The sequence below is a fragment of the Rhodopirellula sp. J20-39 genome (genome assembly GCF_057365095.1).
In genome coordinates this window covers 393,187-854,559 of record NZ_CP195123.1, presented here as the reverse complement: position 1 = coordinate 854,559, position 461,373 = coordinate 393,187, and the positions used below count along the sequence as shown (strand labels likewise).

Below are 461,373 nucleotides of genomic sequence, written 5' to 3'. Positions count from 1 at the left end.
TTTCTCGAGTATTCAGCACGGGAACAGTTCGATGCAGTTGAATTGACCGCCTACTTTTTCCCGCCCGATGCCGACCGCAGTTTCATGAACCAGGTGAAGCGGCGAGCTCATATCCTAGGACTGGATATCTCCGGTGGAGCAATTGGTAATAACTTTCGCTTTGATCCCGGCAGTGACGAAGCCAAACATCAATTGCAGTACACGCAAACCTGGATCGATCACTACGCCGACCTAGGCGCCCCAGTCATTCGCGTCTTTGCTGGCGGCAAAGGTCCAGCAGGAGCGACCGAAAAACAGATTCATAAAAATCTGACTCACAACCTCCATGACGCCCTGGACTATGCCGAAAAACGAGGTGTGATCCTGGGCCTGGAAAACCATGATTCGATGATCAACATCGATCGGCTTCTAAGCTTCGCCAAGCCGGTCACTTCACCCTATTTCGGCATCACGCTGGATTCGGCAAACCTCGATACGACACCTGATCCGTATGCCGAATTGGCGAAGCTAGCGCCCTACACTGTCAACGCTCAGGTCAAAGTGAAGATACCGGTCAACTGTGTGAAGGAAGACACCGACTTGAAAAGAGTGGTGCAGATCCTCAAGGACGCCAATTACGCCGGATACATCGTTCTGGAGTACGAGGAAAAAGAAGATCCCTTCGAACAGATCCCAAAGATCCGGCAAACTTTAAGGTCATTGCTCTAATGCAGTCAAAGCCAATCCACTGAATCTCGACCCATTAAAGGTCGAGGCTGGTTTGTCGGATGAACTTCCTGACCTAGAGCAAGTTGCTCTCGAACAGGACGGTCTACAGCAAATCGTCGAGCTGTTTGGTCAGGTCCGCAAAATGGTCCAAAGTCGTTTTGACCGCTTCGGGCTGAGTCATATCGACGCCCGCGCCTCGCAGCAAATCGAGTGGATCTTGACTGCAACCGCCTTTCAAAAAGTTGAGGTAATCATCCAACTCAGCTTGGCCGCCGCTAAGCACACGGCGGCTCAACGCGACTGCGGCACTCAAACCCGTGGCGTACTTGTAAACGTAAAACGCACGATAGAAGTGGGGGATGCGGAAGCATTCCAATTCCAACGCTTCATCGACCGCGAAGTCGGGACCAAAGTACGCATCGAGTAACTCGCGGTAGACCGCCCGCATCGACGCGACCGTCAGTGGCTCTCCGGCTTCGGCCATCTCGTGGGTCTTCTTTTCGAACTCCGCGAACATGGTTTGCCGCACGACCGTGGCTCGCAAGCTATCGAGCTCGTTATTGATCAGATAAGCACGTTCGGTATCGTCTTGGGCCCGTTCTAGCAAATGCTGAGTCAACAATTGCTCATTGAACGTGCTGGCCACTTCGGCAACAAAGATCGTGTAGTTGTAGTACTGGAATGGCTGGTGCGACGCGGAATACCAACTGTGCATCGAGTGACCCGCTTCATGGGTCAGCGTGAAGACGTCGTTGAGCACTTCTTCTTTGAAATTCATCAGGATGAACGGGTCGCCGTCAAACGATCCGCAACTGAACGCGCCGCTTTGTTTTCCGCGGTTCGGGTAACGATCCGACCAGCGGCCACGCAGGCCTGTTTCGAGGGCTCCGACATACTCGCTACCCAGGGGCGATAGTGACTCCAAAATCACCTCAACGGCCTGATCCCAGGTGTGGTGCTTTCTGACATCCGAAAGAATTGGCACGTAGGTGTCGTAATGGTGAATGTCACTCAACCCCATCTTACGGCGGCGAACATCGAAATAATGATGCACTGCTGGCAAGGAATCGCGGACAGCCGAAATCAAATTGTCATAAACCGACGTAGGCACGTTGTCGTGGAATAACGATGATTCCAGACTGCTTTCGTAGTTGCGTGCACGAGCGTAATAGACGTCCCGGTGGATGCTTCCCGATAAGGTAGCGGCGAGCGTGTTTCGGTGATCGTCAAAAACTTCGTAGTACTGATCAAACGCAGCTTTGCGAACTTCTCGCTTCGGACTTTGCAAGAACTGGCTTAACGTCGCGTGGCCCAGTTCAATTGTTCGTCCCTCGTGATCGGTCAATTCGCCGAACTTCAAATCCGCGTCGTTGAGTTGCCGAAATGCATTGCCGGCCGCGCCCGCCATCTCGCCCTGCATCGCCAACAATCGTTCTTCACGATCGGTCAATGTGTGGGGACGGTAGCGAACGATCCGTTCCAACTGCAATTTGAAATCAGCCAGCTTGGGATCGGCGAGATACGCATCCATCGTTTCCGTTTCGATCGCCAGCAACTCAGGCCGCACAAAGCTGGCCGCTTGACCGGCCTTCACGGCCAGGTTCTGGAATCGCAATTTGCGAGCCTGGTGATCGCTGTCGCCTTGATCTTCGGCCGTTCGCAAGAACGCGTACGTCCCCAGACGCTCGGCAACGCGATCAAACTCCAGATCAAAGGTCAAGAATTCCAATAGAGTGTCGACCGACTCACCCAATCGACCTTGGAACAGTTCGAAACGATCGACTTGACCGGCGATCTTGTCAAAATCGGTTTGCCAATCCGCTTCGGATGCGTAGAGACTTGCGAGATCCCAGCAGTCCGCTTCGGGGACTTCGTTTCGCAGGGGCAATTTTGTCGCAGCAGCAGCGGTCATGATGACAATCCGTTGAAGGTGAAAAGGGCGTTCGAAGACGAGCGAATCGCAAACGTGTCGTTGCGATCGCCCTATTTTGACGTCGCGGTGGCTTCTGTCGAGGACTCAGCAACATGATTCGACATCTGGCTGGAATCGCGGTAGGAAGCCGGTGACTGGCCAATGCGGCGGGTAAATTGGCGATAAAACGTGGACAAATCTGAAAATCCAGCTTCAAACGCCACGGACAAAATCGGCAAATCAGTCTCTCGAAGTAATTTGGATGCGTGATCGATCGCGATTTGTCGGACATATCCCAACCAGGTGGTGCCGGTCACCTCGCGAAACAAACGGGTGAACGTGCGACGCGACAAACCACAGTTTTCCGCAGCGGCATCGATGGTGTCCGCGTCCAAAAAGTGCGTACGTAGCGTCGCGGCGTACTGTCGCACGATCTCGATGTCCGCAGAAACCAGGGTTTCCGGCGAATCACCGTTGGACGATCGCATCGATTGCTTCTTGGGTGGCTTATCGGCTTGTTCGGCGACTAGGTTTAGCAGTCGCCAAGCATCCGTCAGCATTTCGATCGATTGTCGTCCGGATGAACGTGCTGATCCTTGGTCCTGAGTCAAAACCATTCGTCGCAACACCGATGCGATCGGGAGCGAACACCTGGGAAGTTTCGAAAAATGCCGCGGAACCCAATGGTCCAACGTTGTGGGGTCGCACTGCAGCACTTGGTCGGCAATGCATGCGGCATACAGACTGACCGGTGAATCTCGGTTATCACGGATTCGATTGCGAGTCTGCGACGGCACGAAAATCACGTCACCCGCAACAAATTCGAACTCGTGCTTGCCAACATCAAACCTTCCTGATCCTTCCAAGATGTAAACCACCTTCACGAATGAATGGGTCCGCCACTGCATCGTGAATTCACTGGCATGATGACTTTCGAAAACCAAGACACCCCACGGCGGCAGGTCTTCGCGCAAGGCGCTACGAACGTCTTCAAAACGAGATTGACTATTGCGGTTGCTCATGTTGGATGTCGTCAATTCACTCGGCATCCGCTCACCGGCCCTTCAGCCTCTCTCGCAACGCGGGGATGATCGCTCGCGGTACAAACTTAGCAAGATGCTCGTCGTCGTCACTAATCGCAGCGATCTGTTTCAGCAACGAACTGCTGACGTGTGCAAAACGCTCGTCCGCCATCAGAAAAACCGTTTCGATCGCAGGATCCAGTTGATGGTTAGCCATCATCATCGTGAACTCACCCGCAATGTCCGTTAGCGGACGAATACCACGGACCATCACGCCGCTACCCAAGGACCGCACAAAATCAACCGCCAACGTGTCAAAGGTTTCAACGCGAACGTTGGGCAGATCCTTGGTCACCTCTAGAACTAAGTCGACTCGTTGCGACGAATCGAACATGGGCCGTTTGTCCGCGTTGATCCCGATTCCGATCACAAGCGTTTCAAACAACTGGGCCGCACGATGGATGATGTGCAAATGCCCCGAGGTGATCGGATCGAACGAACCGGTATAAACCGCGATCCGGTTGGACAGTCCGGAAGCAACTGTGGCAGGGGAGACTGCCGCACTGGGTTGAGCGGGTTTGGGATCAGCAGGTTTCTGATTTGCGGAATTCAAGAGGAGCAGCCTGGGTGGTCAAGCGGGAATCAATTCGGCCAGTCGCCGGAGATCGTCGTCACTATTGTAAACATGAACGCTCGCTCGGATGCCTCCACCTCGGCAACTAACGACAACATTCTTGTCCAAACCCCGCGACCGGAAATCGGTCGGTGACTCGCCGGGCACTTCAAAGGTGACAATTCCCGATCCATGAACGCCGGCGGGCTGATGGTCGAACAGCAACCGGGCACCGCGTTCGGCAAGCAATCCACGCAAGGTCGACGCACGCTCGACCACCCGTTCACCAATGGCCGCATCACCATGCTGCCGATTCACACTCTGGAAAAGTTCCATCGACGCAGCCAACGACATCAGACCACTCATGTTGGCGGAGCCACACTCGAAACGAGCGGCGTCGTTCCGCAGATCAAACGTCGCCCCTGAAAAGAGGTGAGCATTTTGGACGCTCGCCCAGCCCACGTTCTCGCACCGGATCAGATCCAGATGCCGCTTGCGAATCACCGCCACGCCGGCTCCTTCGGGCCCCAGCAACCATTTGTGTCCATCGGCCGACAAAAAGTCGACATCGCAAGTCCGCAAGTCCAGCGGATACATGCCCAACCCCTGAATAGCATCAACGAACACCAACACCCCGGCTTGGTGAGCCGCATCAACCAGCTCGTTCAAATCGATGCGGTATCCGCTCGCATAGCCAACCCAACTGACCGCGATCAGCTTAGTCGTCGCATCCACGTGAGCCATTAGATCTTCCACGACCACCTGACCATCGCGGCGGGGAACAATGCGAACTTCGACGCCCCGAGATTGCAAGTGCAACCAAGGGAACAGGTTGCTCGGGAACTCTCCTTCGGGAACAACGACGCTATCGCCTTCCTGCCATGGATAGCCGTTGGCGACAAAGTTAATGCCAGTCGTCGTGTTCGGAACCAGAGCGACTTCGTCGGCTTCGCAATGAATCATCTCCGCCGTCATGTCTCGCAACGCGTTCACACGCCGCGACCAGTCCATCCAATAAACATCCCCATGCAGGGACGCGATTTCGGTGAAGTGACGAAGACTCTCGGCCGCCGGCCCACTCAGCGGCCCCACCGCCGCGTGGTCGAAGTACGCCCATTGCTGGGCGACCGGCATTTGCTCGCGCCACCAAGCCCAAACATCAGCAAGGTCGGAGGGGCAACTTGGCGTGGTAGTCGATGCGGTATTGGCAGGCTCGTTTTTCATGCCCGAGATCGTATCACAGGGTGAGCCCGATGACAGGGACCACCTCAATCACCCTAATCAAAACAAGCACTGACAAAACAAGCCGCTGACAAAACAAGCCGCTGGTCAAAACGGGCCGCGGGCAAAACGCCCTTACTACCAAGGATCTGTTTTCCACTCGCGAATCTCAACCTGTCCATCGCTCGCGATACGAACCCGGATACAGCCCACCCGCGAGGTCACGTGCACGCCGCCGCCCACCGTCGATAGCATCTCAGCCACCGCTGGAGCCGCGGCTCGCTTACCGCCGCTAACGACGGTTTCAGTCGGCCTGGCCCATTGCAAGACCGCATCGGCATCCATGTGCAAGCTACCGTGGTGCGGTGCCATCATCACGCCCCCAGGGTCTGGGCGTGGAAGCGACGTCAGTTCTCCTGTGCCAGGTGGCTCCAGATCACCCGGCAACAATAAGGACCGCCCGGCATGGTTGATTAGCATGACTAACGAATTCGCGTTGTCGCTTCCCACGATCGGCACGCGAGGCGGATGTAAAACCCGGGTGTCCTTCCAAATGCCAGATCGCAAATCAGTGGGCAAAGGATTGTCGCGATCAACTTCCGCAATGGGAACGTCCAAACGCTGGATCGCTTGCCGAGCCATTTCGAGAGAACGCCCACCACCATCAAGCATGTTCGGCGGCGTGACCAATTTCCCGATAGAAAAACGGGTCGCCAATCCTGGCAAAGCGTTGAAGTGGTCCGCGTCAGCGTGCGACAAAATTACGCCATCGATTCGGGTGATCCCCATCGACCACAGCACCTCATCGATTTTGTGGCTGCGATGCTTGAAGTTGCCCAGCCAGCCGCAATCGTAAAGCCAGACCTCATCACGATTGGACCGTAAGACGGTTGCCGTTCCATGACCCACATCAATGAACGTTGCCTCCAGAGTATCGCGTGGCAAACTGGCTGGCGTCGTGGATACCCACCACGCGGACACAACCCACACCAGTGACCAAATCCCAATCGGCCAACGCCGGTGACCTCTCGGACGCACCGCGATCAAAATCACCAACACAACGTAGTAGGTCACCACCCAAAACAATGGCGGTGACGGCAACCAAAAATGGCCGCCAGGAATGGACCGGGCGAATTCGATTACGCCTCGCATTAATGACAACATTACCGAGCAAACATAACCGGGAATCGCCCCCAGCGGCCCCCAGCACCAACCCGCCAAAACGGTCGCCACACCGGCGGATAAAGCGACGACCATCATGGGCGACAAGATCACGTTCACTAAAACGCTAATCGGCGAAACTACGTGAAACGCATGCCACACCAACGGCAGCGTCGTCATCGTCACACAACCGCTGTACCAAAGCGCGGTGCGGATGCCCGATGCAAGCCGCTGCCAAACACGGTGAGCCCGGCCCGAACTCTTTTGAGCCAACGCGTCAAAGTTCTCTTCCAACTCGATCGCGTGGTTGGTTGCATTACGCTGTCGGCGGTTTGCGGGACCACACGACAGCAAAGTCGCAACCGCCAGAAACGACAACTGCATGCCCACCGCAAAAACCTCCATCGGCATCGCCCAAGCCAACAGCAGCAAAGCAAGCGAAAGGGAATTCAGTGGCTGGTGAGGTCGAGCCAAAGCCATCGAAAGCATGATCGTCGACAACAAGATCGCCGCTCGCAAAACGGGCGGGCGACCACCGGTGATCGCGACGTAAAACACCGTCACCACCCCCAAGAAAATCAGCTGGGCTCCCATCGGCAATCGAATCCACCCCGCAATTAACCGAGCGACCACAAACAGAATCCCCAAGTGCAGCCCACTGACGGACAACAAGTGAGCAGTGCCCGTTGCGACCAAAGATTCCGAGGTCGTGTGCTCCAGTAGATCCCGCTGTCCCAGGATTAACGCCAACGCGATACCGTGTTGCTCGGGCGAGATGTACTGCAGGATTCCTGCTCGTGCGGACGCCGCCAGGTCAGCGATCTTACGATGCAACCAGAGCTGGGGTGTCTTCCAAGATGGCGAATCCAGTCGCTCTAACTCCGTTCCACGTTCCACCTTGACGGTCGCGTGCAACCCGTTGCGAACCATCCAACTGGTCATATCTCGTTGACCGGGATTGGAAGTACTCTCCATCGTCGAGATTTTACCGAACACACGGATGCGATCGCCTGGTCGAAGGTAGGAGGCGTCGCCACTGGCCCGCACACGCACTCGACCGGTCATCGGAACGTCCTGACTGCCACGCCGGACCGTATCAACGGCAAGCGTCAAGATCGTCTCGTAGCTCGCCTCGCCAGCAGACATCCTCCCGCTTCTCGCGGGCAGCGAATCAATTGGATCACGGCGGAGCTGCACCGCTTGATCCACAAAGCCCACCAAGACGGTCGGCTCTTCAACCTCGCTGAACACACTGGCCAGGCTGTTACGGTCGTAGTCGTTTCGACAACTTTGATGTCGCATCGCCATCAAACACATCAGTGCGATGCCCACAAAAAGCACTTTGCCGTTGGGCCCCAGATTCACCTTAGCGGCACCCTCATCGCGAAAACCACGAATAGGTCGTTTCGCGGCTCGCCGTGGAATCCGGTCTGCAGCCACCCAACACAGCAGTGACAATCCGCATCCGCCCAGCCATAGCGCAATTGGCGGCGACAACCAATGGTCGATCGCGATGCCAAGTAGCGCCGCTGCCGCCAGAAGGGTAAGCGGCTGAGTTTGCGGCAGCTGCTTCGCACCCGGGAAGTAGCGAGCCACGGAAAAGGAAGGCGTCTGGGAAGAAATCTGGGAGGAACGCGCCGATCTGTCGCTCGCGGCGTTTCTGAATTGCGAATCAGAAGGTCGGTTGTCGTCCGTCGTGCCCCCAGACATCACTCCGTTTGCCCTCTCGAATCCACATTTTGAGGCAACAACTGTTGCAACCGTTACAGTCGGTACGGTTTCACTCAGGAAGTCCGTGCGATCTAGATAAAGTCTACCGGCTGTCCGACCTGCATGCTTGCCCCGTGCTACATATTAACGGCTCAAGAATGCAACTCTTCCTAATCCGGTTAACCGCCAAGGTGACCTCAAGCGGGAAAGTCACACGTCTTCGAGGGCCATCGAATGGAGTCTTTCCTTACCAATCCAGATCGCAAATACGCCCTTCGCACGAGGACATAAGATGCCTGCTACTACCGCTCAAAAGAAAAGCCAAGTTAAGACCAGCGTTTCAGATCGCGACGAAAAGATCGTAAGCATTGACCGTCGTCGCAACGAACGCCGCAATGAAGAAGCAGCGGCCAAGGCACCGGGAACCAACCCACCGCGTCGCAAGGCACAACGCCGCCGACATATCGATCCAACCACTTGCGAACGCGACTACAGCGAAAACGAAGTTGAATTCATGCGAGCCATGGACGACTACAAGCAAAGCTCCGGCCGTATGTTCCCTACCTGCAGCGAAGTCCTCGAAGTCATCCGCTCGCTAGGTTACGTCCAACTCACCGACGAACAGTGCGACACTCTCGGCTTAGTCGCTGATGAAGACCATGACGGCGAAGAAGCCCTCTGCGATGAAGAAGCCGACGAACTTCTCGAAGTTTAATCCTGCGGGATTTACGCCAACGATCAGAATTTCCGTGTCACGGAAATTCGTTTTCGGGGCACGTCAATCTCCAACACCTTCACCTTAACGACATCGCCAACAGACACGACTTCGTTGGGATCTTGGACAAAGGTGTCGGCCAGTTGCGAGATGTGAATCAGGCCGTCTTGATGAACGCCCAAGTCAACAAAAGCACCGAAGTGGGTGACGTTGGTGATCACGCCTTCGAGTACCAAACCGGGCTTAAGGTCTTCGATGCAGTTGACGGAATCGTCAAAGTGCACAACCTTGAATTCACTGCGTGGATCACGCCCCGGTTTCCCAAGTTCAGCGATGATGTCGCGAATCGTAGGGATCCCAAATCGGTCATCCACAAAACGCTCGGGCTGCAATTTCGAACTCAGTCCGGAATTGCCGACAAGGGATTTCACGTCCGCTTGCAATTCGCTGGCCATGCGAGCGACAACGGTATAGCTTTCGGGGTGCACGGCGGAGTTATCCAGCGGTTCCTTGCCGTCGCGAATTCGTAAGAAGCCAGCGGCTTGTTCAAAAGCCTTCTTGCCCAATTTCGGAACCTTGGTGAGTTCTTTCCGACTTTGGAAACGCCCGTTTTCATCGCGGTAGGTCACGATATTCTCGGCTAACTTGGGCCCAATCCCCGCCACTCGCGCCAACAACGGCGTGCTGGCCATGTTCAAATCCACGCCAACATGGTTAACGCATGACTCAACGGTTCGGTCGAGTCGTTTGCGTAATGCGGTTTGATTCACATCGTGCTGATATTGACCAACGCCGATCGACTTGGGATCTGTCTTCACCAATTCAGCCAAGGGATCTTGCAGACGACGGGCGATACTGATCGCCCCGCGAACGGTGATGTCCAAGTCTGGAAACTCCTTGCCCGCCAATTCGCTCGCTGAATAAATCGAGGCTCCCGATTCGCTAACCATTACTTTGGTGACATCCAGTTTATGGTCACGAATCACGTCCGCAACGAAAGCGTCTGTTTCGCGTGAGGCGGTTCCGTTGCCTATCGCGATCAATTCAACCTGATACTTTTGAATCAACGCGAGCAAGGTTTTGCCGGCGTTGGTCGTGTCGCTTTTCGGCGGCGTTGGATAGATCGTGGTATTGGCCAAGAACTTCCCCGTCCCATCAACCACGGCGACTTTGCATCCGGTTCGAAAGCCAGGGTCAATGCCGATTGTCACTCGCGGGCCAGCGGGAGCGGCCATCAACAATTCGTGCAGGTTCTTGCCGAAGACCTCGATCGCTTCTTCGTCGGCACGTTCCTTCAGCATTTGCAGCACCGTGGACTGGGTGGCAGGTTGCAACAAACGATTAAAACAATCTTCCGCTGCCGCACTCAGTTCGCGATGAAATTCAAACGATGGGTTCTGGATGAACGTTGACTTGAGATGCGAAATCGCACGGTCGTCTTCCATTTGCAGTGCCACCTTCAGCACCCCTTCGGATTCTCCTCGCATCATTGCCAACAAACGGTGACCTGGAATCCGGCCGGCTGATTCTTGCCGGTCGATGTATTGCTCGAACTTATCGGCTTGCTCTTTCTTGCCGCGTTTGACGTTGGACGTGATCTGCCCGAACCGCATACCCTTTTCAACCATCCACTGCCGAACGGGGACGTCTTCGCTCCATTGTTCAGCGATAATGTCCAGTGCGCCCTGCAGCGCCGCGTCGGCATCGGGCACCTCCTTGTCTGGATCAACAAAGCCACTGAGTGTGTCTTGCTTGGACCGCCCCAGCGGCGACTGTTTCAGCAACATGTCTGCGAGCGGTTGCAGTCCTCGTTCACGGGCAATCGTAGCCCGCGATCGCCGTTTTGGTTTAAAGGGCAAGTAGATGGCTTCAAGCGTTCGAATGTCGGAACAAGATTCGATTTTCCGACGCAGGTCGTCTGTCAGCAAGCCTTGCGACTCGATTGACTTAAGCACAGTCGTTTTGCGTGCGGCCAGTGCGTTGATTTTCTCCAAAGCGTCTTCAATCGCCCGCAACACGATTTCGTCGAGTCCGCCAGTGGCCTCCTTGCGATATCGGGCGATGAACGGGATCGTATTACCAGCCTCCAGCAGTTCGATGACGGCGGCGACCCCGGCGACGGGAACGTTCAACTCACCGGCGATTTCGTTGGCAATGTTTTTCGACATAGGAATCCTCGATCTCGAAACGATATGTTTTCCGCCGACTCAATAGACTCGATCCCGCTGGATGCGATCCTTGCGAACTGGTCGATCGGAAATTTGCCGGGGCGTTCGATACGCCCGATTGGACAGGGACTTAGTGGGGGTAGGGTGTTTTGTGTGCAGCATGGCAGCGACCGCTGGGCACTGAAAGCATGGCCCGCGGCGACTCGTCGTGAACGGTTGGTAACTATTCACGCACTCATTCGAGAAGCTGCGAGAGCTTTCCCTTCTTTAGCACTTCCGATGATCGGTCGCGATGGGCAATCGATCTTAGGCTGCTCAGGTCATTTTTGGGAACTGGCCGGTTGGATCGACGGAGTGCCCCTAACCGAAGATGCAAATACAGACCAGATTTCCACAGCCGGTCAGGTCATCGGTCAAGCTCACGAGGCATTATCGCAGGCCGCCGACACGATCCGAATTCGCCCGGTCAAAAAGGGAAATCCGACTGTTCCGGTTTGTGTTTCCCGCCGAATCAAGAGGCTGGGTCAGCTATCAATTTCGCTTGCCTCGCTGTTTCAAAGTCGGCCAACCCTAGACGACATTGCTCGTCATTTAACATCGCATCAGTCGTTTCACGAAGATGATTGTCGTTTGCTAGCACAGGCATTGTGGACGGCGATTGAAACCCTCGATCGCAGTTGGTCGCAGCAAATTCTACTGCTACTAACGAGACTGAATCAGCACGCCCAGGATGCACAAAACCTACCGTCCACATGGGTTTTACGGGACGTTCATCGGGAACACATCTTGGTAGATCCGGACTCACGGCAGGTCCAAGGAATCATCGATTTCGACGCCGTGGGCTTAGACAACGTCGCCGTGGACATCGCCCGCCTCGCAGGAAGCTTCCTGCCGGACGGACTCGATCCACTCGAAACCGTGGCGGCGGGATATCGCCGGGTTCGCCCATTGTCGAGTGTAGAGTTTAACCTCGCAGTCACCCTCACTGAGGCCAATGCGGCGGGCGGCCTAGCAAACTGGGCGAGCTGGTTAATGTGTGAAAACAGAGTCTTCGACGCGGATCCTTCCACGATTCGACAGCGTATCACTCATTTAATCGCGTCATTTTGCCGAATCTGTTAAGATTCTCGACCGCTTTTCCTAAACTGACTCCCTTTTCGTATTTCCGATGTACGGGAATCGATTCGACTCATTTTGCGAACTGATTTGGATGAACGCTCCCTTGTTTCTAAAACGATCTCCTGTGCGAAACATCCTTCCGTTGATGCTGCTTTTAGTAAGTTCGCTAGCATTGGTGCTCGGCGTCGGCAATCCCGCTGTTGCACAAGGTCCTCAGCTCAATCCTTATCAAGGTTCAGCCAACGGACTGGGGTCCAATCCAGAAGACCTGTTCCCAAACTTGTCACTGGGTCGTTATGGCGAATCCGCCGATGTGATGTCGTTCGGCGAACCCGCGACTTGGACGGCCAGCTACAAGACAGCCGATGCCGAATCAGGCACGTTGGTGATCGAGGTTCGGACGAAACTTGAAAGCCCGTGGCACATCTATTCGTTGACCCAGCCCAAGGGCGGTCCATCCCCAACCAAACTCAAATTGGTTTCGCCGGATTCGGTGGAGTTGTTGGGCCCGTGGAAGGCGGATCGCGAACCCACCAAAAGCATCTCGAAAGAGTTCGGTGGGATCACAATCGAAGAGTTCGGTGAAGAGGTCGTTTTCACTGCACCGGCTTGGATGAAGAAGCCCGGTGCCAAGATTGAATCGATCGGTGAGATGGAAATCAGCGTCGATGCGTTAGCGTGCGTGTCGGGCGGGTCTTGCATGCCAATCGAAGAAACGCTGACCGCTAGCTACGGCGGTCAACTGAGTCCGGCTGAAGCGATGGCCGTACGTAATTCAATCAGCGAACGCGTTGATTCATCGGTCGCCGGCACCGAACCAGCCGCCAGCAAGATTGGATCCACCGATCAACAAGCCGACAGCCGACAGGCCGAAGTCGATGCATGGGTCAGCGAGTTACCCGCGTTTCGTGACGAAGATTATTCAGTGCAGTGGAAAGCATGGCTGAGTGACCCCGCCGTGCAGCCAGGTCAACAAACGAAGTTGAACTTCATGGCGATTCCGGATGCGACCTACCATGTCTATCCAGCGGTCACTGATGACGCGGCCAAATCAACGAACTTCGCGATCGCGAACAAGGCAGGACTCCGCGTCGCCGAACCGGAAACCGATGCCGATGTGGTGAAAGAAGAACCTTTCCCGGGATTGGTTAACATTTATCACAAAGGGAACGTCACTTGGTCGTTGCCAATCGAGGTTCCTGCGGACGCAACTGCCGGCACCAAAACGATCCGCGGTTCTATCGCATACCAAGCTTGCACCGACCAAAGCTGTTTGATGCCGATGGGACTTGCTTTCGAGGTGCCCATCACGGTTGCCGCCAGCGGCACCTCTGATCAGGCAAAACCCGTCGCGATCACATTGACGTCCACCAAAGCAAAGGCCGTCATGGAACTGGCCAAAAGCACGGACTGGGTCGATACCATTGCGGCACCTTCGGCTGTTGATCAATACGCTCAAGCGGGATCGGAAGAGGATCCTCAAGCTCTCGGGCTTGCCAATGTGGACTCCAAAGAAGCGGTATCATTCCCCATTACATTGGGCTTGGCTTTCCTTGGCGGCATCATTCTGAACTTCATGCCATGCGTGTTGCCCGTCGTTGGTTTGAAAGTGATGAGCTTCGTTCAACAAGCCGGCGAAAACCGTGGTCGTGTATTGGCCCTGAACGTGGTCTACGCGTTAGGGATCCTGGCCGTCTTCGCCTTGCTAGCGGGGCTCGCGGTAGGACTGTCGTTCTCTTGGGGCGAACAGTTCACGTATGTCGAGTTCCGACTTGGGCTGACCATTTTAATGTTTGCCTTGGCACTGAGCTACTTGGGCGTTTGGGAAATCCCCGCTCCATCCTTTGCGTCTGGAAAGGCTTCCCAAGAATTGGGTGCAAAGGAAGGTTACACGGGAGCGTTCTTCAAGGGTGTCTTCACAACCCTGATGGCAACACCCTGTAGCGGCCCAATGCTAGGTTACATCTTGGGTGCCACGATCAATTTGTCCGCCGTACAGACGATCGCCGTGATGATGACGGTCGGTGTTGGTATGGCGCTGCCGTATCTAATCATTGGTTTCCGTCCGGGTCTTGTAAGCTGGCTTCCCAAGCCCGGCCCATGGATGGAAACGCTGAAAGAGTTCTTGTCGTTCCTGTTCCTAGGGACGGTTGCATTCTTCTTCTACGGATTCAGCGACGAAACGAAGGTTGCTGTCTTCGTAACGCTGATTGGTGTTTGGTTTGGTTGCTGGGTGATCGGGAAAGTCCCAAGCTGGCAATCCATCCAACGACGTCTGGCGGCATGGACCGTCGGTGTTGGAGCGGCAACTGCAATCGGATTGTGGGCGTTTACCGCACTGGTTCCTGGAGAAGAAATCATTGAGTGGCAACCTTACAGCGAGGCTCGTTTGGCCGAACTGCAAAGCGAGGGCAAGACGGTGATCTTGGACTTCACCGCTGATTGGTGTGTGAACTGCAAAGTCAACGAGAAGTTTGCCTTGAACACCGAACCCACCGCCGACTTGCTCGACGAACTTGACGCGGTTGCAATGGTGGCGGATTGGTCGGATCGTGAAAACGACGAGATCAAGAACAAGCTCAAAGAGCTGCAAAGTCGCTCGATTCCCGTACTGGCAATCTATCCTGGTTCCCAGCCTAAAAACCCAATCATCTTACGTGACTTGGTTTCTCAACAATCCGTCTTGGACGCGTTGCGTGAAGCCGGCCCGAGCCAATCCAAGTCCGCGCGGCTGGCGACGGCTCCTCAGTATCGCTGATCGATCGTCTCAACATGCTGCGGTTGGCTCTCTGATGAAACAACATTATTCCGTTGCTTTGCTTGTCGAAACGTCGTCCAGCTATGGCCGACAAATTCTGCGAGGCATCCAGCGGTTTATTCATCAGAACGAATCTCAACACTGGATCGCGGTCATTGAAGAACGCGATCTCAATGCGGGAATCCCCAACTGGATTCAAGACTGGGCGGGGGACGGCATCATCAGCCGGCACGCCTCCGACGAGATCCGAAAAGAGATCATGGAACTGGATATCGCGTTCGTCGATTTAGGCGACCGACAAGAATCCAATCTGTTTGCCAAAGTGATCTCCGACGATGCCGCTATCGGGCGGATTGCTGGTGAACATCTTCGTGAACGCGGACTATCCCATTTTGCATTTTGCGGCTTTGAAAACGAAGCTTGGTCCGACCGTCGAGGCATGGGATACCAAGAATACCTTCGCTCGCACGGCTTCGATGAAGTCCACACGCATGTAGTTCAGTGGTGTGATCAGGATGCCAAGGGGCGTGACGTCAGTGAGGTGTCACTGACCGAGTGGTTGCAACAGCTACCCAAGCCCATCGGCATCTTAGCGTGCAACGACGTGTGCGGAAAACATCTTATCGATTGTTGCTATAAAGCCGGCATTAGCGTTCCAGAATCGGTTGCTGTGACGGGGGTGGACAACGACGAACTGCTTTGCGATTTCTGTCAATCTCCGCTTTCCAGCGTCGTCCCCAACGCAGAAGCAATTGGTTTCCACAGTGCTGAATTGCTTGCCAAAATGCTCGCCGACCAAAGCCTGCGTTCGTCGACCGAAACAGTCATGATATCACCGCTTGGTGTTGTTACCCGCCGTTCCAGCGACATGGTGGCCGTCGACGATGAAGACTTGGCTAACGCACTTCGTTTCATTCGCAGTCACGCCAACCAAGGCATGTCGGTCGCGGAAGTTGTCGAACATTGCGGCGTGTCTCGCAGCACGATCGAACGCAAGATGCGCAGCTTCATCGGCCGCACTCCCCAGCAAGAAATTTTGCGGGTTCGCCTGCGGCATGCCTGCACGCTACTGGCCAGCAGTGATCTGGCGATTGACGTGATCGCCTCCAAATGTGGCTACGCACATCCCGAGTACCTGCACGTCGTCTTTAAGCGTGAAATGGGCGTGACGCCAGGTGAATATCGATACGCGGCTCGCAACACTTAGCGGCTTCAAGCCCAAGCAGCGTCACGTTCAAGCAGCAAAAATCCCAAGCGACCCAGCCAAAATCTTCTCATATGGAGCATTTTGGTCCGCAGTAAGTTCCAAACGAGGGCACAGGACTCCGGAAATCGGCCTGACGCAAAAACACAGAAAGTCTAACGCTGCTTCTCATTGCCTGGAGGTTTACTGGTGCGACAATCGGGGGGAGTTCATATGCGACATCCAGTTTTGGAGTCGCCATTTTTCCCTCTAGCCTTAATGAGAATTCCGTTCTCAATGAGGCACTCAAAGGTTTGTTCATGTTTTTGGCTGAAGACGAAAGTGTCGGTTCTAAACTCTTCTCTGCACTCCAACAGAGAGTCATCGCGGAACTGACGACTCGATTCGCTGGGATGTTATGCGGGATCGCGGCGGCCCCAGGGCGTGTGAATTTGATCGGTGAACACATCGATTACAACGATGGATTCGTATTGCCGATGGCAATCGAACGATACGTCGTGATGGCCGCAAACGGCTGCGAAGATTCCTCACGCCCGTTTGCGCGGATCTACAGCTTGGACCTCGACGAGACCATCGAAGTCCCATTAAACGCGGGTGCTCAACCAAGTCTGGATGGCTGGGGACGTTACATCGAAGGTGTGTTCTCGGGGTTTGTTGAGCGCGGCACAACGATACCTCCTTTCGATGCGGTGATCGGTTCTAACGTCCCACATGGCGGTGGGCTATCCAGTAGCGCGGCATTGGAAGTCGCTACCGCAACGTTACTTTCGGAAATTACCGGCGACTCGCTAACCAAGCTTGATAAGGCGTTGCTTTGCCAACGCGCCGAACATGTCTTTGCGGGCGTGCCATGCGGTATCATGGACCAATACAGCAGCGTGTTTGGTGAAGCCAATCAATTGATGTTGATCGATTGCCAATCCCAAGATTGCGAACTGGTTCCGTTTGATTCCAGCGGCGTATCGGTACTGGTCACCAATAGCAACGTCAAGCATGAACTGACCGGTGGCGAATACGCTGAACGCCGAGCGCAATGTGATAGCGCACTTTCCAAAATTGGCATCGCGTCCTGGCGAGACGTCAGCTTGGAAGACGTTACCGCCAAGCAGTCCGATCTAACCGATGACGAGTTCCGCCGTGCCCGACACGTAGTGACTGAAATCGAGCGCACGGTCAAAGCCGCCGAAGGCTTTCGAAACGGTAGCTGGGAAGAGGTCGGAACGCTGATGAACGCCAGTCACGATTCTCTTCGCGATGACTTTGAAGTCAGTTGCCGGGAACTAGACGTTCTAGTCGAGATCGCCACTGAACTGGGGCGAGAGCATGGCGTGATTGGCTCACGAATGACCGGTGGCGGTTTCGGTGGCAGCACCGTGACCTTGGTCCAAGAAGATAAGATCGATGAGGTCACCAAGGCTCTGCAGGCAAAATACGAAGCAGCCACGGGATTGCAGTGCGATTGCTTTGCCAGTCATCCCGCCTTGGGTGCTCACGTGATTCAATTGGATCAGTAAATCACCTATTGACCGCAGGCCAACCGGCAGTGGCACTGAATCACACTACGGGCAAACCCATTGGTTTTCGGCTGCGGATCGAGTCTTGTTTGCGACGACCGGATTGCTTGAACTGAATCCCATACATCGCTTCGGCGTACTCGTCGATTTGTTCGGGAGTTTCGAAGTAACGTTCGTAGCACCAATCGTCATCAAACTCGCACTCGTTGGTCGTGTACTCTCGGCAAATTTGCGGTCGAGTTTCGTAGATACCGCAGCGGTAGTCGTCTTGCAGGTGCTTGCACGTGGTGTGGACGAGCAGATACCAGGTTTCTTCGTCGACAAAAACGGTCGCTCGATCGTGCAACAGATACCACCGAATGAAGTCGAAATCCCGGCGTGACACCGGCTCGTCGATTGGCAAGGCAAAATAGTGGCAGCACTTCGCGGTGCAATGATCGCAAAGGTTTTCGCCCTTAGGCAGATCCGCTCGGCGGCGAATTTTTGCGGGTGTCGCGAGATCAGGGGTCGCTGTCGTGCTCATGAAGCTTCGTTGAAGATAAGGTGTCGTCTTGAACGCAACGGACTCAGCGGAGACACTCCGGGCATCCTCACGTGGTCCCTTTGGATCCTTTCGATCCGTGGCGGCCGCCTAGTTTAACTGAAAAGTCCCCTCAGAATCAGCCAATCATGGAAGTTGTCATCACTGCATTGGGCCCGGATCACACCGGCCTGGCCGATCCGATCATCCACCACCTTACCGGTCGGGGGGCCAGGATCTCTGAGATTCAGATGTACGACCACGACGAGAAGTCGCTATTTGCGATGATGTCGCGGATTCAGTTCGACATCGAATCCAACGGAAACGCGGACATCACGCTTTCGCAAATTCAGGACGAAATGCAACAGATCGGCGTCCACACAGGCTTGTCCATTCGAGCCTGGAGCCCAGACGTCAATCTACCTATAGCGACACCCCAAAAACGTAAGCCACGACTCGCGGTCGCCTGCACGTTCGTCGAACACACACCGCGAGCGGTGCTGCAGGCGGTCCAGGACGGAATTATCAACGCGGATGTTCCCGTCGTCATATCCAACCGCAAGAAACTCGCATCCCTAGCGGATGAGTTCGAAGCCGAGTATCGCATGATCGGTGATGGTGCCGGTGGAGCGGACAACGACGCGTTGGTGCAAACGCTCGATGAACTTCAAATCGACTACCTCATTCTGGCCCGCTACATGCGGGTGTTACCAGCGGAAGTGTGTTGGCAATTCGCTGGTGGACGGATCCTCAATCTACACCACGGATTGCTGCCTGGATTTCCAGGTTTCCGGCCATACCATGACGCCAACAACGCCCGCATGTTGACCTTTGGCGCGACATGCCACTTCATCACTCCCGAACTGGATGCAGGCAACCAGACGATCAACCAGAGAACTTTTTCGGTGGCCCCGGGCACGCCGATCGAGAAGATCATCGCGGAAGGTGAGAGCGACAACGAACCGAAGTGCTTAGTCGAAGGCGTTCGCCGAGTCGTTGACCGTGAAGTGTACCTTCACTTTCACCGGGTCATGCCACGCAAGTCCGGAAGCTGATTTCGAGGCAACGGTTTGCTACCGAATCAGTCTGGTGTCTAGGCAAGATTACCTTGTCGTGCGGCTTGAACTGCTTGGACGGGCTTATGCCTTTTCCAATACGATCAAGCCACTAATTGAAGCCGCTCAATCAAAGTGAATTGATCTGCCTAACGTCCCAACCAAGGCATCGCGTCGGGGATGATTCGGTTGCGAACTGGTTCGGGAACGGGCTGCTGGTAGCTGGGTGGCCGGGCACCTAGATCAGTTGGAGCGATGTCATCTAAAGGAAATGGATCGTGGACAATTGCATTGGCCTGTTGTTGATTCATTGTTCCAGCCGGTGGCAAGAAACTTCGCCCACGACAACCAGATGAAACAACAACGCAAAGCGCGACAAACGCAACCCCGAAGTGACTAGCGGTGCGCATGAGATGATCCTTCGGGATAGACGGGGGGAGGGACGGTTTCGATTTCATCGGAACTTGAGCTTTGGAGAGGTCAGTTGAAAAGACTCAAGTGACGACGATTTCGGTCTTGGTGTCGGGTCGATCCAAGACTGTCGATTGCAACGACGTTAGAACGAGAAATACCGCAACCAATTACGGATCGACTGCCCGGGAACGTAGGCCACGGGCTGTCCCCACAAACCTTGTCCAACCTGGACGGGGTAATTTTGTTGGCCGAACGTCACCAAACTGCCGACTGGGGCGGCTCCGGATTGCGGCGTGTAGACCGCCGGTGGCAAAGTGGTTGGCACGAGTGCGGCGGGAGGCATCACGGCCGGGGCCGCGATCTGAGCTGGTGGCGGTGCATAAGGACTGTCGTATCCCGCTGGTGCGACATTCGATCCACAACCGGAACTACCATACGGGCTCATCGCGGAATACGAGCTAGGTGGTGTAATTAGCCGACAATCACCCATCGTGGCGAAACCACCGTTGGCAATTTCAGGCGGGGGAACAGGTTGATAATCATCAACCAATCCACCTTGGTAATTCGGCCCAGGTTGATAGTTCGGCAAGCTGCGTGGCGTTGTCGTGGATTGTCCCAGCACGTCGTTGGGGCCCACGTTGGGTGTCGCCGGTAACGGAGACACCGTTTGAGGCTGTGGCGAAAACGAAGGAGCCGGTGCGGGTTGAAGCGGAGCCTGCGAAAGTCCCGGAGGAGTGTTCAAAGGTGGAGGCGAAAAGGTGCTTGGTGGCGAAAAATTGCCTGGTGTCTGAGGCGATGCCTGACCGGCAACACCACCTTGCGGCGGCAACGTAAATCCACCCTGCATGGCGACCTGCTGAAGCTCGGCGTTGCGGTAGCCGGTTTCATTGAATGTGTGTCCCGCCGTACGAAACGGATTGGTCGTGTCGCCCGCTCGCTGCAATGCAACGGACGTCTGTCGATCAGCCAGCGAGCCAGCGTTTGGTTGCTGTTGAGCAACGAAATTCGGCGCGTCCGGACTCTTGTAACGGTCCACGTTGCTCGCACTACCGATCGGTCGAAACGGTAGCGGTGACGACGCGTTGGGCAGCTGCTGCCCGTTGATCGTGCTGGAACTAAATAGGCTGACCAGATAGAACGCAATTCCGAACAGCAAGGCTTGATACAGCCCCAGCGCGTTCGGCTTGTGAGCCGCCCTGGTTTTTCGTCCTTGTTTTTTCGTTCGCATCGTTTGCTCCGTCGTCGCGATTCAGTGGTGGTCCGTCCTATGCTTAACGCACATGACCGACCAGCACTTTTTCGAGGTCGACGTGAAAGTCAACCGACTGCCTTGGTAAATCCCCCATGACAATCCTTGTCGCTAACATTTCCGAGCCGGTCAACACAAGCGGAAATCGCCTTCAATCGCTGTGAAACAGCGTTTCTATACTTTGTTTCACACAATCCGAACCTTGGACAGTCACACGACGAACGAACTGAACGCCACGCTCAGTCATCTTCAGCTCCGCGATTTTCGCAAAACATCGATATGTTTGGCGGCCATCGCAGCGGCGTCATCCGGATCCGTTTCGTGCACTGCATTCCGGCCACCCAGTGCGCATAGTGTGGTCAGCATCGAGGCGTCCAAGTCACGATCACGGCGCAGCCAGACGCCCAGCCCCTGTCGCTCGACTCGCTGGGCATTATCGAATTGATCAAACGCGAGTGGTCGGATCATTTGCGGCACACCGGCCTGGATGGCGCGGCTAGTCGTGCCAATCCCGCCATGATGGATGATGGCTCGACAATGCGGCAACCATTGGCCCAGTGGAATGTAGCCGACCGTGCGTACAAGTGCAGAATCGCTCACCGATATCGGATTCGATGGGCAGCACCACACGACCGGAATCTTTTCCCGTTCGCAAAGTCCAATAACCTGGCTTAGAAACTTATCGTCACCATGATGGGCCGACCCCGTCGTGACTAGTAGCGGACGATCGGTTGGCAGCGTTTCGTGAGATGTCTTTTCATCAATTCCGTCGTTGCTCGGGAAGCCAACGAAGTGAAATCGCCCATCGGCATAGCGCTGCGCGAGCTCGGTGGCGAACCAACTCGGGTACATCGCCAAGACTTGGTCAGGCGAGTGACACCATTGATTGAAGATTCGCCTTTGCTTAGGAAGGCCGGATAGTTCCGCACGAACAGGATTAATCGCCGGACCAAGGACACGATCTAAGAACAAGCTATCGCCCAAGAAATAGGTCAAGCGATTCAGCCGCGGCCATCCTTCGGGCAAGACGTATCGGGTCCAGCCATGATCGGGCAAAAGCCTTGGTGGGGTCATCGGATGACGCAGCATCGCCGGCGCTAAATGCACACTCGAAAGTGGGCATCGCGGCTCGAACTCACGAAACACTCGCGATGCGAAATCGAGTGGGTGCGAAACCAGGACCGTTCGCTCCGGTACGTACTTTTGCCGAATGAATTCAAGATGCGGCTCAAAGAATTTCTTCGCGACCTCAGCCAGCACTTTTCGCCCACCGGCCAGTGGACGCCAAAAGTTGGGGTCCGAGACGACCTGATCGAATGATTCGCGATCAACAACCACGTTGGGATTCGCCCCCGCCGCCGCGACAACGTCGGCATAGGGCTCCGCTACGCTGACGTGGCACTCGTAACCCAACCGAACCAATTCCGAAGCAATCGCCGTCATAGGATTGACGTCGCCGCGTGTCCCGCACGCTGAAAGGATCGCGATCGGTCGTTCGGTTTCCGGTGGGATCACGTCCGCTCTATTTCGTATTCACCAATTTTCCGGTACGCCGTCGCGCGGCTGATCCCCAACAACTTTGCAGCTTCGGGAACACTTCCACTGCATCGTGAAAGTGCTTTTTCGATCAGTCGTTTCTCCCAGATATCAATTCGCAAAGTATCGATTTGGGATAACCCTGCGTCACGCAATCCAAGATCGTCTTCCACAATTTCCGGTTCATCAGCCATCACCACAGCGCTGTCAATCACGTTGCGTAATTGGCGAACATTACCGGGCCAAGGATAAGTCGCCATGCGATGACGAGCGGCCTCGGACAACGACAACTGAGGCCGACCGTGCTGAAGCAAGAAGTGGGCAAGAAAGTGGCTGATCAGATGATCGATGTCTTCGCCGCGGTCGCGAAGCGGAGGAACCGGCAACTCAAACACACTGAGCCGATAATAGAGATCCTCGCGGAACCGACCATCGCGAACGAATTCAGTCAAGTCGCGATTAGTAGCCGCGATGACACGAACGTCGACATTGACCTGCTTACTGGCACCGACCGGCAAGAACGGATGCCCTTCCAAGATACGCAGCAACTTAGCTTGCCCTTCCAACGTCATCTCACCGATCTCGTCTAGAAAAAGCGTCCCTTGGTCAGCTTGTTCAAAGAGGCCGACATGATCGGAATCGGCTCCGGTAAACGAACCGCGTTTGTGTCCAAACAATTGACTTTCGAGCAAGTCTTTTGGAATCGCGGCGCAGTTCACCGTTAACATCGGTCGGTCGTTGCGGTTGCTGGCGCGATGAACCGCGCGAGCCACTAGCTCTTTCCCAGCACCACTCTCGCCACGAATCAGCACCGACCCGCTAGCCTTACCAACACGTTGAATTCGTTCCTTCAGTTTGACCATCACCTTGCTATCGCCGATCAATTCGCCTTGGTCAGCGTTCCGATTCGCAATGCGTTGATTTTCAAACTTAAGGTTTTCAGTCAACGTTGATTGGGTCAATCCGCTCGCCAGCAAACCGGCCGCTCCGGCAACCAGCTCAATCAATGGATCCGAATAAACCTGGTCATCGCGATAGAGAATGAGCACCCCCAACGATGTTTCCTCGTCAGTGATAGGCACCATCAAACAATAAGGCTCGCTATCGACATGCTGCGTTTTGTCGTGATAGTCGCTTGCAAAGATGCTGCCACTCTTCAACACCCGCTTCAGGCGATTGCGATCTAGCTTGAAAGCGTTTTTCTCTTTGGGGAACTGCCGCCGTACCTTCCAGCGACCATCGCCTCCGTCAACCACCAAAGCAATCCGGTCCGAATCGGTTCGCTGACATAACAATTGCAGCGTGGTGTCGATCACATCGTCTGGTTTCTGTCCGTGCAGCAGCGACAAACTGAGCTGATACAGATCGAGCAGATGATTCGGATGCTCGATCAATTCGCCAGCTTCTTTGACAATATCGGACTCCCGCGCCTTCCAGTGATCGAGATCCTCGTAGAGGGTCTGGGATAGCGGGTCACCAGCATTGGCATCGTCTTGCGGCACGATCAATTGCAAGGTCGTCTTACCAATCAAAATCTGTGTTTGATCGACCAGTCTTGCATGATCGGCTTTCTGACCATTGACCAGCGTGCCGTTGCGACTGTCGGTGTCACGCAGGTGCCATGCTTCAGCCTCGTAATACACAACCGCGTGAAAACGACTGCTATTTGGATCCGAGAGCATAATCTCACATCCGGTTGCGCGTCCGATGTGCATCGGGCGATCGGGATCCAGCGGATACTGTGTACCCTTTTCTTGACCCGTTTGGACGGCAAGGTAAGCGACCATTAAACGTCTCCCTGGTTGGACGCCGAATTAGGGCGTTCGAGGCGGCCGGCAAGTTCTTTCAAAGCAATCGGGAACGCCTTCGTATGCATTCCGACTTCCAGCCACCACTCTTGAATTAGTTGAGCAAGGGAGGCATCGTCGATCCCAGGTCCCACCAAACCTTCAAATGTTTCAGACGATCGCCACAATCCCATCGCTTCGAAAATTGGCATCTGTCCGTTGGTAAGCAGTCCGCGATCGGTCGCCTGGTCAAGCACTAAAGGAACAATCCCCAACGACCACGGCAGTTCCGTTGAACTCGACTTGCCCGCGGTATCGATTCCGCTGTTGCTGGCGTGCGTACGAGTGTGAGTGTCGATCGCAAGTTCCGACAACTGGTAAACCAACCGCAGCCATTCCGGGACCTTTGGCGACATGTCCGTTAAAACGGCTTCGATCCAAACCGACGATTGATGCGGGCTGTGCCCGGCCGCCCCGGATTGCAAAGGTTGGACGGCGTGAACGGTGACTTTGCTGGGCCACCAACCCTTAGGCGGTGAACCGTTCCAAATTTGATTGCCAATGGAACGAAGCATGCCGGGACCATACGCCTCGAACGCCTGTTTCAACGGGGCATATCGCAAACGCAGTTGCTCAGCCATCCGCGGCAAGTCGCTCGCCAAGGTGATCCGGCAAGTATCTAACGATCGGAAGACAGCCGCTGCGGTTTGTTCAGACTGCAATTGTGAATGCCCCGCTCGCAGTAACGCGACTTCACAAATTTGCGGCGTCAGCGGTTCATCACCACTACGTGAGACAACATCGTCGACGAGATGACTCCAAAACGCCGCTGGCTCTAGCGAGGCGGACACCAATCGCTCGAGAATGCGATCCGCTTCGGTCAAGAAGACTTTCACCGACGCATCGCTCTTCAACGGAGATCCTGCGCCGGATCCACGCGGCGAAGAAACACGTCCGCTGGAATCATCGGTCACTCGTGTCGACGATTCGACCATGCGAATCAGACTCAAGGTTGTCGATGCGATCCAGTTGAGTTTCAAGCTTCGTCTCGCATGTGTAGTTGGATCCATTGTTCAAGATCCTCTAAATCCACGCTTGGAACCTGATTTAAATCCGGTCGTAGCTTCACCGCTTCGCGAACATACACATGATGAATGTCCGATTGTGAACGATCCGTGTTCCAGTGCAGTAGGATCCGGATGCAGCGTGGCAGCGACCCGTCAACGCTTACCTCATAGCCGCACAAGAGCGGCACTTCCAACCAGCCCAGTTGGCGGGCAGCCAAAGCAGGGAACTCACTTTGCAGGTCTTTGGTGACCGTAAAGATAGCGCTTGCCACATCGCTCGATTCGATCTCGTTGCGGCGTATCATCAGCGCCAACAACTGCGTCGTCGCCTTTAGGATTTCATCTCGATCATCGCTGTCGACCGTCGTCGCACCGCGGACACCCCGGCATACCGTCATCGTCAAAGCAACCTTTGTAGAAACCAAATCCTGGAAAACAACCGTCGGACGGCAAGCGAACCGCCCCGAAACGTCCCCAAGATACCGTGAATCTCAAATTGCGACTAGCCGGAAAGTCTCAATTTGCGACGGTGTTTGATTTAATCCAATAGTGGCAATTCATTGTCGCTGCGTTGGGCCATGCCTTCTTTGAAGTGCCTTCGGCAAACCGAGGCGTAGCGATCGTTGCCCCCAATCTGAACCTGACTGCCGTCCTTGATCGTGTTGCCCTTGGAATCCAATCGCAGCACCATCGTCGCCTTTCGTCCACAGTGACAGATCGTTTTGATCTCGACCAAGCTATCCGCCCAGGCCAATAACGCTTCACTGCCCTCAAACAAATTGCCCTGGAAATCGGTGCGTAAGCCGTACGCCAAGACCGGAATTCCATGCTGATCACACACATCGCTAAGTTGACGCACTTGGCCACGAGTCAGAAATTGAGCCTCATCGACGAGCACGCAGTGCAACTTCGAATCTGCTGAATGCCGGTCAAAGACGCCCATCAGGTTGTCTGACGTGTTGAAAGTGACTGAGTCGGCCGCGATGCCAATTCGAGATGCGACCTTTCCTTCGCCAAACCGCTTGTCGATTTCAGGCGAAAGGATCAACGTATTCATCCCACGTTCGCGATAGTTGTAGCTCGATTGCAACAAGATCGTCGATTTCCCGGCGTTCATCGCGGAATAGTAAAAGTAGAGTTTGGCCACAGTCGAAATCTGAAGTCGAGGGAGTAGTGTCAATGAAGCGAAGCGGCAACAACGCATGATTGCGAGCAACCGGTCCATTCCGCTAATCGCGTGGCCGAGCCTGCTGTCGCTGGACGCCGTTGCGGTTGCCGTAACTTGGCAAACGCTATTGGTCGTCAGTTACCTGCATCGCTGGCCCAATTGGCCCGAGGTGTTTTCGCTTGGGTCAACGGTATGGCTGATCTACGTTGCCGATCGGTTACTGGATGCTTCCAAACTGGACGTCACCCGGCCCCACACGCTTCGGCACCGATTCTATCACCGACATGCCAAGTTGTTGATTGGCGGTTGGATGATAGTTGCGCTGTCGGCTGCTGGCTTGGTGATCACGCACCTGTCATTCGATTTAATTCGCTGGGGCTTGATGTTATCAGCGGTGGTGCTGGTCTATGGCGCGAGTGTGCACTTCGTTCCGCCTGTCATCGACGGATTCACAAAAACAAAATCGCGTCCAACCTCACGTCGCCGATGGTTCCCCAAAGAAACCCAAGTTGGATTCCTGTTCGCGATCGGCGTGTCACTCGTCATCTGGCCAAACACCACCGATCGTTGGGAGTCGTTCCAATTAGCGCTCACAACCCTCGCGATGGGTGTGCTATTCAGCATCAATTGCTTTGCGGTATCACGATGGGAATATGAACTGGACTTGGCTCAGTCGTACACCCGGATCGATTGCCGCAACGATACCACACGTGCTCGATTGGCGATGAACATGGCGTTGTTGTTCGTTCCAACCATGGCATTGTCAATTCGGTTGCCGGTCGTTCTTCTTACCGCGTTGTTGGCCGGAACGTTGGGAATGTCGTGGATGATCAACCGCCACTCGCACGTCATCCCGATCGCGCATCAGGCAACACCCCACTTTGAAATACGCGGTATCGTGGTGGATGCGTTGTTGTGGATTCCGGCGGCGTTTTGCGTAGCGATTCCATGCCCCACTTGAGTCGCAATTGCCAGCGATCGCAGCGTGGGTACGACCGGATTTCGTACTGCTATCGAACACTGGAAAAACTGGTGTTCCGAAATCAATTACAATCCGCTCGGGTGGCCTTGATCGACAAACTGCCGGTCTGGCATCGCATGCTGATTCTGGGTGACGGTGACGGGCGTTTGCTGGAAGGGATTCTGCAACATCGTTCCTCTTTCAGCGACGCCTCCTATCATGTGACTAGCGTCGATCAAAGCAACCGCATGCTATCGCTTCAAAAGCAACGAATCGAAAAGCTAAATCTGGCGGACCGTGTGAACTGGATTCAGACCGAGGCACTCGCATTCAGCCCCGACCATCGCGCGTTCGACGTCATCGCCATGCCGTTCTTCTTGGATTGTTTCGATGCAAACGAACTCGATCAAGCACTCCCCCAGTGGCTAAGCGGCCTGCAACGTGAAGGAACGTTGTACTATGTCGACTTCGTCCTCCCCGCTTCGGGATGGAAACGATGGCGAGCTCAAACGCTCAGCAAGGCGATGCACGTCTTTTTCCGCTTCGCGACCGGCTTGAAGAACCGAGAGCTTATCGATGTACCCCCGCGATTGAATTGTCTAGGTTTCCGCGCGATGACCACGGTGCATCACAGCTACGGCATGATCATCACCAGCCTGTATCGCCAAATTAATCGTTGAACACTTCACAGGAGTCAGACATTTGGAAGCGTCCCAATAATTGTTGAAAGATGGTCTCCCGAGGGCCAAAGTCTGCCCTTCGCAACTTTTCAATTTTCGTCGGGTGCAACCGACGGGGAGACCATCATGAATGAAGCTAATCATTTGAAATGCCTTAGGCAAGTTTCTGCGTCCGAAACCGGGCAAGTCTTTCGCGTCTCTGGCAAGAGGCAGGTAGGAAGTTCATTGTACAGCTGCGAGGCAAAGATCTCAGCACCATCGCCTGGTGCGCGTTGATGCTCGATGGCATACGTTTGAGTAAAGATCAGACGGCGGTGGTGGCACTGGGGATCGACGGTGAAGGACGCATACATGTCCTGGACCTTGCACTCGGCAGTAGCGAAAACTTAGAAGTTTCGCGTGAACTGATGAGTCGTATCGTCAACCGCGGATTCAATTGCGACCATCATTTGTACGTGGTTCTCGACGGTAGCGATGCCCTTCGCTCAGCGGTGATTGGGCTCTTCACTGATGCGGTCATTCAGCGTTGCTTGGTGCACTAGTACTACAGTCACACTTCCTCTGGATCGCTTGATTTTGGCAGTTTCGTTCTTAAGGAGAACGGAGAAGCCAGAGCCACTGACGGCGTCGGAGATTCGGAGTTGGGGCGAACAGCTAGAGCGCGTGAGCGATCGGATCGGCGTTCACTTTGGGCGACCGGAAATTCGACTTCGAACGCACGTGTATCTTCAGGCATTGTTGTCCAACGTGCCTCGAAATAACGGATGGCAGCTCGCAGAGCAAGCTGGAGATGCATCGCCAAGAAACATTCAACATTTCATTGGGCGATCGAAGTGGAATGCCGACGACGTCCGGGATGATTTGCAGCGCTATGTCGCCCAACACCTTGGTCATGACGATGTTGTTCTGGTGATTGACGAGACCGGGTTTCTGAAGAAAGGCACCCAGTCAGCAGGAGTTGCCCGACAATACTCAGGGACTGCCGGACGAATTGAAAATTGCCAAATTGGTGTCTTTCTGACATACCGTTCTGCCAAGGGGCACGCACTAATTGATCGTGAACTCTACTTGCCCAACGCGTGGTGCGATGACCGTGCTCGTTGCAAGGCGGCCCAGATTCCTAAAACCAAATCGTTCGCAACCAAGCCTGCGATAGCTCGTGAAATGCTAAAGCACGCCTTCAAAAATGGGTTTTCTGCGCGCTGGGTCACCGCAGACGAAGTGTACGGAGGCGACTCAAAGTTCCGTGAAACGATCGAGGTGTTAAACCCACTTCGTTGGTCGCTTTAGAGCGACCCCAAAAAACTATGTTGGAAATGTGCGCTACGTATCGACCCTCCTGGCACAGGCAATAACGGAGTTTGTCAGGATTGGTGAGGTTTGGGCGATTCGATGACTCGAGGGCGAAACAAGCGAAAGTAGCGTGAGAAGCAGGCATCGCATTCGTACGCTCGCCCGACAATAAACAGACGTTCATACCAACGTCTTCTGACGCGAAGCAGAAGTCCAGAACATTTCGGGCAGGTGTGACTTGGCATGTTAAAATCCTTGACATCAGTATCTCGAACACTGCATTAATGACCTCCACTCAAGCAGCGACTACTTCGTGTCTTGCGATTTAGTCGGATTTCCAATCCAGGGTCCGATCGTCGACCCCAGATCCCTAGCAACGGCATGCTCATTGCCATCGTGTCGGATGAAAATCGCAGTCGACACTTCCGCTAGCAATCTTGGGACGCTGGCGTTTAACCACGGGGCCCTGAACTCCGCCTGGAGCTGCTTTATCAGCAATGAATCACGATCACCGCGTAATGGCAATTGGATGATGCAAGCCCAGCGAGATGCGAGCCGAATCTTCAGCACGCCCCGCTGTCAGGACGACCGAGAGTGATGAAATTTGGGTGCTTTCCGATCTACGAAACGACTTCGATTTCAACATTGCTGGTTGGGCGCGCAACACACATGACAACTTCATCGGCCTCCGCTTCGAAGTCCGGTGGCGTGGCGTAGGCTACCGTGCCACGTCGCAGTTTGCACACGCAAGCTCCGCAGCTTCCGATCCGGCAGGCTGATTCCACTTCAATGTCTTGATTCTCGGCTAAGTCCAATAGGCTCGCATCGCTGCCATCCCATTGTGCCACTTGGTCATCCTCGTCCTTGCCTGCGAGAACGACTTCGTAGCTTTCGTGTTCGCCCGGCGATTGGTTCTTGACGGCAATCGCACCGACACCTTTGGCCTTCCCGCCAAACGACTCGTAATGCACTCGATCGGCGTCAACCTTGTGAGCAACCAAACCTTCGGCAATGGATGCCATAAAAACTTCGGGACCACAAATCATGAACTCGCCCGCTGTACCGCCCAATAGATTCAACATGGTTTCAGCATCGACTCTGCCTTGACCGTCACTCGCGTCCAACGTTTGTTGTGGGTTCGGCCTGCTGTAGAAGACGTGCAGAGATACCGGTAACAATCGGCCCACCTGTACAACGAGTTGGCGAAGCGTTTTCAAAAACGGAGCATTGTCATCGCTGCGGAGCTGGTAGAACATAGCGACTCGACGACGGGGTGATCGCTCTAGGTTCTCCAACAACATCGATAGCATCGGTGTGATACCAATTCCTGCGGCGATCAATACCAGCGGTTGATCGGCATGCGATTCATTGACGTGAAAAGATCCGCGAGGTTGCTGTATCTCGATAACGTCACCGACTCGGATTTGATCGTGCAACCAGTTGCTAACCTTACCGCCGGGAACTCGTTTCACGGTAATTCGGTAATGCGGTTCATCGGGACCGCCTGAAAGACTGTAGCAGCGTGCGACTCGTTTGCCTGTCGAAGCATCACGCATACTGACCAAAATCGACTGCCCGCTGCGAAAGCGGGGTAAAACTTGCTCGCGTCCAAGGCTGGAATTTCGTGGTCCCAAGCGGAACGAACGGCAATCCGGCGACTCGTCGCGAATGTCCATGACCTGAACTTCACGCCATCCTTTCCATCCGAAATCGCTAGGACTACGCCGGGCCAGCCGACTCTTGGCTTCCGCTTCGCGACCGAGCACAACTTGCATGTCCGTCTTGTAATCAAGGTCGATCGAAGCTTGTTCACGGCGTGACACGAACTGAGCGACCAAGTGGTAGGTCAGTACAAAGCCGATGACACCGAGAGTTAATTCACCAAAGATCACGGTACAGTCTTCTGGGATCGGAAAGTGAGGAAACGGTTTAGCAGGATCGCAACGGTTACGCGGGATTCGAAGTCGTTCGCCGGGTCAATGAACGCCTGCGAGACTACCAATTCGCGACAATACCTAAGCGTAGGTCACGATTGGTTGGTAATCGCCCACGCCGAAGGTGGTTGGCAAACCGATTGATCGCAGTTGTTCGACCGCCCTGTGAAAGCTAGCAATCCAAGGAAAGCCAGCAATCCAAGAGAGTTGGAGAACAGGCGGATTGTCGTTACCAAGCCGAAGACATCGAGCAGGAAACGGATCGAAGCTCTGGTGACAGGAGCCGAAAGGACAGTTTCCTGAAGGTCAGAAATCCGCATGAACTCAAGACGGCCTCACATGGACAGACGTCCGGGCCAATAAGGCCAGGATCACCCCCGTAACAATTGAATTGCGGCGTCGAATCCTTCTTGTTAAAATCCAGGTCCCCCCAAACGAAGAGTCGTGTCTGCGGAACTAACCGTGTGCGCTACCAATCACGTGCACGCTGAACTTGCGCACATTGATATTGCCGGTTTTTATCCTGCCCATATCGATGATGTCCAAGGGTTTCGCTTGGGTGTGAGCCTTATTCCGACTCACACGCCACTACCTACCTTCCTTCCCATTCCCTCTTTCGTTTCCCACCTCTCTCCTGATATTGGAAAATCTTTGATGGCTTCAAGAACCAATCGCCGCCGTTTTCTCGGCCAATCCGCCGCTTTAACAGCCGGTGTCGGCTACTTCGCTGGCACCACAACGGCCGCTGACGTTAAGCCAGCTTCGGCCCTGAATGCACTTTCCGCAGGGTGCATCGGAGTTGGTGGCAAAGGTGGTAGCGACACCAGTCACATTGGCGAGCAAGGTGTTTCGATCGCAGCGTTGTGCGACGTCGACCGCGATACGCTAGGCAAAAAAGGACGCGAGTTCCCAGACGCTCAGAAGTTTGATGACTTCCGAGAAATGCTTGACAAGATGGGCGACAAAATCGACATCGTGACCTGCAGCACGCCTGACCACACGCACGCGGCCGCTTGCGTCAAAGCCATGAACATGGGCAAGCATATCTATTGCCAAAAGCCTTTGACGTGGTCGATCCAGGAAGCTCGGGTGATGCGAGAGACCGCCGAAAAGACCGGCGTTGTCACTCAAATGGGCAACCAAGGATCCAGCGAAGACGGTTTACGTGAAGCCGTTGAAGTCATTCAAAGCGGCGCCATCGGTGATGTTTCGGAAGTACACATTTGGTCCAACCGCCCGGTTTGGCCACAAGGTGGTGGACGGCCTGCAGGCGAAGATCCCGTGCCAGATTCGCTGAACTGGGACGCTTGGATCGGCCCAGCCCCCATGCGACCTTTCAAGACCGGCGCTTACCATTCGTTCAACTGGCGTGGCTGGGTTGACTTCGGCACCGGAGCATTGGGCGACATGGCCTGTCACACAACCAACATGCCGGTCCGGGCATTGCAGCTATGGGATCCCGTTGCGGTAACGGCGATCAAGAATCCTGGCATCGTCGACGGCGAACAGTACCCCGGCAGTAGCTCGCTAATGTTCGAATTCCCCGAACGTGGTGGATTGCCAGCCTGCAAGTTTTACTGGTATGACGGCGGCAACTTGCCGTCCGAAGAATCGCTAGCGATGTTGCCTGCATCCTTCCAAAAACGGATCGCTCAACAGCGTGCTGGCGGACGCAAGACCAGCGGGTCATTGATCCTAGGCAGCAAGGGAGCTGTGTTCTCGCCAGATGATTACGGTGCTAAGTACCATCTGTTGCCACACGACGACTTTGCCGACTACCAACTTCCCGAGCAAACGCTACCGCGGATTCCTTACAAGGCGGGCGGCGATCAGCGTCAAAAGTGGGAATTCGTGCAAACCTGCAAGGGTGAATACGAGCCTGGAACGTTCAGTGGATTCGATATTGCCGGACGTCTGACCGAAACCATCCTGGTCGGCAACCTTGCCATGCGGGCCGGTGAAGGTCAGCGGATTGAATGGAACGCGAAGGACCTAACTAGCCCCAATGTGGCTTCGGTCAACGAGTTTGTCGGTCGAGAATACCGCAGCGGCTGGGAATTAGGCTCCTAGCTCGCCAGCCCGATAGAGTATCCTGGAAGATAAGTTTCCAATAACGTAAGCGAGGTGGTATCGTCCACCTCGCTTGCTTCGTTTCAGGCATGTACCTCCGCACCGATCTAGCAGAACCTTGACCATGAACGCCCAGCCCGCCGAGACCGTTCTCGACGTTTCCTTTTTAGAAACCCGAGCCAAATTGCTTGAGGTTGCCGCCGTGCTCGACCGCATCGATCGCTCGGCAACTGCCTCGGGCAGTCCTCTACCTGCCGCCGGACAAGAAGCCCGCGGTAAGTTAATCGGGGCAGTCGAGATCCTACTGCAGGACACACCCAATCGTGCCGAGAAGATTCAACAGTTGTTCTCTCGTGAGTACGATCCCGCTTGGCGGCAAACACTCGGTCTGCAGGAACAGGTTTAGTTATGGATTTCATCGACCCGCACCTTCACATGGTCAGCCGGACCACCGACGACTACGCCACACTGGCTCGGATGGGCTGTGTCGCGATTAGTGAACCAGCTTTCTGGGCTGGATTTGATCGTGGAAGCGCCGATGGTTTTCGCGACTACTTCGAACAACTCACCGCCGTCGAACCCAAACGCGCCGCCCAGTTCGGTATCCAGCATTACTGTTGGCTGTGCATCAACGCAAAAGAAGCCGAGAACGTTTCGTTGTCGCGCGAAGTGATTGCGATGATCCCAGAATTTCTCGATCGCCCGGGAGTTCTGGGGATCGGCGAAATCGGATTGAACAAGAACACCAAGAACGAAGCCACGGTGTTCATGGAACACCTTGAGCTTGCCATCCAGTACGACCAACCGATCCTGATCCATACGCCGCACTTGGAAGACAAGTATCAAGGCACGCGGATGATCCTGGACATGCTTTGCGAGGACTCGCGGATCAATCCCGATCGAGTCCTGGTCGATCACGTCGAAGAACACACGATCGCCGAAGTACTTGATCGAGGGTTCTGGGCGGGAATGACGCTGTATCCGGTGACGAAGTGCACACCGGATCGCGCTGCGGACATGATCGAACGTTATGCCGGCGAACGACTGCTTGCCAACTCTGCGGGCGACTGGGGAATCAGCAAGCCGACCGCCGTACCGGATCTGATTTTCCAAATGCGTCAGCGAGGACATACTGAATCGCTGATTCGAAAAGTCGTCTATGACAACCCGGTCGAATTCTTTTCTAAGAGCGGCAAGTTCCAGACACCAACACGTAACGACGGATGACCGCCCGGCTGGAATTGACCGGAATCGTCAAGTCGTTTGGTGCCACAAAAGCACTTGATGGAGTTGACCTGACGGTTCGTGCCGGCGAAGTCCACGCCATCATCGGTGAAAACGGGGCCGGCAAAAGCACTCTGATGAAGGTGCTCAGCGGTGCGCACCGTCCCGATGCGGGCACGATTCGGCTGGATGGCCAACAGGTCGTGCTTTCGGATCCGCGGCAATCCCAGGCTGCTGGGATTGCGATGATTTACCAGGAATTGAACCTGGCGCCGGACCTGTCCGTGGTTGAGAACATCACCTTGGGACAAGAGCCGACCTACGCAGGTTGGCGTCGAGCGACAGGCTGGATTAATCGTCGCGAACAGAAGCAGGCAGCGAGCAATGCGCTCACGCGACTGCACTGCCAGTCGATCCCGCTGGACCGACCGATCCATGAACTGTCGATCGCACAACAACAGATGATTGAAATCGCCCGGGCGGTAGCGACTTCTCGTGCTGACACAACTACTTCCAGTAGCGAATCGGATTCAGCGATGGCGTGCTTGCCGTTGAGACTTTTGATCCTCGACGAACCGACCAGCAGCCTGACGCAGGTGGATACAGAACATCTCTTCACCGTCATCGAAAGCCTGAAGAAAGATGGCATCAGTGTGCTGTACATCAGCCACTTTCTCGAAGAGTGCCAACGCATCGCCGACCGGTTCACGGTACTCCGTGATGGCCGAAGTGTCGGCAGTGGCATCATGCCCCAACTCGTTACGCAACATCAGGCGTCGCCAACATCCCACGCGGAACGCACACCCGATTCAGCTTTTGACTCAACTTCCGAGATAGAAAATACAGCAGTTGAATCGATGGAGTCGATCATTCACATGATGGTGGGACGTGACGTGTCGCAGCTGTACCCCGATCTTCAGCACGCCCGCGGCGAAGTGGCACTGGAGCTCAACGACGTGCAAGGTGCGAACCTTCCCAAACAGGTCAGCCTAAAAGTTCATCATGGCGAGATTCTTGGCATCGCAGGCTTGATTGGCGCCGGTCGCACGGAGACGCTTCGCGCCATCTTCGGCCTGGACTCACTGGCCGCCGGACGCGTCGTCGTGCACGGCCGGACCACCGCACGACGATCTCCGCGTTCGAGCTGGCTCGAAGACTCAATGGGCCTTGTCTCGGAAGACCGGAAGAACGAGGGGCTGTTCCTGAATGGCAGCCTCAGCGACAACCTCACGATCACGCGTTTGGCCGATTATCAAAGTCGAGGCTTGGTGTCGACATCTCGGATGCATCAAGCAACACAATCCTGGATGGACCAACTCGACGTCAAAGCGGAGGGCCCTGAACAGAAAATCGGCGAGCTATCAGGCGGCAACCAGCAAAAAATCGCCTTAGGCCGCTTGCTGCATCACGATTGCGATATTTTGCTATTGGACGAACCCACTCGGGGGATCGATATCGGCAGCAAGCAAACCATTTACCGCCAAATCGGTGAACTCGCGTCCCAGGGCAAGGCGATCATCCTGGTTAGCAGTTACCTGCCCGAATTGCTGGGGGTCTGTGATAGAATCGGCGTATTCGCTCAAGGACGACTCACCGAAATACGAAATACAGATCAGTGGACGGAACATGAACTATTGTCCGCCGCGATATAGTGCGTTTTGAAGATTGATCGGTTTTCACGAGCCATCTAACATCGACCATACGAAATTGGTTGGTGGGAAGTTGTCGCAAAGCCATTTGATGACGCACATGCGATTGAGATTCCCAGGGTTGTTTGCCGGCAATCAAGCGTCCCGTCACCGCGACTTTTGTCTACGTTTTTTGAGAGTAATGTCATGCGGAAACGTGTACCAGTTGTCATCGGTGGTGGCGTTGCCCTGCTTGTTGCTAGCCAATACTTCGATTTTGGGTTGGGCTTTCGCGACGGAGATGAGCCCAACAGCAAAGCCGAAGACGCCGCTTTAGCCTCGCTCGAAGAAGCCATCATGGACGTGGAAGAGTTCACACCGGCGATGGGCCCCGATACGACCAACGGTGACTCCGCTGAAGCCGACATGGAACTTGTTCCGGCCGAGCCGAAGCTGCCCGACGTGGTCGATATCCTGATTGATGGGAACCAGTACTGGGTTGCCGTCAATGCGAGTGACTTGGACCAGCGCGAAGCCAAGACGATCGAAGAAATTTTGGCGATGACCTCCGTGTTAGAGGGGGACGCCAGCGGAATTCGCGTTCGGATCGCACGCACGCCCGATGCAGTTGCTTCCGCTGAAGCGGCAATTTTATCGCGGCTCAATGAAGCGGGTCTATCCGACGATGCCATCGATTCGCGGCGTCAACTCGTCGAACGATAGAGATCGCATTCGACGAACTCTGTCGTCTGGCCATAAAGCTGGCGTCTGCTCATTAAGCTTGTGCGTTGCACAGGCGTGATTGCCCGCTGATTGACATGCGAAGCACGAATGGGGACCGCAACTTCACCTGGTCGATTCCATGCGTATCCGCTCAACCAAGCCCGTATTGGTTGATCTTCTTGTGCAGCGTGTTGCGGTTCATGCCCAGCTTGGCGGCAGCTTTCGTTTGCACGCCGCCACACTGAGCGAGGACCTGGATGATCAATTCTTTTTCGACTTGGTCCACCACAGTCGAGTGCACTTCGTCATCTTGCCCCGCTTCGGCTAGGCCTCGCGAAACCACATATTTCGCAAGAGTCTTCGCGTCCATCCGATCAACATAGGTCGCCGGATTGGCTGCACCCGCGGCCCCACCACCCGCTGAACGATTTGGCGGCCCGGCGGATAGGTAACGGCTGTCCGGGGTCCCCATCTCAGCAGGTCGACCGTCAGCCGATCCAGGCGAACGGTCGTCGAACGAACCGCTAAATCCATCGTCGAGCGGCTCGCCACTGAGCACACAAGCGGGTAGCAGATCGAGAGTCAATTCGTCCGTGTCGCTCATCACGACCGCTCGCTCGACGTAGTTTTGCAACTCACGAACGTTCCCCGGCCAGTGGTAATCTTGAAAAGCCACTAGCACTTCTGGGGCGATGTGCGACACATACCGGTCATTGATCTCGTTGTAGTACTCCAAGAAAAACGAAACCAGCGAAGGGATGTCGTCTCGTCGATGACGCAATGCCGGAATCTCGATCGGCACCACGTTCAGACGCCAGTAAAGGTCTTCTCGGAATCGATCGGCGTGAACTTGTCGCATCAAATCACGGTTACTGGCCGCGATCACCCGGGCGTCGGTGTGGTTGGTATTTGTATCACCAACTCGTTCAAATTCCTTTTCTTGCAACACTCGCAACAACTTGACCTGCAGCGTCATCGTCGTGCTGTTGATTTCGTCCAAGAAGATCGAACCGCCATCAGCCGCTTCAAACCGTCCGGCACGGTTCGCTACCGCCCCGGTAAAAGCCCCTCGGACGTGACCGAACAATTCGCTTTCGAGCAAGCTTTCACTCAAAGCGCCGCAGTTCACTTTCACGAACGGGCCGCCACTGCGATGGCTGAGCTGGTGGATTGCTGCGGCGATCAACTCCTTCCCCGTGCCGGTTTCCCCTAGAATGAGTACCGACGCATTGGTAGCGGCAACTTTGCGTGTGATACGATCAACTTCCCGCATGGCGGGAGATTGTCCGATGACACCGGGCAGCAATTGACCACGCACACTCACGTTGAAAAAGGTACCGTCATGGTCGAGGATGATTGGTCACGCAGTTACGAAACTGCCGAAATATTCAAAAGACACACGATGAGCCAGAATTGCCTCAACATGAGTTCGAATTGAAACGAGCAGCATTAGTCTATCAGGACACAAATTATCACGACACAGCCAAATGGGCTATGCGGTCGGCAAAGGAGCGATGCCGAATCGTTGCATCCGTCCGTAACTTACTGGCTAAAAACGCGGATCGCCTCATTGCGCTCAATCGAAATCCTCAGCGGACGGAGGATCTTGAGACCGTGGCCTCGGAATTGATCCCCTTGGCGGACGCTTTACACTGGATCGGTCGGCATGGCCCTAAGACGCTCCGGGACCGCCGGGTAGGGCTATCCGGACGCCCCATCTGGATGACCGGGGTACGCAGTGTCGTGCAGCGGGTGCCGCTGGGCCGCGTCCTGATCCTGGGGACTTGGAACTATCCGCTCTTTTTGAGCGGAGTTCAAATTGCCCAGGGACTTGCGGCTGGGAACCGCGTCAGCATCAAGCCGGCACCGGGCAGCGAAGATGTCACCGCATTATTAGCTGACCTGTTTTACCAAGCCGGGATTCCTCGCGAATGCTTAGCCGTCTTAGATAGCAGTCCTGAGGCCGCCATCGCGGCAATCGAAGGCACGGACAGCAACGATGTTGCCAGCAATGGCAACCCAGCCACTACTAGCTCGACCGATCAATCGCAACCGACCGGCAGCGCCGCTGACATGGTCGTTTTAACCGGAGCCGCCTCGACGGGCCGCAAGGTATTGCGACAAACGGCCGAAAAGCTCACGCCCACCATCATGGAACTGTCCGGTGTCGATGGCGTCGTCGTTTTGCCAGGCGCCGATTGGCGACGGGTAATCGATGCGTTGCAGTTTGGGTTTACCCTGAACTCAGGTGCGACCTGCATCGGGCCACGTCGATTAATGTTTGAAACAAACGATCCAAACGCTCGACCGGACGAGTTAGTCCACTGGATCGAAACACTTCGAAATGCCCCCGCCGTACAGATTCATCCAGCGGCACGATCCGGCGTTGCCGATGCCATTGCACAAGCGATCCAGGATGGAGCGATTGATGAAGTCGGCAAATTCGATGCCGTCCAGATTCTCCAGAGCGGAAAGATGTTCCCGGTCGTGCTTTCCAACGTTCCCGATGACCATCCGGTGTTGCAATCGGATCTATTCGCCCCCGTGATTTCGTTGCTGCCGCTTTCGGACATCCGAATCGCGATCTCTATCATCAATCGCTCGCCCTACCGACTAGCCGCCTCGGTGTTCGGTCCGCGGCAAGTAGCCGATCAGTTCGCGCAGCAAATCAACGTTGGAAGCGTTACCGTCAATGATCTGATCGCACCAACGGCTGACCCTCGATTGCCGTTTGGCGGCCGTGGAGAAAGCGGCTTTGGGGTGACTCGTGGACCAGAAGGTTTGCTGGCGATGACCGCGATTCGCGTGATTGCGACCCGGACGGGTCGGATCGCGCCTCACTTGTCGCCGCGGAAAGATACCGACGCGGACTTGCTAACCGGAATCTTACAATGGAAACACTCTCGCGGATTGCGTCATCGACTGGCCGCGATTCGTCGCCTGACTACTGCCGCACGGAACGGCAAGCCCATAAAGTAAGTAGCGGTCGGCGACGTTGACTTACTGATCGTTTCTGCGACGTGCCACGATCAACCCTTTTGCTCAGATATCGAATTGTCATGACTGCAACTGAATCCATTTCCCAACCAACTCGTCCTGGATCCTCGTCGACGAAGCATGTTGTCGTCGTTGGTGGCGGCTTGGCGGGGCTTTCATCGGCTTGCGTGTTGGCCGCTCGTGGACATCGGGTCACGTTATGTGACAAGAACGACTGGGTTGGTGGGAAGGCCGCCGTACTAACAACGGAAGGCTATCGCTTCGACATGGGTCCAACGATCCTTACGCTGCCCAGCGTTCTGCGTCGAGTGTTTGCCGAAGCGGACCGGAACATGGACGACTACCTCACGTTGCTTCCGCTGGATCCGCAGTGGCGTTGTTTCTTTGAAGGCAGTCCGAAAAACGGCACCCCCGAAAACACGGTGCTGGACTTAGTCGCGAACGTCGACGCGATGAAACAACATCTACGTGACTTCACCGGTGGTGAGGCGACGTCGGCAGGTTATGAAAAGTTCATTGAGGTCAGCAAACAACTACACGGCGTCTCGGATCGTTTCTTTTTTTGGCGTTCGATTGGCGGCTTAGCCGACACGATGGAAGTTGGCGGCGCCTTTTCCGCAGCGGTTCTGAAGGACGTGATGTCGCTTCGCATGGGTCGCAGTGTGGCATCGGTTGTGCGTTCACACGTACCCGAACACCGCGTTTCGCAAATGATGGATCACTTCACCCAGTATGTTGGTTCATCACCCTATGCATCGCCAGCAGTCTTGTGCGGGATCGCGCACATGCAAACCGAAGAAGGGATTTGGTATCCGCTAGGAGGCACCCGGGCGGTCCCCGAGGCATTGTCGCGTTTAGCGGACGAACTGGGCGTCGAGATTCGTACCGGCACCGATATTCTTCGCATTGAAACGGCTGGCGGCGCGGTATCGGCTGTAACAACGGCGACCGGTGAAACAATCGCCTGTGACGCCGTCGTCAGCAACAGCGATGCGGTCCGGACTTATCGAGAATTGCTTGAGGGAACCGATGCTTCCGAGTCCTTTGAGAAGAAAAACCACTACGAAGCCGCGTGCAGCGGCGTGGTTTTGTACCTCGGACTGAATCGACGCTATGAGCAATTGTTGCATCACAACTTTATCTTCTCACAGGATCCTGAAGAAGAATTCGATTACATCTACAAAAAGGGCCAACCCGCGCCCGACCCGACCGCTTACGTTTGCGCCCCTACGATCAGTGAACCAGATGTTGCACCAGCGGGCGGCGAGGCTCTCTACATTTTGGTGCACACCCCGTATTTGCGAGCGGGACATGACTGGAAAGCGATGCTTCCCGATTATCGCAACGTCATTCTGGACAAGCTGGAACGAACCGCGGGAATGGAAGGCATTCGCGATGCAATTGTGACCGAGGACTCATTAACGCCCGAGGGCATTCATAACCGTTATCGGGTTCTCAACGGTGCGATCTATGGCTTGGCCAGTCATGGCAAGTTCCTCGGTGCATTCAAACCGGGCAACCGCCGGAAGGATGTCCGTGGGCTGTACTTGGCGGGTGGTGCGGCGCACCCGGGGCCTGGGATGCCCATGGTGTTAATGAGTGGCTGGATTGCGGCGGACGTCTTGGATCAGGACGCGCGCGAAGGCAAACTCGCGACAGCCGGATCAACTGCGTGACCCGACCGACCGCCGAACCGACTGTTGGGCTTCCTGCAGCGTGGTTTCAAAACGGGTTCCTACGTTTCCTGGAGTCCTATTTGAAACGGCATTTCCACGCAATTGCCATCGAAAAGTCCTCGCTTGAAGGCATCCAAACGCTTCAAAACGATCCTACCGTCCCTTTGATTGTTTACTGCAATCATCCGTCATGGTGGGATCCCTTGCTGGCGCACTTCATCAACCATCGGATCCTGGCACCTCGTCAGCTCTATGCTCCCATCGATGCGGCAGCACTCGAACAATACAAGGTTTTTAAGAAGCTGGGGTTCTTTGGAGTGGAAATGAACTCGACCCGGGGAGCAGCTTCGTTTTTAAAGACAACGAAGACACTCTTCGAGCGACCCAACAGCGCATTGTGGTTGACGCCCGAAGGCCGGTTTGCAGACGTACGCGACCACGCGGCGGAATTGATGCCAGGCTTACCGCACCTTTGCTCCAAAACGGATTCCGGCTTCGTGTTACCGATGTCGCTCGAATATGTTTTCTGGGAAGAACGCCTACCGGAATGTTTGATCCGATTCGGACAGGTTGTGTCGCTGGCCGAGCATACAAAACAAACCAAATCCGAATGGGCCGCTGAACTGAGTAAACGATTGCGTGATACTCAAACATCATTGGCCGAACTGGTGAAGGCGAGATCAGCAGAGCCCTTTGAAAACCTGTTGCGTGGGAAGCAAGGTGCAAGCGGGTTGTACGACTGGTCGCGACGCGTACGGTCGTGGGTTACTGGCAAACAATTCCATGCCGCTCATGGTGACAAATTCGCTGAAAAGGCTGACCGATGAACGATTCGATCGACGTCGTGATGTACGCAGTCTTGCCCTTACTCTCACTTGTGCTGTCTACACTCGCAGCCGGAATGTTCCTAGCAAACCTATCACTCTTTCGGAACGGGAAACGCTCAGCCATCGCGTTCGATGGCGATCAAGCCCCAACGGTCTCGGTACTGATTCCCGCTCGCAATGAAGCCGCTGGAATTGAACGAGCTGTCGAGTCCGTACTGGATAATCGAGACATCCGTTTGGAAGTGATTGTTCTTGATGATGGTTCAACGGATGGAACGGGGGCGATTGTTCAACGCCTAGGTCAGCGGGATGATCGAGTTCGTCTGATCAAAGGAATCAACTTGCCCGATGGCTGGAACGGTAAACAACACGCTTGTTTTCGACTTGCAGAAGAAGCTCAACACAAATACTTGCTGTTCTTGGATGCCGACGTTCGCTTGAGCCAGGACGCGATTTCGCAACTGATCCAACGAAAGCGAACCACGCTCGATATTGGCGATGGAAAGACAATCGGCACGTCACTACTTAGCGCGTTTCCCAAACAAGAAACGGGTACGCTATTAGAAAAGATGCTGATCCCGATGATGCATTTCATCTTGTTGTGCTACCTGCCGTTCTCGCGGATGCGAGCCAGCACGCATGCATCCTACGCCTCCGGTTGCGGCCAATTGTTCTTGACCGACCGCGAGTCGTATCAGCTAGCCGGCACTCACCAAGCGATTCAAGGCAGTCGACACGATGGATTGCAATTGCCGAAGGTATACAGGCAACACGGCTTGATGACCGATTGCATCGATGGGACGGAACTCGCGACCTGCCGGATGTATCACAATGCAGGCGAAGTCGTCGCTGGCTTGCTCAAGAATGCGAGCGAGGGCATTGCGAACAAAAGGCTGTTGTTGCCCTTCACGTTTCTATTGGGCGGTGCCCACTTGCTGCCCTGGGTCACGCTAATTCACGCGGCCCTCAACGGGAACGACGACATCGCCAATTTCTGGCTGGGATTCGCGATTGTCACTAGCTTGGTCTCAATCGCGATCGGGTACATCCCTCGCGTAACCGCAGCAACCGCCTTCCAGCAAAGCTGGCTTGGTGCAGCATTGCACCCTTTCGCCGTACTGGTTTTCCTGGTCTTGCAGTGGTGGGCAGGATGGAACCAACTGCGAGGCAAAAAGACCGCTTGGCGCGGTCGCACGAGTTCCTAATTACTCAATCACCGACCTTCACCAAATCAGCTCTATCGGTTCAAGCTAGTACCGCGTGCGGCACTGATCTTCATCGCCGCGAAGGTCCCAGCAAGCACGACGGCCACCACCAAAACGACAGGGACGATGTGATCCGGTTCCGTCAGGTAATGCCAGACCGGGTTGCTCGTTGTCATGGTCGAGTGAGAATGTCCCTCGTGAGCCAAAACGGGGCTAGCGTGGAGCATCAACGGGGTGAAGAGGGCGATTTTTCGTAGCATGAGGGCGCTCGGCTTGGCAATGCGTCAAAGAAGGCTGAAATGTTCGTCGCTAGGGTAGTCGATGCAGAGATGCTCGCCCAGATTATCGGCGGTGAAATCACGCGACGAACGCGTAGATTGGCCTCACGAGCCGTTTCATGCAAGTGCTTGCATGGCCTGCAATTCTTTGCACTGAAAGTAGGCACCCGTGCCTACTTTTAAGAAGCGGTCTGCCAGATCGAAAAGGATTGGCTGCAATATTTTTCAGTGATTTGCCGGGCAACAACAGCACAAGATGCTTGATCCGTGCCGCCGGGGTGGAATCTGACGTCACAATGCCGGCTAAGTTTCTCGCGTTGGCACAGCCCGTGCATTACGTTCGGCCCTTGCCTTCATTCGAGCCCTGATTGCAGAGGTCGACTGCATCTCAGTCCTGGACGTACGTTCGCCTGAGACACGCTTTTGGCATCACAAAATGCCCTTAGCTGCCCAGCAGACTTTCACCGCCCAACTGGCTTCGGCGAGACCAGAAAGTATGCGAGCGACATTACGCTCGCAAAGCATCTGGTGTCCGACACACGCTGAAATCGAACCACCCCGGAGCTCTCTCGATGCCACACGCGGCCGCTGATATCGACTCGAATGCCAAGTCGAATCCCACATCACTCCAGGCGGAAGCAACAACAAACCAACCCGGCACACCGCCACTGACCGCGGAGCGGAAAAGCGAGATCGAGCACGCGATCGAACATGCCAAGCACTATTTGCCGGCCCAGGGTCCCATCTCCATTTTCGTTCACCACAACACACTTCATGCTTTTGAAGACCTGCCTTTCGACGAGGCCGTTGTGGAAGGCGGTCGCCAATATGAGTGCGAAGCCTACCTTAGCGAAGATCGCTATCTCGATGAACTTCACCGCGGTCGCATCTCGATCGAGGATCTTCGAGAGGTCTTGATGGACGACCTAGGCGACGACGCAGATAAGTTGGTCGCCACCTTCGGAACTCGTTACACGTTGCGACTCGCAATGTTGCAGATGACGATCCATCAGGTCCCCGACGCCGAATTGCAGTGGCTACTCGCTGAATCGGATGTTCTCAAACAGTTTCGCAGTGAACTGTCAACGCAGCGTCGAGAAACCATGATAGGTCAAACCCGCCGCTGGGTCTTACGCCATCGCTATAGCCCAGATGGCGAGGCTTCGCCAAGTGATCAAACGCGTCAATCGGCGACCTCAGCATTGCCGGATTTTGTGCGGTCTCTGACCAACGCAGTCCCGCCTCGGCGTATGGACAAATGGTCCGATGCAAATTGGGAAACCTTCACTCTCCAGTTGCTATGGTCGGTATGTCGCCACGGGGTTGAAATGGCAGTTCCGGCTAGCGAACTCAATCAACATGCCCTGAACCTTCGCGACCAGCTACTCGCTGCGACGGGTGAGGACATTGATTCCAAAGTAAATGAGGTGCTCATCCGATTTTGCGGCAGCTATTTGGATCAAGGTTTTGCCGATTGGGCGCTGCCTGAACGCGAACAGGGATTTGCCAAGTCTTTTGCGAGTTTGTTTGGCGGTGCCATGACAGTCAAACCAAGTTGGTTGACTGGCATCCGGCAAGACCTACGCAAGATCACCGATGGTGACTTCGACGCGATGGCCTCGATCGCAGAGTCACTTGAGGCATTGGGTGAAGACCAAACGGATGATGCGGTTTCGCGTGCTTTAATGGGCCTACGCGGCTGGACGGGCATGATCTGGCAAATGGAATCCGCGACGCCGTTTTTGCCCAACCCGATCCCCGATGGTTCGCTGCTGGAATACTTGGCGATCCGCTTGATCCTGTTGCGTTATGCCGCGGCGGATTTGGGAAAACGCCACTACGGAACTCGCGATCTGGACCAGATTCGCTGCCACGCAAAGGCTCGCGGAACAACTCGGACGGGACGGTCCATCGACGAACGCAGCTACACCATCTTTCAGCTTGCCCAAGTTGGCGGGTGGACTCCCGAACAACTCGCGGCCATGTCGGCCGAACAGTGGCGTTGTCTGATTGAAGAGATTGAATCGTTCGGATCAATGCCACGTCGCCGAATCTTGCATGCCGCCTACGAACGACACTACGCGGTTTCGGCGCTCGATGCGATTTCGCACCATGCCAAGCGAAGTCACGATGCACTTGTTCGTAAACCGACAAAGCCAGCCTATGCTGCGATCTTTTGCATCGACGATCGCGAAGAGTCTTTTCGACGGCATCTGGAAGAAGTCGATCCCGAATGCGAGACGGCGTCCGCGGCCGGATTTTATGCGGTTGCAATGTACTACCAGGGTGCGGACCACGCCCACTATCGACCACTGTGTCCCGCCATCGTGACGCCGCAACACTACGTCCGCGAGGATCCACTTTTCTCGGCGGCTGATGAAAGTGAAAAGCGTGCCATCCGTCGTCGCTGGATAGGCTGGTTTGCACACCAAGTCCATGCCGGTTCGCGGACTATGATCGGCGGCTGGGTCACTGGCATCTTCGGTGCATTTGCGACCTTTCCGATGGTGGCACGAATCTTGGCTCCCCGTCTGACATCCCAAATTCGTTCCGCGACCGCAGTGTTTGTACGGCCTCCAGCGACCGAACTGCTAATCGAACGAACCTCAGAATCCCCAGGTTCCGACCCTGAATCACTCGGCTATAGCTTGGATGAAATGGCCGCGATCGTCGTGCGAATCTTGCAAGATGTCGGCATGGTCAAAGACTTACCACCGATTGTGATCTTCTTTGGCCACGGCAGTGGGTCGCTGAACAATCCGCATGAATCCGCCTACAACTGCGGGGCATGTAGCGGTGGTCGTGGCGGCCCGAACGCTCGAGCTTTTGCGATGATGGCGAACGATCCCCGCGTGCGACGACTGACGTCAAAATTGGGTTTAGAGATTCCCGATGAAGTTCGATTCCTGGGTGCTTATCACAACACGTGCAATGACGCCGTCGACTATTACGACGTCGACTTACTGCCGCGTTCCCACCGCCCTCTGTTCCGCCGCATGGAAGCGAGTGTCAATGAAACCCGACGTCGAAACGCCCACGAACGGGCTCGTCGTTTCGAATCTGCACCACTGGATCTGACACCAACCGAAGCACTCGAACACGTCGAAGAACGTGCTGAAGACCTGTCCCAAGCTCGACCTGAATACAACCACGCAACGAACGCATTGGTCACCGTTGGTCGCCGCGAATGGACCCGCGGACTATTCATGGATCGACGAGCCTTTCTCACCGAATATGACCCCAACGTGGATGATGACGAGTGCAGTGTACTGACACGAATCCTGCAGGCCGCAATTCCAGTTTGCGCCGGCATCAGCTTGGAATACTACTTTTCATCGGTGGACGTCGAGGGCTACGGATGCGGTTCGAAACTACCCCACAATATCGTTTCGTTAGTCGGCGTCATGACCGGGGCCGCAAGTGATTTGCGACCTGGATTGTCGCAACAAATGATTGAAATCCACGAGCCGATGCGAATATTGTTCGTGATCGAAACGACCCCAGCGAAGCTGGACCGGATCGTTGAGCAGAACCCCGGAATTGCAAAACTGGTCAAGGGAAATTGGGTCCAGATCGCGGTGATCGACCCTGAATCAGCAACCATCCTGCGTTACGTCGACGGACGATACGTACCGCATCATGTGGAATCCAAAACCCTACCGACGGTCGCAAATTCAAGTGAGTGGTACCGCGGGCAACGCGGCCATCTAGGCTTTGCCTCCATCGTCCCCAGTGCCACTGATACTTCTCACCAAAAGCCCACCGAGACAAACCCAACCATGCCTGAAACAGAAAACTCACTTTCATGATCGACATCAATACCCTTTTTGAGGTGCTCGGCACAACGGTCGTCGTCAGTCCGCTACTGCTGTTGACGGTGCTTGGAGTTTCAGCGTTGGTAAATCGCCCGCTAAGCGAGAGCATCATTTCCAGTTTGACGCGAGCCTCGGTGCTTCTATCTTTGCTGCCTGCCGTTGGCATACTGCTAATTATGCTGTGGACGGGGATTCGCAACGTCCCAATCGAATTTGGCAATTGGGTAACAATCCCCGAGCAACACTTTCACTTCCATTTGAAGTTTCTATTCGACCGATTGAGCATCCCGTTCCTGATGCTTTCTTGCGTGCTGTGCGGGGTGGTTGGTGAGTTCACTCGCCGGTACTTGCATCGTGAAGAAGGCTACGGCCGCTTCTTCCTGTTCTATGCCATGTTCTTTTCCGGCATGGTGCTGTCATCTTTAGCAGGCACAATCGAAACTCTATTCGTCGGCTGGGAAATGGTCGGCCTTTCGTCGGCGTTGCTAGTCGCATACTTCCATGAACGCGAAAATCCGGTCCGCAACGGACAGCGAGTCTGGTCGATCTATCGCCTCTCCGATGCGGCGTTACTAATTGCCGCAATCACGATGCACCACATGGTTGGCGAAGGAGATTTCGGCGGGTTGATGAACTCTGGAATCTGGCCCGACGGTACCGCGGCGGTCACGTCGTCGCAGGCCCTGGTCGTCGGCATATTGCTATTGATAGGTGCGGCCGGTAAGTCAGCATTGTTTCCGTTCAGCGGATGGTTACCTCGAGCGATGGAAGGCCCTACTCCCTCCAGCGCGATTTTCTACGGTGCTTTGTCGGTGCACCTGGGTGCGTACCTACTATTACGGCTCAGTCCACTGTTAGAAGCATCGCTGATACTTCAAGGGATCGTAATATCCTTGGGTATCGTGTCGGCTGGATGCGGGGCGATCATGTCACGGGTTCAAAACGACGTGAAAGTGTCACTGGCGTACGCGTCTTTAACGCAAGTTGGAATCATCGTCGCGGAAATTGGATTCGGCTTTCGATACCTAGCATTAATTCACATCATGGGGCACGCTTCTTTGCGGACGATGCAGCTCTTGCGAGCTCCCACGTTGTTGAAGGACTACAACGACTTGGAGAACAAAATGGGTTCGCGTCTGGTTCACGAGGCTTGGGCGGGCGCTAAGTTCTTACCGCCCAGCGTCCAGCGATGGTGCTACCGGTTCGGCTTCGATCGTGGGTTCATGGACACCGCCTTGGACAAGTGGGGCGCGATCCCGTTTGTCAATTTGTTCGTTTGTTTTGATCGCATTGAACGAAACATAACGGACTGGATATCGCACGAACCTTCTCGAGAATCCGAGCAAATCGAGTCGCACCCCGAAGATCTATCAAAGGTGGCCTAACGCATGTCCGAACTGCATTTTCCTTGGATTGAGCTTTCAATCCTTGTACCGCTCTTGGGCGCGATCTGGTTGCAACTGATCGGTAGCAGCGAGAACACACTGAAACATGCGATTGTTTTCTGTTCGATCACACTGGGTTTGACGCTGGTCGAACTGGTCGATTTTGTATCGATGGGTGCATTTGAAGCCCATGATCATTGGCCATTCGTAGACTGGATCTTCCCACCGGATGTTTTCGTAGTCGACGAACTGAGTGCATTCCAGTTGCCGCTCGCCGCGTTGATTTTCCTGGTCACCGTCATGTCGACGTTACGCACCAAAGCACCGCGTTTCTCGTTAAAACTGGCTCTCATTTCGGAAACACTGGTACTCGCAACTTTCAGTTGCCGGGCTTCATGGGCATTGATCGCATTGCTGATCTGCTCGACCGTTCCACCGTATCTGGAACTGAAGGCAAGAGGCCGTTGCACAAGAATCTACGCGATCCACATGTCGGTCTTTTCAGGGTTGCTGATCGCCGGGTACGCGTGGCTAACATTGGCAAACGCGTCAGGACAATCCGTTTTGATTCCAGGAGGGTTACTAACGGTCGCAGCGTTACTACGAAGCGGTATCTTCCCGCTGCATCTCTGGATGACGGACCTATTCGAAAAGGCAACTTTCGGAACTGCGATCCTCTTCACGACTCCATTGGTGGGTGCTTATGCGGTAATGCGATTGGTGATTCCAATCGCACCTTCTTGGGCGTTGCAAAGCATTGCCATCCTATCGCTGACAACGGCGGTCTACGCCGGAGCGATGGCATTGGTGCAAAAGGAAGCTCGCCGAATGTTCTGTTTCTTGTTCCTTAGCCAGGCCTCTCTGGTTTTGGTCGGCCTTGAGCTGGTTACTCCGATCGGGCTGACCGGCGCCTTGTGCTTGTGGCTGTCCGTCGGCATGTCGTTAACTGGCTTCGGTCTGACACTGCGATGCATCGAAGCCAGGATATCGCGCGTGTCGCTGGCCGATTTTCATGGTTTGTATCAACAGATGCCGATGTTCGCAGGCTTCTTTCTGCTAACCGGACTCGGTGCGATTGGCTTTCCGGCAACGATCGGATTCGTTGGAATGGAACTTCTCATCGAAGGCGCGGTGGAGGTCTATCCGCTCGTGGGAACGCTCGTCGTGATTGCAGCAGCGATGTGCGGCATTGCAGTTCTGATGGCGTACTTTCGCATCTTCACGGGGCACAAACATCGGACGCTGGTTCCAATGCACGCACGGACGACCGAGCGGATTGCCATTTTGGTTCTGACAGTCCTGATTCTTGGCGGCGGGCTCTATCCTCAACCGGGCGTTGCATCGCGATACCATGCCGCCAAAGAATTGACGTTCCAACGAGCAAAGAACTTCCCCGACGAAAATCAACCTCTAGAAGTCGAACATGAAAAACCGTAGCGATTGTTCAATGTGGCTCGGTTGAGTTCGCATGCCGGCTAATTCACGTTCCGGACCCAAGATACGCCAGCTACAGAATACTGGCGAAGTAGATTTGCTGAAAAAATCAGCCATCAATCTTGTCGGGCCACTTCCACCTCAATATCCGCAATCAAACGATTGGGGTATTGGGTGAGCGTGGCATCGAGACCGCGGAACCACTGCAAGATTGGTGCTTGATAGCCCGCTGGCCGAAGTGTCGTTGGTTCAGGCGTGGCGTGCCCCCAAGCGGTACTGCACCATTGATTAGCGGGGGACAACTCGTAGCGACCGCCTAAGGGACACTGCATATCGCCGCCGAGAATCTGTGCGGTTTCAGGCAATGCAACATCAGCGTCAACCCGCAACTGTGAATTCAGCAGTTGCAAAAACTCCGCTCCGGCTGTGCTAGCTTTGGCGGCACGTTCGTAGAGCAATTCGTTGACATAACCTTCAAGTTGGCTGCCATCGAGATTGCCAATGTGCGCACGCACTTGCACGCTGTCGTCAACTTCAGTCGCCGCAAGTTCTGGCAAGGTCGCCGTCAGCAAATCATGCTGAAACGACAACACACTGAAACCACCACCGGTGAAACGATAGACACCACCCAGCAAACGGCTCATCCCCGGTCCGACGGGTTGCCCACGTCCCAATCCCAATGGCAAGCGATCCAGCACACCGGGTTGTGGGTACGCGCCTAAATAGCCAGGCAGAGTCTTTAACGCTCGATAACCGTTGAGAATGCCGTCAAAGCTTTCTGGCCTAGGCGGAGTGGAATCTTTAATCGCAGCGAAGAGGTGCGTCGGCGGGCCTAGTTGATCCGAAGCCACGTGAGCTTGAAGGGCAACAATGTCATCAGGACTGAACCGAATTGCGACCTGGGTTGGTGGCCCCAACTGTTCGGCCCAAGATCCGTAGTTCTCCGGTTGCCATGGAGCAATCTCTGCATGAATTGCCAAACGCTCGCGACGTTCCATCGTCCCATCGGCACGCACGTTAGACTCAACTGGCTGTCTCTGGACGCCAACGAAGATCGGATCGAAGCTGCGGAATTGTTCTTCGTAGGCGGATGCGATCTCGGTATACCAACTCGATTCCGACGCCGTCACGCGATCGATTGGACTATCGGGAATGGGCAGAAAAGTTCCGCGGGCCCCACGCCGAGTATCCAGTACCCGGTCGCCAACAGCGACGACGCCCGAGCCATCGGCACGACGACCAAAATTAACCGGTAAGAAGCCTGCATTTACCAGATCCTGAATTTCTTCCAGCGGTGGTTGCTCACCCGATGTCATCGAAGCAGCAGCTAAGCGTGCAAGATGGACCAAGGCAATGTCCGCCTCGGATTGCATCCGTCGTCGCAACTCAATCAGATATTGCGGCGACAGAAGCCCCTGCAGCATTCCTGGCGAGAAGTAGGCAAAGATCGTGTCGTCCCGATCCAACGGCATCCAGTGGCGAGCTGAACGAAAAGCATCCGTCTTAGCCAATGATTCGCCGGTTTGTCCCACTTCCAAAAAACGATCCGCGATCTGCCGGCTGTTTGTCACGCAGATGAAATCGTCATGCTCGACCAAAAATGAACGGATTGAATTATCGGTTGAGCGCAACAGCGAGGCTTGACCGTGTTCCAGATCCACGTTTTTCAGCGTGATCGTATCCGAATGGGTCGCAAGGGTTTGCCGATCGTTGTTCAAACTTGTCCGCAACAGGAACGCATTGTTGGAATGAAACACGACTCCCATTGCCGCTCCGTCCTGCATGAACAGGTCTCGGCCAATCAATGCTTGATCAACGATGATCGTGGGACCTAATACACGACCCATTGCGGTCATTTGAATGCCGAGTTGACGCTGCAACCGAGCGGCACCATCGTTGGACAAGCCGCTGAGGGTAATCATTCTTGAGACATCACCGCCGTATTCCTCGGTGAGATCTTGGAACCACAAATAGTTTTCGAACTTCCCATAACGGATGTAGAAACATTCCGGCGGCACCTGATCGGCCAGCGGCTCAATTTCCGGCTCTGGCGCATCGACCGGCAACCCTGACCTAGCGTTCGCTTGCCAATTGATCGCTGCGGGAAGCGGCATGGCGGTCACGTTGGAAGCAGCCTCCGCAAGTGATAAATCTGGATCGCTACCGATGGCTGCGGCCGCAAAAACGGCATCGGATACCTTTGCCGCCCCACCAATCCACTGCAACGTCATCATCAACGGGTCCTCTTCTGGCCCCTCATCTCCCTTGCCGTACCAATTAGGAAGCGGAAGATTTAGACGAGCAGACAACATGGCGACCAAATAGGTTTGGATCCAAGGCGGCGTGTCCATCCGCTCGATCTGCCGTTTGGATTGGTCGGTGAACTCACCCCACCAACGATCCAGCCACTGAGTATGTAATTCCGGAACACGAAGTGGCGTCAGCGCGTAAGTTCCTCGGTCAATGCCGCGATCGGTCAATTGGACTTCGAGCGGTGCTTCGCCTTCAAACAAAAACATCACTCGTCGGGCGTAAGTTTCGGTTTCATCGTTGGCACCCGAAATTTCTCGAATCAGGTTCCCCACCCGTCCCAACAATCGTCCTCGCCCCAGGGGCGGAAGTGGCTGTTCGGAGGGTCGTTTACCCACACCCTTTTGAAGATTTTCACTAATCGCGAAACGCACGCGGTCATTGGAAGCGACCTCCAAGGGCGGCAAACCATCACCCAAAACCGGCATCTGCAAAGGCAGTTCGATCACTGCAACGCCAAACGGGTAATCCGGCGAAGTCACGGCGATACTCGGCGAACCGCCCATACCGGGAAGCTGGGCGGGCGTCGCTTGAGCAGATGCAATTGCAGGCAGAATTACAGTTACGGCGAACGCCAGCGACAAGCTCGCGACGGAAAACGGAAAGCAACGACGGTCAGACATACAAGGGACATTCAAAAAGGAGTGAAATCGGCCCGGTTTTCAGACAAAGCGGTTTGAGCCATCTTATTCGCACGTAAACTTGGTCTTCGTCGCGACTAAGACTTCAGGATCAGCCAACGGCCAGGATCTACAATGGCTGCTGGGAGTTAATCCCAGCGTCTTTGGCACCTGCCATTCTTGGAACCCAGCTACCGGGTACCCAGCTATCGGCGGGATCCGAGGCTTCCGCCAAAACGGCTAATCCTAAAATCAAGCCGCGATCAAGCAAGCTCTTCCATTTCGACTTCCTTCCGTCCGAAAGTCAACCGTGGCCAGTCCTTCTCGCAGTGGCGTATTCGCCGAAGCAACCGACCAACGACTCGAAGCTTATGCCGAAAGCATTAGTTTTGATTCGCGATTGTATGAACAGGACATTCGAGGTTCGATTGCCCACGCTGATATGCTGCGTACCGTCGGGCTACTGACGGACAAGGAATTCAAGCAAATCTGCGACGAGCTGGAAAAGATTCGCGGCCAACTGGAACGCGGCGAACTGCCTATGCGGTTCGAACTGGAGGACATCCACATGCACGTCGAGCAGGCGTTGATCGACGCAACGGGCGATGTGGGCCGAAAACTACACACCGCTCGCAGCCGTAATGACCAGGTCAGTACCGACGTGCGAATGTGGATCCGTGAATCGCTGGATCATATCGACGGGTTACTGGTCGCTCTGCAGCGGGCATTCCTGAGCCGCTGCGAAGCCGATTTCGATATCATTTTGCCGGCCTACACCCACCTACAGCGGGCTCAACCCGTCTTGGCCCCCCACTATTGGTTGGCCTATATCGAGAAGTTCGAGCGAGATCGCGGCCGAGTTGCCGATTGCCGACGCCGAGTCAACCAAAGCCCACTGGGAATCGCCGCTGTCGCAGGCACCACGCTCCCGATCGACCGTCAACAAACCGCAAAAGCTCTGGGCTTTGATGGGATCACCGCAAACAGCCTGGACACCAGCAGCGACCGGGACTTCGTCTTAGAATCTTCGTTCGTCCTATCGATGATCGCGTCGCACCTAAGCGGTTGGGCGGAGGAATGGATCCTGTGGAGCACGGTAGAATTCGACTTCATCCAAATCCCACAGCAGTTCTGCACCGGCAGCAGTATCATGCCGCAAAAGGTCAACCCGGACACGCTCGAACTAACGCGAGGCAAGTCAGCACGGGTGATGGGCAGCCTGCAAACATTGATGTTGCTGGTCAAGAATTTGCCATTGGCTTACAACCGCGACCTACAAGAAGACAAGCCGCCCTTGTTCGATTCGTTCGATACCACGCGGGCAATGCTTGAATTGGCCGCGCCCATCGTCGCTGGCGCCACTCTTAAACGCGAGTCGATTTCCGCCAGAATCGAGAAGGGCTATCTCGACGCAACCACGCTGATGGAATGGATGATTCGCAAAGGAATGCCCCAGCGAACAGCCCACCACTTAGTTGGCGCGATTGTCGGCGAAGCAATGAAACGGGGTTTACCGCTGGCCGAACTGCCCGTTGAAACACTGGCCGAACTGAGCGACGGCAAGATCGACGCCAGCATCAAAGAAGTGCTGGGCACTAAGAATGCTGTCGCGGCATTCCAAAGCGAAGGATCCACCGCGCCAGAACGAGTGCGAGAGCAAATCGACATCTGGACTCAACGACTGCAAAGCGATGTTTAGCAGTCAACGCACGGCCTTCAGCCTATCAACGCTTGCGATCCGAATGCCTGGACGCAAGCGATTGACGGCTTGTGAAATCGTCCAAACTTGCCGTCTTGCACCTTGGGCACTGACACCAAGCGTTGAGTCCATCTAACGATCGGTTTGACCGCGATGGACTGGGTAACGCGTCGCTCCACGCAACGCTAAGCAAAAAGAATACGCCTAAGCAAACAGACTCGTTGCCTCGTCCATTACCCGTTCTTGCAAACGTGGTGACGCGATCGCGGCCTTAGGCTTCTGGGTTTTCAGGACGCTTGTCCAGATCCACTTCCGCAGCAAGCAGCATCTTGTAGAGATCGACTTCATTGTCGATTCCCAACTTCAAGAAGATACTACTGCGGTGCTTTGATGCCGTTTGGACACTGATCTTCAGTTCCTGCGCAATTCCCTTCAACGGCATCCCGTTGGCCAGCAACAGCACAACTTCGTTTTCTCGTCGCGAGATTTTCTCAAGCAACAAACGTGTGTCCCGACGAACTTCAAATCGGAAACGCTCTCGCTGATTCAAGCGGATCGCTTTCTCGACCGAATCGATAAACTGGATCGAGTCGAACCCCTTTTCGATAAAATCGAAGACACCTTGCTGGAAAGCCGCTCGGCAGTTCTCCGCGTCGCCGTGGCCCGTCACCAAGATGACCGGGATCATCAGGTCACGTCGTGCCAGTTCGGCCTGCAGTTCCAAACCACTGATCTGCGGCATGCGAAGATCGGCGACGAGACAACCGACGGAGTCCTGCTCCAATCTAGCCAACAACGCGTTGGGTTCATCGAAGACTTCCGTTTTCAAACCGGCCTGCCGGCACCAACGTTGCATCAGATCAAGTTCGACCTCATGGTCGTCGATCAAATAGACGGTCGGCTCGGGGACCGAATCGGCATCCATTGCTGGATTGGACGATGATGCTTCCATAGTCATAGCTTGGCTGGTCGCTGGGAACAAAAAAACACACAGATGAGACTATAAAGCTTAACTATCCCACCCCCGGTTTGCCAACTGACCGACCGCATTGTCGACGCAATTTGGATTCTCTGTGCACCGAGGTGCTCACACGGACGTATTCCCGCCCGCGAATCCCGTTCATTTGCGACCTTCCTGTCGGATTCGACAAGCCTCCGCTAGATGCGGGCCAGCACGACGCAGGCGTTGTGCCCGCCGAAACCGAAACTGTTGCTCATCGCGACATCGACCTTCTGCTCGCGAGCCTTCAGTGGTACGTAATCCAGGTCGCATTCTGGGTCAGGATTGTCCAAGTTGATCGTTGGTGCAATGACCCCGGTTTCGATGGTTTTGCAAAGGATAACTGCTTCGATCCCACCGCTAGCACCTAGCGAGTGACCGAGGGCACCCTTCGTGCTGCTAATCGCGACGTCCTTGGCTCTATCGCCCAGAACGGCCTTGATCGCACGGGTTTCCGCCTTATCGCCCAACGGTGTGCTGGTTCCGTGTGCGTTGATGTAATCGATATCCTCCACACCGCGACCTGAGTCTGCGATCGCTAGCCGCATCGCCTCGGCAGCCCCGTTGCCTTCCGGATCGGGAGCGGTGATATGCCCAGCATCGCTGGTGGTGCCGTAGCCTAAAACCTCGGCGTAAATTTTCGCACCGCGAGCTTTGGCTTGTTCCAATTCTTCAAAAATCAGAAGCCCGGCACCCTCAGCCAAGACAAATCCATCACGTCCGACATCAAAAGGACGGCTCGCTTTAGTGGGCTCGTCGTTACGCGTGGACAGCGCCTTCATGTTTTGGAAAGCGGCTAAGCCCATCCGCGTGATCGCCGCTTCGGTACCGCCGGTGATGACCAAATCCGTTTCGCCAGTACGAATACTTCGTACCGCATCGCCCATCGCGTTGGTCGCACTTGCACACGCCGTAGCAACCGCAAAGTTAGGTCCCTTCAGTCCGTAGCGGATCGACAGCGTGCCACCGGCAGCGTTGACCATCATCTTCGGAACCGTGAAGGGGCTGACTCGATCGGGCCCCTTGTTAAGCATTCGTTCGATCTGGTCTTCAATTTCATTCAGACCACCGATACCGGATCCAAGAATCACGCCACATCGCATTGGGTCGACAGTTGAAAAATCGATTCCGCTATCGATCACTGCTTGGGTACCAGCGTGAACGGCAAACTGCGTGAACCGATCCAGACGTTTCGCTTCTTTAGGCTCAACATGCTCGGTCACATCAAAGCCGGGGATGTCGCCGCCAAAATGAACCTTGTATCGCTCCGTATCCATGATCGACAGTTCATGGATACCGCTTTCACCGGCCGTCAACCGACTCCAGAATGACTCAACATCACATGCGAGTGAAGTCACGACACCAACGCCAGTAATCACGACACGACGTTCTGATTCGTGAGGACGCGAGACGTTTGTTTGTTCAGTGGAAGCGGTCATGAGTGAGTCGTTCGATGTGCGTTAAATCTAAAGTGATGTGGGGATTCTAAAAGGCAACCCGAAGCGTCAGCGAGACGATCGCACATGATCCTCGCTGTCGCATCGGGTTGCCGAAGGGGCGCATCGTGTCGGTAAGAACACGATGACCTGAATCTGTTTTCGCAAACATCATCCGCTAACGAAACTGGCCGGCTAGGAAACCGCGTGCGTTAACGAGATCATGCCTATTAAAGGAACGACACTACGCGTCGTCGCCTTTTTCTTTCTCGATGAAGTCGACAGCCTCGCCAACTTTCTGAATCTTTTCAGCAGCATCGTCTGGGATGCTGATATCAAATTCCTCTTCTAGCTCCATTACCAGCTCCACAGTGTCGAGCGAGTCGGCACCTAGGTCGTTAACGAACGAGGTTTCGCGAGTGATTTTGTCTTTGTCGACGCCGAGTTGCTCGGAAACAATGTCGACCACGCGTTCTTCAATGGACGCCACGGGCGCTCTCCAGAAAATGGATGTAATGGGGAAATCATCGACGGCTTGCGCGTCGATTGAAAGTGGATGGATTCAGGTTGCGAACGGTCAATCCGTAACCGCTTGAAGGAATCGAGGCCTTCTGAAATGGAGAAGATAGGGGAAACGGCTAAAACCCGTCAATATCCCGTTTCTTATCGCATAATTAACCAACCATGCCGCCGTCAACGACGATGGTTTGGCCGGAGATGTAACTGGCATCGCGGCTAGCCAAGAACAACACTGCCGCAGCCACATCTTCGGGCTGGCCGACACGCTTGGCTGGAATACGTTTCTTCACCTCTTCCATCACAACGTCGCCCAACTCAGCTGTCATTTCGCTGGCGATGAAACCTGGTGCGACGGCATTGACGGTCACACCGCGGGAAACGAGCTCCTTGCTCATCGTGCGAGTCATTCCAATCATCCCAGCCTTACTGGCGGAGTAATTGGCCTGACCAGGATTTCCGATCAAGCCCGAGATGCTAGCCATATTAATAATGCGGCCGTACTTTTTGCGACGCATCACGCCGGCAGCCGAGCGGCAACAAACAAAACAACTGGTCAAGTTCGTGGCGATCACGTCATCCCATTCTTCATCCGACATACCTCGCATCAGCTTATCGCGAGTGATCCCAGCATTGTTGACCAGAATATCCAGACGCCCATGCTTCTTGTTGGTCGATTCAATCGCCTCAGCAGCAGCTTTTCGATCGGTCACATCACAGGGAAGTGCCTCGCCAGCACCACCCGCAGCTTCAATTTCAGCAACCGTCGCAGCCAACTTCTCAGCGTTTCGCGCCAAGCAGACTACGTGTGCACCGTTTTGACCTAAAGCAACCGCGACAGCTCGGCCCAGGCCCTGGCTTGCACCGGTAACGATCGCAACTTGACCCTTCAGGTCAACGGACAATGACAAATTCATAAATGGGGTCTTTGGATTAATCTGAAAACTGGTTTGAAACTACCGACAACCGCTCAATCGGTTGCCGAAACTACGAACAGGCCAGCCGAGAAACCTCCGGCGACAAACGCCGCCGGCACGAAACACTAGCTCTCGTCGCCAAAGCCATCCGTAGGAGTCTTTCGAGCGATACGTTTGATCGTGCCACGCAGAACACGGCCAGTACCGGCTTCCAGAAAACCATCCAACCCGTCATCGATCATTTGACGAATCGAAGCTTCCCAAAGCACAGGGTTGACCACTTGTTTGGCTAGCAATTCCCGAATCTCACTCGGGTCTTGGTGCGGCTTCGCATCTACATTGCTGTACACAGGAATGCGAGTCGAGTTGATCGTCACTTCCGACAACGCGGTCGTTAAAGCAGCGACGGCATCTTGCATCAACGGGGTGTGGAATGCACCAGCAACACTTAACGGAACCACCTTCATCGCACCGGCAGCCGAAGCGTGCGGTTCAATTCTCGCAAGAGCCGAAGAGTGCCCCGAAACAGCGATATTCCCGGGACAAAGCAGGTTTGCAGGCTGAAGAATTTCGTCGCCTTCGCGACTTTGACCGCAAACTTCAGTTAGCTTTTCGAGATCCAGCCCCAGCACGCTCGCCATGCCGGAATCGACCGCGTCGGCACAGGCCTGCATCGCTTCGCCACGTTTTTGAACGAGCCGCAAACCGTCCTCAAAAGACACGCCGCCGGCAAAGCAAACCGCGGTGTACTCACCGAGACTTAGGCCCGCAGTTGCAGCAATTTTGGCTGCAAGCTCTGGCTGAACCTGTTCGTACACGCGAGCAGCAGCAACGCCAACCACAAACAGGGCCGGCTGGCTGTAGACGGTCTCGTTTAGTTTTTCAGCAGGACCGTCAGTGCACAAAGCCTTTAAGTCGTAACCAAGGATTTCCTTAGCACTACCGAAAAGTTCATCAGCAACAGGATAATTCTCGCACAACCATGCTCCCATACCAGGAGCTTGTGCGCCTTGGCCCGGAAACAGGATCGCCGGTTTATTAGCGTCAAAAGCCAATTCAGGATTCTTCTTGCTTCACGACAGTACGGCCTTGGTAGTAACCACACTTAGGGCAGACTACGTGAGTAGGTACGGCGCTGCTGCATTGTGGGCAGTAAGCGATGGAGCGTTTTTTCAGACGATCGTGTGCGCGGCGGCTACCGGTACGAGCGTTGGAGTGTTTGCGTTTGGGGACTGCCATGATGGGGGTCCGAAAGGTGGTTGGGGTGCCGGGGCACCGAAATGTACAGTTCTTTAAAACGGGATTTTCTTCCCGCGCAGCTCGGAAGAATAAGCAGTATTCCCCTGAATCGTCAACGGATGAACCCAAGAAAACCCGGCATAGTCCCAAGCTTCCCCACTCCAATCGGCCGTTCGAGTTGCCAAATTAGGAAGCAACTAGAAAAAAAACCAAATTCCTACCGAACGTTCCACTTGAGCAAAACCGGTGCCGACTGCTATAGTCCGCGATTCGAAACACAAATTGTCCCCTTTCCACGCAGTTGCTCTCGGAGTTTTGCCATGCCCCGTTTGATGGGCGTTGACATCCCCAACGACAAACAAATCCAGTATTCGCTTACATACCTTTACGGTCTCGGACTTTTCCGCGCTCGTGAAGTTTGTGAAAAGCTGGGTATTGATCCCGTATCATCCGCAGGTGATATCAGCGACGAAGACGTCGGCCGTATCGCCGCGGTACTTGAGCGAGATTACCTCGTCGAAGGCCCACTGCGTCGTCAGGTTACGCAAAACATCAGCCGACTACGTGAGATCAAGGCATACCGGGGCATCCGCCACCGAATGAGCCTTCCAGTACGCGGCCAACGCACCAAAACAAACGCTCGAACCCGTAAAGGTCCCCGAAAGACCGTTGCAGGTAAGAAGGGCGTCAAGGACCTGCGATAATCAGACCGAAGTAGTTTTCATTCGATGCCGGTGAATTCGTTCGCCGGCATTGTCGTCTACTTCTGACGATTTGTCAGCTCCGCTGGCTGTTCGCAGACCTCATTTACTATCCAACTTTCACTCAAGATTCGTTCGAGACCCACCGGTGGCCAAGACCAACAAAAAGAAGCGAGTTCGTCGCAACGTCAGCAATGGCGTCGCCCACGTTCACGCAACCTTCAATAACACAACCGTGACGATCACCGACACTAAAGGCGACACACTTTGTTGGGCCAGTGCCGGAACAAGTGGCTTCAAAGGCAGTCGAAAGAGCACTCCTTTTGCTGGTCAGTGCGCCGCACAACAGGCTGCTGAAAAAGCAACCAAGTTCGGTATGCGAGACGTGGAAGTTCGAGTCAAGGGTCCTGGCAGTGGCCGCGAAAGTGCAATCACCTCGCTTCAAGCGGCTGGGTTGAACGTCAAATTGATCGAGGAAGTTACCCCGATCCCACATAACGGCTGCCGCCCACGCAAGAAACGTCGCGTCTAAGAACGTCGTTTTCGTCCCGCATTTTGGCAGGCTCTTTCTCCCGCAAGGAAGAGCCCGTTATCAACCAACGCTCGCATTCCAATTCAAAAGGCCCACACATGTCGATGCATATCCGCTGGCGTGGCATGGAACTTCCCAGCACGCTTGAAGTCGACCGCGACACGCTGACCCAGAACTACGGAAAATTCTCCGCTGAACCGTTCGAACGCGGTTTCGGTGCGAGCATTGGAAATAGCATGCGCCGCGTTTTGCTTAGCAGCTTGATGGGCAGCGCCGTTACCCAGATCAAAATCCGTGGTGCTCAGCACGAATTCACCTCGATTCCCGGCGTTTTGGAAGATGTCACCGACATCGTCCTCAACGTAAAGGCGTTGATCGTACGCAATAACAGCGACGCGACCCGTGTTATCACCGTGGAAAGCAACTCCGCCGGCGTGATCACCGGTGCGGACATTGAAACGGATTCCGATGTCGAAGTGATTAACAAAGATCACGTCATCGCAACGTTGACCGAAGACAAGCCTTTCATGATGGAAATGGTTGTTGAAAACGGTCGCGGTTACGTTCCCAGCACCGAACACAGCAGCGTCGATCACGAAATCGGGATCATCCCGATCGACGCCGTTTTCAGCCCAATCGTTCGCGTCCGCTATGAAGTGGAAGCAACACGTGTTGGACAAAAGACCAACTACGATCGCCTGATTCTGGAAATCTGGACCGACGGCACAATCAACCCGGAAATGGCGTTGACCGAGTCGGCGAAGATCTTCCGGAAACACCTCAACCCATTCGTTCAGTATCGCGAATTGGGTCCGAGTATCTTCTCGGCCGCTCGTGGCGGTGCAGGCTCGCCAGAAGCTCAACTCGAAGCAAAGTTGAACATGACTCTCGCAGACTTGCGTTTGTCGGTTCGAGCAAATAATTGCCTCGAGAGCGAAAACATCATGACCGTTCGCGATCTCGTTCAACGCAACGAAGACTCGCTTCTGGAAGTGCGAAACTTTGGCGACACCACGCTCAACGAAGTTCGTGAAAAGCTCTCACAATACGGTTTGCACCTGGGCATGCGAGTGCCTAACCAACCGCTGTTCTAGGCGTTTGTAAACCGCTATCGATAGCGACGCTTTTGTCAGCGTCGCATTCCAACCACCCATCACACTTGTTTTTGTAGCTAACCGTCATGCGTCACCGTCGCAAAGGCCGCGTTCTTGGCCGATCACCGTCTCACCGCAGAGCCCTTTATCGCAACCTGTCCAGCGCGATTTTCTTGACTGAGCGTGACGCTAGTCTGGATGATAACGCTCCGAAGGTTCCCGGTCGGATCATCACGACGCTGGAAAAGGCCAAAGAGATTCGTCCTTTGGTTGAAAAGTGCATCACACTTGCCAAAAAGGCTCTCGTTGCGAAGGCCGAGTCAGAACAGTACGGCACCGATGCCGAACGTGGCACCGACGCTTACAAAGCATGGCGTAAAAGCGACAATTGGAAGAAATGGGCCGACGCCCGTGCTCCTTACGTCAACGCTCAGCGTCGCGCCGTTCAATTGATGGGCGATCGCGAAGCCGTGGCAATCCTGTTCGATACCGTTGCTCCTCGCTTCATGGACCGTCCCGGTGGATACACCCGGATCATGCGTTTGGCAAAACCTCGTCTAGGTGACGGCGGAACGCGAGCGATTCTTGAGTTCGTCGGTAACAACGACAAAGCCAAGCGAACTGCTTCGAAGCCAGCATTTGACTCCGCACCGGAATCGCCTGCTGACGAAGCACCAGCCGAAGAAGCCGCTGCTAACAGCTAAGCGATTGGCTTACAACAAAAACACGAAACGCCCGGTTAATCGCCGGGCGTTTTTTATTGGCTCTGCAACAAACTCCGCTTCACGCTTATATTGCCAGTTCCGGCTGTATGGCTGCGCGACGTCGCTGGCGGCTTCAGCTTCCACACTTCGGCTTACGCGCTGACCTATCTTCCACGGTTTTTCCTTCCAATCATCAAGACTGGATTGAAATGCCAAGTCGGCTGTGCCGCTGGACTTGATCGACGACGTGATTAGCTCGATCTCTGATTACAAACTACTCATTGGATTCGAATATGCTCCTTCGGTCTGGACTGCGTTCCCTCGTTGTCGCCCTTTTCGCGGTGTTCACTAGCATGCCTTTATCACATCCCCATTCCGCTGACGCAGACGAGGGGATGTTTCTCTTCAATGATCTGCCCACGGAACAATTGCAAGAACGCCATCAGTTCACACCAACACCCCAGTGGGCCGATTTGCTGCGTTTGGCTTCGGTCCGATTCAATTCCGGTGGTTCGGGATCATTCGTATCGTCCAATGGCTTAGTGCTGACCAATCACCACGTCGCCAGCGACACGCTGCAAAAGCTGAGCACACCGGAACGCAATCTTGTCGACAACGGATTCCTAGCCACTGAGTTGCAACAAGAACTGAAGGCACCCGACCTAGAACTGAACGTCTTGATCGAAATGTCAGACGTCACCGCGCGTGTTCAGGCCGCTGTCACAGAACAGAACGACGCCGAAGCGGCAGCGAAACAGCGACAGGCAGCAATCGCGACTATCGAAAAAGAATCGACGGATGAATCGGGCCTACGAAGCGACGTTGTAACGCTGTTCGGCGGTGCCCAGTACCATCTTTATCGCTACAAGAAATACACCGACGTCCGCTTGGTTTGGGCTCCGGAAACGAAAGCCGCGTTCTTCGGTGGAGATGCCGATAACTTTGAATATCCCCGCTACAACCTCGACGCGACCATCTTTCGGGTTTACGAAAACGACCAACCAGCCCAACTGAAAAACTTCCTGAAGTGGAGCGAGGTGCCCGTTAAGGAAGATGACCTGGTCTTCGTCAGCGGTCACCCGGGACGCACGCAACGGATCTTCACGGTCGAAGCCTTGGAGTATCTACGCGACGTCCGCTTACCGTTCGTCTTGGACTACTTACGTCGCAAGGAAGTCTTGCTGCAACAATATCGGCTGGAAGGCAACGAAGCGGCTCGCCGCGGTCGGGATGAGCTGTTTGGCATTCAAAACGGACGAAAAGCGTACACAGGTATGCTCGCTGGGCTGCAGGATCCGCAAACGATTGCGGCCAAACGAGGACGGCAGAATCGCTTACGACTGACCGCCTCGCAGTCTGCTGAACTGGCGCCAATGGTGAATGCGTTCGACAAAATCGCCAAGATCCAAAAGGAAAAGGCGGCTCACTTAAAAGAAGCGGTCTCGCTGCGAAGCGACTTGTTTCGCTTCGCCCTATCGATCGTCTTGATGGCTCAAGAAGACCTTAAGCCCAACGCCGAGCGATATCCGGAATACACCGAATCCGCTCGAGAATCGATGCTGACCCGTCTGACCAGCCCCGCCCCGCTGTACGACGACCTACAACGGGTCAAGCTCGCCGACGAACTCGCTTTGTTGATGGAACGCCGCGGTGGTGATGATGAATTGGTCCGCGAAATCCTGGCTGGACGCTCGCCAAAGGAAGTTGCTGCGGAACTGGTGGAAAAGACCACGATCGGCGATCCAGCGACCCGTGAGGCGTTAATTGAAGGCGGCTACAACGCTGTTTTGGGAAGTGATGATCCAATGGTTCAGCTTGCTCGCAAAATCGAACCCGTTTTCCGGCGAGTTCGACTAACCACCGACCAGCTCGATGAACGTGAGAAACAGGCTTACGCTCAAATCGGACGCATCATCACCGCGGCCGAAGGAACCAACGGTTATCCCGACGCCACGTTCACGTTGCGACTCGCATTTGGAACGGTCAAAGGCTATCGCGAAAATGGACAGCAGATCGAGCCATCCACCGACTTGGCCGGTGCTTTCCATCACTCGGTCGAACACGAAGGACAAGAGGATTTTGACTTGCCTCGATCTTGGTGGGATGCGAAGGAGTCGCTGGACTTAACCACTCAACTGAATTTCGTGTGCACCGCAGACATCATTGGCGGCAATAGTGGCTCACCGGTCGTGGACCGAGACGGCAAACTGGTAGGCCTAATCTTCGACGGCAACATCCAAAGCCTGACCAGTGATTACCTTTACAGTGACTCCCAAAGTCGGGCGGTCAGTGTGTCTGGTGTGGGCATTCGAGAAGCAATCCGAAAGATCTATCAAGCTCCCACGCTCGCGGACCAACTGGGGCGATAGCGAGAACCCGCATTTCGAAAGCGGCGAGATTTGTTTTCGTACACAGTCGCCGCTTTCACTCGTCGGCAACGTCCGACTTCAGCACCTCGCCGAGTTGGCCCCACGTCTTGACGATACTGAGGTACGCCGCAAACGATCCAAACAAACCCACCATGCCAGCGGTGATCGCCGTCAGCATGAATTCCTTGGACTGGCTTTCCCCGAAGACCATCAAAGCGAGTCCCACCAAGGGGATCAAAACCGCGATTACAAAGTACGCTGCCGCTTGCGAAATCATGCGTGACGCGTTGCGGTCAAAATTGGGATCCACCATCGCAGGGCGGACCATTTGCGGGTAATAAACGTGCGTCGCAATCAAGCCCAGCGTGAACAACGGGTAGATCATCGCCACGCCGCCGCACATGCAAAGCGATAGAAAGAAATGCGTCGCGTCATCGGCGGAGAACTCTTCAAAACGGTATCTCAACAAGATCGGGTAGATCATCCCGGCGATCATCCAGGCGATGCCGCCGATCACCGCTGCACGGTGCCCTAGCTTCAGTGTGGAGGTAAGTTGTTCTTGGCCAACATGTTCGCCTCGCCGCGCCGCTTTCAACGCTGACACGCTAGCCCGGGTGTAGTGCACCATCCAACCGACGGCAAACGGGAACGCGAACGAGTTGATCCAAAAGGCGATCTCATCCAAACCGGCCCGCATTGCGGGATCCATGATCTCGTGCTGGTTGTATTCATAGTTGAACCAACCCGCGGCGATGTTCGGCAACAGGATCGCGATCGTAGCGACCCACCACGGCGAAATCCGCATCAGCCAAGCTGAAAGCGATGCCTTGTCGGGATTGAACAACTTGGCGGCTTCGGGGTGCATCGCCAATCGCAACTGGCCGGCCATCGCCGCACCGCTGGCCGGACGGTTTTCAAGGTCCGAGGACAACGCATTTCGCAGTACTGCTTCGAGCACGCGTTCCGGCGCCGTGCCGCCTGACTCCGGTGACAACAGTGGCCGCTCGCGTGCCTGGATCTGGTCGGTCAGCACATCCGTCCAGGAATGGGCCTGAGCCGAACAATCAAACGGTCGGTATCCCTGCCACAACTCCCACAACAAGACTGCCAAAGAGTACAAATCCGCTTTCTCCCCTACACTTTCACCCGACCCCATCAACGTCGCACTCATCGCACGCAGATGTTCGGGGGACATGTAGCCAACCGATCCGCCCAACGAAGCGGCCGCCCCGGCCCGGCCCGCTGCCCCCGCCATGCTGACATTGAAGTCGGCAAGCTGTGGAATCCCCTCCGCCGTTAAAAGCACGTTGGCCGGCTTCACATCACGGTGCAGCACACCGGCGTCGTGTGCGGTCTGCAAGGCCCGAGCGAGCTGAATCCCAACCCAAGCAACCAGTTTCGGCCAATTCGCATCAAGCAACGTTGTACGGGTCGGTGAACGATCAGGAACCACCTGCGACGCCGCCAAAAGATTCTCGTCGATCGCCTGCAAATACAACCGGCCAATCCGCTCACTCGACGAAACATGCCGCACCTTCTTGACTACGTCGGAAAGCGTGCCGCCTGGGTGAAACTGCATATAAAGCAAATGCAGCTCATGTGCAGAACCTGGTTCACCCACCATCACTGCTCGCTGGTCAAACACGCGAACGATGTTGGAATGGTCAAACTGAGCCAGTGCGCGAGGTTCGTCTCCAGTGCTGCCGGAAACCTTCAGGGCGACCAACCTTGCCATCGAGACCTGCTTGGCCAAATAGACATGTGCGAATGCACCTTTGCCAAGCATTTGAATGATTTGGAAATCATCGATCTGTGTCCCGTTATCCAGCTCCGATGGTGATTTCTGTCGCGGCGCAGCCGTCACGGACTCCGACGACGGCGTGTCCAGCAGAGGATTCAGTACGGTCCCAAACTGAGGGAAACGTTCATGATAGCTGTCTCGGTCCAACGTCTGGCCACTTTCGCGGCGCAATTGAATCTCTTCCATTACCAAATCCAGCGGTGCCGTGGCCGCCGAAATGCGTTCAGGAATTGCCTCAAAGTAGTCGTCCAGCCAAATCGGGCGACCATTTTGCACCGCCATCGCCATACTTAACTTGATCAATTCGACCAAGATGAATGAGTCCGAAGCATCGCCCGACAGATACTCCAGTAGGTGCCGAGGATCATCAGCGCGGTCTGACTCCGACAATCGCTCCAAACACGCCACTAAACGATCATCCAATTCCACCGAATCGACAGCACTGACGCACTGCGTTTCAAACGGATCTTCGGCGGACGATGGGTTTACGTTCATGTTGTTCAGGGAACCATCCTGGATTCGGGGCACATTCATCCTGGACCGCTGGGGTGGCGACGGCAACCCCCGTATAATAGACATCCAGCGAACAATTCGCTTCGACAATCAAGATCTGACTAGCGGATAGAACGATGAATACAGACGCCCGCCCCAACGATGTTGATGAACCAGAGTCCGATCCGTTGATTGATCAGATTCGCAATCGGGACGTCCAAGCACTCGGCCGCTACCTGGATCAACACAGAGAATCGTTGAGCCGTTTCGTTCGCTCGATCACGGGCGAGCATCTATTGGCGGTAGTCGAGGTTGATGACCTGGTTCAAGAGATCGCGACAACGGCCATCGCAAGTCTGCCGACCGCCCCCCTCGATCAGCACACAGTGATGCAGTGGCTACAACACCTGGCCCGTCGCCGAGTCGTGGACGCGCACCGCTTCCATTTTGACGCCAAACGTCGAGACGCTGGCCGGCAACAGTCTTTGCACGGTGGTGGTCAATCCGGCGGAAACTCAGACGGGCTCGGGCTTGAACAGATGCTCGCCGCTAGCATGACCTCGCCCAGCGCCGCGGTCAGCAATGATATTCGCCTGAGTGCGATGGCTCAGGCAATTAGCCGGTTAAATGATGAGCAGCAAACCGCCATTCGACTACGCTATGTCGAAGGTCTGGCCACCAAGGCTATTGCCGAAAACCTGGGAAAGACCGATGTTGCTGTTCGCGTTTTACTATCGCGAAGCATGCGTCAACTCGAAAAAGAGCTTGAAAACGTTCGTCCTACTCGCTGACCGCCCAAAACAACCTCGCAACCGCACTTCTGTAACGACACCCTGATGCCAGTTCAAACGATTTCCGAGACCGCCACCGAAGAGACCGCAGGCCGCGCTGACGCGATCGTTCGGCACATGACGGAAGTATCCCACAGCCAAGTGAGGGGCCTGATCGATCGCGGGTGTGTGACCGTCAACGGGAAGCCGTGTGCTGACGGGGGCAAAGAGATTTCGACCGGTGATGTCGTTTCCATTCGCTATGACCCTACACAGCGATATCGGCCTAAGAAGGAACGAAAATGGGACGACCGCACGTTCAGTATCGCTTTTGAAGATGACCACGTGATCGTGGTGGACAAGGCCGCCGGTACGTTGTCGGTACCCACCGATCGTGGTGACCCAAACACATTGGTTGAACGCGTTTCAATCTACCTAAGCCATTCACGGACCGAACGCGAAGCCTGTCTAGTCCATCGCCTGGATCGCGAGGCGAGCGGCTTGCTAGTCTTTGGTAAGCACCAAGCGGTTGCCGATCTGTTGATCGAACAGTTTAAAAATCAAAAGCCCAAACGGCTTTACACCGCGATCGTTGCCGGGCGCATGCCTAACGATCAGGGCACTCTGCGAGCTCACTTGGCGACCGGCAAGAACCTAGATCGCTACGTCACTAAACCGTCCAGCGAAACCGAAGAGGTCATCACGGACTACCGGGTCATCAAGCGGATGGAGGACACCACTTTGGTGGAAACCAGCTTGCAGACAGGCAAACGAAATCAGATCCGTGTGCAGCTTTCTTATGCTGGCCACCCGGTCCTAGGCGACCCGCACTATGAAAAAGAGAAAGCCAAGCACCCTCGTTGGATCCGTCGCCGAATGGCGTTGCACGCCAACTCACTTAGTTTCATTCACCCGGTCAGTGGTGAAGAGCTAACCGTGACGTCGGCACTGCCCGCTGCGATGCGAAAGTTCATCAAAGCCAGTTCGAAGCCCTACAAAGGCGACAAAACGGACAAGGCAGCAAAGCCATACGAAACGGAATAAACAGCGTTGATTTGATCGAGTCCAAATAGGTTTTCTTTAAATGGACCCCGTGGGTGCGCACCGATGTAACCTTCCGCTAACGCGGTCCGTTTAACCTTCAATACCGCGATACAACTTCACCCAGTCAATCTGGATTGTTCCAAAGTCCTGTCCTTTGAAGTCAATCTGTTGGCCTTCGGCATCTGTCTTGAGTGTGATCATGGGATCGCGAATGATCTCTTGACGATCGTTCACGCGAATCAGGATCACTCCTTCTTTAATTTCGATGGTGACTTCGTTCCACTGGTTAAGCGGAAAGAAGTTGCCTTGGATGAAGAGCTTCTTTTTCTTTTGCAGGGTCAGCTTCGTACTCTCTTCGCCGAAGATGAACGAGTTCACGTGATGGCCAAGGTCGAGGAGTGAACCGCGGTTCCTGCCCTTCTTTTCAGTTTCGTTGTAACGTACACGCATCTGAACAACGAACGCCTTCGGCACCGGCTTCAAGAAAAGCACGGGCCGAGTGCCATCATGCCCATCCTTCTTTTCTTGCATCTCCTTTTGATATTCCGCCGTGGCCAGATCCCCGGTCAGTATTCCATCTTTGACATTCCATTGTGTCTGCTGGCGAATGACCCAGTGGTCTCCAACTTCCAAAGGCCCATCGGAATCAAAATCCTCTTCGTATATCAGTTCGATCGATTCAAACAGTTCAGGCTCGTAGTCTTCAGCTTGTGCCAACGACAATTGACCGATCATGAACAACAAAGCTAGCGTTCGAATCGTCGAGAATGACATCATGGAATGAATTCGCTAAATGGTTAAGGATGTTGAAAGAGAAACGCAGTCATCAACAGGGACTATTTCGAACCGGGGGCCCCGGTCTTTTTGGCCCAATCAAACCAATCCGCTGCCATTGATTGGACACGCTGCGGGGACTGCTCGGCCAAGTCGATCGTTTCGCAACGATCTTGCTTGAGATCGTACAGCTCCCATTCCTTGATCTTCTTGTCCCAAACCAACTTCCAGTCACCCTGGCGTATGGCTCGATTGCCAGCCCACTCCCAAGCAAGAGTATCGTGTGGCTGACGCGTTTGACCGCGCAGGATCGGCGTGATGCTTTTGCCTTCCAACGGAATGATCTCACGATCGTTGAAGTTCGTTGGATACTCGGTCTCCGCCAGGTCAATGAAAGTGGCCATGAAGTCGATGATGTGCGCCGGTTGCTCGGTGATCGAGTTGGGACGAATCGTCTTGGGCCAACGTGCAATCATCGGTGTGCAAATACCACCTTCATGAACCCACTGTTTATAGCGCTTAAAAGGTGCGTTTTGTGCCCAGCCCCAGGCGGGTCCGACTGCGACGTAATCGTCTTTGGGACCGGGGGTTCGCTGTTCCGGATTCCGGCCTCCCGGTTCTTCTGCACATCCACCGTTGTCGCTTAAAAAGAACACGACCGTGTCGTCATCGACGCCCGTTTCCTTAAGCGTATGCAGCAAACGCCCGATATTTTGATCCATTGAATCAATCATCGCCGCATAGACCGCCATGCGAAGGTCTTCAAATTCTTGGTCGGCATCATCCCACTTGTATACTTGTGAATCATGTCCTGAAAGTTTCCAAACCTCAGGATTAATCACCCCCATCTCAATTTGGCGTTGGTATCGTTGCTGACGCATTTTATCCCAGCCCATTTTAAATCGGCCGATGTACTTTTGGATGTCTTGCGGCTTAGCATGCAGCGGGTAGTGCGGAGCGGTGTAGCAAACGTGAGCAAAGAATGGCCGCTCGTCTTGTACGGCTGACTTGATTTGCTCGATTGCGTGATCGGTGAAAGCGTCGGTAGTATAGAAGTCTTTAGGAAATTCGATGATTGGCTGATCGTTGCGAGCGAATATCCGAACACGTCCACCTTTGTATTCTGGATCCGGAATCGACGGATCGAAGAAATTGCAACAGCCATCCAACAGCCCGTAAGTCTGCTGAAAGCCACGCTTAAACGGATGTGAATCCTCGCTAGTTCCGAGGTGCCATTTCCCCGAAAGCGACGTGTGGTATCCAGCCGCAGCCAACACTTCGCCAGTCGTGACCTTATCTCGTGTCAACAGTGGCCCTTTGCGTCGAGGATGCAAACCGGTCACGATCGATGCGCGAGTCGTCGTGCATTTTGCACAATTATAGAACTGGGTAAATCGCATCCCTTCGGCTGCCATCCGATCAAGATTGGGCGTTTCGACTTCCCCGCCGTAGCAACCGATATCTGACCAACCCATATCATCGCACATGATCAGAACGATGTTGGGACGTTCGGATGCCGACGTCGCCGATAGGCTTGAGACGAAAAGGATAAGTGCTGCAAATCGCAGGAAGTGATTCGACAAATTGACCATAGTGATTCTCTTTAATTCTCGACGGAAAATTTTTATATCCAGCATTCTCACGGGCCACTTCGATTCAGTCGTGACACAACACAAAGACAGCGTCCACGAATAGGAAGTCGCTTGAGCCTATTTTTTATAGAAGCGTTCGATGTGCATCCGGGCAAACTGCTGAAGTCGCCCGGCGACCTCTGGAAATTCCTTAATGACATTCGTCTTTTCATAGGGGTCCTTCGCCAGGTCAAACAGAGACAACTCAATCCGGCGGCCTTCGTATTTCCCCGCAAGACCATCCGCGCCGGGCTGGACCACATGTCGATAACCGTGCGGTAGATGCAACTTCCACCGTCCATCACCCGATATCAATGCCTCGAACCTCGCTCCGGTTGAAACGGGATAGTAGTCGTGAGGGTTCTTGGCCTCCTCGTCGCCGACTAAGAGCGGCCAAACATCCTTTCCATCAATCTGGATTTGCGGCAGTGGTGCCCCCGTCAAACGGCAGAGGGTAGGCAACAGGTCGACTGAACAGAACGTGGCGTCCGATGAAGTTCCTGGCTTGACTTCAGGTGGATAACGAATGATACAGGCGGACTGGGTCCCACCGTTGAAGCCGGTCGCCTTTGCTTCGCGGAACGGCGTGCTACCAGCATGGTTTCCATAACCCGTCCAAGGCCCATTGTCGGATGAGAAAATAACAATCGTGTTATCTTCCAAACCGTTTTTGCGAAGCGCCGCCATGATTTGCCCGACCGACCAATCCAGTTCCATAATCACATCACCGTAGAGCCCCACGCCAGACTTGCCTTCGAACTTGTCGCTAACAAACAACGGTACGTGAGGCATCGAGTGCGCGACATAGAGAAAGAACGGCTCGTCGCGGTGATTTTCGATGAAACCTACCGCGCGCTCGGTGGCCCGCGTCGTGAGAGTCTTCTGAAACTCGGGCGTTACTTTCTCGACTTCCACATTTCCGTCGCTCCAGTATTGCAATGGATGTTTACCCCATTTCACAGGATCCGTTGGGTGGTATTGCCACATATCGTTGGAGTACATCAACCCGGCCGATTCTGTGAAGCCGCGAGCGGTCGGTCGCGTCTCGGGTTGATCGCCGATATGCCATTTTCCAAAAGCGGCTGTCTGATAACCGTACTGGCTGAAGACCTCTCCCATCGTCGCAAATCGGGGATCCAGCCCGCGTCCCAGAGGACCGTGCGCTCCGACTACTTTCGTGCGGCCAGGATAACAACCACTCAACAATGCCGAACGGGACGCTGAACAAATCGCTTGGGGGACAAAGAATCGGTTGAAGCGACAGCCCTCTTGCGCAAGCTTTCGCACGTTCGGGGTCTCGTACGCCGGATCACCAAATGGCTGAAAGTCGGACCATCCCGAATCGTCCAGAAAAACGATCACCACATTGGGAGGATCGGCTGCCTGTGCCGCGTCCGCAATTAGCACACTTACGATCAAGCTTGTCAGCCACTTCATGTCTTCACTCGTTTCTCTAAATCAAACTGGAGAATTTCGATCGTCTTTTTCAACCAACCCGCAGCCCAACCGTGTCAATGATTTCGCATATCTTTCCATGCCAAAATCAATTGGGGTACCGATGCCGATGGAACGAATCCCAATGAAGATGGAACCGTTCTCTGTTTTAGTCGCAGCATCAGATTACCCGATGCGGCGTGGCGAGATTGGGATTCCACGAAATGGAACAGGAAACTAGCGGACAAAAAGCCTCGTCTCTAGCGTTGCTGGCCCAACTCAACACATCCCATCCGTTGCAATGTTCCTATGGGTTGACCTGGATCGAGACGGTCGATCTTACTGGCTCTGCCAAGCCTTGCCTAAGACATTAGATGCGACGCCTGCTGGGCGTTTGACCCGCAATTTCGTAGCGAGGTATTGCGATGACGAAAGCGACCACAATTCCCTGCTGTCCCATTTCCGATCGAGAAGATGGTGCGGTAAGGCAAGCGAAAACTGCCGCAAGCCGCGCGATGAAGCCCGCGAATATTTCAAGAACGAAAATGATCGAATCGTCGTCGGATGGATCGAGGACGATATCGAATCTCTCGATCATGAAATCGAACAAGCAGAAATCGACGAGGAACCCGATATCAGATACTCGTGACGAAAATTTGTGATCGAACTGATTGGGCCCCCGACAGCGTGACGGTCAGTAATACGACGCGTTTCGCGAATTATCTGAAAACTATGTATCGAGTCTCGCCACCGCCACCTATATGTAGCGCAGGCCCCTGGTCTAGTTAGATATTTCTACTAGCGGTACGCGTTTACCTTGTCAGCACTCGGATCCGAACTGTGTCGAATCGGCTCTCATCCCCGCTAGAACCGATTCCTGGCTTCAGCAGGGACCCCGTGAATCAAGCGCCCAATCCAACCGGTGTGCCGCGAGTGTTTAGATGATCAATGGACAAGCCTACGCAAAAACGTCAGGGACCGGGCACGTTTTCTGGGCGGCAATCGCGGCGTCGGCGAGCGTCAACTTTAAGACGCCTTCGCGGACTTGTTTGCCTTTGGCGGTGAAGCACTTGGGCCATACTGGTCGGGCGAGGCTTCATCTTTATTGATGCAGCTGGCACAGCAAACGAAGAGTGACTTTTCACCAGTCGTGATCTAGCGTGGCTTGCCCATCGATCCGAGAGGTTGTCCGCCTATGGGGCACGTGGCTTGAGGGCTAATGAGCAGTTCGTCTGAGAGCTTGCCGCTGGCGAGTTTTCCCATGGCGTGGAAGACTAGCGGCCCGCTGCCGATGTTTGTGATCTGGACGTTCATTTGCAACGGCTGATCGGCGACCTTGGACTGGTGAGCCGCGAGGTTGTATGTTGTGACCGTGTCTTCGGCGAGTACGAATGGGGGTACTGTGAACGATGCGGCAGTGCATACGGTCGCCAAGAATTAATGTCTCATGGACGTTTTCTGTTGAGTAGAAAATTGGGGGCAACGAGATCCGTCGTGGGTCAGTTGCTGTGGTGGTGATACACGTGGAAGACAGCCGATCCGTACTTGTAAACCGGGGATTGCTCGAAGTACTCGTCGTCCGCCAACAACTCTGGAAACCGAAATTCGTCGATGATCAAACAGAGGTCTCGCGGATGTTCTTTAAGCGACGCTCGAATCATTTCGAGGAAGCGATCGGTCACGGGGTAGTCAAACGGTGAATAGAGAAAGAAGACGGTTTCGTTCCCAGCCATTTGATAGTCGAGAATGTTGGTGCAGATGACTTTGATCGAATCGGCACTGGGACAGACCTTGCCGAAAGCCTCGACGTTTCTTTCCGCGATCCGGCACAAAGCGGGCGATATTTCGAGGCCGAGGACTTGGTCGAATCCATGTTCCGCGGCGAGCAACAAGACTCGGCCCTTGCCGCATCCGACGTCGACGAACACGCCCTCGCTTGGCAAGTCGATCTTTTCCATGATCTTGCGAAAGTACCTCGCTCGTGTCGGCTTGTATTTATCAGCGTGCTGTTTGTCTTCTTCGCTGATGTCTAGGTCGCTGATCGCGACCTCGGTTCGGGTATCAAGCTCGTAGCGTTTGTCGAACGTGTAGTCGTCGGCGACGCTCAAGACACTTTGCATCGTCGTTGTCGGTCTCGTGGAGAAAATCCGTTTCAGGAATTCAGTCGCGGCCATGGGGCTTTCGTTGGTAAGGCTTTGCTCGTTCGGGTTACTTCAGTTTCGCTAGGTACTTGTCTGGGTCGGCGAGTAGCTTTTCTTTACATCCGTCACAGCAAATCCACACAGACTTGCCATTCACGTCGACCTTCTCGGGTGCTCCCATCGTGCCCAGCATTTCACCGCTGACGGGGCACATGTGTTGTGACATCGCAGACTTAGCGTCTTCCGCAGACAACTCTTTCAGACCGGACATCATCTTGGCCATCGGTGAATCGGAATCGATGGCGGCGTGGTCAAGGTCGCCGTGACCGTGGGAATCGTGGTCATGATCCGAATAGTCACTGGCTGTTTCGCTGACAGGGGCTACTGGTGGAGTGATGGGATCGGTGTCGGGCGTGTTGCAGCCATAGAGGCCGAAAACGAGCAGTCCGCCAAGCAGAACAGGAAGCAATGTCGTCAAACGCATTCGATTGCCTTTGCAGGGGTACGAGCATGGGTGTTTCATGGAATATGCATTTGGATACTTGGGGCGTGGCTTTCTTCACGAATTACCGAGAGAATGCAGTAATTCTGCGGAAGCAGTGAAGAAACCCGCTCGTCAAGCATCCAAAATCACGTCACCAACCTCGCCCCATGAAGAGTGAACGGGTCATGTCCACGAACGATTGCCAATCGGTGCAGCCATGTCTGTCGGCCTATCACGACGGTGAGTTATCGGCTGCGCAGATCGCTGTGATCGCGAAACACGTCGAATCGTGCTCCGCGTGTTCGTCGGAACTGGAAGCGATCACATCACTTGGTGCGATTTTCGACCAGGCTCCCGTGCCAGCGAAACCGGCTGATCTGTGGCAGCGGATTGAGCGTGAGCTTCCGTCTGCCCCTGAGCCGGTGACACGGTCGCGACGGTTCAGCGTTTGGGTTCGCGTGTCACCATGGGGAGCGGGACTCGTTTCCATGGCGGCGTCCGCCTTGGTGCTGCTTGGTGCAGGGCTTTGGTACGGTGGCGATTACAAACATGACATGACCGGTAACAGTGATGCGATGGCGATGCACGGCCGCGACGGGCATACCCACGACGATGAGATGTCAGCCGAGCACATGGCCGAGTTCGCCGGCGTGATGACTGACTATTTACAAAAATTGCCCAACGATCCGGACGCTGCGGAACAGATGCTGCTGTCAAAGTACGATGGCGAAACCGTTGACTCGGATGGTGCCGTGAAGTTGGTCGGCTACCGACCGATTATCTCCGGCGGATTGCCAGAGGGCTATTCGCTGGCGTCGACCAGTGTGCTGAAGATGCCGTGTTGCACGTGCGTGAAAGCAAGCTGCAAGCGTAGCGACGGATCGACGTTGGTCTTGTTTGAGCACGATGACGAACAGGCGGCTTGGTTCGGTGATCGACCTTCAAACATGGTGACGTGCGGTGACAAGGATTGCTGCCTCATCGATCTCGATTCCAGCATCGCAGCAACTTGGAAGCAAGGTTCGCGCAGTGTCACCGCCGTCGGCGTTCGCGACCAAGAAGAAGTGAAAACATTGGTAGATTGGCTAGAGAAATCATAATGAGGGAGAGCCCCCGAAGCTCTGCACGCGAGCAAGCCAGAGTCTTTAAGCAACGGTTGCCAACGTTTATGAGATTCGATGGAGATAGAATGGATACGCTAGCCATGAGTGTGCAATCATCTTCCATCGAATTTGTGTGCGCCGTCAATCAGCTCGTTCGATGTCGCTGCATTTACATTAGTCACGTATGCGTTCGGTGAGGTCCCCACCTCGGCATAAACACAGGAAACGACACACTGTCCGAAACGAGCTATCGCGTCGTACAAGGTTGGATTTGAAGCTAAGTCCTTTAAGTCGTTCGCTCTAGCACATAATCTTTCTCACCGCTATCATCCAAACATGTTTCGCGCATTCACCCTCATCTTGATACCATTTTTCGTGCTGGGGCCCGTTTGGCCTCATTCGCACGCTGGTAGCGGTATTAGTGCGCCGGACGATCACGAACTGCGCCCACACGTGCATCTGAATGGTTACTCCCATCACAGTCATGATGATGGGCATCGCCACCACGCGGACAACGATGACCAGTCGCGTCGTGACTCGCTCGAAAGCTCGGCGGATCACGATTCAGACGCCATTTACCTTGCTTCGTCGGATCAGTCCCTGAGCCGATCGGGTGGAAGTCAGCGAGTTGAGCAGGGAACCATGCAGTGGGTTTCCGCGGTTGTGATGTACCACTCAGGTTTTGAAGCATCGCCGCGTGCCGATGATCTTCCTGATCGCTGTCGAACCCTGCCCATCTATCTCTTAACCCGCTCGATGCGGCTGTAGCGGACGCTGCGCGCTCAGTTCCTGGGCTCGCTCTTCTTTTTGTCCGTTGCTTTTCCGACACTCAAGCTCGTGCATGTGTTTACCGCTGTGCGCTGCTTGGATCATCGGGCCGTTCCCCTATTTCCGCATGACTTCGTTACTGCGCTTTCGCAGATGACGCGGCAATGCTATCGAGACGCAGTGCGTATGAACCGCTTTCTAACCCTGATCAAAGCCTTGCTCGGGCCTGCAATTGTCGTTGGTGTTCTCGCCATATTGTGGGTGTTTTCTGACGAGCTGTTTGGGCCACCTGAATCATTTGATTCCGCGACCGTCAACGCGTCGCCTGAATCGCCGGCGAAGCAAACGATTCTTGAAATAAGTGAACAGGCTCGAAAGAACCTGTCTTTGGTCTCCAAGGCCGCGCGTCCCCAGACCTACTGGCGATCCGTAGTGATCCCCGGTGTCGTGGCCGATCGACCGGGCGTGTCCGATCGTGGTGTGACGTCTCCGGCTGTCGGAATCGTGACCGAAATCCATGCGTTCCCCGGTGACACCGTGCGACCCGGAGACCAATTGTTCTCTCTTCGTTTGTTCAGTGAATACCTGCAAAGCACGCAAACGCAGCTCTTCAAAGCGAATCAGGAAACCGGCATCATTCAAGAACAGATTGATCGCTTGTCACGGGCCGTCAGCAGCGGTGCTGTCTCGAAAGCAAGGATGATTGAGCTGAACGCCGACCTGTCTCGTCAGCGGGCGATCATTCGCTCGTCACGGCAGGACTTACTCACGCGAGGTCTTCTTCCCGATCAGATTCGACTCGTTGAAACAGAGGGGCAATTTGTTTCAACGATCGAGGTAACCGCTCCACCAGCGATCGTTGCTCAGGCATTCAAGCCACCTAGATCGACGAGCCAAGTTCGGCAAGCCAGCTTGATCACATCTCCAGCATCGCCATCTGAATTCGCCTACGAGGTTCAAGAGTTGAGCGTCGAGATGGGACAACAAGTTCAGGCCGGCCAGTTGCTTGCCAAGTTGTCTAACCACCAATCGTTGTACGTCGTCGGCCACGCTTTCAAACGCGAGGCATCGTTTCTGGAAGACGCCGCAAAGGAAGGGCGACCGATCGCAATCGAATTTACAGAGGATGCGACAGGCGATTGGCCCGAGCAAACGCAGGCTTTCCAGATTCGGCATTTGTCCAATTCCATTGATGTGGACAGTCGAACCTTTGACTTCTTCGTTCCATTGGCAAACGAATCGCATGCCTACGAAAAATCGGGCAAGCAATTTTTAGTGTGGCGCTATCGTCCCGGTCAGCGTGCGAGAATCCAAGTGCCGGTGGAGCAATTCGACGACGTGTTCGTGCTTCCCAGCGAAGCAGTCGTGCGAGAAGGCCCCGAGGCGTATGTGTTTCGCCAGGACGGCGACCTATTCAAACAGATCCCAGTTCATGTCTTGCATGAAGATCGCAGCTCAGTGGTGATCGCCAATGACGGCAGCATTCGCCAAGGAACCTACTTGGCTCAGAACGCGGCTGCTTCGTTGAATCGAGTCTTGAAATCTCAAACGGCCAGCGGTGAACAACCCGGCGTTCACGTGCACGCGGACGGCACCGTGCATGCTGCGCATTAATTGTCGATTGAAGATTGGGAAGAAGTCAAAAAAGGCACTCGGAAACGGAAATTGATATGAACGATTTGGAATTGAAGAGGCGCACGAAGCAGTTTGCGTTGCGGGTGATGAAGCTGGTTGGGGCCTTGCCACAAGACTCGGTTGGGCGACCGATTGGGAATCAGTTGATTCGTAGTGCGACATCGGTTGGGGCGAACTATCGGGCGGCTTGCCGGGGTCGCTCGAAAGCCGAATTTGTTTCCAAGCTGAGCATCGTGATCGAAGAAGCCGACGAGACTTGCTACTGGCTCGAACTCATCATCGAAGGCGAGCTTTTGCCAAAAGAGAAAGTCGAATCGCTGCTCGACGAGGCCAACCAAATTACCGCGATCATGGTCGCATCCCGAAAAACCGCAAAAGGGGAGTGATTGAGTATTCCGATTTGTTCACGCACCTTAATCTTCATTCTGCAATCGACAATCTTCAATGCTTGACGCAGTCATCAAGTTCTCGCTTCGCTATCGCATGCTGGTGATTGTCATCAGCCTTGCCGTGCTCGTGTACGGTTCGTTCTTAGCGACACAAATGCCGATCGACGTCTTCCCCGACCTCGATCGGCCTCGCGTCGTCATTATCACGGAGGCTCCTGGCCTCGCGACCGAAGAAGTCGAGACACTGGTCACGCAGCCGATCGAAATCGCGTTGATGGGAGCCAATGGTGTTCAGGCCGTTCGCAGTCAATCGACCGCCGGCTTGAACGTGATCTACATCGAATTTGGGTGGTCAACGGAGATTCGTGCGGCTCGCCAAACCGTCCAGGAGCGATTGGCGACGCTTGAAGGCATCTTGCCCGAAGGCATCCGCCCACAGATGACGCCGCCTTCTTCGATCATGGGCCAAATCGTTGTCGCAGGCATCTACCGGCAACTCGGCCCCGATGGCGGACGTCTTGCGCAAGTGGGAAGCACGTCGATGATCGCGGAGATGATCGACGGCGGCGAGGATGGCAAACCGTCGATTCAAGTATGGAATCCAGGTGACCGTCGTGACTTGAAGACTTGGTCAAAGATTGAGTCGAAGATCGTGTCATGGACTGCAGACGCGAACGAAACTACGGCCGGAACCGCATCGCTTCAAATCAACAGCAACCTCTATGAAGCCAATTTCTATAGCGATGCCAAGCAGCAACTCGAACTGCGCACCGTCGCGGATTGGATCATCCGGCCTCGTCTGCTGAAAGTCACCGGTGTCGCGGAGGTGTTCATGCAGGGTGGCGATCGGAAGCAGTATCAGATTCTGATCGACCCGACGGCGTTGCTCGAATACGACGTCACGGTCCAAGACGTTGAGCAAGCCCTACGTGAGAGCAACATCAACACCAGCGGCGGATTCGCGGTGACCGGAGAAACGGAACGACCGATTCGAGTACTTGGACGACTCGGTCCGCAATCGCGTCTCGTGATGGAAGACCTGAAAAAGGTGCCTGTCAGTCGCCATCCCAAGCGTTCGGTGCTGCTAGATCAAGTGGCACGGGTGACGGAAGGCCCGCAGTTCAAACGTGGCGATGGCAGCGTCAATGGCCGGCCGGGCATCGTCTTCACGACGGTCAAGCAACCTCACGTCGACACTCGACTGTTGACCAATAACGTTGAGCAAGCGTTCGCCGAAGTCGAGGCATCCTTACCAGCGGACATCATCGTCAACAGCGAGCTATTCCGGCTGAAAAACTTCATCGACCGGGGCATCTTCAACGTCGGCGAAGCACTCGTGATCGGAGCGGTATTGGTCATCATCGTGCTGTTCTTGTTCTTGCTGAACTTTCGCACCACCTTCATCACGCTTACGGCAATCCCGCTGTCGCTTGTGCTAACGACGCTCGTGTTCCGGTTGATTGGGATCATCAGTGGCAGCGAGCTTTCGATCAACGTCATGACACTGGGCGGGATCGCCGTTGCGATGGGCGAGCTGGTCGACGATGCGATCGTTGATGTTGAAAACATCTTCCGTCGTCTAAAGCAAAACAACGCTTTACCAATCGAAGACCAGAAATCAGCAATCGTCATTGTCTTTGAAGCCAGTCGAGAGATTCGTAGCTCGATCGTTTTTGGAACGGCGGTGGTCACCCTGTCGTTCCTGCCGCTCTTCGCACTCTCGGGCGTCGAAGGCCGTTTGTTCACGCCGCTCGGGTTCGCCTACATCGTTTCGATTTTGGCTTCGTTCGTGGTCTCGATGACGGTTACACCCGTGCTGTCGTATTACTTGTTGCCCCAATCTGGTGCGACCCACCGCGAGGGTGACGGTTTTTTGCTCAATGGTTTGAAAAAGCTGGTCACTCCGTTGATCCGTCTCAGCATGGCGATGCCCCGCACGCTATTGATCCTGACCTGGATCGCTGTTGCCGTTGCCGGTTGGCAGATGTCACGCCTGGGCCGCAACTTCCTGCCGCCGTTCGACGAAGGCAGTATTCAAGTTAACGTGACGCTGCCGCCGGGTTCATCACTTGACGCATCCAACCAAGTCTCTCGTTCAATCGACGCAATCTTTCAGTCGATGCAGAAATCGGAATCGAACTCCGAGGGCGAAATCTTGCACTTCGTCCGGCGGACCGGGCGAGCCGAGATGGATGAACACGCTTCGCCGGTCAATGTCGGCGAGTACATCCTCAGTATGAACCCGGAATCGCCCACCGAACGAGAGACGATCCTCACGCTGATTCGGGAAACGATCAGCGAGGAAGTCCCCGGCGTCGACATCGAAGTCGAACAACCGCTCGCCCACCTGATCAGCCACATGGTGTCGGGCGTGTATGCACAAATCGCGATCAAAATTCACGGAGACGATCTCGACGTTCTGCAGCGAGCCGCCGAGCAAGTGAAGACGACGATCCAGAACGTTCCCGGCATCACTCCACCGATCGTCGAACCAATCCGCGAAACGGCAGAGTTGCACATATCGCTACGAGCCGATGACTTGGCGTATCACGGGCTAACCCGTCAGTACGTTGCGGATGTTCTGCAAACTGCGCTTCAGGGTGAAGTGGTTTCGCAAGTGCTCGAAGGTCAAAGACGCTTCGATCTGCTTGTTCGTCTGGAAGAAGAATATCGAACGGACTACGCCAACCTTGATCGGCTTCGGATCGACTTGCCACACGTCGAAGGCGAGGCCGAACGTGGTCAGATCGAATTGCATGAAGTCGCTGACGTTGGCGAAGGAACTGGGCCGAACTCGATCAATCGCGAAAACGCCCGACGGCGAATCGTGATTCGTTGCAACACCGAAGGCCGCGACTTGGCCGGTGCGGTGGGCGAAATCAAGCAGCGGGTTGGTGCAGAACTGAACCTGCCCGCCGGCTACTTCATCGAATTCGGCGGCCAATTTGAAAGTCAGCAACGGGCAACGCAACTGATCATCGTGCTAGCAGGAATCTCTGTGATCGGAATGTTCGTGGTGCTGCTGATTCTTTTCCCGTCAGTCCGGATTGTCTTGCAAATCCTCAACGCACTGCCAACTGCTTTCATCGGCGGCGTTCTGGCGTTAGTGATCACCCAACAAAGCTTGACGGTGGCGAGCCTGGTTGGCTTCATCTCGCTTGGCGGCATCGCCGTTCGGAACGGCATTCTGCTCGTGACTCACTATTTCCATTTGATGAAAGAGGAAGACGACAAGTTTTCTCAAGCGATGATCGTTCGCGGAAGTCTCGAACGATTGGCTCCTGTCCTGATGACCGCACTGACGGCCGGAATTGGGTTGATCCCACTTGTGCTGGGCGGACAAGAACCGGGCCGCGAAATCCTTTACCCAGTCGCAACGGTGATCCTCGGCGGACTGACAACTTCCACCTTCTGCGAGTTCCTCATTCACCCAGGGCTGTTTTGGAAGTTCAGCGGCAAAGACGCCGCGAGACTTGCGACGCAACAAACAGAGGAGGACGAACTCACCATGATTTAGCGCAATACCGAAACCAACCCACTGACACGATTTTTCACTCAACTACCCAAGGACCATTTCCATGAAAACTCGAACCACATTTGCATCGTTGCTCGCAATCGCTCTACTCGTCGGCTTCGTCGGCTGCAAACAAGAGGTAGCGCAATCGACAACTGATACACCGACCGCCTCCGACGATCATGACCATGTCGAAGGAGAGCCACTGGATGACCACAGCGTCGCCGGCCACGGTCACGGCACGGGACCACACGACGGCGTCATCGCCGACTGGGGCGGTGGGAAATACCACGTCGAGTTCACGGTCGATCATGACAAAACTCAAGCAACCGTGTACGTGCTCGGCAACGACGAAAAGACAGCGACGGCAATCAACGCAGCAGAGATCGAAATGAGCATTGTCGACCCCGAAATGCTTGTGACACTCAAGGCCTCGCCGCTGGAAACCGATCCCGCCGGCAAGTCATCACGCTACATCGGAACCCACGAAAAACTTGGCGTTGTAAAGGAATACGAGGGAACGATGACCGGCGTCGTTGACGGCACACCGTACTCAGGCGATTTCAAGGAGGAATCGCATGATCATGATTGATGCAATACCGTCATAGAATTTAAGCCGATGAAGACTAAACACATCGCTATCTCGATACTAAATCGGTCGACGGTTTGGCTTCCAGGTCCGCGATCAATTGCTTCATCTCGGCGATCTCTTTCTTTTGCGTTTCGATGATCTCGTCGGCCACTTGGCGGACTCGGGGGTCGCTGATCTCGGCTCGTTCGCTGGTCAGGATCGCGATCGAGTGGTGCGGGATCATGGCTTTCATCCATGACACGTCTTGGACCGTTTCTTGGCTGCGGACAAGCCAGATTGCTCCCAGGAAAACGACCACACTGGTCGCAAATATACCGGTGTTGGCTTTCCTGTTTCTGTACATACCGAGCATGAACCCGAGCATGATCATCGCCATCGTGGCTCCCATCAGGAAGGCCATGTATAAGCGAGTCTCGCTCCAGTAGACGTGATCGAAGGCGTAGGTATTCAAGTACATCAAGCCATACATTACAGCGGTGGACGTTGCGATCATGCCGACGAATAGCTTGTAAGACATTGGGTGTTCTCCTGTGTGACCCGAACCGGATGTCGATAGCGAGTTCCGGTTCAGGTGATCTGGATTCATTGATTGCGAGCCTGAACCGGGCAGCAAGCCACGTGCCAAAAGACTCCTCGATGGGTGTCACACTTGCAGTCCTGTTCTGGGATCTGAGTAATGCACCCTGAAACTCGCATGAGAGGAGAATCCCACACCTACCGCCCATCTGTTTACCCCCGGTGGGTATCGCTAGAATGCCGACAATGGAGCCTTCGCATGAAAAGTCCGCACATGATTCGATTAACGCCCCGACGGTACAAGCCGGTGCGGCCGGTGATCGACGTGCGCTGCGGGAGATCTACGAAGCGACCAGCGATCGGGTGTATCGGTTGATGGTTCGGATGGTCGGCGTCCAAGATGCCGACGATCTAACGCAGCAGGTATACGTGCAAGCGTTCTCGAAGCTCAGCCAGTTTATCGGCGACTCGAAATTCGAGACTTGGTTGTATCGACTGGCGACCAATGAGGCCTTGCAGCACCTGCGGCGGGAAAAGCACCGGCGGACGAGCGAGTTAGCAGTCGAGCCAACCACACCGCAAAACGATTCTATCGAACAAGACGAACGCGCCGACCTTGTCCGCCAAGCACTCGCCGCCGTCGACCCTGAATTACGAGCGATCTTCACGCTCAAAGAAGAGAACGGGTTGTCTTATCAAGAGATCGCCGCGACGCTCGACATCCCCGAAGGAACTGTCGGTTCAAGATTGAATCGTGCACGGCGTGAGTTGCGGAAGTTGCTGCCGTAGCAACCGCGTTAGGGGCAGCCTACTGTTCGATCGAGTTGAGCGATGGTACCGGCCAGTGCGGCGTCGATGCGGGCTAGTTGGGTCTCGAACATCAAGAGTTCGCGGTAGGTTTCGATCAGCGTGAAGAAGTCGGTGCGTTTGCCTCGGTAGTCGGCGATCGACAGTTTCAGTGTGTCTTCGGTGCGCGGGATGATGCGGTCTTGGTAGATGTCGCGCTGTTCGACCAATGCGTCCGCCTGCACGATCAGGCGACGGATCTTGCCATATAGCTCGTCGCGTTCGGCTTCTAGGCGGCGGGTCGTGCTACTGCGACGGTGGGCTGCTTCGCGGATGCCCGCATTAATCTTCTCTCGCCAGATCGGCAACGTCGTGCCAAAGCTGATGCTGACGTTGTCGTGACCGTTTGCGACGCCACTAAGTACGTTATGATCGTCACTGACCAAGCCCCAGTTCAAACCAACGCTGAAATCAGGATATTGCTGTAAGCAGGCGAGCTGCTCCTTTTCGCGATCGCGTTGGATTTCCCATGTCAAACCACGCAGCTTCGGATTGCACTGTTCGGCTTGAGCGATCAACGATTCGATTTGCTGAGGTGTGTCGGTGATTTCAAGTTCGTGGGATGTTTCAGGAAGCAGGCCGACGGGTTGTTGCAAGAGTGTGGCGAGGTCGGCTTGGGCGACCTGCTTCTGTTTGCGAAGCGTGATGAGTTTGTCGTCGAGGCGATCCGTTTCCAGTTGAGCACGGAGCACATCCTGTTGCGAACCGCCGCTGCGGTAGCGAGCTTCGGCAACATCGGTGAGGTCGGCGACCAGATCTTTGGTCTCTTCGATGATCGAGATCGCTCGGGTTGCGAACCAGACTTCGTAGTACGCCAGTCGTACGGACTCGGTGACTTCACGAGCGATCGCGTCGACTTCTGCTTGAGCCATCTGGACTTCGCGGCTGGCAATGACCGCTTTGGTCTTCAGTTTGTCTGGAAACGGCACCATCTGGTTGACCGACATTTGATTGCCAACACGGCCGGCGGCCGTTTGCAAGGCTTGGTCGTGGAACGGCCAAAATGTGTTATTGAAAGTCGGATCGGGTAACGCTTTCACTTGCGGGATGACACTGCTTGCTGCAGCAACCCGTTGGCGTGCGGCTAGGATTTTGGGGTGACGCGATAATGCGGTGTTGACGAAGTACTCGACGGGGAAGCCAGTGGGGGAGTTGAAAGAGGGGGAGACAAGGAGATTGGCAGACACGGAGTCGTCCTCATTCCTATTGTCTTCTCCGCTCCTTGTCTCCGTGTCTCGCTCCTCTCCCTGACTCCCCCTCACCCCATCTTCTCTCGGCGGGTCAAGCTGCAAGAAATCGCCGAAGCTGCGATCCGTCTTCTCTTCGGGCGGTTGGGCGAACACGGCAGGCGATGCGACGAAGAGGCCGTCGTTGTAGCCGGCTACCTGGACAGGAGTAGATGACGGCTGAGCGATCACTTGGTTCCAATCAACGTCACTCAGGACGTTGGGTTCCGGAGCCAAATCCTGGATCGGTTGCGCGGCAACAGCGGCCATATTCGGCGTCGCCGGCGACGCTTTTGTCAACGAAATGCCACGCTTGGAGGCGCAGCCAGATACTGTCGCGGCAATAATGGCGGCTAGTAAAAGGCGTTTGGCGTGCTTCGTATCGGGCGTTCGCAATTGCCAATCCATGGCGTCCGAGTCCTAATGAGCTATAATGCAGCAGTCAAAGTTTGCCCAACCGGTTAATTCCTATTGAACAATTCGGCCAGATTTCCGATACAGTTCATATACCGGGCATGGGTATACTTTTCGGAAGGTTACAGTGAGCAACTCCCCCCTAATTCGTACCGCCGTCAATCTTTGTCTGATCGCTGCAATAGTGATTCAGCCAATGGCGATCGTGGCTGCGCAAGGGACATGTGCTCAAGACTCTCGATTCGGCTCGTGTTGCGAGACCCAAACAGTCTGTCACGCTTGCAAATGCTGTGAAGTGAGAACTGATCGTGATCTTTGCGGTTGCTGTAGTGGCAAGGTGGAAGACGCTGGCAGTTGTTGCGCGAAAAAATCCGAGCGGCCAAAGCACGATGAGTTGGTCGGCGAAATTTCCGACGTTGTGCTAGAGCCGTCGGTAGCGGAAGTCGTGTCATCGTGCATGTGCGGCGTTCACTCCGAACCTGTCGCACCGTTGCCCCATAGAGTTCCGGCTCCTCAAGTTCGCAGCTTCGTGGTGATTGCGTATTTGGATCATGCCGCAACCGATACTGGTCTTGCGGTTCGTTCAATTCCGGCGACAGCGCGTTCGCCGATCGGCGACCTCTCACCGCATTTCTCTCAGCGGTTTCTTTGCATCTGGCGTATTTAACGCCGTCTTTATAGGAGAGCTGCGCGCTCGCAGTTCTCTGACTTCCTGTTGGCTTTCAAGCGAATGATGCTGCGCGCTCATTGGTTACGAAGCCCATCCAGATGCATTCCCTACGCGATTCGATCGCGTCACCCTTGTTCAATTTTTGGTCGCATTCGTGCGCCGTGAGAGCCTTTATGAGTGAAGATAGAAAAGAAGTGAAGGAGGTGGGAGTGAAGGAGTCGCGGAGTGAGCAAGACAAGGAGACAAGAAGCGGTTTAGACACAGGCAAACAGAAAAGCTCCGTGTCTCCCCCACTCCCAGACTCCCCCACTCCCAACTCCCCATCTTCCAACTCCCCATCTTCTTCGAGCGGAGCGAGATGGCTCGTGCGCACTGGAGTGCAAGCGGCCACGGTCGTCGTTGTCGTCGGGCTGATCTTCTTTCTGCTTGGAGTCGCACAGCGAACGAAGTGGTTGACGGCGGATGGCTTCTCCGGCGGGCAAGGCGAAGCGGTCGCGGAAGCCGGCGGCGAAGACAAGCGATACATCTGTCCGATGATGTGTACGCCACCATCAACCGAACCGGGTCGATGCCCTGTTTGTGCGATGGAACTGGTCGAAGCGACTGGTGGCGGAGGCGGCGATGGCATCTCGGTCACGATCGAAGCATCCGCTCGGCGATTGGTCGGTATTCAAACCGCGATGTCGAAGATGGGCGAAGTCAATCGCACGATCCGCACTATTGGCTCGATCGACTTTGATGAAAGCCGCTTGTCGACCATCAGTGCCTACATCGACGGCCGTTTGGAAAAGATGTACGCCAACTATGCCGGTGTGAAAGTCAACGAAGGCGACGACCTTGCGTTGATCTACAGCCCGCAGCTTTACACCGCTCAGACCGAGTTCATCACGAGCATGAACAGCGATGGCAAGATTGGGCGTTTTCAGATTTCCGGTGGCAACCTCAACCAGATGGCCCGCGAAAACTTGACTGAGCTGGGCATGACCGAAGGCCAAATCGACATGTTGGCAAAGTCCGGTAAGCCAATGTCACGTATCCGCATCAAATCGCCTCAAAGTGGCACCGTGATCGAAAAGTCGGCTGTCGAAGGCGACTACGTGAAGACCGGGCACAAGCTCTACCGCGTCGCTGACCTGAGCAGCGTTTGGTTGATGCTTGATCTGTTCCCCGACGATGCTTCAGCCGTTCGGTTCGGCCAACAAGTGGAAGCCGAAATTCAGTCGATGCCCGGCGAAGTTTTCACGGGCCGCGTTGCGTTCATAGACCCTACCGTCAATCCGACAACGCGCACCGTGCAGGTGCGTGTGGAGATCATGAACTTCGACGGCAAATTGCGACCGGGCGACTACGCGACCGCTCGCGTGACTGTACCCGCAATCCCGATGGACGAGGTTTACGATCCGGCGCTGTCTAACAAGTACATCAGCCCCATGCACCCGCAAGTGATCCGTAACGAACCGGGGACATGCCCTTTGTGTGACATGGACCTCGTGCCGACATCGGAACTTGGCTTCGCGTCGGAGCCATTACCCATGCAGCAAGTCGTAACAGTCCCTCGCGACGCAGTTTTGCTAGCCGGTGGAAACAGCGTGATCTATGTCGAAACGGAACCGGGGCGGTTTGAGATTCGCCGCGTCACTGTCGGCCCGATGAATCGGAAAGAGGCTGTGATCGTCGAAGGTTTGTCCGCCGGCGAGACCGTTGCGACGGGCGGTAACTTCCTAATCGACTCGCAAATGCAACTTGCCGGCAATCCGTCACTCATGGACCCAACGAGGGCCCCGAGCTATTCACCAGGACCGCTTAGATTGCCCGATGTAACACCAGTGATGTTGGCTTCCGAGCCGGGTAAGTCCTTTGACGGAGCGTACGAAGCCTACTTTGAGATCCAACGGGCATTGGCCGCTGATCAGACTCCTCCGCCTGTCGCGCTGAACACGCTGATTGAAGGCCTTCGCAATCTTGAGTTGTCGGCTGCCGTTCCCGATGAAGCCCAACGCAAGTTCGCAATCGCCCGTCGCGCGGCATCACGCATGGATGGTTCGCTTGAAACGGCTCGTGAAGCCTATCGCGGTGTCAGCCACGCAATGCTGCGAGCCGCCACGGTCGCTCGCGGTCCGAAGACGGCCGTGGAGCTGACGCACTACTACTGCCCCATGGTTCCCGGCGGCGGAGGCGATTGGATGCAGCCCGGCGGGCAGTTGGCGAATCCGTATTGGGGTAGCGAGATGCTGACGTGCGGGGAATTAGTGGAGGAGATGGGAGTTGGGAGTGGGAAGAAGCAGGTTGCTGCTGGTGATTCATTGAGAGGTGTGAAATGAGTGAGCAAATAAGGACGCATCGAGATTTGATCGTTTTCCAAAAGTCGTTCGCGGCAGGGAAACGGATTTTTGAATTATCGCGATCGTTTCCGAGGGAGGAGATGTACTCGTTGACTGATCAAGTTCGACGTTCGTCTCGAAGTGTAAGCGCGAATATCGCAGAGGCTTGGCGGAAACGCCGCTACGAAAAACACTTCTGTAGCACGTTGAACATCGCCGAGGCGGAAGCCGCTGAGACGCAGGTTTGGATTGAATACGCGGCCGCACATGGCTATCTCGACGCTGATACGACAAAACAGGCTGTTGAGTTTTACGATGAGATCTTGCGAATGATCGTCTCGATGATTCACGGATCGTCCAAGTGGTGCGTCGGACTCAGCGGGGGAAAACAGACTGGAGTGAAGGAGAACGAAGAAACGTATCGACTTGATAATGACTTTCCATCAATCGACCAACAATCACTCCTCACTCCGACCTCCCAATCTCCCACCTCCTTCACTCCCACCTCGGAGCGAAGCGATGCTTAACTTCATCATCCGCTTTTGCGTGAAAGAACCTTGGCTCGTCGTTCTACTGACAATCGGACTGAGCGTCGCTGGTTGGGTCAGTTTCAAGTCGATCCCGATCGACGCAATTCCGAACATTGGCGAGAACCAAGTCATTGTGTTGACGCCGTGGCCGGGACGGTCGCCCAAGGACATCGAAGACCAAGTGACGTATCCGCTCAGCGTTTCGTTGCTGGCTGTGCCGGGTGCTGAATCGGTGCGTGGCAAGAGCATGTTCGGTTACAGCTTCGTTCAGGTCACGTTCAAAGACGAAATCGACTTCTATTGGGCACGCAGCCGCGTTAGCGAACAACTCGGTAGTGCCGCATCGCAGTTGCCCGATGGCGTTGTCCCGCAGCTAGGCCCGGATGCAACGGGACTGGGGCAGATCTACTACTACACGCTTGAGCCGCCTGAAGAAGGGTTGGGGCTAGCAGAACTGCGCAGCATGCAAGACTTTGTGGTGAAGTACGAATTACAAGCCGTCGAAGGCGTCAGCGAAGTGGCCTCGATTGGTGGCTACGTGCGTCAGTACCAAATCGAAGTTGATCCCGACAAACTTCGCTTCCATGGCGTTTCGGTCGACAAACTGGCGATGGCGATCAAGGGATCGAACTTGGATGTCGGCGCGAAGACCGTCGAAACGACCGGCATGGAATTCATCGTTCGCAGCAAAGGCTTCCTCGGCTCGGACGGCGACAAAAACAAAGCGGTCGAAGACATCGAGGACACGGTCATCATGCAACGCGACGGCGTTCCCGTTCGCGTCCGTGACATTGCGAGCGTCCAGATCGGTCCAGACTTCCGCCGTGGGGCGTTAGACTACAACGGAGCCGAAGCCGTCGGCGGTGTCGTCGTGATGCGATACGGCGAAAACCCACGCGTCGTGATTGATCGAGTGAAAGAGAAGATCGCCGCGATCACGCCGTCGCTCGGGGGCGTGACGATTCATGGCGTTTACGATCGCAGTGGCTTGATTGATGAAACGATGGCGACGCTGACACATGCGTTGCGTGACGAAATCATCATCACGGCGATCATCATCCTGCTGTTTTTGTTGCACATCCGCAGTAGTTTCGTTGTCGCGATTTGTTTGCCCGCAGCCGTCCTGATGTCGTTTATCGCGATGCGAGTGGTTGGCGTCGGTGCGAACATCATGTCGCTGGCGGGGATTGCAATCGCGATTGGAACGATGGTCGACATGGCGATCATCGTGTCGGAGAACGTGTACCAGCATTTGGCGGAGTGGGAGACGGGAGCTGGGAGTCGGGAGGTGGGAGTAGGGGAGTCGAAAGAGTCAGCAATCTCCCAACTCCCCACTCCCAACTCCTCTACTAAATCGCGAAGCGATGTCGTCTACGAAGCCACGGTCGAGGTCGCACCGGCCGTGGTGACCGCGGTGGCGACAACCATTGTCAGTTTTCTGCCGGTCTTTTTCCTGACGGGCCGCGATTACAAGCTGTTCTCGCCGCTTGCCTACACCAAGACGTTCGCGATCGCCGCCGCGATGATCGCTGCGGTCACGATCGTGCCAGCGTTGTGCCGGCTGATGCTACGCAGTTCGGTCCGCCGCAAGAGCACCGCTCTGGTTGCAGGTCTTTCGCTGGCCGGTTTGCTCGGTTCGGCCTCGCACTTCATGTGGGGATCACGATTGGCCGAGCGTTTTGACATCGAGACTTGGATCGTCACCGTGGTCGCAACGATCGTCGGATTTGTTGGCGGTTGGCAATTGATGAGAGAACGGATTCGTCCTATCGAGGAGATTCCGTCGAGCCGTTTCGTTCGTTTGATCTATGCGGCACGGTTGCGTCATGCTCTCAATCACAAAGCCTTCGCATTGTCGTTTCCGCTGATGCTGCTTGTGATCGGCGTCGGAGCTTACGTTGGTATGCCAACGGTGCTGCGTCCGCTCGAGAAGGTTGCAAATCTGTTCGGAGCCGAACTGAATGACTTTCCTGGCTACGTCGATGCCAAGCACGTCTTCACCGGTTTGCAGAGCGATGACTGGATCGCGCTCGACGAGGGAAGCTGGTTCTACATGCCGACGCTCTATCCGGCGGCCAGCTTCTCGCAGGCAATGCAGGTTTTGCAGACGCAGGATGTGTTGATCGGACAGATTCCCGAGGTCAAAGACGTGCTGGGCAAGATCGGTCGTGTTGAATCGGCCCTCGACCCCGCCCCCGCGTCCATGGTCGAAACCTACGTGATGCTCAAGCCCGAAAGCGAATGGCGAGAAGGCGTCACCGCTCGCGACGTGTGGGACGAGATCAATCGCGTCGCGACGCTCCCCGGCGTCACACCAGCCTCAGCCCTTCAACCAATCGAAGGCCGTGTCGTGATGTTGCAATCCGGCATCAAGGCACCGATGGCGATTCGCGTTTATGGTGACAAATTGGACACGCTCGCCGATGCCGCGATGAATGTTGCCACCGAGTTGAAAAAGTCGCCGCTGATCAACGCGGGCACGGTCAATCCCGACATCGTGCTCGGCAAACCTTACGTCGAGTTCACGGTCGATCGCGAGTCCGCGTCGCGGTATGGCATGAACGCGGCGATGGTCAACCAAGTCATCGAAACGGCGCTCGGCGGAATGAACTTGATCAAAACGGTCGAAGGCCGCGAACGATACCCTGTGCGTTTGCGATACAACCGAGATCTTCGCGAACAAATAGATGGACTAAAACGCCTGCCAGTCGTCACGCACTCCGGTGCCGTTGTTCCCTTGGAAGAACTCGCCAAGTTGGAAACGACCTGGGGACCGGGTGCCATCAATAGCGAAAACGGCCGGCTCGTTGCCCACGTCTCTTTCATGACAAACGGCTTGAAGGGAGACTTGGAGTCGATCGAGGAGATTGAGGAGCAGTTGAGGAAAGCCCAGTCGGGAGCTGGGAGTCGGGAGCTGGGAGAAACCAATGCTCCCAACTCCTCCACTCCCAACTCCCCCACTCTCAACTTACCCGCCGGCTATTCGCTCGAAGCCGTTGGCAGTTTCCGCAATCAAATCGAAGCGAACCTCCGTTTGATTTGGATCATTCCATTGGTCATCTGCATCAATTTGCTGTTGATCTACATGGAGTTTCGCAACTTCGCGATCTCGCTAGCAGTTTTCTCGGGCATCCCCGTTGCCTTCGCCGGCGGCATGATCGCGGTCGCAACAATGGGTGTGGAACTCAATACTGCGGTCTGGGTCGGCTTCATCGCACTGTTCGGCCTCGCCGTCGATGATGGTGTCGTGATGGCGACCTATATCCATCAACTGCTCAAGAAACGAAAAGTCGAGTCAGTCGACGACATCCGCAACACGGTCTACGAAGCCGGCCTGAAACGCATTCGACCGTGCATGATGACAACCGTGACAACGCTGGCTGCGCTCGTCCCAGTCTTGATTGCAACCGGCCGCGGTGCCGACGTGGCCCGCGCGATGGCGATCCCAGTGTTCGGCGGAATGCTAGCCGAGCCGTTCACGTCGTTCATCGTGCCGACGCTGTATTGCGGCTATCTGGAATTGAAGATGCGATTCGGTTTTCAAGACGAGCTTTTTTAAGAAGAAGAGTTGGGAGTAGGGGAGTTGGGAGAAGGGGAGAGAAATCAACTTGTCCTGACTCCCTGACTCCCTGACTCCCTGACTCCCTGACTCCCTGGCTCCCTGACTCCCAACTCCCAACTCCCAACTCCCAACTCCCAACTCCCAACTCCCAACTCCCAACTTTTTTCCAAACAAACCAATGAAGAAAACCCAAACCCAAGCATCAAACTCACCAACAACCTCTACGAAAAGGAGTTCTCCTATGAAACGAACACTCATCATCACCGCTTGCTCGCTCGCGATGTCCGCATCGACTGCGTTTGGGCAAACCACCCAATCGCAAAACGACCATGCCGGTCACAATCACGCGATGCCCGGCATGACGAAGGCTCGCGAGGTTACTCAGGCGGGACGGCATGGCGGCAGCGTGAAGCAAACCGGCAATCTTCAAATCGAAACCATCGTTTCCCAAGGCGGCATGCAAATGTTCGTCTACGATCGCACCGGTAAGCCGGTGTCGGTCGATCAAGGACGCGGTGCCGTCTCAGTTCGAGTTGAAGGCAACGCGAAACGCTATCGCTATGATCTGCTGCCCGACGGCAAGGGAGCTTTGACGGCACCGGTGAACTTGTCGCAGCTCGCCGGCCGGCAAATCGACGTGGATATTCAATTGGTGGGCATCACCGCCAGTACGGTGAGCTTCAACGAAGTCGCCACGGTCCCAGCCAGCGAGCAACAACTGGCCGCCGCTGCGATCGCACGCCAGAAGATCTGTCCCGTCAGCGGCAAGCCGCTGGGCAGCATGGGTGATCCGGTCGCCGTCGATGTGAACGGACAAAAACTCTACGTCTGCTGTTCCGGTTGCGTCAGCACGGTCAAGTCAAACCCAACAAAGTACGCCACCGGTCGCCCGCAAATCACGGTCACCACGGCAACTCAAGCGGATGCGGCCGGAATCGCCGCCCAGAAGGTTTGCCCGGTGATGGATGAACCGCTCGGCGGAATGGGCACACCGATCAAAGTGATGGTCGGTGACAAGCCGATCTACCTGTGCTGCAAAGGTTGCATCAAGAAGATCCAAGCCGAACCGGCAAAGTACCTGGCAATGGTCTACGGTGAAGAAAAGATGGGGAGTGGGGGCGTTGGGAGTGGGGGAAACTATGTTCCCGCCGGGATGGAAGTGGTTCGTGAAGGGGTGTTCAAGGTTACGCAGGCTGACCAACTATTCATCGCCGCGCAAAAGAAATGCCCGGTGATGGATGAGCCGCTCGACGAGATGGGTGGACCCTACAAGGTGAACGCGGCCGGCAAAGCGATCTACATCTGCTGCCCTGGTTGCGCAAAGAAGATCGCCGCAGAACCGCAAAAGTGGTTGGCTGTCTTGAAGTCAAAAGGAGTCGAAGCTCCGATGATTAAGTAAGGGAGATTGGGAGTGGGGGAGATCGGGAGCAAGTTGTTCTCCCAGACTCGCCCACTCCCAACTCCCCATCTCGCTTTCGCGGGGGCGGTGTCGCGTCTGATTCACGCAAGTGATGACGTCACCACGCCGTCCCTGCCTTTATTGTATCTGGCTCATGACAAGGGCGTCGTCATAAAATCTCAATTGGAATCCTACGCCACCGCTGCACTTATAGGCACCACATTACTATCCACCGGATGCCAACGATTGGTGATGCTCTTCGACGAGAACGGCAAGGGTGAATCTCTTGGTAGCGGCAGGAACAAACGCCGTAGCGGAAGCCGTCAAGACTTTCGATCAGCATGGAACACAATCGAAACTACCGAACAACTCCAAAGCATTTCGATACGTGACGCCGTCACTTCTTCACGGCGATCTCTAAGATTCACATCGGCCACTGTCTGTAGCGGAAGTCGTCAAGACTTTTTCCAGTATCGAACAAGATCGAAACTCTTGACGAGTTCCGCTACGAGTACTTCGGGTCTGGTTTGCGGAAACACTCCGTTCGTCGCAAGTAAGAAAGCGTTGTCCAGACTTCATCCCAGCCCTCGTCACTGAACAATCTCACCAACGGTGCGCCCGGCTGCAAACATCCCGTGTACGGATAGGAAGCAAGCTCATCAACGCCGATGATCTGCTTGCGTTCTGGGTTTCGAGCGATGTACTCTGAAACTGCTTCGATCGCGTTTTGCTCCAGTTCGTCATCTTGGAGCACGTGATCGTACGGCTGCTTTTGGAATTCAAAGCCGATGCGTCGGAGACTTTCGTTCATGTTCTTGCGAAAGTTCTTCATTGCCAGGAGTTGGTCAGATTGAGGTGCAAGCCCGGTCCACAGCATGTGGATGTGATCCGGCATCAGGCAGTAAATCGGACAGGCGATCTGGTACCGAAACGCGGTGTGCGTGAGTAGTTCGCGGAAGCGATACAACAACTTGCTGCTAAGCCAACCCGTCTTTCGAGCTTCGATCGTTAGAATCCAGTGAACCCAAGCTTCGCCGCGATAGAATTCGGGCGGCAGACGTTTCAAGCGGTCAGGACGTTCGACGGACATCCCAAAATGGTAGTGGAAGTCGTCAAGACTTTCTTTGCTTCCCTGAAATCGAAACTCTTGACGAGTTCCGCTACGGTTCTGAGATCGAAACTCTTGACGAGTACCGCTACGGTTCAGTCGGAGTATTTGCGGAAAATCTTGATCAGCTCTGCGATCTTCTCATCGCGATCGGCCGCGTCACCGCTCTCGATCGCATCGCTCACACAGGACTTGATGTGCTGCTCCAAAACGATCTGCCCGACCTTATCCAATGCTCCCGTCGCGGCCGACAACTGCATTAGAATGTCGACGCAGTACTCTTCGTCCTCGATCATACGCCCAACCGCCTCGACTTGCCCGATGACACGTCGAAGTCGGTTGTTGAGCTTCTTTTTCTCGTCTTCTGAAAGCATTCGCAGGAGCTTTGGAAAGGCAGGTTTCGCAGGGTTTCAGATTTTACCCTCAAAACGGCTCCGCGGTTAGTCCGCTACATCTTCATTCCAGGCATCATCTTCTTGCCGGAATTGTACTTGGAGATGTCTCCGAATCGCTTCACGATCTCGGTAAAGACCTCGCCCGGTTCTACAAGGTCGTCGGTTTCCATCACCTTGTGGTACAAATCCTCGGGCATCACTCGCAGCGTTGTCATCAGACCCATCACCGCCATTTCGGCCATCGGCCGCATGCCCATCATCTCACGACGCGAGCCAATCTTCTTCATCATCGCATCGGACATGTTCATGCCCTTCATCTCTTGCGGGTAGCCGGGTGTCCCGAAGCCAGGGTCTTGGCGAGTCGAATCAACGGCGGGTCTGGAATCAAGGTTGGCGAGGTAATGGTCCACCGAAGTGTTCTTTCGCATCCGCGGCCCGACCTGCTCAGTCATGTGGTTCATCATGTGATGAACCATGTGGCAATGGAACATCCAGTCGCCAGGATTGTTCGCGATGAATTCAAAGTCGGTCGCCTGTGCAATGCCTACCAGTTCGGTGTTGCGAGGAATCCAAGCAGAATGTGGGGTGCGGGCACCCTCGCGACCGGTCAGCCAAAATGTGTGACCATGAAGGTGGATGGGATGGTGCTGCATCGGTGCAAAATTCATGATCCGAACTCGCACACGCTCGCCGTGCTTGACAACCAGCGGTGTCGTGTAGGGACCGCTGCGACCGTTGATCGTGTGCCAGTTCCAATCCATCTTCCAACTGTCGGCGATATTTTGCGAACTGTCGATGAAGAAGTTTTGAAAGATCAATCCGAAGTCGCGGTCCACTGGCGGATCAAAAACTTTCTTAGGATGGACGATGAACCAGCCAACCATTCCAAACGCTTCCTGCATCGGCACGTGCGAGTGGTAGAAAAACGTGCCTTCTTCGTGTACGTCAAACTCGTAAACAAAAGTCTCACCCGGCTTGATCGGTTCTTGGCAAAGCTCCGACGCACCATCCCACTGAACCGGAAGTTCCAAGCCGTGCCAATGCACATACGTGTCTTCGGGTAGTTCGTTGGTAACAACAAACCGAACTCGATCTCCTTGGGTGACTTCGATTGTCGGCCCCGGCATGCTGCCGTTGTAGCCGTACACATTCATCTCATAGCCGGGTAGAAACTCTCGCTTGACCGCCATCGGAACAAGTTGAAACTCCTTCACTCCGCCAACCATCTTGTAGGGAAGCTTATCCAAATCAGGAGCTTCAAAAGGAGCCGGGCCATCAGACGCCGGCCGGAAACCCGGCATCATCTTGCCAAGGTAATAGTCACTGTTCGGATCGTTGCCGCGGGACGGCTTGAATCGCGAATACCCATCGTATTCAGCCTGGACTTCCGAGTCGGCCGGCATCTGGGGCGTTGCGTGCTCGCCATGCTGATGCGAGGACATTCCTTTCATGTCCATTGGCATCGGTTCTTGGGCCTGGACGTTCCTTCCAAGCAAATTCCCAACGACTCCCGTCGCAGCAGCCAGTGATCCGGCGGTCAAGAAACGTCGGCGGTCTTCGGTGTTTGACATTTTTCTTCTTCGTTTCAGTTTCTGAACTTCTGTGAACCAGGAAGTGGGGGAGTCGGGAGTGAGGGAGTCAAGGAGATTTGTGTTGTGAGCAAATGCTTTCTCCCAACTCCCAACTCCCCCACTCACTACCTCGGCTTCGGAACCGCATCAATATGTCCCGGTGGAACTGGGCCTTCGGCAGCCATCAGACCACCGTCGAGTAGGAAACCGTTGATCATCGTTTCCTGTTGCCGAACGTGCTTGAACTGATCAATCTGTTCCATTCTGGCTTGAAAGTAGTCGCGTTGACCTTCCAACACATCCGGCCAAGCAATTCGGTTGTCTTTGTAGCTGACAAGCAACTGTCGATAAGCCGCCCTCAGTTCGGGGATCACCACGCGATCGTACTCCGTGGCGTGTTGCAAAGCGGTAGCATAGGTCCGATAGGCTGAAGCCAAATGTTCTTTCAAATGCAATTCCAATCGCTGAATCTCGAATTGCTGACGTCGCAAGTCTTGGCACGCTTGACGAATCGTTCCCTGGTTTCGATCGTAAATCGGCAGCTCAATTTGGACGCCCGCGTTGTAGACGTCGTCGCCATTGCTGAAGTTGTAACCGGGTCCGCCCTGGATCGTGATGTCTGGAATCCACTCCACTTGCTCTCGACGGACGGTCGTTTGGTCCACTCGTAATTTTGCTCGCGCGGCCAACACCTCAGGACTTTCCGCAATCAACCGAGCTAGAACAGTGTCGAATGACTCCAATGCATTGCTCGGACGCAACTCACCCTCGGTTGAGCCAATGGAAAGCGGTACGCCGACGATGGCGGACAGTCGCCGCAGCGCGTCGCGATACTCATTTCCAGTCGCCATGCGTTCCAAACGCTGTTTTTGCAGCATGACGTTGGCTCGTCGAACGTCCGTCAAATTGGCTTGGCCTTGGTTAAATTGCTTCCGAGTCGTCACTGCACCGTCCTCGGCCGTCTTCTCAAGCTCTTGCTGGAGTTCGAGTCGCATCGAAGCCGCTAATGCTTCAATGAATTGAACTTCGACGGCATTCGTGACGCGGTACGTCTGGGCAATCGCGAGGTGTTCGGAAACATGCGCGCGTTGGCGGTATTTCAAACGACTCAGTTGCAGTTTGCCAGCCGTTACGAAACGCTGAGAAACCTCAAATCCCTGAAACTCCCCGGCACTTCCGTCGCTACCAATCTTTTCGCCGACGTACATCAAGACTGGGTTGGGATATAGACCTGCCTGCAACGCCTTGGAAGTCTCCGCCGAAACGTGCAATCTCGCTTGCTGGATGGTTGGATTGTTTCCTGCCGCCAGAGCCAAGACGGTTTCGAGCGTATGAATCTCGACCGTCGCGTCGTCCGCGTAGTCATACGCCGTGTCGAAATCTGCAAACCCACTTGGCATGTCTGGCAAAGGCGGCAAGTCGCTCTCGGGAAGAACTTGGTCGTCGACACCACCAAGTGACTGTGTCATCGACTGACCCATGCTCATCATCTGCCCCATCGAGGCTTCCTGAGCAACTGCCGTTTGATAAGTCGTTGTCGCTGTCACTGCGATCAACAATTGAAGTAGCTTCCGTTTCATAGATTCCGAATCCCTGGAATGATGCCGAGTCCTATTCCAACTTTCGGCAACATACCCATGCAGGGTATAGCACCGAATGGTCGGAGTCGTCGCGCGATTGGATTGCACTCCGCTTGTAACGATTAGGCAAGATTTGCTTGTGCCAGAAAACGCCCAGGCTTTACGATTGCGTTCGCCGAGAATCTTGACGAATTCCGCTGCAAGAATCAGGTGAGTTTCGCGGCCCGCAGTCTTAACGCATTCGCAATCACCGACACGCTGCTAAAACTCATTGCTGCCGCTGCAATCATCGGACTAAGCAATACGCCGAAGAACGGATAGAGCAACCCAGCTGCGACCGGGATTCCCAGTGCGTTGTAGATGAAAGCGAAGAACAAGTTCTGGCGAATGTTACTCATCGTTTTTCGGCTCAGATTGGCAGCCGCCACAACTCCGCGAAGATCGCCACCGACGAGCGTGACGCCCGCAGATTCAATCGCAACGCCTGTCCCCGTGCCCATGGCGATGCCTACATTCGCTTCGGCAAGTGCAGGAGCGTCATTGATCCCATCACCACACATCGCAACCGTTTTGCCCTCCTGCTTTAGCTTGCGAACGAAGTCATGCTTTTCCTCGGGCGAAACCCCAGCATGAAACTCGTCGATACCCAGCTTTGATGCGACTGCCTTCGCGGTCGGTTCGGCGTCGCCGGTTAGCATCACCACCTTCAATCCGAGTTCGTGCAACGTCTTCAACGCTGCCGGCGTGCTTTGCTTGATCGGGTCAGTGATTGCGAGAATTGCCGCCAGCTTGTTGTCGATCGCCACAAACACAACCGTCGCCCCTTCGGCCTGATGCAATCCCGCTTTTTCCCGTCCCGCATCGACTCCCTCGATGCCCTGTTCGTCCAGCAAGTCAGCCTTGCCAATCAACACGTCATGATCATCGACGCGAGCTCGAACTCCGCCACCGGTGATACTGTTGAATTCACTTGCCTCCACAACTTGCAACTCATCCGCCTTTGCACGGCGAACGACCGCCTGAGCCAACGGATGTTCGCTCTGTGCTTCAACTGCGGCAGCCAACGTCAACACATCGTTTTCATTCCAATCACCGAACGTCTCGACGCCAGTCACTTCCGGCCGTCCTTGCGAGAGTGTGCCGGTCTTGTCGACGACGATCGTGTCTACTTTCTCCATGACCTCAAGGACTTCTGCGTTCTTGATCAGCACACCTTCCTTTGCACCGCGGCCAACACCCACCATCACCGACATCGGCGTCGCCAGCCCCAACGCGCAAGGACATGCAATGATCAACACTGCAACGGCCGCTACGAATGCATGAGCCAGTTGCGGCTGCGGGCCGAACACCGCCCATCCGATGAATGCCAGAATCGAGCAGACGATCACCGCTGGCACAAAGTATCGAGCGACCACATCGACCAGTTTCTGAATCGGCGCACGACTTCGTTGAGCGTCCGCAACCATTTGCACGATGCGGTTGAGAACCATGTCCCCGCCAACGCCGAGGGCTTCCATCACAAGCGCACCGGTCTGGTTCAACGTTCCGCCGGTGATTTTGTCGCCCTCGACTTTTTTCACAGGCATTGGCTCGCCGGTCAACATCGACTCGTCAACGCTGCTGGATCCGCTGACCACTTTCCCATCGACTGGAACTTTCTCACCGGGGCGTACTCGCAACCGATCACCCTTGTGTACTGAATCGAGCGAGACGTCTTCCTCGCCATCGTCTGTGATTCGGTGTGCCGTATCGGGAGCGAGCTTCATGAGTTCGCGAATCGCTCCGCCAGTCTGCTGACGTGCTCGAAGTTCCAGCACTTGCCCAAGCAACACCAACGTGATGATCACCGCCGCCGCTTCAAAATAAAGAGGCGGAACACCGTTCTCGAAGAAGGCTTCTGGGATCACCCCTGGAAGCAGCACCACGACCAAGCTGAACAAGTACGCAGCCAGAGTTCCCACCGCAATCAGCGAGAACATGTTCAAGTTCATTGTGCGAAACGACTTGGCTCCGCGAACCAACAATGGCCAGCCGCACCAGAAAACTACTGGCGTCGCGAGGACCAATTGCAACCAACCGAACATCGTCTGGCTCATCCAGTCCGCTACTCGTAAACCCACCATCGGCCCCATCGCGATCACGAGCAGTGGCACCGACAACGCGACGCCAACCCAGAACCGACGTTTCATGTCGGCGTACTGTTCGTCATCACCTTCATCAGTGGCCGAAACCACCTTCGGCTCTAGATCCATCCCGCAGATCGGGCAATCACCAGGTCCAACCTGTTCAATCTCCGGATGCATTGGGCAGGTGTAGAGAGACTGGGAGGTGGGAGAGGGGGAGTCGGGAGAAGCTGCAGGTGGTCTGATATTGGCCTTAGTGGTCGCTGACGGTCCATGCCCGCCGCAACAGGAATGCTCCCGACTCCCAGTTCCCATCTCCCCCTCTTTTTTCGCTCGTATTTCCAGCGCGCCCGCAGGATCATCCAGAAACTTATCCAAGCATCCATCGCTGCAAAATACGTAGTGTTTTCCTTGGAATTCCAACGAACGTGGACCGTCTACAGGCACCTTCATCCCGCAAACCGGATCCGTTGCTGTGATTTGAGTGGTGGCCATCGCTGTTCCTGTGGTGTCATTTTGGCAATACGTCACATACCCCCTAGTGGTATGCAAGTTGCATTCCGTTTGGACAGCGGCAACGGAGCCGCAATCACTTTCAAATGACCATTCTTTCAGGAGAATCCAAATGAGTAATGCCACTGCATCAAGACAAGACTGCATCGAAAACTGCCGGGAATGCCAAACGACCTGTGCAGACATGTTGACCAGCCACTGCCTGTCCGAGGGCGGAGATCATGTGGAGCAAACGCACGTCAAGCTGATGCTCGATTGCGTCGCAGCGTGCAACGCTTGTATTGATTTCATGTCACGCAACAGCGACTACCACTCGCACTACTGCCAAGCATGCGCTGAAATTTGTAAGGCATGTGCGGACAGTTGCGAGAGGGTCGGCAACATGAACAAGTGTGTGGATTGCTGCCGCAAATGCCACGAAAGTTGTTTGGCAATGGCTGGCTAATCTGGATCAGAATATCACCTCAAACACGCTGGCATTCTCAGATAGGAATGTCAGCGTTTCACTTCATCGCTCTGCACTCTCGGTCCCACGACTGGACTTGATCTATTCGACATTTCAAATACGCGATCGGAGCAAGCAGGGCTGCAGGTATAGATCTAAGTATTCATCAAACGTTTTTGGCCCACTAAGGTGACCTAGATTTTGAGGTCCACGCGAATCCTTAAACCGAAAAGAACTCAAAAAATTGCAGACGCCACGAACGACCAAGCCTCAAGCCAAGCCTGGGTGACGTACTTACACCGACGACATCAAACGCGATGCAGTTGCCATGCTGCTCGATGGTCTCTCAGCGAACTCGATTCGGGATCTCCGGTACGAACCTGCTCTACCGCTGGAAGAAGCAGCAAGGCGAATCGACCGGGCCAGACGACGAGGTGTTCGAAACCCTGTTTCCGAGTGCGTAATCTGTCGCAAACTGATCTGCAACACCATCGACTCACCCGTCGAGGCAGGTAACCGAATTTGATCATCTGCAGCACAACTACGACGCCAGTAAGTACACGGAAGAAAAGTCGGGCTGGAATATCACTCATAACAAACACGAATTACCGGCCGAATCTCGCAGGCGGCGGATCGACCAAGGATCTTTCGAAGTCGCCAAGGACACCATCGTTAATTACAAGTTTCCCGATCCTGATCGCATCGTTGGCAACTTCCGTAATGATGCTGAGCTGAAAGGACGCACCATGCTGCTGGAAGCGAAGCTATAGGGGATGCGATCACGTTCGGCGTTCGCACTAAAAAAGTGGTTAATAAACGAGTCTCATACGAAACCGACAGTTATTGGTATCCCCGACTGCTGCGACTCCGCGTCAACTTCTCTCACTCAATAATAGAAGACCAACATCGGTGTTAGATCCAACGAACTAATACTGCTACAACCGAAATGAACTTATAACAAGTCTCAGCGCTTTGGAGATTTGCATGTGTCACCTCTTCGTGCAGATAACGTAGCGTTCGAGTATAATCGCTTGATTTTGGGCGAAAATCGACGAGCCAGTACGCGTCGCTCTTCCATTAGCACGTCCTCGTCAAAACTTTTTCTATTGTTAAGTTCCCATGGTATTTTCGCCTGTTGTCTTCGACAAGCTCGTTCAGTTGTGGGATGAGCTTGAAGCATTCCCTGTCGACAAAGCGACGGAAGCTAATGTTCACCTGATGAAGACGCTATCGGATTGGCTGGACGCCGACTACGCCTACTGGTGCGGACTGCTACGGATTGCAGATGGGAGTCTGTCGGACATGGACCCGCTAGGCGGATGGCGAGTCCGGGTCCACGAGCCTTATAAATTGCCGGCAGTCTACCAGGAACATCGTCAAGAACTACTTGAGAATCAGCATCTTGCGGAGACGGTGGGTACCGCTTCGATCGCGATTATGAAAGATGCGGGCAACTTTCGCATCCGACTTCTGCGGGAATTGGTTGATCTTTCTGCCTACGAGAGTTCGACACATTTTGAGAAGTATCAAATGCCTTATGGCCTCACTGATCGAGTGTACGTTATCACACCAGTAAACGAAGACACAGAGTCTTGTTTCTGCTTCGAATTAGCAGGTGAAGGTAGGCGATTCGAAGCTAGGGAGACGGAATTGGTGGGTACGGCTTTGCGAAGCGTGCGATGGTTCCAACGGCGATTATTTCTTAGCCACGGGTTGGTAGTAGGTGACGAGATTCTTAGCGAGATGGAGCGTCGCATCGTGCTGCTGCTACTGACTGATAAATCGGAGAAGGAAATTGCGGCCGAAATCGACCGCGCTACTTCGACGACTCACAACTACGTGACAGGCATCTATCGGAAATTCGGTGTCAACAACCGAGCTGGTTTAATGGCCATTTGGCTTGGCTAGCGTTTGCCGCGCAGTCTGATTAGACCGTTGCACCTGCGAATCCTCGTCTTAGAGTGAACAGTTGATAGAACGCCAGCACTCCGGCGCTTCTCAATTTTCCGGTAGTGGCAACGACCTGATCCTGTTGGTTGTTAGATTCTGCTTTGGGGGAACTAGAGTGTGACGTAACCTCCAACATGAACGACACTAAGATGAATGTAGCGAAGTCACGACGCAAACGTCGAAGTTCAGAGACTCGTCAACTCAGCCGACCTGCCGCACGAGCCCTTTTAGCCGAACGCTTGGAAGCTCGGCAGATGTTAGCCGGTGATAGTGGCCCCACCGCTCCAATTGAACTTTCACAGCAGCAAGTTGATTCACTAGCTAGCGGTTTTTCGCAGTTGGAAATGTTCAGTGAATTGCGAGTCTCCGGACTGAGCGATTTGGGGACTGCAATCAGTGGCACCGACACCCGGTTTAGTGATCTGTTCGCAGTTGCCGATCTTCTAAAGATTAACGACGCCGTTTCTGGAATCTTGTCGGGGCCACTTGCCTCGCAAAGTTTGGCCGACCGGATTGAAGAACATCTAACGACGATCCTTGGTGTGCTTCCCGGAACAACACCGGGTTCGACTGTCGATGTTGTTGGCGGACTGCTCGAGGGAACCGGCGACCAAATTCGATTCGATATCAACATCGACTTGGACTCAGCCTTCGACCGCCGGTTGACGTTCGTTTCCGGAGGACCACTCGATATTAACCTTGATGCTCCCGTGCAAATCAACGGTGGTCTAGAAATGGCGATGACCATTGGATTGGATCCGAGCGCGTCTGAGCCATTTTTCATCGAGCTTGATCCGGTTCTGATGTTCGCCAGCATTGATGTTAACGACTTCGGTGCATCGATTGGCATTGGTGATGAAACAGCAAGTATCGATGGTGGGCAAATCGATCTTGATACGCAGCTAACACTCGATTTGGATGGTACGCGGATCACGGCACCGGAGCTTCCATCGGTCGATGTTCCGGTAACTGCATCCGGCTCGCTTTCGACAACACTTCCTTTATCGGTAAGCGTCGGCAAATTTGATTCAGGAGAATTCGCGTCACCTGTCGTTCGTGTTGACTCGCAAAACTTGCTTACTGGATCGATTCCTGATATCGCCGTTGACGTGGCAATTCGACCAGGCTTGCAAGATGAGATCCAAGACTCGTTTGCCGCAATCTATTCGACCATCGTCAAACTCGATCAGTCGGCGGTATTGCAAACTCCTGTGCCTGTTTTGGATAAGGATCTTGCAGAACTGTTTATCGAGGTATTGGATTCAACCGACGTTTCTGCACCATCGGACTTACTAGATTTTCGCACTGAGGTTGCTGCCTACTTCGCCACGACATCGACACCAACGTTATCCGGTTTGGCAGACCGTTTAGCTCAGACACTCCGATCACGATTGGGTGTATCGGTCGATGGCTCGTTGTCACGAGGAGCAATTTCGGTGATGGGTGGGTACTATCCCGACTCGGACGAAATGCGATTCGATTTGACCTTGGATGCGGACGGGTCCGACTTGTCGACGCTCTCCCTCAACACCGATGGTCTGCCTCTCGAGTTCGATGGGCTTGAGATTTCCCGAAACGTAGGAGTTGAAGCTGGCTTTGGAATCACGATTGATCTCTCGCCGCTGTTAGCTGGAGGTGAGATCGATTCATCAGATGTCTCGGTAAGAATCGATCCCGTTGAGTTGTCCGCCAACGTGACTGCTGCCGACATTGATCTCGCGGCGTCGTTTGAATCGGTCAGCGTCGGGATCATGGATGGTCAGTTTGATCTATCCGCTCGCGGAGAAATCTCATTGCAGGGTGCCGACGGCGATGCGTCGTACACGCTGAGCGAATTGCAAACGATTGGGCCTGGCGGGATCGTGGACGATTTGCGTGCTGAGGCGAGCGGGAGCCTGGAAGCTGAGTTGCCGCTCGATGCGGCGTTTGGGAACTTTCGGAGCGAAGACTTTGGTACGGGCGTGGTGCTGCTGAGTGCCGATCCGCTGTTCGAAGTTTCCAGTGAACAATTGGCGGTTAGCACGCCCAGCGTCGCTCTGGATCTGCGAATCACCGAGAATCTAAAGGATGCCTTGATCGAGTTGATTGGCAAGATCGATCAAGCGGCCAGCAACGCGATCGGCCAAGACTCGATTCTCGACACGACGATTCCGATCTTGAATCAGAGCGTCAACGACTTGATCCTCGATCAAATTCCTGGTGAAGACACGGCGGGGCTGAGCAGCGTTTTTAGATTGGAATCGGTTGCCGCGACATTCTTCAATCGCTTTGCGTTTGATCCCGATTTGCCTGATAGTTTTCCGACCGTTCGTGGGTTCATCGACGCGATCAGTGAACGAGTCAAACGGCTGACCAGTCGAGGCATTGATGCGGAGTCTCGCGATTCAGCGGGACGCAGCTTTTCGTTTCGGCTTCCGTCGATCGATGATCTCAGCGGGTTCGATTTCAACGGCGCGGATCTGCGTGGGTTGGACTTCTCGGCGCACTCGGCGTTGCTGGATGGACTCGATGTTGACTTTCCGGTCGTCAGGATGCGTGGCGTTGATTTTTCGGGTGCCGATCTGCGCGGTGTCAATTTCAGCGGCGTCGACTTGCGAGGAAGCAACTTTGAGGGTGCCGATTTACGGGGAGCCAGTTTTGTCGGCGCGTCGCTGATTGATGTCAACTTCGATGGAGCACGGATCGGGACGAGCGATGGTGGACTGGCAACCAACCTGGCGGGTTCGTTCTACGGGATCGGAACCATTTGGCCTGACGGTAGTCTTGGCGGCAGGTTCGGTTTACCGAGTTTGTCATGGTCGGGAAGCGATTCGGCACGCAAGATCGCGGCGGGTGAAGATTTGTCGGACGTGGCCGCGGACAACGCTTCCGCACTACGAGGTTTTGATCTTTCGGGGCTGGACTTGTCCGGGATCAACTTCAGCGGTTTGGATCTAACGGGCGTTTCCTTCCGCGATACCAACTTGTTCGGATCGAATCTCGATGGCGTCAACTTGGACAACGTTTTCGCGATCGGAACGAACTTTGAAACGGCAAGCCTCAGTGGGCTCATTGGAATTCGCGGACTGCTGTTTTCGGCGTCGACCGTTTTTGCGGATGGATCGACCGAGTCGAGCGTTGATCGAAATGGATCCCGATCATTTGGGTCGCTCAGCCTTCCGTTTGCGACGTTTGTCGGACTCGATTCACTGGGCAATTCGATTGATTTCCCAAGTTTGGCGACGGCGGGAACGATCCATTTTGACCTAAGTGGTTTTGACTTTTCGGATTTGAATTTGACGGGTGTTGATTTTTCCGGCTTCCGTCTGCGAAACGTCTCGTTCGCTGGTTCGCTGCTTGATGGTGTCAAGTTTGGTGGTGGCAGCGGATCAGGTGGATCGGGAGGTTCGTCGTTTGTGCTGCCATCGCTCTCGGGGGTCAACTTTCGCGGTGCGACCTTGTCGGGCGTCGAGTTTTTGCCCATCGCACTGCCGGGCGGGCTGACTCAAAATCTCAGCTTGCGATCGGTCGATTTTCGCGACGTCGACTTCGCGGGAAGTCTTCCGAGCTGGCCTGGTATCGACTTGTCAGGTGCCAACTTGAGTGGTCTCGACCTGACCGGGTTCTCATTGCCGGGTGTTGATCTGAGCGGGGCTCATTTGGATGGCACGATTTTGGACAACGTGAATTTGTCCGGTGCGATCTTGCGTGGCGTCGACTTGGGACGAAGTTTGTTCAGCGAGGTTTCGTTGCCGAGCTTGGATGGATCGTTCATCGATTCCTTCACGCGATTGCCGTCAAGCATTCCGCGAGGTGAATTGGTTGACGTAACGTTGCCGGATGTGCTCGGCGACGACGTTGACGAAGCGCCCACGTTCACGTTCGACGGGGGTTTCGCGGACAACAAACTTGGCTTCCGATTAACCATCGATCTGGAGAATCAGCAGACGATCGAATTTGATGCCAGCACACCGGCCGGTTTCCCCGTTTCGGCATCGGGGCGAGGCAAGGCGTTGATCGGTGCGGAGCTGGACTTGGATCTGGAGGCGTCACTGGACCTTTCTGAGTTCATCGACGCATTGCCAAACATTCCCACAGGTGGGCCGTTCCCGGACATCAATGGTGATCTGGTCACGGTTCAGGTGCATGAGTTTGCAGTGGGCGTTGGTGCCGCAGTGGTTGATCTCACCGCGACTGCGGGCATCGAAGGCTTCGCAAATTTGGGTGTGGAGGACGCAAGAATCGTCGCCGAAGCGGGCGGGGTGATTGAGTTTGCAGGTGGTGAAGCGATCACGTTGAGCGAGCTGCGAAACGCATCGCCAAGAGACCTGTTTGAATTGAATGTCGAAGGGCGAGCGGGAGCGTCGTTGCCAATTGTTGGTGATGCGTTCGGTTTGAACGTCACCGATTTTGGGCAGCCCATCGTTCAGGTCATCAGCGATTCGTTGTTCCGCCGCAGCCTGCCTGATGTGGTGGTGGATGTGCTGCTCAACGATGAAGTGCAACAACGCGTGCTTTCGGCGCTCGAAGAATTGGCGTTGATCGGCGATTCGGTTTCGGAGAATGCCGTGCTGAACACATCGGTTCCTGTGTTGGACCAGTCGTTGAACGATCTGTTCGCGGATGCGGCCACTCATGTCGATGTCAATCGAGTTGGCGATGTTTTGAACCTCCGCGATCGGGCTCAAGCGTACTTCGATCGCGAGACATCGCCGAGCGCGTTCGGGTTGGCCGAAGCTTTGATCGACGAGATCAGGCAGCGAGTCGATTTAGGAAGCGTTCAAATTGTCGGCGGGTTCATTCCGGATGAAGACTTGCTGCAATTCAATCTGACGATTGACGCCGAACCGACACGTCAGGTGACGTTGGATCTGAACGATGCCCTTCCTGGTGCGAATGCGGGGATTTCGTTTGGTGATCCATTGGTGTTCGACGTGATCTCGAACCTTCACTCGTCGTTGACGTTTGGTGTGGATCTGGCTGATTTGTTGGATTCGGATGCATCGACAAACTTAGATCTCGATGATGTGTTTGTGGATTTTGAAGGCATTCAGGCTGGAGTCTCGATCGAAGCGGTTGACTTGGATTTTGGAGTCGATTTTGGTGCGCAGGCCATCGGCGTGGCAGATGGGACCTTGTACCTGGATGCGGGAGCCACTGTCGAGTTGGTGGGGCCTGATGGGGATGGTCGATTTTCTGTTGTCGAACTGCGAGACCTGGGCGTCAGCGGGATCCGTGATTCACTCGAATTCAAAGCGACCGGGTTCCTCGACGCGGCCTTCCCGCTGACTGCTTCGATTGGTGATTTTGATTCCGATGATTTCGGCACTGCGGTCATCCTGATTCAGTCTGATCCATTGTTTGCCGTGTCTGATGGTGTCCTGGCCGTGACGTCGCCGGATGTGACATTGGACATGCAGATTTCAACTTCGATTCGCGAGACCTTGGTCAGGTTGGTTGGTCGACTGGATGAGCGAGTCAGTGCTGCATTGGGGACTGATTCGCCTCTGGATACCAAAATCCCACTCATCGAGCAGAGCATCAATGACTTGGTGCTCGATTCGATCCCAGGAGAACAGTTTGCGGGCGCTGGCAAAGTGTTAAAGCTGAACGACGCAGTGACCACCTACTTCAACGGTTTTACTTTCGAGGGTGCAGATTTCCCGTCTGTTCGAGGGTTCATCGACGCGATTCAAGCCCGTTTGAAACAGATCACTGGTCGGGCGATCGATGCGGACCAACCGAACTCATCTGGCAAATCGTTCTCGCGACTTGGCTTGGGCGTGAGCGACCTGAGCGGTTTTGATTTCAGCTATGCGGATCTACGTGGAATCGATCTGTCAGGTTTGCGGATGCGTGGTGTCGATTTCACGGGCGCGGATCTGCGTGGCGTGAACTTTGCTGGAGTTGATTTGCGAGGCAGCATCTTCCGCGATGCTGATTTGCGTGGCGTCAGCTTCGCGGGTGCTTCGCTTTTGGACGTTGATTTGAGCGGTGCGATCGTCGGTAGCTCGCCGTCCGGCGGACTGACTGATTTGACAGGAGCATTGTTTCACTTTGGAACGATCTGGCCGGATGGCAGTTCGGGAGGCGCGTTCGGTTTGCCAAGACTTCAGTGGACCGGGGACGATCAAACTTATCGAGTTGATGCCGGCGAAGATCTATCGGCAAGCAAGATTGGCAGCAGCACCGCGTTTGCTGGTTTTGATTTTTCCGGTTTGCAACTGCCGGATGTGAGCTTTGCGGGCATGGATTTGAGCGGCGTTTCGCTGCGTGGCACGGACTTGTCGGGGGTTGATTTGAGTGGCGTTGCGCTAAGTGGTGCATGGGCGATTGGTACCAATTTCTCGGGCATTCGTTTTGATGCTTCGCTTCCCGATTTCACGGGAATGTTCTTTAGTCGCACGACGACGTTACCGGGTGATCAATCATTGACGGAGTCGGATGGATCGATCGCATCGTTTGTGTTGCGTGGCGGTTCGTTGGATCTAGGTGGATTCAGCGTGAGCTTTGATGGGCTAGTGGGACCGGACACCAGCGGTGTGAACATTGACTTCCCGTCGCTGGGGATCATCGACCTGAGCGGTTACGACTTCGCGGGTCTGGAGCTAGACGGAGTTGATTTTTCTGGCATCAACCTTCGAGGCGTTTCGTTCGCTGGTTTGAATCTGAGTGGCGTGACGTTTGGTGGCGGCGGTGGCAGCGAAGATCCGTCGTCGGGACTGAACTTCAATCCCGCCTCGCTGTTTGGCGTCAACTTCCGCGGTGCTGATCTGACGGGGATTCAATTCGGCCGTGTCGGGCCATCGAGCGGTGATTCGACAGGACTGGATCTTCGGTTCGCGGATCTAACCGGAGTTACTTTTGGGGCCGGTTCGCTTTCATGGCCTGAGGTGAACCTAGCCGGTGCGAACTTGAGTGGGATCGACTTGAGTGGTTTTCAATTGCCGGGTGCCAATCTGGATGGCGTGCGGCTCGATGGCACCCTCTTGGATGGGATTGATCTCAGCGGTGCAGTGCTGCGTGGTGTGGATTTGACACGATCTCGGTTTGATCTTTCTTTACCGAATCTCAGCGGCGCCTCGATTGATCTGTCCAGTGTATTGCCACCACAGATTCCACGCGGTGAATTGATCGAAGTGACGCTTCCTGATGTGCTGGGGCCGGACTTGGATGAAGGTCCGACGTTCACATTCGATGGTGGCTTCGATGCCGAAGAGCAATCACTCGGATTCCGTTTGCAAGTTGATCTGGAGAACCAGCAAACGATCGCGTTCGATGTCCAGACACCAGCGGATTTGCCTTTCCAAGCCAGCGGCAGTGGCGAGGTGCTGGTTGGGGCCGAACTGGATCTGGATTTGGAATTGAAACTCGAACTGGCTGATTTTATCAGTGCACTCGAAGGTGTGGTCACGGGCGGTGCATTGCCTTCGATTGGTACCGAGCATGCCTCGATCCAGATCCGTGAGTTTCGTGCGGGCGTGGGTGTTGCGGTCGTCGACTTGAGTGCCAACGCCAGCATCGGATCCTTCGCGGACGTGGGCGTGGACGATGCGATTCTGACCGCCAGTGCCGGCGCGGAAATCTCGTTCGGCGGCGGCGAAGCGGTCACGCTGGATCAACTGCAGAACAGTTCGTTTACGCTACAGACCAAAGGGGAAGCCGCCGCTTCCTTGCCGCTAACAGCCTCGCTTGCTGGCTTTGACATCAATCAGTTCGGCACACCCATCATTCAGCTCTCGACGACATCCCTATTCAGCGGCCAACAGCCTGATGTGGTGATCGATGTGCTGATCGAAGATGACTTGAAGACGCAATTACTCGGTGTCTTGGAGCAAATTCGCGACTTCGGCGTGGATCTCTCTAACAACAGTGTTCTGGAGACGAACATACCCGTGTTGGAGCGTACACTGAATCAAATGTTTGCCACTGCGTCGGGTGCGGACGATGTGGATTCTGTTGGTGACTTTTTAAATTTCCACACCGCCACGGATGCGTATTTCAACAGCACGACTCAGCCGACCGTTCTGGGGTTGATCGATGTGCTGAACGAAACCTTGCAACGGCGACTGGGATTCACGACGCAAGGAGGATTGTCACGTGGTCCGTTCTCGATTGCCGGTGGGTTGGATCCTGATGAGAAACGCATCGAGTTTGAAGTCATGATCGATGCGTCGGCCAAATTGGAGTTGCCGTTTGACCTCAAAGCATCCGCTGGAGGTTTCGAGTTATCCGTCGATATCGCACCGACAACGGAAGCGACAATTGAAGCGTCATTTGGGTTTGGCGTTGACGTTTCTGACTTGGTCGATGGCGACAGTAGCACGACGTTTGGATCGGAAGATGCCTTCGTGCGACTGGATGAGTTCACCGCTTCGGCATCGATTGGGGCAACGAATATCAAAAATTCGTTTCAATTAGGGATGTTGGAGGGTGGGATCTTAGGAGGCACCGCGGACCTAGGAGTGACCGCGAGTGTCGATTTTGCTCCGGGCATCCCGAGGTTGGAAAATGGTTCGATCACATTGGACGAATTGGGGGCATGGAGCGAAGATCTGATCGAGTTGGTGATCGCCGGACCCGATGACGGCACTGAGATGCTCAATGTCCATCTTCCGCTTTCGACCAAGTTGGGCGAATTTAGCCTTGGTGAGGTAGGTAACGGGCCAACGATCACCGTCAAAGATCAGGATCTCTTTGACGGCAATGGTCCGACGATCGAGAGCAGTGGATTGGATGGATTTGCGGACCTGTCCAACTTGAAGCCAGGTGATGTTGTCTTGATGCTGATTCGACTGGGCGATGAGCTTCAGCGAGTTGCATCGGAACTGAACCCAGAAAGCGGCATTCCTTTTGTCGACACGGCGATCGAGGAGGTTGTTGACTTCAGTGGCACTTTGACTGATCTCGCTAGGCGTTTGTACCGAGTTCCCAATGCGACCGCAGCGCTGCCCGCCGAGCGACTCGACGGAGTGCTGACAGAGGACGCCAAGTTCTTTGTCCAAGTCGATGGCGGTGATTTGGTTTCTGTTTCGTTGCCGGCCGACGTGACTCGCGGCAATCGTTCGTTGAACGATTTGACCAGCGATCTGAATCAAGCGATCGCGGCAACGGCTTTGAATGGTTTGATTGTGGCATCGCGTGATGGCGACCGGCTGAAGTTCTCTGGTGCCAGCGAAGGAGCGGCGTTGTCGATCGCGGTCTCGACCGTTTCGGTAACCAGTATCGGTGCTTTTCCAAGTGGTGGTCAATTGTCGTCTGATCTAGCGATCGAACTGGATATCAACGGCGATCCGCACGATCCGCCCATCACGTTGCCTGCAGCGTTAACAGCAGACAATCGCGACATCAATGATTTGGTCGACGATCTTAACTTGGCGATCGCCAATGCAAGTCTGGCCGGTCGTTTGGAATTTGTTGTCGAAGCGGCGAACCTGGTGCTGCGTTCAAAGTCCGATTCGATTGAATCGCTCTTGGTACGAGGCGGCGAGGCGATCGGCTTCGAATCCGATCAACCGCATGACCCGAATGCCGCGACCGATACGCTTGGATTTGGCGGCGGGTCACGAGTGTCCGCTGCGTTCAAGTTCAACACTTTGGCAGAATTCACGAACGAACTCAGTCATGCGCTGTCCGATAGTGTTTCGGGAACTCCTTTCGATGTCGGACTGACCTACAACGAAGACGCGAGAACCGTTTCGTTCAACCTCGGTTTGAACGCCAACTTTGAGAAAGCGATTTCGCTCGATTTTGGTAGCGGATTGGATCTGGGGATTGGAAATCTGGAAGTGATCGCCGGAGCCGACGCTCGATTCATTGCCGATGCCAGTATTCAGCTTGGCGTGGGAATTGATCTGAGTTCGATCGGCAGCAACGCCAGTCTATCTCGCCAGACACGACTCACGGAATTGCTCGATGGTGGAACTGAAGCGACCACGTACAACGTCGGCTTGGTTGCTGAGTCCGCTATTCCGGTCGAGGGCATGCCGGGCAGTGACGTGGCCTTCACGATCATCACGACCGACCAAGACGGTGTCGAAGCGTCGCACGCGCTAACGCTACCGCTAACTGAAACCAACGATAACTTTGACGCCTTCGATCTGGCTGCTGATTTGAATGCTTTGTTCGCAGCGGAAGGTTTGGCAGCGATCGAAGCGGGTGTGCTGTCGGAAGCCAACGGTGATCGACTGACGTTGCGAGCCATTGATGGATCGGTCATTTCGATTGAAATCGAAGCAGCCGATCCTCTTGGGTTCGATGCTGCGGGCCAATCGAGCACAACGGATGCGGGCTTTGACGATTTGACGATCCTGCTTCGTGACACCACGGAATTCGGAGTGAACCTGGATGGTGCCGTGACATTGGGCGACGTGATCGATCGAATCAATGCCGCCGCCACGGAGGCATCGGCCAATGTCGAAGCGGCATTTGAAGTGGACCGTTTGGTGCTGACCGATCGATCCAGTGGCCAAGCTGAATTCCGCGTGCGGGCGGTTTCGGATATCCAGTCCATCGTTTCACCGGCGGCTCAGTTGTTGGGGATCGCGGCAGTCGGTGAAGACCACGACGTTACATCGGTGATCGAAGGCCGGGCACTGCATGGCGATTCGATCCTCAATCACTTCTTTATCGACACCAGCTTCCAAGGTGACTCGGGGAACAACATCGTCTTGTCGGCGAGGATCGAAGCGGATGATATCGACCTGCAGGCCGCACTTGGCATTTTGGATATCGGCATCGTCGATGGTTCGGCGGAGATCAACCTGGGCACGTCGATCGGTTTTGTCGATCCCGATGGTCGTTTGACGCTCGATGACCTGCGGACTCAGGACTTTTCGGAAATCATCCAGCGTGACGCGTTGACGCTGAACGGATCGGCCGAGCTACCGATTCGCAGCAGCGTGTTGGATGCGATCGGCGGCAACTTGGACCGCCCCCAAATTGACGTGGCTTTGTTTGCCGATGAGGCCAACCCGGTTCCTGAGATCACTTTCACTCGGAACGAAGCGTTCGATGAATTGTTATCAGGATTCAGCGAGTTTTCGATCGAGTCCGTCGTTCTGGCACTGCAAGCGTTCGTTGGCGTGCTGCAAAATAGCGATCTCGAAATTCTCAATGAACAGATCCCGCTCATCGATGTCAGCTTGGGCGACACGTTGGCGGTGGCGGATGACTTGCTCGCGGTGGCACGCGACCTTGCGGCTGGGCCAGACCTCAATCTCTTGGCGACACTGCAGGAAGATTTGGATTCGGCGATCGGTCGCTTACTGATCATCGATGCGGAAAAGGAATTGCTGCGAACGGCGAGTAACCAATTGGCATCCGTCGTGGCGACGCGGCCTGTTGAATTGGTTTCCACCTTGGTCAGCGTGGTGGGAACACTACGCAGCGAAGTGGCGTCGATTCCATCGGGAACGCCCGGTTTGTCCGATCTGCAGGGTGCGGTTGACGCGGTGGATTCCCTGATCGCCAGTGTGTCGTCGATTGGTGATCTGATCGAAGACGCATTGGTGCAACAGCTTGGCATCACCGATCCCAATCTGCTGAACCTGACGGTCGACTTCGTTGATGGCAATAGTTTGCTCGAAGGTTCGCAAACGATTCTGGTGTTGGGCATCGAGATTCAGAAAGAGGTGCAACAGTCACTTGACCTGTCGGTTGAACTACCCAACATCGGACCGTTGTCGATCGAATCGGGCAGTCAGGTGGACTTTGGCGTGGGTGGATCCATCTCGATCGCCCTGGGCATCGATGTGTCCAAAAGCTTCGGAGGGCTTTCGTCACCGCTGCTGCTGATTCAGCCCGGCGCGATTGCCGGAGTGCCTCACACGTCGATTAACTTAAACGCGGAAATCAATGCACCGATTCAGATCGATGTGGGCATTGGTGGCTTGAGTGCAAGTCTGACGGGCGAAGCGGTCCTCGGCGCGTCGGTCCGTCAAACCTTGCCGGGCAACGGACCGTTTAGCGAGGTCACGCTCAATCGCGTTCCCATCGCCAGCGAACTGGTGATCGTCAGCGTCGATGGCAATGTGCTGGATACCGATGCCTACACGGTCAATGGGCGATCACTCGTTTTGGTCAATCCGGTTTCCGGCGAGGTGATCGTTGAGTATCCAAGTGAATCGGTCCAGGGTCCCGCGTCCGTTAGCCTTGGTTTTGATGAGACCTTGATTCCAACCGACCAACCCGCACGCGGGTTCAATACGATCGGCGGCGTGCCGATCAGCACGATCTTGCGTCAAGGTTTCAGCGGTGTGGATGCCAACGTTCAAGGCATGATCTACACGACGTTGGAATTGGATGCCCCCGGGTTTTCAACATCCGGTTCGATCAGCATCGCGAGTGGTCTGAGCAACTTGGATCCTGTCATTCACGCCGATGCGGCTAGCAGCCTGTTCGATGGACCACCGGACCTGAGTCAACTGAGTTTGAATCAGATCGTTGGTGGTTTGTCGAGCTTTGTGGACGGACTGAAGGATGGCTTGGAGAGCGACGTCCTGACCTCGCTTCCCATCATCGGCGATGGGCTTGATTTGACTGGATCGTTCATCGGACGAATTCAAGATTCGGTGATCACACCGATTGAGGACGCATTGACGACGACCTCCACGGCCAGCGAACAATTCCGCGTTGACTTGCAACAAACGCTGGTGGATGCGTTGGGCGTGCAGCCCGGTGATGTGATCGTGACGCTGTCGGATCCCGTGGCCACGGCGTTTGCCGATATGGAGTTTGCGATCGAAGTCAGTTTGTCTGGGCGTGATGAGATCGTTACCCCGTTCGATTTGGGCCTGGACGCATTAGCGTTCGAGGTCGAGGCCAACGGCGGGGTGATCTTGGGCCTGGACTATGACTTCACGCTTGGATTTGGTGTCAATGCGACCGATGGGTTCTTTGTCAGTTTGAACGACAACAGCTCCCAGCCCGAGTTGAACTTTGGCGTCGATGTTTCGCTGACACCGGGCACGGAGTTGACGACTCGCTTGTTCGCACTGGAGTTTACGGCTGCCGACAATGGCACTACGGGCCTGTCAGGCGATCTGTTCTTTGACCTTATCGATCCGGACAATCGCGACGGCAAAAATCGGTTGACGTTTGCTGAATTATCAGGGCCGGACGGTTTCTCGTCCTTGTTTGACGCTGGCATCAGCACTCAAGCTCGCATCGATATGAACTTGATGGCGGACATCAACCCGTCGGTGCCTTCGATCAGTGCCGATCTCATCGTTGATTGGCCGATCTCGTTCACCAAGAATGCTGGTTTTGTGGGTGAGCTGCCAGTCGTCACACTCGCGGATGTTTCGCTGGATGTCGGTAGCTTTTTTGAAACCGTCCTTGGGCCGGTCGTCAGTGAGGTGAACGACAAGATCGAACCGGTGCGGGATGTGGTGGATCTGATCACGCAGGAGATTCCGGGCATCTCGGATCTTTCGATTCTCGCGGGCAATGGACCTGTTGATTTTCTAACGCTGGCTTCGTTCCAGTTTCCCAAAGAGGCAAAGGTGGCGAGACAGGCCGCGGGCGTGGTCAAGCAAATCGGCGAAGTGATCGACCTGGTCGACGAGGCTTCGCAAACCGGTGGGAAAATCAACTTTGGCTCGGTCACGCTGGGGGCGGGGGATGGTGTTGACTTGACCAGTCCAACGCAAGGCTTCAGCATCGATCCATCACAAATCACTGGCGGCGTCAGCAGCGTTGCCGACGCGATCAGTCGCAGTGGTGGCGATCGACGCGCCAAGTCAACTCTGAATCGGTTTGCTCGCACGCCAAACAGCCAGGGCGAAGGCGGGATGGGCGTGAAGTTCCCGTTGTTCGAAGCCCCGTCGAATATCTTCAAGCTGATTACCGGTGAGACGGTCGACTTGATTCAGTGGGATATTCCAAAGGTGGAGCTTGGGTTCTCGTATGACCAAACGTTCTATCCGATTCCCGGCATTCCATTGGGAGTGACCGTCGGTGCGGGCGTCGACTTCTTTGCCGATTTCCAAATTGGTTTTGACACACGGGGTTTGTTTGGCGGCGAAGCTCCATCGTTGGATGCGTTCAAGACGTTGGCGCCGGCGTCATTCCTGGATGGCTTGCACTTCATTGATCTGCGAGATGGCGTGGACATCGACGAGCTGGGCTTTGGGATTGAAGCCACAGTGGGTGCGTCGCTCGAGATCCCCGGCATCGCATCGGCGGGAATCGAAGGCGGCATCCGTGCGGACGTTTACGCGAACTGGTTTGACCCCAACGAAGATGGCAAGATCTACTTGGATGAACTGGCCAAGATCGTCGACCGCATCGGTGTGTCGTGTGTGTTTGATATCCGTGGTGAAGTCTCTGCCTTCCTGCGTGCGTATTACGAATTCTTGATCTTTAGCGGCGAAATTGACATCGTCGACATCACCCTGTTTGAATTCAGCAACACGTGCCCGCCACCGCCCGAACCGGCAACCCTGGGTGCCGAAGGGATTCTGCTTTTGAACATGGGCCCTTATGCCGAAGACTTTCAAAACGGTTTTTCGGAAGATGACGCAGAAGACTTTTCCGTGATTCAGATTTCACCCGGGGTGGTCGAAGTCACGGGGATCAATGGCACGTCCGCGACCAAACGCTATTCAGGCGTGACTCGGATTGTGGCTGATGGGGGCGAGGGCGACGACCGAATCACAATCGATGCCTCGGTGACAGTACCAACTGTGATTCGCGGTGGCGCGGGCAACGACATCCTGATTGGCGGCAGCGGCATGAACCGCATCGACGGGGAAGAGGGCGACGATGAACTCATTGGCGGTGCGGGCGGCAATCTGATCGTCGGTGGCGCGGGTAACGACGTGCTGACCGGTTCAGGTTCGGTCGATACGTTGCAAGGTGGCGCGGGTGACGACGAACTGTTTGGATTGGGTGGGGATGATTTGCTTGATGGCGGATTGGGCAATGACATGCTCGATGGCGGTGTGGGCGATGATGTCTACACGTTCTCCGGTGCGTTCGGTTTGGACACCGTCTCCGAGGCCAATGATGCGGGAACCGATACGATCTCGTTTGCCAGCGTCACGGATTCGCTGGTCGTGTCGCTACCAAACTTGCAGGTCACTCAAACAGCAACGTCCAACCGAGTTGACTTCAGCGGAATGACTCTGGAATCGATCGTTGGTGGACTGGGTGTCGATACGATTGAAGGTAACTCCATCGCGACGACTTGGAATGTGACTGGCGATGGAATTGGCAACGTGATCGACGCAGCGAATGCATTGGCGTTTTCGTCGTTCGAGTCTTTGATCGCAGGTGCGGATCGCGATGACTTCATCTTTGGAAATGCAGGTAACTTAGTTGGCGCGATCGACGGCGGAGGCGGTTTCAACACGCTTGACTATTCTCGACGCCGCCGTGGGGTGACCGTTGCTTTGGCATCGAATAGCGCAACCGCGATCGGTTCGGTTCGCAATTTACAGCGTGTGATCGGCACGTCGGAAAATGACACCATCTCAGGCGGAAACGAATTCGCGATCGAGATCTTTGGCGGTGTTGGCGACGATACGCTCACGGGGTCTCCGTTTGGCGATGTGATTCATGCTGGACCCGGCAATGATGTGTTGATTGGTTTGGCGGGCGACGATGAGTTGTTCGGCGAAGAAGGCAACGACACGATGTCGGGCAGCGACGGTGATGATCTGCTGGACGGCGGAGTCGGCAGGGACGACCTTTCAGGCGGCGATGGTGATGACGACCTTATCGGGGGTCACGGCATGGACACCATCTGGGGCGGAGGCGGTCATGACCTGATTGTCGGTGGTGCCGGAAACGATGTACTCCGTGGTGGCGACGGTCGTGATTGGATCGTCGGCGGAATCGGGAACGATGAGTTGTTCGGCGATGCAGGCGAGGATGTTTTGTGGGGCGGCGAAGCTCTACTGCAACCTAATCAGTTGGACTTGAACCTTCCAACCAATTTCGTTCTGCCCCCGCGTTTCAATGAACTCGGTTTCGAGGCCATCGATCCATCCGCAGCGAACATCACACCGTTGGCTACCAACGGTCTCTCGCTGGCCGGTGGCTTCGATGGACGTGACATTCTGTCCGGCGGTGACGACACGGATTGGTTGTTCGGCGGCGGCGAGCAGGATCAATTACAGGGCGACGCGGGTGCGGATTACCTCGACGGTGGCTTGGGGGATGATGACATCCAGGGTGGCGAAGGCAACGACATCGCTCGAGGCGGTTTCGGGCGTGACATGATTCACGGCGGAGTTGGCATCGACTTGGTCTATGGCGATCAGGGCGACGATCGACTGTTCGGCGACGCGGGATTGGCAGGTTCGCAAGTCGGCCAACGTCTGTTCGGGGGCGATGGCAATGATCAACTCTTTGCGTACTCCGAAAGTTCACCTGTCGAGTCAATCGGAGACCAACTTCGAGGTGACGCGGGCAACGATCAATTGTTCGGGAACCTTCGACGCGAACTGTTGATCGGGGGTTCGGGCAATGACTTCCTGCATGGTGATTACTTGGCGGGACCTGATTATCAAGTCAACTCTGCCGCCGATTCATCGGGTGACGCGGACGAACTGTTCGGCGGCAGCGGCGAAGATCAACTCTTCGGTGGCGGTGGTGATGACCTGATGTTTGGCGGTGCCGATAGCGATCAACTTGACGGTCAGCTCGGCAGTGACACGCAGTACGGCGGTTCGGGGATCGACTTGTTCTTCCTGCCTCGCGACGCGCAAGCCTATTCACCGGCTGATCGAGATACGATCGATGGGCATTTCGGCAACGAAAGCGAAGGTGATGTCGCGGACGACAATGCGACGGATATCGTGGCGGTTGCAGGAACGACCGGTGCTGATGTGATCGTGATTAGTCAGGAGACAGTTGCGGGTGAGGCGAATCCGCTGCTTCACATCACACACACGATCGGCGATTTGAGGGTGCGCATGTTGTCGGATGCAGGCGAACTATTGGTCGAACAGATTCAAGTCGCGGGGTTAGGTGGCAACGATGCCATCGGATTCGCGGTGGCTTCGTTGCCCGCTGCTTTTGATTCGACGTTCGACGCGTTCGACCTATCCAAGCAAAATGACGGCCGCGAACCTCTTGACCTATCGGCCCTTGCGGAACGTTCCCGCGATTTTGTCGGCGTGTTCGACGGCAATGGTGACGACGACTTGTTGTTTGGCAGTGCCGGGCGAGATCGGTTGGATGGCGGAGCGGGCAACGACACGCTGCTTGGCTTCGGTGGCGACGACCGGCTGTGGGGAGACTTGGGCGATGGAAGTTCGCAGGACCACGACGTATTGTTCGCCGGTCAAGGCAACGATGACTTGGTCGGTGGACAAGGCACGAATGATCTTTACGCCTGGTCGTTTGATCCCTCCGGCGACGGTGCCTTCGGTGTTTTTGTTGACGCTGACGGAAACTTGGTCGGCGGAAATCCTGATGGTAGCTTGAACCAGGAATCGACCGGACTGAATCGAATCCTTGGTGGCCCAGACGATGACCGACTCTTTGGCGGAACGGGAGTCGATTTCCTGTATGGCAACGGGGGCAACGACACGCTGTTCCGTAGTGACGGCAGCACGTTTGAATCGCTGGATGAAGGATTGGCCGGCGACGAGTGGAAAGAATACGCACGCGACACCGGCCAAGTGTGGTATGTCGGCGGCTCCAACGCCAACGACGAAATTGCCGTTGACTTTGTGACCGAACCTGGGCTGTTGACCGATCATCACCTGATCACCCGACTGACCGAAAACAACGGCAACTTTAGTTTTGCCGCCCAAGTGCGTCTGGACTTTGCGGCACTCGATGGAGAGGGCAACCGCATCTGGGACGCAGCAGATATTGTCACCAACGCGAACGCCTTGGCGGCAATCAATCAGCGACTCAGCGATGAAGGAAGCGAACCAGCGGACGATCAAGCCCGCGCTCAACTACTGTCCCAGGTCGCACAAACCGAGACGCAACTCGTCAATTCACTACTACCACCCGAGGGCGATTTCCTGGCCATCATCGTCGATGCGCTCGGCGGCAATGATCGGGTGACAGTCGGACCGACGGTTCAGAAATCGGTTTGGATCGACGGAGGTGCCGGTGACGACACGATCACGATCCGCAGCGGCAATGCGATCCTGGTCGACCGAGCGGAACGAGCAGTGGGTGTCAACGGATTGGTCGCGCGGAACGATTCCCCCGATTTTGCGTTTGAACTGTTCGATGAATCAATGGTCAGTAGCGACTTGCAGTTCACGGGGCTCTCGATGGACAGCCCAACGGATCAAGACTGGTTTGCCTTCCGTGTCCCCGATGGCACCACGGGCGATCTATTCTTGGCCAGCGGGTCACCGATCGACCAACTTGGTCTGGAGATCTACCTGCCCGCTCCGGAAACGCCTGCCGGACGGACGTTGGTAGCCAGCAGCGATACGGGTTCCGTTTCACTTGCCAGCCTGCAAGGTCAGACAACGTATTGGCTAGTCGTCACCAACCCAAACCAAGTGCCAACTCTTTACGACTTCCGTTTTGATTTTGGTTCTGGCGACATGCAGACGACGTCGCTTGCGATTCGCAATGACTCGGTTCGCCGTGATGTGATTCTGGGTGGTGAAGGCGACGACATTCTGCAAGGCGGTGGCGGTGAAGATTGGATCTTTGGTGGTGAAGGCAATGATGTCTTGACAGGTGGTCTGGATCGACAAGCCAGCGATCTTCTTTTCGCAGGTCCAGGCGATGACACGTTCCAGATCATTCCCGACCAGCTTCCTTTGCTCGGCAATCAACCGAACACACAGTTTGATCCCGCGACCCAAACTTACTTACCGACGTTCAGCGATCAGTTCATTGGTGGCGATGGCAATGACCGAGTGCTCTATCTAGGCGGCGACCTTGATCGCCTTGGTGTGGAAGTCCCCGACTACGCATCGCTTCGTTACAACACGGCACTCCATCGTTATGAGTTCAGTAGTCTTTCATGGGACGTTCTACAGCACCAATTTCAAGTCGACCCTGGCGATTCATCAAGGTTCCTGCAACACCACCTTTTCTACCAAGTCAGAGATGTCGAGCAGACTGAGATCCAATTGGGTCGCGGTAATGACACCTTTCGAGCGGACTCTGGTTTTCGCTTTGTCGACGTGGACGGCAACCCAATCGCAGGCGAGTGGGGAATCGACCTGGGCGACGCCGAGCAACGTGCGGAGGCAGCTGCATTGACTATTGTTGGCGGTCCTGGTGACGATCAACTCTTTGGTGGAGTGTTGGCAGATTCCATCGACGGCGGATCGGGCAACGATGTAATCTCCGGTGGTCCCGGTAGTGATGACTTGTTCGGTGGCGGCGGCAATGATTTGATCTTCGGCAACCAGATTGCAGTTGGCATACCGGTCATGACACCCACCGAGATCGGCGAAGCGACTGCGTCCAATGTCCCCAATTCCAACAACGATGGCTCGGAGGCATTTGTTTACTCCCTTGCAGCTCCATTCTTTTCTCTCACCGAGAGTGTTGAAAGCGGCGTTGATTTGCTTCCTGATGACAACGGTGATCCCAAGTCACTTGCGACGGCCCAACAGTTTGTGATCGATCCGTCGGTTCCAGCCGAGGAGATTTTTGCGGTTGGCGACGTCAATGCGGATGGGGAAGAAGACTTTGCAATCAATGGAGCTCAGCATACGTATCTGATCTTTGGTCCCCTCGATTTCTCAAGAACTTCGGACTTAACCGACGCCGCAAATGTACTGATTGACACGGAGACCTTTGGACGACTGGCCGACAGCGGCGATGTGGTCAGCGAAGACGGAATTCCCGATCTGATTTTCGTTCGCCAGGAAGATTCTCAAGCAGTCTTTACCGTACTGGTCGGTGGCTCGCAGGGTTGGCTAGGAGAAATGGGGTCTGATGAACACACCATGCTCAACCAGGCGGGGCGGCTGCGAATCTTCGCGATCGGCAACGCGTTCTTGGGCGAGGGAGCGTTGTCCGTCAAGTCGCTGAAATTCGACGCCGACGACAACCAGGATTTGCTGATTCATTCGCCGGTCAATCAAGATGCGCTGTTGGCAACTCGCGTCAGTTCATCTGATGCCTGGACCGCAGCGACGACACGCAATCAACCTGGCGTCATGTTGGGTGACGATCTGATCTTCATTGCTCAGGCGAGCAATGGATTCGATGCCGTGTATCGCGTGAGCCCAGACGGACATCAATCCCTTATCGCTGTTGAAGAAGAAATTATCGACGAGCTTACCGTGGCCGCCGGCGAGGTCTACTACGCCAGAAGAGATGGAAGTAATTCCCAGTTAGTTTCGTTTGGGGACGATGGAAACGTTCACCTACGGTCACATCTTGGGATTCACCGCGTCGACCGATCATTCGTGTCGTTGGACGACCAACTGTTCCTGCTCATCGACGATCACATTCGTCGCTTGAGCACTTTTGACCAAGGTTTTGTCGATTTCGGTGTCGACGCAACGAATCTAGTGCTTTGGAACAACCAAGTGTACTTTTTCGATTTGGACACTCAGACCCTCGGTCGATTGTCAGTCGATGCAAGCGACTCAGATGACTTTGTCGTTGGTTTAACGCAGCCGCTCAGCAATATGTCGGAGATGATTGCAACTCCAGATGGCATTTACCTAAGTATGCAGTTGAACTCAAACGACAGCATTGGGCATGAACTTTACCGCTTTGACGGAACCGAGCTGGAGTTGGTTGCCGATGTGGCTGCCCAAGATGGCGAAGATGCAGGAAATTCTTCACCGAGAAACCTGACTTGGTTCGATGGGGCCATCTATTTCACAGCTAACGCCGGCGGTCGCGAGCTGTGGCGTTACGTGACAGTCTCGGAGTCCGCCGAGCTGTTCGCTAATCCACTAAGCGATGGCAGTTCATTCGGCGGAGGCGGTGAGAGTTTCCGAGTCGTTGGCGATCACCTGTATTTCAGCACCTCACCATCCAAAGAAAACGCGACTCAGTTCGAGCTGTACCGAACCGATGGCGAGACGATCACGCGGGTTGGAGTTTCGTTTGAAGGAAGTGAACGAATCGAAACGCCAATCATCTTGGCTGGCGATGACAGTCAACTCTTCGTCGCGACGCAAGCCGTTGAGAATGGCACTCAAAATTCAATTTGGCGTCTCGCCCCAGGAGCTGCCGCTTATGTCGCTTCGGGTGCTGAAATTGACGCAGGTTCGTTCTCGGTCGAAAGCCCCCTGCACACCATCGTTGCCCCAAATGGCGTCGAAGTTGATTCAGTAATCGCGGACGTTGATGGAAACGGACTGGACGACGTTTTGATCAGCTTAAATGGTCGACTTGCCACGGTCACAACCAGCGACGCATTGGAGTTTCAGCCGGACTTTCACGCCAGTGGTGATGAGGATTTGGTATGGCGTTGGAGCGATGCCAACGGTCAGCACGAATTCGTTGTCAATCCGCAAGATTGGCGCCGATCAATCGTCCCGATTGATGGAACTAGTGACGCTGTTTTACTTGACTCGAACGGCAGCAACGTGAACGTTTCGATTGCTGGAGTTTTTGAAGCCGGCGCCGTCGGCCTCGAGCAAGACGACAATCGCTCCACTGCGCCGATAGTCAGCAATCCCGCCAGCTTGTACTTTGCAGGCGGCTCCAGCGATCACCCTAGTGTGTCATACGACCAAAAGCAGTTCACCACCATTGAAGTATGGCTGCGACCCTTGGTGTCGGATTCTTACGCCATCCTTACTTCACCTGACGTGGATGAGGCCCGGGGCTTCGAGTTGCGACATGATGGTGCACTCCAACTGCGTGTTGCCAAAACCGGCAATACCTTTGAGTTGATTGAAGGACCAGCATTGACAACAGATCGCTGGACTCACATCGCGTTTTCAATCGATCAATCATCCAAGCAAGTTCGACTGTATGTCGATGGCCTAATTGTTGCGGAACGCGTCATCAGCGGCACCATCTTTACCTCTGGCCAAGGTGGGCTAAAACTCAGTGACGGCATCGGCTCGTTTGCACAAACAAACTCGTATCAGGGATTTTTCGACGAATTTCGTGCTTGGGATACGATCCGATCGCCAACGGAAGTTCTAAAAACGTATCGAGAGTCACTCGATGCAACGGAAGCAGGGCTTGCGGGATACTGGAAGTTCGATGATTCGAATGCTTTTTCGGAGAACCTAGTCGATGGGGGAGCTCGATTCCTTGTCAACGGAGGTGGGTTTATTGATCGCAATTTTCAATCGTTAGGCGGAACAAATATCCATTCACGATTGGGAGTCCTCAGTGGAAGTGAATCGATCGGGAAGCGGTCTTACGCAACCGTCAACACCATCGAACCGATCGGGACAACACAGTTCATCGGCGATATCAATAACGACGGTTTCGGAGATATCGCACTCATCAGCAATGACGCAGCCCGGATCTACTACGGTGTCGACGATGTCTCTACATTCGGCCAAAGCGTTGGACTCGCGATCGTTTCGCCTGGGATCATCGACGTTGCCGCTGGAGACTTCAATGGCGATCAGACAATGGACCTCGCCGTCCTACGAGAGGACATTAACGAAGTCGGGATCTTCTACTCGGTGGGCAACCAGGATTCGGATTTGACTTGGGCGGATACGGGGTTGGTCATCGCCAGTGACGACGCGAACCTAAATTACCTTGTCGGTCGATCGGAGGGTGATGCTCCAGCGGACCTTTTCGTGGGCATGCTTGATAGCGACTTATCACAGCGGATTGCCTTGCTTTCCGGTCAGCGACCACCAAACGTCGTTGGCGATGCCGAGGTATTGAGTAACTATTCGGTGCCCGGTTCCGGAGCATTCATCAAGAATCGGGGCACCGGTCGACCGGAAATTTTCGACAATGCGGGTTCGCCATTTGAATTGCCAGCAGACGGAAGCCCAGCGCAATTCCAATTCACCACGTTGGGTGACGGTCAAGAAGGCGATCGCATCGTAGTTCGGTCGATCAACGTAACTCAAACCGGGGTGCTTCGATTATCGTTGCTCGATGAATTTGGGCGACGATTGATCACCCAAGTCGGAGCGATCGACTTCGAGGGCATTCCAGCAGGAACTTACGCAATCGAAGTATCGGGCACGCCTCTGGCGGAATTCCAGATCGAAGTCAACGCACCAATTGCGGGTGCGACAACCGAATCGGAAGTATACCCCGATCTTGATGTGATCGATGGAGGCGACGGAGACGACGAGTTGGTGGGCAACCACGGGCTAGACCGAATCTATGGTCGCAGTGGCGCGGATCGCATCACGGCTGAGTCGATTGAAATTCGCGACGACGAGCCGTTTGCAGGAGTCCCAGGCGACCAGCAAATTGCCAATACCACAGCGTCTCCGTTGCATGAGAGTATCCGCATCTCCGATCCAGGTTTACTCCGGACAATCGCGAGTGCACTCGCGATTCCTGTCACAACCGGGTTCGACGGAAGTCCCCGCTTAGGACGGCCGTTGACCCAAGCCCTCCTGAACTCGATTACCCATTTGGATGCAAGCGGGCGAGAGGTTGTTGACATTTCTGACCTAGTCAAGTTAGCGAATTTGGTCAGCCTCGATCTGTCCAACAATTCCGCGATCGTTGACTTTAGTGCTCTCGCATCGATTTCCAAATTGGAGCATCTGAATCTGGAAGGAACCTTTGCTCCCGCTGGAAGGCTGTCGTTTGATTGGCAGCAGCTACTGAATCTCGATTCGCTTCGCATGTCGTCTCTTCTTGCGACGCTGCCTCCGAACCTCGTGATCGATCAAGGATCGGCGCTTACTTTTGAGATGACGGGTGCCAGTTTCCAGATCGTCGACCAGTCAGGAACAATCATCGACGAGTGTCTATCGTGTACATCCTTCGTTTTTTCACCATCGAATGATGGCGTGTTTTACCTGGAGCAAAAACGTAGCGATCAACAGGCTTTTGTTGATCCTCCGGTCGCTCCGATCATCGTTCGTAATGTTGCTCCATCCATCGCGGGTTTACCATCTGAAATACAACTCAATGAAGGTCAATCGCGATCCGTCGCTGAGTTGTTGACGGACGTTACTTTTACTGATCCAGTCGATGTGGTGACTCGCCATGTGACGGTGACGGATTCGGCCGGCCGTGTCACGGATCTCACCAGCGGTTCGCTGGAACTCAGTGATGATATGGTCGCACTCGATGGATCCATCATTGATGGGGCAACGGATTTGACGACCGCATTCTGGTTGAAGACGACCAAGACGGGGCAGCAGGCAATCATCAGCGGTGCTTTGACGGATTCTCGAGACAACGAATACCTGGTGCTCTTCTCGAATGACCAGACGTTGCAATTCTTCAATGGCCCGTCGGTCAGTTTTACCGGGCTTGCATCGATCGCCGATGGCACTTGGCATCATGTTGCTCTGGTCGCCAATGCTGCTGCTGACACGGTCGAACTTTATATGGACGGGGTGTCACAAGGCACACAGAGCGTTGCGCTAGATGGTTTTGAAGTTGCCGACGGTGGACTGTTCTTGGGGCAAGAGCAAGATGATCTGGCGGATGGATTCAATCCCGCTCAAGCATTGGAAGGGAACTTGAGTGAGTTGGGAATTTGGCGACGAGCGTTGACCGCCGATCAGGTGCGCGAAGTTTTCGATACAGGCGTTGCGTCGTTGCCAGCTGACTTGGCTGCACACTACCCACTCAGCGACGTCAGCGGCACGGTCGCCAAGGATCACAGTTTGTTCGGTCGAGACGGAGTGGTAGCCAAACGCACCGGAGCATTCCTGCCCGGCGATGGTACGAAACCTGGCTGGACCCCGGACAGCCCGCTGGAAGAATCTCGTTTTGATGCAATCAATGAAGGACGCTACACGCTCGAAGTGACGGCTCACGACGGCGATGGCGGCGTCACCAAGGCCCGCTCGACGATTGTCGTTTCCAACCTAGCGCCCACGGCCATGTCTGATGCGAGTGCTGACTTCTCTGCCGCTGCCCAACCCGTCTTCTTTGACGCATCTGGTTCGACCGATCCAGGTACCTTGGACCAAGCCAATTTGAGCTACCGATGGGAGATCACCTCGCCCGGTTTGTTCTCACCGCTCGTGTTCGATACGCAAGCGATTGAGTTCACCCCCGAATTTGCCGGAATCTACAACGTCACCTTGACCGTTACCGACTCGGGAATGCTGTCGGATCAGACGACGCAAACCCTTGAGGTTGTTCCGCAAGCCAATCTTGATGTCCTTTCCGGTGCAATTGACAGTCTCGTCTTTCCCGAGGGTGGCGAGGTCACTCTGGACAGTCGAGGATCGTCACCGCTGGCTCCGTTTGGTAATTCGTCACGTCGCTATGAATGGCGAGTGTTTGATACGGACTCTGGCACGTTACTTCCCGAGGGCGATTCGTCCTCCACTTCATTCACGGCCGGGTCGCGGGGTCTGTTGACGGTCGGCTTGTCGGTAGTCGATACCGTGGCGGGTGTTGAATACACAAGTGCGTCCGTCACTCAGTATTTGACAATCGAAAACGTAGCACCGACGGTCGATCTCGGTGATGACATCTTCACGACCGAGGGAACCTCCTTCACGATCGACCCGAGCATTTTTGACCCTGGTCAGGATGAGGACTTTTTCCTGGACTGGATTGCCCCCGATGGTATCATCCAACAAAGCTTTGAAGCACCGTATGAGTTCATTGCGCTGGACAACGGTGTTTACCAAATTGGATTGTTGGTTTCCGATGGAAGTGTGTTTGGAAACAACTTCGGAGAATTCCTGACCAGCGAACTGGCAACGCTAACGGTCCAAGTGAGTAACTTGGCTCCCGTCGTAACCGGCATCTCGGTCGCCGACAATCTGCTCGAATCGGACAACGGAAACGTGGTCTCTCTAACGGCCCACTTCGACGATCCCGCTAACGTTGCGGGGGGAGACGACGCAATCGAGCGGGATAGCGATGATCGATCCTTCGATTTCGCCTGGACGTTCGGTGACGGTTCGGAGCCATTGGTGACGACATCGCCAAACGTCAGCCACCGATTCCCCGATAGCGGCGAGTATGACGTTCGTGTCACAGTGACCGACAAAGACGGAGACACGGGCGAGATCACTCGCAGCGTCATCATCAACAATGCGGCTCCCCGTGAACTGACGCTTAGTGTCCCATCAGTGGTGCCGGAAGATGAGTTCGTCACCGTCTCTGGCAGTTTCCGCGATCTCGATGGTCGACAAACGGAAACCGATGCCGAACCTGTCACGGCGGACATCGATTTTGGCGACGGGACTAAGAAGACGGTTGCCCTGACGAGCGTCGTCGACAACGGCGTCCGCTCTTACACATTTACTTCCAGTCATACCTATCGTCGCGGTGGAACCTACTCGCTCCTGCTGACCGCACGCGATGACGACGGCGGCGAGTCCACTTTAACAGCGTCGTTGTCGGTGACCGAGGTCAATGACAACCCCTCGGCGAAGACGGATCGCTTCAGCGTTCTTTCCGGAACAGTTGATTTTGCCATCGATGTCTTGGCGAATGATTCGTTTGCTCCCGATCCTGCGGAAACGCTGACCGTCACATCGGTGACGCAGAGTGTTCACGGCGGGACAACTTCGATCGACATCGCTACTGGTCGCGTTCTCTACACACCACGTCCGGACTTCGTGGGGAGCGATCGATTCACCTACACGATCAGTGACGGCAATGGCGGAACCGCGGAAGGCAGCGTGGTTCTGAATGTGACTCCCACGAACAGTGCCCTATTGAGGTTGGATACTTCGTCGCGTGACACCGCAGCCTACCGATTGCGGCTTTCCGGTTCGCTCATCGAAATTCGCGATGCGGATTCGGGTGAGTTGCTTGAAACGCGAAACATTTTGGCGCTGCAGCGGATTGAGATCGTTGGTCGTGACGACCTGGATCAAACCTTTGATTTGATTTTCGACAGCAGTGTCGGACTCAACTTGTCTGGTGGGATGCAGATCGTCGCGGGAGCATCAGCCAATGATCAACTTTCGATTTCCGGCACGGCGGGCTTGACGATCGAAATCGAGACGCCCGATTCAACCTCGGACACTCGGCGGATCACGCTGGCCGAAGGCGATGCGATTCTCAGCATCGATACCACTGGAATCGAAAATATCGTCACTTCCTTTCCTCCTCGTCGTTTGTTGAACAACGAATTGCAGGTCGGCACGGATACGCTCCGCCTGACTCAGCCAATGATCCTCGGATCCTTTGAAACGTTGACGATCGGTGATGCGGCCGGCGACGGGACGGTCGATTTTGGCGGTGGTCTCGAAATTGATTTTGGCAGCTCCGTTTCAGGACGCGGAACCCTCTCAGGAACGATCGTCAATCAAGGTATGATCGTCGGACCGCCGGTTGGTAGCGGCCAGCAACTCGTGATCGATGGCGAGGTCTCTGGAGCGGGATCATTCGTTGGGAATGTCGTCGTCACAGGCGTCTTCCGTCCCGGCAACAGTCCGGCTGAAGTTGAAATCGATGGAAATCTCACGTTCCTTCCGACGAGCCGCTTAGAAGTGGAAGTGGAAGACAACGGTTTGCCTGCGAATGACCGTCTGACAATCAGCGGCGAATTTTTCGCGTCGGGGACTTTAGATATTCGCAACAACACCGCTACCGGAAGTCTGCAGCGTTTCGAACGCCGCACCATCATCACTGCGGACTCCATTCAGGGACAGTTCGATACGATCTTGGGAAGCGAAAACACTTTTGCAGACGACCGGCTCTATTTGGACGTGTACCAATCGCCGAGTGGAATTGAATTGGTCGTCATGCCCACCACCTATCACAACACGGAAAACCCTTTTGACGTCAATCTAGACGGCAACGTCTCGGCACTTGATGCATTGCTAATCATCAACGAACTCAATCGAAATGGGCCTGGTCAACGCTCGCGTCCAAGAGCCACGGAAGAAACGCGAATCGACCTGTTTGATTCCTCCGATGACGGACTGATCACTTCGTTAGATGCCCTACAAGTCATCAATGAACTCAATCGAGCGTTCACTGAAGCGGATGGTGAAGCACTACAAACCCAGGTAGCTTCCGCAGAGACTTCCGGGATGGCAGGATTGCAGAACAAATCTTCCCATGTGGACGATTACTACGTTGTCGCTCAGCACTCGCCGCTCGCTCTTCCTGAGTATGTTTCATCAGAGAAGATTGATCCCACGATTGACCTGTTGGCTCAGGACTCTGATCGTACGGATCGTATATCGAACGATGATTTGGATCTAACCATTCCAATTGAGTTAGACCAAGTATTTATGGGTATCGGATCTTCCGAATGATGAGTTAGCATCTTTCTGTAAGTTGGCTGAATGGTGGAAGAAATGAAGAGTGGGGTGGATGGCATCAAAGCTCTGCATCCGACGAGGTCGCTGCCGGTCAGTCGCTCACTCTCTCTACGTTGGCTTGCAACGGAACCGTCACTCTCTCTCATTATGCGCCGCCAATTCGGTCTTTTAGTTTGTGTTCCGATGTCTGTTGACCCAGTTTAAGTCGGCGTGCGCTGTAGGGGGTGCCCGTTCGCTTCTTTGGGGGCGATGAGGCAACACAGGTTTGTGCGAGTATGGAGATTATTGAGGATCTTCCGACGCATGCAGAGCGGTTGCAGTACGTCACCGGTTCCATTTTCGTTATTTGAACTATCAACCGAAACAGCATGCGTCACATCGAAGAGCTAATCGACAGCAAGAAATGGGGCACCGCTCTGCCGGACAACACTCGGCAGTGGCTGATCAAGGTCGCCCCTTCAGTTCGTCAGAAGCTGCATCGCGCGGGACTATACGACGTAGGCGAGGACGGCAAAGACCGGGTTGAGACGCTGCAAGAGTTTCTTGACGAATACATGACCTCGATCGCCGGCTTAGCTGCGAGCACGCGATCGAACTACAGTTGGGCGATGCAGCTGCTGATCAAAGTCTTCGGAGCTAACAAGCCGGTCCGCGAGATCACCCCGGCTGACGCTACCCACTGGCGACGCAAGTTAGACGCGTCAGGGCTCGCCCCAGCCACGGTCAGCAAGCACGTCAAGCGAGCCAAGACGATGTTAAAGGAGGCGAACAAGGAACGTCAGTTCTTTGTGACGCGAGAAATGAGCAAGAAGGTCATTAAGGCCTGTCCCGATCCCCAACTGGGTGTTGAATTTCTGTCTAGCGAGATTTGGCGGTATGCGATGTCCCCGCGAGGTGATGAAGATCCGCTGAGAGAATGTGGACTGGGACAACGGAATCATCCAGCCGCGGATCCAATAAAGTGCATCAACATCTACACGAAGGAAAGCAACCTACGGTCGTCGATGCTGCGGTTCATTAAATCGGCTGGCCTGACATCATGGCCGAAGATCTTCGCCAATCTCCGATCGACGCTGCGGACCGAATTGCGGGATGCGTTCACGGGCTATGTGGTGAATGCTGGGCTGGGCCATTCAACGCGGGTAGCAGAGAAACACTACCTGCAGGTTACGACGCCCCATAATGAACTTGGTTTAACACGTATCACCGGAGAGATGACAAAGTCGCTGCAGTAGGGCGATAGGGTCGTCGATCTGGGATAGTTGCCGGACACACTACCGGACCACCCGGCGTCATCTCGGGGCAATCGACGGACCAAAAGACGACCCACACAGTGGGCTCGTAAAACACAGGGAAATGCGTAAAACCCTGTGATTTCCGACAGAAAATGGCCGCCCGAGACTACCCTAGTCTCTCAGCGACCATTGGATAAGCACCCCGCACAGGACTCGAACCTGTAACATCCTCATTAGAAGTGAGGTGCTCTATCCAGTTGAGCTAGCAGGGCGGCTGACTCAGTTTAACTATCCATGCGAATAACTGCCAGTACGACAGCGAATCCTCATTTGCCTTTTGGAGTGTCAGACTTGTTGGAATTGTCACATCGCGCGATGGCGTGCGATTTTGTTGTTTTGGTACGAGACGAACATCAACGAATTGGTCACCGTTCCGTGGCCGATGTCGTTTTAGATACGCTCGAACAAGTCGACGCCATCGAACAAAGGCTAACGGTTTACGACCCGTCCAGCGAAGTGTCGGCAATAAACCGGTCCGCAATAAACCGGTCTGCGGGAAACCGGTCCGCGGGCGAGACAAGCCAAGCCGGCCCGGAGGGTCATCCTGACGTGGCTGACGCACTGGGCTCGACTAGGAATTCCAGCGGCGAAGGTCATCCTGGTGCCGGCCCTAAACCGGGTATAGAAGTATCGCCAGCGACGTTCCGGTTACTGGTACGAGCCCAAGAACTGTTCCACGAAACCGAGGGTGCGTTTGACATCACCGCCGGCCCACTGGTCGAAGCTTGGGGCTTCACGTCCCGAAGTGGTCGGAAGCCGACTCTAGAAGAAATCGCTGCAGCCCAAGAAAAAGTAGGCTGTGACCAGATGATCCTGCACACCGCGGATTGCCGGGTCGAACTGAAACGACCGGGGATGCAAATCAACCTAGGTGGAATCGGCAAAGGCGACGCGATTGACTGGGTCGCCGCTCAATTGAAGTCCCAAGGGATTGCCCACTTCCTGATCCACGCCGGACAAAGCAGCGTGCTGGCGTCAGGAAACCAATATCCCGAAGCGGACCAACCCGTCGAACTCCCCAACGAAAAAGTCGATGCTGTTGCAGCAGATACGAACGGCGAGAAGCGGCCTCCCGTTCCGCAGGGCTGGATGGTCGGGATTTCGCATCCCACCAAGCCGACACGAAGGCTGGCGGGGATCTGGCTACACAACGCGGCCCTAGCGACCAGCGGCAGCGGAAAACAGTTTTTCCATCACAAAGGGAAACGTTACGGGCACGTGATTGACCCGCGAACCGGCCAGCCAGCGGGCGACTTACTCGCCTTAAGCGTGATGACCGAGCGAGCAATCGATGCCGACGCACTGGCGACGGGACTTTTCGTCATGGGACAAGACAAGGCGACGCAGTTCGCCAATCAATGTACCCCCGCGTTACCACTGATCATGGTCGCGGCCACCCAGCGGCAAGAGGAGGTCCAGCTCCAAACGACGGGATCTTGGGCCTGGGTGAAGCATTCTGATTAACGAGCCAAAGGCCGATGGGCTTTGCTCGACCAATCGCTATGATGCCGGTATGAACCGACCAGACACTGACGAATCTCGTTTTGCTCCGCCCCGTTCGATTGCTCCGGCACCACGGCTATCCTCCCGCGGGCTCTTTCTATCGCTGGCGATGGTGTGCTTGCTGCCGCTGATCTCGCTGAGTGCCTACGCGGTGCTGTACGGCAAGGCGTCCGAACACGCTCTTCCCGTCGACATTCTGATCGATCGCCGATTGCTGCCTACGATTCAGGGTTCGTCACAGATGCTCGATGACGTGGTAGTGATTCAAAACCAAGCCGATTTTGAAATCACGAATCTGACCGTCAATCTGAACGGGCAATACTTCTTGTACCAAGACAAACCACTCGCGATCGGCGAAGAACTGGTGGTTCGCCAGGCAGCATTTGCCACCAAAAGTAGCCAGCGTTGGGTCCCCGGACGCTACCCTATCGACGAAATCACGGTGACGGGCAAATTACCCACCGGCGCTCGCGGGGTTACGGAAGTGAACTTCTAGCGAGCAGCTAGAAACCGTCCATCTCACAGTCGGAACGATTCGCCTGGCCATTCAGGTTCTGCCAACTGCGAACCAATCCGATCATCGCGTGGGGTCACCACTGGGACTGATTGTTTGATTCTGGAACATGCTGGCATCCCATGTCAAATTGTCATTTCGAAGTCGCACTCGTGGTGGCGAAATGCTAACGATTTCGATGGTGCCCACGCGATCGCCCGCAACGACAAACTTGGTTTCGTCACCAATTCGAAGGATCGCTTGTTGCTTGCCTCGGTTAGCAAATCCCAGCACCTGGATGGGTGCCGATCCACTGGTTTGAGCGGCAACTTCTTCAACGTCGGAATCGACGTGGAACGGATCTTCCCTATCAGGGAACGTGGGCCGAAAGGTGGCTGACTTAGCATCGTTAGATTCGATCTCCGAATTCGCTGAGGTATCGAAACCTTGAGTGATCCGTGATTGCTGAAGCGATACCCGCTGGAGCGTTTGCAGGGATTCCGCATCCACCCCACAACCCACTATTCCACTTCCAGCAAGGCTACAAACGAGCACGCTACAAACGAACATGGACGCTGATGGTCGGAGAGATCGTTGGGATTGGTTCATAGCGACGTTGAATGTAAGTGCAGTGACATGTTGACTCGAATTTACTGAACCGTTGTCGTGGGCAACGGAATCATTTGGTACGGCTCATCGAGGAACGTTTCTTCAGGAACCGTTTCGGTGATGGTATCGGGATACGCAAGTTGGAACGGTGTGATCCCATCGTCACCAATCATGCGAAGCTCGTGGCTGCCGCCGTTGACACGACGACGCGGATGGTGATTGGGGCACTTTGGATCACAACATGCGGGCGACAACGGACAACAGGTCGCGTAAGCAATGGCATCAAGCTGATTGTTCGAGACGCGTGCTGCGATCTGTTCCCGCGGCTTGCCGGTATAGCAAGGACTGATCAACTCGGGACGCAAGAACACGATCAATTCGCTTTCCCGAACCTCGGTTGTATGGTTCTGGAACAACTTGCCAACGTACTTGATGTCGCGGAACCATGGCACGCCTCCAACCGTTTCGGTCAACGTCTTTTGCCGCAGCCCACCCAGGACAAACATGGTTCCGTTCTTAACCCGGACCGTAGTTTCGGCGGTACGACTATCGATGACCGGATTATCGTTGATGTAGCTGGTCACCACGCTGTATTCGGGCTGAACTTTCATCTCGATCGTCTGATCGTGACTGATGCGGGGCGTTACCCTTAAAATGATACCAGCGTCGCGAAATTCAACCTGAGCATAGACAACACTGGTCTCCGTCGCCGGGGTGGCAGCAATGATCGGAATCTGTTGAACGATCTTGATGGACGCTTCCCGACGATCAGCCGTCGTGATTGAAGGGTCAGCCAACAGTTTGGCTTCGGTGGTTGAATCCAACGCTTTCAGAAACGCACTCGCATCGAAGTTGTCGCTAAGTGTTCGCAACCCGATCGACGCCGCCGTAGTGGGTCCGCCCGACGTAAAACCAACCGCATCGGATACCGTTCCGGCGAACTCTGAAAGCGGAGTACCATCGACGGTATTCAACCGAAAGTTCCGAGACCAATCGACACCCAACTCTTCGAGCTCTTTCAGACCAACGTCATAGATCATGGCGGTGATACGAACTTGAGCTCGCGGCACATCGAGTTGCTGGAACGCTTCGGACGCGAGCGATAGCTCGTCCGGCGTTCCCTTGATCATGATGCGATTCTCTTCCTTGTAAACGGCCACAATCGGTCCGCTACCAGCCGCGTTAGATTCGCCGCCGGATCCGCCCCCGGCACCGCCAGTCGAACTACCTAATGCCCTGGAAAGCGATTCTGCCATCTCAGACGCTTCGGTGTACTGCGGCGTGAAGTAGACAATGCGTAGCGGAGCCCAAAGCCCGCTGACATTAGTGCTACCCACTCCACTTCCATCCGGCCGACGTCCGCCAACACCACTGCTGACGAACATGTCTTCGACCAAATCAATTCGCTCGGGGGTATCGATCACCAAAACGCTGCTAGGACCAAACGCCTGGATGCGGCCACGATCGCTCAACAGCATCTTGGCGGCTTCCAGCGTTGAGGTTCGCTGCGCCTCATCCGATATATTGAACGGAATCGTCCGCGAACGAAACTCTGGATTGCTGGTTCCCACTTCGTCCTGGGGCAACACCACCAAACTGTTCCCCGCTGCGGTGTAACCGTAACCAGATGACGTCAAGATCGCCGATAAGACATCCCGCAGCGGTGCATCATTGAAAACGCCTGAAACCGTACCCGTGACTTTCTCGCCGGCAACGATATTGATTTTCCACAAGTTGGAAAGCAAAAAGACCACTTCCTGAAGCGACGTCTTACGGAACGTGATGCTGCCACGTTGATCCAACGCATGCGAGATCAGTTCCGAAGCGGGAGCGTCGGGCTGTACCAGCCCCGTGTGCAATCGCCCGACCTGTATTTGTTCCGCATGCAACTGTCCTTCATCAACTTGGGTCGTTTGCGATTCTTCGGGATGCAGACTTAGAAGTGGCGATGGCAACTCTTGCACCTGAGAAGACGACTGCGACGTCGCAGTCGATTCCGCGGCATCCAGTTTGAGCACGTCCCCAATTGCAGTTCCATCGATACTGGGTGCGACTTCGCGACTCACCAATTCAGGGCTGGATGCCGGACTGGCGGCGACAGCAACGGGTAATTGATCTCCGACGTAACCAACGGAATTCGAGTCATCAGCCCAGCCGACGACGGGATTCCATGACAAGCACATGGTCGCCAAGCACAATCCATAAAGGTAACGCCGCTGGCGTGCAACCTGGACACGACAACGACGGCGCAGCGAGGCCTGCGGTGAAAAGAGAGTCTGTATCGCGGTGCCGTCCGTTGGCATGATAAATCCAGATACTACATTGTTAAAAGTGAAAAGATAATTTGGATGAACTGCATCTCTGTCACAGCGAAGCAAACTGCTCCTCGGTTGGCTCCGGCGCGAGGGTCAGTCCAAAAAGCGTCAGATTCAATTCCAAACTCACCATCCTGCTGGTACTGTTGCTGGGCTTCAGATCCATTGTCTCAATGCTCATCAACCAGTGGCTATCGCTAAGCGTTCGAGTGATGGCGAGGGCCGCTTTCAGTGACCCGGTCACCGCGAGCGAAACGGAGTGGGAATGAAGTTCAAACTCCGACTCCATTCCGATTTCAGGACGATCTCGATTATGGGGATCATCATTGCTGGCACCCCAAATTCGACTTTGACCGTCTTGAATTTCAAGCGAACGCAAACTGCCACCATGCTGTCGCACGATCGCGATAAGCTCATCTCGAACCCCGCTGATTTGTTTCGGAGTCACGTTTTGGTTGATCAGAACTTCTTTCTGGGTGTGTAGTTTTTCTTCGATTCGGCTCAAACGTCGATTGCGTTGCTGAGTGGATTCAAATTCTTGCTCAAGTTCCGCGAAAGCTTTCAGGTCGGCACTTAGCTTTCTGCCCTGGCTCAACATTGGCAAACCCAAAGTGACTAGCACCACCAAACTTCCACCGGCAACAAGCGATCGAATGACTCGATCATTTGGCTTATTCATCTGACAACTCCTGGCTTTCGAGTTGTGGTTGATTTTCGCTAGCCGCTGGCTTCCATGACAAGCGAATATTGAACTGCGATTGCTCTTGGCTGGTTCCGATCATGGTCCCTAACAATGCCACCTGATGGATCCCAGGCAAGTGACGTAGGTAGCCGACGATCTCGTAGATTTCCGCTTCTTGTGATGTCGATCCGGTCAACAAAATGTCGCGTTCGGATTCGACTTGGATTGATTGCAAAACCGAACGAGGTGGGAGGCACTGGGTGATTTCCATCGTTAAGTCGGCCATCGGTGGCGACACTGTTTTTTCGGAAATCGTTTTGAGGTGATCGACCCAACGTCGGTCCGATTGCAACGAAGCAACACGCACGCGATTAGCTCGAAGCTGGTTCTCAACATACTCTCGTTGCAGATGTCGCTGATCCGCTTCAGCCTGCAAACCACTCACCCAAACCTGAAGCCCCACAAACAGAACCGTTGCGGCAATTGCCGGCCACCATGTCAAGGCGATCCATTTCAAACCGCCCTGATGTTTCTTTCGACGGATAGTCTGAAGTAAGTCCGGCGGCAATTGTTGCGAATCGGGACGGATCAGGGGCAACAAAGCCGCGGTTGCTGCTATCGCATCACTCTGTAACTCGTCAGTGGCTTCGATCGTCATCATGGAATCGGAAATCGCCAACGGCAAAGTGCGCAAGCCGTAATCATCCTGGACTGCGACATCACTGAAGTGCTGCAGTACCGGGTCGACCTTTTCCGCTGGACCGCCCACATACAACACGTTCAATTCGCTGTAATCGATCCCGCGGTGACGCTGACAAAACCGACGCAAACGCGACAAGTGTTCGACGATCGCGTTGGCAAACGTCTTCGCATCGTGAGCCGCCGCAGGACGGTAGTCGAGTAGCAGACGCCCTTGATGAGTGATGCCCACTTCCCATGATTGACCATACGAGTCGGCCACCAACACAGGATGTTCCTCGTCGATCCCGAGCTCGCCGATCAGCCTAGCGATGCTAACCAATGAAGGCTCAATCCACGCCACCCGAACATCGCATGCTTCAAACGCGTCGTAAAGCGTTTGCAATCGAGTCAGGTTTCCAACCGCCGTTAAAGCGTGTTCGATTCCGGGGTTGAGTTCGTCTCGAATCTGCCCGGTCAGCTTTCCGCCAGGCCCCAGTTGCAGATAACGCGGGATTCGCCCCGCAAGCGCATCCAACTCCTGGTCGACTTGTTCAATCGTTCCAGTCGAAATGCGTGTCACACAGAAGTCGCCGCTTAATGAAACCGCGACTTCTTCGCTGCCAATCTGATGGCGATTTTTGAGCGTTTCAATTGCCGCACAAAGACGGCTATTTCCCTCGCCAATCAACCAATCCGACACCGATGTCGAGGACGAATCCGCCTCTTCCGATTCGATGTCGACCGTAACTTGCTGATTTAGATAACAGCAATCCACCTCAATCGTAACGTCATCACCATCACCTATTTTCCCAACCGCCAGCAACACGCGATCTTTTTCGATCCGAAACGCATATCGCCGCAGCGATGCTGTTTTAGGATTTCGTGAAGATGGATCGGAAGAGAGCATAAGACTACGACGGCTTGGTCTTGATGACCGTTAGAAGTTGTTAGACTAAGTGAAGACGTGATTCTCCCCACATGAATAGGCATTGTTATGTTTCGACATCTTTCGTCCGTGTTGCGACTTCTATCGCCATGTGAACGGTTGTTCCGGCCACAACAATTGCTCGTTCTGTTCGTCATGTTGGGTTTATGTGTATTTGGGACAGCACCCACCGCATCGGCACAACGTGGCTCGTTCCTGGAAAGCCTGTTTCGGTCGATCGCCGAAAAACAAATGCAGGAAGCGCAAAAGCAAGGAAATCCAACGCCTCCGAAGGCTCCTTCCCGTCCTTCTGACGATTCGCCCCGAAACTCAGCCCCCAATGCAACGCCCGGTGGTTTTCCTGCGGGCCCATTGGGTCCGGCTCGTCCATCATCCCCACCTAGACAAACCAACCCACAACATCAGCACGACCCGGCCGAACCAAGCATTCGGATCGAAACACAACGTCGCGATCAAGGGTCCGACCGGCGAACGCCAAACCGATCGGAAACGTTTGATCCAAGAAACCGCGGACGGCAATCCAGTTCAGTTCGTGCTTTCACGGTGGACGCTCGCAGGTTTCAAAATGAGCTAGCGGAGCTTCTGCGGGACGTTCAGTCAAAAGCACGTACAAGCCGTGACCGACAAGAGGTGAATGAACTACGACTGCTATTGCCCGAACTCTATCGAATCCACGCCGAAACCGAAGCACTTGTGGCACGCAGTCAATCCATTGGATCCCTCGATGAGATCCAAAATGATTATCGAGCGATTGATCAACACTATCACGAGGTTAGCTTCCGGATCCGATCGCTTCCCGGCCGCGACTCCGGATTGCGAGCCCAGGTCGCTAAGTGCGATATGCTTTGTCGGACGTTATCTAAGGCATGCTCAATCATTCCTCAATTTGATCGACACGGACTGCACGATCAAATGGTGATTGCGGCGACCTATATCCAGGCGTTGATCGATGACCTACCCACCGCTCGCATGCCGATTGAACGTTCCCGCGAACTGACGCACCAAGCACGCCTGTTACGTCAAGCGATCTTGGAGAAAGCAGACACCGTCGAAACGATTCAATACGAACAGATCGTTACCGACTACACTCAATTCGTTGACCAGTGGCAAGCGTTTGCCGAAGAAGTTGCAGTCTTCCGCGATCCTGTTCTTGACCGTCGTTTAGCTCGGGTCGGTCAGTGCGGTGATGAAACCTATGCCTTGTTATGGATGCCGGCGCCACCGCGTCGTCGGCCAGGGATTGTGCTTGGCTCCAACTCAAACGATGACGACACCATCCAACTTGGCGACCCACGCAACCGCTATCGCGAACAATGGATGGCCGATGCGGCTGCATTGGAAGGAGCGGCTCAGTACTTGCACGCGGACCTTCAACGCCAAACCCGATACATTCAACCCGCTAGCTACGCGCAGTCCATATTGACCAGTTGCAATGAGGTCTATCGACTCGCTCGCTCCATTCACTCTCAACTTGATGCCGGCCAACCGGTGTCCGGACTACAGCGATCCGTCGGTGAACTGGCCTCGGCATGGGAGTCACTTTCCAATGAACTTCAACACATGGAACACCATGGATTGACCGGCCGTCGTGCCGCAGCAATTTCTCAACAACAACAGCAAATGCTGCCCTTGGTCGCGTCGCTGACAGCATCGTTGTTGCCCGTCAATTGAATCTCGCCATCTAAGTTGTCACGATGACGATCCGTTCGCTTTCATGCCCCGAGTGCAAAACTAAGATCAACGCACCTGCAGCCATGCTAAACGTGCGCTGTCCCTCCTGCACAAAGGTATTTGCGGCCGCTCAAGGCGTCCCCGATGCAGTTGACACTTCGTCCGGGAATGCGTCATCAGATACTTCCGTTGATCCGAACAGCCAGGCCGACAACGGTAAGGCTACCGACGATCTAACGATGATCTACCTTGCCGTTGGTGGTGCATTTGCCTTGATGACCCTGCTGACCTTAGTCGGTTATCTGGTGGTCACGCCCAGCAATTCGGAACTGGAAAGCAAGAATCCCAAATCGACGACACCTGTCCTGCACGAGCCAACGGAACAGGAACTGGCTTCGCTGACGATCGTCAATATTCCTGAACAACGCCGACGTCGAATCTACGATGACATGCGGATCACCGCTCGAATGACAACCGAAAAGCAACTGCTGGTTCCCGGTGGCGGCATGCGAAAGAACCTTGAGGCGATGCTGGATGCCACTTACGAAAATTCAGTTCAGCAGATTGCCGCACTGAACAATGTATCGATCGAAGATGTTCATCATATAGTCTTAGAAGGCGACATGAAGAATTGGGACCCGCGAGCTCGCAGTAACGCACGTCGCGATGGTGAGCGGGTGTATGACGAGGAACGCAGCCAGGGTTATCAACCCAAAAAACCGATTTAAGCGACTTGCTTTATCGGTGCAGATCCAAGGTCGCCAAAAGTCGCCAGCTTTTAGTGAGGAAGCAGGCTAGCTGGCCACAGCGTGCCAACCGAGAAGGCGGCCGCAAGATAAGAGCCTTCTCGGTGTTCGTGTTCGATCGACGCTACTGTTCGATCAGCATTGCGACCGCTTCAAGATAGAGACGAATCGTTTCTGGCTTTAGCTCTTCAAACCCAGCGGATTTGTGACGCAAGATACTCAGCTTCAGCGATTCGATCGCATCGGCCATATCGTCGGGAAGTTCAGGCAAACCCGCGAACGGTTGTGTCGGTGAAACCTTGGTATCGGTCGCGATCCCACCCTCGTCGCCGCCATTGGCGTCATTCATGTTGTTGCCTTCGGGCATCGTAGCGAGTTCGCTTTCATCGCCGAAGTCGGGTGCTTCATAAGCTGGTCCAGATGCGATGCCGTCGGTGTCACCGTCATAGTCCCGCGTCGTTTCACCTTGTGCTGGAGCCGCACCTAGGTCCGGGGTGTCTTCATCAAGATCGACTTCAACGATCTGGCTACCATTGGGGCGATCCGATTCGACTTCGCCATTCGTCTTCCAACGTTGCTCTCGCATTTGCGAGACCGACCACTTTTCTTCGACTGCACCTTGAAGCCAAAGTGCTGCGTCGTCCCAATCCAGCGCGGCCAGAAAGTGACTCCAGTACAACGACTCGTACGTCTTGGCTTGATCGCCGAAACGATCATGCACGCGACGCAACCGCCCCACGTGCGGCGATGTAACGCCACCCACACGCGATGCCCAAGCTTCATCGGAATACTCAGTGGCGGGTGCTCCCGCTTCGATCAAGGCATCACGCCACTGGCTAATGATTCGGCCTTTTTCCCAGTTCGTGGTGCTGATCAACGTGTTCCAGCGGCCAACAAACGGTTGTTGAAGTTCCAGAAGCTCTTCTTCAGAACCTGCAGGCTGGAAGCCACCGGAAGTCATCTCATCGGACGAAGAATCTAGACCCGCGATCTCTGCGACAGGAGCTTCGCTGACACTGTCAACGAATGAGTCATCGACCGGTTCGGCGTCAACGTCTGCTGAATCGGCGGGTTCGAGAGTCGTTTCGGCGACGGCATCAATGCGGTTGACCGGTGCGGGGATGTCATCTTCATCGCCGATGTCGTCATAAACTTCGCTGGAAACGGAGACTTCGCTGGCACTCGAGACTTCAGCATCCAAATTTTCAACGCTTGAATCGCTGTTCGTCAAATCCGCCGGATCAAAACGTGCGTGCGTTGACACGGAAGCTGTCTCGGTGTCGGGGATTCCACCTTCGGGATCGGAATCGGATGCGTCAAATTCTTCGTGGGTCATCAGCGTCTACTTAAGAGGAAGGAGTTACTCCATCAAGAGACGCATACGCTAACCTTCGGCGCGGTTGTTCGTGAAGATTCCAACCCCGAAATTCGCCAATGACCGTCATGGGTGCGGCCAATCGTGCCGGACAGTGAGACTTTACGTTGTGGGAAATTTGTCTGGGTTTACCGGTTCAGACAGTTCCAACTGCTTTGGCCAGACAAATCGGAACTCTGCCCCCCTCGGTTTAGCATCCAAGACCTCGATCGCCCCCCCAACATTGCTGAGCAGTTTGTTGACAATGGTCAGCCCTAACCCACTTGTCGTGCCCTGATCCTTCGACTTTTGCAGCGTCTGAAAGATCTCAAAAATCCGGCCGCGAAACTTGCTTTCGATCCCTGGGCCGTCATCAATGACGCTGAACACAAACTCGTCTTCGCCTTCAACACATTCAATCTTGATCGTGCCGGTCTCGCGGTCATGGTGTTTAACAGCGTTGTCAACCAAGTTTTGCAAGACTCGCTGCAGGATCTCTTGAACGGTGACACAAGTCGGAGTGTGTTCCGGATAGATCACACGGAAACCTTTCGGAACCCCCGCCATTTTGACCGCATCATCGAGGATCTCGCTCAGGTTAACTTCCCGTTGCATATGCTGACGTTGCCCAACCCGCGAATATTCCAACAGTCCTGCCAGCAACGAGTCCATCCGGCGAACCTGATCTTCCATCTTCCTGAGGTGTTCTGAAATCGACTCTGGTAGTTCCAGCGAAGCGTCAGCGATATCTTCGCGAATCCAGTCGTTCAAATGCTTCAGACCACGCAGCGGGGCCCGCAAGTCGTGAGAAGCCACGTATGCAAACTGCTCAAGATCATCGTTGCTGCGTTGCAACGATCGCTTGACGACCTCGGTTGCCTTGAGGTTTCGTCGCACCTCATTTTCGATCGCCTTTTGGGCCGTGATATCCAGATGTGTCCCCATGAAACGCATTAACTCACCATGCTCGTTTCGGACATAGCAACCACGTGATTCGATCCAGCGATAGGTCCCATCAGCATGTCGCAATCGAAACCAGCTAATGTAATTCTCATCTTGGCCGTTCAAGAAGTTTTGAGCGTGGTCGATCGCCTTGCTGCGGTCATCCGGATGCAGCAAATCGATCCACGTTTGCAGATTCCAATCTGCATCATGAGGCAGCCCTAACTGATCGCATAGCTCCGGCGACACATAGATATGATTATCGTTGACGTTCATGTCCCAAAAGCCGACCTTGGCCGACTGCACAGCCAACTGCAAACGCTGGCGATTAACAACCGGTTCGGACACATCCTTGACGTGCGCAATGATGAACGGAAAGTCAAACGCTTGGTCGTTAAACGTCGTGTTCACCAACACTGGAAACTCATGTCCATCTCGGTGTAAATGCCGCGACTCAAACCGCACCGTACCCGAGTCTCGAAATCGCTTCCAAACGTCACTCCAGGTCGACTCTTGATAAGTCGGGCTGATATCGGGCACCCGCATGGTGATCATCTCATCAAGCGTGTACCCCAGGCTTTGGCAGGCAAAGTCGTTCGCGAAAAAGATCGAGGCATCCTCGCGGACCATGATTACCGAATCCGATAATGCACTGGCCAATGCTTGCCAAGTAAGCTGCTGTGTATCCATCGCTATGATCTCCAGAGATTGGTCAGTGACTCTTATGTCTATTCTACGATGGCCAATAGGTCACCGGCTTCGACTTGAGTCCCCGGCGGTGTGTACACCTTTTTCAAAGTCCCATCGGCGGGTGCATTGATGGTCGTCTCCATCTTCATCGCTTCAAGAACCAACAACTTCTGGCCCGCCTTAACCTTCTCGCCTTCCGCCGCGGTGACCGTGATCACCATTCCCGGCATAGATGCCGATACATGGCTTACATCACTGGGGTCTGCCTTCATCGCCGCTTTCACATCGACATCAAGCGACCGGTCAATGACTTCGACTTCCCGCGGTTGGCCGTTCAGTTCGAAGAACACCGTCCGGGCCCCATTGGGATAAGGCTGTCCAACGGCTAAGAACTTGACGATCAATCGCTTCCCAGGCTCGATGTCGACCGCGATTTCATCACCAGGCTCTTGCCCGTACAAGAAGTTTGGCGTTGGCAAAGCATCCACATCGCCATACTTTTCACGATGTGCACAGAACTCTTCGAACACCTTCGGATAAAGCAGGTAGGTCACCGCGTCACGATCGCTAGGTTGTTCCTTAGTCATCTCGGCAGCTTTCGCCTTTGCCGCCTCGATATCCGCATCCGGCATCGTCGAACCTGGACGAACCAACAACGGTTCCTCGCCGCCTAAGATGATCTCGGAGACTTTGGCTGGGAAACCGCCCGGCGGCTGGCCCATCCGACCGCCAATCAAATCCAGCACACTGGCGGGGAACGCGAGTTGTTTGTCGCTGGTCAGCACATCCTTTGCCGACATTTCGTTCGCAACCAAGAACAACGCCATGTCACCAACCGCCTTACTGGTCGGCGTGACCTTCACGATGTCGCCAAACAACTCGTTGACTTCCGCGTAAGCTCGGCACACGCCCGCCCAGCGATCCGAAAGGCCGAGTGCACGTGCTTGCTGATACAAGTTCGTGTATTGCCCGCCCGGCATTTCGTGTTCATACAAGTCACCCGTCGCCGGTAACACGTCCGATTCGAAGGGACGATAGAACTCACGAGCCGCTTGCCAATAGGTAGCCAACTGCGTCAGGGTATCGCCATCCAGCGACGATTCACGATCGGTGTACCGCAGTGCTTCAACCAACGTGTTTAGGTTCACTTGGCTGGTACCACCGGACAGCGGTGCCAATGCAGCGTCAGCAATTTGCAAACCTTCCCCCGCCGCCGCCAGAAGCGTGGACGCTTGGATGCCCGCGGTGTCGTGAGTGTGCAAATGGATCGGCAAACCAACCTCTTGCCGAAGCGCTCGCATCAGCGTGATGGCGGCTTGCGGTTTCAGCAAACCAGCCATGTCTTTAATCGCCAGCAAATGGGCGCCACCGGCTTCCAGTTTCTTCGCAAGCTCAACGTAGTACTTCAGGCCATACTTCGTTCGGCCAGGGTTTTGCAAATCACCGGTGTAACAAATGGATGCTTCACAAATGCCACCTTCGGCCAGTACCGCATCCATCGCGACACGCATGTTCTCTTCCCAGTTCAACGCATCAAACACACGGAAGATATCCATCCCCGCTTGCACCGCTTCACGCACGAACAAACGAACAACGTTATCGGGGTAGTTGGTATATCCCACCGCGTTGCTTGCCCGAAGCAACATTTGAGTCAAGATATTGGGCACCGCAGCACGTAGATCCGCCAACCGTTGCCAAGGTGATTCACGCAAGAACCGCATCGAGGTATCGAACGTGGCACCGCCCCACATCTCTAGTGAAAACAATTGGGGTGCTAAATGGGCATATGCCGGTGCGATCTGCAACATGTCATGGGTACGCACTCGTGTTGCCAACAAGGATTGGTGAGCATCACGCATCGTGGTGTCGGTGATCAACAAGCCTTTCTGCTGGCCGATCCATTTGACCAACCCGTCTACACCTTCCTCTCGGAAAATGTCAGCCGTTCCGCGTGGTGGCTTTTCGGCGAGTTTAAACTTGGGTACAGGTGCTGGCGTGGTGCGGGTCGAAACCGGGCGTCCCGCCACCAGCGAATTCCCGTTAACAATCGTTTCGCCTAAATAGGTCAGCAGCTTCGTCGCTCGGTCCCGTCGTCGTGGTAAACGGAACAATTCAGGCGTCGTATCGATCAGCCGAGTCGTCGCCTCACCGGCCAAAAAGGTTGGATGGTTAACCAGCTTCAACAAAAACGGAATGTTGGTCTTCACACCCCGCACACGGAACTCTTGCAGAACTCGATCCATTCGCGACGCAGCCGATTCCAGCGTGGGAGCTCGCGCGGTCACTTTCACCAACATGGAATCGTAAAATGGATTGACGACCGCGCCGCTGTAAGCGCTGCCAGCATCCAATCGAATGCCCAAACCCGCCGCACTACGGTAGTGACTAATCCGACCATAATCGGGACGGAAGTCCGATGCGGGATCCTCCGTCGTGACCCGGCACTGCATCGCAAAGCCACTTGTACGAATTTCGTCTTGTGACTTCAAACCGACGATATCGCTATCCAAACGGTGACCTTGGGCAACCAAAATCTGATTACGCACAATGTCGATCCCCGTGACCTCTTCGGTCACGGTATGCTCCACCTGAATTCGCGGGTTGACTTCAATGAAGTAGAACCGATTGTCGTCGACGTCCAATAAGAACTCGACGGTACCTGCATTCTCGTATCCTTTCGATTCACCGCCACCTTCTTGCAGCCCGACAGCCTTGCCGATTTTGATCGCCGCGGCGCAAATATCCGCTCGCATCTCAGGCGACAGATTGGGCGCCGGAGCCAACTCAACCACTTTCTGGTGACGTCGCTGAACGCTGCAATCTCGCTCGTAAAGATGCACCAGGTTTCCATGTCGGTCACCCAGAAGTTGCACTTCAAGGTGCCGAGCACGCCTGACGAACTTCTCTAGAAAAACCTCGTCGCTACCGAAGGCGGTCTTCGCCTCACGCTGGGCGGCTTCCAAAGACGAAGCCAATTCATCGGGCGACATCACGACACGCATGCCGCGACCACCACCGCCCTTAGCCGCCTTCAACATGATTGGAAAACCAAGATCTTCGGCTGCACGTTCAGCATCGTGCAGTGAGGTCACCGCCTGCGCCGTACCGCCTAACACAGGCACGCCAGCAACTTGGGCCAAATGCCGTGCACTGGTCTTATCACCAAGGTCACGCAAAGACCGCTCACTGGGACCGACAAACAAGATTCCAGCGTCCTCAAGCGCCTTGGCAAAGTCAGGGTTTTCTGACAGGAAACCGTAACCCGGGTGCACAGCATCGACGCCGTGCACTTTGCAAATTTCGACAATCGCGTCAATGTTCAAATAAGAACGAATCGGCTCGCCTGGCTCGCCGATCTGGTATGCCTCGTCCGCTTTAAACCGATGCAAAGCGTACCGATCTTCGTGCGAATAAATCGCGACCGTCTTGATTCCCAACTCCGTGGCCGAGCGAAATACCCGAGTTGCAATCTCACTGCGGTTAGCAACCAGAAGCTTGCGAATGGGACGGACTTCACCGGTAGCGACGGCGGCTTGTGGCATCGTGCGATTCCTTGAGGGGCAGGAAAGATGGAGTGGTGAAAATGAAAAGAGATTGGCACTGCAATCGTGCAACCGACACAGGTTAATGCATCCGCAAGTGCTCGTTGCGCAACTCACTAAAACTGAATTGAGAATCGGCTAGTCGGCACCACAAAACAATAGGGCTTCGTTGCGGCATTCTGCCCCGGGTTAAGTTGCTGGACGCGGTGCGTCGAAACTACCAAGACATAAAAAAACCACCGTCAAAAGCGGTGGTTCGAAATGAGCTTAGGTAGCTGATTGGCAAATGGGCTGCAGCCCAACTTCACCGTTACGCGGTACGGCTATTCCGGGACACCTTCGTGTGAGTCGTCCCAAAGTCCAGTCAGGCGATGCACTGCTGCGTGCAAACGACTCTTCACCGTCCCGACAGGAATACCGAGAACGTCGGCTGCCTCGCGGTACTTCAGTCCGCGGTAGTAAACCAACTCCACAACCTGCTGCATCGGTTCGCCAAGCGACTCGACAGCTTCGTGAACCCAGCGACCGTTTTCTTCGCGGGAAGCTTCGACCAGCGGATCAGCGCCTGCACCGACCAGTTTTTCAGACCAACTTCCACCACGATCGTCGTCTTGCCCACCGGCGGGGCGATCCAAACTCACCATCTTGTGCCGCTTGTTGCGACGTTGAACGTCGATCGCTTGATTCGTCGCGATCGCATAGAGCCAGGGACGAAATCGTCTTGCTGGATCGAACTGATGGCACTTGAGGTGAACCTGCAGAAACGTTCCTTGGAACGCGTCTTCAGCCATTTCGGCGTTGCCCATATAGCGTCGCAGATACGCGTAGATCTCGCGTTCGTATCGGCGCATGAGTGTTTCGTAGATTGCCCGGTCGGCACTCTTGCGATATCTCGCAATGAGTTGCTCGTCGGTAATCTCCGCATTTTCAGTAGTATCTGTCTGTGAGCCGATGCCCGCGGACGTTTGAGCAGCTTGCGCTTTCGCAGAAACGTTTGACGTGCCGTTGTTCGGCTTTTCGGGAGCGAGCGTGCTCGGTGAAAAGTTCATAGGTTCCGTCTGACGTAAAAAATGAAAATAAAAGTCACCACGCTCAAAAGCGTGGCATGTCCCATCCATCCAAATTCAATATTAACCGGGAAAGGTGTCCGAAAAGAATGCCCAAACCAGGCAAACTCTTCAATAAGGAAATGCGTATCGACCCCCAACCTCCCGCCGCATTTTCAAAGTAATCCAGCGATTTTCGGTCAAAAAGTCTCTTTTGGCGACCCAATGAGTAGTTTTCGTGAAGAAACCAGCCCGTATGAGGCACTTTGCGGAGCCTTGTCCACCGTCATTCTTGCCACCCGCAATTAAAAGTCAATGCTAATATTGTGGTCGGTCAGCGGAGCGAATGCCACGAAATCCGCTTGAATTTCACGCCCGTCTTGACTTCGCTGGCGTGAATTGAGACACCGGGACTTGTCGCTGCGTTGAATACCCCGCATTCGACCTCTGCTTTTTTCATTCTCTGGGTCTTCACTCGGTCGAACTTGAAGTTCTAAATCATGTGTGGAATTGTTGGATACGTCGGTGCCGATGACGCGGCAGAGTTCCTGGTCGATGGCCTCCGTCGGCTGGAGTACCGCGGCTACGACAGTGCTGGCGTCGCGATCTTCGGTGAAGCAGGAATCGCCGTTACGCGCTCGGTCGGACGCATCCAGTCGCTCGCCGACCGGCTCGGCACGCCTCCAGCGGGCACGCTGGGCCTGGGACACACTCGCTGGGCAACACACGGCCCCGCGACGGAAGAAAACGCTCACCCTCACCAAGGCGGTGACGGCGAAGTCGTGCTGGTCCACAACGGGGTCATCGAGAATTACCAGGTCTTGAAAGACAGCCTGATCGAGAAAGGCTACGAGTTCAAATCGCTAACCGACAGCGAGGTGATTGCTCACCTAATCGCCGATGGCTTAAAAAACACGCCCGAAATCGACGACCAACCGCATGCTCGTTACGTGACCGCGGTGCAGTGGGCGGTTGCTCAATTGCGCGGCACTTATGGGCTAGCGATTGTCTTCCGTGACAAACCCGGCTTCATGATCGCCGCTCGTTTCGGTAGCCCCTTGGTGATCGGAGTCGGCCGAGGCGAGTATTTCGTGGCCTCCGACGCGTCCCCCATCGCTGGACGAACCGACCGCATCGTCTACATGGCCGACCATCAACTGGCTGTCTTAACGGCCGACGGTTTTTCGGTGCTCCACCGGGACAGCGGCAAGGTTCGCGTCAATATTCAGCCGCTCGAAGCTGATTCTGGCGAAGTCAGCATGAACGGCTACGACCACTACATGTTGAAGGAAATATACGAACAACCCGATGCCCTTCGTAACGCGATGCGTGGCCGACTGAACGACCAAGACGCAACCGCGGTCTTTGGTGGTTTGAATCTGACGCCTCAACAACTCCGTAGCGTCGAACGGATCATCCTGACCGGCTGCGGTACGAGTTGGCATTCGGCTCTGGTGGGCGAATATCTGATTGAGGAACTATCGCGGATTCCCGTCAACGTGGAATACGCCAGCGAGCTGCGGTATCGCAATCCGCCGATCGAAAACAATACGCTCGTCTTTGGAATCACCCAAAGTGGTGAAACGGCCGATACGCTTGCCGCCTTGAACGAAACGAAGCGAAAAGGTCACCGAGCACTCGCGATTTGCAATGTCGTCGGCAGCTCCATTGCCCAAGCATCCGACGGCGGCGTGTACCTGCATGCTGGCCCCGAAATCGGCGTTGCCAGTACGAAAGCGTTCACCAGTCAGTGCTGTGTCTTAGCAATGCTAGCGTTGTACTTCGGTCGTATGCGGCACATGAGTTTCGAAACCGGTGGCCGAATCATCGAAGATTTGCGGCGTTTGCCCTCCGCCGTAGAACAGGCACTGACCTGCGACGCCGAGGTGCGGAAAGTCGCTGAAAAGTACCAAAACGCTACCAACGTGCTGTACTTGGGCCGGCGGTACAACTTCCCCACCGCTCTGGAAGGGGCACTGAAGCTGAAGGAAATCAGCTACATCCACGCCGAAGGCTATCCCGCGGCCGAGATGAAACACGGCCCCATTGCTCTGGTCGACAAGGTCACACCCAGCATTTTCATCATGCCTCGCGGCACAACGTACGACAAAGTGCTGGCCAACATGGAAGAAGTCAAAGCTCGAGGCGGCCCCGTAATCGCGATCGCCAGCAGCGATGATACTGAAATTCGCAAAATCGCTGACGATGTCGTCATGATTCCCGAAGTTCCGGAGTTCTTACAGCCGATTGTATCAGTTATTCCGCTGCAATTACTGTCGTACCATATTGCGGTTTTGCGGGGTTGTGATGTCGACAAGCCACGCAATTTGGCGAAGAGTGTGACGGTTGAGTAAATTTACAGCTGTAGGCAAACCGGGCCGGGTTAAACTGCCCAGTCGCCCCAATAGGTATACGTGCGTTAGGCACGCCGCCGAGGGCCTCATCGACAACTCGCAGTTGTCCCACTTTTTCTGTTTTTGATCGATTTTGGAGTCTTCTGACATGAATAACCGCGGCCTTAGCTACAACTCACGAAAAGCGTTGATGGTGAATATTGGCGAAAACGCCGGCTCGGAGGTCGCTGACCTGCTAACCCAATTGATCGACGAAATCGAAGAATTACGCCGAACCAAGGTCAGCATCACTCGCATCGTCCCGGGTCAGACCGATCGAATCCGCGAATTCATCGAAGAGCCCGTTTAGGCCCAACGACTTAAAATTGCTGAGCGGTTTGGAAGATCCAAACTGCTTGCTTGGGAGGCCAGCCAAGCCGCTAGATACGCCGACTTGGCTGCCACGCTGCGAGGCCCCAAATCACGCCTTTTTCTTCGCCCGGCGTTGTGATTTGCCCAATAGCTACCTCCGTAGCCGTTGACATTTACCGGGCCAGTGTTGACAGTGGAGCGGGTAGCGAGAAACAGTTCTCGCGTCCCAATTTCCCACATTGACACCCCCTTCGATGCCCGACTCATCCACGGCCCCCGCACCCGTCGGCTCCCCAGCTCCCGTCTCTGGCAAGCAAACCCTGCTGGACAAAATCTGGGACCAACACGTCGTCCACGCCCCCAAGGACGAAGCTGCGATTGTCTACATTGACCTGCACTTGGTCCACGAAGTCACCTCGCCACAAGCGTTCGAAGGACTGCGGATCAACAACCGCCCCGTTCGCCGCCCCGAGCGAACCATCGCGACGCCCGATCACAACGTGCCCACGTCGGACCGAAGCTTGCCGATCGCGGACCCCATCGCCAAGAAACAAATCGACACTCTTCGCAACAATTGCAAAGAGTTCGGCGTTCGCTTGTTTGACATCGACGACGTCCGCCAAGGAATCGTTCACGTCATCGGCCCCGAAAATGGCTACACCCAACCCGGTATGACGATCGTATGCGGCGACTCGCACACCGCGACGCACGGTGCTTTCGGATCACTCGCCTTCGGTATCGGTACCAGCGAAGTCGAACACGTTTTGGCCACGCAAACGCTGTTGCAATTTAAGCCCAAGACGTTTGAACTGCGCGTCGATGGCGAATTGCCACGCGGCGTAACCGCCAAGGACATGATCCTGTATTTGATCGGCGAGATCGGAACCGCGGGCGGTACCGGCTACGTTCTGGAGTTCACCGGCGACTGCGTTCGCGCGTTGACAATGGAAGAACGAATGACCGTTTGCAACATGTCGATCGAAGCGGGTGCTCGAGCCGGCATGATCGCACCGGATCAAACCACGTTCGACTACCTTCGTGGCCGTCCCGAAGCTCCTAAGGACTTCGATGCTGCAGTCGAGCAGTGGAAAAAGTTGCCAACCGACGAGGGCGCCTCTTACGATCGCAGCAACGTCTACCAAGGCAGCGACATTCGCCCACAAGTCACCTGGGGAACCAACCCCGGCCAAGTGTGCAGCGTCGATGCGACCGTTCCCGACCCAGCTTCGGTGAGCGATCCCAACGAACAGAAGACCATCGCTTTGTCGCTACAGTACATGGATCTGAAAGCGGGCACGCCAATCACCGACATCGAAATCAACCGTGTCTTCATCGGCTCGTGCACCAACGCACGAATCGAAGATTTGCGAGCCGCCGCAGCAGTCATCAAGGGGCATCACTGCAGCGACACGGTCAGCGCGATGATCGTGCCCGGTAGCGGTCAGGTCAAAACGCAAGCCGAGAAAGAAGGACTCGACAAGATCTTCACCGAAGCAGGTTTCGACTGGCGAGAAGCGGGTTGCAGCATGTGCTTGGCAATGAACCCCGACAAGCTTGCACCTGGTGAGCGTTGTGCCAGCACAAGCAATCGGAACTTTGAAGGACGCCAAGGCAAGGGCGGACGGACTCACTTGGTCAGTCCCGCTATGGCTGCCGCAGCCGCGATCAAAGGTCACTTCGTCGACATCCGCGATTGGGACTACCGAGCCTAGAAGGCGTCGGTCGTTCCACAATTCAGGGCCACGAACGTAAACCGTATCTGTGGCCCTTCGCCGCTTCTCACTTTCACACTTCCATCATGCAAAACTTCACCATCCACACCGGCGTGGTCGCGACCCTCGATCGAGCCAACGTTGACACCGACCAAATCATCCCCAAGCAATTCCTTAAACGCATCGAACGGACTGGCTTCGGTCAGTTCCTGTTCTTTGACTGGCGTTTTTTGGATGACGGCAAAACCGATAATCCGGAATTCGAACTCAACCGAGTGAACGTCAAAGGTGCCTCGGTACTGATCGCCCGCGATAACTTCGGCAGCGGCAGCAGCCGTGAACACGCTGTTTGGGCACTTGACGATTACGGGTTCCGTGTCGTGATCGCCCCTTCGTTCGCCGACATTTTCTTCAACAACTGCTTCAACAATGGGCTCCTGCCCATCGCACTGAGCGAAGCCGATGTTGATGAATTGTTCCAACGTGCAGCAAAGGGCAACCCGTACCAACTGACCGTTAATCTAGAAGATCAAACGATCAGCGACGGGCATGGTTTTGACCGATCCTTTGATGTCGATCAGAGCCGTAAGCACAAACTGCTTCAAGGTCTCGACAGCATTGCTGAAACGCTTCAACACGAAGACAAAATTTCAGCTTACGAAGCCAAGATGGCTTAGTCGGCAGTTCTCTTAAACTCGCTAACGCCGCACACTCTCGTGCGGCAACAAGGCACCAGCACATCTTTCGTGCTCCCACCTCGTGCCTCGTTTGACGATACTCGTAGCCACTCGCTTCCACTGAAATCTTGGCTGCGATGTCGTCCGGACCGAGCGTCCATCAGGGGCAGCATGCCGGTTCACGCGGCCCTTTCCTAGATCCAGTATCCTTTTCTGGGGCCAATATCATGGTGCGTTGCCAAACAAGCCACCGTTCAGCAGAAGCGTGCCGCACGGTTCGCCTGATCAGCTCAGCGAGATCCATCGTGCTCGTTCAGCAGGGCATTCCGCCTTCCTGATCCAGTACAAGCCTGAAATCCGGCAACAACTTTTGTGACATCTCGCCGACATTGGAGGTTAGCAATAACTCTCCCCCCTTCCTGCCCCACCTACCCACCCAAAGTTCACATGACGCCCCACATCCAGTCCCACGTCGTCCAACCTAGCGTCCTCGCACGACACAGCCTCTTTGCACGGCTTATCGCGTTCGGGTTGATGCTCACAACACTGAGCTCTCTTTCGGCGCAACAACCGGGAACACCATGGCAGGCCAATCCCGAACAGGTAGCCAAGGATTCCAAACGGAACCCGCAGTTCATTTACGATGAAGCCGACGTGCCGAGCTTCGTTCTTCCCAATCCGCTTAAGATGTCCGACGGCAGCCCCGTGACGTCAAATCAAGAATGGGAGACAGGCCGACGTAACGAACTGCTCGAACTGTTCCGGCGTGAGGTCTATGGACGCCGACCCGAAACGGATTATGCCGTTCGTTTCGAAAAACTATCTGAACAGGACAACCTATTCGCTGGTCTCGCCACCGGGCGTGACATGCAAGCCATCATCACCATCGATGGCCGCGAGTTCAAATTTCCGTTTACCGCTTTCATCCCAAACTCAGCGAAGGGGAAGGCCCCGGCGATCGTATTGATCAACAATCGCCACGCCAGTTCAGTTCAAACCGTTGCCGATCAAGGCGATCCCATTTGGCCGGTACAGAAACTGATCGAACAAGGATACGCCACCGCCGCCTTCCATACATCCGACGTCGACCCAGACCGTAAAGACGGCTACGCCAACGGCATCCGTTCCTTCTTCGCCAACGGTCAGTCACCCCAAGATGATGCTTGGCGAAGCCTGTCCGCGTGGGGATGGGGCGGCAGTCGCGTGTTGGATTACCTGATCGCCCAGCCTGAAGTGGACTCATCGCGGACCGCGATCGCCGGACATTCCCGCGCAGGCAAGACGGCACTCTGGGCAGCCGCCGAAGACCCCCGCTTTTCGATCGCCTACAGCAACGATTCAGGTTGTGGCGGCGCAGCATTATCACGCCGGCGTTTCGGCGAAACCGTCAGCCGCATCACCACCGCATTCCCGCACTGGTTCAGCAAAAACTTCAACGCCTACGCAGATCACGAAGACAAGCTACCGATCGATCAACATGAATTGCTAGCGTTGATCGCCCCACGAGCCGTCTATGTTGCCAGTGCTGACCTGGACCTATGGGCCGACCCCAAAGGCGAATACGCCGCAGTGGTCGCTGCCGCACCCGTTTACCGACTGCTGGGCGAAAACTCGATCACCGAATTGCAAATGCCTGCACTGGAGACCCCACGGCACATCGGCAAGACCGGATACCACATCCGCCGCGGTGCCCATCAACTGTCCCCCACAGACTGGCAATACTTCCTAGATTTCGCGGCAACTCAGTGGGAGTAAGCGGTTAACCTCTCAGCCACTAACACGTACTTCCATCAATCGATTCAAGGAAAGCAAGATCACAATCGAGAACAACCGTCTCAAGAAACTGCTTTCGGGACGGTTGTTCAATTACGCTTAGCCACGTCTAGAGCATTTTGAGATTTAACGTGCCCGATCCCGGTAGCTGGGTTCGCCAGAATTCAGTTTGTGGTTCGTAGGCCGGACCAAGCGTAGCGACGTTCCGGCATTCACGCGACTGCCGGATGGGCGTCGCAAAGCCTCCTTCATCCGGCCTACTTTGGGTCGTTACGTGATTGGTTTTTGTAGCTGGATTCGACAGAATTCAGAGCACCGGATTCTCGGGACACCGCCTACATCCTTTTCTAAAACGCTCTAGTCAATTTCTTGACGAAGGCGTTTTCTCTTTCCAAAGGAGCCTGGTGGCTACTAAGACTATTCGTCGGAATCAGAAACTGGCTTCGAATCCCCATTGCCATCGTAACGACCGACGGAAGATACAAGCTGATCTTCAAAGTCGTAGATTGCTTCTAAACGCTCTATTGGATTTCGAGTTTCGTTTTTCTCTGCATCAAAAGTGCCTATGTACTTTTGCGATCCATTGAAATGCAACCTGCAGATTGGTTTTCGGTTGTTGTCATCCAGCAATACACCACAATAGCTTTTAGTGTCCCGCATCACGACACGCTTGATTGGCAGGTGCTTGGCTAGGATAGCTCGGACAATGTGGAAGCCCTCAACTTCCTCCGCAGTCGTGACAATCCCATCATCTGGCTCATCTCTATCACCAGTATCGCTGGGTTGCTCGGTATCAATATCGACGCCCTGTAATGCAGATTTCAAACGACTACTCAGCTTATCGTTTATAAAGTCGCGAAAAGCCGATTTGACCAAAGGGCGAAATTGCTCGCAAACGGCTGATGTGAAACGACCTTCGTAGATCTTTGAAGTCAAATGCTTGACCAGTTCGTCGCTCGGTGACTCAACTTCGGAAGCAAGCACAGAACCGAGTTGTTGCGTAAATTTCAACTCAGTCGCATTCGCAAGAATGTTCTCCAGGTTGAACACCAACTTGCCGAATTTATTCAGCTCAGCTACATCACGAGCATCGAAATCGTTTAGATCGAATTTAAAAAACGCCTTTGTGTCCATTTTGTTTGGCGAATCAAGATCAGTGTAAAACCAGAAGTGCTGACCGTTAGTGAGCACAGCAAACCGAGCAGCGGTAACACCGAAGTACCGGTATAGCTGGGACGCATGCTTAAAATCGAGCTTGGTATTGATCCCTTTACACTCGATCAGAATCGTAGGTTCACCGTTGAGGACGATTGCATAGTCAACCTTCTCTCCCTTTTTCACTCCCACATCAGCAGTGAATTCGGGAATTACCTCCGTTGGATCAAAGACGTTGTACCCAAGCGCATTGATGATGGGCATGATGACAGCATTTTTAGTTGCTTCTTCCGTACCCAATAGCTCACGCTGTGATTCAAGTCGCGATGCCAAGCGAGTAAGCACATCGAATAGTTCCATCGCCTCTAACCCCAATCAATATCAGTTGCTTTTTGTAAACTGCAATTCCTTGGGGGGGGATTATAGCCCGTCCACCAGATAGATCCTACAGCCCATAGCTTGCGCATGGAGTGGTCTCTCTAACCTCGGCGCGTGAATTGGTAAACCAAAGCCAAGTTAGGGCAAAGAGTGGATATCAGTCGTTTGCAACATACATGAGCTCGACGCCCATGAAAGAAACATAACGGCTGCTTGTGCAGTATTTCGCTACCGCCAGCACTATTCCACTGCGGCGGCGGCTAGGTCATAGCCTTGGGAGGCGACGATCTCACAGGGACGGATTTGGCCGACTTCCACTGGGGCGTCTTCGTTAACCTGGGACACGTAAACCAAGCCGTCGACATCGGGAGCTTCGTTTCGTGTTCGGCCGATGAAGACACCCTCTTGCTCAGGCATGGGAGCGTCGATCAAGACATCTTCCACACCGCCAACTCGGCTGGCATTCCACTCAAAGGCAATGCTTTGCTGCAGCGCCATCAATTCATCACGCCGGCGAATCGCCACGGCAGGATCGACCCGGTCGGGCAGGCGGGCCGCCGGTGTGTCTTCTTCGATGGAGTACGTGAACACGCCTAGGTTTTCGAATTGGGATTCATCGACAAAGTCCAACAACTCACGGAAGTCGTCTTCGGTTTCACCTGGGAAACCCGTGATCATCGTCGTACGCATGACCAGCGAATCAATTCGATCCCGAAGCTTGTGAACGATCTCGGTTTGCAACTTGCGAGTCGTCTTGCGTGCCATCCGTTTCAACATCGAATCGCTGGCGTGCTGTAGCGGCATATCGATGTAAGGCACAATCCGTTTGGCCGACGCAATCGTGTCGATCAACGCATCGTCGATGTACATGGGATAGAAGTACATCAAGCGAATCCAGTCGACGGAATCGATTTGGTCGAGTTGCTGCAGGAGTTCCGTCAGGCGTGGTTTGCCGTAGCGGTCCATTCCGTAATAGGTTGTGTCTTGGGCCACGACAACGATTTCACGCACGCCACTATCGCCGAGCCGCTTGGCTTCATCGACGATCTGCTCGATCGGTTTGCTGAAGTGCTTGCCACGCATCTTGGGAATCGCACAGAAGGTGCAGAGCCGATCGCAACCTTCGCTGATTTTCAAATAGGCAAAGTGCCGCGGCGTGACAGCGGACCGCATCGCATCGGACAACGGATTCACCGCAGCCGGCTTGAAGACGGTGCGTTGTTCTTCCAATCCGGAATACAGATCGTCCACGACCGAAACAATGTCGTTGCGTCCAAAGACGCCTACCAAGGCATCGATGTCCGGCCGGTCTTCGAGCAACTTGCCCTGTTGCCGTTCGGCCAAGCATCCGGTGACGACAACGTTGCGAAGCTTGCCTTCGCGTTTGAGCGTCAACATTTCGTCAATCGCAGCCATCGATTCATCGCGGGCTGAATCGATAAACGCGCACGTGTTGACGACCACGAAATCGGCTCCATCAACGGAATCGACCATCCGATAGCCATCGGCGTCTAAACGTCCCAGCATTTGCTCGGTGTCAACGAGATTCTTGGGGCAGCCAAGCGATACGACTGCATATTGTCCCCGTGGCTTGCCAGACTCTGCGTCTTGGTCGGTAGCGGTCGCCGGAGGGGTGGCGACGTTCAGTTCGTTTTTTTGATAAATGGGGAGTTGCATGAAATCACTGCAAACGGGCGGCGGGGAAGACGCTGAATCGATTCATTAGACCAGAAACCCGTCGATTGACAAATCGCCGCCTTCCGATCAGCGCCTCCGTTTGGCACAATTCAGGCTCGAACGATCGATTATTTCAGCGGGAGCGGACCGATGCGATGGCGTGGCAGACGACAAAGTGACAACGTGGAAGACCGGCGGACGCTCGGACGCCCCGTGGCTGCCGTGGGTGGTGGCTTAGGCGTGGTGGTGATCGCAATCATTATCGGTCTCTTGGGTGGCAATCCACAACAGTTCTTGCAACAAGCACGCCAGAACCAACCCGCGCAGCAAGCTGGCCCCGGGGGGGTTGAACTGACGGCCGCCGAAAAAGAAGCGGGCGATTTCGTGAAAACGGTTTTTGCCGATACCGAAGACGTTTGGACACGACTTTTTGCTGCCAATGACCGGAATTATGAAAAGCCAGTACTGGTTTTGTTCAAAGATCAGGTCCGCAGCGGGTGTGGCATGGCCAGCAGTGGGACCGGTCCGTTCTACTGCCCAGCGGACCAAAAGGTCTACTTAGACACTTCATTCTTTGAACAACTGTCACGGCAACTCGGCGCCCCGGGTGATTTCGCCCAGGCCTACGTCGTTGCACACGAAGTGGGACACCACGTGCAAAAGCTATTGGGTTACACCGACCAAGTCGACCAAATTCGGCAACAGGTCCCCGAGGTGGAATACAACAAGTACTCGGTGCGTCTGGAATTGCAGGCCGACTTCTTCGCTGGTGTGATGCTGCACCACGCCAATCGAATGCACGACATCATCGAAGCGGGCGATATCGAAGAGGCTCTGGTGGCCGCTCAAGCGATCGGCGACGACACACTACAAAAACGCAGCAAAGGCTACGTTCAACCAGAAACCTTCAACCATGGCACCAGCGAACAACGCGTTCGCTGGTTCAGCAAGGGTCTCAAGACTGGCGACCTCACGCTCGGTGACACGTTTGGTGCAAAGCAACTTTAAGCGATGACCTCTAGATCCCCCGCGACGGATGCGGACTTCGATGGTAAACACGAAGTCATTCGGCAACAGATTATCGACGAAACCAAGTGTGTGGTCGTCAAGGTTGGCACACGGGTGCTCACAACCAGCGACGGCAAACTGGACCTGGAACGGGTCGACATTCTGGCTGCACAGTTGGCCCGAATCGCCGATACCGGACGCCATGTCATCATGGTCAGTAGTGGTGCCGTCGGTGCAGGCGTGGCCAAACTCGGCTTACCCACACGCCCCGTCGGAATCGCGAAACTTCAGGCGGTCGCAGCAATCGGGCAAACCGACCTGATCCGCGCCTATGAACACTCCTTGATCCAGCGTGGTTACCACGTTGCCCAAGTCCTGCTGACAAAGAACGACCTGCGACGCCGAAGTGGATACTTGCACGTTCGCAACGCGCTCACCGGGATTCATGAATTCGGCTCAATCGCCGTCGTCAACGAAAACGATTCGGTTGCTGTTGCCGAATTGAAAACTACGTTTGGCGACAACGATCGGTTGGCGGCCCACGTCGCTGGTCTGTTTAACGATGCGTTGCTGATTTTGCTAACCGACGTTCGCGGGCTGTATGATGGCCACCCCGATGACGATAGCAGCCAAAAGATCGAAATGGTTCGCGATCTTGACGGGGATGTCATGTCCATGGCCGAGGACAAAGCTTCGGCGTTCAGCAAAGGCGGCATGGAAGGGAAACTGCGCGCTTCTCGACTGGCTAATTCGCACGGCCACCCAACCATCATCGGCCCTGGGCGGCAAGACGATGTCCTAGACCAGGTGTTCGCTGGGAAGTCCGTCGGCACACTGTTCATCCCCCCCAAGCGAACCCTACGTGGGCGTCGTCGCTGGATCGGCAGTGCCGCTGTTTCCGTAGGCAAACTGCATTTGGACGAAGGTGCAGTGGAAGCCATCCGCGATAAGGGACGCAGTCTGTTGGCCGTAGGCATCGTTCGGGTCGATGGCGTCTTCTCACACGGCGATGTGGTAAGCTTGGTGTCCCCGGATGATCAAGAGATCGCTCGCGGACTCTGCAACTACCGCAGCCAAGAGATGTCGCTGATTGCCGGACGTTCCAATATCGAAATCGAAGCGATCCTAGGACATCGCCCCTACGAAAACGTGATTCACCGCAACAACCTGGTGATCAATCTTCTCGAAGAATAGAAGCGTAAGCGTCGATGAGAACGCTTGGGTCCTGCGGTTGAATCCAGTCCTAGGGTGTTGGACTGCCCGGTAACGCTACTTGAGATATCAAGTTTGGTACGCTCCTGCTCTTTGGTCTCTCGACGTCGGATTCGTTCAATTCACGATTCCAAGGCTGTGGCCCTCGTCGCCAACAGTCCGCTAGGGACGTTAACTAAGTTGAGCGGGATCACTCGTGATCCGGCGTTTTTAAGAACGCAGATGTCGTCTTTGCTGATAATTCAGTCGACGGTTAGCTGGTGTTAAGAAATGAACAGCCAGGGATGGAGACTTTTGCGCATAAAAAATTGAAGTAGGCCCAGCCGGTTCAAAATGATCATCTCTTTGCCCCAAGCGATGATTGTTTTCGGCCGGCTGAGCCATACTTCAAGGTCGTTTTAATAATATCGGTCGCAAATCGGTCCCTTACTTCAATTTGTTCGCAATTGCGGGATATCCCTCATACTGCCGGACTCCCGGAGTGTGCTATGCGGCGCCCAACCCCGTTGCAGCCTCCTAAGCCCACATCGCCGTCGTCGATATCCTCGCCGACCGAAGAGCGTCCGAAGATCCGCTCAATAATCGCATCGCAATTTCGAAGCCGGCTGCCATTTTCAGTGCTCCACCGATTCTGCATCCAATGCGATTCTTACTAATTCGGTGATGCTTTTGACGCCGAGCTTCTTCATCACGTTGGACCGATGACGTTCGACCGTCTTTTCGCTGATGTCGAGTCGCTTCGCTATTACCTTGTTCATGTCACCCGCGACCACTCGAGAGAACACGTTTCGCTCACGGATGGAAAGCATGTCAAGCTTTGCTTTCGCGATGGCAGCCTTTCTCGCCATCTCCTCGGCGAGCTTTCGGTGCGAAATGTTCACTACCACATTTCGCGTCCCACAAAAGTCACCGTTGTCGTCAAAGTACGGACGTGAAGACACCAAGACCCAAACATCATGGCCGTCCCGATGCTTAACACGGTACTCGACGGCTTCGGAAACGCCGTCGGAGCGTTTCTCGAAGTTGGCTTGCAAATCATCTTTAGACGCCTCTCCAATCAAGCTGAAGATACTTTTGCCGATCAGATCCGCTGGCTCGTAACCAAGCATCTGTGCCGCGACATCATTCATTTTGGCGACACGTCCATCGACATCAACAATCGTGATCCCCTCAGCGGATGTCTCCACGATTTCACGGTAAAGCTTCTCGCTGGCGATAAGCGCCGATTCCATTTGGTGTCGCGAGGTTACGTCCTGCGTCGTCCCAAACCGTATCAATTGACCACCGCGTTGGATTGACCTAACTGTAGCGTGAAGCCAGCGCATTTCGCCGAGCAAAGGATTGCGACGGAATTCCAGTTCCATTGAATCGTGTAGGTGCAAGTCCGACTTCTGTGCTTCGATAACGGTTTCGCGATCTTCGGGATGAACAAGCTCAATAAACTGCTCGAACGTCGGCGGTTGTCCATTTGGATCCAATCCAAAGATTTCGAACAACTCCCTAGACCACCAACCCCTATTGCTTTCCTCGCTCAGCTCCCAGCAACCAACCTTCGAATGCTTCTGGGCCAACTCTAACCGCTGCAATGCCTGGTCACGCTCCTGATCCGCTTTGACGCTATCGGTAATATCGACGGCCGTCGCGACGATGGAACCATCGTCTTCATCGCCTTTCTCCCATCGCAGAAAAGTCGCCTTCACCCACCGTTGCTGATTACCATCCCGTTGCACGTAGAGAGTTTTGCTGAAACTCGATTGCTCGCCATCATTCAGTGCCTCGACATCTCGCAACACTCCGGAATCATCCATCGCAGGCAAAAGCAGACTCAGCGGCGTACCGACAAGTTCATCCACATTGACCTGCACAAACTCCGCGAAGACGGCGTTCGACTCTCGGATCGCCAAATTACTTGGCTCCATAAAACAGCAACCAATTCCAAACTGATTGAGCTGCTCAGCGAATGCAGACAGACACGACCGACCCAACTCGGGCAACTGCGTCTCGGCTCGTTGTGTCTGTTGGCGTTGGGGTTTGTTTTTCATTTCAATACTTTGGGATGAACACGCAACTGAAATTGTTAACAGCGGTGTTACCCCCCATTCAATCTTGGCGGACAACTTGCTCTCGTTTGCAATGAGATGCTTAATGCAATCGCCGCGCCATGATTCGTACCATTGCGTCAAAATGATGACGCGTTCAATTTCCCAAGTAGCCGTATGCGATTTCTGCTACCTGCAAACTGAACGGACGTATGGGATCGTATTGCCCGTTCTAGTTGATCAGCAGTCCAACCGACTCGCGCCGCCCTCTATCCATGTTTGGACAACCAATGCGTGCACCGAAACTCCAGTGCGTCAATTTAGAATGACACTCCAAGCCAATGCAATCGCACCAAGACCTGATTTTTGAGCAAATGTTTTATTTGGCAAAATTTTCATTATTGCGTTTCCGATGCGGTCGACTCAGTCTTCCAAACCATCGCAAATATCTAACGCGAAAAAATCCACCCACTCGTCCCATGTCAAAAAGGAGTCAACTTAGACCATCAGTTGAATGATTTGAGACCAGCAAATCTTGCATCCCATGGACCTTTGAATGTGGACGGATAGGTCGGTGTTTTAATCGCCCCTAGTCTGTACCCAGGTACCGATAAGGAACTATCTAACTTCTCAACAACGAAAGGTGCCAATGATTGGAATCCTCCAAACTGAGATAGCGATTCGCAACAACGCGAGTCTTGTCGCTTTTGTGAATATTCGTTTTATTCAATTGATGCATGAACGAGCGATATGTCCGCGACCTCAGTGCGTTGCGTGATATTGGGAACTGACGCGATTGCTCAATTTCCGCGTCCACTTGTGAGTCGTAAGCGAGGTAGCTCCGACGCGGAATCCAACCTAGAAGTGACAGGTGCACAACCTATCGCCCACATATGCGCAGCCGACAATGTGGTGCGCAAGCCGGTAACTCCATTTCAAAGAGCTTTCGAAAAACGGGTCTGCACGGCTTCAGGGTAGGATTCGACGCCGAACTCTACCTGTTCAGTCGACCGGACCAGAGCTTTGCACCGACCCACCAGCAGCAGGCCTGACAATCAAAAAGTGACACTTGCTAGGCATCGTCCGATATGATTGGAGTTGTCACTTGGTTCCGATCGATGTTTCGAAGGTATTGCCATGGCACGGATTGCAATCATCAACCCTGCGTTTGAAGTTTCTTATTGGGGGTTGGAATACGCTCAGCCGATTCTCGGTAAGCGGGCGAATATGCCTGTTGCAAGCTTGCCGTTGCTCGCGGCATTGACGCCGGACGGCCACGAGGTGGTGCTGTTCGACGAAAACGTTGAGCCATTGGACTTCGACGAATTGGCGACGTTTGATGTAGTTGGTTTGACCGGCATGAGCGTTCAGCGATTTCGCATGGACACCATCATTCAAGAACTGAAAGCCAGATCCGCTTTTGTGGTCGTCGGCGGCGCCTGGGTCACGGTCCACGAAGACTATTTCGGCGACTCTGCGGACGTGATTTTCATCGGGGAAGCGGAAACGACATGGCCCCAATTCTTAGACGAGTGGCAAACCGGTAAGCATCTTCGGCGGTACGAGCAGACCGACAAAACAGACATGACATCCGTGCCCGTGCCGCGTCATGACTTGCTAAAGAACTCGCATTATCTCGTTGGCAGCTTGCAGTTCACTCGCGGTTGTCCTTTCCAGTGCGAGTTCTGTGACATCATCGTGACCTTCGGCCGGCGTCCGCGAATCAAGCTTGAATCGCAAGTGATCGCGGAACTGAACTGTCTGCTACGTGAAGGCCTACGGATCGTGTTCATTGTTGATGACAACCTGATCGGCAATAAGAAAGCGATTAAGCCTGTCCTTAAAGCGGTTGGCGATTGGCAAAAGCAGCACGGCTATCCGATGGCATTCAGCACCGAAGCATCACTCGATCTTTGTGAAGACGCCGAACTGATGGAGCTGATGGCAGAAGCGAACATCATGTCCGTCTTCATCGGTCTTGAAAGTCCTAACGAAGCATCATTGCAAGAGACCAAGAAGTTCCAAAACGTTCGAGCGCGTGGCGGCACGATGCTTGAAAAAGTGCACCAGATTCAAAACTTCGGTCTGGAAGTTTGGTGTGGCTTGATCGTTGGTTTTGATAACGACCCACCAGAAATCTTTAAGATCCAGAAAGACTTTCTCAAAGAGTCAAGAATCGCGCACGCGATGATCGGCTTGCTTCATGCGATCCCCAAAACACCTCTGCATGCCCGACTTCGTGAGGAAGGCCGACTCGATGAAGGTGACGAACAGGTGTTTGGAACTAACGTAATACCCAAGCGAATGTCGCGAGAAGAATTGCGGGACGGCTACATGGAAGTAATGCACCATGCATACGATCCAGATGTCTTCTTTGACAGACTCGACCAGCTCTTCGTGCATGACCATTTCGAGTTCCGAACCTTTAAGACGCAGTACTTCCAACAACATCCTTGGCGACGACGAAAGCAAGCGGCCATCTTCTTGGCCGCGTTTGTCGGCTTGTTCTCACGTTTAATGTGGATGACACCGGACGCGAAACTGCGTCGCATTTATCGCCAGCGAATATCTGGTGCGGTTCGTGCACGGTGGCGATCACCAGCGATCTACTTCTTCTACACGCTGAAGTGTGCGATGCATTTTCATCACCACAAAATGGCTACTGATATGATTGCCGACCCAGCGCGGTGCGTATCATCATTCGGCCAAGCGGTTCGCACCGAAGCAGCAGAACCGTTGTCCAAAGATTTGCTTCAGCCAACAAAGTGCCGTGGATCAGCCGAACACATATCCGAACCAGTCACGTTGAAAGTTTAAAACGATGAAACCCTTGGGCGGTCGCTGGGACACTGCTCTTTCCAAGCACGTGCTAAAACTTGCGTCACAACGCTCCAATAGTATCGCTTTCGAATTCACTCCCGTCGATAACTCCCTTGCCTGCTCACTCGATTGCTGAGCAAATGCTTTAATCTCTCTCTGTTATGGGTGACTTTTTTTACAGCCTAGAATTTCGCTGCAAAATCCAATCGACGGCATGCGTTGTGGTATGCCGATCGTCAGTCTCGTCGAGACTCGCAACGAACGGTGCTTGAGAGTCTTCATGGATTCCGTAGGCACCTTGAACGATCGCCGGCAGTGTTCGTTCGCCCGCGACACATAGTGGGTGAGGCGCTGACAACGCTAGCAACGTCGGCAAATCGCCATACTTGATCGCACCGGGCAGGAACTGAATATCTCGCCAGTCCTGTAAATTCTCGAATCGGAAACCACCCGTATCGATAGCAACTTGGTCGAGTTGTTCTGCGGCGATCGAGCGGGCAGCGGCGAGTAAAACGCCACCACCGTGAACACTGACTGCATGTACTGATTTCGTCTGCGGCTGAGCGTTCGCCCAGACGGTCAGGGTGAGGATATCGTGAACGCGACGCGCCAAAACGGTGTCGTTGTATCCGTAGGTATGCCCCGCAAAAGGCTGGGGGTTGCTGACGGTTGGATTCTCAGTCAGTGGCTGCGAATTCTTCGTAAGTTCCCCCTGTCCAAATAGATCGGCACCGACGACGGCGTACCCGGCGTCCACCAGTCGTAACAACTCTGCGTTGGGTTTCCTGTCCACGAACATGCCTGATTTTCCCCCACCATCAATCCATAAGACGACTTGGTGGTTCCAACGATCCGGATCGGGATGAATCGATATCACGGGCAATTGCTCCCCCTTGGACTGAAGGGCAATCAGCTTTCCTGACTCGGTAAAGCGATCGTGTTCTTGGGTCCAAACGGTCGTGTCTTGGATATCGTCCGCATCGGGTAGGGTTCGCCCGATCAACATTTGCCAACCCGCACGCACAATAGCAAGATATTCCTGCGTCTGCTGATCGCCTTCCGGCGAGTGATGCATCATCACATCAAGATCGCGTTGATTGAGTTGGGCAAGTAATTGCCGTTCGTAATCATCGCCGCCGGCGGGCATCGGATGCTGGGCATCCCAGACGGTATACTCTTGCGGCGTCAGTGGTTCCCAGTCCAGTTCTTGGATTGGCTCTTCAATACCCAAGTGAAGATGTTTGTTCATCCAGGAATACATAATCCCGCGAGTGACGGCATTGTAGTTGTGAGGGAAATGCAACAGCGGTTTGCAGTCGACATTTTCTTCAACTCCAAGCATCGCATACAATTGGCGAAGCTGGGGAAAGCCTTTGGTCATCATCTCTTTTGTCCAATCATTCGCCGCCGTCATCGATTGCGGACGCGGAGCAAACAGTGCCGCCAGTTCGACGTTACCGGTTCCGATTCGTAGCAGACTGGTGTTTTCGCAAGTGCATCCGCCTTGCATGCTGGTCGACACCATTCCGTTGGGAAAACCGGCGATGTGACGATCATCAATTGCTCCCAGCAAGATCGTTTGGGTTCCACCACCGCTGCCACCGGTAACCGCCATGCGGGCAGCATCCACATCGGAGAGACTTTCAAGAAAATCGAGCGAGCGGATGCAGTTCCACATCTGCAAACCAAGAATGTTGTGCAAGCGACCTTCGGCTTGCACACCATGAAACCCCCAATTTTGCGGTTGGTCGAGATCCTCGCGGTACTTCGAGTAAAAGTGTGCGCGGTGCATCGGAATTTGCTGGCTGTCGACGTAACCAAGCATGTCAAATGTGAACGTGACGCAGCCCATCCGCGCGAGTTGGACACAGCGGGCGAGCTTAGGGAACCGCCCCGAACGCGGATGCAGCTCCGCTCCGGACTGAATCAAAGCATCCATTTTCGATTCGCCATAATCGTATTGCCGACCACCATGACCATGAGGCGACAACACGGCGGGTCGTTTCTGAGTGGCTATCCCATCGGGCCGAAATAGCAACCCAGACACGAAATGTCCCGGCAAGCTTTCGAAGTAGACTTTTTCGACAGTGAAACCTTCCCGCTGTACCTTGCCGTGAATCACCGCGTTGAGCGGCGTTTTCTCAGGCATCGGATAAAGCCCTGTTGCCACCAACACCCGTTGCTTCAGCTCTACCTGGCGTTTCAGCCAAGCCGCTTTGCTACTTGGAACCTGAAAAGGAAAGTAGCCATTGAGGTCTTTCAGTCTCGTAAGCCGAGCATCGCTCGACTGCGATCCGGATTGAAAGACGGTGATCGACTCAGGCTCGGCTGCAATCAGCGTCGAAGAAGTCGCTTCAGACGATAGGCTGATCACACAACATGCTGCCAAAATCAGGCATGTTTGACGTGGGAAAGTCATGCAATTGGAAACACTCATGAAGGTATTTGGCTAGTTAAGAGGACAAAAACAGAGATCAAAGTCACCATGCGTATCTACTTTTAAGGCGGATTCTCACGACTCATTGACTAGAAACCGGAACAGCAACGGCGCCATACATGGATAGTGGCACAGCGTCGGCGTCTCTTTCAATCGCCGACCAATCGACACTTCCTAGCGAAACTTCACCCACATCAGATTCCCTGCATTTCCAAACGGAAAAAATCCGGTCCATTGACGCGTCGGACTCAAGTTCACATCAGGTGCCGTGTCCAATATCGCTAGTGGGGTCTCGTCCTGTCCCTCGTCTTTGCCCGTACTCCTCGAAATCAGTGGCGAGCCATGACGGGATCACGGCTCGATCAACAAACAGGCCAGAAAGATTCGCTTCTCGTTCAAGCGAAAGCGTGACGATCACGTCCTCGCAAACTTATCGTCATGAATAGACATGATGTAGTCGCCATCGATCAACACGAATAGCAAACCTGTCATGGCGGAGCCCAACACGCTGGCACAGTCCCCTTAGTTATCAAGCGATTCTACTGGCCGACATCGCCGCTACAACTCATCAAATATTCACACTTGCTCATCAAACTGTTCAAAAGGGCCTTCATCGCGATGCGATTTCCATGACAAACGACCCACGTGGTGCTTCATTCCCGTCTATTCGCGAACCAATGACGTGGCGTTTACCTAAGAAACCGCTCAACATCAGATACACACTTCCGATACCGGGGTCGTCGAAAAGTCTAGCGGCATGGGTACCAAATCACCAAAACGCGTCGGTCATCATCTTCAATAAGCCGGACCTTATGCACTGAGATCACTTGCAGTCTTCTACGCGAGGTACCATATTGAAAATCCCTGGTTCGCTTTGCGAGCTAGCCCCGCCTCAACATCCCACCTCTGCCAAATCGGTTTTGACGCCATGCAAGTATGGTTGGCCTCACGATGCGCGCTATACTCTGCCTCGGCAATCGTGCTGCCAGCGTTCTTTTGCTTGGCAGCGTTGGTACCTGGCGATCCGGAAGCCAGCTTGCTGCTCAGCCACGTTCGCGATGGCGAGATGCCGCCCGGTGAGGTGCGAGTTCCTGACACAAAGATCGCTGTTCTTGAAAACTGGATCCAGCGTGGGGCATTAACGCTCCGTGAAGAACCACAGCAACTCGGGCCAGGAATTCCGATCACCGAAGAGGAACGGAATTACTGGGCCTATCAACCGATTGCTGAAGTACCCGTTCCCAGCGATGTCAACGACGCAAATATTCGCTCGCCAATCGATGCGTTGATCGCTGACGCAATGCCCGCCGGTTTGTCCTTTTCAGATGATGCGGATCGGTTCACCTTGATCCAGCGAGTTTATGACGACTTACTGGGCTTGCCACCCACGGTCGAACAAATAGAACCTTCGCTGCATGACGCGGACCCCCAATGGTATGAACGTTTAGTCGACCAACTGCTTCGCTCCCCACACTACGGCGAGCGTTGGGGTCGGCACTGGCTCGACGCGGCTGGGTATGCTGACAGCGACGGCTACACCGCTGCCGACAAGAACCGCGATTGGGCGTGGCGTTACCGTGATTATGTAACCAAGTCGTTGAATGCGGATAAGCCTTTTGATCAGTTTATCGTCGAGCAACTGGCCGGTGATGAGCTCGCCGGTCCCAAGGAGGGTAATTGGACGGACCGGCAAATCGAGCTGCTAACAGCAACCGGATTTTTACGCATGGCAGCGGACGGCACCGGCAGCGGTGACAACAGCCCCGAAGCTCGCAACAAGGTGATTGCAGACACGCTGCAAATCGTTTGCTCAACTTTGCTCGGCTCCAGCGTTCACTGTGCGCAGTGTCACGACCACCGCTACGACCCGATCTCCCATGCAGACTATTTTGCATTGCGTGCGGTCTTCGAACCGGGCCTGGATTGGCAGGCATGGAAACCGCCAGCCGCCCGCTTAGTTTCATTGGCCACTCAGCAAGATCTCGCTGCCGCTGCCAAGATCGAGCGAGAGGTTAGCAGCGTTGTAGCGGCACGCGCCACTCAACAAACCGAATTCATCCAAGAGGTGTTTAAGCAAGAACTGCTGAAGTTCGACGAGCCTCTTCGTTCGCAATTACAGACGGCTTATCAAACGTCCAGCGAACAACGCGACACCGAACAAAAAGCGTTACTAGCCAGTCATCCCAGTATCAACATCACGCCTGGCGTGTTGTATCAATTTCGTCCCGATGCCGCTGCAGAGCTGAAAGAATTCGACACAAAGATCGCTGAACTGCGTGCAAAAAAACCTGCCGAACAATTCGTTCAAGCATTTGTCGAGCCGGCAGGACATGTGCCGGTAACTCACCTCTTTCATCGTGGAGATTTCAATCAGCCGAAACAGGAAGTTCAACCGGCGGCATTAACCGTTGCTTCAACCGAAGGCGACCGAGTGACGTTCCCCCTGGATAATCCAGAACTACCCACCACGGGCCGTCGACTGGCGTTTGCAAAGTACTTAACCGAAGTCGGCAATCCCTTGACCTCGCGGGCTATCGTCAACCGCATTTGGATGCACCATTTTGGGCACGGCATCGTCGCGACGCCTGGAGAGTTTGGACGCCTGGGCGACAAGCCCTCCCATCCCAAGTTGCTTGATTGGTTGGCACGAGATTTCGTTAAGCATGGCTGGAGCTTGAAACATCTGCATCGACAAATCCTGATGTCAACAACCTGGCGGCAAAGTTCGCTGCGGCGGCCGGAGTGTGAAATAGTCGATGCGGAGAATCGATTTTATTGGCGAAAGTCACTGCAACGCGTTGATGCTGAAATCCTGCGTGATTCGATGTTGGCGGTATCTGGGACTCTCGACTTGCAGCAGTTCGGGCCACCCGTTGATGTTGCCGAGGATGACACGGGGCAAGTTCGCGTGGATGCTAAACAACCGCGTCGCAGCATCTATGCGCGGGTGCGGCGTAGTCAACCAGTCGGCATGCTGCAAGCATTCGACGCTCCCGTGATGGGTGTCAACTGCGACGTACGATCCGTGTCCACCGTCGCACCACAATCATTGATGATGCTTAACGGTGCCTTCGTCCTTGAACAAGCGAGTCTGGTTGCCGATCGGGCTATCCAGCGTGCGAAGAGGGTGGTTTCAGTCATCGAAGATTCCGTCACATCCTGGTTACCCGTGATGCCAGCACCCACATGGCAGTACGGTACTGGCGAAGTAGATGAAGTGGGTACCGTGATTCGCAACTTTGTCGACTTGCCGCATTTCACAGGCACAGCCTGGCAAGGCGGTCCGACCGCACCGGATACGAAATTTGGTTGGGTGATTTTGCATGCCAGTGGTGGTCATCCGGGCAATCCATCGCATCCCGCGATCCGCCGCTGGATAGCACCTGCTGACGGACAACTCAGCATCACCGGAACGCTGAAACACGCTAGCAAGAATGGCGATGGGGTTCGCGGCCGAGTCTTTTCGGCAAGCGACTTGCGTGGCACTTGGCAAAGCAAGGACAACTCACATGAAACCGCGGTTTCCGCGTTTGATGTTCGGGCCGGTGAACCCATCGACTTTGTCACCGACTGCTTGGAACACGAAACCTCGGACTCCTTCACTTGGCCATTAAAACTCACTTTCACACGGACCGATGGTAAGCCAGTGGTTCATGATTCCGTGACTCACTTTTCTGGTTCTGAGCCCGATCTGAAATTGTTGCCATCACAAATCAATGCAGCTTGGGAAGTCGTTTTGTCTCGCGCCGCCAGCGATCAGGAACTGAAACTGTCACTGCAATTTGCCCGCGATCAATTGTTGCTGATGGCTCACAACGGCGATGGCACTTTTCCCGGCCGATCCCGAGGAAAACAAGTTCTCGTCAACATCTGTCAGATGTTGCTTAATTCCAACGAATTCCTCTACATCGAATGACTTTGGAGCCATCAAACATGGATTCTCTTGAACCCTCCAATACACGACGTCGGTTTTTAGAACAAACCGGGATGGGCGTAGGCGGCTTGGCCTTGCAGTGGATGCTGGCCCAAGAGTCCGCCTCGGCGATGCCTCCAATCTTAAAAGCAAAACCTGCGAGCGATCTACGTCCGCGAGCGCCCCATTTTGAGCCTCGCGCTAAAGCGATGATCTCGCTATTCCAACACGGCGGTCCTTCGCACATGGACCTGACCGATCCCAAGCCCGAACTGACTCGGTACGACGGAACAGAGTACTCCGGTGACATTCACTTTTCCTTTGTCAACGAAGCGAGCAAAAAGCTATTAGGCAGTCCTTTTCAATTTCAAAAGCACGGCAAGTGTGGTACCGAACTATCCGAACTGTTGCCGCATACAGCGGGCGTTGTCGATGACATTTGCTTGATTCGCAGCATGCATACCGGTGCGAATGGTCACGAAGTTTCCATCCGCTACTTTCACGGTGGCATCCCAGCAGTCGTAGGACGACCGACGTTCGGCTCGTGGTTGACGTATGCGTTGGGTAGCGAGTCGCAAGACTTACCCGCGTTCATGGTCTTGGCGGACCCGGGTGGACCGCCCGTCGACGGTGCGACCAACTGGAGCAACGGATTCATGCCCTCCATGTTCCAGGGAACCGTACTTCGGCCCAAAGAACCGAGGATCTTGAATTTGCAACCACCGCCGCATTTAACGGGCCAGTACCAACGCCAGAACCTCAATTTCCTGCAAGAACTCAATCGACAGCACCTGCAGTCGCGTCCAGGCGAATCGGATCTAGAGGCGCGTATTGCCAGCTACGAACTCGCCGCCCGCTTGCAAACGGCAGCCACCGATGCCCTGGACATTTCTCAAGAAACCGCTGCCACACATTCGATGTATGGTTTGGATCATCCCGAAACCCGGGAGTACGGTACACGTTGCTTGTTAGCACGGCGATTGGTCGAGCGGGGCGTTCGCTTTGTGCAACTGTTCCACAACGGCCAACCTTGGGACAATCACAGCAGCATCAAGACCGGCTTGACTTCGATCTGTCGTAAAACAGACCAACCCACCGCGGCACTCGTTGCCGATTTGCGTCAACGTGGATTGCTGGACTCGACCCTGGTCCACTGGGGCGGTGAGATCGGTCGATTGCCAGTCACTCAGGACCATGGCACGGCCGAGAAAGCGGGACGCGACCACAACGGCCAAGGCTTTAGTATCTGGCTTGCCGGAGGCGGTGTTCGCGGTGGAATGACGTTTGGGAAGACCGACGATTTCGGACATCATGCCGTTGAAAACGTTGTCACCCCCAACGACTTCCAAGCTACAGTAATGCATCTGTTCGGCTTAAACCACGACCAAGTCGTTTACCCCCATGGCAACCAAGAGCAAATGATCACTGCGCATCGCCCCGCACGTGTGGTGCACGAATTGATCAGCTAGTGACAGTGGATCGACCAAGCAACAGCGTTTGCCAAACGGTGCACTTATACACTTTTGAAATTTCATCTGTTGCCCATCCCCTTTTCGTCAGATCCCCGGGTTGGCTGCCACCGGAGGGCTTTTGCGCCGCCGCTAAGAATCCTGATGAAATAGCGTAAACCGTCCGGTCTCACCAAGAGAAGATACGCTGGCAAAGCTTTGGTTTAGTTCGTCGTAAGACGCGATCTTCAATGACGCGTGATTGCTATCTCACAAGCTCACGCAACTGTTTAGCTTGCAGCGATGGTGTTGTTAGTTGCGAGTCAACGTGCACCTTACCTCGGCGAATCATATCGTCTCGCAGTCCGTCGTCCGTCATGACAGATGCAACCGCTTCAGCCCAGTCACTTGCGTCAGCGTCGACCGGTAAGACGAGGCCGCCATCACCCACTGATTCCGGCAAGCCGCCGATGTCACGTGCAATCACAGGAATGCCAAAGATTTGAGCCTCAGTCACCACACGCCCCCAAGCTTCTTCCCAAAAGCTCGGCACAATCAGACAGCGGGCATCCTGGAACGCGTACCGAATGTCAGCTACGGCGGAGTGGAACACGGCATTAGAGAAATCTTTAAGTTCCGTCTCCACTGCGGCACGTGATTCTTCCGCGAGCGGCCAGGATTCCTGGATACGAAAGTCGAATTGCGGTAGCCGACGAATCAATTCAAGCGTAAGTAGCCAACCTTTCCGCGGATCGGGATTGATGAACAGGATCCGTTCACCATTCTCGGGTTGGGTTCGCATAAACCGTGCTCGTTCGACAGTGGGATGGATGACAACCGAGGGAAGATTAAAGGCTTCCAGAAAGCGACGGGCCGTGAATGACGAATTGGCGAAATAGGTCGCATTGGGTGGAAAAGGTGTAGGAGACGGAAGCTGAGTTTGCGATTGGAACTCAACATCTCGCAGCGAGACGAGCGTCCGATAGTCCGCCGCCAACATGCTCGCCATGTCACGAGTTAGCCCCGCGTCGACCACGACCACATCCGGAGCGAACCCGGCTAGCCAACGGCGAACGGCTACTGCCCATACATCCCAGCCCGTTTCGTCAACCGGCCGAAACCGCCAATGATCAACCCCTTCGTGCCGCTGTCGGAACGGGATATTTGATCGAAGGAAGTGAATAGCATGGTGGAAAAGCGAAGGACCTTGCGGCCCCCTTGGTTCTTGTACGCAAGCAATCGCCACCGTGTCCCCGGCAGACTGCAAAGCTTGGCAGAGTGACAACACCGATTGCTGGGCACCACCGGTGCGTTCGGGAGGGAAGCCGAGCGTGGATAGAAATGCCCACCTCATCTTTGCTGCCACCAATTCTTTAGGCGAGCGTAGATTGAATTCACTTGCCGCGGTGGCGGAAGTTCCGGATCAATCGCGTGATGGAACTCGACCACCAAATAGCGTGCAGGTGATTCACTAACCGTTTTTAATCCGTGAGCGGTCCCGGCTGGATGATACAAGACGGACGGAGCTTGCACTCGTTTCCCCATCGATTCCACGACGCCTTCGAGCAACACGATGGCGACGTCATAATCATCTTCATGAGCCGGATAGCCGCTGCCTTGCTCCACCGTGCTAGAATGCAAATGCAAGTGAGCCAGGTTAGTGGTAGGCCCTTCCTCAATCAGACACGAAGCAAATCCATTGCCTGTAGCTGGAAACAATTCATTGAGATTCCACAGCTTTCGACGGGGTAACCCTGTGTGCGTTTGCGTCCCCCAGGCGGGCTTAGCACTCCAGCGAAACATGATGTACTGTGCCGGTTCGATGGCTTCCGCCGAACAAGAAATCGTGTGAACGGTATAGGCAGGGTAGTATGCGAACTCACCCGCCTTCACGCGAATAAGATCAGGCGTTGGGTCTTCCGGCCCGCTGGTATCATGCAAGTCTGCTTCGCCAGCAAGCATGAGCAGTAACTCTTCATCGGCGTGATGGTGTAGGACATGCGGAGAGCAACCGGCCGTCAAACTGGACGCGTGGGCACTGATCTTCCGCAAGATCTGTGTATGCCCTTCGAAGAAAGTCGACGGCTTCCAACCGCCACCGGAAGCAATGGCCAACGGCGGGTCCCATGTATGGATCTGCGGACCTAACGGCAATAGAGGAACCGAAGGATCCCACATCGAAGGTGGCCTAGCCGAAGGCGGCGAGACCACTCGGTTGCCGGCGTGATGTGCGATGTCAGGATCGCCGCTGACGCATAACACCGGTGGCGAAGACGCATCATCAAACCGAAATGGCCAATCGAATTGTGACCAATCGGGCTGCCGGATGGGAAAATCTGCCCTTGCATACTGAAGCAGCAAAGCGATCCGCGTTCCCTCCGAACGTGTGTTGAGCGACCCATGCCAAGTACCACCCGCAAACATCAGCATCGCACCATCCCACGCTTCGGCGGTACCGAGCATCGCGTCATCACCCCAACGCGATTGTGCCAGCTTCAACACAGCTTCACTCGTTCGGGAATCGTAGGGCAACACCGCCGCGGCTTCCTGGACAGATACCCCAGCTTGATGGGAACCCTCAATGAAACTGAGCGAAGAGGCCTGGGAAGTTGCTTCCAAACCAATCCACACACTAATAGCATCCGTTTCCTTTGCATTCCAAACTTCGATGTCCGAATGCCAGGCGTGTGCTTGTCCAGGTTTGCGAGCCACGACGGAACCGCCCCACAAAATTACGTTTTCCCCGAGCAAAGGCTTAACGCGATGCAGAATCACGTCCGAAGATGCCAAATCCCAAACCCAACGATCCTTTACCGCAAGGTCCTTCGACCAAGCCGCATCGGAATCAATATCCAGAGTCTTGACGTGGGCTGCTAACGTTTCGGTCTGTTCAGACGACAAGCAGGCTATTGGGCCAGCCCAACCACTTGACTGAAGCTTACTTCGCGTGGAATCGTCTTGGAGCGTTTTCAACACTGGCGCAAGCCCGATAATGTACGAAGGTTATTAAGTGAAGGCATTAACACGTGTTATTGATCGCGTCAGGTTTGTGTTTGCTAATGAACTTATTTCACTTATCAGTTGCCACAAATACGCCTCAACTGAATGCCCGAAGAATCACTGCGAATCGATGGATGCGAGGTGAACAAAGGGTAACGCAATCGAGTGTCACCATCTACTTTCGCAAGCACGTTTGCTGGCCCATTTCCAAAATTGTTTCTTCATCAAGCTCTCGATGTAACTCAGCATGACTCGCTCGGCTGACACCCTTATCTAACCGAGGCAAGACAGGCCGCACAAGAAAGTCTCGACTCACTAAGAGTCAGCACAAACCGTTGCGTTCAATAGTGAAAAATGCATCTGGGTGCAGTTTGGGTTATCCGTTGCGCAAACAATATCTCGTGAAACGAGCGCGGAATATGGTGGTGACTGCCAACACCCCCATCTCGCATGGTTTACAATTAGTGTCCCCTCCGAAATCAAGCATCAGAAGCCAGCTCGAACCCGATTGACGCGATAGTTTCAACAACAATCGGCCAGGCGTTTTGATCGCCATCCCACCTTCACACCGGTTTCTGCTTTGAGTCGCGATCAGCCCACTCACAAAGTAGCGCTCGCATTCTTAGCGCATCCTGACGACGCCGAAATCTTGTGCGTGGGAACGCTATTGCGTTTACGAGATCTCGGCTGGGAAATTCACATTGCGACCGCCACAGCAGGCGATTGTGGTTCAGCATCACTGTCCCGCGAAGCGATCTCACAAATTCGTCGGCAGGAAGCTGCTTCGGCAGCCCAGCGACTGGAGGCAACCTACCACTGCCTGGAACTGCAAGACGTCGATGTCATCTTCGATCATCAATCCAACCGATTGGCGATTGATTTGTTCCGACGCGTGTCGCCGTCACTCGTTTTTACACACCCGCGGCATGACTACATGCTCGACCACGAACAGGTGCATCTACTGGCACGCAGCGCCGCGTTCAGCTTCCCAATCCCCAACGCCTCGGAATTACCACTCGCGGCCAACTCCACCATTCCTTGGCTGTATTACTGCGACCCAATCGAGAGCATCGATCCCTATACCGGCCAGATCATAACGCCGACCGTGCGGGTCGACATCTCTCAACAGATAACCCGCAAGAGCGATTTGCTGGCCTGTCACGTGTCACAACGGGAATGGCTGCGATCGCACCATGGGATGGATGAATACATTGAATCCATGAAACGCCATGGGAGGATGCGCGGTGCTGAGTTGGGCGTCAACTATGCAGAAGCGTTCTGCCAACATCGGGGCCACCCGTACCCGCGAACGGACATCCTTGGCGACCTTTTCGGAACGAAACAGCAGCCGTAGAGGTTGGGTTGGTTTCGCGAGAAAGCCGCTGACAAATCGAAGCTGAATCAAAGACACGAATCTGTCGCTCCCCTTTCGATACTCTTTAGACAGGAAGAACCAGTTCCATGGCACGTCCCATTAGTAGAGTCGCACCCGGGTGGTGGGATTACACGACGCTCGACACCGAGATTCTGAAAGATGCGGCCCAACTGACCGCCGATGATTTGTTGGGGTTATCGCGAGACGGGTTTGAAGTCGCGATCTATGACACATTGGAAGAGTTCTTCTGTGCCGAGGCACTTGAGTACATTCAAGTTTGGAAACAAGCGACTCCCGACAATCCGGTTGGAATTTGCGGCCCAATCGGCCCGACCGAGCAATTACCGCTGGTCGCGCGAATGGTTAATGCACTCGAACTGAATCTTCGAGATGCACACTTTTGGGGTATGGACGAATGGGTCGAGGACGGCAAACCAGTTTCCCCGGATCATCCACTCTCATTCGCCAACGCCGACCGAGAACTTCTGTTCAAACGCATCGATCCGAATTTCGCGATGCCTGAGCCGAATATTCATTTCCCCACGGATCTGGAAGTGTATGCCAACAGCTACGACCAGGTGCGATGCGCACTGATGCAGGGCGGTCAAGGCGAAGTCAAACACTGGGCTTTCAATGATCCACCGAAACGCGAAGGCGAATATCAGGACGCACCGCCATCACCCGAGGAATATCGCAAGCTGGGCACTCGCGTCACCGACCTTCACCCGATGACGGTCATTCAAAACGCTCGCACCTCCGGCGGTGGCTACGTTCCGCAAGTTCCAACCTGTGCCGCAACGGTTGGGCCAGTCGAAACCTGGAAGTCCGACTGTGTTTCGATTTGGCATCCCGGACATCACGACAATCCATTTGGGATGCGACTGTCGGCCCTCATGATTTCAAAACAAATTCCTGACAGTTCGGTACCGATGTCATTGCTCGCTGATCATCCGAACGTGCGATTCAGTTTCTATCGCGGAGGAATCGGTACTGTCGAAACTGAAATGCACTAAGCACAAGTGCACTTTTTAGCGACCGAGCAAACGCATGGGGTTTTAAGCCAAGATCCCGTCGCGGAGTTCGTCTCTCAAGTCGCTACCGACCTCAACCGGCTTCTCATTTTCGCAAACGCACGGACAACGATGCTCCCGTCTCCCAAAACGCTCGACGCCAAACTCACGCGAATCCTTGAAAATCCGGCTTGCGATGACTTCATTCTCGCCGATGCCAAGGATGCGGACGTGGCGTTCGGAATCGCTGCACCGGGTTACCAAACATCAGCGTCAGGATCGAACTCGGCGACGCGGCCCCGGCGATCGTTGCAGCAGTACCGCGATATTATTCGCGAAAACACTCAACAAGGGCTCATCGACATCATGTTGATGAGCGTCAGTACAAGCGAAGTGCTAACGATCAACGAACGTCTTTTTGATCAATCGGCCGTTACGCCCGCTATACGTGCCAACGACACGACCGAGATTTGGTTGGCTCGCGGCGGTGTCTATTCCGAACAACCCTCGCGGCCCTTTCGCACCGCATTGATCGATCATGCCCAATGCGGCAAGGCGGATTGCCAGCCAGGCGAGCGCAAGCTTGGAGCTGACTTAGGGCTTTATTCCATCACATTCAACAACGACACATCACACGACGAACGCACCCTCGCAGCCTACCGCGAATTTTGTCTGGAGGCCGAGCGGAAAGGCTTCCGTCACTTTTTGGAAGTATTTGATCCGAACAGTCCCGTCCATCCGATCGAGGATGTGGGTGCTTTTGTAAACGATCATATCGTGCGAACACTCGCCGGCGTTGCCCAGAGCGGACGGCCTCTGTTCTTGAAGATGGTTTACCACGGACCTGCGTCGATGGAACAACTGGTCAGTTACGATTCATCGATCGTGGTTGGGATCCTCGGCGGTTCATCGGGCACCACATTCGATGCCTTTCACCAATTATGGGAAGCTAAAAAGTACGGCGCTCGGGTCGCTCTATACGGACGCATGATTAACAACGCCGAACATCAACCCAGCTTCATCCGACATCTCCGCTACTTAGCTGATGGCCAGATTAATGACGCGGCTGAAGCGGTTCGATCCTATCACAACGACCTTAGGAATTTCAGAATTCAACCGTTCCGTACGTTGGAAGATGACCTCCAAGCGACGAATCGTTTCTTCGACTATTCAAACAAAACTCCATCAGCCTCATCCGCTCGTGGTCTCACACCCCCTGAATCAGAAACCGAAATTTTTGTCGCCGGGCACGTTTGCCTGGACATTCTTCCTGAATTTCCCGAAGGGGTTTCAGAGACAAACACGCTCGTTGAAGCGGGCAAGCTGAAGCTAATCGGTCCAGCAACTCTGGTTACCGGCGGTTGCGTGGCCAACACCGGACTGACGCTACATCAACTCGGCGTGCGAACGTCCCTGATGGGAAAGATTGGTGACGATTCATTCGGACGTGAGATTCAAGGCATCTTAAACCAAGCAGGTACGGACCTTGCCACTGGGATGATCGTGTCGCCGGGTGAGCACACCAGTTACTCAATCGTCGTCATGCCACCAGGCGTGGACCGATCATTCCTGCACTTCCCTGCCGCCAACGACACATTCCATGCGGACGATGTTGATCTGAATCGACTCGACGGCGCGAAACTCTTTCATTTTGGATATCCGCCGCTGATGGAAAAGTTTTGGAGCGACGGAGGCGCGGAGATGGCGAAGCTATTTCAGGGCGTCAAATCACGAGGCCTGATGACTTCGCTCGACATGGCAATGCCCGATCCGACTGCGCCGTCAGGGAAAATCGACTGGACCCCATGGCTCCAAACCGTCCTTCCTCACGTCGACTGTTTCATGCCGAGCCTTGATGAGATCTTGTTCATGCTCGAACCGAAACAGAATGGCGAACTGACACTCAATGCGAACGACCTAGAGGGTGAATCCCTCGACCTTGATCTCTTAAGCCAAACGGCAGATCGCTTGCTGGCCCTCGGCACCAGCATCGTGGTCTTTAAGCTGGGCTCGCAAGGTTTGTACCTAAAAACCTCGTCAGACGCTGAACGAATCTCTCGTGCATTTTACCAGGGCAAAACGAACATCGATCAATGGGTGGGCTGTGACCTCCACACGCCGTGTTTCGAAGTCGAGGTCAGTTCCACTAACGGAGCCGGTGACCGAACGATCGCTGGCTTCCTGGCCGCCATCGTCCGCGATGCAAGCCCCAGCGAGGCCATCGAGAAAGCGGTCGCCGTCGGCGCGATGAGCGTCGAGGCGGGCGACGCGCCACCGGTATCTCTCTCCTTTGAAACAATCGACAAGCGAATCAGCGCCGGATGGCAGCGTCGGTGATTCAGTCGCTTATAAGCCTACGCCTTGTCCGCTATCCCGTAGTCAGCTTCTCAAAGAAAGCACCTTCATTGATGGTAGGGCGTTCGGGACGTCCATTGTAATTGTAGGTCAGTTGCATGTTACTCAAGCCAAGCAGGTGCAAAATGCTTGCGTGTAAATCGTGGACATGCAGTCGGTCCTCAACCGCTCGCAAACCGAGTGCATCGGTTGAGCCAATCACTTGCCCCCCTTTCACACCGCCGCCAGCCATCCACATGGAAAATCCAGTGGGGTTGTGATCGCGGCCGTTGCCTTGTTCGGACATGGGTGTCCGCCCAAACTCTCCGCCCCAAACGACCAGCGTTTCATCCAGCAAGCCGCGTTGTTTCAAATCCTTTAAAAGACCCGCTACCGGTTTGTCCATCGCTTTACACAATTGAGTGTGATTGGACTCAATCCCACTGTGAGCGTCCCAGCGACTTCCGGCACCATGATAAAGTTGCACAAAGCGAACTCCCCGTTCAACCAGCCGCCGCGCCAGCAAGCATTGCCGGCCATAGGAAGCGGTCTCTTTTTGGTCCATGCCGTACAACTCTTTGGTCGATTCGGTCTCCTGGGCTAGGTCGACCGCTTCCGGTGCAGCGGCCTGCATTCGAAACGCAAGTTCGTAGCTGCGGATTCTAGCTTCCAGTTCGCTCTGTTGCGGGAAGCCGTCGGCAAACGATTGGTTTAGAGAATTGAGAAGAGCGAGTTTTCCCTTCTGAACACCGGGACTAATCCCTTCCGGGGTGTTGAGATTGGGGATTGGTTGCGATCCTTCGGAAAGATGAATCCCTTGATAAGTCGCTGGCATGAATCCAGCACTCCAGTTGCGTGGGCCGTTCACGATCGAACCACGACCATCTTGCATCACAACGAATGCCGGCAAATTCTGGTTCTCCGAGCCCAATCCATACGTTACCCAGCTTCCTAGTGAGGGTCGTCCACCGAGCATCGAACAGGTATTCATTTGACACACACCGGCGGAGTGGCTGTTGCCATCGGTCCAGCACGAACGAATGACGGCGATGTCATCAACGCACTGCGCCGTATGCGGGAGCCAATCGGAAACCCAGGTTCCGCTTTCACCGTATTGCTGCCACTTACGTTTGGACTCCAACAGCGGCGAATGAAATTCCCCCATCGCGGTCAGCACGGTACCAAAGCTTTCGGGTAAATGTTGACCAGCCAAACGATTGAGATCGGGCTTAGGATCGAAGGTGTCGAGATGACTGGGACCGCCTTCCATGAACAGGAAGATCACGTTTTTGGCAGTTGGTGGGAAGTGAGGTGCTGGGGTCGCCGTTGCATCCAAAGCCGTCGCCACGGGATTTGCCTCAGCCTGCATCGCAGCCAGAGCCAGTGCTCCAAATCCAGCACCACTTTGGGTTAGGAATTCACGTCGAGATCGTGGCAAAGTGAAGTGATTATTCATTGTTAGAGTGTTTCGGCGGGGAGTTGTGTGGGGATGTTGAGGCAAGTCGTAGGGCCGGTTCCCACCGGCCAGTTTGGGATTGGCCGGCAGGAACCAGCCTGACATCCCTGCGTTATTAAGATCTTTCGCAAAGCGAAAGACGACATTCGTTAACGGACATACAAGAACTCATTCGAGTTCAACAAAACGTGGCACAGATCCACAAACGCGGCATAGGACGGCGTGAGTTTCTGTCCATGTCCACCCAGTTGCATCGACAAACCGTCCGGCGAACTGTCTTCAAGCAAACCCGGCTTGGGTTCAAACTGCCAATAGCCAATGGTCGCCGAAGTGACTTCTTCCGCAGCATGTAGCAACTCGGATTGGGTCAGCGCCTTGTTCGACAGTCGCACGTCATCAATCAGTCCATCGAATTGGTCTCCTGTCCGTCCTGAACCGACCCTTAAGGAATCCTTGTTCGCGATCATCGAAACCAGCGGGTTGGGGAACTCGACTGTGGCCAATGGTTCTTCATCATTGGATAGATCCTTCAAGTGAAAGCTGATCACGCCCGGCGAAACCGCCGTTTTCATCTGCACGCTGACCGCCGCGTAATAAGGCTTATTGATTTCGAGATGATTGTCCGAGAACAAGACAACCTCTTCCGGTTTGCCTTGTGAATTCTTTCCGAACACCTGCAGCACTAAGGTTTGAGGCTTTCGACGAGAGCCCTTACCGGAAATGCCGAACAACCAGCCTGATCTCGAATCCTGACGAGCCATCTTGGCACCCAACGTTCGCACGGCTCCTGACTGATACACCGAACGCAATTGAAAAATGGCTTCGAACGTAAAGTCATCGACATCCAAACGGTTGTCGGCGGGCACTTGAAATCGCTCTTGTTCAGGTTGATCTTCGAAAAGAACCGCCTGGCCATCGCGATACGGAACCTGACCAATCGTAACGTTAGCGGGAACGCCGTCGTCCTGCTTTCCGCTCGCATGCATCTGTTCCTGATCTTGCAGAAACGACGTCGCCTGTTCGAATTCTTCGGTTGTCGGTGGACGACCAAAGAACACCCACCACAATCGTTCGACTCTCGCCTGAAGATCGGCGTAGTCGTCCACTTGTGTGTGGACACGATCAGCCAGCGACCCGGCATGGGCGAGCATCACTTGACTGTTAATCAACATCAATGATTGAACAGGCGTGGTCGTCGCGTTGCGGTTCGAATTGCTGACAATGAATGGAGGCAAGTCAAACACCTGCATCAACGGATCAAGGCTGTTGCGCATCACCCGAGTGTAGATGGACCGGCGAGGGCGATCGGCCAAAACGCTGGGACCGCCACGTGCCGATTGAAGTTGTCCGGTAACAGCGAAGATCGAGTCGCGGATCTGTTCCGCATCAAGTCGTCGGACGTCGCCTCGCCAGTACCAGCGATTAGTCGGATCTTGATGCTGGAATGCAGCAAGTTGCGGGTGCGAGGCAGCTTGGCGATAGGTCGCCGATGTAACGATCATTCGGTGCAAACTTTTCAAACGCCAACCGTTTTCCAAAAATCGGCTGGTAAGCCAATCGAGCAATTCCGGATGCGTGGGGGTTCCGCCAAGGATGCCAAAATCGCTGCTATTAGCAGCTAGGCCGCGTCCAAAGTGATATTGCCACATCCGATTTACGATCACGCGAGTCGACAATGGATTGTCGGAACGAGTTAGCCATTTCGCCAGTTCGGATCGTCGTCCCGTTGTGTCGGGAATGTTTGCGGGAGGTGTGATCGTGGGAGGCTCCGGTTCCATGATGGTTGGAAAGCCCGGTGCGACCTCAATCTTCTTCTTGGGAATAATAGTGGGCGGAGCAACGCTGGCGGCATCACTAATTGTCATCGGGCGAGGCAACGCTTTCGGCTTCAATGAATCAAACTTAGCCAACTCTCGCCGCAGGGCCAGAATTTGATCTTTGGCTTCGCCTTTTGCACGCGAATCAACACCTCGTTGGTCGTGGCGAATCAATCGATTCGCGAATGCAACTAGTTGTTTTTCATACGGTGTGTGTTCCTCTGGCGACTTCCGGATGATCTCCATCAAATCATCGGGATACCGTTTGGTGGTCGCATCGAAGACCGCTTGCAGTGGCTTTTCGAGCAGGGCGTCAAGCTGTTTTCGAAGCTTACGTGTTTTCTCTAGATAGATTGCCTCTTGTGCTTCATACACCGCCTTTTGCTCAGGGGTCGCTGCGATCACATCGTCACGCGGAAGTGTGGCCTCAAAGAAGGCTCGCAGCCGGAAGTAATCCTTTTGCAGTAACGGGTCAAACTTGTGATCGTGACACCGGGCACACTGAAAACTCATTCCGAAAAAGACATCACCGGTCACGTCGGTGACTTCATTTAGGATGTTGTCCCACTGGCCGCGAATGTCAGGAACGTTGTATTCAAAGATCCCGTGTCGCAAAAATCCGGTGGCAATCAGAGCCGCGGGATCGTCGGGAAAGAGCTCATCGCCCGCCAACTGCTCTTGAACGAAACGGTCATACGGTTTGTCCTCGTTGAACGACTCGATCACGTAGTCTCGATATCGCCATGCCTGAGGCCGGCGACGGTCGGCACGATAACCGTCGGATTCCGCATACCGGACAAGGTCGAGCCAGTGCCGTGCCCATCGTTCGCCGTACTCAGGACGCCCAAGCAACTCATCGACCACTTTTTCGTAGGCTTGTGGGTCGGTGTCCTGTTCAAACGCTTGCACCTGATCGGGTGTCGGCGGCAATCCGATTAGATCGTAATACACTCGCCGCAAGAGTGTCGTTCGATCGGCCTCTGGCGCTGGGACCAGATTCTGGCGATCAAGGTCCGCAGCGATGAATTGATCAATTTCATTACGGCACCAATCGGGCTCCGCCAACTGACTCGGCGGAGTCGGGTCCATCACCGGTTGGAACGCCCACCAATTGAGTTCATCCTCCGAAAACGTTTTACCTGCGGATCGTGGCGTCACATCGGCGTGGTCCCCAGGCCAAGGCGCTCCCATCTGAATCCACTTGGCAAGAATCGAAATCTGTTGGTCGCTCATCTTCTTCGATGGTGGCATCTCGAACGACTCATACCGCACGGCCTCCATCAGCATACTGGCATCGGGATCACCCGGATCAATCGCCGATCCGGATTCACCTCCAAGCAATAGTGAAGTACGAGAATCGACACGCAAGCCGCCCTTAGACGACTTCTCCGAATGGCACTTGTAGCATTGCTCCACCAAAAGTGGTCGGACCTGCTTCTCGAAAAACTGCAATTGTTCAGGCGTAATCTGCTCGTCCGCCGAACTGATATTCGGGCACACACCTTGCGCTATGATCAACAGCAACACAATCAACCGTAGAAATAGTTTCATCTGGCAAGTCATGGATTCAATTCACTTCGTGCGAAGAGTCGGATCGTCGTACTTCGGATACTGCTTTGCTCAACTAAACAGTGCAGCAATGGGTTTGCCTTGATCGGTGATCGGAATTGGTCGTGAACCATCAAATAGCTCATGCGATGGATCGATACCCAGCGCGGCATGAACGGTCGCGTGGAAGTCGGGCACCGAAACTGGATTTTCAAGAATCTTTTTGCTCTTCTCATCAGTGACGCCATAAGCGCCCTGATGATTCAAACCGCCGCCAGCTAGGACGAGGCTAAAGCAACTGCCTTGGTGGGCACGTCCACCGCGAGCATCGTATTCGGCCGGACGACCGAACTCGGTACCGATCATGACCAGCGTTTTGTCGAGGACGCCCTGTTGTTCCAGGTCGGTCATCAGTGCAGACAACGCGGTGTCCAATTCCTTAATCAACAAATGCTGATTCTGCTGGCCTTCATAGTGCGTGTCCCAGCCCGTACCGTTCATGAAGTTCAGGTTGTGAGACACTTCCACAAACCGTACCCCTGCCTGAACGAGACGGCGAGCCAATAGACAACGTTGACCGAACTCGCCTCCATATGAGTTCCGTAGACTGGCTGGCTCGTCTTGAAGTCGGAAGTGACGCATGAAGTCGGGACCGGCCAATCGCAGTGCATCCGCCTGGACTGTGCGATATTGCGAAACGACGGATTGATCCGAGACGCGGTCGGTCAATGGCTGAAGCAGTTCTTTGCGACGGGCCACTCGAAGTGCTGTCACGTCTTCGGGACGCGAAAAACCGGCAGGCCCGCTTTCGGTATCGACAAGATACACATAACCCGCCTTTGCCCCCAGAAACCCCGGGCCGCGGCTGATGTTGGGATAGCCGATCAACATGTACGCCGGAACGTCTGGGTTCGCAGGCCCTCGCACATGACTGACGATCGAACCGATCGAAGGATAGGTCACGCTGCCACTGATCGGACGACCGGTGTGGACGAAGTTGGTCCCGAAGGCGTGTTCGTCGACCAAGTGATGATTCACGGTTCGAACGACTGTCATTCGATCAGCAAGCTTCGCCGTCCGCTCTAGGTGTTCACAGAACTGCACACCCGGCACGGTCGTATCGATTGCGGCGTATTCTGATCCGGCAAGTTTGGGTGATGCCTTGGAGTTACCGCGACTTTTCGGGTCAAAGGTGTCGACCTGGGCCATACCGCCGCCCAACCAAATGAACACCACATGTTCGGCTTTGCCTTTGGGGACGCTAAGTGCGGTGGGGTTTGCTAGCGCCGAATTGCTAGCCAAAGTAGCTCCGGCCAAGACGCCTGATTGGGCAAGGAAACTTCGTCGCTTCATTTGAGTGATCCATTGGGGGATGAATTCATGAGCCAACGACACTCGCCGAAGGCTTGAAGTTGACAATGTCTTTTCGAAAAAACCTCGAAGCATCGTTCCAAAACAGAAACGAGGAACGATCGAGAACAACTACGGTGTGTAAATCCATTCAGGAGCGTTGAGGACGGCCCAGAGCATGTCTTCCATTCGCAAACGCCATTGTGTGTCCAAAGCATTCGTTGGCCGATCGCCACGTCGTGCATCAGCTTCCTTTTGCACGGCCAATGCGTTAGCTGGGGGATCCACGTGATTGGACCAACTCACGTATCGAATCGGTTCACGCTTGACGACCGGTGGACTCACTCGTTTCGATTCAGGGATCACTCGGGTGTCATAGCCCACGGATAAAAAGCGGACATACCGCTCCTTTTCTTCAGCGGACGGTGGCCGTGTGAGCAGCCTTAGGAAGACACGATCGACCAGTTCTTCAACCGATTGATCCTCCATCACAAGCTGTGTCATTCCGTGTCGATCACTAAGTCGGGTCAGCCACGTGCTAACCACACCGTTGGCAAGGATTGCTGGCTGGATCATGTTAGCATCCGTGTCACGGATGCTTTGTGGGTCCTGTCGAGCCCCGCGCCAACCGAACGATTTCAATACGCTAGTGACGGCGGTCATTCGAGGTAGCGACAAGCTGGGACGATCGCGTTCGTTTGAGCTGGTCGTTAGCATCCAGCTGCGCCGTGCTTTGCCTAGACTGATCGAGACCTTGACCGCTCGGACACTGTCGATGTCTAGACTGACTTCTTCCAAGTCAAAGGGCGTGCCGGTCGCGTGGAATACCGAATCAACAATCTGCTCGGCCGACAATCGACGAGGTGCGGGAGAGACGAACAACGGCCTGGTTTCGGTAAGTGTCCGATCGGTCGCTCGTTGATAAGCATGCGAATTCAATATCAGTCGGTTGACGAACTTCATGTCATAACCGGATGCGACGAACTGATGCCCAAACCAACGCAGTAAGTCAGGATGAGACGGCCCGGTCTTTTCCCAATCGGACACTTCGGCCACCAGGCCTCGCCCCATCAATCGCTGCCAAACGCGATTCACCATCACCTGGGCAAAGCGTTCGTTTTGCGGAGCAGTGATCAGAGCGGCGAGTCGATCTCGAGAGTTTTGTGGATGCTCGGCCAGCGCGTCCGCAACCGATTCATCGCAATAACGTTCAAAAGGCCAGCCCGGTTGCACGACGGCTCCCGGTTTGAGGGTGACTTGAATCAGTGGCTTGCGTCCCGCCTGACTTAACTGTCCCAGTGGCACACTGCTCGACGCGGGCAGCTTGATTGGCTTCTGCTTCAACAGAGCCGCCAGCTGTAGCAAATCTTCCTGAAGCGAAACATGAGACGGGGCATCGTGACAACGGGCACATTTCATTTCGACGCCCAGAAATGCGGTGCTGACGATCATGCCCTTGGCGGCCATCGGTAGGTCGTTCTGCGTCGCGGTGGCGAAACCGGCTGGGCCGCCGTACCGCTCGCTGCCTTCCATCCGAATCAACTCGGTTGCGAACAGGTCGGCCGGCTTATTATCCAGCAACGACTCATGCAACCACCAGCGGAATGGACCGGTGTTATTGAGCGTTGGATTGAGGATGTTGGGGTTCTCTGCAAGGACGTCAAGCCAGTAACCCATCCAGTGATCTGCCCAGCGGGGATCGTCCAGCAGTCGATCGATCACTTCAGCTCGACGCGTCTTGGGGTCGCTACTGCGGAACGCGGCGATCTCGGACTCCGTAGGCGGCACACCAACGGTGTCCAGAGTCACACGCCGCAGGAAGCTGAGATCATCGGCGAGCTGAGTTGGCTCGAAACGATCGACGTCAAACTGCGGCCACACGGCTCCTTCTTGGATCCAGCGTTTTAGCAGTGCGACTTCGTCATCGGTCAACGGATTGCCCTTGGGCGGCATGACGATCCCTTCATCGCCCGAAGTGACCCGAGCAATGATCGCACTCTCGTCAATGTTTCCGGGGACGATTGCCGGCCCTTCATAGTCACCACCTGCCAACGCAGACATGTGATCGTCCAGGCGCAGTTCGCCCTGAGCCTTGCTGCCCTGGTGACAGTCGTAGCAACGCGATTCCAGCAGTGGACGAATCTCTTTGAAATAGTCGACGCCACTCGTGTCGGCCTGGGTGGAGTCTTGTTTGACGTCATCGATCCGCGCTGCAATGAAGTGGTCGATTGCGTTATGGGCGGGATAACCATCGGGCAGTTCTGGCACGGGGACTGGGTCCGTACTCGCCAACCACGCATCAGCCGCGGCGCGGCGGCGGTCCCAGTAGTCACGATTGGCGGCTCGACGTTCTGCACGGGCAGCAGCATTCATCTTGGCAAGCACGTCGCGTCGTTCCGCCTCGTAGGCCTGCCAACCTTCGTCCGTATAACGCACCTCACGTGAACCAGCGGTAAGCAGCGACCATGACTCGCTCCCTTCCGGAGAGACGGCGACGACGGTCTCGCCAAGTTCGGGCCGGTGCGTACTGTTACCACCCGCGATGCCTCCCACCATCGTTTCCAAGATGACGAAATGCTCGCCGCCTGGGGTTTCGAATTCACACCAAGCATCCCGATTTCCAGGCGGTGCAAAGCGGAAGTCGGGCCCGAGATCGAGATAGTTGTCTTGGACCGAAAGAGGCTCGTATCCCCCGGGATCTTGCGGTCGATATGGCGTCTCGAGCAACTTTTTGCCATCGATGTAAAGTCGACACGCACCGCGGCCACGCACTAACAACCGGTGTTTACCCGCGGGCAAGCTCACCATCGCTGAGGCTCGCAAATGCGATGGGTTGGCCCGGTCACCACGAACTCCCGTCGAAACATACTTATGAGGAAGTTCAAAGAATCCGAAGACCTCCTCGTGATAGGTTTCGGTAACCTCCGGATGCTGTGCCCAACTGTTGGCTCTCGGGACGCCATCCTCACTGATCTGCATCAAGATTTTTCCCGCTGGAACTATTGCTGGTGTTACCGCTGGCGGTGGCGGGACGAAGCGATAGGCCTTTGAAATTTCAACGGGATCAAAGGCGGAACGATAGATCGCGAAATCATCCAACCATCCCTGGAACGATGACGTTGCGCTGCGTGTGAATCCGGTACCGATAACGAGGTCATCGGCATCCTGAACGGGTGGTAAATCAGTTGGTCCGCTTTCATCCCACTTACCCGTGACCGGCTTCCCATCGATCCACGCTAATAGGCTGTCGCCTTTACCGAACGTGAACTGCAGCGCGACATGGTGCCAACCAGCCGACGGTACGGTTTCCTGACTCCACCAACGATGCCACGCTCGTTCCTTGGTTTTTGGGTCTTCACTCGTAAAAAGAATTCCAACTTGCGCCCCAACTTTCGTTCCCTGAAACCGGACAGAATAATTCTGATTGTTGTCCGGGAACTCCTCGCCATGTTCGGGGTGTCGCCCTTTGCCCAGGACATAAGCGATCTGTCCGACGTTGATGCTCTTGAATTTGACCCATGTCTCAAACGCAAACGTATCGTCGATCCCGAACCGGACGTTAGTCTCGCCACCACGCTCATGATCCGTGATCAAGATTGCACCCTGATGCCCTGCAAAGGACATCGCCATGTTGTCGCTATCGAATTCGGGGTAATGGGGCGTCCGAGGTCCATTGGCGAGAGTGCCAGCCTTACCTAGCCATTTCCCAAAATGCAGTTCCTTCCCGGATTGCGGTTCATTTTCAAACTGCCACCCAATGACAGGCTCCACTGCCATGCCCTGGATGGACGACATCAAAGCCAACACGGCGACAGCGATGGCAATGCTTGCTCGCACTCGAATTGAATCGATGCTCCGCGAATCAACAGCACCAGCCTTTTTTCGACAGAGACTCATTCTTGCGTATCCTTCATATCATTCGAGGGAAGCCCTGCAACAAACACGAAGCAAGCAAACTTGTATGCCCTTATTAAAAACAGATGCGAAACATCAAACTTTTCGTAAATCGCACACGATGTTTCCTGAAGCAGGCCGCGTGCATCGCGTGGAGTACCCACAAGCGAGTAGATATATCGATAAAGCCGGACATAGTGCTCGGATAGCAAATGGACCAACATTTCAACTTTCGTTTGATTCACACTCAACCTCGTAGAAAACTCGGGCAGCCGAAGCCACGACTGGGTCATCCCGTTCCGCACTCCACCCATTACTTACGGACTTGATCTCGTTTGTGCCATCAATCCGGCCCCAAAAAACTAAAGACCAATCTGGTTTAGCACTGAGTCAGAGATGAATGGGATCTCTTGAGGTAAGTGCCTGTTCGCTGCGTGGTCCGCTCACCAGATCAAAATTAAAGTCAGACACAGCGGCACTGATAAAGATGCATTTTCGGCCCAAATTCTTTGGCACTGAGGAGTTAGCCGCCGTAATTAAGCATACGGAGGGGCTTCACCCTTCAAGAATCATATTCGCTTCCTTGAAATCACTGGGCCTTGGCAATGACTCTTCAGTACAGAACGCGACCGCGATTGGGCTTCACTTTAGTGGAACTGCTAGTGGTGATCGCCATCATCGGCGTCCTTGTTGGACTTCTTTTACCGGCTGTTCAGGCGGCTCGTGAGGCAGCTCGACGAATGAGTTGCAGCAACAACTTCAAGCAACTGGGTTTAGCGGCCCATAATTACCATGCCGCATACAATCAGTTTCCTACCCATGCGACGGGTACCGACGGCGGCGGGAACGGACACTACTGGAGCGACGACAGCGACTACGATAATAACCGACGATTAAGCGTGCTCGTCGGCATGCTTCCGTTCATGGAACAGCAGGCGATTTGGGAACAGATTAGTAATCCGCTGGTCGGCCGTACCGACAAGGACATTAGCGGATCGAAGGTAGGAGCAACATCCAATCCATGGTCTGCCATGGGGCCAACACCCGAGGAGATTCAATACATCCCTTGGACCATGCAAATCCCCACACTTCGTTGCCCGAGTGATCCAGGGTCGGGCTTGCCGTCCTTGGGAAGAACCAACTACGCAGCATGCACCGGAGACACTGCACGCGACGATCAAATGCATGGAAACCGAGACTACTCCTTCTTTGCAAAACTGGGTAGCTCCGCTCGGGCTGAGTACGCTCGAGCTGCCAATCGTGGTGTATTTCAAGCTCAAGTGGACAGCCAATTCAGAGATATTCTCGACGGTACCACCAACACCATTATGATGGGCGAGATTGCAACCGACCTTGGTGACAATGACGTACGAACGATTGCGTTTGTGCCATCTGGAATTGGCCAGAATACGCATTCAGACAACCCATCATGGTGCCAACCATTCGTGGACAAGGAACGCCCTCAATTTTGGTCTGGGAGCGGTGGATCGATTCTAGGTTCAGACGCTGGTCGCGGTTATCGATGGGCGAGTGCCTATCCTAGTTTTTCGCAGATGACCACGATTTTGCCACCGAATAGTGAAATTTGCGCACGGTCAGATCACCGTCGTGCGACCACGGTGTCGGCATCGAGTCGTCACCAGGGCGGAGTTCACGTGTTGATGGCCGACGGTGCGGTGAAGTTCATCACCGATTCGATTGAATCAGGTAATCGCAGACATGGCATGGTCTACGGGTCGGGTTCTGGTGACCGGGCCCCTGGTTCGCAAAGCCCCTATGGATTGTGGGGAGCGTTGGGAACACGTGCAGCGAAGGAAGTGATCGACGAGGACTTTTAACCACTCGTGGTTCTTTCAGACGCACGTGTGTGTTTGGGTTCCGCCTCAACATTCAGTTGCCGACGGTAATTTTATTCTTCGAAGAAAGTTGGAGTTCTTAATTAATATGAGATTCAAGTTCACGTTGCTACTCGGCGCCGGCTTGTTGCTTTCGGTCTCGATGCTTACGGGATGTGCTGACGACTCCGCCGGTGTTCCAGAAATGGATCCAACGGAGATCCAAGCTTATGAAGACGCGTTGGATGAATCGCGGGAGCAAGAACTGGCCAACCGTGCAAGCGACGGTTAACCGTTCAATTTCGTTTGCGACCGCCGCGTCGTCTCCTTCACGCGGGCATCGACGCCCGCTTCACCACCAAGCGTCACAACGCCTGTCGAGTGAGGACTTGTCCTTTACCACAAGTCGGTGGTGGCCATTCGCCGTGGGGCGTGCAGCTCACCCACGGAATAGCACGAGCTAGAAAGATTTTGACCCCGCAGGGTGTCACAGTAGAGTGCTTGGCTGTGACACCCTTCCGAGGTCGAAACGTCCCTGTTTCTGCGTCACCGGTGGTGGCCGCTTCGCTCGACCACCGACCACCGACCACCGACCACCGGCTAATGGCTAATGGCTAATGGCTAATGGCTAATGGCAATATCCCTTCGGGATAAAATGGTGGGTAGCGAACGTGGCCAAAAAAAGTTTTTGCCTGTGTCTTTCATCCGTCTTGTCAATGAACGAGCCGGGCGCCGGTAAACGGCCTAAAACAAAGCGTTCGAAAACGTCACGCCTGAAGTTAAGTCTAGTATGTTGGGCAAACCAAAACTCGCCACTGGAACGATGGTCACAGCAAGGTGTCGCCAGCCCGTTGCCAATCGTCCATTCAATCACACAGGTTCCGTGCAAGGGACAATCACCCAAGGTCAATAATGAAGAATACCGTTATCGTTTTCACGACATTGCTATGCATGTCATCGTTGCTGTCATATGTGCATGCAGACGAATACGCCAACGAACCCAGTAGCCAAAAACAGCTCGATGCCGAGAGTAAGACAGGCGTCGAGGATTCGATTGCCGGCGAGATGTCAGCAGAGCAACGGAAGTGGGAGAACGTCCTAAAGGACAATCTGGGCGGCTTTTATTATCCGCTTTACTTGGCTGCCAAGAAAGCGGGAAAGTCAACGGCATGGGACTATGTCGAAGATGTCCCAGGGTTACCGCGAGTGCTCATTATCGGAGATTCCGTGTCTCGCGGTTGCACGATGCCTGTGCGTCACATGTTGGACGGTAAGGTCAATGTGCATCGGGCACCCGCGAATTGCGGGCCAACGAAGATGGGGATCGAAAAACTCGACACTTGGCTGGGTGATGGGCATTGGGATTTGATCACGTTCAATTTCGGTATTCATGATCGACGAACGCCCGACGAGGTGTATCGAAAACGCTTGACACAAATCGTCACGCGACTTGAGCAGACCGACGCTAAGCTTGTTTGGGTCAACACGACGCCCGTGCCGCCTGGTGCGAACGAATACGTTAAAGGTGCTTCGGAACGAACCAATGCGATTGCGGCGGAACTAATGCAGCAACGCGAGATTCCGATCGTCGATCTATACGAGGGTGTGCTGCCTGAACTGGGGAAGTATCAGCTTCCGAAAAACTGTCACTTTAAAAACGAAGGCTATGAATTCCTTGGCGGGATCGTAGGGAACGCGATACTTGCCCATCTCAAGCAGGAGCAAGAGGTCACACGCGTCTTCTTCGCGGGCGGTCAGTCAAACGCAAAGCCACAATGGGCGGAGATGATCCAGCAGGAACTTAAGAAGGCTTACGGTGATCGTGCATTGTTGGTGCACAGTTACCATCCCGGCGCTTGGTTGAGCGGCTGGATTAAGAATGGCCAAGTTCAGAATAACTATCGAGTGGACTTTTCGAATCCCGACGGCACGGGTGCTTTGCAGAAGGCGGTGAATCGCTTGGAAGCGAATGGGCAAGCATGGGAGTTCGGCGGGTTGTTCTGGTTCCAGGGAGAAGGCGATTCTGGATCCGCCGCAGCGATCGACCAGTACACTCATTCTTTCAATGGGATGCTCGGGAAGATGAAGGATGACTTTGGCATTGAGGATGACTTTCCGCAGGTCATCGCGGTGATCGACGGGAATCATGCCGCGAAGTACGACGATCCGAAAAACCTCGCTGGTCGCAGTCGGGCGGCAGTGGATCAAATGCGTGGTGTTCTGATCTCGCTCGGCTCTGTCGGTGGATGCGGTTATGTTGATACGCGAGGCATGACGCGAGGCGATGCTTGGCATCTAAGCCAGCCAGCACTTGCCGAGCTTGGTACGGCGATGGGCAAGAAATGTGTCGAACTGCGGGCGTCGCCTTCCCTGTCGGCAAGCGCCAATGCCGAAGCAAGGTAGCCCCTTGCCCGTGATGGTGTTCCTACGTTGGGAGTCGTGTGCAGCTGTGACCGCTCCACAGGACTTCCATGGCAACTCGCGCCCCAGGCGAACACTTGCATGCGTCATGTGGCGAGCAAACGACAGCACTGAGTCTGGACGGTGAAAGGTCAAACACCACCAGACTCGCACAGGCGGCGCCCATCTGGGCCCCGAAATAGCCCCAAGGGTTGAGTAAGCCTATCGCACCAACTCGAACAGCACGGTGTCCGGTGTCTCGAAAAGATACGTGAAGGCCGACGTGTTCTCCGCGACGGTTTTGCCGGTCAAAGCATTCACCACTTTGCGATACGTGTGCGGCAGCGATACTTTCTTTTCACCGCCTGTTTTGAAATGAATCGCTAGCATTCGTTCGTTGGCGTAGACTGGATTTTCTCCTTCAATGTACGTGTGAACGCCCGCCTGCTGCATGATTTCACGCAGGACGGTCGGAGTCATCGTCTTGTACTCGAAAGCATAGACCGCCTTCCACCCGTCCATGTCGACGGTCGCCGGTCCTTCAGTCTGGTACGCGGAGCCGGTCCACTGCTTGACGCGGTCGGTATCGAGATTCTTTCCGTCGCAGATTCCCGGGGCGTACACCCAGACGACCGTGCGATCGGAATTGAGTACATGTTGCTCCAATATCGCTGCCCGTTCAGGCGTGATTAGCAGCGTCGCGGGAAGGCAGATTACCTTGTAGCGTGACAGGTCGATCAACGGCAGATCGTTGAACGAGTACACGTCGAAAGGTGCACCGCTACGGCTTAGTCTTTCCCGGAACTTGCGTGCCATCGCCGAGGCGTGTGGCTTTTTCTCGTTCAGGTAATAGGCACTCTGCGGATCGGCCACCAGCAGTGTTTGGGCCACCGATGGCGATCGGTCCTCGGCGTGTTCCTCCGCAATTTCCTGCAGCCGACCAATGAGGTTTCGCGTTTCTTCTTTGTCGTACCAGCCGCCCATCATGTCAAACCACCAGTACGACGCGTGATTGACGATCGCGAACGCCGCCTCCCGCGTCAGGCCTGCCTCGTCATCCTGTTGGGTCTTCCACGTCGTGCCAACGGAGTGCGTTCGATGGTCGATTTCGTGGAAGTAACGTTTCCCATATCGTATCGCCGTTCCGTGCACCAGTTGGGGACCGCTGCCGCCGCCGATCATCCGATCGTTGTAGGTTCCCGGACTGATCACGAAGTCAATGTCGGGACGAGCAAAGACGCGCTCGTAGTCGAGATGCCCGAACGACACGAGCTTCGAGTCGCTGACCATGTAGTAACCGAAAAAGACACCAAGTTCTTTACCTTTGCCGATCTTCGATCTGGCCTCCTTCGCGAAATGCAGAACCGCGTCCGCAACGACTTGATTGTGGAAACGCCAGTACTGGATCTTCTGCATCTCGGTGGCAGGATCGTAGATAACGTCCTCGTGAGCGGCTTTTCGTAGAGTACTTTCGCGTGGGGTGTCCTCGCCGAAGTCATGTCCGTTCGCTTTGCACCAGGCCCGCCACGCCCTGTTTTTCACGCGAGTGCTAAGCCCGCGGTCGTACTCGTACCATTCGGACGTTCCGCCGCCCGAGAGGATGTAAGAATCGATCTTGTCGCCATACTTTTCTTCGGAGTAGGCGATGAAGTCATTCATCCATTCGGTCGTGATACGGATCCATTCCGGGTCGGAGGCGGCATGGGAAACCGCGCTGAAGCTGTCATACGCGAATTTGCGTGTCAGCCAGAGAGGCGTGTTGAGGTCGATCATGCACTGTAATCGGGCCTGCGGATTCGCGGCGAGCAGGTCCTCCACTTGCTTGTCGTACGCCGAAAAATCGTACTTCTTAATCCCCAGCCAGATCGGCGGGTACTTGCAGTACTCGAAGCCCATCGAGTTGACCGTGTTGGACGCGAAGAAACAACGTGTGTTGATTCCCAGTTCGCCGAACTTGGCCGTCATTTCTAGCTCGGGCCAGAACGAGCGGTAAGCCACGTCAATTTTCTTATCAATGGTTGCGGCCGTATGGACGACAGGAGGAGAGGGCTCTTGCCCATCCAAAACCCTGCATGCCATTGTGAAGACGACTAACCAGAACGCGACATATTTCAAGACGATAAACCTTTCAAACAACCTAAAAATGGAAGACTTGCTGACGGTAGGGTCAGTAAACTGATTCGCAAATGCACGGCCTACAGAACCAGCTAGCGAGTGAGCACTACGGTTGTGAATAACACTGAATTTGATGAGCGCCGCAGAGCTCAAATCAGTTGTCAACGGCGAGGAGTGATGACAGGCTCACCATGTGATATTCATCGCTGGGTTTTCTAGCTGATCAAAGGCCAAGGGGTCGCTTGTTGATACTCATTCTTGAGTATCAATGACTTCGCCCACAGGCAGGCCAGCAATAAAGACAGGGTCGACGACATGGACGTCATCCATCGCATCCTGGAAAAACAAGCCTTCGACAGCCACATCGTCTGGGTATCCCAGATCCGAAAGATCGATCCCCACCGCCAATGCGCTAAACCGCATCGCAGGACGGCGTTGATACACCTCGTTAGTCATCAAATCCTTCAGACATCGTGGCGGGGTGCGAAAGAAATAGGGCTCAAATTCCGTTAGCAACTGCGCCTCGCGTGAGGTCATGGTGATGTCGTACTTTCGAATCAAATGCGATCGCATTCCTTCGCTAAACTTTAACGGACTAACGCGAAAGGCATCACCTTCGTGGGGATTGACGACGGACTGGAGTTCAAAGAACACGACATCGGGACCAGGCCCGTTGATCACCGGTTCGTTGAACTGAACAGCTAAACCAGGCGTGGCTTCACCCTCCGCATTGGCCCATGCAAGTACAGGATCTTTGACAAGCGGTTCGGTCGCACCGCCTGGATTTAGCAGACCGGTATACAACAACGTGTCAGTCTCCAAACCTGCCAACCGATCGACCTCATACCCAACCTGAGTTGTCACGCTGCCATCTCTGTTTCCACAAAAATGGGTCACCTTGATACCAATCATGTCGGAAACGGGAATCGTCACTTGTCGACTATCTCTTTGGACAGTCACGCTTTGTAGCTCCGAGACGCCACCGTCGTCGGCTGACTTGGCTAGATAGCTCACAACTCGATCGGGTAGCGAATTCCGATAGCTACCGGAATCGAAGACAAGCGACTGCGAACTGTCTCCTTTTTCATCACTAAATCGACGAGCTTCTCGTTCGGCCAACAAGACTGGACCGGCGTCCCCTGATTGTGTCGCCCGCACCTCCGCTAACCCTTCGATGACCTGTACGTCCGTCGCTCCTAGCTCACTCACCGCAACGGAGAACCGAGTGCCCAAGTCGACAATTTCAGTCTGGGGCGTGATGACTTCAAAACCTTCGGCACCAGGCGGTGCATGCACGCTGCAGCGTCCTGTACTGACCATCAGTCGATCTCGATCAACAATTTCGACGATGCTGGGTGCTTCTAGAATGACTTCCGCGCCATCTGGAAACCGAAGACCGATCATGCCGGAAGTCAGCGCGTATTCATGGTGGAACTTAAGGTGATTGCCGACCGGCGGCAGAAACTCGCCAAACAACTCTGCACCAGCGGCCTGCGTGAGAACGACATCGTTCATCACGGTCGGATGCCCGCTTTCTGCGGGCAACTTCGAATCCAACGAGTCTCCACCCGTCACGTGTTTCGTAAGTGTCGAAGTGACGGTCGATGGGCGAGTAACGTAAAACGCCATGGCAAACAATAAGGTTGCCGCTAGCGATGCTACCGTAATGAACCAGGGCGTCCAATTCGAACCGAAAGAACGGCTTGCCACGTTGCCGGATATTTTCTGCGTTTCTGAATACGCAACCAATGCGGATATCCAATCAGCACTTTGCTCCACCGTGTCAGATGATTGCGAACGTGTGTCTCGCGAGGAGATCGCGGACGGAAACGCGGCCTGCATATCCATGTACTGCAAATAGAATTTGCGGTTTTGCGGACTATCACGAAGTAAAAACTTCAACTCCTCCAGTTCGTCACGATCAAGCTGCTCATCGATGTGCTTTGAAAGAAGAGTTTCCAGTTGGCGTCGAAGCTTGGGGTCAGGTAGATCGTTGCTCATGCATATTCCTCGATCGCCAACTTGCCTTCAATACAATTCATCAACTGATGACGGATACGTTTGAGATTGCGGTACAACGTCCGGCGACTGGTGCCAGCCTGTTCCATGATCGTGTCGCTATCAATATTATCGAGATAGCGTGAACGGACGAGCTCGTGATCTGGCTCGGGCAATTCTTGCATGCACTGATTTAGCATCGTTACCCGACCATCGAGCTCGGCTTGTTGACTGCGTCGTTCCCGAGCTAGTAGCTCGACGACATCAGCACTCAACAGCGACATATCACGCGATTTGGACTCGAGTGATTTCAGAACATGAAAGTAAGCAAACTTGTAAGCCCACGGTAAAAACGGACGCGAGTCATCAAACTGCTCGAACTTTTCGTAGAGGGCGAACGATGCTTCCTGAAGCACGTCACGTGCATCGTGTGGATTACCCACAAGTGAATAGATGTATCGGTAAAGTTGGTCATGATGCTCGGAAAGCAATTGGACCAGCATTTCAACTTTCGCTTGATTCACGTTCAGCCTCGTAGAAAACTCAGGCAGTCGAAGGCTCAACTGGATCATCCAGATCTGCACTTCACCCATTACTTACGGACTCAATTTCGTTTGTGCCAACAAACTGGCATCAAAAGGTCAATCCAGTCCCTAGTGACGCCGGTCTGCAACAGGATTACCCGAAGTTGGCTCCGGATCACTGTCTTGACCACTCACATTCCCGAAATCGAAGTTTAGGACGAACCGCTTCCGGTAAGTTGCCAATTTCCTCGAAAAAGTTTGGCACTGCGGCAATACTCACCGTAAATAAACGCATTGAGGGGGACCATCCCCCTCGACGATCATTTGTTTCCTTTGAATTTACCGGACACATGCAATGACTATTCAGCGCAGGCTTCTCCAGCACAGAGCACGTTCGAAACAGGGTTTCACGTTAGTGGAATTGTTGGTCGTGATCGCCATCATTGGCGTTCTTGTTGGGCTTCTTTTGCCCGCTGTCCAGGCCGCTCGCGAAGCAGCTAGACGAATGAGTTGCAGCAACAATTTCAAGCAGCTTGGGTTGGCTGTCCACAACTACCACTCCGCTTACAAGCAGATGCCGATGCACATGGGCGGAACCAACGATTTTGGTGTTCCGGTGGCCAGTGCTTCGGTGACTTATGACGATCTTAATACAGCCAATTCACGATTGAGCGTCTTTGTGGGGCTACTGCCATTTTTCGAAGGTCAGGCAACTTGGGAGCAAATCTCTAATCCGCTGAATAAGAACTTTGACGGATCAACTCCGACAGTACCTTGGCCCGCGATGGGACCGACGCCGGAAAACGATGACTACATCCCGTGGATGACCAACTTGCCGACGCTTCGATGCCCAAGCGACCCTGGTACGGGATTGCCAGCGATGGGCCGAACCAACTACGCCGCGTGCCTTGGTGATGCGATCGAAGTTACCAATATTTTTGGTCCACATGGCGACCGTATCAATCATATCACTTCCAACACCACCTACGCGCAAGGGCGCGTGTCGGTTGCCGTGGTGCCTTTGTTCCTGGGCAAGCGATGGCGTTCAGAGATATCATCGACGGATTGTCCAACACCATAATCATGGGCGAGATTGCAACGGACCTAGGTGACTTGGACAAACGAACAACGCCGAAAGATTCAGGATTTTCGAGTACCGATACTTTTGTCGACACAGCACCCGTCGAGATGTGCCCGGCATCGACCTATGTAAGTAGCACACGCCCGCAGTTTTGGGATAGCAGCTCAGGAACTTCCGGCGTCACGCAACGTCGCGGCTACATGTGGGCCAGTGGTTTCATGTCGCAAAGTGCGGTCAACACGATCCTTCCGCCGAACGAACGCGTTTGTTTGCGGCAAAGCCACTACTGGCATACGGGTCCTGTACCGCCGTCAAGTCGTCACCAAGGTGGCTGCCACATTCTGATGGGCGATGGTGCCGTCAAGTTCATCACGGACTCGATTGAGTCTGGTGATCAAAACCAAGCGGGCATCGACTACAACGGCGGTGGTGTTCGTGCCCCTGGAGCGGCCAGCCCCTACGGTTTATGGGGATCCTTGGGAAGCCGAGGAGCCAAAGAAACCATTGACGAAGAACTGTAGTCGATGGAACCGAAACTGGACCGGGGCCGTTCGGCAGTTCATTCGCCGACGGCCCCTTTTCCAGCTAGTGCAACCCCCGATTTTAAAAGATGCAGTGAGCGGTAATTTTGATCCGCTCGGATTCTGAGCTCACACATTACAAGTTCGGTGGTCGACTCTTGCAATCGAATTCGGGACCGATTCTCGATTCGATCTATCTCGATGAGGTCCCAAACTCATCCGCTGACAATCTCCTTTCTTCATAGTTTTGCAAGGTTGTATAAGATGTCCGCTCAAAACATTCTTCGACCGCGACAAGGCTTCACACTGGTAGAATTGCTAGTCGTGATCGCGATCATCGGCGTGCTCGTCGGTCTTCTTTTGCCTGCCGTCCAGGCGGCACGCGAAGCAGCACGGCGGATGAGTTGCAGCAACAATTTCAAACAGATTGGCTTAGCTGTCCACAACTACCACTCAGCCTATCAACAGTTGCCGACTCATATGGGCGGAACACATAACGCCGACGCGCATGTTGGTACGGACGTGTATCGATCGAATAATTCGCGTCTAAGCGTCTTCGTCGGGCTACTGCCGTTCTTCGAAGGTCAGTCGACTTGGGAGCAGATCTCCAATCCGTTGAATGTGGTCTTGGATGGCACGACGCCTTCATTGCCCTGGCCCCAAACGTTGCCTTGGGAGGCGATGGGGCCATCGCCACAAAACGACGATTACATCCCATGGATGACCAACCTCCCGACGCTTCGCTGTCCGAGCGATCCGGGAGTCGGACTTCCCGCGATGGGACGCACCAACTATGCCGCTAGCTTGGGTGATGCGATTCACGTGACCAATATCATTGGCCCTTACGACGACAATATGGGAACTAAGAACTCCGGGCGGGCGGAGGGCGCACGCGTCGGCTGTCGCGGAGTCTTCGTTCCAGGTGACACAATGAAGTTCAGGGATATTTTGGACGGGCTCGCTAATACTCTGATGATGGGTGAAATCGCAACGGACTTAGGCGACCTCGACAAACGAACGACTCCGCGGGACTCGAAGGATAGCAGTACCGACAACTTTGTTGACACAGCACCTGCTTTGATGTGCTCCACCTTTGTCAGTAAGACTCGCCCACAATTTTGGAACGACTCAAACGATATAGCCGGTGTCACTCAGCGTCGCGGCTACATGTGGGCCAGTGGGTTCATGACACAATCCGGGATGAATACCATCCTTCCGCCCAATGAACGGATCTGCACGCGTACCGTTGCGTATTGGCACACCGGCCCCATGCCACCATCCAGCCGACACCAAGGCGGCGTTCACATCCTATTGGCCGACGGCGCGGTGAAGTTTGTCACCGACTCAGTCGACACCGGGGACTTGAACCAACCTGGTATCGACGTGGGAGGCTCGGGTGTTCGAGCTCCTGGTGCGGCCAGTCCCTATGGCCTGTGGGGAGCACTAGGAAGCCGCGGTGCCAGGGAAGTCATTGAAGAAGAACTCTAGACGATCGGAAGAAGACTGAATCGAGGTCGCACCGTTCTCACTCTACGGTTTCGGCCTCGTACCTTTCGACAATCAAATCTGACACTCGGTTTATTTTGTTTCACGTAATAGAAAGATTGACATGAATTTGTGCCGCTTGTTTCTTGGTATAGCCCTCTGTGTTTCGACAATCTCAATGGTGGGATGCGGCCGAGGCAATTCGGGCATTGTGAGTGCTTCGCAAGCAGAGATGGATGCGTACAAAGCTCAGAAAGCCAAAGACTCCGAACTAGCCGAGGTTCCCGCAACGAGAGGACGTAGCGAATTGTAGCCCGGACCGATCGCCACGATCGTAAACCATGATGCCATTGAAATCGGCTTTCCCGGCTGGGGGTGCCGATTGTCAATCGCAGGTTGAGGTTGGTGGAAACCGAGCTGATCCCATTTCCCCAAACGCCAAAGAAACATTGATGCCCGCTGATTTTCGACAACGACTCTTATCCGGTGAACGCCTGCTGGGAACCTTACTGAGTATTCCATCGGGAGCAGTGGCTGAGATCCTTGCCGACACTGGATACGATTGGCTGTTTCTGGATGCGGAGCACGGCCCACTTGAGGTCACCGAACTGCAAACCATTCTGCAAACGATCGGTCGCCGCATCGCTTGCATGGTGCGGGTACCTTCCCAGAATGAAATCCCGATCAAACGGGCTCTTGATCTTGGTGCCGCTGGCATTATCGTGCCACAGGTCAATACGGCTGCGGAAGCGGAACGGGTTGTCCAACTCAGCCGCTACGCTCCATTGGGCTCGCGGGGTGTCGGTATCGCAAGGGCGAGTGGGTACGGGCTAAACCTAAAACCGTATGTTGCTTCGGCCAACGACACGACCACCGTGATCGTGCAGGCGGAGGATATTCAGGCAGTCGAAAACATTGAACAGATCACCAAAGTTCCGGGCATCGATGGCGTCCTGGTCGGACCTTACGATCTTTCGGCCAGCATGGGATTGATGGGCCAGATCGACCATCCCGAAGTAGTGGCGGCGATCGACCGAGTGACTAAAGTTTGCCAGGCGGCCAACATCAAGCTTGGCATTTTCGGTGTCACTAGCGATTCCATTCGCCCCTATCGCGATCGCGGTTTCACGCTGCTGGTCGCTGGCGTTGACACCATCATGCTAGGCCAAGCCGCAGCTAACAACTTGGAACAAATGAAGTCTTAGTTCGGCGCGAGATATGTGTCTACTTCTTGCAAACAATCTCGATTGCCAGTCATTCGCCTGAGCGAATTGCTGGGCGGCAACTCTTGCGACAGCGACACGAAGCTGAACGCTTCCGACTTAGAACTGCAACTGCAAACCAAGGTTCAAACCCTGAGCCCAGTAGTCGCTTTCGACAAACTTGAAGCCAGGACGATTGGAACCGGTCAGCGGATCGTCTTCCGGCGGAAGCAGTCCTGGGTTGACGTCGGTATCAATCTGATCGCCGGGGCGAATCACTGCAGGTAGATAGACGATTGAGTAGCCCGCCGTGGCATGCATCCAATCAAAGATCCGCACGCCCAACGTGACTCCGGCTTCAGGAACCATTGTGAATTCTTCGCGGCGGTAGGTTCCGATATTGGTGGTCTGAGCCAACAGGCCACCGGTGTAGTTTTCGGTGGTACCGAACTCGGTGATCGAGGTGTTGCCCCGGATACTCGCGGTTTGCTTGTTGCGACCGACCGCGACTCGCAAGAGCGATTCCAGCCAAACTCGTTTCAGGTTGGCTTGATAGGCCACACCTAACTGGAGTCCGTTGAACTCATTTTTAGTATTGAAGGATTCCGATAGTGAGATCTCACCGGGAGCAGCAGTCAACAACGACGTCAGATCCTCTTGGAATGACAAACTTTCTTGCAGCTTAAGATGTCGGTAGCCGACGATCCAATCCACTCGGTCTGTGTTTTGACACGTTACGCAGTTGCCGCCGCAAGTGGGACAAAGCGAAGCTCGTCCGGCCAACAAGTAAGATCGCAATTTTGACGTGGAGCTAATCGACAGACTTCCATCGACCACGTCGGGAAAGTCGGTCAATTGAGCCGTTTGTTGATCTGCGGTCGTGTCATAGAACGGCCGTCCTACGATCGATCGCCCGGTACTGGCGGAGAACCCATCGTCCTGGAGTCCGATCCCAAAGTACTCGCCTTCGATTCCAAACGTAGCCGCTGGCGTCAGAAAGAAGCCGCCTTTCAAACGCATCCCACTCGTTCCGTCGTCGTTGATTTTTCCGTTGCCAAACAGAACCCTGGTCTGATCGAAGCCAACGACCGCAGCTTCGCTTTGATCGGTTCCATCGGGACTGGTTGTCACCAATGCGGGTGTTTCCATGCCCTCGGTGAACCAGTAAAGGTATTCCCCTCGCAGCCACAATCGGCTTGAAGGAGCGGTGTTTTGCAAATAGCCAAATGGGTTCAGACGGTCGGCGACGCTACCACTAGGAACACTCGCACTGGTTAACCAAGCTGGCGTCATGCTGAACAGGTTCGGCATCCCCGAAATGGCAATCGGTGGACCGGTGGTATAGCCCGTTGTGGCGTAGGGGTCGCTTGGGGTTTGAGCCGTCGCCGTCGGTCCCACGACCAACATGGCTACAACGATGAATGCCAATGCGAAAAGCTTAGGCAGGCTGCCGGATTGCTGGACGCTTGGCCTGACTGTTGGCAAAGCGTGATCGGAAGTCGCCGGATCCGAGCACGCATCTCGGAACATTGTGCAACAATGGGCCGAACACCAATGGCTCGTGCGACGATGTAGGCTCAAGGAAAATAGCACCGGATCGTTTTCTTTTGAAATTTCCGAAAAGGACTCAAGATCTGCGACATCAAAACCGAGCAATCGCCTTTTTACGCCTCCACTGTCAAGCCCAACCATGCTTTGCACCAATTTGATCCGACAAAAACGTGATGGCGGTGAACTGAACGCTCATCAATGGAAAGAACTGATTGAGGGCTTTTGCGATGGCTCAGTTTCACGCGAGCAAATGGCCGCGATGGCGATGGCGATTTGCATTCGCGGTCTTTCAGATCGTGAAACAGCCCACCTGACGGCAGAAATGCTGGCCAGTGGATCTCGTCTGCCGCGGGTGACCGATCGACCGCGAGTCGACAAGCACAGCACCGGAGGCCTGGGCGACAAAGTGTCTCTAATATTGGCACCTCTGTTGTCCGCAGCAGGCTGTGACGTGCCCATGATCAGCGGGCGCGGACTCGGCCGAACCGGCGGCACCCTCGATAAGCTGGAAGCGATCGACGGCTTTCAGACATCGCTTTCGATCGAGCAATCCTCAGCGGTGCTGCGTGACGTCGGGGCGTTCATCGTAGGTGCGGACGAATCCATCGCTCCGGCGGACCGTTCCCTTTACGCATTACGTGATGTGACCGGGACAGTGGAATCGGTAGGTCTGATCACTGCCAGTATTCTTAGCAAGAAGTTAGCCGCGTCACTCGATGCACTCGTTATGGATGTGAAAGTCGGCACCGGCGGATTCATGCCAACGCTTCAGGAAGCCGAAACCCTCGCGTCGCGAATTGTTGACGTCGCGGGAAAATCCGAACTTCCCACGACGGCGGTTTTATCCGACATGGATCAACCGCTCGGCGAAGCGGTGGGGAACGCGATCGAAGTGAACGAAACGATCGCCATCCTGCAAAATAAACCAGGCAACAAAAAGGTGGACGCTGTCCGCGAACTCACGATCGAGCTCGCCGCCCACACCTTGGTGGAAGTGGAACTTGTGTCCGACTTCGACGCGGGCAAACGGTTGCTCAGCGGGTTGATCGACGACGGACGAGCCTACGAAGTCTTCGAACAAATGGTGATCGCCCAAGGCGGGCGACTGGCGTCATCTGGCGTACCGTTGCCGCTCGAACGCGCCCGCGAGATCACCGCCGCATCCGATGGTTGGGTCTCCGAGATTGATTGCCCGGCGATCGGGGACGCAATCATTATGGCGGGCGGCGGTCGACGGCGTGGTGGCGAAAAGCTCAATCACCGCGTCGGCGTCCGCATCTTGGTCAGCATCAGTGACCGCGTAGAAAAGGGACAACCGCTGCTGATCATCCACGACGATCAATCGCTTATGAAATCACCAGAAGACTGGATCGCCGTTTCCAGCGATCCGGTCGTGGCTCGTCCATTGATCATCAAAACGCTGAACGCAAACTCACCGTAAGCGTTGATTTTGATTGGTCATGCCAACGACTTAGGCGATCTGATAGGACCACTGGATCGTCTTGACGCCTGTGATCGATGGTGGCGACAAACGACAAAGTGATGAGCCGTCCGCTTTTGTTCTGACAAGTGTCACACCCTCGGCCGCCATAAAACGACAGGACGCTGTAGCTGGTGGTTTCTTGCGACCGCTGGCAGCTTGGTAGGTTGTTCCCAACCAAGCTTCGCAGGCCGCGACAGCTTCATCGTTTTCGAGTTCTTTGGACAGACGCACAGCCCAATCGAACTGGATCACAGGGACGCCCACTTCGTTTTCAACCGCCTGCACACTGACACTGTAGTGATTCGTACCGCTGCAGCCGACACCAAGGATGGTCACGCGATCATCAATTGTTTCGGTCGACAATTGCTGGATTGCGGGCGATGCCGGCCAATCTTCGTTCGCTGAACCGTTGATGCTGCGGAACAGCGAAAAGTTGTTGGAACCTTGCATCCAAGCGATGACATGGTCATAGCGATCTTTCCGCCAATGGAAGGCGACCGACAATCGATCATCCGAAGTGGTAAGTCGATGCGATGGCGGCGTGGTTGCGGCCGTGCCGCTGCTATCCTTCGGCGCGCCAGTGTCTTTGGACGAGTTGGCCTCGCCAACTGGGTTCGCATCGCCAGTCGGCGTCGAGGTGGTCGGTTCAGGCTGATTCATGTTGTGGATTCGGAACTGGATGCAGTGGAAGATTGGGGCGAATCGAGCAAGCTGCCGTTGGCAAACCGTTGAACGAGTTGCAGGCCGGCTTGCTGGCTTTTTTCAGGATGGAATTGGGTCGCGAACAAGTTCCCTCGACGAATCGCGGCGCAGAACTCGCCACCGTAGTCACACGTTAGCGCGACCACGTTGGGATCCGTCGGCCGGACATAAAACGAGTGCACGAAATAGAAGTAGGTGTCGGACTCGATCCCTAAATCCATCCCCGCTGGTCCTGGCTGGACTGTATTCCACCCCATGTGCGGGATCTTGTACTGGGCCGGCAGTTCGAAGCGAGCCACGTCGCCGCCGATCACACCTAGCCCTTCATGTTGACCGTGCTCGAAGCCAGTTTCGAACAGCATTTGCAGCCCCAAACAAATGCCCAAGAACGGCCGGTCCGCCGCCAAGTAGTCCTTGATGGGGGCTTCTAAATCTCGGCTACGGATTTCAGCGATGGCATCGCCGAATGCGCCCACGCCGGGCAAAATCAGCTTTTCCGCAGCCGCAATTTGCTGGGGATCGCTGGTGATGGTTGCTTCGACGCCCGCCCGTTCAACGGCTTTTTGGACGCTTCGAAGGTTCCCCATTTGGTAGTCGATGATCGTAATCATGGTTGTTTTTCTATCTCGTTCGAAGGGGAGATCGCCGCCAAAACTCGCGTGATCGGCACCTGATCACACATACCATACCCGGGATCTCGATAGATTCGATACCGGCGGAAGGAAGGGGTCGACAGTCCACATAAGAATTTCGCTTGGTCTACGGGGTCGCCGAACACATCGGGATACTGATCCTTGATTCGGTCCAGAACACTCATGGCCGATGTTCCAATCGACACCACATCGTTCGCGTCAGATATCGCCAGCGACGTTTCGATCGGGCCTTCACCCAAACAGAAACTACAGCGTCCGCAGGGGCGGGTACGACGGTGACCAAAGTGCCCCGCCAATTGAATCGACAAGCAAGCTTCACAGGCCAGAAACGACATCAGTTGATTGATTCGTTCGAGGCTTTGTTGGAACCGTTGATGAGCGTCCTTGCACAACAAATTTGCGACAGCTCGCGGCCGTTTGATTGGCTTGACCCATTCGTAGCTCGACATCGAATCGGTGCTGGTGACGTGCCACAACTGGTTGATGGCACCGCGTTCGAGCACCTCGATCAATCGCGTCCGCGATATTTTGTACTGTTGGCTGGTAACGGTCAGGTTGACACGAAACCCCTTCTTTCCCTTCGCTAACGAAGACAAAATCGCCTCCACCTCGGGACGTTCCCCCGGGTCGCATTTCGTCAGGATTGTCGACCGATCCCAAACCGGTGTGACACGGTATTTGTCATATCGCATTGATAGACATCGCAGGTAGCCTGCCGTTTGCAATCGAAGCAGCGCCGTCGCAACGGTCTCCGGTGACAGGTTGATTTCCCATCCCAGTTTCCCCATCGCCAGATAGAAACGTTCGGGCTGTCCGATGAGTCGGTCAACCAACTGCCGCATTGATGTTTCACTTGGCAAGTCGCTGGCGGCGAGATTCGCCAACGTGATCTGATCATCCTTGGACAATAGCACTTCACAGTGACACGCCTTTCCGTCGCGTCCTCCACGGCCGACTTCCTGGCTATACGCCTCAATGGATTGCGAAGGGTTGTAGTGAATGACATTCCGGATATCCGGCTTGTCGACGCCCATTCCAAACGCGACCGTCCCCACCAACACCGCATCCTTCGACGCCAAGAATTGACGTTGCACGTCGTCACGTTGGCTAGGGTCCAAGCCGGCGTGATACACCAGCGTTTCGACACCGTGCTCGGTTAGCAATTCCGCAACCTGTTCAGCCGTATTGCGCCGGGTGACATAGATCAAAGTCGCCCCGGTGCTGCGTTTGCGTTTTCGCTTCTTTTGCCCTGGTGTCACACCCAATCGCTGCAGCAAAAGTTCATCGCGAACATCGGGTGTTACCGCGGTGCAGCGCAGACGAAGGTTGCTGCGGTGGGCCGACAAACGCACGACATTCTTAGTCGCAATTCGAAAGCCACTGCGAATGTCTTTGATCACCGCCGGGGTCGCGGTCGCCGTCAGCGCCAGAACTTGGCCAACCGAAAACCGTTCCACTAATTCCGGCAATCGGCGGTAATCGGGACGAAAGTGGTGTCCCCACTGACTCATGCAATGGGCTTCGTCGATGGCCAGTAGCGATACCGGAGTCTGCTGAAGCTGAGCAGCGAACCGCTCGTTGAAGAATCGTTCCGGGGCCAGATAAAGCAGCTTGGTCTCGCCCGCATGCACCGACTGCCAAACCTCAGCGAACGCTTCATGCGAGATCGAATTGTCCAGTCGGGCTGCCTTGATTCCTTTTTTGACCAACGCGTCACACTGGTCTTTCATCAGAGAAATCAGAGGCGATACCACGATCGTCAGCCCGTCGAAAACTTGACTGGGCAACTGGTAACACAGACTCTTGCCGTGACCGGTCGGCATGATGGCCAACACGTTGTGGCCCTGAAAGACTCGGTCAAGAACCTTACGCTGGGCTGGCAACAGACCCGAGTGACCGAAGTCCTGTTGGACCATGGCTTCGGCTCGCTGCCAACGTTCGGCAAAGACGTTGTCGTCGATGGCGAGTTCGGCAGGTTGGCTATCGGTTTGGGTCGGTGGAAGATTCACCGGCACATCATACCGAACGGAACCGAAAGTCCGAATCGCTATCGTTGGATAGCACGGATAAAGGGTGGTTGCCAACTGGGTGCTAGCGATGCGTCATCAATCGTCACGCCCGCCTCCATCCGGCCTTCGTGGTTCAACAGTGGATGATCGACCATTCGGTCCATTGCGGTGCTCGGCAAAAAGCCCACGCGGCCGTCTTCGTACAGCACGTTGATGCCTCGTCCACCGTGACTAATCAACGTAGGCTGCGCGTTCATCGAAGATTCCGAACCGGCATCCTGGAAGTTGCCGGCGGGCTGCAAAATAGCCGCGTCACTCATGACCGCGAAGGCGGATCGCCCTTGGAACCTTGGCGAAGTGAAATGGTCTCCATCTCGCACACCCAAAGTGTAGGCATAATGACCGCCCGCTGTGGTCTGCATCCAACGCAACTTTTCGATCGCTCGAGTCATTTGCAAACTCATCGCCGGATCATGGCTGGCCAATGGCTGCATCGCCATCAATTCATGCCCCACTTCATCCAACAATCGCAAGGTGACAACGTGCGGGCGCCGAGGTTCGCGATCACCTGCGGGTTCCGATTCGGCACCGGATCGATTAGCGACAAATTGAGTCGTTGGCCAGAATTGATCTCGCTGAAGGGAGGGGCAAAGTGTTTGTTCGGCATTGTCCAACAGCCCGGCCTCGCGAAGGCGTGGGGCGTACATTCCTGCGAACGCTTGGTATCCAGCCGGAGCCAACGCGGGCAAGCGATGCTCCGCATTGCGAGTCACGAACTGGTTCATTGCGATTCCCAATTCCCGCAGGTTGTCCTGGCACGCTTGCTTGCGAGCAACAAAACGACCTTCTAGCATCGATGGCAACGCAATTGCGATTACGACACTGGCCGCCGTGATCGACGCGAGCCAGTCCCGCCATGTCCAGTCCGAGCCACCGCCACTGTCTTGCGCAGGCGACATCGGGGTAACACTGCCGGCAACGTCGTGACGCGAGGCCCCGAAGTGAGTCGCCGCCGTCACCGGATCGAAGTGCTCGTGAACATCGTCTGCAAATTCAGACGAGCCTGAATCATCAAGCGGGTCCGAATTATTTGGATCAACCGGCATCGGTGGCAACGACGCCAAAGTGCGTGAGACCAAATCGGCGGGCGGTGGTGGCGTCTCTTCGGGCTCTTCGAGACCAGCCAGGGCCGCTTCCAGCTCAGCCAATTGTTGCCGGGCCTCCTCGCTTTCCTGCAGCCATGCTTCGACCCGTCGCATCTCATCGGGTTCGAGAGCACCCAGCAGATACCCGATCAAATCTTCTTGCATCGGCAAGCCAACCTAGATTGAGAGGGAAGTGAGACGGAAGCCTGGAAAGACAGGGACGGTTTCTAACAACCTTCCCTTGGAACTATTTAGAGACAGAATCATTTAAAGACTCAATTCTGAAATCGTTTCGATTCGATCCTGGCAATACGGTAATTGCCTCCATCCGGTTCACAATCCACAGGGATTCTCGCATTCAGTACGCAACACCGGTCGATCCTGCCGCAAGATCTTGGCGCTCTCAATCAGGATTCCGGCGACTTCTCCTCCGCCGCGCTCGGCCGAAAGTAGTCCGGAACCACGTCGACCGGGTCGCTCACTTGACCGTTCTGGAACTTCTCCGCCCCCAAAATTCCCACACCCAGTGCTCGAGGCTGGGATTCTTCGGCCCAACCGAGTTGATCCAGCGGGATGCCGCTGCGTTGGAAAGCCGACCGGTCACCTGTACAGGTCCACAGCGGATTCGATTTCTGGTCGGATGCCCCCAATTCCGTCTCGGCTAAGCTTCCGCCCGCCGTGTTTTTCTGAGCAATTGCGGCCAACTCGCTTTGCCACTGTTCCGCCGGAATCAAATCGATATCGGGATCACAGCCAACCTCAAACCGCCCCCGATAAACCTGACCGCGATAGGCAGCCAGCCCGACCAGGATGCCCCGTTCGCCGGAGTTCGTTTCTTCTTCCGCTGGTTTGGACGCTCTCCATGCACACTCAATCGCGCGAAGAGAATCCACTGTCGCGACCGGTACCCGCCATGCGTAGGCGAGAGTTTTCGCGGCCGTTACCGCGATTCGTAGCCCAGTAAAAGACCCTGGACCGACGGCGACCGACAAAAAACTGGGTTGGACCGGCGACTCACCCGAATCACTTCGATCCAACATTCGATCGATCGCTGGGATCAAGGTAGATGCCGCGCGGCCATCAACCGATAACCGATGACAATGGATCACTTCGCACCCAAGGGTTAGCGAAATCGAACCCTCTCGTCCAATCACTTCGATCGCCAAACCGACCGCTGGAACGTTCGATTCGGTAGCCGAAAACGACTGCGTCGGAAGCGAAGTAGGCCGGATATTCAAGAAATCTTGTCCATAGGTTGTCGTATAAAATTCATAACGGCTACAATCCCCATTCAATTTTGTGCCACCGTTGTTGTTTTGACTTTTGAGGAATTCCGTGAAGCGAGCGTTGATTAGCGACATCCACGGGAATCTCGAAGCCCTGCAAGCGGTGCTGGCGGACATTGATGCCATCGGCGTTGATGAAATTTACTGCTTGGGCGATATCATCGGCTATGGGCCCAATCCGTGTGAATGCCTTGATTTAGTAATGAAACGCTGCAAGAACACGATCTTGGGAAACCATGATCAAGCGGCGTTATTCGATCCCGATGGATTCAATCCGATGGCGTTGCGAGCCATTTATTGGACCCGCGATCAACTCGACGGCAACAACGGTAGCCAGGCTCAGGTCAACGCTCGCTGGGATTTCCTAGGTGAACTGCCCCGTTTTCTAAACGAAGACAAGTTCAAGTTCGTCCATGGTTCGCCGCGGGATCCAACCAACGAATATGTTTTCCCCGAGTACGTCTACGATACTCGCAAGATGGAAATCCTGTTCGGCAAGATTGATCAGTACTGCTTCATGGGGCACACCCACCTGCCGGGCGTCTTCACGACCTCGTGTGAATTCATCGACCCGGATGAATGCAATCACACTTATTCGTTGGGACCGGCGAAGCTACTAATCAACGTGGGCAGCGTGGGGCAACCTCGCGATGAGAACAACCAGTCCTGCTACGTGATTTTGGATACGGACGCGATGACGGTCACGTACCGCCGGGTCAGTTACGATTTTGAAGCGACAGCATCGAAGATTTACAACCAGGTCGATCTCGACAACGCTCTCGGCGATCGACTCAAACGCGGACACTAACCCCTATTTCTGGATATTGGCTCCTTGAATCGCACGGCCATCTTGAGTGACATTCATGGGAATCTTGCCGCGCTGACGGCAGTCCTAGAGGATATCGAATCCCAAAAGGTCGACCGCATCGTTTGTTTAGGCGATGTTGTCGGCTACGGCCCGGAGCCCTGCGCGTGCCTGGACCAGGTAATGGAATTCGCGTTTTGTGTCCTGGGGAACCACGACAGCAGCTCGCTGTTTGATCCCGAAGGATTCAACGTTGCCGCCGAGCAGGCCATTTTTTGGACCCGCACGCAACTCGAACGCGTCGGCGACGATCCCGAGGCCAGCCGCCGCCGGATCGACTATTTGTGCCAATTGCCTCGCACGGTTCGCGAAAACGACTGGCTATTCGTTCACGGTTCGCCACGTGGGCCAACGAATGAATACGTGTTCCCCGAGGACACCCAGAACGTCAAAAAGATGGAAAAGCTGTTTTCGCTGGTCCCTCATCTCTGTTTTCAGGGACACACCCACGTCCCAGGCATTTTCACGTCGGACCATCGCTTTGTAAGGCCCGCTGAAACCGGAACGGGCTACTCGCTGCAAGACACCAATTCCAAGATGATGATCAACGTGGGTAGCGTCGGGCAGCCTCGCGACGGGGACCCACGCAGTTGCTATGTCATTGCCGAACGCGATTTCGCAGAATTTCGCCGCGTCGAATATGACATCGAAAAGACCGTCAAAGCGATCGAAGCGGAGCCCGATTTGGACAACTTCCTCGGTTATCGCCTTCGCGAAGGTCGGTAGAGTCTCACCTTGCGACTGACACGATCGATTCGGTAGCCTGCGAAACGGTTCAATTCCGTTTCACGCACGCTCAGCATGGATGCCATCGTGTCGCCCCAACCCCAACGCTCTCGGCGCCTATCCGGTGCCCAGCTTCAGACGGATCAGCGTTCTAGCTTGGAATCGCTGCCACAGATTGAACGCATCCGGACCATCCGAGACACGATGATCGCGGAAGCCGATGCCATTCGATTGGCGTCGGAAAAGGCACCCAGTGCGGCCGTGGAAGCGGCCCAGCTTATCGCCGACTGCCAAGGTAGCATCGTACTGACTGGCGTCGGCAAAGCAGGTTGGATCGCTCAAAAGATCGTCGCCACGTTGGCCAGCACCGGATCCCCGGCCCACTTTCTGCATCCCAGCGAAGCCATCCACGGCGACCTGGGACGGGTGCAGGCGAACGATGTAGTGATCGCGTTTTCCAATTCCGGACGCAGCGAAGAAGTGGTGCGGGTGTGCCAATACCTGAAGCATCAAGCCAGCCAATTGATCGCTATCACGGCGACCGAAAACAACCCGCTGGCTGAAATGGCTGACCTGGTTGTCCCCATGGGCAAACATCCCGAAGCGTGCCCCAATGGACTCGCTCCCACCTCCAGCACCACTGTCATGCTCGCTCTTGGCGACGCAATTGCGATGCTGGCATCTAAGTTACATGGCTTTGTCGCCGACGACTTTGCCAAATTCCATCCTGGCGGTGCGTTAGGTCGCAAGCTTGCCAGCGTGGACGACATCATGCGGCCAATCGATCAATGCCGCGTCGCGTCGGATTCACTATCGATCCGAGAAGCGATTCGTGGCGAGTCATCCCACCGTCGCTCCGGCGCCGTCATGTTAGTGGACGCCGATGACCAACTGACCGGCATCTTCACCGACAGCGATCTCGTGAAGTTGCTTCAACAGCGACAAGAAATGGATCTCGATCGTGCAATTGCCGATGTCATGACTCGTGGACCGGTCGTTGTGCAAAGCGGTCAATTGCTCGGCGAAGCCGTCTCGGTTCTTTCGGATCGACACTTGAGCGAACTGCCGGTCGTCGACGACCAAAACCGTCCCCTGGGAATGATTGACATCACGGACCTGATTGCTGCTGGTGATATCCGTCCCGAACCACCCGAAACCAAACGCCGATCGGGCACTGCACTGGTATCCCCAGCGATCATTCCGTTTTCGGGTGATACGACTTCAACGAAAGACCCGTCGTGACTTTTTCCTTGCCCGCATCGGCTCGCTTGCGTTCCGATGTCGAGATTGCCGGTCAGATTCGCTGCATTCTATCGGACGTCGACGGAGTTCTTTCTGACGGAAGAATCGTCTACGCCGCCGACAGTGATGGCGTGCGCCATGAACTGAAATCCTTTCACGTTCGTGACGGACTCGGTATCAAACTGTGGATGCGAAGCGGTTTCCACTTCGGAATCATCACCGCCCGCCAAAGCCACGTCGTTGCCCATCGCGCAAAAGAACTGGGCATCACCAACATTGCACAGGCATCGGGCGACAAATGGACCACTGCCCAAACGATGATGAAGTCCTTCGGTGTCACCCCGGCACAAGTCTGCTACATCGGCGATGACCTGCCCGATTTGCCAGTCATGCGAAAGGTCGGCTTAGCGGTCGCACCGGACGACGCGGCGACCGACGCCCGCGAAATGGCACACTGGATCACACGCAGCGCCGGTGGCGAAGGCGTGCTACGCGAAGTCGTCGAACGTTTGCTTCGAGCAAGCGGAAAGTGGAGCCAACACGTCATGCCGGAAGGAGATTGATGGTCGGCTCGATTCGCGACTATCTGTTCGGCTTAAGCGTTTTAGCAATCGCGATGGGCGGATACCAAATGACGGTGGCCCGTTGGCTAAAACCGCCCGAGGTGCAGCGCGCCCCAATCGCAAAACGCGAATTGACCAACAACGACGAATCGCTCGTTGACCTGTACCCAGCGGACGCTTGGCAACGGGGACGATCCATCCGTTTGAAAACCCAAGACGGAATGTTGTTGTTCCAAAACTGGGAACAAAACAAAGGCGATCGCGACGGCGGTAAAAAATGGCGATTGTGGCCTATCACGATGGTCATCGGACGCGGGCTCGATGCTGGTGGCGACAGCCAACCGATCGTGATCGAAGCGGAAGAAGGCGCGGTCATCGAATTTAGCGCCGCCTTGGATGTGATGAGCGGCGTTGCGCCCACCATCCAACGCGGGCAGTTGATGGGCGCGGTCCATATCCGCCGCATCAATGCCAATGAAATCAGCGACGTCAGCGATGCGACCAGCACATCGATCTATCAGGTCAACGCAGCACAAAGTTCAGACGAAACGCTCGACATCCGTACTGCGAATGTCGGGATCGATCGCCGCAAAATCTGGACAACCGAAGCGATTCACATGCAAGTGGGCCGTGCCATGATGGTCGGCCGCGACCTGACATTGCATCTGGCAACCTCAGCGGGCGGCGGATCGTCTCAGTCCAGCATTTCACGCTCGCTCGATCGTATGGAATTGATCTATTTGCGTGAACTAACATTACCGCTGGACAAGCCCGGTGCCCTACCGGACGACAGCCGCGGTGTTGTACAAGTGAAATGCGATGGCCGAATCGAATACGATTTCGCGCTCGACCAATTGCTGCTCGATCAAAACGTCAAACTGCTGCACACGCCGTCCCCAAACAATCAACTCGCTGGTACTTCACCCAACCCGGCTGGACTCGCGCCGACTGCGTTAGGACTGCCATCCGATTTTGCCAACCGTTCAACGCCTCTGGCCGCGACTCAACCAAGCAACCAGGTCGAACGATTCGAATGCGATTCGCTGCGTCTGACCCTGCGTGACCCACTGAACTCCGATCGCACGCGGTCCACAGCACTGGACTGGATCGACCGCATCGAAGCGGTGGGATCACCAGTGGTCTTGTCGATGCCATCACAAGGCTTTGACCTGAGTGCCGGCAAGGTGCTGCTGGATCCGGTGGAAGGCTGGCTGATCGCCGAGCCAGGCATCACGCAAAGTGCAGCGTCAAGAAACAACACCGCATCCCAACGACAAACGAGTGTCCCCGATCAACGAGCGGTACAAATCCGTAACGGTGAACTCAGTGCCACGCTATCACGGATCGTCTATCGCTTCGATCCGAAAAAACCCAAGCAACTGGGGACCGTCGAAGTTGAAGGCGCCGGACTGGTCCAATACACCGCCCCGGATTCCGTCCTGAAATCGTTTCAATGGCTCGATAGCCTGCGTGTCTCGCCACTGGACGTCGCCACGCCCAGTGCGATCGATGTACGCTTCGGTGTCTGGTGCGAGGGTGGAATTCAGGCCCTGTTGTCCGACGGCGGTTCATTCACCACGGACCGAATCGAAGGTGTGATCAAGCCAGTCAAAACGTCCCAAGCCGGTGGCACCATCGAACATCAATGGTTCCCCGATCGCTTCTCGGCCATCGGCGATGTGCTGGTTCGATCACCCACCTTGATGGCCGCTACCCAGCAGATGAACTTGTTCTTTGAACAGAAGATCCTGCATCCAGCAACCGCCTTGGCCGCGGGAAATCAACCGGCAGATCCTTCATCGGTTCGGCGCTGGGTGAGCCAACCGGAAGCCAATGCTGCGGCCGCTGGCCAAGTTACACCGGGCCAGACCACACCGGGTCAACGTCCAAACTCAAGTCGGCCCCAATCGCCACCCGCCACCATCCGTGGCGACCAAGTGACCGCAAAACTAACCTTCGGCGATCGTGAACTGACAGCGACCGATCTAAGCGTCGTGGGAAACGTGGAGGTCACTCATCCATTGACTCTGAAAAAGGCTGCACTGAACGCGACCGCGAAATCATCCGAGCCAATGCTAGCTGTCTTGACCGGTGACCATTTGCGAATTCGCGATGGCGGTGGAAGTGACGTATTGCAGCTAGGAAGCCAATCCAATCGACCAGCTCGATTGGATTTGGGTGATGGCTACTTCATCGGTCCTGAAATTCAGGTTCGTCCCGATGACAACTATGTCTGGATTCCATCGGCGGGCGAATTCTTGATCCCTAGTGAATTCTTACCTTCACTCGATGGTGCTGCTGGTGAATCAGCGTCACGGTGGAGCCGAAGTCCGCATTGTCGCTTTGGTGGCTCGATGACGTTTGATGGTCAGGTTGCCAAACTTAGCGGCGGTGTCGATTTGCAAGCTGCGATCGTCAACGATGGCCAACCCAGCGAAATCCGCATGAACGGTGATGAACTACAGTTCGTGCTGGAAAACCAGGTCAGCTTCCGAACGCCGTCGTCGTTCCAGGCGACTCGACTGTCGCAAATTTCTTTGTTGCAAACCACGACTCGACCTGTCGTCGTTCGTGTGGACCAATTCGCGGGCGATGGGATCCGCCAGTCGCGGCACGAGTTAACCGTCGCCAGTTTGAACTGGATTCCCGGTCAAACCGAATCCGCCGTAGCGATGCGGCCGATCACTCAGGGTGGAACCGCCAAGGCAGCCATGTCCGGTCAAATCGTCGCCCCTGGGCCCGGTTCGTATCGAGGCTGGATCCGCGGCAAGGTTGACACCGCCGATAAAACGGATTCCGTCGCCGACACCGGCGATTCGGCTTCGGTTTACCTAGAAGGCATGATCGAAGACACGCGTTCAAGCTTCGCCGGATCCCAACACCCCGAAACGATCATCACCGGTGTGCATCTCGTTTTCCAAGAGGCAATGCAAGGCGACCTGATGGCCAAGTCGCTCGAATTCACCAAGGGCGTCCGCATCGGTCGTCGAATTTTGCCGGACTTCGATCAGACTTTCGAAGCCACTGAGATGGACCATCTGGCGATGGATGAGATGACGCTGGATTGCGATCGCGTTCGTCTTTCGATCGACCCGTCCGCAACCTTGCATACTCCAAAATTCAAGATCGCGGGACGAACCCGTACCCGAGGTACGCCATCAATCGAAGTGGAAGCTTCCGGTGGCGTGGTTTTCCGAAGTCGTACCGAGCGTGGCATGTCACAGGCAACCGCGGATCGTTGTGGATACGCAGTCGCGAAAGACTTGGTGACAATCGAAGGCATTCCCGGACGCCCAGCTCGTTTTCAACAAACCGACCCGACGGGCAAACCACTCGCCAACCTAGCGATCCGTACCATGACGCTTCGGTTGAAGCCGTTCCAGTTGGTATCGTCGCAAGTTGAAAGCTTCCAAACCGGAGCATTGCCCGCATCGGCGACAAAGAGCCGATAGGCTCTTCATCGAAGCGGTTTGGCTAACCGAACCGCCGCGAAGCGTTTATTCGCAAAAGAAATCGGTCAGCGACTTGGCGGGTACCGGCAACTTCATCAACGGAGCAAACTCCGAAGTTTGTGCGTCGACTTCTGCGATGATGAGATCTCGCAGTTCGGGCGATGGCTTGGCAAGTTGGTCCATCGCGGACAAGAACTCTTCTCGTTCGCCCCAGTTGTCGTCGCAACAGGATGGCAACAGTGACGCCAAAGCAACACAAGCGGCTCCGCGAGCCAAGTCGCCCTTACCCAACAGTTCTTCCATTTGCGTGTGTTGAGCGATCAACGACACGAATTCTTCAGGAAGGTTCCAGCGTGATGCCAGCAAGGCCGCAGCGTCGGCGTGATCCCAACCGAACATCTCTTGCTCTAAACCGCTCAAACGTTTGCCATCATCGGCTCGCTTTTGAACCAATCCTTCGTACTTTTCAGGAAGCTCTTTAAGCAGCAATGGGATTGCCATGTCTTGCAACAAAGCACCGGCAAACAGGTCTTCGGCATTGGCCAACTTCATTTCTTTGCCGATTCGGCGGGCAAAGAGAGCCCGGCGAAGTGAATCTTGCCACAACGATTTCAGGTCGAACGGACCAAACTTGGGGTTCGGAATCACGCTAAAGACGGCGTTCCAAAGCGCAAAGTTGGTGATCGCTCGCGAACCCACCAACGTAATCGCCTGCGAAACGCTCATGATTTCGCGACTGAATCCAAAGTAGGACGAGTTCACAAATCGCAAGACCTGGCCCATCAAACCCGGATCCGCTTCGATCGGCTTAGCGAAATCGTTTGGCCCCACATCCTCTCGTTGCGAGAGCTGAAGGAGGCTAATCGCACTGTGCGGTAAAGCCGGCAAAACGTCGATGTGAAATACTTCTTCCAAACTAGTGGTTTCAGCGACGGTAGTCATATTTTCGAACTCGGGTGCATTGATTGATAACGCGAAAGCACAGCGGCCTGGGCTGCAATCAAACCTAGGTCAAACTGAGCACTGGGAACTGAAAACACTTTGTCAGGTTTGGTGATGCCGGCTCAATCATCGCCCTGACAGTGGATTCGTATCAATCGCAACGGATATTCGTTCACGTTGCCAAAGTGCAACATCGGTGGTGGTTCCTCATCACATGTTGTCGTCAGTCCGCGTTGAGGCGAACGTTTGTCTTGTGGGTAGATCCCTGGCATTTCTCCTAAACGCTTTCCAATAAATGGCTTACCGCGAAAGCCTATGCCGCGGTGGCAGTCTCGGCCTGCCGCTTGCGTTAGTCACCTTCATGGAAATCCATCATCGTTCTCAGCCGTCCAAAATTCGTTTCATTGCAAACGAGCAGCCTGCTGCTTGGATGCGACGCCGGCTCCGTACCACGTTTTGGATTGGCGTACTGCTTTTGTCGGTTCAAGCCTTTTCGGCGTGGCACCGCATTATCGTTGCCGATAGCAAGGCTGGATCGATCGCGGCTGAATCCAGCGATCCATCCAGCTCGAAACCTGCTTTGCCTGAATTGAAGCCCAATTCAATTTCGGAATCGGCTTCGACCGCCTCCGCTCAGCCGAACGGGCTCGGCGATTCAATTGCGTCGACGGCCCCCAAATCAGCTATCCGCATCCACCGTCGGGCGGTTCTTCCCGTGGGATGGCGACGCACCGCCGATGGTTGGCAACACGTTTCATCCTGGCAAACTCACGTAGAATCCATCTCGCTATCCCAGCGAATGGTTGCTCAACGGGAAAGCCAGCCCAACTGGCTGCGTCAGGCGATGACGTTCGTACGCCAGACGCCGCCCGGCTGCTTTGCCTTGGCTCAACTCGGTGGCGTCGGATTGTTATTTCTGGCTGTTGGGCGACGTCGTCGGCTACAGAGCGAGAATCCCGCAATATCGTGACCATTTTGAGGCTTAGAATCTCAGAAGCGATATTGTGACCAAACGCAAAGTTTGCCTAAAGTCCGGTCGTGTTTGAGTCATTCCACCCTCACCGGCCCTCCGTCATGTCTCCGAATCGTCCGCCTAATACGGTCGACTCCTGCCAGACACTTCGCCCACTTCCCAACTTGCGTGCCTCGCGGACGCTAGCAGGATGGTGGTTTGCGATTGCGATGCTGGTCATTTCAGGATGCAGCCAAAACCCGTATCTCGCCGGCGGTCCCGGTGGCTCGGTTTGGCAAGCTCCCGGCCAAACCCAATTAACAGCGGTTCAGGCCCAGGTTGCGGAGCTGAATCGACGTGTTCAATTGCTCGACGACAACAACCGACAACTCACCACTCAATTAGCTCAAAGCGAACAACAAGCCCAAGTCTATCGCGACGAACTTAATCTCGTCCGCAGCCAACTATCCGACACGACCAAACAATACGAAGCCGCTCGCATTGCCGCTCGTGACGCCCAAAGTTCCGCTCGCAGTTTCCAAGCGTCGACGCAACTTCGCGGCGGTGCCACGATTCGCGCTAACACAAATCTAAACCAACTCGCCGGACGCTTGAATCTGGGCAACATTCCGGTTCAACAAGACGGCGAAGTCATTCGCGTTGTTGTTCCATCGGATCAATTATTTGCTCCCGGTACTGCTCAATTGCAACCGCAAGCGGCTTCCATTCTTGATCCGATCGCCGCTCAGCTTCGATCGGTCTTCCCGCGTCAGCGTATTGGTATCGAAGGCTACACCGACAACGCACCGATCTACGGCGGGTCCAACGGCAGTCCTCATCAACTGACGTCGGCTCAAACCTCGGCATTGCTAGACTTGCTAACCCGGCGAAGCGGAATGCCCGGCCAACAACTCTTCATCGTTTCGCACGGGTCGAACAACCCACGTGCAGACAATGCAACACCGGCCGGCCGCGTTGCCAACCGACGTGTTGAGTTGGTGATCTATCCCGAAACGTTCTAATCGAACGGATGCGGTTGCTGGGCTACCAGACGGTGGCCATAGGAACACTGGATCGTTTTTCACGGGTCTCTAGAAACTGGATGATTGTGGCACCACTTGGTTGTCAACATTCCATCCTGGGGCTGATACAATAGAGCGGGTCCTGCATAGGGACTGCCGATTGTGTTTTCCCCCAGAGATCCAGCATGCTTTCGAGATTTAATTGGGTTCGCGTCCTGCTCGCGACCGGCCTTCTTGTTGTTACCGGTTTGGCGACAAAGAACGGCGGCAGCGTTTTCGCAAAAGAAACCTCTCAACCGACCTCGTCTGAAACTCCGGCTGATACACCAACCGTCGCTGAGATCCAGCCGACCGGACCGATCGAAAAGATCCAGACCGGATTTCAGTTCACCGAAGGTCCGACCATGGCGGAAGACGGATCGCTGTACTTCACCGACATTCCCAACACGCGTATCCACCGTCTAACTCCCGACGGACAACTCAGCGTTTTCACGGACCAGTCCAACAAGGCGAACGGGCTCTGGGCATTACCGGGCGGCCAACTGCTTGCCTGCGAAATGGAAGGCAGCCTGGTTCGATATGATCTAAGCAGCGGCTCGCGAGAAGTTCTGGCTCATCAATACAACGGCACTCGCTTCAACGCCTGCAACGACTTGGTCGTCGATCAACAGGGCGGCATCTACTTCACCGATCCGCTCTACAACGCACCCACCCCACTTCCGCAAGAGATTCAGGCTGTTTACTACCGGTCGGCTGATGGTCAAGTATCTCGACTGACCGACCACATCAACGCACCCAATGGGATCGGTTTGTCTCTGGACGAAAAACAACTTTATGTGATCCCGAGCCAACAAGCCGAAATGTTGGTGTACGACATCACCGAACCGGGCAAACTGGCCAACAGCCGCACCTTCTGTGTCCTGGAACAACCCGACGGCAAGACGGGCACCGGTGGCGATGGCATGACAATGGATCAACAAGGGAACCTGTACATCACCACGCACCTGGGCGTGCAGATTTATTCCCCTCAAGGCCAACACTTAGGAACAGTCACCTTCCCCGAGCAGCCGGCAAATGTCGCCTTCATGGGCCCCGACCGAAAAACGTTGGTCGTGACCGCTCGGACCTCGCTTTACCGAGTGGCCATGCCCATCGCCGGTCGACATTAGCGGGTGACTTCCCCGTTTGACCATTTCCAACACAGCGCCGTAGATTTCCTATTCGTGAACGAAACCATTCCCGAGCCTGTACTATCCAGGGGAGGATCGCTTCGCAAATCGCAAAATCCTGGCCGCCACCTCGCTGGCAACCGTTGCTAGCTTTCCAATTCAGCAATTTCCCAAACGCACCACCCTCTCAGGAGACTGATTGATGTCAACTCGAACCGGGCTGTTCGCCGGACTACTACTGCTCGGCTTCGCTTCCACCGCATTGTTGCCCCCAGCGATCAGCGATGACTCCAACGCCACGTTGAAAGCAGTCGATTCTACCCCCAAGACTGATGCCACCAGCGTCGATGCACCGAGTGAATCGGTAGCCGACGATGAAGCCAAATCCACCGAAGACGCTGCCGCGACCGAAACTACCGCCGGCGCCGTAGAACAAAAGGTGATCTACGGGAATTTCAACCCGCTAAACAAATTCGAACGCTGGGTCATCCAGCAAAAAGGTACCGAGCGTGCGGGCCCCGGCGGCTACACCAATAACAAACGGTCGGGAATCTACATTTGCCGTCAATGCAACGCACAGCTTTACCGCAGTGACGACAAGTTCGAAAGCCATTGCGGATGGCCAAGTTTTGACGACGAAATCGAAGGGGCTGTTCGTCGTCAAACCGATGCCGACGGACAGCGTATCGAAATCCTTTGCAAAAACTGCGATGGCCACTTGGGACACGTTTTCCATGGCGAAGGCATGACCGAAAAGAACACCCGGCACTGCGTCAATTCGATCTCGATGAAGTTCATCCCTAAGGGCAAGAAGCTTCCACCGATGATCAAACCTCGCCGTGAAGCCAAGATGTTGCCCAGTTCTGGTACGTCAACGACGGAACCTCGTTAAGCCCGGCGACGATCTCAATAGCAGACCGCTCATTAATCCGATTCCCCCCACGAGCCACTCGGGCTTCGCTACAATTGCGGCAAGCCGTGTCGAGTGAACTCGTTGGGGAGACAGGGGTTTGTCTGAAGAACTGTTTATCTGGCAAGAAGAGCAAATCGACTTGGAATCAAAACAAGTCGCCGCTGCCCCACCTCCGATCGATATCAACAACGTCGATCCATTGCTTCGCGATCGCCTGCAACTGTGCCTTCTTCCCGGCTTGGGTCCTCGCAATCTTTCTGTGCTGCTGCAATCGTTTGGCTCCGCATCGGATGTGCTTCACGCCAGCAACGATGCGCTGCAGCGAGTCCCGGGAATCGGCCCCAAACTGGCGCATACCATTCGCACGGCGGCGGACCATGTTGATGTCGCCGGGCTGCTGAATTGGTGCGGGCAAAACGATGTTGATATCGTTCAGCCCCAATCGTCCAACGACTCGGAAGCCGCGTCGAGTCTGGCGGCAAAACCTTACCCGGCTCCGCTCGCCGAACTGGAAGACGCTCCGCCGATTCTGTTTGTTCGTGGCCAATGGGAACCGCGTGATGCATTCTCAATCGCGATCGTGGGCACCCGGCACGCCACGCCGTATGGATTGCAACAAACCCGGCGTCTTGTCCGCGACCTAGCTTCCGCATCGGTCACCATCATCAGCGGACTCGCACGTGGCATTGATACCGCGGCGCATCGTGCGGCACTGGAAGCGGGCGGCCGCACGATCGCTTTCTTAGGCGGCGGACTGGGTCAAATGTACCCTCCGGAAAACGCTGACTTAGCTGACGAGATCTCTCGCAGCGGTGCGGTCTTCAGCGAGTACTCGCCCATGTCCAAACCACGCGGCGGAATGTTCCCACAACGCAATCGCTTAATAGCCGCAGCAAGCTTAGCGACGTTGGTAATCGAGGCTCCGCAACGCAGTGGTGCGTTGATTACGGCACGCCTGGCCAGCGAACTTGGACGCGGCGTGGGTGCCTTGCCCGGTCCAGTAAACAGTCGTGCATCCAGTGGTTGCCACGAACTGATTCGCGACGGCGGCACGCTGGTGGCCCACGTTGACGACGTGCTCGAACTACTCGGTCCTATCAGCCAACCGATTCAGTGCCAGGTCGCTTCTCGTAACCCTGGCGATGGCTCCACCTACGCAGGCGAGTCGCCGCTGAATCAAGTCGAGCGTGAAATCCGTAACGGTGCCGAACTGTCTCTCAACGAAGTCGAAAGAAGTGTCCTCGATCTAATTTCGACAACTGGGACCGCCATTGACGAAATCGTGGTGTCGCTGGAACTGCCGGTATCTCGAGTCTCTTCGATCGTCAGTATTTTAGAAATGAAACGGTTGATCCGGCGACTAAGCAGCCAGTACGTTTCCCGGATTTGATCGCTACCGGAAGCGTTAAGCACGTTTCTGCCGTTCGTCCCAGATCGCTGATCTATCTTCAAACGAAAAAAGGCGAAGATGAGCGTCCTGCTGGGTCGACGGAAGATCCTCGGTCGCCACACATGCGGGTGTGTGACAATTGAAAATCTCCCGTCCCAGGACGATTTCATCTCCGCCTTGATCGGGTGGTGAACCAAACGGTGCACCATTCACTTGAACAACAAAACCTAAATGTGGTCTCAGAGCATCGCTCCGCGTCCGCATTCAAATCATTTAGCGACGGGAGGTTCCCGTTTGGCTGGCCAATTGCATGTGGCCGTAAAGCGTTTTGTCGTGACGTACGACATAGAACTTGGCATTCGGACCACTCTGAATTTCTGGGTGCTCGAGGATTCCCGCCAAGTCACTTAAGTTGGATGTTTGCCAGGAATGAATTCCAAGCAAGACATCGCCTACTCGAATTCCCTGCTCATCTGCAGCGGAGCCGCTACGCACATCGGTAATCACAAGACCGCCACGGTAGCTGGTGCTCAATTGGCGGTTCATTCGCCGTGTGAATGTGTCACTAGCCGGCCGAACTGCGACACCGATGACTTGCCAAGCAAGAGAAGCCGTCGGGTCCGCAGTGCCACTGGAACTGGGTAACGTCGCCACATAGGTCTCGTACACTTCCCCATCACGGTCAAACTCCACACGAAGCTTTTGCCCCGGGGTGGCATCAAGAACTGACAACGCATACTGAAGCGATGTTTGAACCGAACGGTCTTCCACCTTCAAAACGCGATCGCCAGGCTTCAAGCCGCCTTGTTGGGCTGAGCCGCCATCGTTGAGATCGACAATTCGGAAACCGCCTGAGCGATCACTCTTGCCACGCAAACCAATGACGAACCGTCGATCGTTGTGACGGGTAACCATCTCGTTAACCGTCTCAAGCACTTGATCGATCGGAATTGCGAAAGCGATCTGTTGAGCCCCCACACGAACAGCCACGTTGATACCGATGATCTCGCCATCGATATTTAGCAACGGGCCACCTGAGTTTCCCGGGTTGATCCCGGCACTGGTTTGAATCAAATCGTGGTAGCTCTGCGTTTCGTTGACGGGAATGTCCCGGTGCAGAGCGCTGATGATGCCCACGGTGCTGGTGTGGACGTATCCAAACGCATTGCCAATCGCAATGACGGGCTCGCCGATCATCAGATCATTGCTGTGACCACGCGGAATCGTTTCGAAAGGTCCCGCTCCGCGAAGCTTAACGACGGCTAAGTCGCTGCTGGGGTCCGAAGTCACCAAGTCGGCACGGGTCGTTTCACCGTTATGCAAGGTGACGTTGATCTCGTACACGTCTTCGACAACGTGGTAGTTCGTCACGACGTAGCCTCGTGAGTCGATCACGACACCGGTCCCCATGCCATTGACCTGCTTGGCAACGTCACTGGACGCACCGGCGTTCGCCGAAGCGGAATTCCGCAGCGTTTTCTGGCCATGCAGGTTCACGACGGAGGGCGAGGCTCGTCGAATCGCGGTCACCGTTGGCGTTTCACGCGCCGATCGATGGCTGACAGCGTCACTGGTATCCGCTCGAAAGCTGGTCGCTCGGACGCCTTCAAGTTCGCTGGCAACGGTGAACGACGTCGTGGCACTGGCCAAAACGGTGGCCAACACGGCCACCCACGCACCGCACTTGGACAACGAGTTGCCTTGCCCGGATCCAGGGACGAACAAACGTTTCGGCACGGCCTGACAGCGCGTCCCGAAAAAATAATAAATCAAATTCATGCAATCCCCGCACCCACCGAGCCAGCCGAAATGAACGGAAGCTGTGTGCCAGCCAGAATGACCGGCACGAGGGGAGTCATCGGGTCCAAAGGCACAATTGCTTGATCCCGCGCAACCGGCCCGTCAAGGTTTACCAGGCTTCACATTTGCGCAGTGCAGTTCCTCTCCAATGAGGATATTATTTCCGCTTCTATCGCAATTATCCTTCAGTCGGCCGGGACTGACGAAAATCGTCGAGCCCTACGAAATTTCCCGTTTTCACGCTACAACATGCCCATGGCCAGAATCGGTATCGTTTTCGGATTGTTGCTTTGCGGGTTGACTATCGCTGGGCTCAGCGTCACCACTCAGAAGAGCTACACCCAGTTCATTCCGATGATGTTCGGCATCCCGATGCTGTTTTTGGGCGTTGTTTCGCTCAATCCGCATCGACGCGAGGGATCGGTGTTGTTCGCAGCCGGATTGGCGGCGTTGGGGTCGGTGCTCGGCGGCGGCCGACTGTTCATACTGGCCCTGCAACATGTTGGTGGCGGGTACGTGAACCCAATCTCGCTGCGATTGGTCACCGTGATGACAGGTTTGTGCCTAATTTTCGCTCTGATCGCTTGGATTTGGCGGAAACATCGCAAACGGGACGCCACCTCCCAAGCTCTGGCGGCCAAGGCGTCCAAACAAGCCCTGGAAACCGCCGTCACGCTGAAACCGCCTCCCGAAACCACTGAAAATCCCTATCAAACCCCACCGATTCTTCCCAACTCGACCAATGATCGAGGTATCGGTTGACGCTCCCAGCTCGCCGACCCGCTCCATCGACTCGACCGCCCCCCAGCTTTCGCGATCTCCATCCCCATGACCGCCCCCTCTGACGCTTCCCCAAACGCCGCCACCGAAAACCGGGCGGTCAAGCCGATCACGATCTACGACACGACCCTGCGTGACGGCTCCCAGGGTGAAGGCGTCAGCTTTTCGCTCCAAGACAAACTCAATATCGCCACGCGATTGGCGGAAATTGGCATCGAATACGTCGAAGGCGGCTACCCGCTTTCCAACGAAAAAGACGTGGCCTTCTTTGAACAAGTCCGCAAGCTGGACATGGGCAAGACCAAGGTCTGCGCCTTTGGGATGACCCGTCGGCGGTCCATGAAAGCCGAAGACGATCCCGGCATGCAGGCGCTCGTCGCCGCGCAAACCCCTTGCTGCACCATGGTGGGCAAAACCTGGGACTATCACGTCACCGAAGTCTTGCGGGCGACTCTGAATGAAAACCTGGACATGATTGGGGAAAGTACCGCGTTCCTCGCCAAGCACAGCGAAGTACTTTACGACGCGGAACACTTTTTCGATGGCTATCGTGCCAACCCGCAATACGCACTGAAGACGCTACAAGCAGCCGCCTCCGCCGGTGCGAAGTGGATGGTCCTTTGCGATACCAACGGGGGAACACTTCCGGAACAAATCACCGAGATCACGCTCGCTGCCCAAGCCGCCCTGAAAGACCACGACGTTCAGTTTGGGATCCACTGCCACAACGATAGCGAACTCGCCGTCGCCAACTCCCTCGCCGCCGTCGACGCCGGGGCGACACAGGTCCAAGGGACGATCAACGGCATCGGCGAACGCTGTGGCAATGTAGACCTAATTGCCATCATCGCTAACCTCTCGCTGAAGAAGCCCAACTACGAAGTTCTCGGCGGACGATCACTGAAATCACTGACCGAACTAAGCCGGTTCGTCTACGAAACCGCCAACTTGCAGTGGCGTGGCAACCAACCGTTCGTTGGCCAAAGTGCCTTCGCCCATAAAGGCGGAATGCACGTCCACGCGATCAACAAAGCCGCGTCGACCTACGAACACATTGACCCAGCCCTGGTCGGCAACGAACGACGGATCCTGGTCAGCGAATTATCCGGCCGCAGCAACATCGAAGCAGTCGCCGGCAAGCATGACCTCGCCGACGACAAAGAGCTAATGGGAAATATCCTTGCCGAGGTCGTTCGCCTGGAAAACCAGGGTTACCAATTCGAGTCCGCCACGGCGTCTTTCGATCTGCTGATCAAACGGGTTAGCGGGAAGTTCACGCCGCACTTCGAAACGATCAAGTACCGCATCGTCGCCGGTGACCGCGACGTGCAAAACAACGTCGCCTTCGCCGAAGCGATCATCAAGCTGAAAGTCGGCGACACGCTGTGGTTCGACGCTGCCGAAGGTCACGGGCCAGTCAACGCCCTCGATGCGGGACTTCGCAAAGCACTCACCGGCGCCTACCCGCAATTGAGCGAAATTAGCCTAATCGACTACAAGGTTCGTGTCGTGGATTCCGGCTGCGGAACCGCCGCGTCCATTCGCGTTAACATCGAAAGCACCGACGGTAAAGAAACCTGGGGCACGATCGGCGTCAGCGACAACATTATCGAAGCGAGCTGGAAAGCATTGGTCGATAGCGTCGAATACAAACTGCACAAAGAATCCAAACCAGCCTAACGGCAGCGGCCGCCCGCAAAATTCAAATACAAAACACCGACAACTAAAAACTTGAACTCATGACCGAAATCCCAAATCGTTTCGACCACGCTCAAGCCGCTTCTGAAATCGCAAAGCTTTGGGACGAGGCTGGCTGCTCACACGCCGATCCAACCAGCGACAAGCCTCCCTTCGCCGTCGTTATCCCACCACCGAACGTCACCGGCGCACTGCACCTCGGACACGGCCTGAACAACACGCTGCAGGACATCGTCGTTCGCCGCAAGCGAATGCAAGGCTATGAAACTTTGTGGGTTCCCGGCACCGACCACGCTGGCATCGCCACCCAAGCAGTTGTCGAGCGGCGACTGAGAGAAGACGAAAACAAGACCCGCCACGACCTCGGCCGCGAAGCGTTAGTCGATCGGATTTGGCAATGGAAAGACCAATACGAAGAACGCATTCTCGAACAACTCAAACGAATGGGCTGCAGTTGCGATTGGCAACGGTTGCGATTTACCCTTGATGACCAATGTGCCGCCGCCGTTCGTGCCACGTTCTTTGACCTATTCGGCAAACAACGAATCTATCGGGGCAAACGATTGGTTAACTGGGACACGTTCCTGCAAACCGCCGTTAGCGACGACGAAGTCAATAACGTCAGCAAGAAGGGCCACTTCTGGCACATCTTCTATCCAGTGATCGCCCCCAAGGCGGGTGAACCCAAGACCATCGAAATCGCGACCACGCGTCCGGAGACCATGCTGGGCGATACCGCCGTTGCGGTGCACCCCGACCCCGAAGCCGCCTTCGACAAAGTCGCTGCGGAGCTTAAGGAAAAACTGGCTGACGCCTCCGAAAAGGAAAAGCCTTCGCTCACGCAACAACTCGAGGCACTTCAGCAACGACGCGCTGACATGCTGCCGCTGTTGATCCAGCTTCGCGACATGGCATTGGACGGTCGAAAACTGCGTCTGCCACTGCTGGACCGCGAGATTCAGTTGGTTGCTGACGAATGGGCCAAGCCCGAGATGGGGACCGGTAGTGTGAAGATCACACCTGCCCACGATCCCAACGACTACGAAGTCGGTCTGCGTTGCGATCTGACGATGTTGAATATCCTCAACCCCGATGGAACGATCAACGCCGAAGGCGGCAAGTACGAAGGCCTGACGATCCCGCAGGCACGCAAAGCCGTGGTGGCGGACCTGGAAGCCATCGACCTGCTCGGCGACATCGAAGACCGCGATATCGAACTGCCCATCAGCGACCGCAGTAAGACTCCGATCGAGCCTTACCTTGCTGATCAGTGGTTTGTCGCCATGGACCAACTCGCTCAATCGGCAATGGACGCCGTTTCCGACGAGCGGGTAAAGATCTTCCCTGTTCGCTACCGCAAAAGCTATCTCGATTGGCTCAGCGAAAAACGCGACTGGCCGGTCAGTCGTCAACTGTGGTGGGGACACCGTATTCCGATCTGGACTGCCTCGGCTTTGTCCAAGGCCGACGCCAAGACCATCACCGATAAACTCGATGCGATCGCAACCGATTATCCCGGGCAACTGCACCACCAAACCGACGCTGATGGTGACTCCACCGTTGCTGTCTTCGCATGCATCCGCGATGAAAACGAAGCACTCCAATCCGCTGTCGAGGCGACCGGTCTGATTCAAGATCCAGACGTGCTTGATACCTGGTTTTCATCCGCATTGTGGCCACACAGCACACTCGGTTGGCCGCAAGAAACACTGGAACTGGCGAAGTTCTATCCCACCGCTACGTTGATCACCTCACGCGACATCATCACATTGTGGGTCGCGCGGATGGTCTTGATGGGTCTAAACAACTTAGGCGAAGTTCCGTTCAGCGAAGTCTACATTCACTCCAAGATCATGGACGGTTTTGGTGAAGGGATGAGCAAATCCAAGGGCAATGGCGTGGACCCCAACGACGTGGTCGACAAGTTTGGTCCTGACTCATTGCGATTCGGACTGGCTCGTTTGGCGACCGAAACCCAAGACGTTCGCTTGCCCGTTCAGTACGAATGCCCGCACTGCGAAAAGCTGGTTGACCAATCTCGTAAGACGCAAAAAGCGGCATCAGTGCAGTGCCCCGCCTGTAAAGAAACGTTTTCAACCCAGTGGGCCGAATCGGACGAAGACAAGGCGTTCCCCAAAGCTGCCGTCGTCAGCGAACGATTCGAAACCGCTCGTAACTTCGTCAACAAACTCTGGAACGCATCCCGCTTCACGTTGATGAACCTGGATGGATTCCAGCCGCAAGCGATCGACATCGACACACTTCCGATCGAAGACAAATGGCTGCTTAGCCGGTTGTCGACGGTCACCAAACAAGTCAGTGAAGGTATCGATCACTATCAGTACGCCGAAGCGTCACGCATTCTTTATGACTTTGCCTGGAATGAATTCTGCAGTTTCTATGTCGAGATCGCAAAACCTCGGCTCAGTGACCCAGCGCAGGCCGCAGTCACTCAAAACGTGATCGCACACGGTCTCGATCAATTACTGCGTCTGCTCCACCCCATCATGCCGTTCGTTACCGAATCGGTATGGAGCTATCTTGGCGAACTGGCACCCACTCGCGGTGTTCCCGAGCCGACCCAAGCAAGTAAATTTGTGATGACCGCCGCTTGGCCCGAATCGATTTCGGAGCACCACGACCCAACCATTGAACAGCAATTCAGCGAGTTCCAAGAGATCGTTGCTGCGATCCGCCAAATCCGAGCCGCTCAAAACATCCCGCCACGCGAAACCGTGCCCGTTTCAATTCGCTGCGATGCCGATTCGCAAGCTCGGTTGCAACCCATGGCCGCCTACTTCACCGCTCTCGCATCGGCTGAAGTTACGGTCATCGGACCCGACGCGAAATCATTCGAAACGGACGCCCATGTCGGCCTAGCGGATATCAACATCGATGTTCATGTTGACCTGGAAAAGTTCATCGATGTCGAAGCGGAAGTCAGCCGTCTCGAAAAACTGTTCGGACAGATCACCGGCCAGATCAAAGGCAAGGAATCCAAACTCGGCAACGAAAACTTCGTCAGCCGAGCTCCCGCGGATATCGTCGCCAAAGAACGCGAGTCACTCGACAACCTCAAGCAACAGCTTGTCACCATCGAAGCAGACATCGCCCGCATGAAAGCGAAGTCCTAACGCCAACGTAGGTCACTCGTTGGAGTCCAGGCTTCAGCCTGTTACGACTGAGTCTCACTTAGCTCATCAGAGCAGAGCGAATTCACTCGGACATGCCCGAGTAGTAAGCAACTCATCATTTGCGAATGTCGACAACACGTGTTCCTGATAGAGAATCGTGCCAGCCGACCTGAGTGTCACCGAATAAGAACGAAAGCGGATCGAATGGAATCATTCGCGCAAGACTTCGCCCCAGGATCTTTCCGAAGCCGGCTCGACCACCGCCTTCCGCGACCACACGGGTTCCGGTGATGAACTTCGCAAACGTTGCTCCGAAGATCGCTTCGGTCAAAACAAAATAGGCAAAGAAGCCAACGAAACCTAATCCAGAAGCGAGAAGGTTCATGTTTGCTTCCTCTTCGGGAGATAGTTCCCCGCCGTTCATCCCTATCATCACCAGAGCCACCACCACGCCGATCACAAATGAAAATATGTACGTGAAGACAGTGTCCAACAGATAGTTAGCCAATCGCTTGTTTTGTGATGCCAGCGGTCCCGAACTGGATTGGGGAGCGTCCGCTACATCCGTCAGCGAGGACGCGTAAGGGTTCGGCGCACCACCGCTCGGTGTCATTGAGCGCACTTTGGGCTGGGAAACAACAGCAACGGGAGCCAAATCCGTTTCGGTTAACTCGTTAAAGAAATCAGCGTCAACGCCTAGAGAACTCGCTGCGGGCTGCGTCTGTACCGGTGCGGCCGGGCGCGTCGGTGCAGGCCGCGGTGCCGCCGGACGACTGGCTGCGGACGTCCCTCCGGAAGCCTTCGAAGCGGGAACGCGAAGCTGTTTTCCACAAGTGCACTTCACGACCTTACCAGCGGCCGTTTCAGGAATCTGCAGCAACTTCGAACAACCAGGGCACTTTAGTTTCATCAGAGACTCATCCCAGCGAATGGTTTTCGGAGACTCCCGCCTCGTCACAACCTGTGTTTGTTGGCGACCCGCGTCGCCCCAGACCAATCATAACCCAAACGTCGACGATGCAACCCAGGGCCGGCCAAATCACCCCAATCCTGTTCGGTGCCACCCAATCCTGTTCGGTGCCACCCACCTTTTATTTGACTCGGTAAGAGCAGTTGATAGGTTTATTGAGATCGAATCGTTCACTAGGAGTAATTCCATGCCTCGGCCGAAACGTGAAGAACAGTTTGGAAGTAGCGAGATTTGCATCGTCCATGCGGTGCAGAGGTGTGTTCGGCGGGCGTTTCTAGCCGGCGTCGATGCACAGACCGGCAAAGATTACTCGTTTCGAAAAGAGTGGATCCGTCGACGGATGGAAGCTCTGGCCTCCGTCTTCGGGATCGATGTGCTCTCCTACGCGGTGATGAGCAATCACCTGCACGTGATCCTGCGCAATCGGCCTGATGTGGTGGCGAATTGGAGCGACGCAGAGGTCGCAATCCGCTGGCTGCGAGTGTTTCCAGGACGCCGAATGGAAGAACACCTGGCCGAACCGACGGAACATGAAGTCAAAGTCCTGGCGAGCAACGCAGAGCGAATCGCGGAAATCCGCCAGCGAATGTCGGACATCTCATGGTTCATGCGGTCGTTGGCTGAGCCGATTTCTCGATTGGCCAATAAGCAAGACGAATGCACGGGGCGTTTTTGGGAGGGACGGTTTAAGGCTCAGCGAATCGTGGACGAGGCCGGATTGCTCGCGTGCAGTATGTACGTTGATTTGAACCCAGTTCGAGCGGCGATGACGGCGGATCCAGCGACTTCCCCGCATACTTCCGCATTTGATCGCATTCAGGGAAGCCAAGGAAGATGCATTGATTCCGCAGCGTTCGACTTGAAGCCGGTTCCGACCGAGGAAGCGGCTAAGAAGATCCGCGAAACGCCTGTTGAAGAACTTCGCGCGCAGCGGAAAGCAAAGAAACGCAACCCAACGGGCAAGCGAATTCGTCGTGATGCGTGGTTGGCTCCGTTGACGCTATCGCCAGACAAACTGTCCAGTGATGCGGAAGTCAATCGCGACGGATTGCGAGCAAGCAACAAGGGTTTTCTGCATGTGTCGATTCGCGATTATCTCAGGTTGTTGCGTTGGACAGCGAAGCAGAGCGTTGATGGAATCGCGGCGAAGGTCCCTGACGCGCTCGCCAGTACGTTGACGGAGATCGGAATCGACGCATCGATGTGGCGAGACCTGGTGTGGCATTGGCAGAAGTATTTCGGCAAATCGATCTGTGTTGGTTCACCCGAGTCGATGCGTCGGGATGCCCAGCGATGTGGTAAACGCCATCACCAAGGCCAAGCCTCCGCATCGGCCTGCTTTACCTAGCCCGTCTCTCGCTTAGCCGCAGCCTTGCAGCCAACAATATGCTACCAGTTTGCGCTGACAGTCTCTTTCGTTGGCAGCAACACAGAAAACCAATCTACACAGTGCAGCCACACCCACAGGAACCGATACACAATCGCAATGGAAGATGGATGGCACCAAATCGAATACGCAATGAAAGATGGATGGCACCAGATCGAATAGGATGAAAGCTTTTAGCAAGCGTGAAGTTCCAATGACGGTGTACCCTAGCCGCCCGATTTTTGTGTAGCCTAGGACTTGAGTTATATGCCCCCCCATTCCCACCCGTTTAAAACAAACACGTGAAGTATCTACCTGCCCTGATTTTTGTTCCGTTGTTCGCCTTGGGAGCGTTCGGAATGATCGGCACCTGCAAGAAAGTAATGCGGATGCAGATGATCCGTGGAGAGCGGGTTGGGGCCGAAACCCGATCGAAAATCATTACGTCCAAACTAGATCGCGGCAGTGTTTACTGGATCGCGTGGGATGGTGAAGACATCACTAAGCGAGGTGACCATCGACTAAATCTTCCACAGGAAGTTTGGCAAAACTCCGCAGTCGGTGATAGCATTGATTTGGTCTTCGTACCAGGAAGTACCACGCCGTATCACCGCGACGGCATCTTCGCGAGTGATGGAAATCTGATTTTTGACTACGTGCTTTTGCTAATCGAATTTCTGATGGTTGCTGGAGCAGTTATCGGAGCACTCGCAATCATAATCCGGGTAGACCGTCAATCGAATTAGAATCTAAGTTAAACCGTAAACGTCGCAGCTCGCCGGCCTGATTGCATGGAAGCAAACATAGCATTGAACTTTCTATAGATCACTGCACCGTTTGCTAAGAACCGGACAGAAAACCATTGTTTTGAAAACAGCACGTAAAGACTTGAGCTTTTGAATCAGTCGGCAAGTTGGACGTCATTGTGCCAGATTCGAAAAGTGAGAATTACCATCACTAAGATTGCCCACCCGTGAATCACCGCTTCGCTGCGGTCATAACGAAACCGCAAGCGTCGAAGTCCTTTGAGCCAAGCGATTGACCGCTCGACGACCCACCGGATGCGACCCAAGTGACTGCCATGCGGTGCGCCTCGTTTTCGGATAAAGGGTTTCATGCCCAGGCATCGCAAGACATCTCGAGTCGCTTCGCTGTCGTATCCCGCATCGGCGTAAACCTCATCCGGTCCGATTCGCGGACGCCCTGGCTGTCCACCAACATGCGGAAACTCGTTCTCGATGATCGGCAGGATCTCTCGCTGATCGCTTCGATTGGCTCCCGCAATCGTGATCGCCAGGGGAACACCGTTTCGATCCGTCATCAGCGTGAACTTCGTCCCCAATTTGCATCGATCGACTGGGCTCGGGCCTGTCCGGTCGCCGCCGCCAAACGCGCGGACTTGAGTGCTGTCGATAATCGCCGTCTCATGCTCAAGATCTCCATCGCGACGCAACAGCCGAAGCATGTCCAAGTGAACGCGATCCCAAATACCAGCCTGCTGCCAATCACGAAGTCGGCAGCGAGCGGTCTCACCGCTGCAGCCCATTTCCTCAGGCACGTCTCGCCAACGGACTCCGGTAACCAATACGTACCAAATCACACGCAGCACTTCATAGTGGCCAATCGGTGGTCTCCCACCATCGGGACCAACAGGTTCTTCAGGAGGGAGGTGATGGACGACGATATCGTAAAACTCTTTCGGCATACTTGCGTGAGCCATGACGCATCTCCTTGAAGCGAAAATGCTGCACGATGGCGCAAATGCCGTGCCAATCTGGTCAGGGGTTTTCTGTCCGGTTCTAAAGTCGAAACGTCGATGGTACGTATATCTTTATCGTAGCAAGCCGATGATTTCCCGACTGAGATACCAACATGGAATGAGTCCAGCCGAGAGACGCTTGACTGATTAGCCGTGCTCACGTCTGACTGTTTGCGGAGGCTCAAGCTGTTTGCGGAGGCTCAAAAAGAGCAGCAGACGCTCAAAACGCAACGTCTTACTACGTGCGACAAAGCTCTCTCACTTATTGTCCGATGATATGATAGTGTTCCGCGAATGCTTCTCGCATAGCAGTCGCGGAGTTCAAATCAAATCAACAAGGCGAGCGGATGCGAAAACTGGATGAGAGAGAACATATCGTAGGAACGCCGAAGCGAGCGTTCACGTTGATTGAGTTGCTGGTGGTGATTGCAATCATCGGCGTGCTGGTGGGACTGCTATTGCCGGCAGTTCAAGCGGCACGGGAAGCCGCGCGAAGAGTGCAGTGTTCCAATAACCTGAAACAGATCGCAATTGGTTTCCACAATTACCATTCCGTGCACCGTCAATTGCCTCGTCAACAAGATCCCCTCACGCGGCACACGTGGGCGGTCGGCATCATGCCGTTTATCGAGCAGGGGACAATCTACGAACGATACGACTTTAACGCTGATTGGGACGATCTCCAGAACCGCGAAATCATTCAAACGAACATCAGCACTTATCTGTGTCCGTCGACGCCGGACAATCGCAGTTTCGCAATCGACGGTGGCTTTCCGACCGCAACGACGGACTACGTTCCACCGGGAGCAATTGCGGCAGAGTTCAATCAGTCCGGCCACATCACACGTCGCAAGAATCCCGACGGCATGTTGAAAGGCAGCAAGGTAACGCGTTTTCGCGACGCACTTGATGGCCTCTCCAACACGCTGCTATTGACCGAATGTGCAGGACGCCCACAGTTCTTTGTCAGAAACCGTTTAGGACCATCGACTAACAACAATGGCTGCAACAATGCCGACGTCACTCAGTCCTTAGCGAAATGGGGAGGCTGGGCCAATCCAGGACATTCAATTCCGATTCACGGATTTCAAGGGAATGGTCTTCGTTGCACCGGACCCTATGTCATCAACAAAACCAACAACAACGAAGCCTACTCATTCCACACCAGCGGTCTCCAAATCAATCTGGCTGACGGAAGCGTCCGATTCATTTCGGAACAAATCAGCGCGGATGTCTTCGTCGCCTTGATCACCTACCAAGAACACGAAATCGTGGGCGAGTTCTAATGTTGGGCGGCCGATCAATTTGCAGATAACTCATGCGTCGCAACGGGCCGTCGGCCATCGAAACGAACCATGAGGTCTGGCTTCACTATTCCGTCAACCGGCCATTTCGACGGCTCCATCAACAATATCGGTCTGTGGGAAAGCAGCTATCTATGACGGGTTGTCACTGCAGACGCAATCGAAGCGGCAGTCCACTGCAACCAATTCGTTACCAATGAAGAGGCCATCTCAAATTCAAAATTGAGCGAGTAGAAACGTTGTTAACTCGAAGAACACTGGGGTGAAGAACACTGGGATCTCGAAGAACACGGTGAACCATCAACGGTCGCAGTCAAATCAGTTATCCTACCGGCTTCCCGATTCTCAGTTCGCTCATCGACCAAACAGTGACAATTCGTCATGCGCCAAATCAAGATCCTTTTGCTAACCGTTTTGCTGCCATCCCTGCTAGCGGCCGAGGACTGGCCAGTCTGGCGTGGTCCAACGCTGAATAATCACACACATGAATCAGCGATCGAATCGATACCGCTCACATGGTCACCCTCTGAGAACGTTCGTTGGAAAAGCTCGGTACCCGGGGCCGGCCACGCGTCACCGATCGTCGTCGGTGACCACATCTTCGTACTAACACACGAAGCTGACGCTCAGACGATCACCTTGCTGCGGTACGACTTGAATGATGGCAGTCAATCTCAACGAGTAATACTTCACAAGGGAGTGGTGCCACCAAAATACTTGCACAAAAAGAACACGTGCGCTTCGGGCACTCCATCGAGTGACGGAAAAACCATTTTTGTCGTTGCTCAAGTCAATGATGCGATTCACGCCAGTGCGATTTCTTTGGATGGAAAGATCCTTTGGCAGACAGCGGTCGCACCCTACTTGGTCAGCAGTAAGTTCTGGTTCGGCTACGGATCCTCGCCTTTGTTGCTGGACGATTCCATTGTGGTAGCGGTCGACACTGACAACGACGACCGTGGACTTTATGCGCTGGCAAAGGACACTGGCCGACAAATATGGAAAGCGCCACGTCCAGAAGCAGCCAGTTACTCGTCACCCATACTGGCAAATGTCGGTGGAAGATCACAAATTGTGATCAGTGGTGGTTCCCAGGTCGTCTCCTATGATCCGAACACAGGAAAACAAATCTGGACTGTCAATGCGACGACAGACACGACTTGTGGCACGATGGTATGGAACGATTCAATGGTCTTTGCCAGCGGTGGTTACCCTAGTTCAGGCACTTTTGGAATCGAAGTATCCGGAGATCAAGCCGAGATCGTTTGGGAAAACAAAGTCAAGTGTTACGAACAATCCCTATTGATCGCCGGAGAGTATTTGTACGGAATCGGAAACAACGGCGTGGGATATTGTTGGCGTGCCTCGGATGGAAACGAGATGTGGCGGCAACGCATGAAGGGTCCGCACAGCGCATCGCCCTTGCTGATCGGGGACCGTATCTATGCATCCAATGAGCGAGGAGAAACATTGGTCTTCCGCGCATCACCGGACGGCTTTGAGCGACTTGCGACAAATCGCTTGGGTGACATCTCGTTTGCAACACCCGCCTACGCCGATGGCAAATTGATTCTACGACATGGGTCTAGAGAATCAGACGAACGAAAGGAATACCTTTATGCCATTGGCAAGTCCACGCCCCCCGCGGAATGAGTCCGATTGTGGTCAATCGATCATGGGGTCAACAATAGTCGTGAACTTGCCGTGATCGATCGACTAACGATCGAGCAATATTCAATGCCGCAATAAAACCTAGGCACTGTAAGAATTGGTTCTAGTAAGAACTGAGCCGTTTAACGCGAGCCGACAACGACTTTAATAACCGGGCTGCGGGCTACTCAATCGCCACCGCTGGGAGGGTTACTGCTATATGAAAAAGCCGGAGACATGGGTAACCCATGTTCGGGGACAGAGGTAACACTTTTGCTCAAGGAATTATACCGATATTGGGCTAGTCGTTTGGCCGGATGGAGCGCAGCGGAATTCGGCCAAACGACTAGCTCGACGGATCTCGCCAGTGGTCTCGTTCAGCAGACCGACCACGAAGCAACAATAGTAGATGTCCCAAACTCCGTCGTCCTTGCTCGGAAGTAGCCCCACCCACTGGTCGATGAAAACTTCACTTAATCGATAGGCAACTCCACGAAACTTAATCTGACCAGCTCGGTTCGCTCGGCGTGTCTCGAATCGCGAACTGTATTCGTAAGCAGGAAGCTTGCCCCGGAACTCACGATCGCTTACCTGGTATCTGTTTGAAGGAACGTGGTCACTCAACGCTTCATGCGGTCGATCGTGGTTGTAGATGTCACACCAGCGATCGAAACATTCTTGGCTACGATGGAGCGAACCGAAGTGACGATCTTGAAGAACTTCTTGCTTGAGTGTGCGATGAAATCGTTCCAGCTTGCCACTACCCTGTGGATGGAAAGGTCGACCGTGGATTACTTGAACGTCGTGTCGCATCAACCAAATGCTTACTTTCGTGTGGCCAAATACTCCTGAGCTGTTGCCTCAAGGTGTCCCGTTATCCACGTAAATCGCGTAAGGCAGCCCGTACCGACGAAAGGTCCGCCGAAGACTATTCTTGACCGTTGCGCCACGCTAATTGGCACAAGCGTCGATGCAAAGCGAAAACCTCGAGTGGTCATCCAAGAGCGTCAGTGGATAACAGTAACGTTTCGAGGCCAGGGCAAACTCGCCTTTGAAGTCCATCTGCCACATCACGTTGGGCTGATCATGCTCGAAGCGGCTCGAGTTCTTTGCGGTGAGCCGTTCTCGCAACTTGCCATGGCGCCGCAGTACTTCCGTGATGGTACTGGCCGCCGGCACATCCTGGATACCCATTGCCAGCAGTCGTGCACGCAGCTTTCGACCACCCCAGGTGGGTTGTTGTTCGCGAAGTGTGAGGATTTGTTGTTCGAGTTGGTCACTCGTTCGCCTCGGAGACCGCTTGGATCTGCGAGATTGGTCATCGAGGGAGTCGGATTCTCGAGTCCGTTTGAGCCATTTGTATCCCGTCTTGCGCGAGATCCCAAACCGCCTACAAAGCAATGAGATATTCGCTCCTGGAACATCCGCCAAATCCAAAAACTCACGTCGTTGAGACACTCGATCACTCCCTTTCCAGCACATAAAACGCCTCCGAATGAGGCCAATTTACGGCTGTCGTTAAAGTGTTACCCATGTCTCCGAACGACTGTTACCTATGTCCCGGCCTGCACAAGTAACTCCCCCCTCCCGGAACATGAAACCGCCCTTAAGTGGTCGACGGAAACCATTTTTCCGCGTTGGTCGGGAATTTCGGCTAGAGTATTACCCTGCGAAATGGGGAGACAGTCACCCACCTCGCGAGGTGCGGTTGGAGTGAACTATTGCAGGGGCTTTGTAGCGCAAGCACCTCACCCCGCCTACCACGACCCCACTCACTACGCCCCCACCTACTACGGCTGAAATGCCAAGTAGCCCGCAATCTCTCTGGTCAAAACATGGAAAAGCACGCGAGACAACCCAATCGCGCCCAAAGCACTCGCCGTCGGAATGCGAGACGGCGACTGTCCATGGAGCATTTGGAAAATCGAAGATTGTTGGCTTTGTATTTGGTCACCAGTCTGGATGATGGGATCACTGAAGGTGATGGAAAGTTGACCTTGCGAGAAGCCTTGGAAGGGGCTGCAACGAACCAACTCTCGGGGGATGCGATTGCGGGCAGTATCGACGAGATCGACGAAATCCAATTCAGTCCGGCATTATTTGCTGCGGGATCCGGCACGCTTGACCTGACTGCTTCGCTGAGCCCAAATGGTGAAGAAGGGCCACTCAAGATCACCGGACCCGGTCGCGATCAATTGACAATCGACGGTGGGTTCTTGACTTCCCCAATCTTCAAAGTGTTTGGCGATGTCAACATTTCGGGAATGACGCTGACCAATGCTCGTCACTCGGCGGTAGCCAATGGAACTGTGCCAGCCCTGCTCGATCCGAGCATCGAAGTCGAGGTCTCGGCCGATGTCGTCTTGGAAGACATGGTCTTCCTCAACAACGGTGGTGCCAACGGCGGAGCAGTTGACCTAACCAATGGTTCTTTGGTTGTTCGCGAAAGTCGTTTCGAAGGCAACTCGACGCCAGGAAAAGGCGGTGCCATTTTCGTCGACCGAAGCAATCTCACAACCGTCGATGTCTTGGTGGAAGACGTTCAGTTCGTCGGTAACTTTGCTTCCGGGCGTGGTGGCGCGATCGCCAGCGAGAATGCACGGTTGACGATTCTACGAAGTGAATTTGAAAACAATACATCGTCATCCGATGGCGGCGCGATTGCTTCGGAGACGGGGGCGGTAAGCTCTTCGACACAAATTTTTGAATCGACGTTCGATTCCAACTCCGCCAATCGTCACGGCGGGGCCTTCTTTGCGACCGGCAGCGGCGAAGTCATGGTCGGAGAGAGCACGATGGCAGGGAACACCGCCGGAAGTCTAGGCGGCGGGGCCGCGTTCATGGGCGAACTGGCGGTGGCAGTCCGTTCGACTTGGGCGACCGAGAATAGTGGAATACGAGGCGGTGGCCTGTACTCGGAGAGCGACTCGATCAATATCGACAGCAGTACATTTTCCGCGAACGTTAGTTTGCAAGACGGTGGCGGGCTCGCGGTTAAAGGAAACTTAACCATGGTCAATGCCACTCTGTCGCAGAATCAGGCAGGCAATTTCGGTGGCGGACTTTGGTGGAACAAAGATCCGTTGGATCCACATTCCTCGAATTATTCGTTGATTCACAATACCATTGTTCGCAATCAGGCCAACACCAACGGTAATGCGACGGGAGATGGCGGCGGTCTAGCGATCGACGCGTCGAACTCCGATAGTCCCACTCGTTTTCGCAGCAATTTGGTCGCGGGCAACGTGACCGGAGACGAATCGGACCAGCAAGCAAGCGACGTTTACTTACTAGCCGGTAGTGCGGTGACGAAACGATCAGCCAACTTGATCGGTGATCCGAACTCCGCGGGTGGAACTTTCGGAATCATCGGCGATGAGACTGGTAACCAAATCCCACTCGATACGATCATCTTCGGCGAGCTATCCGATAATTTGGGAGGCATCGTACCTGTTCATGCATTGAAAATAGACAGCCCTGCCATCGATGCCGTTTATACTGCCACAGACTCGGTCACCAGTGATGCCCGCGGCTATCCGTTTCTGCGTCAGGATGAGCAAATCGGTCAACGCCACGCAGCCGACATGGGGGCGTATGAAGTCCAGCTTCGACCGCTAACGGCGACCACCGAAATCGTGGTCTCGACATTGCGAGACGAAAGCGACGGAGACTATTCCTTTGGAGACCTGTCGTTTCGCGAGGCGGTCGAATTGGCCAATTTGCGCACCGACAAGAGTGCGATTCGATTTGATCGCGTACTTTTACCTGATAGTGGATATCAGACAAACGCGACCAGACCCACCATCACGATCAACCCAGACCTTGGTCCGATCGAAGTCACGTGGGATCTGTCGTTGACCGGCCCCGGTTCCAACCTCCTCCAACTCAGCGGGAATCTCGAAACTCGAATCCTCGAGATCGGCTCCCTCGCGACGGTGGATATTTCTGGGGTAAGTTTCTTTCGCGGACGTGCCGGAGATGATGACTCACAGGGCGGCAGTGGCGGAGCCATCTTCAATCGAGGCAACCTGAGTCTCATCGATACGACATTTGTGCAGAACGAGTCGACAGGGACATTCTCTACTAACCTAAGCACGGATGGTGGAGGTGCCATTGCTAATGATATCGGGGGCTCCTTGGATATTCGTGATAGCGTCATTGAATTCAATACGGCAGAAGTCGGGGGTGGAGGAATCTTGAATCGTGGTGCGATGACCGTCGGGCCGAATGTTCAGATTTCGAGGAACCAAGCGATGCACCGGAGCGGTGGCGGACTGTATAATTTCCGTGGCGACTTGGCGATTATCGATTCCGAAGTGTACTTGAACTACGCGCCCGCTGGTGGCGGCGTCGCGAGCGATCTGCTCGGCAATGTTGAGATCCGTCGCAGTAGCATCACGTCTAACCGCGCCACTGCAGGCGGCGGAGGTGGGCTTCACATTCGTTCATCGCTGGCAATGTTCGACACCAATGTCTCCAGTAATCAAGCGATACCACCGCGATCGTTTATCCGGTTTGTACCAGGCGTGGGAAATGAAGAGATCGAACTTTTCGGTGCCGCTGGTGGCGGCCTATTCGTGCAAGCCAACGGAGGCGACATCTCGATCGATCGGAGCACTTTCTCTCACAATATAGCCGGCCAAGCCCGCGTGTTGGTTGAGAGTATAACGCTCGATGACGATCCCGGAACCATCGTGACCACCACGGAAGACCATAAACTTAACGATGGCGATACGGTCCTCTTGGATAATATCTATCTCCCATTTGTTCCTAGCATCTTCAGCACACAGGGAACCATCAAGCGAATTAGCGATCGATCGTTTCGAATATCCAACTCACTGCTCGACAACCAAGATTCAGTGGAACTGCGGCGAGAATTCTCCCCGTTCAACAACGACCGGTTCACGGTGACTTCCGTAAGTAAGCAGGAATTTGGTGGCTTTGGCGGCGGAATTGCGTTCGAACCTCATTCTTCGGATCGTGGTAGTATCACCGTACGCAGCACCACGATATCCAGTAACACCGCAGATGGTTTAACGCCGCTGGGCGGAGGGCTCTATGTCAATGATGTGAGCTTCCGCGATGTTCCGCTCAAAAGTGACCCAGTCATCGAAAGCACGACGATTGTAGGTAACCGCGGGAACTCGTCGGATGTCCCTGGGAGCCAGGTCTATGTTCGTGGAGCGATCGCAAGACTTTCTAACACGATCGTGGATGATAATTCGTTTGAGGTGCGAACGTATTACGAGCAAGAGACAGACCTGACAGACCAGGAGATCGACGATTTGATTGCCGAAATTCAGCCTGCCTTGTTCTTCGGATCTACTTCTTTCGTCAACTACTCTCGAGTTGAACACAACTTGGTAAGCAGTATTTCCCATGAGAACGGCTTGGCTGCGGCGCTAGCTACCTTCTCGACGAGCAATGATCAGGGCAACATCATCGGCCCGGCGAGGTTGGAGCAGTTGCTGCAGTACAACGGCGGATTCACGCCGACACAGGCGTTCCGGGGTACCGACAGTCTTGCTTTGGAATCCGGTCAACGTGACGGACTATTAGACCAGCGTGGTTTTCCCGTAACCGACAGTGATTTCACAACTATCGGTAATCCACGAGGGCCACAAAATGGCTACGACGTTGTTGACGGAATTGCCGACATCGGTGCGTACGAATCAGCCGAAGTCTTCATTCAACAATTTCACTACGACTCGCCAAACTTAAGCCAGTTCGGTACCGGCGAAGCGTTGATTGTCGGGGAAGGATTTAGCGACGGAAATAATTCGCGAGTCCGCGAGGAACCCGGCTTCCTCGGGTTGGAACTCGATCCTGATCCTTTCATTGTCGGCCCAGGCGTGGATACAGTCCTGGGTGCCAAAGTCGGTGGCGAAGCCAGGGTTGATCTCGATGGTCGCATCGGATTCGAGTACGGCTATTACGTGAACTCGGGGTCGGTCTCAACAAACTACGATGGGCTGTTTTCATATACCACTGAAACCGACTCTCAAGATTCTGACACGTTCATCATCAAGACCGGATTGAGCCTGCAGGATGGAAGCCTATTCACGGTTTCACCCCGGGTCGGTGCTTTCCTGGATATGGTATTCGAGTTTAATGCGGAGATTACCGGGGAAGCTTGCTTGGGTGCTTGCGCCGATGGCACGTTTGAGATCAATATTGATGAAAAGACACCAATCTTTTCAATCAATCGCCAGGAAGTGGTGCGCGACGACAATGACGATCCGATCCTCGACGCTCAGGGCAACCCGCAGTATTTGTATCTCAACAGCAGCGGGGCCGAAACGACGACGAAAGCGGGCAATGTGCCGAAGCTGGACGGGAATGTATTCATTGGCGAGAGTGCTATCGGCGACCTTGCCGATAGCGTCTTGGATTCCGCAGAGCAGCAAGTATTGGATCAAGCGATTGAAGCATCTGGGGGTTATCTTGCCTACTTGAACCTACAGCGAGACAACCAACGAAATGCCAAAATTGATTTAGCAACGAAGGTTGTCGGTGATTTCCTCGGGGAAGTTGATGCCGAAGACGCCGAAGAAGCATTGTCGCAGGCAAAGGATTTGTACGATGAGTTTGTCGACGCGAAGGAGAAGTTGCTTCGAGATTCAATCGAGGAAGAGAAGAAACTGACCACGAAGGGGGATCAGCCGAAGAAAGGGGTGGGAACCTATATCACGGTATCGGCCGGGCAGGCCGAAGGTGATCTGCTGGGCCTCGAATTTGAGCTGTCCCTCGGCGCTCGAAAAGGCGAACTTGCCGTTGAAAAACCACTCGGGAAACTGGCGGTTACGGTGCCCGAAATCGAGTTGGAGGATCGTGAATTCGATAACAATCAAGGTCGCCTGTCCGCATCCACTAGTGCGTTTGCCAACGGCAGCGAGCAAGATGCTCGCCGCCAGCTCGCCGCACTGAGCATCGACGTCGGTGCGATCGGCCCTCTCGGCACGTACCGTACTAGTCTGGGACCACTGGATATCGAAGCCACCACGGTTTCGTACAACGTCACGCCACGTATCAAGCTTTCCCAGGATGTCGTCGTCGAACCGTTCTTTGACGCCGATCATGCGGCTATCTTTGAGTTGACCTTTCCCGATTGTACCAGCGTCTGCACGGCGACCGTCAGCGGCGACGTTCTTGAGGGAGCGGGGACCATTTCATCGAATGCTGTCGCGGAAAATCGCCGGATCAAGTTCGTTCCCGGATCGAAGATTGAAATCGATACAAATGGAAATAAGGTCGAAGTTGCCCCCTATTTGAACATCGGTCAACGATTTAGCAACGACCTCGGAATTGACTTTGATGTGGTCGGTCTATTGGAAGTTCTGGCACTCAAACTATCGGCATTTGGGAAAGACATCATCGATGTCGGGCCGCTCATCGAAGAGACTCACACGTTGCTCGACGACATCGACTTGGGCTCCATTTTCAACGCCACGTTTGATCTCGATACGACCGACCAAGCCCTCGCAAACTTCACGCTTGATTCGAGTCCGAATCAAGCGGACAACGGCGGCCTGACCCCTGGCGATGCGATCGTGGTTGCGAGTGTCGATCCAAATTCGTCCGCACTGTCGATTGAGGATCATCAGCCAGGACAGTTTGTTAACGGGCAGACAATCACACCGACTCAGTATTTTTCGGTCTCGTTGCTCGATTCCAATGGGGTTCCCCAGCGGGATGTGCGATTCGAAACCAGCGGCAATCAGTCCCAGTTTATCCGTCCACCTTACGCGGGGTTGCAACTCGAAATTCTCGATGGAGACCTCGTTACCAGTCGATTCGACATCCCGATCCAAGGTTACACTTTCCCGGCGGGGCAGGCACCCAAAGCCTTCAAGCTAATCGGCTTCGAGAATCTGCTCGGCAGCCGCGCGATCTTCGGCCTTGGCTTCAATACCGCGTCGTCGTTCGACATATCCGCATCGGCACAAGGCGGATCTGGATTGACGGCCACAGGCGAGAACACGGAAACTCTTAACACCGGGGCAATGCGAGACGCCGGTTTGCTGACATTGATCGAGAACGACTTTGCGTTTGACATCGATGGCGATGGCATGATTTCGGTCACGACCGATGGCGAGCTTGTGATCCGATACATGGACGGGAAGACTGGAAACGCGCTGATCCAAGGTGCGCTCCGGCAGAACGCCGCCGCTCAAGGTGCCACGCGAGCCGATGCGGTTTCCATCTTGAACTATCTACGGGACTTGGAATCAAGCGGACGACTCGATGTCGATCAAAATACTTTGGTGGAAAAGGAATTCGACGGTGTTCTGATCCTTCGTCACCTGTCCGGAATCGGCTCGTCAGTCGAAAGTCTACCCGCGTTAACAGATACACCTGGCGAAGGCGCGTTACTCGGCGTGGGAGCACAACGGACGGACCCACAAGCGATTGCTGATTTCATCGACGTTGGGAATCTTATCCCGGTGTGCGCGAATCCTAATTTTGCGAAAAACACACTTTCGCGTACCAGCCGAGTAACGCCATCGGCGATTGAATCGAGCATCGATTCGTCAGCGGTAGTCGGTTCGTCACCTTACGTTCCGGTATTAACGACTTATGTCAATGGAATCGCAATCTATGGTCTCAGCACGTTTGGAACGCAAGTCGAATTCCTAAACACCTATTTGCGACGCGAAGACGATCCCGGCTCTCGGGACCTGATTCAATCTCGCGCCACAGGAACTCCTGGACGTACACTCCCTCTGCCCGCTTCGGTTTCGGATTTGCTGACCGACTTTACTGCTTTGGGCGATGCGTCATCAAGGGCTGATCTTGTCGACGATCTGAGAAGCCGATTGACGGTCGAGACGGAAACCGAGGTGATCGGTAGGGACGAGCCGTTGTTCATTCAATTGCCGGCTTCCGGCGGTTATGAGTTCTCTTTGCCCGACACGAGCAGTCACCAAGTCACGCGGCTGGTTTTTGATCCGGCTGCCGATGGGAATGCATTTCTGAATCACCTTGATCCCAGTGATGATCCCAGTGATGATCGCGATTTCACGTTGTTCATTCCAGCGACCAACGCGACTTTCCCGGTTTCGATCGAAACGCCATTCGATCTTCCCGCCGGCACAAAGACCTTTCGATTGTTCCCGCGCGGCGTCGATGAGAACGCCGATTTGGCAAAGCTGTTTGAGCCCGACAATGCGAACCCACCGGTTTTGAACCTCAACGTCGGCTTGCTGCTTAGTGGTGACACTAACGCGACCCCACTGCTGACCGTAAAAGCATTGCGAAACGAGCAGGCGAGTGTCGATACGCAAGCACATCTGGATGTTCACAATCCAGTTGATCTGCCGACTCAGATGATCTCCATCGAAGCTCCCGGTGACGTCATCGAAGTTGGTCAGACTTTCTCGGTCGACGTTTTCTATGAATTGGAATCGGCTCAGATATCACCACCACCAGCGATCCTATTTGAAATCCACTTCGATTCCGAGCGTGTCGGTTTTCAAGGCATCACTCTGGAGAACTTAGATGCTGCATTGGCCGTTCCTGGGCTAATTAATTCGACGACCGCGGCGAGTCCTGAGAACACCGAAGTGGTCCCCGACGGCGACCTAAGGACCAACCGAACGCTTGTTTTGTCCTACAACGCTTCGCTTGGTGACTGGCAACCGGGTTCAACGAATCGTCGGAAGATCGCCACCATAGATTTCTTGGCGTTAGCCAACGGTGACTCGAGTCTGCGCGTTACCGGGGTGAGTTCGGCGGATTACGATTTCGGCGGCACAACCCAACAGCGTGTGCTGCTTTCGGATTCGGTTCCCGGATTCACATTAAGCAAAAGTGCGGTCACGGTGACGGAAGCTGGGGCAACCGAAACCTTTACTGTGGTGCTGGACCGCGTTCCAGCGACCGACGTCGTCCTGAACGTTTTCAGCGACGATGATTCGGAAGCAATTGCTCAGCCGACTTCGTTGACTTTCAATCAAACAAATTGGAATATCCCGCAAACGGTTTCGGTAACAGGCGTTGACGACCTAGTTGCCGACGGTGACCAGTTTGGCTCGATCACTGTCTCGGTCGAAGATGCGATGAGTGATGACGCTTTCGATGGCATAGCGAGTCAAACGATCGCGGTCACGACTACCGATGATGAATCGACAGCGGCTGCCGTGATCCTCAGCAAGACAACGGCTACCGTCGGTGACTCCGAGTCAACCGACTCGTTTGAAGTTAGCTTGGTCGCAGCTCCGTTGTCCAATGTTGTGCTAACCGTCAGCTCGGCAAACGAAACCGAAGTCAAGGTATCGCCCTCAATTTTGACCTTCACGCCCAGCAACTGGAACGTGCTTCAAAGTGTCGTACTGACCGGTGTGAATGACTTCCTACGTGACGGCGATCAGATCACTCGCGTCACCGTCAGCGTCGATGACGCGTTGAGCGATGATGCTTTCGACGCGTCGGAGGACGTCAGCCTGCTCGTCACGTCGATCGATGATGGAGACCTATCGGACATCGTGGTTACGACTCTACTAGACGACGATGGGCCACTTGTGTCTTTGCGAGACGCGATCGAATCGGCCAACGCGACCGAAGGTCGCCAATCGATTTCGTTTGCCCCGTCAATCGCGGGTTCGACTTCGTCGATCGTCTTGACTCAAGGATCGCTAATCATCTCGGATTCGGTTTCGATCTTGGGTCCCGGAGCCGATCGAATGGCGATCGATGGCAACAGGAAACCGGAGCTCTTTTTCATCAGCGACTCAGACGATTCAAACCTGATCGACGTCACCATTTCCGGATTAACTCTGACCGGAGCATCTTCTGAATTCGATGGCGACGCTGCCATCCGATCTATAGAAAACCTGACACTCACTGATAGCATCATCGCCGACAACGAGGTGATAGCGATCATCAATGTCTTCGGAACTCTGTTGGTGGATTCCAGCACAATCTCCGGCAACACCGGTGGTGCCTTAAATGATCGGGGCACTTTGACGATCCAGTCCAGCATCATCTCCGGAAATGCAGGATACAACGGTGGCGTCGTCAACCTCGGAGACGCATCTATCCTCAATAGCCAGATCATCAACAATGTGGCAATCCAAGGTGGAGGTGTGTACAACGGGTTGGGCTCGGAACTGACGATCCGCGATAGCACGATCTCGGGCAATGCGGCAACGGGCGATCAGTACAATGGAATTGGGGGCGGAATTTCGAATGTCGGCATCCTTAGAGTCTTCGACTCGACGGTTGCTGACAACACAGCCGTGTTTCTGGGAGGTGGAATCTCGAATTATGGTGGGATGGCCCTCGTGCGGAGCAACGTATCGGACAACACGGCCGGGTCCGGAGGAGGAATTGAGATTGGGGGCGGTGCCGCAGCGATCATCAACACGACGATCTCTGGCAATTCTGCCAACTTTGAATCTGGTGGCGATGGTGGCGGCGTCTTCATTTATAGTTGGGGCGAATTCCGGCCTGTACTATTCGCCAACAGCACCATCGCGGGTAATACCGCACGAGGCGATGGTGGTGGCATCTTCAGCTATACCTCGATGACCTCTTCCCACAATACAATCATTGCGGGCAACCGCTCAGAAGGCGGTCAAGCCAGCGATATTGCGGGCGGGTATCCGCTTGAAGTGTCTTCGTCAAATAATTTGGTGGGTGTCGATAGCACACCGGGCGGTTTCACCAACGGTTCGATGAACAATCTGGTTGGGATTGATTGGAAACTGGTTTTAGAGAACGACGGAACCGATCCCATTCTGAAGGACAACGGCGGATTGACCAAAACAATCGCATTGCTTCTCAATGGCCCTGCTGTTGACGCAGGCAATAATGACAATGCCCTCGACGAAGTGATGGACCCACTCACCACTGATCAGCGAGGCGAATCGTTCGCCAGAATCCTAGGCGACTCTGTCGATATCGGCGCGTTCGAATCCACACTGCCACCACCGACTGTCGTTGTCGATGTGGTTCGTAGTTCCCTCAACGAGACGACGAATTCCTCATCCGTGACGTTCGAGTTCAGCGAAGCGGTCACCGGGTTCGGCACGGAAGATGTCACCGTCGTGGGTGGCTCGCTATCGAACCTTTTCACTGTCGATTCGGACAGTTTTACCGCCACTTTCACAGCCGATGACGACGCTGAAATATCTGGCTCGGTGACGGTTGGTACAGGTTTCCAGAACGTCGCAGGAATCCCCGGTATCGGCGGTTCGGACAGCGTGTCAGTTGACACCCGCAATCCGACCGTGAGCGTCGCATTCGATGATGCGATGATCTTGGCCGGTGGCAGCACGACGGTTCGGTTTGCATTCAGCGAGCTGCCCATTGGATTTGATCATAATGATGTGACCGTGACGGGGGGCAAGCTAGCCGCGATTACTCAAGTCAATGGCACCAATGTCTTCACGGCGACTTTCACTGCCGACTCAGGATTCAACGGCAGCGGCCAAGTTGACGTGGCGACGACGTACACTGACGCGGCCGGCAACACGGGGGCCGCTGGAACGGCCAACCTGACGGTTCGCAACCCGGGTGTCAGCGTTTCGTCCGTTAGCAACAATACGACCGAGGCGGGCGGCACAGCGACCTTCACGGTGGTTCTTAACAGCCAACCGACTGCCGAAGTCACCATCGGTCTGACTAGCAGTGATACGACCGAGGGTACGATTTCCATCACGGCTCTAACATTCACAACGGCAAATTGGAACGTCTCACAAACGGTCACGGTCACGGGCGTTGATGACTCCGATGATGACGGAGATGTCGTGTACACGATCATCACTGCCACAGCGACGGGCGGCGACTACGAAGGCGTCGGTGTCAATGATGTCAGCGTGACGAATGTGGACGACGATGAACCTGTTGTGGTGCCGACGGTGTTCGTCGATGTTGTGAAGGATTCACTCAATGATGCGGCGAAATCCTCTTTGGTGACTTTCGAATTTAGCGACGCGGTGACTGGTTTCGACATCGATGATGTGACTGCCGTGGGCGGTTCGATATCCAGTTTTGCCGCCGTCGACGCCGATAGTTTCACCGCCACCTTTACAGCCGATGACGACACTGAAACGTCTGGTTCGGTCACCGTTGGAACGGGCTTTCAAAGTTCCGTCGGCACGCCCGGAATCGGCGGGACTGACACCGTGATCATCGATACCCGAAATCCAACCGTGAGTGTCACATTTGATGAGACTTTCATCTTGGCGGGCGAGACGACGACGGTTCGATTCACATTCAGCGAACTACCGGTCGGGTTGGATAATAATGATGTGTCCGTTACTGGGGGCAGTCTCTCGACAATCACGCAAGTAGGTGTCACCCCCGTTTTCACCGCAACCTTCAGTGCTGACTCAGGTTTCGACGGAACAGGGCAGGTTGACGTCGCGACGACCTATACTGACGCGATCGGAAACGCGGGAACGGCGGGTACAGCATCACTGACCATTCAAAACCCCGTCAATGACCCTCCTGGATTCACGCTCAACACGGATGCCGCCACTGTCTCGGAGTTGGGCTCGACCGATTCATTTACCGTTGTGTTGGACGCCAGGCCGCTGACCGATGTCGTCATTGATATCACTTCCGGGGACACGGGCGAAGCCACAGTCACGCCTGCTTCATTGACGTTCACGCCCTCGAATTGGAATACGGCTCAATCCGTCACGATTACCGGCGTGGATGACTCGATCGCTGACGGACATCGGTCAACGGTTGTGACCGTTTCGGTCAACGCGGTAGCGAGCGACGATGATTTTGTCACGTTGGCCGATCAGACTGTGACCGTCACCACGATCGACGACGAACCCGAAACAACCGATGAACTCGTTTCCATCGACCTGGAGATTACGGATCTCGATGGCAACCCGATTGCTGGAAATCTGGTCACGATCGGGGACGAATTCAGGCTCAATGCGATCGTCACCGACCTGCGAGGACTCGATGCGGAAGGTGTGTTTGCCGCCCACCTTGACGTGGCGTACACCAACCCAGCCGCGTTCTCGGTGATTGCATCAGAACGGCAGCGGATTGTCTTCGCGGCCGAGACCACCGGGGGCAGTTTTGAGGTCACCTTCCAAGGAACTACGGCACCGCCGATAGCGTTTTCGTCAGACATCGAAAGCGTGGCCGCCGACCTACGCCAAGCGTTGGAGGCTCATCCTGACATTGGCAACGGAAATGTACGTGTCGTTGGCTATGATAAGTTCAACTGGTTTGAGTTGGAAATCATCTTCGTCAATGACCTTGCCGAAATGGATCTACCCGAAGTGCAAGTCGATTGGTCAAGTTTGGTCGCCTCTTCCGGGGATCCCGCAGTCACTGTTGAAACCATTGCCAATGCGGATCGCACCGAAGCCAATTGGTTCCGGAATGCTTTTATTCCCGGGCCGCATTTTCCAAATGGTTTTCAGGCCGGCGAGGGTGACGGGAATGATCCGAATGTATTTAGCGACGTCGGTTCTTACATCAGTCTAAATCCAAATCGAGAGGTCGTTGTCTCCGGTTTATTGTGGAGCGTCGATCTTCGCGCCGCCGCTACCGGGGCGATTGACTTCACGGGCAGCCCAGCGGAGGTGATTAACAACGGGTCAATTATACTGATCGGACTCGATGGACCGTCGGACCCAGAGGACGACGTCAATTATGGCTCAGCTCAGATCACGATTGCCGATGCCGAGCAGTTGCTGCCAGGAGAAACAAAGGTCACGCTTGAAGGCGGGAATGTTGTCACACGGAACAATGGGAATGTCATTCGCGAAGTCTCGCGTGACAGCGTCACCGAGATTGTTTTTCAAGGTGGCGATCAAGATGAAACGTTAGCCGTAGCCGATCTAGAATTACGCAACAACGTGGCTGTTTTCATGGGATTTGATGGAAGCGGTGGTATCGATACGTTTCGTTTGCTGGGTGAGGCACAGGCACTTGACTTGTCATCCGTCGCAACGGTATCGCTTCAGAACGTTGAATTTATCGACATTTCAGGCAGCGGCGGCAACTCGTTGAAGATGTCTGAAAGCGACATCGCGGGGTTACCCGATGATGGTCAAATGCTTCATGTGATGATGGACTTGGACGATGCCCTGGAGATTTCGGACGGGGACTTCAAAATCATCGACGCCTTGATTGTCAGTGGTCAGTTTTATGTGGAGGCCAAATCATTGAGTGGCACGTTGGTCCGAGTTGGTGGGGCCGGATGGACCAACCCGCTGGATCGCTTGGACGTCAACGCCGACCGAAGCGTGACTGCAGTGGACGCACTTAAAGTGATCAACGCGCTCAACAGCGGCGAGTTCTTTCAATCTGGCTTAGGCGCTAGTTTGATTAATCCCAAGGATATGACGGTTCCGTTCGCACTGAGTTTTATCGACGTGACCGCGGACGGCGATCTCACCGCATTGGACGCACTGCGAGTGATCAATTTTCTCAACCGTAAAGATTCAAACTCTGAACCGTTGGGTGAGCAACTGGACACCTCCCTCGTGCCCGCTCCGATTTTCGGCGTCTTAAATTTACCAAGGCAATCAACGAGATCGTCGTGGTTAGACCATGACTCGACCGAAACACTTTCAGTAACGCTTGAAAAGCTGGTTTCTGCCCAGACTGATGAACGCGATCGGGACCTTGCGATACAGGCGATAGGCGACGAGAACGCTATGGATTCGCACCCAGTTTCCGATTCGAAGGAGTTGCCGGAGAACGAGCATTTCTATGCCCTCGACGAGGTGTTCGCTCTCTTGGGCTAACCGAATTGTTCGCCAGCAGTCGCCACGGCTACGAAGAGTTCAAGTCGATCGTCTGCCGGCCGACTTCGCGTCTCAGGACGTGATTAATTGTCTTCGACGTGACCTGAGGGTTCCTTCGCAATCGAGAGTGCTGGATTGACAATCGCGTTGTCATTCAATGCATTGATGATTCTGAGTGCATCAGTTGCGGTGATGCTATCGTTGCCGTTGACGTCATTGGAGAGAACCGGACTGGTCCGGTTGAGTAGAACACGGTGCGGCATTGAAAACTCGGCTTCTTACGAAGGACTTTTCGCGATTTTTTAAGATCAGACTCTCTGATTTTAACCATGCGAACTGTCCAAACAACATTCCATTTGTTGGCGATCACCACGATGCTTGCGCCGACCGTGTGCATGCAGAAAGATTGAACGACTGCCATCGACGATCGATTTTAACATGCCCGTGATCGTCAGGGGATAACGGAAGATCGTCGTCAACGCTTCGCGAGAACCACTATCAAGTTGAGCAAGTTGCAGCACCAACAATTCCAATAAACCCTCCGGTTACGTGCCGCCACCTCTGCCACTACGGCGTACAGCAGGCCGCGCAGGCTGGCTCTTTCCAAGCGGTCGAAAATGCAGACGCTCCGCAGTTCCATTTCGTCGAAGAATTCGATTGCCGAAAGAATGTCTCCTCTGACAAATGCCAATCCGACAAACACGCTCGCCGGCCCCAGTACCTAAACCAGCTCACGCGTCTGACAATCTAGTTTGGGCAGGTCGGCCAGCGTTTCCTGCTGCAGTTCGATGCCCACATCGGCAACCAACGATTCCAATTCGCTCGTGTTGGCAGCCACCCGCTGTAGCCGTCTCATCTCTCGAGTTTCTCGTCGGACGGCCGCGCGGTGATGCACGTACCGCCAACGGAACATGAGCCCGGCAAACCTTGATGTGACGCTCGTGAATCGAACGAGAGGTTTGTCACTTTGCTTTTTTGCCCCCTTGGCTCTCTCATGCCAAGGCGGTCCTCAGCTGTTCATGTGCACCTGGAATATTCTCGTATGGATTCTCCTCTTCATACTCCAGCACCACGGATCCTTGGTAACCGGCATCCTGCAGGATCTTGCCGATGCGGTTGATGTCGGCCGGGTACTTGGTTCCATCAGGCTGCTTCATCATCGTCTTGACCTGAACATTGACTGCATAGTTAACGCATCTCTCCAGGTCACGGTAGGGATCATCACTTCGGAAGTTGCCAGAATCAAGATTGATGCCGATCCATTTGCCGTACTCGGTATCATCGATGCGTTTCATGATTTCTAGCATTTGATCTGACGTCAGATTGCCGTGGTTTTCGATCCCTAGAAAGATGCCTTTTTCGGCTTCGATTCTGGCGCACTGATCAATGGAATCATCGGCTTGTTGCAGACGAGTCGAATCCTTGGCCAGCTCGGTTCCCTTACCAGCGAAAAAACGAATGTGCGGTGCACCAAGGAATGCTGCGCGATCAATCCACTCTTTCGCCGACTCGATTTCGGCTTTCAGTTTGTCGCTGCTTCCGGTGGTGAAATTGTTACCGATAGCGGTCCCGCAAATCGATAGGCCGCGTCGAAAAGCTTCATACTTTATGTTTCGATAGTATTCGGCGTCGGCGTTGGGCTGGAAGAAGTAGCTGGTTAGTTCCGCTGCATCGAATCCCTGTTCCACGCAATAGTCCAGAAATCCCACCATGTCGATAGCCGGCCCGTCCGCGGCTGGCACTTGATCCTCGCCTTCCTTGAACGAGAAGTAATCTCTCAATGAGTACGCCGCCAAGCCAACAAGAAAGCGAGGCGGACCGGTCCTCAAAATGGGGGCACGAGCTTCAGGTGAGCGTAACGGGAAGCAGGCCGTCGCGGACAAGGAAATGCCGCCTACGGCATAAAGGAAGTTTCAGCGACGCATTTTTCGGACTCTAGCGGAGCTGTTGAAAAGTGTTGGTTAGCGGGATTGCGAATGGCGATCGACCGGCACGCTTTGGGACGGATCGTTCAAGCGTTGCACTTTGTCCGTTCGCGTCCAGGGCTTTGCAGAATGAGACGCCGTGGGGCTTCACGAGATGCATTTCTTAATGAGGCTTTCCTCGTAGGTACAAGCTTTTCGTCCCGCTCATGATGGATCTTGCCCCGGTGGGAGGCTGTGATCGTGGGGCTTTTTGATCGACGCGTGCCCTGAAAACGTGTCGGTCACCCTTTTCCTGATCGCGAAACTATTCGCGTAGTGAATTGGCCGGCACAAGTTATTGGCAGGAAGGATCTGCCAGATAATGGTTGGCACCGAACGATCCCCACACCACGCCTCCACGCAACATTACGACTATTTAGAATCGTTGCGGATTCCGCCCAAAAGCGAGCGAATTCTGGAACAACGTAGACCGCATTAGTTCGCACGCTACCTGATAACGTTGACTAAGTACCCTTCACGCCAGCGGCTCATTTGTCTTGGTCGCCGATGTCGATAACAAAGTCGACCATCGCAATTGTGTTGGACGATCCATCTATCACATCTCGAAATTTGCTATCGATCTCTGGCTGCCTAATACCGCGAATAGCAGCTTGAACTTTGATGATGGTCGTCGACGTCGCAGTCAAGGATTCATCGAACGGGTGGTAAGTATTACCTACCTCAAGGAAGCAATTATCAAATACCTTTAAGGGCGTCCTGCGGTCATCATTGTAACTCTTGCCAAGCTTTGTTGGTCTCTCTGCCTCTCAAACGAGCAACAACTGTATCCAAGCAAACGTTGCGATCAGCCAGTAGGCACTGATGCCCGCTATTTAAGCTTCGCTTATTTTGATTTCCCCTTATTATCCGTCAATGAAGAGTCGCTAACCTTTAGGCAGTCAAAAACGCCTTGCGTTCCAAACCGGTATGCAACGTGCGAAGTGGGAATTCAATAATCAAGGCGCACCACACTACGGGTACGCCATACAGTCCTTTCCCACTACAAGCTGGAACAATTTTCGATGTCTGTTACAGACCTCCCTTCCCCCTCTGGGTACACCCCCGAGTCACACCCGTCACTCCGCCTTCGCACAGTCCAAAATCGCCAGGGCTTCACTCTTGTTGAGCTATTGGTGGTGATTGCCATCATTGGTGTACTTGTGGGCTTGCTACTTCCTGCGGTCCAGGCGGCACGTGAGGCAGCACGTCGAATGAGTTGCAGTAACAACATGAAGCAGCTCGGTTTGGCTGTTCACAACTATCACTCTGCTTACAAGCAATTGCCTCGCCAGTTCGGTGGTACTTTCGGATCATTTTCCAGCGGCTCAGCTGCCAATAACCAACGACGGTACGCTCCCGGTCACAATAGCGGTGAACTGTCGGCACTAGTCGGGCTCACCCCCTTTGTCGAGCAACAGGCATTGTGGGAGCAAATCTCCAATCCCTTCAAAGCGACTTCTGGAAACATTTACCAGCCCATGGGGCCATATCCGGGACGGACCTTGGCCGAGTCAGTGAATTCGGCTGCTGGTATCTACGATCCCTGGATTACAGAGATACAGACACTGAGATGTCCGAGCGATCCAGGGGTTGGGCTACCTGCTCACGCCCGCACCAACTATGGAGTCTGCTTTGGTGACGCGATCGATCAATCCAACGCGAACTATTACCATCCTTACAACGGATCGGTGATGGCGACCACGACAACACAGACTGCCATTCGGACGGCGTCCCGTGGTATGTGGCAGCCTGAAATCACTGGCAAATTCCGGGATGTGCTAGACGGCTTGTCAAACACGATCGCCATGGGAGAGTTCATCACTGATCTCGGTGACGGTGACAAGCGTTCGGCTTTGGTTCGAGGATCCGGAAACGGTGCCGATGTTCAGCGTACTGGTGGTGCTCTTGCGTGCGAAGGTTTCGTTGACCCAGAGCGTCCGCGTTTCTGGGACGATGGGGCGACCATCCTTCAAAGTGGTGCCCCCGAAAGAAGAAGGGGCTACAAGTGGTCTTCAGGATACACGCTTTACACCGGCTTCTTCACCGTTTTGCCGCCCAACCGAGAGATGTGCTGGCGTGGTCCTGACAACTTCCGCGAAGGGATCGCCCCGCCAAGCAGCAACCACCAGGGAGGCTGCCATATTTTGATGGGCGACGGTGCGGTTCGATTCATAACCGATTCGATTGACTCAGGGGGACTGTCCTCCCGGGCCATGGTTTCAACGTCAGCCAATAACAATGATCCTCTGTCGGTTGCCGGCGCGGCCAGTCCATTCGGTCTCTGGGGTAACCTCGGAACCCGTGGCGGAAGAGAAGTCATCTCCGAGGAATTCTAGTTCCTCTTGCCGAACACTGTCGCTGCGGCGGCGTTTCACAAATCTCAATGCTCTATGTGCCAGCCGGGGTGTTCCTGGCTGGTATTTTTATCAACCTAAAGAAGAAGAATGAACGCTATGAAATTCACAATTGCACTATTTCTGACAGCCGCATGCATCAGCCTCTCGGGCTGCCAGGCAAAGGTGACAGAAGCCTCGTACGATTCAAATGATATCGAGGCCTATTTAGACGAACATCCCGAACTTAAAAATATGGAATCGGGATCTGTCGCAGGGGCTTGAAGTGGGGGAGGTTATTTGCCGCACAGGAAGTGCTAGCAAGCCTCGCGTTATGTTCGCGAGCATCTCCAACTCTGGTCAGAGTTTGAAACAACGGCGAAGCTCCGCTGAAAGGGTGTCTAACTGCATCACTCTTTCAGGGAGACTTCACCGTGAAAGCTCAGTCAATTAGTTCATCGGACAACGTTCAAAAGCAGACTACTCTTGGCCAAAAAATGTGCTTTGGTTGGCTGCGAACTGAGGATGGAATCCCTCAAATCGGCGACGAGATTGGGCACCGGTCTCGATATCAAAACAGATCCCAGCGATTGTCGTCTGGCTGTTCATTACGCGGGTACTTTCGGTCGACCCTTGCTGCCAGCGGGCCTTCACTAGCATCAACACGTAACGTGTTGCCCGCGGCTTACAGAAACTTGCAGCGAAACAACAGCTTATTACAACGCAAGATGTCGCTTGCATACCAGACTCGAATCGAGCCGTCATGCTAGTGCATGATCGCATCAAAACGCTCAGGTTCAATCAAGGAATTTCCAATCACGGAATTCCAAATGGTTAGAACAGGAAATTGCGATAATGGCCAAAGCAGGCAACTGTTGGTAACCGGGCAATCTCCAGACAATCTCTGGGTAGCCTTATAACTCCGCTGGCCCCAAGATGATCGGTTGGATCTGCGCACGGTCATGGACCGAGTTGAACGCCGAATCGAATACGGCGTCAATCGAATCGATCCCAACGGATCGGAAACTGAATTCCATTGCCAAACTCAATCGGAATTTGATGACGTCGGCGACTTCGCTATGTCATGAGTCTGAAACCGATTGCCGTTCAGGTCATTCTTCCCGATTGATTTTCGAGATCTGAATTGGAATCTATCGCGAGCCTGAAATGGATGGCTGATGTCGGCGGGCTGGCGACGAGCATTGGTTTCGCAAAATGGGAGCACACTCAAGTGATCGAGGTCGAATAGGCTCTATTCGCCGACCGTAATGCCGCCACTCAAACGTGTCCGCGCCGACGTTGTTCGAGAACTTCTTGCGATCTTTAACTCGCATGGATAGCGGTATGTGTTCAGTTGGGTGCCGAATCGTGTTTGAACCACCGAAAATTGCCTGCTTAATCGAGTTCATAAAAGAATAGCGGCACTCATGCCAATGCCCGTTCGAACGTGTCAAAGTTACGGTATCCTAGAAAGGTTTCCGACTTCACGTCATTTTTGACTCAGGTAAAGATTGATGAACCACGCTCTCAAGACCACTGCAGCGCTCCTGTTCGTTGCCTCGCCCGGCTGCTTCCCGTCGAGTCCAACAGACCAATCTGCATCGACGACGCCCGGCGTCACCGCCGAAGAGGCAACTCCCAGGGAAACAGTCGGCAAGACGACTCAAAATGTCTTGAATTATGAAACTGCGATTTCTGAAGGCGCTGTGCCGGCGAGCACCTCCGTCGAATCAAAGAATCCCTTGATGGCAAGTGCAGAAGCCTACCGCACGTCCGTTGCCAAGGTTGGTGGGTTTGGGATTACAAAAAAGATTCAACTACGAGAGGCCAGCAGCATCAGTCGCCCTAAGCCATTGACGTATGAAGTGTTCATGGACGAGATCATTGAACCAGGTGGAATGGACGGAATTCGATTGCCGATGCTGCCCTATTATCAAGAATACGCTTGGGACGAAGCAAAACAGGAACTAGTCGTAGTCGACTTCCCAGCACGGCAAGAAGAACGAGAGAAGCAGCGTTAGCCCCAAACGGATGCTACATCGTTGGTGGAGACTTGGGTCCGACCGTTGTCTTGAGTCACAACCAACAAATCAGAGACTTCCGAAGTCGCGGGTTTAGGAAAGCGATCAAGGCGGAATCTGCAAGACGCCTAACTCCGAAGACGCGAGTGATAGCGAACCTACAACTAGGCGCTGTCGATCTGGAAAGCGGGTTCAGGACGGTGTAATCGTCAGCGTATCGGCAAAACACCGTTTCAGAACCCGCGAACGAAGCGCGGGTTTGCCACCCGCAATTCATGTCGCCGGCTCATCCTGCGATTGTCAAAAATCAAATGTCTTCTGCACATCCTTCGCGAAGCATTCGTGAGCAAGGATCCTGTGACTAACGGAATCGCGAAACGCACAGGTGTGCAAACTCCGTCTCTAAGACAGTCTTCCCGCTGATAGTGTTTGGGTCAAGCAATAACAGCGAAGCGTCGCACCCGCGACCCAAACGTCTGGATGAGAACTAACTTGTGTGAATGTCTCTTGGCAAACGCCAACACGGCCTCCTTGCAGTAGCGTTCCTTGCCCACCGCCCTGATTAGCAAGGCAATCTGCTTCATCATTAGAGCGTCACAAGCGACCCTTAAGCCAATTGCGTACTTCGTGAAATCGGTCCGGCTTTCTGGGTCTTCTCACTTAAGACTGCCTGGCTCGGTAACCATTTGTTTCACCCAACAATATTGTGAACCGCACCTGATCTTCATACGATCCTCACAGCCTTGTGTTTTACTACTCCGAGTCATGCCAGCTCACTGACTTTCCGTCTCTTTGCTCGGCACATCACAAGTAAACGCACCTGGACCAACGACTCTGATCGACAGGAAAATGAAGAAAACAAACTTAAAAATGAGACAAACAAAGGGTTTCACCCTGGTTGAACTGTTAGTGGTGATAGCCATTATCGGTGTTTTGGTCGGCTTGCTACTGCCAGCTGTCCAATCGGCTCGAGAAGCGTCTCGACGAATGCAGTGCACAAACAAAATGAAACAGGTAGGCCTGGCATTGCACAACTATCACGACACCCACCGTAGTTTTCCACCGGGTGGGATCATTGATCAAAAGGTCACCAATAAACTTAACGACACATGGTGCAATAGCGGCGCAGCAACCCAAGGAGCCCCTTGGACCGTGCTAATCCTTCCGTTCATGGAAGAAGCAGCTCGCTACGACCAATACGACTTTGACTATCCTTTGTCGGCGTCGTTCACGAGCCAAGTTAAAAGCTCATCACCGAACCGTGAACTATGGTATCAGCAGAACTCGAATTACCAATGCCCATCCGATCCAGCGTCAGGCGACGACGTAAACAACCTGAATTACTTCGGTGTGCAGGGCGGTGGAAACTCAAGTAACGTTGCCTGCTATGGAGGCAATTCCAATGTCTTCTTCGTTAACGGAATTTTGTACGCGAACTCGAGAAGCCGGTTCCGTGACATTACCGATGGATCGTCAAATACATTCTTGGTCGGCGAGTCCAAATACCTTTTGACCGAGGCTGGCACGACTTCGACGTTCTACTTGAGTTGGGCATCGTCAATCCGCCTTGGTACGGGTTCAACGATGCCGCATCCTGCAACCCTCGCTGGATCGTACGAACCCATCAATTCACGAATCCCTACAGGCAGCAAGCCCAAAGGTAGTACTGATTCACGAACCGGCTACTCTCGCTTGTTTGGAAGCTTCCATACCGGCGGCTGCAACATGTTGATGGGTGATGCATCCGTTCACTTTATGAGCGAATCAGTGGACCTTGATCTCTATCGCCAATTGGGAATTCGTGACGACGCCTTGCCAGTCGGAGGATTCGAAGAATGAATCTACATCTCAATCACACACGTACTTGCTTTTTTGTGCTGATGACTATCGGCCCCGTACTGACCACCTTCGTGGGCTGTGGGTCCGGAGGCACCGGCCCCGCAAAATACCAAGTGTCAGGCAATGTAACTTTTAATGGGCAGCCTGTGCCTGATGGTACGATTATGTTCACGCCGGACACTTCGGCCGGGAATCGTGGTCCGGCAAGCATTGTCGAGGTGAAAGACGGTCAATACACCACGCCACCTGGCGAGGGACTCGTTGGAGGATCATACAGTTTCGAGGTAGAAGGCTTCCAAACGAAAGCAGAACTAGACCAAGATGGCGAAACTGTCGTCGCCCCCATGTTCCCGACATTCGTCTCGCAACATGACTTTCCACTGCAAGATTCAACCTTCGATTTTGAAGTCGAAGTATCTAACAAAAGAAAACGACGATAACTGATATCGCATGCAACGGATCGGTGCAGCTTGATTGACATTCAAGTTGCACCGTCGAGTATTTATCTACCAAATATCCATCCCAATAGAAACCAACCGTCGATGACACTTCCACGCCGAGAGTTCTTGCTATCGTGCTTGTCGCTTGCTCTAACGTGCCAGCATTGGCTCTCCCCTTCCTTGTCGCTTGCACAAGAGAAAACGCTTTCCGCCCCGAATGACGATTCCTTCTCGATCGTAGTCATTCCCGATACACAAGGCTATCATCGCGAAAATGGCGAACTGAAGAACACGATATTCGAACGGCACATCGACTGGATTCTGGCAAACCAACAGAAACAGAACATCGTTTTTGTCAGCCATGTCGGTGATATCGTGGACAGGAACAATGACGATCAATGGACCGTTGCTCAAAGGTGCATGAACCGCTTGCATGGTCAGCTCCCATATGGCATCTCGGTTGGTAACCACGACATGACCGGGAATGGCAACGCTTCGCTATTCCAGAAATACTTTCCCGCAGTTCGATTTGCCGACTGCGAGTGGTACGGTGGCTACTTTTCACCGACAACGCACAGCGAAGATATTTCAGGCAACAACGCCAATAGCTTCCAGCTATTTTCAACCGCCGGGATTGATTTCGTCTTCTTGCATTTGGAGTGCAACGCTCCGGACGACGTCCTGGCATGGGCGGACCAAATCTTGGAACAGTACGCTGAACGCAATGCAATCGTGACAACGCACATGTGCCTAGGCCCACTGCAATATCCACAATCACCAAGCGATTACATGAACGCCCCGAAGGGCCGAATGCAATGGAAGAAGACGCACGGGAAACTCGGCAATACGCCCGAGCAAATGTGGAACAAATGCTTTCGCAAGCATCCTAACTTGGCGATGATCTGCTGCGGCGATCAAAGCCGCAGCCATTCCTTGCACGAAGTCGCCACGGGTGACCATGGCAACCAGGTGCATCAGCTTCTTTCCGACTACAGCACCGGTTGGCTGCGGATGTATCGATTCCATCCTGCCGAGAACCGGGTCCAAGCATGCACCTTTCTTCCGCAAAGCGAGGTTTTATGTGAGGGTTCGAAACACGTTCCCGGAATCGACGGTCACCAATTCGAATTCGAAATACCACTGTCGGTAAAGATGCGACTGTAGAAACACTGTCTCTTCAATCTGCAGGCCGAACGAAATCATTGAAAAAGATGTTGACTAAGTGAAGTTGCGTTTTCACCTGGGCAAACATAGGCACCCGGACTACTTGGCATCACTAGTCGCCATTCTTTGCTCAATCCGCTTGAGCACCTGAAGGATTTCGCTCAGCTCACTACCACCGGACATCCCGATTGACTCGTGGGGGTTGACCGCTCGTTCTTCTTGGCTGCCGACAACCAGATCCCGCTGGGCTAAGACCGTGTCTCGGAATTGGCGACCATCTCGAATACCAGACAACTGTAGTAACGCGCCTTGGCTCGATTGCCCGGCCGTTTCGATCGTCAGCGCCTCGATACCAAAGAGCCGCATGATGGGCCCTTGAGTCAGACCGAGATCAGTGATCCGGTCCAGCGGCACGGTCTTTTCTTGTCGCGTCAAAATGCCTTTAGAAAACTTCAAGTTTCGACTGGTCAATTTGCAGTCATAGCTGGCCAGATAACGCCGCGTCACCAGACTGCCAAACAGCAACCAAAAAGGTAAGACTACAATTCCGACGACTGTTATGGCACAAAGAACAGCTCCGCTAACGAGCCAATAGTTCGTAACCGCAGGGTTAAATTCAGCGTCCCAAATGATCTTCTCGCCTGTCATCGTTGTCCAATTCGTGCTTAGGGTTTAGAGCTCTCTATGGGGTTCGCTCCGAACCCACGAATCTTGCCGACAATCCGACACGAAAGCAAAATGTTGCGATCAGTCGCCACTTCCCTTGGAGTTGGGAGGTCGAGGGCTTGCCTTCACTGATCCCCGTGGTCATTTCATCCCAACCGCTTCATACCATTTCACAGACGCACCGTGACAACCAAATCGGGCTAACCATCCGAAACTGAAACCAGCATAACACGGCTTGTGAATGATTATATTTCCCAAACCTCGATCACAGAAGATCCGTCCATTTCGAAAGGAATTCCCACACCGGATGTAACACTTTGCGTTGGATTCCGCTTGGTGAATATGGCAAGTGCCCAGTGAGGCGTTTTTGAATACCACCACTTCAGCGAGAACCCTAAATATGTGCAACGCATGTAAGGTCAATGTTAAGAACCAGGAATCTGAAACCGAACAATTCGCCGACGAGCTACTCGAAACGCTCAATCGAGCGACTCTTGGTCTGGGATTAGCGATCGGCCATCGCACCGGAATATTCGACACCATGGCAGAGATGAACCAGTGGGCCAGCAGTCAGCAGATTGCAACCGCGTCAGCATGCAACGAACGCTATGTTCGCGAATGGCTAGGCGCGATGGTAACCGGCGGCATCGTCGCCTTCGACCCCGAAGAAGAGACCTACTTCCTGCCGCCGCATCATGCCGCTCTTTTGACGCGGGCAGCGGGCAGCAACAACTTCGCCAGAACATTTCAATTCCTGGCCATCATGGCTGAAGTCGAATCGCCGATCGTTGAGTGCTTTCGAAATGGCGGTGGTGTTCCCTACGAACGGTTCTCTCGCTTTCACGAGGTGATGGCGGAGGACTCCGATGGCAATGTGGTTGAAGGCCTATTCACTAACATCCTTCCCTTAGTCGATGGATTAGCCGCACGACTCGAGGAAGGAATCGATGTATTGGACATCGGCTGCGGAAGTGGGCATGCCATGATTGCTCTGGCTAAACGTTTTCCCAACAGTCGATTTGTCGGCAGGGATCTGTGCGAAACTCCGATCTCGTCGGCACGAAGCCAAGCCGAGAAAGAGTGTCTGGCTAACATCACGTTTGAAGTCGCCGATGTTTCGAGGTTAAACAACGTAGATCAGTTTGACCTAATCACGGCGTTTGATGTCATCCATGACCAACGTGATCCAGTGGCTGTCTTGAACATGGTTCACGCGGCTTTACGACCGAATGGCACGTTCTTAATGCAAGACCTGCAAGCCTCGTCGAAGTTAGCAAACAACATCGACCACGCGTTGTGCCCATTCCTTTACATGATCTCGACGATGCACTGCATGACTGTTTCACTTGCTCAGGACGGAGCCGGACTCGGCACCGTGTGGGGCGAAGAACTGGCGGTCGAAATGTTGAACGACGCCGGGTTCCGAAAGATCAATGTCGCTCGACTTGATCACGACATCCAGAACAATTGGTATGTCGCCACCGGCGGATGAAACGCAGCCCGGCAATCACATACCATCGAGCCGCAACTGGCAAGTAATTGGTTGGGCGCAACCATCTACAGCCGACATTGATAACGCAAACACCAGTTGGCGAAGCGAAATCTTTGGGGCCAAGCTGGCGGAATGCTGACCGAGTATGTGCAGCGGAAGTGGAATTCGAAAATTTGACTCTGTGACATCGGGTATGGTAGACAATAGGGACAAATAGAAGGACGATGCACTAACCCCCTGTTCGGTTTTCTACTTTCTTCGCGTTCTGCTCGGTGAGTCGTGGTCGTTCTGGATGTTCGGTCGCATCCGATGTTACGGGCGAGCTAGCTGGTTTGGTCGGTGTCTTGCCGGCACTCAAATTTGGGGTGAAGCCGAACGGCTTAGGGCGTTCCACTTAGCTTTTGGGTGGCAAGAACCCTAGCCTTTCATTTTCAGTTCGACAAAGCTCCAGTCTTCAGCGAATCGTATGGATTCAACTTCCACCAGTCTGTTGAGGCGTTTGCGAAAGCCCGATGCAGAGGATGCGTGGCGACGGTTTGTTTTTCTTTACACACCCCTGCTTTATCGTTGGGCCCGAAACAACGGGTTCGATTCGGCGGATGCCTCCGACCTCGTGCAATCCGTCTTCGCAAAGCTGTTAGTCAAGCTACCTGAATTGGAATACGATCCTTCTCGCCGTTTTCGGTCTTGGCTGATCACGATCGTTCGCAATCAAGCAACTGATTTTTGGCGACGGGGCAAGTTCAATACGGTTGTTTCTGGCGATTGTGTCGCGGATGTTCACGAGTCCATTGCTTTCGAAGATCTCCTTGAAGAACGTGAGTATCGAGCATTTCTGGTGAGTCGAGCCCGGCAACTGATGGAAGCCGAGTTCGAACCACGAACATGGCAAGCTTGTTGGAAGTATGTCGCCGAAGGTCAGTCTGCTGCAGAAGTGGGGCAAGAGTTAGGGCTCTCAGCGAATGCCGTTCGCGTCGCTAAATGCCGAGTTTTGAGGCGTTTGCGTCAAGAGCTTGAAGGCTTTCTGGATTGAATCCATCAAACACGTGAAATGTTACACCCCCACCGCACGTATCTATAACAGACGCCCTTGGCTCGCTCGGGTGATCCAGTACCAGACGACGATCTCTGGGCCACGTCCTCTACCTAAAGTGATGCTATGCCTGTTAAAGACTGCCTCGACCAAAATGCGCTAGGGCACTATGTACGTGGCCAGTTGAGTCCCGAAGATTCGGAATTGATCGAAAATCATCTCGAGGTATGCGAATCCTGTGGCGCCCTTGCGGACACGCTGAGCCCGGTGGACGAATTTACGGTTGCTTGTACCGATTCGGATGTCGGGTCTGACGAATACGCAGTTGTCGTCGATGAATTGATTCAACGGATTCAGACGCACCACGCCAATGCCGGTACAGAAACAGCCGACGAGAGAGAGGCATCTAACACGGCCGAGACTTCTGCCGAAACCGGATTCTTTACGGTCAACGGTTCAGACGATTCTGCGTTAGGCGGCTTGCTACGTGATGCGGAGAGTCCGACGGAACTGGGACGCTTGGGCGGCTATCGGGTACTCGAAGTTCTAGGGACGGGCGGAATGGGGATGGTGTTCCGCGCCGAAGACATCGAGCTGCGACGAATGGTGGCCTTAAAGGTGATTAAACCCGGCGGTGCCCACCATGCCGGTATAGCCGATCGTTTTATGCGTGAAGCGCAAGCGGCTGCGGCAGTTGAACACGAGAACATTGTCGCCATCTATCAGGTCGGACAAGATCGAGGTGTTCCCTTCATCGCAATGCCGCTACTGAAAGGTGAATCGATGGCGGTGACGTTGAGCCGCGAAGGAACATTTGACGAACTAAATGCTGTCCGTATTGGCCGTCAGATTGCAGAAGGTCTCTCCGCTGCACACCGCAACAACCTCGTTCATCGTGACATCAAACCAGACAATCTGTGGCTCGTCGATGGCGACGCTCGCGTCAAGATTCTCGATTTTGGACTGGCCCGTGAGATCGAGCGAGACACGAATTTCACCCGAACGGGACAGGTCATTGGAACACCACGTTACATGGCTCCCGAACAGGCGTTGGGCGAGGACGTCGATCACCGCTGTGATCTTTTTAGTCTGGGGAGTGTGCTCTATCGCATGGTCAGCGGCGAGTCACCTTTTCGCGGAAAGAACGTTACCGCCGTATTGATGGAAGTCGCCAAGGCTGAGCCCGAGTCGATTCAGCAACGCCGCCCAGATACGGATAGTGAATTTGCCGATTTGATGATGCAATTGCTTTCCAAGGATCCGGAAGCTGCGCCCGCAGTCAGCACAGGAAGTCTCCGATCGTCTGGCCGACATCGAAGTTCGCTTGATGGCTAAATCAGCCTCCGCGAAAAGCGGCAACAAAACGAGGTTTCCAGCACTGGCCACTGCCGTCGCCCCACCATGGGTTCGCACAGGCATCGGTGCTGGAGCGTTGGTTGGCTTGCTGTTTTTCGGTTTTCTGTGGGCCAACGGTGCACTGTTCAAAATCGAAACGCCCAACGGTACGTTGGTGATCAAGACAACCGGGGAAGACTTTTCAACCCACTTCAAACAAGGTGCGTTCACCGTTGAAAACACGAAGACTGGCAAACAGGTGAATGTTCGGTATGACGATTCAAAGCCAAGTCTTTTACCCGAAGGGGAGTACCGCTTTGTGCTCGATTCCTCCGACGGTCTGAAGATGGAAACCAACCGATTTGTGATCCGCAACGGCGAGACGCAAACGATTGAGGTCTGGTGGGAGTCACCAGCGGACGTCGCCGACAGCGGCAAGCCGAGGGATCCAGTGGACGTCGAAAAGATTGAGTTGACGCGAGAACAACGCGAGAAGATCGCCACATGGAAATCACTTAAACCGAAGCTCCGCGTCAAAGCGGTCGAGGCTGAGCTCAAATCCCATTTCAAGTTCGGGGGCTCAGTCGAGTTCAATGATGATATTTCCACGGTCAAGATCGTTGCACCAGGGTTTCGTCATCTTTGGCCGTTGATGGCAATAGATTCCCTTCGGTCGATCGATGTTGCCAAAGCCAGCGTGACGGACTTTGGGGCGATTCAAAAATTGCCTCTGGAAACTATCCAGGTCAGTACGGCTGTTTACAATCCGCGCACCGATGCCCAACTGGGATCAATCAAGACCCTGAAAACGATCAACTCGCAACCTGCTCAGGAATACCTTTCCAATCGCGCGGCATTGCGGACAGAAATTGACGACTTTGCAGCAGCCGCAAAGTCTTTGCCAACCGAACCCGTTGTCGATTGGGTCAATCAGATGTTGACGCGACTGAATCCCGGAAGCCCTGTTCGACTGGTCACGCAAGGCGTGTCCTCTCAGGATTTGATTGGATATGTGAAACAAGAGGGCGGCTATTTTGTGCATGCCCGCTTTTGCAGTGGGTTGCGCGATCTCTCGCCACTTCGAGTCCTCTCTTTCTCGAGACTTGATGTTTCTGGAGACGGCGAGTTATTTGATTTGTCGCCTTTGAAAGGCCTCCCACTCCATTCGGTTTCGCTACGATCGATGGTTGCTGATCTGGCTCCGATTGCCCAACCCGAATTAGAATATTTGTCTTTAACTTCCTGTGCGGTGGATGATTTGAGTCCACTGCGTGGGATTGCAATCCGTGAGTGTCACGTTTTTTCCAATCCGGTTTCCGACATCGAGCCAATCGCACAGGAATCTCTGCGAAGACTGAGTATTCCAGGGTGTCCAGTCGAGAACCTGGACGCACTGCGAGGCCTCGCGTTGGAAAGTTTGAACGTGAACGAAACGCCCATCCGAGACATTTCCGTACTCAAGGGCATGCCGCTCGAAGTCTTAAGTATTCAACTTGGTAGACACGCTTCAGACCAATACCGCTGGAATAATTGGGGCCCCGTTCCCAAGCCACTGACGGACTTGGAACTGATCCGAGGTATGCCACTAACATCGTTGACGCTGGACTACGCTCCCGAGCACGAGGCGCTGGTCCGTAGCTTCGGGGATCAACTAATAATCAATGGTCAGCCGGTCAATCGCTTTTTCATCGATCAGAGAAAACTCCGTGATGCCACACCGATCAAGTCACTACCCGAAAGTATGCGAGCGCAGCGCGGCCTGATGATTTCGACGCCGGACGAAACGAAAGAGTTTCTTGACTCCGCGGAAAAACTACCAACACAGTTTCGCGTTAACGCCGTCGTAGCGAAGATTGCTGAGTTAGCGAATCACGGTGTTGAGGTAACCCGTTCGGCCAAGTTGGCTGTCGAGCTATCGCCCAAAGGACCGCAGCCCACACATTGCATTATCGATGCATGGTCCGTTCACCAGATCTGGCCGCTTCAGGTGATTAAGTCCTTGCGGTCGCTCGATATTCGCGGATCAAGTGTGACTGATTTCACGCCGTTGCGTGAGCTCCAATTGAAACAACTGGATGCGGAGGTGGTGCTGTACAACACCGCCGCCGACACAGTATTTGCCGAGATCGACTCGTTAAAAACGATCAACGGGATTCCCAAAGATGAATTCCTTGTGCAGCGTGCGGCGATGCGATCGGAATTCGACGAGTTCGCCAAGATCTCTCCATCGCTTTCTCCAACGGAGATCTTCAGTTGGATCGCTCCTCGGCTCGCTAAACTCAATCCAGATTACGAAATGGGAGGTTTCACGGCTGACGGCATCCAACCTGGTGATCAACGCATCTCGTTCGAAAACGGATTGCTGAAGATCTGGTCTGGAGGCAAGTTGCGTGACTTGTCGCCATTTCGTGTGTTACCCATGACTAAACTATCAATGGCCGCGATCAATAACATCGGAGGTCCAGGCCTCTACGATCTTTCGCCTTTGAATGGTTTGGCGATTGAGAGTCTAAGCATTGGCGGAACACCACTCGCAGACTTACGACCAATCGCTGAGTTGCCGCTACACGAACTCAATCTTTCACTCGTAGCGGTCAGCGACTTGTCGCCTTTGGAAGAGGTACCACTGAAATCCATCCACCTGCAACGTACCTTCATTGAAAACTATGAACCGCTGCGGCGAGTAAAGACGCTCGAGACAATCAACGGCAAATCTGTTGAGGATTTCCTGGCTGAACAGGATCAGCTCTCACCAATCGACTGAAGGTGGGCAAGTTTTACAATCGGCGAGAGCATTGACTCCGTATCGCATATTAAATGAAGCAATCCGAGCCGCCGGTTTGCGACATTTTCACGGGGATACAAACAACTTTGAATTTTACTACGACCACTCGTTCCGCCAGGAGGTGCCCGCCAGGAGATGTCGATCATGAATACGAAGCCTTTAGAAGGCATGATTCGCGCGGGACCAGATTAAAAGCAGCACCATCTGTCCTCTGCTTTCCATTCAAAATTACCCCTGACGATCGAAAGAGGAACTGCAGCCTGAATAACCTTTTGGCGATACTTCGGGCCGGGAATTTTTAACGGGCGCGCGAACGCAACTTTAGGAACAGCTAGCAGGGTACAGGCTTAATGCCATCGTATCAACTGGCGTGAGCGACCAGGAAATCTGACCTGGGTCTCCTCATTCGTCAGCATCCTTTTTCACCTGAAGCCGTAAAGTCGGAGGGCTGGCCGTGGGATGAGTACGACTGGCGAATCCATGGACATAGCTTTTTGCAGGTGCAGCCGGTGTTACGCGAGTCACAGCAAGCGTCACGCTTCCTCCCAAACCTTCTTGAATGAAGTTTTGCAATCGAGGATCGGTAACCATAAACTGTCCCTGAGGTTGCGATTGCGGGATGACAAACTGCCCAAGCAATTGCACCTTGTCTGGATCCAGCCTGTGTGTTTTCTCGAGGCGACCAGGGAAATTATTTCGGTTAAGCGTTTGCGAACTCCAATCAATGTTGAACTCGGGCTTGATCCCATAAATATGGAAGGTGGCGTCAGGTACTAACGACGTGTATCCCATACCGGTCGCAATCCCTTCCAATCTTAAATCGACTCGTGACAAGTCCGGCGAGTCGACGTTAGTCAAGTCAAACCGGATGAATGCCTTCCTATTCCATTCCTGGCCCTCTTCGGAGTGTTTTACAAGCAAAACGTGTTCTGGACGAGGGAACTCCTCACCCTCTTGCCTGGGTCCCGTCGTGACATCGCCTTCATCTCCGTTTCCAAACGCTGAACTGACGTGAATCACATTGTCGGGCGAACTGCGGGGCAAGTCGTCTCTGTTGAATCTCTTATCCTTTTCTGACTTCCCCTCGGATGTCGGTTTTAGTTCAGAACCAATACTCTTGGCTGGAGACGTCTGGCTAGAAGCATCGACGGGCCGTTGTTGGCTCTCGCCAAAGTGCTTTTTATCGGTGGCGCCTTCTAACACATCAAGGCGGGCGTCGCCCACTTTGTCGACAAAGACGCCAAACTTGGTGCCACCATCGACGATCTCTGCACGAGGCGTCTCTACAACGAAGCCTTCACCACCCTTGCTAACGGATCCAACGATGCTTCCCGAATGCAGGCGGCAGCGTTCCGCTGAAATAAGCTCGATGTCGACAGGTCCCTCCATCGATACAGTCACACGTGGGAACTGCAACTCAGCGATGCCAGAAATCAACCGCAAGCGGCCCGACGGCAACTTTTGACCAACCGAGGTGGGTAAGGTTCCAGTGCCCCATTGGCAATTTGTCGACGACAGAATCGTGGCGACGGGTTTTGGTTCAGAGTGTATCCATTCCCATCCGATCGAAGCGGCAAACAACAAAGTCGCCGCTAACAATGGTCCATACCGCCAAAACAATGAATTCAACTTCGATGCCGGTAACACTTTCGGCGATGACGGTGTATTTTCCGCCGATTCATTCCACAACAAAGCCGCGTCTTGATGAGCGTGTTCGACATAGTCGTCGAGCAACTCATCGGACGACTTCAAAAGCTGATGCAATGCGTCCACATCCGACTGGGAAGCGAGACCGTCCAAGTAGAGGTCTCGCAGTCGTTCGTATCGTTCATGATCATTCATGTTTGCCATGTCCTTCTTGGGAAAGCGTGCGATCGACGCAATCGTGCAGTGTTGTGCGAATCCGGCGTAGTGTCTTGTAAGCGGCGTCCACACTTGCGCCCATCTCTTTGGCTATGGCCTCGATGGAAAATCCAACTCGATAGCGTTGGTCAACAAACCTACGTTTGCGTTGAGGCAGTTTCTTGACACATTGCTCCAACGCATCCAATCGGCTTTCGAAATAGGCCGACTTCGCTTGCTGTCTTTCTGAAATCAGCATCATGATCTCTGTATCAAAAAACGGGCGTTTGGCACGTCGCTTCGAAGTGAAGGCTCGCACCTGATTCAGTGCCACAGTACATGCCCACGCTCTAAAATTGGTGCCTCGTTGGAACTGGTGATATTCTCTCCAAAGCACCAAGTTTGTTTCCTGCAGAACCTCATCCGCATCATTGCGGTGTGGAATCAACGAATGAATGTAATGAAAGAGCATGCGTTGAGACTCCGTGAGCAACTGCACAAATTCGGTGGTTTCCTCGTTACGGTCATTCATGAATGTCAGATGGGGTTCCGGCAGGATACGTGTGCGCGTGCAACTCTCTTTCGCGACCTATGGGGGTCTCTCGACGAGGCAGATCCAGTTTAGCCAGAAAGATATCTACCAAACTGCGAGCCGTCGTGATCGTCTCAAGGTCGTAGCGAACATTCCCGTCGCTTTGGGAACCACCTCCATGTCCGGTCAATTCCAGGATCGCGTGAGGATTCTCGCTGTCGACTTTGATCAAGGCCGTGTACAGCAGCGAAGGCTGTCCCCATTCGCCGTCACTCCATGCCTCGTTCGAGTCTCCGGACAAGTTAATTTCCACGCAAACAACAAACTGATTATCTTGTCCAAGTTGCAAATATTGATCCATCTCAAAGCTATGATTCTGGGTCGCTCCCGTCACCCCATCCGCTTCACCATCGGGCGAAATTCCTGATACGGCGGTATAGGCGTGTCGCCAGATCGGTAGTACATCGCCGCGACGAAGCGGATCATCGATGCTGTCGATTTCGTCGCTGTATGCCAATGCTTCGTCCAAGTAGAGCGTTTCAATCATCGTCCCAGTCGTTGATTCGACCCATACCGCCGACGCGGGAAGTTTGTCGAGCCATGGCGAAAAGCCCAGGTGAATCGATAGCATCGCGTCGGAATCCCGTTTAGGTTTCCGGACAACGATTCGGCGGTGCGGTGTTGCTTGGCCAAACCCGACCAACGACGATCCGCGGACAATCTGCATTCGCTGGCGAGTTTCATAACTTTGGTTCATGAGCCAAGTGGTGGGCGGTAGTGCCTTGATCGACGCAACCAAAACAACAGCCCAAAAGAGGACCACACTGACCTTGCGAACCTGGCCGAGCACTTTGGACTGGCTTGTGAATACCGAACGGATATACCCGATCCGGCTCAACACGTGCTTTGCGATCAGCGCAGTGCATACGACGCCGGACACCACATGCAACCGCGTGTTCGTTTGCGAAAACGGCAGCAGGAATGCGGACACCCCAGTCGCAACCAGGGTGGCAAACACAAACAGCAAGGCAAGGTTAACCCAATGTCTCATCAGGTTGATTGAACCTCGAAGCCGATCAGGCTACGCAATTCTTGAATGTGCTTTTGCCCTACTTCGCGAGGCGTAGCCTGATGAGTTTTGCATAGCGAGGCAGCGTATCCGGTTGCGACTCCCATCTGACCACAGGTATTCATGACGCGGGGCCCAGCCAATCCGATGTGCGAGCAACTGAAACATCGACCGGCCATCATCAGGTTATCGATGTCTTTCGAATACAGACTGCGGAATGGCACAAAGTATTCACCACCAGTTTTGTAGAACAACGCTTTGGATAAGAAGTCGACCGAGTGTCCTTTGAGGATTTGTTGATAGTGAGAGTCGATTTCTCGAGTTTCCACCACCACCGCATCTTCGAAAGAACGTCGTTCAGCGGCATCTTTCATCGTGTAAATATGGTCGCCCATCAACCGTCGAGATTCACGTTTACCACCGACAAAGGACACCCATTTCAAGGCCCACGGTGCGTTCTTGGGATGCTTCTTTGCGTTTGAGAATGAGCCATAGATAGCCCGCAACATATGATCCCGGATGATCTCAGCGTCTTCCACTTGATCGAGATCATTGTCTGAATATTCCCAGTACCATTCTCCTTGCGTCGCTTCGTGATCCTTGGCAACAGGCATTGCCCAAGGAACCTCGGGAAAGATGCTTCGTTGGGTGGTCTTTTCGGCGTTCCAAAGGACAGACGTTCCCATCACCCGTTGATCGGCGATCTCTGGACTCCAAAGATCACCGTGTTTGGGCCACTCTTCGCCAAATTCAGAATGCGACTCCCGTCCAACCCGGTATTCTGCACCGGCCCAGTACCCCAGCCAACCGTCTCCGGTCGCGTCCACAAAGACGGGTGCGATAAAACGACGAATGCGCCCCGTTGCTACTTCTCTTGCTTCGACACTTTCAATCCGTCCATTGTCTTTGGACAGCCCGCACGCGATGTGACCGGAAAAGAGTTCGACACCAGACGCCGCCATCGCGGCTTCGCGTTTTCTCTGGTCCTTGCGTGCGAGTTCGCTTCCGTTGGGATAGTGTGCGGTGTCAATTTGCTGAAGAATTCCTCCGGCGCGTCCGTGGATACCCAGCGTATGAACGCGAATTTCTTCAGAAGCGTTGCCTCCGAAGATGGGGCGGTCTTGGATCAATGCCACCTTCAGCCCTTGAGATCTTGCAGCCAACGCTGCCCCACAACCTGAAATTCCGCCCCCAACAACGACAAGATCGAACTCGCTCTCTTCCACCTTCCAAGACGTTCGGCCAGACACTTGATCCTTCCACTTCACCAGTTCACCAGCATCATCGGTTGGTAACGCAGGCGTCGTTGATTTAGAAAAGAAGATCGCGTCGCAACGACCATCAAACCCGGTCAAGTCAGACAACTGAATTTTCACTTTGGCTGGGTCGTCGATTTGAACTGTGCCGCCTCGCTGCCAATGCCACGCGGTACTTTCAGTTCCAAATTCAGAATCCAACTTGTTGTCATTGATACTGACACGGAACCGTCCCGGTGATTTCCATTGTCCTTGGCACCAATCGCGAGTTCTTACCCAAACATTCCAGATGCCAGCTTCCGGGAGTGCGATCGTTGTACTTGCGTTCTCAACCGGGTTACCCATGCCGTGGGCCAACAAATAGCAACCGCCCATTTGCTGGTAATGTTGAGTATCCAACTTCCATCCGCCAAAGCTGTCGAATTGACTCGCCTCCACCAACACGCCTTCGGCAGACAGATCTGTGGCAGCCAAATCGGCTTCGCGGCCAAGTGCGTATCCGGGCGCCGTCGCTGACAACACGCCGACTCCGCCAACTACTCTTAAAAATCCTCGTCGTCCAATCTGAATATTGTTCATCGTATCTCTGTTATCACTAGCAGGCACTTTTGACAGGTTGAGTGGACAATCGTGGCCACTGAACCAACACGAAATACAGAGTCGCAGTCCCCGCTTTTTGGACATCAAAAACAACATTTTTGAAGATTCGTCAAAAACGATGTCCAAAAATCGCCCCCTCCCCCTCTTCGATGTGTGTGGGCACGACATTCTCCGTCGTTTTTCTCTCGGTACAGGCAATTGAAGTTGCGTTCTTCACATTAGTTCATGTTTCGGCATAAAGAATTGCACCCTGACGGCTCCCTCGTTATTGCATCAGGTTGCGATCAATTTTTAACTGAAAGCGAAAAAGCAATTCAATGACCTAGTTCACCGTTGGCTCATCGTTTTTCTACTCATCAAGGGATATGTATTGTGAGAATGCACAAGAAACGTGGGGCATTTACGCTCGTTGAGTTGCTGGTCGTCATCGCGATTATCGGAGTCTTAGTAGGCTTGCTATTGCCGGCGGTGCAAGCGGCACGTGAAGCAGCGCGTCGAATGTCGTGCAGCAACAATTTTAAACAGCTTGGTTTATCGCTTCACAACTATCACGGGGCCTACAATCGTTTACCTCCCAACGGTACCGGTCCACTGTTACCCGCTCAAAATCAACTCAGTGCTTACATTGGCATGTTGCCATTTATAGAACAGCAAGCGTTGTGGGAAATGATGTCCAATCCATTGAAGCCGGAGGCCGGCGAAACGCCATCGGACACAACTGCCAATGGCTCGTGGCCTCCCTTTGGCCCACGTCCCTGGCTTGATTTGAACGAATACGACCCTTATCAGATGCAGGCCCCGACCATGCGATGTCCCTCAGACCCGGGAATGTCGCCACTTGGTACTGGTATGATCAACTACGCATTCTGTCATGGCGACGCGACTTTGCGTGTAGGTTACGCGCCATCGAGCCAGTGGGCTGATCGCGGTGCTTTTCGAGGCGTGTTTCAACGCGATGACCCACGCAAATTCCGGGACATACTAGATGGTTTGTCCAATACCATCGCGATGGCTGAGATCAAAACCGACTTGGGGGACCGCAGCGTGGGAGGTTCCGTTGTCGACCGCAGCTACTTCCCAAATGACGATGCAATGGGATCGGACCTTTCTGTTTGCACCGATGTCATCGATCCAAACCGACCTCAGTTTATCGAAAGCGGTGTTACGCTGTGGGACAGCGGTGGAACCTCGCGTGGCGGTCGCTGGTGGAGCTATCACTTGATGGTCAGCGGCATGAACACCGTCTTACCGCCGAATTCACCCACGTGCGCGATGCAGTGGGGAACCTCATGGCAATCTGGCGTTTTCAGTGCCGCCAGTCATCACCAAGGCGGCGTGCATGTGTTAATGGCCGATGGTGCAGTGAAGTTCATCACGGATTCTATCGAGGCCGGAAATCGAAATGCAAAGAGCATCTCAAAAAACTACGGCAACGTTGGGCAAAAGAGCCCTTATGGATTGTGGGGATCGCTAGGATCAATTGGCTCGAAAGAACCCATCGAAGGATTTTAAACAATGAGCACTCTCAAAACGATTTCAGCACTGTGTTTCGCATTCGGCTTGCTAGCGTTGCCGGCATGTTCGCCAAACGGCAGTGACGCGCAAAAACTGACGGCACCCGACGACGTTGATTGGGCAGCGATCGAAGCCCAAGACTCTGCCATAGCAGACGCCCAAAGCAAAGGCGAATAAGCTCTTCGATCGCATTGCCAAGATCGCAAACTTCAAGTGTGACTTTGAGTTCCCGAGGAACTGCGCCTTCGGATAAGACGTAATCGGTTCGGCTGAATAACAGCCGAACCGCGTTGGGAAATACGTACTTAATTGAAACGCTGTCATGTACCGAGAAGGTTCGGTCGGTTCGCCAATCAACTTGCTATCCGAGAACGCAGATTACCGCTCGCTCTGATTGGCTTTCACTTTTGTCTTGTCCATTCCGTTAGGTACCTTCCTAGGCAACTGCAACAGAATGACTTTTCGCGAACGAGGCGAATTGCACGAAATCTTGGACTGAACGGCAAATCGGAGGAGTTCGAAGGCCGATCACAGTCACTCCGTCCCCCAGGCTCCGCGACTCACCCTAACCTCCTCACCGCCTTTTTTTGGCGGGGCAATCACGCCAACCGCGATGATGCTTGACGCAATCATGAAGGGCACCAATTTTTGGTATCATGGGTCCCCTCTCATGATTCCAGCTTCATCATTGCCTCCGTACTTTCGCCATCAGCATGGACAGTCTCGACGACGCTCGTACTTTCGATTCGTCAAAACGACAACCTGACCCGACCGACGGCAGCCTAGGCGATGAAATAACGACGGGTCTGGACCGGGACCAATCATTAGCCAACGTTGACGGTTTTGAAAAACAAGTTGATGTTGAGTTCGTCAACTTTGCGGCTCGATATGAAATCGTCGGTGAGCTCGGTCGCGGAGGAATGGGTGAAGTCCTCAAGGCTAACGACCGACGACTACAACGCTTAGTCGCAATCAAGCGATTGCGTGCCGGGTTGGCAGAAAGCCAAAGAGCCATCCAACGATTTCAGAGCGAGGCTCGCGCCGTCGCAGCTCTTAATCACTTCAACGTCGTTCAAGTCTATGACTTTGGTCGCGATGACGATGGATTTTTCATTGTCATGGAATTGGTCAGCGGTGGCAGTCTTTCAGATCGGATGCGATCGAAAGGAAAAATGGATGTTGATGAGGCTATTGATCTCATCGTTCAGATTTGCGGGAGCTTAGCACTTGCGCACCGCAACGGCATTATTCACCGTGACATCAAGCCGGCTAACATCTTGCTGACCCCGGACGGTGTTCCCAAATTAACTGACTTTGGCTTAGCCCGGTTAGAGCTTTCTGAAGCAGAACATACTCAAGCGGGAGCTGTTCTCGGCACGATCGACTTTATGCCACCGGAACAACGCCGCGATTCCAGTGCGGTCGATGCACGCAGCGACCTTTGGAGTTTAGCGGCTAGCTTCTATCAACTTGTAACCGGCAAGTCGCCGCGAGTGATCCGGTCCGAATCCATTCCAGCGACGATTCGGGACGTACTTCTGAAGGCGTTGGAAGACGCTCCGGAAGAGCGGTATCCAACGGTCGAAGGTTTCCGAGACGCACTCATTGCCGCCCAGGCAAACGAACTGCAATCGCAAGCTGACGTCGTGCTTCAACCTGGGCAATGCTCGCAGTGCGGACATCAGAACACATCCGAGAATGAGTTTTGCCTCAGTTGCGGCCACCCGCTATCGGAATCCTGTCCGGGGTGCAATGAAAAGATTGACGCATGGGCCAAATTCTGTGGCAAATGCGGTGTGGATGTCGCCGCTACCGTCACACGACGTTTGGAACAGCTTGAGAAAGAGAAACTACGAATTGCCAAACTTCGTCAGCTTGGACGGCACGACGAAGTCGGTCGAAGACTGTTGGCCATCGTACGTCTAAAACACTCGGCGCTGACGACCTATACCAACTGGGCAAAGTCGTCGATCGAGCAACTCAAGGCTGAACAAGCACGCGACGATCAGCAATACGACAAAGTGCTAGCCGCAGCAAAACAACAACTGGCAGAGTCGAATTATGAAGGGGCTTTACACTACCTCAATCAAGTCTCCGATCCATCGCAACACGAGGAAATCGCTGAACTCCTGAAGCAAACCCAACACAACGCGGCCAAACTCCGCGAATTGAACACGACCATCCGAGAAAGGTTGGACGCCAAGCAATACGATGGTCTTCAAGATCTAGTCAAAGACTTTTTAGAACTTAAACCGCACGACAACAGTGCTCGTGGCTTGTTGCGAAAGCTGCAACGGCTTGAAGAACAATATCACTCGTCATCCGAAATTGTCGATGCGATTCCCGTCGCTGAAGCAATCGATCCAAAAGATGACGATCGACTTCGCTACCGTGTTGAAAAGAAGAAGCCCGCTCCACCCAGGATCGTCAGACAATTCAATCGGTTTAAGGCGAAATTCCGACGTTCTCAACAAATCCGTTGGCTAACCGTCAGCGTTGTTGCTGTGCTAATGGCGTTGTTCGTATGGATGTCACTTCCATCCTTGTCAAAGGTCGCCGATCGAGCTCCTCAACCTAATGGCGCACCCGAACGTGAAGCGGCGATTGAAAAGCCGACGGAGCAAGTCATCGGAAACGCCACTGACAAGACCCCCGATGTGGTCGTTGATAAGACCGCCGACAAAGCCACTGAACCTTCCCCTCAAAAACTTCCTGAGAAACCTCCTGCCGGCCCAACTTCCGTTTCCGAACCCGTTGTCATCAAACCGTCTTCGCCACCGAAGCTACCGCCGGCAAGCGCACCAGTAACCCCACCAGCAATTACCTCAGCGACTTCGCCGAAGTATGTTCCGCCTAGTATTCAACATAGCGTAAGAGCTCTCCCAGTTGCCGACGAGCCGTCGTATAACTCTGTACCAAGCTACGCGGATGCCGACTTGCCAATGCCGCAACACGGCATTGCCTATCGATTCTCGAGCCAAAGCTCGCCGATCACTTGCTTGGCTTTTTCGAATAACAGTAATTTTCTGTTATCCGGGACATCCGGACGATCGGCGGAACAAGCGAATTCGGTCGAGATGTGGGACCTGAAAGAAGGCCATCACTTACGCACATTGGCGGATTCACAACATCCTTGGGTTCGACTGACAATCTCAAGCAATGGAAGAGTTGCTGCAGGTTTATCAGAGCGAGGCCAGATCCTGTTGTGGGAAACCTCAACTGGAAAACGGATCGATACGCTAAAAGGATCAGACCTCGACATCCGATCTCGGATCATGGACATCGCCTTTCTCGGTACAAGTAAGTTGGCGGTGTGCTCTTCGGACGGTTATCACACGATTGATCTGCCGACTCGCAAACCGGAGGGTTTCGAACGAAGCATGATCCAAAATTTGGTTTCTTGTTGCGCGGCTGAGAAAGCGAAACTGGTGCTAGCGATCGGCAATATGGGCGGCATATCTATCTGGGACACACAAAAAAACAGTTCAAGCGAATTTTTCCAGGTGCAATCCCATGGCCTTAGCAACTTCTCAATCACCCCCGATGCTCGCAACCTGATCGTAGGCAGCCGCGATCGAACGGTCGTTTGGGATCTCGTTGAAAACCGACAGCGTAGCGACTACCGCACCAACTTTTCAGCTCGACGCGGATTCAATCCGTCACCGAATGCCCGTTATCAACCGTCTAAGCAAACCGTGGGCGTCACGCCTGAAGGCAGCTACGCGTTTATGGTGACGCCTGCATCGCTTCACTTTTGGGACGCTCTAGAAGGCCCCCGCCGCTTCCATATGGACTTTGATGGCTTCATCAAACCCGGGCAGTATTCGGACTCGTCTTTCGTTTCGGCGGTGTTTTCACCCCAGGGATTCCATATCGCAATCGGGCACTACGATGGAAGCGTCGCGGTCTGCGTGTCTCCGTTTGTCGGCATGAAAAATCGCATCGGCGTAAGCCAACCAGAACCGACTCCGCCCAAACCGAAGTTACCACCTGAGCCTCGTCTACCATTTCTCGAATTGGTCAACGATCCCGACCAGCCCATATTGATCGAACAATTTTCGCCGACCACCGGAATTGCTGGCGATCAAATAACCATTAAAGGACGTGGATTTTCAAACGCAAAGAAACTTCGGTTCGTTCAAAGCGAAACTCCTTTCGAAGCTACTTTCGAAATAGTTTCGGACTCTGAAATTGCAGCAACGGTCCCAGACGAAATTGAAGACACACGATATCCGTCGACAATCGAAATTGAGTTTGACAGCGGACTCGCCGTGACGATTCCGCGAAATAGCCAGATGAACGGAACACTAATCGCAACAACAAAACAAGACAAAGACTTCCGGTACATCCGAAGCGAGCAACAAACACTCAAAAATGGCGCTGGCGAAAACATTTATGTTCAATCAGGTGCCAGCCTTCCAGCCGGTGTGAGCAACCGCCTATATCTTGAAGCCGGATCCAAGGTGAATGACTTCGGCGTGGGTTGCGAAATCGTCTACTCCGATATTCAATCGTTACCACAAGACATCGAGAATCGGGGAGCCGATCTAATCCGAACTCCCAAACTATACCCCAGCTTTGTCGACAAACGTTTCAACGCAAGGTAGCCGTCTCTAGCTCGCCAATTCGCTTCCACTGGTCAGTCTAAATGCAATTGGTGAGCTGAATCAAAGATGGAATCATATCCAGCGAACGAGACCCGCATGCCAGGCTCCAAAGCAACCCAAGTGCCTGGTTCAAGCAGTCCGCCATCAACTCGGACGCTGGAAGGATTCGTTAGCGGCTCAATCCAAAACGTTCGGTCCAAATAGAACAACCGGGCACACAGCGGTTCGCTGGAGTTGGGGATAATGATACCGCACTGGTTCCTTGCAGCACCAATGAATGCTTCCCGAAAAAGCCAAAGGTAGGTCTCCTGCCCAACCAGATTGTTTACCCTGTCAAATCGAACGGCATCCAATTTTTGCTGGATGGCCAGTTTGGACATTCTTGACGGATGAGCTCCAACAAGATCGCAAGAAACGCGATCCCAAAAATCCGCGTCACCGATATCGGTATAGGACCCCGGCCCCAATGTCGTCATATTCAATTGGAACGGTTTAGGAATGTCTCCACTGATCCCCAACTGAATCGGCGTGACCTCACCCACATGATCCGTTGGAATGAGGGTTCGTTGTAAAACGACGGTTCCGTCCACTTCCACGCCGCCGCTAGATTTGTCTTCAACTTGAATTCCCTCGGTGCCCAGTTCCACCGTCAGATGAGTTCGAGACACATTCCGCGAGTGTTGATCCAACTCTTCACTACGTGGCAGAAACCGCAAAACAATATCATTGTCCCGGCTTCGTCCCAAGTTCAACCGTGGCTTGGCATAGATCACCGATCGCATTCCCAAATCAAAACAGAAACAAGCTGTATCAGCCTGATAGCGGTCCTTCCCTAGTGAAACGAGCTTTGGGAGTCTGGATTGTCTCTCGACGTTCACCTTCAGTTGATACTCGAACGATGTTCGAGCCTTACTATCGACGTCGTGATTCGGTGGTAGTTGCTGCTGCTGCGCACCAATCGAATTCTGCAAGTTGACAACACTATCCTGGCTTCCCTTCAAAACAACTTTGGAAAATTGCTTCAAGCTATAGCCCTGCAAGTTCACAATCGATTGTCCATCACCATCGATTTCCAGGATGCCGCCCTGACCGTCATTCTGGGCGTCAATATTCAATCGTATGCGAGTCCTGAAGAACCTCGGCGTGCCCGGTAGTGCACCTGGGAAATAGAAGTCGAAGGTCAGCATGTACTGACCCGGCAGACAATTTTCGCCTTGAGTCGTCATGCGAAAAGGCACACAAAAACTCCATAACCCTGCTTCATCGCTAGTTGGCAAGCGAATGGGATCATTGGGATCATGATCAAGCTGGCTGTCGATACTAACGGTCACTTCCGGTCGTGAAAAATGCGCCGGGCACAGCAAGTTAAATTCGGGCCGAACTTGATACCCGACTTTCGGAAGCTCGCCCCACTCAACCAATAAACGCGGCACAGTTGATTCATCGTTAACCGGATCCGGACGTTCAGGCGCTGTTACCAACTGATCCGAAAAGCTGTCCAGCAACAACGCGACCGTTTCCGCTGGCAGCCCTTGGCTTGCCGCCAACACCTCAACCTGGGTTCTGATCTCTTTCGCCGTTGCATGCTCGCCCATTTGAGAAGCAATAACACGGTGGAGCACGTCGACAACGGAATCAGTCACATCAAACCCGATGAAAACTCAAGACAAACGAAAAGCGGAAGGCAACGTATGATCGACTAACATCCCGTTAGGCAGGTGGAGGCCCGGGCGGCATGGGTGGTGGTGTCGACGATCCTAATACCGCAGCAATGGCTGGCACCTCATGAGCGGGCGCCCACTGAGCCATTCCTTCGCTCCATACCATCGTCGATGCCGTTAACTGTCCGCTGGCCGCATATTGTTGCACCTGCTCAATTTTGAGTGGCGGTGATTGCGAGCCATTCAGGGAAATAAACCATACTCGCGAGTTCGTGAGAGGCGGCGGTGCCGACTGCGCCGGGGGCGTTTGCACCGGTGCAGGCGAGGTTTGCGGAACAACCCAGGCTTGCGTTGTCGAAGCTTGAGCCAGCCCACCGATCATCTGGTTCACATTGCCTTGTTGTGACTGCATCGCCATTTTATATGCATCCGCAATTGCATCTGCTTTGGCCCGCTCGGTTTCATTCATTCGCTCGTACATTCGCAACCGTTCCTCATTCAGTTCGGCTGACGAATCTACCGCCGAGGTTGCCTTCACCGATTCCTGAGTCGCTTCATGTTTTTTCAAATCGGCCAAGAGCGACGCGTTCTCTGTGCCCGCCAAAGCGATCATCGCCTCGGTGCTTAAGCCTGACATTGCCGAGATTCGATCCAATTCGCGACGGGCAACTGCGTCTTCCTTCAGCACCTCAAGATCTACCTGCATCTTGTGCTGACGCTCGGCAAACTCAGCATTCATGGCCTGAATTTTTTGAAGTCGATCAAATTGGCTGATCGATTTCTTATCCGCAATTTCGAGCTCCCATTCTTGTTGTCGCCGTTGCACCTCAAGCTTCTCAGCGGCCAATCGAGTATTGAGTTCTTCTTGCGAGTATACCAGCTCATTCCGACGTTTTGCCTGCGCGTACTCTAGATCCGATCGGACTTCGTCATTCCGCAGTTGTTGAACGATATCCTCATACGAGTCTTCTCGTTTTTGTCTCTTGATTTCGCGTCCGCGAGACAACTGTTGGCGAACAGCCTCCAACTTTTGCTCCCGGCGATGCTTTGCCGCTGCTTGTTGCTTGTCAAATTCGTGCTGCCATGTCTCCGCTTGCTGGCTATGCGCCTGTCGCATTATTTCCGTTTCCGCTTGCAGCCCCTTCATCTGAACCGCATGATCAATCTCAACTCGTAATTCTGAAATCTCTTGCTCACGCTGCAAATCCAACGTCGTCAACAAATGCTTTCGTATCGAAGAACGATCCTCTTTGTTCTGATCAAAGGTTTCCTTCAGTTCGTCTAATTCTTCCTTGCGAAGCAAACTCTGTTTGTCGATTTCGGAAACTGCTTTTTCAAATTCTTCTTTGCTAGTCAGCTCGGAAAGCTGCCCCTTCGAAATCGCGTCACGCAAGGCAGACTGTGTCTCCGTTCGACTCCTTACTGCCTCCGCCTTCAGCCGTAGTTCTTCGTTTTCGACGCCAATCGCAGCCTCTTGAATTCGAATCTCTCGCGACTTCAGCCAGGTCTCGCCTTGACGTTCGGCAAGCTTATCGGCGTCACTGCTAACTTGGGCACGGTGAACGTCGACGAGATCAAGTCCGTATCGATTGAACTTGGAGTCCAGATGAAGCGACAAGCCATCTTTCAATCGGACAGGCAAGTCAGGGATCAGCGTCTCGTCATACGATAGCTGCCCAATCGTCGCGAAAACGGCTTGCGTCACCATAGGTGATAACAGGCCCTTAAGCTCCGAAATGCTTAGCTCGTCGCGAGCCCCCATCAAGTTTGCGGTAAGCTGCATGATCTCGCGAATCTGGATCGCCCAGCGAAAATCGAGATCAACACTAAATCCTTCACGGGTTGGGATCTGTGCTATCTGGGTCTCAAGTGGGACCTCTTCAGCACGAGTCAGAATGACGGTGGCCTGCTTTTTCTTCCAAAACTGAAGCCGCTCTAGAAAGGTTTCGAGCGTGTAGGTTCCCGCGGACAACTGACCAACGAAGAAGCCATCATCGATGATCGCGGCAACCGTACCCGGCTCGATGATTAATGTTTTCGCATCAGGTACCGAACTAACGATTGGCAACTTCGCAAAAAACCCTTCCAAGTCCGGAATAGTGACACGGATCGCAAATTGGGAATCAGTTACAGACCATCGGTTGTCTTGGATAAGGGTACTCATCTTGGCTGCCGGTAGATTGCTGTCGAAACTGGTGGAAAACGAGTCGACACATTCTACCAGAATACAAACGCGATTTTGCGACGGCGACGCGCCAAAAAAGTTTGATTGCGCGTAGGCAACAATGCGTACGGGCAACGCTACACACCACTGACCTAGTGATGTATCGCATGTCCCAAAACAGAGCTGGGATTAAGAATCCGACGATGCGGATACGAACAGAGAGTCCGCCCATTCCATCGGCGTTGACTTCAATGCTTCGGTCATGCTCTGCGACCACCACTGTAGTGCCGAATGGAGTTCCGGCTCAGAGAACCGCTGGAAGGTGGGCTGACGGCATGTCGGCGTCATGACGGCAACGTCGATAGGACAATCCACATCAGTAACGCTAGATCGAGTAGCGTCAAACGCCAACAGTGCAAGGGTGAGAGCTTCTTTCAGCGGCGTATCGTAGGTCAGCAAACGATCCAAGATCGGCTTTCCGTAGGGCGTCCGACCAATGATGAAATACGGAAGGTCCACCGCCGCTTCTACCCAGTTCCCTTCAGGGTAAACATAGAAAAGTTGTGGTTCAACATCCTCGGGCAAACGCCCGCCAATGATCGCGTTGAGATTAAAGACATGTTTCGTTGCGGCTAACGAGGGACCGTCCTCAACTTTCACTCGCCGCAACTGCTCACCAAACAGGTTTACCAACTCGTACATCCGTAGCTTCGGTTCGCTATCTTTCCGCAGCACTTCGTCTAAGTAGGTCACTGTTTTATCACGCACCGACCGCAAACCGCTGGTCATCGTGAAGATCACATCATCATCGTGCTGGAGCCCAGCCAACTTTTGCTTGTTGGATTGCTCGCTGCCTTTGACGATCCGAGTGTCAGCTAGGGCAACGATGCCCTCGCGGACTTTAATACCGATACAAAATGTCATGGAGCTAGCAATACGTTGGATAAAAAGGTGGTAAACGAGACTTCCGATCACGGTCGAACGGTAGCCACCTGCAGTTCACAGCACTTCATGTGCCGAACGCAGCCCAAATATCTCTCAAACTCAGCCATGTTCAGCTGAGCTGGAAAGCACCTTCGTTTGCCACGCCTCCAATATTGACGGCCGCAAACGCACCATGTCGTTCTGCTATCACTCGCGAGGTTTGCTAGCTGATTCACCAAGCCACTGGGAATAGCGTTCCCAATGGCTTAACGTCAACACGATCAATCCATCTCGCTAAGCAGTTTCGGTCTCTTTACCAGTCATAAGCGACACAATCACCAAGGTGACCAATGCCAATGGAATCGTCACGATTCCAGGCTGACTGAACGGGATCGGGCTGCTGGACGGATCGATGCCGTAAACCTTGCCAAACGTGTCTGCCGAAAGCAGAATCCAACCGAGCGAGCTGAACATGCCGACGCAAACACTGGCAATGATGCCAGCGGCCGTCGTGCGTTTCCAGAACAACAGCATGACGAGTGCGGGCAGGTTCGCACTGGCTGCGATACTGAATGCCCAACCAACCAGGTAACTGACGTTGAGTCCCTGAAACACGATTCCTAGGACAATCGCGATCGCACCTACCACTACAGCCGCTAACTTGGCAACCCGAACCTGATTCGCTTCGGAGAAATTGATTCCCATGACACCGCCCAACAAGTCGTGCGCAACCGCACCACTGCTGGCCAGAATCAAACCACTCACCGTACCGAGCACGGTCGTAAACGCAATCGCCGAAATAATCGCAAAGAGCAGACCGCTAATCCCACGTGCGAGAAGCGGAGCGGCCATGTTCGAATTGGTTACATCGAGCGTCCCGCTGACCATCGCTCCCAATCCAAGGTAGAGCGTCAGCACATAGAAGAACCCGATGCTAGCAATCCCAACAATCGTACTCTTGCGAGCCGCCGCTCCGTCTTTGACCGTGTAATAGCGAATCAAAATATGGGGCAACGAAGCCGTCCCGCAAAACAATGCCAACATCAGCGACAGAAAGTTAATTCGATCGGTCCAGGAACCACTACGAATTCCCGCAAACCGTGGATGCTCGCCCGGTCGCAATACTCGCGAACCAGCGGTTGGCTTTTGAAAATAGACCATTGTCGTCGAACCGTCGGAGTGCTCGAGCCGATCGCTGCCCCACAACATCACTTCGCTGCGACGCAAGACGTCGAAAAACTCGATCGGCCCCAACGGTCCGGTCTCGGTTGCCGAACCATCTGGACCGGCATACTCCTCGGGCAACTGAATTAACTGACCACCGGGACGCAACGTTCGCTGGCCCTCTTCCCTTCCCATTTCCACGCCACCGATCAACGTACCGCCATCATTGAGCTTGGTTTGGGACTGGCTTTCAAGCAAGTAAAGCCCATCGTCGCGAGTCTCGATTTTGTAGACATCAAAACCTTGATCGGCATCGGACGCAAATCGAATATAGGATTCATTCTGATCCCAACCATTCAACGTCGCCACTCGATTCACTGGCTGAAACAGTTTCCGATTTGCCGCACTGGCGATCGCATCTGGAGACTCCGTGTTCGCCAGCGGACCAATCACCTTGAACGAATCTCGATCGACGCGAAAGCCTTCCTGCAACACAAAGTAAACAAGCACCGTGCTGAAGACGACCAGCAACGACCCCTTCAAGAACTGCACCCAGGTTGTCGACAACATTCCAGCGGTAACAACAATTGTGATCACGACCGCACCAACCAGCACGACACCAACCCAGTGCGGGAAGCCAAGCAAAGGTTGAATCAAAACGCCCGCACCGACCATTTGCGGGATCAAGTAAAACACGCTGACGATAAGCGTACTGATTCCAGCGGCCGCTTTGATCCCCGGTGAATTGAATTTGGCGTCCAAGGCATCCGCGAACGTGAACTTTCCTAGCCGCTTCATCGGCTCGGCAATTACAAACAACGCCACAATCCAACCGGCTAAATATCCGATCGAATACAAGAATCCGTCATAGCCATAAGCGGCGATCATCCCGCAAATGCCAAGAAACGAAGCCGCCGACAAATAGTCTCCGGCGAATGCAATCCCGTTGATGAACCAGGGAATTTGACCGTGAGCGGCGAAGTATCCAGCGGACGACTTTGCCTTGCTTCCCAGATAGAAACTGAGCCCAACCGTAAAACCGACAAACAGAAAAAAGATCACCACCGCTGTGTACGAAGGGTCATAAATCATGCTGACTCTCCTGTGCCGGTGGTCGCTTGATCAGACGCTTCAGTCCCCGATCCGCGAAGCGCAAACCCGTAGATGAACGCTAACAAGATGGCAGCAATGATCAAACCAAACCCGTAGACAATCGCCAAGTTCAAGCCAGCAAAGACCACCATATCCATCGTGTCAGCTGAGAACGCATTGATGAACACAAAACCAAGATACAGCAACGTATAGATTGCGAACAAAACCAAGCCGAGGCGAGAAGCACCGGGCGCGGCGATCGTTGCCGATTTGTGCGGCTGATCTGAAATCTCTGGGGCGGACAAGATGGAGGGTTCCTTCATGCGAGAGGCAAATTGGTGGCCCCATAGAATACTCCATTTCACCCCGGCAGCGGGACTCGCAACCCGTCGTAAGCCAAATACACACCCTCAGGCAACTTCGCTTGTGCCTTTGCATGATCGAGGTCGTGACAGATGTGGGTGAAATACGCTTGTTTCGGTTTCACCTTCGCAATCACCTCCAACGCCTCGTCGACACAAAAGTGAGTCGGATGAGGAGCGTACCGCAACGCATCAATCACCAAGGTTTCGACACCCATCAACCGCTCCAGCGAAGCCTCTGGAACTTCATTGGTGTCTGTGCAATAAGCGAAGTCCCCAATACGAAAACCCAGCACATCGAAATAGGGCCCATGCTTCAGCGGGATCGGCGTAACTTGCGTCCCCAACACCTCAAATGGCTCGTGCCCGATCGAAACAATGTCGAGCTGGGGTGTTGATCCGGGGTGAGTCGGTTTGCGATCGCTGAACGCATAGTCGTAAACTCGTCGTATACGAGCCTCCACCTGCGGCTCACAATACAAGGGCATCCCATGCCCCAACCGGAAAGGAAACAACCGCAAATCATCCAAACCGTAAAGGTGATCGACATGCTCGTGAGTGAACATTACCGCATGAATCAACGAAATCTTTTCACGAAGTAACTGCGTCCTCATGTCCGGCGGCGTGTCGACTAACAGATTCCCCGTCGGCAAGCGAAAGACGATTGAACAGCGGGTCCGATGATTCCTCGGATCTGTACTCGTGCATACGTCGCAATCGCACCCCAGCGACGGAACGCCCACGCTCGTCCCCGTTCCCAGGAACACAACTTCCGGCGAAGTGGGGACAGCGGTTTGAACAGGCGATTCTTGCATGCCGCTGATATTAGCGGGTTCGCGGTTGAGGGTCGATGACAGGATTCAAGCCAGGAAATCAGACTAGGGACTATTCAGTCCCCGCCCCCCAGCAACTAAAGTAGGCACACACCGACGGAGTCCGAAACACTTGCAATCGACGATGGAAAAAATAGGCATGTCACAGGGAAAAATTCTGATCACTGGCTCTACCGGCATGGTAGGTAGTTGGCTGACCCGCCGCGCCCTCGAAGAAGGTTATTCCGTTCGCGCGATGGTCCGGTCCTCCAGTAACCGAGACGCGTTTGAGGGGCTCGACGTCGAAATGTTCGAGGCGGACCTCTCCAACCCAGAAAGCCTGCCCGCTGCGTTGGAGGGTGTCGACTACGTCGTCAACACCGCCGCTCACGTGGGCGACTGGGGACCGGCGGAAAAATTCCGGGCGATTAACGTGGTGGCTCTCGAAGCAATGCTGATTGCCGCTCGAAAACAAGGCCAACTGAAACGCTGGGTCCAAATCAGTTCGCTGGGCGTCTACGCAGCGGAACATCATCATGGTACCGACGAAACCGTGCCTCCCGACCTGACCGGTTTGGACGGATACACTCAAACCAAAGCGGAAGCGGAAGTACTGCTGAATCAGTACATTCAACAACATAATTTCCCCGCCACAATCATCCGGCCTGGATTCATTTACGGCCCCGGCGATCGACATGTCGTGCCCCGAATTATCGAACGTCTCGCCGAAGGCCAAATGAAACTAATCGGCGACGGCAAAAAGGTCCTCAACAACACCTACGCCGGAAACCTGGTCGATGCCATTCTTCTGGCACTCGACAAGGAAGAAGCCATCGGTGAAACGTTTAACATCCGCGACGAACGATTGGTTACCCGCGAAGAATTCGTTGGCGCGATCGCAAACTACATGAACCTGCCGATGCCGAAGAAAGTCCCTGAATGGCTTGCTCGAAGTGCCGTCGGATTCATCGAAGGATTCGCCAAACTACGTGGGGCCAAGACGGCACCGCTGCTTACTAACGCTCGAATCAAGTTCTTGACCCTCAACCTTGATTTTTCGATTGCGAAGGCAAAGGAGAAACTGGGCTATCACGCCCAAACCGACTTCACCGAAGGCATGCAATCCGCGCTCGATTGGGCAGCAAGCCAAAACCTGATCCCCGCTAAGTCATCGTCCGGGAAGTAGCAATCGTTCACAGGACACATGAAAGTCAGTGGAACTTGTTGAACGTTCTTCGACCTACGCGACGACGACTGACCCAAGATCCGGACTTCGCCAAAGCTCGCTTATCCAGCGAAACGCTCCAAGTAGTCATCCGATATTTGGTCGATCGTCGAGGCAGCAGTCTGTGGAAGAGAATAATTGTCGACGGTTCCTTTTGCTAATTGCGCCGCCGATCTAGGCGAGATCAGCAGGCGTAAGATAACAGCGGTAGCAGGTATCAAGCTCATGGGATCTTCCCGCAAACGCGTCATTTCACTTTCACAGCCACCAAACTCACCACGCCTGAACCAGTGATCGAGTAGTCGCTGAAACAGCTCGACACGACTCGCACCGTTGTAGGCGTCCGCGATCATCACGATGAATCCGTTGTGAGTCATCACACCGGTCTTCGCCTCAGGCAACATCTCAACTCGTTCGCCCATTGAAATTCGAGCGATCGCATCGCAAATCGGCACTCCCGCTAGCTCAGAATTGAGAGTCTCACCAATACGTGGATTGATTTCAAAGTATTGAGGTTGCTGTGTGCTGGAGTCATAGAAATACTCGATCGAGATCGGGCCATGCCACTTCAGTGCTCGTCCGAGTTTCTCCAGATGCACCTTCACCGGCGGGTGAGATGCACTGACTCTCAGCGACACTCCGCCTCCAATCCCAGTATTCAAAACATCCGCACAAGCGAAACCAACAAGACGCCCATCTTGAAAAGCTCCGGTGGCCACCGCCTGTCGTCCAACCGCGGGTTGCTGAAGCACGATCGGTTCGCCCTCTCTCCAAACGCCTGCGGCTTCATACTGATTGACCGTGTCGCGTAGATCGGTGGGGTCGTCAACCTTCTGCACACCCAGGCTAGCCGTACTGTGAGCCAACTTGACGAAACAAGGAAAATCTTGGTGTTGAAAAAGCTCTGCTTTCGACTCCGCAATCCGGCTGCTGGGCATCGGCAGCTCGAGTTCATCCATCAGCAAAGCAAACTCCGCTTTACTTTGAACCCGGTGGATTGCTTCAAACTCGGGAACCGCTAACCCGACACGTCGCTGGAAAGTATCCCTAAACTTTGAAAACAGATAGACCTGTTCGTGGGTAGGGAAAAGCACATCATAGCCATTCTGCTGAATAACCTCGGCAGTCCGCTTGGCATACCCAAGTGGGTCCTTCGCAATAGGAGGACAGCCGATCCGACGTTTCACAAGGCTAGAAAAGCGACATTGACACCAAGGTGATGGATCGAGCACATCGATCTGTTTTCCAGCTCCAAGTCCGTACAGCGTCTGACGTGCTGAATTACTCGAGCCTTCAGATAGCAGGATTCGCACGCATGAACCGTAAATAACTGAGACTAGAATGTGACTCCGATTGCAGGATCGAGCCGAGTTCAAATACCACCATAAACCTTTATGATAGCGGGGAGTTTAGGCAAGCTACAGCAGATCACCCCCCGGCGATATCCTACCCAGCCTGGGCTGCCGTACAAGATCGCCTTTCCTTAGCTTGATGTAGGCATTTTTGTAACGTCCACAGGGCGAATGCTTCTTATGACGTTCGGAAAGTTGGTCTGTTGAAAAAGCGCTTCGTAGCCAGTATTCGTTGCCCCCCCCGACAGGCCCGATTGAACCGCGGTCACGATCGCACATTTGCTCCAACATCGATTCGCACTAAGGTTCGAAACTGCCAGTCCCTACCGGAAAGACCGTGATATAGAACAGCACAACCTTTCCCTCGGGGCAACGAACTTTAAGCTTTCCCCGGTAGCATCCTTGATTCTTTCACCATCCTTTTCATCACAATATTCACAGCGAAGATGGCATTCCCCAAAAAGATAAGTGTGATAGGTGCAGGAGCAATCGGTGCCATGTTCGGTGGGCTCATCAAGTTCTACCAACCCGACACCGAAGTCGTCCTGATCGCCCGTGGTGAGCATTGCACAGCAATGCAGGAACGCGGTCACATCCGTCTGCGTGGTGATTGGGGCCAGCGTGATGTGCCGATCACCGCGTCGTCGTCCCCCGAGGCAGTCAAGGGTTCTGACGTCGTCCTATTCACGGTGAAGACGCAGGACACTGAACAAACCGCCCAACAATTTGCTGAGGCGATTGGTGACGCGATTGTCGTCTCACTACAAAACGGGATCAATCAACACATCCTAGCCAACTACTTTCGTTCTGACCGTTTACTCGTTGGCATGACTTCGACCAACATGGCGATCGTAGAACCGGGTGTCATCGAATTCCATCGCCATGGCGTGAGCGTGATCGGCCCAGCCTCGGACGACACACCGGCCTCGGTGATCGATTTGGCACACCAAACACTCGCAGCATCGGGTTTGCCAATCGAGATTTCTAACGGAATCTTAGGGACGCAGTACAACAAACTCCTATTTAATACGATGGGCTACGCTTCGGTGCTATCAGCAACCGACCTGCTCCGGGAAGGCATTCTGGATCGTCAATGGAGAAACCATGTCGCGATCCCGATCTTGTCGGAAGGCTTGCGAGTCTTGGACGCTGCCAATATTCCGCTTCAACGGGTTAATGGAATGTCCGATGTGTTGCGGTTTCGACGTTTCTTGCGAATGTTCAACATTCCTGGAATGAACTTGGCCGGCAAGACAATTTTGCGGGGGCCATTCCAATTGCCTGGTCTCGTGTTCTCGGTCTATCAAGATTTGACAAGAAACCGACCGACCGAAATCGATTTTGTGAACGGAGAAGTTGTCCGTCTCGCCAACACTTGCTCCGTCGACGCACCTTACAACGCTGAGGTCGTCCGTTTGATCCATCAAATGGGTTCTGCATCGGAACTGAAATTTTTCAGCCGCGCAGAAGTCGTGGAGCGATTCCGAAAAATTCAGCCAGGGTAACTTGCGTTTACCACACACTCCCCCAAAAAACCTCAATATTTTCTCGGTGTCCGACAGCGGGGCTTCATGCCGCATTTCTTTATTAAGCTTTTTCGTTCGCCCACGTTTTACGTCATCGTCTTTCTGCTGGCAGCGGGCTGGGTGTTGATGCGCTGGATGTCGGATCACGATGTGGAATCATTCCGAGAAACCTATGGATGGGCCGCAGTCGCAATCACAGTGCCTGCGCATATTGTTCTAGCGATCACTCCTTTTCCCTCCGATGTTTTGGCAATCGCCAACGGAGTCCTGTATGGAATGCTGATGGGCACGATCCTGAATTGGATCGGATGGTGGACCGCATCGATGGTGGAGTTCGGGCTCGGCCGCCGCGCAAGAGCCGACTTCGAACTGGACAGCCAAACCGACCAGCTTCCACGTTGGCTACAACGATTTCCCGTCAACCATCCTGTCTACCTCATTGGCTCTCGGCAAGTTCCCTGGCTAGGCTTGCACATCGGTTCGTTCGTTCCTGGGGCAGCCGGCGTGTCATGGAAACGATTTGCTTGGTGTTCGGCCATCGCCACGATCCCCGGATCAGTAGTAATGACCGCCATTGGCGCAGGGCTGCTGACTCTTACCTAAACGAGATCAGACAGACTTCTGAACTTTTCGGCCAACTCCGGCTTTGCAGCAAGGAACGGATGCTTGTAGGCATAGTTGTCATTGCCTTCGCCAGATGTTTGCTGCCGGCGATGTTCTTCCCAGGTACCCTCAGGAATCGACTTCACGACGACACCACCCATCCGCCGTCCCTGTAAACGCTCTTCGTATTCGCAGTTGACCTCACTGAGTCGTTGATCGACTTGCCCGGCAACTCGGTGAGCGGCTTCAGCATCAAACTTCTCTTCAACCAATAACCTGTAGTAGGCCGGATCACCTGGCACGGGTACTAAGCTGTAATGCTCGACCGCTAAACCAAGATCCTCAAAGGCTTGGCCAATCGCCTGAGTGACTTGGACTTCGCTTAGCTTTTCGCCGGTCATGCTCGAATAATGAGCCCCCTTGTTTAGGAAGGTTAACTGGGGACAACGTCCTACAAATCCGTTGCACACGACGACGTCATGAATGTCGTATCGGTACAGACCGCTCAGCGTAGTCATCAATAAGAAATACGCCTGACCGACTTCCAATTCATGAGCTTCCAGCACGGTGGGGTTCGGTGTGTCATGTTCGTCGACTGGAACAAATTCAAAGTAGTGGCTCTCATAGTCCAACAACCCTTGGCAAGTTTCATCTTGCATCGGCGAGGTCATGTGGCCTTCGCTAGCGGACAGCCCGTGGTCACGTAGCGGAACGTCACCATAGTACCTACGCAGCGTCGGCAAGTAGGCCGCCACTGAGCCACCCATCCATACCGACACGACCGACAATCCGGGCCAGAAGTCTTTCGGGTGCAGCGTACCGGTCGTTTCGACAATTCGGTCAAGCTCTTTCGCTCTTTGGGGATTCGGTTTCATCCGAGATTTTTTCAGCACTTGCCGCACATCCGCTGAAACGTCCACATGCTCTGACAAGGTTCCATCGTGCACGTCTTTGATAAGCCGAGCCTTTTGTTCGTCGGCCAATCTTGCCAAGTGGATCAGTGTGAGTGGATTGGCAGTGACGATCATCCCGATCTGCGGTGTTGCGATCGCGACACGCAACGACGCATACTGTTTATTTTCAGCACCTTTCACCTTTAAAAGTGCCTTCGGAAGAATGAACAGCGAATTCGTAATTCGCGGCCGTGTCTCCGCCGCTAGTCCACTAATGCTCCCACATGGAATACCGCCCGGCGTTCGGAACTGATCCCAGTCGCTTGCCAAAGTCAACGTGTACTTGGACAGCAAATCTTGGTGATCGCGAAAAGTCGCCAAACCCCAGTAGTTCCAGCTGCGGCGATACTCACTAAAGAAGTGATTTGTAATCGGAACGTACTTCGCTTGACTGGTAGTTCCCGATGTCATCGAGAACATCAACACCTCGGTACCGGGTCCGAAAAGGGCTTGCGAGTTCCCATTCTTCACCTCTTCGATGTAGGGCCGATATGTTTCGTAATCAGCAATCGGAACCTGCTTGCGAAAATCTTCGACAGTCCGAATGGAAGAAAACTGATGTTCTCGACCAAACTGGCTTTCCTGGTTTAGCCGTATTTTCTCCATCAACCGTTGTCGTTGAACGGATGGGCAATCAGCGGCATTTCGCAAATAGCCACTTAAACGGCGCAATCGCCATTTGAGATATCCGAGCCGAACATAGTGAGACGGTGGGTACATAAAACAAACGCCAGAAACTCTCGAAGGACAGTGATAGACGAAGTATCGTAGTTGTAAGGGCGGGCGGTTCAAAGTCGTCAATTTTGCGTATATTGCTCGTTTTAAACAGTATGCCGCTCAACGAACCGATGCATCCGGACAACGCATCCGTTCCCGTCTGATGTACCGGCGTTTTTCTATAGAAACCAACAGGGTGTCGAACGATGCGAATCGCCGAAATCACAGGAATGATCGTGCGATTGCGCCTGCGAAAAGAGTTCAAGCACGCTTCCTACACCCGGTCCGCGAGTGAAAATTTCATCGTTCGATGCCGATTGTCCGATGGCACCATCGGATGGGGTGAAGGCGTCCCACGAACCTACGTTACTGGAGAATCCGCCGAAGGATCGCTGGAACAGCTGGCCGCCGCAGATCTAGCCACCCAGCTCGGCGGAAACTGCGATTCCTGGACAGATGTGATCGAGCTATGCCAAAATTATCAGCCGCTTGAGCCCAGCAGCGACCCCCGCAGTTGCCTCGCAAATGCTCACCGATGCGCGGTGGAATTGAGCATCCTGGATGCGTTCGGTAAAAACTTCCAATCGCCGCTTCGGAACGTCATCAAGGAACTCCCTTACACATCATCGATCCAACAACAATCCGATCGTGTGCAGTATTCCAGTGCAATCAGCTCGGGTAGTGTTCGCAAGGAAATCTTGAGTTCTTTGGCGATGCGCATTTACGGCTTTGGGCACTGTAAGGTGAAGGTGGCCATGCAATCGGATCGCGATCCAGAACGCCTGAACCGCATGCGACGCTGGGTGGGAAAGAAGATGGATTTGCGAGTCGACGCGAACGAGGCATGGTCTCCTGACGAAGCCGCTCAACGCATCGCGGATCTTGAGCCCTACGGAATTACCTGCGTCGAGCAACCGCTCTCACACGCCGATGTCGCCACAATGCCCCGCTTACGTCAAAACGTCGAAACTCCATTGATGCTTGACGAGTCACTCACCAGTTTCGTGGACGCCGAAGAAGCGATCACTCACGGCTACTGTGATTTATTCAATATTCGATTATCAAAGTGCGGCGGTTTGCTTAACAGCTGGAAACTTGCTGCGATGGCACACGAGGCGGGACTGGGCTACCAACTTGGATGTCACCCGGGTGAATCAGGTATTCTTTCGGCTGCCGGTCGTCACTTTGCTACTTCAGTGAAGAACATTCGATACCGCGAAGGCTCGGCCGATAAGCATCTGCTTAAGGAGCTTTTTACTACTGAAGATCTAACGTTCGGACGCGGCGGGTGGGCACCAGCGTTAGAACGTCCTGGCCTAGGCATCACCGTGGACGAGTCCAAACTACAACAGCTCGTCGTTCAGTTAAAATTGTTCGCAATAAATTGAGTGCAACAATGTCGCCCCCGAATCTCGTCTACTACAGTGGCCACCATGGAACACGACTCGCTGCGCGAGTTTGGAATGCAGACGATTGCCTCGCCGATGTCATTTGTTTGCACGGCATCATCAGCCATAGCGGATGGTACGAGGCAAGTGGATCGCATCTCGCCAAGCATGGTTTGAACGCCCACTTCTTGGATCGGCGAGGATCTGGCCTTAACTTCACATCACGTGGCGACGTGGATTGCTGGACGACTTGGCTGGACGATGTAGTGGCATACATCGAGCAACTGCCCAATCAAAATCCAAAAATCTTATTGGGCATTAGCTGGGGCGGTATTTTGGTCACAGCAATCGCTCGCCGGAATCCGCAATTGATCAGCGGTCTCGGACTAATTTGCCCTGGTTTGTTTTCTCACAAATCGACAACCCAAGGTCAGCAACTTGGAATCAAACTGGCCAATAATATAGGACTCAAGAATCACAAGGTAATGATCCCACTTCGAGATCCAAAACTATTTACCAACGCTTCAAGGTGGCAGCGATACATCGCTGAAGATCCCCTGACCTTACGCAAAATCACGTTACGTTTTGCATCCGAGAACTTAAAACTGCTTCGTTACGCGACTGAAGCCCCCGAACAAATCAAATCGCCGGTGATGCTTATGCTGGCATCGACCGATCCGATTACTGACAACACACCGACTCAGGATTTTGTGAAGCGAACGGGAACCTCAGACCAAACGTTCTGTGAATATGTCGGAGCTTCGCACACCTTAGAGTTCGAAGACGACCCGACGCGTTATTTCACGGACTTATCCACATGGTCATCAAGGGTTGCCCAACAATGTGCGACATCAAATCGAGATACTTAACTCATTGAGCACTTCGTGAGACGAACTCAAGAACGTGTGTTTGTATTGTTCATAAGTCCCGCCTCGCTCAGCTAGCTTCTGGTCTCGCAGCCTTCGCCACGTCCCCAATGGCACCACTCTCGGCTCGAGCGGCAACAATCGCTTTGTCTTGAGGCGGTCTTCGTATTCGCAGTTCATCGCCGATAACTTCAAATCAATCGACGAAGCAAGCTGATCGGCCATTTTTTCGACCGGTGACTCCACTAGCAGAATGTACCGAGGTGTCTTTCCCATTACCGGCACAATTAAGACCGTCTCGACATTCTGATCAGAATCAAGGAACGCTTCACGAACCGCTGTAGCAACTTGATACTCCGTCAATTTCTCTCCGGTCAAGCTACTGCACTGCACGCCTTTATGAAGGAATGTCAGCAACGGAGTTTGACCTTCGAACCCGACGCACTCAACGACATCATGAATGTTGTAGCGAAACAGCCCGGCGGAATTCGTGAGCAAGATATAGTACGATTTGCCCTCTTCAAGCTCGTGAGCTTCCAAGAGAGTTGGGTTGTCGCTGCCAAACTCGTCAGCGGGGATGAACTCATAGAAGTTTGACGTGAAATCGAGTAATCCAGAATTGGATTCATCGCACATTGGAATCGTCATACGACCTTCGCTGGCCGACAAACCATGATCGCGAAACGCACACGACCCATAAAGTTTTCTCACGTCCGGAACAAACGCGCCGACGGATCCACCCATCCAAACGCCAACCACCGACAACTCCGGCCAGAAGTCACGTGGTAAGAATTGCCCAGTTCGCTCGACAACCTGTTCCAGTTCTCGAATGCGTTGCTTCCCGACCGGACGAATGCGTTTCCTGAGTAACGCAGGAATTTGACTCTCCTCACCTTCAGGCAACGTGATCGTCCCGTTCCGCATGTCACGCAGCAACGCTTCTTTGTTTTGGTCAGCAAGCTGAGCTAGGCTCACCAAGGTGAGAGGATTGGCCGTGATGATCATTCCGACGCGGCGCGATGGAATTGCCAACCGCAACGTCATGTACTGACGACTGGTCCATTCACTGATCTTGCCAACTTGGGGTGGCACGATAAACGGACGTCGGACGATCGCCGGCCGCGTTTCAGCAGCTAAACCGCTGATGCTGCCACGCCAGATTCCTGCCGAGGTTTGGCTGTGCTGCCAATCACTCGCTAGGTGAACATAGTCCTTCGTCGCAAGGTCCATGTGATCTTCATGGGTTTTCAAGCCCCAAATCTTCCAGCCGCGTTTGTAGTCGCGAACAAATTCTTCGGTTACCGGAATCGACTTCGGCTTGTCGGTCGTCCCGGAACTCATCGCCAGCATCAACAACCGAGTCCGTGGTCCAAATAAAGCCTGAGTGTCGCCATTGCACACGTCATCGACGTATGGCCTCACATACTCAAAGTCTGTAATCGGGACCTGTCGACGAAAGTCAGCCACGTTGCGAATCGAACTCAATCCGTGATCACGACCGAACCGGCTATCCGCGCAAAGAGCCAGCTTCGATTGCAGCACCTTTTGCTGAACAGAATGCGAGCATTTCGTTGCCGCCAACATTCGCTTGACGAGCAACGATTGCAACTTGATATAAGCCCAACGAGCATTCATTAAAAAATCTCTAACGGCAGTAGGTTAAAACTTCGTCGTCACACGGATGGCACGCTCGGCTCGCCGAGCAACTCTCGGATCGTTTCTGCCATTTCACCCACATGCGGTGTGGTCATCATCGTAAAGTGGTTTCCTGATACCTGATGAAGTCGAAGCCGGGCGATGTCGCCCCACCCCAAATCATCAGCGAGAGAATGCCCTGTCGCATTGGACAAAACACTTGTAGTCTCGGGCCGTATCATTTCAACCATCAAGTCGCTCGATGGTGTTTGATAGTTCTGCAAGATATTGACGTGTTGCTTGCATACATAAATCAGCCGTTTCAAAAACTCAGGCGTGGTCTTCGTCGGCAACACGCTGTTCTCAATCGACAACTGAAGGACGGTGTTCACCGCCTCTTCTTCACTGAGTTGGTGCAGTTGTTCATAGCTGATCTCCATAGAAGTCCCGGCGAAGTAATTCGCAAACTCAACCAGATCGACTAGGAACCGAGCACCATCGTTTTGGTCCACCTTTTCAAACACAACCGGTAAAGGTGTATCGATCAAAATGAGCGACTGTACGGATAAGTTATCCTGCACCATACGCCGCGCGATCTCGTAGGCGAAAACGCCGCCGGTTGACCAGCCCAGTAAACAATATGGCCCTTCAGGACATTCATTGCGGATCGCTGCGAGATAGTCGTCTACCAACGACTCCATCGCACCGTGTGGTGTCGTGCCAGCCTGTAAACCTCGTGATCTCAAACCAAACACCGGTCGATCATGAATCGCGCGGGCAAGCGAATCATAACAGCGAAGGTCTCCACCCACCGGGTGCAAACAGAACAACGGCGTTCCCTCGCTTCGCGATCCACCGAGCGATACGAGTCCGGTGTTGTTACGCTGCACCACATTTCGCTTTGCCGAATTTCTTTCGACCGTAGCGGCAGGCGTCGATGGCAACGCCGCTTCCTGAGATTTCGGCGCTGGTTCCGCTATGGACTTGTCGTCATAAGCCGAACTAGCAACTTTGGCTAAGGACAACACGCTAGGATCATCGAACAAGCTGGACATGGGAATCTCGATGCCCAGCTTGGCTTCCAGCTTGGCTTTCAATTCCATTCCCATCAATGAATCCATGCCCAGCGTAACGAGTGGCTGTTCAGGTTCAATCGATTCCGGCTCGATTCCCATCACGTCGCCCAACGCTTGTGAAACAATCGACTGTAGAAGGGCAACTCGTTGCTCTGCGGTCATGGCGACGAGTTGCTGATACAGTTGCTCATCGCGATTCCCACCACCGCGATTTTGCGAGTCCGAGCCCCCTGATCTCGCTGCGAAATCGTGGAAGATACTCGAACCACCGCCCATCATTTTGCTCAAAAGAACGTCCCAGTTCGCGTCCATGATTGCGAAGGGGCCGACTGAACTTTGGACTGACTGGTCCATCAAATTGATTGCAACGTTTGGCGCTAAAGGACTCATTCCGCGTTCACTTAGTTGGCGTCGCACCTCTGGTGTCGCCGCCATGCCTTCAGCATCCCAGGGCCCCCACGCGATTGACGTTGCCGCTAATCCAAGGTGCTGACGATAACTGGCCAATCCGTCAAGAAATGCATTTCCAGCGGAGTAGTTTGATTGCCCAGGCGAACCAATTGTGCCCGACACTGAAGAAAACAGCACAAATAGATCGAGCGGTTCAGTTAGTGTTTGGTGCAAGTTCCAAGCACCTTGGGTCTTCGGTGCCAATACTTGCCGAAGCTGGTCCAGTCCCATGGACTGCATCAATCCATCCTGAAGCACTCCGGCAGCATGGAAGACAGCTTTGACCGGTGGGTACGACTTTGGGATCTGCGAAAGTGCATTGCGAAGACTAGCCTGGTCACTCACGTCGCCTTGAATGACAGAAACAGCAACTCCGTCGGATTGAATAGGCTTGATTTGGTCGCGAACTTCGCTCGCACTTCGACGCGACAGAATCGCAAGATGTTTTGCACCTTGGCTGATTGAGTATTCCGCCACCTGCTTTCCGATCGCACCCAAACCACCGGTAATCAATATCGTGCCACCACTCGCGAACGCGGTATCGTTGGTGACCGTGGTCGACTCTTGATCTGTCTTGTCGCTCGCCATGCGGGCGACGACTTTCCCGATGTTCTTCCGCTGGGACATGTAGCGAAACGCGTCGACAATTGATTCGGCATCAAATGCGGTCAACGGTAACGGTCGATAGACACCCTGTTCGAATAGAGGTCCGATCTCGTCATACAGGCGACAAATATCGTCGGGACGCTCTCGCAACATGCGATCCAAGTCAATCGCGTGATACGACAAATTATCTTGGAACGGCCATAATCCAATGCGACGGTTTTGGTAGATGTCTGTCTTCCCGATTTCCAAGAAGCGTCCATAGGCCGCCAAGATGGAAAGGCTTTTGGTGATCGCCTCGCCTGGCAAACTGTTCAAAACTACGTCGACACCATAACCCGATGTGATCTCGAGAATCTCGTCAGCAAAATCCAGCGTACGAGAATCCAAAACGTGTTGCACACCAAGTGATCTCAGATAGTCTCGCTTAGTATCGCTTCCGGCAGTTGCAAAGATTTCGGCGCCGACCGCTTGCGCAATTTGAATTGCAGCAAGACCGACCCCGCCAGCCCCCGCATGGATCAATACTCGTTCGTTCTTCCCTAGCCGAGCCAACGAACACAACGCGTGATGCGCTGTCAGGAATGTAATCGGGATCGTGGCTGCATCATCATCAGTAAGACTATCGGGAATCGCGACGATTGCGTAATCCGCTGTGGTCGTATGCGAAGCAAAGCTATAGGGAGCTACCCCCATTACTCGCTGCCCCACTTTAAAACGATTCACATCGGAACCTATGCGAGAAACCACTCCCGCGCACTCAATTCCTAACGGTACAATTTCGTCTTTGATCCCGGGGTACAGTCCCAAAGCTTTCAACACATCGCTAAAGTTCAGTCCGGTGCTTTGGACGGCGATCTCAACTTCATTGGGAGCAAGCGTTTTGGCCGTTACCGGCTCGTAATGCAACTCGTCAAAACTTGGCGAATCCCCTAACCGAAGTGCAAACCGTTCCGAAGTAGGAAGGCTTTGTCGCGATCCTTGATCGCTACCTTTCAATAGATCTGAGGCCGTTTTCAGTCGACCGACATAGCGTTTGCCTTCGCGGATCGCGACGTGATCCTCCACGGTGTCATGCTTGTCAGCTTTCGAGCGAGCGAGTTGACGCAGTTCGTTAAGAAGCGACTCGAGTGACGATTCGGAAGAGTCCACATCAACTAAACGACAGGACAGGTGCGGCGTTTCGACCATTGCCGTACGTCCCATCCCCCACAATGCCGTTAAAGCTGGAGAAACCACATCCTCCGATTGGACCGCGTTCGCTCCACGCGTGACCATCACCGTATTATTAACCGCAGCTTTGGAATATTTTGCGAGCGATCGGAATAACAACAGAGCGCCCGTGCAAATCGAATCGGCTAGCGTTGCCTGGTCGAGGTCACCAACGGATGCTTCTTTAGCACCAACACCACGTAGATCCACCACGTTGATAGAAGCGTTTGAAAGGTCCGCCAAATCATCCAGTAAACGTTCGTAGTCCGAGATTTCGTCTTGGCGAATTCGGCAGCTCGTACTTTCATCTGTCGTGTTACCTGCAGCGAAGCTGTACTTGTCGCTAGTTTTAACGAGACAGCACTGGCCGCCTTGCTTTCGCAGTTGGTCAACCAAACGATCGGCGACGCCATTGGCATCAGCGAAAACAAGCCACCGTGACTCGACCCCAGTGGATTGCGAGAGTGACTCGTCTAAAGACTGAGGCTGCCACTGAAGTTGATAAAGCAGATCTTCCGGCTTCGTTTGGATAGACGAATTTCGCTTGGAAACTCGCTGAACCCGTGCACCGCTAATTTCAGCAATTCGCTGACCATCATCGTCGCACAGCAAGATATCTGCATCAAAGGTGTCCGTCCCGGCTTGCCCTTTTCGACGACGCGTATAGATCCACAGCGGCCCCGTCGGCAGATCTCGATACACCCGAACCTGTTCAGCATGGGTCGGCAATACCAAGTCAGTAATCGAATCTTCCGCTGATTCTAAAACCACCCCAGCAATTGACTGCAAGCATCCATCTAGCACCGCTGGATGCATTACGTAGCCTGCAAGATCATTCTGCAGAGGCTCGGATAGCTGCAATTGACACAAGCATTCGCCTGGTCCCGAACTCAAATGCGACAGCACTTGGAACATCGGTCCGTATTTCAGTCCGCATTCTGCGATCCGCTGATAAAACTTGTTACCTTCGATCTGGAACGTCATTCGGTCCTGAATCGCTTGACGATCAATCTTGACGGATGCTTGATCCGTGGACGTGTTGGCGTGCACGGTTCCCGACGCGTGAAGCGTCCAAGGTTCAGCCGCTGAAGTTTCACCTTCGCCACGACCAGTGACATTGGCTCGACTGTAGATTTCGACGGATCGCTGGCCACGCAGATCTGGTCCGACATGCATCTGAACAACGCGTTGGCTGTCGCCAGCAAGCACAAGCGGTTGGTCGATCGCCAGATTGTTCAGGGAATGTGGATTGGCAACGCGAGAACCGTTCTGCTCCGCTTTGTTTTCGGGTTTTCCAAACAAGTTCCCAGCGATCGTCAACGCCTGTTCCATGTAGGCGGCTGCGGGCAAAACAGGAACTTGATCCAGACAGTGATCGGCCAGAAATTGAGGATTGTGTTGATCAAGCGTTTGTTCAAACACCGTTTTGTCACCGGCCATTAAAACCTGGTTGCCCACCAGCGGATGCCCCGTGCGCTTAGCCGGCGACATCGTTCCAACATGATGATCTAACTTTCGCGACATGTCGTACCAGAACGATTGGGAATCGAACGGATACGTCGGCAACACCATGCGTCTGGGCTGACGGGGTTGATAGAACGATTTCCAATCAACCTTCACGCCTCGAACGAACAACTCCGCCACACTATCGGTGACCATATCCCAGTCACCGCGACCGGTGCGCAGTGATGGCAGCCACGCAATCGGCTCGCTTTCCCACATTCGGCTGGCCATACCGCAAAGAGTGGTCCCAGGCCCGACTTCGATCGCCGCGTCGATCTTGAATTCTTGCAGCGTCGTCGTCGCATCAACAAAGCAGACCGTTTGTCGCAAATGATTTCGCCAGTACGAAGGTTTGCAAACCCGGTCATCCAACTTGCGTCCATCGCAACTGGAAATCAATGAAATCTTCGGCGAATGAAAGGTGACCTTTCCAGCTAGCTTTTCGAACTCGTCAAGAATCGGCTCAAGCAACGGCGAGTGCATGGCGTGCGAAACTTCGAGGACCTTCGTTTTGATCCCTTTGGCTTCAAACTGTTCGAGCAACTTGTGAACGATGGTCTTGCGACCGGCGATGACGACGCTCTGGGGTCCATTGTGTGCTGCCAGCGCGACCTCATCCTGGTATGGCAAGATTGCTTGAGTCACACTGTCTCGATCAGCAAAGACCACCGCCATCGCACCATCAAGAGGCAGACTTTGCACCAACCGACCACGGTGGGCGGTCAAGGTGAGTCCATCTTCCAGAGAAAAGACGCCGGCTTCGCAGGCGGCCACGTAGTCACCAATACTATGGCCGATCATCACAGCCGGCTCGATGCCTAACGATCGCCACATTCTCGCCAGCGCGTATTCGACTGAGAACAACGCGGGCTGTGTGTACTGCGTTTGATGAATCAGGGGTTCATCTGACGTGTCTTCGTAAAGTACGTGAATCAGCCGCTGTGGCAATAAATCCGCAAGGATCTCATCGCAAGTATCGATCGCTTCCCGGAACACGCGATTCGTCTTGAACAGCTCATGCCCCATGCCAACCGCTTGTGCGCCTTGACCCGGGAACAGAAATGCTACCTTACGTCGGCCGCCCGTCTTAACGGCCCCTTGCTTGATTTTCGCAGACGACTGACCGGCTTGAAATGATCGGAGCGACTTCTTCAGATCAGCAGCATCTGAAGCAACAATCGCTGCACGATGGCGGAATGCCGAGCGGCTAATCGCGGCGGTAAAACAGGCATCTTGAATCGGATAGTTTTCCGGATCCACAATCGAGTCGTTTAGCCTCGATACCATCGACTGGAGTTGCTCCGATGATTTCGCCGATAAAGTCATCAAATGCCCGCGAGCAGAGACGTCAGCGTTCGGTTGCGGTGATTCTTCCGCTTTCTTGTCAAAAGCCCCTTCAAGAATGAGGTGCGAGTTCGTGCCGCCGAAACCGAAACTACTAATCCCCGCGATTGGCTTCTGAGTCAGATCGCTCCACCGCATTGATTCGCTAGCGACCTGCAAACGACTCTTAGACAACTCGGCGTTGTGGTTGAGTTTTTGAAAATGGGTTTGTGCCGGAATCACTCCATGCTGGAACATCAACGTGGTCTTAATCAAAGACGCGATGCCAGCGGCAGTTTCGGTATGGCCGATGTTCGCCTTGACCGAGCCGATATAGCACGGCTCGGATGCTTTCTCTTTTCCAGTACGGAAGATTTCCGATAACGCACTGAGTTCGATCGGATCGCCTAGCGGCGTGGCCGTTCCATGGGCTTCTACGTACGACACCTCACTCGGGCTGCACTTGGCATCTCGCAAAGCACTCCGAATCACTTCGACTTGAGCCGATGCACGGGGAGCATTGATTCCCGATGTCAAACCATCTTGATTCACCGCACTACCGCGAATCGTCGCCAACACGAGATCACCATCACTAACGGCATCGGAGAGCCGCTTCAAGATAATCGCACCGCATCCTTCACCTCGCACGTAACCGTTGGCGCCGTCATCAAATGGTCGGCATCGACCATCAGGCGACAGCATTTGGGCTTGAGAAAACGCGAGCGTGGTCTCCGGAGTCAGGATCGCGTTGACACCACCGACGATCGCGGCGTCGCATTCATTGCTGCGAAGACTTCGAATGGCTAGGTGTGCCGCAACCAATGAAGACGAACAAGCCGTGTCGATGGAAAGGCTCGGTCCACGAAGATCCAGCGCATAAGAGATCCGGTTGGCCGCGATACTCAGCGCGTTTCCAGTTCCCGAGTATGCAGTGATCTGTTCGTAGTAGTTGTCAAGCTGGACCGGCACCCGCGAATAATCGGTACCACCGATTCCCACGAACACACCGGTGGCTGATTCCCGCAAGCTTCCTGGTGCGATCCCGCCGTATTCCAATGCCTCCCAAACGACCTGCAACAGCATTCGGTGCTGGGGATCCATCTTCTCCGCTTCGCGCGGCGAGACGCCAAAAAACGACGCATCGAACTGGTCGATGTTATCGACGAAGCCGCCCCAACGCGTCGACATCTTCCCTGGCTTCGCACCACCCGCCTCAAAGAAACGGTCGATATCCCAACGTGACTCGGGAATCTCACCAGTCTTGTCGAGACCGTTTTGGATCAGATCCCAATACTCAGCAACGCTACCAGCCCCCGCAAACCGACACCCTATCCCCACGATCGCGATCGGTTCGGAAATACGATTGGATTCTCCCATCGCTTTCTTTAGTAGCGCAAGCTTTTGAGGCGACAATTTCGACATTCGTTCCGACGTCGAACTCATGGAGAGGGCTCCCGGTATTCTTATGCAGCTAGGATCGTGGGGTCGTCAATAACGGGAGATTGGTCGAATTCGGTTAGCAGTCACGCCTTTTGATCGCGGTTTGTGTCGTCCATCAAATGACCGCGTTACCCAATTAAGCAATCGCCTTAGTCCGATAGCGTGATCGCGTCAGACCAATCACGAATTCCAATGATTCTGGAGACTGAGTTGGCGGAAACTACGGTCATTGCGGAGCCAGACAAGCGGTGCTTGAAAACTCACAGGAACTATCCGAAGTCAAAATCCAACAAACTGGATGTCTTAGACGAACGGACTTTGGGAATTCCCGATGATAAATACATGCATCCTGACGTTGCTGTGCCCCGCCGCACCGGCCGCCCTATCTTACCTAGCCAAGCGGTCGAGTCCAGCGTTTCCCTATATAAATCAGCGGGCGGAAATCACCCAGGCCGACCGAGGATCAACCAACGATTTACCTTATATGCACTATCCATACGCCAATCCTGGTCAGCCCCTTCACCTACTCTTACGGATCCTCGTTAGATCTGGAATCAGCAGAGCTTCCGCCGGTTTACGAATGGTTGGTCGCAGGCTAACGGACCGCGTTTGATGGATTAGAATACCGCATTTCAACCGCAGATGCCCCAGGTGAGTCTTCATGTCGAATCGTTTTGCCACTGTCACCGGAGCTGCTGGGCTGCTGGGCTGCTACATCACCGAGATGCTGATCGCTCGAGGAATCCCCGTTCGAGCGTTGGCGAGACAACACAGCGACTGCAGCCTGCTTGAGAAACTCGGCGCAACGGTCATGCGAGGAGACTTAACGGACGCATCTTTTGCGAAAGAAGCAATTGCCGGTGCCGACGTCGTCTATCACTGTGCCGGCCGGATCACGAACTGGGGCCCGTGGGAAGATTTCCGGCTAGGCAACATTGTGGCGACGGAAAACGTTGTCGCGGCGTGCGCTGCTCACTCGGTTAGCCGACTCGTCCACGTCAGCTCCATGGCGGTCTACGGACACCCGAAAAAACGCTCCGAATTGCTCACCGAAGACGAACCGCTAGGCCAAAACCTATGGTCCTTCGACTACTACAACCGCTCCAAAATTGCCGCTGAAAAGGCCACGACCGAGCTCGGCGATCGAACCACCATTGTCCGGCCGACTTGGTTCTACGGCCCTCGCGACAAAGCTTTTGTGCCTCGTGTGCTCAGGGCACTTCGCAAAGGTGCCGTATGGATTATCGGATCCCGAGACAATCAACTAAACGGCCTTTATGTGACTGATCTGGCCGAAGCATGTGTGGAAGCCGGGCTCTGTGAGACGGCGGCCGGCCAGGCCTACAACCTCTGTAATGTCCAAGGAATCACGCAACAAGAGCTGTTCGATATTCTTTGCGACGGCTTCGATCTGCCCAAAGTTCGCCGTCGAGTACCGCTCCGGATAGCCCACCATTTCGCTCACCTCGTTGAGACCTCTGCGAGGATCATGGGGCGTAAGGATCCACCGTCGATCTCTCGCCACTCGCTATCGGTGCTGGCTCGTCCACCTCAGTTCAGCAATGCGAAAGCTCGTCGAGACTTGAACTGGCAGCCCAAAGTAGACCATCACGAGGGCTTAGCACGCACGATCGATTGGATCAAACGAGGGGAACCCATAGATGAACCCGTCGTTTAAAGCGATAAGCAAGGCGGCTCTGAGCTGAAGTTGACGCTTCCCGCGATAGCCCAATCCCTACCTAACGCCACCATTTTTATGTGCGGTCTGTAAAGAGAAATCGGTTTACACTCTTTCACACGCGAATTATGCTTTTCAGGGGAATGAAGCATGTTCTAAAACGATCGATTAATCCCTCAGCGGCTCGATGCAACGAGCTTTTGCAAGATGTCTGCCACGACTGCGGAAAAACTGAATGAGCCTCAGCTAAATCGTCGCTCTATTCAGTCGCAAGTAAACCAATTCAGAAACGTCGACAATCTGCGGAATTGGATCGACGTGATTCGCGAATCCTTGATCGTTGGATCGGTATTTGTGCTGGTGGTCGCCTGCCACACCTACCGTCTATCGTCCGGCCTCTTTTGGCTTTGGGACGTGCCTCTGGCGTTTGTTGGGCTGTTGATGATGGGTCTAGCCCAGCATCGACTTTCGATCGTTGGACACGAAGGATCGCACTACGCCCTATTCCGGAACCGCAAACTCAATGAAGTGGTTTCGAACTGGTCGTGTATGTACGGGCTGGTCAGCACGACTCATCTGTACCGTTTGCAACACATGGCGCATCACCAGTTTGTGAATGTTCCCGACAAAGATCCTGACCTGCTCTACATGTCAGTCGTCGGTGCGAAATACCATCACCCCTACGGGCGTTGGAACTTCATGCGGGACATTGTCGTACCGCTGTTCGTCTCCATTCCGGCTCAGCTAAAGTACATTTTTATCAGAGCAAAAATTGCTTCGTTCGGCGGAGGCTATGGTCCCTACGCAGCCCAACGGAAACAAAACAAAACGCTCTCCCTCATCCACGGCATCTATCTATTTTCGGTAATCGCCATCTTAGGTTTTTGTCTCTACTTAAGTAATCCATGGATCATGGTGGCGGCGGCGATTACATGCATGCTAGTGATGGCCGCAATCGAATCTGTGGTTCCAGAAGAGTGGTACATGAAATCGGCGATTCGCCCTGTCATCTCTCAGCGTTGGGACCTTTACCAACGCCTTTGCTATTACACGATCCTTTTCACCATTCTTGCATTGCTGACCCATTTCACGGGTTTGCCTTGGCCAGCCTACTACCTCGTCTTTTGGTTCGTCCCTCTTGGCACAAGCTTCCCTTTTTTGATGATGGTTCGCGAGGAGGTACAACACACCAATGCGGGACAGGAGCGTTTCACCCACACTCGCAACTTTGAAGGTAGCGTTCTGGTGCGGTTAGCGATATTCCCCATGAACATGAGCTATCACCTTGAGCATCATTTGTATCCAATGGTTCCTCATTACAACCTTCCAAAGTTGAACGAGTTTCTCAAGGCTGAGGACGAGAACTACTCTCGCACGATTACCACCGTCGAAGGCTACCTGTTGCCACGCTGATAGTGCACACTCAGACTATCGCCCGCAACAATCGGATGTAAAAGCGTTAATAACATCCAGACGACCCATCTCGACGGGAGCTTCAGTGAGCGTCAAAGATCGACTTAGCGTTCTCATTACCGAAGGCTCCAGCGGTTCTGCAAAAGAAACGCTGTATTGCATTGGCGAGAAATACGACATTGATTTTCTCGACCCCAATTTTCTTTGCCAATGCCGCTTTACACGCTTCAAGCGAAGAGCAATCCGGTGCCCTCACTTCGCCAGCCATCCGGACGAATACCTACGGTTTCTTATTCAAACCGTTCGAAAAAACGCGTACGACGTATTGTTTCCAGTTCACGAACATATCTACCTATTAGCCAAAGTTCGTGAGCAGATTGAGCGTGAAGTCGCGGTGGCTTTACCCGATTTTGCGACTCTGCGATCGATGCAGTCCAAGTCTGACTTTGCCCGCAAGTTAACTTCGCTAGGCATCCCCATTCCTAAGACAGAGATTGTTCAAGATTTCGCTGAACTGGATGACTTCGAAGAATATCCCTGTTACATCAAACTAGAGCATAGCACTGGCGGAACCGGTGTCGCCCTGGTTAGCAACGGAAAGGAACTGGCCGATTTAGCGACCCGATTTAAGCATGAGCAGCGACTCTCAAGCGGCGGCGAGATCCTAGTCCAACAACCTGCCTCCGGAATCATGTGCGTCGTGCAAGCAGTCTTCCAAGACGGCCGCATGATCGCAGCCCACTGTGCTGAGTCACTGGCACGAGGAGTCGGTGGAGGCCAGGGCTTACGCGTTAGCGCGTCGCATCCAGTCGTCGTCGAGCACGTCCGGCAACTCGGACAACAACTCCAATGGCATGGCGCTATGTTCTTAGAATACTTCTACGAACCCACCACTGGACAACCTTCGTTCATCGAATGCAATCCGAGAATCGGCGAGACTTATAACGCCTATCTCTGTGGAATCAACCTCAGCGATTTGGTCGTTCGAATTTCACTTGGCGAACGGTTGGAGCCGATTGACCAGCCGGTTCGAGAGGGCGTTCGCAGCTACAGTGATTTTTTTCTTTTGCTGTATCAGGCAATACAGGGTGCCAACCGACGGACAATCCTAAGCGAAGCACTCGCAATGATCGGAGGGCGTGGTCGATATCAGGGCGGGGCACCAGAAATCACGCATCCGAAAGAGGATCCTCTCAGCCTAATTCCTGCGATTGCGACGCTCGGAAAATTGCTGGTTAATCCCAAACTCGCAAACAGCATCGTTGGCAGCACCGTCGGAAACTACTCGTTACCGCAAGCGGGCGTCGACAAGATCCATCAGTTGACAGAAGAACAACTGTACGAATTCTTCCAGGCATAGCGAAGCCGGAGAGACACGGCGACGGGCCGACGCCGTTATGAGTGCAATAGTAGGCAGCGTCCGAACACGCATTCGCAACCAAAGACATGGCAAGTAAGCTCTTTGGACTTGTTTAGATTCGAACCAAGCGACTATTTAAATCGACACACCGATCAGGATTTTGACCGTGAGCGACCAACCGCCAGCAACAAGCAAAAAAGTCGCCATAGTGACGGGTGCCTCCAGTGGCATCGGTGAAGTGTTCGCTCGTCGCTTGGCTGATGCTGGCTTCGATCTGCTCATCGTCGCTCGACGCTCCGAACTACTTGAGAAGTTGGCTGCCGATTTAGAGAAAGAGTACGGCGTGAAGGTAGACTTTGAAACGCTCGATCTCGCCGACGAGAAACAACTCGACGAACTCGCCACTCGCATCACCGAAATGCCCTCGCTTGACTTTCTGGTACACGCAGCAGGCTTTGGATACATGGGAGACTTTGTCGATCTTCCTATCGAGAAGCATCTGCGAATGCTCGATCTCCACGCCACGGCGACGGTGAAACTTTGCTACGCCACCCTTCCCAAACTTGCACAAGCGGAGCAGGGTACACTCATCAACGTTTCCTCGTTGGCGGCTTGGACGGTTGGCCCTGGACAAGCAATCTATAACTCATCCAAAGCATTCGTCAAAACCTTTACCGAATCTCTGCATGCCGAAATGCGGAATACCAACGTCAGGGTCCAAGCACTATGCCCAGGCATCACTCACACTGGTTTCCACAGCACCGAAGAATTCGCAAAGTTCGATGCTGCTGACATGCCTGGTTCGCGAATGAGCGCCGAGCAAGTAGTCGACGAATCGTTGGCGGCTCTTAAGCAGAATCGGGCGGTGTGCGTTCCTGGCTTCAAGAATCGCGCACTAACTTACCTGTTTAACTCCGATTTCTTCCGCCGATTGGCAGGAGACAAAGTCCGCAAATCACCGGCGAACTAGGCAAGCTTAATTGATCTGGTTGATTCCACTGAAGCACGTGCAAATGCATGACTAGGACATAGGCCATTTTGCCCGCCCAAGCCGCACCGGTCTCCTGATCATCCTCAAAATGCAAACTGCTCTGCGGCTTAACCAATCGCTTGATAACGACCGTATTTCACTAGGAGGACATTGGAACCCTGTCCACCTTCGTCAAATATCGATTGAGTAAAACTTTCGAACCAACCTGTCGACGAGCGGTCAGACTGTTTGACGCCATGCCCTGGCGTACTCCATAGCGAAGCCGCCTAAGAATCCGACTTCTTCGCTGGCTTCGAATCTGACGACTTTGATTTACTGGAATCCTTCTTCGGCTCGGATGCCTTCTTGTCGGCCTGAGCGCCCTTCTTGTAGCTATCGCTTCGATAGTCGGTTTGATAGAAGCCGCTGCCTTTAAAAACGATAGCGGCCCCGGTTCCGAACTGTCGCTTCAGCTTGCTCTTCTTGCATTCAGGACATTTCTTGACGGGGTCGTCATTGATGCCTTGGAAGATCTCAAGTTCATGGCCACAAGCTTCGCACAGGTAGTCGTATGTCGGCATCGTAAAATTTCAGTTCAGTGATTGAAGAATGCGAGTTTAAAAACTGGGACGCTATTACCCTAAGTACTATCTCACTGGCCGCTTCCCATGCTAACAACGACCTGTGCAGGCCGAACCACGCGACCGTGCATTCGGAAGCCCGTGACGGCGACATGTGCGACCTTGCCTTCTTCCACGTCGGGACTAGGCATTTGAGAGATGGCTTCATGAACGTTGGGATCAAACGTTTCGCCAGCTGCCGGGATCTCTTCAACGCCGTGTTTAGCAAGTGTGTCGTCAAGCTGCTTGGCAACCATCTCGACGCCTTCACGCAACCCTTGGGCTCCTGGATTCTCGGTCGACGCCGCTTCGATCGCTCGCACCAAGTTGTCCCGCACTTGCAGGATATCGGTGACCACAGCCAAAGGTGCAAACTTCAGTTGGTCTTCGTAATCGCGACGCATCCGCTTACGGAAATTCTCCGCATCGGCCTGCGCCAAGAGAACGCGTTTGTCGGCTGCTTCCACTTCGCCACGCAAACGATCCATCTCCTCGTCCCGAGTTTCTGGTTGAGCCTGCGACTCGTCATCGAAAACTTGATCCGTCGCTGCTTCTAAATCAGCACCAACCGCATCCAACTCGTTTTCGATCGCGTCGTCTTCGTGAGTAGGTTGTTCGTTCATGTTTAGGTCGTTTCTTCAGGTTCAGGGTCGAAGAAGTTTTTGAGTTTATCAAGGAAAGAGGTGCGTTCAGGAAGCACAGCTTCGTGATCCAGTTCAGCCAATTGCCGCAAGAGTTTCTCTTGTTCGGCGTTCAGCTTCTTCGGCACCTCGATATAGATTTGGACGAGCAAGTCACCGTTGCGGCCAGTCCGATGATCAACGATCCCTTGACCACGAACAGTGAAGACATCGCCGCTTTGCGAGCCAGCAGGCACAGTCAATTGATGAGGCCCGCTCAACGTCGGCACTTCAATCTCGGCACCTAAGGCTGCCTGTGCATAGGAAATCGGCAACTGCAAAATCAGATGCTTGCCATCGCGTTTAAACAGATTGTGTGGCTGCACCGTGATGAAGCAATAACAATCTCCCGCAGGTCCACCATCAGGACTCGGTTCACCTTCACCGGCAAGCCGCACTCTCATCCCGTCGTCGACACCCGCAGGAATCTCGACGTTCATTTCCGCTTTTTCGTTTTGCAGGCCACTACCGCGACATTGCCCGCAAGGCTGGCTGATCTGCTTACCGGCACCTTGGCACGTTGGGCAGGTCGTCTGCACCCGCAGAATCCCGGCCGACTGGATCACTTGGCCTTGGCCACCACACATGGTGCAGGTGACTGGCTCACTGCCTGGTGCTGCGCCACTTCCCGTACAGTTTTCGCACGAAACACGACGCCGGAACGCTATGTCTTTGTGACAACCGCGTGCCGCTTCTTCCAGTGTTAACGTGACATCGCAACGAATATCCGCACCCTTGCGAACACGTCGTCGTCCGCCACCACCACGCCGGCCACCACCGCCGAAGAAGTCACCAAAACCGCCACCGAATAAATCGCCGAACGCTTCGAAGATGTCTTCAACGTCGCCGTACTGCTGGGTAGCGCCTTCAACACCGGCGTGACCGTACTGATCGTAACGCGAGCGTTTTTGTTGATCGCTTAAGACTTCGTACGCTTCAGTTGCTTCTTTAAACTTCGTAACCGCATCGTCATTCTTGTTGGTATCGGGGTGATACTTGATCGCCAACTTGCGGTACGCGCGATCGATCTGTTGCTTCGTCGCGGTCCGCTCAACGGTGAGCACCTCGTAGTAACAAGTTTTGGTTGCCATGCGATTAGTTAATGTGAGAGTATCATCGAAACGGGCCGTTCGCCGATAGCGAACGGCCCGTCGTGAGCTTGCTGGTTTAGCCATCACGTCGAAGTTGATTTACATTCGAACCAACTTCAACGTGTCATCGCTAAGTACGCTTCACTTAGTTAACAACGCCTTCAACAGGTCGCTTGTCCTTGTCTTCCTGCTCGAAGTTGGTGACAAGTGCTTCGGTCGTCAACAACAATCCAGCGATACTGCCAGCGTTGATCAGAGCAGTCCGAGTGACCTTCACTGGGTCGATGACACCAGCCTTGATCAAATCGCCATACTCGCCAGTGTTGGCGTTGTAGCCGATCTTCGGGTTGTTCTTTTGCAACACTTCGTCAACGACAACGCTGCCGTCGATTCCGCCGTTGTCGGCGATCTGACGCATCGGAGCGTCCAGAGCACCCAAGACAATGCTGACGCCGATCTTTTCGTCGCCCTTGGCCTTTTTCTTAGCTGCTTCGACTGCTTCGCGGCAGTGAACCAACGCCACACCACCACCAGGAAGAATGCCTTCTTCGACAGCAGCACGAGTTGCGTGCAAGGCGTCTTCAAGACGTGCTTTGGTTTGCTTCATTTCAGCTTCGGTTTCAGCACCGACGCTGATCACAGCAACACCACCGGACAACTTCGCAAGACGTTCTTGGAACTTTTCCTTGTCGTAGTCGCTGTCGGTTTGCTCGATCTGAGCGCGAATTTGGCTAACTCGCTTGTCGATTTCATCCCGCTTGCCAGATCCTTCGACGATGGTCGTGTGACCCTTGTCGATGGTGACCTTCTTAGCGCGACCGAGGTGCTCCAAGGTCACATTTTCGAGCTGGATGCCAAGGTCTTCACTGATCAGCGTACCACCCGTCAAGGTTGCGATATCGCCAAGCATTGCCTTGCGACGGTCACCGAATCCAGGAGCCTTCACAGCACAAACATTCAGCGTACCACGCAGCTTGTTGACGACCAACAAAGTCAGTGCTTCAGCGTCGACATCTTCGGCGATGATCAACAATGGTTGACCGGTTTGAGCCGACTTTTCGAGCAATGGAACGAGGTCACGGATGTTGCTGATCTTCTTTTCGTAGAGCAGCACCAACGCGTTCTCAAGATCCGCTTCCATCGTGCCGGGGTCGGTGATGAAATACGGCGAGATGTAACCTTTGTCGAACTGCATTCCGTCGACGTAGCTTACTTCCATGTTGCGGCTCTTGCCTTCTTCAACGGTGATCACACCGTCTTTGCCAACCCGCTCAAGAGCGTCAGCAAGCAAGTTGCCGATTTCGTTGTCGTTGTTAGCCGAGATCGCACCGACGTGCGCGACTTCTTCTTTGCCACTAACAGGACGGCCCATTTCAACTAATTGAGCACAAGCGGCTTCGACGCCCTTTTCGATACCACGACGAATCGCGGTAGGGTTGCTGCCAGCGACGATGTTACGCAAACCTTCTTTGAAGATTGCTCGTGCCAACACAGTTGCCGTTGTGGTTCCGTCACCAGCCAAATCGCTGGTCTTTTGAGCCACTTCGATAACGAGCTTAGCACCCATGTTTTCGAACCGGTCTTCCAGTTCGACTTCTTTCGCGACGGTAACACCGTCTTTAGTGACGGTTGGGCCACCGAACGATTTGTCGATGATGACGTTACGGCCGGTCGGGCCCATGGTCACGGCGACGGCGTTGGCAAGTTTCTCGACGCCAGCGAGCATTCGGGCTCGTGCGTGATCGTCAAATAGCAGTTGTTTTGCCACGACTGTGATTCCTGTGTAAGTAAATGATTGTGCGGGATAAGCGAAAGTCGGCGGGCAGTCGCCCGGCCGATGATTGGGCCAGCCGAATGGTATTTACCACTCGGCCGCCCCCTACGAATTGCGAATTAACCAATCTTCGCAAGGATGTCGCTTTCGCGAAGGATCTTCATTTCTTCGCCATCGACTTCGATTTCGCTTCCGCCGTACTTGCCGTAGATCACGACATCGCCGACGGCGACGCAAAGCTCGCCACGTGCACCGCTATCGAGCAACTTGCCAGGTCCTACAGCGACAACGGTACCGCGTTGTGGCTTTTCCTTGGCCGAATCGGGAAGCACGATACCACCAGCAGTGGTGGATTCTGCTTCAGTAGGTTGAACAACAACGCGATCGTCGAGTGGACGCAGGTTGATTTTGTTTTTAGTCGCTGCCATCAGAGAGATTCCTGTATTTGATTAATTGAAAGTGTTTTGTTGAAAAGCTGGAAACGTCCGGTGTCGCACTGCTAGGCTGGACCGGAAGCAAAGCTTCGCGGCCCAGATTTCAGGCTCCCGAAAGAGCCTGCCCGAGTAAAGCGACGGGCTGGATTACATCATGCCGCCCATGCCGCCCATGCCGCCCATGCCACCCATGCCGCCCATGCCACCCATGTCAGGCATGCCGCCGCCCATGCCGTGGTCATGATGATCGCCGCCGCCCTCTTCTTCTTCGACAGGGATCTCGACAACGAGCGATTCGGTGGTCAACAACAGCGAAGCGACCGATGCAGCATTGGTCAGCGATGTACGCACCACCTTGGCTGGGTCAACGATTCCCGCAGCGACCAAGTCACAATAAGTGTCGGTGTTGGCGTCGTAGCCTTCGGTCTTGCCCTTCATTTGCGAAACACGATTGACCACAACAGCACCGTCAACGCCTGCGTTGTTAGCGATCGCACGAAGCGGTTGGTCGAGGATGTTACGGATGATGCGAACACCTAGCTTTTGGTCGCCTTCGGTTTCCTTTTCAAGCTTTTCAACTGCCTTACGGCATTGCAGCAAAGCGGTACCACCACCAGGAACGATGCCTTCTTCCAAGGCAGCCTGTGTCGCTGCACGAGCATCGTCGATCAGAGCCTTACGCTCCTTCATTTCAGTTTCGGTTGCAGCACCGACGTTGATTTGAGCAACACCACCGGCAAGCTTCGCCAAACGCTCTTGCAGTTTTTCACGATCGTAATCGGAATCGGTGTTGTCGATTTCACGACGAATTTGAGCAACGCGTGCTTCGATATCAGCCTTCTTGCCAGCACCGCCAACAATCGTGGTGGCTTCGCTGGTGATGCGAACTTGTTTCGCACGTCCCAGGTCGGCCATCTTGACGCTTTCTAGGTCGATGCCCAAGTCCTTGAAAACAGCCTTGCCGCCGGTCAATGCAGCGATGTCGCCCAAGATTGCCTTGCGACGGTCACCGTAGCCAGGAGCCTTGACGGCACACACCGACAAGATGCCACGCATCTTGTTGACGACCAAGGTCGCGAGTGCTTCGCCTTCGGTGTCTTCCGCGATGATCAAAAGCGGTTTCTTCGCTTGGCTCAACGCTTCCAGGAGCGGAATCAACTTCTTGTTGTTGCTGATTTTTTCTTCGAACAACAAGATGTGGCAATCTTCTAGTTCAACCGACACGTCGTCTTGATTGGTGACGAAGTGAGGTGAAAGGAAGCCACGATCGAACTGCATGCCTTCGACAACGTCGACATAAGTTTCGTTGCTGCGGCCTTCTTCGACGGTGATAACGCCGTTCTTGCCAACCTTGGTGAAGGCGTCGGCAAGCACGTCACCGATTTCAGGGTCATTATTGCCAGCGATGGTGGCAACTTGCTTGATGTCGTTCTTGCTTTTCTCGTTGATCGGTGTGGACATCTTCGCGATGTGAGCACAGCAAGTTTCAACTGCCTTTTGGATGCCGCGTGACAGTGCCATCGGATCCGCACCCGAAGCGACCATCTTCAGGCCTTCACGGAAGATAGCTTCGCTGAGCACGGTTGCGGTTGTGGTTCCGTCACCAGCAACGTCGTTGGTCTTCGAAGCGGCTTCTTTGACAAGCTGCGCACCGAGGTTTTCCAGTGGGTTGTCCAGCTCAATGTCTTCGGCGACGGTCACGCCGTCCTTGGTGACTTTCGGCGATCCCCAGCCCTTGTCCAAAACGGCGTTACGACCACGAGGGCCGAGGGTGCTGCGGACGGCGCGAGCCAATTTGCTGACGCCGGCCAGCAAGGGTGCTCTGGCGTCATCGTCAAAAACGATTTGCTTTGCCACGGTGAGATTCTCTTATCGGGGGTGAAAAGGGACAGGTAATGTTGGGTCGGTGCGGGCGTCGCCATCCGCGTTAGACCGATAGCTCGGTCAAACGGACAGGTTCCCGCTGCGAGCGGGCGGAATGAGCAATCGCCGTACCGAACCGAAATATCACGACGTAAACAGCTACCAGTAAAGGCCTTACAACTTCCGGAAGACACGCGGCCCATTCCGCGCCGAAGCTGGTCTGTCAGCGTGGCAGAACCAGCGCGGTGGCCACTGAAGGCTCCGAATCCGCCATTTTTGAGTTGCAACACGCCATCAGATATCCCCCTACCGGGCCGGGGATAGACGCGGACGTCAGAAGGAAGGTTTGGCGTGTGACTTACACATGACAACACGGCGGGCACAGCGAGGCCTTGCTATCCGCTTAACCCAGATGCGTCCATTCATACGGCCGAGGCAACGCGAGCGAGTTGGACATGACGTCGATTAAATAAGCCGCGGCAAGGTCAGGCAGCGAAGAGAGTACGCTGCATAAAGAGAACTACGTCGTCGTAGAGTCACGTCGTAGTTGGAACCGACCTTTGGAAACAAGCTACCGTGGATCGGTATGGCCGAAATCGCCCAAGAGCCAAAACTAGCTTGACCCTTGAGCGTTTCGATCATGTTTCTTTCTTCTCGAAACGATCTAGCGAAGCGTGCTTGAACCGCTTCCTTGTGCGGCTGCCGAAGCGGCCGCTGCAGCACTTGCATCGCTGCCGGCTGAAGACGCTTGCCCAGCGGCTTGTCCATCAACGGAAAACTGGAACGAGCCAGCCGCTTGAGTTGCTGCCGATTGTTGAGCCGACGCTGCACCTTGAGCTGAAGCTTGAGCCGACGCCGCACTTTGAGCTGCGGCGGAAGCTGCTTGAGCCCCCATTTGAAGCCCCGATTGAACTTCACCTTGAACTTGGGTTTGAGCCTGTGCCATCGCTTGCTGTTGAGCGGTTGCGAACGCAGTCAACTGAGCTTCCATCGCGTCGGCTTGCGCCATCAATTCAACATTGGCCGATGTGATAGCTTGATCACGAAGCTGCGAGATCTCAGCCATTCGTTGACGTGATGCAACAGCGATCATTGCCGACAAATCAACATTCGAAGCGAGCACGCCAGCGACACCGAACTGAGCGTTCCCCAAAGCTTGAGCTTGTGCGGATTGGCTAGCTTGCGAGTTAGCGTTTGCAAAAGCACCGGTGGCTTGACCGCTTAGGTCGCTTGCCGCTGCGCCCGCGAACGACTGAGTCGCTTGACCAGATGCCGACGCATCGTTTGCGGCCGATGCAAATGCACCGGCTTCACCTTGGGCAGCGGTTGCTGCTTGTTGTGAACTGGATTGGGCTTGTTGTGCCTCGGCTGCACCGGCAGCTTGCACAACTGCCGCACTGCGCAGTGGGTTGAACTGGCCGAAGATCGAATCGTAAGCCGACACTTCACTTTGGGTGATTACAATGGGACTTGCCGAAACAGCCAGGCCACTCGAAGCATTCAACTGGCTCGATGTCGTTCCGCTTTGACTAGAACCGGAACCTTGGCTTGCCCGAGCACCCACGCTAATGTTTGCGTTGACTTGCGAATTTGCACCGGCAGCCAAAGCGGCGTTGCCGATTGCAGCACCTTGTGCCTGAACACGAGTCGCTAAGCCAGCCGCTAATCCAGCAGCGTTTTGTAGTTGTCCGTTAACGCGTGCTTCGATGCCGCCCGCAACTTGCGATTGAATACGTTGCTGGACCTGAGCTTGCACTTGCGACTGAACTTGGGTTTGCAATTGAGCTTGAACTCGCTGCTGAACCTGAGCCTGGACCTGCTGTTGCACGCGTTGTTGCAATTGGGACTGAACTCCGGAAGTCAGTCCACCTAATGTGTCGGCGTGAACATTCGCTTGCAGGGTTGCACCCGCAGTCAGTGCAACGATCAGACGCAAGACTTGAGTATGACGCTTCATCCTTGAAAACTCCTTGAGACAGCCGCGTTTTAAAGTCGACCGTAAGATCAACTGAAGACTCGCGACCTCCTTTGAATCGGGGTGGCCATCCATGTGATGTGCGTGCTACGACACAATAGGCACAGACGGTCGTAATCTGATGCGGGAAGACTATCCAATGCGAGTCGAGTCTCGCCAGCCAGATTCCCGCCAGTTATTCAAATAGAAAGCAGCAAGGTTTCATGCGGCTCAGTTATTCAATCCGCCTGCTATCAATATGCGTTTTGGCTTGCGCAATCGCATCGTTCGTGTTCTGCGACAAGATGCTTGCAGCCGAAACCACTCCTGAAACCGCTCAACTTGAGCACTCGCCAGCACAGCTCAAAATGCTTGCGATGTTGCAACAGCGTGTCGCTGATCGTCCAAATCATTCGGAATCCTGGCGTGCGTTGGGCCGCCTACAACAGGCTCTAGGCGATACCGATTCAGCAATCGCGTCTTCGAAGCGTGCTTTAGATTTGGATCCGTTTAACGCTGCGGCCCACTTCGACATGGGCCAAATGCTAGTCAAGGTTGCACGTCCTGAAGCGGCGCAAAGCCACTTTGACAAGGTTTATCAAATCGCGCCGACGAGCTCGTATGCCGACCAACTTCGCCAACAAGGTGTCCCCTGCCAAACGCCAGCCAAAGCACAATTGGTGATCCCCACTGTGCCGCCAAACCAAACTTCCGCGGCCCCGGTTCCCCTTCCTTCCGCTTCGTCCATTAGTGCAACGTTAGCACCTAACGTGAACGCTCAACCGGCCGGATATCAAATTCAATCTTTTGACGGCTCCGATGATCTAGAACAAAGAATCGATCAACTTCAAAGCGAGGTACAAGCACCGGTTAATCGTCTGCGAGTCTTCTTTGAAACCGGCGTGCTTTACAACTCGAATGTCACACTCACTCCAGTTAGCCGCGAATTGGCGCAGAGCGACAGCGCGAGCTTCCAAGCATTTGCTAACCCCGACATTGACTACAAGTTGTTCCGCACTGATAGCCTGCGAGCCGGCCCCATGTTTCGCGGATACTTCACCGCCAACGAAAGCGACTTTCAAGAGTTCAATCTTGCTAGCTTGCAGCCTGGTCTGTTTGCCGAACGTGATTTTAACTGGGGCGCCAACGAAGCGATCGGGCGCGTCGAGTATGTCTATTCCGATGATTACTTCGACGGCAATCAAGTCGGCAATCGCCATTCGGCAACTGCTTCGGTGACCTTAATCCGGCCCGACCTTGAAGCCTTCTATGGGTACCTGACCATTGCCAGCTCGGACTTTCGCGACGATGGTGTCGACCCTAACCAATCGTCGCTAGACGGCCTTGCGATTACCGCTGGGATCAGTCGGTTCTTTCAAACCGGATGGCAATCACTTCCCATGCACACCATTGGCATCGATACGGAATGGGCTAACACCGACGGCGACGACTATCGCTACGGTTCAATTAACCTTCATGGATCAACCGGCTGGCTAATCACTGATAGGCTTAAGCTGATCCCAACGTGGGGCGTTGGCTATCGTGACTACTACAACTTCACCGGCGCGACGCCCAGGGAAGAACTGTTTTGGCGTCTGCACGGTAGATTGCAATACACGCTTAGCGAAAACTGGGTGGTCGCTGCCGTTGCGGGACACGATCGATTCGCGTCGGACAATACCGACTTTGACACCGAGCGGACCGAGGGCGGTCTCGTCTTCACCTTCACACGTTAGACATATCGGTCTCACCGATAGCGATCTTCGCGATGCAACTCGCACAGCGTCGACGTCCCAACCGAACCACTTTCACTCTTGTTCGGCGAATCGGTTCAGCGTGTAGTACGCTTCGCTATGCAGCAAAGGTTGTCCGTCAAGGTTTCGGATTCCGGCAGCAACCAATTCGTGAACGTGCCCTTTCTGTAGACCATCCACCATCAGTGTTACCCGCATCCCATCTTCGGATCGCTCGGCTTGCGTGATTGTGGGAGTAGTCGCATCAACTTCGGGGCTCCCGTATTCTGATCGATATTCGTAGGTGTAGTTTTTTAATTGATAGCTCGCCAAGTCGCTGGCAGAATCGGCAATCGGCTGGGTGAAGCTCAACTCAAAACCACCGGGGATCAATCGCATCTCATGGATTTCAAAGGGCGTCTTGCCAGTCCAATCCAATCGTTCGATCGCGAAAGGTTTTGGCCCCACCGATCCCCAACCGCGATTGGTGCCGCCGACAAACATGGCACCGGTTGGCGTCATTTCTAAACCTACATTTCCAGACGCGAATCCTCGTCGAAACGGAAAACAGGCGCCCTGATAAAGGCCGTCCACTTTTTCCAGGAACACTCGCATAACGGTACTGTGCGACTGATCGGCGACAAACATTTGGTTTTCAAACGGCCCAAACTTTCCGCCCGTCGTGTCACAGGTCACACCGGAGGCGCTCTTGCCCATCTTGTCGTAAGGAAACAGAATCGCGGGAGGAACAAGTTGTTCGATCTTCTCTTCTTCGACAACCATCCGGCTTCCGCTTTCCGGTTCGATGGGCTTTTTGCCCATAACCGGCTCGGCTTGCGAGTACCACTCGAAACCACCGGGGTGGCCGACAAACTTTCCTTGCTGCAACACCTTCAGTCCGCAGGTACCGTTCCAAGGACCTTGGTTATCGGTATAGAAGATATCGCCTTCTGAATTTGCACCGACCCCGCCTGGTGATCGAACACCGCTGCAATACGGCACGGTCTCGCCGTCCGAAGTGACTTTCATCGCCCAGCCTCGATACGGCACGACACTGTTAAACGATCCCGTCAAACACAACGTGATCAGCATGTCGCCGTTCTTGTCGAATTTGGATCCGAAAGCGTACTCGTGATAATCGCCGGAGATCCCCCAACCATCCGCATGGGTTTGGAAGATGTCCGCCTGACCGTCACCGTCGTCATCTCGCATTCGCGTGACTTCAGGACGCTGGACCGCATACAGCCAACCGTCCCGTAATGCCAAACTCAGCGGCTCGTGAAGGCCTCGAGCATAGAGGCTGAACTGACTTGACTTCACTTGTTTTGCCAACGGATCGGCGATCAAGAAAATATCGCCACGACGCGAACAAACCGCTAGTTTGCCATCATCCATCAATTGAAATCCTGAGGCTTCAATCTCTTCCTCCGCCGGCAACTCGAATGTGGTGATCGAGTAATAATCGCTTTCGGTTGGTTTCGCATTGCCAGCGGGCTGCGACCAAGCCAATGGCATCGGAGCGATCGTTACAAGCAACAACCAGACGTATACGTTGATAGTTTTCATAGAAGCGAAAGGTGGATAAATGAATTAACGGGTGACGATGCCGCCATGGGTAGGCGGCGACAAAATTGAATCGAACTTGTTCGATCCGCTACCACGTAACGGTCTGTTCGATGGTGGTCACACCACCGTCCGGAACCACAGCTCGCAACGATTGCTTATCGCCGATGCCGATCACCTCGCAATCGACGCCTTCGATCACCATCTCAACCTGTTCGTTGACACGGTATCCTCGCTCGGTCTTCTGAATGCGTCCTGCCGCAGCTTGCCAAACCAACATTCCATTGGCCTCTCCCGCTGTCGTATCGATTGTCAGCTTACGGACCAACTGACGAGGCTTCGCGTTCGGATTGGGCATGTCGGTAACAGTAATGCTACCAATGGAATACTCGAACGCCGGACGACCGAGTTTGTCCAACCGATACCCTTGGAACCGGTACCCTAGATCGCGCCCAGTCGAATCTGGCCATGGCCGTTCTTTCGATTGCAAAACAGCCAGTGGAGTCGCCGGGTCAAGATCGACAACGCGGTCACCCAACGGGCTTTGGCTACCTTTACCACGACCTACCCAGTGCAAGGATGCGTCAACAAAGCTGTTTTGCCACAACGTCGCCAAGTTCATCTCTTCCGCATCCCAGATCAAGTTGATCTTTTCGGGATAACCAACGCCGATCCCTCGAGCGGTGACGCCGACAAAGAAGTTGCGATAGATCAGCGGTCGTTGATCGGCGGCCAATACGATCGCACCCTGCTTCAGACCTTCGGGTTCTTCAGCCTTGTCACCTTGTTTCAAATAGTTCCAGATCGCATCGATTTGCAACGTCGGGTCGCCATCATAGACGTCAACTAAGGCCGATTTCCCATCAACGAAACTATTCGGCATCCGCGTTCCAGGCCGATAGCCGACCGGGTCTTGCAAGTAACGGTGGAACCATTCGACGCGTAGCCGAACGGGCATATCCAACATATCCAGTGCCCCCAGTCCGCCGCCTTTGTCACCGCCAAAGCTGTGACATTTAATACATGCTAGGCCGGCATTCCCACAAAGTTGTCGACCGGTCGAAATCACCACCGATTCGGAAAGAGGATTATCCGCCGTTTCCATTTCATCGCTGCGATCGAGCGTCTTCACTGACTCGTGGAACTTCCGAAGCGGTTCGTACTGGAACCCGGGCATCCGCACTTTCATGTAGTCGCGCAGATTGCTGCCGTTCCCGATAACGGACTTAAAATATTCGTCGTTGAGCTTATCCCCCACACCATCCAGCGGTGGTGGGATCTGACCTTCCAGGCCCATTTCCGGGGTCGTGCCCTGGAACACCGACATGCGGTCCGATTCGGGGCCACCCTTTTTGTCACGAGCATGGCATGCATAACAATTCAGTGCCGCCATCGTTAAGTGCACCAAATTGGCGTTCTCTTCCTCAGGCATATCGCCGGATCGACGCCGTTCTAAGGCGGCGGACAGTGCGGCTCGCTGCACACTTCCCAAGCCAAAATCCATTGCCGGCGACTGTACCTGTTTGGCAAGACACCCGTGGCCGGCCCGCACTTGATTCAGTGGCGGTGCGGTATCCATCGTTGAGGTCAACCCACCCGCGTCATGGCAGTTCGCACAACCAGTCGACCGGAACCAATTTCGTCCCGCATCTACCTGGTTTGCATCAGGTTCGAAACCGCTAGGTAGCAAGTCGTGTAGTTTGGGCTGGGTTTCATCAAACAACCACGCACTAAGCGGAAAACGTCCGGAAGCGGGGTCAACTATTTGCACTTCAAGTTCAGCTCCACCGCCACCGTTGAAGAACTCGATTCGGATCGGGTGTATTCCCGCAGTGAGTTCGATTTTCTTTTTGCGTGTCTTTCGTGAATGGATACCATCGTTCTTCAATCGCACCTTGTCGATGACGATCATGCTACCGTCATCACTGGTCAATTCGAACGAATAAGTGTTGTCCGCCGGGACCGACAACATGGCTTCAAAGACAACTGCGTAGTTCGCTACCGGACGGATGTCGTCGATTTTCAAGCCGTTCACAACATCCTGACTGACCGGGTCCATTTCAGCAAAATTTGGCAACTGTTTCCATTTGCCGCGATAGACCGAACGACGTACCGAAGCGGATGCTTCGCCCACCGTCACTTTCTGGGTCAGGTACGTCGCAATCGCAGACGCCTCACCAACACTTCCGGTCAATGCTGGCATCCGCAACCCTGGGCGCACTTCGTGAGGCGCCAACAAGAATTTGGCTAACGAAGGCACCGAGTACTTTAAATGCAAGTCCACCAACGGGATTGTTGTGAAGCTTGACGTCGCCGCTTCCGGGTCATCGGCATGACAAGCCACGCAACCGATGTCGTGATAGAGTTGCTGGCCCCGTGCTGCGATTTCTTGGCTCATCATGCGATCTCGCAACTGCTCTTTACCGCTGTTAGACAGGAAACTCGCGATCGCTTTGGCTCGTTGACTCTTTTCCTCGTCGCTAATCCCCGCCCAAGGGTCTGGCATTGTCGTCCCAGGCTTCGCAGAGTGCGGATCCATGATCATGCTCAACATCGCATCGGTTCGTACCCGTCCCGCGACCTCGCTTAGGTCAGGGCCCCTCTGAGCAGGCAAGCCAAGTGATTCGCCTTGATGACAGGCATCGCAAGCAAGACTATTGATTAGCAACTCGCCTCCATCAGCCAGCGTGTTGGTGTTGCCCGCAAAAAAACGTTCGAAACCAGGGACGATGGGACGACTCGCTTCGCGCTGGGCATCTCGAGGGATAACCCAGACATTCCGAAAACGCACCGGGTCTTTATGGTTTTGCAAATAGATCGGGCCAGGTTCAGCCGATTCCGATTCAGTGCACTGCGCGAGTGACCTTAGGAACACTGACGTTGTTCTGGACCAAGATCCCATTCAGCCGTGCGGTGATCCGGGCATCGGAAATCTTGGCACCTTGATCGTCGAAACGTGCGGCGGTGAAATCCACGTCATAGGTTTGCCATGTCATGGGTGGGAAGCACGCATTCACCAAAGGTTCGTGTACGTTGTAAACTCCACCTGCATAGGTGCTCAGTTTTTCTTGCCCGAACGAATCAAGGATCTGAGTCTCGTATCGCCCTTGGTGATAGACGCCACTGTTGCCTCGCGCCTGCCCACTCTTTTCGGGTTGCCACGGCGTGCGAAATTCCAGGTGCAGCGAGTAATCTTGAAAGGTTGCTTTGCTCGTTGTACCAGGCATCAACAAGCCATCGCTGTCTAGCTTGGCTTCTTTCAAGTTCTCTTGAGCTGACTGAGGCGTACCATCAAACAGAACAACCGAGTCGGCGGGTGGGCCCAAATTAAGAGTCGGACTGGTTCGCACGACACGCTTCAGCCCCATCGAATCCACCAATTCATCGACAAGATCAGCGTCACCTTCAATACGCCGCGGCGGGTCCTGCCGTGCACCAGCGCCGGGCAATCCACCTTCATAGATCACCAATTCGAATTCGCCATCCCCCAGGCCAACGACTTGCATCCCCTGACGATCACTGGCGTATTCACCCTGAACTTGATAGTCGGCATCGTCCACATTGGCGTTCACCGCCGTCGTCGATTGAGCAGTTGCTGGGCGTTGCGAAACCAGACCGCTCGTCATGGTCAAAAGCAGGACCAGTACGGCCGGAACGCTGCGAAAAAGGCATTTTGTTGTATACGGCATAGTAACATCATCAAAAATGCGCTCACCGAGAAACAACTCGCGGAGCAACACAAGGAACGTGGCAGTCAGTGGAGTCATCACCGGTCAATCGCGAGCGATTTCACGCGGCTTCTATCTACTGAATTTGAGAAACTGGCCCCAAGAAACACTTATGCAGAGTCTTGGCTTCAGCGACGTTTGCGTCGGAATCAACCGATCCATTTCGCAGACGAACTCACAGGCGGGGCCCACAATATAGTCGCCAAGCTGCCGCTGTGCACGGCGGTCTAGATTCTCAGGAAACCATGTCCCCAAGCGAGCAAACCCAGGGCGTCTATGCCCCAAACGCACCGAACTTCCGCCCGATGGATCCTCAGACGAGTACATGCATCGGAAAGTGGGCCGAGACCGACCTATCGGCCAAGAATATTTTGTTGGCCATAAAGCTAGGGTTGCACTAGAAACGCCACTTCATCCCCGCGTCCGCACTCGCCTTGCGATTCGAAAGTCTTTTCAAAGCAAGAGAGTGCTAGAGAGTGCACTGAATCGCATCCGGTTCATTCGACTGACTGTCGGGCCCAAATCAAGCGGACGCGGCTTCGCCTTCATGGGCGGCATCTAACATGACCGTACTCAGCGTCACGTAGGTTTGAGTCCAGGCCTCTTTAACCTCATCGGTGAAAGCCTCGCCGAGCCCTTGATCGAGCGTCCACAACAACGCTTGGCCGACGGTTTGATAGCTCTCATCGGGAACCCCGTACTGAACATGCTTGCGTCCCAATGCTTGGACCGCAGGAAGAATCGCGTCCAGTTTAGTGAGGGACGTAACCGCCAAGTTTAGCGTCGCCATCAGCTTCTTACCTTGTTCTTTCATGTCGCCTTTGAAGAGAGGTTTCAATGAGGGGTCCAATTCGAATAGCCGGCCATAAAACAGCTCCGCTGCGTGCTCAGAAATGGGCTTCACCTTTTCCCATGAGGACTGCACAAGGTTGATTTGCTCGGGAGTCATCGTAATTCACTTTCATAAATAAAGAATAAGTGGACATCCATGCCCGAAAGCGATCCTTCAACGATCTTTTGTCGAATCACTAGGGAGTTGGAATGCGAACTAACACTCCACCCATGACATCGTCTTTGGCAAATTCGGGGTAGTCCTCGCCGCGATTGGGGTGATCGTTATGGCAAGACCAACAAGCTTCCGCGACAGCCCGATCCGGATAGACAGCAACGAAATACTTCTTTCCGCCTAATTCCTCTTCGCCATAGAAATTCTCACCTGGATTCTCGCTGATGTACTCCAATGCCTTTTGTTCAAATTCACTTTTGGCAGTGTGTTGTTCGTTCAAAGGCCATTCACTACGCAACGAATAGGTGAAGCCGGCATTCTCATTTTCGTCGACAAGCTCGGCACCCATGCGAAACATCTGTGCTGGCAGTGGGATCGCGTCTTCGCTGTCCTGCCAGTATTCGTCCGCGGTGACGGTGGAGTCTTGCTTTTTCAAATTGGTTACCACGTGCGTCGCATACACGGTTCGGTCCGCCATCATGACAGCATGAACGCCATCAGCAAATTGTTTGGGCGTAATGCCGCCCGACGGAGTCGAGCTTGCTTCGGATTTTGAGCAACCTGTCGATGACAAAAGCAACGGTGCCCAAACAACGGTTGTAAACATGATTGCAATGACTGCGTTAGACAAATACCACTTCATTCCAGAAATCCTTCAAGGGTGAACTAACAAACTAAACTCGGTGAGATAACAGGCTGTCGCTTCAACATGGATCAACCGCCTTTTTTCGGCTTCTTCTTGGCGTTCTTGGACTGTCTCGCCCGTCGCTTAGCATCCTGCTTTTCAAACCAATCGTGGGCCATTTCGACGGACTCGATCCGATCTACTGGTGCAACTCCATAGCAGTCCACTTTGGAATTCGGATCCGCCAACGAACTAAGTGAGTATTCCAAACTGTGGCAATGCAAACACACTTGGCGGGCCATGGTCTCGTTAGGTCGCAAACCAGCATTCTGGTCATGATTGACTACGATCCCGTCGTCACCCTCCAGACGAGGAAGGTGGCATGTTGCGCAACTGACGCCAGAACCCAAGGGCCCCGACCCATCCAGTTCAGCGGCCCAAAGTTCCGCGTGAGACGTACCTAGATAGTTGCGGGAGTGATCATCAGCGTGACAATTCAGACACGCTTCCGACGCCGCGTACTGGGTGTCAAATCGGTGCCCCTGGTGGCAAGCATTGCATGTCAACTCGGCATGCGCTGCACCGGCATGCATTGGCAATCGAGCCATCGCCGGAGTCATCGGTGACATCCCCGCGTTAATCCGCATCCCGTGTTTTCCAGCGACGAAAGTATCGAACTGTTGCTTATGGCAACTTTCACAAGTCTGCATTGCAACGTGATCCGTCCACGATGAATCCGCTGATACTTGTGCCGATCCTGGTGCCGATCCTTGTTTGGTGTCGGATACTCCATGACACATCGAGCAGTTCACGCCCGCCTTGGCATGCGAGGTTTCCACCCAATCGCTCAACCATCGCGAGTCGTATTCCAAGGAATCAGGAGCGTCCGCATCGCTCAACTTCAATGAAGCAAAATCCCAGTCGCCTTTCGACAAAGTCTCCCGCGTTTGTCGCGCGGGCACCCGCCCACCATCAATCATGTCGGCAACGCCGTAGTGATCGGCGAGATACTTCTCATAGATCGCTCGATTGTCGTGATAGTTGTGACAACCGGCGGTCGCACAACTGTCGTACTTCATCTCCGCGTGGCTGGGTCGGCTTTCTCCGATATCCTGATGGCAGTGCCAGCAATAATCCGCGGGAAGCGTCAGTCCCATGTTCAACGTTTGATCGGGAACGTGTTCTTGATGACAAGTCAAACAGTTTTGCGCATCCAATGTGAGCAGCAATTCCGCGTGAACGGGATCGCGAAACTTCTTCGCGGGATGAGTGTCATTAGCCTGTTTCAGTTGTTCGCCGTGACAATGAATACACGCGTCCTGCATCACGTCAGAGGAAGATGGCTCGGCAGTGCTCCCAGACGGATCGTGACACGCATCACAGTCCAGTTCGATTTGGTAGTGGCCATGGGTCGTCTCGCCAGGCAACCAAGCACGCTTGAGGCTCTCAGATGGCAGACTGGACGCCGGCGCAAACAACCCTACAAAAAAGTAAGTAAGGACGATGCCATTCAGAACGGCCCAAAGAAGCCACTTATTTTTCACTAGATCAGTCCCCAAACCAATAGAAACTGACAATGTGCAAGACTACCAACGCTGGTAGCGGCCAGGTTACCCAGAGATGAACCCGCGTTAGTCGGGGACGCCAACGACGTAACCACATAGCCGTATGGCCCGTGGCACGACTTTCATAGCTACTGGCAATCCCCGCGATTCCACCCAGCACGCCTGCAGCCAAAAAGCAGGTCCCGAGAACAAAATTCAGGTTCGACCCCAAACGCAAACCGGTGTGTATCGCCAGGCCCACTAGGACCGCCGTCCCCAATGCTCCATGGATGGCCCGCCACGTCCCATAGTTCCCCCATTGAAACCACTTCATCCGTTTGCGAAGTGAAAACAATAGGCCGATCAACGTCAGCGTGAGCAAGCTGAATCCGGTGATCTGTCGGGCTAGATCGTCCCGCCAAAGAACATCAACGCTTCGCCAACTTGATTGAACGCTCTCAGCAAATGGAATGGAGGGCATCACCATCCAAACAACTCCCACTATCAATGCCAAGAACGAGGCGATCGCCATCGTTTTGGTGCCGGGAACACTGGTAGAAGAGGCTGGCGTTCCGGCCAATTCACTGACCAACGACCGACAACTTCCGCATGCGGTGGACGCCCCGCAGCGTTCGGCGATCGTTTGGACATCGCAAGCACCTTCATGAACCAATGATTCAATCGTCGACTTACTAACCGACAAACATGAACACACCACCGCGTCGGCTGGCCACTGAGAAATCGGCAACACACCTTCGGAAGTCCACGGAGAACCCACTTTCAAAAAGCGACTTCGTTGCCAGGGCCAAAGACGTGCACGTTCATGGATTGCATGACGTATCAACGGCAGATCTTCCCAAGGTCCTATGCAAGAAGCACCGACGATCCGACCGCGTTCCAACAGAAGTTTCCGATACCCAAAATCATCCTGGTACTTCAGCACCGTGCCGCCCGGTGATTCTCCGATTGCACGGCCCAACGTGGCGACATCGACCCCCATCAATTTCAACTCCGCCGACTCATCCGCACCCGTAAACCGAGTGGTCCCGCCGCTCAACCGAGAAGCCAGCACATCGGCCATACGAAAACAGGGTGCCACCAAGCCGTACACGTGATCCTGATAAGAAGTGCATTCTCCAATCGCAAAGATTCTTGAGTCGCTGGTCGTCAGACTTTCGTCGACGACAATTCCGCCTCGCTCCGCAACCTTTAAACCGGCCGATCTTGCCATGGAATCATTCGGACGAACGCCAGCAGCGACGATCAGGATATCGACGTGCAACGAATCCGCGTTGGCAAAATCAATACGAAGCTTCCCGTCGCCAGTCTCGTGAATGCTCTCGGTTCGCCGAACTAAGTGAACGTCAACACCAAGCGATTCGACGTGCACTTTCAGACGTTTAGCGGCTTCTGAGTCCAGTTGCCGTGGCATCAGACCAGGTGCCATCTCAATGACACTGACGTTCAAACCCAAATCGGTCAGAATCTTTGCCGCTTCCAGCCCTAACAAGCCGCCGCCCATCACCGCACCAGCGGTCGCTTCGTTGGTCTCGCAGTATGACTGAATCGCCTTCAGGTCTTCCAATGTTCGATAGACGAAAACACCCTGCGATTCCACACCTGGTATTGGGGGAACGAACGGATGCGATCCCGTCGCAAGCACTAGTTGATCGTAAACGTAAGCATGCTGGCTATCGTCGAAAATCAATTGCTGCGATGGATTGATTCTTTCAATTCGACAGCCCGTTCGAAACTCAATCCGATGTTCGGCATACCAGTCCGACGAAGCCAAAGACAAATCCTCAGCCGATCGTCCAGTGAAGTACTTAGACAAATTGACTCGGTCGTAGGCCGCCTGAGGCTCTTCGCCAAAAATGGTCACATCAAATTGACTGATCGATCCTTGTCGAGCTAAGCGATCACAAAGGCCAAAAGCTGACATACCACCGCCAACAATAATGAGTCGACAGCGACGCGATGGTGCTAAGTCACGCGACGGAGCGATCGCAGCAGACGCGTTGTTTAGCGAGGTCGGTGAAGCGATAGACATTCAAACCTGGAGTGTATGTGCATCTGTGCAAAATCGCCGCCTACGATCGACACAGAGATGTACCCGTTGTCATCAACGATGCTCAATCATTGAGCACTTCTCCCATACTTCCTTGCAACGATGTCTACATAGCAATCGATGCGCCGATGCCTTATTTCTGCTCAAGATGCGCACACTCGGTAATTGCCTTACAGCGGCATCCAAGCCATCACCCCTTACTGATGTGCGATTGCGTGCCGAAGAACCTAGCCCGGTGAGCAGTGATCATAAAAACCCTATTGAACAAATGGCCCTCTAGTCATCGGGGGATGCGCTAAGAATGTGCAACGTTCACACCGTCACTTGGTATTCAACTTCATTGCACCGGGACCGCGCAGCCAACGACCCAAAGAGTCCAAAACGCTTGTAACAGTTTGCCTGACCGGGCTCTCATCACCCCGCTAATGGAGAAAAACAGCGAACCGCCCCACCTTTCAGTGCGCAAATCGCAAGTCACTTACTAAAAACGTGGCGTCGGGCACATCTCTTTGTTTTCACTCAAACCTATACGGGGCACTTCATGGTGGTTTCACAATTCGCAGAGCATTCCATTTCGTGGGAAGAAGATTACAGCAATCGCGTTAACCCAGAATTGATGACTCAGCTTCTGCACAACGCCATTCCGGTACTCAAGGCAGTCGATTGGCAGGTCAAGGAAGTTCAAGAAGGTTTTTGCGTTTCCGAGTTGCCGCTTTGCGTTGCGTCGACTAATCAGCACGGGACACACCAAGCTGCATTGATCTCGCTTTCGGCCGACTATACCGGCGGGCTCGCTCTCGCCACTTTGCTTCGCGGCATTCCTCTGGCTGGCGTCCATCGCTGCAAAGAGGAAAACTCGGCGTCACTTTGGCTGGCCGCCATGGATGTCAAATATCGAAACCCAAGCACAGGACACCTTCGAGCCAGTTGCATCGTTCCAGAAGACACCGCTCGCACGGTGCAACAACGATACTTCGCCGGTAAACGAGTCCTGGTCACCTTACCGGTTATCTTCACCTCCAATGATGAAGTGATTGCCGAAGCCGAAATGAAGTATTTCGCTCAGCCTTCAATTCAACTGAAGCCAACCAAGCAACAACCACGGATCTCTCCTCTATTCGCGCAGAAACTGAAGGCGTCCGCTCGAATGATCGCCGGGCTGCGAGCGTCCTTTGATGATCAAGCAATGCGAGTGGATGTCGGACACGAGCGCGGCGCTGCTGGCCCCCACGGGGAACTGCTTGCCAAACGCCTTAACGGTGTTCTGCCTCAGTTGCAAAACATGGTCAAGGCAAGAACGTCTCACATTGATCAAACCATCCGTAGCGTCCCGGATCTCAAACAAGTGGTCATCCTGGGAGTCGGACTGGACATGCGTCCGTTCCGTATGAGTGAAAGCTTAGGAAACCCCACATTCTTTGAACTCGACCTACCGGAAATGCTGGAAGAACGAACTCGGGTCATCGCCCAAATGACTGACCGGCCTGTGGTCAGTCGCCGAATGATCGCGGCTGATTTCAAAACCGACGACGTTGCGACTCTGCTTTTGCAACATCCCGACTTCGATCCCAAGTTACCAACCGTGATCGTCTATGAGGGGTGTTCGATGTACTTCACGGCCGAAGAGAACCGCGAAATCCTAACGTCCACGTCCCAAACAATGGAACATCCCGACAGTCGTCTGTGGTGCGATATCGTCACCGAAAACGTTGTCGACGGTACCTCCCCACATGCCGAGATCGCCAACTTCGTGAAAGGCATGGAAGAACTCGGCGAACGATTCATCTTCGGCTGCAACGCCCCCGATGGATTCCTAAACGACTGCGGTTTTCAAAACTCGCAAGCCACTACGGCCGGTAATTTCTTAGGTACTTCAGATCAAGCGTTTTCGACTTACCAGTTTGTCGTTTCCAACGCGAGATCATTGAACGTTCGCTGCGAATAGTCTCTGCGTTCGAAACCCAATTCGATGCACCGGAAATTACACTCCGGTGCATTTTTTTTGGCATGTAGCCATCATTACACTTCCAACTTTCGTTACCGGCGAGCCAAACTTGCGTCGATCAATCGAAAAGTGCGTTTGATTAGAAAGCCAAGTTCAGTCGATAAGAGGAGTCGAACCAGTCGGGTCAACGTGTTGATCACCATACGCTTCAACGTGAGCCTTAATTTGTTCTTCAGTGGCTACGGCGCCCTCTTGATCGCCACACCCAGCCACCACGATGAAAACGAAAAACAGTACAAACGAACCGACATTAGCCATGGAAGACTCTCACGTTTAGATTAGACGAAACGGGTCAAGAACCCATAAAGTTGCATGCGTACTCTCCATGCGAGAGCGATATTTGATGATTTCCCACCGGACAAAGTTAAACTCGACCCTAGAAGTCGGTATCGATGACTTCTTTATTCGCTCGTGTTCCGAGTGCACCCCACAGCCCAAAGGGGCTACGAGAACCAGCCGGCAGAAAGTCCGCTGGGTCCTGTGGCGTATACGTATACACTTGAGCGGAATTAGAATTACCGGCGTCGATCGAATCGGTGATGAACTTAACTGCTCCATCACCCATCAACACATGGGTACCGCCTTGGTGATGGCTGCTTGTTGAGTTGATGTATTCCTCGTACACATTGCCGTGAAAGCACGTTTCTGTATTCGGTGGCAGCATCGTGTAGAAACCTGTGTAGTTGGGCATGGATGCCATCCACTTCGACCCGCGTCGGTCTTCAGCGCCAGAAACGGTTCGGGTTGAGAGCCAAAATCGTGGGCGTGCCGGATCGATAAAGCCAGCAGCGCGACAACGCAAAACGCCGCCAGCCTTCCACTGAGACGCGGTCCTACCACCGGCATTCGCGGGTGTCGATCGAATGTCTCCGTCGCCGAGATCCGTCATAATCTCGCCGCACATAATCGTATTGGACAAGCCATCGAGAATGTCGCGAAAGTTCATTTGCTTTCGAAGAATAAACGCACCGCGTGCCGCACCAGTCAACACAGTAATTCGAAAGGAACTATTGATGGCCCCAGTATCGAGGCGGTACTGTTCAATGTTTCGCGTCGTGTGATTCGCGTCTCCCAAGCAACCGGCGTAGTTCGTTCGTCCCATGCTAGGAAGCCCATTCCCTGGATCACTTGGACAGCGAAATCCCGGAATGTTCGTGATCGCGGGAGTATAAGGATTCGCATCGTATTGAGCATACGACCAAAGTGGCATCGGCCCCATCGCTTGAAAGGTCCCGGTGGTGGTCACGTAGGGGTTACTGATTTGTTCCCATAATGCTTGTTGTTCAATGAAGGGCGTGATTCCAACAAGAAAGCTAAGCCATTGGCGATTGTTTCCCTTAGGCGGTGCTACGTCGTATACGTTTGAGTAATCCTCGGCAGTTCCCGAGCCCTGCATCGGCATGTCATCAAACGCAGAATGGTAATTATGAATAGCTAAACCAATCTGTTTGAAATTGTTGCTGCAACTCATTCGGCGTGCAGCCTCGCGTGCTGCCTGCACTGCAGGAAGCAGGAGCCCGACTAAGACTCCTATAATCGCGATCACGACCAAGAGCTCAACGAGCGTGAACGCCTGCCGCATCTTCTTGGAATAAACCATGTTTTCAACCTTCGAAAAGAAATAGACGAGAAATGGAAATACTTTTCCCAGTAGTTTTTAAATGACCCGTCGAAAGGGGAATTAGTACCTAAAGCGAAAAGGCTTTTTTTCCATCGTGCAATCATCTGTAACGAATGGGGACTGTCCCCACGGCAACACGACTGATTTCGATGATGATGTTTAAAGGAGGTTGGCTGTGACTGTTGTGGCCTCAATCGCTAAGAACAACGATGCTAAATCAGGTCATCAATGACGTGTCCATGCACGTCGGTCAATCGACGATCGACGCCATCGTGTCGGACCGTCAGACGCTGGTGATCAATTCCCAATTGATGCAGGATCGTCGCGTGAATGTCGTAGACCTGAGTGGGATTCATACGGTCTAGCGGCTTGTATCCCCATTGATCTGATTCACCATGCGTGACGCCACCACGAATCCCGCCGCCACACATCCAATTGGTGAACACGTACGGGTTATGGTCGCGGCCCTTACTGCCTTGCGTGCTAGGCATTCGACCAAATTCCGTGGTCCACAACACGATCGTGTCTTCCAGCATCCCGGTTCGCTTAAGGTCTTTCAGTAGTGCTGCTGTACCAACGGCCATTCCACTTGCCAGCGGCCCGTGATCGCGTTTGATATCCTCGTGCGAATCCCAATTACGACGAGGGAATCCATTGTCGTTGCCCGACCAGATTTGGACAAAACGCACTCCACGCTGTAGCAACCGTCGGGCTATCAAACATTTCCGGCCAAAGTACTCCGCCTCCTCCGCTGCGTTCATCTTGTCGGGATACGTCGCCCCAATTCGATCCAATCCGTACAACTTCATCGTCTCGGCAGTTTCACCGGAGATATCCAGTGCTTCGGGGGCACTCAACTGCATCGCGGCTGCTAACTCGTAAGATCGAATTCGAGCTTCCAGTCGTGAATCGCCAGCATGTTGCTGTAGATGGCGGCGGTTCATTCGCTCCAGCACGGCCAAGCCGTCACGGTCACCCGCTGCAGTAACAAAGTCAGCACGAGCGGTTAGGTCATCGATCGGGTTTTCTCGCTGCGGAAAGATGGTGGTGCCCTGCGCACTGGCTGGCAGGAATGCAGAGCCCCAGTTTTTGGGACCGTTGCTGGCGAAGCCGCGATGGTCGGGCAACACAACGAACGTCGGCAGATTTTCATTGATCGCCCCTAAACCGTAACTCACCCAGGCTCCCATGCCGGGAAATCCTGGGCGTTGGAATCCGGTTGCTTGCAGGTAGGTGCCCTGCGAATGAACGCCCGTTTTGCCGACCATGTTGTGAACAAATGCGATGTCGTCGACACAATCTCCCAAGGGAGCAACCACTTCACTGAGCTGTTTGCCCGTCTTACCATACGGCGCAAACTTGAACGGCGACTTCATCCACGGTCCCAAGCCATTCTGGAACGCTTCAACCGGTTCGCCAAAGTCCGATTTCTGACCATGAAATTTCTCCAACATTGGCTTGTGATCCCACAAGTCGATGTGACTTGCTCCGCCAGCCATGAACAACTGCACCACACGTTTTGCTTTGGGTGGATGGTGCAGCACTTGAACCGCTCCCCCGCTGGCTGATTGCGCCTCGCCTTGCAGCATTGCCGCCATCGCCAACGCACCAAAGTTGGTACCTGCTTGTCGGACGAATTCTCTTCAATTTTGCATACTAACGATCAGTCCAAAAACACAAATTCACTTAAGTTAAACAAAATCCGACACAGGTTTTCCAATCCATGATCTTGGGCGTAAGCAACGAGGTCATCTCGCTCGGCCGCTGTCGCAGGTCGTTGCGAAAGCAACTGCATCGCTCGCTCAACTTGGCCAGGAAGCTCGCTTTGCTCGGATTGCAATCGCTTTGCAAACGCTTGCGCCATCACCAGATTGAACTTGTTGTTCAACAGAGAAAGTGCCTGTAGCGATGTCAGCGTCTCATTTCGACGTGGAGTGCTCTGCGACGAGTCAGCACAATCGAGCGTCGTCAAGAAGGGATTGGGTTGCGACCGCGCGATGAACCGGTAGATGCTGCGGCGATGCGATCGCTTATCAGCAGGATCGAACTTGTGATATTGATAGTGAGGCGAGTGGGCCGTTTTCTCCAAGGCAAACAAGTAAAACCCGGGACCACCCATCGTTTTGTCCAACGATCCGCTGACCGACAAAATCGAATCTCGCAGCTCTTCCGCGGAAAGGCGACGGCGGTTGGATCGCCACAAGTATTGATTGCTCGCATCGATCGAGGAATTAGCAGGAATATCTGCGGAGGACTGTCGGTACGTGTTGCTGTTGACGATCATGCGGTGCAATGCCTTCATCGATTGACCGCCATCGCGGAACTCGACCGCCAACCAATCGAGCAGTTCAGGATGCGTCGGTTCGGCTCCCATTCGACCGAAGTCGTTTGGGGTCGCGACAATTCCCTGGCCGAAATGGTATTGCCATATGCGATTGACGATCGATCGCCAAACTAGCGGATGCTCGCGATCGGTTAACCAAGTGGCCAATTGCGCTCGGCGTTCGGCTTCATTCAAGTTGGCGTCGAATTGCCACTGAGCATCGCTGGCCAGCGGTATCACACCGGGTACCGCGGGATCACCTGGAATCGCGACCTCGCCACGATGTAAAACGAATACTTCGCGCGGTTTACCACCGGTAGGCTTAAAATTGCTTTGAGCCGTAAACTTCGTTGCCGCCGCATAGACGGTTTGTTGCGGCGGTAGCTCAGCCAGTATCGCCTCGGCCTCGTTGATCTTGCGTGTTGCATCGCTGCGCCGAGTCGCAAGCTCCGGCGTGGTTACCGCGGCAAGCATTTTGTCTCGCGTCTGAGTCAACTTGGAAATCCGCTGTATGGCGTCGGGTGTGCCAAGATGAGGCCATTTACCGTCGGTCAAATTTTGACGACTCCATCGAACGGGGGCTTCGGTCGAATCAAGCGAATGAACCTTCGCACCCATCGCAACATTCTGGTCAGCAGAGAAAATTCGCAGCTCGGCAAGTGCAAAGAAGAAGTCGGAACTGCGTTTGGCCAGACGAGTCGCCGTAACACGGACGCGTCTAACAGGACGTTCTGCGAATTTGAACTCGACCGGTTTCAGCCCTGGATTGGGATAGTTGGCTGCCGTGTTGTCGGAGATCGTGGTCCACTTCCCAGCATCATCGGCGGATTCGATCTTGAACCGTTTCGGAAATCCGAAACCCGCACCGATCTTGTTGAAGTCGTCATCACAGGCGTGTAGCACAATTCGCGACGCCCGAACTTCTGACTTCAATTCGACCTCAACCCATTTTTCCGAATCGAGAGCCGCTACGATTTCACTGTGATACCCATATTCGGGAATCTTGTTTGGCTTCAAATCTTTGCTCAGGTTGGCGATCTTCGCCGACAATTCAGCGAGTTCGCTCCCACCCAACCTGGTAATCTCGTTTTCGATGTCCTCTCGCATCGCTTTCGCGGTTGCCAACTGTTTGTTCCACTGCTGGCGTTTTTGTGCAACCTCTGGATCCACATCAAACATTCGATCGGCGCGATCAACGGCGGCAAAGACTGCTTGCAAGCCGTAGTACTGCTCTTGAGTGATCGGATCGAATTTGTGGTTGTGGCAACGCGCACACTGCACCGTCACGCTGCAGAACGTATTGAACGCACCGGAGACCATGTCGTCGCGATCGAGATTACGAGCTACCTTGCCGTCCAGCTTGGATTCAGATACCTCGACATGTCCGATGAAGTCCCACGGTCCGGCGGCGATAAACCCCAACCCCAGCGTGCCGTCGGCTGTTCCAGGGAATAGCACGTCGCCGGCGATTTGTTCCTGCACAAACCTTGAGTAGGGCTTGTCTTCGTTGAACGACCGAATCACATAGTCGCGATAGGGCCAAGCGTTGGGCCGCAGCTTGTCTTTGTCGTAGCCGTTGGAATCAGCGTACTTGGCGACGTCCAGCCAATGCCGTGCCCATCGCTCGCCGTAGTGCTTCGATTCCAGTAATCGATCGACGAGTTTTTCGTATGCCTTTTCATCGGGATCGGCAACAAAACTGGCAACCTCCGCAGGCGTCGGTGGAAGCCCAGTCAGATCGTAGGTGAGGCGGCGGATCAAAGTTCGCCGATCCGCAGGTTGTGAGGGAGTGAGTCCCTTTTGATCCAATTTCCGCAGCACAAACTGATCAATTGGAGACCGCGCCCACGGATCATCCGACTGGGGAACGGAGGGGCAAGAAATCGGCTGAAAAGACCACCAATCGAAATCATCAATGAGTGCCTCTTGCAAGACATGACCGTCGGGCCAATTCGCCCCCGCATCGATCCACCTCGCGATTGCCGCAATTTCCTCTCCAGACAAAGGATCGGCATCCTTAGGCATTTGCGCCTTATTTCCATCGGGAGAAATGAGATCCATCAAATGACTGGACGCGGAATCTCCCGCCTCGACAAACCCGTCGGCGAAGAACGCCGCGGAATCTTGCACCGAAAAGCCTCCTTCGGGCATATCGCCGCTGTGACACGACAGACAACGCCGGGCCAGCAACGGTGCGATCTGCTGTTCGAACAAACCACCGTCTGCCGATACCGATGCTTCTGCCTTATCAAGCGACAAACCACTGGTTGCACACAAAAGCAACAGCATGAACCCAATCGCGTTTCGATTTGCTTCTAGCAACAACAATCTCTCTACCCGAAACCGGAGGAAACAAAAGGAAGTCTTCAGCAGTAACGAGGAGTGACCCGGTGAAAGCGGGATTGGTACCCAAACACGGAATTCTTTCTAAAGAGGTATCAAATCGAACGCCGGCGCGCCATTCTTAGCAGTGGCCGCTGCAAGAGCAGCGTTTTTCGTGGCCGGCAATAGCCGTAGCGAGACTTTCAACTTTCCTCGTTGGTGCAATCGAGATTTGCGGAATGGAAACCGAACCGCTGACTAAACACGACGATTACGAGGTATTCCTGCGGTTATTCACGCGAGACCAGTTTCGCGTGCTCGCCTACATTCGGTCGTTGATTTATCAGCCTTCCGCAGTCGACGACGTCTATCAAGAAACATGTCTCGAGCTTTGGCAAAGCTTTTCCAGTTTCCGTCGGGACGAGAACTTTGCGGCTTGGGCGTTGGGGGTCACACGACATCAAGTACTGAAGCATTGGCGCACACGCGACCGTGATCGACATGTTTTTAGTGAGGCGTTGATGAGCGAAATCTCGGCAACGGCCCTCGGGCTAGGCCCCGAGATCAGCCAACGTCAGGAAGCGATGGAAGAGTGCGTGAAATTGCTGGGCGAACGCCAGCAAGAATTGATTCACTTGTTTTATGGCGAAAATCAATCGGCCGCTGAAATCGCAAAACGATGGCAGCGATCAGTGCATGCGGTTTACAAATCACTGAAAGTCATGCGTCGGTCGTTGTCGGAGTGTGTCGAATTGAAACTAGGAAACGATCTCCCTTAGAAGCCATCTTCAAACCGTGAAGTTGTCTTGAAGCCCAGAGAATCGTCGCGAAAAACTAAGAGCCCGCAAAATGAATCCACTCAATAAACCAACCGCGCAGCAACGTTTGCTGGATCTTGCCGATCTGCAGATCGATGGCACCGCGTCCGCCGACGAAACGGCAGAACTCGAGTCGATGTTGATCGATGATCCTGACGCGCAACGGGTGTATCTGCGATACACGATGGTGCATGGCCAGATCGGCATGACGCGACCAGCGATGCCCAGTGTGCAGGACTCCCTATCCAACACCCAACACACTTCGGCGGCGAAAACGACAGCCACCTCAGATCAACTTCCCAGATGGGTCACCGCAACCGCGGTAGCCCTTGCGGCCTCGGTATTGATCATCATTGGGCTACGGTGGGCAGGCAATCGGTCTGCATTGCTGGACCCCATATCGTCGACATCGCCACAGTTGGACATCCATGCAATGTCCTACAGTTACGACCATCGCGAACAACCAATGGAGAAGGTAGGTACGATCGGAAAAAGTCGTGACGCCACCGGACCAGTAACATTAGCGGTATCCCGTGGTGCGACCAAGTTCCGAACGACCAGTGGTGCTACCCTCCACGTGCAGGGGCCTGCCTTGTTTGGAATCAACTCTGGTGCCAGTGGAGTGCTTTACAAAGGATCCGTGCATGCAAAGCTAAACGACCCCGACTCCAAGTTTTCAATCATCACGGCGAACCTGCGAATCATCGACATGGGAACAGAGTTCGAAGTGGATGTCATCGATGATCAACAGATCGCAATTCAAGTGATCGATGGACAAGTCGATGTGCAATCTCGCATCCGATTGCCTTTGTATTACTGGGACTTCGAAGAACACCCTTCGTCTCCCAACGTAGAACCAGAGAAGCAGCCAACCATTCCCCTAACCTACGGCAGCAACGCGACACCTACCGCTGGCATCGTTGGTAAGGGAGCGGTTCATTTCGACAACAATACCGACGCCTATCTGCAGATCGAAGAAGGCTTGGGAACGAGTGTCGGAACAGGTGTAATGGCATTCAGCAGTGGGATCTCCGTCGAAGCGATGTTTGTGTCCAACTGGAGCGGAGAATACAAAGACTACGACGAAATCTTTCGCAAGGAAGATGGCGACTATCGGGTTCTGCTCTGTTTCCAAAACGATGACGACGTTCGCGGCTTCGCATTGCCGCGTGTGGACATTGGTCCCTGCCTGTCGTTTGGATTGCACTTAGAAAAGCTCGGCTACAGCGAACTTGACATGCCGCTCGATGGTATCGACGGACGCCCTACCATTGCTGACTTAACCGATGGCAAACCACATCATGTGGTTGCGACATACGACAGCTTCAGCGGTAAGAAGTGCCTCTACATCGACGGCGAATTGCGTTTTGAACACCAATTTCCCATGGGGATCTTGGCCCTCAGCGGTGGGTCGGCCAAAGCGGCAATTGGCAATAACAATTGGACAATGAACGAGCCCTTCAACGGTACACTGGATGAAATCGCGTTGTACGATTTCGCCTTGACCCCTGATGAAATCGCAACGCATTACAACCGCGCCATCGATGGTGAACCCTACTTTGAAGGAGGTTCGCAGCAGCAATCGCGTGAGCGATGGAAATCGATCAGCTCCGTCAATGCGGGAAAGCGATTGTTATTCAACATTGCCACCGGGCTTCCGTCGCCCCCAAACGATCCGGCCAGCCAGCCGAACGGGCTCTAATCCCGTTCTGTTAATCGACCGGTCGCGATAGGTTGCTTCATGCAATCTAAATCCGCTCACGTCAGTTTTCGGCACATCAGCAGTGGACGTGGTCTATTTTTCAAGTTGTAAAGCTTGGCGAAGCACTGGATCAAAGACATCCGCTTGACGCATGAACCCCAAGTCGCTCGCGTGCGAACCATCCGTTGAACCCTCGCCATCGGATCCGTACAACGCGTCGCCCGAGATGTAATACAGGTCCTTGACCGAATTCGATTTCAATTCTTGATATGCGGCCTGCAGTGCGTTGTGATTGGCAGTGTGGTGTTTGTCACGGGTCGGAAGAATCCAGCTATTGGTATTGCGGCGGTCTTCCACCAAAACAATGGGTGTGTCAGGTTTCTTTTCACGGATCTGTTGGACCAATGGGACGCATTTTTGCAAAACCATGCTCGCGTTCATATTCGGTAAGCAATCGATCACAAACACAGCGGCATCGATTTGTGTCAGAAAATCGCCCACGGCTGCATCCATTTTGCCATTGCCGGAAAAACCAAGATTGATCACCGGCATATCCAATCGGCGTCCCAAGATCGCGGTGTGCACCATGCCTGGACGACTGGCACAAGCACCGTGGGTGATGCTGGTACCGTAGAACACGATGGGTTTCGCTCGCGGGGACAATGTCTCGAACTTACTATCTGGGGCGACTCCGATCTTCATCCATTCGACACCATTAAATAGTGGCAAATACGCAGCGAACTCGCGATAACCTTCGGCCAGTCCGTCGACAAGCTTCGTCTTCACTTCCTGGGTCGTCGGCCGCGTCACCTGCACCCATCGCCATTTCCCGCTGTCGTCACGTGCATAGAGATCCACACCACTGGCTCCCGTCGCGGGCATGTGTGGCATCTGCAAGCGATTACTCAGCAGCTTGTAATCGATGTGAATCGCCGTGGCATCCGTCTTGAACATGACCATCATTCCTGCACTGTGACGACTGAGGTTCCAAACGGCGTTAGTCACAGTTTGTTCAGCGGAACTCGGTAGTCGATCAAACCAACGCTGTCGTTCTTGCCCCGGTAAGATTCGTCCCTCGACATCCCACTGGGTGACGTCATACCAGGCCAAACCATCATCAGCCTGCTTGCCATCCGCCATTTCAGGATCGAGACTCTCGATCGGCGCTGGTTGTTTTTTTTGGGCATTGATGGCAACGAACGGAAGCGAACAAAGCAGGAGGACGAAGAACATTCTCATGGCAAAGAGACTTTTGACTGAGGTGGGAATGAAAGGAGGGACACTAAATTTAGCGGAATCACCTACCTAGAACATCACCACACTCGATCCGTCCAAAATAGTCGCCTTCACGACATCGGCACCAACGACGCTGAGCTACCCGAACATTTCACCGAGTTGTTCGATGTAATCGAGTGCTTCTTCGACGGTGCAAGTCTCGACACCGGGGACGCGTCCGGCTCGGTCACAATCACCTAGCATCAACAAACTTTCAAAATCAGGATGTGATGCCAGAACGCGGCGTCGGCGGGCGCCGATCGTGTGATCGTGGATCTTGTGCGTTTCCATGTGATGGGCGATTAGCCACGCCGTGCGACTGCTGATGAATCCATCGAGAGCTTCCAAGCCCGCTGCCACATGATCACGCGGATCAATTGCTTTTCCCACATCATGCAGCAACGCCGCCAACAAGAATTCTTCATCGTAAGCGGCTTCGTCGCGAGCCAGTTCGAAGACTTGCAAGCTATGAAATAGCGCGTCGCCCTCTGGGTGATAGGTTGGTCTTTGCTTGACGTTTTCAAGCGGAAGCAACAACGCCAGAAAGACATTCCATCGATCCGGTCTGCTATCCATTTCGACAATGTTCGCGGCAAGTTGCGAAGGATCCACACCGTGCTCGAGGTGAATTAGCTTTTCGAGATCGTCGGCGGAAGCTTTCTCGATGGATTTCCCTGTGATGCTACTGCGAAATCGCACGCCGATTTGTGAGGTGGAATAGACGGTCAACTCAATCGGAAACTCATCACGAACATGAATGTGCGTGAAGACTCTTAATTCCTGGTTCTTGACCAGTCGCTTGCGTTCCAGTTCATAGCTCACCCCGAGCCCTTCGAGTTGATCTGCGATGGTGTCGGCATGATTGGCAAACACATGCAAGTCGATATCGGAACCTTCACGAATCCCACCGGTCAGCACACTGCCGATCAACTTAGGATGATATTGCGCCAACTGCCGCATCCACCACAAAGCGCGGATCCTCATCGCCTGCAGCGTTTGCTCGGGCGAGGTGGTGTCGTGAAGCCGAGAGAGCAGTTGAACTTGCTCGCGAATTTCCGCGTTACTAGGCAAATCAGCGGGTTTAACCCAACCGCGAGCGCAGGCTTTGGCGGCTTTCTGTTTTGCTTGGTAGTACTCCGCGACTTCGCGGTTGTGCATCAAACGGGCCGCCACCCAGGCAATCTGGCGACGGAGTTTCGAGACGGGCATTCAAGAGGTTCGACGCTGCGAACCGGACGAACGAGTCGATGACATGAAGCTGGATCACAACCAGCCAGTGGAACTCATTCCAGTCTCGCCGAACCGGTGGCAAAGATCAAGAGTGAACAGCCGCAGACGAATGCGGCGGGCTAATGGAAATCGCGTGACTTCAAATGCAAGCCGTCGACCGTTTCGGACATGTCTTCGATTCGTCCAACGATCACGTGAATCACACCTTTTCGGTTTTCAAGTTTGCCATGAACGATCCATGCGTTACTGACACGGGCAATCTTGAAAAACGTTTTCCAGACAGCGGCAAAAATCACCAAGTTCATGCTGCCGGTTTCGTCTTCGATGGTCACGAATGTGATGCCCTTGGACGTCCCCGGACGCTGCCGCATCAGCACCAATCCCGCGACGCGAACGTGCATTCCATCTCGCAGCGAAGGCAGGTCGCTGGCTCGACGACACCGCATCTTGTCAAGTTCGCCGCGAATGAACGAGACCGGATGCGCTTTCAGGCTCAGCCCTGTCGTCTGGTAATCGCGATGGACTTCTTCCACGGGAGTCATCGAGATCAATTCATCGGGAACGCTGTTGTCTGTTTGCAAATCCGCCAGCAAAGGCATCTCGGCACTCGCGTCCTCGGTTGCCAATGATTGCCAAACCGCAGCCCGACGATCTTGCGCGATCGAGGCCAGTGCATCGGCATCGGCCAAGGTAGCAATCACGCTTCGGGTCAAACCTGCTCGCTGAGTTAGATCACTCAGATCGACAAACGAGCCACCTTCGCTGCGGCACTGGCAGATGGCGTCGGCAACTGATTCTGGCAACCCGCGAACCATCTGCAAACCAAGCCGAATGGCTGGCCCGAACCGATTGGCATCTTCTACTAAACGCGTCCGAACATCGCTGTGATTGACATCGATCGGTAGAACTCGCACGCCGTGAGCACGCGCATCGGAGACCAACTGAGATGGCGCATAAAATCCCATCGGCTGACTATCCAGTAGCGCCGCACAGAACGCCGCCGGGTAGTGACATTTCAAATAACAAGACGCGTAAACCAATAGTGCGAAACTTGCCGCGTGCGATTCAGGAAATCCATATTCGCCAAACCCTCGGATTTGATGGAAGACATGTTCCGCAAACTCTGGGGGCAATCCACTCGCTTTCATTCCTTCAAGTAACTTGATGCGGAAACGATCGATCACTCCCGGTCGTCGCCAAGCCGCCATCGCGCGTCGCAGTTGGTCGGCTTCGCCGGGGGTAAAGCCGGCCGCGACAACGGCTAACCGCATGGCCTGTTCTTGGAAGATCGGCACACCGAGTGTCTTTTCCAACACTCGCTTGATGGCGTCGTTGGGATAAATGGCTGCCTCGGGATCCTCGCGAGCCGCCAGAAATGGATGCACCATGTTGCCTTGGATCGGCCCCGGACGCACGATCGCAACTTCGATCACTAGGTCGTAGTAGCACCGCGGACGAAGACGAGGCAGCATGCTCATTTGCGCCCGGCTTTCAATTTGAAAAACACCGATCGTATCCGCGTTGCAAATCATGTCGTACGTCGGCGTGTCGTCGGCGGGAATCGTCGAGAGCGTCAACTCGCGTTGGTGATGTTCACGCACCAATTCAAAACACCGCCGAATGGCCGACAACATTCCCAACGCAAGCACGTCGACTTTCAAAATCCCTAGTTCATCCAGGTCATCCTTGTCCCACTGGATCACCGTTCGTCCTGGCATGGCCGCGTTTTCGGTCACACACAGTTCACACAAGTTCCCTGCGGTCATCACCATCCCGCCCACATGCTGAGACAGGTGACGAGGGAAACCCACCAACGTTTCTATTAGATAGAGAAAACGCTTACCGAGCGGCGTGTCTGGATTCAGTCCTGATTCCCGACATCGTTCGGGCAGTTCCGTGTTGCGGCCATAACTTCCACTGAGCTTGGCAACGGAGTCGATCACATCGGGCGAAACCCCCAACGCCTTCCCCACTTCGCGAATCGCACTCTTGCTGCGATAGGTGGTGACCGTCGCCGTCATCCCGGCTCGATCGCGGCCATACTTTTCATAGAGGTACTGCAGCACCTCTTCGCGGCGTTGGTGTTCGAAGTCAACGTCAATGTCGGGAGCTTCACCGCGTTCGCGACTGATGAATCGTTCGAATAGAAGATCCGTTTGCGTCGGATCAACAGCGGTGATCCCTAGGCAGTAACACACGGCAGAGTTCGCCGCCGAACCACGACCTTGGCAAAGAATATTTTGCGAACGTGCAAAACGCACCAGGTCCCAAACGGTCAAGAAGTACGCTTCGTAGCGGAGCTCTTCGATCAGCGTGATCTCATGTTTCAACATGTCGATGACATGTTGCGAGACGCCCTCGGGCCAGCGTTGCTGTGCTCCTTCCCAAGTCAGCCGTTTGAGGTGCTCGATCGGGGTGATGCCTTGCGGGGCGGTTTCAATGGGATACTCGTACCGCAAATCATCAAGACTGAATTGGCATCGGTCGGCGACTTCGATCGTCCGTGCGATTGCATCGGGCATCTCATGGTACACTTCTTCAATTTCACGAAGCGTCCGAAGGTGATGCTGACTATTAGGCAACCGTTGGGCCGCGACCGCATCAATGGTGGTGCCGTTGGCGATAGCGGTCACACAGTCATGCAAGATCATCCGCTGGGCAGTGTGATAACGAACATCACCGCAAGCGAGCAGCGGGACGTCACACGCGATGGCGGTCTCGCGCAACCACGCCGCCTGAGCGGCATCATCAATTCCACGATGCAGTGACGCCAGCAAATAGCCACGGTCCTCGAAGACATCTCGAAATGCCCCACGCAAAAATTTGCGAGGATGCTGGCTGGGTCCCGTATTAGCCGTTGGCCTGGTATTTGCAGCCTCCAATGGCGAGCTTGCCAGATTGACGCCCGCTAATATGCCTTCGGAGTATTGGGAAATGTCTTCAAAACGGAGTTCGCAGCGCCCCTTTTCACATCGCATTCGGCCTAGTGATAAGAGCCGACACATTCGTCCATACGCAGCACGATCGGTCGGCCACAAAACTAACGGTGGTGTGTCGAGCGGATGCACTTCCGTACCGACGATGTATTTCAATCCCGCTTCTTTGGCGGGCGTGTGTCCCCGAACGACACCCGCGATGGATTCTCGATCGGTCAGTGCGAGGCCTTCGTAGCCTAGTTCAGCCGCTCGGGTGACTAGTTCGTCTGGATGCGAAGCCGCCTCGAGGAACGAGAAGTTACTGCGGCAATGAAGTTCGACGTAACGCATCAACGGATAGCATTTTCAAGAAAAAACATCCTCATTACCAATATCCAACCACCCCAAGCGAATCCAATAAAAATGAACACCTATCAAGCCTACCAATCGCCCGTCACCGGATCTGCCCCCACAGGATCCGGATTGCCTCCTCACGAAAACGGGGAATCCAGTATCGCTCGGGAACCAACACACCCGGCACTTATTGGGTACCTATTTTGGGTGATCGGGTTCACCGGTGCCCACCGATTTTATTTCGGCAAGCCGATCACGGGAGCGATTTGGTTCTTCACCGGTGGCTTGTTTCTGGTTGGCTGGATCGTCGACCTGTTCTTGATTCCGTCAATGGAAGCCGAAGCGGAATCCCGTTTCCGCCCCAACGAGGTCGATTACAGCGTGGCGTGGGTGTTGCTGATCTTCCTTGGTATTTTCGGCGTTCACCGGTTTTACATGAGCAAGTGGATCACGGGACTCTTGTACCTGGTGACCGGCGGTCTGTTCGGCATCGGCTACGTCTACGATATTTGCACATTGAACGAGCAAATCGATGGACTGGGTACCAGCCGCTTGTAGTGCAGGCTGGTGTCGCTTCGGTGCAATTACAGATGATACCGCTTCCCAGCTAGAGACCGTGTCTAGCCGGAATCATTTCACGACGGCCCAGTCGTGAAAACTAGTTCTGGCGTTTGAGGCTGACGGCAATGATTTCTTTGTCATTGCGGATGAACGCGGTTTGATCGGCATAGGCCGGATGACTCCAAACGACGTCCCGTCCGAACGCTTCACTGGTTGGTTCAACAGCATGAAAGCGACCGAGTTCTTTGTAACCTTGGCGGGTTAATCTCGCCATCAGCAAATCGCCCATTTCATTGAACAAAAGATAACGATCTGTATCGCCAATCCGCGTCAGAAACGCGGTGCCATGTTTGACGAAACGCTTTTCTTCAGGGCGAGTCGCTTGAAAGGTCGTCCAGATCCGGTCGCCTGTTTTCGCATCCACCGCAATCAGGTTTCCTTCATTGCAATCCGTTCCATAGACAATCCCATCGACGAACATCGGAGTGCTGTTTGCACTGAAGACCGACGTGCCACGCTCGCCTCGCCAAAGTTCACTTACCGAGGTGGAATTGTCGTCCATCTTCAGCATGACCGATTCGGTACGAATGCCTGATACGTACAACAGATTCTCATCTCGCATCGGACGGGCGATGGACATTTCAAACGCTGGCGAGATTTCAACATTCCAATATGACTCGCCGTTTTCAGGATTCAGCGAATCAACACCAAAGGGGTGATAAACAAGCAATTGTCGCTTGCCAGCTGCTTCGATGATTGACGGTGGGCAATATCCCGCCGGCGTATCCAGCTTCTTCCAACGCACCTCGCCGGTTCGTTTGTCAAATGCGACAATGCCTTGCCCATCACCGCCTACCATCGTGTAGAGCAATTCACCATCGACCAAGGGGTGCGAAGCAAAACCCCAAATCGGAACCGTTGCATTGAAATCGTCCTTCAACGACTTGCTCCAAACCACGTCACCAGTATCGGTCTTTAAGCACTTCAAGTTACCTTCGCTACCCAACGAAAAGACAAGATCACCGTCGACCGTAGGTGTGCAGCGTGGACCGGCGGGATACGACACACTGTAAGGACATTCGTATTGATGAATCCATAATTGCTTGCCGGTTTGCTGGTCCAAGCACAACAAGCGTTCTTTACCAGACAAATTGGCTCGCTTGCCCGGATCGTTGAAAGCTTCACCGGACTGTTTCACGTAATCAAAAACGAAGACCTTGCCATCGGCTACCGCAGGCCCTGCGTAACCGCCGGCAATGGGTGCTCGCCAAAGTACCGGCAGGCCCGAACCGGGAATTTCTTCGATGATCGATTCATCTAGATAGACACCCTCACGCTCGCTCCCCATCCAAGCGGGCCAATCTTCAGCCGACGCCACGGTCGGAACCAAAATGACGCTAGCGATTGTCGCGAATCGCCAGCCAAGAAAACGACTAATCAGAGAAGACATTTGGGTTCCTACAAAAGACGAGTGAAACGGATGGGCGTGACGCTCAAACGCTGGGGTGGTTACTATAGCGGCTTTGCCAACGTTGCAACGATCTCGCTGACATTCTTATCTTCAGGCAAACTTCATGAATCGCAGTAACGCGACGGACGATTCCCCCGCCCCAGCGCCCTCAAACGCCGCTCCACGCGGTGGCCAACGTCGGCTGATTTTGATGCGTCACGCCAAGAGTGACTGGTCAGGGCCGGAGCTTTCAGATCATGATCGTCCGCTCAACCAACGGGGGCAACGAGACGCACCTGAAATGGCGCAATGGCTTTCCGAGCAGGGATACCGCCCCGATCTGATCCTTTGCTCGTCGGCGACCCGCACTCAACAGACCGCAGATCTAATGCTCCAACAGTGGACCAGCCCGCCGCGAATCGCAATTTGCCCACCGCTTTATCTGGCGTCCCCGAATACTATCTTTGAAACTCTCCATACGGAAACCCTAGTCGCCGACGATGATCCTTCACCCGGCCCCGCCACAATACTAGTGCTAGCCCACAATCCTGGAATCAGCGAAGCGGCCGGTTGGCTGTGTGGCCAGATGGCCGCGTTGCCGACGGCGGCGTTGGCGATCTTTCGTTGCCAAATTGAAAGCTGGAGCGATTCATTAGACCCAAAACTGGCCAAGATGATCGCCGTAATGAAGCCTAAAGCTCTTCCTCAGCGAGATAGCTGAGTGTTCACCATGCTTTCGAGTTTTCCCGTTATCTCAGCCAGTCAAGCAGTCCCCGCGGAACTTGCGTGGGGCGTTATCGCGTTCTTCGTGCTAGCTCACTTCGGTTTGCACTTGGCCGCCTACAACCGTCTGAATTCGTTGGGTTGGAAACGCCGAACCATTAAGCGAACTGAAAAGATCTTGTTCGTGGAAATGTGGATCTCGCTATTTTTGATCTCCATGGTCGCATACCAACCACTGCAAGAATTACTGACCGGTAACGGACATTGGTATCACCTCCCTATCATGCTGCGAGTCTATGGTGCCGCGTGCTTGGTCGCCGGAGGAATCTTGGGTGTCTTGTGGCTGACGTGGCGTCCCATCTTCGGCGTGCAGCAAGCGACGGTCATCCGACGCGTGCAAACGGAGCAAGCCGATGCGGCGGCGATGCAGAGATATTCGCGAACAGACAAATCTCGATTGGCGAGCCGACTTCCAGGAAATCAAATGTTCGACTTGGCGATCGAACACGTTGAGATTCCACTCAAAGACTTATCACCGTCGCTGGATGGATACCGGATCGCCCACCTATCAGACATCCATCTCACCGGTCACGTGAATCCCAGCTACATCGAAAATGTGATTGAACACGCCAACCGATTCGACAGTGATACGATGGCGTTGACCGGTGACATCGTTGATGTCCAAGAGTGTGTCGATTGGCTTCCCGATTTGTTCGGACCGGCGACGGCGCGGGACGGGCGATTCTTCATCCTTGGCAATCACGACACCCGCGTAGCCGATCCAAACCAAGTCCGTCAGTCAATGGAATCGGTCGGCTGGACGGATGTCGGCGGCCGTTGCCAATTGGCATCTTGCCGGGATGCGGAGATCTTAATCATAGGCAACGAATACCCTTGGTTTGGACGTCCAACCGAGTCAGATATTGAACAGGAAGCGATGCAGTGCGAATCGCCTAATTGCCTGCAAGTCTGCTTGAGCCACAGTCCTGATCAATTTGACTGGGCTCGCCAGCACTACGTCGACTTGATGCTTTGCGGACACACTCACGGAGGCCAGGGCCGGTTGCCAATCGCTGGGCCAATCTTGAGCCCTAGTTGGCATGGAAGCCGATGGGCGTCGGGCGACTTTTATCGTGCCCCCACAACCATGCATGTGTCTCGAGGACTGGGTGGCGTTCATCTGTTGCGTCTGCGATGTCGTCCCGAGCTATCACTGATCACGTTGCGTTGTCAGTAGGCCGATGCAGCATGTCAGGCGTCTGAGACCTTCGCAAGGATCGCCTGGGCGGTACGCTGGGCGGAAGCAATGACCGGCGCGATTCCAACACCGCCGATTGCGTTGGTTTGCAACCAGACGCCAGGGATGCGTTTCATCGCCGACTGAATTTGGTCCACCTTATCTAAATGGCCAACTTCGTATTGCGGCATTGCGTTGGTCCACCGCACGACTTTGGTAAAAGCTGCATACGAACGCACATCATCATTCGTATCGAGACCAATCAACTCGCCAAGTTCACCGGCGACTCGTTGAATGATCTGATCATCGTCACGCTTTAGAATTTCCGGCTGCAAGACGCCCCCCACAAACGCCCGAACAATGACGTGATCATCGGGCGCCCGCTGGGCAAACTTTTCGCTGGCAAAACTGCCCGCTAACACCACGCGGTTCTCTTTCGGCGGCACCACAAACCCGAACGTCTTGGGCAATCGCGAAACTCGACTGCGTGGCACGCCCATCACCACGATCGCGGTGGACGCATACGGGATGCTACGCAACACCGAAGCCGCCGAGGTGATTGCCGCGGATTGTTCTTCTTGCTGATCGCTGGCTGGTTGATCGCTGGCTGGCGTTACACCCGGCTGTGCATTAAGCGATTTCAGAATCCGGGTTGAGACCCGCGCCGGCGTGGCTAGCACGACGTGATCAAACACTTGATCGGAACAAGACAATTGGAATCGTCCGTCATCGATTCGCTGCATCGATTCCACGGCGTGTTCGGTATGAATCCGTTCGCTTCCCAAACCATCACGAAGAGCCTGAATCATTCCGATCATGCCGCCGGGAAACGCTCGAAACTGTTCATAGCGAGCTCCGCTGCTGCCTTGTTCAGTGGAATCCTGGCCGCTGCGGATGCGACGAAGTGTTGCCCGAGCGAGCGAGCCGTCGGTAGACTCCATGTCCCAGATAGGCTTCATCGTCGCCGCCATACTCAGCCGGTCGACATCCGCTGTGTAGATTCCTGCCACCAAAGGCGCGACGATGTTGTCCAGGCATTCCTTGCCAAGTCGTCGCCGCACAAAAGAACCCACGCTCTCGTCCGCAAGTTCTGCTTCGCGTGGACGTACAAAACGCTCTTTCAGCAAGCGAAGCTTTCCACCCCAAGAAAGCAACGGCGTGGTCATCATGGAACCCAATTTCGTTGCTCGCATTAACACAAAGCCTTCGGGAATCCGAATCAGCCCGTTGGCTCGAGCGATCATCGCTCCTCGCCCTTCGAGCTTGGGACGCAAAAGTTCATCAGCAACGCCGAGCCGACGACATAGATCAATGGCGGCCGGTGGGTTGGTGGTGAACATGTCCGCGCCATGGTCCACCGTAAAAGTACCAGCTTGGGTATCGATGGTCTCGGTGTGAATGACACCGCCCAATCGATCGGATGCTTCAAAGAGACTGATCTCTGGGGCGTTCGGCAATTCCGCACTTAGCAGCCGCAGATGACAGCCCACGGCCAAGCCCGATAGCCCTCCACCGACGATCGCGATCCTTGTTTGATTCATGGACGAAGCATATCGAACCAACTTGAAATCGGCGAGGCGAGCTCTTCCACTGCTTGATGAAAACTCAATTCGTCCTGGGCAGCCATCAACGGCTGAACCATTCGTCCGAGCGTTTCCACTAACAACAACCCGGTTCCGACCCGTTCACTCGTAATCACCGCTGGGTCGAACTTCTCCTTTACCGCCAACTCGCCCTCTTGCAATCTTGCACGAGGCTCCCGTCCACCAAATTCATCAAACTCGTCGAATTCTTCAAACTCTTGTCGCCCATAATCCGGATCGTCTTCCCTCGCATCATCGGATGGTGGTGCGGCGATCACCTGGCCACCGAGCCACTCGTTTAACGTCAGTGAACCGTCATCAAAGGCTTCCAACGCGGTCGTTTGTTCCTTCACCCAATCGGCGAACCCTTCCGCCATACTCTTTGGAACCCAGTAGCCATCCACCTTGGACATCGCCACAACGATTCGTGAAACCGAACCATCTTCGGACGAAACTTCCGCTTGAACGTGGCGTTCCGATTTGACCTCGGATTCGGGATCGATCACGGTCCAGTTTTTGTCGAAACTTGCAAATTGCCCGATCAGCCCAGCCAGATAGGGAGCCATCGCCACATCCCGGTTCTGCAACCACTGTCCAACCCCTTCGGACGCGATCACAGCAACGGAAGACTGCTTAGGCGGCAACCCCAAGCGGATCGCGCCGGCCGCGGGCAGAACTAATTTTTCATAGACCGTTCCGGCTTCACTGAGTGCTCGGCCGGTTTCGTCAGGCTCTCGCTCACCAGCAACCTCTCGGGTCATTCGCGGGTGCGAGAAAATCCAGTTTTGTCGACTGACCAGCAAATCCGCCACGCTGTGCAACTGCGTGAACGTGTTATTCCAATCGTTGGCATTCAACTTTTTCAAAAACAGCGAGCCCAATTGATTCAGGTCCCCGCGATAGCTCATCGGCAAACTGTCGTAGAGCACGACCGGGTGCCCGTTACGAAGTTGATCTTGGATATGTTGCAAAGCTTCGTCCGGCGACATGTCCGGCTGCGGCGGCACGTAAGCCTGGGCGGGTTCAGGAGTCGGTAGCGGATCCGGAGCGGGCGCGGCTTCGGCCTCAGCACGACGCTGAAGTTCAATCCGCAATTGGTCTCGAGCAGCCGCTAAGGTCGCTCCCAGTTTGCGAGCTTGAATGCGGCTGGTCGCGTTGAGGCTGTCCATCGGCACTTGGACTCGGCGACCACCGTGCATCAATAACACAACTTGATCCTCCCACAAACCCAACATCTTGGCTTCCACCGAACGGTTTCCCTGAAGACTGGTCCAGGTTTCACCGATGGCAGTGGAACACATGACTACCAACATGCCGATCGCTGCAAGCGATCGAATGCGACGCGCCCGATAAGGACCGGCTGAAAGACGCAACTGACAAGGAAGCATGAAAGTAACTCTTAGAAAATAGTTCAAAGGAATTCCGCATCGGACGTGCAGTGGTCTTTAGTCGCGGTCGTGGTTACCCGAAAAGGCTTTCAGTACCAACAGACAACCGCACGAGACCACGCACGCCAGGTTCCAGCGGTGCGTTCCTGGCCCGAGCCGGAACCCCACTGGGCGTATCGGTCCAGTATAGTAGGAGTCTCCTCGCTTCACCCAAGCCGATGAATCGCAAAAGGACGAAATCCGTGAGTCTTCCCCCACCCGAGCCCGATTCGACATTGAAGTCAGAGGCAAAGGACTCCTCCCTGGTTCCTGAATCTGCCCGACAAACCAACGCGACGCTCAAAGACGAAGCTCACCTGCTGCCCGATTCAAATGAATGCCAGCAATTACGCGACACGCTTTACAATGCGACCATCATCGATCGGATCGATACGACCGAAGATCTCGCTAAGTTTCGCATTCGGCCCGATAATCCCATCCCCGCGTTTGAGCCAGGACAGTATGTCGCAATCGGTTTGGGAAACTGGGAGCCTCGGCTGAAAGGGACTCAGCCTGAAGACGTTCCGGCTAAAAAGATCCGCAAGGTAGTCCGCCGGGCCTACTCTATCTCCTGTCCGATGCTGACCGACGAAGGCGACTTGGCACCCGTTGATCAGATCGACTATCTCGAGTTCTACATCACGCTAGTTCGCAGGGGTGCGACCGCGGTTAGCAAGCCACCCGCCCTGACGCCTCGTCTATTCGGCAAGCATGCTGGCGACCGGATCGTACTCGAACGCAAAATCACTGGTAAATACGTTCTGGGTCATTTCGAACCCGACGACACGATGCTGTTTTTGGGTACCGGCACCGGGGAAGCCCCCCATAACGCGATGGCCACCAAGCTACTATCGCTGGGCCATCGAGGACGGATTATTGTCGCGACCAGCATCCGATATCACCGCGACTCGGCTTACCAGCACCAGCATGAAATCTTGATGAAGCGGTTTCCGAATTACTTGTACTTACCGCTGACAACACGCGAGCCCGAAAACCTAGATGCCGCGCATCCGCAATACGTCGGAAAGCAATATTTGCAAACGATGTTCACCAGTGGCAAACTGGCCGAACTCGCCAAAGTTGACCTATCCCCGGCGAACACTCATGTATTCCTGTGCGGCAACCCAGACATGATCGGATACGTCCCTGTGGGCACCGCAACCCCCGAAAATCCTGGTATGCTACCGTTATTAAGACAAGCCGGTTTCCGTGACGATGTAACTGAACATCAAGCGGGTACCATTCGCTTTGAAAAATACTGGTAGCCGCCGATCCCGACACCGCATCTCCCCGCAACGGACAATTCCCGCATGAGCGTCAACAAACAAGAAACCAGCAGCACTGACCTGAGCAGCACTATCGCCCTGATCTTAGGCGGCGGACGCGGGACTCGGCTTTTTCCCCTGACCAAAATTCGTGCAAAACCAGCTGTCCCGTTGGCGGCCAAGTATCGGCTGATTGACATCCCGATCAGTAACTGCATCAACAGCGGTCTGAACAAGGCCTACGTCCTGACCCAGTTTCTGTCCGAAAGCTTGCACCGCCACCTGCGACAAACCTACACGTTCGATCACTTCAGTGGTGGCTTCGTCGAATTGCTCGCCGCTCAACAAACCGTCAACTCCGGCGAAGATTGGTACCAAGGCACCGCGGATGCCGTTCGCAAGAACCTGGTCCACTTGCGTGAAAGTTGGATCAAACACGTCTTGATTCTGTCGGGTGACCAACTGTACCGGATGGACTTCCGCGACATGATGCGGACCCACATCGAATCCGGCGCGGCCGCGACCATCGCCGGGATCCCAGTCACCCGCAAAGATGCGTCCGCCCTCGGGATCATGCAAGTCGATGAGTCCGGCCAAGTTCGCGGCTTTGTCGAAAAGCCACAAACCGAAGAAGAAATTGCTCCCGTCCGAATGGACCCCAGTTGGATTGACGCCCGTGGCATTCCTAGCCAGGGCCGCGACTTGTTGGCCAGTATGGGACTTTACATCTTCGATAAAGACCTGATGGTCGAACTGCTCGAAAACAGCCTACACAGCGACTTCGGCAAAGAGGTTTTCCCCGAAGCAATCAACACGCACAAAGTGCAACTGCACCTGTTCGATGGCTATTGGGAAGACATCGGAACGATTCGCAGCTTCTATGAAGCCAACCTTTCCCTGGCTGGCAAAAACCCACCGTTCGACATTCGCAACCGCAACTCACCGATCTACAGTCGGCCTCGCTTCTTGCCGCCCACCATTATGGGTGATAGCACCGTTAAAGGCAGCCTAATCGCCGACGGATGCAACATTGGTAACAACGTCACGATCGAAAACAGCGTCATTGGATTGCGCACCGTCATCGGCGATAACGTCACGATCAAAGACAGCGTGGTCATGGGTGCCGACTTTATCGAAACGCGCGGCACGCAGCGGGATGGACGACTGCCTCTGGGCGTTGGATCAGGCAGCTACATCAGCGGTGCGATCTTGGACAAGAACTGCCGCATCGGCACAAACGTGAAGATCACCAACTCAGCCGGCATTGACCACGAAGGCGAAGAGACCGATTTGCAGATTCGAGATGGCATCAGCATCGTCATCAAAGAAGGCCAAATTGCTGACGGCCACCAAAGCTAGGACTCTTGTCTATTCGGGACTTGCTCAGACGACGATTCCGAGGCGGTGACCGGCTCGGATGAGCGTCTGGCTAGCAAATGAAGTTTTGGCCTCCCACGCATAGCTTATCGCCAGCAAAATAGCGACATACGCGAGATAAGCTCCTTTTTGCGAATCAGTTCAACGGCTTCAAACAAAGCCACCGGAGCGTCTACATCGCTTCACGGTGGCCGGGTTCAACGTGAATTTCGTGTAGATTCTGAGCTAGACGTCCAAAATGCCTGCTGCGATGCCCTACTAAGATAGACGGCATTCTGATCCGATCCGGAACTCTCCGTTTTGGCGGTGGGGTGCGAAGGGGTGATGTTTTAATGGCCTCTCAACCGAGTCCATGCATCGCCAATTCGACGAACTGAACTAACTGGCGAAAAGGGTTCTCGCTGAACACCGAGTAGCTTTGGATATCGAGCGAACTTCAGCAGCCATGACCCCATTGGCAATCCACTCGTAAAGGAATAGTCCCGTTAACAAATCCGTTTCTATCTTCGCGGCGGGACTGCTGGCCGGTTGCTTGTTCGCTACCATCGCGTTTGCCCTGTTCGTGCGTTCGCAAAAAATGAGCCCACAAGGTGCCGGCGGCCAGGGCAATCATCGGCTGGTCCTTAAACTCGGTCACGGACTCGACACCGGTCACCCGGTCCATCAAGCCATGGAGCGAATGAAGGAACGTCTTGAAGAATTGTCCGGTAACACCGTCACGATCGATATCTATCCCAGTGCGGTATTAGGGTCCGAAACCCAGTGCATCGAACAGCTTCAAAATGGATCGCTGGCGATGACCAAAACGTCAGCGGCGGCGATGGAGAACTTCATTCCGTCAATGGCCGTTTTTAGCTATCCCTACGTCTTCCGCAACGACCAACACTACTGGTCGGTCATCGACGGTGACATCGGCAAGCAACTCCTGCAAGGCGGCGAAACCAAGTTCCTGCGGGGGCTTTGCTATTACGATGCGGGCAGCCGGCACTTTTACACCAAAAGCACTCCCATTCGAACACCCAGCGACTTAAAAGGTTTGAAGGTTCGGGTGATGAACAGCCCGACCGCGATCGAGATGGTTAAGGCGATGGGCGGCGCTCCCACGCCCATTGCTTGGGGTGAACTCTATTCGGCACTCGCCCAAGGCACCGTCGACGGGGCCGAAAACAACCTGCCTAGCTTTTCGACCAACAAGCACTACGAGGTCTGCAAGCACTTCACGCTCGACGGGCACACTCGTATCCCCGACATGTTGCTAATCAGCACAAAAGCCTGGGACCGTCTGGATACTCAAACGCAACAATGGGTGCAACAAGCGGCAACCGAGTCGTCGGTCTATCAGCGGGAGCTTTGGCAAACGATGACCGCCGAAGCTGCCGCCCAGGCGGAGAACGAAGGCGTGACGATTTACGAAGTCGATACCGAAGCTTTCGCAAGAATGGTCACCCCCATGCACGAAGCGGTTGAAAACGAGTCGGTCAATGATCTGCTGCAACAAATCGCGGAGATCAAGTGATGCGACAAGCTCTATCCAGGCTGAGATCCGTTTCAACGAAGTTGCTTGAGCTGACCTTGATCATCGCCGTTGCCTTGCTGGTACTGGATGTAGTTTGGGGCGTGTTCACTCGATATGCGATGGGCCAACAAGCCAACTGGACTGAAGAACTCGCTCGCTACTTACTTATCTGGGTATCGATGTTGGGCGGAGCGGTGGCGTTCGGGACCAAGGGGCATTTGGGCGTCGATTACTTTGTCGGCAAGTTCCATCCCGACGCAAGAAAGTTGATGGCTGTGCTCAGCGAGTTGATCGTGCTCTTTTTCGCAGGAGCTATCTTTCTGTACGGCGGCAGTTGCTTGGTCAGCGACACACTCGCCATGGAACAGATCACACCGGCCTTAGGCTGGAAGATGGGTTACATCTATCTAGCTTTACCCGTGTCAGGTTTTTTCATGGTCCTGTACACACTGGAAAACCTGGTTGAAACCATCACGACATCGAGCGCACCGACAAACGATTCACAAACCACCGAGGGACAAGATTGATGGGAACCATTGCCCTAATCCTGGTCGTGTGTTTTGTGCTGTTGTTGGTCATGGACGTACCAATCGCGGTTGCAATTGCCCTGTCCACATTCGTTGCCATCCTGGCCGATGGTACTGACCCGACTGTGGTGGTCGCTGCGAATATGGCCAACGGAGTCAACAGTTTTGCATTGCTCGCCATCCCGTTTTTCATTTTGTCGGGTCACCTCATGGGTCGCGGAGGGATGGCCAGTCGACTGATTGACTTTGCGGCCACTTTGGTTGGGTTCCTGCCCGGCGGCCTCGCTTACGTCAACACACTGACATGCATGTTGTTCGGATCAATCTCTGGCTCAGCAGCTGCAGCGGTCTCGTCGGTCGGTGGCTTCATGATCCCGGAGATGAATCGCAAAGGATACAACCGCGAATTCAATGTCGCCGTGACGACCACCGCGGCGACAACCGGCCTGTTGATCCCGCCAAGCAACATCATGATCGTGTACTCGGTCGCGGCGGGATCGGTCTCAATCGCCGCCATGTTCATGGCAGGCGTATTGCCGGGCTTGATCACCGGCCTATTCATCATGCTCGTGTGCGGTGCGTTCGCAGTGCGAAACAACTACCCCCGCGAACCGCGATCGTCGCTGCTGGAAATTCTCGTCAGCTTCAAACGAGCGTTCTTAAGCTTGTTCTTGATCGTGATCGTGATTGGCGGCATTTTGTCAGGCGTCTTCACGGCGACCGAAGCGGCTGCGATCGCAGTGGTCTATGCCTTATTGCTTTCGGTAGTGGTTTATCGCGAAATCAAGCTATCCGATATGCCCGAACTGCTTTTGCAAACTGGGATCACGACCGCGATTGTGATGCTGTTAATCGGCGCCAGTTCAGGCATGAGCTGGATCATGACGATGGCCAACATCCCACAAACCGTCAGCGCCGCTCTATTAGGACTATCCGACAACCCGATCGTCATTCTGCTAACGATCAATGTGCTGTTGCTTTGCGTGGGCACGTTTATGGACATGACGCCCGCTGTGCTTATCTTCACCCCCATCTTTTTGCCGGTGGTGGAAAAGCTAGGCATGCATCCGGTTCATTTCGGCATCATGATGATCGCCAACCTCTGCATAGGCCTTTGCACGCCGCCGGTAGGAACGTGTTTGTTTATTGGGTGCGGTGTTGGCAAAACGACCATCGCGAAGGTTACCAAGACGATGCTACCGTTTTTTGGTTCGATGATCGTTGCATTGCTTATTATCACCTACATTCCCTCAACATCGCTGTGGTTGCCAGTGACGACCCAGCAGCTAAAAGCGGCGGATGTTGAGAAATCCACGTTCATGCGAGGCGAACCGGCCACCGATTCAACGCAGGCTGCAAAAGTCACTCCACCAAACGCATCGACTCATATGAAACCTTTGTCGAAAACCACAGAAGCGACCATGCGTTGAATCGCATCAACGCTTGTGACAGGCTTTCCCGCTTGGCCTCCGAGGGGTATCTTCGTACTGCCGTCCATTCTTTATCTCCGACCAAAGGAAATGACCGATGAAGTGCCCACGTGATGGATCAACACTGGTCAACGAAAAGTACGAAGACACCGTAACGGTTGATCGCTGCCCAACGTGTTCGGGGATTTGGCTGGACGCGGGTGAGCTGAAGTCGATCCAAGAGATTTCCGAGCGAGACTACACACTTGAACTCGGACGTGTTGATACGGTTTCCGAAGCTTACGAGATGGCCCGACAAGAAATGCAGCGGGACATCAGTTGCCCGAAATGCAGCGAGCCGCTCGAGTCCAGAGAGTACGCTTATTGCTCTCAAATCATGGTCGATCGATGCACCCATTGTGCCGGTGTTTGGCTCGACCAAGGCGAACTTGCAGCGTTAGAGAGATTCTTCGAAACGGCCCAGAAGGAACAGCGGGATCTCGAACGAGAAGCCGAACAAGGCAATGTCCTGATGGGATTTTTCGCCAGCCTTTGGAACAAGATTTCCTAGTTAGACACCCATCCCCATTGAGATATCTTCCCGCGTGCGGATGCGGATGTGCACGATGGATGAACACTTCGTTCGCCCGAATACCCCAAGTAAGCAACACACCTTGACACATCGTGATCTCACGATATAAAAATGAGTCAACTTATTTGGAGAGACTGATGGCGAAAAAATCCGGCCCCAAGAAACGCGATTCAAAAGCCACAATTCCCGACAAGCCACGGGGAAGTGTGCATGACTTTGCTGACGCAGCGGAGTGCTTGAAGACGCTGGCTCATCCTGTTCGGCTGCGAATCGTTCAAATGCTGCTGCATGGACGATACACCGTGGGAGAACTCGCCGCCGATTGCGAGATTCCCGACAACGTCGGGTCCGAGCATTTACGACTGCTGCAACGATGCGGTTTTCTCAATAGCGAACGAGAAGGACGCCGCGTTTACTACACCATCGCTGAACCGCATCTCGAAAGCCTGATGGCTTGCGTTGAGTCTCGGTTCCTACCGCCGAAATAGACACAGCAAAGTTTCGGCGACGAATCGACCGAACCCAATCGCCCCAAACCCGGCGATCGATCTGTCTCAACGGAACGAGAAAAAAGACTCTTCAACCCCACGTCGTCCTTAGACGATCGTAGGACAACTCAAGGATAGGCAATGCAAACGATCAGTGTTTCAGAATTGGCCAACAAGACAGGCAACGGATCCATCAACCTCGTCGATGTTCGGATGCCAACGGAGTACCGCGAGGTGCACGCGACTGGTGCAAAGAACTTCCCCTTGGATTCTCTTGATCCGCAATCCATTGTCGCGTCGCTCAACGGTACGTCGACTGACCCGCTGTACGTGATTTGCAAGTCAGGCGGTCGGTCCACTAAAGCGGTGCAGCAATTTTTGAACGCTGGTATCGACAACGTGGTCAACGTTGAAGGCGGGACTACCGCATGGGTACAAGCCGGACTGCCAGTCGTGCGTGGTAAGCAAGCGGTTTCGTTGGAACGCCAAGTTCGGATAGTCGCTGGTTTTCTAACGCTACTTGGTGCCGTGCTCGGATTCTTTGTCCATCCATACTTCGTCGGCCTGTCCGCCTTCATCGGTGCGGGGCTGATGTTTGCCGGTATCACCGATACATGTGGAATGGGAATGGCACTTTCCAAAATGCCCTGGAATCAATGCGACAGCGGTCAGTGTCAAACCAAGTGACGACCGACGTTTTGCAGCACAACAAGATGGGTTAGGGAGTTAATTGATGAAGATTGTTATCGTAGGTGGAGTCGCTGGCGGCGCATCAGCAGCGGCGCGAGCAAGACGGCTTTGTGACGACGCGGAGATCATTGTGTTGGAACGAGGGCATTATCCTTCGTTCGCCAACTGTGGTCTGCCGTACTATGTCGGCGGGAAGATCCAATCTCGAAACAAATTGCTGGTCGCGCCGATTGAAATGTTGCGACAACGGCATCGACTGGACGTTCGCGTTCGCAGCGAAGTCGTACGAATTCAACGTGACGAACAACAAGTCATCGTCCGAAATCTGGAATCCGGCGAAGAGTACACCGAGACCTACGACAAACTAATCATCGCCACCGGAGCCTCATCTTTCCGGCCGCCGTTGCCGGGGATTGATGGCCCGCGCGTCCTTGAACTACGTGATCTCAATGATGCTGACCGTATGCACGAACTGGCTACCTCGGGGGCGTCACGAGCTGTCATTGTCGGAGCCGGCTTCATTGGCATCGAGGTCGCCGAAAACTTGGTCCGCCGAGAAATCCACACCACCATCGTCGAATTGAGCGACCAGGTTCTGCCGCCGTGGGACCAGGAAATGATCGAGCCAATTGATCAACACATTCGCGAACAAGGTGTTGAAATCTTGCTTGGCGAATCAGCAACAAGCTTCGACGATAGCCATGACGGGCTGACGATCCAGCTAAAGTCTGGACGATCCTTGCAAGCTGATTTCGCGGTGGTTTGCATTGGCGTTCGCCCAGAAAGCCAGCTTGCCGCTGACGCGGGGATTCGGCTCGGTGACCGGGGCGGCATCATCGTGACTGATCAGATGCAAACGAGTGACCCAAATATTTACGCCGTTGGCGATGTCACCCAGGTAAATTGCTTCGTTTCCAAAACACCGACGCAGATCCCCTTGGCTGGCCCAGCCAATCGGCAGGGACGAATCGCAGCCGACCATATTTTCGGTCGCAAGTCCAGCTATCGCGGCACCCAGGGAACAGCCGTGGTTGGTGTCTTTGACAAGACCGCCGCGATGACCGGCTTGAGTGAAAAACAACTCAAGCGACTGAATCTTGACTATGAAAAGATCTACATTCACCCCGCCAACCACGCCGGATACTATCCCGGCGCGGAAGCCCTGACACTGAAGTTGCTATTCGATCCTAAGACGGGCGTCATCCTGGGTGCGCAGTGCGTGGGCGGGGACGGCGTCGACAAACGCATCGACGTGATCGCGATGGCTATCCAGGCCGGCATGACCGTGGAAGACATGGAAGAGGCCGAACTGTGTTACGCACCTCAATACGGGCATGCCAAAGACCCGATCAACATGGCGGGCTTCGTTGCCTCGGGAGTGATCCGCGGCGACCAACCCGTCGTCCATGTCGGCTCAATCGGTCCCGAGATGTTCGTGTTGGATGTACGCAGCGAAGCTGAATTCGCCGCCGGCCACCTTCCAGGGGCGACTAATATCCCGATCGAAGTCCTGCGGGAGCGTGTCGACGAAGTCCCTAAAGACAAGACGATCGCAGCGTATTGCAAAGTGGGGCAACGTGGATATCTCGCCACCCGAGTCTTGATGCAGCGCGGATACAACGTCGTTAACTTGAGTGGCGGCTACACATCGTGGCTGCGATCCTCGTGACCCGCCTATCGTCCGAATCGGTGACTCAAACCGATAAACAGATCGTCCTTTTAGGAATCGGACACACCAACGCCCACGTCTTGAAACAATGGGCTAGTGACCCTATTCCAGGATGCCAATTAACCTGCATCAGCCAATACCCGACGGCAACCTATTCAGGCATGCTTCCAGGCACGCTGGGTGATCAATTCCGCGACGACGAGATGCGAATTGAGCTGCAATGCCTCGCCGATCAAGCCGATGCAAAGCTGCTGCTCGCCGACACCAGCCACCTCGATCTCAAAACGTCTACCGTTCACTTCAAGAACCACGACGCGATTCCATTCGATGTGATTTCGGTTGGTGTCGGATCCATGCCAGCCGGTTGGGACGAACACCTCGATGCACCTTCGGTCGTCCCTATCAAGCCCATGCAGACATTCTTGCAGCGGCTGAACGTCCGACTCGACGCGGTGCGGCAACTCGACAAACCATCAATCAAGATCGCAATCGTGGGTGGTGGAGTCGCGAGTGTCGAGACGGCGTTTTGTTTGGAACAACACCTACGAAAAACGAATTCGTCCGATGACACCTCGATCGAGATTTTCACCAGCGGCGACCACGTCGCCAATGGAATGACCGCCCGAAGCGTTCGCAGGATCGAGAAAATTTTGAAATCACGAAGCATCGTCGTCCACAATCATTGCCGTGTGACCGAGGTTACTGCCGAAGAGATCGTTGCCGAAGATGGTCGCCGTTTCGAGGCGGATTGCGTGATCTGGTCTACCGGCGCGACCGGCCCACCGGTGCTGAAGCAACTCGGCTTGACGACCGACGATCGTGGTTTCTTGTCCATTTCCAGGACACTCCAGTCGGTTTCCGATCCTCGCATCTTTGCGGTCGGAGACTCGGGGACCTTCATTCCGTCCCCCTGGCCCAAAGCGGGAGTCTATGCCGTTCGGCAGGCTCCGGTGCTGTGGAACAATTTGCGGGCGGTGATTTCGGGTGAACCGACTGAACCGTTTGAGCCGCAATCTGATTTCCTGAAACTGCTCAATACCGGGGACGGAAAAGCGATCCTGGAATACGGCCGATTCACATTTCATTCTCGCTGGTGTTGGCACTTAAAAACTTGGATTGACCAACGTTTTATCGCCCAATACCAGACCGGATGCTAGCTCGATCGCCCAGTCTCGGCAGCGGGCAATCTACTCTGTCACCTCCACGATCCCCAAAATTGAGTTCGTCGATTACACTGCCGCCATGAACAAACGACTCACCAAAATCAGCAAATACCTCACCTACATTCTGCGGCACGAACCGGGCTCGATCGGGCTAAAACGGGACCCCTATGGTTTCTTGAACATTGAAGAATTGGTGAAAGCGGCCAACGCATCCGGTAAATCAATCACCGTCGAGCAAGTTCATCAAGTAGTGGCGGGCCACGAGGAAAAACTGTTTGCTCTGAATGATGACGGCACCAGCATTCGCGCTGTTTGATTGAACTACTCGGATCCGTGATAGAAGATCCCGACCAGCCAACCTGCCGATTGCGATGCCACTCCAAGAAATTGAAATCCCCGACTCGATCAAGCACCTCGAATACTCAAACGGTGCTGAAACGCTGATCGACACCGCCAACGACGCCATCGAGGCTTTCATGTTGGCCGATCAAACAGTGATCGAAAACTTTGTCACCTGCGACTTCCATCTTGTAGACCAAGCGTTGAGCTGGATTGAGCAGAATCACTTACTGACCGGTGATCGTTTTTGCGAGTGGGGCGCGGGCTTTGGTGTTGCCGCCATGCTAGCGGCGCTGCGTGGGATGAAAGCCGTAGGCATCGAGATTGAACAACGACTAGTCAAGGAAGCCAACGCGGTCGCTGAATCGCTCGATAACTCCGCACAAATTTACTGTGGGAGTTTTGTCCCCCGCGACGTGGAAGGTCTCGATGAAGTCGCGTCGGAGGTTCGCAACGTCGATACCGACGAAGATGACATGTATGACGAGATCGGTATGGATATCGACGACATTGATCTTTTCTTTGCCTTCCCATGGCCTGGCGAACACGGTTTCTTCGAACACATCTTCGAAGCCTGCGCTGCCAGTGGCTCTTTATTGCTAACCTACCGTGGCCGCGAAGGCATGAACTTGATTCAAAAGGTCTAACGCTGCAGCGCAGTTTAGATCGAAGATAGTTCTCGCAAGCAAGCCAGCCTGATGACTGACATGAACAAGCAAGTTGACCGCTTCGAACTTGTCGCCCAAGTTCGAAAGATCGTGTCCCAGCGGATGGCCGGACAAGCCGCAGGCCACGGTATGGATCATGTTTTGCGGGTCCTATCGTCCGCTCGCCAGATTCAATCCGAAACTGGCGGCGATTTGGTGATCGTCGAGCTTGCCGCATTGCTGCACGATGTCGGTGATGCCAAGTTCCATAACGGCGTCGAACGCAGCGCCGAGTTCACTCGTGAAATACTTAATGACCTCGGTGCGGACGAAACGGACATCGAGCACGTCGCGAACATCGTCGACAACATCTCGTTTCGCAAACGCGACGCTGCCAAGCCGCTATCCCTTGAAGGAAAAATCGTCCAGGACGCCGATCGGCTGGATGCCTTGGGTGCAATCGGAATCGTCCGTACGATTGAATACGGCGCGGCGTTTGGGCAACCGTTTTATCTACCCAATGCCTCTTCGGAAAAGACCGGCGTCGGCCACTTCCATGAAAAGCTGTTCAAGCTGAAGTCATTGATGAACACCGAAACCGCTCGTCGCATGGCCGAAGACCGCGAGTCGTTCATGAAGCAGTTTTTGGATCAATTCCTATCTGAAAACGCAAGCTAAGCGGTTTGCGCTGGAACATTCCGGACATCGCACCTAGCGGATTGTGCAGAGGAATTTCAACAACGCGCGAACTTGCCGGGGCTCTGCGTCTCTAGGTAGATGCGTTGGTTGATGTGAGTTCCGGCGGCACGGTTTGTCTCGCGACATAGCGATTGGGAAGCCGTGTTCCGTAGACGGGTTCTAAAAGAGCATCAACTGAAGTAGCTCAGTGGGTAGAGCATCAGGAAATGACCCTGACGGTCACGGGTTCGAATCCCGTCACGCAAACCGCTTTGGTTCGTATCAAACGATGCAACACCAAGGCTCAACAGGCACAAACGTGTCTACCAAGAAGCTGGCGGGCATTCGGTTGCCTCGTCCAATCAGCCACCCCGTAGGTGACCACGGTCACTAACGAAGTTGGCAACATGCGATGACGCCTTGCAGGTTGATAGACGAACCTTCGATCCGTGTCGGAAGAAACTCAAAACGATGTTTGCATCGCGTTCGCTGTCAAAAGCAACGAGTGCCGCCAAACGTTCGATAGAGCCGACGCCGGCCACTGCCGATGATTCCGAACCAACTTCCGCGTTGATCGCTTGCGATTGGCGAACAATCGATTGCCCAAAAGCCTTCGTTAGCAAATCACTCTACCGTCCTTGTACTTCTTGTTCAGCCAATAGTTCGAAGCAAGAAGACAGGGACACTCCCAACGTCCGCAAGAGCGGAGGAAACGATGTTTAAGAAGATCTATATCCGCAGTTACGAGATCGGCCTCCAGTTCCGTAACGGTGAATTCGCGGGCCTAATCAATCCAGGTAATCATTACGTTTTCACTCGGTTCGGAAAGGTCAAAACGAACATTGTCAGCAAACGAGCCCCTTGGTTGACCGACCGCGACACCAACGATCAGCTAGACGTCATTGTGAAGTCGGGCGTTCTCGATGGGTTGGCCGAAGTCGTTGACCTGAAGGACAACGAGCGAGCTCTTGTGTGGATCGACGGTCGTTTCAACTGCGTGCTTGGCCCTGGCCTATATGCATATTGGAATGACGTTCGTGATGTCCGCATCGAGGTCGTCAACCTGCGGGACGCTCAGCTACAGCACAAGCAACTCCCATCGATCGTCCGCGGTAAGGACGCGATCCAGTATTTGGATGTTTGCACGGTCAATCGTGATCACGTGGGTGTGTTGTTCTTGGATGGCCGATTCGTCGGTGAGCTGACTCCTGGGTTGTACGCGTTCTGGAAGGATGCTGCCGAAGCTCGGGTTGTCGAGCTTGACATGCGAGAATCACAAATCGACGTTAGCGGTCAAGAAATTATGACCGCCGATAAGGTGACACTGCGAATGAACGCCATCATCACGTATGTGGTGAACGACGCTCGTCGTGCTGTCAGTGCATCGACGGATGTTCGTCAGTCACTGTATCGCGAAACGCAACTAGCGTTGCGAAGCGTGATCGGTGCACGCGAACTCGATGCGTTTCTTGCTGGAAAACACGATGTGATCGAGGAACTGGAAACCGGTATCCGAGACCGCGCCGGATCGCTTGGTTTGAAAATTGTGTCGGTGGGTATTCGCGACGTGATCCTGCCCGGCGACATGAAAGACTTGATGAACAAGGTGACCGAAGCCAAGAAGGCGGCCGAGGCCAACCTGATCTCACGTCGAGAAGAAACCGCAGCGATGCGAAGCCAGGTCAACACGGCAAAGTTGTTGGCAGACAACCCTACGTTGATGCGACTGCGAGAACTCGAGGTTCTCGAAAAGATCGCATCGACAGGCAAATTGAGTATCGTGCTCGGCGAAAAAGGACTCGCTGATCGTGTGACCAACCTGCTTTGAAATCAAAACACCCGCGACGGAGAAATCCATCGCGGGTGTTTTTCGTTAACTCAATCTCAATGGCTGCAACACCGCCGTTTTTCAGCGCTGTCGCATCTGGCCCTTCGCCGGCCTAATACTCGTGAGAGGTTTCGCCGGATTCGGCGACGGAAACGTTTTCCATCTTGACCGCTTGCCGGACCTTGCGAGTGGCAATTTCTTCTTTGAGCTTAGCGATCGCTTCGGCGACCGGCATCGACCCCAGGTCGCCATCAATACGGTCTCGCAGAGCCAAGTGGCCGGCTTCGGCCTCCTTGGGTCCCACAACCGCCATGTAGTTGACCAAGTCCAATTGCGCGTTGCGAATCTTAGCTTGCACTTTTCCATCGCTAGCATCGACCGATACCTTCAAGCCGGCATCTTCCAATTGCTTGGCAACGGTGAAAGCGTATTCCTGCGTTTTATCACTCAGGGGCAAAACGCGGATTTGTTCAGGTGACAACCACATTGGGAACGCACCGGCGAAGTGTTCAATCAACATTCCCGTAAATCGTTCAAGCGATCCGAACGGGGCACGGTGAATCATCACTGGTTGATGCGTCGAATTATCGGCACCTTTGTAATTCAGCTTGAACCGTTGCGGCAGGTTGTAGTCAAGCTGAACGGTGCCGAGCTGCCACGAGCGACCGATGCAATCACGCACCATGAAGTCAGCCTTCGGGCCGTAGAATGCTGCTTCACCGGGCTCTTCGTTGAAATTCAAACCGGACTGTTGTAGCACCCCGCGAAGCGCACCTTCGGCGTGATCCCAGTTCTCTTCGCTGCCGACATATTTGCTGCTATCCGGGTCACGCAGCGATAGCTGAACGCGGTAGTCATCCAAGCCAACCGACTCCAAGACAAACTTGGTCAGTTCGATCGTTGCGCGGAATTCTTCTTCGACCTGTTCGGCGGTGCAGAAAATGTGCGCGTCGTCTTGGGTCAGTCCACGCACCCGCATCATGCCGTTGAGCTCACCGGTTTGCTCGTGGCGATAAACGGTGCCGAATTCGAACAGTCGCAGCGGAAGCTGGCGATAAGATCGCGGCTGTGCAGCAAAGATCTGGCAGTGATGCGGGCAGTTCATCGGCTTGAGCAAATATCGCTCGTTGTTGACCTGCCAGGTGTGCAAAACTTCCTGTTTCTTTTCAGGTGCAGCGGATGGTTTGTAGTCGGGTAGTTTGACGCCGAAGACTTCGGCCGCAGCCATCAGCTTGTCTTCATCGTCGCTGGAAAGCGATCCGGCTTGCAAACGCGTGCTCCAGGCATCAAGCAACCCACCCACTTCAGTCCCGAACAACGGTGCGAACTGGCTATCGCGATAGTACGGAAAGTGGCCACTGGTCTCGTACAGTTCGACGCGACCGATGTGCGGGCTGTAAACAGGATCGTAGCCACGTGAAAGCAATTCCTTTCGCAAGAAATCTTCCAGCGTCACTCGCACACGGGCTCCCTTGGGCAACCACAAACAAAGACCTGGGCCGACGTCGGGGTTAATTGAAAACAAGCCGTGCTGTTTGCCGAGCACACGGTGGTCGCGGCGTTTGGCCTCTTCGAGTTGCTCGAGGTAGGCGGCGAGCTCTTTTTTGTCAAAGAACGCGGTTCCATAAAGTCGCTGCAACTGCCGTCCCGACGCATCGCCCTTCCAATAAGCTCCGGCTACCGAAAGCATCTTGATTGCTTTAATCATTCCGGCGTGAGGAATGTGCGGCCCCCGGCAAAGATCGACGAATTCGCCTTGGCGATAAAAGCTGACGCTGGCCTGATCCCCCAAACCGGTGTCGATGTGTTCGACTTTCAGATCTTGGTCGAGGTCATCGCATAATTTGCGTGCTTCATCTCGCTCAAGGATGAACCGCTCAAACGGCTCCTTGTCTTTGATGATCTTCTTAATTTCAGCTTCGATCTTAGGGAAATCGTCTTCGCTGATCTTTTCCGGCAAATCAAAGTCGTAATAGAAGCCGCCGGACGTGGTCGGTCCGAATGCGAGCGAAACGCCCTTGTAAAGTCGCATGACGGCTCGCGCCATCACGTGTGCGGCGGAGTGCCGGAGCACATCGAGTGCGGCCACATCGCGGGTGGTTAGCAATTTGAGTGCAACGGTGCCTTCGTCGTCAGCGAGCTCGCTCAGGGGACGAAACGAATCGACGATTTTCTCGTCCACTTCTGCCGCGACGACGGAGCGGGCCAAGCCTTCGCTGATGCCCTTTGCCACGTCCATCGGGGTCGCGTCGGCAGGGTGGCTTTGTGTGGAGCCGTCGGGAAGGCGAACGTCAACACTGGGAACCGAAGCGGTAGACATGGCAAGAAGGGCAAAATCGGGAAGGAAAAATACAGAAGTTGAGGCTTTAAGAGAGAAGGATAACCATTTGTAGGTGATCGGTTAAAGCTCGGTTGGGCCTCAATTTCAGTTCACCGGTCAAGTTGACCCTCGATATGGCCGAAGTTGCCCAGCGGAATTACTCAGGCTGACCGGTCAAAACCTCGACTGAACACGCAAAAGCACTCACTGGCACTGGAAAAGTGGGCTAAATAGACAGCGAAAACAAGCCAGGAAAGGACGTAAAGAGGCGAAACCTGGATACCTGACTAAGATGGGGTCTCAGCAACCACACGGAAACGAAACCGGCGGGACTTTGCGGTGTTTTACAAGACAGACGACCTGAATTTCCCAACGGCTCAGAAAATGAATCTTTCAAAAACCCTGCTACTACTAGCGATTGGTGCATTCACCGCGACCGCCACATCGACAACGATGGCCCAGCGAGGCGGTGGTGATCGTGGCGGAGACCGAGGAGGCGATCGTGACCGCGGTGGAGACCGTGGAGATCGCGGTGGTGATCGTGGCGGCGACCGAGGTGGTGATCGCGGGGGAGACCGTGGCGGTCGAGGGCGGGGAGGCCCTGGTGGCGGAGGTCCAGGCGGAGGCATGGATGCTTCCAGTTTCTTGACACGGCTGGATCGTAACGGCAACGGCAAAATCGATCCCGACGAGCAACAGGGACCGGCCAGCTACATGATCAAGCGAATGGAGTCGATTGACCCCAAAATCAAGGCCGGGCAATCCATCTCGCTGTCGCGGATGACCGAAGCTTTCGACAAAATGCGCAGTGAAGGCGGCGGCCGTGATCGAGGCGGAGACCGGGATCGGGGCCGCGACGATGACCGTTCCAGTAACGATGACGAGTCGGACATGCTGGAACTGTTGGTCCCAGGATTTGGGATCGATGAACCCGTCACGGGCGTACCAGGATTCGGGCCTGCCGGTGAGATCTCGCTCGTTCCGGTGGAAGAAGAAGACCGCGAGAAAGCCCGAGAGGCGTTGAAGCGATACGATCGCAACCGCGACGGTCACATCGATGCCGACGAACTGAAGCGGGGCCCGTTTTGGGGTAACCCAATGGACTTCGATCGAAATAACGACCGCAAGTTGTCAGCCGACGAATTAGCCGTTCGCCAATCGGTACGCCGCAACCGCGAAGAAACTCAGCGAGCGTCCGAAAGCAGAGACCGTGACGATGGTCGACGTCGTCGAGACAGCGAATCGGACGAACCCGTCCTGGAAGATTTTGAGGGACGACGGTCTTACCGTGTCTATGCGGCTCCATCGGCCGAAGGCCTACCTCGATTTTTCAACGAACGTGATCTCAACGCGGACGGACAAGTTTCGATGAGTGAATACACCTCGGAATGGACCGATGCACGAATCGCAGAGTTTTATGGTTGGGACCAAAACGGGGATGGCGTCATCACGGCGGCGGAGTCTCAAGCGGGCGCAAACCGTGGCTTGATCGCCAGCAGTTCACCGACGGGCGTTCGCCCCGAAACCAGCCAACCACGTCCGATGGAAGATTCTGCCGCTGACGATGGACCGATCGAACCTAGCGAAAAGATGATCGCTTACGCTCGAAATATCATCTTGCGGCACGACAAGGATCAAGACGGTGCACTCACCGAAGCGGAGTGGAAATCGATGCTGTTGTCACCGGCCGCTGCGGATGCCGACGGCGACGGTCGGGTCACGGTGATGGAATACGCTGGCTATTGGGAATCGAAACGAAAGCGATAAGCGGCACGCTACTGATTCGCTTGGGCGACTGCTTGATCGATCACGCGTTTTGACTTTTGATAACCTTCCCGGGCGACATCATTGGCGGGTCGCTTCCAGTATTCAGGATTGAAAAGTTCCAGCGAGAACGTGCCGGCGAAGCCATTGCGAAGTAGCATCGCGATGGTTTCCACCAAAGGACACACGCCATCACCGGGGAAGACACGGTCGCGGTCGGCTATTTCAGTAACCGATGGCTCAGCAGGGTAGTCGTTGATATGAAACAACGGCATCCGTGAGGCTTCAATCATGCCGAGTGCCGACATATCGTTTCCGCCTTTGTAGATGTGGTAGAAGTCAGGAAGCACAGCGGCATCAGGATGCTCGGCGGCGGTGCTGACATACGCCAACTCACCCAATCGGCTAAGCGTTGGTGAGAAGCCCCAAAGTTCTAGCAGCGGCGTAACACCCATTTGTTTGCCGACGTCTAATAGGTCTCGGTAGCGGGAGGCGATTGTGTCGAGATCCAGCACCGCGTTCTCGCCAATCGCAGCGGCATTATGAGCCCCAATCGGGGGCGCCGCCATTTGAACGCCGCCCAGTTCGCGAACCAAAGCCATGTCACGGCGGGCTTCTTCCAACCCGGCGGCCCGTTGTTGTGGGTCCTCGACGATCCATTTGGCGAACCCGATCGCACCGGACATTTGCAAACCAGCGTCATCGAGTTGCTTCTTCAAATCGATGGTTTTGCCACCCTCCGTGACGAACTGGCGGAGATCGCGGATCCACGGTTCGATGCCGTCGTATCCCGCATCGGCGACCACGCGAATTTGCTCGGGAACGGAAAGCTGATGCCCCCGAAGCGTGCTGGTATTCAGCGAGATGGGCGGCGCGGCGATTGATCCCGATGCGGTGCCCGCCAATGCCGACGCTGGACGAAACGCCAGTGGTGCGGCAAACGTCCCGGTGGCTAGCGTCCCAAGTCCACAGGCACGGGTGAACTGACGACGGTTCAAACGGATCGACATGGCAATCTTTTCAAGTCAAGAACGGCGATGGGTAACGATGCACAGCGTACATCGAAGTTCAACCTCTTTCACGATTACGGTCAGGTCTTTCAGGATCATGGCGAGATTGTGGGCGAACCGTTAGGCTTAACGCCCGTTTCCTGTCTCGTTCACGGTCGCATGCATGCTCGGAATTCTTGACGCTCCCGTCCAAGCTTGGTTGAACCTTCCCGCATCAGTCAGCACGACATTGCTGGTTGTGTTTGGCTTGGTCGCCGGAGCGATCGCCAACTTTGTGATCACGACCCTGTGCTGGGAACCACGGCCGATTTCGCCCTGGGTGAAGATCGACGGTTGGCCACTCGATGAAGATCACCAGAAGATTGCCGCAAGCCTTCCGCCGCGTAGCTTTCTCGATCGAGTGCCCGTGCTCGGGTGGCTGCGTTTACGCCGAGAATCCGAACTGTTCGGACGCGGTTTTTGGATTCGCCCGCTATTGATTGAATTGTCGCTGGTGTTTGCATTCTTGTGGATGCACGAAGCCTGGCTAACCGGTCACCTGTTACCGGACTTAACCAACCCAGCAACCATTGCGGCGTGCCGACCTTGGATGGCGTTGGTGTTCTTCTTCCATGCCATCTTATTGGCCTTAATGACAGCCGCCACGTTCATTGACTTTGACGAGCGAACGATTCCCGATGTCATCACCATCCCTGGGACGATTTTTGCGATCGTGATCGCGTCGATTACGCCGTACGTGTTCCTCCCTGGTCAGCTTCCCGATGGAGTTGGCCCGGTCACCTTCCAGCATCCGCTCGGGTTGCCTCCTTGGTGGATGACCGGCAAAGGGCTGATGATCGGGCTTTTCATCTGGTCGGCTTGGTGTTTCGCCTTGGCGGATCGACGTGTAATCCTGCGTCATGGCTGGGTGAAAGCGGCCGAGTATTTCCTGGCTCGTTTGACTCGTCATCCGAGTTGGAAGCTGTTGGCCGCTATCTGGTTGGCGGGCGTGATCGGGGTAATCGCCGTGCACCAAATAGGCAACACACACTGGCTGGGAATGCTGTCATCGTTGCTAGGCTTGGCCGTAGGCGGCGGCATCATCTGGGCCGTGCGACTGGTCGGTAGCTGGGCGATGCAGATGGAAGCGATGGGATTCGGCGACGTGACGCTAATGGCAATGGTCGGCAGCTTCATTGGTTGGCAAGGGTCGATCATCGCCTTCTTCTTGGCACCCCTCGCAGCGATTGTCATCGTGCTGGTGCGTTACATCATCACCCGTGACCATCAAACTCCATTTGGTCCGTACCTGTGCGCTGGCACGGTACTGACCGTTTTGTATTGGGATCGCGTTTACAACGAAAGTTTTCGGATCACGATCGCCATCATGGGTGAAACGCTGATCTGGTTCAGCGCGATCATGCTGGCGTTACTCGGTGCGATGCTGTGGGGAATGCGTTGGTTCAAACAACGCTACATCTATACCTAAATAACACCAAACGCAGACCGTCGAGCAAGAAGTGGACGAGGCAACGAGTCCGTTTTGCCAAAGACAGGTGGTCATTGAGGCGACGAGTCCGTTTTGCGTTAACGCATAGAGGCAGGACTCGTAACCTCATCCACGACGGTCAATCGGAAATCCAGTGCGAAAGACGCGTTAGCAAGCAACCAGGTCTAGGCGTAAACCACCTTGCCAGTGCCGCTGGTGATGTGACCAATCCGGTGGCAGTCGATGCCGAGTGATTCCATTTGGGCAGTGATGTTGGCAGCGTAGTAGTCGTTGACTACCAAAGCCATGCCGATGCCCATGTTGAAGACGCGACGCATCTCGGACTCTTCCACACCGCCTCGCTCAGTCAACCAACCGAAGATCGGATTGGGCGCCCAAGACTTAGGGTCAATCACCGCATCGACATTCTTTGGCAAAATGCGATCCAGGTTTTCTTGGATACCGCCGCCCGTGATGTGGGCAACGCCATGCAAGACTTGCTTGACGCGGTAGTGCGACTGGATCGACCGAATGGCAGAGACATAGATCCGGGTTGGTGTTAAGCAAATTTCGCCCAAGGTAGCGTCACCACATTGTGGCGACAGGTCTTCGGGACGATCTTCCCAGGTCAGACCGGCATCTTTGACGACTTTTCGCAGCAGCGAGAATCCGTTGCTGTGAACGCCTGAAGCGGATAGCCCCAGCACCACATCGCCTTCCGCAATCTGTTTGCCATCGATTAACCGTTTCCGCTCGACGACACCGACAGCGAATCCAGCCAGGTCATAGTCATCGGTACCGTACATGTCTGGCATGATGGCGGTTTCACCACCCAGTAACGCCATGTCGCCTTCAACGCACCCGTCGCTGATTCCTGACACGATGCGTTCCAAACGAGCTGGATCGTCGCGTCCCATCGCAACGTAATCCAGGAAGAACAACGGCTCGGCACCGGTGCAAATCAGATCGTTGACGCACATCGCCACCAAGTCGATCCCAACGGTATCGTGCAGGTTCAGCGATTGGGCGAGCACGAGCTTTGTGCCAACGCCATCGGTACCGCTAACCAGGACGGGGTCTTCGTAGTTACGGGCGAACAGCTTGCCGCCGAAATCGAGCTTAAAGAGTCCAGCAAACCCCCCGTCGCTGCGCATGACTCGGGGGCTGAAAGTGCGGTGCATGTGTCGCGGCAAGCGGCTCATGGATTCAGCGTAAACGTCGAGATCGACTCCGGCGTCTTTGTAGGTCGCGGCCATCAGAAAGCACGGAAAGAAAGCGGAAACGGGGCCCAAATGGCCCAAACTCGGTGGGCCTCAAAATGGCGGGCGCTAAATTGAACCCGACATCATGACGCCAGCCAAGACGGGTGACGAGGGGCCGGTGGGGAGCTGAACGGCAAGCGGGGCGTTTTTTTTGGTTTTCTTGCACGAAACCGAGCCCGTGGCGTCACTAGTACTAGTAGTCAACGTCTTGGATCCATGGATTCACCCGCCCAAGCCTCGCCACAAAAGATCTCCGATGCGTCTAACCCTGCGAACCCTCTTGGCCTATCTCGACGATATGCTCGAAGAGGAGGACACCCAGATTTTGCAGGCCAAGATCGAGGAAAGTGGGTTGGCGACCGAACTCATCGCCCGCATCCGCAACAGCGTCGATCATCGGCAGATTGGCGTTCTCGACCCCGACGCGATCGGCCCGCTCGAGAATGCGAACGTGATGAGCGAGTATCTCGACAGCACGCTGGCACCGGAGCAAATTGCCGAAATCGAGCGTTTGTGCATGGAATCGGACATTTCACTGGCCGAAGCCGCTGCCTGCCACCAAATTCTGACCGTTGTGCTGGGCCAACCGGCTCAGGTCAACGATGCTTTGCGGCAACGAATCTACGATCTGCCGCTCAGTGAGGCGTTGCAGACGATGGAACGCCAAAATCAACCTGCAGCCGATGTGCGAGCCAGCAAGCCCGCCACGACATCGTTGGCTACAGGCGAAACGGTCGCCGAGGCACCTAGTGAAGAATCATTTTCGTCACTCGACTTTTCCAACAGCGACGCACCCACCGAAGCGTTAGGCCTGGAGTCAATCGACACCGGCATTCCCGCCCATTCCGGCCTGCCGGGTATGAATGAAATTGACAGTCAACCGACAGTGGTTCGTCCTGTCGGCCCGGACGATTCCGGTGTCACCGACGCGCCAGCCCGATTGCGGCAGGGAGCGGATATTGGCGATGGGGAATCCCAAAGCGAAGCGCAAATCGTGGCCAAAACGACTCGGGCGATGCTCGAACGCAAAGGCAGCTACGGCGGCAACATTCGCCCGTCACGAATCGCACCGTGGTTGGTCACGCTGGCGATGGCTGGAGTCGTGCTTTACGCACTGGGCCAAATCTTTGCTCCGCTATCGAAACGCAACTCTCGGCAAGTCGGTGCCGTCGCTCTGGATGAAATTGATAACGGCTCGACAGCCATCGTGGTCGAAGAACCTGCGACCGATTCCGATTCGACGGCAGTTGATTCGGCTGCCAACACCGATAGCGAAGCCGTCACCGACGAACCCACAGCGATTGGCGACGACACTGAATCGGTCGACAACGCGGAAGCTTCCGACGCCGCTACCATGCCCGATGCAAGCATGACTGAGGACGGTGTTTCCGACGCCAACCCAATCGAGCCCAACGCGACACCCGTTCCGGGCGAAAGCACTCCCAGTGGAAATCCTTCCACGGAAAGTTCGTCGGCCGGTGAAAGTGCCATGACCAGCGATTCCCCCGACGCTGCAAACCTTCCCGACGAGTCCCCCAGTCTTCCAAACGACCCTGCCAACGAGGCGATGACTCCCGATCCCGCATCCAGCACCGATCCGGGCCCCAGTGTTGGCGATGCCGAGATGCCTGCGTCCCCCACACCGCCGGAGTCCGACGAAACGACACCGGATGAAACGACGCCAGACACTGCAGCGGAAGAACCAACCGAACCGGCGAAAGCTCCGGTTGCCGATCGCAAGTCCATTGTCGCTCAACTGACCAACAAGGAATCCTTGGTCTTGGTGCTTGGCCCGAACGGTTGGTCACGATTGCAGACCGCTGATGCAAATGATGAGGGCGCAGAAAAGCCACCGGTCGCTGCACCTGCGGCGAACAAGCAACTGGCGATTGTGTCCGGACAAAGCATTATCGCACCGGCATTGTATCGATCCGTTTTAACTAACCCGGATGGATTGGAATGGACCCTCGCAGGGCCCACCCAAGCGAAGCTATCACGAGACCAACTGGGCTCGATGTTGACCGAAGTGATCGATGGCCGTTTGCTGATCGCATCGACTCAACCGGCGGTCACCACCATGTTGCAACTGGGTCCACGACTATTGAAGATTGTGATGCCCGACGCCCAAACGGTTTTAGCCATCGAACTGGTTCACTTTCGCCCAACAGGCATCGATCCTCTTCAACCAAACAACCGACGACCGATCTACCGTGTTATCGCAGTCCAAGGACAAGCAACGATTCAGTCTTCGTTATCCAGCGGCGACGACTCCACCATCGACGAAGCTTCCACCACGTTAGAAACCGGTAACCAGTGGCAAGGACGTGGCGACCAACCGATCGCGATTACGAAGGTCGACATCCTTCCAAGTTGGGTGGATGCCGTCGACGAAAACAATCTGAAAGTGGAGTCCGCCCGATCGGGCCTGCTGAACTTCATTGATGACGACCCATTGGAAAAATCGCTTCGTGAAGCGATGGAGTTCCGACGTGTTGAAGTGGCCGCGTTGGCCGGCGAAACATTGCTGCTACTTGGCCGCGCCGATGTCTACTTCGGTAAAGACGGCATCCTCAGTCGTCCTCGGCAACGACTGTTCTGGACGGAGCACTTCCAAATGCTACGCCAACAAATGGCCTCCAGTGCGGCCACCGCGGCCACGATTCAAAACGCGATCAAGCGAGCTGAATTGGCTGACAGCGATGCGTTGTTTAAGTTGCTCGTCGGCTACACCCAAGAAGAATTGGCCAATGGCGGTGATGAAAAACTGGTCGCGTATCTCGATTCCGCTTCCATGCCCGTGCGTGTGTTAGCGATCGAAAACTTAAAGGCAATCGTGGGTGATGACCTGGGTTACCGCGCCGACCAAGAGAACGCCAACACACGTCGCGCGGACATCAAAAAGTGGGAAGCCCGACTGCGTCGTGGCGATATCCGCTATCAGCCCTAACCGTCCCGTTCTTCTAAGAGTTTGATTCACGATGCGTCATTGGATACTCACCACCGTCGTTGCTTGGCTTGCGTTTGCCACGCCAGCACATCAAGGGTTTTCGCAAGATGATCCCGGATACCCAACCAAGGGCCGGGTTGAATTCTTGGATGATTCATTGCACCAATGGCTCGCCAAAGATGCATCGATTGAAGTGATCGCGACCGGCTTCACTTGGTGCGAAGGCCCGGTGTGGGTTCCAGGGTCCGCCAAAGCGGGCGAAGCCCAAGTTGATGGCTGCGATAGCACCGAAGGATCTCTGCTGTTCTCGGACATCCCTCGCAACACCATCTTTCGCTGGACACCAAACCAAGGGATCGCAGTGTTCATGCAACCCAGTGGTTACACCGGCATTCGCTACTACGGGCTAGAGCCCGGCAGCAACGGCTTGACGCTCGATACTCAGGGTCGACTTTGTCTTTGCGAACATGGCGACCGTCGCATCTCGGTATTGATACCTCGCGGAGGCAAACGCACACTGATCGATTCCTATGAAGGCAAGCGGCTGAACAGCCCAAACGATCTTGTTTTTGACACCCAAGGCAACCTTTATTTCACCGATCCACCGTACGGTCTACCTGAACGTGAAAACGACGAAACTCGGGAATTGGAGCACTTCGGCGTCTACCGGCGTTCCCCTTCCGGCGATGTCACTTTGCTGACTCATGAACTCACTCGCCCCAACGGCATCGGTTTGTCGCCTGACCAGAAAACACTCTACATCTGCCAAAGCGACTCAAACCGTCCGGCCTTGTTCTCGATGGCGATCGGCAAAGATGGACAGCCCGGATCGCTCAACGAGCTCTTCAACGCTACGAAGTTCATGGACGAGTACCCAGGCCTTCCTGATGGATTGGCGGTGCATTCGTCCGGGACGATATTTGCCAGTGGTCCAGGCGGGATCTACGTGATTGAGCCGGACGGTAAGCTGATCGGACGAATCCTTACCGAGGGCCGCACCAGCAACTGCACATTCGACGACCAAGAGAATTGGTTGTACATCACCAATGACGATAGCTTGTGCCGAATTCGGATGGCGCGGTAGCTTCGGCGCACGCGACTTCGCCCCCAAAGAGATTCCTGATGCCTGAGTCAGCCCCCGAAATTGATTCGAGCAACCGGCTCACGGTTCTGGTCTTTGGTCCTCAATCTCAAACCGTCGGTTTGGATCAGATTCCAATCGATTGCGTCTCCTTGCCGATTTCGGCGAGCGATTTGTTGGCTCAGATTGCCCGGCAGTATCCGTCTCTCAAACCTTCACTAAGCGTCAGTCGTTTGGCCGTCGATCACGAGTTTGTCGACGATACCACACCAATTGATTCAGGTGCCGAAGTCGCACTGGTCGGTTTGATCAGTGGTGGGTGAAACGCAAATGGACATCCAAATCCGATTAACAAAAGGGCCAATCGACTCGCCCCACGCTTTCCCACCGGCGTCCATCGAAAATGCCGGTGCTGTGGTGACTTTTCGAGGAGTGGTCCGCTCAACGGAGAAACCGCAAACGGAGGATCCGACGGACCAAGGCTTCCAAGCGGAGGATTCCATCGAAGGACTTCAGTACCAAGTCTACGAGCCGATGACATCGCGAGAACTACAGCGTTTGGCACTTCAACAGTGCGAGCAACACGGAGTACTCGCGATGGATATCGAACACAGCTTCGACTTTGTTGCCGCCGGTGAATGTTCGTTTGTGTTGCAAGTAGCGTCACGACGTCGCGAAGCAGCCATTCGATGCATGGACGAGTTTATCGCTGAAATGAAGCGACAAGTTCCCATCTGGAAAGTGCCGCGCTGGCTCACTTAGGTGCCGACTCGTTCTTCCTACGTTGGATTGACTCGGTCTGTGCGTGAGGCCCCGTTGCCTCGTCCGCTAGCATCGATTCTTTGCCTGGGATTCTGAGTGTGCCAGATGTTCTAAACAGGTACCGCTTCCGCTAAACATCCTCGCAAGAACATCAACGCTGCTTTGGCAATTCGCGGATGCACAATACTTGGATGACCACCAAGGCGTTTAGATTGTTGATGAAGCCGACCACCTGGACCGCGAACCGTAAAGATCACCTCTTCGGGAGCCTGCCTTCGATCATCGTCGCCTTGCAGGGCGGGGTAGTCACCGACCATCAAAATCCAATCGGCCTCAAAACGCTGCTCAATTACGTCAAAGCACTTCGTGATTGTCTTGGCTTGATCGCCTTTCTCGGTTAGGTCACCAGACGCTTCGACATCGGTCAACCGACATAAGTCGGCAAGAGTCCCTAGCGACAATCCGCCAGCGAACGCAGGACTATCCCCCAGCCCGGCGAACCAATGGCCCAACGGAGCGGCGCGGCCCAACTCCACTACGGCGAGTCGCTGTTTCATCTGACGAAGCGTTTCGTCCACCGCATGCTGTTGTTCATAAGACTCGCCATCGCCGTAGTACAAATCGCCTACACGCTGCAGGATCTCCTCGCGGGTGCTTGCGATCATCTTCTCACATTCCTCGACCGATCCTGCCAACGCACTAATACGAAGCGAGATGGTTGCGGAACTGACGGTGATGCCGACTCGTGGTTCGCGGTCTCGAGCGATCATGTCGCCAAGTCGCTGTTCCATGTCGCTCTCGCCAATGCCAAAGAACTTCATCACCAGATGCCGGATGAACTGCTTCTTGATGCTGCGTTCTAAGATCGCAGGCACGACCGATTCATCGAACATCGTTTTCATTTCTGCTGGGACACCTGGCAAAGCGAAAACACGAGACTCGGTTCCATCCTCACGCGTCGCAACGACATCGATCCCGGGCGCGGTGCCCTGCGGGTTATGGATTGGCGAGGCACCGATTGGGAACATCGCTTGAACTTCGTTTCGTTCGGGCATCGGACGGCCCATTTTGGAAAACAGATCCTCGATGTGCTTTAGCGAGTCCGTATTGAGAGTCAGCGGTCGCCCCAGTGCCTCGGCCAAAGCTTCCCGTGTCAAATCGTCTCGGGTTGGCCCCAGCCCACCTGTGGTTAAGACAATGTCGGCGCGACGCATTGCGATTCGAAACACGTCGGTATTATGCGAAAGCGTGTCACCGACGGTGGTGTGAAACTGGACATCAACGCCAATTTCAGCCAATCGTCGCCCCAGCCACTGGGTGTTGGTGTCCAAGCGGGCACCCCGAATCATTTCGTCACCAATCGAGATAATTTCTGCGTTCAAATGAGCCATGGATTCTTGGTAGGTTGGGCGTTGATGAGACTCGAGCCTGTCTCGTCCCGGCCTGCCGGGGCGACAAAACGGGGCTTAAAGTTTAGTCTTTACCGGGTGCCGCGTCTTCGCGTCGTGCCGTGTTTCCCCCTCATTTGCCAATCGCTCACACCGATGCCACCTGTTAAACGATCCGACCCTTCGTCCGCAATCCAGGCTGGTGCCGACGCATCGACGTGGACGCTTGGATATTGCACCAATATCCATCCGGGCGTGGAAGTTGACCAGATTTGCGAAAACCTTCGGGCTGTATCGGCTGAGGTCGCCAAACGCCGTGCGGGCTCGAAAGAGGCTCTTCCAATCGGCCTTTGGATCTCCCACGCCGCATCGGTGCAACTTCGCCGCCACGGCATGCAGCCGCTGATCGACACGATTGCCAAGCACAAGTTTCTGCCGTTCACCGTCAACGGATTCCCTTACGAAAACTTCCATCAAGAGCGTGTCAAACACGAGGTTTACCAACCCACTTGGTGGCAAGACGAACGGCTAACCTACACGCGGGACCTCGCCAAAATCCTCGCCGAACTGCTTCCCGAGGACGTGAACCTGGGAACGATCAGCACGCTCCCTTTGGGGTGGCCTAAACAGATCGACGAAAGTGCGGAACCCACCGATGGCGAACCCGTCTATCGTGACATCAACGAAGAAGAACAACATCACGCCGGCACCAATTTTCGCCGGCTTGCCGAAGACATGCGGATGCTGGAAGACCGTACTGGTAAACGCATTGTCATTGCGATCGAACCCGAGCCTGGCTGTCTGTTGCAGCGATCCCAAGAAGTTGTTGAGTGGTTCAACCAACAACTTCCCGACCCGACGCACCGACGCTACATCGGCGTTTGCCACGATATCTGTCACGCCGCCGTCATGATGGAAGACCAACGGGAGGTTCTCGAACGATATGCCAACGCCGGCATTGTGCTAGGCAAAGTTCAGGTCAGCAGCGCAATTGTGGCGGACTGGCAAGACATCCTGGCGACGGACCGCGAAGCCGCGATCGGCCAACTGCGAAACCTCGCCGAAGATCGCTATCTGCATCAAACCGGACGCGTGAAAAGCGATGGCTCCTTTGAGCTGGCTGAAGATCTTCCCGAACTACTGGAAAACATTCCTGCGGACGACCGAAAGTGGCTTGTCCATTTCCACGTACCGATCTTCTTGGAACGGTTCGGCCATCTGGAAACCACTCATCATCAAATCAAGCAAACCGTTGACGCCGTGCGTGAATTGACCGCTCGCAAAGAGTCATCGAAAGCCAGCGGACCAAAACCGCTGCAGTTCACCGGCCACTGGGAAGTCGAAACGTACGCATGGTCGGTGTTCCCCGACTCGCTTCGCCAGGGCGACCTCGCGATCAGCGATGACATGACTCGGCCGCAAGCGATGGCCCGCGATATCGCTCACGAACTTGATTGGTTCGCATCCATCCTGACGAAGTAACAAGCACCTTCATGGCCAATTCATCACTCCGACACATCGATCTTGGTGTCAATGTCGATCACGTCGCCACCATCCGCCAAGCCCGTCGCACCAACGAACCGGACCCCGTTATCGCGGCCGCGATGGCGCAGCACGGTGGCGCCGATGGAATCACGTTTCATTTGCGTGAAGACCGCCGACACATCCAAGACCGCGATGTTGAAGTGTTCATGCAAACGGTCACCGTCAAAACCAATTTCGAGTTGGCCTGCGCTGACGAAGTGCTTGTGATCTGTTGCCGGTTGAAGCCTGACTGGGCTTTGCTTGTGCCTGAAAGTCGCGAAGAAGTCACCACCGAAGGCGGCCTGGATTTGGCGGGCGATCAAGGCCGAATCGCCAAAGCAGTTTCCAAAATTCGCGATGCCGGAATTCAAACCAGCCTGTTCCTAGACCCTGAACCCGAACAAATCGAAGCTGCCGCAGCCTTGGGCGTCGACGCTGTTGAACTGCACACCGGCCCGTACGCCGTTGCCGATCGTCATCAGGTCGACGCCGAACTGGAACGTTTAACCACCGTGGGCAAACAAATCATTGACGCTGGCATGCGACTGCACGCCGGTCACGGCCTGACCTACGCCAACGTTCGCCCCATCGCCGCCATCGAAGGCATGGCCGAACTGAACATCGGGCATAGCATTGTCAGCCGCGCCGTGATGGTCGGCATGACCGAAGCCGTCGCCGAAATGCGACGCATCCTAGATTTGATCTAGCTGCACCGGCTACTTGCTAGGACACCAGATCGGGTCTTTAAGAACGGCGACTGAATCGAGCTGCCCGGCGTGAAGCCCCACGATACGGCCCGGATCCTGATGGATTATGACCTCCTCGACCGCTTAGACTTTCAAGTCGTAAGCTTTGATGGCGGTGCCGCTGAAGAAGGCTTCCTTTTCGGAATCGCTAAAGGGTTCCATCAGTTCCTGCACAACGCTCAGCCAGCGTGAATATTCAGTCGCGAGCAGGCATACGGGCCAGTCGCTGGCGAACATCATCCGCGACGGTCCAAACGCCTCCATGGCGATATCGAAATAGGGGCGCATCGTCTCGATATCCCAATCCGCATCGCGTACTTCGGTAGCAATACCGGACAATTTGCAAGTTAGGTTGTCCCGCTTGGCCAGCTCAACGAAGTCTTTCTTCCAACCTTCATCAAAACTATCCCGAGCGATCGCTGGCTTGGCGATGTGGTCGAGCACCATTGGGATTCCGGCATGCCGGTCCACGAAGTCGATCGCTGCGGGAAGTTGCCGAGGGAAAATCAGGACGTCGTAGACCAAGCCTCGCCCGGCCAACTTCGCGACACCCGCATTGAAATCGGCACCGTCTAGGAAGCGGTCGTCTGGCTCGTCCTGGACAACGTGGCGAACCCCCTTGAGCTTCGGGTTGTCCGTGAACTCGTCAAGCGAGGCTTCCACATCCGGACTGGCCAAGGGAACCCATCCGACAACACCGGCGACTTTGGATTCGCTAGCGGCAATCGCCAATAGATCTCGCGTTTCCTGAACCGTTTGCCGGGCCTGGACTGAAACGAACTGATCGACACCGTTTTCGCTGGAAATCTGGCCAAGCTCAGGGGCACCGAAATCTTGCTTCAATACGGCCATTTCGTCGTTGATCCAACCGTATTGTTCTGGATCGTACTGCCATAGATGGTGGTGTGCGTCGATCAGCAAAGTATTACCTGCGAAAATGGGCGGTCGGGTTGTTCATCAGTTGACGGGCGACGAAGATAACTCCTCAGAACAATCGACTCAACGCTCCGTGATTTTCACGAAACCCTGACCCAACTTGCCGCGAAATGCTTAAATCCTCCGCTCCCGATCAGCAACTTGCCGAATTGATCCGCGAACGCATTCTCATGCTCGACGGAGCGATGGGGACGATGATCCAGCGGCTCAAACTGGAAGAGGCCGATGTGCGCGGGGATCGGTTCGCCGATCACGACAAGGATCTGAAGAACTTTTCAGACATTTTGTGTCTGACCCATCCCGACAAGATCACCGATATTCACGCCGCCTATTACGAAGCTGGCAGCGATATCGTCGAAACGAACTCCTTCGGTGCGTCGCCCATCGGAATGGTTGAGTTCGGGTTGCCGCTGGAATTGGTCGAGGAAATCAACATCGCGGCAGTCAAATGTGCTCGCAAGGCGGCCGACATTTGGACAGAAAAGACGCCTGACAAGCCTCGTTTTGTTGCCGGGTCCATCGGGCCAACGACGATGCAGCTTGCAATCAGCACCAAGGTCGACGACGCGGCATTCCGAGCGACCACCTTCGAAGCACTTTCGGATAGCTACTACGCTCAAGTTAAATCGCTTTGCGAGGCGGGCGTGGACATTTTGCTTCCTGAAACGGCCATCGACACCCTGAACCTGAAGTCCTGTCTGTTTGCCATCCAGCGTTACTTTGACGAAGGTGGACGACGGGTTCCAGTTATGGTCAGCGGCACATTCGACAAAGGCGGACGAACGTTCGTCAGTGGCCAAAGCGTCGAAGCCTTTGTGACCGCGTTGTCACACTTCCCCGTACTATCGGTCGGGATGAACTGCGCCCTCGGCCCAGACGTGATGCGTCCGCACGTGGAAGAAATGTCCAAGGCCACCGGGCTGCCGATTAGCTGTCACCCGAACGCAGGCTTGCCTAATGAAATGGGTGCCTTTGACCTCGATCCTAAGCCGATGGCCGAGATTGTCGGTGAATACGCGGACAATGGTTGGGTGAACATTCTAGGCGGTTGTTGTGGCACGACTCCGCCGCACATCGCGGCGATGGCCGAACGCGTCAAGAATTGCAAACCCAAGCAAGAAGAAGTAGGCCCTGTCTACACGCGACTATCCGGCCAATTGCCGATGGTGATGCGTCCCGAGATCCCGTTCACCATGGTCGGCGAACGAACCAACGTGATGGGCAGTAAGAAGTTTGCGCGACTGATCCGTAACGAGCAATTCGACGAGGCCGTTGAGATCGCACGTGAACAGGTTCAAAACGGGGCCACGATCATCGACGTTAACTTCGATGACGCGCTGCTCGACGGCGCCGAAGCGATGACTCGCTTCCTGCGATTGATCTCCGGGGACGATGTCGTAGCGGCGGTGCCGATCATGATCGACAGCAGTAAGTGGGAGGTGCTCGAAGCGGGCCTTCGTAACGTGCAAGGCAAAGCGATCGTTAATTCCATTTCGCTGAAAGACGGCGAAGAAGAATTCTTGCGACGAGCCCGGCTGGTGCGCCAGTACGGAGCCGCCGCGGTCGTGATGGCGTTTGACGAAGAAGGACAAGCCGCTGACGAAGACAACAAGGTTCGCATCTGCAAGCGGGCCTATGACTTGCTTGTTAGCGAAATCAACTTCCCGCCTGAAGACATCATCTTCGACCCGAACATCTTGACCGTCGCGACCGGGATGGAAGAGCACAACAACTACGCGGTTGACTTCATCAATGCTGTTCGCCGGATTAAAGAAGAATGCCCCGGTGCGAAAACCAGCGGTGGTGTTAGTAACATCAGCTTCAGCTTCCGCGGTAACGACCGCGTTCGTGAAGCGATCCACGCGGCGTTCTTGTATCACGCCGTTCGAGCCGGCTTGGACATGGGGATCGTCAACGCGGGGCAACTGGAAGTCTACGAAGAAGTACCCAAAGATTTGCTTGAGCATGTCGAAGACGTGTTGCTGAATCGTCGCGACGACGCCACCGACCGCATGCTTGAATTTGCCGAAACAGTCAAAGGCGACGGCAAAAAGAAAGCCGGCGAAGACCTAACGTGGCGGGAAGCTCCCGTCATCGAGCGGATGAAACATGCCTTGATCAAAGGCATCGATAAGTACATCGTCGAAGATACCGAAGAGGCTCGCCAACACTACGATCGTTGCTTGCAAGTAATCGAAGGCCCGCTGATGGACGGCATGAGCGTGGTGGGCGACCTGTTCGGCGAAGGCAAGATGTTCTTGCCCCAAGTCGTAAAAAGCGCCCGCGTGATGAAAAAAGCGGTGGCGTACCTTGAACCGTTCATGGAAGAAGAAAAACGGCTCGCTGGCGTCGAATCGGATGACGCTCGCGGCACGTTCTTAATTGCAACCGTGAAGGGTGACGTTCACGATATCGGCAAGAACATCGTCGGTGTTGTACTGCAGTGCAACAACTACAAGGTCATCGACCTGGGCGTGATGGTTACCAGCGAAACGATTTTGGAAGAAGCCGAAAAACACAACGTCGACATGATTGGTTTGAGCGGACTGATCACGCCAAGCTTGGACGAAATGGTCCATGTGGCGCGTGAGATGAAACGCAAGAAGATGACCATGCCGTTGTTGATTGGCGGTGCCACGACCAGCGCGAAACACACCGCGGTCCGAGTGGTGCCTGCCTACGATGGGCCGATCATTCACGTGCTCGATGCCAGCCGAAGCGTGAACGTCGTTGAGAAATTGATCGGCGAGGATCGAGATACGTTCATTGCCGAAAACAATGACAAGCACGAAAAGCTGGCCGCCAGCTATCGCGATCGCCAGCAAAAACTGGTTCCTTATGCTGACGCGTTGGCGAACAAGTTCGCGACCGATTGGCAAAGCGTCCAAATCGATAAACCGTCGTTCACCGGCGTGCAAACGTTGATCGATTTCCCGCTGGCTGAAATTCGACCCTATATCGACTGGTCGCCGTTCTTCAGCACATGGGAATTGAAAGGGAAGTACCCCAAGATTCTGAAGGATCCGGTTGTCGGCGAGCAAGCCAAAGAGCTCTTTGAAGATGCCAATGCCGTCCTGGACGAAGTCATCGCCAATGGCACTTTGAAGGCAAACGCGGTCTATGGTTTTTGGCCGGCCGCTAGCGACGGTGACGACGTGATCCTCTACACCGACGAGTCGCGGTCGAAGGAACTCACCCGGTTCCACTTCCTGCGTCAACAATGGGAACGCAAGGGACAAAAAGACTATCGTTCGTTGGCCGACTACATCGCCCCAGTCGATTCGGGTCGCGAAGATTACATCGGCGGCTTCGCGGTCACCGGTGGTATCGGCGCCGAAGCGTTATCGATGGCGTACAAGAAGGAGCTAGACGACTACAAGTCGATCATGGTGTCGGCCGTAGCCGACCGTTTGGCCGAAGCGTTTGCTGAACTGCTGCACCAAAAGGCTCGCCAAGAATGGGGCTTTGGTAAAACCGAAGGTCTTTCGACGGAAGAGCTGATCGCCGAAGAGTACCGAGGCATTCGGCCAGCCGCAGGTTACCCAGCGTGTCCCGATCACACGGAAAAACGCACGCTGTTTGACCTACTGGAAGCCGAAAAGAATACCGGTGTGGAATTGACCGAGAGCTTTGCGATGACGCCGGGGTCCAGCGTCAGCGGTTTGTACTTTGCCCATCCTGAGGCGCGGTACTTCACGGTCGACCGAATCACCAAAGATCAAGTCCAAGCCTACGCTGCTCGCAAAGGCTGGGAACTCAGCAAGGTCGAACGTTGGCTGTCACCCAACTTGGCTTACGAGCCAAGCTAGGGTTCCTGCGGGAGACATTCTCGCGTCCATCCGCCCGTCGCTTGAAGCAGGCTATGAATCGGCGTTCTTCGTTCTTGTTACCCATCGCGATCGTACTGTTCGCGATGGTCGTTCGCGGAGGAGTGCTTGTCGCTCGCTTGGATGGATTGAGCGACGATCCCGATGCGTACCGTGTGATTGCGACGACGCTTGCCCGCACCGACGTGCTAGGCTTGCCAGTGGGCGACGACGGTGCCAATCCGACAGCGTTCCGGCCGCCGCTCTATCCATGGCTACTGTCGCTACAAGTTAATCCGCTGGGAGAACTAACGAACCAATCCGTTGCCATCCTGCATTGGCTATTAGGCTGCCTGACCGTTTGGATGTCCTTTGACATTGCCCGGCGTCTTTTCTCCGATCGTGTCGCGGCGGTAACCGGGATCCTCGTGACACTCGATCCAATCTTGTTGTGGCAATCCACGCTGGTGATGACCGAGACCCTGGCCACCGCACTGACGATGGCCGCCTGTTGGTGGTGGGTGAACCGATACTACAGCCGTGATCAATCCAAAGCAAAATGCCAAACTTCGGCCACATCGCACCTACAGACATCCGGCATCCTAGGTTTGCTCTTGGGACTTGCCTTTCTGTGCCGTCCCACGTTCTTGGTATGGGCGGCATTGTTGATCCCGGCCGTCATATGGGTTGGACCGGCTTGCCGCGTTCGGCGAGGCGCTTCATTGGTTATTGCCTCCTTGGTCTTCGCAAGCGTGGTGGGGGCTTGGACGCTTCGAAACCTGAGTGCCATCGGGCATCCAATTTGGGCAACTTCGCACGGCGGCTACACACTGTTATTGGGAAACAACGATTCCTTTTACGACTACCTGCGTGACCGCCCGTCCTCGTGGCCTTGGAACACACCTGCCTGGGACGCGGAAGCCTTCTTTGTGGACTATGCCAAGCGAAAACCGCATGCCAACGAGGTCGCTGACGATGCTGCGGCCTACGAGCTTGCCAAATCGACGATCCAGAATCGACCGGACGAGTTCGTCCTTTCTTGCTGGGTTCGACTTTCTCGACTTTGGCAACCGTTCCCGCACGCCACCCCGGGCCGTTCGACGGCGTCAATTGTCGCTGTCGGGTGCTTTTATGTCATCGTCGACACACTGATTCTTATTGGTCTGTTTCGTCATCGCCGGGCCTTGTCACTGCGATATTGGCGACGAATGATAATCGCTTGGCCGGCGATTGCCTTGGTGATCACTCTAAGTGGAGTCCATACGTTCTACTGGAGTAACCCACGAATGCGAGCACCGGCTAATCCAATCCTGGCGATCGCCGCCGCAACCGCATTCCTTTCCTTAAAAAACCGTTCCTGCAAAGACCTCAATGCCACAACCGCCGCAGCTCCCGATTGATTTGAGTGAGTTCGAAACCAAGCTTCGCGTCCGACAGATGACGTTGGAGGATTTCGACGCGGTCTTTGCACTTCAACAAAAGTGCTTCCCAGGCATGCCGCCCTGGACGAGAGAGCAAATCGAGTCGCAACTGAGAATCTTCCCCGAAGGCCAACAGGTCGTTGAGGTCGATGGCGAAATCGTGGCATCGTCGAGCAGTCTATTGCTCGATTACGACGACGACCTTGAATGGCACGACTGGAAAAAAACCGCTGACTCGGGGTTCATTCGAAATCACCGGCCTGGTGGCGACACGATGTACGGGATCGAGATGATGGTCGATCCCGACTATCGAGGCATGCGGTTGTCCCGGCGGCTATACAACGCCCGCAAGGAATACTGTCGTATCCACGGTGTTCGCCGAATCATCATCGGCGGTCGCTTGCCCGGCTATCACCGTCATGCTGAAACCCTCAAGCCACACGACTACATCGACCGCGTGATCAGCAAGGCGTTGTACGACCAAGTGTTGACGGCCCAAATCGCCAACGGATTCGCTCTGCAAGGTCTGATCCCAGACTACCTTCCATCGGACATCGAAAGCTGTGGCTATGCGACTTTCTTGGAATGGAAGAACCTCGACATCTCCAAGAAAGCACCTCGCAAGTTCCGCCGCAGCGTTCAACCGGTCCGAATCGGTGCGGTGCAGTATCAAATGCGGACGGTCGCAAACTTCGAAGAGTTTGCCAAACAAACTCGCTACTTTGTCGACGTGGCGGGCGACTACAATTGTGACTTCCTGTTGTTCCCGGAACTCTTCACGACTCAGTTGCTCTCGTTCATGCCGCCCCAGCGTCCAGGCAGTGCTGCTCGGGCGCTCGCGGAATTCACGCCGCAGGTGTTGGAACTGTTCACCGAGATGGCGGTGTCGTTCAACTGCAATATCATTGGCGGATCGCACTTTTCGATTGAAAACGACGCTCTGTACAACATCGCGTACCTATTCCGCCGCGATGGAACGATCGAACGTCAATACAAACTGCACATCACCCCCAGCGAACGTAAATGGTGGGGCGTTGCCGGTGGCGATGAAGTGAAAGTGTTTGACACCGATTGCGGCAAGATCGCCATCCAGGTTTGTTACGACAGCGAGTTTCCCGAACTGTCGCGTATTGCTGCGGACCAGGGCGCACAGATCTTGTTCGTTCCTTACAACACCGACACGCGGCACGGTTACCTGCGGGTTCGCACGTGTTCCCAAGCACGCTGCATCGAAAACCATTTCTATGTCGCGATTGCTGGATGTACCGGAAACCTTCCGTTCGTCGAGAACGCCGACATTCACTATGCCCAGTCCGCGATCTTGACGCCCAACGACGTGATGTTCGCTCGCGACGGGATCGCTGCAGAGGCCAATCCAAATATCGAAACCGTGGTGATCCACGATGTCGATTTGGAACTCCTGCGGCGACATCGCGAACAAGGCACCGTGCAAAATTACAACGATCGTCGCACCGATCTTTATCACGTTGGGACGCCCAATGGTAAGAAGGTCTAGAACATCCTCATGACAAAGCCTGAATTCATGGACGACTTCCTGCATCTGCTTCGTGCTCTGGTACGTGAACCTTCCGTCGTCGGCATGGAAGACGCGTTCTTTCGCGTCTTACGCCGAGAACTGGAGGAATTCAATGTCTCCGTTTCTCGGTACCACGGACTTCTCGTAGCACAGGGCAATGCGCCCGAGAGTGGATTTTTGTCGGTACACGTCGATCGCCACGGGTTGATGTGCACCGGGCCGAACGAGTTCCAGTACGCAGCCTTCATCGCAGGCAACCGTGGCGAATTAAACGGGGATTCGATCTCCGAACAATTCATGGAAACCATCGCCGGTCGATTTCGTGGTCAGCGGGTGCAAGCTCACACGCCCTATGCGGGATCGTATTTGGGACAGGGAACCATCACGGAATCCTACATCTGCCCACGGCGTAGAAACCTGATTTTCGAACTTTCGGATCTGAACTTTTTGCAACCTGGAACCCCGATTTCTTTCCTGGATCGCTTGAAGGAAGACAACGGATTGATTTCAGCGCAACTGGACAACGTTGTTTCCGTCGCGATGGTGATCGAACTCATACGCCGAGGTTTCCAGGGCACGACATTGTTCACCGCAGGAGAGGAGGCGGGCCGAAGCTGGCGTTTTGCCGCGGAATGGTTCCAGCGACACGACATTCAAACCAATCGCCTGATTGTGATCGACACCAGCCCCTTCCCGACGGTGGAAGACTTGCGTTTGCAGGACGTAGTGCTGCGTCACCGAGACTCCAACGCCGCCTTCGACAAGGGTATCACCGCCGAACTGCAACATCACTGCGAACGCCTGAAAACGTCCTATCGGTATAAGGACCGCTATATCGAGGAACTGAACCTGACGCGGGAAAAACCGATGTCGATCGGCCGCACCGAACTGGGCCGCTTGATCGAGGCGACGGAGGGACGAATCACGGGGACCACGCTGCAACTGCCCACATGTTCCTACCACACCCAGACCGAAACAGCCCGGTTATCAAGCATTCAAGCGATGCTAACCCTGCTGTGTGAACTCAATGGAATTGAGCGATAACGACCTCGCCGTCAAAGTTTACCAGAATTGCTCAACCGGCCTGACCGCCACACCCGATACCTAGGTTAGGCGTTCGCTATCGCGCGATCGCTAAGTATTGCCTGAACGCAAGACCTAGATCCATGAAGCTCGTGATGAACACAACGTCGCTCTCCATCTCAACCCTGCTGACTCGCTTCGCGATTACACTCGCAGTGAGTTTCACAGTGGCTGCTTCGACCACTCACGCTCAAGTGAGAACGAAAAAGCCGGACCGAGGCGTCTATCAGCCCAATGGTCCCACGCTTTATCCGAGCCGGGAAACTCAGCCTGCCCAGCCCGGTGAAACGGACGATTCTAGACTCTGGGTTGAGTCGAGCCGTGAAACTGCCGAACCAGACGACCATTCTCCACAAGTCGTTGAGCCTATCGAGATCCAACCGCTTCAATTGCGGGATCTGTCCGCAGTCGACCAAACGGGCTCGACGACCGATTCGCAGTCTCCACGGTTGCACCACGTGAATGACCCCCGTTCGCTACGTCTGACGCAGGTACCGTCCCAATCGATGGGCAACGCGTCGGCTGAACACCACGATCGTGCGGTCAGCCAAGTCTCCTTTGAGCCACCTATTCAACTGACACCTCGCCGGTCACCGTCGCTTGTCAAACGGACTTCATCCCGCCAGGCACTTCGTGATCCGCAAGACAGCAATCAGGGAACTCACCGGCGTGTGTCCCACCAAAACTCATTCGTCCAATACGAATCCGTTGGCAACGAATACATCCAAGACAGCTATCCCGGTGAAATGTACGGTGGTGAAGTCTCCTGCGGATGCGAAGGCGTCGGCTGCGATTCGTGCGGCTACGGCATGGGATCGTGCGATACCTACCGGTGCGGCGGATGCGATTCGATGGGCTGCGGAAGCTGCGGCCACCATTCCCTATCCAATGGCTCACTAAGCCTGGACCCTTGTCGCTGGTTCGCTTCGATGGAAGTGCTGTTGCTCTTTCGCAAAGGCGACATGATCCCAGCATTGGTGACCACCAGCCCCGGCGACACGCTGATTGATGATGCCGGCGAACTGCCCGACGCGACGATTCTGGCAGGTGACGAAAAACTGTTTGACGACATGACCGCCGGCGGCCGACTGACGCTGGGGACATGGATTGACGATTGTAAAAACCGCAGCATCGTGGGTCGCTTATGGACCTCAACGGAATCCGACTATGGGTTCTCAGCCAACGAAGGCGTCGGCTCAGGAAACATCCTGGCGATTCCTACAACGCTTGCCGGGGCACCTAACGCAGCCGTCATCGCCTTCCCCGATTCCGCCGAAAACTCCGGCCGGTTTGGTTCCGTAAGCATTTCAGCGGAAAGCAATGTTGCCGGTGGTGACATCTCCGTACGCCAGTTTTGGAAGGGCGGTCTGGGCACGACCTTTGACGTTCTTTACGGCTACCAATACATGCGATTGGACGAAAAGCTTGGGCTGTCGACGTCCAGCACCTTCACACAAGAACTACTGCCCACGGAAGTCGGCGACAATCTGGTAACGTCTGATTCGTTCGACACCACCAACGAATTCCACGGTGGTCAGTTAGGACTCGCGGGCCGTTATCGCGAAGGCTGCTGGAGCTTTGATTTCCTGGCCAAGTTTGCCTTCGGTCAACTCCGCCGTGAAGCGGAACGTCGCGGCAGATCGGTCATCTCAACCGGCACGCCACCGGCCGGAACGAGCGACACTGGCATTTTGGTTTCCGACACTAACAGCGGAATCTTCAGCGACGATACGTTCGGCTGGATCCCTGAACTTGACGTGTCACTCGGATGGCACAAATATCCACGCTTTGACGTGACGTTTGGGTACAACCTGATCGCCATGACGAACGCCGCCCGACTGTCCGATGTGATGGATCCTAACAATTCGACGGATGCTCCACGGGTCGGGTTCAGCGAGGACACCTTCTATCTTCAGGGTCTGCACTTCGGTATCCGACACGTCTACTAGGCTTTTGGCCTGCACTGTGTTGCACGTCGGTCTTATCAGGACCGGCGATCGGGAAGGCGATTCCCCCCGGGGATATTCGCCGAATCAGAGAAATTGCCCTACATGACGGCGAAAATTGCCGTCGGCGGTGAACGTCAAGGCCTACCAAAGAGCCCTGACCACCCCTCTCGGCACGGTCTAGCTAACCCAACCAGTCGGGCTTCCACAGACTAGAATCTGGGCACATAACTGGGAAATGCGATGGTTCAAATAAAACCACCTCGTTAGCTTGAGTGGTCGTACTTTCCCGAAATACCCGACTTTTCTTCATTGCTGTGTTCCCCAATGGCATCGTCCCAATCGAATTCCCCGCAGAATTCTAAGTCGAAGCAAACCTTCCTAGAGCGTCCTGGCCCATTCGGGACCAGTGTGGCCCTGTTGGTATTGATGGGGTTTTTCTTCATTTTGCCATCGGCTTTTCGTGGGGCTCGCGAGGGACTGAAGAACAAAGAGAACAACATCAAGGATTGGTTGCCCAGCGACTTTCCTGAAACCGCGGAACTGGATTGGTTCGCCGATCACTTTGCCGGCGAGAGCTTCGTACTGGCGACTTGGCCGGGCTGTACCGTTGGCGATCAACGACTGAGTTTGCTGGAAGACAAACTCTTGCATGAATCGGCTAGTTACCGTGAACAACTGCTGACCGAAGAAGCAAATGGTCTTTCGATAGCGGAACGTCGCGTTCGTGTGCGTGCTCGCGAACTCGGCGAGGAACTTCAACTGTTGCCCCCCGGCCAGGCCCTAGATAACTGGGGCGGCCAGGACGAAAAGTGGCTCGCCTCTTCCGATGGCACGTGGTACTACATCACACCCAACGGAAGATTCTATCGCTGGGAAGAAGGCAACAGTGGTCCTGCAGCGTTGTTCCGACGCATCAAGAAATCTCTTGGCACGTACGAGCTGAAGGGCACCCTGGTAACGGCGATCGGTGAAGCCTCCACGCCAGACAAAGTGAACGAGTTTTACAACGACCCCACGCTATTGTGCGCGCCGTTGTTTGAGACCGTTCAAACTGGCGAGACAATCGTTAAGGAACTTTCGTCCGAAGGTGGTGCGTTATGGCCGGTCGATTTGACCGATGTGGAAAAACGTCCTTTGATCGCTCGCCGTCGTGCGATGGAACGGTTGACGGGAAGTTTGTTTGCTCCCGCCGTCCCACCTAACTTTAAGTGGACGGCGGCCGATTTCGTTGCCGCAGTTCCGGAAGATCAAAAAGACAAACTTCCCGATGACACCGAAACGATCATCACGACTGCACTGCAATCTTTCGCCGACGAACGCTTCGATGGTGACCTGAGCAGAATCCCGACGGCGACGACGCCGGTTCAGGCAGAAGCCTGGTACATGGTGTTCGATCAATTGGCGGTCGAACCGCCCGCCCGACTCACCTGCTTGCTGATCACGCTTACCGATCTGGCGAAGGACAACTTGGCCTACGCCATCGGTCGCGGAACGCTGGGCAGCCCACAAGGTCGCCTGCTAGCTTTGGCACAACAAAGTGGCGTTCATCCACCATCGCCTCCATCGACCGCTCCACCACCATTCAACCGTGAACCACCTGAACAGGTCGGTTCAATGCCGCCTCTTCGCATGGGCGGGCCACCGGTCGACAATATTGCCATTGATGAAGAAGGTACCGTCACGCTGGTGCGTTTGATTGGCTACTGCATCCTGATTGGGGTCATGCTTTCCTACTTCTGTTTTCGAAGTTTGAAAGTAACCATCATGCTCTTCGTCGTGGGCGGAAGTGCCGCGATGTTGGCCATGGCAATGGTTGGCTGGACCGGCGGACACGTTGACGCGATCTTGCTCAGCATGCCTTCGTTGGTCTATGTGCTTGGCCTATCTGGGGCTATCCATGTCATCAATTACTATCGCGACGAAGTACGCTCCGAAGGTCGCCAAGGCGCACCCGGCCGTGCACTGCGTCATGCGATTTTGCCATGTACGCTGGCCGCGGTCACAACCGCGATCGGGTTAGGATCGCTCTATACCAGTAACCTGAAACCGATCAGCAACTTTGGTCTGTACTCCGCTATCGGCGTCATCGCCACGCTGGCGATCCTATTCAGCTATTTGCCCGCGGCGTTGGAGGTCTTTTCGCCAACGATCGATCGCAAAAAGAAGAAAACCGCAGATGGCGAACCCGCCGCCAGCGAGCCGTCGGGAATGGAAGCGGAACTGGCGGCTTGGTGGGCTGGAGTCGGACGTTTCATCACCGCAAACCATCGCGTTGTTGCGATCACCTGCATGATCGTGCTTGTCGTCGCTTCACTGGGATTGATGAAAATCACCACCTCGGTGCAACTGCTGAAGTTGTTCGATTCGAACGCTCGTATCCTTCGCGATTACGGTTGGTTGGAAGAGAACTTTGGCAACCTTGTTCCGATGGAAATCATCGTTCGTATGCCGACTGAGATGCAGCGGGAAACTTCCGATAGAGAAGATGCGGTTGCCCTGACGTTGCTCGAACGTATTGAAACCGTCTCGCGAATCCGTACGGTCGTCACACGCACGCTTGGTGAAGAAGGCAGTGGCGAGATCGGGCAAGCTTCCAGCATGGACACCTTTTTGCCTCCGTTACCGGAGGTGAGCAATGGCTACGACGTGGTGCGCAGCCAATTCAATCGGCGAATCAGCAGTTCAAAGGAAGAGCTGCTGGAGAGCGACTTCGTAAAAATCGAAAAGTCGGGTCCGCTAGCGGGCAGCGAAATGTGGCGACTAAGCCTTCGCGTCAGCGCTTTGTCGGACAACGACTACGGTTTGTTCATCAACGACCTGCGAGATTCAGTTGAACCTGTTGTCGAAGCCTATCGCACGCGTGCTGAACTACTCAAACAACTCGAATCGTCACCCAACGGTCTGACGGGTAAACAACGCGTATTAATCGTTGGTGCCTCGCACGTTGAAAACCTGAATCTTGCACCGCTGGTCCATGAAGACGGATCGCTAGACCCAACGATGGTCTACCTTTCCACGCTCAAGGAACTGCTCGGTAACGAACGGATCAAGAGTCCAATCTGGATCGATCCCAACGCCCCCGATGCGAAAGCCAAACCCGGTGATCCAAAGTGGGAAAAACTGATCGCGGCGGTCGACGCTGTTGTCTGGGTCGAAGATTTCGAACAAGCATTGGCTCTTCGAAAGTCCAATGCCCCCCGTGTCGGCGCGGCATCGCGAGCTTCGGAGTACTTAGCCGCAGCCAAGATCGTTGTTCGAGCGGACTTGATCGCCGCCAATCCCATTGAAAAGCACATCGTCACCATTGCCGATGACACATCCGCGAACACGTCTGGACGACGAATCGTCGCGACGGCACGCCGCGTTCCCGTGTTCGATGTTGAAAAGGCGACAGCGCCCCAAGTGTTGTTCACCGGGGTGGTTCCGGTCGTTTACAAAGCTCAGCGAACGCTCCTGGGCAGCCTTGTTGAATCGATCATGATGGCGTTCGTCTTGATCGCCGGTGTCATGATCGTGCTGCTGAACCCCGGCAGCTTCCCGGCACAATGGCTGCAACCGCAAAACTTGATGTCTGGGATCACTGCGGGAGCGGTATCGATGATTCCCAACATTTTCCCTGTGCTGTTTGTTTTCGGAGTCATGGGACACGGCAACATTGCCGTTGATATCGGTACGATGATGACCGCCTCGGTTGCGATGGGGGTCGCCGTCGACGACACGATTCACTTCCTGTCGTGGTTCCGACAATACCTTGAAGAGGGCAAGACTCGCGTCGAAGCAGTGATTGAAACCTACCGACGAGTAGGACCGGCCATGACTCAAACAACCGTTGTTGGCGGACTCGGCTTGTTCGTCTTCGCTTTGTCCACCTTCACACCGACGCAGCGTTTCGGAACCTTAATGTTGGTTATGTTGGCAACCGCGTTGGTCGGGGACCTGATCCTGTTGCCCGCTTTGCTCGCCGGCCCGCTGGGCAAATGCTTTAAACCACGCCACGGCTTTCTGAAAACCAACAACGGTGATGCCGCCGGTGAATCGGAGTTTGCTGGGGACGCGAAGCCAACGGACGAATTTCAATCCGCCAACCTAGACGTTCCAACGGGTCCGGTGCTGGATACCGATGAGGTACCGATATTGAAGGTGCACACACCGCCAGTACATAAAGACTCGCGATCGTCATCACCGAAAGCGAAATAGCTGGACGGGGCCAGCCGAGCTATTCAAAGCCTAACCGGCATCGAGCCTGATCGAGATCGTTTCTCAATCAGCTCGCAGCTCGCTGGTTCAGGACTGATCAGACTCGCTGACCAACTCGTTGTCGGATTGCTCAGCATCCAACTGCTCAAAACGGTTGCGGTATAGCCAACGCTCCCACAGCCGAGCCTTGCGAAGCTGAGGGTCCGACGCCGCGACGAGATGCGATTTGCCCCGTCGGGTTTTCAGATGCAATTGCCCGTCGGCGTCGATTTCGTCGACCACCCAAAACTTGTCAACCGTGTACCGATACAGGTTTCCTTTGCTGGCCGCATGCACATTTTCAGCCCGCGGACCAGGATTGGCACTGCTTTTCTGCTTGCGATAGATGACCCAATCACCGGGTTCATAGTGGGTGGATGAAAACATTTTGGGGCCTTCCTTGAAATCCGCAAACGTGGCTGCTGGCGAAACCTTTCCACTCCGCACACGCAATTTGCTTGTAAACGACCACACTTTGTATCGTCCGTCCGCCAAAACCGCTAGCGTTATCCGGATAACCCACCCCAAATAACACCTGTCGCGGTGCGGCCCGCCAACAACGATTTGCCGCGAAGTCCGCGTCAAACTACAGTAGATGGTACTGCTTCTTTGTCACTTCACACCGCCGTCGTTCGCCATGATCTACTTTATCTGCTGGGCCGTCTTCATTGGAGTGTTAATCGTTTCGACCATTGTCACGGCAGTCATGGGGAACAAAAGTTCCCGCCCCGCATCCGCTGCGGCCCCTGTAGCGATGAACGAAGCTTTCGATGAAGAAGAATTCGTGGCCGAGGAAATGGACGAGATGGTGGCCGAATCGTCCGAAGAATTCGGTGAACCTAGCGGTGATGATTTCGCCGAGTTCGAAAACGAATTTAGCTGAACCGTTCGCACCTCGCGAACTCTTTGCACCACGCGAACTCAACAGTCGATCCTGTCGATCCGTCCACCTGCCGACGCGACTCTAGGTCTTAACCTGATATGACCTACACTGCGGTATGTCGACTAGCACCCTCGCCGACCGGTGCGCAGCATTTGGGTAACGCGAGAACGTTCCTAATTGCGTACTGGAGCGCCCGTGCCCAGAACGCTCGTCTGGTTCTGCGGATTGAAGACATCGACTCACCACGCGTTAAGCCGTGGGCGATGCAACAAGCGATCGACGATCTTGCTTGGCTGGGTATCGAACACGATGGTGATCCTGTTATTCAAACCGAGCGAGTTGAGCACTACGAAACGGTGCTTCAACAAATGCTACGAGACGATTGCGTCTATCCATGCGTGTGCTCTCGCAAGGACATTGATGAAGCAGCATCGGCACCCCACGAACATTCCACGTCATTGACCAACACTTCCGATGCCAGCCTTCTGGGCGAATACGCTGAGAACCAATCCAACCAGTTCGCAACCTTCGTTCAGGCCGAAACAACACTCTATCCAGGCACCTGTGCGAAATGGCAGACAGGCGACGCTTTGCCGCCCGATGGCACCTACTGTTTACGGTTCCGAGTCAACCAAGCACAGATGACCCTTCACGATGAAGTCGCAGGTGAGGTCCGGTGCGAACCAGGACGTGTCTTAGGCGACTTTCCCGTCACCCGCAAAGAGGGCGCGGCCGCCTATCAACTTGCCGTCGTCGTCGATGACATCGATGCCGGAGTGACCGAGGTCGTTCGCGGTGACGACTTGATGGCCAGTGCGTTTCGCCAGCATCAAATCTATGAATACCTTGGGAAAACGCCTCCTAGGTACGCGCATGTTCCGTTGGTCGTGGGCCAAGACGGACGTCGATTGGCCAAACGACACGGCGACACACGTTTATCACAATACCGCGAACAAGGTGTTGCACCGGAACAAATTGTCGCCTGGGCAGCACACACCTCTTTCGGGCATCTTGGCGATTTCCCACAATCACAAACCACTCGCGACTGGACGCTTCCACAATGGCATCGCGAAATGATCGAACGATTTGACTGGTCAACCATCAATCGGAATCGGATCGTGGTCCCCAATTCAAAAATAGACTGGATTCAATGGTAGGCACACCACTTCGAAATGACGCTGGTGAGTTGACTTCGTTCACGCTGAATCGACTCGATGGCGAGTTACTTGCCGCACGCGACGGCAACCCTCACTGGACCGGGCAATTGTCCGCATCGGCTCTGAGCACGGCAACAGCGATCAGCGCCCTGTGCGTCGCTTATCGAGAAACCCACGATGTGGACAAAAAGCAGCTCTACAGAACACAAGTCCAAGACGGTGTCGCGTGGTTGCTCACGCAAGTCAACACCGATAGCGGCTTTGGCGATACGGATCGAAGCCACTCCAATATCGCGACCAGCTATCTCGTTTTCGCGGCGTTGACGCTCGCTCAATCCGTCGGGGTGGTTGCCGCAGACAAATCCGGTTTATCAGATCAACACGAGCTGCTGCTTACAGTTAAACAGTCACTGGAAATTCATCTCGAAAAGGCAGGCGGCATCCCAGCTTTGCGGCAGCGATATGGCACGGACAAAACCTTCGTAGTTCCGATCCTGACCAACCTTGCGATTGCGGGATGTGTGTCGTGGGACGAGGTCTCAGCGTTACCATTCGAGGCGGCGGTATTTCCCCAATCCATGTACCGGTTCCTTGGGATGCCCGTGGTTAGCTACGCGGTGCCGGCCTTGGTCGCGATCGGGCAGGTGAAGTTCCACAAAAGCGGGTGTATGCCGCCATGGTCTTGGGTCCGGCAGCGGTGTGTCGAACCGACACTAGCCGCACTGCAGCGCATGCAGCCTGATAGCGGAGGTTATTTGGAAGCGACCCCGCTGACCGCATTTGTCGTCATGTCGCTGATCGAAAAAGGTTTGATCGAACATCCCGTGGTTCAGCGTGGCTTAGATTTCTTAGTGAAATCGGCCACCGCCGAGCATAGCTGGCCGATCGATACGAATCTGGCGACCTGGGTGACGTCACTGTCCATCGCTGCGCTATCGACCTCGCCGGGACGACTCGAATCTCTGCCCCAATCGGAAGCCGACCAGTTGGTAGCGTGGATATTGTCTTGCCAGCACAACGAGCGGCACCCATTCACGGGTGCAGACCCTGGTGGATGGGGCTGGACCGACCTGTCGGGGGCTGTCCCCGATGCCGATGACACGCCGGGAGCCATGATCGCCCTGACCGCTCTTCGATCTCGAGTCGATTCCGCAAGACAACTTGAGATTGATGAGGCATGCCACCGCGGCGCCGCATGGCTACTGAAGCTGCAAAACCGAGACGGTGGGTGGCCTACATTTTGCCGCGGATGGGGGAAATTGCCCTTCGACCGGAGCAGCGTCGACCTCACCGCGCACGCGATTCGGGCATTCAATGCTATGCCCAGTGAATTCAGGAACCGGCCAAATGTTCAGCGGTCGGTGACCCGAGGCGTGGCCTTTTTACGCAAACAACAGCAACCGGACGGATCGTGGGCACCCCTTTGGTTCGGAAACCAGGATCGACCGAAAGAAGACAATCCCATCTATGGAACGGCCAAAGTTCTGGTCGATTGTGACGCCAGATTGGGAGAAAAAGCCATTTTCCGGGGTCTTGAATACCTAATCGCCAACCAAAATCCGGACGGTGGTTGGGGAGGTGGCCAGTCGGTGTCGCGATACTTCCATCCCGATTCGGTGTTCAAAGCTGATGACCAACCAGGAACGCTCAGAGACAGCACCGTGGAGGAAACGGCCCTGGCACTAGAGTGCTTTACGAGCCTGTATAGTCGCATGAGTCCCGATCTAGGCCACCAAAACGGTTCTTTGGATGCATCTCAAAGCCTGACCAATCGTACTCGAGACGCTATACTTAGCGGGATCGCTTGGTTGAACGAAGCGGTTGCCAACAATCGACATCAGACAGCTTGGCCGATCGGATTCTATTTCGCCAAACTTTGGTACTACGAGCAGCTTTACCCAACCATTTTTGCGACGGCGGCCCTCGGTAGAGTGGATGCGATCGATCGACTCCACGCTCCCGAACTAGACGAAGCCAACTCAAGCTAAAAACGCTTCGAGCCAATCACTTCCAGACGACACCACCACGAGTTAGGTAAACACTTTGTCGACCGGATCTACCACGACACGGACGAAGCGGCGCAAGACAAGCCACCTCAAAGACGTGCCCGAAACTCTCGCCATGCGAGAAAACCTGCGAGATCGTTGCCGCGAGGTTGCCGATCGGCTGGACCATGACCATCCGCTGACCAAGGATGAGATGGAAGTTGTTGCGCCGGATGTTGGAGGAAGCAGACCTTTCGGAAGGCTTTTTAGGCTGGACAATGGTCAACATCAGCAGTGCGTTTTGGCGAAAACAGCTTTCTGCCGTTCCGCCGGAACGACGCCTGTTTCTGTTGCCTCACTGTTTGAAGCACGCTGAAGGATGCCCCGCCGATTACGACCAGTTCGGTATGAACTGCAAGGAGTGCGGCGCGTGCAGCATTGCGGATTTTCGTGGTGTGGCCGAAGAAATGGGTTACCGAGTGTTGGTCGCCGAAGGATCACCGGTGGTCATGAAAATCATCGTCGGTGGCTACGTTGACGCCGTCGTGGGTGTGGCTTGTTTGAACGTGCTTGAAAAAGCGATCGACAAGGTACTGCTCGCTGGCATCCCATGTATGGCGGTGCCGCTATTGTCCAGCGATTGCCGAAACACCAAGGTCGACGAATCGTGGGTCGAAGAGATGATCCGCACACCGTATGTACCCGCCGCCGCACGTACGCGCAGTTACGTGCACCTGATGCGAGCCGCAGGCGGTTTGTTCGAACCGCAGACTCTGAATCGCTTGGCACCGCTAGCCCGATCGTCCAACGAGGAGTTGCTTGGCAAGCCACAACCGATCGATGACGCAATCACACCAGAGAACCTAGAAGGAACCGACCCCATCGCCGCTACCGAAGCGATCGCGTATGACTTCCTTGCCCGGGGTGGGAAGCACTCGCGTCCCTTCATCACTCTTGCGGCCTACGACGCCATGACCGGCGGCGAAGGCACCAGCAGCACTGGCGAAGAGGTGCTCGAACAAATCCCAGATGCTGTTCGCCGTGCTGCACTGAGCATTGAGACCTTCCATAAAGCCAGCTTGGTTCACGACGACATCCAAGACAATGACGCGTTTCGCTATGGCCAGCCCGCAGTCCATCAACGTTTCGGCGTCGCGACCGCTATTAATGCGGGTGACTATCTGATCGGCCTAGGCTATCGCTTGCTCAGTCGAAACATGATCGGCGATACCGTTTCGGCGACGACGCGAGTGGACCTACTGGATTCACTAGCGGCAGCTCACGTCCGATTGTCCGAAGGACAGGGTGCCGAATTATTGTGGCGTGACGCGAAGGATCGACGGTTGAAACCGATTGATGCCTTGAAGATTTATGCCCTCAAAACATCTCCAGCCTTTGAAGCGGCGTTGTTCAGCGGAATCCGGCTTGCCATCGGAGCTACCTGTGAAGACGAAGCCGCCCAGACGCCTGAGATTGAAAAGCTGGTCGAACCGATCCGCCGATTCTCTCGCAACCTAGGCGTGGCGTTTCAGATCATCAACGACTTGCACGATTGGATCGGCGACAGTTCCAACAAGTTGAGCGCCGGTGCAGACGTAATCGCTGGACGTCCCACCTTACTTTGGGCTTTGGCCCTGGAACGTCTCGATGCCGACGATCAAGCATCTTTGTTGAGTGTTGCCGAGGACGATGGTGAGCGTACCGTCGGGCAACGGTTGAAGATTGCGGAACAGCTTTATCGCAAATCTGGTGCGTTTGACCTTGCGTTCCAATTAGTCGATAAGCACCAAGCCAAAGCCGAACAGGTGGCGGATGAACTGGAAGTGGAACCATTACGTAGGTTGTTTTACTTCCTCGTCGACACAGTCCTGGAACGCCCTGAGATGTCGTCCCCAGAACTGGTTTCGTTGGTCACCGCTGCACCGATCGCTTAGCGGTGCTTGCATTTGTAACTGTCCTTACCACCGCCTAATTGCCAACGCGGCCTCGACAGCCATCGCATCACGGTTTGTTTCCAATGCTGAATCATTCGACTTCCCAACCCAATGATCCTCAGCGTGTTTTGAAGCAGCAGCCGGATGGGAGATCGGTGAAGTCGAAAAGCAGCTACCCAGTGGAGCTATCGGCTCTTTTGGCGGAATTCTATTCGTCGACCAAGACGCTAGCTGATTTCCAGCTAGCCAGCTCGGTCCCGCCTCCCAACGAAGAATTGCTTGATCACAATCACCACATGACGGTAACGGTCGAAGCGTTCCATCACGAACAAGTCGATGTGGTTGTCCACCGCAGTCGTAGCGTGCTGGCCAATGGAGAATCGGTATGGCACTACGATTCAAACTTGAAACCCCAGCAGCGACTTTCCATCGCCGAACAAACCGTCTCGTACTCCCGCGAGATCACATTGGTTACCCAGCACAGCCGAAAGGTCGTGCAGTACGGAATCGTGAGATTGAACCCAGCGATGCTGCAACGCGAAGTATGGCTGGGAATTGCCGGCGGCGAGATCCCACTGGGACGCGTGCTAATCAATCACAAAGTCCTGCGTTCGGTGGAACTTTGCCAATTGTGGAGGGTTACTTCGGGAGTCGCCTTATCAGCCTTCCTGAAAACGGATGTCGGCCAAGTCGTTTATGGGCGAACAGCGTTGATTCGATGCGACGATAACCCGGCGATCGAATTACTAGAAATCGTTTGTTGATTGCTTCTGCCTTGCGGTCCTTGCTGTGAATCAAACTGAGCCGAATCACGACAAGCGTGGTTCGCAACACCACTGGGTGTCGAAGTCACGCAACGCGGCATGCTTTGGACGCGGCGTTCGATGGTACTTGGCATCAACGGGCACCATTGATTGGTCCGTCGCCATCTCGCTACCGCTTGGCTTGATGGCGGTTTTACTATTGGTCCTATTGCCACTCATCACCGGTGGGAACGTTGACTTCATTGGCGAAATCGCGAATGCGAATCCCTACGGTGCGGACAGCGCCGACGCACCGCTATCCGCGATGTTTCACCTTCGCTGGCCATTTCAACTCGTTCTAGTTTGGTGCGTCGGTCTGATGGTTCAGGCCTGTCTTGCGTATTGGTGGTTATCGGGCTCTCGAAAGCAAGATGTCGACCAACCTCATGATATCGTCACCATGACGATTGGCGGGGTGTGGACGATGTTTCCACGAGACACTGAAAGCCCAGGCGATTCTCATTCCACCAAACTCGACCGGTCTAGCAACGCGATCACGTACCCTGAATACGAGGCGGTGGAATCTCGACTCATCCGCCGAATGCCTTCCTTTGCCGGCGCAAGTCGGACGATCGTCCTTTGGTCTTTCGTGCTGATCTCGCTCAGCTTAATGTCGCTGTTATGCTTGACCATCGAATTCTGGGGCGACACGACTGATAGCACCTTCCGTTTGGACCGTCCTTGGGTCGCCGCATGCTGGATGCTCTGTCTTCAAGGTGTTTGGCAACTCCTGCCGCTACCGCAATCTCTCGGACGCGTTGGGTGGTCCATCGCGGCGGGATGGTGGATCCAACCAAGTGCTGAAACCTTGGCTCGAGACCGATCCGAACTCGACGAAACTGATTTCCGACTTGAAGCCATTGGCAGCACTCGACGCGTGCGATGGGCGATGGTGGGCACTGCTTTCGCGACCCTGATTATGGGAATCGTTGCTATCCAGGTCCTTGGACTCACTCAAGAACTCGGTGTTCGCCCCACTCCGCTCATCGCTGGCGTCGTGTTGCTTTCGATGTGGTTATTCGCCTCGTCGAGAAATGCGGATTTGTTCGCGATTCAGTACGCACTTGCGGAAAACGGCGAACTCGGTCGTCTGGCCAGTCGCTGGAACGTCCGTAATGTATGGAAATCATTCCGTGAACGCCGCGTTCAACGGGCCCAGCATGAACAACTTCGGGCCGCCGTCGCAAAAGAGCGAGCCGAGGCAGTTGACGCTTCGAGAGTGGACGAAATCCTTCAACGGATGCATGACGATGGCTCCGATTCGCTGACCAAAGAAGAGCGAGACTTGCTCAAAAGAGTCAGCAAAGCGATTCGCCATGAGCGAGAACGCGGGGGGGGTGGTTCGCACGACCACTACAACCGGTAGCTTCGTATTGGATCCCGAATCGTTCGCCCCCGTGTTGGCGTCCCTGCTCAATTTGAAGTTTCTGATGACGTAGCTTTTCGTAGATACGAGAGTTTCATTGATTTACTCCGCTACCGTCTCCACCAGCTACTTTTCGTCATGTCAAACAGCCCCGAAGAATCGCTGCTCTCGGACATCGAGTCGCTATCGAACAGCCTTGGGGAAAAGTTCGAAGAGATTCGCCTGATCCACGATCTGACATCGCGTTTAGAATTGGAAGACGATCCAACGGAGACCTGCCAAGAGCTTCTCGAACAACTCGATGTTTGCGTTCGATGCCAGACCATCGTCATCCAGCTCCAACCGGATGAAGATCAATCTGGCGGCGGCATTCAAGGTATCGGTCATCCCATTCCATTGGGCGAACTTGAACAAGTGATTGCAGCAACGCTCAATCACAACCCAAAACATGAATACGCGGCCACGACCGACGATGCGGCTAAAGATGCCACGATCGTCAATCGAGGCGATGCTGAATGTCTCGCTGAACGGCGTGTCGCCATTCTTCCGATCGCCCGTGGAAAGGTCTATCTGGGTCGCCTGATTGCAATCCGCAGCCGCGAAGACGACGAGTTCGGTTCCGTCGAAGTGGAACTCATGCGGTCGGTTTTGATGGTATTGTCGCTGCATCTGATGAACCAACGTCAATATCACGAAATGCAGTCCATGCTCGAGGGCACGGTTCGATCACTTGCATCGGCTCTGGACGCCAAAGACGCTTACACGCACGGTCACAGTTCACGTGTAGCCGAACTCGCCGTTCAATTAGCACGGCGCATGGGATTGGATAACCGCACCGCTGACTCGCTTCAACTGGCGGGAATCCTGCATGACATCGGTAAAATTGGAATCGATGATTCGGTTTTGAAAAAGCCAGGACAACTGACCAACGAAGAGTTTGACCAAATCAAGCAACACCCTGTTCTCGGGTACGAAATTCTTAAAGACATTCGTCCGTTTCGCCACATCCTGCCCGCGGTTCGCCATCACCACGAATCATGGGACGGTGGCGGATATCCCGACGGATTGTCTGGCAACGACATTCCTCGCGATGCCCAAATCCTGGCCGTCGCGGATGCGTTCGACGCGATGATCAGCGACCGGCCTTACCGCAAAGGAATGCCGCTGGAAAAGGTCCAACTGATCTTCCGGAAGGGACGCGGACAACAATGGGCAGCCGATGTTGTCGACGTGCTGTTAAAAAGCGATGACATCATGCATGCATACGCAAACCAAGAATGCTCCGACGTTAGCATGAACTAATCATCGATGATGCTCTAGCATTCTTGGTGCTAAAGCTTTTTCTCCAATGCATGATGCTGAGGGTGTTATGAAAGCTGTTCAGACAATGATCTGGTGCCGACGCTTCGATGGCCTTGCTGTTTCATCCAGAGCGTTTTAAGCAGCAAGACCTACGCAATATCGAACGCAGCTGCTTCATCATCGATCTCGAATCCTCACGGACGAACGAATCGATTTGCTCGCCAAGCAAACAAGCCACTACCGGAGTGCGATCTAAATCACTTCAGTGGGGCTTTGCTCGATGCATCATTCCGCTACCGGCTTCTCGTAAACGGGCGGTTTCCAGTCGTTCGGAAGCCGGCCCTGGGGACGCACCCCTTGGGCACCATTCGGGATCGGGTGATCTTGGCTTGTCAGTAGCGGAAGATCATCAGGAAGGTGCTTGATCCAAAAGTCCTTGTACTGAATCGTCATCGCTGGCCCCACGTGAACTTGAACCGCCAGCACACCTTCCAAGGATCTTCCCGTTTCATCCAAGTCGATCAGATCGGCAGTCGGATAGCCATCGATCCAGTGCTGATGATGGTTACCGCGAACCAAGACTCGATAATCATGCCAGGTATCCGCCTCAAAAGACTTCACCGGCATCTGATCGACGATCCATGACTTGCCGGCCGGATCCACAATCACCTTTTCACCCGTGTGCGATAAAATCCGGCGACCACCTTCTTCATATAGCATCCCGTTGTAATTTGGGTTGTTGGCGACGACATCGCACTGATATCCCGTCACGACATCAAGCCCCAGATCCGGCCGTGATTTCCCTCGGTACTGAATCCCGCTATTACCACCGTCGGAAACCTTTACTTTGACGCGAAGTTCGAAGTTGCGTATCGTTGAACCGGTCCAGGTCAGGAATCGATTGCGTTTCAACGAACCGTCGGTCAAACCGGTGATGACGCCGTCCTTTGCCGACCAATATTTCCGATCTCCGGTCCAGCCGCGAAGTTGCTTATTGCCGATCAGATTTGAAAAGCCATCTTTGCGAATTGCCGTACCAACGGCAGCCGACGCCTCAGGATGGGGCGTGGTCGACAGGTTGAAATTCCGATCCAACGATTGAAGCGGACCGCCTAGGGTCTTCACTATCTGGTCTGTCTTTGTACGCATGGTCGCTAATGCATCGGCGTACTCGGGCTCAGTAGCGAGATTAACCAACTCGTCGGGGTCCTGTTCCAGATCGTGCAGGAACTCGTAACCGTTGTGGTCGACATATCGAGCGTACTTAAAACGCTTACTCCGAACACCCTCAAAAGCCGGGATGCGGTTCCGCACGGCGAAGTGTTCGTGGAATGTCTCGGTCCGCCAATCGCTAGGCACCTGATCTTCAACAATCGGGCGGAGGCTGCGTCCCTGATACGCTTGCGGAACCTCTGTGCCAGTCCAATCCAAAAAGGTTGAGGGCAAGTCGAGATTCAACGCCAACGCATCTGTCGTTTGACCGCGATGTTCGGCTGGCACTCGTGGATCCACAATGATCAACGGCACTCGCAACGACTCGTCAAAGTGGGACCACTTGCCAGCTAGGCCGCGGTTTCCCATGTAGTAACCGTTGTCGGCGGAGTAAACCAGAATCGTGTTTTCGGCCAATCCTTTTGCTTGCAACGCTTTAACAAATCGGCCAATTGCCGAATCAATTCCGGTCACCATGCGATAATAGGCACGCATATTGGCTTCATACTTGTCGGGCGTGTTCCAACGCCAAAAATATCGCTCTCGGTTAATCGTTGTTTGCAAAAAATTGGGCAACGCGTCAAAGATGGCGGGGTCGTTCAGACGCGGTGGATCGACAACCGTGTCTTCATACACCTCATCGTCGACACCTCCGTCGGCGGAGCGTGGCCAAGGAAATTGACCGATCCCTGGCCGACGATCACCGTCTTCAGCATGGCAGGCGTTGAACCAAAGATTCAGTGCAAAAGGTTTTGCCGGGTCCTGGGATTCAATGAAATCGATGCCTCGATCGACAATCAATTCCGTTTCGTGTCGCAGCGTGCCATCTGGCTGCCGTTTGTAATAGGGATTTCGCCCAATCGCTTCGAACGCGTCGAAGTGATCTTGAGCGTGATATCCCTTGGGCATCTTCGCATGCCACTTGCCGAAATACCCTGTGCGGTATCCCTGTTCGCGAAGGAGATCGGAATAAAGAGTTGAAACAGCTTCCGGACGGGCCAGTTCACGATTGCCGGGCGTTCCATAGGTCCGTCCTGTTAAACCCGTTAATACAGTCGTGCGACTGACCCAGCAGATCGCTTGGCTGACGAATGCGTTTTCAAACTGCGTCCCCTGCCGAGCCATCTGGTCGATGTTAGGCGTTTGAACAATTGGGTTCCCGTAGCATCCCAGAGAGCTGGTGGTTTGATCGTCGGCGAAAAAGAAGACGATATTAGGACGGTCATCGGCATCGGCCGCCCTCGCTAACAACAGACCTCCAATAACCATTAATGGCAAGAAACATCGAAGCTGTGTTCTAGCGTGCATGTGACTTACCGGGGGCTAAGGGAGTCTTCAGTGAAATCGATTCGTATTTGTGCGCCCGAAAAGGTGACGGGCACCCGAGACCAAGTCGCAAAGGGGATATCTTCATAGTTGTCACCTGAGCGAGCTTCGTCACGAACGGGCTTCGTCACAAACGGGCTTTGGGTAGTTGCTGTTTTTGAAACGGGTATCGACATTTTTATCTCAATCCAGCTGGTAAACCCGTCAGCGGTTGTACGTGCTGAAGATGGATTCACCAACCAAGTCGGCTCTGCGTTCGGCAACAGCGTCTTTCAGCAGAAATTTTTGTCCTTCAAATAAAAGCTCGGACTCTCGTGCCAAACACGTCCCTCGTTCGCAGCCTCAGTCGCACTACCGAACCAACGTTCATCAATTCCACCACGATCGGCTCCAAACCGATAATAATCGCCTGGATGCAACTTAATCCGGCTTCCTGGATGAAAAACTCGCGAGGTATCCAGGTCGGTGTAAGCCGCAACAATCTGTCGACAGCATCCATTGCGGAATCGAGTAACTTGGGAACACTATCGCCTTTGACGAGTCCGTCGACTAGTTTCACACTGCTCATGAGTCGTCTAATTTTACGTCGCTCATGATTAGAATGCCTATTTCACAGGTGAGATGGAAAGCTAAGACGGAAGTGAACGATACGCCGAACTGGGCTGCTCTGCTACAAGCGGTGGATGCCCACCGGTGCGGGAAGCATTGCCACAATGCCGTATATTGGCGGTATGTTCTTTGCCGCTCGCTTTCAGGTTACAAGAATACAATAGCTAACCATCCAGTTGATCTACTATTTACGCGTTGATATTTAAAAATGCCAACTGAAGCGATCGTTATCCGTACGACTGAAGACCGTGAAGAACGCATCCAATGGAATGATTCCAGCGCGTTGCATTTGACAATTGCAACACGCAATGGGGAGTTAACCGTTCGGCACGGTGTCTTTCGCGGCGGCGTCAGCGAAGGCGTCGAAATTGTCCGCCTGGGCAACAGCCAGATGCATGTCGACGTCCTCCCCACCCGAGGCATGTCGATCTGGCGAATGCAGGCCAATGGCATCCGCTATCAATGGCAATCACCTGTCGTAGGGCCGGTCCACCCCAATTATGTGGACACCAGCGAACCTAGCGGGCTCGGATGGCTATCTGGCTTTGACGAATTAGTCGTTCGATGTGGCTTAGAAAGCAACGGTGCCCCCGAGCACGATAAAAACGGCCGCCTAGTTCACCCGTTGCACGGCCATATCGCGAACACGCCCGCCGACGCTTTGTCGGTTGAATTCGACGAGGCTTCTGGACGGGTGGATTTGGTTGGGGAGACGATCGAATCCCGACTGTTCTTCAAACGTTTACGATTAAAAAGTCGAATCCGTATTCATGCCGACCGCAATGAAGTGGAATTGCTTGACGACGTCACCAACGAGCTATCGACTCGGACGCCATTTCAATTGCTCTATCACGTCAACGTGGGTGCTCCTGTCTTAGGTGACAAAGCCAAGTTGACCGTTGCCATTGATGAACTGGCCCCGCGCAATGAGCATGCGGCTTCCGAAATCGATCGGTGGGATGTTGTTGATCCACCGACATCGGGATACCAAGAACGAGTCTATTTCGGACGCGCCGTCGCCGATGAGTCCGGAATGTCACATGCGTTGCTGGAAAGCGGCGATGGAGACAGTGGCCTTGAAGTGCGTTTCAAAGCGTCGACGCTTCCGTGGTTCGTGTTCTGGAAAAACTCGGGAGCACTAAGTGACGGGTACGTTGCCGGAATGGAACCAGCGACCAACTTCCCCAACCCACATAGCTTCGAAAAACAACACGACCGGGTGGCGTGGCTTGATGGGGGAAAAACCGAGTCATTCCGAGTCACGCTTTGCCCTCATAATGAGGCAAGCACCATGCAACAAACTCGAGACACGATTAAAAAATTGATGGAAGATCAATCGATCGAGCTCTCCGTTTCAGACCAACCCCGTGAAGACTGGAGTGCGAAATAAATCACCATGAGTGAATTCGAATACCTGGGTCCCTACCGAATTGGCAAAGTCATCGGCCGTGGCGGAATGGGATCCGTGTACGAAGCCACTCATGCCAAATCAGGCGAACAAGTCGCCGTTAAGTTGATCGCCCAACACGTCGCCGACGATCCGCGGTTCCGGCGTCGGTTCGACGGGGAAGTCGAAACCCTGCGACGATTACGACATCCCGGCATCGTGCGGCTAATCGGCTACGGCGAAGAATCGGGACGACTGTTCTATGCGATGGAATTGGTTGAGGGCGAAACGCTTCAACAACGCATCCGTGACGTAAAACGCATGGGTTGGCTACCTAGCGTCGACATCGCCATCCAAATTTGCGCCGCGTTGAAGCACGCCCATGATATCGGCGTGATCCACCGGGATCTAAAACCGGCCAACCTTTTGTTAACCGCCGCCAACGAAGTCAAACTCGTCGATTTTGGTATCGCCAAACTCTTTGGATACGGCGAACAAACCGTGGCGGGCTCGGTACTCGGTACCGCGGACTACATGGCACCGGAGCAAGCGGGCGACGGCCCCATTACCCCTCGCACTGATTTATACGCGCTCGGAAGCGTGATGTACGCGATGATGGCCGGGCGGTCGCCATTCGCCGGCAAGAAGTTGACTCAGGTGATGGAGTCATTGCAAAAAGACCAAGCCGTTCCCTTGGATCTCGTCAATCCCGAGATTCCTGTCGAGGTCGCCGAGATCGTACATCATCTATTGGCCAAGGCTCCCAAGGACCGACCGCCTACCGCCCTTTCGATCTTGAAACGACTTAAGGCTACTCGCGTCGGGCTGCAGCGTGGCCGCACCACCGGCGTCGACAGTCAACCAACGCATCCGGGTACCTCGTCGGCCGCAATCGCGGCTTCAGAAACTCGACATTCCCACCTCACCACACCCGCAGATTCCGTTGCCCAGCCTAATCGCAACACGGGTCCGCAAAACCACACCGAAAAATCTGAACCAAACGATTCGCTAACGATCGGAAGTTTGGTCGATAGCGATACGAGTTCGGGCGGCGGCGAAGCGTTGGGTGCGACCCAGGAATCTCAGCCCGGATCGGTCGCGGAATCGGATGACTTCGTCACCAGTGAAGCCGCCCCACGTCCCACTCACTTTCAAAGCATTGAAGGTGACGACCGTGATTCAATCCTGGTTGGAAGATCGCCGACGACGAGCCCCAAGGTCCATTTCTGGGTACAGGCAGCTTCGATTACCGCAATGTTGGCCATCCTTGCCGGCGGTGTGTATCTGTTCGTACGTGCGATTCAAATCCCATCGGCCGATGCCATGTACGCGGATTTGAAACTTGCTGAAGAAGAAGACGAGCTCACTTTAAACGAGAACCCGATTGAGCAGTTCCTTATTCACTATCCCGATGACCCGCGCGTCGAGCAGGTTCGACAATGGCAGGACCGTGTCGATCTTGAACAAACGATTAGACGACTATTGGCCCGAGCCCGTCGCGCTGGTGGCATCGAACGTCTCGAACCAGCCTCTCAAGCATTTGTCAAAGCGATGGCGTTGCGAGAAACATCCACACCGGTTGCGCAGCAACGATTGCTTGCTTGGTTGGACGTGTTTGCTCCCCAAGAGATGAATCCTGAAACGGGCGAGATCGAATCCAGACAACTCGGGATCGGTGACGATAATGTGACCACTGAGTCAGCTCTCGAAGAGACTCGGCGTCGATTGCACAATCGCGAAATCCAACAACTGGCTGAATTGGCTCAGAAAGAGATCCAGCGGCTCGCTGCCACCGATGCGTCCCAAGCCAAGATGGATCAACGACTGGTCAGTCTGCAGGAAAGAATTGAGACCGCTCGAACATTACCACCTGGTGCACAGGAGAAACTGCTCAGCGGTCTCATTGAACTCTACGCCAACGATGCTTGGGCTGCACCCATCGTAGAAGAAGCCAAAAGCATGTTGGGCAAACGTTAACCCAACAGGGTTTTCAGCATTGGCAGCTTGCTCAACAGTTGATCAACGACATCGTCACCCAGTTTCTCTTTCAAGAAACCGATGATCATCGTAATGAACGGACCAAGCTTTTCGGCATCAATTCCAGTGCTGGCCAACGCGGACGCCATTTCCAGTCCACCGCCGGCGTTACCGCCCAATGCGGATGAAGCCATTCCGGCAAGCTTTCCAAGCATTCCACCGCCACCGGCGGGAGCGGCCGCACTGGCGTCCGCTTGAGCTGCTTCGGCGGCTCCTGGAATCGCCCCGGAGATCTTGCCGAACAGATCGTCGCCGGCATGTTCCTTTAGCATTGCCATCGTTTTATTGACGCCTGCATTGGCGATTGAAGAGTCAATTCCGAGCTGGCTGGTGAGTTGTTTGATGAGTTCATCCATTGCGAAATCCTTAGGCGAAATGACGGCAAAAAGTCGATTTTTCGATTCTCATGGGCATCGCAGGCACCTACAAGGTGCCTATTGTGTGAAAGTGCGACTTTCACGCTTATTTCGGGATTGACTCTCCGATAGCGATGGTTCACGCTTTCTTACTAGTTGAGCACCACACTCTCGGCGAACTAGCCTTTTTGGAAGCGTTTTCCAGGGCTATTGCCCTGAATGCGAGAGACATTTTGTCTCGATGGTGACGGTTTGTAAGGTTAGTTTTGTGACGAATATTTATGTAGGGAACCTGTCGTTCTCAGCGACCGATGACGATCTTCGCGGTGCGTTCGAACAGTACGGCGAAGTGTCGGCTGTCAACATCATCATGGATCGTGAGACCGGTCGTAGTCGTGGCTTTGCTTTCGTCGAAATGGCGGATGCTGAAGGAGCTAAAGAAGCGATCGAAAATCTCGATGGTCAATCCATCGCCGGTCGTAACGTGACTGTCAACGAAGCTCGTCCTCGCGCTCCCCGTACCGGCGGTGGTGGTGGCGGAGGAGGAGGTCGTGGTGGCTACGGCGGTGGCGGCGGCGGTGGTCGCGGCGGCTACGGTGGTGGCGGCGGCGGTGGCTACGGCGGTGGCAGCGGCGGCGGTGGTGGATACGGCGGCGGTGGCGGTGGCGGCCGCGGCGGCGATCGCTACTAATCCCTGAAAGTCGGTGCATGGCGTTGCCATGCATCCAAACTTCCAATCATGAAAGCGGGATGCGGCCTACTAGGCTGCGTCCCGTTTTTCGTTGACGACAAACACATGCTTGCCAACCTAGGTTGGTCGCAACGGAGACGCTATCGAAACAAGCGACGAGCTTCTGCATGCTGTCGTCTTGCATCGTTTCGCTAATACATTGTTCTCCTAGAATCCGTGGTGTCCCTAACCGCTGGAAGGAAGCCAGTGGCGGTCCCATGATTCCGGAGGCGGGCACTCAAACGTCATCGGCTCGCGACGAGTTGGGTGCTCGATCGTCAATCGCTGGCTGTGCAGTGCTATCCCGTTTGACCACGGCAAGGAACTGCCGTATTTCCGATCGCCTAAAATGGGCCAACCCCGCGATGCGAACTGCACCCGAATTTGGTGTTTGCGTCCTGTCCTTGGAATCACCGACATCACCTGAAAAGATTCGCCCCGGTGCACAGCTTGGTACTCAAGCTCAGCAAGTTTGGCTCCATCTCGCTGATTCGCAGTCGTCCGCATGCGGTGAGCGGCGTCATCCTTATACATCAAATCAGACAGGATCCCGGATTCAGGCAAAGTCGCTGTTGCAGGATTGTTTGCCTGCACAACCGCCAAGTAAGTCTTCTGAAGATCCTTGCTGGTCGACTTTTGCGAGAATTGCAAATTCAAGCGGGCGGCCGCTTTACTTGTCCGCGCCAACACGATCACACCCGATGTCATGGCATCAAGTCGACTGACAATCCCGACATAGACGCCATGCGGCTTCTGATACTTTTGCTTCAGATACGCGCCCGCGAGCGAATGCAGGGTTTGACGATTTTCGTCTCCCATCGTAGACACACCCGCTGGTTTGTTGACCACCAACAGATGGTTGTCTTCATAGAGAACAAGATTCGCGAAGCCGGACATGGAAGGAGCAGGATCGAGTTAAGGAAGGATGGACCCACGCAGTGTACCACCGTTACCCGTTCAGGACCGCGCCCGATGCAGCTAAGCCACACGGCAAGTCGTAGGGCCCCACAAGCTTCCAGATCAAGACTTCACGAACTTCATCTAACGCTGGATGATCTCTTCCGTTCCCGATACCAAACGGATCTCTGGGACATTCGGTGGAGTGGCTGGGGGAGTGCGTTTGGATGGCAACTCCAACAACAACTTCATCATCTCTTCCGCTGCACCGCTGGCGACTTGCTTAATCATTCCGCGATCGGTTTCATCGCCGAATTCATAAGTCACCGCGGTCACGCCCAAGGTCCGATCTACCCAAGCTTTGCTCGTGCTACGATGGGCGTTGTGGTTGTCGTCGACGTTGACGCGGTAACCGGGAAATCGATCCTGAATGGATGCGAACCAGGTTTTCGTGAAGCCAACCGGAAAGATCCGAGGATTATGGGCAGGGATGTAAAACACATCGTCATAGGTGCTGTGAAAATCGACGAACAAGCACAAGCGATCTTCGCCTGCTCTTCGGCATTCTAGCAATTGATCTCGCACCGCTTGCGTTTCAGGTTGGGTGAAATGAGACCAGTCGCGGTTCAGGTCCACGCCGTTAGCGTTGCATCGCCAATGCCCATGGTGCACTCCATCGGGGTTCACTGTCGGAACAACCACAGCGGCAAAGCGACTGCGAAATTGTTTTGCAAGATCAGACTGACTGGCCAGCATATCGACAAAGTGCAGCATCCCGATGGCTCCCGTTACCTCGGGAGGATGCTGGCGAGCGACTAGAAAAATGTAGTCGGGATCCGCGCTTTCGGTAATTGTTAATTGCTCCATCGAGCGACCTTGAACCGAGCGTCCAATCTCTTTTCGGTCGACATATGGCAGACGCGTTAGATCAGACGACCATTGTGACACTTCGTCGGTGGACAACAGTTCTTGGCCTGCGATCCAAAGTGGTTTGCGGTCGACGTCGACGCGTAGCTCGACATCTTTGAGTGTGTTGCTGGTGCTGGAGATTAGCTCCGTCGCCGCTTCCCAGTTCTCGCCGTCGCGGCTGACCTTAGGTTCGTAACGGTGCGAACCGTTGACATAGTGCAGCAACAAACGAATCTGTTTCGGCTGAGTCGATTGAACACGGAATGCGTACCACGCACTGTCGTTGATCGGATCGGATTCGGGGGCGATTGTAATCGCAAACGTGTCGGTGCCGACCTGCTCGCACTGACTCATTCGACCACCCGGAAAATCGCTAGTGATGACTACACGACCATCGTGGCTACGAAAGTCGGCGTCACCTCGATGAAGACGCGACTCCGCTTGCACCGAATCGAGGCCAGGGCCAACAGCCCAAAACGCGGCAAAGCCAAGCGCCAGAGTTACAAGGTGATTCTGAAAGAGATCACGACGAAGTAATCGCAAAGGGGATTTCATGCTGGGCACTCCTTGCCAGTGTCTGTCAATCCTTAGATCGTTGGATCCCATTCGCCGGGCGGCGTGGAGCCAACAATCAACCAACCACGGCGGGGCCAGCCGATGCGACTGGATAGGGTTGGTATGAAGGTCAATCGCCCAAAATCACCACCCCATCGGGGCAGCAAATTTACTGGACGAATCAGCAGCACTTTAAAATCGCGGGCCAGTTCGTGGCAAGATCAATTGCCCCCTGCAATTCCCGCGTCTGATATGAGTTCCCGGCCAAAAAGGGCCAGAAAAGCCCTGTCTTTCTCTCGCTATTGTTGCGGTCCGATGCCAGTTTCGGTGGCCCAAAAACCGCCGCGAGAATGATCAAATCGCGGCTTCGTCCCACGAATCGACTCATCAAACCCAGCCTCAGCAGACCAGACCGTCTTTCCGGCTAGCAATGTCATGACGGGCCATCCCGTCAAACTCTCGCCATGCCACGGACTCCAGTTCGTTTTGGTGTGCTGGCGACCATCTTGGATCGTTCGCGTTTCGTTCAAATTGACGAGAATCAAGTCGGCATCGTACCCATCGGCAATGCGACCCTTGCCGGTGATCCCCCAAACTCGAGCCGGTGCATCGCTCATCCAGTGAGCGACCTGCTGAATTTTTGCTTTACCCTGATGCACTTGATTCAACATCAATGCCAAGGAATTCTCCACCGCTGGCAAACCAGACGGACTGGCTGGATATGGCTGCGATTTTTCTTCCAGTGTATGTGGCGCGTGGTCGGTAGCGATAACCTGGATCACGTCGTCACACAAAGCTTTCCATAATCCCGCGTTGTCATCGCTTGTCTTGATCGATGGATTCATTTGAATCCGGCTGCCCAAACGTGCGTAGTCGTCGACATTGAAAAACAAGTGATGAGGGCAAACTTCAGCCGTCAGGTAAGGAGCTGGATCTTGGAGAAAGACCAGTTCCGCGGCTGTTGATACATGCAAGACATGAAAGCGATGTTTATGCCGAACTGCCAGTTCCGTTGCCCGCTTCGTCGCGATCATCGCCGCTTCTTCGTTCCGAATTCGGGAGTGATCGTGGATGTCGCTAGTCGGTGATAGTCGTTGCGTGTTCGCTTGGACGGTCGTTTCATCTTCGCAATGTGCGCAGATCGGCAGAGTGGTTTCTGCGAAGATCCGTTCCAAAGCAGCTTGTTCGTCCACCAGCAAGTTTCCAGTACTGCTACCAATGAAGATTTTGATTCCCGGAACATTATCAGCCTGATTCAGTTCGTCGACATTGTCAGGCGTCGCACCAATGTAGAAGCCATAATTGACGAGCGACTTCGCGGCACCCAACCGGTCTTTTTCCCGCACACCTTCCGCCGTGACCGCAGCCGGTTTGGTGTTAGGCATTTCCAGAAATGTGGTGACACCGCCAGCGGCGCAAGCATGACTCGCCGTCGACAAGTCTTCTTTATGCGTTAGCCCAGGGTCACGAAAATGAACTTGGTCATCAATCACGCCAGGAAGCAAATGCAAACCTTCCGCTTCGATCACTCGGTCGGCACTTGCCGTTTCGGACGCATCGCAGTCGATGATCTTGCCGTCGGCGATCAAGACATTCTGCTTCGCGATTGTTCCAGAAGCGGATGCAATTCCATCACCAGGAAAAACGACTTGAGCATTGCGAATTAAAGTGCGTGACATGTGAGACCTTGTTGTTTATCAATCAATTACGAATTCAATTAGACCTTTCGGCCACACGCATAACTACCCAACACGCGGACGTGACGAATCTCTTTGGCGAGTGTTTCGATTGCTCCCGCAACCGCCGGATCATCGCGGTGCCCGGGGAACTCAACCACAAAGAAGTACTCGTTGGGCTTACCGGGTTCGGGGAACGATTCGATCCAAGTGAGGTTAAGTCGATGCTCTTTAAAGGTGCCCATCACATCGGCGAGTGCGCCCGGCCGATGCTCTACTTGAAACAAGAGCGTTGTTTTGTCGTTCCCAGTCGGTGGCGGATTCTTAGATCCCAAAATCGCAAATCGCGTAACGTTTTCTTTATTGTCTTCGATTGACGCCTCAACGACGTTCAATCCATACCGTGTTGCGGCGGGCAGGCTGGCGATGGCCGCGATGCCAGCGGTCTTGGATGCCGCCTCAGCTGCGGCGGCCGTGGACGCGGTTTCCACCAGACTGGCGGTAGGCAGATGATCGGCCAGCCAACGTCGGCACTGCGATAACGCTTGCGGCTTGCTATGCACTTCCGTAATCGACTCGCGTGCCCCCGATGAAAGCAAGTTGTGATGGATCGACATCAGCACTTCACCGGTCAGATTCACGTCACCGCCGGCCAGCTTGCCGAGGGTATCCACAACGCGGCCGTCAGTACTGTTTTCAATCGGCACCACACCGAAATCGCAGCCTCCTTCATCACCCAACCGGGCAGCGGCAACAGATTCAAAGACGGCACCGATCGACGACACGGGCGACAAGGCAATGGCGTCACCAAAGTAGGCGAGCGTCGCCAAGTGACTGTAACTGTCGACCGGACCTAGGAAGGCGACTCGTGAAGGTCGAGCGGCTTGGTAACAAGCCGACACAATATGCCGCAGAATCTCTTTTTGGCTCGCCGCGGATAACGTTCGGCGATCGCGTGACTCCGATCTACCGTCGCTGGGAACTCGCAATTCCGCTTGATTGATCGCTGACGGTAGACTGGCCCCCGGATCATCTTTAATGATTCCAGCTACCGTTTGACATCGTTGATTGAGCAACTCGAGGATACGTCGGTCAAGCTTGTCGAGCGAATGGTCGGGCTCGGAGGCATGCGTCATAGGACGACTTTCTTCACTAAGATGAGGTGGATGACGTATCGACGGTTTGGATCATCGCCGAGGCAGCCAAACCGTAGAACGTGTATTCAACGTCAGCGGTTTGATCGAGTGCGAAACCGACAAAACCGCCGGTCGGACTTTCCATGGACTTCGCATAAGCGGCTAGCTTCGGCAACGATATTTGGTCCGCTGCCTGAAGGTCCAACAGTGTCGTCAATCCGGTAAAGCTACTCAACAGGTCAGCAAACGGGATTCGCGTGTTCGCGGTCAGCCCTCCCTCGTCGGTTTGCATTTCTGACAGAAACTCGATCGTGTCGAACTGGTCAGCCGGATCTAGAAGGCCGAGCGTTTTCAGAGTTCCGATCGCTGCCGCAGTGGGGTTCACGCCGGCTCGTTTGGCAATCCGAATTTCCAGGTAGCCACCGTCGGGGTGTCGCTGAGAATCCAGAAATTCCACAATCCGTTCGGGCTGGGGAACTTCGACTTCGATCAACTCAAAACACAGCACTGAAAGAAACGTTTGGTAGGTGCTGCCCGCTCGTCCTTCGGGCGTCTTGGCAAAGCCCCCATCGTCACAACGAAGCGTTGACAACAGGTCAGCGACGTTATTTCGCCAGCGGGTGTCGGCGTCATCGATAACAACTTCACCCACCGCCATCTCCAGAATCGCGGCTCCGAAAATCAGCGAAATCAGGTCGATGATGGAGTCGCGCTGAGTGAGCCGTTGTCGCAGGAAGCGTCCCGCCGAACTCGCGATGGATTCGTCGAGTTCACCGAGTATCCACAGTGAACGCAGGGCAAACGCGGTGTAATACGGATCACTTTCACCTTCGCGTCCAGCGAAACCACCGTCGTCGCGTTGGCAACCGCGAACCCACTGGGCGTGCCTTAGTCGCATGGCCGGATCAAGCTGCGTTGCACCGAGGGCAAGGCGAATGGTGAGGTCTTGCAGATAGCCGGTCAAATCACAGTGCCATTAAGATATCCAGCATCTCCGTTGCTGTTGAAATCACTCGAGAAGAAGCCTGGAAGGCTCGCTGATAGGCTATCAGCTTAATCGATTCCTCATCGATGTTGACCCCGGTAATCGCCAAGTGCTGGCTCCGCAGGGTTTCATAGAAATTCCCCAGTCCTTCCGTGGCACTGGACTGCAAACTGGCTTCACGCCCCAGTTTGGAGAGCATGTTTTCGTACAATCCGGTGACCGATCGCCCGTCGAGCTTCTCGTCGGGAGCATCGATGAGGTCGAGCATGTTGTAGAGCGTGTTCGTATCCTGACCGATACCACCGCTGGAAATGGCCAGCATGTCGATGTCATTCTTGATCACTGGATTAACCGCGATGTCTTTCGCGGAAGTTCCAACGAAGAAGGTATTGATGCCCGCGGAGGCCAGGAAGCCGCTCGTGTCTTCACCGAAAGTAAACTTTGCCGTTGGCGAGTCGCTTTCGATACGAAGCCGTCCGTCGCCGCTAACTGATGCCGTGATTCCCTCAATCTGATTAATCTCGGCGGCGATTGAGTTGACCGTCGAGTCACCCAATTCGTTCAGGTTGCGAACCGTGATCCGGTTCGACGAGATCAGTTCGCCGTCGTTGTCGACTAGATTAATGTCGAAACTACCGTTGCCTGGTTCAAACGGTAAACCAGCGGAAGAAATAGGAACGCCTGGCTCGCTCGCATAGGTGCTCTCCAGCGATTCGAATCCATCTCGCCCCTGGCCCTGTGAGTGCACTTCGTTGATCCGGCGGATCAATTGTGTCGCCATTTGGTCAATGCCGTCGATGTAGTCACCGAAGACGCCGCTGCGTGCTTCCATGGCGGCCCCAAGTTTGCCGCCTTTGACCGGCAATGCCGCATTCGTTTCTTGGATACGAACTTCGATTCCACCAGCGGACTCATCGTAGGCCGCGTAAACTTCACGGTGGTTGCTGTTATTGACTAGGTAGTCACCGCCAACGAACACCGAAACGTTTCCCGTTTCCTGTTCTTGCCAGTTAATGTTGACGTATCCAGCGAGTTCCTCCAACGCGAGATAGCGTTGGTCGCGAAGTCCGGTCGCATCACTCCCGAGCGCCCGGCCGCCTTCGATTGTCGCGATATCCAAATTGAGTTCAGCAATCCGCTCAGTCAGGCGATTGATTTGGGTCGCCATATCGGACAGTTCCCCATTCCAACTGTCCTGCATTTCGCCGGCCTTGTTTCGTGCCGATTGAAGGCTTGTGGCCAAGCTTTCACCCTGAATGATGACGAACTCTCGCATCGCCGAGTCATTGGGCTGCGTCGAAAGATCATGCAGAGCGTTGTTGAACAGCGAGAACTGCTCATTCAGCCCGCCACCGGTCAGATCCGCCGTTAGCTCTTCCAGTTGGTTGTAAGCCGACTGCAATGCCTGGGCACCTTCGACCTCTGTTTTCGCGTTGAACATCCGTTCGGCGAGCGCCTGGTCGATCACCTGGGTAACGCCGGTCGGACGCACGCCCTGGCCCAGGATCAGTCCACCCAGGCGAAACGCGGTCGCCGGTGTCTGCTCTAGACGCTCTCGAATGTAGCCTTCGGTATTGGCATTGGCGATATTGTTGCCAACGACCTGCAAACCGACCTGGGCAACATTAAGCGCACCAGCGGATTGTTGAATTGTTCCAAAGAGGCCCATGGATCGGCTCGGTAGGCGATGACAAAGAGCTTGCTTGTCGACGCGACACAGCAATCCCCTTCCGTTATCGGCCCCTATAACCGTTAAACTTCACTCGTTCCGAAGTATCCGACGAGATGGTTTTACATCAAAAGCAAGCCCGCGGACTCTAGATCGCTTCGCCGCCGCGTTCACCGGTCCGGATTCGAACGCAATCGTCCATCGGCAGCACGAAGATCTTGCCGTCGCCGACTTCACCCTGATCGCTGCTGCGGCCGCCTTCCAGAATGGCATCAATCGTCGGCTGTACGAATTCCTCGTTCACACCGATTTGAAGTTGGACCTTTCGCAGGAGATTCACGCCGTAGTCTCGACCGCGAATGCTGCTAGTTTGACCGCGTTGCCGCCCAAAACCCTGGCAATCGACTACCGTCAGCCGGTGGACCTCGACTCGGGTGAGCGCCTCTTTGACGGCATCAAGCCGAGAAGGTTGGATAATGGCAATGATCAGTTTCATCGGTAAATCGCAATTCCGCTCAAATGGCTCGCCTGGAAAAACTTCGGAAGCGACCGTTGCACGCTCGGGGACTTCATCGTTGAGGATTCGGTCACACGTTGCTCGGATCGAGTTACGATCCGTTCCGAGTGTCAATCAAGAGGTGGCCGCCTCCCGTTTCGACTGGGCAGAATACCCGATACCACCACCATTACAAAGATGCGGTCGGGTCGTCGCCAGATTCGGCGTCGCCGGGATTTTTTTAAATAAAACCCCGACCCGCGAGGAGTGAGGCGGACACTCAACACGGGCCATTGGGGCCTTCTTCTGGCCCAGGCAAGAGCCGAGAAGATCGTTGCCCGCAATGGGCGGGCGAATTCTTACCTCGCGGCTGCAACGCCACCGGACGTGTAACGGACGTCCGATGGCGAAGCCGCGTTGGGTAGCTTGTTAGATCAAGTCAGCCGGAGCTGACTCGACCGTGCCATTGGGCGATCAGGCGATTGAACCGCCGGTGATCGCGTCGGAAGGATAAGCGTGCATTCCGTGCTCGCTGATATCCAATCCGGCTTGTTCTTCTTCAGCACTGACTCGCAGCATTCCGACAGCCTTGAGTGCGGCGAAGACAATCGACATGGTGACGAATGCCCAAGCACAGATCGAAGCGGTGCCGATTGCTTGAGGAACGAATCCTTCGAACATGCCATAGTGCGTGTTCGGGAAGATTCCCATCGCCATGCAGCCCCAAACTCCACACACTCCGTGGACAGGGAAAGCACCCACTGGATCGTCAATCTTAAGCTTGTCTAGGACAACGATGCTCATCACGACCAACGCACCGGCGATACCACCGACAACGATCGACATCGAGTTGCTGAAAGCGTCACAGCAGGCTGTGATTCCGACCAAACCGCCCAGTGCACCGTTCAGGCTCATGGTCAAATCTGGCTTACCGAACAGTCCCCAACCGACGAAGGTTGCGATGAAGGCACCTGCTGCAGCAGCAAGTGTGGTGTTAACAGCGATCATGACAGTTGCGTCGATGTCCCCAGTGCCTTGGAAAGCCAATTGGCTACCTGGGTTGAATCCGTACCACCCCACCCACAGGATGAACACACCCAGTGCAGCGAAAGCGACGTTGTGACCAGGAAGCGGCACGCTCTTGCCATCGGCGGTGTATCGTCCCAAACGAGGGCCGAGGAAAATCGCACCAGCTAGACCAGCGAAACCACCCACAGCATGAACCACTGCGGAACCAGCAAAGTCTTGGAAGCCCAAGTCAGCGAGCCAGCCGCCGCCCCACTTCCAGTAACCGCTGATTGGATAGATCAAACCGGTCAAAAGAGCACTATAGATCAAGTATGCGTTGAACTTCATACGACCGGCGACAGCACCGGAAACAATCGTTGCGGCAGTCGCAGCGAACACAGCCTGGAAGAACCAGTCAGCTTGTGGCGAGAAAGTACGACCGGGGTCATCCGAGGTGTAAATTCCTGAACCACCGAAGGCGAAATACTTGCTAACCGAAGCAGCGTCGTCTTCGCTCATGTAAGAGGTCGGATACATCAAGCCGAAGCCGATGAAGAAGAACAACAGGGCCCCTACGGAAAGGTCCATGATGTTCTTAGCAAGAATGTTGACCGTGTTCTTCGCGCTGTTGAGACCAACCTCAACCATCGCGAATCCGGCCTGCATAAACAAGACGAGGACAGCACAGAGGAACAGCACCGCGTTATCCAACGCGTAGCCAACACCCAAGTCGGCTGGCTCTTCCTCGACTACCTCGGCTACAGCACCCGCGTCGGCGACCTCAACGGACTCCGCCGCAACATCGGGCTCTTCCTGAGCCGAAGCTACCGACGCGAGTGATGCACCGATCCCCATCATCCCCACAAGGAGAGCCATCACTAGCCAAGACGAGCGGAACCGCGTCCACGTGAATCCTGGCGTTTGCCCAATAGGGGCCATTAAACTTCGAAGCATTGAGTAAGTCCTTCTCAAAAGACGGTTGTAGTGCCGATCTGTGCGGCCTCGCTCTGTGACGCGACGACCTACCTAAACACATCCGGTCAACTCACAACGTGCTTCCTTCGTTTCAACGTCCAACTCCTGCCCGGGCCATCCGTAATCGCTCGTGAGTGGTCTGCTGACTCTTTTGGAAGCAAGCTGTTTCGAAGGGACCCACTTAGCATGAGCAGTGCCAAAGTCAAAAACGGCTTCTGAAAAGATTCCGTAAACAGCTACAGGCAAACAACTTAAGTTTTTGTTTTTATTTTCCGTTTGTAGCGATCGGGATTTTCGACAGCGAGCATGCCTAAATCATTCGCACGATTTGCCTGTGATTGAGGCATCGCAGCCTAGTGGCGAAGTTGCTTGCGCTTCCGTACCGGACACCCACTAGTGCGCAAGCTGAACTACATGATCACAGATTACTGCGATGACACTAATAACCAGCAGCGGAACGCGCTGAAGTCCGCTACGACAGTTCGGAAGTCGCTAGCTGTGACTCTTGGGCAGGATCAAGTCGATAGAAGATCGCTACCGGCAAAAAGAGAATCGCCATCGCTGCAAAGACCGAGCTTCGGGGCCACCCGCCCGCTACGATCAAACGGTCCAAGCCAAAATAGACCGCCCCGGATAACACAATCGCGAAGAAATTAGCCTGATTCATCACCGCAATCATTCGTCCCTTCAGCTCTTCGGGAGGTCTTGCCTGCAAGAAAACCTGAATAGGAATCGCGAAAAACGCCGCCGACGCGCCCAACAGCATTAGAACCGGGACACTTCCCCAATACCCCAGTAAGTGCCCACCACCGACAGCACCTTCGGGTGCCGGCAACGTGATCGACATCAGAACACACAACCCTACGGTGCCCCACATTCCAATTTGGACCACCATGTTGTCCGAGGCCTTGCGACTAAGCTGACCGGCGATGAAACCTCCGATCGCGATTCCAACACTGATCAAGGAGACCATCAGACTGGTCCAAGTATCCGTCAGTCCAAGCTGGACTTTGCCTAACGAGTTGACCGCCTGGATGGTCAGTCCCGCGATCAACCAAAACACGCACGACGCCAACAACGCGAACAAGAGTGGCCGATCTCGCTTCAGCAGCGAACGAACTTCTCGCGGGACAGCCACGTTTTCGGCCTTCAGCTTCAATGTCGGCTCGGCGGCGGGCAAACGGACAATCCATAGACTCGTCAGGGTGCCGACGATCGCGATCCCGACACAGACCAATGATCCGATCCATAATCCCGAGGCCGCTTCCAATTGAGGCACATCTGCCGGAACGATGGCGTCCTTCAGCGGTCCAGCGACCGCCGTCCCGATGATGATTGCCACAAAGGTGGTCATCAACACGAGTCCGTTGGCGCGATTGAGTTCAGCCCGCGGCAGCATTTCTGGCAAAATCCCGTACTTCCCCGGGCCAAAAAACGTGCTCTGCAATCCCATCAAGAACAGCACGATCCACAATCCGGTGAACCCAATCCAAGGCGTTGCCAAGAACGCGAACAACCCTAACGCCATGACCACAATCTCGGCCAACTTACTGAACACGATAATCGTTCGCTTGCTCAACCGGTCCGCCAGATATCCTGCCAGGCCGCCAAAGATGACAAAGGGGATGCCGAACACAATCGTGGCCAGTCCCTGCAGGTCCGCACCTTTCTCGGGTGGCGATTCCGGTGTCCCCGGTTGATCTGAACCGATATCAGCCGGGTTGGCCTGCGGCGTTTTTACGGAACCTTGGGTCTGCTCCACTGCGACACTAACAGATTCACCAACCTTGGCGGACTCAGCCACCCCGTTGATCGCGACCGCTGCGGTGGGAATTGCCAACAACAACATCAGTTGCTTGAACAGATTGTCGTTAAATGCCCCAAAAAACTGCGTCGCCAGGAAACCGACGAACGCCGAATGAGAAAGGCGATCGACGGGAGCGGGAGGTGGGTTGGACATGGCCGATTCAGGTTGTGATTGATTAGGGAGAACAACAAATGAGGAACCGAACCTCATCAAACACGGGTTACCCCGCCAGATGGGAAGCCATCTCCGTCAAACCAGAAACCGCCAACTCATCAAGCCGCCTCAAAGATCAGGAAGCGGAGATCCTAAACGAGGGGTGACATGACCGACCAGAGCCCGCCTCATCGGACCGGTTGCGGCGTCGTTTTACCAAACCACGGATTCTACCCGCCACAACGATTCACAATGTCTCGGCTGTCCCCACACCTCAATCCATATGCCCTGATCCATATGCTCTAAGTAGCCGCTGGTACGAGGCGGTCTGGCGGATCAACCTTCCTTAGCGAAATCGTTCCTAACGCTCAAACGCTGGGAATTTCGTGTTCTCGGCGTACTCGCGGCAGGCATTTCAGCGGCCGGAAGGCGTTCCGGAGACGATCCGAGCGGCTTTAGCGGGTCCAAGCCGCTGGAAAGCAGGCGAATCGGAATCAGCGTGAAACAGGAAAGTCCCTGATTTGCGGAGAAAAATTGGTGGACCGAGTCTCCTCGACACGCCTATCATGGACATGTGCCCCGACGAGCCTGGCCTGTGGCGGATCGGAGCACACGATTGCTCCTCAAAGACTCATATCCTCAACCTGGGTTGCGTGCCACTGGATCGCCGCCAACCTTCCGATGACAGCCTGTAATCGATTATGACTAATTTGTTTGCAACTCCGGCAATGCAGCTTGGACTTGCCTTAACGATCCTAGTCGTCGTGATTGCTATCGCATTTTGGCTGTTGGGAAGATTGCGCGACTACAACAGTCAGGCCCAGCCGGGACCGCTTGAGGGGCTATCAAACCTGGAAGAAATGCTTCGCAAAGGTGACATTAGCGAAGAGGAATTCCGAACAATACAAGCATCGGCCCGTGCTCAACTCGTGTCGTCCGTTTCCACCAAGACCCAAAACACTCACTCCAACGTTTCAAGCCCGAGCAAATCGGACACGAACGCCAGCGAGTCAGTGAGCCCGGTCAGCGGTGAAGACTCTGACACAAATCCGAGCACGACGTCGTGACCAATCCAGTCGGTGGTTCGCCCTCCCAAGTAGATGATTGAGAGTTCTTGAGAAATCGGGAATTTGCAATCGGGCATACCCATCACCGACAACGCCCTAAACCATTACCAAACCACGAGTGGCTCGAGCTTTGAGGACAAGGATGTTCCTCCGGCAGAAGCCATCGCGGAGTCAGTCTTGTAGGACTGCCCCCGCGATGATTCCACTGGAAAGCATTCGAGTCGTGGCCTGAACCGTTCGATGTGTCGAGTTCCTGTTACATGGAACCAGACAATCGGTAGTCAACGCGAACAAAATCGCCGATCGGATCTCCCTTCCGACCGGTCGACGAAGTTCATGAGAGTCGTTGATCACCAATTGCTGGAATCAAGTGATAGGGACTTCTATAAGTAAGGAGTCGTGTATGCCCACTAAGGAATCTTCGAACTCTCGCCGCGGCGGCGCGGCGACTAAGAAGAATGCATTCTGTAGTTTTTGCCGCAAGAGTTATCGTGATGTCGGCCCGTTGGTCGAAGGTCCCGGTGACGTTTATATCTGTGCTGAGTGCATCGATCTTTGTCAGTCCATTTTGGATCAAGAACAAAAACGACGTGGTCCTTCGAAGTCGTTGTTCAGTGATATCCCCGCACCGCGGACAATCGTTGAACACCTCGACAACTATGTGATTGGCCAAGTGCCCGCCAAGCGTGTGCTGGCTGTGGCTGTCCACAATCACTACAAACGACTTAGTAGTGGCTTTGAAGGCAACGGCGAAGTCGAAATTGAAAAGAGCAACATTCTGCTCGCCGGTCCAACCGGTAGCGGTAAAACTCTGCTCGCTCGTTCGCTAGCTCGCATGCTGAATGTGCCTTTCGCTATTGGTGATGCAACCACATTGACCGAAGCCGGCTATGTCGGTGAAGACGTCGAGAATCTGTTGCTGAAGCTTCTGCATGCAGCCGACTTCGATGTTGAAGCAGCTCAACGCGGAATCCTTTACATCGACGAAGTCGACAAGATCGGCCGCACCAACGGAAACGTTTCGATTACCCGCGACGTGTCCGGCGAAGGTGTCCAGCAGAGCTTGTTGAAGATGCTGGAAGGCACCGTTGCCAACGTTCCTCCACAAGGCGGACGGAAGCACCCAGAGCAACAGTACATCCAGATGGACACAAGTAACATCTTGTTCATCTGTGGCGGAACGTTCGTCGGTATCGAAGAAATCATCCGCCGCCGCTTGGGTCACCGTACCCTCGGATTCGGCGAAGGTTCGTCGATGCGAAACGACCAAAGTCAGTCGGATCTGCTGGCCCAACTGCAAACCGAAGACATCCTGAAGTTCGGTTTGATTCCTGAGTTGGTTGGTCGGATGCCTGTGGTGACCTACCTGCAACCACTGGACAAAGACGGTTTGATTCAAGTGCTTACCGAGCCGAAGAACTCGCTCGTCAAGCAGTACAAAGCGTTGTTTGCGATGGAAAATTGCGAATTGAACTTCACCGACGGTGCACTTGATGCCATCGCCGAAAAGGCAATCAGCAAGGGCGTCGGTGCTCGTGGACTTCGCGGGATCATGGAAGAAGTGATGCTGGACATCATGTACGACCTTCCCGATCAAGAGGATGGCCGCGTTTACTCGATCGACGAAACAATCGTTTCGGGATCGCGTCAGCTATTCCAAATGCCAACGACCAAGAGTGCTTAGTCACTCGAAGTCGATTAGAGTTTAGGGCTTGTCAACCCTTCGCCGGAAGTCGGACCCGGCGAAGGGTTTTTTCGTGCGCTCACTGGTCGCAGTTTAAAATTTTGCGTCCCCAAAAGCGGACTCGACTGGTTTGGCCCCTAGCCGGATGCACCGAAAACCAAGCCGAGTTCTCACCTTCTGTCTGCGCCGATTGAGCAACTCTTTTGGTATGATGAGGCAACTTCCAGGTTTGGAAGAATACCGACCTCCTTTCGCTGCTAGATCTCCGTGCAATCTGATTGTGGCCATTCCAGCTCAACGACGGCTTTGGTTGTCGCCTCTAAAGGAGGTGATAACGAAGCTCTCGGTTTTTTGTTGCTGCGATACCGGGGCTATCTGCTCATGCTGGCCCATCGTTTTTTATCCGAACAGCTCCGGCGGAGAATTGACCCGGCCGATGTGGTCCAGGTGACGTTCCTGGAAGCGAAACGAGACCTGCATGCGTTTCGTGGGGAAACACCGGCGGAATTTGCCGGTTGGCTTCGAGGCATGTTGAAGAACAACGTCGCCTCAGCACTCTCGCACCACGTGATGACCCAAAAGCGGAGCACAAAGAAGGAGGTGCATGCCGGCGGCGGCGAGGGGGATGCTTCGTCACGCCAAAACTGGATCGCGCAGCTACCCGGCGGAAAGACCAGCCCCAGCGGGATTGCAGTTCGCGAAGAAGCGGTGTTGGCGATGATGAACGCGTTGCACGAATTGCCAGAAACACAGGCCGAGGCGATTCGCTTGCGGTACATGGAAGGCTTACCGCTGAAGGAAATTGTTGAGCGGATGGGCAAAAGCGAAACCGCCGTCGCCGGCCTATTGAAGCGTGGGCTTAAGAAGATGCGTGCTCTTTTGGATACTGACAGCAACCCATGGTGTTCTCCGTGAGCGAGCAACCCAAAGATCCCGTTGGCGATTCCTTTGCTAACCAAGAGCCCAACAACAACCCCGAAGCGGAGTTAGACTCCGAACTCGATCACGCCTTTGCACTTTACCTGAGTGCTTGCGATACCGGTGAACTCGAATCTCGAGAAGACTTTCTGAAACAGTTCCCGAGCATTTCGGGACAACTCAGGGAACTGATGGAAGCAGCCGATCTGATCGGCAACTTCACGGCAACCCGAAACGCATCGACGGGGCAATTGTCTGACGGCTCATCACCCTTCGATCCCACACCGCTGGGAGCTTCCGCAAGGGAAACGCCACCGGGCGGGTTCGACACGATTGCGTTGAACGAAATGGGGTCCAATGAATCGGCTGGCGACTTTTCCGAGATGGATCCTCATGCCACATTACCCGTCGCAAACCGACCGTCGGGGGATACCGGCCCTTCGCTTCCATTTGAAATGGAAGATTACACGTTGTTAAAGGTTCTCGGTGTAGGCGGCATGGGTGTCGTCTATCTTGCCAAGCAACGGGATTTGGAACGACTGGTCGCGGTCAAAATGATCCGCAGCGGTATTTTGGCTGGCAAAGAAGAGGTCAAGCGGTTCTACACCGAAGCGAAGGCAGCCGCACGACTGCGTCACCCGAACATTGTCGCGGTCCATCAATTCGGCCGCCGAGCCGGACACCACTTCTTTTCGATGCAGTACATCGAAGGCCAGGACCTACACAAGGCTCTTAAGTCCGGGCCTCTATCACCTCGACGTTCCGCTGAAATCGTACGTGATGTTGCCCGTGCGATTCATCATGCACATAGCCGTGGCGTGCTTCACCGGGACCTGAAGCCCGGAAACGTGTTGATCGACGCTCATGACCAAGTGCACGTTACCGACTTCGGACTCGCCAAACATGTTGACGCCGATAGCAGCCTGACCGGAACCGGCGAAGCCGTGGGAACGCCACACTACATGGCTCCCGAGCAAGCCGTTGGCAACAGTGAACATGCCACCGCCGCAACCGACATCTATTCGCTGGGCGCAGTCTTGTTTGCCGCTGCGTCGGGACGTCCGCCGTTAGTTGGCGATACGATCATGCAAACGCTGATGAAGGTCGCTCACCATCCCGCTCCGACCCTTCGCTCGGTCCGCCCGGAAGTGGACGCGGACTTGAGTGCAATCGTCGAAAAATGCTTACAAAAAGAACCGAAGCGGCGTTATAGCTCCGCTTCCGCTTTAGCCGACGACCTAGATCGATACCTCGGCGGCGACCCCATCGCAGCCCGTTCGATGGGCCCCATCGGTCGATCGATTCAGTGGTCCAAACAGATCCCCGTAGTGGCCGCTCTAGCAGGACGGCATGCTGCGGATGCACCGATCAGTCAGCGGCGATTACAAACCGCGATGATCGTCATGCTGTTCCTGATTCCCTTTGGACTATTGAGCGGAGCGTGGTTGCAGCATCGATCGGCATCCGCAATGCCCCGCACGATCCGGATCGCAGGCGGGTTACCAGGCGGTCTGTACACCTCGGTCACTGAGCGAATCGGCAAACGGATTACAAAACTGACCAATGTTGATTGCCAAGTCGATTCAACCGGTGGGACCTGGGACAATCGAGAACGATTACTCACAGGGCAAGTTCACCTCGCCCCTCTGCAAGCTTCCGCAGTTGGCGGCGAAGAACTAGCAGTTGTCGCGCCGTTGTTCTACGAAGCGGTGCACTTGTTGACTCGCCATGGCGGTCCAGTGACTTCGGTTAATGATATGAAGGGTCATTCAATCGCGGTTGGTCCGGAAGGCAGTGGATCCCGACGGGCCGCGGAGTTGGTTTTGAACTCGCTGCGGCTCGATGAAGATGCCTGTCCACGAGTCTCTTTAAATTGGTCCGAGTTGAGTGAAGCGTCATCGGGCGACGAAGATGTTTCTCTGCTGCCTTCGGTGGCTATTGTTTGTGTAGGCGAGGGAAGCGATCTGGTGCGTAGCTTACTTGCCGATCAGGCTTGGGACCTCATTTCTCTTACGGGCAGCGTTTCGATTTCGCTTCAGCATCCAACCTTACGGCCAATGACGCTCTCGCCGTCAACTTATCCCGCTGCCAATCTGCCCGAAACTGGAATCGAGACCGTAGGCACGACGGCCTTCCTGGTCACCCGCCATGATGCCCCTGACTCATTGATTGAAGCGACTTTAACATCGCTCTATCAAGAACCACTGATCACCGAACTGATCCCTGCCGAGCGAGCCGCTGAATGGCAAGGTCTCGCATTCCATCGTGCGGCGAGAACCTACTTCGATACGGTATCTAACCCGTAATCAACTCGTGACACCAAAATGTTCTACACGGGCGGATTGCTTCCTGGTGGACAGTACCCACTACCACGTGACTACGATCTCGATGTCATCGGTGCCATGTCCGTCGCCGGAACTGGACTCGGCGGCACGACTCAACAAGGCGGTGGCGGTGGTGCAGCAGGTGCACTCCTAGGTGGCGGCTTCGGTGGCGCCACACCAACACAGCTTTACGTCATGCGTAAAGGCCCATGCGGTCAAGAGTTCACCATCGCGGTCGACCTGAAAAAGGCGTACAACAGCCCGGGTGAGAAGATTCTCGTTCAACCCGGTGACACGCTGATCCTGCGATACAAGCCACGCGAAGAAGCACTCAACTTCCGCATGGTCGCGTTCTTCAATTACGGTATTCGCGAACTGTTCAACTAGTCGATTCGAATTCAACTTAATCTGAATCCGACAGCAGGCTCGTTTAGGCGAGTCTGCTGTTTTTCTTTTAGCGAACTGCGATTGAGATCCAGCCATTGGTTAGATCGATCGCCTTGATCTCGACTCGCTTCCCAGCTAACGCCGGCATGGCGACTGTTGTGGGGATCTGTAACTCACGATGCAAAAGTTCCTGGGGGAACAGACGATCGAAGCTCTCTTCGATATTGGCTTTGATCGCAGTTTGCGAGATCGTTAAACGACGTGACCCGGAAAAGGATAAAACCACATCTGGATCTCGCACCAGCCACATCGTTTGGTCGGGACCAATGACCGGGCGATAGGTTGCTGATACGTCGATAGGTCGCTTGAGCTCTCGCTCACCTTGGGAAAACCGTGTTCCCCGAATTCCCAATTTCAACGCTTGGCCATCGGCTTCGACATAGATCGGTCGAAAGTTAGCGAAGTCGATCTCAAAAGGATCCTGGTCGCTAGGCCTCTCGCCGAGATCGACTCCGAGCACTGCAGCAATTCGATCAATTCTCTGCCTTGTGTAGGTTTCACCGGCAAGCAACTTGCCTAACGTTGTATCAATTAACGACTGATGAATTTGCACCGTTGCTGAATAGGTACCGGGTACCACTCCGCCCGATACCGACGAAAACAGCCCAGCCAACGCAGGTGGTGTCGTGGATGTCGAGAAGCCGAGTGGACGTTGCATCTTAGCTCGCACAAAGACGGCTTGCTCAGTCGAACCAATCGTTCGCGTTAACGGCGGGAAGTCCAAACGCTGCAACCATGGTCGCATGATCGCATCCACATCCGGAAAGTCTCGCGTTGCCGCCTCTGCGGTTTCTTCGTCGAACCCGTTCAAGACACGTTGTTGAAGCCGGCTACGTGAAATGCGTTCCGCTTCCGGTTTGGACTCCTGAGCTTTACGCATCGCGATCTTTCGCACGATCTTCAAAGGATGGTTGATCCGACGAATTCGAGACGAAAGATCTGCGGTGGCGATCGTTTGTCCCAAAACAATGCCTTTTTCAGTAATCGCTATTTGTCGAGCGGCATAGACCGGACCTGCTGCGGTCGAATCCAATGTGATCGGTTTTCGAAAACCACGTGTTGAGGTCGTGAACTGTCCATCCATCCGTAGCAGCAATCGAACATAACCCTCTTGCGGTAAAAGTTGCCCTGTCACGTTCCCATCGACCTGAGCATGTCCAAGCAATCGTGTTCCCAAGATGCAATCATTGACATCGTTGGGATTACTAACTGGGCGAGCTATCCCCTGAGTAACAACCGAACCATCGACCCATGCATACAAATTGGGCTGGCTGAATCGAGAACGAACATCAGCCAACAATTGGCTCGCTTGTCCCACATTCGCCAAGCCTTCCAATAGCGTCTCAACCTTCGCGAGTTTTTCTGTATCCCAGTCTTTCCAAGTAGGACTTGGATTGCCGTCCTTTGACTCCGGAGCTAATAGATCCTGCAGTCCATCCAACTGTCGCTGAACCAACTGAAGACCACGCTTAGGGTCCGAGTAACGCAGAGCGGTGATGTATTGATCGAGCGTTACCCGCAATCGACGCATCACCGACAATTCAAGACCACGCTCGACTCCTCTCATTTGCGACCGTAGTGCAACCGCGGCACGGCCACGTGTGGCAATGGAATCCTGTTCGGCCACCGCCGTCTTCAATGGATCAAGATTGAGATACCGCATCCAAGCGGCATAGTTTTCGGGACTAGCAGATCGTTGAAAATACGCCTCCGTCTCCGCGATCGAGTCCAGCAACAATTGTTCTGCACTTGGCAAATCAGGCAGCTGCTTGGGATCCAACTGCTCTTCGATCCGCTTTAGTTCCGCCAGCCAGTTACCTACATCAACCGTCTTAGAATCCGGAAGCGGCTCATAAAGGTCGTGTGCGACATAGGAATCGAATTGCCCCAGAGAATGCCCCGGTGAAGACGACACCTCATACGATTGCCCGCGAACAACCGACGACTGCGTGATTGCCCACGACAGTGACACACAGAAGAAAAGCGAGAGCTGGAATAGCCGGGAGCGTGACATGGGATCCTGCATTCGGAACGAGACATCAAGACCTCATATACTACCTATCTCTCCACGGAAAGCATTCCCTCTCTGCTTTGTTCAGCCTGAATTCTGTCGCCAGAATCCTTCCAAACCCCCTCGCGTGGGTACACTACACGATTTCACGACAACAGAAATCGATTCAGCCGCCCATTAAACTTGCACTCCACTGGCTGCGGTCTGCTGGCCTCCGCGTAGTGTCCTAGCGGATCGCAATGGCGGTCTGAAGCGGCCGCAACACGGAATCGACCAGATACTGGTCAACTAACTCATTACACAGTTTCGCGAGCCGATCAAACTCCGACGCGTAGTCTTCGTCGACACCCAAAGAGTCATAACGACGAACCATCAAGTACACACTCAATGGCTCTTCGGTGTACTCACCCGACCGCACTTGAAACGCCGTCGTTCTCGTTTCAAAACTAATCCGGCACTGCGTGCGGCAGTCGTCATCAATGGAAAATTGGATCGCGGGTTCGTTCGAGAGCATTTTGCCGTAAGGCAAATTGACGAACTTCTCCAGACCGGGTGCTACGCCAATCGCTTCATGAAGGATCTCGTTATGATTGCCTTTGCAAGAAAAATCGAAACCGAGCATCACGCTTAGTGATTCACAATCCAGCGGGCTAATCGACAACTCGTACGGTACCAGCTCCAAGATGGCTCGGTGTTGTTCGCACGCGTCCTGAAAACTATCTGGGTTCACCAAACCACTATTAAGCCGTTTCGGCTCGGTGGAAATCCAGCGGTAGGATCCGCCGTCCTTCTCTTCTTCTAAAACGAACTCGTCTTTCTCTCGACAATAGAAGTTCGACATCGTCGGATAGCGACGTCGAACCTGTTCGAAATAGTGCAGCACTGACTCACGGCCTTGGGGCAATTCCATTTCCGTGGACAGATTCATATTCACGTAGTATTCGTCACCGAAAACACCGTAGTCGCTCATGAGGTTATGCCTGTTAAAGGTGTCATTGGATGTTTCACTTCCCTACGACAGCGCGGGCGAATTTTGGTCGGTAAAACCAATAGAAGGATGGGACAAGGTTGAGGGGGAATCGTCGATCGCCATGTCCGTTAGTCGGTACGGAAGCGTAACCCAAAAGGTGCTACCGCGTCCCAGCTCACTTTCGAAATCCACTTCGCCGCCCAGCAAAATGGCAAGTTCTTTCACGATCGACAGCCCCAAACCGGTTCCGGCGAACTCCCGAGTTAAGCCATCGCCATCCAACACTTTTTTGCTTTGGCGAAATTTCTGGAAAATGATGGGCTGGTCTTCGTCCGCGATTCCGACACCGGTATCTGTCACCGACAACCGAAATTGCGTTCCCTGAATGTCGCGGACCTTCACCGTAATCATACCGCCTTCGGGCGTGAATTTGATCGCATTGCTAAGCAGGTTATTGATAATCTGGCCAAGCTTATTGGGATCCTGATAAGCGACGGGCAGGTCATCGGACACCTCAACCGAAAGCGAAATGTTCTTGTCCTCAGACAGCGACTGAATCATATCGCATTGAGCGCTGATCAGCCTGGACAGTTTGAACTCGCTGCGACGAACTTCCATTTTACCCGCCTCGACTTTCGCGAGGTCAAGGATGTCATTGATCATTTCCAACAACAACCGTCCACTCTTTTGGATGTTGTTGGCATAGCGACGCTGCTTGTCGTTAAGTGAATCAATGCCGGTCAGGACTTCCGAGAACCCAATGATGCTATTTAAAGGAGTTCGCAATTCGTGCGACATGTTGGCCAAGAAGTCGGTCTTCAATCGGTTTGCTTCATAGAGTTGCAAGTTCAACTGGGCGAACTGATCGACCCGAGCATCGAGTTCTCGGTTGACACTTTGAAGCTGGGTCTGGGTTTCGGTCAGGTGGCGCAACATCCGGTTAAACGCATCCGCTAACTCTCGAAACTCATCCTCCGTATCGATGAAGGCGCGTTGATTCGTATCTCCATGGGTAATCGCATCACTGACGTCTCGCAGGTGCAATAATGGTTGCAGCACGAGGTATCGAACGATCGCATGCAACACAAACAAAGTCACTGCCACGATCAACATCGCCATCGCCACCACCGTCGCGCGAATCTGAGTCGTGTCGTTCAAAATCTTTTCGTCAGGCATGCTGACCCGCTTCACCCGGTACGGCAATTCCGCAGCACGAGTTTTAGGATCCACGTCCGCTGACAATGCGATTGTGGTTCCCGTCGGAGTATGACAGGCAATGCAATCCTGAGTGATGAAGACAGGCTCGTAATACGTATAACGACCTCGCACCGGTCCGAGTGCTTTGAACAAAGGGCGATTGCCAGGACCGATTCGGCTCATCGCCGCATCATCGGCAAGATTCACTCTTTGAGCCAAGCCGGACGGTGACGATCCGGCGGGCGCCGCACCTGTCGAGGAGGCACCGCCTGGGCCGATCGCAGGCTGATCTTCGCGCAGTCGATTTGCCAAACGCGCCCGGAATAGGGGTTCCAGCTCTTCTAAAATTTGTCGCTCGGCATCCGATTCTGGTGGGCGAGGGGCGGCGAGGTTGTCGAAAGGCTGTGGGTCTTCCAAACCCAAAATGTCGAACTGAATGTCTTCGCTAAGAAGCTGAGATCGCAACGCTTGAATTTTCTGGTCCTGGATCTCCATCCGATCCGGTGAAACATATTCGTTGTAAATTGCGTCCGCGTGCAACAACATCATCTCCGTCGCCGCAGCGTCCCGCGCTTGTTGCTGCGTGGTCATACTGACGAAACGATCCGCCAGCAACAAAACCACACAAAACGAACCACACATCAAAACCACCAACGCAGAGCCAAAGAACAGCAAACATTTGCGTTCCAGGCTCATCGAGGCAAACAGGCTTTGGACGATCCGCAGCATTGGTGGCAAGTGCCCCAGAAGGCGACAAGTGAGTGAGAAAACGAGGTCGACACCCAGTTTGACCGAAATCCACCGCAATGACGAGACGAATCCTCGCAATCGCTACAATTCAAAGTCCCGGGTCAACAGGCACATTTTCAGTCGAACCTGCCCCACGGAACGGAAAAAAATGGTTGTTTGGGAGACCCCCGATAACTAGTATGCCTTGCGATCAACGAATAATCTGCCCTTCACTTTGCCCTTTGCAAACCCACCTGAGATCACGATGAAGCGTTCAATTCGCCGAGCCCTGCAGTGGACTCTCGTAGTCACCTTGGCCACTTTTATCAGTATTAGCCCCGCTTCAGCCGGTTGGCTGATCAAGCGAATGCACGGTTGCGGCGCCCCGCCGGCCTGCGATCCAGTACCGGCTAGCTGCTGCGAAGTGCCTCAATGCTGCCCCGAGCCACCTGCATGCCCACAGCCCACTACGTGCTGTGACCCCCAGCCGGTTTGTTGCGATTCGGCTCCGATGAGCATCCCCATGGAATCCTCCATTCCGGTCATCGAATCGGATTGCTGCGGTGCCAGCAGTGCACCGATGTTGGGCGAAACGATCATTGATGGTTCGGTGATCGTCCAAGAACACCATGGTGCCGTTCCTGGCAGCCTGGAATTGATGGACGAAGCACCGTTGATGAACGTCCCAGCGATCGAAGACACCCAGATCGTTGATTCGCCCGAGCTGGAGCCTGAAGCCGGAAAAACCTCGGCTGCTAAGCCCCCAACGGACGAAATGAACGAGGCACCAGCCGCCGAACCGAGTGAACCGGCCGCTGAGAGCACCTCCGGCGAGCCAAGCCCATTCGATGCTCCACCAGAGCCAACGCAACCTGAGCCTGCACAGCCTGAACCTAAGCCGACTCCTGACCCGGCTCCTGACGAGCCAGCCGAATCAGTGGACGACTTGTTCGGCGAACCCGCCGCGCCTGCAGCAGAGCCTGCGATGCCTGAACCTGAGCCAGCCATGCCAGAGCCGGAACCAGCGACTCCTGAACCAGCCGCGCCTACCCCGGAACCCGCAACTCCAGAACCAACTGCACCGGAACCCGATGCATCGATGGACGATTTGTTTGGTGAGCCTGCCGCTCCTGCCGAAGAACCTGCTCCTGCAGCGGACTCGGGTCTCGACGATCTGTTCGGTGGCGACTCGCCCGCGATGCCAGAAGAATCACCGATGCCAGCCGAAACCCCAGCGGAACCGGCTACTGACTCAGGATTAGATGATTTGTTCGGTTCACCAGCCGATTCACCTGCCATGGACACGCCAGCCGAAAAGGCTCCTGCCGATGGCTTGGACGATCTATTCGGCGATCCACCCGCTGATTCGCCTACTATGCCCGAAGCACCAACCGACAGTGGCTTGGACGATTTGTTTGGTGATCCACCGGCCGAAAGCGATACCTCATCGGACTTGGACGATCTGTTTGGCCAAGCGAAAACCACTTCGCCCGAAGAAATCGCGACCCCTGAACCAGTTGTTCAAGTCGTCTCCGACACTCGCACTGCACCCAGCAATGCACTGGAGCAAACCGAGTCGCGTGTCTGGGTCGATAACACCGGACTCTACCGCACCGAAGGACGTTTGATCCGGATCGCTGATGATCACATCAAACTACTGAAATCCAACGGCAAGACTTGCACGGTACCGTTGTCGCGTCTGAGCGAAGCGGACAGCGAGTATCTCCAGTCGGTCATCGACCAAATGGAGACCTTTGTGATCGCGATGGCAGCCAACTAAGCCGCCCACTCGTTAGCACTCTCAACTCACCTCATCGGTTCGCCGATGAGGTTTTTTATGCGCACACCACTCACCATTTCGTTCTTCGACCGACATCCTGCGATCGTAGCCAAAGAGCTCATCGGTTGTTTGATTCAACACCGATCGAACCTTGCCAAAGCGTCCAACTGGACAGGTGGGATTATCGTCGAAACCGAAGCCTATCTATCCGATAACGACCCGGCCAGTCACAGCCACGGCGGTCCCATCAGTGCGAGTGGACAACCGCGACGCAACCGCAGCATGTTCGGACCGCCTGGACACCTCTACGTCTACACGCTGCACGGCCAACATTGTCTGAACATCGTCACCGAACCGGCTGGCACCGGATCCGCGGTACTCATTCGTGCCATCCAGCCCGTTACCGGTATCAACACCATGCACCGGCGAAGGTCGGTCGAATCGCTGCGTCAACTCACGTCCGGCCCCGGTAAACTCTGCCAAGCGATGGGAATCCGACGAGACAGTGACGGTGTTAATCCACTGGCCTCATCCAATTGGAAGATCGAATCCTGGTTCCAATTCCAAGATTCCGAAATCACCACCACACCTCGCATTGGCATCAGCCACGCCGCGGATCTCCCGCTTCGATACTTTTTAGATGGAAACCAATTCGTCAGCGGCCTCGCGCGAGATCATCAGCGACCAAGACGCGAATCACTTTCGATTGATGCTTCACAAACATTCTGAATGTGCCCCAGTACTCGGTGATGAATGGCGTGGATCGTCGGATCCGCCCAGGCTTTCCAGTACAAACGCGGACGCACATCAATGTCGTACCACGTGGTCCCGGTCAAACGAGTTTGGTTGTTGCCGATCGGTTCCAACAAAAACTGGCCGCGTCGACTGACAAACCCATCGTCCAAGTGCGGCGGATGCAAACCAGAAAACGGAGTCCACTCTTCCATCGGCAACGGTTGCGATGTCACATCAAAAGCTAGCAACCCAGCCTGCTCACCATCGTGAGGTGCTTCCCAGGTGGTAATCGGCTCGACGAAGGCACCCGTCGTGAACTCGCAATAGCGACAAGCGCCCACACCGGTACCTTCAATCCGTGCTCGAATGGGTGCCGCGATCCCCAAACGAAAAAACCATGCCGGTTGATCTGTAATCTCAGGGAACGCCACCACCTGTTTCCAAACCTCTGGCGTGGTGGCGTTGATCACAACCGTTGTATCAACACGGTGCAACGCTCTCGCGTTATCAAGTGGTTCCAAAACCAAACACATCGGCAACATCACCGCGGCTCCAATCATCCCGCGACGATCATCACTGCCTTTGAACATGCCAACGATACCGCGTCCGACCAGACCACCAAAAAAGCTAAGAGGGAAAAGCAACGGGAACGCCATCAACAAACAGATCGCTCCATCCAGTCCGACCGCCAACATGAGGGCAAACGAAACGATGTTCATTAACGCAATCAGCCCTAACAAGGTTCTTTTGCGTCGGCGATATCCGCGATTGAAAACGGCTCCAGAGATTGCACCCGCTACCACCGGAGCGGTGAAAAATAGAATAAAACCGTACTCTTGGAATACCCAAACGCTTACCAATCCCGTAAACACCTGCGTCGCACAACCCGCAGCCAACGCGCGTAGGAAAGCACCCGCCCACGCATCTTCCAGATCGCCAAACCGCTGTAGACCAGCCTCGTCGTCGTCATGCAACGCTGGCGGTGCAAACGCCGCCGCCACGGCATCGCTCGATGAATCTTGCTCGCGTTCAAGCTCCCGATCGTAGGTCGGTACCAACGACAGCGCCGACATGAAGGCCAGATTTACCAGTGGAACCAACATCGCAAGTCCCAGCCAGGGACTCAAACCCGCATCGACCGCCCGGCGAATACTCATCGAAACCGCGATCGCAACAAACGGCAAAGTGAACAGGAGCCACACCACCGCCGCACCCGGCATGTCGTTCAAGAAATCGGCCTTAGAGTTCAACCATGGATTCACAAAATCCAACGGTGTAAAGAATCGCTGGGTCAGGTAGGCGACCACCGTCACTTCGACGAGATACTTCGCAATCCCCAGGCTAAAGCCGAGTTGCAAGTAGTCTCGGCGAGAAACCGTTCCTTCGATCCGAAACCATCGCTTGGGCTGTGCCAATATCGAATCGGTCATCATGGCCTGAATCACTCGTATACTAGATTGAATCAACGGTTACGAATTGGACCGTTCACTCAAGCATCGCCGCGTATTCAGTATTACCATTCGCGAAATCCTTCTTCGCTGAAACGCTTCTCATGGCACCGCTCGTCGCCAAGCGTGATAAGTTTCCGCGCGAACATCCGTGGATCAAACCCCGGCTACCTGCGTGCTGTCCGATTCGATCTTACCATCTCGGACGCGAAGGATGCGCTGCGCCGCTTCGGCGACTTCTTCACTGTGGGTCACGGTGACCAAGGTCATCTTCAATTCTTCATGCAGCTTTGCAAAGAGGTCCAAGATACCAGCGGCGGTGACCGTATCGAGATTTCCGGTGGGTTCGTCGGCCAACAACAATCGCGGATCGTTGGCAAGTGAACGGGCAATCGCGATGCGTTGCCGTTGGCCAACAGACAATTGCTTAGGCAAATGCTTGGACCGTTCGCTCATCCCAACCGCTTCGATCAACAACTTTGCCTTTTCAATTCGCTGTCCACCGGTCATTCCACGTCCGAACATAGGAACCTGGATGTTCTCCAATGCCGTCAACGTTGGCAACAGATAGAATGACTGAAAGACAAATCCAATCGACTGGGAACGAAGTGCGTCCAAATCCGTCGACAGATCAATCACCTTGCCTTCGAACGAAATCGTTCCCGAGGTGGGACGATCCAGCGTGCCCAAAATACTTAGAAGCGTCGACTTGCCACTCCCGCTGGGCCCCATGATCGCAACGTACTCACCATTGTGAATATCAAAGCTCACATGATCGAGCGCTCGGACATTCCCATCCGGGTAGTCTTTGCAAACGTCTTGGATCGACAATAGGACCGGTGCGTTAGTGTTCATCAAAATAACTTCTCAAACGCGATTTCTAAACTGCGATTAGGGTAGGGCGGTCGGCGTGTGAATACCCGCACCGACATTTAGCAGCGTATCTGCTTTTGCTTAAAAACGATACAGCGCACATCCGACCTGAAGCCCCGAGGCGACATTCACGACAAGGCCCCATTGGCCAGACGAAGGAATCGCTTTGCCGGATCCTGTATCCTGTGCCGCTAACATTGCCAGCGGCGTCGACGAAGTAAACGCATCCGTGCCAACCAAATCGCCGACAAGCACGCGGTTATGGGCAATGCCCAATTGATCGGCTATCTCGATAGGAAAAGAATCTCCGTTTTGCGGCGGAATCAGCCAATCGATGTCGTCAATCGAAAGCGACTGAGACTGCAAAAACTGCTCTACGCTCGCTTGAATTTGCGGTAAGCAGCCGGCTTTCCAATCCGACTCAATATCCACTTCCATGTAACACCGTCCACGATCGTTTCGGGTATTAGCGTTCACCCGATAATCATCTCGATCCGAAGGATAGTGATCGAAACGGAACGCATGAAAACCAGTTTCGCCGTCGTCCGATTCTGACAAAATCACGGCGGATGCCATCTCGGTCACACCGATCAGCGATTCACCATCGATGTCGGTGTTGTTTTCAACCTCCGACGCGACCACCATCGCCCGCTCAATCTTGCCAGCCCGTCCCATTTCGCAAACCAGGTGACAGGCATTCAGAAAGCCCATCGAACCATTTAACAAGTCGAATGCGAATGTCTTCGTCGGATCTTCAGCCGCCTGGTCCGCATTGATATCCAAGTCACCGGCCACCAATGCCGCCAACGCGGGCTCGGTCAAAAATTCAGTTCGATACACTCCAACGGACACGATTAACTCAATTGTAGAGCGATCCACGTCACCCCGATTCAAACAACTCTCCGCAGCCGTTTTCAACATCGACAACGTATCCGGCTTGGACGCTGGCTTCGGATACGCCACCGCGACCGACTCACACCGGAAAGGCACTGCCATCGCAAGCTCCAGTGTTGGACCTGATTCGGCCGCACCGTTTGCTATCGGATCCGGTACTGTTCCAGTCGATTCATTGGCGGCTGCCTGTCGAATGCGATCGGGAAGATCGTTGCACGTATAGATTGCCGTTCCCGTCGTTTGTCCCGAACCGGAGATCGCGAACAAAATCTGATCCCCCGTCCGAATGCGACCGTTGTCGATTTGGTCTCGGTACGCCAAAAAGTGAGTCGTGCTAGCTGTATTGCCACGCAATTCTAAGTTGTCGATCATCTGCGTCGTACAATCAGTATCGAATTGCTTAGCGATCTCATCGAGCGCACCACGGATTGTCATACGCGATGTTTGGTGTGGGATAATGTGTTGCACGTCATCAACGTGTCGACCTGACTCACGCAACGTGTGAACCGCATGTGCGGCTGCGTGTGGAACAATTGCGGCGGTCACCTTCACCGCGTCGGTGTGCATCACCGCGCCACCGTGAGGTTGGTCACTCGGCTTAGCGACACAAAGCCGGCTGTAACGACCCAATGTATACAAATCGAGTTCGCTGAATCCTTCCCCACGTCGGTCCGATCCACTCATCGCCACCGCAACCCCAGCATCACCGAGTGTCAGCGAAGCGAGTTGCGGATCCATGTATCCTGTAATTTCTAACTGTGCGGTACGCGTCAGGTGGGAAATGTATTCGCCGCTAACGACTAAGGCATTACGAACGGCCCCCGAGGCAATGAATGCGTCAGCGACAAATACCGCCGTCCACATGCTCGCGCACGCATTGGAGATATCGAATGCAATCGCGGAATCAAAACCCATCAACTGTTTCAAACGAATCGCCGTCGAAGGTTCGTAGCTGACACGATTGAGTGCATCGTAGCGTGAGATGTTCGCGCTGATTAGCAGGTCGAACTGGTTACGACCGATACGAGAGTGTTTCAAACAGTCTTCTATTGCCTTGGATGCCAGGTCGGTAGCAAATTCTTCTTCATCAGCGAAGTGACGCGATCGGATGCCGGTCAATCGTTCTAAAGGAACCCGCACCGGCACCGCACAACCTTCCAGAATCTCAGCCGTCGTCACGACCTTGGGTGGCAAGTACGTTCCGACACTTTCAATGATTGATTGGAATGTGTTCATAAGATTGGTGAACTTCTAAATCGTCAGGGAACCGTGTCTTCAAAAACAGGGAATGGGGAACCCTGAGGCAATATGCAAATCAGCAGGCAAGAATCAATGAAAGCCCATCAACAATGCCAGACCAAGCGTCTGGCCTCGCTTCATGAGACCGGGCAAGCGTTCAACTCCGGAGCGCCGAGGTGTTGATGCAATTCAGCTATCGATTGAAACTCGAATAGCAACTCGGGGGTGAGCGGCTCATCACTCGGGTTCAAGCCCGCATCGTTGGCTCGCGAAATGATCCGCAAGCTAGTCAGTGAAGCACCACCTACATCAAAAAAGTTGTCTTCAATCCCAATTGGTGACACGCCAAGTTCATCAGCCCAAATCTTTGCCAGCGTGGATTGCCATGCGTTTTGGGGTGCAACGTACTGATGAGCACTTGTTCGTTGATTCAATGTCGGAATCGGCAAGCGTTTCGCATCGATCTTTCCCGATGCCGTCATCGGCATGCTATCGACAACCACCACACGACGTGGCACCAAATATCGCGGCAGCGAGGACCGAATCGCTGACAAAACGTCTGTCTCGATCACACCGTCGTGTTCTTGGCTGTGGCCTTTTCGGGGATCCGATCCAACCAACTGAACCCAGGCAATTAGGTCCGCCTGCTTGCTTCCCCCCGATCCTTCGGAAACGTGAAGCTGAACACAGCTAATAGCAATGTTCTCAATCGCATTGATGGCCATCTCCACTTCAGATGTATCGGCCCGGATTCCGTCCACCTTGATCTGATGATCCACACGCCCCAGAAACTCAAGATTTCCGTCGGTATTCCACCGTGCTAAATCCCCGGTATCGTACATTCGTGACGACACACCGTTCGATTCCGCCACGAAGGGATCGTTGTGGAACTTAGCCTCGGTCGCCTGCTTGTCGCCGTGGTAACCGGTCGCCAGTACCGGTCCGGCCAAGTTCAAATAGCCCGCCGCTCCAAGCGGACTTAGCCGCCCCAATTCATCCAAAAGATAAACACGCGTTCCCGGTCGTGGACGGCCAATGGGAGTCACCGACCTAGCGTTCGGTTTCTCAGTGACATCATGGGTCGTTGCCGTAATGACGGCCTCAGTAGGGCCATAGGCATTGATAATCCGAATCCCACGATCACACCAAGTCTGCAGGGATTGGCTTGGGAAAACATCACCACCCAGGATCAGCAAACGAAGCGAACCCAAGTCCGTATCTGGTTGAACCAACGATTCGCAATGTTGGAAATATGCCGGCGGAAGATTCACGACCGTCAAACCATGTTGGGCAACTTGGTCCCAAAGGGTTTCAGGAGTCCAGATCTCGTTCTCACGTGCCAACACTCGAGCACCGACATTCCAGGCCGAAAACATCTGTTCGAGCGATGGATCGAAGGTGTAATTGCTGAACTGTAAAACACAATCTTGGGGTGTCAAATCATAGACGCTCACCATGGAAACGATGTGCCGAGCGATTGCCTCGTGCGAAACCGAAACGCCTTTGGGTGTTCCGGTCGATCCCGATGTGTGCAGCAGATACGCCACCGAATCGCCGGTGATCTCGCGGCTTTGAAGATCGTTAAGCGACGCCGCCAGTGGACTCGTATCGGATGTGATCGCATTGATCAGTTGATCAACCGTCACCAACTGAATCGATCGCCGGGCCGCGACCGGTTTCAAATCTTCCTGATCCGTGATCAGGAACCCCGCCTCGCACGACGACAACACACCTTCGGTTCGAGCTAGCGGGCCATCGACATCCACCGGAACATAAACCGCACCGGCCTTTAAAATACCTAAGATCATTGCCGCCGCAGTCCAGCCACGCTGCACGCTGCACGGGACTAAGTCACCAACCGACACACCATGTTCAATCAGGAAGCACGCCACATTGTCACTGGCTGCGTCCAGTTCCACATAGGTTTGTTGGGTATCGCCACTGATCCAAGCAATGTCGTTGGGTCGAGTTTGGGCGTGCTTGCGAATCCATTGGTGAATCAATGAACCGTCCCATGAAGGTGAATCCGCACCTTGGGCAAGGCTCAAGATTTCTTGTCGCTCTTCCGCTGATACAAGTTGATATTCCGATAGCGGTCGATATGGATTGTCCGCAATCTGCTCACAAAGTTGAATGTATTGCCCGCTAATGCGTTTGGCCGAAACGGGATCAAACAAATCGGTGTCGTACTTAAGAGTGCCGACAAACGTCTCGTCCGTATCAAACATTTCCAATGTCAAGTCGCATTGGCCTTCTTGTTGATCCATGGGATAGGGACGAACTGGGAAGCCTGCCATCTCGACCTGAGCGGATTGATCGTTCATCAATGCCGCTGCTTCGCAAAGCCTAGGCTTCTGCAATCCAAACATTACATTAAAGACCGGGTTGCCACCGACACGACGTTGCCCGCTTCCGGATTGTCCAGCGGAGAGTTGCCCAACCGAGGAGTGACCAACTGCGGTTTGCCGGTGAGCCGCCTGACCACTTAAACGGTCAACAATTGAAACAAACGGGAATCCTTGATGCTTGATCGCACCCAGAACTTTCGACTTAACCGGGGCGGCGTACTGGTCAAACGTCGGGTCTTCACTTGCATCGGATCGAATTGACAGCGAGTTGACGAAGTACCCGATCACACCTTGGAACTCGGCTCGCTCGCGACCCGACGTGGTCGTGCCAACAATCAAATCGTCTTGACCAGTCAATCGGTGCAGAAGCGTCTTGAAAATCGCCATCGTCAACGCGAAAGGAGTGACATGCAATGTCTTCGAAACATCACGCAACCGCTCCGTCAGCTCCGCAGGCAATTGGAATCGCAACGTCGCACCTCGGTACTCCGATCGATTCGGCCGTCGGTAATCCGTCGCTAGGTTCAACGTCGGCAACGGGCCAGACAACTCGTCGGACCAATACTGCCAATCCCGCTGTCCTCCTTCGCCGTCTACCCATTCCTGTTGCATGGTTGCGAAATCGGAATAAGTCGCGGCCGATGCAGGCAACTTTGCTATTTCCCCGCCATGAACTTGGGCTAATAGCTGCATCAACTCTTCTTGCAAAATCCAGAGCGACCAGGCGTCGAAGATAATGTGATGCAGTGTCACTAACAGAATCTGTTTGCTCTGGTGAATCCGAAACCAGCGAACCCTCAACAACGGCCCTGTTTCGAGATCAAACGGTCGTTCGTATTCCTGTTTGACACGTTCGGCCAGTTTCACTTCATCCCAATCCGTCGCATCGATACTGGCGAAATCCACTTTGGGATCGCATTGGATGCGTCTTTTCAATTGGCCAGATTGAAACTCGAAAGTCGTTCGCAAGGACTCATGCCTTTGTGCCAACAACTCAGCCGCCGTGGCAACTGTTTTCTCGTCAACAAACTCACCGATCTCGCACGCCGACGCGACGTTGTAGGCGGGGCTATACGGGGCCGAGAGGTGAAGAAAGTACAACGCCTGTTGTCCTACAGTGGCCGCTTCGAGACGGCTCTCGTCTTCTTTGGGAACCTGCTCCTGCTGAATGATTTCAATTAGCGTTTTCTTGT

305 protein-coding genes, 2 tRNA genes and 3 pseudogenes (2 of these 310 cut by a window edge) are annotated in these 461,373 nt (G+C 54.4%); 166 read left to right on the top strand and 144 right to left on the bottom strand.

Going from position 1 to position 461,373, the window contains the following annotated elements; genetic code table 11:
- On the top strand, positions 1-708 hold the 3' portion of the coding sequence (locus tag ACR3ZL_RS02840) for a sugar phosphate isomerase/epimerase family protein (RefSeq protein ID WP_473649394.1). It extends 51 nt beyond the left edge of the window; the window shows 708 of its 759 coding nt (coding positions 52-759); its start codon lies beyond the left edge, outside the window; the stop codon is at positions 706-708.
- A gap of 103 nt (positions 709-811) precedes the next feature.
- Here ACR3ZL_RS02840 and pepF read toward each other — a convergent pair whose 3' ends face one another.
- From pepF to ACR3ZL_RS02815, 5 genes are all read right to left on the bottom strand, one after another.
- Positions 812-2,620, bottom strand: coding sequence for an oligoendopeptidase F (gene pepF, locus ACR3ZL_RS02835; RefSeq protein WP_473649395.1), 1,809 nt, complete (start codon positions 2,618-2,620; stop codon positions 812-814).
- A 71-nt stretch (positions 2,621-2,691) separates the two neighbouring features.
- Complete coding sequence (locus ACR3ZL_RS02830; RefSeq protein ID WP_473649396.1) at positions 2,692-3,642, bottom strand: cupin domain-containing protein; 951 nt, start codon at positions 3,640-3,642, stop codon at positions 2,692-2,694.
- 31 nt (positions 3,643-3,673) lie between these two features.
- Positions 3,674-4,171: a pantetheine-phosphate adenylyltransferase gene (coaD, locus tag ACR3ZL_RS02825; RefSeq protein ID WP_473653424.1), complete on the bottom strand. Its 498-nt coding sequence runs from the start codon at positions 4,169-4,171 to the stop codon at positions 3,674-3,676.
- 102 nt (positions 4,172-4,273) lie between these two features.
- Positions 4,274-5,479, bottom strand: a complete 1,206-nt coding sequence (locus ACR3ZL_RS02820) for an aminotransferase class V-fold PLP-dependent enzyme (protein ID WP_473649397.1) — start codon at positions 5,477-5,479, stop codon at positions 4,274-4,276.
- Between the two features lie 135 nt (positions 5,480-5,614).
- Positions 5,615-8,233, bottom strand: coding sequence for a ComEC/Rec2 family competence protein (locus ACR3ZL_RS02815; RefSeq protein ID WP_473649398.1), 2,619 nt, complete (start codon positions 8,231-8,233; stop codon positions 5,615-5,617).
- Between the two features lie 406 nt (positions 8,234-8,639).
- On the opposite strand from ACR3ZL_RS02815, the gene ACR3ZL_RS02810 reads away from it, so the two are divergent.
- Positions 8,640-9,062 carry a hypothetical protein gene (locus ACR3ZL_RS02810; protein ID WP_473649399.1) on the top strand — a complete coding sequence of 141 codons (423 nt, stop codon included), beginning with the start codon at positions 8,640-8,642 and terminating at the stop codon, positions 9,060-9,062.
- 23 nt (positions 9,063-9,085) lie between these two features.
- On the opposite strand, the gene ACR3ZL_RS02805 is transcribed toward ACR3ZL_RS02810, so the two are convergent.
- A complete protein-coding gene (locus ACR3ZL_RS02805; protein ID WP_473649400.1) occupies positions 9,086-11,230 on the bottom strand; it encodes a Tex family protein in 2,145 nt (714 codons plus the stop codon).
- Positions 11,231-11,254: 24 nt separating this feature from the next.
- Between ACR3ZL_RS02805 and ACR3ZL_RS02800 the strand changes: the two genes are divergently transcribed.
- The 4 genes from ACR3ZL_RS02800 to galK all read left to right on the top strand — a co-directional run bounded on the left by ACR3ZL_RS02800 (position 11,255) and on the right by galK (position 17,825).
- Complete coding sequence (locus ACR3ZL_RS02800) at positions 11,255-12,352, top strand: phosphotransferase enzyme family protein (RefSeq protein ID WP_473649401.1); 1,098 nt, start codon at positions 11,255-11,257, stop codon at positions 12,350-12,352.
- A gap of 88 nt (positions 12,353-12,440) precedes the next feature.
- Entirely contained in the window at positions 12,441-15,107 is a 2,667-nt protein-coding gene (locus tag ACR3ZL_RS02795) for a protein-disulfide reductase DsbD family protein (protein WP_473649402.1), read from the top strand.
- Between the two features lie 34 nt (positions 15,108-15,141).
- Positions 15,142-16,314 carry a substrate-binding domain-containing protein gene (locus ACR3ZL_RS02790; RefSeq protein ID WP_473649403.1) on the top strand — a complete coding sequence of 391 codons (1,173 nt, stop codon included), beginning with the start codon at positions 15,142-15,144 and terminating at the stop codon, positions 16,312-16,314.
- Positions 16,315-16,610: 296 nt separating this feature from the next.
- Positions 16,611-17,825: a galactokinase gene (gene galK, locus ACR3ZL_RS02785; RefSeq protein ID WP_473649404.1), complete on the top strand. Its 1,215-nt coding sequence runs from the start codon at positions 16,611-16,613 to the stop codon at positions 17,823-17,825.
- A gap of 40 nt (positions 17,826-17,865) precedes the next feature.
- On the opposite strand, the gene ACR3ZL_RS02780 is transcribed toward galK, so the two are convergent.
- Complete coding sequence (locus ACR3ZL_RS02780) at positions 17,866-18,348, bottom strand: YkgJ family cysteine cluster protein (protein ID WP_473649405.1); 483 nt, start codon at positions 18,346-18,348, stop codon at positions 17,866-17,868.
- 146 nt (positions 18,349-18,494) lie between these two features.
- On the opposite strand from ACR3ZL_RS02780, the gene ACR3ZL_RS02775 reads away from it, so the two are divergent.
- Entirely contained in the window at positions 18,495-19,400 is a 906-nt protein-coding gene (locus ACR3ZL_RS02775; RefSeq protein WP_473649406.1) for a formyltransferase family protein, read from the top strand.
- Positions 19,401-19,549: 149 nt separating this feature from the next.
- Here ACR3ZL_RS02775 and ACR3ZL_RS02770 read toward each other — a convergent pair whose 3' ends face one another.
- From ACR3ZL_RS02770 to ACR3ZL_RS02740, 7 genes are all read right to left on the bottom strand, one after another.
- On the bottom strand, positions 19,550-19,711 hold the full coding sequence (locus tag ACR3ZL_RS02770) for a membrane or secreted protein (protein WP_473649407.1): 162 nt from the start codon (positions 19,709-19,711) through the stop codon (positions 19,550-19,552).
- Positions 19,712-19,956: 245 nt separating this feature from the next.
- Positions 19,957-21,042 (bottom strand): hypothetical protein, encoded by a 1,086-nt coding sequence (locus tag ACR3ZL_RS02765; protein ID WP_473649408.1) that lies wholly within the window; start codon positions 21,040-21,042, stop codon positions 19,957-19,959.
- A 270-nt stretch (positions 21,043-21,312) separates the two neighbouring features.
- On the bottom strand, positions 21,313-22,578 hold the full coding sequence (locus ACR3ZL_RS02760; protein WP_473649409.1) for a glycosyltransferase: 1,266 nt from the start codon (positions 22,576-22,578) through the stop codon (positions 21,313-21,315).
- Positions 22,575-24,386 carry a sigma 54-interacting transcriptional regulator gene (locus ACR3ZL_RS02755; protein WP_473649410.1) on the bottom strand — a complete coding sequence of 604 codons (1,812 nt, stop codon included), beginning with the start codon at positions 24,384-24,386 and terminating at the stop codon, positions 22,575-22,577. Before ACR3ZL_RS02755 ends, ACR3ZL_RS02760 begins: the two co-directional genes overlap by 4 nt.
- Positions 24,386-25,456 carry a hypothetical protein gene (locus tag ACR3ZL_RS02750; RefSeq protein ID WP_473649411.1) on the bottom strand — a complete coding sequence of 357 codons (1,071 nt, stop codon included), beginning with the start codon at positions 25,454-25,456 and terminating at the stop codon, positions 24,386-24,388. The genes ACR3ZL_RS02755 and ACR3ZL_RS02750 overlap by 1 nt, the downstream gene beginning before the upstream one ends.
- Positions 25,423-25,851, bottom strand: a complete 429-nt coding sequence (gene aroH / locus ACR3ZL_RS02745) for a chorismate mutase (RefSeq protein ID WP_473649412.1) — start codon at positions 25,849-25,851, stop codon at positions 25,423-25,425. Before aroH ends, ACR3ZL_RS02750 begins: the two co-directional genes overlap by 34 nt.
- Before the next feature lie 140 nt (positions 25,852-25,991).
- The gene (locus ACR3ZL_RS02740; protein ID WP_473649413.1) at positions 25,992-26,600 is read right to left on the bottom strand and encodes a thymidine kinase; all 609 of its coding nucleotides are present in this window, start codon (positions 26,598-26,600) and stop codon (positions 25,992-25,994) included.
- 55 nt (positions 26,601-26,655) lie between these two features.
- Between ACR3ZL_RS02740 and ACR3ZL_RS02735 the strand changes: the two genes are divergently transcribed.
- The 4 genes and pseudogenes from ACR3ZL_RS02735 (at position 26,656) to ACR3ZL_RS02720 (ending at position 29,552) form a co-directional block, all read left to right on the top strand.
- Positions 26,656-27,582 (top strand): hypothetical protein, encoded by a 927-nt coding sequence (locus tag ACR3ZL_RS02735; RefSeq protein WP_473649414.1) that lies wholly within the window; start codon positions 26,656-26,658, stop codon positions 27,580-27,582.
- Positions 27,570-28,262, top strand: a complete 693-nt coding sequence (locus tag ACR3ZL_RS02730; protein ID WP_473649415.1) for a class I SAM-dependent methyltransferase — start codon at positions 27,570-27,572, stop codon at positions 28,260-28,262. The genes ACR3ZL_RS02735 and ACR3ZL_RS02730 overlap by 13 nt, the downstream gene beginning before the upstream one ends.
- Positions 28,263-28,298: 36 nt before the next feature.
- Positions 28,299-28,801: pseudogene (locus tag ACR3ZL_RS02725) on the top strand (transposase); the annotation flags it as partial.
- A 124-nt stretch (positions 28,802-28,925) separates the two neighbouring features.
- A complete protein-coding gene (locus ACR3ZL_RS02720; protein ID WP_473649416.1) occupies positions 28,926-29,552 on the top strand; it encodes an IS701 family transposase in 627 nt (208 codons plus the stop codon).
- A gap of 623 nt (positions 29,553-30,175) precedes the next feature.
- Here ACR3ZL_RS02720 and ACR3ZL_RS02715 read toward each other — a convergent pair.
- Positions 30,176-31,447 carry an FAD-binding oxidoreductase gene (locus ACR3ZL_RS02715; RefSeq protein WP_473649417.1) on the bottom strand — a complete coding sequence of 424 codons (1,272 nt, stop codon included), beginning with the start codon at positions 31,445-31,447 and terminating at the stop codon, positions 30,176-30,178.
- A 696-nt stretch (positions 31,448-32,143) separates the two neighbouring features.
- On the opposite strand from ACR3ZL_RS02715, the gene ACR3ZL_RS02710 reads away from it, so the two are divergent.
- The 5 genes from ACR3ZL_RS02710 (at position 32,144) to ACR3ZL_RS02690 (ending at position 37,134) form a co-directional block, all read left to right on the top strand.
- Positions 32,144-33,559, top strand: coding sequence for a Gfo/Idh/MocA family protein (locus ACR3ZL_RS02710; protein ID WP_473649418.1), 1,416 nt, complete (start codon positions 32,144-32,146; stop codon positions 33,557-33,559).
- A 124-nt stretch (positions 33,560-33,683) separates the two neighbouring features.
- Positions 33,684-33,965: a hypothetical protein gene (locus tag ACR3ZL_RS02705; RefSeq protein WP_473649419.1), complete on the top strand. Its 282-nt coding sequence runs from the start codon at positions 33,684-33,686 to the stop codon at positions 33,963-33,965.
- Between the two features lie 2 nt (positions 33,966-33,967).
- On the top strand, positions 33,968-34,786 hold the full coding sequence (locus tag ACR3ZL_RS02700) for a TatD family hydrolase (RefSeq protein ID WP_473649420.1): 819 nt from the start codon (positions 33,968-33,970) through the stop codon (positions 34,784-34,786).
- Positions 34,783-36,435 (top strand): sugar ABC transporter ATP-binding protein, encoded by a 1,653-nt coding sequence (locus tag ACR3ZL_RS02695; RefSeq protein ID WP_473649421.1) that lies wholly within the window; start codon positions 34,783-34,785, stop codon positions 36,433-36,435. Before ACR3ZL_RS02700 ends, ACR3ZL_RS02695 begins: the two co-directional genes overlap by 4 nt.
- A 183-nt stretch (positions 36,436-36,618) precedes the next feature.
- Positions 36,619-37,134 carry a hypothetical protein gene (locus tag ACR3ZL_RS02690; protein WP_473649422.1) on the top strand — a complete coding sequence of 172 codons (516 nt, stop codon included), beginning with the start codon at positions 36,619-36,621 and terminating at the stop codon, positions 37,132-37,134.
- Positions 37,135-37,285: 151 nt separating this feature from the next.
- On the opposite strand, the gene ACR3ZL_RS02685 is transcribed toward ACR3ZL_RS02690, so the two are convergent.
- Positions 37,286-38,407 (bottom strand): sigma-54 interaction domain-containing protein, encoded by a 1,122-nt coding sequence (locus ACR3ZL_RS02685; protein ID WP_473653425.1) that lies wholly within the window; start codon positions 38,405-38,407, stop codon positions 37,286-37,288.
- A 221-nt stretch (positions 38,408-38,628) separates the two neighbouring features.
- Here ACR3ZL_RS02685 and ACR3ZL_RS02680 point away from each other — a divergent pair, with 221 nt between their 5' ends.
- The 4 genes from ACR3ZL_RS02680 (at position 38,629) to ACR3ZL_RS02665 (ending at position 43,839) form a co-directional block, all read left to right on the top strand.
- Positions 38,629-40,113: an aldehyde dehydrogenase family protein gene (locus tag ACR3ZL_RS02680; RefSeq protein WP_473649423.1), complete on the top strand. Its 1,485-nt coding sequence runs from the start codon at positions 38,629-38,631 to the stop codon at positions 40,111-40,113.
- A gap of 80 nt (positions 40,114-40,193) precedes the next feature.
- Complete coding sequence (locus tag ACR3ZL_RS02675; RefSeq protein WP_486173193.1) at positions 40,194-41,807, top strand: phytoene desaturase family protein; 1,614 nt, start codon at positions 40,194-40,196, stop codon at positions 41,805-41,807.
- Positions 41,804-42,634: a lysophospholipid acyltransferase family protein gene (locus ACR3ZL_RS02670; protein ID WP_473649426.1), complete on the top strand. Its 831-nt coding sequence runs from the start codon at positions 41,804-41,806 to the stop codon at positions 42,632-42,634. The genes ACR3ZL_RS02675 and ACR3ZL_RS02670 overlap by 4 nt, the downstream gene beginning before the upstream one ends.
- Positions 42,631-43,839, top strand: coding sequence for a glycosyltransferase family 2 protein (locus ACR3ZL_RS02665; protein ID WP_473649427.1), 1,209 nt, complete (start codon positions 42,631-42,633; stop codon positions 43,837-43,839). The genes ACR3ZL_RS02670 and ACR3ZL_RS02665 overlap by 4 nt, the downstream gene beginning before the upstream one ends.
- A 32-nt stretch (positions 43,840-43,871) precedes the next feature.
- On the opposite strand, the gene ACR3ZL_RS02660 is transcribed toward ACR3ZL_RS02665, so the two are convergent.
- Positions 43,872-44,099: a hypothetical protein gene (locus ACR3ZL_RS02660; RefSeq protein WP_473649428.1), complete on the bottom strand. Its 228-nt coding sequence runs from the start codon at positions 44,097-44,099 to the stop codon at positions 43,872-43,874.
- 590 nt (positions 44,100-44,689) lie between these two features.
- Here ACR3ZL_RS02660 and ACR3ZL_RS02655 point away from each other — a divergent pair.
- Genes ACR3ZL_RS02655 through ACR3ZL_RS02645 form a run of 3 tightly spaced genes read left to right on the top strand, consistent with a single transcriptional unit; the run spans position 44,690 to position 50,754 of the window.
- On the top strand, positions 44,690-47,926 hold the full coding sequence (locus tag ACR3ZL_RS02655) for a DUF2309 domain-containing protein (protein ID WP_486173192.1): 3,237 nt from the start codon (positions 44,690-44,692) through the stop codon (positions 47,924-47,926).
- Entirely contained in the window at positions 47,923-49,317 is a 1,395-nt protein-coding gene (locus tag ACR3ZL_RS02650; RefSeq protein WP_473649430.1) for a proton-conducting transporter transmembrane domain-containing protein, read from the top strand. Before ACR3ZL_RS02655 ends, ACR3ZL_RS02650 begins: the two co-directional genes overlap by 4 nt.
- A 3-nt stretch (positions 49,318-49,320) precedes the next feature.
- The gene (locus ACR3ZL_RS02645; protein WP_473649431.1) at positions 49,321-50,754 is read left to right on the top strand and encodes a proton-conducting transporter transmembrane domain-containing protein; all 1,434 of its coding nucleotides are present in this window, start codon (positions 49,321-49,323) and stop codon (positions 50,752-50,754) included.
- Positions 50,755-50,867: 113 nt separating this feature from the next.
- Here the strand turns inward: ACR3ZL_RS02645 and ACR3ZL_RS02640 are convergent, their stop codons facing one another.
- Positions 50,868-53,684: a hypothetical protein gene (locus ACR3ZL_RS02640; RefSeq protein ID WP_473649432.1), complete on the bottom strand. Its 2,817-nt coding sequence runs from the start codon at positions 53,682-53,684 to the stop codon at positions 50,868-50,870.
- A gap of 307 nt (positions 53,685-53,991) precedes the next feature.
- On the opposite strand from ACR3ZL_RS02640, the gene argH reads away from it, so the two are divergent.
- Positions 53,992-55,380 (top strand): argininosuccinate lyase, encoded by a 1,389-nt coding sequence (gene argH / locus ACR3ZL_RS02635; protein ID WP_473649433.1) that lies wholly within the window; start codon positions 53,992-53,994, stop codon positions 55,378-55,380.
- A 271-nt stretch (positions 55,381-55,651) separates the two neighbouring features.
- Here argH and ACR3ZL_RS02630 read toward each other — a convergent pair whose 3' ends face one another.
- The 6 genes from ACR3ZL_RS02630 to rpmF form a co-directional block, all read right to left on the bottom strand.
- Complete coding sequence (locus ACR3ZL_RS02630; protein WP_486173191.1) at positions 55,652-56,332, bottom strand: response regulator transcription factor; 681 nt, start codon at positions 56,330-56,332, stop codon at positions 55,652-55,654.
- A gap of 206 nt (positions 56,333-56,538) precedes the next feature.
- On the bottom strand, positions 56,539-57,819 hold the full coding sequence (gene fabF / locus ACR3ZL_RS02625; RefSeq protein WP_473649435.1) for a beta-ketoacyl-ACP synthase II: 1,281 nt from the start codon (positions 57,817-57,819) through the stop codon (positions 56,539-56,541).
- 241 nt (positions 57,820-58,060) lie between these two features.
- Positions 58,061-58,306 carry an acyl carrier protein gene (locus ACR3ZL_RS02620; protein ID WP_146578917.1) on the bottom strand — a complete coding sequence of 82 codons (246 nt, stop codon included), beginning with the start codon at positions 58,304-58,306 and terminating at the stop codon, positions 58,061-58,063.
- A 184-nt stretch (positions 58,307-58,490) separates the two neighbouring features.
- The gene (gene fabG / locus ACR3ZL_RS02615) at positions 58,491-59,249 is read right to left on the bottom strand and encodes a 3-oxoacyl-[acyl-carrier-protein] reductase (protein ID WP_473649436.1); all 759 of its coding nucleotides are present in this window, start codon (positions 59,247-59,249) and stop codon (positions 58,491-58,493) included.
- Positions 59,250-59,374: 125 nt separating this feature from the next.
- Positions 59,375-60,304, bottom strand: coding sequence for an ACP S-malonyltransferase (gene fabD / locus ACR3ZL_RS02610; RefSeq protein WP_473649437.1), 930 nt, complete (start codon positions 60,302-60,304; stop codon positions 59,375-59,377).
- 1 nt (position 60,305) lies between these two features.
- A complete protein-coding gene (gene rpmF, locus ACR3ZL_RS02605; protein ID WP_473649438.1) occupies positions 60,306-60,488 on the bottom strand; it encodes a 50S ribosomal protein L32 in 183 nt (60 codons plus the stop codon).
- 332 nt (positions 60,489-60,820) lie between these two features.
- Here rpmF and rpsM point away from each other — a divergent pair, with 332 nt between their 5' ends.
- The 5 genes from rpsM (at position 60,821) to ACR3ZL_RS02580 (ending at position 65,888) form a co-directional block, all read left to right on the top strand.
- Positions 60,821-61,192 (top strand): 30S ribosomal protein S13, encoded by a 372-nt coding sequence (gene rpsM, locus ACR3ZL_RS02600; protein WP_473653426.1) that lies wholly within the window; start codon positions 60,821-60,823, stop codon positions 61,190-61,192.
- Positions 61,193-61,337: 145 nt separating this feature from the next.
- Positions 61,338-61,721, top strand: a complete 384-nt coding sequence (rpsK, locus tag ACR3ZL_RS02595) for a 30S ribosomal protein S11 (protein WP_473649439.1) — start codon at positions 61,338-61,340, stop codon at positions 61,719-61,721.
- A gap of 98 nt (positions 61,722-61,819) precedes the next feature.
- Positions 61,820-62,815, top strand: coding sequence for a DNA-directed RNA polymerase subunit alpha (locus ACR3ZL_RS02590; RefSeq protein ID WP_473649440.1), 996 nt, complete (start codon positions 61,820-61,822; stop codon positions 62,813-62,815).
- Between the two features lie 86 nt (positions 62,816-62,901).
- Complete coding sequence (locus ACR3ZL_RS02585; RefSeq protein WP_473649441.1) at positions 62,902-63,519, top strand: bL17 family ribosomal protein; 618 nt, start codon at positions 62,902-62,904, stop codon at positions 63,517-63,519.
- Between the two features lie 353 nt (positions 63,520-63,872).
- Positions 63,873-65,888 carry a S46 family peptidase gene (locus ACR3ZL_RS02580; protein WP_473649442.1) on the top strand — a complete coding sequence of 672 codons (2,016 nt, stop codon included), beginning with the start codon at positions 63,873-63,875 and terminating at the stop codon, positions 65,886-65,888.
- Positions 65,889-65,943: 55 nt separating this feature from the next.
- On the opposite strand, the gene ACR3ZL_RS02575 is transcribed toward ACR3ZL_RS02580, so the two are convergent.
- Positions 65,944-68,223, bottom strand: a complete 2,280-nt coding sequence (locus ACR3ZL_RS02575) for a serine/threonine protein kinase (RefSeq protein ID WP_473649443.1) — start codon at positions 68,221-68,223, stop codon at positions 65,944-65,946.
- Positions 68,224-68,318: 95 nt separating this feature from the next.
- Between ACR3ZL_RS02575 and ACR3ZL_RS02570 the strand changes: the two genes are divergently transcribed.
- Positions 68,319-68,972: an RNA polymerase sigma factor gene (locus tag ACR3ZL_RS02570; protein ID WP_473649444.1), complete on the top strand. Its 654-nt coding sequence runs from the start codon at positions 68,319-68,321 to the stop codon at positions 68,970-68,972.
- A 45-nt stretch (positions 68,973-69,017) separates the two neighbouring features.
- The gene (locus ACR3ZL_RS02565) at positions 69,018-69,995 is read left to right on the top strand and encodes an RluA family pseudouridine synthase (protein WP_473649445.1); all 978 of its coding nucleotides are present in this window, start codon (positions 69,018-69,020) and stop codon (positions 69,993-69,995) included.
- 90 nt (positions 69,996-70,085) lie between these two features.
- On the opposite strand, the gene ACR3ZL_RS02560 is transcribed toward ACR3ZL_RS02565, so the two are convergent.
- From ACR3ZL_RS02560 to ACR3ZL_RS02550, 3 genes are all read right to left on the bottom strand, one after another.
- Positions 70,086-70,772 (bottom strand): hypothetical protein, encoded by a 687-nt coding sequence (locus ACR3ZL_RS02560; protein WP_473649446.1) that lies wholly within the window; start codon positions 70,770-70,772, stop codon positions 70,086-70,088.
- 59 nt (positions 70,773-70,831) lie between these two features.
- Complete coding sequence (locus ACR3ZL_RS02555) at positions 70,832-72,361, bottom strand: arylsulfatase (protein ID WP_473649447.1); 1,530 nt, start codon at positions 72,359-72,361, stop codon at positions 70,832-70,834.
- Positions 72,362-72,478: 117 nt separating this feature from the next.
- Positions 72,479-73,837 (bottom strand): sulfatase family protein, encoded by a 1,359-nt coding sequence (locus tag ACR3ZL_RS02550; RefSeq protein WP_486173190.1) that lies wholly within the window; start codon positions 73,835-73,837, stop codon positions 72,479-72,481.
- Between the two features lie 97 nt (positions 73,838-73,934).
- Here ACR3ZL_RS02550 and ACR3ZL_RS02545 point away from each other — a divergent pair, with 97 nt between their 5' ends.
- The gene (locus tag ACR3ZL_RS02545) at positions 73,935-74,075 is read left to right on the top strand and encodes a hypothetical protein (RefSeq protein WP_473649449.1); all 141 of its coding nucleotides are present in this window, start codon (positions 73,935-73,937) and stop codon (positions 74,073-74,075) included.
- Between the two features lie 60 nt (positions 74,076-74,135).
- Complete coding sequence (locus tag ACR3ZL_RS02540; RefSeq protein WP_473649450.1) at positions 74,136-74,483, top strand: hypothetical protein; 348 nt, start codon at positions 74,136-74,138, stop codon at positions 74,481-74,483.
- A 506-nt stretch (positions 74,484-74,989) separates the two neighbouring features.
- Here ACR3ZL_RS02540 and ACR3ZL_RS02535 read toward each other — a convergent pair.
- From ACR3ZL_RS02535 to ACR3ZL_RS02525, 3 genes are all read right to left on the bottom strand, one after another.
- Positions 74,990-75,268, bottom strand: coding sequence for a hypothetical protein (locus tag ACR3ZL_RS02535; protein ID WP_473649451.1), 279 nt, complete (start codon positions 75,266-75,268; stop codon positions 74,990-74,992).
- A 65-nt stretch (positions 75,269-75,333) separates the two neighbouring features.
- Complete coding sequence (locus tag ACR3ZL_RS02530) at positions 75,334-76,008, bottom strand: class I SAM-dependent methyltransferase (RefSeq protein WP_473649452.1); 675 nt, start codon at positions 76,006-76,008, stop codon at positions 75,334-75,336.
- Between the two features lie 34 nt (positions 76,009-76,042).
- A complete protein-coding gene (locus ACR3ZL_RS02525) occupies positions 76,043-76,459 on the bottom strand; it encodes a hypothetical protein (RefSeq protein WP_473649453.1) in 417 nt (138 codons plus the stop codon).
- A gap of 185 nt (positions 76,460-76,644) precedes the next feature.
- Here ACR3ZL_RS02525 and ACR3ZL_RS02520 point away from each other — a divergent pair, with 185 nt between their 5' ends.
- The 6 genes from ACR3ZL_RS02520 (at position 76,645) to ACR3ZL_RS02495 (ending at position 84,460) form a co-directional block, all read left to right on the top strand.
- Positions 76,645-77,559 (top strand): zf-HC2 domain-containing protein, encoded by a 915-nt coding sequence (locus ACR3ZL_RS02520; protein WP_473649454.1) that lies wholly within the window; start codon positions 76,645-76,647, stop codon positions 77,557-77,559.
- 339 nt (positions 77,560-77,898) lie between these two features.
- Entirely contained in the window at positions 77,899-78,330 is a 432-nt protein-coding gene (locus ACR3ZL_RS02515; protein WP_473649455.1) for a hypothetical protein, read from the top strand.
- A 186-nt stretch (positions 78,331-78,516) separates the two neighbouring features.
- Positions 78,517-79,944, top strand: a complete 1,428-nt coding sequence (locus tag ACR3ZL_RS02510; protein WP_486173189.1) for an efflux RND transporter periplasmic adaptor subunit — start codon at positions 78,517-78,519, stop codon at positions 79,942-79,944.
- 56 nt (positions 79,945-80,000) lie between these two features.
- Entirely contained in the window at positions 80,001-80,351 is a 351-nt protein-coding gene (locus tag ACR3ZL_RS02505; protein WP_473649457.1) for a four helix bundle protein, read from the top strand.
- A gap of 58 nt (positions 80,352-80,409) precedes the next feature.
- The gene (locus ACR3ZL_RS02500) at positions 80,410-83,871 is read left to right on the top strand and encodes an efflux RND transporter permease subunit (RefSeq protein WP_473649458.1); all 3,462 of its coding nucleotides are present in this window, start codon (positions 80,410-80,412) and stop codon (positions 83,869-83,871) included.
- Between the two features lie 61 nt (positions 83,872-83,932).
- Positions 83,933-84,460: a hypothetical protein gene (locus ACR3ZL_RS02495; RefSeq protein WP_473649459.1), complete on the top strand. Its 528-nt coding sequence runs from the start codon at positions 83,933-83,935 to the stop codon at positions 84,458-84,460.
- Between the two features lie 46 nt (positions 84,461-84,506).
- Here the strand turns inward: ACR3ZL_RS02495 and ACR3ZL_RS02490 are convergent, their stop codons facing one another.
- Entirely contained in the window at positions 84,507-84,977 is a 471-nt protein-coding gene (locus ACR3ZL_RS02490) for a DUF305 domain-containing protein (protein ID WP_473649460.1), read from the bottom strand.
- 236 nt (positions 84,978-85,213) lie between these two features.
- Here ACR3ZL_RS02490 and ACR3ZL_RS02485 point away from each other — a divergent pair, with 236 nt between their 5' ends.
- Positions 85,214-85,765, top strand: a complete 552-nt coding sequence (locus ACR3ZL_RS02485; RefSeq protein ID WP_473649461.1) for an RNA polymerase sigma factor — start codon at positions 85,214-85,216, stop codon at positions 85,763-85,765.
- 8 nt (positions 85,766-85,773) lie between these two features.
- Here ACR3ZL_RS02485 and ACR3ZL_RS02480 read toward each other — a convergent pair whose 3' ends face one another.
- A complete protein-coding gene (locus ACR3ZL_RS02480) occupies positions 85,774-87,456 on the bottom strand; it encodes a TolC family protein (RefSeq protein ID WP_473649462.1) in 1,683 nt (560 codons plus the stop codon).
- Positions 87,457-88,509: 1,053 nt separating this feature from the next.
- Between ACR3ZL_RS02480 and ACR3ZL_RS02475 the strand changes: the two genes are divergently transcribed.
- The 4 genes from ACR3ZL_RS02475 (at position 88,510) to ACR3ZL_RS02460 (ending at position 95,944) form a co-directional block, all read left to right on the top strand.
- Positions 88,510-90,453 (top strand): heavy metal-binding domain-containing protein, encoded by a 1,944-nt coding sequence (locus ACR3ZL_RS02475; protein WP_473653427.1) that lies wholly within the window; start codon positions 88,510-88,512, stop codon positions 90,451-90,453.
- Complete coding sequence (locus ACR3ZL_RS02470) at positions 90,450-90,980, top strand: four helix bundle protein (protein WP_473649463.1); 531 nt, start codon at positions 90,450-90,452, stop codon at positions 90,978-90,980. The genes ACR3ZL_RS02475 and ACR3ZL_RS02470 overlap by 4 nt, the downstream gene beginning before the upstream one ends.
- Positions 90,973-94,542, top strand: a complete 3,570-nt coding sequence (locus ACR3ZL_RS02465) for an efflux RND transporter permease subunit (RefSeq protein ID WP_473649464.1) — start codon at positions 90,973-90,975, stop codon at positions 94,540-94,542. Before ACR3ZL_RS02470 ends, ACR3ZL_RS02465 begins: the two co-directional genes overlap by 8 nt.
- Positions 94,543-94,786: 244 nt before the next feature.
- Complete coding sequence (locus tag ACR3ZL_RS02460) at positions 94,787-95,944, top strand: hypothetical protein (protein ID WP_473649465.1); 1,158 nt, start codon at positions 94,787-94,789, stop codon at positions 95,942-95,944.
- A 505-nt stretch (positions 95,945-96,449) separates the two neighbouring features.
- On the opposite strand, the gene ACR3ZL_RS02455 is transcribed toward ACR3ZL_RS02460, so the two are convergent.
- The 5 genes from ACR3ZL_RS02455 to ACR3ZL_RS02435 all read right to left on the bottom strand — a co-directional run bounded on the left by ACR3ZL_RS02455 (position 96,450) and on the right by ACR3ZL_RS02435 (position 103,216).
- Positions 96,450-97,034 (bottom strand): transposase, encoded by a 585-nt coding sequence (locus ACR3ZL_RS02455; protein WP_473649466.1) that lies wholly within the window; start codon positions 97,032-97,034, stop codon positions 96,450-96,452.
- Positions 97,035-97,147: 113 nt separating this feature from the next.
- Positions 97,148-97,426 (bottom strand): metal-sensitive transcriptional regulator, encoded by a 279-nt coding sequence (locus ACR3ZL_RS02450; protein ID WP_473649467.1) that lies wholly within the window; start codon positions 97,424-97,426, stop codon positions 97,148-97,150.
- A gap of 74 nt (positions 97,427-97,500) precedes the next feature.
- The gene (locus ACR3ZL_RS02445) at positions 97,501-99,018 is read right to left on the bottom strand and encodes a multicopper oxidase domain-containing protein (RefSeq protein WP_473649468.1); all 1,518 of its coding nucleotides are present in this window, start codon (positions 99,016-99,018) and stop codon (positions 97,501-97,503) included.
- A 125-nt stretch (positions 99,019-99,143) separates the two neighbouring features.
- Complete coding sequence (locus tag ACR3ZL_RS02440; protein ID WP_473649469.1) at positions 99,144-100,598, bottom strand: TolC family protein; 1,455 nt, start codon at positions 100,596-100,598, stop codon at positions 99,144-99,146.
- Positions 100,599-100,804: 206 nt separating this feature from the next.
- Positions 100,805-103,216, bottom strand: a complete 2,412-nt coding sequence (locus ACR3ZL_RS02435; protein WP_486173188.1) for a heavy metal translocating P-type ATPase — start codon at positions 103,214-103,216, stop codon at positions 100,805-100,807.
- 130 nt (positions 103,217-103,346) lie between these two features.
- On the opposite strand from ACR3ZL_RS02435, the gene ACR3ZL_RS02430 reads away from it, so the two are divergent.
- The 6 genes and pseudogenes from ACR3ZL_RS02430 to ACR3ZL_RS02405 all read left to right on the top strand — a co-directional run bounded on the left by ACR3ZL_RS02430 (position 103,347) and on the right by ACR3ZL_RS02405 (position 135,111).
- Positions 103,347-103,679, top strand: coding sequence for a four-helix bundle copper-binding protein (locus tag ACR3ZL_RS02430; RefSeq protein WP_473649470.1), 333 nt, complete (start codon positions 103,347-103,349; stop codon positions 103,677-103,679).
- A 317-nt stretch (positions 103,680-103,996) separates the two neighbouring features.
- Entirely contained in the window at positions 103,997-104,143 is a 147-nt protein-coding gene (locus tag ACR3ZL_RS02425) for a hypothetical protein (RefSeq protein ID WP_473649471.1), read from the top strand.
- Between the two features lie 655 nt (positions 104,144-104,798).
- Positions 104,799-105,587: a helix-turn-helix transcriptional regulator gene (locus ACR3ZL_RS02420; protein WP_473649472.1), complete on the top strand. Its 789-nt coding sequence runs from the start codon at positions 104,799-104,801 to the stop codon at positions 105,585-105,587.
- 176 nt (positions 105,588-105,763) lie between these two features.
- Positions 105,764-130,207 (top strand): annotated as a pseudogene (locus ACR3ZL_RS02415) (pentapeptide repeat-containing protein); the annotation flags it as partial.
- Between the two features lie 1,158 nt (positions 130,208-131,365).
- A complete protein-coding gene (locus tag ACR3ZL_RS02410; RefSeq protein WP_486173562.1) occupies positions 131,366-133,870 on the top strand; it encodes a PKD domain-containing protein in 2,505 nt (834 codons plus the stop codon).
- 374 nt (positions 133,871-134,244) lie between these two features.
- The gene (locus ACR3ZL_RS02405) at positions 134,245-135,111 is read left to right on the top strand and encodes a hypothetical protein (protein ID WP_473649475.1); all 867 of its coding nucleotides are present in this window, start codon (positions 134,245-134,247) and stop codon (positions 135,109-135,111) included.
- 198 nt (positions 135,112-135,309) lie between these two features.
- On the opposite strand, the gene ACR3ZL_RS02400 is transcribed toward ACR3ZL_RS02405, so the two are convergent.
- Positions 135,310-135,383, bottom strand: a tRNA-Arg gene (locus ACR3ZL_RS02400).
- A gap of 22 nt (positions 135,384-135,405) precedes the next feature.
- On the opposite strand from ACR3ZL_RS02400, the gene ACR3ZL_RS02395 reads away from it, so the two are divergent.
- Positions 135,406-136,635: an FAD:protein FMN transferase gene (locus ACR3ZL_RS02395; RefSeq protein WP_473649476.1), complete on the top strand. Its 1,230-nt coding sequence runs from the start codon at positions 135,406-135,408 to the stop codon at positions 136,633-136,635.
- A 49-nt stretch (positions 136,636-136,684) separates the two neighbouring features.
- On the top strand, positions 136,685-137,170 hold the full coding sequence (locus ACR3ZL_RS02390) for a hypothetical protein (protein WP_486173187.1): 486 nt from the start codon (positions 136,685-136,687) through the stop codon (positions 137,168-137,170).
- An 81-nt stretch (positions 137,171-137,251) separates the two neighbouring features.
- Here the strand turns inward: ACR3ZL_RS02390 and ACR3ZL_RS02385 are convergent, their stop codons facing one another.
- The 4 genes from ACR3ZL_RS02385 to ACR3ZL_RS02370 all read right to left on the bottom strand — a co-directional run bounded on the left by ACR3ZL_RS02385 (position 137,252) and on the right by ACR3ZL_RS02370 (position 142,361).
- Positions 137,252-137,737, bottom strand: coding sequence for a hypothetical protein (locus ACR3ZL_RS02385; RefSeq protein WP_486173186.1), 486 nt, complete (start codon positions 137,735-137,737; stop codon positions 137,252-137,254).
- A gap of 80 nt (positions 137,738-137,817) precedes the next feature.
- Positions 137,818-140,079 carry a secretin N-terminal domain-containing protein gene (locus ACR3ZL_RS02380; RefSeq protein ID WP_473649479.1) on the bottom strand — a complete coding sequence of 754 codons (2,262 nt, stop codon included), beginning with the start codon at positions 140,077-140,079 and terminating at the stop codon, positions 137,818-137,820.
- A gap of 61 nt (positions 140,080-140,140) precedes the next feature.
- A complete protein-coding gene (locus ACR3ZL_RS02375) occupies positions 140,141-140,770 on the bottom strand; it encodes a hypothetical protein (RefSeq protein WP_473649480.1) in 630 nt (209 codons plus the stop codon).
- A complete protein-coding gene (locus tag ACR3ZL_RS02370) occupies positions 140,763-142,361 on the bottom strand; it encodes a hypothetical protein (RefSeq protein WP_473649481.1) in 1,599 nt (532 codons plus the stop codon). The genes ACR3ZL_RS02375 and ACR3ZL_RS02370 overlap by 8 nt, the downstream gene beginning before the upstream one ends.
- Positions 142,362-142,448: 87 nt before the next feature.
- Here ACR3ZL_RS02370 and ACR3ZL_RS02365 point away from each other — a divergent pair, with 87 nt between their 5' ends.
- Both ACR3ZL_RS02365 and ACR3ZL_RS02360 read left to right on the top strand, forming a co-directional pair.
- Positions 142,449-144,071, top strand: a complete 1,623-nt coding sequence (locus tag ACR3ZL_RS02365) for a hypothetical protein (RefSeq protein WP_473649482.1) — start codon at positions 142,449-142,451, stop codon at positions 144,069-144,071.
- A gap of 83 nt (positions 144,072-144,154) precedes the next feature.
- On the top strand, positions 144,155-144,799 hold the full coding sequence (locus ACR3ZL_RS02360) for a hypothetical protein (RefSeq protein WP_486173185.1): 645 nt from the start codon (positions 144,155-144,157) through the stop codon (positions 144,797-144,799).
- A 142-nt stretch (positions 144,800-144,941) separates the two neighbouring features.
- Here the strand turns inward: ACR3ZL_RS02360 and ACR3ZL_RS02355 are convergent, their stop codons facing one another.
- From ACR3ZL_RS02355 to ACR3ZL_RS02340, 4 genes are all read right to left on the bottom strand, one after another.
- The gene (locus ACR3ZL_RS02355) at positions 144,942-146,153 is read right to left on the bottom strand and encodes a hypothetical protein (RefSeq protein WP_473649484.1); all 1,212 of its coding nucleotides are present in this window, start codon (positions 146,151-146,153) and stop codon (positions 144,942-144,944) included.
- A 141-nt stretch (positions 146,154-146,294) separates the two neighbouring features.
- Positions 146,295-147,803, bottom strand: coding sequence for a sensor histidine kinase (locus ACR3ZL_RS02350; protein WP_473649485.1), 1,509 nt, complete (start codon positions 147,801-147,803; stop codon positions 146,295-146,297).
- A gap of 38 nt (positions 147,804-147,841) precedes the next feature.
- Complete coding sequence (locus ACR3ZL_RS02345; RefSeq protein WP_473649486.1) at positions 147,842-151,345, bottom strand: pyruvate carboxylase; 3,504 nt, start codon at positions 151,343-151,345, stop codon at positions 147,842-147,844.
- A gap of 323 nt (positions 151,346-151,668) precedes the next feature.
- Positions 151,669-152,394 (bottom strand): RNA polymerase sigma factor, encoded by a 726-nt coding sequence (locus tag ACR3ZL_RS02340; RefSeq protein ID WP_473649487.1) that lies wholly within the window; start codon positions 152,392-152,394, stop codon positions 151,669-151,671.
- A gap of 497 nt (positions 152,395-152,891) precedes the next feature.
- Here ACR3ZL_RS02340 and glmS point away from each other — a divergent pair, with 497 nt between their 5' ends.
- From glmS to ACR3ZL_RS02315, 5 genes are all read left to right on the top strand, one after another.
- Positions 152,892-154,745, top strand: coding sequence for a glutamine--fructose-6-phosphate transaminase (isomerizing) (gene glmS / locus ACR3ZL_RS02335; protein WP_473649488.1), 1,854 nt, complete (start codon positions 152,892-152,894; stop codon positions 154,743-154,745).
- A gap of 148 nt (positions 154,746-154,893) precedes the next feature.
- On the top strand, positions 154,894-155,094 hold the full coding sequence (locus ACR3ZL_RS02330; protein WP_473649489.1) for a hypothetical protein: 201 nt from the start codon (positions 154,894-154,896) through the stop codon (positions 155,092-155,094).
- A 256-nt stretch (positions 155,095-155,350) separates the two neighbouring features.
- On the top strand, positions 155,351-156,808 hold the full coding sequence (gene leuC, locus ACR3ZL_RS02325) for a 3-isopropylmalate dehydratase large subunit (RefSeq protein ID WP_473649490.1): 1,458 nt from the start codon (positions 155,351-155,353) through the stop codon (positions 156,806-156,808).
- An 86-nt stretch (positions 156,809-156,894) separates the two neighbouring features.
- Positions 156,895-157,485, top strand: coding sequence for a 3-isopropylmalate dehydratase small subunit (leuD, locus tag ACR3ZL_RS02320; protein WP_473649491.1), 591 nt, complete (start codon positions 156,895-156,897; stop codon positions 157,483-157,485).
- A 447-nt stretch (positions 157,486-157,932) separates the two neighbouring features.
- Entirely contained in the window at positions 157,933-159,240 is a 1,308-nt protein-coding gene (locus tag ACR3ZL_RS02315) for a glucuronyl esterase domain-containing protein (protein ID WP_473649492.1), read from the top strand.
- 435 nt (positions 159,241-159,675) lie between these two features.
- Here ACR3ZL_RS02315 and ACR3ZL_RS02310 read toward each other — a convergent pair whose 3' ends face one another.
- Both ACR3ZL_RS02310 and rimO read right to left on the bottom strand, forming a co-directional pair.
- Entirely contained in the window at positions 159,676-160,773 is a 1,098-nt protein-coding gene (locus tag ACR3ZL_RS02310; protein ID WP_473649493.1) for a type I restriction endonuclease, read from the bottom strand.
- A 258-nt stretch (positions 160,774-161,031) separates the two neighbouring features.
- On the bottom strand, positions 161,032-162,468 hold the full coding sequence (gene rimO / locus ACR3ZL_RS02305) for a 30S ribosomal protein S12 methylthiotransferase RimO (protein WP_473649494.1): 1,437 nt from the start codon (positions 162,466-162,468) through the stop codon (positions 161,032-161,034).
- A 150-nt stretch (positions 162,469-162,618) separates the two neighbouring features.
- On the opposite strand from rimO, the gene ypfJ reads away from it, so the two are divergent.
- Together ypfJ and proB are read left to right on the top strand one after the other, a co-directional pair.
- Positions 162,619-163,476 (top strand): KPN_02809 family neutral zinc metallopeptidase, encoded by an 858-nt coding sequence (gene ypfJ / locus ACR3ZL_RS02300; RefSeq protein WP_473649495.1) that lies wholly within the window; start codon positions 162,619-162,621, stop codon positions 163,474-163,476.
- Positions 163,477-163,479: 3 nt separating this feature from the next.
- The gene (gene proB, locus ACR3ZL_RS02295) at positions 163,480-164,670 is read left to right on the top strand and encodes a glutamate 5-kinase (protein ID WP_486173184.1); all 1,191 of its coding nucleotides are present in this window, start codon (positions 163,480-163,482) and stop codon (positions 164,668-164,670) included.
- Positions 164,671-165,302: 632 nt separating this feature from the next.
- Here the strand turns inward: proB and ACR3ZL_RS02290 are convergent.
- On the bottom strand, positions 165,303-166,730 hold the full coding sequence (locus tag ACR3ZL_RS02290) for a PAS domain S-box protein (RefSeq protein WP_473649498.1): 1,428 nt from the start codon (positions 166,728-166,730) through the stop codon (positions 165,303-165,305).
- Positions 166,731-167,864: 1,134 nt separating this feature from the next.
- Between ACR3ZL_RS02290 and ACR3ZL_RS02285 the strand changes: the two genes are divergently transcribed.
- Positions 167,865-169,544 (top strand): B12-binding domain-containing radical SAM protein, encoded by a 1,680-nt coding sequence (locus tag ACR3ZL_RS02285; protein ID WP_473649499.1) that lies wholly within the window; start codon positions 167,865-167,867, stop codon positions 169,542-169,544.
- Positions 169,545-169,722: 178 nt separating this feature from the next.
- Here ACR3ZL_RS02285 and ACR3ZL_RS02280 read toward each other — a convergent pair whose 3' ends face one another.
- A complete protein-coding gene (locus ACR3ZL_RS02280; protein ID WP_473649500.1) occupies positions 169,723-171,984 on the bottom strand; it encodes an acetylxylan esterase family protein in 2,262 nt (753 codons plus the stop codon).
- Positions 171,985-172,912: 928 nt separating this feature from the next.
- On the opposite strand from ACR3ZL_RS02280, the gene ACR3ZL_RS02275 reads away from it, so the two are divergent.
- Both ACR3ZL_RS02275 and ACR3ZL_RS02270 read left to right on the top strand, forming a co-directional pair.
- A complete protein-coding gene (locus ACR3ZL_RS02275; RefSeq protein WP_486173183.1) occupies positions 172,913-175,900 on the top strand; it encodes a DUF1553 domain-containing protein in 2,988 nt (995 codons plus the stop codon).
- A 17-nt stretch (positions 175,901-175,917) separates the two neighbouring features.
- Entirely contained in the window at positions 175,918-177,366 is a 1,449-nt protein-coding gene (locus ACR3ZL_RS02270; protein WP_473649502.1) for a DUF1501 domain-containing protein, read from the top strand.
- Between the two features lie 244 nt (positions 177,367-177,610).
- Here ACR3ZL_RS02270 and ACR3ZL_RS02265 read toward each other — a convergent pair whose 3' ends face one another.
- Positions 177,611-178,699 (bottom strand): glycosyltransferase, encoded by a 1,089-nt coding sequence (locus ACR3ZL_RS02265; RefSeq protein WP_473649503.1) that lies wholly within the window; start codon positions 178,697-178,699, stop codon positions 177,611-177,613.
- Positions 178,696-180,246, bottom strand: coding sequence for a phytanoyl-CoA dioxygenase family protein (locus ACR3ZL_RS02260; protein WP_473649504.1), 1,551 nt, complete (start codon positions 180,244-180,246; stop codon positions 178,696-178,698). The genes ACR3ZL_RS02265 and ACR3ZL_RS02260 overlap by 4 nt, the downstream gene beginning before the upstream one ends.
- 679 nt (positions 180,247-180,925) lie before the next feature.
- Between ACR3ZL_RS02260 and ACR3ZL_RS02255 the strand changes: the two genes are divergently transcribed.
- From ACR3ZL_RS02255 to ACR3ZL_RS02245, 3 genes are all read left to right on the top strand, one after another.
- Positions 180,926-181,699, top strand: a complete 774-nt coding sequence (locus tag ACR3ZL_RS02255) for a PIG-L deacetylase family protein (RefSeq protein WP_473649505.1) — start codon at positions 180,926-180,928, stop codon at positions 181,697-181,699.
- Between the two features lie 107 nt (positions 181,700-181,806).
- A complete protein-coding gene (locus ACR3ZL_RS02250) occupies positions 181,807-182,733 on the top strand; it encodes a sugar phosphate isomerase family (RefSeq protein WP_473649506.1) in 927 nt (308 codons plus the stop codon).
- Between the two features lie 129 nt (positions 182,734-182,862).
- Positions 182,863-185,067, top strand: a complete 2,205-nt coding sequence (locus ACR3ZL_RS02245) for a carbohydrate kinase family protein (RefSeq protein ID WP_473649507.1) — start codon at positions 182,863-182,865, stop codon at positions 185,065-185,067.
- A gap of 31 nt (positions 185,068-185,098) precedes the next feature.
- Here the strand turns inward: ACR3ZL_RS02245 and ACR3ZL_RS02240 are convergent, their stop codons facing one another.
- The 5 genes from ACR3ZL_RS02240 to ACR3ZL_RS02220 all read right to left on the bottom strand — a co-directional run bounded on the left by ACR3ZL_RS02240 (position 185,099) and on the right by ACR3ZL_RS02220 (position 195,374).
- Positions 185,099-186,520: a DUF1501 domain-containing protein gene (locus ACR3ZL_RS02240; protein ID WP_473649508.1), complete on the bottom strand. Its 1,422-nt coding sequence runs from the start codon at positions 186,518-186,520 to the stop codon at positions 185,099-185,101.
- A 149-nt stretch (positions 186,521-186,669) separates the two neighbouring features.
- A complete protein-coding gene (locus tag ACR3ZL_RS02235; RefSeq protein ID WP_486173182.1) occupies positions 186,670-189,888 on the bottom strand; it encodes a DUF1549 domain-containing protein in 3,219 nt (1,072 codons plus the stop codon).
- Positions 189,889-189,957: 69 nt separating this feature from the next.
- A complete protein-coding gene (locus ACR3ZL_RS02230) occupies positions 189,958-191,238 on the bottom strand; it encodes a DUF1501 domain-containing protein (RefSeq protein ID WP_473649511.1) in 1,281 nt (426 codons plus the stop codon).
- Positions 191,239-191,367: 129 nt separating this feature from the next.
- Positions 191,368-195,132 (bottom strand): DUF1553 domain-containing protein, encoded by a 3,765-nt coding sequence (locus ACR3ZL_RS02225; RefSeq protein WP_473649512.1) that lies wholly within the window; start codon positions 195,130-195,132, stop codon positions 191,368-191,370.
- On the bottom strand, positions 195,129-195,374 hold the full coding sequence (locus tag ACR3ZL_RS02220) for a hypothetical protein (RefSeq protein ID WP_473649513.1): 246 nt from the start codon (positions 195,372-195,374) through the stop codon (positions 195,129-195,131). Before ACR3ZL_RS02220 ends, ACR3ZL_RS02225 begins: the two co-directional genes overlap by 4 nt.
- A gap of 360 nt (positions 195,375-195,734) precedes the next feature.
- Between ACR3ZL_RS02220 and ACR3ZL_RS02215 the strand changes: the two genes are divergently transcribed.
- From ACR3ZL_RS02215 to ACR3ZL_RS02205, 3 genes are all read left to right on the top strand, one after another.
- A complete protein-coding gene (locus ACR3ZL_RS02215) occupies positions 195,735-196,967 on the top strand; it encodes a DUF1559 family PulG-like putative transporter (protein WP_473649514.1) in 1,233 nt (410 codons plus the stop codon).
- A 106-nt stretch (positions 196,968-197,073) separates the two neighbouring features.
- Positions 197,074-197,256, top strand: coding sequence for a hypothetical protein (locus tag ACR3ZL_RS02210; RefSeq protein ID WP_473649515.1), 183 nt, complete (start codon positions 197,074-197,076; stop codon positions 197,254-197,256).
- A gap of 620 nt (positions 197,257-197,876) precedes the next feature.
- Positions 197,877-199,367 carry a sialate O-acetylesterase gene (locus ACR3ZL_RS02205; RefSeq protein WP_473649516.1) on the top strand — a complete coding sequence of 497 codons (1,491 nt, stop codon included), beginning with the start codon at positions 197,877-197,879 and terminating at the stop codon, positions 199,365-199,367.
- A gap of 219 nt (positions 199,368-199,586) precedes the next feature.
- Here the strand turns inward: ACR3ZL_RS02205 and ACR3ZL_RS02200 are convergent, their stop codons facing one another.
- The 3 genes from ACR3ZL_RS02200 to ACR3ZL_RS02190 form a co-directional block, all read right to left on the bottom strand.
- Positions 199,587-201,479: a hypothetical protein gene (locus ACR3ZL_RS02200; RefSeq protein WP_486173181.1), complete on the bottom strand. Its 1,893-nt coding sequence runs from the start codon at positions 201,477-201,479 to the stop codon at positions 199,587-199,589.
- Positions 201,480-201,731: 252 nt separating this feature from the next.
- Positions 201,732-203,480 carry a FecR domain-containing protein gene (locus ACR3ZL_RS02195; RefSeq protein ID WP_473649518.1) on the bottom strand — a complete coding sequence of 583 codons (1,749 nt, stop codon included), beginning with the start codon at positions 203,478-203,480 and terminating at the stop codon, positions 201,732-201,734.
- Complete coding sequence (locus tag ACR3ZL_RS02190) at positions 203,477-204,001, bottom strand: sigma-70 family RNA polymerase sigma factor (RefSeq protein ID WP_473649519.1); 525 nt, start codon at positions 203,999-204,001, stop codon at positions 203,477-203,479. Before ACR3ZL_RS02190 ends, ACR3ZL_RS02195 begins: the two co-directional genes overlap by 4 nt.
- A 355-nt stretch (positions 204,002-204,356) precedes the next feature.
- On the opposite strand from ACR3ZL_RS02190, the pseudogene ACR3ZL_RS02185 reads away from it, so the two are divergent.
- The 3 genes and pseudogenes from ACR3ZL_RS02185 to ACR3ZL_RS02175 all read left to right on the top strand — a co-directional run bounded on the left by ACR3ZL_RS02185 (position 204,357) and on the right by ACR3ZL_RS02175 (position 208,293).
- A pseudogene (locus ACR3ZL_RS02185) lies at positions 204,357-205,603 on the top strand (DUF1559 family PulG-like putative transporter).
- Between the two features lie 264 nt (positions 205,604-205,867).
- Positions 205,868-207,091, top strand: coding sequence for a DUF1559 domain-containing protein (locus ACR3ZL_RS02180; protein ID WP_473649520.1), 1,224 nt, complete (start codon positions 205,868-205,870; stop codon positions 207,089-207,091).
- 338 nt (positions 207,092-207,429) lie between these two features.
- Positions 207,430-208,293, top strand: coding sequence for an HpcH/HpaI aldolase family protein (locus ACR3ZL_RS02175; protein ID WP_473649521.1), 864 nt, complete (start codon positions 207,430-207,432; stop codon positions 208,291-208,293).
- Between the two features lie 117 nt (positions 208,294-208,410).
- Here the strand turns inward: ACR3ZL_RS02175 and ACR3ZL_RS02170 are convergent, their stop codons facing one another.
- Entirely contained in the window at positions 208,411-209,775 is a 1,365-nt protein-coding gene (locus ACR3ZL_RS02170) for a BBP7 family outer membrane beta-barrel protein (RefSeq protein WP_486173180.1), read from the bottom strand.
- A 205-nt stretch (positions 209,776-209,980) separates the two neighbouring features.
- On the opposite strand from ACR3ZL_RS02170, the gene ACR3ZL_RS02165 reads away from it, so the two are divergent.
- Positions 209,981-211,282: a thymidine phosphorylase gene (locus ACR3ZL_RS02165; protein WP_473649523.1), complete on the top strand. Its 1,302-nt coding sequence runs from the start codon at positions 209,981-209,983 to the stop codon at positions 211,280-211,282.
- A gap of 30 nt (positions 211,283-211,312) precedes the next feature.
- On the opposite strand, the gene ACR3ZL_RS02160 is transcribed toward ACR3ZL_RS02165, so the two are convergent.
- The 5 genes from ACR3ZL_RS02160 to tsaB form a co-directional block, all read right to left on the bottom strand.
- Positions 211,313-211,984 (bottom strand): hypothetical protein, encoded by a 672-nt coding sequence (locus tag ACR3ZL_RS02160; RefSeq protein WP_473649524.1) that lies wholly within the window; start codon positions 211,982-211,984, stop codon positions 211,313-211,315.
- Positions 211,981-212,637: an imidazole glycerol phosphate synthase subunit HisH gene (hisH, locus tag ACR3ZL_RS02155; RefSeq protein WP_486173179.1), complete on the bottom strand. Its 657-nt coding sequence runs from the start codon at positions 212,635-212,637 to the stop codon at positions 211,981-211,983. The genes ACR3ZL_RS02160 and hisH overlap by 4 nt, the downstream gene beginning before the upstream one ends.
- Positions 212,634-214,688 (bottom strand): RecQ family ATP-dependent DNA helicase, encoded by a 2,055-nt coding sequence (locus ACR3ZL_RS02150; protein ID WP_473649525.1) that lies wholly within the window; start codon positions 214,686-214,688, stop codon positions 212,634-212,636. Before ACR3ZL_RS02150 ends, hisH begins: the two co-directional genes overlap by 4 nt.
- 38 nt (positions 214,689-214,726) lie before the next feature.
- Positions 214,727-215,998 (bottom strand): hypothetical protein, encoded by a 1,272-nt coding sequence (locus ACR3ZL_RS02145; protein WP_486173178.1) that lies wholly within the window; start codon positions 215,996-215,998, stop codon positions 214,727-214,729.
- Positions 215,999-216,240: 242 nt separating this feature from the next.
- Complete coding sequence (gene tsaB / locus ACR3ZL_RS02140) at positions 216,241-217,071, bottom strand: tRNA (adenosine(37)-N6)-threonylcarbamoyltransferase complex dimerization subunit type 1 TsaB (protein ID WP_473649528.1); 831 nt, start codon at positions 217,069-217,071, stop codon at positions 216,241-216,243.
- 97 nt (positions 217,072-217,168) lie between these two features.
- Here tsaB and ACR3ZL_RS02135 point away from each other — a divergent pair, with 97 nt between their 5' ends.
- The 5 genes from ACR3ZL_RS02135 (at position 217,169) to ACR3ZL_RS02115 (ending at position 223,967) form a co-directional block, all read left to right on the top strand.
- Positions 217,169-217,927, top strand: a complete 759-nt coding sequence (locus tag ACR3ZL_RS02135) for a metallophosphoesterase family protein (RefSeq protein ID WP_473649529.1) — start codon at positions 217,169-217,171, stop codon at positions 217,925-217,927.
- 24 nt (positions 217,928-217,951) lie between these two features.
- Positions 217,952-218,710, top strand: a complete 759-nt coding sequence (locus ACR3ZL_RS02130; protein ID WP_473649530.1) for a metallophosphoesterase family protein — start codon at positions 217,952-217,954, stop codon at positions 218,708-218,710.
- Between the two features lie 87 nt (positions 218,711-218,797).
- On the top strand, positions 218,798-219,952 hold the full coding sequence (locus ACR3ZL_RS02125; protein ID WP_473649531.1) for a KpsF/GutQ family sugar-phosphate isomerase: 1,155 nt from the start codon (positions 218,798-218,800) through the stop codon (positions 219,950-219,952).
- On the top strand, positions 219,949-220,515 hold the full coding sequence (locus ACR3ZL_RS02120; RefSeq protein WP_473649532.1) for a KdsC family phosphatase: 567 nt from the start codon (positions 219,949-219,951) through the stop codon (positions 220,513-220,515). The genes ACR3ZL_RS02125 and ACR3ZL_RS02120 overlap by 4 nt, the downstream gene beginning before the upstream one ends.
- Positions 220,515-223,967 (top strand): hypothetical protein, encoded by a 3,453-nt coding sequence (locus ACR3ZL_RS02115; RefSeq protein WP_486173177.1) that lies wholly within the window; start codon positions 220,515-220,517, stop codon positions 223,965-223,967. Before ACR3ZL_RS02120 ends, ACR3ZL_RS02115 begins: the two co-directional genes overlap by 1 nt.
- 45 nt (positions 223,968-224,012) lie before the next feature.
- Here ACR3ZL_RS02115 and ACR3ZL_RS02110 read toward each other — a convergent pair whose 3' ends face one another.
- Complete coding sequence (locus ACR3ZL_RS02110; RefSeq protein ID WP_473649536.1) at positions 224,013-224,909, bottom strand: HDOD domain-containing protein; 897 nt, start codon at positions 224,907-224,909, stop codon at positions 224,013-224,015.
- Between the two features lie 295 nt (positions 224,910-225,204).
- Between ACR3ZL_RS02110 and ACR3ZL_RS02105 the strand changes: the two genes are divergently transcribed.
- The 5 genes from ACR3ZL_RS02105 to dprA all read left to right on the top strand — a co-directional run bounded on the left by ACR3ZL_RS02105 (position 225,205) and on the right by dprA (position 230,355).
- Positions 225,205-225,879 (top strand): hypothetical protein, encoded by a 675-nt coding sequence (locus ACR3ZL_RS02105; protein WP_473649537.1) that lies wholly within the window; start codon positions 225,205-225,207, stop codon positions 225,877-225,879.
- A gap of 212 nt (positions 225,880-226,091) precedes the next feature.
- A complete protein-coding gene (locus ACR3ZL_RS02100) occupies positions 226,092-226,883 on the top strand; it encodes an OmpA/MotB family protein (RefSeq protein WP_473653428.1) in 792 nt (263 codons plus the stop codon).
- Positions 226,884-227,068: 185 nt separating this feature from the next.
- Positions 227,069-228,052, top strand: a complete 984-nt coding sequence (locus ACR3ZL_RS02095; protein ID WP_473649538.1) for an SMP-30/gluconolactonase/LRE family protein — start codon at positions 227,069-227,071, stop codon at positions 228,050-228,052.
- A 202-nt stretch (positions 228,053-228,254) separates the two neighbouring features.
- Positions 228,255-228,944, top strand: a complete 690-nt coding sequence (locus tag ACR3ZL_RS02090; protein ID WP_473649539.1) for a methionine-R-sulfoxide reductase — start codon at positions 228,255-228,257, stop codon at positions 228,942-228,944.
- A 154-nt stretch (positions 228,945-229,098) separates the two neighbouring features.
- Entirely contained in the window at positions 229,099-230,355 is a 1,257-nt protein-coding gene (gene dprA, locus ACR3ZL_RS02085; protein WP_473653429.1) for a DNA-processing protein DprA, read from the top strand.
- A gap of 273 nt (positions 230,356-230,628) precedes the next feature.
- On the opposite strand, the gene ACR3ZL_RS02080 is transcribed toward dprA, so the two are convergent.
- Positions 230,629-232,134, bottom strand: a complete 1,506-nt coding sequence (locus ACR3ZL_RS02080) for a trypsin-like peptidase domain-containing protein (RefSeq protein ID WP_473649540.1) — start codon at positions 232,132-232,134, stop codon at positions 230,629-230,631.
- A 270-nt stretch (positions 232,135-232,404) separates the two neighbouring features.
- On the opposite strand from ACR3ZL_RS02080, the gene ACR3ZL_RS02075 reads away from it, so the two are divergent.
- The 3 genes from ACR3ZL_RS02075 (at position 232,405) to ACR3ZL_RS02065 (ending at position 237,767) form a co-directional block, all read left to right on the top strand.
- On the top strand, positions 232,405-232,917 hold the full coding sequence (locus tag ACR3ZL_RS02075) for a hypothetical protein (protein ID WP_486173176.1): 513 nt from the start codon (positions 232,405-232,407) through the stop codon (positions 232,915-232,917).
- Positions 232,918-232,983: 66 nt separating this feature from the next.
- A complete protein-coding gene (gene cimA, locus ACR3ZL_RS02070; RefSeq protein ID WP_473649542.1) occupies positions 232,984-234,615 on the top strand; it encodes a citramalate synthase in 1,632 nt (543 codons plus the stop codon).
- 59 nt (positions 234,616-234,674) lie between these two features.
- Positions 234,675-237,767 (top strand): class I tRNA ligase family protein, encoded by a 3,093-nt coding sequence (locus tag ACR3ZL_RS02065; RefSeq protein WP_473649543.1) that lies wholly within the window; start codon positions 234,675-234,677, stop codon positions 237,765-237,767.
- Positions 237,768-237,882: 115 nt separating this feature from the next.
- Here the strand turns inward: ACR3ZL_RS02065 and ACR3ZL_RS02060 are convergent, their stop codons facing one another.
- Positions 237,883-238,677, bottom strand: a complete 795-nt coding sequence (locus ACR3ZL_RS02060; protein WP_473649544.1) for an RDD family protein — start codon at positions 238,675-238,677, stop codon at positions 237,883-237,885.
- 247 nt (positions 238,678-238,924) lie between these two features.
- On the opposite strand from ACR3ZL_RS02060, the gene ACR3ZL_RS02055 reads away from it, so the two are divergent.
- Entirely contained in the window at positions 238,925-240,085 is a 1,161-nt protein-coding gene (locus ACR3ZL_RS02055; RefSeq protein ID WP_473649545.1) for a transposase, read from the top strand.
- Positions 240,086-240,405: 320 nt separating this feature from the next.
- Entirely contained in the window at positions 240,406-240,849 is a 444-nt protein-coding gene (locus ACR3ZL_RS02050; RefSeq protein WP_473649546.1) for a hypothetical protein, read from the top strand.
- A gap of 155 nt (positions 240,850-241,004) precedes the next feature.
- Here the strand turns inward: ACR3ZL_RS02050 and ACR3ZL_RS02045 are convergent, their stop codons facing one another.
- Complete coding sequence (locus ACR3ZL_RS02045) at positions 241,005-241,823, bottom strand: IS5 family transposase (RefSeq protein WP_473649547.1); 819 nt, start codon at positions 241,821-241,823, stop codon at positions 241,005-241,007.
- Positions 241,824-242,209: 386 nt separating this feature from the next.
- Between ACR3ZL_RS02045 and ACR3ZL_RS02040 the strand changes: the two genes are divergently transcribed.
- On the top strand, positions 242,210-243,148 hold the full coding sequence (locus ACR3ZL_RS02040) for a DUF1559 family PulG-like putative transporter (RefSeq protein WP_473649548.1): 939 nt from the start codon (positions 242,210-242,212) through the stop codon (positions 243,146-243,148).
- Between the two features lie 399 nt (positions 243,149-243,547).
- Complete coding sequence (locus ACR3ZL_RS02035) at positions 243,548-244,819, top strand: PQQ-binding-like beta-propeller repeat protein (protein ID WP_473649549.1); 1,272 nt, start codon at positions 243,548-243,550, stop codon at positions 244,817-244,819.
- Positions 244,820-245,101: 282 nt separating this feature from the next.
- Here the strand turns inward: ACR3ZL_RS02035 and ACR3ZL_RS02030 are convergent, their stop codons facing one another.
- Together ACR3ZL_RS02030 and ACR3ZL_RS02025 are read right to left on the bottom strand one after the other, a co-directional pair.
- A complete protein-coding gene (locus ACR3ZL_RS02030) occupies positions 245,102-245,629 on the bottom strand; it encodes an integrase core domain-containing protein (protein ID WP_473649550.1) in 528 nt (175 codons plus the stop codon).
- 138 nt (positions 245,630-245,767) lie between these two features.
- Positions 245,768-246,274 (bottom strand): helix-turn-helix domain-containing protein, encoded by a 507-nt coding sequence (locus tag ACR3ZL_RS02025; protein ID WP_473649551.1) that lies wholly within the window; start codon positions 246,272-246,274, stop codon positions 245,768-245,770.
- Between the two features lie 473 nt (positions 246,275-246,747).
- Here ACR3ZL_RS02025 and ACR3ZL_RS02020 point away from each other — a divergent pair, with 473 nt between their 5' ends.
- Complete coding sequence (locus ACR3ZL_RS02020; protein ID WP_486173175.1) at positions 246,748-260,541, top strand: Ig-like domain-containing protein; 13,794 nt, start codon at positions 246,748-246,750, stop codon at positions 260,539-260,541.
- A gap of 83 nt (positions 260,542-260,624) precedes the next feature.
- Here the strand turns inward: ACR3ZL_RS02020 and ACR3ZL_RS02015 are convergent, their stop codons facing one another.
- The 5 genes from ACR3ZL_RS02015 to ACR3ZL_RS01995 all read right to left on the bottom strand — a co-directional run bounded on the left by ACR3ZL_RS02015 (position 260,625) and on the right by ACR3ZL_RS01995 (position 263,152).
- The gene (locus tag ACR3ZL_RS02015) at positions 260,625-260,804 is read right to left on the bottom strand and encodes a dockerin type I domain-containing protein (RefSeq protein ID WP_473649553.1); all 180 of its coding nucleotides are present in this window, start codon (positions 260,802-260,804) and stop codon (positions 260,625-260,627) included.
- A gap of 60 nt (positions 260,805-260,864) precedes the next feature.
- Positions 260,865-261,062, bottom strand: a complete 198-nt coding sequence (locus ACR3ZL_RS02010; protein ID WP_473649554.1) for a hypothetical protein — start codon at positions 261,060-261,062, stop codon at positions 260,865-260,867.
- Positions 261,063-261,262: 200 nt separating this feature from the next.
- Positions 261,263-261,397, bottom strand: coding sequence for a hypothetical protein (locus ACR3ZL_RS02005; protein WP_473649555.1), 135 nt, complete (start codon positions 261,395-261,397; stop codon positions 261,263-261,265).
- Between the two features lie 136 nt (positions 261,398-261,533).
- The gene (locus ACR3ZL_RS02000; protein ID WP_473649556.1) at positions 261,534-262,424 is read right to left on the bottom strand and encodes a sugar phosphate isomerase/epimerase family protein; all 891 of its coding nucleotides are present in this window, start codon (positions 262,422-262,424) and stop codon (positions 261,534-261,536) included.
- Between the two features lie 569 nt (positions 262,425-262,993).
- A complete protein-coding gene (locus ACR3ZL_RS01995) occupies positions 262,994-263,152 on the bottom strand; it encodes a hypothetical protein (RefSeq protein WP_473649557.1) in 159 nt (52 codons plus the stop codon).
- 375 nt (positions 263,153-263,527) lie between these two features.
- Here ACR3ZL_RS01995 and ACR3ZL_RS01990 point away from each other — a divergent pair, with 375 nt between their 5' ends.
- Positions 263,528-264,841, top strand: a complete 1,314-nt coding sequence (locus tag ACR3ZL_RS01990; protein WP_473649558.1) for a DUF1559 family PulG-like putative transporter — start codon at positions 263,528-263,530, stop codon at positions 264,839-264,841.
- Positions 264,842-265,752: 911 nt separating this feature from the next.
- On the opposite strand, the gene ACR3ZL_RS01985 is transcribed toward ACR3ZL_RS01990, so the two are convergent.
- Positions 265,753-265,875 carry a hypothetical protein gene (locus ACR3ZL_RS01985; RefSeq protein ID WP_486173174.1) on the bottom strand — a complete coding sequence of 41 codons (123 nt, stop codon included), beginning with the start codon at positions 265,873-265,875 and terminating at the stop codon, positions 265,753-265,755.
- A 477-nt stretch (positions 265,876-266,352) separates the two neighbouring features.
- Between ACR3ZL_RS01985 and ACR3ZL_RS01980 the strand changes: the two genes are divergently transcribed.
- The 4 genes from ACR3ZL_RS01980 to ACR3ZL_RS01965 all read left to right on the top strand — a co-directional run bounded on the left by ACR3ZL_RS01980 (position 266,353) and on the right by ACR3ZL_RS01965 (position 270,302).
- Positions 266,353-266,859 carry a hypothetical protein gene (locus ACR3ZL_RS01980; RefSeq protein ID WP_473649559.1) on the top strand — a complete coding sequence of 169 codons (507 nt, stop codon included), beginning with the start codon at positions 266,353-266,355 and terminating at the stop codon, positions 266,857-266,859.
- An 870-nt stretch (positions 266,860-267,729) separates the two neighbouring features.
- A complete protein-coding gene (locus ACR3ZL_RS01975) occupies positions 267,730-268,698 on the top strand; it encodes a DUF1559 family PulG-like putative transporter (protein WP_473649560.1) in 969 nt (322 codons plus the stop codon).
- The gene (locus ACR3ZL_RS01970; protein ID WP_473649561.1) at positions 268,695-269,138 is read left to right on the top strand and encodes a hypothetical protein; all 444 of its coding nucleotides are present in this window, start codon (positions 268,695-268,697) and stop codon (positions 269,136-269,138) included. The genes ACR3ZL_RS01975 and ACR3ZL_RS01970 overlap by 4 nt, the downstream gene beginning before the upstream one ends.
- 102 nt (positions 269,139-269,240) lie before the next feature.
- Entirely contained in the window at positions 269,241-270,302 is a 1,062-nt protein-coding gene (locus ACR3ZL_RS01965; protein WP_473649562.1) for a metallophosphoesterase, read from the top strand.
- Between the two features lie 99 nt (positions 270,303-270,401).
- Here ACR3ZL_RS01965 and ACR3ZL_RS01960 read toward each other — a convergent pair whose 3' ends face one another.
- Entirely contained in the window at positions 270,402-270,950 is a 549-nt protein-coding gene (locus ACR3ZL_RS01960) for a PH domain-containing protein (RefSeq protein WP_473649563.1), read from the bottom strand.
- A gap of 418 nt (positions 270,951-271,368) precedes the next feature.
- On the opposite strand from ACR3ZL_RS01960, the gene ACR3ZL_RS01955 reads away from it, so the two are divergent.
- From ACR3ZL_RS01955 to ACR3ZL_RS01940, 4 genes are all read left to right on the top strand, one after another.
- Positions 271,369-272,460 carry a class I SAM-dependent methyltransferase gene (locus ACR3ZL_RS01955; RefSeq protein WP_473649564.1) on the top strand — a complete coding sequence of 364 codons (1,092 nt, stop codon included), beginning with the start codon at positions 271,369-271,371 and terminating at the stop codon, positions 272,458-272,460.
- Between the two features lie 466 nt (positions 272,461-272,926).
- Positions 272,927-273,493 carry an RNA polymerase sigma factor gene (locus tag ACR3ZL_RS01950; RefSeq protein ID WP_473649565.1) on the top strand — a complete coding sequence of 189 codons (567 nt, stop codon included), beginning with the start codon at positions 272,927-272,929 and terminating at the stop codon, positions 273,491-273,493.
- A gap of 126 nt (positions 273,494-273,619) precedes the next feature.
- Positions 273,620-274,828 (top strand): protein kinase domain-containing protein, encoded by a 1,209-nt coding sequence (locus tag ACR3ZL_RS01945; RefSeq protein WP_486173173.1) that lies wholly within the window; start codon positions 273,620-273,622, stop codon positions 274,826-274,828.
- Positions 274,821-277,592 carry a hypothetical protein gene (locus ACR3ZL_RS01940; RefSeq protein ID WP_486173172.1) on the top strand — a complete coding sequence of 924 codons (2,772 nt, stop codon included), beginning with the start codon at positions 274,821-274,823 and terminating at the stop codon, positions 277,590-277,592. The genes ACR3ZL_RS01945 and ACR3ZL_RS01940 overlap by 8 nt, the downstream gene beginning before the upstream one ends.
- A 423-nt stretch (positions 277,593-278,015) precedes the next feature.
- On the opposite strand, the gene ACR3ZL_RS01935 is transcribed toward ACR3ZL_RS01940, so the two are convergent.
- From ACR3ZL_RS01935 to ACR3ZL_RS01920, 4 genes are read right to left on the bottom strand one after another with little or no spacing between them, the layout of a single operon-like run.
- The gene (locus tag ACR3ZL_RS01935) at positions 278,016-279,455 is read right to left on the bottom strand and encodes a FecR family protein (protein ID WP_473649568.1); all 1,440 of its coding nucleotides are present in this window, start codon (positions 279,453-279,455) and stop codon (positions 278,016-278,018) included.
- Positions 279,448-279,987, bottom strand: coding sequence for a sigma-70 family RNA polymerase sigma factor (locus ACR3ZL_RS01930; protein WP_473649569.1), 540 nt, complete (start codon positions 279,985-279,987; stop codon positions 279,448-279,450). Before ACR3ZL_RS01930 ends, ACR3ZL_RS01935 begins: the two co-directional genes overlap by 8 nt.
- Positions 279,980-281,038, bottom strand: coding sequence for a hypothetical protein (locus ACR3ZL_RS01925; RefSeq protein WP_473649570.1), 1,059 nt, complete (start codon positions 281,036-281,038; stop codon positions 279,980-279,982). The genes ACR3ZL_RS01930 and ACR3ZL_RS01925 overlap by 8 nt, the downstream gene beginning before the upstream one ends.
- The gene (locus tag ACR3ZL_RS01920; protein ID WP_473649571.1) at positions 281,038-282,891 is read right to left on the bottom strand and encodes an FAD-dependent oxidoreductase; all 1,854 of its coding nucleotides are present in this window, start codon (positions 282,889-282,891) and stop codon (positions 281,038-281,040) included. The genes ACR3ZL_RS01925 and ACR3ZL_RS01920 overlap by 1 nt, the downstream gene beginning before the upstream one ends.
- A gap of 399 nt (positions 282,892-283,290) precedes the next feature.
- On the opposite strand from ACR3ZL_RS01920, the gene ACR3ZL_RS01915 reads away from it, so the two are divergent.
- The 3 genes from ACR3ZL_RS01915 (at position 283,291) to ACR3ZL_RS01905 (ending at position 289,034) form a co-directional block, all read left to right on the top strand.
- A complete protein-coding gene (locus tag ACR3ZL_RS01915) occupies positions 283,291-284,424 on the top strand; it encodes a DUF1559 family PulG-like putative transporter (RefSeq protein ID WP_473649572.1) in 1,134 nt (377 codons plus the stop codon).
- 3 nt (positions 284,425-284,427) lie between these two features.
- Positions 284,428-284,604 carry a hypothetical protein gene (locus ACR3ZL_RS01910; protein WP_473649573.1) on the top strand — a complete coding sequence of 59 codons (177 nt, stop codon included), beginning with the start codon at positions 284,428-284,430 and terminating at the stop codon, positions 284,602-284,604.
- Positions 284,605-285,140: 536 nt separating this feature from the next.
- The gene (locus ACR3ZL_RS01905; protein ID WP_473649574.1) at positions 285,141-289,034 is read left to right on the top strand and encodes a protein kinase domain-containing protein; all 3,894 of its coding nucleotides are present in this window, start codon (positions 285,141-285,143) and stop codon (positions 289,032-289,034) included.
- 32 nt (positions 289,035-289,066) lie between these two features.
- Here the strand turns inward: ACR3ZL_RS01905 and ACR3ZL_RS01900 are convergent, their stop codons facing one another.
- The 6 genes from ACR3ZL_RS01900 to ACR3ZL_RS01875 form a co-directional block, all read right to left on the bottom strand.
- Positions 289,067-290,677 (bottom strand): FHA domain-containing protein, encoded by a 1,611-nt coding sequence (locus ACR3ZL_RS01900; protein ID WP_473649575.1) that lies wholly within the window; start codon positions 290,675-290,677, stop codon positions 289,067-289,069.
- Between the two features lie 67 nt (positions 290,678-290,744).
- The gene (locus ACR3ZL_RS01895; RefSeq protein WP_473649576.1) at positions 290,745-292,859 is read right to left on the bottom strand and encodes a DUF4339 domain-containing protein; all 2,115 of its coding nucleotides are present in this window, start codon (positions 292,857-292,859) and stop codon (positions 290,745-290,747) included.
- 189 nt (positions 292,860-293,048) lie between these two features.
- The gene (locus ACR3ZL_RS01890; RefSeq protein WP_473649577.1) at positions 293,049-293,783 is read right to left on the bottom strand and encodes a proteasome-type protease; all 735 of its coding nucleotides are present in this window, start codon (positions 293,781-293,783) and stop codon (positions 293,049-293,051) included.
- Between the two features lie 294 nt (positions 293,784-294,077).
- A complete protein-coding gene (locus ACR3ZL_RS01885) occupies positions 294,078-296,039 on the bottom strand; it encodes a sodium/solute symporter (protein WP_473649578.1) in 1,962 nt (653 codons plus the stop codon).
- Positions 296,036-296,362, bottom strand: a complete 327-nt coding sequence (locus ACR3ZL_RS01880; protein ID WP_473649579.1) for a DUF485 domain-containing protein — start codon at positions 296,360-296,362, stop codon at positions 296,036-296,038. Before ACR3ZL_RS01880 ends, ACR3ZL_RS01885 begins: the two co-directional genes overlap by 4 nt.
- Positions 296,363-296,400: 38 nt before the next feature.
- The gene (locus ACR3ZL_RS01875; protein WP_473649580.1) at positions 296,401-297,216 is read right to left on the bottom strand and encodes an MBL fold metallo-hydrolase; all 816 of its coding nucleotides are present in this window, start codon (positions 297,214-297,216) and stop codon (positions 296,401-296,403) included.
- A gap of 157 nt (positions 297,217-297,373) precedes the next feature.
- Here ACR3ZL_RS01875 and ACR3ZL_RS01870 point away from each other — a divergent pair, with 157 nt between their 5' ends.
- Positions 297,374-298,399 carry an NAD-dependent epimerase/dehydratase family protein gene (locus ACR3ZL_RS01870; RefSeq protein WP_473649581.1) on the top strand — a complete coding sequence of 342 codons (1,026 nt, stop codon included), beginning with the start codon at positions 297,374-297,376 and terminating at the stop codon, positions 298,397-298,399.
- Between the two features lie 101 nt (positions 298,400-298,500).
- On the opposite strand, the gene ACR3ZL_RS01865 is transcribed toward ACR3ZL_RS01870, so the two are convergent.
- A complete protein-coding gene (locus ACR3ZL_RS01865; RefSeq protein WP_486173171.1) occupies positions 298,501-299,751 on the bottom strand; it encodes a hypothetical protein in 1,251 nt (416 codons plus the stop codon).
- A gap of 485 nt (positions 299,752-300,236) precedes the next feature.
- Here ACR3ZL_RS01865 and ACR3ZL_RS01860 point away from each other — a divergent pair, with 485 nt between their 5' ends.
- Positions 300,237-301,295 (top strand): ketopantoate reductase family protein, encoded by a 1,059-nt coding sequence (locus ACR3ZL_RS01860; protein WP_473649583.1) that lies wholly within the window; start codon positions 300,237-300,239, stop codon positions 301,293-301,295.
- A gap of 66 nt (positions 301,296-301,361) precedes the next feature.
- Entirely contained in the window at positions 301,362-301,919 is a 558-nt protein-coding gene (locus ACR3ZL_RS01855; RefSeq protein WP_473649584.1) for a TVP38/TMEM64 family protein, read from the top strand.
- Here ACR3ZL_RS01855 and ACR3ZL_RS01850 read toward each other — a convergent pair.
- Positions 301,916-303,592, bottom strand: coding sequence for a GH3 auxin-responsive promoter family protein (locus ACR3ZL_RS01850; protein WP_473649585.1), 1,677 nt, complete (start codon positions 303,590-303,592; stop codon positions 301,916-301,918). The genes ACR3ZL_RS01855 and ACR3ZL_RS01850 overlap by 4 nt on opposite strands.
- A 203-nt stretch (positions 303,593-303,795) precedes the next feature.
- On the opposite strand from ACR3ZL_RS01850, the gene ACR3ZL_RS01845 reads away from it, so the two are divergent.
- Both ACR3ZL_RS01845 and ACR3ZL_RS01840 read left to right on the top strand, forming a co-directional pair.
- A complete protein-coding gene (locus ACR3ZL_RS01845) occupies positions 303,796-304,977 on the top strand; it encodes a dipeptide epimerase (RefSeq protein ID WP_473649586.1) in 1,182 nt (393 codons plus the stop codon).
- Positions 304,978-304,985: 8 nt separating this feature from the next.
- Complete coding sequence (locus tag ACR3ZL_RS01840; RefSeq protein WP_473649587.1) at positions 304,986-305,846, top strand: alpha/beta fold hydrolase; 861 nt, start codon at positions 304,986-304,988, stop codon at positions 305,844-305,846.
- Here the strand turns inward: ACR3ZL_RS01840 and ACR3ZL_RS01835 are convergent.
- On the bottom strand, positions 305,829-307,478 hold the full coding sequence (locus tag ACR3ZL_RS01835) for a GH3 auxin-responsive promoter family protein (protein WP_473649588.1): 1,650 nt from the start codon (positions 307,476-307,478) through the stop codon (positions 305,829-305,831). The genes ACR3ZL_RS01840 and ACR3ZL_RS01835 overlap by 18 nt on opposite strands.
- Positions 307,479-307,516: 38 nt before the next feature.
- Positions 307,517-315,088 carry an SDR family NAD(P)-dependent oxidoreductase gene (locus ACR3ZL_RS01830; protein ID WP_486173170.1) on the bottom strand — a complete coding sequence of 2,524 codons (7,572 nt, stop codon included), beginning with the start codon at positions 315,086-315,088 and terminating at the stop codon, positions 307,517-307,519.
- Between the two features lie 658 nt (positions 315,089-315,746).
- Between ACR3ZL_RS01830 and ACR3ZL_RS01825 the strand changes: the two genes are divergently transcribed.
- The 4 genes from ACR3ZL_RS01825 (at position 315,747) to ACR3ZL_RS01810 (ending at position 320,506) form a co-directional block, all read left to right on the top strand.
- Complete coding sequence (locus ACR3ZL_RS01825) at positions 315,747-316,763, top strand: NAD-dependent epimerase/dehydratase family protein (RefSeq protein WP_473649590.1); 1,017 nt, start codon at positions 315,747-315,749, stop codon at positions 316,761-316,763.
- Between the two features lie 207 nt (positions 316,764-316,970).
- Positions 316,971-318,176 (top strand): fatty acid desaturase family protein, encoded by a 1,206-nt coding sequence (locus tag ACR3ZL_RS01820; RefSeq protein WP_473649591.1) that lies wholly within the window; start codon positions 316,971-316,973, stop codon positions 318,174-318,176.
- Positions 318,177-318,261: 85 nt separating this feature from the next.
- Entirely contained in the window at positions 318,262-319,536 is a 1,275-nt protein-coding gene (locus ACR3ZL_RS01815) for a hypothetical protein (RefSeq protein WP_473649592.1), read from the top strand.
- Positions 319,537-319,702: 166 nt separating this feature from the next.
- Positions 319,703-320,506 (top strand): SDR family NAD(P)-dependent oxidoreductase, encoded by an 804-nt coding sequence (locus ACR3ZL_RS01810; RefSeq protein ID WP_473649593.1) that lies wholly within the window; start codon positions 319,703-319,705, stop codon positions 320,504-320,506.
- Positions 320,507-320,793: 287 nt separating this feature from the next.
- Here ACR3ZL_RS01810 and ACR3ZL_RS01805 read toward each other — a convergent pair whose 3' ends face one another.
- The 7 genes from ACR3ZL_RS01805 to ACR3ZL_RS01775 all read right to left on the bottom strand — a co-directional run bounded on the left by ACR3ZL_RS01805 (position 320,794) and on the right by ACR3ZL_RS01775 (position 328,925).
- Positions 320,794-321,087, bottom strand: a complete 294-nt coding sequence (locus ACR3ZL_RS01805; protein WP_473649594.1) for an FmdB family zinc ribbon protein — start codon at positions 321,085-321,087, stop codon at positions 320,794-320,796.
- Between the two features lie 71 nt (positions 321,088-321,158).
- The gene (locus tag ACR3ZL_RS01800) at positions 321,159-321,749 is read right to left on the bottom strand and encodes a nucleotide exchange factor GrpE (RefSeq protein WP_473649595.1); all 591 of its coding nucleotides are present in this window, start codon (positions 321,747-321,749) and stop codon (positions 321,159-321,161) included.
- A 2-nt stretch (positions 321,750-321,751) separates the two neighbouring features.
- Positions 321,752-322,897: a molecular chaperone DnaJ gene (dnaJ, locus tag ACR3ZL_RS01795; protein ID WP_473649596.1), complete on the bottom strand. Its 1,146-nt coding sequence runs from the start codon at positions 322,895-322,897 to the stop codon at positions 321,752-321,754.
- 145 nt (positions 322,898-323,042) lie between these two features.
- Positions 323,043-324,665 carry a chaperonin GroEL gene (gene groL, locus ACR3ZL_RS01790; RefSeq protein WP_486173169.1) on the bottom strand — a complete coding sequence of 541 codons (1,623 nt, stop codon included), beginning with the start codon at positions 324,663-324,665 and terminating at the stop codon, positions 323,043-323,045.
- A gap of 125 nt (positions 324,666-324,790) precedes the next feature.
- Positions 324,791-325,099 carry a co-chaperone GroES gene (groES, locus tag ACR3ZL_RS01785; RefSeq protein ID WP_283431469.1) on the bottom strand — a complete coding sequence of 103 codons (309 nt, stop codon included), beginning with the start codon at positions 325,097-325,099 and terminating at the stop codon, positions 324,791-324,793.
- Positions 325,100-325,252: 153 nt separating this feature from the next.
- The gene (gene groL, locus ACR3ZL_RS01780; protein WP_473649598.1) at positions 325,253-326,962 is read right to left on the bottom strand and encodes a chaperonin GroEL; all 1,710 of its coding nucleotides are present in this window, start codon (positions 326,960-326,962) and stop codon (positions 325,253-325,255) included.
- 670 nt (positions 326,963-327,632) lie between these two features.
- Positions 327,633-328,925 carry a hypothetical protein gene (locus tag ACR3ZL_RS01775; RefSeq protein WP_473649599.1) on the bottom strand — a complete coding sequence of 431 codons (1,293 nt, stop codon included), beginning with the start codon at positions 328,923-328,925 and terminating at the stop codon, positions 327,633-327,635.
- A gap of 302 nt (positions 328,926-329,227) precedes the next feature.
- Between ACR3ZL_RS01775 and ACR3ZL_RS01770 the strand changes: the two genes are divergently transcribed.
- Positions 329,228-330,658 carry a tetratricopeptide repeat protein gene (locus tag ACR3ZL_RS01770; protein WP_473649600.1) on the top strand — a complete coding sequence of 477 codons (1,431 nt, stop codon included), beginning with the start codon at positions 329,228-329,230 and terminating at the stop codon, positions 330,656-330,658.
- Between the two features lie 72 nt (positions 330,659-330,730).
- Here ACR3ZL_RS01770 and ACR3ZL_RS01765 read toward each other — a convergent pair whose 3' ends face one another.
- From ACR3ZL_RS01765 to ACR3ZL_RS01735, 7 genes are all read right to left on the bottom strand, one after another.
- Positions 330,731-332,170, bottom strand: coding sequence for a hypothetical protein (locus ACR3ZL_RS01765; protein WP_473653431.1), 1,440 nt, complete (start codon positions 332,168-332,170; stop codon positions 330,731-330,733).
- A gap of 139 nt (positions 332,171-332,309) precedes the next feature.
- Positions 332,310-335,009 carry a PA14 domain-containing protein gene (locus ACR3ZL_RS01760; protein ID WP_486173168.1) on the bottom strand — a complete coding sequence of 900 codons (2,700 nt, stop codon included), beginning with the start codon at positions 335,007-335,009 and terminating at the stop codon, positions 332,310-332,312.
- A gap of 52 nt (positions 335,010-335,061) precedes the next feature.
- Complete coding sequence (locus ACR3ZL_RS01755) at positions 335,062-335,907, bottom strand: 3-keto-disaccharide hydrolase (RefSeq protein ID WP_486173167.1); 846 nt, start codon at positions 335,905-335,907, stop codon at positions 335,062-335,064.
- Between the two features lie 562 nt (positions 335,908-336,469).
- A complete protein-coding gene (locus ACR3ZL_RS01750; protein ID WP_473649602.1) occupies positions 336,470-336,895 on the bottom strand; it encodes a globin family protein in 426 nt (141 codons plus the stop codon).
- A gap of 79 nt (positions 336,896-336,974) precedes the next feature.
- The gene (locus ACR3ZL_RS01745) at positions 336,975-337,559 is read right to left on the bottom strand and encodes a Tll0287-like domain-containing protein (RefSeq protein ID WP_473653432.1); all 585 of its coding nucleotides are present in this window, start codon (positions 337,557-337,559) and stop codon (positions 336,975-336,977) included.
- A gap of 107 nt (positions 337,560-337,666) precedes the next feature.
- Positions 337,667-339,121 carry a cytochrome c3 family protein gene (locus ACR3ZL_RS01740; protein WP_473649603.1) on the bottom strand — a complete coding sequence of 485 codons (1,455 nt, stop codon included), beginning with the start codon at positions 339,119-339,121 and terminating at the stop codon, positions 337,667-337,669.
- A gap of 4 nt (positions 339,122-339,125) precedes the next feature.
- Positions 339,126-341,171: an FAD-dependent oxidoreductase gene (locus ACR3ZL_RS01735; RefSeq protein ID WP_473649604.1), complete on the bottom strand. Its 2,046-nt coding sequence runs from the start codon at positions 341,169-341,171 to the stop codon at positions 339,126-339,128.
- A 559-nt stretch (positions 341,172-341,730) separates the two neighbouring features.
- Between ACR3ZL_RS01735 and ACR3ZL_RS01730 the strand changes: the two genes are divergently transcribed.
- Positions 341,731-343,134 carry an SAM-dependent methyltransferase gene (locus tag ACR3ZL_RS01730; protein ID WP_473649605.1) on the top strand — a complete coding sequence of 468 codons (1,404 nt, stop codon included), beginning with the start codon at positions 341,731-341,733 and terminating at the stop codon, positions 343,132-343,134.
- 153 nt (positions 343,135-343,287) lie between these two features.
- Here ACR3ZL_RS01730 and ACR3ZL_RS01725 read toward each other — a convergent pair whose 3' ends face one another.
- From ACR3ZL_RS01725 to ACR3ZL_RS01710, 4 genes are all read right to left on the bottom strand, one after another.
- Positions 343,288-343,452, bottom strand: a complete 165-nt coding sequence (locus tag ACR3ZL_RS01725; protein ID WP_473649606.1) for a hypothetical protein — start codon at positions 343,450-343,452, stop codon at positions 343,288-343,290.
- A 118-nt stretch (positions 343,453-343,570) separates the two neighbouring features.
- Complete coding sequence (locus tag ACR3ZL_RS01720; RefSeq protein WP_486173166.1) at positions 343,571-344,794, bottom strand: DUF1559 family PulG-like putative transporter; 1,224 nt, start codon at positions 344,792-344,794, stop codon at positions 343,571-343,573.
- Positions 344,795-345,027: 233 nt separating this feature from the next.
- A complete protein-coding gene (locus ACR3ZL_RS01715) occupies positions 345,028-346,413 on the bottom strand; it encodes a DUF1501 domain-containing protein (RefSeq protein WP_473649608.1) in 1,386 nt (461 codons plus the stop codon).
- 65 nt (positions 346,414-346,478) lie between these two features.
- Positions 346,479-349,460: a DUF1553 domain-containing protein gene (locus ACR3ZL_RS01710; protein ID WP_486173165.1), complete on the bottom strand. Its 2,982-nt coding sequence runs from the start codon at positions 349,458-349,460 to the stop codon at positions 346,479-346,481.
- A 239-nt stretch (positions 349,461-349,699) separates the two neighbouring features.
- Between ACR3ZL_RS01710 and ACR3ZL_RS01705 the strand changes: the two genes are divergently transcribed.
- Positions 349,700-350,239 (top strand): sigma-70 family RNA polymerase sigma factor, encoded by a 540-nt coding sequence (locus ACR3ZL_RS01705; RefSeq protein WP_473649610.1) that lies wholly within the window; start codon positions 349,700-349,702, stop codon positions 350,237-350,239.
- Positions 350,240-350,309: 70 nt separating this feature from the next.
- A complete protein-coding gene (locus ACR3ZL_RS01700; protein ID WP_473649611.1) occupies positions 350,310-351,980 on the top strand; it encodes a LamG domain-containing protein in 1,671 nt (556 codons plus the stop codon).
- Positions 351,981-352,073: 93 nt separating this feature from the next.
- Here ACR3ZL_RS01700 and ACR3ZL_RS01695 read toward each other — a convergent pair whose 3' ends face one another.
- The 3 genes from ACR3ZL_RS01695 to ACR3ZL_RS01685 form a co-directional block, all read right to left on the bottom strand.
- Complete coding sequence (locus ACR3ZL_RS01695) at positions 352,074-353,219, bottom strand: SGNH/GDSL hydrolase family protein (protein WP_473649612.1); 1,146 nt, start codon at positions 353,217-353,219, stop codon at positions 352,074-352,076.
- Positions 353,220-353,354: 135 nt separating this feature from the next.
- On the bottom strand, positions 353,355-354,464 hold the full coding sequence (locus ACR3ZL_RS01690; protein ID WP_473649613.1) for an HD domain-containing protein: 1,110 nt from the start codon (positions 354,462-354,464) through the stop codon (positions 353,355-353,357).
- Between the two features lie 140 nt (positions 354,465-354,604).
- Positions 354,605-357,751 carry an error-prone DNA polymerase gene (locus tag ACR3ZL_RS01685; RefSeq protein ID WP_473649614.1) on the bottom strand — a complete coding sequence of 1,049 codons (3,147 nt, stop codon included), beginning with the start codon at positions 357,749-357,751 and terminating at the stop codon, positions 354,605-354,607.
- 72 nt (positions 357,752-357,823) lie between these two features.
- Between ACR3ZL_RS01685 and ACR3ZL_RS01680 the strand changes: the two genes are divergently transcribed.
- Positions 357,824-358,312 carry an NINE protein gene (locus ACR3ZL_RS01680; protein ID WP_473649615.1) on the top strand — a complete coding sequence of 163 codons (489 nt, stop codon included), beginning with the start codon at positions 357,824-357,826 and terminating at the stop codon, positions 358,310-358,312.
- Positions 358,313-358,412: 100 nt separating this feature from the next.
- Here the strand turns inward: ACR3ZL_RS01680 and ACR3ZL_RS01675 are convergent, their stop codons facing one another.
- Positions 358,413-359,765, bottom strand: a complete 1,353-nt coding sequence (locus ACR3ZL_RS01675) for a PQQ-binding-like beta-propeller repeat protein (RefSeq protein WP_473649616.1) — start codon at positions 359,763-359,765, stop codon at positions 358,413-358,415.
- 124 nt (positions 359,766-359,889) lie between these two features.
- On the opposite strand from ACR3ZL_RS01675, the gene ACR3ZL_RS01670 reads away from it, so the two are divergent.
- Together ACR3ZL_RS01670 and ACR3ZL_RS01665 are read left to right on the top strand one after the other, a co-directional pair.
- Positions 359,890-360,486: a SixA phosphatase family protein gene (locus tag ACR3ZL_RS01670; RefSeq protein ID WP_473649617.1), complete on the top strand. Its 597-nt coding sequence runs from the start codon at positions 359,890-359,892 to the stop codon at positions 360,484-360,486.
- 9 nt (positions 360,487-360,495) lie between these two features.
- Positions 360,496-361,725: a metallophosphoesterase gene (locus ACR3ZL_RS01665; RefSeq protein WP_473649618.1), complete on the top strand. Its 1,230-nt coding sequence runs from the start codon at positions 360,496-360,498 to the stop codon at positions 361,723-361,725.
- A 14-nt stretch (positions 361,726-361,739) separates the two neighbouring features.
- Here the strand turns inward: ACR3ZL_RS01665 and hemG are convergent, their stop codons facing one another.
- Positions 361,740-363,266, bottom strand: coding sequence for a protoporphyrinogen oxidase (gene hemG / locus ACR3ZL_RS01660; RefSeq protein ID WP_473649619.1), 1,527 nt, complete (start codon positions 363,264-363,266; stop codon positions 361,740-361,742).
- A complete protein-coding gene (locus ACR3ZL_RS01655; protein WP_473649620.1) occupies positions 363,263-364,696 on the bottom strand; it encodes a hypothetical protein in 1,434 nt (477 codons plus the stop codon). Before ACR3ZL_RS01655 ends, hemG begins: the two co-directional genes overlap by 4 nt.
- A gap of 242 nt (positions 364,697-364,938) precedes the next feature.
- Between ACR3ZL_RS01655 and ACR3ZL_RS01650 the strand changes: the two genes are divergently transcribed.
- From ACR3ZL_RS01650 to ACR3ZL_RS01585, 14 genes are all read left to right on the top strand, one after another.
- Positions 364,939-366,000, top strand: a complete 1,062-nt coding sequence (locus ACR3ZL_RS01650) for a ferredoxin--NADP reductase (RefSeq protein ID WP_486173164.1) — start codon at positions 364,939-364,941, stop codon at positions 365,998-366,000.
- Between the two features lie 45 nt (positions 366,001-366,045).
- A complete protein-coding gene (locus tag ACR3ZL_RS01645) occupies positions 366,046-367,359 on the top strand; it encodes a glucose-1-phosphate adenylyltransferase (protein WP_473649622.1) in 1,314 nt (437 codons plus the stop codon).
- A gap of 580 nt (positions 367,360-367,939) precedes the next feature.
- Positions 367,940-368,893, top strand: a complete 954-nt coding sequence (locus ACR3ZL_RS01640; RefSeq protein WP_473649623.1) for a TRAP transporter substrate-binding protein — start codon at positions 367,940-367,942, stop codon at positions 368,891-368,893.
- The gene (locus ACR3ZL_RS01635) at positions 368,893-369,420 is read left to right on the top strand and encodes a TRAP transporter small permease (RefSeq protein WP_473649624.1); all 528 of its coding nucleotides are present in this window, start codon (positions 368,893-368,895) and stop codon (positions 369,418-369,420) included. The genes ACR3ZL_RS01640 and ACR3ZL_RS01635 overlap by 1 nt, the downstream gene beginning before the upstream one ends.
- Positions 369,420-370,850, top strand: coding sequence for a TRAP transporter large permease (locus ACR3ZL_RS01630; RefSeq protein ID WP_473649625.1), 1,431 nt, complete (start codon positions 369,420-369,422; stop codon positions 370,848-370,850). The genes ACR3ZL_RS01635 and ACR3ZL_RS01630 overlap by 1 nt, the downstream gene beginning before the upstream one ends.
- Positions 370,851-370,947: 97 nt before the next feature.
- Positions 370,948-371,400: a TFIIB-type zinc ribbon-containing protein gene (locus tag ACR3ZL_RS01625; RefSeq protein WP_473649626.1), complete on the top strand. Its 453-nt coding sequence runs from the start codon at positions 370,948-370,950 to the stop codon at positions 371,398-371,400.
- 158 nt (positions 371,401-371,558) lie between these two features.
- Positions 371,559-371,909: an ArsR/SmtB family transcription factor gene (locus ACR3ZL_RS01620; protein WP_473649627.1), complete on the top strand. Its 351-nt coding sequence runs from the start codon at positions 371,559-371,561 to the stop codon at positions 371,907-371,909.
- Positions 371,910-372,050: 141 nt separating this feature from the next.
- Complete coding sequence (locus tag ACR3ZL_RS01615; RefSeq protein WP_473649628.1) at positions 372,051-372,596, top strand: rhodanese-like domain-containing protein; 546 nt, start codon at positions 372,051-372,053, stop codon at positions 372,594-372,596.
- 46 nt (positions 372,597-372,642) lie between these two features.
- Complete coding sequence (locus ACR3ZL_RS01610; protein ID WP_486173163.1) at positions 372,643-374,268, top strand: FAD-dependent oxidoreductase; 1,626 nt, start codon at positions 372,643-372,645, stop codon at positions 374,266-374,268.
- The gene (locus ACR3ZL_RS01605) at positions 374,265-375,425 is read left to right on the top strand and encodes an FAD-dependent oxidoreductase (protein ID WP_473649631.1); all 1,161 of its coding nucleotides are present in this window, start codon (positions 374,265-374,267) and stop codon (positions 375,423-375,425) included. Before ACR3ZL_RS01610 ends, ACR3ZL_RS01605 begins: the two co-directional genes overlap by 4 nt.
- An 85-nt stretch (positions 375,426-375,510) precedes the next feature.
- On the top strand, positions 375,511-375,747 hold the full coding sequence (locus ACR3ZL_RS01600; protein WP_473649632.1) for an RNA 2'-phosphotransferase: 237 nt from the start codon (positions 375,511-375,513) through the stop codon (positions 375,745-375,747).
- Between the two features lie 55 nt (positions 375,748-375,802).
- Positions 375,803-376,417 (top strand): class I SAM-dependent methyltransferase, encoded by a 615-nt coding sequence (locus ACR3ZL_RS01595; protein WP_473649633.1) that lies wholly within the window; start codon positions 375,803-375,805, stop codon positions 376,415-376,417.
- 51 nt (positions 376,418-376,468) lie between these two features.
- Positions 376,469-377,095, top strand: coding sequence for an HD domain-containing protein (locus tag ACR3ZL_RS01590; RefSeq protein ID WP_473649634.1), 627 nt, complete (start codon positions 376,469-376,471; stop codon positions 377,093-377,095).
- A gap of 202 nt (positions 377,096-377,297) precedes the next feature.
- Positions 377,298-377,355, top strand: a tRNA-His gene (locus ACR3ZL_RS01585).
- A 102-nt stretch (positions 377,356-377,457) separates the two neighbouring features.
- Here ACR3ZL_RS01585 and ACR3ZL_RS01580 read toward each other — a convergent pair.
- Positions 377,458-377,718 carry a hypothetical protein gene (locus tag ACR3ZL_RS01580; RefSeq protein WP_473649635.1) on the bottom strand — a complete coding sequence of 87 codons (261 nt, stop codon included), beginning with the start codon at positions 377,716-377,718 and terminating at the stop codon, positions 377,458-377,460.
- Between the two features lie 92 nt (positions 377,719-377,810).
- Here ACR3ZL_RS01580 and ACR3ZL_RS01575 point away from each other — a divergent pair, with 92 nt between their 5' ends.
- Positions 377,811-378,923: a slipin family protein gene (locus tag ACR3ZL_RS01575; RefSeq protein ID WP_473649636.1), complete on the top strand. Its 1,113-nt coding sequence runs from the start codon at positions 377,811-377,813 to the stop codon at positions 378,921-378,923.
- A 112-nt stretch (positions 378,924-379,035) separates the two neighbouring features.
- On the opposite strand, the gene thrS is transcribed toward ACR3ZL_RS01575, so the two are convergent.
- On the bottom strand, positions 379,036-381,243 hold the full coding sequence (thrS, locus tag ACR3ZL_RS01570; protein ID WP_473649637.1) for a threonine--tRNA ligase: 2,208 nt from the start codon (positions 381,241-381,243) through the stop codon (positions 379,036-379,038).
- Between the two features lie 384 nt (positions 381,244-381,627).
- On the opposite strand from thrS, the gene ACR3ZL_RS01565 reads away from it, so the two are divergent.
- On the top strand, positions 381,628-383,010 hold the full coding sequence (locus ACR3ZL_RS01565) for an EF-hand domain-containing protein (RefSeq protein WP_473649638.1): 1,383 nt from the start codon (positions 381,628-381,630) through the stop codon (positions 383,008-383,010).
- A gap of 8 nt (positions 383,011-383,018) precedes the next feature.
- On the opposite strand, the gene ACR3ZL_RS01560 is transcribed toward ACR3ZL_RS01565, so the two are convergent.
- Positions 383,019-383,867: a sugar phosphate isomerase/epimerase family protein gene (locus ACR3ZL_RS01560; RefSeq protein ID WP_473653433.1), complete on the bottom strand. Its 849-nt coding sequence runs from the start codon at positions 383,865-383,867 to the stop codon at positions 383,019-383,021.
- Between the two features lie 313 nt (positions 383,868-384,180).
- Between ACR3ZL_RS01560 and ACR3ZL_RS01555 the strand changes: the two genes are divergently transcribed.
- Complete coding sequence (locus tag ACR3ZL_RS01555) at positions 384,181-385,485, top strand: prepilin peptidase (RefSeq protein ID WP_473649639.1); 1,305 nt, start codon at positions 384,181-384,183, stop codon at positions 385,483-385,485.
- Between the two features lie 185 nt (positions 385,486-385,670).
- Here the strand turns inward: ACR3ZL_RS01555 and purM are convergent, their stop codons facing one another.
- Positions 385,671-386,741 (bottom strand): phosphoribosylformylglycinamidine cyclo-ligase, encoded by a 1,071-nt coding sequence (purM, locus tag ACR3ZL_RS01550; RefSeq protein ID WP_473649640.1) that lies wholly within the window; start codon positions 386,739-386,741, stop codon positions 385,671-385,673.
- A gap of 262 nt (positions 386,742-387,003) precedes the next feature.
- Here purM and ACR3ZL_RS01545 point away from each other — a divergent pair, with 262 nt between their 5' ends.
- From ACR3ZL_RS01545 to ACR3ZL_RS01530, 4 genes are read left to right on the top strand one after another with little or no spacing between them, the layout of a single operon-like run.
- Positions 387,004-389,694: a DUF5585 domain-containing protein gene (locus ACR3ZL_RS01545; protein WP_473649641.1), complete on the top strand. Its 2,691-nt coding sequence runs from the start codon at positions 387,004-387,006 to the stop codon at positions 389,692-389,694.
- A gap of 31 nt (positions 389,695-389,725) precedes the next feature.
- The gene (locus ACR3ZL_RS01540) at positions 389,726-390,778 is read left to right on the top strand and encodes an SMP-30/gluconolactonase/LRE family protein (protein ID WP_486173162.1); all 1,053 of its coding nucleotides are present in this window, start codon (positions 389,726-389,728) and stop codon (positions 390,776-390,778) included.
- Positions 390,779-390,816: 38 nt separating this feature from the next.
- Positions 390,817-391,098 carry a MoaD/ThiS family protein gene (locus ACR3ZL_RS01535; protein ID WP_473649644.1) on the top strand — a complete coding sequence of 94 codons (282 nt, stop codon included), beginning with the start codon at positions 390,817-390,819 and terminating at the stop codon, positions 391,096-391,098.
- A gap of 7 nt (positions 391,099-391,105) precedes the next feature.
- Positions 391,106-391,537 (top strand): molybdenum cofactor biosynthesis protein MoaE, encoded by a 432-nt coding sequence (locus tag ACR3ZL_RS01530; RefSeq protein ID WP_473649645.1) that lies wholly within the window; start codon positions 391,106-391,108, stop codon positions 391,535-391,537.
- Between the two features lie 110 nt (positions 391,538-391,647).
- Here the strand turns inward: ACR3ZL_RS01530 and ACR3ZL_RS01525 are convergent, their stop codons facing one another.
- Positions 391,648-392,928 carry a competence/damage-inducible protein A gene (locus ACR3ZL_RS01525; RefSeq protein WP_473649646.1) on the bottom strand — a complete coding sequence of 427 codons (1,281 nt, stop codon included), beginning with the start codon at positions 392,926-392,928 and terminating at the stop codon, positions 391,648-391,650.
- Positions 392,929-393,081: 153 nt separating this feature from the next.
- Between ACR3ZL_RS01525 and eboE the strand changes: the two genes are divergently transcribed.
- The gene (gene eboE, locus ACR3ZL_RS01520; RefSeq protein WP_486173161.1) at positions 393,082-394,407 is read left to right on the top strand and encodes a metabolite traffic protein EboE; all 1,326 of its coding nucleotides are present in this window, start codon (positions 393,082-393,084) and stop codon (positions 394,405-394,407) included.
- Between the two features lie 11 nt (positions 394,408-394,418).
- A complete protein-coding gene (locus tag ACR3ZL_RS01515) occupies positions 394,419-395,156 on the top strand; it encodes a pyridoxine 5'-phosphate synthase (RefSeq protein WP_473649648.1) in 738 nt (245 codons plus the stop codon).
- Positions 395,157-395,279: 123 nt separating this feature from the next.
- On the opposite strand, the gene ACR3ZL_RS01510 is transcribed toward ACR3ZL_RS01515, so the two are convergent.
- Positions 395,280-396,116, bottom strand: a complete 837-nt coding sequence (locus ACR3ZL_RS01510; protein WP_473649649.1) for an amidohydrolase family protein — start codon at positions 396,114-396,116, stop codon at positions 395,280-395,282.
- Positions 396,117-396,241: 125 nt separating this feature from the next.
- Here ACR3ZL_RS01510 and metH point away from each other — a divergent pair, with 125 nt between their 5' ends.
- The 6 genes from metH (at position 396,242) to ACR3ZL_RS01480 (ending at position 410,124) form a co-directional block, all read left to right on the top strand.
- Positions 396,242-399,940, top strand: coding sequence for a methionine synthase (metH, locus tag ACR3ZL_RS01505; RefSeq protein ID WP_486173160.1), 3,699 nt, complete (start codon positions 396,242-396,244; stop codon positions 399,938-399,940).
- Positions 399,904-401,337 carry an ArnT family glycosyltransferase gene (locus tag ACR3ZL_RS01500; RefSeq protein WP_473649651.1) on the top strand — a complete coding sequence of 478 codons (1,434 nt, stop codon included), beginning with the start codon at positions 399,904-399,906 and terminating at the stop codon, positions 401,335-401,337. The genes metH and ACR3ZL_RS01500 overlap by 37 nt, the downstream gene beginning before the upstream one ends.
- Positions 401,309-402,874, top strand: coding sequence for a GNAT family N-acetyltransferase (locus ACR3ZL_RS01495; protein WP_473649652.1), 1,566 nt, complete (start codon positions 401,309-401,311; stop codon positions 402,872-402,874). The genes ACR3ZL_RS01500 and ACR3ZL_RS01495 overlap by 29 nt, the downstream gene beginning before the upstream one ends.
- Positions 402,875-402,883: 9 nt before the next feature.
- Positions 402,884-403,939 carry a peptidase M42 gene (locus ACR3ZL_RS01490; protein WP_473649653.1) on the top strand — a complete coding sequence of 352 codons (1,056 nt, stop codon included), beginning with the start codon at positions 402,884-402,886 and terminating at the stop codon, positions 403,937-403,939.
- 122 nt (positions 403,940-404,061) lie between these two features.
- Complete coding sequence (locus tag ACR3ZL_RS01485; protein WP_473649654.1) at positions 404,062-405,927, top strand: BBP7 family outer membrane beta-barrel protein; 1,866 nt, start codon at positions 404,062-404,064, stop codon at positions 405,925-405,927.
- Positions 405,928-406,251: 324 nt separating this feature from the next.
- A complete protein-coding gene (locus ACR3ZL_RS01480; protein ID WP_486173159.1) occupies positions 406,252-410,124 on the top strand; it encodes an efflux RND transporter permease subunit in 3,873 nt (1,290 codons plus the stop codon).
- An 87-nt stretch (positions 410,125-410,211) separates the two neighbouring features.
- Here ACR3ZL_RS01480 and ACR3ZL_RS01475 read toward each other — a convergent pair whose 3' ends face one another.
- Positions 410,212-410,550, bottom strand: a complete 339-nt coding sequence (locus ACR3ZL_RS01475; protein ID WP_473649655.1) for a hypothetical protein — start codon at positions 410,548-410,550, stop codon at positions 410,212-410,214.
- Between the two features lie 208 nt (positions 410,551-410,758).
- Between ACR3ZL_RS01475 and ACR3ZL_RS01470 the strand changes: the two genes are divergently transcribed.
- From ACR3ZL_RS01470 to ACR3ZL_RS01440, 7 genes are all read left to right on the top strand, one after another.
- Positions 410,759-411,046 (top strand): hypothetical protein, encoded by a 288-nt coding sequence (locus ACR3ZL_RS01470; protein WP_486173158.1) that lies wholly within the window; start codon positions 410,759-410,761, stop codon positions 411,044-411,046.
- Positions 411,047-411,144: 98 nt separating this feature from the next.
- Complete coding sequence (gluQRS, locus tag ACR3ZL_RS01465) at positions 411,145-412,203, top strand: tRNA glutamyl-Q(34) synthetase GluQRS (RefSeq protein WP_473649657.1); 1,059 nt, start codon at positions 411,145-411,147, stop codon at positions 412,201-412,203.
- Positions 412,197-414,191 carry a prenyltransferase/squalene oxidase repeat-containing protein gene (locus tag ACR3ZL_RS01460; protein WP_473649658.1) on the top strand — a complete coding sequence of 665 codons (1,995 nt, stop codon included), beginning with the start codon at positions 412,197-412,199 and terminating at the stop codon, positions 414,189-414,191. The genes gluQRS and ACR3ZL_RS01460 overlap by 7 nt, the downstream gene beginning before the upstream one ends.
- 206 nt (positions 414,192-414,397) lie before the next feature.
- Entirely contained in the window at positions 414,398-416,122 is a 1,725-nt protein-coding gene (locus tag ACR3ZL_RS01455) for a DUF116 domain-containing protein (protein WP_486173157.1), read from the top strand.
- Positions 416,123-416,205: 83 nt separating this feature from the next.
- Positions 416,206-416,886: a hypothetical protein gene (locus ACR3ZL_RS01450; RefSeq protein ID WP_473649659.1), complete on the top strand. Its 681-nt coding sequence runs from the start codon at positions 416,206-416,208 to the stop codon at positions 416,884-416,886.
- A gap of 25 nt (positions 416,887-416,911) precedes the next feature.
- Positions 416,912-418,291, top strand: coding sequence for a hypothetical protein (locus tag ACR3ZL_RS01445; protein WP_473649660.1), 1,380 nt, complete (start codon positions 416,912-416,914; stop codon positions 418,289-418,291).
- A 138-nt stretch (positions 418,292-418,429) separates the two neighbouring features.
- Positions 418,430-419,593: an HD-GYP domain-containing protein gene (locus ACR3ZL_RS01440; RefSeq protein ID WP_473649661.1), complete on the top strand. Its 1,164-nt coding sequence runs from the start codon at positions 418,430-418,432 to the stop codon at positions 419,591-419,593.
- Positions 419,594-419,878: 285 nt separating this feature from the next.
- Here ACR3ZL_RS01440 and ACR3ZL_RS01435 read toward each other — a convergent pair whose 3' ends face one another.
- Both ACR3ZL_RS01435 and ACR3ZL_RS01430 read right to left on the bottom strand, forming a co-directional pair.
- Positions 419,879-422,113, bottom strand: coding sequence for a sulfatase-like hydrolase/transferase (locus ACR3ZL_RS01435; protein WP_473649662.1), 2,235 nt, complete (start codon positions 422,111-422,113; stop codon positions 419,879-419,881).
- Positions 422,114-422,423: 310 nt separating this feature from the next.
- A complete protein-coding gene (locus ACR3ZL_RS01430) occupies positions 422,424-422,699 on the bottom strand; it encodes a hypothetical protein (RefSeq protein WP_473649663.1) in 276 nt (91 codons plus the stop codon).
- A 249-nt stretch (positions 422,700-422,948) separates the two neighbouring features.
- On the opposite strand from ACR3ZL_RS01430, the gene ACR3ZL_RS01425 reads away from it, so the two are divergent.
- Both ACR3ZL_RS01425 and ACR3ZL_RS01420 read left to right on the top strand, forming a co-directional pair.
- On the top strand, positions 422,949-424,130 hold the full coding sequence (locus tag ACR3ZL_RS01425; protein ID WP_473649664.1) for an aldose 1-epimerase family protein: 1,182 nt from the start codon (positions 422,949-422,951) through the stop codon (positions 424,128-424,130).
- 6 nt (positions 424,131-424,136) lie between these two features.
- Positions 424,137-426,104 carry a serine/threonine-protein kinase gene (locus ACR3ZL_RS01420; RefSeq protein ID WP_473649665.1) on the top strand — a complete coding sequence of 656 codons (1,968 nt, stop codon included), beginning with the start codon at positions 424,137-424,139 and terminating at the stop codon, positions 426,102-426,104.
- Here ACR3ZL_RS01420 and ACR3ZL_RS01415 read toward each other — a convergent pair.
- Entirely contained in the window at positions 426,101-426,520 is a 420-nt protein-coding gene (locus ACR3ZL_RS01415) for a DUF2780 domain-containing protein (protein WP_473649666.1), read from the bottom strand. The genes ACR3ZL_RS01420 and ACR3ZL_RS01415 overlap by 4 nt on opposite strands.
- A 268-nt stretch (positions 426,521-426,788) precedes the next feature.
- Between ACR3ZL_RS01415 and ACR3ZL_RS01410 the strand changes: the two genes are divergently transcribed.
- Positions 426,789-427,211, top strand: coding sequence for an RNA recognition motif domain-containing protein (locus ACR3ZL_RS01410; RefSeq protein WP_473649667.1), 423 nt, complete (start codon positions 426,789-426,791; stop codon positions 427,209-427,211).
- A 225-nt stretch (positions 427,212-427,436) separates the two neighbouring features.
- Here ACR3ZL_RS01410 and ACR3ZL_RS01405 read toward each other — a convergent pair whose 3' ends face one another.
- The 9 genes from ACR3ZL_RS01405 to ACR3ZL_RS01365 form a co-directional block, all read right to left on the bottom strand.
- On the bottom strand, positions 427,437-428,147 hold the full coding sequence (locus tag ACR3ZL_RS01405; RefSeq protein WP_473649668.1) for an RluA family pseudouridine synthase: 711 nt from the start codon (positions 428,145-428,147) through the stop codon (positions 427,437-427,439).
- A gap of 144 nt (positions 428,148-428,291) precedes the next feature.
- Positions 428,292-429,611 (bottom strand): M14 family metallopeptidase, encoded by a 1,320-nt coding sequence (locus ACR3ZL_RS01400; RefSeq protein WP_473649669.1) that lies wholly within the window; start codon positions 429,609-429,611, stop codon positions 428,292-428,294.
- Positions 429,612-429,910: 299 nt separating this feature from the next.
- Positions 429,911-431,290, bottom strand: a complete 1,380-nt coding sequence (locus tag ACR3ZL_RS01395; protein WP_473649670.1) for a dihydroorotase — start codon at positions 431,288-431,290, stop codon at positions 429,911-429,913.
- Between the two features lie 38 nt (positions 431,291-431,328).
- Positions 431,329-432,423 carry a prephenate dehydratase gene (gene pheA / locus ACR3ZL_RS01390; RefSeq protein WP_473649671.1) on the bottom strand — a complete coding sequence of 365 codons (1,095 nt, stop codon included), beginning with the start codon at positions 432,421-432,423 and terminating at the stop codon, positions 431,329-431,331.
- Between the two features lie 16 nt (positions 432,424-432,439).
- Complete coding sequence (locus ACR3ZL_RS01385; RefSeq protein ID WP_473649672.1) at positions 432,440-433,387, bottom strand: prenyltransferase/squalene oxidase repeat-containing protein; 948 nt, start codon at positions 433,385-433,387, stop codon at positions 432,440-432,442.
- Position 433,388: 1 nt separating this feature from the next.
- Complete coding sequence (gene flgK, locus ACR3ZL_RS01380; RefSeq protein WP_473649673.1) at positions 433,389-435,077, bottom strand: flagellar hook-associated protein FlgK; 1,689 nt, start codon at positions 435,075-435,077, stop codon at positions 433,389-433,391.
- A 148-nt stretch (positions 435,078-435,225) separates the two neighbouring features.
- A complete protein-coding gene (locus ACR3ZL_RS01375) occupies positions 435,226-435,573 on the bottom strand; it encodes a P-II family nitrogen regulator (RefSeq protein WP_283431380.1) in 348 nt (115 codons plus the stop codon).
- Positions 435,574-436,047: 474 nt separating this feature from the next.
- Positions 436,048-437,439: an ammonium transporter gene (locus tag ACR3ZL_RS01370; protein ID WP_473653435.1), complete on the bottom strand. Its 1,392-nt coding sequence runs from the start codon at positions 437,437-437,439 to the stop codon at positions 436,048-436,050.
- A gap of 589 nt (positions 437,440-438,028) precedes the next feature.
- Entirely contained in the window at positions 438,029-439,573 is a 1,545-nt protein-coding gene (locus ACR3ZL_RS01365) for an MFS transporter (RefSeq protein WP_473649674.1), read from the bottom strand.
- A 644-nt stretch (positions 439,574-440,217) separates the two neighbouring features.
- Between ACR3ZL_RS01365 and ACR3ZL_RS01360 the strand changes: the two genes are divergently transcribed.
- The 5 genes from ACR3ZL_RS01360 (at position 440,218) to ACR3ZL_RS01340 (ending at position 445,896) form a co-directional block, all read left to right on the top strand.
- Complete coding sequence (locus tag ACR3ZL_RS01360) at positions 440,218-440,583, top strand: SHOCT domain-containing protein (protein ID WP_473649675.1); 366 nt, start codon at positions 440,218-440,220, stop codon at positions 440,581-440,583.
- Positions 440,584-440,986: 403 nt separating this feature from the next.
- The gene (gene clpX, locus ACR3ZL_RS01355) at positions 440,987-442,267 is read left to right on the top strand and encodes an ATP-dependent Clp protease ATP-binding subunit ClpX (RefSeq protein WP_473649676.1); all 1,281 of its coding nucleotides are present in this window, start codon (positions 440,987-440,989) and stop codon (positions 442,265-442,267) included.
- A gap of 267 nt (positions 442,268-442,534) precedes the next feature.
- Positions 442,535-443,182: a sigma-70 family RNA polymerase sigma factor gene (locus ACR3ZL_RS01350; protein ID WP_473649677.1), complete on the top strand. Its 648-nt coding sequence runs from the start codon at positions 442,535-442,537 to the stop codon at positions 443,180-443,182.
- Entirely contained in the window at positions 443,179-445,491 is a 2,313-nt protein-coding gene (locus tag ACR3ZL_RS01345) for a serine/threonine-protein kinase (protein WP_473649678.1), read from the top strand. The genes ACR3ZL_RS01350 and ACR3ZL_RS01345 overlap by 4 nt, the downstream gene beginning before the upstream one ends.
- Before the next feature lie 18 nt (positions 445,492-445,509).
- Positions 445,510-445,896, top strand: a complete 387-nt coding sequence (locus tag ACR3ZL_RS01340; protein WP_473649679.1) for a hypothetical protein — start codon at positions 445,510-445,512, stop codon at positions 445,894-445,896.
- 67 nt (positions 445,897-445,963) lie between these two features.
- On the opposite strand, the gene ACR3ZL_RS01335 is transcribed toward ACR3ZL_RS01340, so the two are convergent.
- From ACR3ZL_RS01335 to ACR3ZL_RS01325, 3 genes are all read right to left on the bottom strand, one after another.
- A complete protein-coding gene (locus ACR3ZL_RS01335) occupies positions 445,964-447,970 on the bottom strand; it encodes a hypothetical protein (protein ID WP_473649680.1) in 2,007 nt (668 codons plus the stop codon).
- A 223-nt stretch (positions 447,971-448,193) separates the two neighbouring features.
- Positions 448,194-448,937 (bottom strand): hypothetical protein, encoded by a 744-nt coding sequence (locus ACR3ZL_RS01330; RefSeq protein ID WP_473649681.1) that lies wholly within the window; start codon positions 448,935-448,937, stop codon positions 448,194-448,196.
- Between the two features lie 42 nt (positions 448,938-448,979).
- A complete protein-coding gene (locus ACR3ZL_RS01325) occupies positions 448,980-450,863 on the bottom strand; it encodes a sensor histidine kinase (protein ID WP_473649682.1) in 1,884 nt (627 codons plus the stop codon).
- A 511-nt stretch (positions 450,864-451,374) separates the two neighbouring features.
- Between ACR3ZL_RS01325 and ACR3ZL_RS01320 the strand changes: the two genes are divergently transcribed.
- Both ACR3ZL_RS01320 and ACR3ZL_RS01315 read left to right on the top strand, forming a co-directional pair.
- The gene (locus ACR3ZL_RS01320) at positions 451,375-452,643 is read left to right on the top strand and encodes an SHD1 domain-containing protein (RefSeq protein WP_486173156.1); all 1,269 of its coding nucleotides are present in this window, start codon (positions 451,375-451,377) and stop codon (positions 452,641-452,643) included.
- A 45-nt stretch (positions 452,644-452,688) separates the two neighbouring features.
- On the top strand, positions 452,689-453,372 hold the full coding sequence (locus tag ACR3ZL_RS01315) for a DNA-3-methyladenine glycosylase (protein ID WP_486173155.1): 684 nt from the start codon (positions 452,689-452,691) through the stop codon (positions 453,370-453,372).
- On the opposite strand, the gene ACR3ZL_RS01310 is transcribed toward ACR3ZL_RS01315, so the two are convergent.
- The 4 genes from ACR3ZL_RS01310 to ACR3ZL_RS01295 form a co-directional block, all read right to left on the bottom strand.
- The gene (locus ACR3ZL_RS01310; protein WP_473649685.1) at positions 453,321-454,811 is read right to left on the bottom strand and encodes a DUF805 domain-containing protein; all 1,491 of its coding nucleotides are present in this window, start codon (positions 454,809-454,811) and stop codon (positions 453,321-453,323) included. The two genes, ACR3ZL_RS01315 and ACR3ZL_RS01310, sit on opposite strands and share 52 nt — an antisense overlap.
- Positions 454,812-454,982: 171 nt before the next feature.
- Complete coding sequence (locus tag ACR3ZL_RS01305) at positions 454,983-455,681, bottom strand: ABC transporter ATP-binding protein (RefSeq protein ID WP_473649686.1); 699 nt, start codon at positions 455,679-455,681, stop codon at positions 454,983-454,985.
- A gap of 99 nt (positions 455,682-455,780) precedes the next feature.
- On the bottom strand, positions 455,781-457,829 hold the full coding sequence (locus tag ACR3ZL_RS01300; RefSeq protein WP_473649688.1) for a 3-oxoacyl-[acyl-carrier-protein] synthase III C-terminal domain-containing protein: 2,049 nt from the start codon (positions 457,827-457,829) through the stop codon (positions 455,781-455,783).
- A 140-nt stretch (positions 457,830-457,969) separates the two neighbouring features.
- A protein-coding gene (locus ACR3ZL_RS01295) for a non-ribosomal peptide synthetase (RefSeq protein ID WP_473649689.1) crosses the window boundary here: on the bottom strand, positions 457,970-461,373 show its 3' portion. The gene runs 130 nt beyond the window's last position; only the last 3,404 of its 3,534 coding nucleotides appear in the window; its start codon lies beyond the right edge, outside the window; it ends in the stop codon at positions 457,970-457,972.

Bases quoted from the DNA above. Each gene is read 5' to 3' on its own strand.
- pepF (WP_473649395.1), bottom strand. From the start codon at position 2,620: ATGACCGCTGCTGCTGCGACAAAATTGCCCCTGCGAAACGAAGTCCCC.
- ACR3ZL_RS02830 (WP_473649396.1), bottom strand. From the start codon at position 3,642: ATGAGCAACCGCAATAGTCAATCTCGTTTTGAAGACGTTCGTAGCGCC.
- ACR3ZL_RS02820 (WP_473649397.1), bottom strand. From the start codon at position 5,479: ATGAAAAACGAGCCTGCCAATACCGCATCGACTACCACGCCAAGTTGC.
- ACR3ZL_RS02810 (WP_473649399.1), top strand. From the start codon at position 8,640: ATGCCTGCTACTACCGCTCAAAAGAAAAGCCAAGTTAAGACCAGCGTT.
- ACR3ZL_RS02805 (WP_473649400.1), bottom strand. From the start codon at position 11,230: ATGTCGAAAAACATTGCCAACGAAATCGCCGGTGAGTTGAACGTTCCC.
- ACR3ZL_RS02800 (WP_473649401.1), top strand. From the start codon at position 11,255: ATGTTTTCCGCCGACTCAATAGACTCGATCCCGCTGGATGCGATCCTT.
- ACR3ZL_RS02795 (WP_473649402.1), top strand. From the start codon at position 12,441: ATGAACGCTCCCTTGTTTCTAAAACGATCTCCTGTGCGAAACATCCTT.
- ACR3ZL_RS02790 (WP_473649403.1), top strand. From the start codon at position 15,142: ATGAAACAACATTATTCCGTTGCTTTGCTTGTCGAAACGTCGTCCAGC.
- galK (WP_473649404.1), top strand. From the start codon at position 16,611: ATGTTTTTGGCTGAAGACGAAAGTGTCGGTTCTAAACTCTTCTCTGCA.
- ACR3ZL_RS02780 (WP_473649405.1), bottom strand. From the start codon at position 18,348: ATGAGCACGACAGCGACCCCTGATCTCGCGACACCCGCAAAAATTCGC.
- ACR3ZL_RS02775 (WP_473649406.1), top strand. From the start codon at position 18,495: ATGGAAGTTGTCATCACTGCATTGGGCCCGGATCACACCGGCCTGGCC.
- ACR3ZL_RS02770 (WP_473649407.1), bottom strand. From the start codon at position 19,711: ATGAATCAACAACAGGCCAATGCAATTGTCCACGATCCATTTCCTTTA.
- ACR3ZL_RS02765 (WP_473649408.1), bottom strand. From the start codon at position 21,042: ATGCGAACGAAAAAACAAGGACGAAAAACCAGGGCGGCTCACAAGCCG.
- ACR3ZL_RS02755 (WP_473649410.1), bottom strand. From the start codon at position 24,386: ATGGTCGCTTACCTTGCCGTCCAAACGGGTCAAGAAAAGGGTACACAG.
- ACR3ZL_RS02750 (WP_473649411.1), bottom strand. From the start codon at position 25,456: ATGGATCCAACTACACATGCGAGACGAAGCTTGAAACTCAACTGGATC.
- aroH (WP_473649412.1), bottom strand. From the start codon at position 25,851: ATGACGGTATGCCGGGGTGTCCGCGGTGCGACGACGGTCGACAGCGAT.
- ACR3ZL_RS02735 (WP_473649414.1), top strand. From the start codon at position 26,656: ATGATTGCGAGCAACCGGTCCATTCCGCTAATCGCGTGGCCGAGCCTG.
- ACR3ZL_RS02730 (WP_473649415.1), top strand. From the start codon at position 27,570: ATGCCCCACTTGAGTCGCAATTGCCAGCGATCGCAGCGTGGGTACGAC.
- ACR3ZL_RS02710 (WP_473649418.1), top strand. From the start codon at position 32,144: ATGGCTTCAAGAACCAATCGCCGCCGTTTTCTCGGCCAATCCGCCGCT.
- ACR3ZL_RS02705 (WP_473649419.1), top strand. From the start codon at position 33,684: ATGAACGCCCAGCCCGCCGAGACCGTTCTCGACGTTTCCTTTTTAGAA.
- ACR3ZL_RS02700 (WP_473649420.1), top strand. From the start codon at position 33,968: ATGGATTTCATCGACCCGCACCTTCACATGGTCAGCCGGACCACCGAC.
- ACR3ZL_RS02695 (WP_473649421.1), top strand. From the start codon at position 34,783: ATGACCGCCCGGCTGGAATTGACCGGAATCGTCAAGTCGTTTGGTGCC.
- ACR3ZL_RS02690 (WP_473649422.1), top strand. From the start codon at position 36,619: ATGCGGAAACGTGTACCAGTTGTCATCGGTGGTGGCGTTGCCCTGCTT.
- ACR3ZL_RS02685 (WP_473653425.1), bottom strand. From the start codon at position 38,407: ATGCGGGAAGTTGATCGTATCACACGCAAAGTTGCCGCTACCAATGCG.
- ACR3ZL_RS02680 (WP_473649423.1), top strand. From the start codon at position 38,629: ATGCGGTCGGCAAAGGAGCGATGCCGAATCGTTGCATCCGTCCGTAAC.
- ACR3ZL_RS02675 (WP_486173193.1), top strand. From the start codon at position 40,194: ATGACTGCAACTGAATCCATTTCCCAACCAACTCGTCCTGGATCCTCG.
- ACR3ZL_RS02665 (WP_473649427.1), top strand. From the start codon at position 42,631: ATGAACGATTCGATCGACGTCGTGATGTACGCAGTCTTGCCCTTACTC.
- ACR3ZL_RS02660 (WP_473649428.1), bottom strand. From the start codon at position 44,099: ATGCTACGAAAAATCGCCCTCTTCACCCCGTTGATGCTCCACGCTAGC.
- ACR3ZL_RS02655 (WP_486173192.1), top strand. From the start codon at position 44,690: ATGCCACACGCGGCCGCTGATATCGACTCGAATGCCAAGTCGAATCCC.
- ACR3ZL_RS02650 (WP_473649430.1), top strand. From the start codon at position 47,923: ATGATCGACATCAATACCCTTTTTGAGGTGCTCGGCACAACGGTCGTC.
- ACR3ZL_RS02645 (WP_473649431.1), top strand. From the start codon at position 49,321: ATGTCCGAACTGCATTTTCCTTGGATTGAGCTTTCAATCCTTGTACCG.
- ACR3ZL_RS02640 (WP_473649432.1), bottom strand. From the start codon at position 53,684: ATGTCTGACCGTCGTTGCTTTCCGTTTTCCGTCGCGAGCTTGTCGCTG.
- ACR3ZL_RS02630 (WP_486173191.1), bottom strand. From the start codon at position 56,332: ATGGAAGCATCATCGTCCAATCCAGCAATGGATGCCGATTCGGTCCCC.
- fabF (WP_473649435.1), bottom strand. From the start codon at position 57,819: ATGACCGCTTCCACTGAACAAACAAACGTCTCGCGTCCTCACGAATCA.
- fabG (WP_473649436.1), bottom strand. From the start codon at position 59,249: ATGAATTTGTCATTGTCCGTTGACCTGAAGGGTCAAGTTGCGATCGTT.
- rpmF (WP_473649438.1), bottom strand. From the start codon at position 60,488: ATGGCAGTCCCCAAACGCAAACACTCCAACGCTCGTACCGGTAGCCGC.
- rpsM (WP_473653426.1), top strand. From the start codon at position 60,821: ATGGGCGTTGACATCCCCAACGACAAACAAATCCAGTATTCGCTTACA.
- ACR3ZL_RS02590 (WP_473649440.1), top strand. From the start codon at position 61,820: ATGTCGATGCATATCCGCTGGCGTGGCATGGAACTTCCCAGCACGCTT.
- ACR3ZL_RS02585 (WP_473649441.1), top strand. From the start codon at position 62,902: ATGCGTCACCGTCGCAAAGGCCGCGTTCTTGGCCGATCACCGTCTCAC.
- ACR3ZL_RS02580 (WP_473649442.1), top strand. From the start codon at position 63,873: ATGCCTTTATCACATCCCCATTCCGCTGACGCAGACGAGGGGATGTTT.
- ACR3ZL_RS02575 (WP_473649443.1), bottom strand. From the start codon at position 68,223: ATGAATGTGCCCCGAATCCAGGATGGTTCCCTGAACAACATGAACGTA.
- ACR3ZL_RS02570 (WP_473649444.1), top strand. From the start codon at position 68,319: ATGAATACAGACGCCCGCCCCAACGATGTTGATGAACCAGAGTCCGAT.
- ACR3ZL_RS02565 (WP_473649445.1), top strand. From the start codon at position 69,018: ATGCCAGTTCAAACGATTTCCGAGACCGCCACCGAAGAGACCGCAGGC.
- ACR3ZL_RS02560 (WP_473649446.1), bottom strand. From the start codon at position 70,772: ATGATGTCATTCTCGACGATTCGAACGCTAGCTTTGTTGTTCATGATC.
- ACR3ZL_RS02555 (WP_473649447.1), bottom strand. From the start codon at position 72,361: ATGGTCAATTTGTCGAATCACTTCCTGCGATTTGCAGCACTTATCCTT.
- ACR3ZL_RS02550 (WP_486173190.1), bottom strand. From the start codon at position 73,837: ATGAAGTGGCTGACAAGCTTGATCGTAAGTGTGCTAATTGCGGACGCG.
- ACR3ZL_RS02545 (WP_473649449.1), top strand. From the start codon at position 73,935: ATGCCAAAATCAATTGGGGTACCGATGCCGATGGAACGAATCCCAATG.
- ACR3ZL_RS02540 (WP_473649450.1), top strand. From the start codon at position 74,136: ATGTTCCTATGGGTTGACCTGGATCGAGACGGTCGATCTTACTGGCTC.
- ACR3ZL_RS02530 (WP_473649452.1), bottom strand. From the start codon at position 76,008: ATGGCCGCGACTGAATTCCTGAAACGGATTTTCTCCACGAGACCGACA.
- ACR3ZL_RS02525 (WP_473649453.1), bottom strand. From the start codon at position 76,459: ATGCGTTTGACGACATTGCTTCCTGTTCTGCTTGGCGGACTGCTCGTT.
- ACR3ZL_RS02520 (WP_473649454.1), top strand. From the start codon at position 76,645: ATGTCCACGAACGATTGCCAATCGGTGCAGCCATGTCTGTCGGCCTAT.
- ACR3ZL_RS02515 (WP_473649455.1), top strand. From the start codon at position 77,899: ATGTTTCGCGCATTCACCCTCATCTTGATACCATTTTTCGTGCTGGGG.
- ACR3ZL_RS02510 (WP_486173189.1), top strand. From the start codon at position 78,517: ATGAACCGCTTTCTAACCCTGATCAAAGCCTTGCTCGGGCCTGCAATT.
- ACR3ZL_RS02505 (WP_473649457.1), top strand. From the start codon at position 80,001: ATGAACGATTTGGAATTGAAGAGGCGCACGAAGCAGTTTGCGTTGCGG.
- ACR3ZL_RS02500 (WP_473649458.1), top strand. From the start codon at position 80,410: ATGCTTGACGCAGTCATCAAGTTCTCGCTTCGCTATCGCATGCTGGTG.
- ACR3ZL_RS02495 (WP_473649459.1), top strand. From the start codon at position 83,933: ATGAAAACTCGAACCACATTTGCATCGTTGCTCGCAATCGCTCTACTC.
- ACR3ZL_RS02490 (WP_473649460.1), bottom strand. From the start codon at position 84,977: ATGTCTTACAAGCTATTCGTCGGCATGATCGCAACGTCCACCGCTGTA.
- ACR3ZL_RS02485 (WP_473649461.1), top strand. From the start codon at position 85,214: ATGCCGACAATGGAGCCTTCGCATGAAAAGTCCGCACATGATTCGATT.
- ACR3ZL_RS02480 (WP_473649462.1), bottom strand. From the start codon at position 87,456: ATGGATTGGCAATTGCGAACGCCCGATACGAAGCACGCCAAACGCCTT.
- ACR3ZL_RS02470 (WP_473649463.1), top strand. From the start codon at position 90,450: ATGAGTGAGCAAATAAGGACGCATCGAGATTTGATCGTTTTCCAAAAG.
- ACR3ZL_RS02465 (WP_473649464.1), top strand. From the start codon at position 90,973: ATGCTTAACTTCATCATCCGCTTTTGCGTGAAAGAACCTTGGCTCGTC.
- ACR3ZL_RS02460 (WP_473649465.1), top strand. From the start codon at position 94,787: ATGAAACGAACACTCATCATCACCGCTTGCTCGCTCGCGATGTCCGCA.
- ACR3ZL_RS02455 (WP_473649466.1), bottom strand. From the start codon at position 97,034: ATGTCCGTCGAACGTCCTGACCGCTTGAAACGTCTGCCGCCCGAATTC.
- ACR3ZL_RS02450 (WP_473649467.1), bottom strand. From the start codon at position 97,426: ATGCTTTCAGAAGACGAGAAAAAGAAGCTCAACAACCGACTTCGACGT.
- ACR3ZL_RS02445 (WP_473649468.1), bottom strand. From the start codon at position 99,018: ATGTCAAACACCGAAGACCGCCGACGTTTCTTGACCGCCGGATCACTG.
- ACR3ZL_RS02440 (WP_473649469.1), bottom strand. From the start codon at position 100,598: ATGAAACGGAAGCTACTTCAATTGTTGATCGCAGTGACAGCGACAACG.
- ACR3ZL_RS02435 (WP_486173188.1), bottom strand. From the start codon at position 103,216: ATGGCCACCACTCAAATCACAGCAACGGATCCGGTTTGCGGGATGAAG.
- ACR3ZL_RS02430 (WP_473649470.1), top strand. From the start codon at position 103,347: ATGAGTAATGCCACTGCATCAAGACAAGACTGCATCGAAAACTGCCGG.
- ACR3ZL_RS02425 (WP_473649471.1), top strand. From the start codon at position 103,997: ATGCAGTTGCCATGCTGCTCGATGGTCTCTCAGCGAACTCGATTCGGG.
- ACR3ZL_RS02420 (WP_473649472.1), top strand. From the start codon at position 104,799: ATGGTATTTTCGCCTGTTGTCTTCGACAAGCTCGTTCAGTTGTGGGAT.
- ACR3ZL_RS02405 (WP_473649475.1), top strand. From the start codon at position 134,245: ATGCGTCACATCGAAGAGCTAATCGACAGCAAGAAATGGGGCACCGCT.
- ACR3ZL_RS02395 (WP_473649476.1), top strand. From the start codon at position 135,406: ATGCGAATAACTGCCAGTACGACAGCGAATCCTCATTTGCCTTTTGGA.
- ACR3ZL_RS02390 (WP_486173187.1), top strand. From the start codon at position 136,685: ATGAACCGACCAGACACTGACGAATCTCGTTTTGCTCCGCCCCGTTCG.
- ACR3ZL_RS02385 (WP_486173186.1), bottom strand. From the start codon at position 137,737: ATGTTCGTTTGTAGCGTGCTCGTTTGTAGCCTTGCTGGAAGTGGAATA.
- ACR3ZL_RS02380 (WP_473649479.1), bottom strand. From the start codon at position 140,079: ATGCCAACGGACGGCACCGCGATACAGACTCTCTTTTCACCGCAGGCC.
- ACR3ZL_RS02375 (WP_473649480.1), bottom strand. From the start codon at position 140,770: ATGAATAAGCCAAATGATCGAGTCATTCGATCGCTTGTTGCCGGTGGA.
- ACR3ZL_RS02370 (WP_473649481.1), bottom strand. From the start codon at position 142,361: ATGCTCTCTTCCGATCCATCTTCACGAAATCCTAAAACAGCATCGCTG.
- ACR3ZL_RS02365 (WP_473649482.1), top strand. From the start codon at position 142,449: ATGTTTCGACATCTTTCGTCCGTGTTGCGACTTCTATCGCCATGTGAA.
- ACR3ZL_RS02360 (WP_486173185.1), top strand. From the start codon at position 144,155: ATGCTAAACGTGCGCTGTCCCTCCTGCACAAAGGTATTTGCGGCCGCT.
- ACR3ZL_RS02355 (WP_473649484.1), bottom strand. From the start codon at position 146,153: ATGACCCACGAAGAATTTGACGCATCCGATTCCGATCCCGAAGGTGGA.
- ACR3ZL_RS02350 (WP_473649485.1), bottom strand. From the start codon at position 147,803: ATGGATACACAGCAGCTTACTTGGCAAGCATTGGCCAGTGCATTATCG.
- ACR3ZL_RS02345 (WP_473649486.1), bottom strand. From the start codon at position 151,345: ATGCCACAAGCCGCCGTCGCTACCGGTGAAGTCCGTCCCATTCGCAAG.
- ACR3ZL_RS02340 (WP_473649487.1), bottom strand. From the start codon at position 152,394: ATGAACTTTTCACCGAGCACGCTCGCTCCCGAAAAGCCGAACAACGGC.
- glmS (WP_473649488.1), top strand. From the start codon at position 152,892: ATGTGTGGAATTGTTGGATACGTCGGTGCCGATGACGCGGCAGAGTTC.
- ACR3ZL_RS02330 (WP_473649489.1), top strand. From the start codon at position 154,894: ATGAATAACCGCGGCCTTAGCTACAACTCACGAAAAGCGTTGATGGTG.
- leuC (WP_473649490.1), top strand. From the start codon at position 155,351: ATGCCCGACTCATCCACGGCCCCCGCACCCGTCGGCTCCCCAGCTCCC.
- leuD (WP_473649491.1), top strand. From the start codon at position 156,895: ATGCAAAACTTCACCATCCACACCGGCGTGGTCGCGACCCTCGATCGA.
- ACR3ZL_RS02315 (WP_473649492.1), top strand. From the start codon at position 157,933: ATGACGCCCCACATCCAGTCCCACGTCGTCCAACCTAGCGTCCTCGCA.
- ACR3ZL_RS02310 (WP_473649493.1), bottom strand. From the start codon at position 160,773: ATGGAACTATTCGATGTGCTTACTCGCTTGGCATCGCGACTTGAATCA.
- rimO (WP_473649494.1), bottom strand. From the start codon at position 162,468: ATGCAACTCCCCATTTATCAAAAAAACGAACTGAACGTCGCCACCCCT.
- ypfJ (WP_473649495.1), top strand. From the start codon at position 162,619: ATGCGATGGCGTGGCAGACGACAAAGTGACAACGTGGAAGACCGGCGG.
- proB (WP_486173184.1), top strand. From the start codon at position 163,480: ATGACCTCTAGATCCCCCGCGACGGATGCGGACTTCGATGGTAAACAC.
- ACR3ZL_RS02290 (WP_473649498.1), bottom strand. From the start codon at position 166,730: ATGAAAAACAAACCCCAACGCCAACAGACACAACGAGCCGAGACGCAG.
- ACR3ZL_RS02285 (WP_473649499.1), top strand. From the start codon at position 167,865: ATGGCACGGATTGCAATCATCAACCCTGCGTTTGAAGTTTCTTATTGG.
- ACR3ZL_RS02280 (WP_473649500.1), bottom strand. From the start codon at position 171,984: ATGAGTGTTTCCAATTGCATGACTTTCCCACGTCAAACATGCCTGATT.
- ACR3ZL_RS02275 (WP_486173183.1), top strand. From the start codon at position 172,913: ATGCAAGTATGGTTGGCCTCACGATGCGCGCTATACTCTGCCTCGGCA.
- ACR3ZL_RS02270 (WP_473649502.1), top strand. From the start codon at position 175,918: ATGGATTCTCTTGAACCCTCCAATACACGACGTCGGTTTTTAGAACAA.
- ACR3ZL_RS02265 (WP_473649503.1), bottom strand. From the start codon at position 178,699: ATGAGGTGGGCATTTCTATCCACGCTCGGCTTCCCTCCCGAACGCACC.
- ACR3ZL_RS02250 (WP_473649506.1), top strand. From the start codon at position 181,807: ATGGCACGTCCCATTAGTAGAGTCGCACCCGGGTGGTGGGATTACACG.
- ACR3ZL_RS02245 (WP_473649507.1), top strand. From the start codon at position 182,863: ATGCTCCCGTCTCCCAAAACGCTCGACGCCAAACTCACGCGAATCCTT.
- ACR3ZL_RS02240 (WP_473649508.1), bottom strand. From the start codon at position 186,520: ATGAATAATCACTTCACTTTGCCACGATCTCGACGTGAATTCCTAACC.
- ACR3ZL_RS02235 (WP_486173182.1), bottom strand. From the start codon at position 189,888: ATGAAACTATTTCTACGGTTGATTGTGTTGCTGTTGATCATAGCGCAA.
- ACR3ZL_RS02230 (WP_473649511.1), bottom strand. From the start codon at position 191,238: ATGAAGCGACGAAGTTTCCTTGCCCAATCAGGCGTCTTGGCCGGAGCT.
- ACR3ZL_RS02225 (WP_473649512.1), bottom strand. From the start codon at position 195,132: ATGAGTCTCTGTCGAAAAAAGGCTGGTGCTGTTGATTCGCGGAGCATC.
- ACR3ZL_RS02215 (WP_473649514.1), top strand. From the start codon at position 195,735: ATGACTCTTCAGTACAGAACGCGACCGCGATTGGGCTTCACTTTAGTG.
- ACR3ZL_RS02210 (WP_473649515.1), top strand. From the start codon at position 197,074: ATGAGATTCAAGTTCACGTTGCTACTCGGCGCCGGCTTGTTGCTTTCG.
- ACR3ZL_RS02205 (WP_473649516.1), top strand. From the start codon at position 197,877: ATGAAGAATACCGTTATCGTTTTCACGACATTGCTATGCATGTCATCG.
- ACR3ZL_RS02195 (WP_473649518.1), bottom strand. From the start codon at position 203,480: ATGAGCAACGATCTACCTGACCCCAAGCTTCGACGCCAACTGGAAACT.
- ACR3ZL_RS02180 (WP_473649520.1), top strand. From the start codon at position 205,868: ATGTCCGCTCAAAACATTCTTCGACCGCGACAAGGCTTCACACTGGTA.
- ACR3ZL_RS02175 (WP_473649521.1), top strand. From the start codon at position 207,430: ATGATGCCATTGAAATCGGCTTTCCCGGCTGGGGGTGCCGATTGTCAA.
- ACR3ZL_RS02165 (WP_473649523.1), top strand. From the start codon at position 209,981: ATGCTTTGCACCAATTTGATCCGACAAAAACGTGATGGCGGTGAACTG.
- ACR3ZL_RS02160 (WP_473649524.1), bottom strand. From the start codon at position 211,984: ATGAATCAGCCTGAACCGACCACCTCGACGCCGACTGGCGATGCGAAC.
- hisH (WP_486173179.1), bottom strand. From the start codon at position 212,637: ATGATTACGATCATCGACTACCAAATGGGGAACCTTCGAAGCGTCCAA.
- ACR3ZL_RS02145 (WP_486173178.1), bottom strand. From the start codon at position 215,998: ATGCAAGAAGATTTGATCGGGTATCTGCTGGGTGCTCTCGAACCCGAT.
- ACR3ZL_RS02115 (WP_486173177.1), top strand. From the start codon at position 220,515: ATGGTCGGCTCGATTCGCGACTATCTGTTCGGCTTAAGCGTTTTAGCA.
- ACR3ZL_RS02110 (WP_473649536.1), bottom strand. From the start codon at position 224,909: ATGACTACCGTCGCTGAAACCACTAGTTTGGAAGAAGTATTTCACATC.
- ACR3ZL_RS02105 (WP_473649537.1), top strand. From the start codon at position 225,205: ATGGCTTACCGCGAAAGCCTATGCCGCGGTGGCAGTCTCGGCCTGCCG.
- ACR3ZL_RS02100 (WP_473653428.1), top strand. From the start codon at position 226,092: ATGCTGGTCATTTCAGGATGCAGCCAAAACCCGTATCTCGCCGGCGGT.
- ACR3ZL_RS02095 (WP_473649538.1), top strand. From the start codon at position 227,069: ATGCTTTCGAGATTTAATTGGGTTCGCGTCCTGCTCGCGACCGGCCTT.
- ACR3ZL_RS02090 (WP_473649539.1), top strand. From the start codon at position 228,255: ATGTCAACTCGAACCGGGCTGTTCGCCGGACTACTACTGCTCGGCTTC.
- ACR3ZL_RS02080 (WP_473649540.1), bottom strand. From the start codon at position 232,134: ATGAATTTGATTTATTATTTTTTCGGGACGCGCTGTCAGGCCGTGCCG.
- ACR3ZL_RS02075 (WP_486173176.1), top strand. From the start codon at position 232,405: ATGCCCATGGCCAGAATCGGTATCGTTTTCGGATTGTTGCTTTGCGGG.
- cimA (WP_473649542.1), top strand. From the start codon at position 232,984: ATGACCGCCCCCTCTGACGCTTCCCCAAACGCCGCCACCGAAAACCGG.
- ACR3ZL_RS02065 (WP_473649543.1), top strand. From the start codon at position 234,675: ATGACCGAAATCCCAAATCGTTTCGACCACGCTCAAGCCGCTTCTGAA.
- ACR3ZL_RS02060 (WP_473649544.1), bottom strand. From the start codon at position 238,677: ATGAAACTAAAGTGCCCTGGTTGTTCGAAGTTGCTGCAGATTCCTGAA.
- ACR3ZL_RS02055 (WP_473649545.1), top strand. From the start codon at position 238,925: ATGCCTCGGCCGAAACGTGAAGAACAGTTTGGAAGTAGCGAGATTTGC.
- ACR3ZL_RS02045 (WP_473649547.1), bottom strand. From the start codon at position 241,823: ATGGCTCACGCAAGTATGCCGAAAGAGTTTTACGATATCGTCGTCCAT.
- ACR3ZL_RS02040 (WP_473649548.1), top strand. From the start codon at position 242,210: ATGCGAAAACTGGATGAGAGAGAACATATCGTAGGAACGCCGAAGCGA.
- ACR3ZL_RS02035 (WP_473649549.1), top strand. From the start codon at position 243,548: ATGCGCCAAATCAAGATCCTTTTGCTAACCGTTTTGCTGCCATCCCTG.
- ACR3ZL_RS02030 (WP_473649550.1), bottom strand. From the start codon at position 245,629: ATGCGACACGACGTTCAAGTAATCCACGGTCGACCTTTCCATCCACAG.
- ACR3ZL_RS02015 (WP_473649553.1), bottom strand. From the start codon at position 260,804: ATGCCGCACCGTGTTCTACTCAACCGGACCAGTCCGGTTCTCTCCAAT.
- ACR3ZL_RS02005 (WP_473649555.1), bottom strand. From the start codon at position 261,397: ATGAGACGGCTACAGCGGGTGGCTGCCAACACGAGCGAATTGGAATCG.
- ACR3ZL_RS01990 (WP_473649558.1), top strand. From the start codon at position 263,528: ATGTCTGTTACAGACCTCCCTTCCCCCTCTGGGTACACCCCCGAGTCA.
- ACR3ZL_RS01985 (WP_486173174.1), bottom strand. From the start codon at position 265,875: ATGGAATTCAGTTTCCGATCCGTTGGGATCGATTCGATTGACGCCGTA.
- ACR3ZL_RS01980 (WP_473649559.1), top strand. From the start codon at position 266,353: ATGAACCACGCTCTCAAGACCACTGCAGCGCTCCTGTTCGTTGCCTCG.
- ACR3ZL_RS01975 (WP_473649560.1), top strand. From the start codon at position 267,730: ATGAGACAAACAAAGGGTTTCACCCTGGTTGAACTGTTAGTGGTGATA.
- ACR3ZL_RS01970 (WP_473649561.1), top strand. From the start codon at position 268,695: ATGAATCTACATCTCAATCACACACGTACTTGCTTTTTTGTGCTGATG.
- ACR3ZL_RS01965 (WP_473649562.1), top strand. From the start codon at position 269,241: ATGACACTTCCACGCCGAGAGTTCTTGCTATCGTGCTTGTCGCTTGCT.
- ACR3ZL_RS01960 (WP_473649563.1), bottom strand. From the start codon at position 270,950: ATGACAGGCGAGAAGATCATTTGGGACGCTGAATTTAACCCTGCGGTT.
- ACR3ZL_RS01955 (WP_473649564.1), top strand. From the start codon at position 271,369: ATGTGCAACGCATGTAAGGTCAATGTTAAGAACCAGGAATCTGAAACC.
- ACR3ZL_RS01950 (WP_473649565.1), top strand. From the start codon at position 272,927: ATGGATTCAACTTCCACCAGTCTGTTGAGGCGTTTGCGAAAGCCCGAT.
- ACR3ZL_RS01945 (WP_486173173.1), top strand. From the start codon at position 273,620: ATGCCTGTTAAAGACTGCCTCGACCAAAATGCGCTAGGGCACTATGTA.
- ACR3ZL_RS01940 (WP_486173172.1), top strand. From the start codon at position 274,821: ATGGCTAAATCAGCCTCCGCGAAAAGCGGCAACAAAACGAGGTTTCCA.
- ACR3ZL_RS01935 (WP_473649568.1), bottom strand. From the start codon at position 279,455: ATGAATGATCATGAACGATACGAACGACTGCGAGACCTCTACTTGGAC.
- ACR3ZL_RS01930 (WP_473649569.1), bottom strand. From the start codon at position 279,987: ATGAATGACCGTAACGAGGAAACCACCGAATTTGTGCAGTTGCTCACG.
- ACR3ZL_RS01925 (WP_473649570.1), bottom strand. From the start codon at position 281,038: ATGAGACATTGGGTTAACCTTGCCTTGCTGTTTGTGTTTGCCACCCTG.
- ACR3ZL_RS01920 (WP_473649571.1), bottom strand. From the start codon at position 282,891: ATGAACAATATTCAGATTGGACGACGAGGATTTTTAAGAGTAGTTGGC.
- ACR3ZL_RS01915 (WP_473649572.1), top strand. From the start codon at position 283,291: ATGCACAAGAAACGTGGGGCATTTACGCTCGTTGAGTTGCTGGTCGTC.
- ACR3ZL_RS01910 (WP_473649573.1), top strand. From the start codon at position 284,428: ATGAGCACTCTCAAAACGATTTCAGCACTGTGTTTCGCATTCGGCTTG.
- ACR3ZL_RS01905 (WP_473649574.1), top strand. From the start codon at position 285,141: ATGGACAGTCTCGACGACGCTCGTACTTTCGATTCGTCAAAACGACAA.
- ACR3ZL_RS01895 (WP_473649576.1), bottom strand. From the start codon at position 292,859: ATGAGTACCCTTATCCAAGACAACCGATGGTCTGTAACTGATTCCCAA.
- ACR3ZL_RS01890 (WP_473649577.1), bottom strand. From the start codon at position 293,783: ATGACATTTTGTATCGGTATTAAAGTCCGCGAGGGCATCGTTGCCCTA.
- ACR3ZL_RS01885 (WP_473649578.1), bottom strand. From the start codon at position 296,039: ATGATTTATGACCCTTCGTACACAGCGGTGGTGATCTTTTTTCTGTTT.
- ACR3ZL_RS01880 (WP_473649579.1), bottom strand. From the start codon at position 296,362: ATGAAGGAACCCTCCATCTTGTCCGCCCCAGAGATTTCAGATCAGCCG.
- ACR3ZL_RS01875 (WP_473649580.1), bottom strand. From the start codon at position 297,216: ATGCAAGAATCGCCTGTTCAAACCGCTGTCCCCACTTCGCCGGAAGTT.
- ACR3ZL_RS01870 (WP_473649581.1), top strand. From the start codon at position 297,374: ATGTCACAGGGAAAAATTCTGATCACTGGCTCTACCGGCATGGTAGGT.
- ACR3ZL_RS01860 (WP_473649583.1), top strand. From the start codon at position 300,237: ATGGCATTCCCCAAAAAGATAAGTGTGATAGGTGCAGGAGCAATCGGT.
- ACR3ZL_RS01855 (WP_473649584.1), top strand. From the start codon at position 301,362: ATGCCGCATTTCTTTATTAAGCTTTTTCGTTCGCCCACGTTTTACGTC.
- ACR3ZL_RS01850 (WP_473649585.1), bottom strand. From the start codon at position 303,592: ATGTACCCACCGTCTCACTATGTTCGGCTCGGATATCTCAAATGGCGA.
- ACR3ZL_RS01845 (WP_473649586.1), top strand. From the start codon at position 303,796: ATGCGAATCGCCGAAATCACAGGAATGATCGTGCGATTGCGCCTGCGA.
- ACR3ZL_RS01840 (WP_473649587.1), top strand. From the start codon at position 304,986: ATGTCGCCCCCGAATCTCGTCTACTACAGTGGCCACCATGGAACACGA.
- ACR3ZL_RS01835 (WP_473649588.1), bottom strand. From the start codon at position 307,478: ATGAATGCTCGTTGGGCTTATATCAAGTTGCAATCGTTGCTCGTCAAG.
- ACR3ZL_RS01830 (WP_486173170.1), bottom strand. From the start codon at position 315,088: ATGAGTTCGACGTCGGAACGAATGTCGAAATTGTCGCCTCAAAAGCTT.
- ACR3ZL_RS01825 (WP_473649590.1), top strand. From the start codon at position 315,747: ATGTCGAATCGTTTTGCCACTGTCACCGGAGCTGCTGGGCTGCTGGGC.
- ACR3ZL_RS01820 (WP_473649591.1), top strand. From the start codon at position 316,971: ATGTCTGCCACGACTGCGGAAAAACTGAATGAGCCTCAGCTAAATCGT.
- ACR3ZL_RS01805 (WP_473649594.1), bottom strand. From the start codon at position 321,087: ATGCCGACATACGACTACCTGTGCGAAGCTTGTGGCCATGAACTTGAG.
- ACR3ZL_RS01800 (WP_473649595.1), bottom strand. From the start codon at position 321,749: ATGAACGAACAACCTACTCACGAAGACGACGCGATCGAAAACGAGTTG.
- dnaJ (WP_473649596.1), bottom strand. From the start codon at position 322,897: ATGGCAACCAAAACTTGTTACTACGAGGTGCTCACCGTTGAGCGGACC.
- groES (WP_283431469.1), bottom strand. From the start codon at position 325,099: ATGGCAGCGACTAAAAACAAAATCAACCTGCGTCCACTCGACGATCGC.
- ACR3ZL_RS01775 (WP_473649599.1), bottom strand. From the start codon at position 328,925: ATGAAGCGTCATACTCAAGTCTTGCGTCTGATCGTTGCACTGACTGCG.
- ACR3ZL_RS01770 (WP_473649600.1), top strand. From the start codon at position 329,228: ATGCTTGCAGCCGAAACCACTCCTGAAACCGCTCAACTTGAGCACTCG.
- ACR3ZL_RS01765 (WP_473653431.1), bottom strand. From the start codon at position 332,170: ATGCCATTGGCTTGGTCGCAGCCCGCTGGCAATGCGAAACCAACCGAA.
- ACR3ZL_RS01755 (WP_486173167.1), bottom strand. From the start codon at position 335,907: ATGCCGTATACAACAAAATGCCTTTTTCGCAGCGTTCCGGCCGTACTG.
- ACR3ZL_RS01750 (WP_473649602.1), bottom strand. From the start codon at position 336,895: ATGACTCCCGAGCAAATCAACCTTGTGCAGTCCTCATGGGAAAAGGTG.
- ACR3ZL_RS01745 (WP_473653432.1), bottom strand. From the start codon at position 337,559: ATGTTTACAACCGTTGTTTGGGCACCGTTGCTTTTGTCATCGACAGGT.
- ACR3ZL_RS01735 (WP_473649604.1), bottom strand. From the start codon at position 341,171: ATGTCTATCGCTTCACCGACCTCGCTAAACAACGCGTCTGCTGCGATC.
- ACR3ZL_RS01730 (WP_473649605.1), top strand. From the start codon at position 341,731: ATGGTGGTTTCACAATTCGCAGAGCATTCCATTTCGTGGGAAGAAGAT.
- ACR3ZL_RS01725 (WP_473649606.1), bottom strand. From the start codon at position 343,452: ATGGCTAATGTCGGTTCGTTTGTACTGTTTTTCGTTTTCATCGTGGTG.
- ACR3ZL_RS01720 (WP_486173166.1), bottom strand. From the start codon at position 344,794: ATGGTTTATTCCAAGAAGATGCGGCAGGCGTTCACGCTCGTTGAGCTC.
- ACR3ZL_RS01715 (WP_473649608.1), bottom strand. From the start codon at position 346,413: ATGGCGGCAATGCTGCAAGGCGAGGCGCAATCAGCCAGCGGGGGAGCG.
- ACR3ZL_RS01705 (WP_473649610.1), top strand. From the start codon at position 349,700: ATGGAAACCGAACCGCTGACTAAACACGACGATTACGAGGTATTCCTG.
- ACR3ZL_RS01700 (WP_473649611.1), top strand. From the start codon at position 350,310: ATGAATCCACTCAATAAACCAACCGCGCAGCAACGTTTGCTGGATCTT.
- ACR3ZL_RS01695 (WP_473649612.1), bottom strand. From the start codon at position 353,219: ATGAGAATGTTCTTCGTCCTCCTGCTTTGTTCGCTTCCGTTCGTTGCC.
- ACR3ZL_RS01690 (WP_473649613.1), bottom strand. From the start codon at position 354,464: ATGCCCGTCTCGAAACTCCGTCGCCAGATTGCCTGGGTGGCGGCCCGT.
- ACR3ZL_RS01685 (WP_473649614.1), bottom strand. From the start codon at position 357,751: ATGCGTTACGTCGAACTTCATTGCCGCAGTAACTTCTCGTTCCTCGAG.
- ACR3ZL_RS01680 (WP_473649615.1), top strand. From the start codon at position 357,824: ATGAACACCTATCAAGCCTACCAATCGCCCGTCACCGGATCTGCCCCC.
- ACR3ZL_RS01675 (WP_473649616.1), bottom strand. From the start codon at position 359,765: ATGTCTTCTCTGATTAGTCGTTTTCTTGGCTGGCGATTCGCGACAATC.
- ACR3ZL_RS01670 (WP_473649617.1), top strand. From the start codon at position 359,890: ATGAATCGCAGTAACGCGACGGACGATTCCCCCGCCCCAGCGCCCTCA.
- ACR3ZL_RS01665 (WP_473649618.1), top strand. From the start codon at position 360,496: ATGCTTTCGAGTTTTCCCGTTATCTCAGCCAGTCAAGCAGTCCCCGCG.
- hemG (WP_473649619.1), bottom strand. From the start codon at position 363,266: ATGAATCAAACAAGGATCGCGATCGTCGGTGGAGGGCTATCGGGCTTG.
- ACR3ZL_RS01655 (WP_473649620.1), bottom strand. From the start codon at position 364,696: ATGCTTCCTTGTCAGTTGCGTCTTTCAGCCGGTCCTTATCGGGCGCGT.
- ACR3ZL_RS01645 (WP_473649622.1), top strand. From the start codon at position 366,046: ATGAGCGTCAACAAACAAGAAACCAGCAGCACTGACCTGAGCAGCACT.
- ACR3ZL_RS01635 (WP_473649624.1), top strand. From the start codon at position 368,893: ATGCGACAAGCTCTATCCAGGCTGAGATCCGTTTCAACGAAGTTGCTT.
- ACR3ZL_RS01630 (WP_473649625.1), top strand. From the start codon at position 369,420: ATGGGAACCATTGCCCTAATCCTGGTCGTGTGTTTTGTGCTGTTGTTG.
- ACR3ZL_RS01625 (WP_473649626.1), top strand. From the start codon at position 370,948: ATGAAGTGCCCACGTGATGGATCAACACTGGTCAACGAAAAGTACGAA.
- ACR3ZL_RS01620 (WP_473649627.1), top strand. From the start codon at position 371,559: ATGGCGAAAAAATCCGGCCCCAAGAAACGCGATTCAAAAGCCACAATT.
- ACR3ZL_RS01615 (WP_473649628.1), top strand. From the start codon at position 372,051: ATGCAAACGATCAGTGTTTCAGAATTGGCCAACAAGACAGGCAACGGA.
- ACR3ZL_RS01610 (WP_486173163.1), top strand. From the start codon at position 372,643: ATGAAGATTGTTATCGTAGGTGGAGTCGCTGGCGGCGCATCAGCAGCG.
- ACR3ZL_RS01600 (WP_473649632.1), top strand. From the start codon at position 375,511: ATGAACAAACGACTCACCAAAATCAGCAAATACCTCACCTACATTCTG.
- ACR3ZL_RS01595 (WP_473649633.1), top strand. From the start codon at position 375,803: ATGCCACTCCAAGAAATTGAAATCCCCGACTCGATCAAGCACCTCGAA.
- ACR3ZL_RS01590 (WP_473649634.1), top strand. From the start codon at position 376,469: ATGACTGACATGAACAAGCAAGTTGACCGCTTCGAACTTGTCGCCCAA.
- ACR3ZL_RS01575 (WP_473649636.1), top strand. From the start codon at position 377,811: ATGTTTAAGAAGATCTATATCCGCAGTTACGAGATCGGCCTCCAGTTC.
- thrS (WP_473649637.1), bottom strand. From the start codon at position 381,243: ATGTCTACCGCTTCGGTTCCCAGTGTTGACGTTCGCCTTCCCGACGGC.
- ACR3ZL_RS01565 (WP_473649638.1), top strand. From the start codon at position 381,628: ATGAATCTTTCAAAAACCCTGCTACTACTAGCGATTGGTGCATTCACC.
- ACR3ZL_RS01555 (WP_473649639.1), top strand. From the start codon at position 384,181: ATGCTCGGAATTCTTGACGCTCCCGTCCAAGCTTGGTTGAACCTTCCC.
- purM (WP_473649640.1), bottom strand. From the start codon at position 386,741: ATGGCCGCGACCTACAAAGACGCCGGAGTCGATCTCGACGTTTACGCT.
- ACR3ZL_RS01545 (WP_473649641.1), top strand. From the start codon at position 387,004: ATGCGTCTAACCCTGCGAACCCTCTTGGCCTATCTCGACGATATGCTC.
- ACR3ZL_RS01540 (WP_486173162.1), top strand. From the start codon at position 389,726: ATGCGTCATTGGATACTCACCACCGTCGTTGCTTGGCTTGCGTTTGCC.
- ACR3ZL_RS01535 (WP_473649644.1), top strand. From the start codon at position 390,817: ATGCCTGAGTCAGCCCCCGAAATTGATTCGAGCAACCGGCTCACGGTT.
- ACR3ZL_RS01530 (WP_473649645.1), top strand. From the start codon at position 391,106: ATGGACATCCAAATCCGATTAACAAAAGGGCCAATCGACTCGCCCCAC.
- ACR3ZL_RS01525 (WP_473649646.1), bottom strand. From the start codon at position 392,928: ATGGCTCATTTGAACGCAGAAATTATCTCGATTGGTGACGAAATGATT.
- eboE (WP_486173161.1), top strand. From the start codon at position 393,082: ATGCCACCTGTTAAACGATCCGACCCTTCGTCCGCAATCCAGGCTGGT.
- ACR3ZL_RS01515 (WP_473649648.1), top strand. From the start codon at position 394,419: ATGGCCAATTCATCACTCCGACACATCGATCTTGGTGTCAATGTCGAT.
- metH (WP_486173160.1), top strand. From the start codon at position 396,242: ATGCTTAAATCCTCCGCTCCCGATCAGCAACTTGCCGAATTGATCCGC.
- ACR3ZL_RS01495 (WP_473649652.1), top strand. From the start codon at position 401,309: ATGCCACAACCGCCGCAGCTCCCGATTGATTTGAGTGAGTTCGAAACC.
- ACR3ZL_RS01490 (WP_473649653.1), top strand. From the start codon at position 402,884: ATGACAAAGCCTGAATTCATGGACGACTTCCTGCATCTGCTTCGTGCT.
- ACR3ZL_RS01485 (WP_473649654.1), top strand. From the start codon at position 404,062: ATGAAGCTCGTGATGAACACAACGTCGCTCTCCATCTCAACCCTGCTG.
- ACR3ZL_RS01480 (WP_486173159.1), top strand. From the start codon at position 406,252: ATGGCATCGTCCCAATCGAATTCCCCGCAGAATTCTAAGTCGAAGCAA.
- ACR3ZL_RS01475 (WP_473649655.1), bottom strand. From the start codon at position 410,550: ATGTTTTCATCCACCCACTATGAACCCGGTGATTGGGTCATCTATCGC.
- ACR3ZL_RS01470 (WP_486173158.1), top strand. From the start codon at position 410,759: ATGGTACTGCTTCTTTGTCACTTCACACCGCCGTCGTTCGCCATGATC.
- gluQRS (WP_473649657.1), top strand. From the start codon at position 411,145: ATGACCTACACTGCGGTATGTCGACTAGCACCCTCGCCGACCGGTGCG.
- ACR3ZL_RS01460 (WP_473649658.1), top strand. From the start codon at position 412,197: ATGGTAGGCACACCACTTCGAAATGACGCTGGTGAGTTGACTTCGTTC.
- ACR3ZL_RS01455 (WP_486173157.1), top strand. From the start codon at position 414,398: ATGAGATGGAAGTTGTTGCGCCGGATGTTGGAGGAAGCAGACCTTTCG.
- ACR3ZL_RS01450 (WP_473649659.1), top strand. From the start codon at position 416,206: ATGCTGAATCATTCGACTTCCCAACCCAATGATCCTCAGCGTGTTTTG.
- ACR3ZL_RS01440 (WP_473649661.1), top strand. From the start codon at position 418,430: ATGTCAAACAGCCCCGAAGAATCGCTGCTCTCGGACATCGAGTCGCTA.
- ACR3ZL_RS01435 (WP_473649662.1), bottom strand. From the start codon at position 422,113: ATGCACGCTAGAACACAGCTTCGATGTTTCTTGCCATTAATGGTTATT.
- ACR3ZL_RS01430 (WP_473649663.1), bottom strand. From the start codon at position 422,699: ATGAGCAGTGTGAAACTAGTCGACGGACTCGTCAAAGGCGATAGTGTT.
- ACR3ZL_RS01425 (WP_473649664.1), top strand. From the start codon at position 422,949: ATGCCAACTGAAGCGATCGTTATCCGTACGACTGAAGACCGTGAAGAA.
- ACR3ZL_RS01420 (WP_473649665.1), top strand. From the start codon at position 424,137: ATGAGTGAATTCGAATACCTGGGTCCCTACCGAATTGGCAAAGTCATC.
- ACR3ZL_RS01415 (WP_473649666.1), bottom strand. From the start codon at position 426,520: ATGGATGAACTCATCAAACAACTCACCAGCCAGCTCGGAATTGACTCT.
- ACR3ZL_RS01405 (WP_473649668.1), bottom strand. From the start codon at position 428,147: ATGTCCGGCTTCGCGAATCTTGTTCTCTATGAAGACAACCATCTGTTG.
- ACR3ZL_RS01400 (WP_473649669.1), bottom strand. From the start codon at position 429,611: ATGAAATCCCCTTTGCGATTACTTCGTCGTGATCTCTTTCAGAATCAC.
- ACR3ZL_RS01395 (WP_473649670.1), bottom strand. From the start codon at position 431,290: ATGTCACGCACTTTAATTCGCAATGCTCAAGTCGTTTTTCCTGGTGAT.
- pheA (WP_473649671.1), bottom strand. From the start codon at position 432,423: ATGACGCATGCCTCCGAGCCCGACCATTCGCTCGACAAGCTTGACCGA.
- flgK (WP_473649673.1), bottom strand. From the start codon at position 435,077: ATGGGCCTCTTTGGAACAATTCAACAATCCGCTGGTGCGCTTAATGTT.
- ACR3ZL_RS01375 (WP_283431380.1), bottom strand. From the start codon at position 435,573: ATGAAACTGATCATTGCCATTATCCAACCTTCTCGGCTTGATGCCGTC.
- ACR3ZL_RS01370 (WP_473653435.1), bottom strand. From the start codon at position 437,439: ATGATGGGGATCGGTGCATCACTCGCGTCGGTAGCTTCGGCTCAGGAA.
- ACR3ZL_RS01365 (WP_473649674.1), bottom strand. From the start codon at position 439,573: ATGAGGTTCGGTTCCTCATTTGTTGTTCTCCCTAATCAATCACAACCT.
- ACR3ZL_RS01360 (WP_473649675.1), top strand. From the start codon at position 440,218: ATGACTAATTTGTTTGCAACTCCGGCAATGCAGCTTGGACTTGCCTTA.
- clpX (WP_473649676.1), top strand. From the start codon at position 440,987: ATGCCCACTAAGGAATCTTCGAACTCTCGCCGCGGCGGCGCGGCGACT.
- ACR3ZL_RS01340 (WP_473649679.1), top strand. From the start codon at position 445,510: ATGTTCTACACGGGCGGATTGCTTCCTGGTGGACAGTACCCACTACCA.
- ACR3ZL_RS01335 (WP_473649680.1), bottom strand. From the start codon at position 447,970: ATGTCACGCTCCCGGCTATTCCAGCTCTCGCTTTTCTTCTGTGTGTCA.
- ACR3ZL_RS01330 (WP_473649681.1), bottom strand. From the start codon at position 448,937: ATGAGCGACTACGGTGTTTTCGGTGACGAATACTACGTGAATATGAAT.
- ACR3ZL_RS01325 (WP_473649682.1), bottom strand. From the start codon at position 450,863: ATGCTGCGGATCGTCCAAAGCCTGTTTGCCTCGATGAGCCTGGAACGC.
- ACR3ZL_RS01320 (WP_486173156.1), top strand. From the start codon at position 451,375: ATGAGCATCCCCATGGAATCCTCCATTCCGGTCATCGAATCGGATTGC.
- ACR3ZL_RS01315 (WP_486173155.1), top strand. From the start codon at position 452,689: ATGAGGTTTTTTATGCGCACACCACTCACCATTTCGTTCTTCGACCGA.
- ACR3ZL_RS01310 (WP_473649685.1), bottom strand. From the start codon at position 454,811: ATGATGACCGATTCGATATTGGCACAGCCCAAGCGATGGTTTCGGATC.
- ACR3ZL_RS01305 (WP_473649686.1), bottom strand. From the start codon at position 455,681: ATGAACACTAACGCACCGGTCCTATTGTCGATCCAAGACGTTTGCAAA.
- ACR3ZL_RS01300 (WP_473649688.1), bottom strand. From the start codon at position 457,829: ATGAACACATTCCAATCAATCATTGAAAGTGTCGGAACGTACTTGCCA.